This is a genomic window from Mycoplana azooxidifex, assembly GCF_014196765.1.
In the GTDB taxonomy this organism is placed as follows: Bacteria; Pseudomonadota; Alphaproteobacteria; order Rhizobiales; family Rhizobiaceae; genus Mycoplana; species Mycoplana azooxidifex.
The window spans coordinates 56,180-460,640 of sequence record NZ_JACIEE010000007.1 but is presented as its reverse complement, the minus strand read 5'-3'; the positions used below and the strand labels follow the sequence as shown (position 1 = coordinate 460,640).

General features: G+C 64.5%; 361 protein-coding genes, 9 pseudogenes and 1 riboswitch (1 of these 371 only partly in view). Of the genes and pseudogenes, 180 read left to right on the top strand and 190 right to left on the bottom strand.

The features are described from left to right. Positions 1-300 precede the first annotated feature (300 nt). Positions 301-573, bottom strand: a complete 273-nt coding sequence (locus GGQ64_RS18830) for a hypothetical protein (RefSeq protein ID WP_183806834.1) — start codon at positions 571-573, stop codon at positions 301-303. After that, complete coding sequence (locus tag GGQ64_RS18825) at positions 566-994, bottom strand: Zn-ribbon domain-containing OB-fold protein (RefSeq protein ID WP_183806833.1); 429 nt, start codon at positions 992-994, stop codon at positions 566-568. The genes GGQ64_RS18830 and GGQ64_RS18825 overlap by 8 nt, the downstream gene beginning before the upstream one ends. Before the next feature lie 323 nt (positions 995-1,317). On the opposite strand from GGQ64_RS18825, the gene GGQ64_RS18820 reads away from it, so the two are divergent. From GGQ64_RS18820 to GGQ64_RS18805, 4 genes are all read left to right on the top strand, one after another. After that, positions 1,318-1,575, top strand: coding sequence for a type II toxin-antitoxin system VapB family antitoxin (locus tag GGQ64_RS18820; protein ID WP_183806832.1), 258 nt, complete (start codon positions 1,318-1,320; stop codon positions 1,573-1,575). Then, positions 1,572-1,976: a type II toxin-antitoxin system VapC family toxin gene (locus GGQ64_RS18815; protein WP_183806831.1), complete on the top strand. Its 405-nt coding sequence runs from the start codon at positions 1,572-1,574 to the stop codon at positions 1,974-1,976. Before GGQ64_RS18820 ends, GGQ64_RS18815 begins: the two co-directional genes overlap by 4 nt. 42 nt (positions 1,977-2,018) lie before the next feature. Then, positions 2,019-2,258, top strand: a complete 240-nt coding sequence (locus tag GGQ64_RS18810) for a DUF7673 family protein (protein WP_425488523.1) — start codon at positions 2,019-2,021, stop codon at positions 2,256-2,258. An 85-nt stretch (positions 2,259-2,343) separates the two neighbouring features. Next, positions 2,344-3,519 (top strand): site-specific integrase, encoded by a 1,176-nt coding sequence (locus GGQ64_RS18805; RefSeq protein WP_183806829.1) that lies wholly within the window; start codon positions 2,344-2,346, stop codon positions 3,517-3,519. 365 nt (positions 3,520-3,884) lie between these two features. On the opposite strand, the gene GGQ64_RS18800 is transcribed toward GGQ64_RS18805, so the two are convergent. The 4 genes from GGQ64_RS18800 to gdhA form a co-directional block, all read right to left on the bottom strand. After that, positions 3,885-4,409, bottom strand: coding sequence for a transcription elongation factor GreAB (locus GGQ64_RS18800; protein WP_183806828.1), 525 nt, complete (start codon positions 4,407-4,409; stop codon positions 3,885-3,887). Positions 4,410-4,832: 423 nt separating this feature from the next. Then, positions 4,833-5,297, bottom strand: coding sequence for a GreA/GreB family elongation factor (locus GGQ64_RS18795; RefSeq protein WP_183806827.1), 465 nt, complete (start codon positions 5,295-5,297; stop codon positions 4,833-4,835). Between the two features lie 159 nt (positions 5,298-5,456). Then, positions 5,457-5,906: a GreA/GreB family elongation factor gene (locus tag GGQ64_RS18790; protein WP_246422757.1), complete on the bottom strand. Its 450-nt coding sequence runs from the start codon at positions 5,904-5,906 to the stop codon at positions 5,457-5,459. A 286-nt stretch (positions 5,907-6,192) separates the two neighbouring features. Beyond that, positions 6,193-7,539: an NADP-specific glutamate dehydrogenase gene (gene gdhA / locus GGQ64_RS18785; protein ID WP_183806826.1), complete on the bottom strand. Its 1,347-nt coding sequence runs from the start codon at positions 7,537-7,539 to the stop codon at positions 6,193-6,195. 378 nt (positions 7,540-7,917) lie between these two features. On the opposite strand from gdhA, the gene rnk reads away from it, so the two are divergent. Continuing rightward, a complete protein-coding gene (gene rnk / locus GGQ64_RS18780; protein WP_183806825.1) occupies positions 7,918-8,337 on the top strand; it encodes a nucleoside diphosphate kinase regulator in 420 nt (139 codons plus the stop codon). A gap of 269 nt (positions 8,338-8,606) precedes the next feature. Here the strand turns inward: rnk and GGQ64_RS18775 are convergent, their stop codons facing one another. The 5 genes from GGQ64_RS18775 to GGQ64_RS18755 are packed head-to-tail and all read right to left on the bottom strand — an operon-like array spanning position 8,607 to position 12,956. Beyond that, the gene (locus GGQ64_RS18775) at positions 8,607-9,428 is read right to left on the bottom strand and encodes a sulfite exporter TauE/SafE family protein (protein WP_183806824.1); all 822 of its coding nucleotides are present in this window, start codon (positions 9,426-9,428) and stop codon (positions 8,607-8,609) included. A 30-nt stretch (positions 9,429-9,458) separates the two neighbouring features. After that, complete coding sequence (locus tag GGQ64_RS18770) at positions 9,459-10,181, bottom strand: GntR family transcriptional regulator (RefSeq protein ID WP_183806823.1); 723 nt, start codon at positions 10,179-10,181, stop codon at positions 9,459-9,461. Between the two features lie 48 nt (positions 10,182-10,229). Further along, positions 10,230-11,129 carry an ABC transporter permease gene (locus tag GGQ64_RS18765; RefSeq protein ID WP_183806822.1) on the bottom strand — a complete coding sequence of 300 codons (900 nt, stop codon included), beginning with the start codon at positions 11,127-11,129 and terminating at the stop codon, positions 10,230-10,232. After that, complete coding sequence (locus GGQ64_RS18760) at positions 11,126-11,926, bottom strand: ABC transporter ATP-binding protein (protein WP_343059516.1); 801 nt, start codon at positions 11,924-11,926, stop codon at positions 11,126-11,128. The genes GGQ64_RS18765 and GGQ64_RS18760 overlap by 4 nt, the downstream gene beginning before the upstream one ends. 22 nt (positions 11,927-11,948) lie before the next feature. Next, a complete protein-coding gene (locus tag GGQ64_RS18755) occupies positions 11,949-12,956 on the bottom strand; it encodes an ABC transporter substrate-binding protein (protein WP_183806820.1) in 1,008 nt (335 codons plus the stop codon). Positions 12,957-13,227: 271 nt separating this feature from the next. Between GGQ64_RS18755 and GGQ64_RS18750 the strand changes: the two genes are divergently transcribed. From GGQ64_RS18750 to GGQ64_RS27860, 4 genes are all read left to right on the top strand, one after another. Then, positions 13,228-13,914 carry a fumarylacetoacetate hydrolase family protein gene (locus tag GGQ64_RS18750; RefSeq protein WP_183806819.1) on the top strand — a complete coding sequence of 229 codons (687 nt, stop codon included), beginning with the start codon at positions 13,228-13,230 and terminating at the stop codon, positions 13,912-13,914. 4 nt (positions 13,915-13,918) lie between these two features. Next, positions 13,919-14,575, top strand: coding sequence for a 4-carboxy-4-hydroxy-2-oxoadipate aldolase/oxaloacetate decarboxylase (locus tag GGQ64_RS18745; protein ID WP_183806818.1), 657 nt, complete (start codon positions 13,919-13,921; stop codon positions 14,573-14,575). Positions 14,576-15,045: 470 nt separating this feature from the next. Further along, entirely contained in the window at positions 15,046-16,266 is a 1,221-nt protein-coding gene (gene uxuA, locus GGQ64_RS18740) for a mannonate dehydratase (protein ID WP_183806817.1), read from the top strand. Between the two features lie 83 nt (positions 16,267-16,349). Then, the gene (locus GGQ64_RS27860) at positions 16,350-17,726 is read left to right on the top strand and encodes a mannitol dehydrogenase family protein (protein WP_343059515.1); all 1,377 of its coding nucleotides are present in this window, start codon (positions 16,350-16,352) and stop codon (positions 17,724-17,726) included. A 34-nt stretch (positions 17,727-17,760) separates the two neighbouring features. On the opposite strand, the gene GGQ64_RS18730 is transcribed toward GGQ64_RS27860, so the two are convergent. From GGQ64_RS18730 to GGQ64_RS18710, 5 genes are read right to left on the bottom strand one after another with little or no spacing between them, the layout of a single operon-like run. Beyond that, entirely contained in the window at positions 17,761-18,468 is a 708-nt protein-coding gene (locus GGQ64_RS18730) for a GntR family transcriptional regulator (protein WP_183806815.1), read from the bottom strand. After that, a complete protein-coding gene (locus GGQ64_RS18725) occupies positions 18,465-19,247 on the bottom strand; it encodes an amino acid ABC transporter ATP-binding protein (RefSeq protein WP_183806814.1) in 783 nt (260 codons plus the stop codon). Before GGQ64_RS18725 ends, GGQ64_RS18730 begins: the two co-directional genes overlap by 4 nt. Next, the gene (locus GGQ64_RS18720; RefSeq protein ID WP_183806813.1) at positions 19,244-19,903 is read right to left on the bottom strand and encodes an amino acid ABC transporter permease; all 660 of its coding nucleotides are present in this window, start codon (positions 19,901-19,903) and stop codon (positions 19,244-19,246) included. Before GGQ64_RS18720 ends, GGQ64_RS18725 begins: the two co-directional genes overlap by 4 nt. Continuing rightward, on the bottom strand, positions 19,900-20,565 hold the full coding sequence (locus GGQ64_RS18715) for an amino acid ABC transporter permease (protein ID WP_183806812.1): 666 nt from the start codon (positions 20,563-20,565) through the stop codon (positions 19,900-19,902). The genes GGQ64_RS18720 and GGQ64_RS18715 overlap by 4 nt, the downstream gene beginning before the upstream one ends. A gap of 57 nt (positions 20,566-20,622) precedes the next feature. Beyond that, on the bottom strand, positions 20,623-21,459 hold the full coding sequence (locus GGQ64_RS18710; RefSeq protein ID WP_183806811.1) for a substrate-binding periplasmic protein: 837 nt from the start codon (positions 21,457-21,459) through the stop codon (positions 20,623-20,625). Positions 21,460-21,762: 303 nt separating this feature from the next. Here GGQ64_RS18710 and GGQ64_RS18705 point away from each other — a divergent pair, with 303 nt between their 5' ends. After that, the gene (locus tag GGQ64_RS18705) at positions 21,763-22,068 is read left to right on the top strand and encodes a hypothetical protein (RefSeq protein WP_183806810.1); all 306 of its coding nucleotides are present in this window, start codon (positions 21,763-21,765) and stop codon (positions 22,066-22,068) included. Between the two features lie 328 nt (positions 22,069-22,396). Here the strand turns inward: GGQ64_RS18705 and GGQ64_RS18700 are convergent. From GGQ64_RS18700 to GGQ64_RS18655, 10 genes and pseudogenes are all read right to left on the bottom strand, one after another. After that, positions 22,397-22,954 (bottom strand): annotated as a pseudogene (locus GGQ64_RS18700) (PfkB family carbohydrate kinase); the annotation flags it as partial. A gap of 232 nt (positions 22,955-23,186) precedes the next feature. Continuing rightward, on the bottom strand, positions 23,187-24,887 hold the full coding sequence (gene dld, locus GGQ64_RS18695; RefSeq protein WP_183806808.1) for a D-lactate dehydrogenase: 1,701 nt from the start codon (positions 24,885-24,887) through the stop codon (positions 23,187-23,189). A gap of 85 nt (positions 24,888-24,972) precedes the next feature. Further along, the gene (locus GGQ64_RS18690; protein ID WP_210300315.1) at positions 24,973-25,974 is read right to left on the bottom strand and encodes an ABC transporter permease; all 1,002 of its coding nucleotides are present in this window, start codon (positions 25,972-25,974) and stop codon (positions 24,973-24,975) included. 26 nt (positions 25,975-26,000) lie between these two features. Further along, positions 26,001-27,542, bottom strand: coding sequence for a sugar ABC transporter ATP-binding protein (locus GGQ64_RS18685; RefSeq protein WP_183806807.1), 1,542 nt, complete (start codon positions 27,540-27,542; stop codon positions 26,001-26,003). A gap of 93 nt (positions 27,543-27,635) precedes the next feature. Next, the gene (locus GGQ64_RS18680) at positions 27,636-28,700 is read right to left on the bottom strand and encodes a sugar ABC transporter substrate-binding protein (RefSeq protein ID WP_183806806.1); all 1,065 of its coding nucleotides are present in this window, start codon (positions 28,698-28,700) and stop codon (positions 27,636-27,638) included. A gap of 219 nt (positions 28,701-28,919) precedes the next feature. Beyond that, a complete protein-coding gene (rpiA, locus tag GGQ64_RS18675; RefSeq protein WP_183806805.1) occupies positions 28,920-29,624 on the bottom strand; it encodes a ribose 5-phosphate isomerase A in 705 nt (234 codons plus the stop codon). Between the two features lie 63 nt (positions 29,625-29,687). Beyond that, entirely contained in the window at positions 29,688-30,527 is an 840-nt protein-coding gene (locus tag GGQ64_RS18670; protein ID WP_183806804.1) for a MurR/RpiR family transcriptional regulator, read from the bottom strand. Next, the gene (locus tag GGQ64_RS18665; protein ID WP_183806803.1) at positions 30,524-31,219 is read right to left on the bottom strand and encodes an HAD-IA family hydrolase; all 696 of its coding nucleotides are present in this window, start codon (positions 31,217-31,219) and stop codon (positions 30,524-30,526) included. The genes GGQ64_RS18670 and GGQ64_RS18665 overlap by 4 nt, the downstream gene beginning before the upstream one ends. A gap of 38 nt (positions 31,220-31,257) precedes the next feature. Then, positions 31,258-32,778: a xylulokinase gene (xylB, locus tag GGQ64_RS18660; protein ID WP_183806802.1), complete on the bottom strand. Its 1,521-nt coding sequence runs from the start codon at positions 32,776-32,778 to the stop codon at positions 31,258-31,260. A gap of 3 nt (positions 32,779-32,781) precedes the next feature. Beyond that, positions 32,782-34,251, bottom strand: coding sequence for an aldehyde dehydrogenase family protein (locus tag GGQ64_RS18655; protein WP_183806801.1), 1,470 nt, complete (start codon positions 34,249-34,251; stop codon positions 32,782-32,784). A gap of 288 nt (positions 34,252-34,539) precedes the next feature. Here GGQ64_RS18655 and GGQ64_RS18650 point away from each other — a divergent pair, with 288 nt between their 5' ends. The 3 genes from GGQ64_RS18650 (at position 34,540) to GGQ64_RS28115 (ending at position 36,834) form a co-directional block, all read left to right on the top strand. After that, positions 34,540-35,685 carry a fumarylacetoacetate hydrolase family protein gene (locus GGQ64_RS18650; protein WP_183806800.1) on the top strand — a complete coding sequence of 382 codons (1,146 nt, stop codon included), beginning with the start codon at positions 34,540-34,542 and terminating at the stop codon, positions 35,683-35,685. A gap of 118 nt (positions 35,686-35,803) precedes the next feature. Beyond that, the gene (locus GGQ64_RS18645) at positions 35,804-36,556 is read left to right on the top strand and encodes an SDR family NAD(P)-dependent oxidoreductase (RefSeq protein WP_183806799.1); all 753 of its coding nucleotides are present in this window, start codon (positions 35,804-35,806) and stop codon (positions 36,554-36,556) included. Positions 36,557-36,564: 8 nt separating this feature from the next. Further along, positions 36,565-36,834, top strand: coding sequence for a hypothetical protein (locus GGQ64_RS28115; RefSeq protein WP_183806798.1), 270 nt, complete (start codon positions 36,565-36,567; stop codon positions 36,832-36,834). Between the two features lie 375 nt (positions 36,835-37,209). Here GGQ64_RS28115 and GGQ64_RS18635 read toward each other — a convergent pair whose 3' ends face one another. Then, positions 37,210-39,012, bottom strand: a complete 1,803-nt coding sequence (locus tag GGQ64_RS18635) for an NAD(P)/FAD-dependent oxidoreductase (protein ID WP_183806797.1) — start codon at positions 39,010-39,012, stop codon at positions 37,210-37,212. 198 nt (positions 39,013-39,210) lie between these two features. Beyond that, positions 39,211-41,100, bottom strand: a complete 1,890-nt coding sequence (locus GGQ64_RS18630) for a sigma-54-dependent Fis family transcriptional regulator (RefSeq protein WP_183806796.1) — start codon at positions 41,098-41,100, stop codon at positions 39,211-39,213. Between the two features lie 271 nt (positions 41,101-41,371). Here GGQ64_RS18630 and GGQ64_RS18625 point away from each other — a divergent pair. The 3 genes and pseudogenes from GGQ64_RS18625 to GGQ64_RS18615 all read left to right on the top strand — a co-directional run. Beyond that, a pseudogene (locus GGQ64_RS18625) lies at positions 41,372-41,523 on the top strand (IS1595 family transposase); the annotation flags it as partial. 164 nt (positions 41,524-41,687) lie between these two features. After that, the gene (locus GGQ64_RS18620; protein ID WP_246422754.1) at positions 41,688-42,218 is read left to right on the top strand and encodes an RNA polymerase sigma factor; all 531 of its coding nucleotides are present in this window, start codon (positions 41,688-41,690) and stop codon (positions 42,216-42,218) included. Then, complete coding sequence (locus GGQ64_RS18615) at positions 42,215-42,991, top strand: anti-sigma factor family protein (RefSeq protein WP_183806794.1); 777 nt, start codon at positions 42,215-42,217, stop codon at positions 42,989-42,991. The genes GGQ64_RS18620 and GGQ64_RS18615 overlap by 4 nt, the downstream gene beginning before the upstream one ends. A gap of 12 nt (positions 42,992-43,003) precedes the next feature. Here GGQ64_RS18615 and GGQ64_RS18610 read toward each other — a convergent pair. Further along, positions 43,004-43,442: pseudogene (locus tag GGQ64_RS18610) on the bottom strand (transposase); the annotation flags it as partial. Between the two features lie 273 nt (positions 43,443-43,715). On the opposite strand from GGQ64_RS18610, the gene GGQ64_RS18605 reads away from it, so the two are divergent. The 8 genes from GGQ64_RS18605 (at position 43,716) to GGQ64_RS18570 (ending at position 50,642) form a co-directional block, all read left to right on the top strand. Further along, the gene (locus GGQ64_RS18605; RefSeq protein ID WP_183806793.1) at positions 43,716-45,107 is read left to right on the top strand and encodes a YncE family protein; all 1,392 of its coding nucleotides are present in this window, start codon (positions 43,716-43,718) and stop codon (positions 45,105-45,107) included. A gap of 10 nt (positions 45,108-45,117) precedes the next feature. Continuing rightward, positions 45,118-45,642, top strand: a complete 525-nt coding sequence (locus GGQ64_RS27610) for a DUF305 domain-containing protein (protein WP_210300313.1) — start codon at positions 45,118-45,120, stop codon at positions 45,640-45,642. A gap of 103 nt (positions 45,643-45,745) precedes the next feature. After that, entirely contained in the window at positions 45,746-46,435 is a 690-nt protein-coding gene (locus GGQ64_RS18595; protein WP_183806792.1) for an RNA polymerase sigma factor, read from the top strand. Between the two features lie 77 nt (positions 46,436-46,512). After that, on the top strand, positions 46,513-47,034 hold the full coding sequence (locus GGQ64_RS18590) for a DUF4142 domain-containing protein (RefSeq protein ID WP_183806791.1): 522 nt from the start codon (positions 46,513-46,515) through the stop codon (positions 47,032-47,034). Beyond that, positions 47,031-47,363, top strand: a complete 333-nt coding sequence (locus GGQ64_RS18585) for a cupredoxin domain-containing protein (protein ID WP_246422752.1) — start codon at positions 47,031-47,033, stop codon at positions 47,361-47,363. Before GGQ64_RS18590 ends, GGQ64_RS18585 begins: the two co-directional genes overlap by 4 nt. Positions 47,364-47,582: 219 nt before the next feature. Next, positions 47,583-48,254, top strand: a complete 672-nt coding sequence (locus GGQ64_RS18580) for a response regulator transcription factor (RefSeq protein WP_183806790.1) — start codon at positions 47,583-47,585, stop codon at positions 48,252-48,254. After that, positions 48,251-49,591 (top strand): sensor histidine kinase, encoded by a 1,341-nt coding sequence (locus GGQ64_RS18575; RefSeq protein WP_425488522.1) that lies wholly within the window; start codon positions 48,251-48,253, stop codon positions 49,589-49,591. The genes GGQ64_RS18580 and GGQ64_RS18575 overlap by 4 nt, the downstream gene beginning before the upstream one ends. 157 nt (positions 49,592-49,748) lie before the next feature. Next, positions 49,749-50,642, top strand: coding sequence for a DUF3313 domain-containing protein (locus GGQ64_RS18570; RefSeq protein WP_425488521.1), 894 nt, complete (start codon positions 49,749-49,751; stop codon positions 50,640-50,642). Positions 50,643-50,783: 141 nt separating this feature from the next. Here the strand turns inward: GGQ64_RS18570 and GGQ64_RS18565 are convergent, their stop codons facing one another. After that, entirely contained in the window at positions 50,784-51,701 is a 918-nt protein-coding gene (locus tag GGQ64_RS18565; RefSeq protein ID WP_183806788.1) for a hydrogen peroxide-inducible genes activator, read from the bottom strand. A gap of 169 nt (positions 51,702-51,870) precedes the next feature. Between GGQ64_RS18565 and katG the strand changes: the two genes are divergently transcribed. Next, complete coding sequence (gene katG, locus GGQ64_RS18560) at positions 51,871-54,045, top strand: catalase/peroxidase HPI (protein WP_183806787.1); 2,175 nt, start codon at positions 51,871-51,873, stop codon at positions 54,043-54,045. A gap of 481 nt (positions 54,046-54,526) precedes the next feature. Here the strand turns inward: katG and repC (GGQ64_RS27855) are convergent. Continuing rightward, positions 54,527-54,637: pseudogene (repC, locus tag GGQ64_RS27855) on the bottom strand (replication initiation protein RepC); the annotation flags it as partial. A 146-nt stretch (positions 54,638-54,783) separates the two neighbouring features. On the opposite strand from repC (GGQ64_RS27855), the gene GGQ64_RS18550 reads away from it, so the two are divergent. From GGQ64_RS18550 to GGQ64_RS18510, 9 genes are all read left to right on the top strand, one after another. Next, positions 54,784-55,062 carry an acylphosphatase gene (locus GGQ64_RS18550; protein ID WP_183806786.1) on the top strand — a complete coding sequence of 93 codons (279 nt, stop codon included), beginning with the start codon at positions 54,784-54,786 and terminating at the stop codon, positions 55,060-55,062. A 155-nt stretch (positions 55,063-55,217) separates the two neighbouring features. Beyond that, positions 55,218-55,871 (top strand): Rieske (2Fe-2S) protein, encoded by a 654-nt coding sequence (locus GGQ64_RS18545; RefSeq protein ID WP_183806785.1) that lies wholly within the window; start codon positions 55,218-55,220, stop codon positions 55,869-55,871. Next, positions 55,868-56,710, top strand: coding sequence for an aromatic ring-hydroxylating oxygenase subunit alpha (locus tag GGQ64_RS18540; protein ID WP_183806784.1), 843 nt, complete (start codon positions 55,868-55,870; stop codon positions 56,708-56,710). The genes GGQ64_RS18545 and GGQ64_RS18540 overlap by 4 nt, the downstream gene beginning before the upstream one ends. Next, positions 56,707-57,366, top strand: a complete 660-nt coding sequence (locus GGQ64_RS18535; RefSeq protein ID WP_183806783.1) for a glutathione S-transferase family protein — start codon at positions 56,707-56,709, stop codon at positions 57,364-57,366. Before GGQ64_RS18540 ends, GGQ64_RS18535 begins: the two co-directional genes overlap by 4 nt. Next, positions 57,366-58,745 (top strand): amidohydrolase, encoded by a 1,380-nt coding sequence (locus GGQ64_RS18530; RefSeq protein WP_183806782.1) that lies wholly within the window; start codon positions 57,366-57,368, stop codon positions 58,743-58,745. Before GGQ64_RS18535 ends, GGQ64_RS18530 begins: the two co-directional genes overlap by 1 nt. A 24-nt stretch (positions 58,746-58,769) precedes the next feature. Continuing rightward, positions 58,770-59,867: a BMP family ABC transporter substrate-binding protein gene (locus tag GGQ64_RS18525; protein ID WP_183806781.1), complete on the top strand. Its 1,098-nt coding sequence runs from the start codon at positions 58,770-58,772 to the stop codon at positions 59,865-59,867. 3 nt (positions 59,868-59,870) lie between these two features. After that, positions 59,871-61,394: an ABC transporter ATP-binding protein gene (locus tag GGQ64_RS18520; RefSeq protein ID WP_183806780.1), complete on the top strand. Its 1,524-nt coding sequence runs from the start codon at positions 59,871-59,873 to the stop codon at positions 61,392-61,394. Further along, complete coding sequence (locus tag GGQ64_RS18515) at positions 61,391-62,491, top strand: ABC transporter permease (protein ID WP_183806779.1); 1,101 nt, start codon at positions 61,391-61,393, stop codon at positions 62,489-62,491. The genes GGQ64_RS18520 and GGQ64_RS18515 overlap by 4 nt, the downstream gene beginning before the upstream one ends. Further along, a complete protein-coding gene (locus GGQ64_RS18510; RefSeq protein ID WP_183806778.1) occupies positions 62,488-63,399 on the top strand; it encodes an ABC transporter permease in 912 nt (303 codons plus the stop codon). Before GGQ64_RS18515 ends, GGQ64_RS18510 begins: the two co-directional genes overlap by 4 nt. Here the strand turns inward: GGQ64_RS18510 and GGQ64_RS18505 are convergent, their stop codons facing one another. Next, the gene (locus tag GGQ64_RS18505) at positions 63,400-64,302 is read right to left on the bottom strand and encodes a LysR family transcriptional regulator (protein WP_183806777.1); all 903 of its coding nucleotides are present in this window, start codon (positions 64,300-64,302) and stop codon (positions 63,400-63,402) included. Positions 64,303-64,463: 161 nt separating this feature from the next. On the opposite strand from GGQ64_RS18505, the gene GGQ64_RS18500 reads away from it, so the two are divergent. The 4 genes from GGQ64_RS18500 to GGQ64_RS18485 all read left to right on the top strand — a co-directional run bounded on the left by GGQ64_RS18500 (position 64,464) and on the right by GGQ64_RS18485 (position 74,664). Continuing rightward, positions 64,464-65,276: an alpha/beta hydrolase fold domain-containing protein gene (locus GGQ64_RS18500; protein WP_183806776.1), complete on the top strand. Its 813-nt coding sequence runs from the start codon at positions 64,464-64,466 to the stop codon at positions 65,274-65,276. 46 nt (positions 65,277-65,322) lie between these two features. After that, positions 65,323-66,504 carry an efflux RND transporter periplasmic adaptor subunit gene (locus tag GGQ64_RS18495; protein WP_183806775.1) on the top strand — a complete coding sequence of 394 codons (1,182 nt, stop codon included), beginning with the start codon at positions 65,323-65,325 and terminating at the stop codon, positions 66,502-66,504. A 120-nt stretch (positions 66,505-66,624) separates the two neighbouring features. After that, positions 66,625-69,804: an efflux RND transporter permease subunit gene (locus GGQ64_RS18490; protein ID WP_183806774.1), complete on the top strand. Its 3,180-nt coding sequence runs from the start codon at positions 66,625-66,627 to the stop codon at positions 69,802-69,804. A 204-nt stretch (positions 69,805-70,008) separates the two neighbouring features. Further along, positions 70,009-74,664, top strand: coding sequence for a hypothetical protein (locus tag GGQ64_RS18485; RefSeq protein WP_183806773.1), 4,656 nt, complete (start codon positions 70,009-70,011; stop codon positions 74,662-74,664). Between the two features lie 118 nt (positions 74,665-74,782). Here the strand turns inward: GGQ64_RS18485 and GGQ64_RS18480 are convergent, their stop codons facing one another. Both GGQ64_RS18480 and GGQ64_RS18475 read right to left on the bottom strand, forming a co-directional pair. Further along, on the bottom strand, positions 74,783-75,505 hold the full coding sequence (locus tag GGQ64_RS18480; protein ID WP_183806772.1) for a response regulator transcription factor: 723 nt from the start codon (positions 75,503-75,505) through the stop codon (positions 74,783-74,785). After that, positions 75,502-76,755 (bottom strand): GAF domain-containing sensor histidine kinase, encoded by a 1,254-nt coding sequence (locus GGQ64_RS18475; protein WP_183806771.1) that lies wholly within the window; start codon positions 76,753-76,755, stop codon positions 75,502-75,504. Before GGQ64_RS18475 ends, GGQ64_RS18480 begins: the two co-directional genes overlap by 4 nt. Before the next feature lie 305 nt (positions 76,756-77,060). Between GGQ64_RS18475 and GGQ64_RS18470 the strand changes: the two genes are divergently transcribed. The 7 genes from GGQ64_RS18470 (at position 77,061) to GGQ64_RS18440 (ending at position 84,817) form a co-directional block, all read left to right on the top strand. Next, positions 77,061-78,077: an ABC transporter substrate-binding protein gene (locus GGQ64_RS18470; RefSeq protein WP_183806770.1), complete on the top strand. Its 1,017-nt coding sequence runs from the start codon at positions 77,061-77,063 to the stop codon at positions 78,075-78,077. A gap of 72 nt (positions 78,078-78,149) precedes the next feature. Further along, positions 78,150-79,604, top strand: a complete 1,455-nt coding sequence (locus GGQ64_RS18465; protein WP_183806769.1) for a sugar ABC transporter ATP-binding protein — start codon at positions 78,150-78,152, stop codon at positions 79,602-79,604. After that, positions 79,601-80,548 (top strand): ABC transporter permease, encoded by a 948-nt coding sequence (locus GGQ64_RS18460; protein WP_183806768.1) that lies wholly within the window; start codon positions 79,601-79,603, stop codon positions 80,546-80,548. Before GGQ64_RS18465 ends, GGQ64_RS18460 begins: the two co-directional genes overlap by 4 nt. Next, positions 80,545-81,495, top strand: coding sequence for an ABC transporter permease (locus GGQ64_RS18455; protein ID WP_183806767.1), 951 nt, complete (start codon positions 80,545-80,547; stop codon positions 81,493-81,495). The genes GGQ64_RS18460 and GGQ64_RS18455 overlap by 4 nt, the downstream gene beginning before the upstream one ends. 18 nt (positions 81,496-81,513) lie before the next feature. After that, positions 81,514-82,419 (top strand): SMP-30/gluconolactonase/LRE family protein, encoded by a 906-nt coding sequence (locus tag GGQ64_RS18450; RefSeq protein ID WP_183806766.1) that lies wholly within the window; start codon positions 81,514-81,516, stop codon positions 82,417-82,419. A 259-nt stretch (positions 82,420-82,678) separates the two neighbouring features. Beyond that, positions 82,679-83,635 (top strand): phosphate acetyltransferase, encoded by a 957-nt coding sequence (locus GGQ64_RS18445; RefSeq protein ID WP_183806765.1) that lies wholly within the window; start codon positions 82,679-82,681, stop codon positions 83,633-83,635. A 3-nt stretch (positions 83,636-83,638) separates the two neighbouring features. Then, positions 83,639-84,817: an acetate/propionate family kinase gene (locus tag GGQ64_RS18440; RefSeq protein WP_183806764.1), complete on the top strand. Its 1,179-nt coding sequence runs from the start codon at positions 83,639-83,641 to the stop codon at positions 84,815-84,817. 30 nt (positions 84,818-84,847) lie between these two features. Here the strand turns inward: GGQ64_RS18440 and GGQ64_RS18435 are convergent, their stop codons facing one another. From GGQ64_RS18435 to GGQ64_RS18405, 7 genes are read right to left on the bottom strand one after another with little or no spacing between them, the layout of a single operon-like run. Further along, positions 84,848-85,780, bottom strand: coding sequence for a sugar kinase (locus GGQ64_RS18435; RefSeq protein WP_183806763.1), 933 nt, complete (start codon positions 85,778-85,780; stop codon positions 84,848-84,850). A gap of 9 nt (positions 85,781-85,789) precedes the next feature. Further along, the gene (locus tag GGQ64_RS18430; RefSeq protein WP_183806762.1) at positions 85,790-86,440 is read right to left on the bottom strand and encodes an RraA family protein; all 651 of its coding nucleotides are present in this window, start codon (positions 86,438-86,440) and stop codon (positions 85,790-85,792) included. Further along, a complete protein-coding gene (locus tag GGQ64_RS18425; RefSeq protein WP_183806761.1) occupies positions 86,437-87,468 on the bottom strand; it encodes a C-terminal binding protein in 1,032 nt (343 codons plus the stop codon). Before GGQ64_RS18425 ends, GGQ64_RS18430 begins: the two co-directional genes overlap by 4 nt. Before the next feature lie 16 nt (positions 87,469-87,484). Then, entirely contained in the window at positions 87,485-88,498 is a 1,014-nt protein-coding gene (locus tag GGQ64_RS18420; protein ID WP_183806760.1) for a DctP family TRAP transporter solute-binding subunit, read from the bottom strand. Positions 88,499-88,539: 41 nt separating this feature from the next. Next, entirely contained in the window at positions 88,540-89,829 is a 1,290-nt protein-coding gene (locus GGQ64_RS18415; RefSeq protein WP_183806759.1) for a TRAP transporter large permease, read from the bottom strand. Beyond that, entirely contained in the window at positions 89,826-90,338 is a 513-nt protein-coding gene (locus GGQ64_RS18410; RefSeq protein WP_183806758.1) for a TRAP transporter small permease, read from the bottom strand. Before GGQ64_RS18410 ends, GGQ64_RS18415 begins: the two co-directional genes overlap by 4 nt. A gap of 48 nt (positions 90,339-90,386) precedes the next feature. Continuing rightward, the gene (locus GGQ64_RS18405) at positions 90,387-91,586 is read right to left on the bottom strand and encodes an L-dopachrome tautomerase-related protein (protein WP_210300312.1); all 1,200 of its coding nucleotides are present in this window, start codon (positions 91,584-91,586) and stop codon (positions 90,387-90,389) included. A 109-nt stretch (positions 91,587-91,695) separates the two neighbouring features. Between GGQ64_RS18405 and GGQ64_RS18400 the strand changes: the two genes are divergently transcribed. The 3 genes from GGQ64_RS18400 (at position 91,696) to GGQ64_RS18390 (ending at position 93,940) form a co-directional block, all read left to right on the top strand. Then, complete coding sequence (locus GGQ64_RS18400) at positions 91,696-92,451, top strand: GntR family transcriptional regulator (protein WP_183806757.1); 756 nt, start codon at positions 91,696-91,698, stop codon at positions 92,449-92,451. A gap of 137 nt (positions 92,452-92,588) precedes the next feature. Then, positions 92,589-93,071 (top strand): MaoC family dehydratase, encoded by a 483-nt coding sequence (locus GGQ64_RS18395; protein WP_183806756.1) that lies wholly within the window; start codon positions 92,589-92,591, stop codon positions 93,069-93,071. Next, complete coding sequence (locus GGQ64_RS18390) at positions 93,071-93,940, top strand: HpcH/HpaI aldolase/citrate lyase family protein (RefSeq protein WP_183806755.1); 870 nt, start codon at positions 93,071-93,073, stop codon at positions 93,938-93,940. Before GGQ64_RS18395 ends, GGQ64_RS18390 begins: the two co-directional genes overlap by 1 nt. Before the next feature lie 21 nt (positions 93,941-93,961). Here GGQ64_RS18390 and GGQ64_RS18385 read toward each other — a convergent pair whose 3' ends face one another. The 3 genes from GGQ64_RS18385 to pxpB all read right to left on the bottom strand — a co-directional run bounded on the left by GGQ64_RS18385 (position 93,962) and on the right by pxpB (position 96,221). After that, positions 93,962-94,375 (bottom strand): VOC family protein, encoded by a 414-nt coding sequence (locus GGQ64_RS18385; protein ID WP_183806754.1) that lies wholly within the window; start codon positions 94,373-94,375, stop codon positions 93,962-93,964. A gap of 152 nt (positions 94,376-94,527) precedes the next feature. Next, a complete protein-coding gene (locus GGQ64_RS18380; protein ID WP_183806753.1) occupies positions 94,528-95,499 on the bottom strand; it encodes a 5-oxoprolinase subunit C family protein in 972 nt (323 codons plus the stop codon). Then, the gene (pxpB, locus tag GGQ64_RS18375) at positions 95,496-96,221 is read right to left on the bottom strand and encodes a 5-oxoprolinase subunit PxpB (RefSeq protein WP_183806752.1); all 726 of its coding nucleotides are present in this window, start codon (positions 96,219-96,221) and stop codon (positions 95,496-95,498) included. The genes GGQ64_RS18380 and pxpB overlap by 4 nt, the downstream gene beginning before the upstream one ends. Before the next feature lie 261 nt (positions 96,222-96,482). On the opposite strand from pxpB, the gene GGQ64_RS18370 reads away from it, so the two are divergent. The 7 genes from GGQ64_RS18370 to GGQ64_RS18340 all read left to right on the top strand — a co-directional run bounded on the left by GGQ64_RS18370 (position 96,483) and on the right by GGQ64_RS18340 (position 103,797). Beyond that, the gene (locus GGQ64_RS18370) at positions 96,483-97,259 is read left to right on the top strand and encodes a 5-oxoprolinase subunit PxpA (protein WP_183806751.1); all 777 of its coding nucleotides are present in this window, start codon (positions 96,483-96,485) and stop codon (positions 97,257-97,259) included. 193 nt (positions 97,260-97,452) lie between these two features. Continuing rightward, the gene (locus GGQ64_RS18365) at positions 97,453-98,388 is read left to right on the top strand and encodes a DMT family transporter (RefSeq protein ID WP_183806750.1); all 936 of its coding nucleotides are present in this window, start codon (positions 97,453-97,455) and stop codon (positions 98,386-98,388) included. A 144-nt stretch (positions 98,389-98,532) separates the two neighbouring features. Further along, on the top strand, positions 98,533-99,177 hold the full coding sequence (locus tag GGQ64_RS18360) for a DUF47 family protein (RefSeq protein WP_183806749.1): 645 nt from the start codon (positions 98,533-98,535) through the stop codon (positions 99,175-99,177). Beyond that, a complete protein-coding gene (locus GGQ64_RS18355) occupies positions 99,177-100,187 on the top strand; it encodes an inorganic phosphate transporter (protein WP_183806748.1) in 1,011 nt (336 codons plus the stop codon). Before GGQ64_RS18360 ends, GGQ64_RS18355 begins: the two co-directional genes overlap by 1 nt. 114 nt (positions 100,188-100,301) lie before the next feature. Beyond that, a complete protein-coding gene (locus GGQ64_RS18350; protein WP_246422776.1) occupies positions 100,302-101,087 on the top strand; it encodes a transporter in 786 nt (261 codons plus the stop codon). Between the two features lie 236 nt (positions 101,088-101,323). Then, positions 101,324-102,808, top strand: a complete 1,485-nt coding sequence (locus tag GGQ64_RS18345) for a DUF3300 domain-containing protein (protein WP_183806865.1) — start codon at positions 101,324-101,326, stop codon at positions 102,806-102,808. Positions 102,809-102,831: 23 nt separating this feature from the next. Continuing rightward, on the top strand, positions 102,832-103,797 hold the full coding sequence (locus tag GGQ64_RS18340; RefSeq protein WP_183806747.1) for a DUF2950 family protein: 966 nt from the start codon (positions 102,832-102,834) through the stop codon (positions 103,795-103,797). A 33-nt stretch (positions 103,798-103,830) separates the two neighbouring features. Here the strand turns inward: GGQ64_RS18340 and GGQ64_RS18335 are convergent, their stop codons facing one another. The 10 genes from GGQ64_RS18335 to GGQ64_RS18290 form a co-directional block, all read right to left on the bottom strand. After that, positions 103,831-104,610, bottom strand: coding sequence for a carbon-nitrogen hydrolase family protein (locus GGQ64_RS18335; protein ID WP_183806746.1), 780 nt, complete (start codon positions 104,608-104,610; stop codon positions 103,831-103,833). Between the two features lie 98 nt (positions 104,611-104,708). Next, positions 104,709-105,929, bottom strand: a complete 1,221-nt coding sequence (locus tag GGQ64_RS18330; protein WP_183806864.1) for a hypothetical protein — start codon at positions 105,927-105,929, stop codon at positions 104,709-104,711. Between the two features lie 118 nt (positions 105,930-106,047). Further along, positions 106,048-106,779 carry a histidine utilization transcriptional repressor HutC gene (hutC, locus tag GGQ64_RS18325; RefSeq protein WP_183806863.1) on the bottom strand — a complete coding sequence of 244 codons (732 nt, stop codon included), beginning with the start codon at positions 106,777-106,779 and terminating at the stop codon, positions 106,048-106,050. Between the two features lie 57 nt (positions 106,780-106,836). Further along, positions 106,837-107,850 carry a zinc-dependent alcohol dehydrogenase gene (locus GGQ64_RS18320; RefSeq protein ID WP_183806745.1) on the bottom strand — a complete coding sequence of 338 codons (1,014 nt, stop codon included), beginning with the start codon at positions 107,848-107,850 and terminating at the stop codon, positions 106,837-106,839. Positions 107,851-107,853: 3 nt separating this feature from the next. Then, positions 107,854-109,182: a histidinol dehydrogenase gene (hisD, locus tag GGQ64_RS18315; protein ID WP_183806744.1), complete on the bottom strand. Its 1,329-nt coding sequence runs from the start codon at positions 109,180-109,182 to the stop codon at positions 107,854-107,856. Between the two features lie 37 nt (positions 109,183-109,219). Next, positions 109,220-110,020 (bottom strand): ABC transporter permease, encoded by an 801-nt coding sequence (locus GGQ64_RS18310; RefSeq protein ID WP_183806743.1) that lies wholly within the window; start codon positions 110,018-110,020, stop codon positions 109,220-109,222. Beyond that, complete coding sequence (locus tag GGQ64_RS18305) at positions 110,017-110,961, bottom strand: ABC transporter permease (RefSeq protein WP_183806742.1); 945 nt, start codon at positions 110,959-110,961, stop codon at positions 110,017-110,019. Before GGQ64_RS18305 ends, GGQ64_RS18310 begins: the two co-directional genes overlap by 4 nt. 107 nt (positions 110,962-111,068) lie before the next feature. After that, on the bottom strand, positions 111,069-112,175 hold the full coding sequence (locus GGQ64_RS18300) for an ABC transporter substrate-binding protein (RefSeq protein WP_183806741.1): 1,107 nt from the start codon (positions 112,173-112,175) through the stop codon (positions 111,069-111,071). A gap of 34 nt (positions 112,176-112,209) precedes the next feature. Further along, positions 112,210-113,328, bottom strand: coding sequence for an ABC transporter ATP-binding protein (locus tag GGQ64_RS18295; RefSeq protein WP_183806740.1), 1,119 nt, complete (start codon positions 113,326-113,328; stop codon positions 112,210-112,212). 182 nt (positions 113,329-113,510) lie between these two features. Next, a complete protein-coding gene (locus tag GGQ64_RS18290) occupies positions 113,511-114,278 on the bottom strand; it encodes an SDR family NAD(P)-dependent oxidoreductase (protein ID WP_183806739.1) in 768 nt (255 codons plus the stop codon). Between the two features lie 126 nt (positions 114,279-114,404). Between GGQ64_RS18290 and GGQ64_RS18285 the strand changes: the two genes are divergently transcribed. After that, positions 114,405-115,514 (top strand): histidinol-phosphate transaminase, encoded by a 1,110-nt coding sequence (locus tag GGQ64_RS18285; RefSeq protein ID WP_183806738.1) that lies wholly within the window; start codon positions 114,405-114,407, stop codon positions 115,512-115,514. A gap of 29 nt (positions 115,515-115,543) precedes the next feature. On the opposite strand, the gene GGQ64_RS18280 is transcribed toward GGQ64_RS18285, so the two are convergent. From GGQ64_RS18280 to speB, 5 genes are all read right to left on the bottom strand, one after another. Further along, positions 115,544-116,347 (bottom strand): ABC transporter permease, encoded by an 804-nt coding sequence (locus GGQ64_RS18280; RefSeq protein ID WP_183806737.1) that lies wholly within the window; start codon positions 116,345-116,347, stop codon positions 115,544-115,546. Continuing rightward, a complete protein-coding gene (locus tag GGQ64_RS18275; RefSeq protein WP_183806736.1) occupies positions 116,344-117,198 on the bottom strand; it encodes an ABC transporter permease in 855 nt (284 codons plus the stop codon). The genes GGQ64_RS18280 and GGQ64_RS18275 overlap by 4 nt, the downstream gene beginning before the upstream one ends. Then, positions 117,195-118,232: an ABC transporter ATP-binding protein gene (locus GGQ64_RS18270; protein WP_183806735.1), complete on the bottom strand. Its 1,038-nt coding sequence runs from the start codon at positions 118,230-118,232 to the stop codon at positions 117,195-117,197. Before GGQ64_RS18270 ends, GGQ64_RS18275 begins: the two co-directional genes overlap by 4 nt. Positions 118,233-118,373: 141 nt before the next feature. Then, a complete protein-coding gene (locus GGQ64_RS18265) occupies positions 118,374-119,462 on the bottom strand; it encodes an ABC transporter substrate-binding protein (protein WP_210300310.1) in 1,089 nt (362 codons plus the stop codon). 66 nt (positions 119,463-119,528) lie between these two features. Further along, entirely contained in the window at positions 119,529-120,587 is a 1,059-nt protein-coding gene (gene speB, locus GGQ64_RS18260) for an agmatinase (protein ID WP_183806734.1), read from the bottom strand. Positions 120,588-120,772: 185 nt separating this feature from the next. Between speB and gcvA the strand changes: the two genes are divergently transcribed. From gcvA to repC (GGQ64_RS18235), 5 genes are all read left to right on the top strand, one after another. Then, positions 120,773-121,795, top strand: coding sequence for a transcriptional regulator GcvA (gene gcvA, locus GGQ64_RS18255; RefSeq protein ID WP_183806733.1), 1,023 nt, complete (start codon positions 120,773-120,775; stop codon positions 121,793-121,795). 29 nt (positions 121,796-121,824) lie between these two features. Further along, positions 121,825-123,000 (top strand): aminotransferase, encoded by a 1,176-nt coding sequence (locus GGQ64_RS18250; protein ID WP_183806732.1) that lies wholly within the window; start codon positions 121,825-121,827, stop codon positions 122,998-123,000. A 224-nt stretch (positions 123,001-123,224) separates the two neighbouring features. Beyond that, positions 123,225-123,683 (top strand): MarR family winged helix-turn-helix transcriptional regulator, encoded by a 459-nt coding sequence (locus GGQ64_RS18245; protein ID WP_183806731.1) that lies wholly within the window; start codon positions 123,225-123,227, stop codon positions 123,681-123,683. Between the two features lie 302 nt (positions 123,684-123,985). Then, positions 123,986-125,233, top strand: a complete 1,248-nt coding sequence (gene repA / locus GGQ64_RS18240; RefSeq protein WP_183806730.1) for a plasmid partitioning protein RepA — start codon at positions 123,986-123,988, stop codon at positions 125,231-125,233. 338 nt (positions 125,234-125,571) lie between these two features. Further along, positions 125,572-126,771: a plasmid replication protein RepC gene (repC, locus tag GGQ64_RS18235; RefSeq protein WP_246422748.1), complete on the top strand. Its 1,200-nt coding sequence runs from the start codon at positions 125,572-125,574 to the stop codon at positions 126,769-126,771. 68 nt (positions 126,772-126,839) lie between these two features. Here the strand turns inward: repC (GGQ64_RS18235) and GGQ64_RS18230 are convergent, their stop codons facing one another. From GGQ64_RS18230 to GGQ64_RS18220, 3 genes are read right to left on the bottom strand one after another with little or no spacing between them, the layout of a single operon-like run. Further along, positions 126,840-128,009, bottom strand: a complete 1,170-nt coding sequence (locus tag GGQ64_RS18230; protein ID WP_183806728.1) for an alanine racemase — start codon at positions 128,007-128,009, stop codon at positions 126,840-126,842. Beyond that, positions 128,006-129,298 (bottom strand): D-arabinono-1,4-lactone oxidase, encoded by a 1,293-nt coding sequence (locus GGQ64_RS18225; protein WP_183806727.1) that lies wholly within the window; start codon positions 129,296-129,298, stop codon positions 128,006-128,008. Before GGQ64_RS18225 ends, GGQ64_RS18230 begins: the two co-directional genes overlap by 4 nt. Continuing rightward, positions 129,295-130,521, bottom strand: a complete 1,227-nt coding sequence (locus GGQ64_RS18220) for an MFS transporter (RefSeq protein WP_210300309.1) — start codon at positions 130,519-130,521, stop codon at positions 129,295-129,297. The genes GGQ64_RS18225 and GGQ64_RS18220 overlap by 4 nt, the downstream gene beginning before the upstream one ends. Positions 130,522-130,816: 295 nt before the next feature. On the opposite strand from GGQ64_RS18220, the gene GGQ64_RS18215 reads away from it, so the two are divergent. Together GGQ64_RS18215 and GGQ64_RS18210 are read left to right on the top strand one after the other, a co-directional pair. Further along, on the top strand, positions 130,817-131,479 hold the full coding sequence (locus GGQ64_RS18215; protein ID WP_183806726.1) for a TetR/AcrR family transcriptional regulator: 663 nt from the start codon (positions 130,817-130,819) through the stop codon (positions 131,477-131,479). Positions 131,480-131,531: 52 nt separating this feature from the next. After that, complete coding sequence (locus GGQ64_RS18210) at positions 131,532-131,780, top strand: heavy-metal-associated domain-containing protein (RefSeq protein WP_183806725.1); 249 nt, start codon at positions 131,532-131,534, stop codon at positions 131,778-131,780. Positions 131,781-131,932: 152 nt separating this feature from the next. Here GGQ64_RS18210 and adh read toward each other — a convergent pair whose 3' ends face one another. The 4 genes from adh to GGQ64_RS18190 form a co-directional block, all read right to left on the bottom strand. Further along, on the bottom strand, positions 131,933-133,441 hold the full coding sequence (adh, locus tag GGQ64_RS18205) for an aldehyde dehydrogenase (protein WP_183806724.1): 1,509 nt from the start codon (positions 133,439-133,441) through the stop codon (positions 131,933-131,935). A gap of 278 nt (positions 133,442-133,719) precedes the next feature. Then, positions 133,720-134,679: a helix-turn-helix domain-containing protein gene (locus GGQ64_RS18200; RefSeq protein ID WP_183806860.1), complete on the bottom strand. Its 960-nt coding sequence runs from the start codon at positions 134,677-134,679 to the stop codon at positions 133,720-133,722. 199 nt (positions 134,680-134,878) lie between these two features. Next, positions 134,879-135,628 carry a hypothetical protein gene (locus GGQ64_RS18195; RefSeq protein ID WP_183806723.1) on the bottom strand — a complete coding sequence of 250 codons (750 nt, stop codon included), beginning with the start codon at positions 135,626-135,628 and terminating at the stop codon, positions 134,879-134,881. After that, complete coding sequence (locus GGQ64_RS18190) at positions 135,625-136,629, bottom strand: GSCFA domain-containing protein (protein WP_183806722.1); 1,005 nt, start codon at positions 136,627-136,629, stop codon at positions 135,625-135,627. The genes GGQ64_RS18195 and GGQ64_RS18190 overlap by 4 nt, the downstream gene beginning before the upstream one ends. Positions 136,630-136,967: 338 nt before the next feature. Between GGQ64_RS18190 and GGQ64_RS18185 the strand changes: the two genes are divergently transcribed. Further along, complete coding sequence (locus tag GGQ64_RS18185; protein ID WP_183806721.1) at positions 136,968-137,660, top strand: GntR family transcriptional regulator; 693 nt, start codon at positions 136,968-136,970, stop codon at positions 137,658-137,660. 48 nt (positions 137,661-137,708) lie between these two features. Here the strand turns inward: GGQ64_RS18185 and GGQ64_RS18180 are convergent, their stop codons facing one another. Continuing rightward, on the bottom strand, positions 137,709-138,977 hold the full coding sequence (locus tag GGQ64_RS18180) for an alpha/beta fold hydrolase (protein WP_183806859.1): 1,269 nt from the start codon (positions 138,975-138,977) through the stop codon (positions 137,709-137,711). A gap of 296 nt (positions 138,978-139,273) precedes the next feature. On the opposite strand from GGQ64_RS18180, the gene GGQ64_RS18175 reads away from it, so the two are divergent. The 5 genes from GGQ64_RS18175 (at position 139,274) to fba (ending at position 145,378) form a co-directional block, all read left to right on the top strand. Then, positions 139,274-140,404 carry a M24 family metallopeptidase gene (locus tag GGQ64_RS18175; RefSeq protein ID WP_183806720.1) on the top strand — a complete coding sequence of 377 codons (1,131 nt, stop codon included), beginning with the start codon at positions 139,274-139,276 and terminating at the stop codon, positions 140,402-140,404. 89 nt (positions 140,405-140,493) lie between these two features. Then, on the top strand, positions 140,494-141,405 hold the full coding sequence (locus GGQ64_RS18170; protein ID WP_183806719.1) for a dihydrodipicolinate synthase family protein: 912 nt from the start codon (positions 140,494-140,496) through the stop codon (positions 141,403-141,405). Positions 141,406-141,721: 316 nt separating this feature from the next. Beyond that, entirely contained in the window at positions 141,722-142,939 is a 1,218-nt protein-coding gene (gene repA / locus GGQ64_RS18165; RefSeq protein ID WP_183806718.1) for a plasmid partitioning protein RepA, read from the top strand. 26 nt (positions 142,940-142,965) lie between these two features. Next, entirely contained in the window at positions 142,966-143,967 is a 1,002-nt protein-coding gene (gene repB, locus GGQ64_RS18160; RefSeq protein WP_246422747.1) for a plasmid partitioning protein RepB, read from the top strand. Positions 143,968-144,334: 367 nt separating this feature from the next. Continuing rightward, positions 144,335-145,378 carry a class II fructose-bisphosphate aldolase gene (fba, locus tag GGQ64_RS18155; RefSeq protein WP_183806717.1) on the top strand — a complete coding sequence of 348 codons (1,044 nt, stop codon included), beginning with the start codon at positions 144,335-144,337 and terminating at the stop codon, positions 145,376-145,378. 401 nt (positions 145,379-145,779) lie between these two features. Here the strand turns inward: fba and GGQ64_RS18150 are convergent, their stop codons facing one another. From GGQ64_RS18150 to GGQ64_RS18120, 7 genes are all read right to left on the bottom strand, one after another. Next, positions 145,780-146,649 (bottom strand): DMT family transporter, encoded by an 870-nt coding sequence (locus GGQ64_RS18150; protein WP_183806716.1) that lies wholly within the window; start codon positions 146,647-146,649, stop codon positions 145,780-145,782. Beyond that, positions 146,646-148,301 carry an ABC transporter ATP-binding protein gene (locus GGQ64_RS18145; RefSeq protein WP_183806857.1) on the bottom strand — a complete coding sequence of 552 codons (1,656 nt, stop codon included), beginning with the start codon at positions 148,299-148,301 and terminating at the stop codon, positions 146,646-146,648. The genes GGQ64_RS18150 and GGQ64_RS18145 overlap by 4 nt, the downstream gene beginning before the upstream one ends. Before the next feature lie 11 nt (positions 148,302-148,312). After that, positions 148,313-149,245 (bottom strand): ABC transporter permease, encoded by a 933-nt coding sequence (locus GGQ64_RS18140; protein WP_425488520.1) that lies wholly within the window; start codon positions 149,243-149,245, stop codon positions 148,313-148,315. Between the two features lie 11 nt (positions 149,246-149,256). Beyond that, positions 149,257-150,180 (bottom strand): ABC transporter permease subunit, encoded by a 924-nt coding sequence (locus GGQ64_RS18135; RefSeq protein ID WP_183806856.1) that lies wholly within the window; start codon positions 150,178-150,180, stop codon positions 149,257-149,259. A 66-nt stretch (positions 150,181-150,246) separates the two neighbouring features. Further along, on the bottom strand, positions 150,247-151,755 hold the full coding sequence (locus GGQ64_RS18130) for an ABC transporter substrate-binding protein (RefSeq protein WP_183806714.1): 1,509 nt from the start codon (positions 151,753-151,755) through the stop codon (positions 150,247-150,249). 144 nt (positions 151,756-151,899) lie between these two features. Continuing rightward, a complete protein-coding gene (locus GGQ64_RS18125) occupies positions 151,900-152,859 on the bottom strand; it encodes a dihydrodipicolinate synthase family protein (protein WP_183806713.1) in 960 nt (319 codons plus the stop codon). A gap of 74 nt (positions 152,860-152,933) precedes the next feature. Next, a complete protein-coding gene (locus GGQ64_RS18120) occupies positions 152,934-153,665 on the bottom strand; it encodes an FCD domain-containing protein (protein ID WP_183806712.1) in 732 nt (243 codons plus the stop codon). Positions 153,666-153,770: 105 nt separating this feature from the next. Here GGQ64_RS18120 and GGQ64_RS18115 point away from each other — a divergent pair, with 105 nt between their 5' ends. The 5 genes and pseudogenes from GGQ64_RS18115 to GGQ64_RS18095 all read left to right on the top strand — a co-directional run. Then, positions 153,771-154,475, top strand: a complete 705-nt coding sequence (locus tag GGQ64_RS18115; protein WP_183806711.1) for an FCD domain-containing protein — start codon at positions 153,771-153,773, stop codon at positions 154,473-154,475. Positions 154,476-154,602: 127 nt separating this feature from the next. Next, positions 154,603-156,333, top strand: coding sequence for an L-arabinonate dehydratase (gene araD, locus GGQ64_RS18110; protein WP_183806710.1), 1,731 nt, complete (start codon positions 154,603-154,605; stop codon positions 156,331-156,333). Between the two features lie 44 nt (positions 156,334-156,377). After that, positions 156,378-157,103, top strand: coding sequence for a ribonuclease activity regulator RraA (locus GGQ64_RS18105; protein WP_183806709.1), 726 nt, complete (start codon positions 156,378-156,380; stop codon positions 157,101-157,103). A 38-nt stretch (positions 157,104-157,141) separates the two neighbouring features. Next, positions 157,142-158,065, top strand: coding sequence for a 2-hydroxyacid dehydrogenase (locus GGQ64_RS18100; RefSeq protein WP_183806708.1), 924 nt, complete (start codon positions 157,142-157,144; stop codon positions 158,063-158,065). Positions 158,066-158,085: 20 nt separating this feature from the next. Then, positions 158,086-158,317, top strand: a pseudogene (locus GGQ64_RS18095) (aldehyde dehydrogenase family protein); the annotation flags it as partial. Positions 158,318-158,499: 182 nt separating this feature from the next. Here the strand turns inward: GGQ64_RS18095 and GGQ64_RS18090 are convergent. The 8 genes and pseudogenes from GGQ64_RS18090 to hutW form a co-directional block, all read right to left on the bottom strand. Then, on the bottom strand, positions 158,500-159,570 hold the full coding sequence (locus GGQ64_RS18090) for an LLM class flavin-dependent oxidoreductase (protein ID WP_183806707.1): 1,071 nt from the start codon (positions 159,568-159,570) through the stop codon (positions 158,500-158,502). Positions 159,571-159,637: 67 nt separating this feature from the next. Beyond that, the gene (locus GGQ64_RS18085) at positions 159,638-160,642 is read right to left on the bottom strand and encodes a C-terminal binding protein (protein ID WP_183806706.1); all 1,005 of its coding nucleotides are present in this window, start codon (positions 160,640-160,642) and stop codon (positions 159,638-159,640) included. Between the two features lie 123 nt (positions 160,643-160,765). After that, the gene (locus GGQ64_RS18080; RefSeq protein WP_210300304.1) at positions 160,766-161,668 is read right to left on the bottom strand and encodes an ABC transporter permease; all 903 of its coding nucleotides are present in this window, start codon (positions 161,666-161,668) and stop codon (positions 160,766-160,768) included. Beyond that, positions 161,665-162,483 carry an ABC transporter ATP-binding protein gene (locus GGQ64_RS18075; RefSeq protein WP_183806705.1) on the bottom strand — a complete coding sequence of 273 codons (819 nt, stop codon included), beginning with the start codon at positions 162,481-162,483 and terminating at the stop codon, positions 161,665-161,667. The genes GGQ64_RS18080 and GGQ64_RS18075 overlap by 4 nt, the downstream gene beginning before the upstream one ends. Before the next feature lie 92 nt (positions 162,484-162,575). Further along, a complete protein-coding gene (locus GGQ64_RS18070; protein WP_183806704.1) occupies positions 162,576-163,625 on the bottom strand; it encodes an ABC transporter substrate-binding protein in 1,050 nt (349 codons plus the stop codon). Between the two features lie 381 nt (positions 163,626-164,006). Continuing rightward, positions 164,007-164,687 (bottom strand): annotated as a pseudogene (locus GGQ64_RS18065) (NAD(P)H-binding protein). Next, positions 164,680-165,210: a heme utilization cystosolic carrier protein HutX gene (hutX, locus tag GGQ64_RS18060; RefSeq protein WP_183806703.1), complete on the bottom strand. Its 531-nt coding sequence runs from the start codon at positions 165,208-165,210 to the stop codon at positions 164,680-164,682. The pseudogene GGQ64_RS18065 and the gene hutX overlap by 8 nt, the downstream one beginning before the upstream one ends. A 29-nt stretch (positions 165,211-165,239) precedes the next feature. Continuing rightward, positions 165,240-166,592 (bottom strand): heme anaerobic degradation radical SAM methyltransferase ChuW/HutW, encoded by a 1,353-nt coding sequence (gene hutW, locus GGQ64_RS18055; protein ID WP_210300301.1) that lies wholly within the window; start codon positions 166,590-166,592, stop codon positions 165,240-165,242. A 287-nt stretch (positions 166,593-166,879) separates the two neighbouring features. Here hutW and GGQ64_RS18050 point away from each other — a divergent pair, with 287 nt between their 5' ends. From GGQ64_RS18050 to GGQ64_RS18000, 11 genes and pseudogenes are all read left to right on the top strand, one after another. Beyond that, positions 166,880-167,236: a hypothetical protein gene (locus GGQ64_RS18050; RefSeq protein ID WP_210300300.1), complete on the top strand. Its 357-nt coding sequence runs from the start codon at positions 166,880-166,882 to the stop codon at positions 167,234-167,236. Positions 167,237-167,457: 221 nt separating this feature from the next. Continuing rightward, positions 167,458-167,988: a YcnI family copper-binding membrane protein gene (locus GGQ64_RS18045; protein ID WP_183806700.1), complete on the top strand. Its 531-nt coding sequence runs from the start codon at positions 167,458-167,460 to the stop codon at positions 167,986-167,988. Between the two features lie 59 nt (positions 167,989-168,047). Continuing rightward, entirely contained in the window at positions 168,048-169,658 is a 1,611-nt protein-coding gene (locus tag GGQ64_RS18040; protein ID WP_343059512.1) for a copper resistance CopC/CopD family protein, read from the top strand. 478 nt (positions 169,659-170,136) lie between these two features. Beyond that, on the top strand, positions 170,137-172,293 hold the full coding sequence (locus GGQ64_RS18035; protein WP_183806698.1) for a NosR/NirI family protein: 2,157 nt from the start codon (positions 170,137-170,139) through the stop codon (positions 172,291-172,293). A 19-nt stretch (positions 172,294-172,312) separates the two neighbouring features. Beyond that, positions 172,313-174,236: pseudogene (gene nosZ, locus GGQ64_RS18030) on the top strand (TAT-dependent nitrous-oxide reductase). A 3-nt stretch (positions 174,237-174,239) separates the two neighbouring features. Then, on the top strand, positions 174,240-175,568 hold the full coding sequence (locus tag GGQ64_RS18025) for a nitrous oxide reductase family maturation protein NosD (RefSeq protein ID WP_183806697.1): 1,329 nt from the start codon (positions 174,240-174,242) through the stop codon (positions 175,566-175,568). Continuing rightward, a complete protein-coding gene (locus GGQ64_RS18020; protein ID WP_183806696.1) occupies positions 175,534-176,460 on the top strand; it encodes an ABC transporter ATP-binding protein in 927 nt (308 codons plus the stop codon). Before GGQ64_RS18025 ends, GGQ64_RS18020 begins: the two co-directional genes overlap by 35 nt. After that, positions 176,457-177,278 carry an ABC transporter permease gene (locus GGQ64_RS18015; RefSeq protein ID WP_183806695.1) on the top strand — a complete coding sequence of 274 codons (822 nt, stop codon included), beginning with the start codon at positions 176,457-176,459 and terminating at the stop codon, positions 177,276-177,278. Before GGQ64_RS18020 ends, GGQ64_RS18015 begins: the two co-directional genes overlap by 4 nt. After that, complete coding sequence (locus tag GGQ64_RS18010; RefSeq protein ID WP_183806694.1) at positions 177,275-177,856, top strand: nitrous oxide reductase accessory protein NosL; 582 nt, start codon at positions 177,275-177,277, stop codon at positions 177,854-177,856. The genes GGQ64_RS18015 and GGQ64_RS18010 overlap by 4 nt, the downstream gene beginning before the upstream one ends. Before the next feature lie 3 nt (positions 177,857-177,859). Beyond that, positions 177,860-178,786, top strand: coding sequence for an FAD:protein FMN transferase (locus tag GGQ64_RS18005; protein ID WP_183806693.1), 927 nt, complete (start codon positions 177,860-177,862; stop codon positions 178,784-178,786). 92 nt (positions 178,787-178,878) lie between these two features. Further along, positions 178,879-179,790, top strand: a complete 912-nt coding sequence (locus tag GGQ64_RS18000) for an HNH endonuclease (protein ID WP_183806692.1) — start codon at positions 178,879-178,881, stop codon at positions 179,788-179,790. A 76-nt stretch (positions 179,791-179,866) separates the two neighbouring features. Here the strand turns inward: GGQ64_RS18000 and GGQ64_RS17995 are convergent, their stop codons facing one another. Together GGQ64_RS17995 and GGQ64_RS17990 are read right to left on the bottom strand one after the other, a co-directional pair. Further along, a complete protein-coding gene (locus GGQ64_RS17995) occupies positions 179,867-180,625 on the bottom strand; it encodes an alpha/beta hydrolase (protein ID WP_183806691.1) in 759 nt (252 codons plus the stop codon). A 45-nt stretch (positions 180,626-180,670) separates the two neighbouring features. Next, positions 180,671-182,428 (bottom strand): cytochrome c biogenesis protein DipZ, encoded by a 1,758-nt coding sequence (locus GGQ64_RS17990; protein ID WP_183806690.1) that lies wholly within the window; start codon positions 182,426-182,428, stop codon positions 180,671-180,673. Positions 182,429-182,750: 322 nt separating this feature from the next. On the opposite strand from GGQ64_RS17990, the gene GGQ64_RS17985 reads away from it, so the two are divergent. The 5 genes from GGQ64_RS17985 (at position 182,751) to GGQ64_RS28110 (ending at position 186,695) form a co-directional block, all read left to right on the top strand. Beyond that, a complete protein-coding gene (locus tag GGQ64_RS17985; RefSeq protein WP_183806689.1) occupies positions 182,751-183,794 on the top strand; it encodes an alpha/beta fold hydrolase in 1,044 nt (347 codons plus the stop codon). Positions 183,795-183,898: 104 nt separating this feature from the next. After that, positions 183,899-184,639 carry a response regulator gene (locus GGQ64_RS17980; protein ID WP_183806688.1) on the top strand — a complete coding sequence of 247 codons (741 nt, stop codon included), beginning with the start codon at positions 183,899-183,901 and terminating at the stop codon, positions 184,637-184,639. Next, on the top strand, positions 184,636-185,955 hold the full coding sequence (locus GGQ64_RS17975) for an ATP-binding protein (protein ID WP_343059511.1): 1,320 nt from the start codon (positions 184,636-184,638) through the stop codon (positions 185,953-185,955). Before GGQ64_RS17980 ends, GGQ64_RS17975 begins: the two co-directional genes overlap by 4 nt. 167 nt (positions 185,956-186,122) lie before the next feature. Next, positions 186,123-186,539, top strand: a complete 417-nt coding sequence (locus GGQ64_RS17970; protein WP_183806687.1) for an organic hydroperoxide resistance protein — start codon at positions 186,123-186,125, stop codon at positions 186,537-186,539. Between the two features lie 21 nt (positions 186,540-186,560). Next, on the top strand, positions 186,561-186,695 hold the full coding sequence (locus tag GGQ64_RS28110; RefSeq protein WP_281380557.1) for a hypothetical protein: 135 nt from the start codon (positions 186,561-186,563) through the stop codon (positions 186,693-186,695). 75 nt (positions 186,696-186,770) lie between these two features. Here the strand turns inward: GGQ64_RS28110 and GGQ64_RS17965 are convergent, their stop codons facing one another. From GGQ64_RS17965 to GGQ64_RS17950, 4 genes are all read right to left on the bottom strand, one after another. After that, positions 186,771-187,505 (bottom strand): 3-oxoacyl-ACP reductase family protein, encoded by a 735-nt coding sequence (locus GGQ64_RS17965; protein ID WP_183806686.1) that lies wholly within the window; start codon positions 187,503-187,505, stop codon positions 186,771-186,773. An 11-nt stretch (positions 187,506-187,516) separates the two neighbouring features. Further along, a complete protein-coding gene (locus tag GGQ64_RS27850) occupies positions 187,517-187,672 on the bottom strand; it encodes a zinc-binding dehydrogenase (protein ID WP_246422746.1) in 156 nt (51 codons plus the stop codon). Positions 187,673-187,725: 53 nt separating this feature from the next. Further along, positions 187,726-188,292: a TetR/AcrR family transcriptional regulator gene (locus GGQ64_RS17955; RefSeq protein ID WP_183806685.1), complete on the bottom strand. Its 567-nt coding sequence runs from the start codon at positions 188,290-188,292 to the stop codon at positions 187,726-187,728. 176 nt (positions 188,293-188,468) lie between these two features. Continuing rightward, a complete protein-coding gene (locus tag GGQ64_RS17950; RefSeq protein WP_183806684.1) occupies positions 188,469-189,125 on the bottom strand; it encodes a TetR/AcrR family transcriptional regulator in 657 nt (218 codons plus the stop codon). 142 nt (positions 189,126-189,267) lie between these two features. Between GGQ64_RS17950 and GGQ64_RS17945 the strand changes: the two genes are divergently transcribed. The 3 genes from GGQ64_RS17945 to GGQ64_RS17935 all read left to right on the top strand — a co-directional run bounded on the left by GGQ64_RS17945 (position 189,268) and on the right by GGQ64_RS17935 (position 194,798). After that, positions 189,268-190,467: an efflux RND transporter periplasmic adaptor subunit gene (locus GGQ64_RS17945; RefSeq protein ID WP_183806683.1), complete on the top strand. Its 1,200-nt coding sequence runs from the start codon at positions 189,268-189,270 to the stop codon at positions 190,465-190,467. Between the two features lie 23 nt (positions 190,468-190,490). After that, entirely contained in the window at positions 190,491-193,604 is a 3,114-nt protein-coding gene (locus GGQ64_RS17940) for an efflux RND transporter permease subunit (RefSeq protein ID WP_183806853.1), read from the top strand. A 105-nt stretch (positions 193,605-193,709) separates the two neighbouring features. Then, positions 193,710-194,798 (top strand): lactonase family protein, encoded by a 1,089-nt coding sequence (locus GGQ64_RS17935; protein WP_183806682.1) that lies wholly within the window; start codon positions 193,710-193,712, stop codon positions 194,796-194,798. 14 nt (positions 194,799-194,812) lie between these two features. On the opposite strand, the gene GGQ64_RS17930 is transcribed toward GGQ64_RS17935, so the two are convergent. The 4 genes from GGQ64_RS17930 to GGQ64_RS17915 all read right to left on the bottom strand — a co-directional run bounded on the left by GGQ64_RS17930 (position 194,813) and on the right by GGQ64_RS17915 (position 198,427). Beyond that, positions 194,813-195,604: an IclR family transcriptional regulator gene (locus tag GGQ64_RS17930; protein WP_183806681.1), complete on the bottom strand. Its 792-nt coding sequence runs from the start codon at positions 195,602-195,604 to the stop codon at positions 194,813-194,815. A gap of 35 nt (positions 195,605-195,639) precedes the next feature. Further along, the gene (locus GGQ64_RS17925; protein WP_183806680.1) at positions 195,640-196,365 is read right to left on the bottom strand and encodes an SDR family NAD(P)-dependent oxidoreductase; all 726 of its coding nucleotides are present in this window, start codon (positions 196,363-196,365) and stop codon (positions 195,640-195,642) included. Positions 196,366-196,446: 81 nt separating this feature from the next. Continuing rightward, complete coding sequence (locus GGQ64_RS17920; RefSeq protein WP_183806679.1) at positions 196,447-196,989, bottom strand: 2,4'-dihydroxyacetophenone dioxygenase family protein; 543 nt, start codon at positions 196,987-196,989, stop codon at positions 196,447-196,449. Positions 196,990-197,140: 151 nt separating this feature from the next. Continuing rightward, complete coding sequence (locus GGQ64_RS17915) at positions 197,141-198,427, bottom strand: NAD(P)/FAD-dependent oxidoreductase (protein ID WP_183806678.1); 1,287 nt, start codon at positions 198,425-198,427, stop codon at positions 197,141-197,143. A gap of 321 nt (positions 198,428-198,748) precedes the next feature. On the opposite strand from GGQ64_RS17915, the gene ahpC reads away from it, so the two are divergent. The 4 genes from ahpC to GGQ64_RS17895 all read left to right on the top strand — a co-directional run bounded on the left by ahpC (position 198,749) and on the right by GGQ64_RS17895 (position 203,924). Next, positions 198,749-199,312, top strand: coding sequence for an alkyl hydroperoxide reductase subunit C (ahpC, locus tag GGQ64_RS17910; RefSeq protein ID WP_183806677.1), 564 nt, complete (start codon positions 198,749-198,751; stop codon positions 199,310-199,312). A gap of 106 nt (positions 199,313-199,418) precedes the next feature. Further along, positions 199,419-200,999 (top strand): alkyl hydroperoxide reductase subunit F, encoded by a 1,581-nt coding sequence (gene ahpF, locus GGQ64_RS17905; RefSeq protein WP_183806676.1) that lies wholly within the window; start codon positions 199,419-199,421, stop codon positions 200,997-200,999. A 112-nt stretch (positions 201,000-201,111) separates the two neighbouring features. After that, the gene (locus GGQ64_RS17900) at positions 201,112-202,029 is read left to right on the top strand and encodes a LysR substrate-binding domain-containing protein (protein ID WP_183806675.1); all 918 of its coding nucleotides are present in this window, start codon (positions 201,112-201,114) and stop codon (positions 202,027-202,029) included. Between the two features lie 170 nt (positions 202,030-202,199). Then, positions 202,200-203,924, top strand: coding sequence for a chemotaxis protein (locus tag GGQ64_RS17895; RefSeq protein WP_183806674.1), 1,725 nt, complete (start codon positions 202,200-202,202; stop codon positions 203,922-203,924). Between the two features lie 61 nt (positions 203,925-203,985). Here GGQ64_RS17895 and GGQ64_RS17890 read toward each other — a convergent pair whose 3' ends face one another. The 20 genes from GGQ64_RS17890 to oiaX all read right to left on the bottom strand — a co-directional run bounded on the left by GGQ64_RS17890 (position 203,986) and on the right by oiaX (position 225,878). Then, positions 203,986-204,687, bottom strand: a complete 702-nt coding sequence (locus GGQ64_RS17890) for a ParA family protein (RefSeq protein WP_183806673.1) — start codon at positions 204,685-204,687, stop codon at positions 203,986-203,988. A gap of 126 nt (positions 204,688-204,813) precedes the next feature. Further along, positions 204,814-205,908 (bottom strand): protein-glutamate methylesterase/protein-glutamine glutaminase, encoded by a 1,095-nt coding sequence (locus tag GGQ64_RS17885; protein WP_183806672.1) that lies wholly within the window; start codon positions 205,906-205,908, stop codon positions 204,814-204,816. A gap of 4 nt (positions 205,909-205,912) precedes the next feature. Further along, positions 205,913-206,761 carry a CheR family methyltransferase gene (locus GGQ64_RS17880; protein ID WP_343059509.1) on the bottom strand — a complete coding sequence of 283 codons (849 nt, stop codon included), beginning with the start codon at positions 206,759-206,761 and terminating at the stop codon, positions 205,913-205,915. Between the two features lie 13 nt (positions 206,762-206,774). Then, entirely contained in the window at positions 206,775-207,269 is a 495-nt protein-coding gene (locus GGQ64_RS17875; protein WP_425488519.1) for a chemotaxis protein CheW, read from the bottom strand. Continuing rightward, on the bottom strand, positions 207,266-209,092 hold the full coding sequence (locus GGQ64_RS17870; RefSeq protein ID WP_183806670.1) for a methyl-accepting chemotaxis protein: 1,827 nt from the start codon (positions 209,090-209,092) through the stop codon (positions 207,266-207,268). Before GGQ64_RS17870 ends, GGQ64_RS17875 begins: the two co-directional genes overlap by 4 nt. Positions 209,093-209,276: 184 nt before the next feature. Continuing rightward, positions 209,277-210,977, bottom strand: a complete 1,701-nt coding sequence (locus GGQ64_RS17865) for a methyl-accepting chemotaxis protein (RefSeq protein WP_183806669.1) — start codon at positions 210,975-210,977, stop codon at positions 209,277-209,279. Positions 210,978-210,986: 9 nt separating this feature from the next. Beyond that, positions 210,987-211,508, bottom strand: coding sequence for a chemotaxis protein CheW (locus GGQ64_RS17860; RefSeq protein WP_425488518.1), 522 nt, complete (start codon positions 211,506-211,508; stop codon positions 210,987-210,989). 2 nt (positions 211,509-211,510) lie between these two features. Further along, complete coding sequence (locus tag GGQ64_RS17855; protein WP_183806667.1) at positions 211,511-213,526, bottom strand: chemotaxis protein CheA; 2,016 nt, start codon at positions 213,524-213,526, stop codon at positions 211,511-211,513. Beyond that, positions 213,523-213,891 (bottom strand): response regulator, encoded by a 369-nt coding sequence (locus GGQ64_RS17850; protein ID WP_183806666.1) that lies wholly within the window; start codon positions 213,889-213,891, stop codon positions 213,523-213,525. Before GGQ64_RS17850 ends, GGQ64_RS17855 begins: the two co-directional genes overlap by 4 nt. Further along, complete coding sequence (locus GGQ64_RS17845; protein ID WP_183806665.1) at positions 213,888-214,220, bottom strand: STAS domain-containing protein; 333 nt, start codon at positions 214,218-214,220, stop codon at positions 213,888-213,890. Before GGQ64_RS17845 ends, GGQ64_RS17850 begins: the two co-directional genes overlap by 4 nt. Positions 214,221-214,633: 413 nt before the next feature. Beyond that, positions 214,634-216,499 carry a D-apionate lactonase gene (gene apnL / locus GGQ64_RS17840; RefSeq protein ID WP_183806664.1) on the bottom strand — a complete coding sequence of 622 codons (1,866 nt, stop codon included), beginning with the start codon at positions 216,497-216,499 and terminating at the stop codon, positions 214,634-214,636. Then, entirely contained in the window at positions 216,496-217,530 is a 1,035-nt protein-coding gene (locus GGQ64_RS17835) for a Gfo/Idh/MocA family protein (protein WP_183806663.1), read from the bottom strand. Before GGQ64_RS17835 ends, apnL begins: the two co-directional genes overlap by 4 nt. Before the next feature lie 4 nt (positions 217,531-217,534). Further along, a complete protein-coding gene (locus tag GGQ64_RS17830) occupies positions 217,535-218,599 on the bottom strand; it encodes an ABC transporter permease (RefSeq protein WP_183806662.1) in 1,065 nt (354 codons plus the stop codon). Beyond that, the gene (locus GGQ64_RS17825; protein ID WP_183806661.1) at positions 218,599-220,143 is read right to left on the bottom strand and encodes a sugar ABC transporter ATP-binding protein; all 1,545 of its coding nucleotides are present in this window, start codon (positions 220,141-220,143) and stop codon (positions 218,599-218,601) included. The genes GGQ64_RS17830 and GGQ64_RS17825 overlap by 1 nt, the downstream gene beginning before the upstream one ends. 1 nt (position 220,144) lies before the next feature. Continuing rightward, a complete protein-coding gene (locus GGQ64_RS17820) occupies positions 220,145-220,789 on the bottom strand; it encodes a DUF2291 family protein (RefSeq protein ID WP_183806660.1) in 645 nt (214 codons plus the stop codon). 76 nt (positions 220,790-220,865) lie between these two features. Beyond that, the gene (locus GGQ64_RS17815) at positions 220,866-221,807 is read right to left on the bottom strand and encodes a D-ribose ABC transporter substrate-binding protein (protein ID WP_183806659.1); all 942 of its coding nucleotides are present in this window, start codon (positions 221,805-221,807) and stop codon (positions 220,866-220,868) included. 80 nt (positions 221,808-221,887) lie between these two features. Continuing rightward, positions 221,888-222,715 (bottom strand): phosphogluconate dehydrogenase C-terminal domain-containing protein, encoded by an 828-nt coding sequence (locus GGQ64_RS17810; protein WP_183806658.1) that lies wholly within the window; start codon positions 222,713-222,715, stop codon positions 221,888-221,890. Positions 222,716-222,795: 80 nt separating this feature from the next. Next, positions 222,796-223,239, bottom strand: coding sequence for a D-erythrulose-4-phosphate isomerase (gene derI / locus GGQ64_RS17805; RefSeq protein ID WP_183806657.1), 444 nt, complete (start codon positions 223,237-223,239; stop codon positions 222,796-222,798). 48 nt (positions 223,240-223,287) lie between these two features. Further along, the gene (locus GGQ64_RS17800; protein WP_183806656.1) at positions 223,288-224,619 is read right to left on the bottom strand and encodes a four-carbon acid sugar kinase family protein; all 1,332 of its coding nucleotides are present in this window, start codon (positions 224,617-224,619) and stop codon (positions 223,288-223,290) included. Positions 224,620-224,624: 5 nt separating this feature from the next. Beyond that, a complete protein-coding gene (oiaX, locus tag GGQ64_RS17795) occupies positions 224,625-225,878 on the bottom strand; it encodes a 3-oxo-isoapionate-4-phosphate decarboxylase OiaX (RefSeq protein WP_183806655.1) in 1,254 nt (417 codons plus the stop codon). 174 nt (positions 225,879-226,052) lie between these two features. On the opposite strand from oiaX, the gene GGQ64_RS17790 reads away from it, so the two are divergent. Then, the gene (locus tag GGQ64_RS17790; protein WP_183806851.1) at positions 226,053-226,757 is read left to right on the top strand and encodes a transcriptional regulator NanR; all 705 of its coding nucleotides are present in this window, start codon (positions 226,053-226,055) and stop codon (positions 226,755-226,757) included. A gap of 820 nt (positions 226,758-227,577) precedes the next feature. On the opposite strand, the gene GGQ64_RS17785 is transcribed toward GGQ64_RS17790, so the two are convergent. Next, entirely contained in the window at positions 227,578-227,721 is a 144-nt protein-coding gene (locus GGQ64_RS17785) for a hypothetical protein (RefSeq protein ID WP_183806654.1), read from the bottom strand. 132 nt (positions 227,722-227,853) lie between these two features. Here GGQ64_RS17785 and GGQ64_RS27840 point away from each other — a divergent pair. Continuing rightward, a pseudogene (locus GGQ64_RS27840) lies at positions 227,854-227,949 on the top strand (NYN domain-containing protein); the annotation flags it as partial. Between the two features lie 153 nt (positions 227,950-228,102). Here the strand turns inward: GGQ64_RS27840 and GGQ64_RS27835 are convergent. From GGQ64_RS27835 to GGQ64_RS17710, 15 genes and pseudogenes are all read right to left on the bottom strand, one after another. Continuing rightward, positions 228,103-229,446 carry an ATP-binding domain-containing protein gene (locus GGQ64_RS27835; RefSeq protein ID WP_183806653.1) on the bottom strand — a complete coding sequence of 448 codons (1,344 nt, stop codon included), beginning with the start codon at positions 229,444-229,446 and terminating at the stop codon, positions 228,103-228,105. A gap of 34 nt (positions 229,447-229,480) precedes the next feature. Continuing rightward, positions 229,481-230,083 (bottom strand): UvrD-helicase domain-containing protein, encoded by a 603-nt coding sequence (locus GGQ64_RS28450; protein WP_484549459.1) that lies wholly within the window; start codon positions 230,081-230,083, stop codon positions 229,481-229,483. Positions 230,084-230,570: 487 nt separating this feature from the next. Continuing rightward, entirely contained in the window at positions 230,571-231,152 is a 582-nt protein-coding gene (locus GGQ64_RS17770) for a hypothetical protein (RefSeq protein WP_183806651.1), read from the bottom strand. Next, complete coding sequence (locus GGQ64_RS17765; RefSeq protein WP_183806650.1) at positions 231,149-231,928, bottom strand: RNA polymerase sigma factor sigma-70 region 4 domain-containing protein; 780 nt, start codon at positions 231,926-231,928, stop codon at positions 231,149-231,151. The genes GGQ64_RS17770 and GGQ64_RS17765 overlap by 4 nt, the downstream gene beginning before the upstream one ends. A 1,021-nt stretch (positions 231,929-232,949) precedes the next feature. After that, the gene (locus GGQ64_RS17760; RefSeq protein WP_183806649.1) at positions 232,950-233,819 is read right to left on the bottom strand and encodes a D-psicose 3-epimerase; all 870 of its coding nucleotides are present in this window, start codon (positions 233,817-233,819) and stop codon (positions 232,950-232,952) included. Between the two features lie 108 nt (positions 233,820-233,927). After that, entirely contained in the window at positions 233,928-234,575 is a 648-nt protein-coding gene (locus GGQ64_RS17755) for a nucleoside/nucleotide kinase family protein (RefSeq protein ID WP_183806648.1), read from the bottom strand. A 153-nt stretch (positions 234,576-234,728) separates the two neighbouring features. Beyond that, positions 234,729-235,499: an SDR family NAD(P)-dependent oxidoreductase gene (locus GGQ64_RS17750; RefSeq protein WP_183806647.1), complete on the bottom strand. Its 771-nt coding sequence runs from the start codon at positions 235,497-235,499 to the stop codon at positions 234,729-234,731. A gap of 29 nt (positions 235,500-235,528) precedes the next feature. Continuing rightward, a complete protein-coding gene (locus GGQ64_RS17745) occupies positions 235,529-236,644 on the bottom strand; it encodes an ABC transporter ATP-binding protein (RefSeq protein ID WP_183806646.1) in 1,116 nt (371 codons plus the stop codon). Between the two features lie 55 nt (positions 236,645-236,699). Continuing rightward, on the bottom strand, positions 236,700-237,464 hold the full coding sequence (locus tag GGQ64_RS17740; RefSeq protein WP_183806645.1) for an SDR family NAD(P)-dependent oxidoreductase: 765 nt from the start codon (positions 237,462-237,464) through the stop codon (positions 236,700-236,702). A 31-nt stretch (positions 237,465-237,495) separates the two neighbouring features. Beyond that, a complete protein-coding gene (locus tag GGQ64_RS17735) occupies positions 237,496-238,323 on the bottom strand; it encodes a carbohydrate ABC transporter permease (protein WP_183806644.1) in 828 nt (275 codons plus the stop codon). After that, on the bottom strand, positions 238,316-239,248 hold the full coding sequence (locus GGQ64_RS17730) for a carbohydrate ABC transporter permease (protein WP_183806643.1): 933 nt from the start codon (positions 239,246-239,248) through the stop codon (positions 238,316-238,318). The genes GGQ64_RS17735 and GGQ64_RS17730 overlap by 8 nt, the downstream gene beginning before the upstream one ends. Positions 239,249-239,313: 65 nt before the next feature. Further along, entirely contained in the window at positions 239,314-240,648 is a 1,335-nt protein-coding gene (locus GGQ64_RS17725; protein ID WP_183806642.1) for an extracellular solute-binding protein, read from the bottom strand. A 148-nt stretch (positions 240,649-240,796) separates the two neighbouring features. Next, entirely contained in the window at positions 240,797-241,816 is a 1,020-nt protein-coding gene (locus tag GGQ64_RS17720) for a LacI family DNA-binding transcriptional regulator (protein ID WP_183806641.1), read from the bottom strand. A gap of 425 nt (positions 241,817-242,241) precedes the next feature. Beyond that, a complete protein-coding gene (locus GGQ64_RS17715; RefSeq protein WP_183806640.1) occupies positions 242,242-242,823 on the bottom strand; it encodes a transposase in 582 nt (193 codons plus the stop codon). A 53-nt stretch (positions 242,824-242,876) separates the two neighbouring features. Further along, positions 242,877-243,221: pseudogene (locus GGQ64_RS17710) on the bottom strand (IS5 family transposase); the annotation flags it as partial. A 98-nt stretch (positions 243,222-243,319) separates the two neighbouring features. Next, positions 243,320-243,549, top strand: a riboswitch (cobalamin riboswitch). 171 nt (positions 243,550-243,720) lie between these two features. Between GGQ64_RS17710 and GGQ64_RS17705 the strand changes: the two are divergent. The 11 genes from GGQ64_RS17705 (at position 243,721) to ppk2 (ending at position 255,827) form a co-directional block, all read left to right on the top strand. Further along, positions 243,721-244,752: an ABC transporter substrate-binding protein gene (locus GGQ64_RS17705; protein WP_183806639.1), complete on the top strand. Its 1,032-nt coding sequence runs from the start codon at positions 243,721-243,723 to the stop codon at positions 244,750-244,752. After that, complete coding sequence (locus tag GGQ64_RS17700; RefSeq protein ID WP_183806638.1) at positions 244,749-245,777, top strand: iron chelate uptake ABC transporter family permease subunit; 1,029 nt, start codon at positions 244,749-244,751, stop codon at positions 245,775-245,777. Before GGQ64_RS17705 ends, GGQ64_RS17700 begins: the two co-directional genes overlap by 4 nt. After that, complete coding sequence (locus GGQ64_RS17695; RefSeq protein WP_183806637.1) at positions 245,774-246,592, top strand: ABC transporter ATP-binding protein; 819 nt, start codon at positions 245,774-245,776, stop codon at positions 246,590-246,592. The genes GGQ64_RS17700 and GGQ64_RS17695 overlap by 4 nt, the downstream gene beginning before the upstream one ends. 5 nt (positions 246,593-246,597) lie before the next feature. After that, on the top strand, positions 246,598-247,392 hold the full coding sequence (locus tag GGQ64_RS17690) for a class I SAM-dependent methyltransferase (RefSeq protein ID WP_183806850.1): 795 nt from the start codon (positions 246,598-246,600) through the stop codon (positions 247,390-247,392). A gap of 109 nt (positions 247,393-247,501) precedes the next feature. Beyond that, entirely contained in the window at positions 247,502-248,326 is an 825-nt protein-coding gene (locus tag GGQ64_RS17685) for an N-formylglutamate amidohydrolase (RefSeq protein ID WP_183806636.1), read from the top strand. Next, on the top strand, positions 248,323-250,218 hold the full coding sequence (locus GGQ64_RS17680; protein WP_183806635.1) for a flavohemoglobin expression-modulating QEGLA motif protein: 1,896 nt from the start codon (positions 248,323-248,325) through the stop codon (positions 250,216-250,218). The genes GGQ64_RS17685 and GGQ64_RS17680 overlap by 4 nt, the downstream gene beginning before the upstream one ends. Positions 250,219-250,230: 12 nt before the next feature. Then, positions 250,231-251,277 (top strand): glutathione synthase, encoded by a 1,047-nt coding sequence (locus GGQ64_RS17675; RefSeq protein ID WP_183806634.1) that lies wholly within the window; start codon positions 250,231-250,233, stop codon positions 251,275-251,277. 397 nt (positions 251,278-251,674) lie between these two features. Then, positions 251,675-252,016, top strand: coding sequence for a DUF3302 domain-containing protein (locus GGQ64_RS17670; RefSeq protein WP_183806633.1), 342 nt, complete (start codon positions 251,675-251,677; stop codon positions 252,014-252,016). Beyond that, complete coding sequence (locus GGQ64_RS17665; protein WP_183806632.1) at positions 252,016-253,173, top strand: HlyD family secretion protein; 1,158 nt, start codon at positions 252,016-252,018, stop codon at positions 253,171-253,173. Before GGQ64_RS17670 ends, GGQ64_RS17665 begins: the two co-directional genes overlap by 1 nt. Before the next feature lie 88 nt (positions 253,174-253,261). Further along, entirely contained in the window at positions 253,262-254,992 is a 1,731-nt protein-coding gene (locus GGQ64_RS17660; RefSeq protein ID WP_183806631.1) for a SulP family inorganic anion transporter, read from the top strand. A gap of 4 nt (positions 254,993-254,996) precedes the next feature. Continuing rightward, positions 254,997-255,827 carry a polyphosphate kinase 2 gene (gene ppk2 / locus GGQ64_RS17655; protein ID WP_183806630.1) on the top strand — a complete coding sequence of 277 codons (831 nt, stop codon included), beginning with the start codon at positions 254,997-254,999 and terminating at the stop codon, positions 255,825-255,827. Positions 255,828-255,855: 28 nt separating this feature from the next. Here ppk2 and GGQ64_RS17650 read toward each other — a convergent pair whose 3' ends face one another. Continuing rightward, complete coding sequence (locus tag GGQ64_RS17650; RefSeq protein ID WP_183806629.1) at positions 255,856-256,998, bottom strand: AI-2E family transporter; 1,143 nt, start codon at positions 256,996-256,998, stop codon at positions 255,856-255,858. Between the two features lie 94 nt (positions 256,999-257,092). After that, positions 257,093-257,566 carry a hypothetical protein gene (locus tag GGQ64_RS17645; protein ID WP_183806628.1) on the bottom strand — a complete coding sequence of 158 codons (474 nt, stop codon included), beginning with the start codon at positions 257,564-257,566 and terminating at the stop codon, positions 257,093-257,095. A 221-nt stretch (positions 257,567-257,787) separates the two neighbouring features. Between GGQ64_RS17645 and GGQ64_RS17640 the strand changes: the two genes are divergently transcribed. Further along, positions 257,788-258,501, top strand: coding sequence for a 4'-phosphopantetheinyl transferase family protein (locus GGQ64_RS17640; protein WP_210300297.1), 714 nt, complete (start codon positions 257,788-257,790; stop codon positions 258,499-258,501). Between the two features lie 46 nt (positions 258,502-258,547). Here the strand turns inward: GGQ64_RS17640 and GGQ64_RS17635 are convergent, their stop codons facing one another. Next, positions 258,548-258,928 carry a winged helix-turn-helix transcriptional regulator gene (locus GGQ64_RS17635; RefSeq protein ID WP_183806626.1) on the bottom strand — a complete coding sequence of 127 codons (381 nt, stop codon included), beginning with the start codon at positions 258,926-258,928 and terminating at the stop codon, positions 258,548-258,550. Positions 258,929-259,031: 103 nt separating this feature from the next. Between GGQ64_RS17635 and GGQ64_RS17630 the strand changes: the two genes are divergently transcribed. From GGQ64_RS17630 to GGQ64_RS17620, 3 genes are all read left to right on the top strand, one after another. Next, complete coding sequence (locus GGQ64_RS17630; protein WP_183806625.1) at positions 259,032-260,045, top strand: zinc-binding alcohol dehydrogenase family protein; 1,014 nt, start codon at positions 259,032-259,034, stop codon at positions 260,043-260,045. A gap of 370 nt (positions 260,046-260,415) precedes the next feature. After that, the gene (locus GGQ64_RS17625) at positions 260,416-261,858 is read left to right on the top strand and encodes a Na+/H+ antiporter NhaC family protein (RefSeq protein WP_183806624.1); all 1,443 of its coding nucleotides are present in this window, start codon (positions 260,416-260,418) and stop codon (positions 261,856-261,858) included. A 483-nt stretch (positions 261,859-262,341) separates the two neighbouring features. After that, a complete protein-coding gene (locus tag GGQ64_RS17620) occupies positions 262,342-263,523 on the top strand; it encodes an AraC-like ligand-binding domain-containing protein (RefSeq protein WP_183806623.1) in 1,182 nt (393 codons plus the stop codon). 103 nt (positions 263,524-263,626) lie between these two features. Here GGQ64_RS17620 and GGQ64_RS17615 read toward each other — a convergent pair whose 3' ends face one another. The 5 genes from GGQ64_RS17615 to GGQ64_RS17595 form a co-directional block, all read right to left on the bottom strand. Next, positions 263,627-266,716: an efflux RND transporter permease subunit gene (locus GGQ64_RS17615; protein ID WP_183806622.1), complete on the bottom strand. Its 3,090-nt coding sequence runs from the start codon at positions 266,714-266,716 to the stop codon at positions 263,627-263,629. Further along, positions 266,713-267,816 (bottom strand): efflux RND transporter periplasmic adaptor subunit, encoded by a 1,104-nt coding sequence (locus tag GGQ64_RS17610; protein WP_183806621.1) that lies wholly within the window; start codon positions 267,814-267,816, stop codon positions 266,713-266,715. Before GGQ64_RS17610 ends, GGQ64_RS17615 begins: the two co-directional genes overlap by 4 nt. Before the next feature lie 67 nt (positions 267,817-267,883). Next, positions 267,884-269,128, bottom strand: a complete 1,245-nt coding sequence (gene arcA / locus GGQ64_RS17605) for an arginine deiminase (RefSeq protein ID WP_183806620.1) — start codon at positions 269,126-269,128, stop codon at positions 267,884-267,886. 19 nt (positions 269,129-269,147) lie between these two features. Further along, on the bottom strand, positions 269,148-270,581 hold the full coding sequence (locus tag GGQ64_RS17600; protein ID WP_183806619.1) for a basic amino acid/polyamine antiporter: 1,434 nt from the start codon (positions 270,579-270,581) through the stop codon (positions 269,148-269,150). Positions 270,582-270,830: 249 nt separating this feature from the next. Further along, complete coding sequence (locus GGQ64_RS17595; RefSeq protein WP_183806618.1) at positions 270,831-272,261, bottom strand: basic amino acid/polyamine antiporter; 1,431 nt, start codon at positions 272,259-272,261, stop codon at positions 270,831-270,833. A gap of 262 nt (positions 272,262-272,523) precedes the next feature. Here GGQ64_RS17595 and GGQ64_RS17590 point away from each other — a divergent pair, with 262 nt between their 5' ends. From GGQ64_RS17590 to GGQ64_RS17545, 10 genes are all read left to right on the top strand, one after another. After that, a complete protein-coding gene (locus GGQ64_RS17590; protein WP_183806617.1) occupies positions 272,524-273,675 on the top strand; it encodes an alpha/beta hydrolase in 1,152 nt (383 codons plus the stop codon). A gap of 140 nt (positions 273,676-273,815) precedes the next feature. Further along, positions 273,816-274,349: a Na+/H+ antiporter subunit E gene (locus GGQ64_RS17585; RefSeq protein WP_343059505.1), complete on the top strand. Its 534-nt coding sequence runs from the start codon at positions 273,816-273,818 to the stop codon at positions 274,347-274,349. Beyond that, positions 274,342-274,602, top strand: a complete 261-nt coding sequence (locus GGQ64_RS17580) for an MrpF/PhaF family protein (protein WP_183806616.1) — start codon at positions 274,342-274,344, stop codon at positions 274,600-274,602. Before GGQ64_RS17585 ends, GGQ64_RS17580 begins: the two co-directional genes overlap by 8 nt. A 2-nt stretch (positions 274,603-274,604) precedes the next feature. Then, a complete protein-coding gene (locus tag GGQ64_RS17575; RefSeq protein WP_246422744.1) occupies positions 274,605-274,853 on the top strand; it encodes a hydrogenase subunit MbhD domain-containing protein in 249 nt (82 codons plus the stop codon). 3 nt (positions 274,854-274,856) lie between these two features. Continuing rightward, positions 274,857-275,204 (top strand): monovalent cation/H(+) antiporter subunit G, encoded by a 348-nt coding sequence (gene mnhG / locus GGQ64_RS17570; RefSeq protein ID WP_183806615.1) that lies wholly within the window; start codon positions 274,857-274,859, stop codon positions 275,202-275,204. Continuing rightward, positions 275,201-275,899: a hydrogen gas-evolving membrane-bound hydrogenase subunit E gene (gene mbhE, locus GGQ64_RS17565; protein ID WP_183806614.1), complete on the top strand. Its 699-nt coding sequence runs from the start codon at positions 275,201-275,203 to the stop codon at positions 275,897-275,899. Before mnhG ends, mbhE begins: the two co-directional genes overlap by 4 nt. A gap of 29 nt (positions 275,900-275,928) precedes the next feature. Beyond that, positions 275,929-276,297: a sodium:proton antiporter gene (locus GGQ64_RS17560; protein WP_183806613.1), complete on the top strand. Its 369-nt coding sequence runs from the start codon at positions 275,929-275,931 to the stop codon at positions 276,295-276,297. Continuing rightward, positions 276,291-279,392 (top strand): complex I subunit 5 family protein, encoded by a 3,102-nt coding sequence (locus tag GGQ64_RS17555; RefSeq protein ID WP_183806612.1) that lies wholly within the window; start codon positions 276,291-276,293, stop codon positions 279,390-279,392. The genes GGQ64_RS17560 and GGQ64_RS17555 overlap by 7 nt, the downstream gene beginning before the upstream one ends. Positions 279,393-279,499: 107 nt before the next feature. Next, positions 279,500-279,760: a YMGG-like glycine zipper-containing protein gene (locus GGQ64_RS17550; RefSeq protein ID WP_183806847.1), complete on the top strand. Its 261-nt coding sequence runs from the start codon at positions 279,500-279,502 to the stop codon at positions 279,758-279,760. A 191-nt stretch (positions 279,761-279,951) separates the two neighbouring features. Then, complete coding sequence (locus tag GGQ64_RS17545; protein ID WP_183806611.1) at positions 279,952-280,257, top strand: hypothetical protein; 306 nt, start codon at positions 279,952-279,954, stop codon at positions 280,255-280,257. Positions 280,258-280,314: 57 nt separating this feature from the next. Here the strand turns inward: GGQ64_RS17545 and GGQ64_RS17540 are convergent, their stop codons facing one another. From GGQ64_RS17540 to GGQ64_RS17515, 6 genes are all read right to left on the bottom strand, one after another. Next, positions 280,315-281,367 carry an AI-2E family transporter gene (locus GGQ64_RS17540; protein ID WP_183806610.1) on the bottom strand — a complete coding sequence of 351 codons (1,053 nt, stop codon included), beginning with the start codon at positions 281,365-281,367 and terminating at the stop codon, positions 280,315-280,317. A gap of 130 nt (positions 281,368-281,497) precedes the next feature. Continuing rightward, complete coding sequence (locus tag GGQ64_RS17535) at positions 281,498-282,241, bottom strand: MBL fold metallo-hydrolase (protein ID WP_183806609.1); 744 nt, start codon at positions 282,239-282,241, stop codon at positions 281,498-281,500. Between the two features lie 2 nt (positions 282,242-282,243). Next, complete coding sequence (locus GGQ64_RS17530; protein WP_183806608.1) at positions 282,244-283,335, bottom strand: ABC transporter ATP-binding protein; 1,092 nt, start codon at positions 283,333-283,335, stop codon at positions 282,244-282,246. Beyond that, the gene (locus tag GGQ64_RS17525; protein ID WP_183806607.1) at positions 283,332-284,171 is read right to left on the bottom strand and encodes an ABC transporter permease; all 840 of its coding nucleotides are present in this window, start codon (positions 284,169-284,171) and stop codon (positions 283,332-283,334) included. The genes GGQ64_RS17530 and GGQ64_RS17525 overlap by 4 nt, the downstream gene beginning before the upstream one ends. 4 nt (positions 284,172-284,175) lie before the next feature. Then, positions 284,176-285,039, bottom strand: a complete 864-nt coding sequence (locus tag GGQ64_RS17520) for an ABC transporter permease (RefSeq protein WP_183806606.1) — start codon at positions 285,037-285,039, stop codon at positions 284,176-284,178. A gap of 153 nt (positions 285,040-285,192) precedes the next feature. Continuing rightward, positions 285,193-286,275 carry a polyamine ABC transporter substrate-binding protein gene (locus GGQ64_RS17515; protein ID WP_183806605.1) on the bottom strand — a complete coding sequence of 361 codons (1,083 nt, stop codon included), beginning with the start codon at positions 286,273-286,275 and terminating at the stop codon, positions 285,193-285,195. A gap of 102 nt (positions 286,276-286,377) precedes the next feature. Here GGQ64_RS17515 and GGQ64_RS17510 point away from each other — a divergent pair, with 102 nt between their 5' ends. Beyond that, the gene (locus GGQ64_RS17510) at positions 286,378-287,001 is read left to right on the top strand and encodes a TetR/AcrR family transcriptional regulator (RefSeq protein WP_183806604.1); all 624 of its coding nucleotides are present in this window, start codon (positions 286,378-286,380) and stop codon (positions 286,999-287,001) included. A 62-nt stretch (positions 287,002-287,063) separates the two neighbouring features. On the opposite strand, the gene GGQ64_RS17505 is transcribed toward GGQ64_RS17510, so the two are convergent. The 9 genes from GGQ64_RS17505 to GGQ64_RS17465 all read right to left on the bottom strand — a co-directional run bounded on the left by GGQ64_RS17505 (position 287,064) and on the right by GGQ64_RS17465 (position 298,501). Beyond that, the gene (locus GGQ64_RS17505) at positions 287,064-289,397 is read right to left on the bottom strand and encodes a polysaccharide biosynthesis tyrosine autokinase (protein WP_183806603.1); all 2,334 of its coding nucleotides are present in this window, start codon (positions 289,395-289,397) and stop codon (positions 287,064-287,066) included. Positions 289,398-289,491: 94 nt separating this feature from the next. Beyond that, the gene (locus GGQ64_RS17500; RefSeq protein WP_183806602.1) at positions 289,492-290,397 is read right to left on the bottom strand and encodes a UTP--glucose-1-phosphate uridylyltransferase; all 906 of its coding nucleotides are present in this window, start codon (positions 290,395-290,397) and stop codon (positions 289,492-289,494) included. Between the two features lie 4 nt (positions 290,398-290,401). Next, on the bottom strand, positions 290,402-291,403 hold the full coding sequence (locus GGQ64_RS17495; RefSeq protein ID WP_183806601.1) for a glycosyltransferase family 2 protein: 1,002 nt from the start codon (positions 291,401-291,403) through the stop codon (positions 290,402-290,404). Beyond that, positions 291,400-292,350 (bottom strand): glycosyltransferase family 2 protein, encoded by a 951-nt coding sequence (locus tag GGQ64_RS17490; protein WP_183806600.1) that lies wholly within the window; start codon positions 292,348-292,350, stop codon positions 291,400-291,402. Before GGQ64_RS17490 ends, GGQ64_RS17495 begins: the two co-directional genes overlap by 4 nt. Beyond that, complete coding sequence (locus GGQ64_RS17485) at positions 292,347-293,369, bottom strand: glycosyltransferase family 2 protein (RefSeq protein ID WP_183806599.1); 1,023 nt, start codon at positions 293,367-293,369, stop codon at positions 292,347-292,349. The genes GGQ64_RS17490 and GGQ64_RS17485 overlap by 4 nt, the downstream gene beginning before the upstream one ends. A gap of 13 nt (positions 293,370-293,382) precedes the next feature. Further along, positions 293,383-294,582: a glycosyltransferase family protein gene (locus GGQ64_RS17480; RefSeq protein WP_183806598.1), complete on the bottom strand. Its 1,200-nt coding sequence runs from the start codon at positions 294,580-294,582 to the stop codon at positions 293,383-293,385. A gap of 80 nt (positions 294,583-294,662) precedes the next feature. After that, a complete protein-coding gene (gene exoK, locus GGQ64_RS17475) occupies positions 294,663-295,451 on the bottom strand; it encodes an endo-1,3-1,4-beta-glycanase ExoK (protein ID WP_183806597.1) in 789 nt (262 codons plus the stop codon). A gap of 43 nt (positions 295,452-295,494) precedes the next feature. Beyond that, positions 295,495-296,601 carry an acyltransferase family protein gene (locus tag GGQ64_RS17470; protein ID WP_183806846.1) on the bottom strand — a complete coding sequence of 369 codons (1,107 nt, stop codon included), beginning with the start codon at positions 296,599-296,601 and terminating at the stop codon, positions 295,495-295,497. Positions 296,602-297,016: 415 nt separating this feature from the next. Beyond that, on the bottom strand, positions 297,017-298,501 hold the full coding sequence (locus GGQ64_RS17465; RefSeq protein WP_183806596.1) for a lipopolysaccharide biosynthesis protein: 1,485 nt from the start codon (positions 298,499-298,501) through the stop codon (positions 297,017-297,019). A gap of 122 nt (positions 298,502-298,623) precedes the next feature. Between GGQ64_RS17465 and GGQ64_RS17460 the strand changes: the two genes are divergently transcribed. Continuing rightward, entirely contained in the window at positions 298,624-299,583 is a 960-nt protein-coding gene (locus GGQ64_RS17460) for a glycosyltransferase family 2 protein (RefSeq protein WP_183806595.1), read from the top strand. Between the two features lie 50 nt (positions 299,584-299,633). Further along, complete coding sequence (locus tag GGQ64_RS17455) at positions 299,634-300,593, top strand: polysaccharide pyruvyl transferase family protein (RefSeq protein ID WP_183806594.1); 960 nt, start codon at positions 299,634-299,636, stop codon at positions 300,591-300,593. A gap of 100 nt (positions 300,594-300,693) precedes the next feature. On the opposite strand, the gene GGQ64_RS17450 is transcribed toward GGQ64_RS17455, so the two are convergent. Together GGQ64_RS17450 and GGQ64_RS17445 are read right to left on the bottom strand one after the other, a co-directional pair. After that, positions 300,694-301,698, bottom strand: a complete 1,005-nt coding sequence (locus tag GGQ64_RS17450; protein WP_183806593.1) for a glycosyltransferase family 2 protein — start codon at positions 301,696-301,698, stop codon at positions 300,694-300,696. Between the two features lie 229 nt (positions 301,699-301,927). Further along, on the bottom strand, positions 301,928-302,215 hold the full coding sequence (locus GGQ64_RS17445; protein WP_183806592.1) for an exopolysaccharide production repressor protein: 288 nt from the start codon (positions 302,213-302,215) through the stop codon (positions 301,928-301,930). A gap of 736 nt (positions 302,216-302,951) precedes the next feature. On the opposite strand from GGQ64_RS17445, the gene GGQ64_RS17440 reads away from it, so the two are divergent. The 12 genes from GGQ64_RS17440 to GGQ64_RS17385 all read left to right on the top strand — a co-directional run bounded on the left by GGQ64_RS17440 (position 302,952) and on the right by GGQ64_RS17385 (position 315,076). Further along, positions 302,952-303,629 carry a sugar transferase gene (locus GGQ64_RS17440; protein ID WP_183806591.1) on the top strand — a complete coding sequence of 226 codons (678 nt, stop codon included), beginning with the start codon at positions 302,952-302,954 and terminating at the stop codon, positions 303,627-303,629. Positions 303,630-303,696: 67 nt separating this feature from the next. After that, positions 303,697-304,968, top strand: a complete 1,272-nt coding sequence (locus GGQ64_RS17435) for a polysaccharide biosynthesis/export family protein (protein WP_183806590.1) — start codon at positions 303,697-303,699, stop codon at positions 304,966-304,968. A gap of 7 nt (positions 304,969-304,975) precedes the next feature. Further along, on the top strand, positions 304,976-306,265 hold the full coding sequence (locus tag GGQ64_RS17430; protein WP_183806589.1) for an O-antigen ligase family protein: 1,290 nt from the start codon (positions 304,976-304,978) through the stop codon (positions 306,263-306,265). Continuing rightward, the gene (locus GGQ64_RS17425; RefSeq protein WP_183806588.1) at positions 306,262-307,287 is read left to right on the top strand and encodes an acyltransferase family protein; all 1,026 of its coding nucleotides are present in this window, start codon (positions 306,262-306,264) and stop codon (positions 307,285-307,287) included. Before GGQ64_RS17430 ends, GGQ64_RS17425 begins: the two co-directional genes overlap by 4 nt. A 228-nt stretch (positions 307,288-307,515) precedes the next feature. Beyond that, positions 307,516-308,274: a FadR/GntR family transcriptional regulator gene (locus GGQ64_RS17420; RefSeq protein ID WP_183806587.1), complete on the top strand. Its 759-nt coding sequence runs from the start codon at positions 307,516-307,518 to the stop codon at positions 308,272-308,274. Between the two features lie 71 nt (positions 308,275-308,345). Then, entirely contained in the window at positions 308,346-309,251 is a 906-nt protein-coding gene (gene kdgD, locus GGQ64_RS17415; protein ID WP_183806586.1) for a 5-dehydro-4-deoxyglucarate dehydratase, read from the top strand. A 1-nt stretch (position 309,252) separates the two neighbouring features. Then, the gene (locus GGQ64_RS17410) at positions 309,253-310,389 is read left to right on the top strand and encodes a mandelate racemase/muconate lactonizing enzyme family protein (protein ID WP_183806585.1); all 1,137 of its coding nucleotides are present in this window, start codon (positions 309,253-309,255) and stop codon (positions 310,387-310,389) included. A gap of 1 nt (position 310,390) precedes the next feature. Beyond that, complete coding sequence (locus tag GGQ64_RS17405) at positions 310,391-311,272, top strand: amidohydrolase family protein (protein ID WP_183806584.1); 882 nt, start codon at positions 310,391-310,393, stop codon at positions 311,270-311,272. A gap of 61 nt (positions 311,273-311,333) precedes the next feature. Continuing rightward, positions 311,334-312,308, top strand: coding sequence for a TRAP transporter substrate-binding protein (locus GGQ64_RS17400; RefSeq protein ID WP_183806583.1), 975 nt, complete (start codon positions 311,334-311,336; stop codon positions 312,306-312,308). A gap of 93 nt (positions 312,309-312,401) precedes the next feature. Beyond that, positions 312,402-312,923: a TRAP transporter small permease gene (locus GGQ64_RS17395; protein WP_183806582.1), complete on the top strand. Its 522-nt coding sequence runs from the start codon at positions 312,402-312,404 to the stop codon at positions 312,921-312,923. Next, positions 312,923-314,203 carry a TRAP transporter large permease gene (locus GGQ64_RS17390; RefSeq protein WP_183806581.1) on the top strand — a complete coding sequence of 427 codons (1,281 nt, stop codon included), beginning with the start codon at positions 312,923-312,925 and terminating at the stop codon, positions 314,201-314,203. The genes GGQ64_RS17395 and GGQ64_RS17390 overlap by 1 nt, the downstream gene beginning before the upstream one ends. A gap of 72 nt (positions 314,204-314,275) precedes the next feature. Then, positions 314,276-315,076: an NAD-dependent epimerase/dehydratase family protein gene (locus GGQ64_RS17385; protein ID WP_183806580.1), complete on the top strand. Its 801-nt coding sequence runs from the start codon at positions 314,276-314,278 to the stop codon at positions 315,074-315,076. A 745-nt stretch (positions 315,077-315,821) separates the two neighbouring features. On the opposite strand, the gene GGQ64_RS17380 is transcribed toward GGQ64_RS17385, so the two are convergent. The 5 genes from GGQ64_RS17380 to GGQ64_RS17360 form a co-directional block, all read right to left on the bottom strand. After that, complete coding sequence (locus tag GGQ64_RS17380) at positions 315,822-315,959, bottom strand: DUF1127 domain-containing protein (RefSeq protein ID WP_183806579.1); 138 nt, start codon at positions 315,957-315,959, stop codon at positions 315,822-315,824. A 294-nt stretch (positions 315,960-316,253) separates the two neighbouring features. Then, entirely contained in the window at positions 316,254-318,479 is a 2,226-nt protein-coding gene (locus GGQ64_RS17375) for a TonB-dependent siderophore receptor (RefSeq protein ID WP_183806578.1), read from the bottom strand. 178 nt (positions 318,480-318,657) lie between these two features. After that, the gene (locus tag GGQ64_RS17370; protein ID WP_183806577.1) at positions 318,658-319,542 is read right to left on the bottom strand and encodes a helix-turn-helix domain-containing protein; all 885 of its coding nucleotides are present in this window, start codon (positions 319,540-319,542) and stop codon (positions 318,658-318,660) included. 118 nt (positions 319,543-319,660) lie between these two features. After that, positions 319,661-321,370, bottom strand: a complete 1,710-nt coding sequence (locus GGQ64_RS17365) for an ABC transporter ATP-binding protein (RefSeq protein ID WP_183806576.1) — start codon at positions 321,368-321,370, stop codon at positions 319,661-319,663. 95 nt (positions 321,371-321,465) lie between these two features. Continuing rightward, positions 321,466-321,762, bottom strand: a complete 297-nt coding sequence (locus tag GGQ64_RS17360) for a WGR domain-containing protein (protein ID WP_183806575.1) — start codon at positions 321,760-321,762, stop codon at positions 321,466-321,468. Between the two features lie 184 nt (positions 321,763-321,946). Between GGQ64_RS17360 and GGQ64_RS17355 the strand changes: the two genes are divergently transcribed. The 3 genes from GGQ64_RS17355 to hmgA all read left to right on the top strand — a co-directional run bounded on the left by GGQ64_RS17355 (position 321,947) and on the right by hmgA (position 324,350). Then, complete coding sequence (locus tag GGQ64_RS17355; RefSeq protein ID WP_183806574.1) at positions 321,947-322,336, top strand: antitoxin Xre/MbcA/ParS toxin-binding domain-containing protein; 390 nt, start codon at positions 321,947-321,949, stop codon at positions 322,334-322,336. After that, positions 322,333-322,851 (top strand): RES domain-containing protein, encoded by a 519-nt coding sequence (locus GGQ64_RS17350; RefSeq protein ID WP_183806573.1) that lies wholly within the window; start codon positions 322,333-322,335, stop codon positions 322,849-322,851. Before GGQ64_RS17355 ends, GGQ64_RS17350 begins: the two co-directional genes overlap by 4 nt. Before the next feature lie 137 nt (positions 322,852-322,988). Further along, positions 322,989-324,350 carry a homogentisate 1,2-dioxygenase gene (gene hmgA, locus GGQ64_RS17345; RefSeq protein WP_183806572.1) on the top strand — a complete coding sequence of 454 codons (1,362 nt, stop codon included), beginning with the start codon at positions 322,989-322,991 and terminating at the stop codon, positions 324,348-324,350. Positions 324,351-324,436: 86 nt separating this feature from the next. On the opposite strand, the gene GGQ64_RS17340 is transcribed toward hmgA, so the two are convergent. Further along, a complete protein-coding gene (locus GGQ64_RS17340) occupies positions 324,437-324,997 on the bottom strand; it encodes a DUF2585 domain-containing protein (protein WP_246422743.1) in 561 nt (186 codons plus the stop codon). Between the two features lie 106 nt (positions 324,998-325,103). On the opposite strand from GGQ64_RS17340, the gene GGQ64_RS17335 reads away from it, so the two are divergent. The 3 genes from GGQ64_RS17335 (at position 325,104) to hpaR (ending at position 327,747) form a co-directional block, all read left to right on the top strand. Further along, entirely contained in the window at positions 325,104-326,120 is a 1,017-nt protein-coding gene (locus GGQ64_RS17335) for a fumarylacetoacetate hydrolase family protein (protein WP_183806570.1), read from the top strand. A gap of 79 nt (positions 326,121-326,199) precedes the next feature. Then, the gene (gene maiA / locus GGQ64_RS17330) at positions 326,200-326,841 is read left to right on the top strand and encodes a maleylacetoacetate isomerase (RefSeq protein ID WP_183806569.1); all 642 of its coding nucleotides are present in this window, start codon (positions 326,200-326,202) and stop codon (positions 326,839-326,841) included. Positions 326,842-327,246: 405 nt separating this feature from the next. After that, positions 327,247-327,747, top strand: a complete 501-nt coding sequence (hpaR, locus tag GGQ64_RS17325) for a homoprotocatechuate degradation operon regulator HpaR (RefSeq protein WP_183806568.1) — start codon at positions 327,247-327,249, stop codon at positions 327,745-327,747. 105 nt (positions 327,748-327,852) lie between these two features. Here the strand turns inward: hpaR and GGQ64_RS17320 are convergent, their stop codons facing one another. Together GGQ64_RS17320 and GGQ64_RS17315 are read right to left on the bottom strand one after the other, a co-directional pair. Beyond that, positions 327,853-329,334, bottom strand: a complete 1,482-nt coding sequence (locus GGQ64_RS17320; RefSeq protein ID WP_183806567.1) for an NAD-dependent succinate-semialdehyde dehydrogenase — start codon at positions 329,332-329,334, stop codon at positions 327,853-327,855. Positions 329,335-329,440: 106 nt separating this feature from the next. Further along, positions 329,441-330,718, bottom strand: coding sequence for a 4-aminobutyrate--2-oxoglutarate transaminase (locus GGQ64_RS17315; RefSeq protein ID WP_183806566.1), 1,278 nt, complete (start codon positions 330,716-330,718; stop codon positions 329,441-329,443). Between the two features lie 204 nt (positions 330,719-330,922). Between GGQ64_RS17315 and GGQ64_RS17310 the strand changes: the two genes are divergently transcribed. Then, complete coding sequence (locus GGQ64_RS17310; protein WP_183806565.1) at positions 330,923-331,747, top strand: MerR family transcriptional regulator; 825 nt, start codon at positions 330,923-330,925, stop codon at positions 331,745-331,747. A 215-nt stretch (positions 331,748-331,962) separates the two neighbouring features. After that, positions 331,963-332,865 (top strand): DUF1254 domain-containing protein, encoded by a 903-nt coding sequence (locus tag GGQ64_RS17305; RefSeq protein ID WP_343059503.1) that lies wholly within the window; start codon positions 331,963-331,965, stop codon positions 332,863-332,865. A 54-nt stretch (positions 332,866-332,919) separates the two neighbouring features. Here GGQ64_RS17305 and GGQ64_RS17300 read toward each other — a convergent pair whose 3' ends face one another. Then, positions 332,920-334,152: an ABC transporter substrate-binding protein gene (locus GGQ64_RS17300; RefSeq protein WP_246422742.1), complete on the bottom strand. Its 1,233-nt coding sequence runs from the start codon at positions 334,150-334,152 to the stop codon at positions 332,920-332,922. A 95-nt stretch (positions 334,153-334,247) separates the two neighbouring features. Beyond that, positions 334,248-336,536, bottom strand: coding sequence for a heavy metal translocating P-type ATPase (locus GGQ64_RS17295; RefSeq protein ID WP_183806563.1), 2,289 nt, complete (start codon positions 336,534-336,536; stop codon positions 334,248-334,250). A gap of 67 nt (positions 336,537-336,603) precedes the next feature. Between GGQ64_RS17295 and GGQ64_RS17290 the strand changes: the two genes are divergently transcribed. From GGQ64_RS17290 to GGQ64_RS17240, 11 genes are all read left to right on the top strand, one after another. Beyond that, a complete protein-coding gene (locus GGQ64_RS17290) occupies positions 336,604-337,038 on the top strand; it encodes a MerR family transcriptional regulator (protein WP_183806562.1) in 435 nt (144 codons plus the stop codon). A 52-nt stretch (positions 337,039-337,090) separates the two neighbouring features. Continuing rightward, on the top strand, positions 337,091-337,372 hold the full coding sequence (locus tag GGQ64_RS17285) for a hypothetical protein (RefSeq protein ID WP_183806561.1): 282 nt from the start codon (positions 337,091-337,093) through the stop codon (positions 337,370-337,372). Between the two features lie 140 nt (positions 337,373-337,512). After that, complete coding sequence (locus GGQ64_RS17280; RefSeq protein ID WP_183806560.1) at positions 337,513-337,959, top strand: DUF1810 domain-containing protein; 447 nt, start codon at positions 337,513-337,515, stop codon at positions 337,957-337,959. 215 nt (positions 337,960-338,174) lie between these two features. Next, the gene (locus tag GGQ64_RS17275) at positions 338,175-338,948 is read left to right on the top strand and encodes an amino acid ABC transporter substrate-binding protein (protein WP_183806559.1); all 774 of its coding nucleotides are present in this window, start codon (positions 338,175-338,177) and stop codon (positions 338,946-338,948) included. 201 nt (positions 338,949-339,149) lie between these two features. After that, entirely contained in the window at positions 339,150-339,830 is a 681-nt protein-coding gene (locus GGQ64_RS17270; RefSeq protein WP_183806558.1) for an amino acid ABC transporter permease, read from the top strand. After that, positions 339,827-340,588 (top strand): amino acid ABC transporter ATP-binding protein, encoded by a 762-nt coding sequence (locus GGQ64_RS17265; RefSeq protein WP_183806557.1) that lies wholly within the window; start codon positions 339,827-339,829, stop codon positions 340,586-340,588. The genes GGQ64_RS17270 and GGQ64_RS17265 overlap by 4 nt, the downstream gene beginning before the upstream one ends. A gap of 74 nt (positions 340,589-340,662) precedes the next feature. Next, positions 340,663-341,793 (top strand): RHE_PE00001 family protein, encoded by a 1,131-nt coding sequence (locus tag GGQ64_RS17260; protein ID WP_183806556.1) that lies wholly within the window; start codon positions 340,663-340,665, stop codon positions 341,791-341,793. A gap of 136 nt (positions 341,794-341,929) precedes the next feature. Beyond that, on the top strand, positions 341,930-342,634 hold the full coding sequence (locus GGQ64_RS17255) for an SDR family oxidoreductase (RefSeq protein WP_183806555.1): 705 nt from the start codon (positions 341,930-341,932) through the stop codon (positions 342,632-342,634). Positions 342,635-342,647: 13 nt separating this feature from the next. Then, positions 342,648-343,250, top strand: coding sequence for a DUF922 domain-containing Zn-dependent protease (locus GGQ64_RS17250; RefSeq protein ID WP_183806554.1), 603 nt, complete (start codon positions 342,648-342,650; stop codon positions 343,248-343,250). Between the two features lie 119 nt (positions 343,251-343,369). Continuing rightward, positions 343,370-344,560 carry a hypothetical protein gene (locus tag GGQ64_RS17245; RefSeq protein ID WP_183806553.1) on the top strand — a complete coding sequence of 397 codons (1,191 nt, stop codon included), beginning with the start codon at positions 343,370-343,372 and terminating at the stop codon, positions 344,558-344,560. Positions 344,561-344,795: 235 nt separating this feature from the next. Continuing rightward, positions 344,796-347,765 (top strand): DNA translocase FtsK, encoded by a 2,970-nt coding sequence (locus tag GGQ64_RS17240; RefSeq protein WP_183806552.1) that lies wholly within the window; start codon positions 344,796-344,798, stop codon positions 347,763-347,765. An 87-nt stretch (positions 347,766-347,852) separates the two neighbouring features. Here the strand turns inward: GGQ64_RS17240 and GGQ64_RS17235 are convergent, their stop codons facing one another. Beyond that, on the bottom strand, positions 347,853-348,065 hold the full coding sequence (locus GGQ64_RS17235; RefSeq protein WP_183806551.1) for a tautomerase family protein: 213 nt from the start codon (positions 348,063-348,065) through the stop codon (positions 347,853-347,855). Between the two features lie 37 nt (positions 348,066-348,102). Continuing rightward, on the bottom strand, positions 348,103-348,843 hold the full coding sequence (locus tag GGQ64_RS17230; RefSeq protein ID WP_183806550.1) for an SDR family oxidoreductase: 741 nt from the start codon (positions 348,841-348,843) through the stop codon (positions 348,103-348,105). A gap of 101 nt (positions 348,844-348,944) precedes the next feature. On the opposite strand from GGQ64_RS17230, the gene GGQ64_RS17225 reads away from it, so the two are divergent. After that, positions 348,945-349,838 (top strand): LysR family transcriptional regulator, encoded by an 894-nt coding sequence (locus GGQ64_RS17225; protein ID WP_183806549.1) that lies wholly within the window; start codon positions 348,945-348,947, stop codon positions 349,836-349,838. Between the two features lie 75 nt (positions 349,839-349,913). On the opposite strand, the gene GGQ64_RS17220 is transcribed toward GGQ64_RS17225, so the two are convergent. Further along, entirely contained in the window at positions 349,914-351,155 is a 1,242-nt protein-coding gene (locus tag GGQ64_RS17220) for an AGE family epimerase/isomerase (protein WP_183806548.1), read from the bottom strand. A gap of 451 nt (positions 351,156-351,606) precedes the next feature. Between GGQ64_RS17220 and GGQ64_RS17215 the strand changes: the two genes are divergently transcribed. Further along, positions 351,607-352,326: a hypothetical protein gene (locus GGQ64_RS17215; RefSeq protein WP_246422741.1), complete on the top strand. Its 720-nt coding sequence runs from the start codon at positions 351,607-351,609 to the stop codon at positions 352,324-352,326. Here the strand turns inward: GGQ64_RS17215 and GGQ64_RS17210 are convergent. Further along, positions 352,320-353,243, bottom strand: a complete 924-nt coding sequence (locus GGQ64_RS17210; RefSeq protein WP_183806547.1) for a LysR family transcriptional regulator — start codon at positions 353,241-353,243, stop codon at positions 352,320-352,322. The genes GGQ64_RS17215 and GGQ64_RS17210 overlap by 7 nt on opposite strands. A gap of 105 nt (positions 353,244-353,348) precedes the next feature. On the opposite strand from GGQ64_RS17210, the gene blaOXA reads away from it, so the two are divergent. Next, positions 353,349-354,155 carry a class D beta-lactamase gene (gene blaOXA / locus GGQ64_RS17205; protein WP_183806546.1) on the top strand — a complete coding sequence of 269 codons (807 nt, stop codon included), beginning with the start codon at positions 353,349-353,351 and terminating at the stop codon, positions 354,153-354,155. Positions 354,156-354,193: 38 nt separating this feature from the next. Further along, positions 354,194-354,760 carry a dienelactone hydrolase family protein gene (locus GGQ64_RS17200; protein WP_183806545.1) on the top strand — a complete coding sequence of 189 codons (567 nt, stop codon included), beginning with the start codon at positions 354,194-354,196 and terminating at the stop codon, positions 354,758-354,760. Between the two features lie 14 nt (positions 354,761-354,774). On the opposite strand, the gene GGQ64_RS17195 is transcribed toward GGQ64_RS17200, so the two are convergent. After that, a complete protein-coding gene (locus GGQ64_RS17195) occupies positions 354,775-356,397 on the bottom strand; it encodes an ABC-F family ATP-binding cassette domain-containing protein (RefSeq protein ID WP_183806544.1) in 1,623 nt (540 codons plus the stop codon). Between the two features lie 150 nt (positions 356,398-356,547). Then, positions 356,548-356,943, bottom strand: a complete 396-nt coding sequence (locus tag GGQ64_RS17190) for a RidA family protein (RefSeq protein WP_183806543.1) — start codon at positions 356,941-356,943, stop codon at positions 356,548-356,550. Between the two features lie 201 nt (positions 356,944-357,144). Here GGQ64_RS17190 and GGQ64_RS17185 point away from each other — a divergent pair, with 201 nt between their 5' ends. Next, positions 357,145-357,717, top strand: coding sequence for a TetR/AcrR family transcriptional regulator (locus GGQ64_RS17185; protein ID WP_246422740.1), 573 nt, complete (start codon positions 357,145-357,147; stop codon positions 357,715-357,717). Positions 357,718-357,742: 25 nt separating this feature from the next. On the opposite strand, the gene GGQ64_RS17180 is transcribed toward GGQ64_RS17185, so the two are convergent. The 3 genes from GGQ64_RS17180 to GGQ64_RS17170 are packed head-to-tail and all read right to left on the bottom strand — an operon-like array spanning position 357,743 to position 361,512. Next, positions 357,743-359,221, bottom strand: a complete 1,479-nt coding sequence (locus GGQ64_RS17180) for an aldehyde dehydrogenase family protein (protein WP_183806541.1) — start codon at positions 359,219-359,221, stop codon at positions 357,743-357,745. Positions 359,222-359,278: 57 nt separating this feature from the next. Further along, the gene (locus GGQ64_RS17175; RefSeq protein ID WP_183806540.1) at positions 359,279-360,574 is read right to left on the bottom strand and encodes a nucleotide disphospho-sugar-binding domain-containing protein; all 1,296 of its coding nucleotides are present in this window, start codon (positions 360,572-360,574) and stop codon (positions 359,279-359,281) included. Between the two features lie 5 nt (positions 360,575-360,579). Continuing rightward, positions 360,580-361,512 carry a GntR family transcriptional regulator gene (locus tag GGQ64_RS17170; protein ID WP_183806539.1) on the bottom strand — a complete coding sequence of 311 codons (933 nt, stop codon included), beginning with the start codon at positions 361,510-361,512 and terminating at the stop codon, positions 360,580-360,582. Between the two features lie 218 nt (positions 361,513-361,730). Here GGQ64_RS17170 and GGQ64_RS17165 point away from each other — a divergent pair, with 218 nt between their 5' ends. From GGQ64_RS17165 to GGQ64_RS17115, 11 genes are all read left to right on the top strand, one after another. Then, positions 361,731-362,789, top strand: coding sequence for an extracellular solute-binding protein (locus GGQ64_RS17165; RefSeq protein ID WP_183806538.1), 1,059 nt, complete (start codon positions 361,731-361,733; stop codon positions 362,787-362,789). Positions 362,790-362,963: 174 nt separating this feature from the next. Beyond that, on the top strand, positions 362,964-363,770 hold the full coding sequence (locus GGQ64_RS17160; RefSeq protein ID WP_183806843.1) for an ABC transporter permease: 807 nt from the start codon (positions 362,964-362,966) through the stop codon (positions 363,768-363,770). Continuing rightward, a complete protein-coding gene (locus GGQ64_RS17155; protein ID WP_246422739.1) occupies positions 363,767-364,615 on the top strand; it encodes an ABC transporter permease in 849 nt (282 codons plus the stop codon). Before GGQ64_RS17160 ends, GGQ64_RS17155 begins: the two co-directional genes overlap by 4 nt. A gap of 8 nt (positions 364,616-364,623) precedes the next feature. Next, entirely contained in the window at positions 364,624-365,679 is a 1,056-nt protein-coding gene (locus GGQ64_RS17150) for an ABC transporter ATP-binding protein (RefSeq protein ID WP_183806537.1), read from the top strand. Positions 365,680-365,864: 185 nt separating this feature from the next. Continuing rightward, a complete protein-coding gene (locus GGQ64_RS17145; protein WP_183806536.1) occupies positions 365,865-367,157 on the top strand; it encodes a nucleotide disphospho-sugar-binding domain-containing protein in 1,293 nt (430 codons plus the stop codon). 159 nt (positions 367,158-367,316) lie between these two features. Further along, a complete protein-coding gene (locus GGQ64_RS17140) occupies positions 367,317-367,679 on the top strand; it encodes a cupin domain-containing protein (protein ID WP_183806535.1) in 363 nt (120 codons plus the stop codon). A 9-nt stretch (positions 367,680-367,688) separates the two neighbouring features. Further along, the gene (locus tag GGQ64_RS17135) at positions 367,689-368,036 is read left to right on the top strand and encodes a cupin domain-containing protein (protein ID WP_183806534.1); all 348 of its coding nucleotides are present in this window, start codon (positions 367,689-367,691) and stop codon (positions 368,034-368,036) included. 21 nt (positions 368,037-368,057) lie between these two features. After that, the gene (locus tag GGQ64_RS17130; RefSeq protein WP_183806533.1) at positions 368,058-368,405 is read left to right on the top strand and encodes a cupin domain-containing protein; all 348 of its coding nucleotides are present in this window, start codon (positions 368,058-368,060) and stop codon (positions 368,403-368,405) included. A 144-nt stretch (positions 368,406-368,549) separates the two neighbouring features. Then, positions 368,550-370,055 carry an aldehyde dehydrogenase family protein gene (locus tag GGQ64_RS17125; RefSeq protein ID WP_183806532.1) on the top strand — a complete coding sequence of 502 codons (1,506 nt, stop codon included), beginning with the start codon at positions 368,550-368,552 and terminating at the stop codon, positions 370,053-370,055. Positions 370,056-370,302: 247 nt separating this feature from the next. After that, the gene (locus GGQ64_RS17120; RefSeq protein ID WP_183806531.1) at positions 370,303-371,490 is read left to right on the top strand and encodes a saccharopine dehydrogenase family protein; all 1,188 of its coding nucleotides are present in this window, start codon (positions 370,303-370,305) and stop codon (positions 371,488-371,490) included. A 241-nt stretch (positions 371,491-371,731) separates the two neighbouring features. Next, the gene (locus GGQ64_RS17115; protein WP_183806530.1) at positions 371,732-371,905 is read left to right on the top strand and encodes a hypothetical protein; all 174 of its coding nucleotides are present in this window, start codon (positions 371,732-371,734) and stop codon (positions 371,903-371,905) included. A gap of 60 nt (positions 371,906-371,965) precedes the next feature. Here GGQ64_RS17115 and GGQ64_RS17110 read toward each other — a convergent pair whose 3' ends face one another. Next, positions 371,966-372,802 (bottom strand): amidohydrolase family protein, encoded by an 837-nt coding sequence (locus tag GGQ64_RS17110; protein WP_183806529.1) that lies wholly within the window; start codon positions 372,800-372,802, stop codon positions 371,966-371,968. Positions 372,803-373,005: 203 nt separating this feature from the next. Here GGQ64_RS17110 and GGQ64_RS17105 point away from each other — a divergent pair, with 203 nt between their 5' ends. The 3 genes from GGQ64_RS17105 (at position 373,006) to GGQ64_RS17095 (ending at position 376,128) form a co-directional block, all read left to right on the top strand. After that, the gene (locus tag GGQ64_RS17105; protein ID WP_183806528.1) at positions 373,006-374,283 is read left to right on the top strand and encodes an L-fuconate dehydratase; all 1,278 of its coding nucleotides are present in this window, start codon (positions 373,006-373,008) and stop codon (positions 374,281-374,283) included. 66 nt (positions 374,284-374,349) lie between these two features. Beyond that, entirely contained in the window at positions 374,350-375,492 is a 1,143-nt protein-coding gene (locus tag GGQ64_RS17100) for an alpha-hydroxy acid oxidase (RefSeq protein WP_183806527.1), read from the top strand. A gap of 150 nt (positions 375,493-375,642) precedes the next feature. Next, positions 375,643-376,128: a nuclear transport factor 2 family protein gene (locus GGQ64_RS17095; RefSeq protein WP_183806526.1), complete on the top strand. Its 486-nt coding sequence runs from the start codon at positions 375,643-375,645 to the stop codon at positions 376,126-376,128. Between the two features lie 54 nt (positions 376,129-376,182). Here the strand turns inward: GGQ64_RS17095 and GGQ64_RS17090 are convergent, their stop codons facing one another. From GGQ64_RS17090 to GGQ64_RS17080, 3 genes are all read right to left on the bottom strand, one after another. After that, positions 376,183-377,571, bottom strand: coding sequence for a glutamine synthetase family protein (locus GGQ64_RS17090; RefSeq protein ID WP_183806525.1), 1,389 nt, complete (start codon positions 377,569-377,571; stop codon positions 376,183-376,185). Then, positions 377,568-378,959 (bottom strand): aspartate aminotransferase family protein, encoded by a 1,392-nt coding sequence (locus tag GGQ64_RS17085; protein ID WP_183806524.1) that lies wholly within the window; start codon positions 378,957-378,959, stop codon positions 377,568-377,570. The genes GGQ64_RS17090 and GGQ64_RS17085 overlap by 4 nt, the downstream gene beginning before the upstream one ends. Before the next feature lie 156 nt (positions 378,960-379,115). After that, complete coding sequence (locus GGQ64_RS17080) at positions 379,116-380,024, bottom strand: DMT family transporter (RefSeq protein WP_183806523.1); 909 nt, start codon at positions 380,022-380,024, stop codon at positions 379,116-379,118. Between the two features lie 260 nt (positions 380,025-380,284). Between GGQ64_RS17080 and GGQ64_RS17075 the strand changes: the two genes are divergently transcribed. Next, positions 380,285-382,087, top strand: coding sequence for an IlvD/Edd family dehydratase (locus tag GGQ64_RS17075; RefSeq protein WP_183806522.1), 1,803 nt, complete (start codon positions 380,285-380,287; stop codon positions 382,085-382,087). A gap of 35 nt (positions 382,088-382,122) precedes the next feature. Here the strand turns inward: GGQ64_RS17075 and cysG are convergent, their stop codons facing one another. The 14 genes from cysG to GGQ64_RS17005 all read right to left on the bottom strand — a co-directional run bounded on the left by cysG (position 382,123) and on the right by GGQ64_RS17005 (position 402,963). Further along, complete coding sequence (gene cysG, locus GGQ64_RS17070) at positions 382,123-383,622, bottom strand: siroheme synthase CysG (protein WP_183806521.1); 1,500 nt, start codon at positions 383,620-383,622, stop codon at positions 382,123-382,125. Next, complete coding sequence (locus tag GGQ64_RS17065; protein ID WP_183806520.1) at positions 383,594-386,248, bottom strand: nitrate reductase; 2,655 nt, start codon at positions 386,246-386,248, stop codon at positions 383,594-383,596. The genes cysG and GGQ64_RS17065 overlap by 29 nt, the downstream gene beginning before the upstream one ends. A gap of 67 nt (positions 386,249-386,315) precedes the next feature. Next, positions 386,316-386,651, bottom strand: coding sequence for a nitrite reductase small subunit NirD (nirD, locus tag GGQ64_RS17060; protein ID WP_183806519.1), 336 nt, complete (start codon positions 386,649-386,651; stop codon positions 386,316-386,318). 5 nt (positions 386,652-386,656) lie between these two features. Then, positions 386,657-389,107 carry a nitrite reductase large subunit NirB gene (gene nirB, locus GGQ64_RS17055; protein WP_183806518.1) on the bottom strand — a complete coding sequence of 817 codons (2,451 nt, stop codon included), beginning with the start codon at positions 389,105-389,107 and terminating at the stop codon, positions 386,657-386,659. A gap of 4 nt (positions 389,108-389,111) precedes the next feature. Then, on the bottom strand, positions 389,112-389,909 hold the full coding sequence (locus GGQ64_RS17050; protein ID WP_183806517.1) for an ABC transporter ATP-binding protein: 798 nt from the start codon (positions 389,907-389,909) through the stop codon (positions 389,112-389,114). 11 nt (positions 389,910-389,920) lie between these two features. Further along, positions 389,921-390,814, bottom strand: a complete 894-nt coding sequence (gene ntrB, locus GGQ64_RS17045) for a nitrate ABC transporter permease (RefSeq protein ID WP_183806516.1) — start codon at positions 390,812-390,814, stop codon at positions 389,921-389,923. 53 nt (positions 390,815-390,867) lie between these two features. Continuing rightward, positions 390,868-392,166 carry a CmpA/NrtA family ABC transporter substrate-binding protein gene (locus tag GGQ64_RS17040; RefSeq protein WP_183806515.1) on the bottom strand — a complete coding sequence of 433 codons (1,299 nt, stop codon included), beginning with the start codon at positions 392,164-392,166 and terminating at the stop codon, positions 390,868-390,870. Positions 392,167-392,520: 354 nt separating this feature from the next. Next, positions 392,521-393,795 (bottom strand): CmpA/NrtA family ABC transporter substrate-binding protein, encoded by a 1,275-nt coding sequence (locus GGQ64_RS17035; RefSeq protein WP_183806841.1) that lies wholly within the window; start codon positions 393,793-393,795, stop codon positions 392,521-392,523. 58 nt (positions 393,796-393,853) lie between these two features. After that, positions 393,854-394,474: an ANTAR domain-containing response regulator gene (locus GGQ64_RS17030; protein ID WP_183806514.1), complete on the bottom strand. Its 621-nt coding sequence runs from the start codon at positions 394,472-394,474 to the stop codon at positions 393,854-393,856. 288 nt (positions 394,475-394,762) lie between these two features. Continuing rightward, on the bottom strand, positions 394,763-396,196 hold the full coding sequence (locus GGQ64_RS17025) for an aldehyde dehydrogenase family protein (protein WP_183806513.1): 1,434 nt from the start codon (positions 396,194-396,196) through the stop codon (positions 394,763-394,765). 170 nt (positions 396,197-396,366) lie between these two features. Further along, positions 396,367-397,860, bottom strand: a complete 1,494-nt coding sequence (locus tag GGQ64_RS17020) for a S10 family peptidase (protein ID WP_425488517.1) — start codon at positions 397,858-397,860, stop codon at positions 396,367-396,369. Between the two features lie 111 nt (positions 397,861-397,971). Continuing rightward, positions 397,972-398,412 (bottom strand): Cu(I)-responsive transcriptional regulator, encoded by a 441-nt coding sequence (gene cueR, locus GGQ64_RS17015; RefSeq protein ID WP_183806512.1) that lies wholly within the window; start codon positions 398,410-398,412, stop codon positions 397,972-397,974. Further along, entirely contained in the window at positions 398,409-400,928 is a 2,520-nt protein-coding gene (locus GGQ64_RS17010) for a heavy metal translocating P-type ATPase (protein WP_183806511.1), read from the bottom strand. Before GGQ64_RS17010 ends, cueR begins: the two co-directional genes overlap by 4 nt. 100 nt (positions 400,929-401,028) lie before the next feature. Beyond that, positions 401,029-402,963, bottom strand: coding sequence for an AI-2E family transporter (locus GGQ64_RS17005; RefSeq protein ID WP_183806510.1), 1,935 nt, complete (start codon positions 402,961-402,963; stop codon positions 401,029-401,031). Positions 402,964-403,103: 140 nt separating this feature from the next. Here GGQ64_RS17005 and GGQ64_RS17000 point away from each other — a divergent pair, with 140 nt between their 5' ends. Both GGQ64_RS17000 and GGQ64_RS16995 read left to right on the top strand, forming a co-directional pair. Then, positions 403,104-404,324: an FAD-dependent oxidoreductase gene (locus tag GGQ64_RS17000; protein WP_183806509.1), complete on the top strand. Its 1,221-nt coding sequence runs from the start codon at positions 403,104-403,106 to the stop codon at positions 404,322-404,324. A gap of 15 nt (positions 404,325-404,339) precedes the next feature. After that, positions 404,340-404,461: the start of a TIGR02587 family membrane protein gene (locus GGQ64_RS16995; protein WP_183806508.1), read on the top strand. It continues 742 nt past the right edge of the window; only the first 122 of its 864 coding nucleotides appear in the window; it begins with the start codon at positions 404,340-404,342; its stop codon lies beyond the right edge, outside the window.

Sequence of the window (404,461 nt, the reverse complement as noted above, 5' to 3'; positions counted from 1 at the left end):
GGGTCTGTCGTTCTGGCACTATCTGGGTGACCGGCTGGGGATTGGCAGTCCGGAGGTCATACCCCCGCTGGCCACCCTGATCGTGGCACGAGCCTGAGAACTTTCCTCCTTCGCGGACCTGGCAACGTCAACCTGCTTATGACGAGATCAACGAGCTTCTGCTGTACCGGTCGTGCTGCAAAGTCTCCCCTCCCCTGTCGTGCATGACAACGACAGATCGCGCCAAAGAGAGCGCTGCGATACACGTCACATCTGGCAGCATTGCCTCCTGCGTCGGCACTGCCACCGAATCTGCCCCACTTACAGATATTGTGCGTTCACGCTCGGCTCGGAACGAGTGGCGTTCCCAGGAAAGACGGTCACCGTCTTCAGCCCGATGTGGCCGCCTTGCCTCCAGGCCGGCATCAAGAGCAGATTGCCATTCGGCTCGCCCGGAACCGTGATGTCGTAGTGCGGTCTTGGCGGGCTCTCGGCACCCTTCAGGAATGCGACCTTCAGGGCATCGACAAGCGGCCGCCATTCCAACCGCCGGGTCACGTCCGCATCGGTGAAGTTGCGGACGGCCTCACGCATCTTTGGTCTCGGCAAGGCGGAATGTCGGAAGCGGATAGCGCCTCGCGTCCTCCGGTGGCAGCACATCGACCGCGAGACCGCTTGCGACCTTGTCGCTGTCTTCGCAAATGATGCGTCCAAGGAGCACGGCGCCTTCCACGAGCGCAATCTCCGCCAGGATGATCGGCACCTCCTCATTGAAGGCAGGATGGTTCGGGCGATGCACCAAGGCGTAGGAAACAATCCTTCCCCTCCCCGATGCCGGAACTGAAATCAGATCCGCAGAACCAGTGTAGGGGCACATCGGGCGAGGATAGAAATAGGGTCGGCCGCCCACTGCTGCCTGCTGCAGAACGATCCTTCCCTCGTTCCGCCAGGTAGCGACGAATTCTCTGTTGTCTTGGTCCTCGTGCGGAAGCGGATAGTCAAGGCCCTGGTTCATCAGATAGTCTCCAGAATGATGCTGCTTGCGGAAAGACCATGGCCGTAGCCGACCATGCCGTAGCCGGCGACCAGCCCGCGGCGGGCCCTTGGCCATCTGGCGGCCGCCGCCCTCGCCGCGCAATTGGCGCACAGCCTCCGTCCTGGCCTGTAAAGAGGCAGGTGATCGGCATATTTTGAGACCATTACTGCTTGATGCAGATCACTTGCTCCATCATTAACGATACGTATCATGTATCGATAGTTAGCCATCTTAATGAACGTCCTTGCCATCTCCAGCGAAAATCGCTATATTTCAAGCTCGATTTCGAGTGAGGAAGACCGATGTCCGAACCGCAACTCTCCGTGCGCAGCGCCAAGGCCCGTGATCTGGCGCACGCGCTTGCCAAACGCACCGGCCAGCCGATCAACAAGCTGGTTGAGCAGGCGTTGGAGCATTTTGAGCTGGAATTGCGGCAGTCGCCGTCGCGCAAGCCGGAGGATGTGCTTTGGGACCTCATGGCCGAAGGTCGCCGCGCGGTTCCTGCCGGAGCGACATCGGCGCACGACGATTTTTATGACGAGAATGGCTTGCCAGTATGATCGCGCTGGATACCTCGGTCATTCTGGCTATGTCGCTGGCAGAGCCGGAGGCTGAAACATTCAAGTCAATCGTCGCTCGAGAAACGGTCACTATCGGATGGCCGACGCTCCTCGAAGCCCGGATGGTGCTGACAGGTAGAGGATTTCCAAATGCAGCGGCTATCATTGCTCAGCTCGTCGAACTGTCCAATGTGAGCGCAGTCACCTTCGGCGAAAGGCACTATCACGCAGCCGAGCAAGCCTTTGAACGGTTCGGGAAGGGGCGCCATCCGGCGGCATTGAACATGGGCGACTGCTTGTCCTATGCGGTTGCCGCGGTCGCCAGGGCGCCCCTCCTGTTCAAGGGGCATGATTTCGGACAGACCGATGTCAAATGCCATCCCAGTTCGGCAAGCGGATGACTGCAGCATTCTTCGACACGGAACATGGTGATGGAAGACAGGGTGAGATTTGCCCTTGAGAAATTGCTGAACGTCGCCCATGAGGACACCGGCCAGGGACGGCGGGGGGCGAATTTCCTGCTCGCTTGGTGGAACGCCGAAGTGCATGGCGGTTTCGATATCACCGATCTTGCCAATGTCGATCCTCACATTGGGGCCATGGCGACCGTCTACCCCACCGACTATCGCGCGGAAATCGAGAAGATCATCGAGCGCTGGCGTCCGCAGACGGAAAAGGCGTGATGGCAAGCGCGCGTGCAGGCCAACCGTGCGCGGAAATGCCTGAACACGCGGTCTGACGCGCTAAACCACTGGGAGCGCCGCTGAGATGGCTGGATACCCCAAACCACCGAAGTCGCAGACCGACGCGGTTCTCCACCGCTCGGAACAGTTGGACACGCTCGACGCGATGCTGCCGTTCGACCGGCGTGATCAACTCGCTGTCCTCTTGACCGACGACGACGTTGCTACGCTGAAACAGCTGGCCAAGGAAGGAATGGGCGCGAACACGTTGCGCGCACTCGCCTCCGACCTCGCCTATCTCGAGGGCTGGTGTGTGTTGGCCACCGGCGCTCCCCTCCCCTGGCCCGCCCCCGAGGCGCTGCTGCTGAAATTCGTCGCCCACCATCTCTGGGATTCCGGCCGTCGCGAAGACGATCCGGCGCACGGGATGCCGACGGAAGTCGAGATGGGTTTGCGAAGCCAGGGACTGCTGCGCGTCGACGGGCCGCATGCGCCGGCAACGGTGCAGCGGCGACTGACCTCCTGGTCGATCCTGACGCGCTGGCGCGGTCTTGCCGGCGCCTTCTCCGCCCCATCGCTGAAGAGCGCACTGCGGCTGGCCGTCCGCGCCACCGGGCGGCCGCGGCAACGCAAGAGCACGAGCGCGGTCACCGCCGATGTTCTCGCCAAACTACTCTCCACCTGTGCCGGCGACCGGCTGGTCGACATCCGCGACCGCGCCATTTTTCTGACCGCCTTCGCCTCCGGCGGCCGGCGGCGCTCGGAGGTCGCCAACCTGCGCGTCGAAGATCTGATCGAGGAGGAGGCGGTCCGTACGGAGCCAGACGATCCAACTTCCCCTCCCCTGCCCTGCCTGGCGATCCGCCTCGGCCGCACCAAGACGACAGGCCCGGAGGATGACGCCCGGTCGCTGATGATCGGCCAGCCGGTCGACGTGCTGAAACGCTGGCTGCAGGAGGCACGGATCGATGGTGGCCCGGTGTTCCGGCGCATCGACCAGTGGGGCAACGTCGACCGCCGCGCGCTGACGGCGCAATCGATCAACCTGATCCTGAAATCACGCTGCGCCAAAGCGGGGCTTGATCCGCAAAAATTCTCCGCCCACGGCCTGCGCTCCGGCTACCTCACCGAAGCCGCCAATCGCGGCATACCCCGGCCGGAGGCGATGCAGCAATCGCAGCACAAGTCCCTAAGCCAGGCCGCGTCTTACTACAACAATCCCGACCGCAAGCGTGGCAGGGCGGCGCGGTTGGTTGTCTAGTTTCTGGTCTGGCCTCGACAACAGCTTGCGCCATTCCATCGCTGTCAGAAGCGAAATTGCTGCTATCAGATATCAACTGTCTAGGACGTTGAAGCCAAGACCATACCGGGAGGATCTCCGGGGACAATCTGGATACAATGACCACAGGGCAGAGACCTGCAGACGGTAGGGAAAGGGCGGTGCAAAGCTACTTCAAGGCAGGTTTTGCCGAGGCTCTGTCGTCAACGCAGTGTAGCTTGCGGCCGTTCCGCAAAGCATCTATTGGCAATTGCAATTAATGCGCAAAGGAGAAACGAGTTCAGCGGGAGGCCCGAGTTCGTTGTTTGCCGTTGACGGAGTAGTTTAATGCGGAAGAGGGGCGCCGATCATGCAGCACTTGGGCCAGGATCGTCATCGTAGGGAACTCCTGCCTGCTTTGAGCGCGGTCGAAAATTCAAGACCTGAGGAGCATGATCGACCAGCTCTGCTTGGTTGCATTGGCGTTGTTTCGACCGTGCATCCGCCTCCGGCTGAAAGATGATACTTTGGACCGATAGCGTTTCAGGTTCCGCGCCCTCAGCCAAGATCTCGATTGTTTCGCCGACGCCTAATCCAAGTAGCGCCAAGCCACGCATTGTCTGGACCGATATCGCCAAGCTCGGAAGCCCATCCGCGGGGTCGCGAAGAAGAACATGCGGTCCCGCCACGGCTCCGTTGATCGTGTAGAGCACCTGCGTGTCGAGCGTGACGACATCGCCAGGTATGTCTTCTCGGAAGAAGACGTTTGAATGGTTCAGCTTCTCTCTCAGCAGCGTCGAGAAGGCAGACGGCCTTGCGTTAACGCTTTCGAGCAAAGACATCAGCACGTTGGCGTCTCCAGCCGTTAGCTGGCAAAAGGCTTCCCTGGACATTGAGGTCTCCGATAGTTGCACATTGGACCGAGGACTAGCCCCGGATCCGATGACTGGACTGGCCGAGCAAACTCGCGACAAAAGCCAGCTCCAGATGAGGGTCGGCAGCGTTGTACAAAGCGGACGCGAGGTGCGCCCGATGTCTAACGAAACCAGATTCGAATAGATCGGCGCGGACGAACTTGTCCGCCCCGCGCCATGTTGCTCTCTATCATGGCTCGCGCGGCGTCCGCCGCTGCTTCGGGAGTGGGGTAGTGGGATGGAAGAACGCCATCGAATACAGAAGAGCAAATGTGTGCCATCTTGCTTAGGTGATCGTAGTGAAGTTGAACATCGATAGGACTGTCGGAAACGTTTCTCTCGAATGCAGCAAATGTCATAGCTCTGCCTCATCTTGGTATCTGGGATTGTATTTTCGATAGTTCATGAGATCGGAGGGTAAGCTTTGCTGATAGCCCCAGATGCCCTCGAATCCGTCGGTCCGAATATGGCCTGTATTTGACGTTGAGGCTGGTGAAGCACGCGTTTGAGCACAAGGACTGCGGGTACTTTCCGCAGATCTAGGATTGCGCAATTGCCTTCTCGCAAGCCGAGAAGAGACAAGCCTATCTCGCTCCGCAGCGGAATAATTCCCTGAAAGGCTCTCAGTGGATGGACGAGGTCCACGAGGAACGCGGATATCGGAACACCATCGCCCAGCCGAAAAGAAATCCGGCTGTTGATGGTGACGACATCGCCGGGAACCTCTGTGGTTACCGCATGAGCTTCGGTCAGCTTGCGTCGAATTGTTGACCTGATGCGGTGGGACACCAGAGGATCGTCAAGTATCGTGTGAAGGACGCTGGCGTCTTCGGCAGCGAGTATGGCGGGTGGATGGGCAGCAAGCATCGTAGGTCTCCTGTCGGATGTTCGTTTGGCAACAGGAACTCCCTGTGCCGACCACGACGGATGCGGCACAGGGCTACGGGCCTGCGGTGAGGCAACCTCCTCTAGGCTTTTGCTGTCTGCTATTGAGCGAGTGCATTGGGTCCTCGGCTATGACAGGGCTCAGAGTGCTATGCCGGCCATACGATCTTCGGCAACGCGCACTACCGCGAGATCGTTGGTTTGGCCGTTGCGAGAGAACCACTCGCTGCGATGCCCCGGGCGGAGTCCCAGGAGCGCCACTCCGACGGGCGTCAGCACCGAGATCCTTCCCGCATCTGCATCGACCTCATCCGGACAGACAAGCGTGATGGTGCGGCGGAATGCGCCTTCGACATCGAAAGTGACCTTGGATCCTATCTGGACGGTGTCCGGTGACACTTGACCATCCGCCAGGACGCATGCGTGTTCCAACTTTTCGACCAACTCAGCGGCGACGTCGAAGTCCTTCGAAATTGCAGCGCAGGCAAGCTTAATGAGCGTCGAATAATCCGTTGCCCCAATAACAGATAACGGTCGCTTCGAATGGGCAATACTGTTGGGCATCGGTCGCGATACCTCCGGTGCGAGCATGGTATTTCCATGCCTGGTCATTGTTCTGGAAGATTGTCGCACACGTCAGCCAACGTTGCAGGCTGACCGCTTTAGCCCAGGATCCGACGGGCGACAAAGGCCGGACCCGGGTCACTATCCTGCGATAGGGCAGACCCGGAAGGCACCGAACGGATGTATGTCGCGGTTCGTCAACATGACTACAAGATTGCCCGCAGGCACCAGGAAGTCAAGCCATGCGACCTGGTGCCGCAGGCGTGAGCGTACCCGCAGCACCCGTTGACGAAGGCGTCCTGACCGCTTGCAGTCAGATCACGCCGAGTGCATCCATGGCTTCGGCCACCCGCACGAAACCTGCGACATTGGCACCAAGGACGTAGTCCCCTGGCGCCCCATACTCCTCGGCTGTCTCAGCGCAACGATCGTGGATCGCTTCCATGATCGTTGCAAGACGCGCCTCGGTTTGCTCGAAAGTCCAACTGTCACGTGAGGCATTTTGTTGCATCTCCAGGGCCGAAGTCGCGACCCCTCCCGCATTGGCAGCCTTGCCCGGTGCGAAGAGGATGCCAGCGTCCTGAAAGATGCGGACTGCCTCGGGAGTGGACGGCATGTTCGCCCCCTCGCCCACAGCCACGACGCCATTCTTCACCAAGGCACGCGCGTCCTTTCCGGTGAGTTCATTCTGGGTCGCGGACGGCATCGCCACATCGCATGGAACGTCCCAGATGGTACCGCCTTCGACGTAATGGGCTTTCGCGCCCTTGAGCCTCGCGTACTCGCTGATCCGCTCCCTCCGAACTTCCTTGATCTCCTTGACCAGGTGAAGATCGATACCGTCCTCGTCGACCACGTAGCCATTCGAGTCAGAGCAAGCGATGATCCGGCCTCCGAATTCGGATACTTTTTCCATGGTGTAGATCGCAACGTTGCCAGAACCGGAGACGGTTACGCGTTTTCCCTCGAAGTCCAGGCCCTTGGTTCCGAGCATACGCTGAACAAAATAGGTCGCCCCAAAGCCCGTTGCCTCTTTCCGTGCACGCGACCCACCATAGAAAAGGGCCTTCCCCGTGAGGACGCCAGCTTCATAACGATTGGTAAGGCGCTTGTACTGGCCGAACATGTAGCCGATCTCCCGGCCTCCGACCCCGATGTCTCCGGCAGGAACGTCCGTATACTCACCCAGATGCCGATGAAGTTCGGTCATGAAGGACTGGCAGAACCGCATGATCTCGCCGTCCGAGCGCCCCCGCGGATTGAAGTCTGAACCGCCCTTCCCGCCACCGATCGGCATGCCTGTCAACGCGTTCTTGAAGGTCTGCTCGAAACCGAGGAACTTGATGATGCCGACGTTCACCGACGGATGGAACCGGATGCCCCCCTTGTAGGGGCCGAGAGCCGAGTTGAACTGAACCCGGAAACCACGATTGATCTGGACTTGTCCGGCATCGTCAACCCATGGCACTCGAAAGATAATCTGGCGTTCCGGCTCGCAGATCCTCTCTATGAGGGCGTTTTCGGCGTAACGGGGATGCTTGGCTATGACGCGCCCGAGACTTTCAAGCACCTCGCGCACCGCCTGGTGGAACTCGAGTTCACCGCCGTTACGCCTCAAGACTTCCGTTAGGATTGGTTCCAGCTTCTCATCGACATTCACAATGTTTCTCCTACCACCGGGTCGCCTCAACGCGACCGGCGCGGGGGCGCAATAGCCGATGGGATTGAATAAGTGAACAGGGTTTTCCAGCACCGTGACGAAGGATCGCACATCGTTACTTCATGATGCCCCGCTCGAACCTTGACTTCTTTCTTTTGCATGGCATCATCTCCTGCCATGTTGAAGCTCTTGGATTTCCATAGCTGTTTTTTCTGCCGAGAGTGTTCCATCGAAGGACACTAGCCCGGGTCCTTGACTGCTGTCGCGCACCTGAACCCGGGGACTGAACCTTCTTCTCCCGTTCCGCGCGACTACTGCCGACATTTGATCCATCTACTGGTGCGTGGTCCTGAAGGGCTGTGCAGAAGGGCTTGAACTATGGAAACGAGACTCACCAATCAGGATAAACCGCATATCGTGCTTCGCGCGACCGAACATTCGCGCTTGACGTCGCTCGCTCTGGCGGCACCAGGCCGGGACCTTGACGTCGCGGACGACTTGCTGGCCGAGTTGGAGCGGGCTTCGGTCGTGTCGGACGACCAGTTCCCGACCACCGCGGTCGGGATGGGCTCAACGGTCACATACGAGACGGAAAGCGGTCATTGCCGGACTGTCACCCTGTGCTATCCCGGCAAGGCCGACATAGAGCGCTCCATGGTCAGCGTACTAACGCCCATCGGGGTCGCGCTCCTCGGAATGGCGCCGGGCCAAGCTATCAACTGGAATGGACGGGACGGTCAGATGCATCGGCTGACGATCAAGTCGGTAGAAGTCACCGCGACTTCACGCGCAGTCTGAACCGCGTCCGCGTCATGTAATCTCTCTGGTGCAGGAACGTTGGTAGTACTGTTAGCGCGCCGGAAGCGCGGCGGCGCGCTTTGGCCATGCGCCATGCATGGCTAAAGCGTCATCTCTTCGGCACGATCCGGCAACCGCGCGCCTGCGACGTCAGCATGTGCGGCCGCACCGGTGTTTTCGCCAGGGTATCGCGCCACCCGGATACAGACTTGGGACGAATTTGGGGCGCCCGCCGTCTTCATAATCTTGGATGGCGGTCACGGTATTCCTCAAGCCACCATGTCGTAGAGGAAGCGCAGGCAGACGGTCATCAGGAAGAGGCCGAAGAGCAACTCGAGTTGGCGCTTCCCCAGCCCATGTGCCGCCCGAACGCCGAAACGGGTGGTGAGGAATGAAGTCGGCAGCATGAGCAGAAAGCCGAGAAGCGATACATAGCCGAGTGCATCCGGCGGCAACCCCGTCTTGCCCCAGCCGGCGATGACATATCCAATGGCCCCGGGTATCGAAATCAGCACGCCCACACCCGCCGACGTGGCGACCGCGCGATGGATCGGCGTGCCGAAGAGCGACAGGATCAGGTTCGAGATCGCCCCGCCGCCGATACCCATCAGGGAGGAGAGGAAGCCGATCATCACGCCGAAAAGGCGCATCAGGCCTGCTCCCGGCAAGGTGCTTGCAACGTTCCAGCCGGAACCGCGCAACATCCGCACCGAAACCACGCCGGCGACACCGATGAAAACGAGCTTGAACACCCAGGGATCGGAATAGCGCGCGACCACCGAGCCGATGCTCACCCCGAGCAGAATCGGCAGCGCCCATTGCCGGAGCGTCTTCATGTCGATCGCACCGCGCAGGTAATGGCCGCGTGCCGATTGCAGGGACGTCGGCACGATCAGCGCGAGCGAGGTGCCGACCGCAAGCGGTATTCGCACCGCATCATCGACGCCAAGAAGGCCGAAAGCCTCGTAAAGCACCGGAACAGAGACAGCGCCCCCGCCCACCCCGAAAAGGCCGGCCAGGAAGCCGACAGCGGCCCCCGCAACGAGAAGCAGGCCGCCAAGGGCCAGAAGTGTCTCCAGATCGAAAGGCATGGTGATTGGTTCCGGCTTGAAATGGGAGGGTCAGACGCCTGACATCGTCTCTTCGTAAATCTTCAATGTGAGCAGGTACTGCCCTTGAAGGGCGTCTACGGCCCGCGCAATGTCGCCTGCCAGCGCGGCGTCGACGATTTCCTGGTGCTCATTGACGCTGCGTCGACGCGGAAAGCTGTTCGCCATGGAGATGAAGCGGTACCGCTCGCCGAGCAGCATGAGTTCCCCGGCAAAACGCAGGAGATGCTGCGAACCGCAGTTGGCGATCAGCGCTCGATGAAAGATGCGGTGGCGCTCTTCCCACAGGCTGTTGTCCGGCGCAGACATCCCCGGTTCCGTGTGCTCGAAGTAATGGATAGGCGTATTCCGGAGGCGGTGGTTGGCGAGGATCACCCCGTCCTCCCAGGCCTCCGTCCGGTTGCGGATCGATTCCGCCAGGGCCTTGCCCTCGACCCAGCAGCGGGTGTGGACGATATCGCGGAAATCCTCCAGCGAAATCGGCGGCACGAAGAAGCCGCGCAGATCTTCACGATCCACCAGCCGCTCGGAAGAAAGGCGATTGAGCGCTTCACGCACCGGATTGGTGCCCGCCGAATAGCGTTCGGCAATCTGGTCGATCAGGAGCTTGTGGCCAGGTTCGAGCACGCCCCGGACGATGTCTCGCTTCAGGGCGTGATAGACCGTCGTGGCCGCTGTCTCCTTCTCGACCCGCCGCGGCACAACGCGGCGGGGGGCACTCGTGCGGGTCGTCATCGGCTTTGACTTCCTATCCTGTATGCTGCGAAACTTGGCGCCTACGTATCAGCGCCGGTCGTCAATACCCGTGACCGAAGCGCGATGCCAGAAGACAAGCTTGCGCTCGAGGACAACCACTGTCCAGAACACCAGAAAGCCGAGGACGCTGAGATACAGGATCAGTGAGAACACGCGCGGTGTCTGGAGCTGGCTTGCCGCCACGCGGATCAACTCACCAAAGCCCTTGCCGCCGCCGAGGAATTCGGCCGTGATGGCACCTGCCATCACGCCGACCGCACCGATCTTGAGACCGGTGAAAATCTGCGGCAGGCCGGTCGGGATCTTCATGCGAAACAGGGTCTGCCAGCGGCTTGCGCCGAGCGTCCGGAAAAGCATGCGTGCATTCTCGTCGGCGGCGTGCAACCCCGCCGCCGTCCCCACCACGATCGGAAAGGTGGCGATGAAGGCAGCCAGCGCAACCTTCGACGCTATGCCGAACCCGAGCCAGGCCAGAAAGAGCGGCGCGAAAGCGACCTTCGGCATGGTGTCGATGGCGACGAGATAGGGCAGAACGGCACGCTCGCCGAAGGAGGTCTCTCCCACCAGCACACCCAGCGAAAAACCGATGGCGACAGCGAAGAAGAAGCCCCAGAGCACTTCCTTGGTGGTCGTCCACAGTGCCGAGAGCATGTAGCCGCCCGTCAGGATATTCTTGCCGACGAAAACGATGTCACGCCCCACTTCTGCGGGAGACGGCAGGATGATGCGCGAGGCCACCTCGAAATGATGGACCGCCCACCAAACGACAAGGACGGCGAACAGCAGCCCCGCCATGGCGACGACGCGCGGAATTCGATCGATCCAGGCGACCTGCTCGCTCCAGACTGTTTCCGGAAAGGTGCCCGCTTCGACGGTGACGGGGCGGCCGAGGACGCGGGGCGCGGTTTCTGCATCGAAAGATCTCATGCCGTCACGGCCCCTTCATCCAGTCGGCTGCGGATATAGCGCACATATTCGCCGAATTCCGGCGCGGTCATCATTTCAAGCGTCCGCGGCCGCGGTAGGTCGATATGGACCGCTTCGAGGAATTTCCCCGGGCGCGGCGACATGATGTAGACCACGTCGGAAAGCAGCACGGCCTCCGGGATCGAATGGGTGATCAGGAAGGCGGTGGCGTTGCGCGAGAGGCAGATGCGCTGCAGTTCGATGTTCATGAAATCGCGCGCCAGCTCGTCGAGTGCCGAAAAGGGTTCGTCGAGCAACAGGACCTGTGGCTCGGTAATCAGCATCCGGCAGATCGAGGTGCGCTGTGCCATGCCCCCCGAGAGCTGGCGCGGATAGACCTTGTCGAAGCCCTTCAGTCCGACCAGTTCGAGCAGGTCCTGCGCTTCCTTGCGGCGCGCCTCGGCGGCGGCCCTGCCGTCACGGATGCGGATCGGCAGCAGCACGTTGTCCAGGGCAGTCAACCATGGAAACAGCGTTGCCTGCTGGTACATCATCCCGATTTCGCGCCGCGCGCCGAGAACGGGCTTTCCATCGAGGATGACGCTTCCCGTGGAAGGCGGGGTCACTCCGGCCATGATCTTCAGCAACGTGGACTTGCCGCACCCCGACGGTCCGATCACGGACGAAAAAGAACCTTCGCGCAGATCGAGGTCGACGGGGTCGAGAGCGCGGATACGGCCGAATCCGAAGGATTTCGAGACATTGCGGAGCTGATAGACCGGCCGGGCAAGGGATCGCCCGACCGTTTGCTCCGCCACGGGAGTGGCGCTTTGCATCATCTTACTTGGCCGCGTTCCAGGCTTCGACGAACTGGTTGGTATAGGCGGCTTCTAGATTGTCCAGCGGCTTCTCGAGACCGCCACTCGCGACAAGGCTCTCCTGCCACTTCACCCAGGCCCCCGGCGGCATGTAGCCGAACGGATCCTTGGAATCGACCGGCAGGGTTCTGCCCTGGATGGCAGTGAGCAGCGCACCCGCAAAGTCAGGGTCCTCGCTTTCCTGCGGGTTGCCGACGGCAACGTGCTTCAGCGTCGCTTCGCGGTTGGCCGGGTCGAGGCCGAATTTCGTGCCCCTGACCAGGGCGCGGCCGAATCCCTCCACAGTCCCGGGATTGGCGTCGAGAAACGCCCTGGTCACCGCCCAGCCGTTGCCGAAGTAGTCGAGATAGGGTTCGGGCGTGATTTCGCGCAGCGGAATGCCGCGCGACGAGATGATGGCCGCATCCGCCACGGCCGCCGCATAGGCGCCGACTTCCTTGTTGAGGAAGGCCGCGACCGCCGTACCGCCGTCGCCGATAGCAAGAAACTGATAGTCGGCACCGTCCTTCAAGCCCAGATCGTTCATGATGCCGCGGGTAAAGCCCACTTCGGCGCCATCGGCCGTGCCGATGCCGATCGTCGCGCCCTTGAGATCCGCAGGGACCTTGGCGGGCGATTCTTCCGGCACGACGAGGCCGAAGACGGAGCGGCTGAAATGGTTGTAGATGAAGACGACGTCTTCGCCGCGGGCGCGTGCGGCCAGAAGCGGCGCCGGGCCTGGCTGGCCGATATGTCCCTGGCCGGAAGCAAGCAGCTGCAGCACGGACGCGGAGCCGTTCACGGCTTCGACCTTCACGCTCAGGCCTTCCTCCGCAAAATACCCCTCTCCCACGGCGACATGCAGCGGATAGACGTTGATGGCAGAAGGGTTGGGCACCACGATGGTCAATTCCATGACCTCCGCCGATGCGGGCGCCAATGCGCTCATCGCAAGCAGAAGTGCCGCGCCCATGCGCTTTATTCCAATCATATCTTCCTCCCTGAAGGGCTTCACGCCCGTAGCGACCCCCGGACCGATACGGTGATTTGGCCGTCCTGCCCGGCATCAGACCGGCTCCTCTTCCGGCTGATGAGGGAAACTTGAAGCATACCTTATTCGCTGTCAATCATGAAATAATGTATGATTGCTGTTGATTATGAAATCATACATGCTAGCCTCCAATGGCGGCCAAGCCGGCTTCCTGCGTGAGGAGCGCGGTCGGGACCGGTCGCAATATTCACCGAGGAGGAGACCAGACCGCATGAGCAGCCACGTCATCGACGCACCGAAAGCAGCCACGATTCCGGTCGTCGGCAGCGACAAGACATTCCCGGTTCGCCGCATCTACTGCATCGGCCGCAACTATGCCGCCCATGTCGAGGAGATGGGGGGAGACGCCGATCGCGATCCGCCTCTGTTCTTCCAGAAACCGACGGATGCCGTCGTCAATAGCGGTGCGACGATCCCCTACCCCACGAAGACCTCGAACTACCACCACGAGGTTGAACTCGTCCTGGCGATCGGCAAGGGCGGTCGCAGCATTCCCGAAGCCGAAGCTCAATCGCATATATGGGGCTATGCCGTCGGCCTCGACATGACGCGTCGCGACATCCAGGGCGGTGGCCTGCCGTGGGAAATCGCCAAATCTTTCGACCATTCCTTCCCGGTGGGGGCGATTACGCCCGTTTCCGAAACCGGCAGGATCGACAAGGGGCGGATCGAACTCACGGTAAACGGGAAGGTGACGCAGGAGTCCGACATATCGCTGCTCATCTGGCGTATCCCGGAAATCATCTCCCGTCTCTCGGAATTCTTCGAACTCCAGCCGGGCGACATCATCCTGACCGGCACGCCGCACGGTGTGGGACCTGTGGTACAGGGCGACAGGCTGGTCGCGACGTTCGCCGGGCTCGCGCCACTCGAGATCACCATCGGCGCCGCGGCCTGAACCGATGGGCGAGACTACCGATCTCGCCCAGATCCCGCCGGGCCTCCTGGATGAAGTGGCCAGCTTTGGCACTGCCACGCTCCATGAGGCCGCAGGCCGGATCGGCGCCTTGCCGGGCGCCATCGCACCCCTGGATCGTGGAATGAGGCTGCGGGGACGGGCTTTGCCGGTCTTTTCACCGGCCGGCGACAATCTCGCCCTGCATCACGCCATCGCCCTGGCGCAACCAGGCGACATTCTGGTGGTCAGCCACGGGGGCACGCTTTCGCACGGCCCCTTCGGCGACATTCTCGCCCTGGCGGCACAGGCGCGCGGCATTGCGGGCCTCGTCATCGATGGCGCCGTTCGCGACAGCGACAGTCTTATTGCGATGAATTTCCCGGTTTTTGCGCGCGGTTGCTCGATCCAGGGCACGATCAAGCGCGATCCGGGCACGGTCGGCGTGCCCGTGCTGATCGGAACGGTCACCGTTTACCCCGGCGACGTGGTGATCGGCGACGCCGACGGCGTCGTCGTCCTTCCGCCCACGCAACTGGCGGCCATCCACGCCACCGCCCTCGACCGTCTGGCCGCTGAGGCCGACATGCGCGAGCGGATTGTAAAAGGACACCTGACCCTCGACTTGCTGGGATTGCGCGGCCTATTGCCGAAAGACGGTTAGCCAGCGCTTCACAATCGCACTCGCTGGTGCAAAGTGTTGATTTCCGCTAGGAACTGGCCCCAGCGTTTCCACTGAGAATTCTCAATAGAAACATCTGGCTGCGCTGGTCAGTTCCTGGCGGAAATCAACACACTCTGCCTTCGCCGTCCATTTGCATCGCCTTCGGGCGATCGCACGTTGGAAGGCCGTAACCGGAACGACAGCATGATCCGGGCATCCGACCGAAAGTCCCCTTTGCAGACATAACCTTACATCACCGGTGTTGGATCACGCATGTTGCGCCGAACACGGCTGGGTGCTTCCGGCTGCTTTATCGCGCTGGAGGCGGGCGCGTAGTAGGCAATGGCGCGGTTTTCCCCGCGCACGACAAATGTGCGCGATGGGTCGCCTGTCAAAGTGCCGATACTTGCATACTAGTCGACTACATGTTAGCTCTGGCGACACTTCAAACGATACAAAAGGGGGTTGATATGCGTCAGACGTGGCGGTGGTTTGGTCCGAAGGACCTCGTCTCGATCGACGATATGAGGCAGGCGGGCGTCGAGGGCGTCGTCTCCGCGCTCCATCATGTGCCCACCGGTTCCGTCTGGACGCCTGAGGAGATCGCCGAACGCCAGCGCGTCGTCGGATCGATGACGGACGGTGCGCCTTCCGGCCTTGCGTGGGAAGTCGTGGAAAGCCTTCCCGTGTCGGAAGATATCAAAAAGCAGAAGGGGGACTGGAGGGCGCATATCGCCGCCTGGAAGGAAAGCCTGACGAACCTCTCCCGCGCCGGGATCGAGGTTATCTGCTATAATTTCATGCCGGTCCTCGACTGGACGCGGACAGATCTCGCCTATCGCCTGCCTTCGGGCGCCACCTGCATGCGCTTCGACGTAGTCGATTTCGCCGCCTTCGACATCCACATACTGGATCGGCCCGGCGCTGCGGAGAGTTTCCCCGATTTCGTCGTGGAAGAGGCTGCGCGGCGTTTCGCCGAAATGGACGACGACCGTCGTCGCCAGCTTGCCGGCAATATCGTTTTCGGTCTGCCGGGGGCCGCGGAATCCTTCACGCTGGATGACGTGCGGGCTCATCTTGCGGAATTCGACGCCATCAGCGGGGAGAGCCTTCGCACGCATCTGGTCGATTTCCTTTCCGAAGTCGCGCCGCTGGCGCAGGAACTCGGCGTGCGGATCTGCTGCCATCCGGACGATCCGCCGTTCCCCCTCCTGGGCCTGCCCCGCATCATGTCGACTGAGGCGGATTATCGCCGCGTCATGGAGGCGGTCGACCTGCCGGCAAGTGGAATCACGCTTTGCACCGGTTCGCTCGGCGCGCGCCATGACAACGACCTGCCCGGCATGATGAAGCGGCTGGGAAGCCGCGTGCACTTCCTGCACCTTCGCAATGTCCACCTCGAAACCCCGCATTTCGGCGGTTCCTTCTATGAGGCGGGGCATCTGGAAGGCGGTACGGATATGGTGGCGATGATAGACGCGATCCTCGCCGAGGAGCGCGCCCGCAAGGCCGCGGGCCGGGTGGACTGGCAGATCCCGATGCGCCCCGACCACGGACAGGACATCCTGGACGACCTGAAGCGGAAGGCGCAGCCCGGCTACCCGGCCATCGGGCGCCTGAAGGGGTTGGCCGAACTTCGCGGAATCATGACCGCCCTGGACCATCCGGTCGTGCACGGTGCGGGCAAGTGAGGCTCTCGGCGGCGGCGAAGCCCATACCGGAATATCCGGCGCACTGGCCCGGCTATCGGCCCGAAGACGCGGGAACTGGAATCGTGCATCTCGGGTTTGGTGCCTTCGCGCGCGCCCACATCGCCGCCTATACCGACGGTGCGATCGCGGCCGCCGGCGGCGACTGGCGGATCATGGGGGTATCGCTCCGCGGCGAGGACGTGGCGAACGTTCTGAACCCGCAGGACGGCCGCTACACGTTGATCGAACGGGGCGAGAAGCCGGAGGCGCGCGTCATCGCATCGATTGCGGACGTCATCGCCGGCAGTGGCCTGAGCGGCCGGGTGCTCGCGGCAATCTCGGCCCCCGGCTGCCGGATCGTCAGCACCACCGTGACGGAAAAGGGCTACGGCCTCCTGCGTAGCGGTGGATGCGATGTCAGCCATCCGGCCGTTGCCGCCGATTTGCTGAACCCTTCGTCCCCTCGGGGTGTGCTGGGCCTGATTGCACAGGGCCTTGCCCTGCGCTTTACGAATGGCCTTGCGCCGTTCGTCGTACTTTGTTGCGACAATCTGCCGGAGAACGGCCCGCTGCTGAGGGCGGCGGTGGTCGACTTCGTCCGCCGCACACATGGGCCCGCCCTTGCCGACCGGATCGCGGCCGAGGTCTCCTTCCCCGCTACGATGGTCGACCGCATCACCCCGGCGTCGACGGCGCGAACCCTTGCGGATGCCGCCGCGCTGGCCGGCTACGAGGACCGCGCGGCCGTCGAGACGGAACCTTTTAGCCAATGGGTGATCGAGGACAATTTCCCGTCCGGCCGCCCGTCATGGGAAAATGCCGGCGCGCTTTTCGTGCCGGATGTCGCGCCCTATGAGAAGATGAAACTGCGGATGTTGAACGGCAGCCATTCGATGCTGGCCTATGCGGGCTTCCTGAGCGGTAAGACCTATGTTTGCGACGTAATGGCGGATGCCACGCTGAACAGGCTCGTCCGCCGGCATATGACGGCCGCGAGGTCGACATTGCCGACGGTCGCCATGGATCTTGAAGCCTATGCGGCATCGCTTTGCACGCGCTTTTCCAATCCGGCCATCGCCCACGAGACACGGCAGATCGCCATGGACGGCACGCAGAAACTACCGCAGCGTATATTCGCGCCCGCCCTCGAAATGCTCGCGCGTGGCGGTGACCTCGCTCCTTTCGCCTTCGCCACGGCCGGTTGGATGCGCTACGCGCTGGGCCGGGACGACGAGGGGCGCTCCTATCCGCTGAACGATCCGCGCGAGGCAGAGATTCAGGCCGCACTGGCGGGCATCGGGACGGAAAGCCCTGCGGCGGTCTTTTCTACGCTGGCCGCGATACCCGATTTCCTGCCCCAGCCGCTTGCCAAAGGGGAATTCGCGGATGAGACGACCCGGCGGCTGGAACGGATGCTGTCGCTCGGTATGGCGAAGGCGATCGCGGCGGAAGCCGAATGACGTTCCCGCCGTATGCAGGCGGGAAAGACCAGCGTCAAATATCGTTGATGATGAGATCCGGGTAGCGGGCGGAAAGCTGTTCCGTCACCTTCAACACCTCCGAGAGATGGTCGCGGACCGCTTTCTCTGCGGCGTCCGGGTCGCGTGCGCGGACGGTTGCGATCATCTCTTCATGCTGTGCAATCAGGATCGCGACAGGCGTCACGTTCGGAAGGCTGAGGAAGCGCAGCCGGTCGAATTGTGCTTTCTCGCGTTCTAGCACGGTCCAGATATCGCCCACGGCTATTGCGTCGGCGAAGGCCCGGTGGAAGGCGTCGTCGGCATCGGTGAAGCGGATGGAATCTTCGCGGGCCTCATGCTGACGCGTGATGATGGCATCGAGTGTCGCCAGCACCTCGGCAGACAGACCGTCAATCGCGGCCTTGCGGAACACGGCGACCTCGATGGCTTCGCGTACGAAGCGTGCGCGCCGCACGGCGCGCAGTGAGATCGGGGTTATCAGAGTGCCGCGTTGTGGCCAGACCTTGACCAGTCCCTCGTCTACGAGTCGCAGGAGCGCCTCGCGAACCGGCGTGCGGCTCGTATGAAAGCGACGCGCCAGTTCATTCTCGGAAACCTTGACACCGGGCATCAGCCCCAGAGTGATGATCTCGCTACGAATGATGCCGTGAATGTCGTCGACGCTCGCCGGCATTCCGGCGACGCCCCTGCCAAGTCGGCCTTGTGTCGGCATGCCGCTCATCCGTCCCACCCGAGATGGCTGAGGAAGTCGCGGGTGCGGGTCGTCTGCGGCGCGTCGAAAATCTGCTCAGGCCGTCCCTGCTCGACGATCTGCCCGTTCGCGAAGACGACCACGTGGTCGGCGACCCGCCGGGCAAACGTCATTTCGTGCGTCACCACCACCATCGTCATGCCGTCATCCGCCAGCCGCTTCATCACGTTCAGCACCTCGCCGATCGTTTCCGGGTCGAGCGCCGATGTCGGCTCATCAAAGAGCATGACTTCAGGTTCCATGGCAAGGGCACGGGCAATAGCGACGCGCTGCTGCTGGCCGCCCGACAGGTTGGCGGGATAGTTGCTCGCCTTTTCGGAAAGGCCGACCTTGGCGAGCAGGGCTTCGGCCCGCGTCCGCGCTTTTTCTTCGCTGAGGCCGAGAACGGTCATCGGGCCCATCATGATGTTGCCCAGCGCGGTCTTGTGCGGGAACAGTTCGAAGTTCTGAAACACCATGCCCATGCGCTGGCGGATGAGCCGGTTCTTGCGCGGGTCCTTCGAGAGCGGCATGCCGTCGAAATAGACCTCGCCCGAAGACATGGTCTCAAGGCCGTTGGTGCAGCGCAGCAGCGTGGATTTTCCCGAGCCGGACGGGCCGATCAGGCAGACGACCTGCCCGCGGCGCACTTCAAGATTGACCCCGGCGAGCGCGACGAATTCGCCATATTGCTTTCGTACGTCGCGGTATTCGATCACGACGTCGGGAAGCGTGGATCCCTGCGGAAGTTTGGCAAGCGTGTCAGTCATTCGGTGACCCCGTATTTGCGGTGGATCCAATCCACGATCTTGGCCTGCGGATAACCGAGCAGCCAGTAGATGGCAGCCATCGCGGTGAGCATTTCGATGACCCGGAAGGACTGCGAGCGGATCTGCAGCGCAGTATGCGCCAGGTCGCCCACGGCAATCACGGAGACCAGCGAGGTGTCCTTGAAGAGCGTGACCCAGGTGGTCGCCAGGATCGGCAGCACCCGGCGCCAGGCCTGCGGCAGCACGATCTTGCGGAATGCCTCGCCCTCGCTCATGCCTAGCGCCAGCCCCGCTTCCGTCTGGCCCTTGCGGATCGAGCGGATGCCCGAGCGGAACGTTTCCGAATTATAGGCCGTATTGTTGAGGACAAGCGCCACCAGGCCGGTGAGGAAGGGCGAGAAGCCGACGCCGGTGAGGATGGGAAGCACGTAGAAGGCCCAGTAGACGACGAGGATGATGGGAACGTTCCGCATCAGTTCGACATAGGCCGTCGCGAGCGCGGACACCGGCTTCAGCCGGGATTCCCGCAATAGCGCGACGACGATCCCGAGGGGAACGGCGAGCACCATCGTCAGGACGGTCAGGGCGATGGTGACGAGCGCGCCTTGCCAGAGAGCCCCCATGCTTTGCCAGATGATGGACCAATCGAATGTCATGACCGCCCCAGGAAGGAAACGCGGCGATAGATCATGTCAATGCCTCGGGTGAGGGGGAAGATTACAAGGAAATAGAGAATCATCACCGTGGTGAAGACCTCGACCGGCGCATAGGTCTGGCCGGCCACCGCGTCGGCGCGGCGCATGAGTTCCGGCACGGCGATGACGGTCGCGATGGCCGTGTCCTTGACCGCGAGAGACAGCAGCGAACCGAACGCCGGCAGCATTCTGACGACCGCCTGCGGCATGACGATCTTGCGGAGGATCTGCGCGCGGGTCATGCCGAGTGCCATGCCGGCGCGCACCTGGCCGGGGCGGACCGACTGGATGCCGGCCCGCACGACCTCGGCCACATAGGCGGCAAGGTGGGCGGAAAGCGACAGAAGGGCGGACCAGAAGGGCGGAAGGTTGAGGCCCGTTGCGATCGGCAGGGCGAAATAGACCCAGACGAGCACCACGAGGACCGGGATCGCCCGCATCGAGTCGATATAGAAGACGATGATGGCGCTCAGCCAGCGCGGGCCGTAGAGCCGCCCGAGGGTAAGCAGAGTGCCGGCGAGCAGGCTGAGCACGGTCACCCCGGCGGCAAGCAGGAGAGTGACCCCGAGCCCGCTGAGAAGAAAGCGCCAACTGTCCAGTACGGCGGAAAGGTTCAGTTCCATGGTATTTCTCCAAAAGGAGCGCGGCCGGCGCGATCACCGGCCGCAGTCCGTCGTCGCTTACATGTTGGCGACTTCGGCTTCCTCTTGCGCCTGCAGTTCGGGAAGCATTTTTTCGGCGACCGCGCGCAGCCATTCCACATATTCCGGCTGGTTCTTGTCGACGGCGAGACCGATCTCGTTCACCGCCTCGGTGCTGTCCTGGCAACTGTTTTCGCGCGGCAAAGCCTCGAGGCCCTTAACCTTGCGTGCCAGCGCGACATAAGGAATGCGGTTGATCGGCGCGACGTCGGCGCGGCCGGCCATGATCTCTTCCACCGGGGCGGCCGTACCGGCGCTGGTCACGCCGCGCAGGGTAGCCTTCGGGAAGCGCTCCTTCACCCAGTTCTCCTCGCCGCCGCCCGTGAAATAGGCGATGGTGACGTCGGGATTGTCGAAGTCGTCGACCGACTTGGCGTTGGCCACCTTCGGATTGGATGCCTTACCGAAGACGCAGAGCGAGGTGCGTGAATAGGTGATGAAGTCCACGACTTCCATGCGTTTCTTCGTCATCGATAGCGGCGAGATCGTCATGTCGACCTGGTTGGCGGCCAGGACCGGCACCTTGGTTTCGTGGGAGACGGCAACGGGAACAAGCGTCACGCCCAGCTTTTCGGCATAGGCGATCGCAAGGGTCCATGCCGGGCCGCGCCAGGGCTCGCCTGCGCCGGTGGTGTCTTCCACGAGCCAAGGCGGGTTGGCCAGCACGCCTACGCGCAGTTCGCCTGCGGCCTTGATCGCATCGATACGCGCGCTGGCGCCGGCGGCGGGAACTTCCTGCGCAAAGGCAGCGGATGCCATGAGCGCCAGGCCGGCGGCGACACTGGCGACGATGCGAAGCTTGCTGAAATGAATCATATTCCTCTCCCTATAAGGCCTGTCGGGTCCTCCCCAGGCGCTTGATGTTTTCTAGTATACAAGATGGGCTGCAAAGGCAAGTCACAGCGGAAAGATTCTGGCGGTCATGGGTATCTTTGGAACCGCACCGGCCGTACCGGAGGCGGTCGTCAAGATCCAGTCTCGGTGCCTCGCCGCTCGGATTCAGCCGCCTCTCGGCAGTGAGCCAGCCGCTCGAAAGAGGATGGGTTGTGCAAAGTTTGGATTGACCATCTTTCGATGGCAAGGCAACACTTCAGTTCGCGGCGAGGCAGGAGGAACGCGATGAACGAGCCAGATCGGTGGCGCCACATGGCAACCGCGCCGAGAGACGGCAGTCGGATCCTCGTCACGGTCCGCTCGTCCGAACAGGGGCCCGCGGAAGTCGACGTCGCCTACTGGTCGAATGGCGATCGGTTCGGCGCAGAAGGCTGGCGCGCCTCTGATTCCGCCCCCGGCTGCATCGTTGAATATGCAGAACCGGAACTGAAGTGCTGGATGCCGATGCCCTCAGCCAATCTCAACCGCGCTTCCGCGCCCTCCCCTTGGGAAGGCGACGACGACCGTCAGCTTGACGGCTCGGGAATCTAATCTGACGAAGATGGTCAACTGGATCGAACATACCGGGGGAGCGTTCTAGGCGCAGCTCCCCGTTTGCATGCCACCTAAATTGGAGAATGAAGCGATTCCAGTTGGTCCGCGTTGCGTGAATAGACAAGGAATTTGAATAGACGCTGCTGCAGCCGCAAAAGGCATGGTCATTCTTTCAGGCGCGATGTTTCAACAACTCGAGTACAACCCGGAACGCAGCCGAAAGCTGTCAACGGCTTGGACATCAAGTATCTGGCAGAAGGTGGGCACCAATCGCGCAACACGCGCACCAGACTACGCTCCGCCAATGTGACCACCCGATCCTCAATCACGATGCAGATCCCTCCATCCCATCGACTCTGCCAGCCTCGGGAATGGCCGTTTGGGCCCCCTTGGCGAGGCAGGCGAGCGAGCCCGCGACAGCCGCGCGCCGCATCGCCGCCTCGAGGTCGAGGTCCTGTTCGAGGCTGCCTGCGAGATAACCGCAGAACGTGTCTCCGGCGCCGACCGTGTCGACAGGCTCGATCTTGAGGCTTTTCGCCTGAATGATCTCGCCATCGTGGATCGCGATCGCGCCATCGGCCCCCAGCGTCAAAACGAAGGTTTGACCGCGCTCCCGATGCAGGCGCAGCAAAGCATCGCGGCGTTGGCTCGCATCATCGAGCTTTGATCCGACGAGCAACTCGAACTCGGTTTCGTTGCACACCACGATATCGGCCAACGCAGCCAATCGCGGGACGTCCGCCGTGAACGGCGCGGTATTGAAGATCGTCACGACACCTTTTTCGCGCGCGGCTTTCATGGCGTAGCCGACAGTGTCGGCCGGGACCTCCATCTGCAGCATGAGGATGTCGCCCGCCGTCATGGCCGCGATAGCGTCATCAGCCATCTTACGCAAACGACGCGTCAGTCAATGAGGCGTATGGTGCAGCCAAGCGTGACGTTATGCTGGCCGTCGAGCACCGACCCCACAAGCGTCTCAAATTCTCATCTGCCGCTGTGACAGCGAGAGAGGACGTTGCAAGGTTTCCGATCAACAGGAAGTCTGCAGCGCTACATCTCCGGGATGCTCGCCAGACGGCCTCCGGCGCAGGGATGCCCCGATTGCGCAATCTGGATCAACGGAAATAGCCCGCCTCCTTCCAGTCGAGATTGAGTGAAGTCTTGCCGATACCCGGATTGAAGGAATTGGTGGGGTCGAGTTCCCGATAGAAATCCCTTAGGCTGTCTGCCGCCTCGTAGAGATGACCGACATTGTGCTCGGCCGGATACTCGGCTCCGCGCGCCTTCAACAGCGAAAGGATCGCGTCCTTCACCGCCTCGCAATCTTCTCCTTTCTTGACCAGGTATTCCTGGTGCAGGACGTGGCAGAAGAAGTGGCCGCAATACATGGTGAAGTCGATTTTCTCGGTGATTTCCGGCGGCAGCTTCTCGAACCAGTCGAGTGTGCTGCGCGGCAGCGCGATGTCGAGCGCGACGATGTCCTCGACCGTCTTCGGATTGACCGCGCGATAGCGCACGATCGCCCCGCCGACTGCAAACCGGTTGAGAAACGCGGCCTGCCCTTCCTTCTCGGTACATTCGAAATAGCCGCCATGCTGCGACGGAAAGCGGGATTCCAGGTAGGCGCGCGCTTCGTCGATTCCCCCATCGCCCATCTTCAGCAACAAATGGTGCTCGTAGGCGTCGCGAAAGCGGTTCAGGCGTTGCGGAAGATGATTGGGCCAGAGATCCGAGAGGAATTGCAGAATCCGGTCGCTCACAGCCCCCCCCAGGCGCAGCTTCTCGCAGATTCCGTCAAAGCGGCTTTTCAAGGCGAAGGCGAGCGGAACCTTGTCCGTGCCGAAAGCCTGGATGAACAGGAACAGGTCCTTGCCATGGCGCTTGCTTGCATCGAAGGCGGAACGGTGCATGTACTCGCCGGCAATCGGAAGGTTCTCGAAGCTGCCCAGAATGTCGCGCCTGATGGTTTCGAGTTCGGCAGGATCGTTGCTGCCGATGTAGAAGACTTGCGTATTGTCGTCGGCCGCAAAGGTGTCGAGCCTCAAGGCGAAGACCGCGATCTTTCCTGCAGAGCCCGACGCCTCGTAGAGGCGCCGCGGATCGGCGTTGAAGCGCGCAGGCGTGCTTGCCGAAATGTCGCGTACGTGATGGCAGTATTCGTGGTCGGAAGCCTGGAGATGCGGCGATGGAGCGATATCGGAATCGGCAACCCTGCCCTCGTCCAGCCTACCCAGGATTTCCTCGGGCGTGTCGCCCAGGTCAATGCCCAGATTGTTCACGAGCTTGAGTTCGCCGGCCGCATCAATCCTGGCAAACAGGGCGAATTGGGTAAATGCAGGACCGCGCCGGATCAGCGAGCCGCCGGAATTGTTGCAGACGCCGCCGGTCACCGAGGCGCCGATGCAGCTCGACCCGATGACGGAATGGGGCTCGCGTCCGACCGGGCGCAAAGCCTTCTCGAGCTGGTCAAGCGTGACACCCGGCTGCGATACGACTTGCACGCCCCCTTTCAGGAGATCGAGCCGGCGAAGACGCAGGGTATTGATGACGACGACGGGTCGGTCATACCCATCCGCAACCGGCGTCGAGCCGCCGGTCAGGCCCGTATTGGCCGCCTGGAGGATAACGACCGTCCCTGCCCTGTGGCACGCCTGAAGCACGCGCCACATCTCCACGAGCGTGCCCGGCTGGACGACCGCGAGCGCATCCCCGCCTCCGTAGCGGTAGCCCTGGCGGAACCTCCTCGTTTCGGTATCGCCTGTCAAAACATGACGCCGGCCGGCGACGGCGCGGAGCTGATCGAGGAAGTCGTTCATGGATTCCGGTTCTGATTGCGCATCGTGCCGGCCGCGGCCACCCTTTGAAAAGGGACAGGAACGGTCGTCATTGACGACGGAAATGTCAGGCGAAGTAGCGTACACGGATAGCGTCGATCGCCACGGCGATAAAGATCATGAAGCCGCCGATCATGCCGACATAGAACGAAGGCACGTTGGTGATCGCCAGACCGACCTGGATGACCGTCAGCAGGAGCACGCCGCCGAGAATGCCGACGACGTTGCCGCGCCCCCCGAACACGCTCACGCCGCCGATGATCGGTGCCGCGATGGCGTAGAGCAGGTAGCTTGAGCCCTGGTTCGAGGTAATTGCCATCTGCCAGGACGCGAGCAGGAAGCCGGCGACACCTGCCAGGAAGCCGGCGATCGTATAGGTGATGATCTTGACGCGATCGACGCGAATGCCTGCCGAGTTCGACGCGAGCGGATTGCCGCCGACGGCATAGATCGAACGGCCGAGAACGGTCATCTTCAACAAGATGCCGACCAACCCGAGCGCAAGAACCAGGATAAGCGGCATCACGGGCCATCCGTCGATGCTTGCCTGACCGATCCAGACATAGCCGTCCGAGAGGTTGGTCAGCGTCTTGCCCTGCGTCAACGCAAGCAGCGCGCCCTGCAGGATGATCATCATCGACAGGGTCTGGATCAGCGACACCATGCGCAATTTGGTGATGCAAAGGCCGTTGAAGAAGCCGATCAACGTGGCGACGCCGACCCCCACGAGCATGGCCAGGAACCACGGCATGCCCCAGTCCGAATACGCAAGCGCACCGATGGCCGACGAGAAGCCGAGATTTGCAGGGATCGACAGATCGATTTCAGCCACGAGCAAGGGCAATGCGACGGCAAGACCGAGCATGCCCAGAACCGTCGCCTGAACCATGATGTTCTGCATGTTCATGACAGTCAGGAAGAACTCGTTGAACATGCCGAAGCCGAGGATAAGCGCCACAAGCCATATCCAGACCACGTTATGCAAAATCCAGCCGACTACCTTGTGCATCCCCACATTCGTCTGGCCGGTCGTTTCCTTCGGTGCGGTCGTCGTCATCACAGTGCTCATTTTTTCGTTCCTCCACCGATCCTCGATCACGCCTGTGCGAGGCGGCGCAGGTTCTCGGTTGCTATGTCGTCGCCGGTAACGGCCTCATGGATGGCACCGTGCCGGAACACGCAGACGCGGTCCACGGCGCGAACCAGCTCATCAGTATCGGTCGATACGATGATGACGCTGACGCCGGTCTTGCTGAGGCCGTCGATGATGCGCAGCACGTCCTGCTTGACGCCGACGTCGATGCCACGGGTCGGCTCGTCGAGGATCAGCAGCCGCGGCTCCGTGGCAAGGACGCGTCCCAGGCATACTTTCTGCTGATTGCCGCCGCTCAGCGTGTTCACGACGGCTTCGGCGTTTGGCGCCCTTATACCCATGCTTGCGAAGTAGCCATCGCAAAGGCTCGCCTCCTGGCCGCGCTGGACAAAGCCGAATGACGCGCGGCGGCCGAGGGAGGACAACGCGATGTTTTCTGCAATGGAAAGATGGCCCACCACACCGTCCTTGCGCCGGTCGTCCGACAGATAGGCGATCCCCCTGTCGAATGCGGCCTGTGGATGACGGGGCAGGCTTTGCCCCGCGTCGCCGGCAAAGCCGATGGTGCCGGATCTCGCTGCATTCAGCCCGAAAATGGCCCTGGCAAGCTCCTTGGCGCCTGCGCCGGGCAGCCCGGTGAAGCCGACGATCTCACCCCTCCTGATATCGAGTTCGTCCAGGTCGACATGATGCGCAACGACATTGCGCAGGCTGACGGCAACCGGTTCGCTGGCGAAAGTTCGCCGCTCCCGCTGGAACAGGACGAGGCCGCGCCCGAGAACAAGTTCCGAAAGCTGCTCGGAGGTCAGCGACGCGACGTCCTCGCTGCCACCGGCCAGCGAGCCGTCGCGCAAGACCGAGACGGCATCGCAGATTTCGAGGATCTCGTCGTTGTAGTGGGAAATGAAGATGAACGTGACGCCGTCGTTCTTCAGTTGCCGCATAAAATCGAAAAGCTGGCGGCGATCAGGAACCGTCAAGGCCGCGGTCGGTTCGTCCAGGATGATGACCTTGCCGCCGGAGAACATGGCGCGCAGGATGTTCAGCTTGCGGCGCGCGACGGCGTTGAGCCTGCCTGCATTCACATCGGGGTCTATGCCGGACCCCTTGAGCATCCGCGCCGCATCCGCCTTGAGCCTGCCCCAGCGCACGAATCCGCCGCTGGACGGCCAGATGCCGAGCATGAGGTTTTCGGCGGCAGAGATGTGATCGATGATCATCGGCTCCTGCGTCACCAGGAACACGCCTGCCTCCTCCATGGCGCGGACGTCGGCGTTTGCCACTTCCTTGCCGTCCAGGTAGATGGCACCGCTGCTCGGCGTTCTCTGCCCGGATATGATCCCGACCAGGGTGCTTTTGCCGGCTCCGTTCTCGCCAAGCAGACCATGGATGCTGCCACGGCGGATGTTCAGGCTGACGGACCGCAGAGCATAGAAGGCGCCGTAGCTCTTGCTGACGTTCTCGACGCGCAGGGCGAAATCGGTACCGGAGCCTACATCGGTAATTGCGTCTGTCGCTTCATGTTTCATCGTCTGGCCGGTCATTGCGACTGTGCTCCTCCCTTGTCCCGTCGACGGCTGAAAACGCCGTTGCTGCCCGGCCGCCATGTACTGGCGGCCGGGCAGACATCACCTCGGTCAGGTGTAGGGAACGCCCCACTCCTGCTCGGCGACGTAGCCCCAGTGACGCTTGTCGGAAGCGTTGTCGCCGTTGATGATGAAAGGAGGGATGATGAGGGTTGGCCCGGTGGCACCCTCGACGATCTCGCCCTTCTCCCAGAAGTACTTCTTGTTCTCATAGGCGCCGAGCGGCACCGCCTCGCCTTTCATGGAGTGCTTTTCGAGCATCTCGACGGCAATTTCGCCGTAGGCGATCGGATCCTGCGAAACGCAGGCATCCATGTAGCCTTCCTGAAGCAGCTTCACGGCGACCGGTTCGCCGTCGATCGTCACGAAAATCACGTGACCTTCCTCGCCCGCCTTCTTCCAGCGGCCCTTCTGCTGGAGGGCGGTGGCGATGCCGCGCGCCGGCGAGTCGCTGGGGGCATGGACCGCATCCAGGTCCGGGTGCTCCGACAGCGTCGCGAGCGTGACCGAAAGCATCTGGTCGAGCTGACCTTCGGTCGGACGGCTGATATAGGTGATATCCGGGTGCTTGGCGAATTCCTCGTCCATACCTTCCTTGCGCTGCCGCCACGCGACGCTTGCCAGTGCGCCATAGCAATTCAGCACCTTGCCGCGGGGACTGCCGTACTTCTTGGTCAGGCGATCGATGATCTCGCGGGCGGCCATGACGCCGCCAAGATGGTTGTCGAAGCTGACGGTGATGGCGACGTCGCCGCCATCGGCCGGCGTGTCGATGATCGCAACCGGAATTTTCTTCTGGTTGTAGCGGCGGATCGCGCTGACGATCGCCTGGCTGTCGATCGGATCCGCGACCAGCCCCACGGGCTGCGACAGCATTAGGCTCTGCCACTGTTCGAGCTGCTTGGTATTGTCGAAGTTGGCGTTGGTCGACTGGAACGACCATTTGCGGCCCTCGACGGCGCGCTTGACCGCCTCTTCCTCGATGACGAAGAAGTAGTAGTCGAGGCTCTTGTTGCTGAACGGCAGGAACATTCGGTCCTGCGCAAACGCCGCGCGGCCGGTGGCAGCGCTCACTCCCAATGCAAGGCCGCCAGCCAGCACCTGACGCCGGTTCATTCTGAATTCATTACCCATCCTAACCTCCCTAGGTATCGTATATAGTTTCACTACATTTGACGCTCAAATGTCAAGCCACTTCCGCCCGGAAGCCAAAAACTTTGTCGGAAGACATCGCTTCCTGGCTCAAATATGGGTGGAATACCTGCATCAGGGTGCAGAAATGCCGCTGATTCAATCAGCATTCACGCGCCGCGCAGAATTGAAGTTTTACTACATTTATCGCATTTTGACGTAGGAGCTGCCATCGAAGCATCCGACGACCATTCCGGCGGATTCGCGTGTGAAAAGGCCGTTTTCCACCACCCCCGGTATCCGGTTCAGCTCGATCTCAAGCGGCGCCGGCTCGACAATTGCGCTACATTTGCAGTCCAGAATGAAATTGCCGCTGTCGGTCACCACAGGCTGGCCGTCGCGCATGCGGCGATAGATGCTTGCCTCGATACGGTGTTCTTCCAGCACGCGCGCCACCATCCGCTCCGTCTGCTTCCAGGCAAACTGGACGACCTCGACCGGCAGCGGAAATGCGCCGAGCCTGTCGACGATCTTCGTCTCGTCGCAAACCGTGATCATCTGCCTGGACGCGTGCGCGATGATCTTTTCCCACAGCAGGCAGGCACCGCCGCCCTTGATCATGTTGAACTGCCGATCGATCTCGTCCGGACCGTCCACCGTCAAATCCAGTTCGCCGATGTCGTTCGGGTCGGTGATCGCAATCCCGACCTCGCGCGCGACGTCGATCGTCGAACGGGACGTCGTCGTGCATGTCAGCTTCATGCCGTTGGCAACATGCTTGCCGAGCTCGCGGACGAAGAAGTGCGAGGTCGTGCCCGACCCCAGGCCGAGCTTCATGCCGTCACGCACGAACTCCTGGATGACCCTGCGGCCCGCGATTTTCTTGGCTTCATTTTGCTGTTCGGACATTTCTCTTCCTTGGTGATGGCCCGGAGCTGCGAAGAACAGCGCCGCTTGTCTGGTAAGTGGGGGTCAAATCTTGTCCGTCAGCCACGAATCCAGCGCCGGCAGTTGATCGGGGAACTCACTGCCGCTGGAGACGGCAATCGCGGTAACAAGCATGTTGATGACGAGGTGATGGTTCAGGCGGGAGGCGAGCGGCGTCAACAGCTCCGTCTGGTCGTAGGGAAGCACCGCGATCAGCGCGTCCGTCACGCGGGCCAGAGGACTCTCCGCCGCGGTGACCGACACGACACGCGCCCCGCCGGCGCGCGCCGCAATCGCAAGCTCGACCATCTGCTTCGTGTGGCCCGACTGGGAAAAGATCAGGGCAACCTCGCTGGGACGCGCGCTTTCGGCATGCATCCACTGCTTGTTCCTGCCAAGGATCGCAGCGCAGCGCATGTCGAGGCGCTGGAACTTGTGCTCCGCGTCGATGGCAGTCACCTCCGATATGCCGCTCGCGTAGATCCCGGTCCACGTTGCGTCACGCAACAGCAGGGCGGCGCTCTCGATTTGCTGGGGAATGAGGTCTTCCAGGGCCCGCTGGATGGCATTCAGGGAATTGCGGCACGTTTTGCGCACAATGTTGTCGATGCCGTCATTCGGAACGATCTGCTCATAGGCAAAGGGCGCAGAGGGAACCAGGCTCTGGGCGAGCTTCAGCTTGAAATCCTGGTAGCCCTCATAGCCGAACCGGCGGCAGAAACGCATGATCGTCGGATCGCTGACGGAGCATGTTTCGGCAAGCTTCGCCATGCTCATGTGAATGACCTCGCCGGGGGACGCATTCACGAAGGTCGCGATGCGTTGCTCGGCACCGCCCATACTGTCCATTTCCTGGAATATCCGCTGCAGCAGGCTGATGGTCATGCGGTCGCCCCCCTGACGGTCGTACCCTGCTCCGTGGACGGCGGACCGTATGCCATGAGATCGGAGATCCGGGTCAGCCGCTGCTCGGGCCCGACATCGACATCGCCGCCGCCACCCCAAGGCACGACGAAGAAGGTCGCCCTTGTGGCTTCCGCAGTAGCCTTATCGACATTCGTATCGCCGACATAGGCCCAGCTTCCGTCAGCCAGGCCCATTCGGTCGGCAACGGCGAGAAGGTGTCCCGGATCAGGCTTGCACGCGGGAACGGCATCCGCCCCCAGCGCAACCTCGATGATCCCGTCGAGTTCGAGGATCTGGAGGATCTGCTGGGTGAGGGCATGCGGCTTGTTCGTGCAGATGCCAAGTCGAAAACCGGCGTCCCGAAGGCTTTGCAGGTCCTCCCGGACATGGCTGAAGAATCGCGTCCTGCTGGCCGGATCGCGCTGGTAGTTTTCGATGTAGCCCTTGACCGCCGCATCGACGGTCGCGTCATCCGAAGGAAGACCCTGGTCGATCAGGATATCCTGCAGCAGGCGGCGCGGCCCGTTGCCGATGAACGTCTCGACATAGCTCACATCGAGTTCCGGCCAGCCCTGGGATGCCATGTAGACATTGACGGCGGCGGCGATGTCCGGGGCACTGTCGATCAGCGTGCCGTCGAGATCAAAGATCAAAGCCGAATAGTGTTTCATGGGCTGCCCCGTCCTCGGATTGGTCCGGATGTCATTGTTCAGTCGGCGAATGCAGGATCCGCCAACGCGGAGAAGCTGTCGGAAAGCGCGGGGTAGAGGCCGCGGTAGATGTGATGCGCCTTGCGGTAGACATCGCGAACGGAGCCGTCCGCGTGCTGTCGCGTGAGCGCCTTCAACGTACCGGAGGCCGCCGTGGCGTCGGACCAGGCGCCGATGCCAACGCCTGCAACCAGAGCAGCGCCGAACGCCGCCCCTTCGGCGGCACCCTCGGTCGTTACGACATCGCAATCGAACATGTCGGCCTGGATCTGGCGCCACAGGCTGGATTTCGCCCCGCCGCCGGACGCCTTGATCACCCTGCCCTCGATTCCCATCAGCGTCATCAGCGCATGGATGTCATGGAAAGCGTGCACGACACCTTCCATGACGCTTCGCCCCACGTCGCCCAGCGTGTGCCGGGCGGTCAAGCCGACAAAGGCGCCCCGTGCAGTCGGATCGGGGTGCGGGCAACGCTCCCCGTTCAGATAAGGCAGGAAGAGCAGCCCCCGTGCGCCAGCAGGGCTTGAGGCTGCTGCATCGCAGATCGCATCGAATGTAAGCTCCTCGTCGCGACCGGCCCCCGCGAGGACCGAACGGAACCAGCCCATCGCACCGCCGGCGTTCAACGAGACACCCATTGCGTGCCATTTCGAGGGCGAGACGTTGCAGAACATCTGGATGCGCCCATCCGGGCTCGGCGTCGGCGCATCGAGCGCCGCGGCGAGGATGCCTGCGGTTCCGATCGTGGTTTGCAGCTCGCCGGGTGCGATGACGCCGGATCCGATCGTCTGGATGACGCTGTCACCACCGCCGCCGACGACGGGAACACCGGCAGGCAAGCCGAACAGCGAGGCACCCGCGGCACTGACGCGACCGGAAATCTCATGCGATTCATGGCACGCCGGCAGCAGCGACGGATCGATGTCGAGCGTCTCAATCAGTTCGGACGCCCATACGCGGCGCTTGACGTCGAAAAGACCGGTGCCCGATGCATCGGACACCTCCGTCGCCAGTTCTCCGGTGAGTACGAAGCGAAGATAGTCCTTGGGGTTGAGGACGTGCCGCAAGCGTCCGAACAGATCCGTTTCCTGGTTGCGCATCCATGCGATCTTGCCGCCCGTGTAGCCGACGAGCATCCGGTTGCCGGTTCGGCCGATAAGTGCTTCCAGTCCGCCTGCCTTCTCTGTGATCTCCGCAACTTCGGCGGCGTTCCGCTGGTCGTTCCAGAGAATGGCGGGGCGCAGGACATTCTTGTCTTTGTCGAGCGGGGTCAGTCCGTGCATCTGGCCGGACAGTCCGATGCAGACAAGCTCGACGTCACGGCGCTGCGCCATGACCTGGCCGACAGCCTTGCGCGTGCCCTCGATCCAGAGCGCCGGATCCTGCTCCGTCCAGCCGGCATGCGGCTGGGAGAACCCGTAGGTTGCCGTGCTCGTCGCCAGAACGTCGCCGTCCACCGACAGCAGGAGCGCCTTGCAACCCGAGGTACCGATGTCGATGCCCAGAAGAGCGGACGTCATGGCTCAGACCCCGACGCCGTGATAGAGGCGGACATGCTTGAAATTGAAGTATTCAAGCAGGCCCTCGCGGCCATGTTCATAGCCGATACCGCTCTGCTTGCGTCCGCCATAGGGCGCATTCATGATGCCGGCATCGACATTGTTGATCGCGACGTTGCCATAGTCGAGTTCGGCCGAAAGCTGATAGATCTCCTGCAAATCTCGGGCATAGACATAGGACGCAAGGCCGTAAGGCGTGTCGTTTGCAAGCGCTACCGCCTCCTCCAGCGTATCGAAGGGCGCGACGCCGACGAGGGGACCGAAGGTTTCTTCGCCCATGACCTTCATCTCATGCGTGCAGTCGGCAACGATGGTCGGCCTGAAGAAGAAGCCCCTGGCGAATTCCTCGCCTTCCGGCGCCTTGCCGCCGGCAAGAAGACGAGCACCCTTTTCCCGCGCGTCGGCGAGATGTTCGCGCGTTTTCGCCAGCGGATCGGCGGAAGCCATCGATCCGATATCCGCCGCCGGATTCGACAGGCCGTCGCCGATCGTCAAGGCATCGGCGGCCCTTGCAAATTTCTCGATAAATGCCTCGTAAAGCGGGCGCGCCACGTAGATGCGATTGATGGCAATGCAGATCTGCCCCATGTTGCGGAAGGAACGGCGCGTCGCCCCTTTCACCGCCGCGTCGATATCGGCGCTCGCGGTAACCACCAGCGGGCAGTTCCCACCGAGTTCGAGAGACAGGCGCTTGACGCTCGGGCAGGAGCGCTGGATATGCAGGCCAACGGCGCTAGAACCCGTGAACGCGATCTTGTCCACGCCCGGATGCTCGACAAGCGCCTGACCGACGATCGAGCCCTTGCCGGTGAGCACATTGACGACGCCTGCCGGAATGCCGGCCTCTTTCACTTTTTCAGCGATCGCAAGGGCGGTGAAGGGTGTCAGTTCAGCCGGCTTGACGATGATGGTGCAGCCGGCTGCAACGCTGGCGCAAAGCTTCCAGCCGACAAGTTCCGCAGGATAGTTCCAGGGTGTGATCGCTCCGACGACCCCGATCGGCTCGCGAATGACCTGGCTCTGATAGCCGTTCTGGTCGTTCGGCACGATCTCGCCTAGAACACGCACGGCCTCTTCGCCGTAGAAATGGCAGGCTTCCGCAAGCTTGAGGATTTCGCCTTTCGCCTCGTTGAGCGGCTTGCCCTGCTCGCTCGTCATGATATGCGCCATGCGCGCTGCATCGCCGGCGATCAGGTCGCCAAGCCTGTGCAACGCCTGGGCCCGCACTTTCGCCGGCACGCGAGACCATGTCCGGAAAGCCAACCGCGCGCTATCGACGGCTCGCTCGATCTCGTCGGGCGTCGTCGCAGCAATCTGCCCGATGACTTCCCCGCGCGCCGGGTTCACGACATCAATGCGCGCCCCGCGCCCATCGACGAACTCGCCACCAATGAACAACTTGCCACTGATTTGCGACAGCGCAACCTCAGTCATATACCCCTCCGCATGCTTACCGGTAACTGAAATCCATACTCGCGACCGACGAAAATATAGCATAACTACATACGATCAGATTGGCAATTCGCACATTGGCAAAAACTGGAAGATTCCACGGAAATTAAATTTATGTATATAAAGCAATATATTAATTAAAGCGGAGACAACCTAGGCCGCAGAAATGAGGATGCCTCCTGATGCGATTTAAAATGACTCCACCCTTTTGCGCTTGACGAAAAGCCGGTCCATTAAATAGTTTAACTACTTAAGAAGTGGAGGAGACACATGCTTCCTGAACACCATGAAAAAGCACGCCTCGTGGGACGCGTCTGGCGCGCCGACCTCAATGCCCCGTCGGTCGTCATCGTTCGCGGCGGCACCGTTCTGGACGTCACCGAAGCCGTCAAATCCGTAGCAGATTTCCTCGACCACGATCCAGCCGGTCGCTTCGACAGCCTGACGGGTGATACCCTTGGCAAGCCTGAGGACTTCGTCTTGCCGCCAGAGGACACCGGTTATGGGGCCACGCGCCACTGCCTGCTGGCGCCGTGCGACTTCCAGGCGTTGAAGGCCTGCGGCGTGACGTTCGCCAAGAGCATGATCGAGCGCGTCATCGACGAACGCACGCTTGGCGACCCCGTCAAGGCCGATGAAATCCGCAAGCGCATCGGCGATCTGATCGGCGGCAGCCTGTCGAACGTCCGGGCCGGTTCCGCGCAGGCTGCACAGGTCAAGGCCGCGCTGGAAAGAGACGGGCTCTGGTCCCAGTATCTCGAGGTGGGCATCGGACCCGACGCCGAGGTTTTCACTAAGTCGCAGCCCATGTCGTCCGTCGGCCATGGCGCCCAGGTGGGCGTCAACAAGATTTCGAAATGGAACAATCCCGAGCCGGAAGTCGTCCTGGCCGTCGACAGCAGCGGCAACATTCGCGGTGCGAGCCTTGGCAATGACGTCAACCTGCGCGATGTCGAGGGCCGCTCGGCCCTGCTGCTCGGCAAGGCGAAGGACAATAACGCGTCCTGCGCCATCGGCCCGTTCATCCGTCTTTTCGACGACGCCTTCACGCTGGAAGACATTGAAAACGCCGCGCTGACCATGTCCGTCAGAGGCAGGGACGGCTTCGAGATGTCCGGCCGCTCCAACATGGCGGAGATCAGCCGCAAGCCGGCGGAACTCGTGGCGCAGACCATCAACGCAAGCCACCAGTATCCGGACGGCTTCATGCTGTTTCTCGGCACCATGTTCGCTCCCACCCAGGATCGGGCGGAGAAGGGCAGCGGCTTCACGCACAAGGAAGGCGACGTGGTGGAAATCTCCACGCCGCTTCTCGGCACCCTGCGCAATGTCGTGACCACGTCGGACAGGGCGCGGCCATGGACTTATGGCGTCCGTTCGCTGATGCGCGACATGGCACGACGCGGGCTGCTTTGAGCACAAAGCCTCTGGCGCTCGCGACAAGTGGCTTTGCCGGGTACCCGAGGGCACATCCATCAGGTGCCGGCATCCAGCCATTCCCTGAAATCAAGAAAATCGAATCGAGTGAGACAAGATGACCTATCGTTCGAAAATGGACCTGACTGGACGATTGGCCCTGGTGACGGGCGCCGGACAGGGGATCGGGGCGGCCTGCGCCCATGCGCTGGCGGAAACGGGCGCCGAGGTCATCTGCACGGATGTCGACCTCAGCCGCGCCGAAAACACGGCAAAGGCCATCGGCGGCTCGGCCAGGGCGCGACAGCTCGACGTGACGAACAGCAAGCAGCTCAATGCGCTGGCAGGCGAACTGGCTCCGTTGGACATCCTCGTGTGCAATGCCGGCATCGTCAGCAATGTTCCGGCCGAAGACATGACCGACGAGCAGTGGGACCGCGTCATCGAAGTCAACCTCAGCGGCGTCTTCCGGACGTGCCGCGCCTTCGGGCGGCGAATGCTTGAAAACGGCCGGGGCTCGATCATCAACATCGGCTCGATGTCGGCGGATATCGTCAACGTGCCGCAGCCGCAATGCCACTACAACGCCTCGAAAGCGGGCGTTCACCACCTGACGCGGTCGCTTGCTGTCGAATGGGCAAAACGCGGCGTGCGGGTCAACGCCGTCGCGCCCACCTATATCGAGACACCGCTGCTGCATGGCCTGGAAAGCCAGACCGGCCTGGTCGATCGCTGGCTCGACATGACGCCCGCTGGCCGCCTGGGCAAGCCTGACGAGATCGCATCGATCGTCCAGTTCCTCGCCTCGGATGCCTCAAGCCTGATGACGGGCTCGATCGTGAGCGCGGATGCAGGCTATACGAGCATATAGGTGACAGCATGCCCATCGCACTGGTGCTTGAGAAAGAGGGCGAACTCTCGCTGCGCGAGATTGACTTCGATCTGACCGGGCTGCTCGACCATCCGCCGTTCGCGGTCGAGCAGTTCCAGTTCGACGAGCCGGGCATAGGAAGCGAACATGTCGACGCCTTCGGCGGCGCATTGCCGGCGTTTCTTCTGGTCGATCAGCGGCAGGTAATGCAGCGGATCGAAGATCACGTCTTCTTGCTCGTAGCTGCGGGCACCAAATCCAGCAGTTGGCGCAACTAGCCGTGCAGGTCGTCGCCGGATCGATCACAAGCGCTCCTTCCTTCGCGCTCAACACCAGGTCACTGTGCCCGGCTAGGCCGGGACCTGTGGTGTGGTGGTAGAGCCTGCTTTGATCTGCTCCAGCCGCCGGGAAACGGCAGCTGCGAAGCTTCCGTTGAGCCACCGGTCCTATCCCTAACTAATTTCGCCGCATCGGAAATATCAAGTTGATGCCGAGGCGGCTTTTTGCATTCCAGCAGTTAGCTGCCAAGTGACGGATGCGTCGCACCCTACGAGCCATTTCCCAGCCGGCTCGCCGGGAAAAGGTCACCAACGGTGTTGGGTAAGCTCGGCCGCCAGATTGCCCAGTTCTCCGGCGGCCAGGCTCGCAGTGCATCAACCGAGCTGATGCCGTTCCTGCAGGCCGTAGACCGGCGTTGCGATCCCCTCCTTTCGCGCCTTCAGTTGCAGCGCCAGGTATTGCGAGTAGTGTCGCGATTGGTGCAGGTTGCCGCCGTGGAACCACAGCGCCTGCTGCTGTGTCGGCTTCCACATGTTGCGCTGCTCACCTTCCCAGGGCCCGGGATCCTTCGGCGTATTCGAGCCCAGCCCCCAGCATTTGCCCACCTTGTCGGCGACCTCTTTTGAAATCAGGTCGGCGGCCCAGCCATTCATCGAGCCGTAGCCGGTCGCGTAGACGACGAGTTCGGCCGGCAGCGCCGTCCCATCCTTCAGGACCACGGCATCTCCCGTCAGGTGGTCGACGTCGGAGCCGGATTTCAGCTTGATCGAGCCATCGATGATGAGGTCGCAGGCCCCCACGTCGATGTAGTAGCCCGAGCCGCGGCGGAGATACTTCATGAAGAGGCCGGAGCCGTCCGCTCCCCAGTCGAGCATGAAGCCGGCTTTCTCCAGCGCCTCATAGAAGGCGGCATCGCGTTCGCGCATCTTCTCATAGAGCGGAATCTGGAACTCGTGCATGATCTTGTAGGGGAGCGAAGCGAAAATCAGGTCGGCCTTGCGCGTCGTCATGCCTGCCGCCACGGCCCGCTCGGAGTAGAGGTCGCCGAGCCCGATGTCCATCAGCGTGTCGGAGCGGACGATATGCGTCGAGGAGCGTTGGACCATGGTGACGTCGGCCCCGGCCTCCCACAGTGCAGCACAGATGTCGTGTGCCGAATTGTTGGACCCGATGACCACGACCTTCTTGTCCTTATAGGCGTCCGGGCCTGGATGCTGCGACGAATGCTGTTGCTCGCCCTTGAACCGGTCTTGTCCCCGGAACTTCGGAATACTAGCCTTGCCTGACATTCCGGTCGCCAGCACCAGTTGTTTCGGCCGGAGCACCACTTCCTTGCCGTCGCGCTCGACGACGACCGTCCATTCCTCCTTCACCTCGTCGTATGAGGCGGACTTGCAGGCGGTCGAACTCCAGTAGTTGAGCTCCATGACCTTGGTATACATTTCCAGCCAGTCGCCGATCTTGTCCTTCGGCGCAAAGACCGGCCAGTTCTCCGGGAACGGAATGTAGGGGAGATGGTCGTACCAGACGGGGTCGTGCAGGCAGAGCGATTTGTAGCGCTTGCGCCAGCTGTCTCCCGGCCGTTCGTTCTTCTCGATGATGATCGTCGGCACGCCGAGCTGGCGCAGGCGGGCGCCGAGCGCGATGCCGCCCTGCCCGCCGCCGATGACTACCACATAGGGCTGCGTGGCATAACCGAGTTCCGACGTCTCCTGCTCGCGCTTTTCCTTCCAGGTCCTGCGTGCCTTGCCATGCCCATGCTCGGCGCCGGGGAGGCGGCGGTTCCCCTTGGGTTCCTCATGTCCCTTCAGTTCGGTCATGGTAGTGAGAAGCGTCCAGATGAGACCGTTCTTCAAGCGAATATGGCCGTAGCCGCGCCCGACGTCGGTCTCAAACTCGAACCAGCCCTGGGTGACGCCGTCGTCGTCGCTGGCAAGTTCGGTCGTATCCTGATGGAAGTGGCACGGCTTGATGGCGGCCAATTGTCTTGTCAGCATGTCGCGGATCTGGTCCCGGCCCTCCATTGTCTTGAGGTTCCAGGAGAAAGAAACGAGGTCGCGCCAGTAGCAATCCGCCTGGAACAGATTCACCGCGGCGTCTACGTCGCCCGTCTCCAGTGCCTTGCCCAGTTTTGCGAGCACATTGTCAACCTTCGTGCTGAGGCTGTCGTCAAGCATGTGATCTCCTCCATCTTGCTTGCATCGATCGATGGGGCCTGCTGGAACTCCTCCTCCAGCGGTCCGCCAACAACAAACGCAGCAAGCGGCGTGCCACGGCGACAGCGCAGGAAAACGCAGCAATTTCAAAGGAAAAATCAATTTAGGCTGTTGCACGGGCTGGAAAAGTGCCACGCCTGTGGTGCCACAGCCGTGGCATCAGTGCTTGGGCGCAATCCCGAAGCGCCTGATCTGGCGATGCACGGTGGAGCGGTCGACGCCGAGCTGGCGAGCCGCCTCCGAGACGTTCCAGTTGCAGGCGGAAAGCAGCCGCCGCAGTTCGCCGCCGGTGTCGTCGGCCATGTGAGCGCCAGAAGGCGCACCGGGCAGGGTTTCCGGCAGATCGGAGGGCTCAATGACGTCGCCCTCGCTGAGGGCAACCGCGACGGCCAGAACGTTGTCGAGTTCGCGGATGTTACCCGGCCAATCATGGCGTTTGAGCAGGTCGAGCGCAAGCGACGATAGCACCGGCACTTTTCCATCCTTAGCGTGCCGCTCGAGGACGCGGGCGATGATCCATTCGAAATCCGTCCGTTCGCGCAGTGGCGGCAACGCGAGTGTTGCGGCATTGAGCCGATAGAACAGGTCCTGCCGGAACCGTCCCTCCGCGACGAGTTCGTGCAGCGGCCGGTGGGAGGCCGACACGATGCGGATGTTGACGGGGCGCGGCTCATGGCCGCCGATTGGCAGCACTTCCTTCTCGGCGAGAACGCGCAGGAGTCGGCTCTGCAAGGCAAGCGGCATGTCACCGATCTCGTCGAGGAAGAGCGTTCCGCGCTCGGCCTGTTCGACGAGACCTTTGCGCCCCCTCGCCGATGCGCCTGTAAAGGCACCAGGCATGTAACCGAACAACTCGCTTTCTATCAGTTGCTCGGGGATGGCCGCACAGTTGATCGCGACGAAGCCGCCCGTCAGGCCGCTGCCCTCATGGATCGCGCGCGCGAGGTGCTCCTTGCCCGATCCGGTTTCCCCCTGGATCAGCACCGGCAGCGCCGTACGTGCGAGCTTGGCAACTTTCGCCTGCAAGGCGACGATCTCCGGGGTGTCACCGCCGAGCCGACGGATCGCCTGGGGGATCTCGCCGTGCACCCAGGCGGAGGCGCGACGCTGGATCTGCGGTTCGATCGCATGCGCAAACAGCGCGTTGCCGTCTCGGGCGAAGACCAGCCGGTCCTGCGTCGGTCGGCGCCGTGTCAACTCGGACAGGCCATCGACCTCGAGGTTCAGAAACTTCGACACGGGCTGACCGATCAGGCTTGCCGGCGTGCGCCAGTCCGCGCCGCCCGCCCGGGCGAGGATCTGCGCCCCTCCATGCGTCATGCCGATGATGCGGCCGCCGCCATCGATCGAGATCGCCGCCTCGGGATCGACATCCAGGAATTCCGGCGAACGCGAGAAGCGCAAAACCCATTCGTGGCGTGTCTGCGCCATCAGGTTCGCGAGTTCGATCCGCCGTACCGTGGCACCGACGAGATGGCGTGCCAGGCTCTGGCTGGCCTTGAGGATCGGCGAACTCAGCAGGGAGATGTCGAGCACGGCCGCAAGTTCGCCCGTCGTGTCGTAGATCGGAGCGGCCGTACAGGAGAGCGGCGTATGCGTGTTGTCGAAATGATCGGTCTGGTGGATTGTCAACGCCTCGCCGGTTTCGATGCAGGCGCCGACCGCGCAGGTTCCCGCTCGGCTCTCCGACCATTCGGAGCCGAGATAGAGCCCCGCCTTGCGCAGATTGTTGTCGAACAGCGGATCGCCGAGAAACTCTACCGTGACGCCCTTGCGATCGGAGAGAAGCAGAACGTAGTTCTGCCCGGCCACCTGGTGGAACAGATGCTCCAGCCCCGATCGGGCGATCCTTATCAGATCCTCGGATCGTTGCCGGTGCTCCCGCAATCGCGCTTCAGGCAGGATGAAGGCTTCGCAGGCATGGGTGGGATCGAGACGATGCTGGTCGAGACAGCGCAGCCACGATTGCACGACCATGTCGTCGCGGCCGGTGACCAGCCCCCGGCTGACCCGTTCAATCTCACGGATATGCTCCGAATGCGAGAACATGCAGCTTCAAGGCCGCGTTTGGCGCGTCCCCTCCTCCATTCCTCCGCGCGAATAGTTAACTTATCGGGGTTCGATGTAAAGCCGCGGCGTCGCCGCCGGTCGTTCACGCCCGGCCGGAACGGCAAGCGCCGTCGAAGAGGAGCGAGTGAGGAAACGCCACGTCAGCCTGGGAGGATCAGAAGAATCCGAGCGGCGCCCAGCCCAAAACGGTGTCGAAACGTCTCTCATGCTGGCCTCAACGTCCCGTGGCAACCCCTTAGTCGCCGTTCCCGGCAGTCGCCGTGCGCGACCAGGTCCTTACCAATACCCAATCGGTGACTGCCGCTTCCAGTTCACGGTGCCGACACAAACACGCCCCTGCATGCCACCAAGCCTCCGTTGCGCACGTGGCTCAAGTCGATGTCGCTGTTGCTACAGTCGGATATTCCTGCTTGCCTGAAACAACATTACCGGTGATCTGAGGAGGCGGTTCACAAAAATCACCATGCTATGGAATAAATTCAGCCTCGCGGCGTCTGATGTCTCATACACTCAAAGCCGGGCGCGTCCGGGCAGGCGGTAGGAGTTTTCTCCTCCAGGTTTGTGAGATGACACAGGACATGGTGAAGCTGATAGAGCCGATTGTTCCCGCGCTCCGTCGCTATGCACGCGCATTGCTCAAGGATCGGTCCGCCGCCGATGATCTGGTTCAGGATTGTCTCGAGCGAGCAATCGAGCACTGGCACCAACGGCGCAAGGACGGGAATCCGCGAGCCTGGATCTTTGCCATCCTGCATAACCTGGCCATGAGTCGGCTCCGGCGCTCGGGGCGAACCCCTACGCATGTCGCTCTGGACGACGCGCATAACGAAAGCCTCTCGGTCGCGGCGCGCCAGGAGGATCACTTACAATACCGCGACCTTCTCCATGCCATCGATCTCCTGCCGGAGGACCAGCGCACGGTCCTTCTGCTCGTCACGGTCGAGGACCTGTCCTACGCCGATACGGCCCAGGCTCTGAACATTCCGATCGGAACCGTCATGTCCCGCCTGTCACGCGCCCGTGAACGTTTGCTCAAGCTGATGTCCGGGGATGCCCAGCCACAGTCGGACCACCCCCATCTTCGGAGCGTAAAATGAGTACGAGCCCCATAACAGAAGACGATCTCAACGCTTTCGTCGATAATGCCCTCGATCCGACACGCCACGCCGAGGTGATCATCTATCTGGATTCCCATCCGCCAATCGCAAGCAGGGTCGCAGCCTACCGCAAACAGCGCGAACACCTGCGCAACGCACTCGCGCCGATCGCTGAGGAGCCGCTGCCGCCGGAGCTGAATCTGGCGCGTCTCGTTGCAGACCAACATCGGCCGCGCTCGACCCCGAAATGGGCTATGGCTGCAGCGGTGCTTCTTCTATCGGTCGGAGGAATCGTCGGCTGGACGCTGCGCGACATGGACTTGCGTTCGTCCACTGGCCTTGAATTGGTAGCGCAACAGGCGGCCAACAGCTACAGGGCCTATGCCGCTGATGGGTATCGCCCCGTTGAGGTTCGCGCCGAGGACCGCGCTGTGCTTGCGCAATGGACGGCGCGGCAGCTTGGAAGAACGGTTGCGATCCCAGACCTGACGGTTTCAGGCTTCCGCTTCATGGGTGGGCGCGTCGTACCGACCGATCAGGGACCGGCCGCGATGTTCATGTATGACGACGACAAGGGTATACGCCTTGTCATGCTTGCCCGCCCGATGTGGGCAGATAGCGACTTGCCGATGTCTCCGTATTCGAACAGCGAGATAAACGGCTATGCGTGGTTCGACGATGGGCTCGGCTACAGTCTGGTGGGACCGGTCGAGGCCGCAAGACTCCATCCGACTGCCGACGAGGTACGGCGTCAACTGAGAAACAGCGTCTAGAGCGCGTCCTGCTTAATCCGGTTTATATCCAGCAACCTTGCAGTCGTTGGCACATTCGGCTGGCGAGAACTGGTCGAGAACGGTGGCGACGGCGTCCCACAAAGCTGTGGTGGGTGCGCTTGGCCTTGGCACGCAGAAGTGTCTTGAGTTTTGAGAAGGCGTTTTCGATCGGGTTGAAGTCGCGGCTGTAGGGGCGACAGGTAAAGCAGGCGTGCACCGGCGTTCCGATGGCATCACGGGCGCCGGCGATCTTGCGGGCAGGCAAATTGTCCATCACGACGATGTCGCCTGTCGACACGCCGGCCCTGCAGCGCTGACCGCGCGGCGCTCTTTCCAGCAGACGCGCCATCTTGGCCGACAGCCTCGTCTCGTCGATGAAGACGAGGCGCGTCGGATCGAGATCGGGCTGACCGTCGAACCGAGCACGCCGACGTTTTAGGATGTGGGGCCGTCCTGCACCCGCCGATCATCAACCCGAGGAACGCCGCGAGGCCTGTCGGGCGGCGACAGAGTCGACATCCGGGATCAGTGACTCGTAACGACGAGGCGTGACAGAGCCCTCTCCCCGTGAGGAAGCTTTTTCCGCCGACGACAAGCGAAAAACACCAAGCGACTTTCTGAGGTTACGCCCTAAACACACAGCCTCATCACGCCTTCGTGACTACACCGGTCGGAATAATCATGTGCGCGGTTGGTCTTACCGGCGACGAGGAAAGGAACCCAAATGACTACTGACCCGACCAATCATATCACGCGCCGTACCGTCCTTCAGGTTGCCGGCGCCGTCGCCGCTGCAGCCATTGCTCCCACATTCGGCGTCGCCCATGCTGCCTCGACCGCAGGTCCACAGCCAGGCGACCGCGTTTTTCTGACCAATGAGGACTCAAACACACTGACGGCTATTGACCCGGTGCGCGACGAGGTTATCGGCACCGTCAACCTGACCAGCTTTGACGAGGATCCACGCCCTCCCTTCCGCTTCGTGACAGGAGGTGTCACCCCCGCACATGGCGAAATGATACAGAAGCCGTTGTATCACGGTGCGATTTCGATCCACGGATGCGTACCCTCTCCGGACTCCCGGATTTTCGCAACGTGCGGACGCGGTACGAGCAATCTCTATCTCGTCGATACGACGACATTGAAGGTCATCGGCAATCGCGCAAATCCGCAAGCGAGTGACAAGACGAGTCCGGAAATCCTGACTTCTGGCGTGCTGGTGGGCCGCGAGCCGCACGAACCGATCTTCACACGCAATGGCAAGGAGATCTGGGTCGCGGTGCGGGGTGAAGACCGGATAGCAGTCGTCGACGTGGCAAAGGCACGAGCGGAATCGTCGGGAGACCTTCCTCGTGGCTCCTCGGTTCGCGGTTTCATCCCAACCCTGATCGGACCGGCTATGGTATGGTTCTCGGCCAAGGGGGAAACGGCGTTTGTGATCTCGCAAAAACTCCCCTGCATTGAGGTCCTGAGCGTCAGATACGATGCGAACGGGTTCTCTTCCGTCGAACACAAAGCAACAATCGACACTTCGAAGGAAGATAAGTTCGGCTTCGCGCCGTTCGTCAAGCTCGCACCCAACGGCGAAGAATTCTGGATCTCCCAGAAGCTTGCCGATGCCGTATCGGTTTACAGCGCGTCGGAGAACCATGGGCTGCGCGATTATATCAAGCTCGGCGAAAGGGCACGGCCCAATCATGTCGAGTTCGTAAGCAACGAACGCGCCAGCGTGGCCTATGTCACATTTGCTCGCGTCGACGATGACGGTCCGGACGGTGTTGCCTCCAGCCGGATCGCAATTGTCGATCGTTCGGTCAAGCCAGGCAAGCGTCAAGTCGTCGGTGATTTCTTCAGCCATGGACGAGAGGCGCACGGCATCTGGACCGATCCGTCCAACACCAAGCTTTACGTCGCACACGAACTTGATGCGCTCCCTGGCACGCCGAACGCCGGGCAAACGGTTTGCACCGTCTTCGATGTCGCCGACCCGTTCAAACCACGCTTCATTCGCCAGATCCCTCTGGGATCACTGGACCTGCCATCTGGAAAATTGCGCAACAAGAAATCTATCAATCTTGTCTATGTTCGCCCCGGCTCTCCGAGCGAAACTGCTTGAGGAGGGTAACATGCCCCAGGCGCGTCGATCACTTTTTTCGACATTTTCATTTGCTGGCCCTGCGGTGGCGAACCTCGCCGATGCAGGGTCGAAGGCTCCCTTTCTTGATGATATTTGCTCCTCGGATCCCAGCCAGATGGCGTCTCAAGCAGAATCCTCATCAAATGGGGCAGATGGCGAGTATGCAGGGTATAGGGCGGGGGCATCAACGGAGCTAGGTGTCGACCCTAAAGCTTATTCACGGTTCATCGCCGAAATGCACACCGGCATGGACAAGATGAACCGTGATATGCACGCCGATCCACCGTCCGGCGACCCTGACCTCGATTTCCTCGCCATGATGATCCCCCACCATTGGGGCGCCACCGAGATGGCTCGGCTTGTACTTCTTCACGGGCGTGACCCTCTCGTGAGGGAAATCGCCGAGAAGATCCTGGCGACGCAGGTCTCGGAGATTGATGGAATGCGCGGCCGGCTGGCCGAATTGCGAGAGAGCGTGGACAGTTATCCTTCTCTAACCGGGAACCGAGGTTAAGGCAGGATGTCGCTCCAGGAATTGTGTTGCCTCGCAAAAAAACGCTTCCCAGGAACCTTGCAGGACAGCCGGCATCCAATACTGTCCCGAAAGGAGCACGCCGATGCCAGCTTTGCAGAACATTCCCCTTGCCTCCTTCCCAGCGGAGGAAGCCAGCCTGATCCGCAGCGCCGTGGCGGGCGATCCGCAGGCCGCCCGACAGATTATCAAGATCCACAACCAGCGCCTCTACCGGCTCGTCCGGGCCGTGGTCCGCAACAATGCTGATGCGGAGGACGTGTTGCAGGAAGCGTATCTTAAGGCCTTCGCCAGTCTCGAAGGGTTCCAGGGACAGGCGTCGCTGTCGACCTGGCTGTCGCGCATCGCTCTCAACACGGCGCTCATGCGGCTTCGCGGGCAGAAGCGGCTGAAACGCGTCTCCCCCGCGCGTTGCCTGACCGAAGCCGCGGTCATTCCCTTCCCGCTCACCTCCTCCACAGCAGATCCGGAGCGCGTTATGGCGCAGCGACAGCTTCTCCACCTCGTCGAAGAGGCAACCGACGCGCTTCCCGAAGCCTTCCGCCTTGTCTTCGTTGCCCGCGTCATCGAGGGCCTGAGCGTGGAAGAGACCGCGGCGCTGCTCGACCTGCCGGCGGCAACGGTGAAAACACGTCTTCATCGTGCGCGAAAACTGATCCGAAGCCGGCTGGAGGCGCAGATCGGCCCTGTGCTGATGGACGCTTTTCCTTTCGCCGGCGTACGCTGCGACCGACTGACGGAGGCGGTCATCACAAAGCTCGGGCTGGAAAAATAACGGGAACCTCCTCGGCACGCCGGCATCCAATGCAGCGTCGAACGAAACAGGCGCCGACCGGCGCCGAGGAGATCCCGATGAAGACCCACTTTGCCGCACTTGCCGCGACCTGCCTCGCTCTCAGCGCCACCTTTGCGATGGCCGCCGACAAGCCGACCGACCCGCAGATCGCTCATATCGCCTACAGCGCCGGCGTCATCGACGTGGAGGCGGCCGAGCTCGCGCTCTCGAAGACGAAGACCCCCGACGTCGTTGCCTTCGCCCAGTCGATGCAAAAGGACCACGAGGCCGTCAACGATATGGCGCTGGCGCTCGTCAAGAAGCTCAACGTGATACCGGAGGACAACGCCACCAGCCAGGCGCTCGCCAAGGCGGCCGAGGAAAGGCGCACCGAGCTCGGCAAACTCGACGGCGCCGCTTTCGACAAGGCCTATATCGACAACGAGGTGGCTTATCATAGGCAGGTGAATGGTGCGCTCGAAACCCTGCTCATCCCCTCGGCGCAGAATGCGGAGCTGAAGAGCCTGCTGGAAACCGGCCTGAAATTGTTCCAGGGCCACCAGCAGCACGCCGAGCATGTCGCAGCAGGCCTGAAATGACGCCGGACCTTCTCAGCCGGCGGCAGCTTCTTATGACGGGTGCTGCCGTGCTGGCTGGTGGCGCGTCTGCCCGCGCCCATAACGGCAAGGTTCATGTCATGATCGAAAACCTCGGCTTCCAACCTGCCGACATTGACGTAAAGGCGGGCGAGACCATCGAATGGATCAACAGGGATCCCTTCGCCCACACCGCCACCGTCAAGGGCGGGTGGGAAGTCCTCATCCCACCCGGCAAGTCGGCGACCCATGTCGCGACGGCAGACGATACGGTCGGCTACTATTGCCGGTTCCATCCAAACATGACAGGGCGGATCAAAGTGGTTGCCTGACACACATCCGTTGCCGGGCAAATGTGCCCGGCAGCGTCTGTCTTAAGGCGATCGCGCTCTTGAAATTCATGCGCATGGCAACCGAGTGCGCCGGCATTTGCATGACTTTGATTGCCGGGGTTCGACAATTGCAGCAGCATCACCGCACGGCCGTCCTGTTTCCGTAATGCTGCTGCAACCTTCGTGGCGGAGAACGCGGGACGGAAGGGTGACGGAAAGATGAGACTTCTGCTGATAGAGGACGAGAAGGAACTGGCGGCGGCATTGGCAGTTGCCCTCGCCAAGCACGGTATCGTCACCGACCACACAACGCATCTCGCCGACGCGTTCGAATTGACGCTGCAGAACGACTACGATGCCATCCTACTGGACCGACGTCTGCCTGACGGAGAAGGGCTAACGTTCGTTCCAAAGCTGAGACGGTCAGGGCGCGACACCCCAATCATCGTCCTGACGGCACGAAACGAACCGCTGGAGCGTGTCGAGGGGCTGGACATCGGCGCCGATGACTATCTCGGCAAGCCGTTCCTCGTCGAGGAACTCATGGCGCGCGTGCGCGCAGTCCTCCGGCGGCCTACAAACCTTGCAGAGACGGAGATTGTTGCCGGTCGCATGGTGATCAATCCGCTGCATCTGAACGTTGCTATCGACTCGACGCAATTCGATCTTCCCAGGCGCGAACTCCTGGTTCTCATCGCGCTCGCGAAGCGAAAGAACAAGACCGTCCGGCGGTCGACGCTGGAAGAGGCGGTCTATAACTACGAGGAAGAGATCCAGTCCAATGCTCTCGATGCGCACATATCACGACTGCGGAAACGACTGGCGGATGCCGGCTCGGGCGTTGCAATCCACAATATCCGGGGCGTCGGATATCTCCTGAAGGACGAATGATGCGCACGGCAGGCAACTCGAACCCTTCGTTGTGGTGGAGGCTGGGTTGGCAGCTCAGTCTGGTCATCGTTGTCGTTGTCGCCGCGGTAATCCTCGGGCTTTGCGTCTGGGCCGCTACGATCATGTCGCCGAACATTGCCATGGAGGAGACGGTCGGTTCAGCGATAGCCGGGGCAGCGGCACGCGATAGCCAGGGACGTTTGGCGTTACAAGAAACGCCGGAGCTCAGGTCGCTCAAGGAGCGGAACAACTCGCTCTGGTATGTGGTGGCCACGACGGATGGTGTGTCGGTATCTTATGGCACCATCCCCCCGGCCTATGCTGAACTCGCGCATCTGGTTCATCTGTTCGACGACGCAGACCTACGCGGATCCGCTGCGGCAAATGAGATCGCGACAATTGACGATGTCGAAACAGCGATGGGTGAGGTCAGAATTCTGTTTGGTGGCGTGGCAGACAAAGGCTCGCCCGTTTTCGCCCTTTTGGCCCGAGCCTACCCGATCTATGTCTCACTGCTCGCGGTCGCTCTGCCTGCGATTTTTCTTGCCGTTCCACGAAGCGTCGGCCGCGCGCTTGCGCGGGTGAGCGACGTCGCTGAAAGAGCAGCGCAAATCGATCCGCGCCGACGCGGAGCACGCCTTCCCGTGGATGGCATCCCCAATGAAGTCGCTCCTCTGGTTACCGCTTTCAACGGAACGCTCGATCGTCTTGAGGACGAAGCCAGGAAACGCCAGCGCTTCCTGATCGACGCGGCCCATGAGCTCAGAACACCGATCGCGATCATGCAGACACGGATCGACGGAATGCCCGAGGGGCAGGAGCGCAGGCGTCTGTTGGACGATGTTGCGCGTTTGGCCGACACGGCCGAGCAGCTCCTCGACTTCGAGCGCAATGACCAATCGGTGGACCCTGATGGCACGGTGGATCTGGTGGAACTTGCAAAGACGGTCGTGGCAGACATTGCTCCTGTGGCGATCGCTGCGGGCTATCAGATTTCGTTTCACAGCGACGTTGTGAGGCTGGAACGCAACGGTAACACGCCTGCGTTGGCAAGAGCCGTTAGCAATCTGATTAGAAATGCAATCGATCACTGCGAGGGCCAGGGGGAGATTGCCGTTTCGGTTTCGGCAGATGGCGCGGTTGCGGTGGCTGACCAGGGCCCAGGCATACCGGCTGATCATCAGGAACTTGTTTTCGAGCCGTTTTACCGTGTGACGCCGAAAAGCCAAGGCGCCGGGCTGGGACTGAGCCTGGTCAAACAGGTTGTCGCCAATCACGGTGGGCGCGTGTTTATGCAAAGCGATCAACAGGGTACGAAAGTTTCCATTCTCCTTTGATACGGAGACGGGATTGCCGTCCACCTCGACAGTAGCCACTGTTTCATTTGTTTTGATGCTTCCGCGCCAGTTTCTGTCCTGGAAGATTCCCTTGTAATGCTGCGGCAATCCTTCGCGCCGACTGTCCTCCCGAAATCACCATTGGAGGCCAGCGAAAGTGCGCAGCAATCTTCATTTCTTCCGTCGCTTGGCTGACGAACCGCCAAGGCGTTTGCTTCCTGCCCTGGCAATAGGCATGGCCCTCGCCGCCACGGGATGCACCTCGATGCCCATGAAAGAAAGTGGAACACTGACCTCCTACAGCAATCTTGGCCCAGCAAAGGGTAAGCTGGGCAAGAAGCGGCGGCTTTACGTCGATGGCCGGCAACTGGCCCAGGTGAAGACGGTCCGGATTGTCCCGACTAGCTTTACCTTCATCGCTGCATCGAAGATCAAATCGGAGGCTGACCGTTCTCTGGTGTCCAACGTGCTCGACCGGGCCTTATGCATTGCACTCAGCGACAAATATCGAATGGTCCCTTCTGACCAACCGGCGGATTTGACGATCCGGTCCGTCGTCACCGATATAGTGCCGACGAACAAGACTGTGGCGGGCGCTGCGACGGTTGTTAGCGTTGGCGGCGGCTTTGCACTTCCCGACAATGTACCGCTCGTTGGCATACCCCGTATACCGTTCGGTCTCGGTGGTCTCGCCGTTGAGGCGGAAGCCGTCGATAGAGTCAGTACACAGCGCGCGGCGATGATGTGGGGCCGCGGAGCGAACTTCATCCAGGACAAACCCCGGTATTCCGAGGTGGGTGATGCGTATGGCCAAGCGACAAAGTTCGCGAGTGACTTTTCGCGAATGTTGATCACTGGCAAGGAGCCGAAGATGCTCAACATTTCGGTTCCTTCAAGGCAGCGGGTGCAGTCCTGGTTCGGAGGAAAGCCCAAGTACCCCGCGTGTGAAACGTTTGGTCGAGCCCCGGGAGTGCTGGGCGCCGTCGCGGGCAAATACGGTCTTCCGCCACAGTGGACCGACAAGAAACCGAAGCCATACGTAACCCGATGACCTCAGGCACGCGGGCATGGCGTCGTGTCGATGAAGGCCCCCCTATGCGGTCAACAAGAACCGATTCCTCTCCGCGCTCGGCATCCCCTGCCAGGCGCCGCCACTAGCTGCAGTTTCGACGCTTGGCATACCGGTTTCAATTCATCGGATGTTATCCAACTGCTTTTGCATGCTCAGCCCGGTTTCCCGCACGATATTCGCGACCTGGGCGAACTGCGCCGACAGGGGATTGGTCTTGCGCCATACCATCCCGATCGTCCGCGTAGGTCGAGATCCGGCAAGCCGGGACACGCATACAGACGAGGACCGTGTCTCGATATCGATGGCCATCTGCGGAATAAGCGTCACGCCTATGCCCGCACCAACCATCTGAACGAGCGTCGAAAGCGAACTTCCTTCCATCAAGTCCCGGGTCGATGATGCCGTCATATTGCAGACCGAAAGGGCCTGATCACGGAAGCAATGCCCCTCCTCGAGAAGAAGCAAACGCATCTCGTGAAGCCGGTCGGGGGCCGGCACAGGTTTGCCCGCATCCTCCAACGGTCGCACCAGTACAAATTCCTCATCGAAGAGCGGAACCTCCTCCAGCGCGGCCTCTGAGATCGGCAGAGCAACGATCGCAGCGTCGAGCCGCGCCTCCGTCAGGTCTTCAATCAGCCTATGCGTAACTGCCTCTTTCGGTCGCGGATCGAGGCCGGGATATAGCTGTGTGAGCGCCTTTATGATGCCAGGGAGCAAATAAGGCGCTACCGTCGGAATGATGCCGAGACGAATGCGGCCCGCAAGCGGCCCGTGCGCCGCCCGGCCGAGGTCTTCAAGCTCGTCAACAGCACGCAGGATCGCGCGGGTGCGTCCCGCGAACTCTTCGCCGAGTCCCGTGAGCCGGATGCGGCGCCCCCCTCTTTCCACGAGCGGCGCACCAAGTATCACCTCCAGTTCCCGTATCTGAACGGACAGCGCCGGCTGCGAGATGGCGCAGCTCTCCGCGGCACGGCCGAAGTGGCCGATCCGGGCAAGCGCGTCAAAATAACGGAGATGTTTCATCGTGAGGACATTCATAATCTCAGCATATCGTTACCTTTAGATTTTACAATTGGAATTTATGGATTGAGTTTGGTATTCATCCATCACCGGGAGGCGATTCCTGTGATGCCGATCCCCAAGGCTCACCCGTGAAAGCCGTTACCGCTGTCTCCTGTAGCACCAAGAAAATCCGTTGGAGGACCAAATGGATACGAAGACGACCCCCGCCGGCAAGTGTCCGGTCATGCACGGCGGCGCCACCGCCCTCGGCAACTCCGTCATGGAATGGTGGCCCAACGCGTTGAACCTCGACATCCTGCATCAGCACGACACCAAGACCAATCCACTTGGCAATGGCTTCAACTATCGGGAAGAACTGAAGAAACTGGACGTGGAAGCGCTGAAGGCAGACCTGCGCGCGCTCATGACGGACAGCCAGGAGTGGTGGCCGGCGGACTGGGGCAGCTATGTCGGCATGATGGCACGTGTGACCTGGCACGCGGCCGGTTCCTATCGCGCCTCCGACGGCCGCGGCGGCGCCAATACCGGCAACCAGCGCTTCGCGCCGCTCAACTCCTGGCCGGACAACGTCAACACCGACAAGGGCCGCCGCCTGCTCTGGCCGATCAAGAAGAAGTACGGCAATAAGATCTCCTGGGCGGACCTGATCGCGCTCGCCGGCACCATTGCCTATGATGTCGCCGGCCTGAAGACCTTCGGCTTCGCCTTCGGTCGCGAAGACATCTGGCACCCGGAAAAGGACGTCTATTGGGGCGACGAGAAACAGTGGCTCGCGCCGAGTGACGGCCGCTACGGCGACGTTTCCAAGCCCGAGACGCTCGAAAATCCGCTTGCCGCCGTACAGATGGGTCTCATTTACGTCAACCCGGAAGGTGTCAACGGGCGGTCTGATCCAATGGCGACGGCCGCGCAGATTCGCGAGACCTTTGCCCGCATGGGCATGGACGACGAGGAAACTGTTGCCCTCACCGCCGGCGGCCACACCATCGGCAAGTCCCATGGCAACGGCAATCCACTCGACCTCAGCCCCGACCCGGAAGCCGCAGGCCCGGAATTCCAGGGTCTCGGCTGGATGAACACCAAGGGTCGCGGTATCGGCCGCAACACGGTCGTCTCCGGCATCGAGGGTGCCTGGACCGCCGAGCCGACGAAGTGGGACAACGGCTTCTTCGAAATGCTGTTCAAGCATGAGTGGACGTTGACGCACAGCCCGGCAGGCGCGTCGCAATGGGCGCCGATCACCATCGCCGAGGAAGACAAGCCGGTCGACGTCGAGGACCCCTCGATCCGAGTCATGCCGATGATGACGGACGCGGACATGGCGCTGAAGGTCGACCCGATCTACCGCGAGATCTCGCTGCGCTTCATGAACGACTTCGCGGCTTTCTCGGATGCCTTCGCCCGTGCCTGGTTCAAGCTGACGCATCGCGATATGGGGCCGAAGTCCCGTTACGTCGGCCCCGACGTTCCGGCCGAAGACCTCGTCTGGCAGGACCCGATCCCAGCGGGCCGCACGGACTATGACGTCCTGGCGGTCAGGGAGAAGATCGCCGCTTCCGGCCTGTCGGCAGCGGATCTCGTCTCCACGGCATGGGACAGCGCCCGCACCTTCCGGGGTTCGGACTTTCGCGGCGGCGCGAACGGGGCCCGCATCCGCCTCGCCCCGCAGAAGGACTGGGAAGGCAATGAACCGGCGCGTCTGGCCCGTGTTCTCTCCGTGCTGGAGCCGATTGCCTCCGCATCGGGCGCGAGCCTTGCCGACGTGATCGTGCTGGCCGGCAACCACGGCGTCGAGCAGGCGGCGAAGGCCGCAGGCTTCGACATCGAAGTGCCCTTCGCCCCAGGCCGTGGCGATGCCACAGCCGAACAGACCGACGCTGACGGCTTCGCTCCGCTCGAGCCGCTCGCCGACGGCTTCCGCAACTGGCAGAAGCAGGACTACGTAGTGAGTCCTGAAGAGCTATTGCTCGACCGCGCCCAGCTCATGGGCCTGACGGCGCCTGAGATGACGGCGCTCGTCGGCGGCCTTCGCGCCATCGGCACGAACCATGCCGGGACGGCCCATGGCGTCTTCACGACCCGCGTCGGCGCGCTGACGACGGACTTCTTCGTGACGCTGACCGACATGAGCCATTCCTGGATCCCGACCGGCAATAACCTGTATGAAATCCGCGACCGCAAGACCGGCACGGCAAAGTACACGGCGACCCGCGTGGACCTCGTCTTCGGCTCGAACTCGGTCCTTCGCGCCTATGCGGAGGTCTACGCCCAGGACGATAACAATGAGAAGTTCGTGAAGGACTTCGCCGCCGCCTGGACGAAGGTCATGAACGCCGATCGCTTCGATCTTCGCGCATAACTGTTAGGATCTTCGATTGAGGCCTTCCCCCGCTTGCGGGGGAAGGCTAACGGCTCAAGAGCGCGGGAAATCCGCCAATCCACACCGAGGCATCATGGCTAGGAACGGTTTGCCAGCTTCTTCGTAGGGTCGTCTCCGGATTTGGGGCTCCGGCCTGTTGGCATTTTTCCAGCACGCTCCCGCGCATGGGCATCCGGGCCGGCGACAATCGTGCCGGGTTTGGAGCTGTCCCGGCGCTCGTTTTCTCTCGATTTCTGAGCTTCAACCTCTTTTTTCACGGCTGCCGATCCTCCATTGCAAGACGCAACTACAACGACGCTGCGCACTTCTGGTTCCATGCCACTGACGACAGGCATCGATGTCCGCAACATGCCAATCGGGTCTCCGGTAAAGCCGGGACGGTTCAATATAGGTGTCTGGCAGGATCCATTCGTTCCGCTGCGCCATCGACCAGATGATGCAAAATCTTCAGAACGCTCCGGGTCAGATCCCGTAGATAGCCGCCGGCGGAGGTAATGTGCCCTGCCCTCTCCAGCAGGCAGACGATCGCAACCGCCGCATTTTCCGGCCCCATGACTTCGCACGCCTCCTGCCCACAGCACCATTCCCAACGGAAATCCCGTCATCGCCTCCCGTACAGGTTCGCTGAGGGGCACTGTCGGCTCGCCCGAGCTTGCTACGTGGGTCGTCCTTGCGCACAGTGATAGGGCAACATGCCGTGAGCCGTGCGAGACATTCATGACCCGACAGAATCAGGACCACCTCTTCGAGCGGATGACGATTCGTGGCGCGGTTGATTCCGCCTCCTTCGTTCCCTGGATCCGGCGCCATGCCGCCAAGCTCGGGCTCCGCCAGGAGATCCGCCATGCCGATGCCGGCCGGATCGAAGTCGAAGTGGCAGGGCCGGTCGAATTGATCGACATGCTGGAAATGGGATGCTCGCTTGGCCCGATCGACGTCTGGGTCGAGACGATAACCCGCACGCCGGCCGCGGGCGGAACCGGCGGGCAACCCTGAAGCATTTTTTCGGGCGAATTTCTTTCCTGCCTTTTATTTAATCAATATTGCCAATGTCGATTAGTTATGCAAACCTTGTCGAGCCTTGGTAACAGCGCTATCGGCCAGCCTTGTTTCCTGTGGTTACATTTTTGAAATTGTTCAGGAAATCAGTCATGCTGTCCGACCCGACGGGATCGTGGACGCCAGTCGCCCTTTCTGTCGATCTTCCCCCGGGAACCGTGGTGCCGGCGCGGACGCCAGCCGGGCCGATTGCGCTCTGGCGGAGTGCGTCGGGCCGTCCTTCGGCTTCGGCGGACCGCTGTCCGCATCGCGGCATGCGCCTGTCCCATGGCTTCGTGCGCGGCGAGACCCTTTCGTGCATCTATCACGGCTGGAGCTACGGAGCGGCCGGAAACTGTCTGCGCATTCCGGCGCATCCGGGCCTTTCGCCGCCGGAGACGATCCGCGTGGCGACGCATCCGGTGGAAGAGGCGGGCGGTGTCATCTGGGTCGGCGTCGGGGAACCTGCGACGCAGCCCCCGCAGTTGGCCGGGCTCGTTCCCCTGCGTTCGCTGCAGGCCCAGGCAGGCATGGCGGCGCTCGAGGCTGCCGCCGGCGCGAAGGCCGATGAGAACGGCCTGCTGGAAACGACGCAGAATTCACAGGAGATCCGGCTTCTGCTCGCTTTCCAGGAGCGCGACGAGACGCTGATCCATGTTCTCCTGGACGGCGACAGTAGCCTCTTGGAACGCATCGCCGTGTCGCGCGCCGTCGAAGCGCTGCGGCGCAAGGCCGAGGCGATCGAGGCGGAGGGGAGTTCGCGATGACGCAGGATGCGATGATCGACGAATGGTATCCGGTCGGCCTCGTCAGCCAACTCGACAGCTTCGGGCGCAAGACGGCGTTGATGGGAGAGCCGATCGACGTGGCAAGCGATGCGGACGGAAATGCCAGGGTGACGGCGAACGGGCGCACGCTGCCGGTTTGCGTCCGCTACGGCCATGTCTGGTCCTCGCTCGGGCAGCCCCAGAAGGAACTCTTCGCCATTCCCGAGGCAGACCAGCCGGGCCGGCGCTTCGTCGATGTCGGCGTGGTCCGCGTGCGTTGCTCGCCGCTGCGCGCGGTGGAGAATTTCCTGGACATCGCCCACTTTCCCTTCGTGCACACAGACATCCTCGGCTCCGAGCCGCACACGGAGGTGCAGAACTACAAGGTCGAGATCCGCGAGGATGCGGACGAGGTCTGGGCCACGCAGGTGAAATTCTACCAGCCGCAGGCCGCCAGGTCGGCGAGCGGCGGCATCACCACGGAATACATGTACCGGGTGCCGGCCCCGACCTGCTCGGTGCTCTACAAGACCTGCCCGCCCCGGCCCGGCGAATGGGACGTCATCACGCTCTTCGTCCAACCGCTCGCGGAGGATCTTTGCGACGTGTGGCCGTGGATGGCGCTCTTTGACGACGAAAGCTCGATGACCGACCTCATCCATTTCCAGCAGACGATCTTCCTGCAGGACCGGTCGATCCTGGAAAACCAGATCCCGCGACTGCTGCCGCTCGATCCCGGCATGGAAATCCCGACACGGGCAGACCTGACCTCGGTGGCCTACAGGCGGTGGCTGAAGCGCCATGGCTACACCTACGGCGCACAGCTGGTGGCGCAATGAAGCTCTACAACTACATTCTTTCGCCCAGTTGCTACAAGGTGCGCCTGATGGCGGCGCTGATTGGGGTCAGGCTCGAACTCCGGCCGGTGGACTTCCATCCCGGCGGCGAACATCGCGGCCCCGAACTCATGGCCCTCAATCCGGCAGGCTCCATCCCGATCCTGGAGGATGGCGACCTTGTCCTTACCGAATCCTCGGCGATCCTCGTCTATCTCGCCGCCAAGGCTGCACCGGAATGGCTCGGCAGCGGCAAGGCGGAAGAGGCCGCGCGCGTGCAGCAATGGCTGTCGTTCTCCGGCCGCCTGACCGCAAGTCTCGGCGGCGCGCGCCTGCATGAGATGCTGCTGCGCCCCGGCGACATCGGCGCGTTCCAGGCGCAGGGAATCGCCGCCCTTCGCGAGCTGGAAGCGGGCCTTTTCGAGCAGGGCCTGCGCGGCCAGCGCTTCCTCGCGGCCGACCGGCCGACGGTGGCAGACATCGCCTGCTTCCCCTATGTGGCGCTCGCCCCCGACGGCGGCGTCTCGCTCGATCCCTATCCCGCGATCCGCCTCTGGTCGCGCGCCATCCGCGCGCTCGATGGCTTCATCGAGATGCCCGGCATCCATCGGCTGCACGAACTGAAGCCCGAACCGCACATCGAACCGGGCGAGGCATGATGGCCGGCTACCTCCTGAGGAATTGCGCGGCGGTGATCGTCGACGACGGCGCCGGCTCGGCCGTCCATCGCAATGTCGATCTCCTGACGGAGGGTCCCGCAGTCGTGGCGATCGGTGAAGGCCTCGGCCGGGGCGATCTGCCCGCGGGGACGATCGTACAGGATGCCACCGGCTGGTTCGTCTATCCGGGCCTCGTCAACACCCACCATCATTTCTTCCAGTGCTTCGTGCGCAACCGCGCCGATCTCGACTGGACGAAGCTGTCGGTCATCGAATGGCTCGACCGGATCTACCCGGTATTCTCCAGGCTGACAGAGGATTGCTTCTATCATTCCTCGGTCACGGCCATGGCCGAGATGATCAAGCACGGCTGCACCACGGCCTTCGACCACCAGTATAATTTCCCGCGCCATGCCGGCAAACGGCTGGTCGACCGCCAGTTCGAGGCGGCGGAGTTGCTCGGCATGCGCTTTCATGCCGGACGCGGCGGCAATACGCTGCCGAAGTCGGAAGGCTCGACCATTCCGGACGAGATGCTGGAGACGACGGACGAGTTCATCGCCGATTGCGCCCGGCTGATCGACACCTACCACGACACCGGCCGCTTCAGCATGCGCCAGGTCGTGGTCGCGCCCTGCCAGCCGGTCAACTGCTACCGCGAGACCTTCGTCGAATCGGTCGCGCTGGCGCGCGATCGCGGAGTGCAGATGCACACCCATGTCGGCGAGGGCGAAAGCGCCGTGATCGAAAGCCGCCATGGCATGCGCACGGTCGACTATCTCGAAGAGCTCGGCTTTGCCGGGCCCGATGCCTTCTATGCCCATTGCTGGGAACTGACACACGGCGAACTGCGGACGATGGCGGCAAGCGGCACCGGCGTGTCGCATTGCCCGGAACCGGTCTATCTCGTCGGCGCCGAGGTCACCGACATTCCCGCCATGTCGGCCTTCGGCCTGCGGGTCGGCCTCGGCTGCGACGGCGCGGCCTCGAACGACAACTCCAACCTGATGCACTGCATCCGCTCCGCCTACATGCTGCAGTGCTTGGCCGCATCGTCGCGTGTCCATCCCGTCCCCTCGCCTGCCGATTTCCTCGGCTATGCGACGATGGGAGGGGCTGCCCTTCTCGGCCGCCGCGATATCGGCCGGCTGGCGCCGGGCATGGCCGCCGATCTCTTTGCGATCGACACGCGGCGCATGGACTATGTCGGCACGCGGCACGATCCGCTGAGCCTGATTGCCAAGGTGGGGATCGGCATGCCGACCGACATGACCATGATCAACGGCCGCATCGTCTGGCAGAAGGGCGGGTTTGCAGGGCTCGACGAGGCCCAGTTGTTCGCCGAGGCCGAGGCCGCGCTCGCCACCATCGAATTCTAAGAACCAAAAGAGGGAACTGACATGATGAACCACCTGACCCGCAGAACCTTGATGAAGGGCCTTGCCGCGACCGGGCTTGCCGGTACGCTCGGAAGCCGGCTTGCGCTCGCCGCCGACGAGCCGCTCGGCATCACCCTCGTGCTCCCCTCGCCGGTCGGCGACGTCGGCTGGGGACACGCGCTTGCAGCCGGTCTTGAGCCGGTCAAGGCTGCCTACGGGGACAAGGTGAAGGTCACCGTCCTGGAAAACATCCAGGAAGGCCCGGATGCGGACCGGATCATGAACAAGACGGTTGCCGACGGAAACAAGTTCCTGATCGCCGGTTCCTTCGGCTACCAGAACGGCGCGCTGCAGATCGCAAGGCGCGATCCGAGCGTGACCGTGCTGCATGCCTCCGGTTTCCAGGTGGCGCCGAATTTCTCGCCCTTCGCCGCCAAGTATTTCCAAGGGACCTACCTGCTCGGCATGGCCGCGGCGGCGCTCTCCAAGACCGGCAAGCTCGGTTCGGTCTCGGCGTTTGCCATTCCGGAGCTGATCACCTCCGTCAACGCGTTCACGCTCGGCGCCCAAGCGGTCAATCCCGATATCGAGGTCTCGGTCGTCTGGGTGAATTCCTGGTTCGATCCGGCCAAGGAACAGGAAGCGGCCAAGGCGCTGATCGCGCAGAAATGCGACGTGATCTTCTCCAACGCGCAGGACACGCCGTCCGTCATCGCGGCCTGCGAGGAAGCCGGCGTCTACGCCTTCAACCTCAATTCTTCGATGAAGAAATACGCTCCGAAGACCTATCTCGGCTGCGTCGCCACGGACTGGTCGCCCTTCTTCAAGGCCTCGGTCGATGCCCATCTCGCCGGCACCTTCAAGGGCGCCAACACCTTCCTCGGCGTGGCCGACAAGGTGGTCGAGGTGGTGGACTGGAACCCGGACATCCCGGCCGACACGATGACCAAAATCAAGGAGCTGGAGGCGAAGATCGCCGACGGCAGCTTCTCGCCGTTCACCGGGCCGATCGCCAAGGCTGACGGCAGCGAAGGGGTTGCCGGCGGCGCTACCCTCACCGACGCCGAGATCGTCGCGATGGACTGGCACGTCAAGGGTGTCGCCTCTCCCCTGCCGAAGTGATCCATGACCGCTCCGCTTCTGTCGCTGCGCGGCATCTCGAAGAGCTATGGTGAGGTCAGGGCCAACCAGGGCGTCGATCTCGACGTGGCGCCGCGCTCTATCCATGCGATCCTTGGCGAGAACGGGGCGGGCAAGTCGACCCTGATGAAGCTCATCTACGGGGTCGAACAGCCGGACGACGGAACCGTCGCCTGGCAGGGCGAGATCCTCAGCCTCGCCTCCCCCGCGGAGGCGAGGCGCAAGGGGATCGGCATGGTCTTCCAGCATTTCTCGCTGTTCGAGACCCTGACCGTCGTCGAGAACATCCAACTGGTCGTGCAGGGGCGCAAGGCGGACCTCATCGACCGTGTGAAGGCGCTCGGTCGCGACTTCGGCCTCGAGGTCGACCCACTCGCCGACGTGCATGCGCTGTCGGTCGGCGAGCGGCAGCGGGTGGAGATCATCCGCTGCCTGATGACCGATCCGAAGCTCCTGATCCTCGACGAGCCGACATCGGTGCTGCCGCCGCAATCCGTGGGCAAGCTCTTCGAGACCTTGCGCCGCCTGCGCGACGGGGGCGTTTCGATCCTGTTCATTTCTCACAAGCTGGATGAGATCCGGGCGATCTGCGACCGGGCGACCATCCTGCGCGCAGGGCGCGTCACAGGGAACGTCGACCCGCGGGAGCACGACGCCCATGACCTCGCCCGCATGATGATCGGCCGCGACATGCCGGAGCCGATGCCGGCGCTGCCGCGGTCCGGCGGCGAGAAGCAGCTCGAGATCGTCGGGCTGGACTACCGGCCCGACGATCCTTTCGCCGTTCCGCTCTCCAACATCAGCCTCACGGTGCGTGCCGGCGAAATCCTCGGTATCGCCGGGATTTCCGGCAACGGCCAAAGCGAGCTTTCAGCGCTGATTTCGGGCGAGACGCGGCTGCCGCGCGAGGCGACCGACCGCATCTTCATGATGGGACAGGACGTGGGCACGTTCGGTGCCGCCGCCCGCCGCAGGCTCGGATTTGCCTTCGTGCCCGAGGACCGGCTCGGGCGCGGAGCCGTCCCCGAGATGTCGCTGGTGCTCAACAGCCTGCTGACGGCGCATCCGCTCGGCCTCAAGCGCCACGGTCTCGTCGACCGGGCCAAGGCCGCGGCGTTCACGAAGGATTGCATCCGCCAGTACGATGTCCGCACGCCCGGGCCGGAGGCGGAAGCCGGTGCCCTTTCCGGCGGAAACCTGCAGAAATTCATCGTCGGTCGCGAGATCATGCTGGCCCCGCGGCTGCTGTTCGTCGCCCAGCCGACCTGGGGCGTCGACATCGGCGCGGCTTCCGCCATCCGCAGGCGGCTCGTGGCGCTGCGCAACGAGGGAATGGCCATCCTCGTCATTTCCGAGGAACTCGAGGAACTCTTCGAGCTCTGCGATTTCATCCAGGTGCTGTATCACGGCACGCTGAGCGATCCGCTCGTCACGCGCGACACGCGACCCGAGGAGATCGGACGATACATGATCGGGGCGCATTCCGCCGCAGCGAAGGCTCTCGCATGACCGCCCCGACAACGGCCTTCCTCCCCACCCTTGTTCGCCGGGAGCGGGCGTCACTCCTGGCGGCCCTCATTGCGCCGCCGGTCGCCCTGGCCGTGGCCACGGCGCTCAACCTCGCTCTCTACGTGCTGATGGGCCGCGACCCGGTCGCCGTCGTCCATGCGATGCTGCTCGAGCCCTTCCTGTCCTGGGCGTCCTTTTCCGAAGTGCTGCTGAAGGCGGGCCCTCTGCTGCTGATCGCGCAGGGGCTGGCGATCGGTTTTCGCGCGAAGGTCTTCAACATCGGCGCCGAGGGGCAGTTCATCCTCGGCGCGATCTTCGCCTCGTCCATTCCCGTCTGGTTCCCGCAGGCGACGGGCCAGTGGATCTGGCCGCTCATGCTGCTCCTCGGCGCCATCGGCGGGGCGCTGTGGGCATCGATCACCGCCTTCTGGCGGGTCAGGCTCAATGCGAGCGAGATTCTCGTCTCGCTGATGCTGAGCCTCGTCGCCACGCAGTTGCTCAACTACCTGCTGCTTGGACCCTGGAAGGATCCGGCCGGCTTCAACTTTCCCCAGTCGGTGATGTTCCAGTACGACGCGATGGTGCCGATGCTGTTTGCCGGGACCCGGGTCAACGTCTCGCTGATCCTGACGATCGTCCTGTCGCTGGCGGCTTGGGTCTTCATGCAGAAGAGCTTCACCGGCTACAAGCTCCAGGTCGGCGGCCTCGCCCCGCGTGCCGCCGGCTATGCGGGCTTCAGCGAGGGGCGGGCGATCTGGCTGTCGCTCCTGATCGGCGGATTTGCCGCCGGACTGGCCGGGGCCGCCGAGGTCGCCGGTCCGCTCGGCCAGTTGCAGCGCTCGATTTCGACGGGCTACGGCTATGCGGCCATCATCGTGGCCTATCTCGGCGGACTGCATCCGCTCGGCATCATCGCGTCCGCCATGGTGATGGCGGTGCTCTACATCGGCGGCGACAACGCCATGGTGTCGGCCAACCTGCCGATCGCGGCCGTCCGCGTCTTCCAGGGCAGCCTCCTGCTCGCCTACCTCGTCGCCGTCGCCTTCGTCCGATACCGTCTCGAATGGCCCCGTGCCGCCCACCGGAGCCCGTCATGAACGCGATCGAGTTCATTCTTGCCGGCATGCTCGCCGCAGCGACGCCGTTCCTTCTGGCCGCCCTCGGCGAGATGGTGGTCGAGCGCGCGGGCGTCCTCAATCTCGGCGTCGAGGGAATGATGGCGCTCGGCGCGGTCATCGCTTTCATCATCGTCTATCACGGCGGCGGCCATGTCCTCGGCTTCGTCGCCGCCGGCCTTGCAAGCGCGATCCTCTCCCTTCTCTTCGCCGTGATCGCGCTCGGATTCCGGGCAAACCAGGTGGCGACAGGCCTCGCCATCGGCATCCTTGGCCAGGGGCTTTCGGCGCTGTTCGGCAAGACCTATGAAAGCCTCACGGTGACGGGACTGCCGAAGCTCGCCGTTCCGGGGCTTTCGGAAATCCCGGTCATAGGCGGTCTGTTCGTCCAGGATGCCGCCGTGTGGCTCACCCTCGCCGCGACACTGGGCATCTGGGCGGTGTTTGCCTACACCAAGGTCGGCCTCGTCATCCGCGCCATCGGCGAGAACCCGAAGGCCGCCCACGCGATCGGCTACCCGGTCATCGCCATCCGCGTCGCCGCCGTCGCCTTCGGCGGGGCGATGGCGGGTTTTGCGGGCGCTTACGCCTCGGTGGTCTACACGCCGCTCTGGGCCGATGGCATGATCGCAGGCCGCGGCTGGATCGCAATTGCGCTCGTCGTCTTCGGCACCTGGCTGACCGGGCGGATCTTTCTGGGGGCGTGCCTCTTCGGGGCTGTGTCGCTGATGGGGCTTGCGGCCCAGGCCACCGCGCTGGACGTGCCGTCGCAGCTTCTGTCGAGCCTGCCCTATATCGTGACCATCGTCGTGCTCGGCATCATTTCGGCAGACCGGCGGCTCTTGAAGCTGAACGGTGTCGCCTCCCTCGGCGAGCCGTTCGAACGCTAGCTAGTCCAAGGTCCGCACGAGTTTGACGAGCCAGTCGACGAAGACGCGCACCTTGTTGCTCAGATGGCGGGTCTGCGGATAGACGACATAGAGTTGGAGCGGTTCGCAGTTCCAGTCCGTCAGGACCGGCACCAGCCGTCCGTCGGCAAGCGCGTCGCGGGCCATGAAGAGAGGCACCTGCGCCACGCCGAACCCCGACAGGATGGCGGTCATGTAGGTGCGGGCGTCATTGGCGGACACGACATAGCGGGGCACGATCTCCTTTGTCTCGCCGTTCCTCTCGAATCCCATCGGCAGGATCCGTCCGGCCTGGGCCTGGAGGTAGGCGACGGCGAAGTGGTGGTCCCGCGTCAGGTCTTCCGGTTCCGATGGGAGACCGTTCCTTTCGACATAGGCGGGGGACGCGCAGGTGATCATCTGCATCTCCGAGACCTTGCGCGCGATCAGCGACTGGTCGCTGGGTGTTCCGGCGCGCAAGGCGCAATCGACGTTCTCGGCGATGTAGTCCACCAGGCGGTCGCCGACGCCGAGGTCGATTTGGATCTGCGGATAGCGCGTGTGAAAATCGCACAGTGCGGGAACGACCAGGAGGTCGGCAAAGGCGCCGGCCATCTCGACGCGCAGGCGGCCGGACGGTTGGGCCTGCGAATTGGAAAGCGAGCCGTCGAGTTCTTCGATTTCCGACAGGATCTGCGTGGCCCGTTCATAGTAGAGCGCACCGTCGGTGGTCACCATGACCCGCCGCGTGGTACGGTTCAGAAGCGTGGTGCGCAGATGCGCCTCCAGACCCTGGATGAGATTGGTGACGGTGGTCTTGGGCATGTCGAGGGCGGTGGCGGCGCGTGAAAAATTGCCTGTTTCCACCACTCGAACGAATACCCGCATCGCCGAAAGCTGGTCCAATTCCGAAGTCCTTTTCGCTGCAATGCACTATTATTCGAAATATGGAACAGTGATGCCCATATTCCGCCCTTATCCAAGGGGGTCGGAATAATAATATAGGATTTAAGTTGAGCAGGCACCCTTCCCTTCCGGAAGCAGGTTGTATGCGAAAGGCCAGAGCCATGAACAGCGAATGGCGGGACATGGAAGTCGACGGTGCGGCGGACCGCTACATGCCGATCCGCATCTACGACAGCGCCACCCGCGCAAAGGCACCACCGCTCGTCTTGTATTTCAGCGGCGGCGCCTTTCTCGACAGAGATAGGAATGGCGAAAGCCCGATTGCAAGGTCGTTTGCCAATTCCGGTGCGGTCGTCGTCGAGGCGGACTATGCCAAGCCCTCGGAGAACGTCTTTCCGAAGGCGCTCGAGTTCGCCTTTTCCGCGCTGCGTTGCCTGAGCGGCAAGCGCAAGCAGTTCGGCAGCCAGCGTTCGCTGCTGCTCGTCGCCGGCGAAGAGGCCGGCGGCAACCTGGCGGCGGGCGTGGCGCTGAAGGCGCGCGACCAGATGCCGGGCGAGATCGACGGCCAGATTCTGCTGTCGCCGCTGATCGACCCGCTGATGGCCACGGCTTCCTTCCGCGAAGCGGACGGGGCCGGGATGCGGGAGCGGTGGACGGAAGGCTGGAACCACTATCTCGGTTCCGGCGGGGGGTATTGTCACCCCTATGCCGCGCCGGGCCATTGTTCGCGTTTGTCAGGAGTGGCTCCCGCACTGATCCTGACGTCCGCGGACGACCCGTTGCGGGACGAAGCGGCCGATTACGCCGCACGCCTGTCGGCCGCCGGCGTGGCGGTGAAGAGTCGCGTGCTCCCGGCCTGCAGGGGCTGGCCGCAGATATACGGTGCGGACCGGACGGAGGGCTGTGCGCCCCCGGACGAACTGCGCAGGGAATTTGAAGACTTTATCGGGGAACTGCAAAACAGGACCTCCTGATTTGAGACAAGAGATCGGTCCTATCTAGGACTTCAAGGAGATAGCCATGTCGTCGAACAAGAGACGCTGGGCCCTGTGGGGCGCCGGCCTGGGAATTTTTGCGTCCGTTTCCGGCGCAGCCTTGCATTTCGATTTCACCCCGGACGCGCACGCGACGTCCGAAGCTGCCGCCCCGGCTCCGGCCGTGCCGGTCACCGTCGTCGCCGTTCAACCGCGCAGCGTCACTACCTGGCAGGAGTTCTCCGGCAGGCTGGAGGCGGTCGACCGGGTGGAGATCCGCTCCCGCGTCGCCGGTGCGATCCAGTCGGCACATTTCCGGGAAGGCGCGCTCGTCAAGGCCGGCGACCTGCTCGTGAAGATCGATCCGGCGCCCTTCGAGGCGTCGGTCGCCCAGGCCGATGGCCTCCTCGCCTCGGCCCGCGCCAAGCTCGACCTCGCTGATACGGAACTCGAGCGTGGCCGCAGGCTGGTCGCGAAGAATACGATTTCCGACAGCGACTTCGCCCAGCGCCAGAGCCTTCGCAGCGAGGCGCTGGCAAACCTGCAGGCAGCCGAGGCAGCCCTCACCACGGCGCGCCTCGATCTCGGCTACACCGAGATCCGCGCGCCGATTTCAGGGCGTGTCGGCAAGCTGGAGATCACCTCCGGTAATCTCGTCGCCGCAGGGCCGACCTCCCCGGCCCTGACCACGCTGGTCTCCTCCGGCCCCATCTATGCGAGCTTCAACGCCAACGAGGAACTGGTGGCGCGCACGCTCGCCGAGCTTCCCGGAACCGAGAACGGGCTTGCCGCAATCGATCAGATCCCAGTGGAGATCGGCACGCTCGGTGACGAGGGCACGCCGCTCGTCGGCAAGCTCCAGCTCATCGACAATGAGGTGGACGCGCAAAGCGGCACCATCCGCGTCCGCGCCGTCTTCGACAATCCCGGCAACCGTCTCATCCCCGGCCAGTTCGTCCGCATCCGCCTGGGCGAACCGAAGGCGGCGGAACGGCTGATGGTCAGCGAACGTGCCGTCGGCACGGACCAGGACAAGAAGTTCGTCTTCGTCGTCGATAGCGGCAACACCGTCACCTACCGCCAGGTCCAGCTCGGCGCGTCGGTGGAGGGCATGCGCATCGTCGAGAAGGGTCTGTCGGCCGGCGATCGGATCATCGTCAACGGATTGCAGCGCGTGCGCGCCGGCGTCGTCGTCGATCCGCAGACGGAAGTCGCAGCAGCCCAGTAGCATTCAGGACCGGCGGGCCGCCCCCGCCGGCTTTTCCGATCTTTCAACTATGCCTGCGGCCGCTGGCCGCAAGCCGGGGACCTCGTGTCTCTTGTCCAGCCCTTTGGAGAGGGTATCGCCATGAATATTTCACGGTTCTTCGTCGACCGTCCGGTCTTTGCCGGTGTGCTGTCGCTGCTGATCGTCATCGCCGGCCTGATCGGCATGCGATCCCTGCCGATTTCTGAATATCCGGAAGTCGTTCCGCCGTCCGTCGTCGTCAGGGCGACCTATCCCGGCGCCAACCCCAAGGTGATCGCCGAGACCGTGGCGACGCCGCTGGAGGAACAGATCAACGGCGTCGAGGACATGCTCTACATGTCGAGCCAGGCGACCGCCGACGGCGTCATGACGCTGACGGTGACTTTCGCCCTCGGCACCGATCCCGACAAGGCACAGCAACTCGTGCAGAACCGCGTCAGCCAGGCCGAGCCGCGGCTTCCGACCGAGGTGCGCGCGCTGGGCATCACCACCGTGAAGAGTTCGCCGGACCTGATGATGGTGATACATCTCAGCTCGCCCGACAATCGCTACGACATCACCTACCTGCGCAACTACGCCGTGCTCAACGTCAAGGACCGGCTGGCCCGCATCGACGGCGTCGGCCAGGTGCAGATCTTCGGCTCCGGCGACTATTCCATGCGGGTGTGGATCGACCCGCAGAAGGCCGCGGAACGCGGGCTTGCGGCAAGCGACGTCGTGGCGGCCATCCGTCAGCAGAACGTCCAGGCCGCCGCGGGCGTGATCGGCGCCTCACCGAGCGTCGACGGGCTGGACCTCCAGCTCTCCGTCAACGCGCAAGGCCGCCTGCAGTCGCCGGAGGAATTCGGCCGCATCATCGTCAAGAGCGGCGAGAACGGCGCGATCACCCGTCTCCAGGACGTCGCGCGCATCGAACTCGGCGCTGCCGACTACTCGCTGCGTTCGCTGCTCGACAACAAGGCCGCCGTGGCGATCCCCGTGTTCCAGGCGCCGGGCTCGAACGCGATCGAGATCTCCGACCAGGTGACGGCGACGATGAACGAGCTGCAGGTCGCGATGCCCGAGGGCGTGCGCTACGACATCGTCTACGACACCACCCAGTTCGTGCGGGCCTCGATCGAAAAGGTCGTCCATACCCTGCTGGAAGCGATCGCGCTCGTCGTCTTCGTCGTGATCCTGTTCCTGCAGACCTGGCGCGCGTCGATCATTCCGCTGCTCGCCGTGCCCGTCTCGATCATCGGCACCTTCGGCGTGATGTACGTCTTCGGCTTCTCCATCAATGCGCTTAGCCTCTTCGGGCTGGTGCTGGCGATCGGCATCGTCGTCGACGATGCGATCGTGGTCGTGGAAAACGTCGAGCGAAACATCGAAAACGGGCTGTCACCGAGGGAGGCGACCTACCGCGCCATGCGCGAAGTGTCCGGCCCGATCATCGCGATCGCGCTCGTGCTCGTCGCCGTGTTCGTGCCGCTTGCCTTCATCACCGGCCTGACCGGCCAGTTCTATCGCCAGTTCGCGCTGACGATCGCGATCTCGACGGTGATCTCGGCGATCAATTCCCTGACGCTGTCGCCGGCGCTTGCGGCGCTGCTCTTGAAGGACCATCACGCGAAGAAAGACTGGTTCACGCGTCTCATGGATCGCACGCTTGGCTGGTTCTTCCGCGGCTTCAACCGAGCGTTCGGCGCGAGTTCCAACGCCTATGGCCGCGGGGTGGGAGCGATTCTGTCGCGCAAGAGCATCGTCATGGTGATCTACCTGGTGCTTCTCGGCGCGACCTACCAGCTGTTCCAGGCCGTACCCGGCGGCTTCGTGCCGGCGCAGGACAAGCAGTACCTGATCGGTTTCGCGCAGTTGCCCGATGGCGCCACCCTCGACAGGACCGAAGACGTGATCAAGCGGATGAGCGAGATCACCCTCGCCCAGCCGGGCGTCGAACATGCCATCGCGTTTCCGGGCCTCTCGATCAACGGCTTCACAAACGGGTCGAATGCGGGGATCGTCTTCGTCGGCCTCGCGCCGTTCGAGGAGCGCACCACGCCGGATCTCTCCGCGGACGCGATCGCCATGCAGCTGAACCAGAAGTTCGGGGCGATCCAGGACGCCTTCATCGCGATGTTCCCGCCGCCGCCCGTCCAGGGCCTCGGCACGACCGGCGGCTTCAAGCTGCAGATCGAGGATAGGGCCGGGCTCGGCTACCAGACGCTGGATGAGGCGACCAAGGCCTTTCTCGCCAAGGCATACCAGACGCCGGAGCTCGCGGGCCTGTTCTCGAGCTTCCAGATCAACGTGCCCCAGCTCTACGCCGACCTCGACCGCGAGAAGGCCGAGCAACTCGGCGTATCGGTGACCGACGTCTTCGACACGCTGCAGATCTACCTCGGTTCGCTCTACGTCAACGACTTCAATGCCTTCGGCCGCACCTACAGCGTGCGCGTCCAGGCCGATGCGAAGTTCCGCGCCCATGCGGAGGACATCGGGGAGTTGAAGGTCCGCTCCCAGTCCGGCGAGATGATCCCGCTCGCCACGCTTTTGAAGGTCGAGGCGACCACGGGGCCGGAGCGCACCACGCGCTACAACGGCTTCCTCGCCGCCGACATCAACGGCGGGCCGGCGCCGGGCTTCTCCTCCGGCCAGGCGCAGGCGGCGATCGAGCGAATCGCCGACGAGACCCTGCCGCCGGGAATCGGTTTCGAGTGGACGGACCTGACCTATCAGCAGATCCTTGCCGGTAACTCGGGCGTGATCGTCTTCCCGCTGGCGTTGCTGCTCGTCTATCTCGTACTGGCGGCCCAGTATGAAAGCCTCACCCTGCCGCTTGCGATCATCCTGATCGTGCCGATGGGCCTTCTGGCGGCGCTGACCGGCGTCTGGCTCACGGGGGGAGACAACAACATCTTCACCCAGATCGGCCTGATCGTGCTTGTCGGGCTATCGGCGAAGAACGCGATCCTGATCGTCGAATTCGCACGGGAACTCGAATTCGAGGGCCGCTCCCCGGTCAAGGCTGCGATCGAGGCGAGCCGGTTGCGGCTGCGGCCGATCCTGATGACGTCGGCGGCCTTCATCATGGGTGTCGTGCCGCTCGTCGTCTCGACCGGGGCGGGTGCGGAGATGCGCGCCGCCATGGGTGTCGCCGTCTTCTCCGGCATGATCGGCGTCACCTTGTTCGGCATCTTCATGACCCCGGTCTTCTACGTGCTCGTCCGCCGCCTGACCGGTGATCGACCCCTGAAGCAGTCCGGCGAGGCGACCCTTCTGGCCGCGCCGGCGGAGTAGGCTAAAACAACCACTGCGATTGCAAGACCTGCGACCCCCGGGATGCCCTCATCCCGGGGTTTTTCCGTTTCCCCCGGACTTTTCCCGGTCGACGATGCCATTCCCGGAAACCAGCCTCAGGCAAGTCAGCGTCTCTACAGCAGGGCATGGCGGAGTGAACCGCCGGTTGTATTGCGCAATTTTTGATTTGAGGGCTTTGCAATTATGACGTCGATCGTTTCCTCCATGAGCGTCAGCCAGATCCGGTCCCTTCCGGCCTCGACCATTGCGTCCTGGACCGAAGAGGATGCGGCTGCCCTGACCACTGCGCAGGCCGGCGCGCTTTCCTCGTCGCAGGTGGCGGCTCTGTCTGCCAAGGCCGTTGCGAGCCTGAGCGATACACAGATGTCGGCCCTTTCGCCGAAGGCGGTGATCGGATTGAACCTGGATCAGCTGGCGGCGATCTCGACAGACAAGATTGCAAGCCTGACGAACTCGCAGGTGGCGGCGCTCACCACGACGCAGATCGTTGGTCTGTCGACGGCCCAGGCGGACGCCCTGACCTCTTCCCAGGTCGCAAGCCTTAGCGCGGCGCAGATTGCAGCGCTCAGCAAGGAGGATCTTGCGACCTTCTCCGCTGCCGATATCGCCGCCATTACGCCTGCGGCGCTGCGCGGGCTGTCTGCCGATGCGCTGGCATCGCTGACCCCTGAACAGGTGGCTGCGATGACGCCGGCGCAGATCGCCGCCTTGAAGGCCGACCAGATCGCGGCCCTGACTCCAGCCCACATCGGCGTCCTCAGCGCGGCCCAGATCGGCGCGTTCACCGCCACCCAGGTCGCGGCCCTGCCGAGCGACAGCCTGGCGGCGTTCAAGCCTGACCAGATCGCGGCGTTGAGCACGAAGGCGGTCGCCGGGCTCACCGTCGGCCAGGTCGCGGCCCTGAGCCTGGAGCAGACGGAGGCGCTGACGCCGACGCAGATCGTCAGCCTCAGCTCGAAGCAGGTCGGCGCGTTGAGCGCCGAGCAACTGGGGACCTTCTCGGCAGCCGACATCAAGGCGATCAGCACGAAGGCCATCGCCGGCCTGGGCGCTGCGAATATCGCCACCCTGAGCCTGGAACAGGTTGCCGCGCTGGCACCGGGCCAGATCGCGTCCATGAGCGCGGGCCAGATGGCCGCGCTGACGCCCGAACAGGTGGGAGCCTTGTCGACAGGGCAGGTATCCGCCATGACCTCGGCGCAACTCGCTGCCCTGCCGATCGGCAGCATCGCGGCGTTTTCCGCCGGGCAGATCGCAGCCCTCAGCGGCAATGCCATTGCCGGCCTCACCCCGGCGCAGGTCTCGTCCCTGAGCCCCGAGCAGACCGAAGCCCTCACAAAGGCGCAGGTGGCGCGGCTCGGCGCCAAGCAGATCGCGGCCTTGACGCCGGAGCAGCTGGCAGCATTCTCGCCCGAAAAGATCGCGTCGATCACGCCCGTCGCGCTTTCGGGACTGTCTGCCGACAATGTCTCTGCCCTGACCGTGGACCAGGTCTCTGCCCTCACGCCGTCCCAGGTCGCGGCGTTGAAGGTCAGCCAGGTTGCGGCCCTGACCACGACGCAGCTGGAGGCGATGACGACGACGCAGTTCCGCACCCTGAGTGCTGCGCAGGTGGCCGGCCTGCCGGCCGACAGGATCGCCGCCCTTTCCGCAGACCAGTTGGCCGCACTGAGCCCCAAGGCGGTCGCCGGCCTGACGCCGACGCAGATTGCCGCCCTGACGCCTGCGCAGGTGGGATCGCTTTCGACGCAACAGGTGGCCTACCTCAGTTCCAAGCAGATTGCAGCGCTCGTCCCGGAACAGCTCGAAAGCCTGTCGCCCACCCAGATTGCGGCGATCGGTGCCGCCGCATTGTCGGGCCTGGCGCCCGAGGATGTCGCCGCCCTGACCCCGGAACAGGTCTCCGCGCTGACGCCCGGCCAGATCGCGGCCTTGAAGACCAACCAGATCGCCGCGCTGTCTTCGGCACAGGTGGAACGCTTGTCGCCGGCGCAGATCGGCGCGTTGAGCGCGGCTCAGGTCGCGGCCCTGCCTGCCGACAGGGTCGCCGCACTTTCCGAGCAGCAGATTTCGGCGCTCACGACGCGGGCGATCGCCGGCCTGACCGCGGGCCAGGTCGCAGCCCTCTCCCCCAACCAGATCGATGCCTTGTCGACGGCCCAGATCGGCGCGCTCACCTCCACTCAGCTGGCGGCGCTGAGCGCTGAGGCTCTGGCGACCTTCTCGCCCCAGGAAATCGCTGCGATCAGTCCGAAGGCCCTGCCCGGCCTGAGCCCCGCAAACGTCGCCCTGCTGACGGCGGACCAGGTTTCCGCGCTATCGGCGGTCCAGATCGCGTCCTTGAAGCCCACCCAGGTCGCCGCACTTTCGCCGAGCCAGGTGGCGGCCCTGAAGCCCGCCCAGGTCGGTGCCCTGACCGCAGCGCAGGTCGCGGCCCTCGGCATCGAGGATATCCAGGCGCTCTCCCCGGAGCAGATTTCCGCCCTGACCACGAAGGCGATCGCCGGCCTCACCGCCGCCCAGATCGCGGCCCTGTCGCCGGTACAGGCGGAAGCCCTGACCGCCACGCAGGTGGGTGGCCTGAGCGCAGCTCAGGTGGCCGCGCTCGAGGCAGAGGATCTGGCCACGTTCTCGCCGGCGGACATTGCCGCCATCAACGCCAAGGCGATCCCGAGCCTGTCGGCCGCCAACATCGCCCTGCTGAGTGCCGAGCAGGTCGCCGCGCTGACGCCGGCGCAGATCACGGCTTTGAAACCGGCGCAGGTCGCAGCGTTCTCCCCGACGCAGGTCGAGGCGCTCACGGTGGGCCAGGTTCGAGCTCTCAGTGCCACCCAGGTGGCTGCACTGGGCATCGATAGAATCCAGGCGCTTTCCGCCGAGCAGATCGCCGCATTGAACGTCAAGGCGGTCGGCGGCTTCACGGCCGCCCAGATCGCTGCCCTGAGCCCGGCGCAGGCAGAGGCCCTCTCGGCGGCCCAGATCGGCGGGCTCACCGCGGCGCAGGTCGCAGCCCTGGAGGCGGAGGACCTTGCGACCTTCACGCCAGAGGAAATCGCGGCCATACCCGCGAGCGCGATATCCGGCCTGACCGCCGAGAACATCGCGGCACTCAGCCTCGACCAGGTCGCGTCGCTGACCCCGAACCAGATTGCCGCCCTGAAGCCCGCCCAGGTCGGGGCCCTGACCCTGGCGCAGGTGCAGGTGCTGTCGCCGGGACAGGTCGCGGCGCTGAGCGCCACGCAGGTTGCCGCCCTGCCGCCCGAGAACGTCGCGGCCCTTTCCATCGACCAGATCGCCGCCCTGAGCGCCAAGGCGATCCCGGGACTGTCGGCAAGCCAGATCGCAAGCCTGGCCCCCAGCCAGATCGATGCATTCTCGGCCGCGCAGATCGCGGCCCTGACCGCGACCCAGATCGGAGCGCTGACGCCCGAGCAGCTGGCGACGTTCTCGCCCGACGATATCCCGGCGATCGGCACGGGCGCGATCCCGGGGTTGTCGAACGAAAATCTCGCTGGCCTCCCGATCGAGCAGGTGAAGGCGTTGACGGTGGCCCAGATCGCCGCACTCAAGCCGAGCCAGATCGCGTCCCTGACCGCGGCGCAACTGGCTGCCCTTTCCACGGCCCAGATCGGCGCCCTCAGCGCGGCACAGCTTGCCGCACTGTCGCCGGACCGGATTGCCGAGCTCTCCACCGACCAGATCGCCGCCCTGAACCCGAAGGCGGTCGCAGGGCTGACCGCAGAGCAGGTCACCGCGCTGACGCCGACGCAGGTGGATGCGCTGTCGGCCACGCAGATCGCAGCGCTCACGGCCACGCAGATCGCAGCACTCAGCGCCGAGGATCTGGCGACGTTTTCGGCCGCCGACCTGGCGGCCATCAGTCCGGCCGGCATTGCGGGGCTTTCGGCCGGGCAGCTTGGTTCACTGAGTTCCGAACAGATCGCCGGCCTGACGGCTGCCCAGATTGCGGGCCTGAAGCCCGAGCAGATCGCGGCCCTTTCGCCGGAGCAGGTCGGAGCCCTGACGACGACGCAGGTGCGCGCGCTCAGTGCAACGCAGGTCGCGGCCCTGACGAGCGCAGGCATCGCCGCCCTTTCGACCGACCAGATCGCGGCCCTCGATACGAAGGCCATTCCCGGCCTGACCCCGTCGCAGATCGGAACGCTGACCCCGTCGCAGATCGACGCGCTCACCACCAGCCAGATCGGCGCCCTGACCTCGACGCAGGTCGCAGCACTCGGCCCGGATGATCTCGCGACATTCTCCCCGGGCGACATCGCGGCCATCACTGCGGCTGCGATCACGGGGCTGTCGACCGAGAACATCGCGGCCCTTGATCACGAGCAGCTGACGGCCCTGACGCCGGGGCAGATCTCGAACCTGACATACTATCAGCTGAAGGCCTTGAGCGCCGACCAGATCAGCTCGCTGACCCCGGGGCAGATCGGCGCGCTGAACGCCTTGCAGGTGGCAGCGCTCGGGACCGACAAGATCCCCGCGCTCTCCACCGAACAGATCGCCGCCCTGACGCCGAAGGCGGTCGCCGGCCTGACGACGGCGCAGATCGCGGCCCTGAGCACGGCCCAGGCCGAAGCCCTGACGCCCGCCCAGGTCGCTGGCCTCACTGCGGAGCAACTGGCCGCACTCAGCTCCGACAACCTGAGAACGTTCTCGACCGAGGATATCGCATCGATGAGCACGAGCGCGATATCGGGCCTGTCGGTGCTGAACATCAAGAGCCTGAGGCGTGAACAGCTGGAGGCGATCACGACCACGCAGGTCGAAGCGTTGAGCTCGCAGCAGATCGCGGCCATCATCGCGGCCTACGAGGCCTTCTGAGGACCTGCGACCGGCACGCGCATGCGGACGGGTTCGCCAAGACGGCCGCCGGGTTGGATCCCGGCGGGCGTTAGGATCTCTACGGGAGGAACCTCGGGGAGGCTGCCTGGGTCCTGACCTACTGCTCCCTCAGCCAGTCCTGCAGTTCCGCTTCGGCACGCTCGAGCGCGCTGTAGTTCAGCAGCTTCCTCAGGAACGCGACGGTGACGGCGCGCGCCCGCAGGTTGAAACGGCTGTCGTCCGGATCGGCGGCGGTGGTCTGGTAGACCTCCAGCTTGTCGTAGAGATGCTGCAACCGGTTCTGCACGCTGCGCAGCGACAGGTTCCGCCGCCGCGCGATCGCCCGATCGGTCAGGCCCAGCGCGATGTCGACGAGCACCTCGTACTCGGAATCGGTGAAGCTGCGGGCATGGCTGAGGCTTTTCTGCTGAAGACCGCGCACCTCCCGATCGATCACGCACTGGCTTTCGATGAAGATCGAGCGCAGTGCCAGTTTCAGCCGTTCGTCGGATGCCGACTTCAGCACGTATCCGTAGGCCGCGCCGTCCGGGACGATGCGGGAGACGCCGCGCACGTAGGCTTCGTCGGAATAGTTGGACCAGAACAGGATGCGTGTCTCGGGCCGCTCCTTCCAGATGGCGCGGGCGGCCTCGATGCCGTTGCGGCTCGCCATCTGCAGGTCCATGACGATGTGGGCGGAGCGGTGATCGCGGGCGAGCCTCTCGCCGGCGATGCCGTTCTCGGCCTCGATCACCGTGCCGCATTCAGGAAGGGCCGAACTGACCGCCTCGTGCAGATATGAGCGGTGCAGCGGGTCGTCCTCTACGATCAGAACCTTCATTGCGCGTCCTTCATCGATGCTTCGTCGTCCATGCCAGGCCGGCAGAGCGGCAGTTGTACCGCAACCGTCGTGCCGCGATTGCTACGTCCGGGGCCAAGCGCGAACTTCGCCGATATGAGCCGTGCCCGCGTCTTCATGTTGTCGATGCCGCCGCCGATGCGTCCGCGCCTGTCGGCAACGCCGCAGCCGTCGTCCGAGGTCTCGATCTCGACCTGGCCGTTGGCGACCCTGAGCCGCACGGTGATCGACAGCGGCTGGGCGTGGCGAACGGCATTGTTGATTGCCTCCTGGGTGATGCGGAAGAGCGCGACGCTGACCGTGGGCTCCAGGCCGTCGAGCGCGCCTGCGGTGTCGTCGACAAGCGCCCACTCGATCGGCGTGCCGCTGTCGCGGACCGACCGGTCGAGATGGTTCTCCAGCGCCTGGGCGAGGCCGAAGAGCTGCAGGACCGAAGGTTTTGCCTCCTCGATGATCTGCCTCAGGTCCTGCATGCAGTGCTGCAGGCCCCGCGAGACCGGTTCGAGCGCCGCCCCGGTCAGATCGCCCGACTTCGCCAGCCGGTCGATCCGGCGCGACAGCCGGGTGAGGTCGGCCAGCGTCTGGTCGTGGAGGTCCATGCCGATGCGCTGGCGCTCCTGTTCCAGCGCCTCGGTCAGCTTCAGCGCGCCCTGGCGCAGCCCCTCCTCCCGCGCCCGCGACTCGGCCTCGACGATCGCCGACTGCTGCGCCTGCTCGGCCGCGCGCAGGGCGAAGAAATAGGGCGCCAGGAGGTCGGCGATGGTACAGGCCCTGTCGACGTCCTCCATCGTGTAGATGGCCGGCTTCTGCGACGAGCAACTAAGTGCTGCGATGATGGTGCCCTGTACTTTCAGCGGCACGTGCAGCCGGCTGCGCAGGGTCTGATCGACGATCGGCCGCTTGAAGGCGCCCTCGAAATGAAAGCGCGGATCGGCCATGGCATCGTCCGTCAGCATGTAGTCAACCTCGCCCCGTAGCAGCGAACGGATCGGGCTATTGGCGACGGGTGCGGAAGCGACATCGCCCCAGGCGGTGTCCATGCCCGTCTCGTAGGCCGTGTGGTAGTTGCCGTCCACCATCAGCATGCAGACGTCGAGGTGGTCGTGCGGGATGATATGCGCCACTTCGGCGGCAACCGCCCGGATGGCCGAACGGAAATCGAGCTGGCCGGCAAGCAGCCGGGAAATACCGAGATAGTGATCGACCAGTGCGGCCGGCGCCATGTGCAGCATGTCGGCAATTCCTCCCGCCGTCGCCCGGACCCCGAACCAGGTTCTGGACCTTGCGCTCCTCAACGCCGCGACCGCATCCCCAGTAAGCGCCAAAGGGCCGCGCGCGTCCTGCATGAAACCGCAACTTGTCGCGCAATACCCGCAAACAACTTGCCGCATGCCGCCTATACAGATCGCCCGTTCTCCCGCATCCTGCCCATACTGAGAGGAGGAAGCTCAGTGCAAGAACAATTTTCATCGGCTTGCGGATTGGACGCAGGCGATGAAGCGATCCGGTCGAAGGACGGATCCTGAGGGAGGATGACATGACAATTCGCAAGATGCTGCTGGCATCGGTTGCCGTCGCGTGCGCCGCCATGCCCATGACCGCGTTCGCCGACACGTCCGGAAAGAAGATCGCGCTCTCCAACAACTATGCCGGAAACTCCTGGCGCCAGGCCATGCTGACGAGCTGGGACAAGGTGACCGGCGAGGCCGTGAAGACCGGCGTCGTGGCGGCAGCCGATCCATTCACCACCGCCGAGAACCAGGCGACCGAGCAGGCCGCGCAGATCCAGAACATGATCCTGCAGGGCTACGACGCGATCGTGCTCAACGCCGCCTCGCCGACGGCGCTGAATGGCGCCATCAAGGAAGCCTGCGATGCGGGCATCACCGTCGTTTCGTTCGACGGCATCGTGACCGAGCCCTGTGCATGGCGCATCGCCGTCGACTTCAAGGAAATGGGCCGCAGCCAGGTCGAATACCTTTCCAAGAAGGTGCCCGAGGGCGGCAACCTGCTGGAGATCCGCGGTCTTGCCGGCGTCTTCGTCGATGACGAGATCTCCGCGGGCATCCATGAGGGCGTGAAGCAGTTCCCGCAGTTCAAGGTCGCGGGTTCGGTGCATGGCGACTGGGCGCAGGACGTAGCGCAGAAGGCCGTGGCCGGCATCCTGCCGAGCCTGCCGGAGGTCGTCGGCGTGGTCACCCAGGGCGGCGACGGCTACGGCGCGGCACAGGCGATCGCGGCGGCCAAACGGCCGATGCCGGTGATCGTCATGGGCAACCGCGAGGACGAGCTGAAATGGTGGAAGGAACAGAAGGACGCCAACGGCTATGAGACCATGTCGGTCTCGATCGCGCCCGGCGTTTCCACGCTCGCCTTCTGGGTCGCCCAGCAGATCCTCGACGGCAAGGAAGTGAAGAAGGACCTCGTGGTGCCGTTCCTGCGCATCGACCAGGACAACCTCGAGCAGAACCTCGCCAACACCCAGGCCGGCGGCGTCGCGAACGTGGAATACTCGCAGGAAGACGCGCTCAAGGTCATCGAGGCAGCCAAGTAAGGACCTCCCAAGCTGGCCGCGCGGTTCCATCACACCGCGCGGCCGATTTTCCTGCAGCAGAAGACGGCAGCAATGACGGGTGACAGACGCAAGGCGGTGATCGAGGTCGATGGCGCCAAGGTGAGCTTCGGCGCGGTCAAGGCGCTGGACGGCGTGACGCTTTCGATCATGCCCGGCGAATGCGTTGGCCTCGTCGGCCACAATGGTGCGGGTAAATCCACCATCGTCAGCGTCATCAACGGCGGACTGACGCCGCACCAGGGCACTGTCTCCGGCGACGGCGAAGTCGTTGCGAACTACGGCATCAATGCCGCCCGGACACGCGGCGTGCGCTGCGTCTTCCAGGAACTCTCGCTCTGCCCCAATCTCTCGATCATCGAGAACACGCGCATCATGCACCGCACGCTCGGCGGCTTCGGCTGGCGCAAGCGTGCAAGGCAGATCATCGAAAAAAGCCTGGATACGGTCTTTCCGAACCACGGCATCGCCAGCGACAAGACCGTCGGCGACCTGTCAATCGCCGAGCGACAGATGGTGGAGATCGCCATGGCCTTCTCCGACGCCGGCATTGCCCCGAGGCTGGTGATCCTGGACGAACCGACATCCTCGCTCGACGCCAGCCTCGCCGAGCAGATGCTGGACCATGTCCGCCGTTTCGTTGCGGGCGGAGGCGCGGTCGTCTTCATCTCGCATATCCTGCATGAGGTTCTCACGACGGCGAGCCGCATCGTCGTGATGAAGGACGGCCGCATCGTTGCCGAGCGTCCCGCCGCAGCGTTCAGCGAGCACAGCCTCGTCGAGGCCATGGGCAGCGTGGTCAAGGGCGACGCCCATCGCCGCAGGTCCCGTGATCTCGCCGACGCGCCGCTCGCCCTCGAGCAGAGCGGGCGCGGCATGCCCTTCCGGGCGAGCCGTGGGGAGATCGTCGGGCTTGCGGGGCTTGCGGGCCACGGCCAGACGGGAATGCTGATGGCGCTGCATGCGGCCAACAGCGGCGACTGGCTGCCCCGTCGCGATCCGCTGGTGACGTTCGTGGCCGGCGACCGCAGGCTGAACGGCGTGTTCGAACTCTGGAGCATCCTGAAGAACCTGTCGATCGCCTCGCTCGACGGCGTCGCCTCGCGGGGCGTTCTGGACGCAGGCGCTGAAGCCGGGCGCGGGGCGGAATGGAAGCGGCGTATCGAGATCCGGACGCAGGACATGGAAAACCGCATCCTGTCGCTGTCGGGCGGCAACCAGCAGAAGGTGCTGTTCGCCCGGGCGCTTTCGACGCGCGCCCCGGTCGTGCTGATGGACGACCCGATGCGCGGCGTCGACGTCGGCACGAAGCAGGAGGTCTACGAGATCGTGCGACAGGAGGCGGAAGCCGGTCGTACCTTCGTCTGGTATTCGACGGAAATGGAGGAGGTCTGCCTCTGCGACCGCGTCTATGTCTTCCGGGAGGGCGCGGTCGTCGCCGAACTGACGGGCGAGGCCATCACCGAGGGCAACATCCTCGCAGCCTCCTTCGCGGGGACCGCCGCATGAACCGCAGGATATCCGCCGATGCGCTCCGGCTGGCGATCCCGGCCCTGTCACTCACGGTCCTGCTTGCCGCCGTGTTCTGGCTGCAGCCGCGGGCGATGAGCTATGTCGGGCTCAACCTGCTCTTCAACCTTGCCGTCCCGATCGCGCTCGCCACGATCGCGCAGATGCTGATCATGTCGGTCAACGACCTCGACCTGTCGATGGGGACCTTCGTCAGCTTCGTCGCCTGCGTGACCGCGACGTTCCTGCGCGATGCGCCGCTTGTCGGGGTGCTGATCCTGGCCGGCGCGGTGGCGGTGTATTCCGTGCTGGGCGTGGTGATCTACCTGCGCAACCTGCCCTCGATCGTCGTGACGCTCGGCATGAGCTTCGTCTGGGCCGGTCTTGCCGTGCTCCTCCTGCCGTCCCCCGGCGGGCAGGCGCCGGACTGGGCGCGCGCGCTGATGACGGTGAAGCCGCCGCTGGTGCCGATGGCGATCGTCGCGAGCATCGCCATCGCGATCGTCGCCCATCTCGTCGTCATGCGCTCCTCGCTCGGCGTGCTGATCCGCGGCGTCGGCGGCAACCAGCGCTCGGTCGAGCGGGCCGGCTGGTCGGTGGTCGCCACGCGGGCCGCGGCCTACGGCCTGGCAGGCATCTTCGCCGTCCTTGCCGGCATCGCGCTCGTCGGCCTCACCACGTCCGCGGACGCCAATATCGCGCTTCGCTACACGCTGCTTTCAATCGCCGGCGTGATCCTCGGCGGCGGCGAGTTCATCGGCGGCCGGGTGTCCCCGGTCGGCGCGGTGATCGGCGCCCTCACCCTGACGCTGGCCGGTTCGTTCCTGTCGTTCCTGCGGATCTCGCCCGACTGGCAGATCGGCGCGCAGGGCGCGATCCTGATCGTCGTGCTTGCGCTTCGCCTGCTTCTCAGGCGCGTCGAAATCCGGGAGAAAGGGCGATGACAGCAATCGCGCGGCTTTCGCGGAAACCCTGGATCTGGTCGTGGTTCGCGGCCTTCGTCGTCTGGTTCGCGACCATCCTCGTCACGGGTGGCGCGAGCACGTTCGGCCTCTCGCAGGCAGCGCTTACCTTCGCGGCCTTCTCGATCATCGTCGGCATCGGCCAGATGTTCGTCATCACACTCGGCCCCGGCAACATCGACCTCTCCGTCCCCGCCACGATGACGCTGGCCGGCACGGTGGCGCTGAAGCTCATGGACGTCGACAACGCCATGATCGTTCCGGGCCTGCTGGTCGCCGTTGTGATCGGGATCGCAGTCGGGATCGGCAACTACGCCCTCATCAAGGCGCTGCGTATCCCACCGATCATCGCCACGCTGTCGATGAGCTTCATCATCCAGTCGACGGCGATCTGGACCAACCGCGGGCTTCGTATCAAGCCGCCGAGCTTTCTTGCCGACTTCACGACCTCCAGCACGCTCGGCATTCCGAACGTCGCCATCATCGCGCTGGTCATCTCGCTTCTCGCCTGGTTCCTTCTGGAGAAGACGATCTACGGCCGCTGGATCTCGGCGATCGGGCAGAGCATGCCGGCCGCCCGTATGGCCGGGATCCCGGTCGACGGCACCCGCTTTGCGACCTACGTCTTCTGCGCCGTCCTCGCCTCGCTTGCCGGCTACCTGCTCGCCTGCTTCTCCGGCGGAGCGGCGCTGAACATGGGATCGGAATACCTGCTGATGTCGATCGCCGTCGTGGTCATCGGCGGCACCGCGGTCGCAGGCGGCGATTCCAACGTACCGGGCATATGGGGCGCCTCGCTCTTCATGTTCCTGGTCGTGTCCATGCTCAACACCTACGGTCTCGGCGCGGGCATCCGCCTCGTCATGACCGGCCTCATCATCATCAGCGTCATCCTGCTCGCCGGCGGCCGCCAGCCGGGCACGCGCTAGTTCCAGGACGAACCGACCATGGCCCGAGACAGCCTCTACGAAATCCACGATTCGCGCTTCGTCCACCTGATCGTGTCAAGCGCCCGCCTGGAGGAGCTCTATTCCGGCTGCCGCTGGGCGGAAGGGCCCGTCTGGTTCAACGATGCAAACCAGCTCCTCTGGAGCGACATCCCCAACCAGCGCATGCTGCGCTGGACGCCGGAGGGCGGCGTGTCCGTCTTTCGCCAGCCGTCGAATTTCGCCAACGGCCACACGCGCGACCGGCAAGGCCGGCTCGTTTCCTGCGAACACGGAGCGCGCCGGGTGACGCGCACCGAGGTGGACGGTTCGATCACGGTGCTGGCCGACAGCCATCAGGGCAGGAAGCTCAACGCGCCGAACGACGTCGTGGTGCGCTCGGACGGCACCGTCTGGTTCACCGACCCGACCTACGGGATCCTCTCCGACTACGAGGGCTACAAGTCGCAGCCCGAACAGGCGACGCGCAACGTCTACCGACTGGACCCGGCTACCGGCGGGCTCGATGCCGTCGTCACCGACTTCAACCAGCCGAACGGCCTTGCCTTCTCGCCGGACGAGAAAACCCTCTACGTGGCGGACTCCGGCGCAAGCCACGACGACGTCCTTCCGCGCCATATCCGCGCCTTCGATGTCGTCGACGGGCGGCGGCTCGCCAACGGCCGCGTCTTTGCCGTGATCGACAAGGGCATACCGGACGGCATCCGGATCGACACTGCCGGCAATCTCTGGTCCAGCGCGGGCGACGGAGTGCATTGCTTCGCCCCCGACGGAACCCGCCTCGGCAAGATCCTGGTGCCGCAGACCGTGGCAAACCTCACCTTCGGCGGACCGAGGCGGAACCGCCTCTTCATCGCGGCGACCAATTCGCTCTACTCGATCTACGTCACCGCGACCGGGGCCTAGGTGCTGTAAGGCCGCTGCCGTTCACATCGAAAGCCAAGGTCACTTGACCTGAAATGCCCGGATACGGTCTACTGTAGACCGCAGTTGCGGCGTCTCGGCGGGTGCCGGCGGTTTGGCTCGGGGACGCATTGCCGATGCGCCGACAACCACAGCAATTGATCGATGTCACGCCAGCGATACCTCGGAGCGATATGCCACCCGTCTTCGCAGCAGGTGACGGACGCAGCGCATCCCGAGCCACACTTCCGGAGCTTCTCCATTGACCGACACGAACGCGACACGGACCGGACCCTCGAAATACGACCGCCTGATTGCGGCGGCGCAGGAGGCGCCCTCGGCCGTTACCATCGTCGCCCACCCTTGCGACGAGACCTCGCTGCGCGGCGCGCTGGAGGCGGCGGAAATGGGCTTGATCGTTCCGATCCTGGTGGGGCCGGAAGCCAGGATCCGCAAGGTGGCAGCGGAGAACGGTCTCGCGTTGAAGGGGCACGAGATCGTCGACGCCCCGCACAGCCATGCCGCAGCCGCCGAGGCGGTGGCCCTGATCCGCGAGGGCAAGGGCGACTTGCTGATGAAGGGCAGCCTGCACACCGACGAACTGATGCGCGAGGTGACCGCCTCGGCGACGGGCCTGCGCACCGATCGCCGCATCAGCCACGTGTTCGTCATGGACGTACCGGGCTACGCCGAGACGCTCTTCATCACCGATGCGGCGATCAACATCTTTCCCGACCTCGATGCCAAGCGCGACATCGTCCAGAACGCGATTGATCTCTGGGTCACGATCGGCCTTGGCGAACCGCGCGTGGCGATCGTTTCCGCCGTCGAGACGGTGACGACGAAGATACCCTCCACCATCGACGCGGCGGCGCTGTGCAAGATGGCGGAGCGAGGCCAGATCACCGGCGGCGTGCTCGACGGCCCGCTCGCCTTCGACAACGCCATCAGCCCGGAGGCCGCCGAAATCAAGGGGCTGACCTCGCCGGTCGCCGGCCGGGCGCAGATCATCGTGGTGCCGGACCTCGAGGCGGGAAACATGCTGGCCAAGAACCTGACCTTCCTTTCCCATGCCGATGCGGCCGGGATCGTGCTCGGCGCGCGCGTGCCGATCGTTTTGACCTCGCGGGCGGATTCGGTTCGAAGCCGGCTCGCCTCCTGTGCGGTGGCCTCCCTCTATGCGGCTGCACGGCGGCGGCAGACGCAAGTGGTGGCGTGACACATGGATGCTATCCTGGTCATCAATGCCGGCTCGTCGAGCCTCAAGTTCCAGATCTTCGGTATTGCCGACGGCCGGCTGTCGCGAAAGGTGCGTGGCCAGATGGATGGCATCGGGACCCGCCCGCGCCTGTTCGCCAGCACCGCCGAAGCGGAAGTCCTGATCGACCGGTCGTTCGCAGCGGATGCGGTCAAGGACCTGCCGGCCGCTATCGCCGAGACCCGCGCGTGGTTGGAATCGCTCGGCGGGTTCACGTTGCGCGCCATCGGCCACCGCGTCGTCCATGGCGGACCGGACTATGCCAGGCCGATCCTGATCGACCACGAAATCCTGGACACGCTCGCGACCTTCCAGGAACTCGCGCCGCTGCACCAGCCGAACAACCTGGCGCCGATCCGCCTCGCCATGGAGATCGCGCCCGATGTTGCGCAGGTCGCCTGTTTCGACACGGCGTTCCATCGCGGCCATGCCCCGCATACGGATTGCTACGCCCTGCCGTGGGAGTACTACGAGCATGGCGTTCGGCGATATGGCTTCCACGGCCTGTCCTACGAGTACATTGCCGAGCGGCTCACCGAGGTAGCACCCGATGTCGCAGGTGGACGCGTGATCGTTGCCCACCTTGGAAGCGGCGCGTCGATGTGCGCCATTAAAGGTGGGCGCAGCATCGAGACGACCATGGGGTTTACCGCGCTGGACGGTCTGCCGATGGGGACCCGGCCGGGGCAGATGGACCCGGGCGTCGTGCTCTACCTGATCGAGCACAAGGGCATGAGCGTCGCAGCGGTGACGGACCTGCTCTACCGGTCATCCGGGCTGAAGGGGCTGTCGGGTATCTCGGCCGACATGCGCGACCTCCTCGAAAGCGAAGAGCCGCACGCGGCCTTCGCCATCGATCATTTCATCCATCGCTGCGCACTCAGCACCGGCCTGCTCGCCGCAGCCCTCAAAGGCCTGGACGCCTTTGTCTTTACCGCCGGTGTCGGCGAGAATTCGGCGCCGATCCGCGCCCGCATCGCCGAACGCCTCGGCTGGCTCGGTGCCGAGCTCGATCCTGCGGCGAACGAGGCGGGCGCGACGCTCATCTCCACGCCGACAAGCAAGGTGGCGCTCTATGTGCTGCCGACGGACGAGGAACTGATGATCGCCCGCCACACGCTCGCCCTTGTCGCGGTACGCTGAACGCTGAATCATACGGAGGCACAGCCGCCGCTACCGTTTCCCCTGCCCGAGGAAGGCCAGCACCTGATCTCTCGTGGGGATCGGGGCAACGGCGCCATAGCCGCAGGTCGAGAGCGCGGCTGCGGCATTGGCATACAGGGCCGCCTCCAGCGGATCCTCGCCGCGCACGAGCATGGACAGGAACGCGCCATCGAACGTGTCGCCGGCGCCCGTTGCGTCCACGGTGTCCACCTTCAGCCCCGCCACGCGCTGCCGATCGCCCGGGCGGGCGACAAGCGCACCCTGCGCCCCGAGTTTCAACACCACGAGCGGAACGCCGAGCCCGAGATAGAAGTCTGCGATCGCTTCGGGATCTTCCAGTCCGGTCAGCACGGTCGCGTCTTCAAGGCTTGGAAAGATGACGTCGCAGAGCGGAACGGTGGCGTGCGTGATCGCCCGGGCGCGCGGCAGCGGCCAGAGCTTCAGCCGAAGGTTGGTGTCGTAGGACACCTTGACGCCGTTCGCCCGCGCGATCTCGATGGCGGCAAGGACGGTGTCGCAGCAGCTGTCGCTGATGGCCTGGCTGATGCCGGAGACATGCAGGAACCCGGCCCCGGCGATATAGTCCGCAGGCAGGCTTGACGGCTTCAGCCGGCTTGCCGCCGAACCCGCCCGCCGGTAGCTGAACACATGGCCGGAAGGTCCGTGCGTGACGAAGTAAAGTCCGGTCGGAGCGTCGCCGTCGCAGATGACCTCGCTGGTATCCACGCCCTCCCGGCGCCACAGATCAACGAACATGTCGCCGAAGGTGTCGTCGCCAAGCGCGGTCAGGTAGCCGCTACGCGCGCCCTGCCTGGCTGCGGCAACGATGGCGTTCGACGTATCCCCGCCGTGGCCGAGGCGGTAGTTCACCCCCTCGGCCCCGCCCGTCGCCTGGTTGAACTCGACCAGCGGTTCGCCGAGCGCTACGATATCAAGTTGCATGGGCTTCTCTCAGATGCGTCCGTATTTCGCCAGGCCCTCGCGAAGCGAACCCGATTCGATGATCAGGCGGGCCTGCTCGAACTCCCGCTGGTCGATCTCCAGGGCCATCTCCAGCACGGTCTCGGCGTGTTGGCGGGGCACCACGACGACACCGTCGATATCGCCGACGATGATGTCACCGGGATGGACCATGACGCCGCCGACGCGGACGGGTTCGTTGGAGGAATAGGTGCGGTAGCGCCCGAGCGTCGTCCCGGGCGAAGCAGACCGCGCGTAGACGGGGAAGTCGTAGTCGCGGCGGATCTCGACGATGTCCCGCACGCCGCCGTCGAGGATGGCCGCCTCGTGCTTGTTGGCGACGGCGCCTGCCGTCATCAGTCCGCCCCAGACCGCGACGTTCTCATCCTCGATGACCGAGATGCAGATGACGCTGCCGGCGGGGCTTTCGTCGATGATGTCCAGCGCATGCTGCGGCGGCAGGAATTCGTCGGAAGGGCCCTCCAGCACGGTGACCGCCGGCCCGACGATCTTCTTTTCGTTGATGCGCGGCTTGATCGCAGTATCCATGTAGCCGCGCGTGCCGACGATCTTGTCCACCGCATCGGCTGCTGAGGCAGTGGCCACGGTCCTGAAACCGGCAATCAGTTCGTCCAAAGTCATTTCGCATTCTCCTGCTTGTGGTCGTTGGTGTGTTCTCGTTCGGTGGTTTTCTCCCACCGGTTGACCCAGTTGCGCGGCTCCTGGCCGCGAAAGACGCGCTCGATCTCCTCGCTGGCCTTGCGGCGGAGGTCCCGGACCGACTGCTCGGAGTACCAGCCGGTGTGGTCGCTCACGATGACGTTCGGCAGGGAGAAAAGCGGGTTGTCCCGCGCGGGCGGCTCCTCTTCGAAGACATCGAGGCCCGCGCCGAAGATCCGTCCGTCGGACAGCGCCTCGCAGAGCGCCTGCGTATCGACCAGCCCGCCGCGCGAGGTGTTGACCAGGATCGCAGTCGGCTTCATCAGGGCCAGCCGCTCGCGGTCGATGATGTGGCGCGACTGGCTGGTGAGCGGCGCGTGCAGCGAAATGGCGCCCGCCTCGCTGCATATCTGCTCGATGGTGGCAAGCTCGGCACCTTCCGGAGCCGAGGGGAGGAACGGGTCGAACACCAGTGTCCGTTCGTATCCGAGGGCCCGGGCCTTACGATGGAACGCATGGCCGATCCGCCCGTAGCCGACGAGACCGAGCGTGCCCCCGCTGAGGCGGTACATCGGTTCGTTCCGGGCTACGTTCCAGGCGCCTTCGCGGACGGCCCGGTCCCGTGAGACGATCCTCCGGGCGACGGCGAAGAGGAGAGCGAGCGCATGGTCGCTCACTTCCTCCACCCCGTAGTCCGGAACATTCGCGACGAAGATGCCGCGCTCGGCCGCGACGGCGCGATCGATGTTGTCGACGCCGACGCCGTAGCGAACGATCGCCCGGCAGGCGGGCATGGCCGCAATGGCTTCGGCGTCGACGGGGCTTTCGCGGACGAGGATGGCGTCCGCTCCCTCGACGGCGCGCCGCACTTCGTCGGCCCGGCCATGGCACGGCCTTTCGACAACGCGTGCGCCGAAAGACGCAAGCACGCTCTCCTCGATCTCAGTGCCGCCATAGCCCTCGTCGAGAACGACGACGAGGGGGCTTTGCAGGTGCGACGCGATTGTCATTTCCGCCCCTTCGCGCTTACTGGCTGCCGCCGGCCGCTTCGACGGCCTTGACCAGCTTCTCGACCCAATCGGCGCCGACCGCGGCCTCGAGGTGCTTGCGCACCACCGGCTGTGCGAGATCACGGAACGCCGCGATTTCGTCTGCGCTCGGGACGTACACTTCCATTCCGACGTCGGTCAGCGTCTTCTCGGCGGCCAGATCGGTCGCGCGCGTCATGTTGCGATGGATGTCGCGGGCTTCGACGACGCAGGTATCGACCGCCTTCTTCTCGACGTCGGTCAGGCCCTGGTAGAACACGTCGCTGATCAGGTAGGCGTGCAGGCTGTAGACGTGGCCGTCGAGCGTTGCGTATTTCTGGCTCTGGTAGAGGCTGGCCGCCATGATGTTGGTGACGCCGTTTTCCTGGCCGTCGACGGTCCCCTGGGCCAATGCGGCAGGCAGTTCGCCCCAGTCGATCGCCGATGGGCTCGCGCCGAGGCTCTCCACCAGCGAGATGAACACCGGCGCCGGCTGCACGCGTATCTTCAGGCCCTTGAGGTCGTCGGGGGTCTTGATTGGGTGCTTGGAGTTGGTGAAGTGGCGGATACCGTTGTCGGCATAGGCCAGCAGGCGGATGCTGGTTTCCTTCAGCATCGCATCGGCGAACTCCTTGCCGAAATCGCCGTCCAGCACCTTGTAGGCGACCTCATGGTTGGGGAAGATGTAAGGCAGGGCGAACACGTCGAAGGGGCTGTAGACGCTCGAGATGCCGCCGTCGTGAACGACTGCCAGCTCGACCGTGCCGAGGCGAAGGCCCTCCAGCGCCGTCGTCGCGTTGCCGAGCTGGCCCGCCGGGAAGATCTGCACATCGATCGAGCCGCTGGTTGCGCCCTCGACGCATTTCTCGAAGGCAAGCGCTGCCGCATGCTTCGGCTGGTCCTCCCGACCGGGCTGGTAGTGCGTGTATTTCATGACCTTCGGCGCGGCCGCGGCCATCGTGGCGTCCAGGGCCACCAGCGCGGTGGCGAGCAGAGCGATTTTCTTGAGCATTTCAGTTCCTCCCATTTGAACTGTTCAGGTTTGGTTTGGTGTCAGCGGAGATATCCGAAGAGGTTCGGCAGCCAGGTGCTGAAGCCCGGTACGAGCGTCAGCAGGGCCAGGACGACGATCTCGGCGCCGAGAAGCGGCCACAGCTCGCGCACGAGCGCGTTCATCGGCACCTTCGTGACGACGGACGTCACGAAGAGCAGGCCTCCCACCGGCGGGGTGATCATGCCGAGCGTCAGGTTGAGGATGACGATCATGGCGAACTGCAGGGAATCGATGCCGACGGCGTCGGCGACCGGGGCCAGGATCGGCACGAGGATCATCACCCCCGGAAGCGGTTCCATGAAGATGCCGAAGAGCAGCAGGAAGATGTTGACCGCGAGCAGGAAACCGAAGGGGCCGAGGTCCAGCGAGACGATGAACTCCGAAATCGCCTGCGGCACCTGCAGAACCGTGAGCGCCCAGGAGAAGACGTCGGATGTCGAGATCATGAGCATGACGGAAGCCGTCATGATCGCGGTCCGAACCAGAATGCCGGGTATCTTTTCGATGGTCAGCGTCCGGTAGACGAAACGGCCGGCAAACCAGGCGTAGAAGACGGCGACGGCGGATGCCTCCGTGGGGGTGAACGCGCCGGTATGGATCCCGCCGAGGATGATCAGCGGCAGCATCAGGGCGGGAACCGCCCGCCAGGCGATGACGACGAATTCGCGCAGCGTCGGGCGCAGTTCCAGGCTCCGATAGTTGCGACGCACGGAGATCCAATGGTTGGTGAGCAGGAGTGCGCCGGCAATCATCAGGCCGGGCACGATGCCGGCCAGAAACAGGCCCGCGACGCTGACGCTGTTGTCGGTCAGCGCATAGATCACCATGATGATCGAAGGCGGAATGATTGGACCGACGATCGCCGCAGATGCCGTCATCGCGGCCGCATAGCCGGGACTGTAGCCGGTATCCCGCATCATCCTGGTGATGAGCGCGCCCGGTCCCGCGGCGTCGGCAAGAGCGGATCCGCTGATGCCGGAGAAGAACGTCATCGTCAGGATGTTGGCATGGCCGAGGCCGCCCCGGACGTGACCGACGCAAGCCGATGCGAAGCGAAGCAGCACTTCGGTGAGGCGCCCACCGCTCATCATTTCGGCGGCGAGCAGAAAGAACGGGATGGCCAGGAGCGGGAAGCTGTCCAGCCCCGCAAACAGCCGCTGGGGAACGACCATAGCCGGGAAGCGACCGTCGATCAGAACGGCGATCAGCGTGGAGAGGCCAAGCGTGACGGCGACGGGAACGCCGATGACCAAGGTGAAGAGGAAACTGGCGAAGAGAACCGTGCTCATAGGACGCTGAACTCCGCGGCCTGGGCCTGGGCTTCGCCGCTGTTCCTGGTGGCAAGCAGCTTGTGCGCGGTCAGGAAGACGTGGCCCAGCATCAGCAGCGATCCGATGGGAATCGCCATGTAGACCGCCCCGAGCGACAGCCTGAGAACCGCGCTCTGCTGGCGCCATGCGAAACTGGCATATTGCCAGCCGTACCAGGCGACGGCGGCGAAGAAGGCGACGATCGAGGCAAACACGACAAGGCGCAGCAGGCGTGCCCAGACTTCGGGAAGAGCGTCTTGCAGGTTGTCGATGGCAATGTGGGCGCCCTCGCGCATCGCAAGTCCCACCGCCAGCCACGAAACCCAGATCATCATGTAGCGGGTCACTTCCTCCACCCAGGGCAGCGAGATGCCGGCGACATAACGCAAGGCCACATTTGCAAAGACCAGAACGGCCATGATGAGCAGCAGCGCGCCCACCACGAATTGATTCGCCCAGACGAAGGCGCGATCGAACCTAGAAAGCATTGCATTCCTCCAAGGGGATGCCGCCGGGCGGCATCCCCTGCATGCGACTTAGTTGAGATACGGCTGAGCCTTGACCGGCAGGCGCCAGATCGTGAAGTTCGGAACGGACGGGTCCTCGAAGTTCATGTCCTGGTCCACCCAGAGGTGAAGATGGTTGGAGATGGCGTGCAAGGTGCCGTCCGGTGCCCAGGCGAGCGTATCGGGCCAGGACATTTCCGGATGATAGGCGACTTGCGACAGCCGACGCGTGGCCGGATCCCATTTGAGGACGCCGTTCAACTGCAATGCGGTCAGGTAAACGTTGCCGTCCTTGTCCGCCGTCAGGCCGTCGGTGTTCGACGGCAGGACCACCTCCACGCGGATCGCTCCCTGCAGTTCGGCCTCGGACACCTTCGGGTCGCGCAGAAGCGCGGTCGGCAGCGAGTAGAGCGCGTTACCCGTCAGGTTCGTCCAGTAGAGCGTCTGCTTGTCGCCAGAGAGCGCGATCCCGTCGGCGCCCGTACGCATGCGGCCGTTCTTGAGGACCTGGCGACCGTCGATCGCGAAGCTGAAGTTCGGCTCGTCATTGGTGAACCTGGTGGCGTCGAGCACGCGGCGGGCGGTGTTCGTGTTCTTGTCGTAGACGATCAGTCCGCCGCAGAGCGGGTCGCTGAAGATGCCGCTGTCCGTGATGTAGGCGAAGCCCGAACTGTTGTCGACGACGACGTCGTTCAGGAACGAGCAGGTCTTGTTCGACACCTCCGGTCCGAAGGCGAGGCGCTGGATCTCCTTGCCGGCCTTGATGTCCCAGAGAACGAGTTTTTCGTCCTTCTCACCCGAGGGCGCGCCGGCGACGTGACCCTGGTCGAGGATCCACATCACGTCGTTCTCGTCGATCTCGAAGCCGAGAACGGCCTTCAGGCCTTCGGGGTTTTCGACGTCGTTCAAGGCTTCCGATGGAAACGCCTGGAGTTCGAAACCGTCTCCCGCCTTGACGAGCCTGGATACGGTTGCCGGAATGTCGGCGCCGCCCCACCGGGCCGTCGTGACGTACATGTTGCCGGCGGAGTCGAATTTCAGCCCCTGCGCGAGCGCCTTGCCCTTCAGCGGGCTTGCGTCCCAGCGCTTCTGAATGCCGGCGTCGTCGATCTTGTAGGTAAGTGCGTTCAGACGGACGATCGGCTCTGCCGACGTCTCCTGAGCGTGCGCGCTTGCGGCGCCCACCAGCATGCCGAGGACGACGGCTGTCGTCGCCTTAAGAATTGTCATGATAACCTCCCTCCCAGATGGCATCTTCCTCTAGGGATGCCAAACTGCTACCTTAGACAGCAGATGAAACTAAGGTAGCAGTTTCTTCATTGTTGTAAAGAGGTCCTTGATGAAGTCCTTGGCAAAGCCGTCACCCCGCAAGGCAGCCGCGACCGAAAATGCCGAGAAAAGAACGGGTAGGCTCACCCGCCCCGCCCTCCTGGTCGACGAGGTGGTGCGCGCCATCCGCGAGATGATCGTCGAAGGCCGGGTCCTGCCCGGCGAAAGATTGTCGGAAAACGTGCTCGCCGCCGAACTCGGCGTATCGACCACGCCCGTGCGCGAGGCGATCGCCCTGTTGCGCCGGGAAGGACTCGTGACGGTGCAGCCCCAGTCCGGGACCTACGTCTTCGAACTGCAGCCGGGCGAACTCAACCAGCTATGCGAACTGCGGTTCGCGCTCGAACCGGCGGCCGTGCAACTCGCGCTCGACAAGCCCGAATCGAAGCTCGGCGACGAGCTTGCGGCCATTGTCGAGAAGATGGAACGCGCGCAGGCGGAGGGGCGGACAAAGGACTACCTCACCCTCGACACGGCCTTCCACGACGCCATCATCGCGGCGTCCGGAAACCCTTACATTACAAACGCCTATGCGTTGATCGGCGCCAAGATGGCCGCGTTGAGAAATCGCCTGGGCGACGATCCGCACCACATGGAGAAATCGATGCGCGAGCATGTGGAGATCACGAGCGCGATCCGCGAGAAGGACCTTTCGCGCGCGGCCAATATCCTCGTGCGACATATCGCGCGCAAGGAGGGTTCCTACTGGGAGCACCTCGATCCGGACCAAGCCCCGGCGTTCGGCGGGCCGGCTGGCGCGGACTGAATTTTTCCTCAATGCCCGTGCATCGATTTCACTCCGGCGCCCGACGGAGAGGCTGGTACAGGAACGCGATAACGCTCTATCCTCGCGAAATGACGCGGCCGCACCCCGGCCCCGGCCTGAAGACAGAGGAGGAAACGATGCCAGAGGCTTCCCTGCCCCATCCCCGCGGTGGCCTGTACTATGAAGACTTCGTCGTCGGCGCCACGATTGCGCACCGGTTGACGCGCACGGTCACCCAGATGGACAACATGTTGTTTTCCAACATGACGCTCAATCCCCAGCCGCTGCACATCGATGCGCATTTCTGTGCCACGGAGACGGAATGGGGACGGCCGCTCGTCAATTCCCTGTTCACGCTCGGCCTGATGATCGGCATTTCCGTCAACGACACGACAGTCGGCACCACCATCGCCAATCTCGGCATGACGGACGTGAAGTTTCCGGCACCGCTGTTCGAGGGGGACACGGTCAACGCCGCAACCGAAATCGCCGGCAAGCGCGGTTCGAAGTCGCGGCCCGATGCCGGTATCGTCGAGTTCCTGCACCGGGCCTACAAGCAGGACGGCACGCTGGTCTGCGAGTGCCGCCGCCAGGCCTTCATGCTGAAGAGGAGCAGGTGATGCGCTCGCTCCTGTTCGTCCCCGGCGACAGCGTCAGGAAACTGGAGAAGGCGCTCGCCTCGCAAGCCGATGCCCTGCTGATCGACCTGGAGGACTCCGTCGCGCTCGAGGCAAAGGACGAGGCCCGGAGAATCACTGCCCAATTCCTGCAGGAGAATGTCGCAGGCAACCAGAGACCGCGCTTCTATGTGCGCGTCAACGGCCTGTCGACCGGCCTGATCGAAGCGGACCTCGACCGGATCATGCCTGCAGCGCCCGATGGCGTCGTGCTGCCAAAGGCTGTCGGCGGAGCCGACGTTGCTGCCCTCGCGGCCCGCCTCTCGACGCATGAGGCGGGATCCGGGCGGGCAGCGACACGCATCCTCGCAATCGCAACCGAAAACGCCGCGGGCGTCTTTGCTCTTGGAACCTTCGCCGGCAGCAGCGACCGGCTGATGGGCCTTGCCTGGGGCGGAGAGGATCTCTCGGCCGACCTCGGTGCTTCGTCCAACCGCACCGACAGCGGCGCCTACGCCGATCCCTACAGGCTTGCGCGCACGCTGACGCTGCTGGGTGCCGCATCGGCAGGCGTTGCCGCCATCGATGCGGTCTACACGAATTTCCGGGACATGCAGGGACTGGAAGCGGAATGCCGTGAGGCGCGGCGCGACGGCTTCGTCGGCAAGATGGCGATACACCCCGCGCAGGTCGCGATCATAAACGCGGCCTTCGCCCCCACGGCCGACGAGATCGCAAGGGCAAGGGCCGTCGTCGCCGCATTTGCCGGCAACCCGGGCGCGGGCGTGGTCGGCGTCGACGGCGAGATGCTCGACCGCCCGCATCTGTTGCGGGCGGAGCGCCTGCTCGACCGCGCCGGCGGCGCGACTTGAGCGGAGGACCGCCGCCGCTCCTCACTGCGCGAAGACGCTGTCGAAGTCCTTGAATCCCTTGACCTCGATCGGGTTGCCGCTCGGATCGAAGAAGAACATCGTCCGCTGCTCGCCCGGCTCGCCTTCGAACCGCACCATCGGGGGGATGTCGAACGCGATGTCGCCGGCTTCCAGCCGCGAGGCCAGGGCGAACCAATCGTCGAGCGGCAGGACGACGCCGAGATGGGGCATCATCACCATGTGATCGCCGACCTTTCCGGTGCGCGTGACTTCGAAAGGCTTGCCGAGATGCAGCGAGATCTGGTGGCCGAAGAAATCGAAATCGACCCAGGTGTCGGTGGAGCGGCCCTCTGCGCAGCCGAGGACCCCGCCGTAAAAGCGGCGCGCTTCGTCGAGATCGGTGACGTGGTATGCGAGATGGAAGAGTGAGCGCATCGGTTGCTCCTTGATGCCTGTTTATGAGGAAGAGTTCGGGGAATGGTCAGGTTTCGCGCCAGCGCGGAACTCTGCCTCCTGCAGCATATCGCCGGGGATTGGCTCGCCCGCGACAACTATCTTTCCATAGGCCTGTTTGGCCAGCGGCTTGTTCACCGGCGGGCTTCCTTTGAAAGATCTGCGCTTGCCGGTTTCTCCACGATGCCGGCAACGGCCTCGCGCAGTGTGCGCCTTCCGGCGATCAGAAGATCCTCCGCCTCTTCCTGCGAGATGGCGGCAAAGCGGATCGCTCGCCCGCTCGGCGTCTGTGCAAGCCGCGGCAGGTCGACCGAGGCGACCGTGGCGATCTTCGGATAGCCGCCCGTCGACTGGCGCTCGGCCATCAGCACGATCGGCCGGCCGGAGGCAGGCACCTGTATGGAACCTGCCACGGTGCCGTCGGAGACGATGTCGTGGCCGCCCACGGCCGGCAGCCGCGGTCCGTCCAGGATCTGCGCCATCCGGTCGCGACTGGGGGAGACGATGAAGGGCTCGTCGAGAAAGGCGCGCCATGTCGCCTGGTCGAAGTAGTCGTCCTGGGGACCCGGAACGACGCGGATCGGGCCGCGGGCCCGTTGCCAGAACCGGCGAAACGCCAGGAGCGGCCCGGCCGGGGCCTCGCCCAGCAGCAGGCGGTCGTTTGCTCCCAACCGCCGGCCGTCGAGGCCGCCCAAGCCAGAGCGAAGATGGGTCGCCCTCGCCCCCAGCACCGGCGGCGTACCGATGCCGCCCGAGAACGCGAGATAGCCCCACACCGCATCCCGCATCGCGCCGATCGCCAGCCTCTGACCCGGCAGCAGATGGTGGCTCTCCCATGGAAAGGCGGCCGCGCCGTCGATCCGGATATCGACCGCGCCGCCGGTGACCGCGAACCGGACCGGCTCCGTCACCTCGAAGACGCCGCCGGGGCCGGCGAATTCGAGAACGGCATCGTCGGGTCCGTTGCCGACGAGCGCATTGGCAAGATCCATGGACGGCCCATCCATCGGACCCGACCCGGACACGCCGGCGTGCAGCAAACCCTTGCGACCGCGATCCTGCACCGTGACCATCGGGCCGGCCTGGCTGATCAGCAGAATCGTCATACGGGTTCAGGCTCCACAACCGTCTTCCCCGCCACGCTCGCGGCGTCGAGCGCGGCAGCCTCGGCAGGTTCGATCGGTCGGAAGCGCACGTGGTCGCCGGCGCTGAGCAGGAACGGCTCGCTGCGCGACGGATCGAAAAGCCTGAGCGGCGTGCGGCCGATGAAGCGCCAGCCGCTGGGGCCGGAAACGGAATTGATGCTGGCCTGCTTGCCGCCGATACCGATCGCGCCCGCCTCGATCCGCTGGCGCGGCGTGGCAAGCCGCGGCGTATGCAATATCTCCGGCAGCCCGCCGAGATAGGCAAAGCCAGGTGCGAAGCCGATCATGTAGACCCGGTACTCGCCAGCGGCGTGGATCGCCACGAGCTCGTCTGCGCTCAGGCCCTTCATGTCGCCAAGCTCGGCGAGGTCGAGGCCGGCCTCGCCGCCGTAGACGACCGGAACCACGAAGCGCCGGGCGGCCCGACTACCGGGCACAGCTGCCCGCAATCGTGCCTCGAGTTCCAGCCTCAGCGCCTGTGCCCGCCGGAGGGAAGGATCGTAGAGAACCAGCAGCGAGCGGTAAGTCGGCACCGTTTCGACGACGGCATCGATCGGCCGCTCGGCCAAATCCGCGGCCAGGGCGATCACGCGCGCGTTGACGTCCTCGTCGATCTCGTCCGACAGTTCGATCGAAAGGGCGCTGTCACCACAGGCGACGATGCGTGGATACGTCACTGGCATCGCGTCATGCGTCCTTCAGAACATCCTTGCCCCAGGGCACGTTCCACGTCATTGCTTTCCCAAGGCCGGGACCGCTTGTCGGTGATATCGATATGGCCCGCGCTCGTCATCGCCGGCCCCGCGGTGCTTCAAGACGGACTTGGCATTTCAGTACGCCAACTGTATTTCAAGCCTTCGGATCATAAGGGGTGGAGTCTGTTCGATGCAACACGTCACGCGCAGTCGCATGTCGTCCGCCACGAGCAGAGACACTATAAGATCATGACGACCATCGACCTGAACTGCGACATGGGGGAAAGCTTCGGCGCCTACCGGATCGGGGACGATGCGGCCATGATGAACCTCATCACCACCGCCAACATCGCTTGCGGTTTCCATGCCGGCGATCCGGTCGTCATGCGCGATACGATCCTCGCCGCCAAGGCACGCGGCGTGTCGATCGGTGCGCACCCGTCGTTCATGGATCTCTACGGGTTCGGGCGCCGGCGCATCACCGGCGAGCGGCCGGAGGACATCGAGGCGCAGCTCGTCTACCAGATCGCCGCAATCCAGGGCATGGCGGCTGCGGCTGGCTGGCCGATCACCCACGTCAAGACACACGGCGCGCTCGCAAACATGGCCGCCGAAGATGCCGGCCTCGCTGCCGCCTGCGTCAGGGCCATCAAGGCCGTCGATCCCGGGCTGGTGTTCGTCGCGCTTCCCTATTCGCAGGCGATGCGGGCTGCCGAGGCGGCCGGGCTTGCGGTTGCGTGCGAGGTCTATGCGGATCGCCGCTACGACGACAATGGCATGCTGGCTTCCCGACAGATGGAAGGTGCGGTCATTCACGACCTTCGCCAGAGCGTGGACCAGGTGCTGTCCATGGTGCTGGACGGGCGTATCCCGACGATCGGCGGCAAGCAATTGTTGGTGGAGGCTGCGACCGTGTGCATCCATGGCGACACGCCCGGCGCCGTCGGCGTGGCTCGAGCCCTTCGCGAGGCTCTCGCCGCGGCGGGGATCGAATTCGCTCCGTTCAAAAAGCCCAATCTCGCGTAGCTCTCGCACACGATCCTCCACGGCATCACCCGCGCGAGCTCGCTGGAGCTGGCGCGACGGGCCGGCATTCCCATCGACGTGCGCCCGTTCACGTCGAAGGGGGCCGTGAACGCGACGGAGGCTCCTTCTTTGCTGTTGTCGCAGGCGCAATTGTGCGATAGCGGACGGCGACCCTGCCCTTCGTGAATCCGCAATGTTCCTGTCCGAAATCCTGGCCATCTCCGCCGCCGCCTGCATAGCTCTGAGCGGCATGATCATCGGCGAGCTTGCCGGACGGATCCCGCTGCTCGTGCTGACGCGCTGGCAGATGGTCGCAAGTTTCCTGATGACGGGCGCCGCCTCGCTTGCCGTCGGCGGCTGGTTGACGATCTCGCCATGGCAGGTGGGCGCGCTGGCGCTGTCGAGCCTGTTCGGCATCATCATTGCCAGCACCACCTATTTCGCGGCGATTTTTATCGCCGGGCCTCGCCGGACGGCGCTGTTGTTTTCGCTGACCGCGCCGTTCGCCTTGCTGTTCGGCTATCTCTGGCTCGGCGAGACGGTCTCGGCCCAGCAAGGCCTCGGGATCGCGCTCGTCCTTGCAGGCATCCTGCTGGCGATCGGCGCCGGGAAGATGGGCAAGGCAGGCAAAGCTGGAAGGCGTCATGCGAGTGCGGATGCGGCGTCGCCGACCAGTCGGCTTGCAGCCCTCGGGGTCGCGCTCGGCGTGGTCACCGCGCTCGGACAGGCGCTCGGCAGCCTCGCCGCGCGGCCGGCGATGGCAGCCGGCGCCGAGCCGTTCACGGCCATGGCGATTCGCTCCGGGATCGCGGCCGTCTTCTTCATCGCACTCGTGCCGCTCGGCGTGCCCGGTGCGAAGAGCACCGTCGTCCTGCCCATGCGCACCCGCCTGCTTGCGATTGCTTCCGCCTTCTTCGGCACCGGCCTCGGCATGTCGCTCCTCATGGCCGCGCTTGCGCACGGCAATGTCGGCATCGTCTCGACGCTGTCGTCGCTGACGCCGGTTCTGATCCTGCCGATGGTGTGGGCACGGACGGGCCGTGTGCCGTCCGCCTCGGCGTGGGCCGGTGCGCTCCTTGCCGTCGCGGGCACTGGGCTGATCAGCCTGAAAATCGGCCTGGCGCACTGAGATCACCATTGAACTTGCGAGTTCGTGGTGAATTGCGTGGCAATAGCGCAAGCAAGCCGGTGATATCCGGCCTCCCGCATCTTTCCATCGCGGCCGCAACCCGTTATGGGCTGTCACAAAACTGTCATATATGGGAAAACGATCGTGCTGAGTTGGTTTCGCGCCCTGATGCCCCGGGAAGACCGGTTCTTCGACCTCTTCGACGCGCACGCGCTGACGGTGGTCGAGGCGGCGGAAGCGCTTGAGAAGGTCCTGGCGGGTGGCCCGGAGCTGGAGCAGCACTGCAGCCGGATCGTCGAACTGGAAGACAAGGCCGATCGTATCACGGCCGACGTGCTGCTTGCCGTGCGCAAGAGCTTCATCACTCCCTTCGATCGCGGCGACATCAAGGACCTGATCCAGTCGCTCGACGACGCCATCGACATGATGCACAAGGTGGTCAAGACGATCCGGCTGTTCGAGCAGAAGAGCTTCGATCCCGGCATGCAGGAAATGGGCGTGATCGTCGTGAAGGCCGCCCGCCTCGTGGCCGAGGCCGTGCCGCTTCTCCACAAGATCGGCGCCAATGCGACGCGTCTGAACGCGATCGCCGAGGAGGTTATGCGCGTCGAAGGCCGCGCCGACGAATTGCACGAGAAGGGCCTGAAGGACCTGTTCCAGCGCCACGGCGCCTCCAATCCGATGGCCTACATGATCGGCAGCGAGCTCTACGGCGAATTGGAGAAGGTGGTCGACCGCTTCGAGGACGTGGCGAACGAGATCAGCGGCATCGTGATCGAGAACGTCTGATGGACGCGACGCTTGCCCTCCCGCTGCTGGTGGCGCTCATCGGCATCGCGCTCCTGTTCGATTTCCTGAACGGGCTGCACGACGCGGCGAACTCGATCGCCACGATCGTCTCGACACGCGTGCTGCGTCCCCAGTTTGCGGTGATGTGGGCCGCCTTCTTCAATTTCATCGCTTTCCTGTTCTTCGGCCTGCATGTGGCCGAGACGATCGGCAGGGGGATCATCGATCCGGCGATCATTTCGCCCGCGGTGATCTTTGCAGCCCTCATGGGCGCGATCATCTGGAATGTCGTCACATGGCTGTTCGGCATTCCCTCGAGCTCCTCGCATGCGCTGATCGGCGGGCTCGTCGGCGCCGGGCTTGCGCGCAGCGATTTCGATTCGATCGTGCTTTCGGGCGTGCTCAAGACGGTAGGCGCCATCTTCATGTCGCCGGCCATCGGCTTCTTCCTGGCGCTGATGCTGGTGCTGATCGTTTCCTGGATCTGCGTGCGGCAGACGCCCTTTGCCGTCGACAGCGCTTTCCGCGGCCTGCAGTTCATCTCCGCCTCGCTCTATTCGCTCGGGCACGGCGGCAACGATGCGCAGAAGACGATGGGCATCATCGCCGTGCTGCTCTACTCGCAGGGACATCTCGGCTCGGAATTCTACGTCCCCTTCTGGGTCGTCATCACCTGTCAGGCAGCGATCGCGCTCGGCACGCTGTTCGGTGGCTGGCGCATCGTCCATACGATGGGTTCGAAGATCACCCGGCTCAACCCGATGCAGGGCTTTTGCGCGGAGACGGGCGGCGCGATCACGCTGTTCGCAGCCACCTGGCTCGGCATCCCGGTCTCCACGACGCACACCATCACCGGCGCGATCATCGGCGTCGGTGCGGCGCGGCGCGTTTCGGCGGTGCGCTGGGGGCTTGCGGGCAACATCGTGATCGCCTGGTTCGTGACCCTGCCGGCTGCGGCCCTCGTCTCGGCATTGACCTATTGGACCGTCGGCCTCTTCGGAGGTCACTGAAGCGATTTCCGATCAGGCCGCTTGCCAGTTCCTGACGTTACGTGCACCCTTGTTGCGCAAGAGGATTCGCTGCAGCTTTTCGGGGGAACGAGCATGGCAGGCGGAATGATGCGGATGGCCGCCCTTTTGGGTGGATGCTTTACTCTGGCGAACGTTGCGGTTGCACAAGATAGCAGCGCCGACCTGGCAAAGAAGCTTTCCAATCCCGTCGCGTCGATGATCAGCGTGCCGTTCCAGTTCAACTACGACCGTGGCTACGGTCCGGAAGACGGGAACCGCGAGACGCTGAACATTCAGCCTGTCGTCCCCATATCGCTGAACGATGACTGGAACCTCATCTCCCGCACCATCATGCCTGTCATCTGGCAGGATGACATCGCCGGTCCGTCGGGTCAGCAGTTCGGGCTCGGCGACATCACCCAGAGCCTGTTTCTCTCTCCCAGGCATCCCGGACCCGGTGGGCTGATCTGGGGGCTCGGTCCGGTGTTCCTGATCCCGACCGCCACGGACGATCTCACCGGCAGCGGTAAATGGGGCGCCGGTCCGACAGGCGTGGCACTAAAGCAGGAAGGCCCATGGACATATGGCCTGTTGGCCAACCATATCTGGTCCTTTGCCGGCCAGGACGACCGCGCGGACGTCAATTCGACCTTCCTGCAGCCCTTCCTGTCCTATACGACCCACGATGCGTGGACCTTCACGCTCAACACGGAATCCACCTACGACTGGGAGGGCGACCAGTGGTCCGTTCCGGTCAACGTCATGGTTGGAAAGCTGGTGAAGTTCGATCAGCAACCGGTGAGTTTCACGGCCGGCCTGCGCTACTGGGCCGACGCGCCGGAAAATGGTCCGGAAGGCCTCGGCTTCCGCTTTGTGGTGACCTTCCTCTTTCCGCAGTGAGGCTGCCGGCTCGGGTGTGCCGACGCCCGCGGTTACATGGGCTTCCATTGGGAGGTGCCATCTATCTTTATTCCATGGCTTGATGAATAATGAAATGAACGGTCCAGTCATTTCTTCAATAGCGTTGCCGCCCGGGCGGGGCGCGCAGCGAGTGCCTTGTCGATAGGCCTGCAGGCCGGGACATGGCTGTTGGAACGACTGGATTCCCGAGACTGATGCAGGGAGGGCTGAAGGTCATGGGTGGCGACAGGTTTTCATGTCAATTGCGTTCCGGTCTTGCCGTCGCCCTGTTGGCGGCGCTTGCCGTGGGTTTCCAGCCAGCAACCCGGGCGCTGGCGCAGGAACAGGCGGCGGCCGCGTCCGGCGCGACGGGTCAGGCTGGCGATGACCAGCCCGATCTTCTGACCGAGGACGAGCTTGAGGTCCTGGTCGCGCGCATTGCTCTCTATCCGGACGAGCTCGTCGCCCTCGTCAGTTCCGCCTCGCTCTATCCGCTACAGATCATCGAGGCGGAGCGGTTCCTGGAGCAGAAGAAAAAGGACAAGGACCTGCAGCCGAAGGACAGCTGGGACGACAGCGTCATTTCGCTGCTCAACTATCCCGACATCGTCAAGATGATGAGCGATGACCTCGACTGGACCCAGGCGCTCGGCAGTGCATTGGCCTACCAGCAGAAGGATGTGCTCATGGCCATCCAGACGCTGCGCGACAAGGCGGTCGCCGATGGCGTCATCAAGACGGACGACAAGGTGCAGATCGTCAACCAGGGTGACAACGTGGTGATCCAGCCGGCCGACCCGGAGAAGGTGTATGTGCCGAGATACGAGCCGGAAATGCTCTACGAACCCGGCTACGCGCCGGCCCCGGTGACCTACTACGACGATCCCTACCCCAATTACTACTATCCGTCCGCGCCCTATTTTGCCGCCGCCGTCACCGGTGCCGCAATCTGGGCTGCGACGGTCGACTGGGACGACTGGGGTGTGTGGGGCGGCCGCTGGAACGGTGACGTCGACATCGATTGCGACAAGTGCTTCAACGATATCGACATCGATCGCGACAAGTTCAAGATGAACGATGTCGACTGGAAGAACATCGATCGGTCGAAGATCAAGTTCGACAAGAACCAACTGGCCAATGTCGATCGCAACCAGCTCAAGAACGAGTTCAAGGGCAACCGCGACAACAACATTGCGAACCGTGCAAAGGACGTGCGCCGCAACGGCGACGGCCGGGTCGCCAACCGGGGCGGGAAAATCTCGGTCGACGACGTTCGCAAGAGCAAGGTGGATGCCGACCGCGCCCGCCAGCGGGCGGGCAATGCCGACAGGGGCAACATCGACCGGGCCAACATCGACAGAGGCAAGATCGATCGCGGCAGCGCCGGACAGGCGATCGCCGGGCGCAAGGATGGCGGGAGCGTCGCCAATCGCGCGGGCGGCTCCGCTGCTGCCAAGAAGGTTGCGGGCGCCAAGTCGAAGAACATCAACCGAAAGGCAAACAAGCCGCGGCCCGGCGGCCAGGCGCAGAAGCGCTCCGGCGGAAAGCCGTCGGCGCTCGGCAAGGTCGGCAACGGCAAGCAGACGCAGTTCGCGTCGCAGCGCGGGCGGCATTCCATGAGTGGCGGCGGCGGCCACCGCCGGCCGCAGGTCTCGGGCGGTCACCGGGGTGGCGGTCATGGTGCGCGGCCCCGCGGTGGCGGCGGCGGTCGCAGGCGCTGAAAGGAACGGGTCGGGAGGCGAAGATGGGACGAATTGCTTTTGACAGGCTGGCACGCTCGCTCACCGGGGCGATCCTCATCGGTGGCGCAATGCTGCATGCCCCGGCGATGGCTGCGGACGAACCGGACGACACGCCGCTCACGGAATACATGTCGCAGAAGGACCCGCCCGACTTCGAGACGCCGGAAAAGGCAGTCGAGGCCTTCAAGTTTGCCTTGACGGACGGCGGGTTCGACCAACTGGCCGAACTGCTGGGCCTCGATGCTGCCAAGGCCCGGGCGAGCGAGAGCGCGATGGACACGTTTGCCGACATACAGGCGGGTGTGCAGGAGAAGGTCGTCGTCGTCGATCAGGGCGCAGACAAGATCATCGAAGTCGGCAACATCCTCTGGCCCCTTCCCTTCCCGCTCGTCCGTCACGACGACGGCAAGTGGAGCTTCGATACGCTTGCCGGCCTCGACGAGATCGCCGACCGGCATGTGGGCGAGAACGAACTGGAGACGATCGATACGTTGAAGGCCTATGTTGATGCCCAGGAGGACTATGCGTCGCAGGATCGCGACGGTGACGGCGTGCTCGAATACGCCCAGAAGGTGATCAGCAGCGAGGGCACGCATGACGGCCTCTACTGGCCGGCCGAGCAGGGCGATGCCGAACAGAGCCCGGCCGGCCCGGCGCTCGCCGATGGCGATGCGTTCGAGAAGGCAAAGGCCGGCGAAGGCTATCACGGCTACCGCTACCGCATCCTCGGCGGCCAGGGCGACAACATCGCCGGCGGCAAATACGACTATGTCATCAACGGCAACATGATCGCCGGTCACGGCGTGGTGGCCTGGCCGGTCAAGTACGGCATCACCGGCGTGAAGACCTTCCTCGTCAACAAGAACGGAATCATCTACGAGGCGGACCTCGGCGAGAACACGCCGGAGATCGCCTCGAGAATCCGTACCTTCAACCCGAACGACGAGTGGGACATCGTCGCCGAGTGACGGTTAGAACAGCCCTGTTCGAGAGCCGAAAGCTCAGACCTGGCGGGCCAGGTCGGCGAGATAGGTGTTTTCCGAGCGCGAACCCGCATAGGCGGCCGGGTCGATCTCGGCGAAGATCAGTGCCTCCCCTTCTGCCGGCGCCTGTGCCAGCAGGCTGCCGTCCGGGGCCGCGATACGCGACAGGCCGGCATAGCCGAACAGGGCGTCGGTGCCGCAATGATTGACATAGGCGACGAAGACCTGATTTTCGAAGGCGCGCACCTGGATCATCTTTTCGGCGACGAAGGTTCCCGAGGCGCCCTTCGGAAGGGCCGTCGGCACGACGACGAGATCGACGCCGGACAAGGCCAGCCGGCGGACATTTTCCGGGAACTCGACGTCGTAGCAGATCAGCATCCCGAGATTGAGCCCGCAGAGCTTGACCTGGACCGAGGACGGAACGTCGGGACGGAACCACTGCCGCTCGTAGTCGCCGTAGAGATGGGACTTGCGGTAGACGGCGTTGGTCCCGATGCCGTCTGTGAAAAGGGCACTGTTGTAGACGTCGTCGCCATCGCGCTCGGCAAAGCCCGCGATGATCGCAAGGCCGCTTTTTCGGGCGATGGCGGAAAGGCTGTCTGCGACCGCGCCTTCGGCGGGCGAGGCGATCGCGGCAAATGCTGCGCCGGCGCCATACCCCGTCACCGCGAGTTCCGGCGCAATCAGGAGCTTCGCCCCGCCCTGGGCGGCCGCCTTCGCGGCGCTGGCGATTCGCGCGACGTTGGCATCGATGTCGCCGGGAACGGCCTGCATCTGCAGGGCTGCGATCTTCATGCACTATCCTCCCGGTTGCTGGCGCCCTGGAATATGGGGGCTTCCTGCGCATTTGCAAACCTGCCCGGCGCGACACGGTTCGCGCACGCTGCAAGCCTTCATGCCCTGGCGGGATCGATCGTATCGAGAAAGCGCGACACGACGTCGTCTCCTGCGATGGGCTCGCTTCCCGCCATGACGGCGACGGAAAAGCCGATCAGCGAGGAGACCGGATTGTGGGTCGTGGCCCCCGCCCGGAGGTTCATGACCAGCGTGGGGCAGAGGAACAGGCCGAGGCGGATCACCGTGCGCCAGTCGACCGCCAGCATGCCGCGGGCATCGAGCTCGGCGAGTAGCGGCCGCCACAGCCGCTCGGCCTTCACCTGCAGGAGGCCGAGCCGCACGGCACTCGGCGCCCAGTCGGTGGTGACGTCGAGCAAGCCGTCGGTATAGGCGGCCTTCGCCGAGTAGCGCTCCGCCGCCAGCGCGGGATCGTAGAGCCAGAGCGGATGCGCGAGGATGTTGTGGAAGGTCGTCTTGATCTCGGCCAGGAGCGTCGGCACGTGCTCGCCGGCAAAGGCCGGATCGAAGAAGGCGAGCGAGGCCCGACCCTCTTTCTCCTGATACCAGACATTGGCGTTGTGGGCGTCGCCATGGGCGGTGACCCCGCCGGCGTCGGCAAGGTTTTCCGGCTTCAGCCGCTGCACGGCGGCGTCGAAGAGTTCGCCGACCGAGCTTTCGTAGAGCACGCCGTTGACGCGGAACCGTGCCGTCGAGAAAGCCTCCCAGCCGAGGCTTGCGCCTTCGAAGGCGAAGTGCTGGCCGACATAGAAGCCCGCCAGTCTTCCGCCGGGATAGCGGCCTTCCGGGTGGTCCACCAGCCGGTCGTGGAATAGCCGGTGGACGGGCTCTGCGGCAGCCTGCTGCGGCGTCACGGGATGCAGCGTCTTGCGGTAGACGGCGAGGACCGCCTCGGTCAGGCCCGTCTCGGCTGCCACGGCACGGGCGGTCCCGCCGGCATCCGGCTGCAGGTCGAGCGCGCGCAGCACGTCGGAAAAGCGCGGATCGGTGCGGCGGCGGTAGACGAGGATCTGCTCGCCCGGCAGGACGGACATCAGCACCGGCTGGTCGACCGGCAACCCGGCGCGGGCAAGGATGTCGGCGCGGTAATATTCTCCGCTCATCGCTTCCTCACCGTCTTCCTGGTGAAACTTGAAGAAGAAGCTGCCGTCTGCCGATTCGAAGAAGCCGTTCAGCGAATTGAGGCTGTACTGGTCGTGATTGATCGCCAGGCCCGTGGCCTCGATCGAAAAGAGGCTGCGCAGGAGATCGACGAGCATGGCTTCCGCCGCACCGTCGCGAGCGCCGGCGAGCCGGCGGATTTCGGCGGTTCTGCTGGGGACGATGCTCATGGACGAGGGCTCCTGCGGGTTGGCACGGCAAGCATCTTCACCTGCCTCATTTGCTGTTTGGACGATAGCGGCTGCCGAGCGTGTAGCGGCTGCCGACATAGCTGAAGACGTTGACGGTGGCGACGACGGGGCCGCTCCAGGTCTTTCGATCGAGCACCAGGCAGCTGTCGCCCGTCTGGATATGGAGCAGGCGCGCCTCTTCTGCACCCGCGGGCCGCGCGCTGATCAGGTGCTCGACCTCCGTCAGCGGCGTCGCGTTCTGCAGGTAATCATAGGTCGCGGTCGTCGTGAAATCCTGTTCGACATAGCCGGAAACGAGATCGGGGTTGACGTAGCGTTCCTCGAGCTGCACCGGCAGGTCGTTTTCGAAATGAATGATAACGGAGTGGTCCACCGGCCGCGCCGAGGCGAACTCGAAGGCGAGCAGCAAGTGCGGCGTCGGCCGCTCGATGCGTTCCAGCACGACGACCTCGGCGCGATGGCGACTGCCGCGGCCGCGGATCTCGGTGGCGATGTTGCTGATCTCGATCAGCGTCGACTGGGGCTTCGGCGGGGCGACGAAGGTTCCGACGCCCTGGATGCGGCGCAGGTGACCTTCGGACGTCAGCTCCCGCAGGGCACGGTGCACCGTCATGCGGGATACCCCGAGTGCCGAGACGAGTTCGTGTTCCGACGGCAGCCGCGCGTTTCGCGCCCACTTGCCGCTGCCGATGTTGCCGAGGACGAAATCCTTGACCTTCTCGTAGAGAGGAGACGCAGAATCGGAAAGCACGTCCATGGTCACTGTCTCCTGCACGTTTTCGCTCCCGCTCAAGCCAGCGGACGGTGTCGCTTGTCAGTCGGCAATTGCCACGATGGTCTTGAGTGCTGCGGTTTCACCCTTCAGCAGCCTTTCATAGGCATCGGGCACCGCATCGAGCGATGGCAGCACCTCGCTCAGACGAGCCAGCCGATCGGCGAGCCGCGGCAGAAGCGCCACCGCCTCCGGCAGCTCGTCGGCGAAGGCATGGCAGCCGACCAGCGCGATTTCCCGCTCGACCAGGACGTTCGGATCGAAGTCGAGCCGGCCGTGGCTTATGCCGACGAGCGCCAGCGTTCCCCCGCCGTGAAGAAGCTCGAGCGCAGCGGCGATCGCCGCCGTGCTTCCGGTCGCATCGACCGCATGGCGCAGCCGTGCGTCGCCCAGTGCGGTAGCGACGGCCTCGGGATCGAGCGTGACGGTCCGGCCGCCGGTCAACTGCGCGACTGTCTCCGCCCGGGCCGCATTGCGGTCGCAGAGCAGGAGCGGGCCGTCGTGGAGGTCTGAAAGCAGCAGCGCGGTCAGGCCGCCGATGGTGCCGCAGCCGACGACGAGCACCGGCTCGCCGGTGCGTGGGGCAAGGCGGCGCACGGCGTGCAGGGCGACTGCGAGCGGCTCGGCCATCGCCGCGACCCTTGCCGGCAACGATGCCTCGTGACGCACGAGCAGGCGTGCCGGAAGCTGGACGGCTTCGGCAAAGCCGCCGTCGCAGACTTCGCCGACGAAGCCGAGCGCCTCGCAGACGTTGCTGCGGCCGCTCCGGCAGGCGGGGCATTCGCCACACCAGAAGCGCGAATCCGCTACGACGAGGTCACCAGCGGATAGATCGGACACTCCCTCGCCCACCGCGATTACCCTGCCGCAGAATTCGTGGCCGGCGGTGGAGGGGCGGCGGCTGATCCACTGGCCGGTGCGATAGTTGTGCAGGTCCGATCCGCAGATGCCCGCCGCGCGGACGTCGAGATTGACGAAGCCGGCAGGCGGGGTGCCGGGGCGTTCGGCTTTCTCCACCCGCAGGTCCATGGCATCGTACAGCCGGACGGCCTTCATCGCTCAGGCATCCTTCTTCAGATAGGTGTCGCGCAGCGGCGAGACGGCGAGCGCGTGCGAGGAAAATCCTTCGTAGAGCGCCAGGTTGTGTGAATGCCGGGCGAACTCCGGATAGGCGGGCGCGGTGACGTAGCCGATCGAACTGCGCTTGACGAAATCGGTGACCGACAACGGCCCGAAGGTGCGCGCCCAGCGGCTGGTTGGCAGCACGGCGTTCGGCCCCAGCGAGAAGTTGGCGATGCTGACCGGCGTGTGCGTGCCCATCAGGATCTCGGCGGCTTCGGTGATATGGCCGAGATGAATGAAGGGCTCGGTCGAAAGCAGTTCCAGATGCTCGGGCGCATAGGCGTTGGCGAAGGCGTAGCTCTCCTCGATGGAAGACGTCAGCACGATGCCGCCGGTCTTGCCGGTCAGCACGGCCTTGGAGAAGGCGACGCGCTGCTCGGTCATCTTGCCCCAGTGATCGGGGAGCGCTGCCAGCGCCTCTTCGGCGACGCGGCGGCTGTGGGTGACGAGGTAGGCCGACGAATCCGGGCCGTGCTCGGCCTCGATCAGCAGGTCGAGTGCTGCCAGGCCGCCATGGACGGTGTCGTCGGCGAGGATCATGACCTCGGAGGGGCCGGCCGGAAGGCCCGTGTCGATCACGCCGGAAAGCGCGCGTTTGGCGGCGACGACCCAGGGGCTGCCGGGGCCGACGATCTTCAGCGCAGGCCTCACGGTCTCGGTGCCGTAGGCGACGGCGGCGACGGCCTGTGCGCCGCCGACCTTGTAGACCGTCTCGACGCCGGCAAGCCGGGCTGCGACCAGCGTTGCCGCGTCCACCGTGCCGTCCGGCGCCGGCGGGGTGACGATCGCGACCTCCGGCACGCCGGCGACCACCGCCGGCACGGAGGTCATCATCGTGACCGACGGGAATGAGCCCTTGCCGCGGGGAACGTAGAGCGCCACGGACTTGATCGGCGTGAAGCGGTCGCCGGCAAAGGCGCCGGGCCGGATCTCCTTCAGCCACATCGCCTCGGGCTTCTGCTCCTCGTGGAAATGGCGGATGTTTTCGATGCCGAACTTGATTGAGTCGATGACGGTGTCGTCGACGAGCTTGAAGGCAGCATTGAATTCGGCCTCGGTGACCTTGAGGTTCGCCTCGGTGACCGCGGCCTTGTCGAGGTCCCGGCCGAAACGCGCAAGGGCTGCGTCGCCTTCGGTGCGCACGGCTTCGAGGATCGGCGCGACCTTCTCGATGAAGCTGGAAATATCGGTCTCCGAGCGCCGCAGCAGGGCTGCCTTCTCATCGGCGGAGAGCTTCGAGTATTCGTAGAATGACACCTCAGTCATGGTCTTTTCCTTCGTGCCGGCCGCACGGGCCGCGCCGTCATTTCGATTTCAGGAAGATGTCGAGCCCGACCAGCCGGTCGAGCACAGCGATCGCAATCGCGGCACTTGCGATGAAGACCACGGATATGGCGGCGAGGTCCGGCGTGATGATCGAGCGGATGGAATTGTAGATCTGCACCGGCAGGGTGACGCTGCGCGCATCGACCAGCAGCAGGCTGACCAGGAACTCGTTCAGCGCCAGGATGAACATCAGCAGCGAGCCGGTGATGACGCCCGGTAAAACGGCGGGAAGCGTGATGTAGAGGAAGCGTTGCAACGGCGGCGCGCCGCAATTGGCGGCGGCCAGCTCCAGATCGGGGGAGAGGTTGCTGGCGCTCGCCGTCACCGCCCAGATCATGAAGGGAAGATTGATGACGCAGCAGGCGATGCCGACCGGCCAGAGCTTGCCGAGCACGCCCATGTTGCCGAACACCAGCATCATGCCGATGCCCGAGCCGATCAGCGGGATCGTGAACGGCAGGAGCAGGTAGATCTGGATGGAGCGTGCGAAGCGGACCCGGTACTTGGCCAGTGCAATGCCCGCCAGCGTGCCGACGGGGATGGAGACGAGCGTGCAGATGGTGGCGACGATCAGCGAGCGGACGAAGGCCTGCCGCAGGTCGCTCGCCTGCAGGATAGCCCCGTACCACTTGAGAGACAGGCCCTCCGGAGGGAAGGTGATGATGTTGCCGGCGGTGAACGAGGCGCCGAGCACGACGATCGTCGGCGCCGACAGCATGACGAGCGCGGTTGCGACGAAGGCCCAGATGACGGCGGACTTGCTGCGGCTACCGGTCATTTGCGCTCTCCCGTCATGGCGAGTGTACCGGCGCCGAAGAGCATGAAGACGAGGCCGACCAGCAGCGAGCCGACAGCGACCAGCATCAGGGAAAGGGTGGCGCCCATGCCCTGGTCGGAGGTGCGGAAGAACTGGTCGTAGATGGCGTTTGCGATGAAATCCTGCGTGCCGCCGCCGAGGATCGCCGGAATGGCGAAATCGGTGAGCGACAGGGTGACGACGACGAGACCGGCGCCGACGAGGCCAGGGCGGGCGAGCGGCAGGACGACATGGCGGAAGGTGCGCAGCCAGTTGGCCCCGAGCGAGCTTGCTGCTGATTCCAGCTCGGCCGGGATCGCCGTCAGCGCCGGCGCCAGCATCAGGACGGCGAAGGGCAGCATGTACTGGACGAGGCCGAAGAGCACGGCCGGATAGTTGTAGAGGAGCCGCATCGGGGCCACGCCGACGAGCCCGAGCGCCTCGTTGACCATGCCCTGGTTGCCGAGGATGATCAGCCATCCGTAGGCGCGCACCACCTGACCGATGAAGAAGGGCAGAAACAGCGCCACCAGCAGGAGCTTGCGCAGCGCCGAAGACGGCGTTCGCACCATCAGGTAGGCGTAGGGAAAGGCGAAGATCAGGGTAACGATCGTGACGATCACCGAGCCGAGCAGGCTGCGCCCGGCGACGGTGGCAAAAAAGCTCTCCGTCAGCGCCCGATGGTAGTTGGCAAGCGTCAGGTCTTCCGACATCAGGAAGGTTGAGGTGTCGAGAACGCGCAGGCTGGAATCGCCGATCTGGACGAGGCCCAGCACCAGGATGCCGACCAGCAGCACCGCCGGTGCCAGCATGAGATAGGGCAAGCCCTTCTCGAAGCGTGCCGGCCAGAGGCGGGCGGCGAGGCCTTCGAGCCCGTCCATGACGCGCCACGTCAATGGATAGGCGACACGGGATTTGCGCATCGTTTCCGTCCTGCTTCCAACTGCCCTGGAGGCCATGGCCTGATCTGCGGGTGCCTGCCCGCCAGGAGCCCCGCCGCGCACGAAGTCGCGGCGGGAAGTGCCGGCAATCAGCCCTGCATGATTTCCTTGAACTTGCCGAACCACTGGCTCTCGTTTTCGACCTGGGTCTTGGACGAGATGCGGATGAGGTGTTTGAAGTCCTCTTCTGTCGTCGGATAGGACGGGTCGCCGACAAGGTCGGCCGGCGGGGTCAGGCCGGGGACAACGCCCGGAAGGCCGAGACCGTCCAGCCAGACCTGCTGGGCTTCCTTGGTCAGGGCGTGGTTGATGTATTGCTTGGCCCAGTAGAGCTCGTTTTCCGGCAGGCCCTTGGGGATCCACAGGCCGTCGGTATCGAACTTGGCGCCTTCCTCGGGCACGACCCAGGCGAGCTCGATGCCGTTCTTCCTGGCTTCGCGGGCGTTGGTGGAAATCGTGCAGGCGGCGTCGATCTCGCCCTTCTGGAACCAGGTGGTGAAGTCCGGATCTTCACCCAGAAGCGGCTCCTGCGCCTTGATCTGCCTGATGAAGTCCCAGGCGGGCTGCATGTTGCCCGGAATGTCCTCCAGCTTGCCGCCGCCGGCGACCTGGGCGGGGAAGTGGAAGCCGATGCCGTCGTTATAGAGCGCGATGCGGCCCTTCAGCTTCGGGTCGAGCAGGTCCTTCCAGGACTTCGGCGCGCCGTTCGGGAAGGCCGAAGGGCGGTAGGCCAGCACGTAGACATAGCCGTAGGTGTTGACGATCGGATAGCCGTCCAGCCCGACCGGCTTGGCAAGCTCGGTGGTGTTCTTCAGGTTCGGAAGATCGGAAAGGTCTTCCGTGACGCCACGTAGAGCCGACTTGGTGGCATTCGTCGTGGTGTCCCAGTTGATGTGGATCGGCGGCACGCGATTCTGCGCGACCGCGGCCCAGACCTTCGGCTGGATCTCGTTGTCCTCGGTCAGGTCGTGGCGGACGGCGATGCCGGTCGCCTTGGTGAAGCTGTCGGACACGCCAGCCTTCAGGCTGTCGACCCAGCTGCCGCCCCAGGCGCGGACGATGATCTCCGCCGGCTTTTCCGGCTCCTGGGCAAAGGCCTTGCCGGTGCCGAACGTGGCAGATGCGCCAACGGCCGCCATCGAGGCTAGCAGCGTGCGGCGGCGGATTTCAGTGGTCAGGAATTTCTCATGTGACATCGTGCGTTCTCCTCTGGCCGAAACCTTCACTGGTTTACTTCTTGAAGACATGCATGTCCCGCGCATTCCATCCGAGGCAGACGGAATCGCCCGGGCTGAACTGCAGGTGGTTGACGGGATCGTGGTCGAAGACGCGGACGAGCTGGCCGCCAAGGCCCGGCACCCGCACCTCGTAGACGATGCGCTCGCCCTCGAAGATGGCATCGGCAACCGTGCCCTCGACGAGGGTCTCGAGATTGCCGAGTGCTTCTGCGTGCGGGGCGAGGCGGATCTGCTCGGCGCGGACGGCACCCGCGCAGGCGTCGCCGGCGGCCAACGTCTCTTCGACAGCGACGCCGGGAAGCGTGCGCCCATGGGCGCTGACCGATACCGAAGCGCCGTCGCGGGTGGCGACGATGCCCTCGATGAAATTGGTAACGCCGATGAAGTTGGCGACGAAGGCGTTGGCGGGGGCGCGGTAGGCGTGCACCGGCTCTGCCTTCTGCTGTATCAGGCCGCCTTCCATGACGATCACCTCGTCGGAGACGACGAGCGCCTCGCGCTGGTCATGGGTAACGTTGATGGTGGTGACGCCGAGTTCCTTCTGGATGCGGCGGAACTCCAGTTGCATCTCCTCGCGAAGCTTGCGGTCGAGCGCTGCGAGCGGCTCGTCGAGCAGGAGCAGGTCCGGCTCGAACACCAGTGCCCGGGCGATCGCCACGCGCTGCTGCTGGCCGCCGGACAGCTCGTTGATACGCCGGCCGCCGTAGCCGCCGAGGCGCACGAGATGGAGATAACGCTCGACCTTCCCGGGAATGGCGCGGGCATCGTGACGGCGCATCTTCAAGGGAAAGGCGACGTTTTCGGCCGCCGTCATGTGCGGGAACAGCGCCAGCTTCTGGAACACCATGCCGATCGCCCGGCGATGGGGCGGAACGGCGCTGACGGGGCGGTCGTTGATGTATATCTCGCCGCTGGTGGGCGCATCGAAGCCGGCGATCATGCGCAGGAGCGTCGTCTTTCCCGAACCGGAGGGGCCGAGGATGGTGAGGAACTTGCCCTTCGGCAGGTCGAAGGAAGCATTGCGCACGGCATGCACGTCACCGAAGACCATGCCGACGTCCCGGACGGAGACGGCGATGGAATCGCGGGGCTCGGCGGAAGCAACTGCCATCAATGTTTCCCCTGCCCTTACGGGCCTCGTTCGCTGCCGGCGGGCGTAGATAGGCCCATCGCCGATATTGAACTTGTCTATACAAATACGTACAAGCCGCGTCAACCGCATCTGCGCGTAAAATGTGCTTCTTTACGATCTGCCGTAATATTGTGCAGCGCACACGACCGAGCCTCCCGATCTCATATCGAAGCCAGGTAGCCGCCGTCCACCGGAATGCAGTGGCCGGTGATATAGGCTGCGGCATCGCTGCACAGAAAAATGACGACTCCGCCGATATCGCCCTCGCCGCCGAAGCGCCCTTGCGGGATCTTTGCCAGCATGCGCTCCTGCCAGGCCTCGTCCTCATAGAAGACTTCCGTCATGGCGGTGCGGAAATAGCCGGGCGCGATCGCGTTGACGCGAATGCCGTACGCGGCCCATTCCGTCGCCAGCGCACGGGTGATGCCGAGCAGGCCGGTCTTCGAGGCGCCGTAGGGAACGGCCGTCGGAATGCCGACGAAGGAAGTGAGCGAGCAGAGATTGACGATGGCCCCGCCGCCCCGCTCCGCCATGATGCGGCCTGCGGCGCGGGCGCAGAAGAAGGCGCCCTTGAGGTTGGTGTCGACTATGCTGTCCCACAGCGCCTCGTCGATGTCGAGCGAAAGCCGGACGCTCTCGAAGCCGGCATTGTTGATGAGGATGTCGAGTCCGCCGAGCGCCTCTGCCGCCTCCCCTACTGTCGCCATGGATGCGCCGACGTCGCGCACGTCCTGCGCCAGCGCCACGCATTTCGCGCCGGCCTGCTCGACCAGGGCGATCGTCTCGGAAAGTGACTGCAAATTCCGGGCGGTCGCGGCGATATCGGCGCCCGCTCCGGCCAGGGCCACGGCGATCGCCTGGCCGATGCCGCGGCTGGCGCCCGTCACCAGTGCGCGACGACCGGCGAGATCGAACAGGGGGCGGGGCATGGCGGCTCCTTTCATGGCTGGTTGCCGGATCACAGCATTAAACGCTTTACATGTCTATACATATGTACAGACTGGAGATGCCGGCCTATAGGCAGCTTCAAAACGATGCTCATGGAGAATACGCAAATGGCAGATCCTTCAAGCCTCATTCGCGAGGAGGTTCGCACCATTGCCCGCTACAATGCCGGCCTGACCATCGACGAGGTGCGCAGGCGTCATGGTGTCGAAGTGGTGGCCAAGCTCGGCTCGAACGAGAACCCGAACGGTCCCTCGGCAAGCGTCGCATCGGTGCTGTCGGCGTTCCATGAACTGGCGCGGCTCTATCCCGACCCGAGTGGGCGGGCGCTTGCGGCCGAGATCGCCCGCGGGTTCGCCGTGGAGGACGGCCAGGTAATCCTCGGCAACGGTTCGGAGGACCTGATCGCCGTCATCTGCCGTTCGGTGGTGCGCCCGGGCGATACGATCGCAACACTCTATCCGTCGTTCCCGCTGCACGAGGACTACACGGCGCTGATGGGCGGGCGGATCGATCGTGTCGTCGTGAAAGCGGACCTGACGATCGACGTCGACGCACTCGTGGCGGCGGCGCGCCGCAAGCCGCGCATGCTCTTGTTCGCCAATCCGATGAACCCGGTCGGTTCGTGGCTGACACCGGCGGAGCTCGACCGCGTGATCGCGGCAGTCGACCAGGATACGCTTGTCGTCGTCGACGAGGCCTATGCCGAATATGCTGCCGGCGAGGACTATCCCTCGGCGGTCGATTTGCTGCGCGACACGCCGCTGAACTGGGCCGTGCTTCGTACCTTCTCCAAAGCCTACGGGCTGGCTGGCCTTCGCATCGGCTACGGCATTGCGAGCTCGGCCGCACTCTGCAGCTTCTTCGACCGCGCCCGGACGCCGTTCAACACCAACGCCGTCGCCCAGGCGGCGGCACTTGCCGCGCTTGCCGCCCCGGGGCATCTCGGCCTTTCGGTCGCCATGGCGCTGTCCGAGCGGGATCGGATCGGGCAGGCGCTGCTCGACCTCGGCTACCGGGTCGCGCCGTCGAAGTGCAACTTCTTGTTCTTCGACGCCGGCCGGGATGCGACGGTGCTTGCAGAGGCGTTGCTCGCGCGCGGCGTCATCGTCAAGCCGTGGAAGCAACCAGGTTTCGAAACCTTCGTCCGCGTCAGCATCGGCAGCCCGGTCGAGAACGACCACTTCCTCGCAGCGCTCGCAGCGGTGAGCCCTGCATAATCTGCCGCAACAATACTCGCGGTGCGAGTCTATTGCTTGTCCGTATTCGCCATGGCCCCCAACAGCTTCGGCAGGTCGCCGAAGCGGGCGACGAGGCCGAAGATCAGGGCGGCGATCGCCACGAACAGGATCGTCACCGACGCCATGGTCGGCGTGTAGCCGTAGCGCAGCGCGTTGAAGATCTTGATCGGCAGCGTCTCCATGGTGAACCCGACCGTCATGTAGGCGACGATGTATTCGTTCAGCGACAAGACGAAGGCGAAGGCATAGCCCGAGACGAGGTAGGGCAGGATCAGCGGCAGCACGACGGTGCGGAAGATCGTCCGGTCGTCGGCGCCCATGGTCGCGGCCGCCTCGACCAGCGAACGGTCGATCGAGGAGAAGCCGAGCGACAGCGTCACCAAAGGCAGGGTGACGAAGAAGATCGCGTGACTGATCGCCGCCGTCCAGGGCTGGCCGTAGAAGCCGGTCGTGGCCCAGAAGGTGAGCAGGCCGAGCGCGGTAATGACCGGCGGAAGGGTGAAGGGCGCGATGCCGAGAAGCTGGAAGATGTTGGCCCAGGGCGCATGTCGCCGCCAAAGGAACCAGGCGAGCGGCAGCGCGATCGCAAGCGCCAGTGCCGCCGAGACCGCGGCGAGCGTAATCGAGGCGAGAAGTGCGTTGCGCCACTCCGGATTGGCGAAGATCTCGCCATACCAGGAGAGCGAGAAGCCTTGCGGCGGAAAGGCGAGCGTCTGCTTCTCGTTGACCGAGACGCCGGCGACGACGATCAGCGGCAGCGACAGGAACAGTCCGACGAGGCCGAGATAGAGGCGCTGGAGAAACGTGGTCATGCGGCTTCTCCCTTGCGGGTGGCGATGAGCGTCAGCCCGACGAGGCCGAGCGTGACGAGCACGAGGAACACGGCCATGGCGGCGGCAAACGGCATGTTGGACTGATAGATCGCCTGGTCGGTGATCAGGACCGACAAGGTCCAATGCTGCGGTCGGCCGAGGATCTGCGGCAGCAGGTAGGAGCCGAGCGCGAAGATGAATACCATGATCAGTGTCGCGACGATGGTGTTGCGCAGCGCCGGCACGACGACGGTGAAGAACGACTTGACCGGCGACGCGCCGAGCGTGCGCGCGGCCTCCGTCAGCGTCGGGTCGAGCCGGACGAGTGCGGGATAGAGTACCAGCACGGTATAGGGCAGCGCCTGGTAGACCATCGCCGTCAGCACCGCGCCGAAGCTCGGGTTCAGCGCCACCGGTTCGCTCATCAGCCCGATGGCGACGAGAAGGTTGGTGATGCCCGCCGTGCGCGAGAACAGCGTCGACCAGGCGAAGCCGATGATGACCTCGGAAAGCGAAAGCACCGACAGCAGCGCAACGAGCCACAGGACCTGCGTCCTGCGGCGGGCGCGCGACAAGAGGTAGGTGAAGGGAACGGCGATCACGACGCAGCAGATTGCCACTGTCACTGCCAGAAACAGCGAGAAGCCCAGCACCTTGCCGAAGAACAGGCTGAGGAAGCGGGCATAGTTGTCGAACACGAAGGCCGTCGAATAGAAGCCGGCCGGATCGCGCTGGAAGAAGGACACCGCGATCATCGTCGCGAACGGGATGACGAAGAAGACGATCAGCATGCCTGCCGGAAACAGCAGCGGCCCGTAGTCGGCCAGTCTCTGCGGCGCTTCGCGTCTCATGACTTCAGCACCACGCAGGCATCGGACGAGAGCTTGATGCCGACGTCCTGGCCGACGCTCACGTCCGGGCGCGCGTTCGGCATGGAAACGGCGACGATCTGCTTGCCGCCGCCCTCGACGAAGGTCTCGATCGTGCCGCCGAGGTCGCGCACGAAGGTGACCTTCGCGTCAATCGCGCCATGGCCGGGCGCGGTCAGGTGAACGTCCTCGGGGCGCACGGAAAGCACGCCCCTGGAAAGGCCTGCGGGAACGGCGAGGTTCTCCACCACCGTGCCAAGCACCGTGGCGCGGCCGGCGCTGTCTGCGGAGAAGTCGATGAGGTTCGTCATGCCGATGAAGTCGGCGACGAAGGTATCGGCGGGGCGACGGTAGATCTCGACCGGGGCCGCCGCCTGGCGGATCTCGCCGCTGTTCATAACGACGACGGTGTCGGCCATGGTCATGGCTTCCCGCTGGTCGTGGGTAACGACGATCGTGGTGATGCCGAGGCGCTGCTGCAACTGGCGCAATTCCACCTGCATGGCCTCGCGCAGCTTCGCATCGAGCGCGGAAAGCGGCTCGTCCAGCAGGAACAGCTTCGGCGAGATCGCCAGTGCGCGCGCAATGGCGACGCGCTGCCGCTGGCCGCCGGAGAGCTTTGCCACCGGCCGATCTGCATAGCCGGACAGATGGATCATCGACAGAAGCTCGTCGACGCGCTTCTTCTGGTCTTCCTTGCCGACGCCGCGGATGCGTAGCGAATAGGCGATGTTCTCGCCTACCGTCAGATGCGGGAACAGCGCCAGCGACTGGAACACCATGCCGAGGTCACGCTTGTGCGTCGGCACCCGCGTGATGTCGGCGCCGTCCAGCCGGATCGCACCGTCCGTCGGCAGGTCCAGCCCGGCGATCATGCGCATCAGCGTGGTCTTGCCGCAGCCGGACGGACCCAGCAGACAGACGAAGGTGCCGTGCGGAACGGTGAGATCGACATTCTTCACAGCGGTGAAAGTGCCGAATTCCTTGGTGACGTTCTGGAGTGTCAGGCCGGACATGTGGTCTCCGCTCTACAGTTCTGCGAGCCTTCGGGTTTTGGACTGCCCCTCACCCTAACCCATGCGCTGAGGCTGCCGTTTGTTCCTTCTCCCCGTTCACGGGGAGAAGGTGGCCGGCAGGCCGGATGAGGGGCTGCGACCTCAGCCGACGATCAGTTCGGTCCACTTCTGGTTCAGCCAGTCGGACTTCGTCTGGTACATGTCGTAGCGCGGGATGATCGGCTCGATGTCGGAGGAGACGGCGGCGAATTCCGCATCCGTCAGGTCGAGCAGGTCGCGCCTGACCGTCGGCGCCGTGCCGACCTTGCGCGACAGCGTCGCCTGGATCGCCGGCTGGCTCATGTAATCGATGAAGACATGCGCTTCCTCGACCTTCTCCGAAGCGCGCGACAGCGCCCAGCAACCGGAATCCTGGATGCCGCCTTCCTTCGGGAAGGTGGAGCGGACCGGGTGGCCGTCGGCGGCGGCAAGACCCGTGACGTCATGGTAATACTGGCCCATCGGGATCTCACCCGATTTCAGCGCCTGCTCGAACTGGGCTTCGTCGCGATACCAGAGCGCCACGTTCGGCTTGACTTCGGCGAGCTTGTCGAAAGCCTTCAGGATGCCTTCCTCGGTGTCGAGCACATTTGTGCCGCCGAGGAAGGTCTTGGCGGTCACTTCCAGCAGGAACGAATTGGAGACGAGCGCCAGAAGGCCGAGCTTGTCGGCGTTCGCCGGATCCCAGAAGGCCGCCCAGCTCTCCGGCGCTTCCTTGAAGACGGCGGTGTTGGTGACGAGCGTGATGTACCAGGCCACGGCACCGATGCCGGCAACTCGGCCATCCGGATACTTGTTGACGAAGCGCTCGATCAGGTTGGCGCCATTCTTGATCTTGCCCATGTCCAACGGCGCCCAGAGCTCGGTCGCCTGTCCCTTGAGCATGGCGACCTGCGACATCATCGAGACGTCGGCCGGAGCTTGGCCGGCGCGTGCAGCCTGCTCGAGCTGGACCAGCCAGGCTTCGCCCGTCGGTTCCGCGATCGATTCTATGGCGATGCCGGTCGCCTTGGTGAATTCGGGGAAGATGTTCTTGTCGAACGAATCCTTGAAGTATCCGCCGTAGACGCCGACCTTCAGGGACTTTTCCTGCGCGCGCAGGATCGACGGCATCGCCAGAAGCGACGCGCCCGCCATGCCGGCGCCAAGCACGCCGCGGCGGCTCACGGTGGCGTTGAGAATATCACGCATTGTCCTTACTCCATTCTTTGCCAGACGGCTTCCGGCCGCCGGGTTGTTCCCATTTTATATTGCAAGTCAAGCCTTGGCGATGACGGAAGGGCTGAACACCATCAGGCTCAGGATTTCGAACAGCACCTGGGCGCCGGCATGCGCGGTGTTGGTGGTGGCGTCATATTGCGGGGCGACCTCGACGACGTCGCCGCCGACGAGATTGATGCCCTTCAGCCCGCGCACCAGTTCCAGCACTTCGCGGGTGGTCAGGCCGCCGATCTCCGGCGTTCCCGTTCCCGGCGCGAAGCTCGGGTCGAGGCTGTCGATGTCGAAGGAGAGGTAGGTCGGGCCGTCGCCGACGATCGCCTTCGCCTTCTCGATGATCGCGGGGATACCCATGCCGGAGACGTCCTCGGCATGGATGACGGTCATGCCGGATTCATAGGAGAACTCCCAGAGATATTCCGACGACCCGCGGATGCCGATCTGGATCGTGCGCGTCGGGTCGAGGACGCCGTCGAGCACGGCGTTGCGGAACGGGCCGCCGTGATGGAACTTGGTGCCGTCGAAGGAGCCGCTCGTGTCGCAATGAGCGTCGATGTGGATCATCCCGACCGGCCTGTCCTTGCCGACCGCCTTCATGATCGGATGGGTGATCGAATGGTCGCCGCCGACGGCGAGCGGGATCACGCCGGCGTCGACGATCTGGTTGAAGCGCTTCTCGATATCCTCATGGCTCATCTCCAGCCGGTAGCGGCTGCGGAAGGGAACGTCGCCGATGTCGGCCACGCGCAGTTCCTGCACCGGGGCGCAGTCGAGTACATGGTTGTAGGGGCCGATGCGCTCGATCGTGCGCATGGCGCGCGGCCCGAAGCGCGAGCCGGGGCGGTTCGTGACGCCCAGGTCCATCGGAACACCGGTGATCGCCACCTGCAGATTACCGAAGTCCGGGTTCTCGGCGTCAACCGGCATATGCGGTGCGGACAGGAATGTCGGCACGCCGGCAAATGGCGCCAATCGCGTGCCGCTCTTGGAGAAGATCTTGTCGGCGACCTTGCGGAAGGCCGGATCGAAGATGTCGCCGCCGTGTCCGTCGCCGAATTTCTCCCGCAATGCCTGGAGCTTGCTGTCGTCGAATGCCATCGTCCGCCTCGCTTCTGGTCGCAATAGGGCAAGCGGGGGAGCCTGGTCTGGCTGCCGATAGTGTCGTTCCCCCGGGCTTTTGCCCTTGTTGTCATGATTACGTCGCAAAACGGCTAGAAAATCAATTGACAATGTTATAGCTTTTTATGTGAGAAAATTTCACATAAGAATCCGTCCCGATCGCCATGTCGAACCGACTGCCGCCCCTCAATCCGTTGCGCGCCTTCGAGGCGGCGGCCCGGCGTGGTTCGGTCACGGCCGCGGCCCGCGAACTCAACGTGACGCATGGCGCCGTCAGCCACCAGATCCGGGCGCTCGAGGAATCGCTTGGCGCCGTTCTGTTCGAGCGCGGCGGCAAGCGGTTGAAGCTGACGTCGCAGGGCGCGCTGCTTTTGCCGGCGGTGACGGAGGCCTTCGGCGGCATCGCGGCCGCCACGGCCCTGATGAAGCGCCCGGCGACGAGCGGTTCGCTCACGATCACCTGCGTGCCGGCCCTCCTCTCGTTCTGGATCGTCCCGCGCCTCAACCGCTTCACCGAGCAGTATCCCGACGTGAAGCTGAGCCTTGTCGCCGCCAACGAACCGGCGCAGATCTTCTCGCGCGACGTCGACGTGTCGATCCTCTATGGGGACGGCAATTGGCCCGACTGCTGGACCCGTCTCTGGAGCCATCTGCGGCTTTTCCCGATCGCAAGCCCGACCCTGCTCAACAGCAGGCCACTTCGTTCCGTGCGCGATCTCTCCGACCACATGTTGTTGCACGGCGATCGTGACGGGCGGGAGTGGAACACCTGGTTCGCCGCGGCCGATGCGGTCGATCTCGCCAGGGGGCAGCAGCTCTTCACCAGCGACGCGCGTCTTTCCACCGAGGCGGCACTTCACGGGCAAGGAATCGCGCTCGGCGACACGATCACCGCGGCAAGCCTGATCGCGCGCGGCGAACTGGTCGTGCCGTTCGACCTATCGGTTCCCGCAAACGATGCCTTTTATGTCGCCTGCCGACAGGAGGTGCGCGCAGCACCCATCGTCAAGGTCTTCATCGACTGGCTGTTCGCCTCGCTCCAGGAGGATGGCCTGCCCGAGCCGCAGACGTCCGCGCGCATGCTGTTGCGCACGCGCGGCGGCCGCACCGGCGAAGGCTATCAACCGGTTTCCTCGCCGCGTACACGTCCACACGACAACACTCGAAAAAGCAAGACACGCGCCTGAGGCGTCTATCCCTTGCAAGGACCTATCCCATGCCCAGATTCAATCCCCTCGTTGCGAACCTTGCTGCGCCGCCCATCCCCACCGTGTTTGCCTGGGGCAGAAGCTATGACGGCAGCAAGGGGCCGATGATCGACCTGTCGCAGGCGGTGCCCGGCTATCCCGCCCATCCGGAAATGCTGCGCCGGCTCGGAGAATATGCGGCCTCCACCGCCTATACCGGCTACGGCCCGATCGAGGGGGAGGATGCGCTTAGGCAGGCCTATGGCGCCCATGTCGCCTCCGTCTACGGTGCTGCGCTCGGCGCCGAGAACATCCACGTGACGGCCGGCTGCAACCAGGCCTTCATCTGTGCCGCAATGGCGGTCGCAGGCGCCGGCGATACGGTGCTGATGACCGATCCCTACTATTTCAACCAGGAGACCACACTTGCGATGCTGGGCGTGAAGGTGAGGCTGGCACCTTGCGATCCCGACAACGGCTTCCAGCCCGATCTCGCCGCGATCGAGGCGGCGATGACACCGGATGTCCGCGCGCTTGCGCTCGTCTCGCCTAACAATCCGACAGGTGCGGTCTATTCGCCGGAGCTTCTTTCCACCGTGTTCGATCTCTGCCAAGCGCGCGGCGTCTGGCTCATTCTGGACGAAACCTACCGCGACTTCCTGCCCGAGGCCGGCGTTCGCCCGCACGGCTTGTTCGACAAGGCCGGCTGGCAGGACACGCTGATCGGTCTCTACAGCTTCTCTAAGGCGTTCTGCATTCCGGGGCACCGGCTGGGCGCCATCACCGCGAGCCCTTCGGTCGTGGAGCAGGTGGCCAAGGTCATGGACAACGTGCAGATCTGCCCGCCGCGATCACCACAGGCCGCCGTCGCAGAGGCGCTGCCGCTTCTTTCCACATGGCGCGAGGAGAACCGGCTGGAGATCGCCCGTCGCGCAACGGCGCTGAAGGAGACGATGGAGGGGCTGAACGGCTGGTCGATCGGTGCCGTCGGCGCCTATTTCTCCTTCATCCGCCATCCTTTCCCAGAAAGGACGTCGACGGAGGTTGCCGAGAGGCTGGCAAAGGAAGCCGGCATCCTCTGCCTCCCCGGCAGCTATTTCGGCCCGGGGCAGGAACGCTACCTGCGCTTTGCCTTCGCCAACGCAGGCGCGCCGACGATCGGACTCCTGCGACAGCGGCTACAGGAATTCGGCGGTCCGGTGTGAGCCGATCCGCGGCGATCCCCGAAGCGCGGCGCGGTCCTTCGGGTTCGCGCCCCGCACTTCCGGGGTTTGACAAGGCGGAAGACAGGGCGGGCGGTAGGATGGAGGGCATATAAGAGCGACGTCATTTATCCCCAAGCGGGTACCTACTACTCCGACTTTGCATATTGCCAATCGCTTCGATTGAGTGGACCCTCACTTCCGGCACTGGCGTGGGAGGCGCCTTGATGGACACCACGCTGGAAATCATCGGACAGGAGGAACTCGACAACGCCTCGATCGAGCGGAGTGTTCTCTTTCAGATCAAGCGCTCCCAGTCCCTCCTGGCACGTCGCTTCCAGATGCGTTTTGCCCCCTTTGGTGTCACGCCCGGCGAATACGGCGTGTTGTTGTTGGTCGCGACCAACCCGGGCCGCAAGCAGACGGAAATTGCCGATGCGCTCGGCATCCAGCGCGCCAACTTCGTGCCCCTGATCAATGCGCTCGAGCGCAGGCTTCTGACCGAGCGGCGGCCGTCGCCGCAAGACAGGCGCTCCAATGCGTTGTACCTCACCCCCGCAGGCGAGGAATTCGTCGAGCAGATCTGCCAGGCCGAGGCGCGATTCGAGGCGGAATGCACCGCCCGGCTCGGGGGACGCGAAGCGCGGGAAGCCTTAATTCTCTTGCTGTCCCGGCTGGCCATATGATGGCCAATGGCCGCCCGGCTGCCGGTTTTTGGCTTAAGCCGAGGAAATGACTCTGTGTCCCACGGCGCTCCGGCCCAGCCCCGGCCAAATATGCCTTGACGGCAACCGGGAATCGCCGCACCGTCCCTAACGGAAAATGATGTTCAATTCGGTTTTTCCCGTAACCTTGGCATCTGCCTGTTACATCGACCGTACGACGTATGCGCATGGGCGCGAAAGGGCCGGTGCTGACTTCTATCCCTCCGGTCTGCCCGGCAGGGCGGGATACGGACGGGACGCAACCGGATGGGAGAAGGACGCGGATGGCGATGTCGCCGAACATGACGACGGGTGCGGAACCGACCGCCGACGAGGCGATCGCCTCCGACGCGCGCATTCTGTCGGCCCAGCTCAAGTCCATGCGCGAGCGCTTCTTTCCGCCGACCGCACGGAAGGTGTTGCGCAGCTTCACGTCCGGCGAGGCGGCACGGCTGATCGGTGTTTCCGACGGCTATCTTCGCCAACTCTCGCTGGCGGGCGAGGGACCGCAGCCCGACACGGGACCGGGCGGGCGCCGCTTCTATTCCCTGACCGACATCAACGCGCTGCGCGCGCACCTTGCCGACCAGGCCCTTTCCAAGGGCAACCGGGCCAAGGCCCGCGGCTATCGCAAGTGGCGTGACGGCGCCAGCGGCGAACACCTGCAGGTGATTGCGGTGACGAACTTCAAGGGCGGCTCCGGAAAGACGACGTCGGCTGCGCATCTGGCGCAGTATCTCGCCCTTGCGGGCTATCGCGTCCTCGCCGTCGACCTCGATCCGCAAGCCTCCCTGTCGGCCCTGTTCGGCTACCAGCCTGAGATCGACCTGGAGGGCAACGACACGCTCTACGGCGCGATCCGCTATGACGACGAAGCGCGGCCGCTGAAGGATATCATCCGCAAGACCTACTTCGACGGCCTCGATCTCGTTCCGGGAAACCTCGAACTGCAGGAGTTCGAGCATGTGACGCCGCGGGCGCTGGCCAGCCGGCAGACGATGGCGCCGGGGCAGCCGCTGTTCTTTGCGCGGGTGCACGCGGCCCTGCGGACGGTGGAACAGGACTACGACGTCGTCGTGCTCGATTGCCCGCCGCAGCTCGGCTACCTCACTTTGTCCGCCCTGTGCGCATCGACGTCCGTGCTCGTCACCGTGCACCCGCAGATGCTCGATGTCGCCTCGATGAACCAGTTTCTGTTTATGACGTCCGACCTCCTGGGCGTGGTGCGCGAGGCGGGCGGCCGGCTGAACTTCGATTTCCTGCGTTACCTCGTCACCCGCTTCGAGCCCAATGACGGACCGCAGGCGCAGATCGTCGGACTGATGCGCTCGCTGTTTGCGGACCGCGTGCTGACCTCGCCGATGGTGAAGTCGACAGCGGTCTCGGATGCGGGCCTGACCAAGGAGACGCTCTACGAGGTGGGGCGGGAGAATTTCACCCGCGCGACCTACGATCGGGCGATGGAAAGCATGAACGCCGTTAACGCCGAAATCGAAGGGCTGATACTGCGGGCCTGGGGGCGCGGCGCATAGCAATTGCGTCCGGCCGGACACGATGAGCGGCCGGGCATGATGAAGCAGAAACGGGAAAGGATCAGCGCAAGAAAAAAGGCCTCCAAAACGTCGCCATTCCGGAAGCCCTCTTCAATGTAGCAATTCAAGAGAATCACTTCCAACAGCCAAAGTCAAGAGTCCGCGCGGATTTCTCCCGTCGCGGAACCGATATCCTGTTGCCTGCCGACTGAGGCGGATCGACAGGAACGCTCCTTTCCCAAGGGATTGGAGCCTTCGCGCGCGCTCCCTGTGAACGTGCGATCGCTTTGGTGCGGCGTCAGGTCCGGCCTCTTGCCTCCTTGAGAGGGATGACCATGATGGAGAGACTGGCAACGACGCCCTTTGGCGGCGGCAGGATGACTGCGCGCGTGTTTGCAATGCAGAAGCATGTTGCGGATACCCAGGCGCGCCTCGCCGCCGACGGGGGCGGCAACGACAACGGCACCAGCGAGAAGTGGCAGTTGCTGCGCTCCTTGACGGAGGCGCGCGAGCACTATGGCCTGTCGGACCGCACGCTCGCCGTGCTGGAGGCACTCCTGAGCTTCCACCCGGACCGGATCCTCGACGGTCGGACGCCGATCGTGGTCTTTCCCTCGAATGCGGAACTGTCGGTACGCTCGCGGGGGATGGCTCCGGCGACGCTGAGGCGTCACCTGGCGATGCTGCAGCAGGCGGGCATGATCCTTCGTCGCGACAGCCCCAACGGCAAGCGCTACTGCCGGCGCGACGACCGTGGGGTGGTGGAGGACGCCTTCGGCTTCGACATGGCGCCCCTGGCATTGATGGCCTCCGACATTCACGAGCGGGCCGAGCATGCTCGCGCCGAGGCGAGACGTATCCATACGCTGCGCGCCGAGGTGACGCTGCACCTGCGCGACATCGCCAAGATCGTCGAGGCAGCCCTTGCCGAAGGTCGCAAGGGCCCCTGGCTGGAGCACCATCTGGCCCTTGCCGGCCTCTCGGGACGACTGGGCCGCGTGACGCCGGCAGAAACCCTGAACGAACGGAAGACGGCGCTGCTCGCGCTCCGGCGCGGCGTCGAGGACGACTACCTCATTTCACTCACAGACGAAGAAATGAGCGCCAATGACGATCAAACTGAGCGGCATATTCAGAATTCAAATCCAGACCATACACTTGAATTAAAAGGCCATGACATAAACCAAGAGGCGCGGCCGGCGGACAAGACCGAGCCGGAGCGCAGGGGTATTGCTGTCAGCCTGAAGCGCGTCCTGGCTGCGTGCCCCGAAATCGGTTCCTACGCGAAGGAAGGTATTTCTAGCTGGGCGGACCTGATCAAGGTGGCGTCACTCGTCCGATCGATGCTCGGGATTTCGCCGGATGCCTATGAGAAGGCGCGCACTGCCATGGGCGACGGCGCGGCGGCGGTCGTGATCGCCGCCGTGCTCGAACGTTCGGACCAGATCCGTTCTCCGGGCGGATATCTGCGGGAACTGACGCGAAAGGCCGAGACGAAGCAATTCTCGGTCCTGCCGATGATCAAGGCGCTCGAATGAGCGGGGATTCCTTGATGTGGTTGACAATATTCGTCGGAGGCATGCAACAGCGGGGCTGCGGGCCGGCACTATCCCGCTGGCAGGACGGGCCATTCGCTGGTGATCCGCCCGTTTTCCATGATCTGAAGTGGGCCGAATTGCTGCAGGACCGCTTCGGATTGGGTTGGCCGGAAGAAGACGAGGTCGTCGGGCGTGACCGGATAGGCCGCAGAAAACCCCATCAGCTGCTGATTGGAGGAATCGCCCCAAATCCCGTTCCGCTTCAGGCCCGGCGGGTGGACAGGCTGGGCCATGAATTTGCCGCCATAGAGGAAACAGCCGTTGCGCGGGAAGAGGCCGAGCGCCTGGACGAGGGCAGACATCAGGCGTGGGCCCGGCAACCGGGTCTTGAGTACCTTCAGCACCGGCGTTGCGATGAAGATGGCCGGCGCCAGCGCACGCAGTCCTGGTCGGTCGAAATCCATCGGCTTGACGAGCGCGGATCCGATCGAGACCTCGTTGGCGACCCTGTTGCCGGCATGCGAAAAGGCTGTCTGGCTTCCGCCGGTGTTGAGGATTGCCCGTTGCCCGGCGGGAAGGACTGCGACGAAATCGTAGAACCGGGCCTGGGCCCGGCGAAGGGCTGCTTCCGGGCCGCCGAACAGGGAGGGAATGGCGGGGACATGGGCCTCGTATCCCATCAGACCCTCGCAACGCAGGTACGGTTTCCCGGACGCAGCGCTGACGGCCTTGGCCAGGTCGGCGGGCGTGTCGAACCCGCCGCGTTGCATGCCTATATTGATCTCGAAAGCGACGTGCAACGGCTTGCCGAGCGTGCGGGCGAAGGACGCATATTGCGCAAGCCGCGCCTCGGTGTCGATCAGCCACGTGACCCGAGCGGCGAGAGCGCTGGCCTGATCCGGACCGGCATGGGCAAAGGCTTGCGCAACCGCCGCAATCGGCATGGGCTTGCCGAGCAAGGCATGGGCATCGGGAAATTCGCCGAGCACCGCCATCGTCACGGGCAGGTGGAAGGTCATGATCCGTCTTGTTTGCAGGATGCGCATCGCATGCCCGAGAAGGGGGAGCGAGGGAAGAGATTTGTCGACGAGGCGGATCGCAGGCCCGCCGCGCATCGCTTCGCGAACGATGGAGAGGTTTGCGTTCAGACGCTCGAGATCGATGACGAGCGCTGGCCGGTAGATGCCTGCTTCCTCGAGTGCGGCCGACATCATGCCGAAATAGGCGGTTCTCTTCATGCAAAAAGACCGAACAGGCGTGCAAGGTAGGGAGAGACGAAGCGTTGGTCCGGGTCGAATTCTCGGCGAACCTCCATGGCGTCCTTCCATCGGGGATAGAGGGCGGCAAGGTCGGCGGCGGTCAGGTTATGCATCTTTCCCCAGTGCGGACGTCCGCCGTAGCGCCGGAAGATTGTTTCCGCCGCGCTCATGAAGGCCCTGGGATCCTCGGCTGCATCGTGATGGATGGCGATGGAACAGGTCTTGCGCCGATAGAACGGGCTGAGCCAGAAGTCGTCCGCCGCCACCGAGCGCACCTCCATGGGGAAATAGACTTCGGGGAAGCGCTTCTCCGACAGCGCGATGATCTCGGCCAGGGCCTTCGGCCCCTCTTCGAACGGCAGATGATATTCCATCTCGTTGAACTTGCGGCGCCGGTCGCTGGCATAGACGTGGAGCCAATCCTGGACGTAGTCCTCCTCGGGCAAACGCGCCAGCGCCGCACCGATCAATGTACGCCGCAACGGCGGGAACCATCCGAGCCAGGTCCGCAGTCTCTTCAGCGTCGACAGTCCTTCCTCGTCCTGCTCGGACGGGCGCGGCGTGACGTCTGCGGTGGACGGGTGGCTGGTGATCAGCAACGCATGTCCGGAGAAGGGAATGAAGTAGAACTCGGCCGATCTGTGCCCGTTCATGAAGCTCTCGAAGCCGGACAGGATATCGCCGATCGGCACGACCCAGCGGCGCCGGCGCAGCCGGTAGGTCGCCACGTTCTGCAGCGTCACCTCCGTCAGCGCTCCGAAGGCGCCGAGCGTCACGCCGGTGGCCTCAATCGTCTCGCGGTCGGTCTCGACGTCGTAGCGCCGCACCTCGCCGCGGCCGTCCACGATCTCGATCTTGCGAAGCTGGGTGTGATAGGCGCCGAGCGTAGGACCGGAGCCATGTGTCGCCGTGCCGAGCGCGCCGCCGATCGACTGCTTGTCGATGTCGCCCATGTTGGGCAGCCCCTGCCCTATTGCGTGAAGCTGCTTGGTGAGGTCACCGAGACGCGTCGCCGCGCCCACCGTCGCCCGCAGCTCGATCGCGTCGTGGGACACTAGTCCCTGGAACCGGTCGAGGTCGAGAATTGTGCCCTCGGTCTCGACCAGGGGCGTGAAGGAATGACCTGCGCCGGCGATCCGGATCGGACCGGGCGCCGTCTTGATCGTATCGGCAAGCTCGGCAAGCCCGCGCGGTCTTGTGACTTTGGCGTTCCTGGCGATGACGCTGCCAGACCAGTTGCTCCAGGCATTGTTGGCGGTCTGGTTCATGCGCTGTTGCCCTCGTCTTGGCGAATGACGGATGTGCCCGCTGGCCGCCTGCGCGCGTCGAGGAGGCAAAAGGCCAAGAGCAGGACGAGCGATACGAGGAGGCAGCCGATGCCGAAGAGCGGCACGGCACTGACGCCCCGCCCGGACGTCAGGAGCGTTGCCCCGATCGGGCCGATCGCCGCGCCGAGAAGCTGGCCTGCAGGCACAAGCAGTGCGGTGCGCCGGCTGGGATCGGCGACGATCGTCATCCGGATCTGGTAGGGCACGACAAAAAGCCAGACATAGCCGGTGAGAAGGGCTGCGAACCAGAATAGGGCGGCATTCGGGACGGCAGCGAAGAGACAGGCTGCCAGGAGCGCGCCCGCGATCGACAGGGCGACGGCCACCCTGTAGTCCAGCCGCCTCTCTACCAGCGTGGCGGTGAAGGCGCCTGCCACCTGCACCGCCAGTGCCACGGCCGCAATCAGCCCTACTGTCTGCGCCGTGAGCGCCGACGCCTGGCCGAGCGGCTCGAGGAAGGCCCACAGGGCACCGATGAACAGGTAGAACGTGAAGATGACGGCGAGCGACAGCAATGCCATCGGCCCTCCGATCCCGGCATTGGCCTGGAGGCTTTCGGGGATCGCCTCGTAGTGGCCGGGCAGGAAGGGGACGGCAGCGAGCGAGGCGATCGTCAGCAGGGCCAACGCCTCGAAGCCGCCGGCCGAGCCGAATGCGGGGATGACGGCGAGCGCGAGAACCGCGGCCAGCACGCACTGGGCGCCGGTCTGCAGGGTCAGGAAGATGCCGCCGAGACGCTCGGGTCGCGTTGAGCGGGCGATCAGCTCCGTGGCGATCGCCACCAGACCCCCCTCCGCGAGGCCCGCAAGCGTGCGCAGGCCGATGAGCAGTTCCGGGGAGGATGCGGTCGCCGTCAGATGACCGAGCAGCGCGAGTACGAGCAACAGGGTCGTGGCCTTCGGGCGCAGGCGGTCGGGTGCGAGGACCAGCGCCATGACCACCGAACCCGCTGCTATCGCGACCATCTCGAGGGTCGCGGCAAGCGCCAGCTCGTCGAACGTCATGCGCTGGTCGGCAAAGAGTGCACCGAGCAAAATGGGTTGAAGGCCGAGAATGAGCAGGCCGACCGAACCGGTCCAGAGGACTGCAGCGACCTGGCCGGGACGCGGGTGACCGCAGATCCATGCGCTGGCCGGAAGTCCCTCCCCTGCGCTGTCCACCACTCAGACGGCCTCCTGCCCCAATACCGCCAAAATATGATAGAGTATCATATCTCCAAAGCCTGATGGGTCGCCCCTGGCTTGTCAATGACAAATTGCCGTATCGCGCTTTGTCGTCATGGAGGCAGCCAAATCGTTGGTCTATTTTGGGACGCTCCGAATGGCGATGGGAATATTTCCTTAAGTTTGAACTGTTTTAGTGGGGTATCATGATGATGTCTCGCTGCCGCCGCGTCCAGCGCGGCGACGCAATTTCCTCAACGGAAACAGGCGAGAAGAGAGACGAGGGTAGGCAGGTATGACGGCAGACGCCGATGATCTGGCGCAGCGCCTGCGGCGCAAACCGAAGCAGGAACGTAGCCGGGAGCGCGTCGAGGAGATTCTGCGCGTTGCAAAGCAACTGATCGGCGAAAAGGGCATCGACGGAATGACGATGCGCGAGGTGGCGCTTCTGACCGGCGGGCCGATCGCGTCGGTCTACCAGTACTTTCCGAACAAGTCGGCCATCATCGCGATGCTGTACGAACAATACAGTGCTGCGACGCGCGCCGGCATCGGGGCCAGCCTCTCCAAGTTGACGGATATGTCGGACGTCCGCGACGCCGCTGACGGCATTCTCGATAGCTATTATCTCCGGGTGGCCGGCGACCCCGCCATCCAGGATCTGCTCAATGCGATCCAGGCCGACAAGGAACTGCAGAACATGGACATCACCGAGACGCGGCGCCAGGCGGACCTGTTCTGCCAGCTGTCGTCGCATCTGGTGGTCGAGGGCGACCGCGAGCGCTTCGGGCGTCTCGTGTTCCTGCTGTTCCAGTTGGCCGGAAGCATGGTCCGCCTGGCTATCAACTTGCCGGCGGACGAGGCGGAGAACATGCTGGTCGACTTCAAGCACATCATCCATGGCCAGCTTGCGAGCTTCTGTCCCGCCGGCAGCCAGGACGCGCAGGAAAGCGCTTGACCTTCCCACGTGGCATGGCTCCACCTTGAGCCATTCAACAGGGAAAGACGAGATGCCCGAAGAACCGACCCTTGCCCTTGCCGTCGAGGACATGACCTGTGGCCACTGCGCCCGCACCATAACGTCCGCCGTCGAGGCCGCCTTTCCCGATGCGAAGGTCGAAGCCGATATCGCCACCCACCGCGTCACCATCTCCGGCCGCGTCGACGCCCGGGTCGTGGCCGATGTCATCGCCGCCGAAGGCTATACGCCGGTGGTGCTGGAGGCTGCGGACGGAAATGTCGGGTCGAAACCGGCCTGATCTCGACCTTGGCGTCGGCCGTCCTGCGCGGAACCGAGAGGGTGCATCGCCCGGGACCGCGTATTGCTGCAGCATGAAAAACCCCGGAGACCAGGCGAGGTCTCCGGGGAAAGCGACGCGCCGTGCGGACCGGCGCGTCGGTCCGGGGAGGATCAGAAGAAGCCCAGCGCCTTGGGGCTGTAGCTCACCAGCATGTTCTTGGTCTGCTGGTAGTGGTCGAGCATCATCTTGTGCGTCTCGCGGCCGACGCCCGACTGCTTGTAGCCGCCGAAGGCCGCGTGCGCCGGATAGGCATGGTAGCAGTTGGTCCAGACGCGGCCCGCCTGGATCTCGCGGCCGAAGCGGTAGGCGCGGTTGCCGTCACGGGTCCATATGCCGGCGCCCAGGCCATAGAGCGTGTCGTTGGCGATCTCGAGCGCCTCCTTTTCGTCCTTGAAGGTCGTGACCGAGACGACGGGGCCGAAGATCTCCTCCTGGAAGATCCGCATCTTGTTGTGACCCTTGAAGATCGTCGGGCTGACATAGTAACCGCCGGCCAGTTCGCCGCCGAGTTCGTTGCGCGATCCTCCCGCGAGCACCTCGGCGCCTTCCTGCCGGCCGATGTCGAGATAGGCGAGGATCTTTTCGAGCTGTTCGCCCGAGGCCTGGGCGCCGATCATGGTAGAGGGATCGAGTGGGTCGCCCTGCTTGATCGCCTCGACCCGCTTGACCGCCTTTTCCATGAAGCGGTCGAAGATGGATTCCTGGATCAGCGCGCGGCTCGGGCAGGTGCAGACTTCGCCCTGGTTAAGCGCGAACATGGCGAAGCCCTCGAGCGCCTTGTCGAGGAAATCGTCATCCTCGGCCATGACGTCGGAAAAGAAGATGTTCGGCGACTTGCCGCCGAGTTCGAGGGTGACCGGAATGAGATTCTGGCTGGCATATTGCATGATCAGCCGTCCGGTAGAGGTCTCGCCGGTAAACGCGATCTTGGCGATGCGCGGGCTGGTCGCCAGCGGCTTGCCGGCCTCGAGGCCGAATCCGTTCACGATGTTGAGCACGCCCGGAGGAAGCAGGTCGCCCACCAGTTCCGCCCAGACGAGGATCGACGCAGGCGTCTGTTCGGCCGGCTTCAGGATGACGCAGTTTCCGGCCGCAAGCGCCGGAGCCAGCTTCCAGGCGGCCATCAGGATCGGGAAGTTCCAGGGGATGATCTGGCCGACCACGCCGAGCGGTTCATGGAAATGGTAGGCGACGGTGTCCTGGTCGATCTGGCCGATCGAGCCTTCCTGGGCGCGGATGCAGGCCGCGAAGTAGCGGAAGTGATCGATCGCGAGCGGAATGTCGGCCGCGGTGGTCTCGCGGATCGGCTTGCCGTTGTCCAGGGTCTCGGCGCGGGCGAGGAGTTCGAGATTGTCATCCATCCGCTGGGCGATCTTCATCAGGATGTTGGCGCGCTCGGTGGCGGATGCCTGGCCCCACTTGTCCTTGGCCGCATGCGCCGCGTCGAGGGCGGCCTCGATGTCGCGCTCGTCGGAGCGCGCGACCTCGCACAGCTTGCCGCCGGTGACCGGCGTGATGTTGTCGAAGTACCTGCCGCCGATCGGTTCGCGCCATTCGCCCCCGATATAGTTGCCGTAGGTCAGCTTGAACGGCGTCTCGACGATCTTCTGATGCAGCATGTGATCCTCCCTAGATCTGGTTCGCTGGAACCGATAGGCAGGAGTGTGCGTGCGTTTTCTCTTACAGAATAGCGGGGCCGGACGGTTCGGTGACGCACCCTGTAGCAGGATTGAAACAGATGGCGCGGCAAATGGGGGCTGCCAAGTATCGTGGGCGCCGGGGTACTCGACGCGCGTTCGCGTCGCGACCTGCGGGATCACGATGGCGGGCTTAGATGCTGTATCTCAAGAAGGTGTTTCTTCCGAAGACGGTTGACCGCCGGAAGAAGCAACTGCGTTCAATGCAAGTCGAGCTTCTTGATCTTTCGATGCAGGGTGGCGCGGCTCATGCCGAGGGCGGCGGCGGCGCGGGAGATGTTGCCATTGGTGCGCGAGAGCGCGCGGCGAAGGGCTGCGCGTTCCGCCTCCGCCAGTTCCCCGTTGGTCGCGTCGCGGCCTTCCTGGAGCGCGTCTGCGGCGGGCAGTCCGGCGGCGATCCGGCGGTCGTCGAGCTTGAGCGCCAGGCGGGCGGCCCGTGTCGCACCGACCACGAGATCGTCCTTGTCGACGGCCAGAAGCGCGGATGCCGAGTTGGCGCCCGCCGGAAGCATGATGAAGCGGGCGTCGGAGAAGGTGTTGCGGAACAGGTTGATCTCGATGCGCATGGCGGCATCGCGGACCGCCTGCGCAAGGATCGAGAGCGTCATCTCGTCGACGTCGTCGCGGCGGGTGGAGATGTCGAGGGCGGCGGCGAGCTGGCCGCGGTGGTCGCGGATCGGAGCGGTTGTACAGCAGAGGCCGATATTGGAGCTGAGGAAGTGCTGGTCGCGGAAGACGCTCACGCAGCGCTCGTCGACGATCGCCGTACCGATGCCGTTGGTGCCGACGCTCGCCTCCGTCCAGACTGAACCGGTCCAGAGCCCGAGGTCGTGGAAATCCTTGTCGTCGCCACGCGCGCCGCGCCGTTCGAGCGCAACGCCGTGCCTGTCGGTCAGGAGAATGCAGTAACCGGCCCTGCCGAGCATGGCGAACAAACGGTCCAGTTCATCAGTGGCGTTGGCGACGAGCTGGCCGGAGACTTCCTGGGCGAGGTGAAACTCACCATCGGTCAGGCGCCACGGCGGGCGCTGCTCTTCCGGCGCAAGGCGGTACAGGGTCATGCACCGCTGCCACGATGCGACGATCGGCGAACTCGCGGCGGCAGAGCCCCGCAGCGCCGTCGAGTAGACCTGTTCTGCATGTGCAGATTCTGCGGGCACGGATTGTCCCAGCATTGGCTCCTCCCTGAACCGTGGCGGATTGTGGCGTAAGATCCGGTCCGAGGCAACCGCGCCTTCCCGTAGCGCGGCCGAAAGCTGCAGTGGAAGTGTCGCAGCTTTGCGACAGCCCGCAGACGTTCTTTCTTTGAAGCGGTCGAATATGGATTGGTGCAGACTTCGCCCTAGTTGAGAATGGAGCCTATGGCGTCAGACCGCCAATGACCTTGCGAAGTGCGTGAGCCCCAAAGACATCGTTCATATGGGCGTAGTCATTTTCCTCATACATCGCCTTCATGCCGCGCTTGAGCTTCACAGCGTCCCGGGCGAACTCCGGCTGGGTGAAGAAGGGTGACGCGAGCGTATGCTCCGGCTGCTCCACGACAGAGCAGAACGGATCAAGCAGTCTGGCAATCCCGGCGCGGTAGAAGGTCATCATGCGATCCCGCGCGTCTTCCAGACCCCAGAAATCTTCCTTGGTCTGGCACTCGGTCGTCTGGAATGGATTGGGGAAGTAGGTGATGGGGGCATCCGTGATCCGACGGATCTTGTCGATGGTCCGTACCGCGGTGCTGTCCGACAGCGTCTGCTCCATCGCCTCGTCAAGGCAGGCGTCGGAAATCAACGCTTCATCGCCGCCGCGGTAATATTGGACGGGTCGATGGTGCCGAAGAATTGCCATCAGGTGCGGGAAGCTGAAACCCATCCCGACCAACACATAGCGGTCGTAGTCGGGACCGATCGAGTCGAGGCCGCCCGACGTCCAGATGAGCGACTTATTGAGCTTCTGATCGCGGGTTGTCAGCCGATCATCTTCGACTTCAAGGCGATGGAGCGTGTTCGCGGGTGAGCCGAAGAACGTGGCTTCAATCGTCGGATACTCTTCCGAGATCAGTCCCCATCCCAGTTTGAAAGCGGCCAGATGCGAATTTCCGATAACCGCGACCTTCATGCGAATGCCTCGAGCAATGCTTCTTCGCAGACGACGTCTCCGCTTCCGGTCACGACCACTTCCTCTGTCTTCTTATGCTCCTCGAAGAATATCCGCATGGCGTTAGCCACACCGTCCCGCGTCACATCGCGCCGATTGTCGGCGAACATCGATGGCCCAAGGAATGGCGTGCTGAGAATGTCAAAAGAGGGGAAATAGTCGATGTCGTCGTGCTGGCTGTGCAACTGACCAGCCACCGCGCGCAGGATCGCCTTCGAGTGGACTGTTGCCGGGAGGACATGGGCGTCCTCGTAAGTGGCAGCCAAGGGGACGGGGGAAACGGTCACGAGGAACTTCATGCGCGGGTTCAGTTGATGCGCCAGCGCGCGGAAGCCGCTGAAGTCGTCGTAGACCTCCTGGAAGGTGAAGTTCTTGAAGCGATGCTTCGGGTCCGTGTCATCCGGCGCCAGGCCGTAGACGATGCCGGTTTCCTCATGCATCCATGCTTCCGTCAGGCCGAACGTGAAGATGAAGAGGTCTGTTTCTCTGAGCAGGGCCTTGAACCGCCTGACGTGGTCAGCACGGTGCAGCATCACCTCTTCCGGGGAGGTCAGCCCATCGGGCTCGACACTCCGAAGCGCGTCATAAAAGCGACCGCGCTTCTCCCACACAACGGCACGCTCAGGCACTTCGAGCAGCCCAAGAGCTTCCTGCGTGAGTTGGAGCAAACGGCGAGCCGTGTAGATATTGCCATGGCGCGCAGAGTAGAGGTTATACCCGAAGTCTTGCGCACGCTTGCCGTGAAGCCCCCTCGGGCCCGGCTCCTTGTCCAGCACCTCGAAACCGTTCGCACGAAGATTGCGGGCGATATGCTGTGCAAAACAGCTTCCGGCCGTGGCGATCCTCATCCCGTCGATTGGGAACCGCTTTTTATAAATGTGTTCGACCGACTGGATGTCGGTTCCCGCAACTGCTTTTGTCCACCGCTGACGGCCGGCGATGGATGCGTAGGGTGACGCCATTCAAATACCCTCCGTGTATTCGTCACCGATAAACACATTTTCAGCGTGATCGGCAAGACCATCGTGGCGGCCAAAAATGCGGTAAATGGAGATTTTGAGGAACCCCACTCGCGGCTGACTCTGGCGTACTGGCCTGTCCGAGGCAATCGCGGCTTCCCGTGCGGGCCCTCTGCCTGCGTATCGTTCTTCGGGACGCTTGGTGCGCTTGCGGGGGGCGGCCTGAGCTTCTTTCCGCGCGCCGCTGCAGGAAAGCCTTGTTATGTCGACAGTTTGTGTGCAAACAAGAAGGCTGGCAACATGCCTCGCGGGCATCGGGAAGAGGTAGGAGCAAAGGTTCGATGGAGTCAAGCAGGGCACGAGGGTCCGGCACCCAGTCCGTCTACAGGACCATCCGCCAGGAAATCCTGACGATGGCGCTTGAGCCGGGGAGCCCGCTCGACGAGGTGCGCCTTTCCGAGCGCTTCGGAATGTCGCGGACGCCGGTGCGCGAAGCGTTGCTGCGGTTGGCCGCGGACGGCCTGGTGACGACGCTTCCGAACCGCAACACGGTTGTCTCGGAGATCGATTTTGCGACGCTGCCGTCCTATTTCGAAGCGCTGACGCTGATGTACCGCGCCACGACGCGCGCGGCCGCCATGCACAGGGACGCCAAGCTGATGGAGAAGGTGCACGCGCGTCAGCGCGAATTCCGCAAGGCCGTCGAGGACCGGGACGCCTTGGCCATGATCGAGGCGAACCGCGACTTCCACGTGGCGATCGCCGAACTCGGCAGCAACGGCTACTACACGGGCTTCTTCACCCGGCTCCTGGACGAGGGTCGGCGGATCCTGCGCCTCTACTACTCGACCTTCGAGGACCGGCTGCCGCGGCAATATGTCGAGGAGCACGAGGCGATCATCGCCGCGATCGAGGCCGGTGATGTCGACCTCTGCGATTGGCTGGCAACGCAGCATGCCACCCAGATCGTCCGCCAGATCCAGGACTATCTCGCCCGGGGCCTTCGCCAGCCGATGGACCTCTCCGAACGATAGCGCGTGTGGCGGGTCGGGCCGCGGTTGCGGCCCCTGCCCTTGCGGCGGTCAGGCGCGCGGCCCGCCGCGCTCCTTTACCATCTTCACCAGTCGGGCGAAGACCGCGCCGGACTGGCGCACGCCGTCATGCTCGTATTCGTTGGTCACCCAGGTCTTGACGTTGCCGACCTGACGCGCGGTTTCCAGCGACAGCGCCGCGTCCACATACATGTCGTCGAAATAGACGGCGGCTGCGACCGGGACCTGGTTGTCGGCGAGCCTTTGCTGATTGTACAGCCTGCCGTGGCGCGGACGCGCCGCGAGGGCCTCGACGGCGGCCTGGTACGGCCGCAGCGAGCGGATCTCCTCGAACATCCACGGATACATCATCTCGCCTGTCATCTGCAGCGGCCGGTGCGCTTCTGAAAATTCGGGATGCTCTGCGCGGATGCGATCCGCTGCCCAGGCCGTCGCCCCGTCTCCCTGGCCGTAGATGCTCTCCTGCAGCACGGCAAAGAGCGGGTTGGCGTCATAGGAGGTGATATCCATGACCGAGGCGAGGAAGTGGTCGGACAGGCGATCCTCGGCCGATCCGGAGAAGGCCTCGTCCATCAGCCAATGGACGTTCTCGAAGCCCGGCCCCATCCCGAGGTCGATGCCGATCGTCTGCAGCCGGCGAACGGTCAGACGGTCACCGTCCGGCAGGCGCACCTCGTTTGCGGCGATGAGATCGGCGATGCGGCCGATCCGCTCGCGATCATGCGGATAGCGGTTGTAGTAGCGGGCGTTCTTTTCGGCCACGCGCGGATAGGTGTGGCGGTAGACATCGTCGGCGGATGCCTTAAGGCCCGCGAGGCCGCCGGTAACATAGCAGGCCGCGAGCCCTTCGGGTGCCGCCGAGAGATAGGTCAGCGTCAGGAAGCCGCCATAGCGCTGGCCGAGTGTCTCCCACTTCACGCCACCGAACAGCGTCTTTCGCGGGTGCTCGCAATCGGCCACGATGCTGTCGGCGCGGAAATGGCACAGGTAGTCGGCGGCGGCCTCTCCGCTCTCGAAGTCCGCCATCGTCGCGCTTTCGATGCGGGAGCTCCGGCCCGTGCCGCGCTGGTCGACGAGAACGACGCGGTGCGTCTTCAACGCTTCGGCCAGCCAGCTCGGCCCACCGCCGGTCGGCCGCGGGGCCTTTCCGCCCGGGCCGCCCTGCAGGAAGACCAGCAACGGCAGGGTTTCGCGGGAGCGCGCGGCATCGCAGACCTCGCGGGCGAAGAGTTCGATCGTTGCGCCGTCCGGCTTCGACCAATCCAGCGGAACGGAAACGAGGTGGTCGCGGACGAACATTCCGGGGATGGTGTATTCGCGGATCGGCAAGGGTGGCTCCTCGGTTTTGGCATCGCCCGCTGCGGGGGGCTGCGGCGGGATTGCTCCATTCGATGGCAGCACTAGCGCGAAGCGCGCCTCTCTGCACGAGGAAAGCAGTAAGCGGAGCGCGATTTGCGCATGATCCGGTGCGAGAATGGCAACCGGCAGTGCCGGTAAAAATGCTGTCGACAAATTGCCTACAATGTTCCTATGGTGCGCCGCCGGCGGTCCGCATGCTGCGACCGCCTGAACGAAATCCGAAGCCGGAAGATCTCATGACCCCTCCCCCTATCACGGACGTCGAAAGGCAGGCCCGGCTGCAGGCGCTGCGCCGGAACATGGAAGCAGCAGGCCTTGCCGGCGTGCTGCTCGGCTCGACGGAGAGCCTGCGCTATTTCACCGGCCTCGTCTGGCACCAGAGCGAGCGGCTGCTCGGAGCGCTCGTCACGCCGACCGGGCTGACCTATGTCGTCCCGGCCTTCGAACGGAGCCGGGTCGAGACATTGCCCCATCTGGAGGGTGAGATCGCCGTCTGGCAGGAGGAGGAGAGCCCGGCGGCGCTGGTCGCGTCCCTGCTGGGACCGCGGGGTCGGCTGGCGCTGGACGATGCGCTGCCGCTCTTTTCCTATCATGCCCTGGCCGGTGTGCTCGGGCCGGAGCGCCTCGCCGATGGCGGCCGGCTGATCCTCGATCTGCGGCTCACAAAGTCGCCTGCAGAGATCGCGCTGATCGCCTATGCGATGCTCCTGACGCTGGAGGTGCAAAGACGCGCGCACGCGATCATGCGGCCGGGAATCCGGGCCTCGGAGGTGGTGCGCTACATCGACGAGCAACACCGGGAGCTGGGTGCGGCGGGCGGTTCTACGTTCTGCATCGTCTCGTTCGGCGCTGCGACCGCCCTCCCCCACGGCGCCGATGGCGACCAGACGCTTTCCCCGGGCGACGTGATCCTGGTCGATACCGGGACGCGGATCGACGGCTACCATTCCGACCTGACGCGGACCTATGTCCTGGACGAACCGGATGCGGACTTCGCCCGTGCCTGGTCGATCGAGCGCGCGGCGCAGCAGGCGGTGTTCGACGCCGCTCGGCTGGACGCGCCCTGCCACAGCCTCGACGATGCCGCCCGGGCGGTGATCGCCGGACATGGACTTGGGCCGGACTACCGCTTGCCGGGGCTGCCGCATCGTGCAGGCCATGGCCTCGGCCTCGAGATCCATGAAGAACCCTATCTGGTCCGGGGCAATGCGACGAAACTTGCCGTCGGCATGTGCTTTTCGAACGAGCCGATGATCGTCTTTCCGGAGCGTTACGGGATCCGGCTGGAGGACCACATCCACATGACTGCGGGCGGCCCCGCATGGTTCACGACGCCGGCCAAGGGACCGGCGGAGCCGTTCGGCTGAAGCACGGTCGCCGAGCCCGGACTCGAATTGGACTTGCTTTTGTCGACAGTTTGTATACTAATGCTGTCATCAAGAAATGGAGGCTTACCATGACCACCGGCTGGCACGGCGTTTTCCCTGCGGTGACGACGCAGTTCAAACAGGACCTTTCGGTCGACTATGAAGACACGAAGCGCGTGCAGGACGCGCTCGTCACCGACGGCGTCAACGGCCTGATCGTGATGGGCACCTGCGGCGAGAACAATTCGCTGGACCCGGAAGAAAAGCGCCAGATCCTGAAGGGCGCCGTCGAGGTCGTGAACGGCCGCGTCCCTGTGATCACAGGCGTTTCCGAATTCGACACCCGCCGCGCCGTTGCCTATGCGAGGGATGCCGAGAAGCTCGGCGCCGACGGCCTGATGGTGCTGCCGGCGATGGTCTATGTGCCGAAGCCCGATGAGCTCGTCGCCCATTTCAAGGCTATCGCCGAGGCGACCTCGCTGCCGATCATGCTCTACAACAACCCGCCGGCCTATCGCGTCAGCATCGGCGCCGACGTACTGCGCCAGCTCGAAAGCGTGAAGAACATCAAGGCCGTCAAGGAAAGCGCCCCGGATCCGCGCCGCTTCACTGATCTGATCAATGAATTCGGCGACCGCTTCGACATCTTCGCCGGCCTTGACGACGTGGCGCTCGAAGGCCTGTTGCTCGGCGCCAAGGGCTGGATCTCCGGCCTCACCAGCGCCTTCCCGCAGGAATCGGTTCAACTCGTCGCCGCCGCCGATCGCGGTGACTGGGAGGAAGCCCGCCGGATCTATCGCTGGTTCATGCCGCTGCTGCATCTGGATGCCGAGCACGATCTCGTGCAGTCGATCAAGCTTGCCGAGCAGATCATGGGCCGCGGTTCCGAACGCGTGCGCATGCCGCGCCTGCCGCTCTCCGGCGCCCGGCGCGCCGAGGTGACGGCGATGGTCGAGAAGGCTGCGGCAACCCGGCCAACGCTGAAGTCCAAGGCTGCCTGAGGGAGCGTCTCTCCCGACACGTGCATCAAATCTGCGAGGGCGTCCGTCGGAGTGGCGGGCGCCCTTGTTCTTTGCGGAAAGGGCGGGGCGCGGCGCAGACCGCAACGATCCTTCGTTTTGTCAATGCTTGGCTCGCTCGTATCGCCGTCTCCCCTCCCCTCCGCCATCTGGCGCCGGTCTTGCAGCCCTGCCCTCCGTGCAACTGTGTATGTTAACCCGCCGTTAACGATAAACCGTTTGACCGAACGGGCAAATCAGTTGAAAAACGGTCGCGACGGAATTTTTCCGACTTTCCTCAATTAACCGTCGGGGCCTCATGGAAAACGCACTCAGACGACCCCAGGACCTTCTCTCGTCCGCCGACCGGATCATGCGGCATTCGCAGCTGCTGTCGGCGCAACTGCAAAATCTCCGGCAGCAGATGTACCCGCCGGAGGCGATGAAATCGCTTCGCACCTTTTCTTCTAAGGACGCAGCCGTCCTGCTCGGCATCGCCGAATCTACGCTGCGCCAGATGTCGCTGGATGGCGAAGCGGTGATCCCGGACCGGCAGGACAACGGCCGGCGGGTCTACACGCTGCCTCAGGTCAACGAGATTCGCGCCTACCTTGCCAACCGGCGCCCGGCGGAAGCCTTCGACTTCCTTCCGCGCCGGAAGGCTGGCGACAAGCTGCAGGTGCTCGCGATCGCCAACTTCAAGGGCGGCTCTGCGAAGACGACGACGACCTTGCACCTCGCCCACTATCTCGCTCTGCAGGGCCTGCGCGTCCTTGCAATCGATCTCGATCCGCAGGCTTCGCTCTCCACCATGTTCGGCTACCAGCCGGAATTCGACGTGGACGCGAACCAGACGCTCTATGCTGCGATCCGCTATGACGAGAACGAACGCGTTCCCCTCTCGGCGGTCATTCGTCGGTCCTATTTCGACGGCGTCGACATCGTGCCCGGCAATCTGGAGCTGATGGAATACGAGCACGAGACGCCGCAGGCGATCGCCAAGGGCCTGTCGCGTGGCGACGGCATGTTCTTCCGCCGGTTGAAGACCGTGCTCGCAGAGGTCGAGGACCGGTACGACGTGGTGCTGATCGACGCGCCGCCGCAGCTCGGCTACCTCACGCTCGGAGCGCTCTATGCGGCGACGGGGCTGCTGATCACCGTCCATCCGGCCATGCTCGACGTCGCCTCGATGAACCAGTTCCTGGCGATGACGAGTGACCTGCTTGGCGTGATCGAGGATGCCGGGGGCTCGCTGGAGCACGACTTCATCCGCTATGTGCTGACCCGCCACAATCCGCATGACGTGCCGCAGGTAAACGTCGTGGCGCTGCTGCGCTCGCTGTTCGGCGAGGACGTGCTTGCCGCCTCCGTCGTCGATACCACCGCGATCGCCAGCGCCGGCCTGGAGAAGAAGAGCCTCTACGAGATGACGCGAGGCAGCGTCGGCCGTGATACGCTCAACCGTGCGCTCGAATCGGTCGATGCCGTGAACGCCGAGATTTTCCGCCACATCAAGACTGTCTGGGGACGCAAATGAATAGCGCCAGTGATCGATCCAAGAGAATGAAGGCCATGTTCGGCGGCATCAACGCCGACGAGCTTGCCGCCGCGGTCGCCCCCTCGCCGCTGTCCCAGGCCGGTCGGCGGGTGTCCTCCGGCGCCGTTCGGTCGATGCAGGACTCTTTTTCCGCGATCGAGGACGAGAATGCGCGGCTGCGTGAGCAGATCGCAGGTTCGGAGGCGGTCGTGGAACTGGGGCCGGACCAGGTAGTGCCGTCGTTCGTGCGCGACCGCATGGACGGGCAGGTCGATCCGGATCTTGCGGAACTGGTGCGCAGCATCGGCGAGCACGGCCAGCAGGTGCCGATCCTCGTTCGCCCGCATCCCGACGCGAACGGACTTTTCCAGATCGCCTATGGCCATCGCCGGTGGCAGGCGGCGCGCGAGCTGGACCGCCCCGTCAAGGCGATCGTGCGGGAACTGTCCGACGACGCCCTCGTGATCGCACAGGGCAAGGAGAACAGCGAACGGAAGGACCTGTCCTTCATCGAGCAGGCGCTTTTCGCGCAGGAACTCAAGGAACGCGGCTTCGACCGGCAGACCATCGCTGCGGCGCTCGGGCGAAGCGAAGACAAGGGCCTGGCCTACATCTCGATCCTGACCTCGCTCGCCGGCGCGCTCCCGCAGGAGATCGTCCGCAAGATCGGCCCGGCGCCGAAAACGGGCCGCCCGAAATGGGAGAAGCTCGCAGCCCACTTTTCCGACCGCAAGCTGCCGGCGTCGCGGTCTTCGGCGGCGAACGGACTGATTTCGTCCGACAGGTGGGTGAGGACCGACAGCGACGGCCGCTTCGCCCTGTTGCTTTCGCTGCTGGAGGCCAAGGAAAAGCCGGTTCCGGCGCGAAGTGTCATCAAGGGGTCTGCCGGCCAGGACGCGGTCGCGATCGAGCGGGCAGGGACGGTGACGCGCTTTTCCGTCGACGAGCGGCAGGTTCCGGGTCTTGCCGAGTGGCTGGCGCGCGAAATGCCGAACCTGCTGCAACGCTTCGAGCAGGAACGCGGCTGAGGCTTGTCGCGGACGGACCCGTCGGGCCATTGGCGGGTCCTTCTGGAGTGCCGGGCCACGGAAGCGGCGCGGGATAGGGGCTGAGGCTCGTTCGCTCGGCTATTTCACTGAAATCAAAGCAGAAATTTCGAAGGTGTTTCAGCTGTAACGCTCGCGAATCGCCGGACGGATCGGCACCATCTGCCAAATCGGGCCTGAACACTGTCACTTACTCCATCCAAGGCTTTGAAATATCTTACTAATCGATTTGATTTTCTTTCAATCGATTTGGTTTAAGGTTGGCGGTGGTCGGCCTGTTGCAACGCACATTGCTTCTGTGATTAGTGCCAACCACCCAGGAATTTTTGCCAGAATAGGGAGATACGGAATGGCGTTGATTACAATGCGGCAGTTGCTCGATCATGCTGCAGAGAACGACTACGCACTGCCGGCGTTCAACGTGAACAACCTCGAATATATTCAGGCCGTCATGCGCGCCGCCGACGCGACCGACTCTCCGGTGATCCTGCAAGCGAGCCGCGGCGCCAGGGCCTATGCCGGCGACGCCTTCCTGCGTCACCTCATCCTCGGTGCGGCAGAGGAATATCCGCATATCCCGGTCTGCCTCCATCTCGACCACGGCGACCAGCCCTCCACCTGCATCTCCGCGATTACCAATGGCTTTACCTCGGTGATGATGGACGGCTCGCTTTTGGCCGACGGCAAGACGGTCGCGAGCTATGAATACAACGTCGACGTGACGGCGGAGGTGGTGAAGATCGCGCATGCGGCGGGCGTGTCGGTCGAGGGCGAACTCGGCTGTCTCGGCAACCTGGAAACGGGTGCCGGCGACAAGGAGGACGGCCATGGGTTCGAGGGCAAGCTTTCACGCGAGGAGTTGCTGACTGATCCGGAGCAGGCGCTGGATTTCGTCAGCAAGACCGGCGTCGACGCGCTCGCGGTTGCGATCGGCACCAGCCATGGGGCCTACAAGTTCACGCGCGCGCCGGACGGGGAGATCCTGTCGATCGAGACCATCGCCCGGATCAACCGGAAACTGCCGAACACGCATCTCGTCATGCACGGCTCGTCGTCCGTTCCGAAGGACCTGCAGGACCTGTTCAACGCCTATGGCGGCCAGATGAAGCCGACCTGGGGCGTACCGGTATCGGAGATCCAGAAGGCGATCCCGCTCGGCGTTCGCAAGGTCAACATCGACACCGACCTGCGCCTTGCGATGACCGGGACCATCCGCAAGCAGTTCGCCGAGAATCCCGAAAACTTCGATCCGCGCAACTATCTCAAGCCCGCGACGGCGCTAATGGTCGATGTCTGCAAGGAGCGCTTCGTGGCGTTCCGCTCGGCCGGCAAGGCGTCGAAGATCCGGGTCAAGCGGTTGCCGGACATGGCAAAGTCATACGCCTCGGCATAAGCGAAAACGCAGGGGCGGGGAGGCGACTCCTCGTCCCCCGCGGCCGGCTATGGGCGGCCCGCGTTGCAAAGAGATTTCAGGCGCCGGCCCTCAGGCTTTTGGGCAGTCCCGGTCGCGTTGACACGGGCCATCACCTGATCGAGCCGGCATCGGCAAAGTCCAGGGCATTATGGTTAACGACCAGTGGATAAACGTAATCGCTCGTTTGCTTTCATTACGGTCCACCGACGCTGATAAATCAGCCTGTTACACAAACGCTGGAAAGAACAGGAGAACCTGCCTGGCGGGGATACGGTCATGGCCGGTACTCGCAAAGCGGTTGGCGCAACTCGCCTGTCGTTTGCGCACCTCTCGACGGCTGATGGATTGGTCGCGGCCCGTCTGGACTTGAGAGACGGGCTTCAGGTTCGGCGCCCATTTTCCCGATGGAAGAGTATCAGGATGGCGCAGAGGATGATGGTGGCGCCGACGACCACGGCCATTCTGATCGGTTCGCCAAAAAGGACGAGGCCGAAGAACAGGGCGGTCGGCAGTCGGATGAAATCGACGACGACGAGAAGGGATGCGTCTGCCAGCTTCATCGCCCGGGCAAAGGCGAGCTGGGCCATGAGGCCGCCGACGCCTTGCAGCGCCATGAGGCCCAGCGCATAGAGGGAAGGGGTTTGCCAGACCGGGACCGCGATTAGCAGGGCGACCGGGACGGTGATCACGAGATTGAGCCAGGCAATGCGCAGAGGATCCTCGCGGGTGGCCGAGACCTTCATCAGAAGCGCCACGGACGCGAGCCCGATCGCGCCGGCAAGGGCCCAGAGAGCGCCCATGTCGAGCGTACCTGATCCCGGCTGCAGCACGATCAGCACGCCCGCAAAGCCGAGCACCAGGGCTGCGATACGAGCAGCAAAGAACTGTTCTCCGAGAAACAGGACCGAACCGAGCATCACGAAGAGCGGCATGGTGAAGGCGATCGCCGTGGCGGAGGCAAGCGGCATCTGCGTGACGGCCATGAAGCCGGCGAAAAGTGCCAGTAGCTTGATGACCGCGCGGATGGCGTGCACCCAGAACGACATGTTGGAATCGCCGTGCAGCCTGCTGCGGGGAAAGATCGCGTAGAGCGCGACGAGGCTGAACAGATTGCGGAAGAAGACGATCCCGAGCGGGTGGATCTCGCCCGCAATCAGCCGGACGATCACGCCGTCCATGGCCGCGACAAGGGAGTTGCCGGCCATGAACAGCGCGCCCGCGACGATCGCGGGCATCGCATGGGACCTCATGCGGGCAACGACACGGCCGCCGGTGCGGTCTCCCATTTCGGGCGCGGCGTCGCATTCATGAGTTGGCGTGTATAGGCATGCTGCGGATTGCTGAAGATGTCTTCCGTGCGGGCGTGTTCCACGATCGCCCCGCTCTTCATCACGATAATGCGGTCGGCAAAGTGGCGCACGATCGGCAGGTCATGGGTGATGAAGATGTAAGCAAGGCCGAGACGGTCGCGCAGTTGCGCCAGCAGGTCGATGACCTGGACCTGCACGGACACGTCCAGGGCCGAAACCGCCTCGTCGCAGACGATCAGTTCCAGCTCGCAGGCGAGTGCCCGGGCGATGGCGATGCGCTGGCGCTGGCCGCCGGAAAACTGGTGCGGGTAGCGGTCAGCATGCTCCGGCTTCAGCCCCACGAGGCCGAGCAGTTCGATGACGCGGTCGCGCCAGCGTGGCTTGTCGAGGATATCCTTGTGGATGCGCCACGGCTCCGAGACGATGTCGAAAATCGTCATGCGCGGGTTCATCGAACTGTAGGGATCCTGGAAGACCATCTGCACCTTGCGGCGGAACGCCAGCAGTTCCTTCGCATCCATCTGGAAGATGTCGCGGCCATGAAACAGCGCCTCGCCGCTCGATACCTCGTTCAGCCGCAGCAGGACACGCGCCACCGTGGATTTGCCTGAGCCGCTTTCACCGACGATGCCGATCGTCTCGCCTTTGGCAACGGAGAAGCTGAGATCCTTGACGGCGTGCAACTGCGCATTCTTGCCGAAAAATCCGGAAGCGAGGCCGTAGAACTTGTTGAGGTCCTTCACCTCCAGGATCGGCTTGCCGATCTCGGCGGTGGATCGGCGGCCGCCGCCATCTGCCGTGTCGTGCGGAAGGGCGTTGATCAGGGTGCGGGTGTAGCTGTGCTGCGGGTTTTCGAAGACGGCGCGCGCCTCACCTTCCTCGACGATCCGGCCGGAATTCATGACGATGACGCGATCGGCCATGGAGGCTGCGACTTCGAGGTCGTGGGTGATCATGATGATCGCCAGGCCGTCCTCCACCTGCAGCTTCTTCAGGAGATCGAGGATCTGTGCCTGCACGCTGACGTCGAGCGCGGTCGTCGGCTCGTCGGCGATCAGAATCTCCGGACGCAGCGCAATTGCCATGCCGATCATGATGCGCTGGCGCTGGCCGCCGGAAAACTGGTGCGGATACTGGTCGATGCGCTTTTCCGGTTCGGGAATGCCGACGCGGCCGAGAATGTCGATCGCCCTGGTGCGCGCTTCCGCGCCGGTCGCCACGCCATGGGCGGAAAAGACTTCCGCCATCTGCCAGCCGATCGGATAGACGGGATTGAGATGCGAGAGCGGGTCCTGAAAGATCATGGCGATCTTCTTGCCGTTCAGGTCGCGCCGCTCCTCGACGCCGCAGTCGTCGAGGTTCTTGCCGCGATAGGTGATGGTTCCCGAACAGATCTCGCCGGGCGGCGTATCGATCAGGCCCATGATGGCGCTGGCGCTCACCGATTTGCCGGAGCCGGATTCGCCGAGAATCACCAGTGTTTCGCCGGCATCGACATGGAAGCTGACACCATTGGTGGCCCGGAAGGCGCCGCCGAGCGACAGGAAATCGACGGTGAGGTCCTTCACCTCGAGCAGATGCGCAGTGGGCAGGTGGGAGGCGGTCATGTGCGTTTCTCCGGAATTCCCTTTTTCGAGCGGGCAAGCTCGATGCGCCAGCGCTGCTGCGGGTCAGCATAGGTGCGCCACCAGTTGGAGAGAATGTTGAGCGACAGTGTCGTGAGAAGGATGGCAAGGCCGGGCCAGAACGCGATCCACCAGGCATTCGAAAGATAGCCGCGCCCGGTCGCCACCATTGCGCCCCAGGTGAATTCCGGCGCCTGGATGCCGAGGCCAAGGAAGCTCAGCGAGGATTCGGCCAGAACCACGGTCGCAAAATCGATGGCGCCGATCGTGACAAGGGTCGGCAGGACGATCGGGGCGATATGGCGGAAGACGATCCGCATATGCCCGGCCCCCAAGGCCATCGCGGCGCTGACGAACATGCGCTCGCGCACTTCAAGAACCTCGGCCCGTGTCGTGCGCAGATAGATCGGAATGCGGGTCACGGCCAGGACGATGATGAGGTTGGTGACCGACGGACCAAGGCTGAAAAGCACGATCAGGGCCAAGAGCAGCGAGGGGAAGCTCATGACGATATCGGCGACGCGCAGGATGACGCTGCTCAGGAGCCCGCGGGAATAGCCCGCGATCAGGCCGAGGAAGCCGCCGATCACCATCGAGAAGAACACGGCAAAGAGTGCAATTCCGAGTGTGTTCTGCGCGCCGACGATGAGGCGGGCCAAGAGGCTGCGTCCGAGCGTGTCGGCGCCGAGGACGTAGGCCCAGCCCTGCGCCAGGCTGAACGGCGCCATGTTGCGGGCGCGGAAGTTCGGCTTGTCGATCAGGTTGCCCATCAGCCAGGGGCCGAAGATGGCACAGAGGACGACGAGCATCAGGAACATCACGGCGGCCAGCGCCAGCTTGTTGCGGGCAACCAGGCGGAGGACCTGGAACCGCCCGGCCGCCTTTTGTTTGGTGTCTGCGGGGATGGTCATCGCTGGCACACTCATTTCGCTTGAAACCTGATGCGCGGGTCGAGCCTTGCGTAGAGAAGGTCGATCAGAATGTTGAGAACGAAGATCGCAATGGCGGTGATCAGCACCGTTGCCTGGATCAACGCGAAATCACGCCGGATGATCGCGTCGATCATCAGCTTGCCGATGCCTGGCCATCCGAAGATGGATTCGACCACGACGGCGCCGTTGACGAGGCTGGCGGCCAGATCGCCGGCGACGGTGATGACCGGCAGGAGCGAGTTTCGGAGCGCATGACGAAAGATGATCTGCGAACGCTGCACGCCCTTGGCGCGTGCCGTCTTCACGTAAGGCGACGCGAGCGCGCTGATCATCGTGCCGCGCACCACCTGCACCAGCAGTCCGAAGGGGCGCAGCGTCAGGACGAAGATCGGCATGATCCAGTGCAGCGGCGTGCCGGTGCCGGAGGTCGGCAACAGTCCGAGGCCAACGGAGAAGACGAGGATGGCAACGATCGCCACCCAGAAATCCGGTGCGCTGGCGCCGGCAAGCGATGCCGTGCTGGCGATGCGGTCGAACAGGCTGTCGGGCTTTGCGGCCGCCAGCGAACCGACGACGATCGCCAGCGTCAACGCCAGCGACATGGCTATGGCCGCCAGCTTCAGGGTCTGCGGGAAGGCTTCGAGCGCCACTTCCATCGCAGGCCGGTTGCGGCTCAGTGCCGTGCCGAAATCGAGATTGGCGACGCCGAGCAGATAGCGTCCGAACTGGACGTAGAGCGGATCGTTGAAGCCATGGGCCTCCGAGAAAGCCTGCCGCTGCGCCTCGGAGGAATCCAGCGGCAGATAGAGATAGGCCGGATCGCCAGTGAGGCGCGACAAGAAAAAGACGAGCACGAGCAGGCCGATCACCGCGATCAGGCTCTGGGCCGAACGTCTCAGGATAAAGCCAAACACAGCCATTCCCTTCCACAGCGAAAACAAAAAAGGCACGGCGGGACGACCGCCGTGCCTGGGCCAAGGTTAGTCCTTGAGCTTGATCTGAGACAGCGCAATCTCGCTGTTCGTCTTCAGATCCGGCTTCCAGTCGAGGCGGGAGCCGACGCGGACATAGCCGATCATGTGGTACATCGGGACATCGGCGACGATCTCGTCGTGCACCTTCAGGAAGGCTTCCTGGAAGAGCTTTTCACGCTCGGTGCCGGTCGCAGCCATCGCCTTTTTCAGGATGACGTCGAGTTCCGGAACAGCGATCGTCGAATACTGGCCCTCGCTCAGGAACATGACCGGTGCGGTAAAGCCCGCATCGCCGGTGTTGTTGTCATGCTGCTGCTGGAACAGGGTCGGGCCGCGGCCCTGAGGGAAGGGCTTGTCGAGATAACGGACCCAGTCTGCGGCTTCGAGCTGGCGCAGCGAGACGTTGAGACCGATTTCCTGCCACATGGCCATCATCGCTTCCAACGACTCGGCAGAGTTCGGGAAGAAGCCGTTGCGGCCGATGAGGACGATTTCGGTATCGACCGGAACGCCGTCAGCCTTGGCTTCCTCGATCAGCTTCTTGGCCTGGTCGGGATCGTAGGGCCAGGGCTTGATGTCGGGGTTGTGGCCCAGCACGCCCGGAACCACCATCTGCGATGCCCGCAGAACATCCTTGCCGAACAGCGCTTCACCCATGCCGTCCCAGTCGATGGCGAGGTTGAGCGCCTTGCGAACCCGCACGTCGTTGAGCGGCGGAATTTCCGCATCGATGCGCATGCGCGTCGTCTCGGAATTCAGATAGGCGAAGTCGGTGTCGGAGTTGGTGGCGTCCTGCACGGCCAGCGACGGCGTCATGTCGGCCTCGCCGGATTCCACCATGGCGGCCCGGATGGCGGATTCGCCACGCCAGACGTAGGTCGCCTTGGTCACCTCGGGCTTCGCACCCCAGTAGCTGTCGCTACGGGCGAGGACGATCTGTTCGTTGGTGGCGCTTTCCAGCGTGTAGGGACCGGTGCCGACAGGCGCGTTGGTCTCGGCATCGAAGGGCATGTTCGGAGAAACGATCTGAACCGTGCCGAGCAGCGTCGGCATGATCGGGACCGGGCTGTCGGAGGTGATTTCGAGCGTCGTCGCGTCGATGGCCTTCGGCGTCAGCTTGACGTCGCCGAACTTCGAGCGGCTGTCACAGGTGAGCTTGGGGTTCATGAGCCGGTCGATGGACTTGGCAACGGCCTCGGCATTGAACTCCGCGCCGTCCTGGAATTTGACGCCGGATTTCAGATGGATGCGCCAGGTCAGGTCGTCGACCTGCTCCCAGCTTTCGGCGAGCCACGGGGCGACCGTGCCTTTTTCCGGCTCGATATTGGTCAGCGTTTCAGTGATGTTCGAATTGATCACGCGCCCGATGTCGGAGCGGATCGAGCGACAGGGCTCGAGATTGGCCGGCTGTTCGGGCAGCACGATCTTGACTTCCCCTTCGGCCGCATACGCGACACCGGAGAGCAGGATCGATATCAGCGCAGCCGACACACCCTGCGAAAGCTTCATGGTCATTGTCATTTCTCCTCCTCATTAAAGACCGCGACGTTGAATGCCGACCGACCTCGCATCTGATGCGCGAGATCGGTCGCAGCGCCTCCACGCTGCTGAGCCACGCTAGAACACTAATGTATTAGTGTACATATAGATAACTGTCAACTAAGCGCCGGCAGCAGCTTTCCTCGGTGCAGGCGACCGCGAAAGTGCCTGTTTCTCAGCGGCTTTCAGAGCGGCGACCGCGGCTTCGACCGGTGGCAACTTGTCGACTGGAAGGTTCGAGACCATCGGCATCAACGGGCCGGTATCCGCGACTCCCGAAAGGCGAACGCCATCATGGAGAACCTGAAGGCCGCCGAGATCCAGGCGAATCTTTTCGAATTCCAGGAACGGCCTGCTGAGCTCGAATGCTTCCGCCGCACGGCCCGCCTTGTAGAGCGCGAGAAGCTCGGACGCGGCAGTCGGAGCGATGCAGACGGCGCCGGATGTGTATGTGGTCAGCTTGCGTTCGCCAAGGTGGTCGTGGATGGGCGTCTCGCCCATGCCGCTCGCCAGATATTCCGTGCCAATCGCCGAGACGACAGCATCGAGATAGGGATCCTTGGCGGCATCCGGCTTCTCGACGGCATACTTGACGAAGCTTACGGCCTTTTCCGCAATGAGCTTGGCCAGTTCGTCCGGATCGACATAGTTCTCGCGCTTGAGATAGAGGACGAGACCACTTCCAAGGGCAGCGGCAAGCTTGCGCACGCCATTGGCGACGCCTGCCGGATCTGCCGGGAAATTGGTCGGCAGGACCATGACGTTCTTGAGGCCGAGATCACGGACGATCGGCACCTGCGCCATCGCCTTGCCGAAGTCCGGGCCGATCGAGGTGATGAGATGCGTGGTCGGCGCAACCGAAGCCTTGATCGCTTCCATGGCGATCCGGAAATCGTCCAGGCCGAAATGATAGAGATTGGCATTGCCGCCATAGAGCAGGATATCCACCCCGCCGGCTTCGATATGCTTGATGATAGCCTCGTTAGCGCCTGCATTGACCGAATAGTCGGCATTGAGCGCGATGGGAGGCACGGCGACCACGGACGATGCGTAGTCAGCCGGGGCAAGTGCTTGTTGCATAGTTGACCCTCCTGAAGTCAACTATCCTTACTGGACTGGCGAAAAGTTGTAAAGATAAATTACATATTTTGACATCAAGGGTCCAGGGCACCGTTGGTCATGCGCCGGCGTGCCTGAAGAATATGGCTTTCCATTGCGACACGCGCCCAAACGGGATCCTTGTTGCGGATCGCCTCGACGATATCGGCATGCTCGCCGATCACCTTGCGGGCGCGGGCCGGCGATCCCGAGCGTGTGAGCGACAGGGAGACGTTCATGAAGCCGCTGAGCGACACGTCGGGGCCCTCGAGCGCCAGGCTGAAAAACTCGTTGCCCGTGGCATCGGCGATGGAGAGATGAAAGCGCCGATCGCTTTCCGGCAGGAAAAGGCCGCGGGCGACCTGGCTGGAAAACTGTTCGTGCGCTTCGACGATTTCGGCGAGCGCCTTGTCCGTGCGCCGTTCCGCCGCCAGCGCGGCCGCATTGCCTTCGACGCACAGCCGCAGTTCCTGGTAGCGCAGAAAGCGCGAGATATCGGTGAGGTTGGCGAGATCCGGCAGGCTGCGGGAGGGCGTGGTCAGCACATAGGTGCCGCTGCCGCGACGTGCCTCCACAAGGCCGTCCAGGCGCAGGCGCGCCAGAGCGTCCCGGATGACGGGGCGGGAAACACCGAAACGATCGCAAAGTTCGCTTTCGGAAGGCAGCCGGCTGCCCGGCGGGAAGCCGCCCTTCAGAATGTCCTGCAGAACATGGCCATAGACCTGATCGGCATAGCTGGACGGTCTTAGTTCAGGTAGATCTGCAACAGAGTTTGTGCTTTCGGCCACGGAGATAAAACTTTCTACCGGCGGTTTACAAATCAAGCGGACTGCTTCTCACTAAAGCATTAATGCATTAAGACAGTCAAAGACGATTTGAAAAGGAAGACGTCTGTGACTTCGGATCTGCCCTTCGCCAAGCACCGTACCGGCCTGGACCGCACGCGCCAAATCGCTCCTCAGATCGTGGAATATCTCCGCGAAAAAATTCTCGAACTCGAACTCGCACCCGGTACGCCTTTGTCTCGAGTCGAACTGCAAAATCAGTTCGGCCTCAGCCAGACGCCGGTTCGTGACGCTCTGATGCGGCTGGAGGAGGAGGGGCTCGTCACCGTCTACCCACAATACGCCACCCTGGTGTCCAAGATCGATATCAATCTTGCCAGGCAGACGCATTTCATGCGGCGTGCCATCGAGCAGGAGATCGTACATGAACTGGCCACCAAGACGGATCGACGCTTCATCGACCGCCTGGCAGCCGCCAATGCGAAACTGAAGACGCTTGTCTCGTCCGACGAATACGGCGACTTCCTCCGCCAGGATCGGGCCTTCCATCAAATTCTCTACGAGGAGGCGGGCCTGCAGGACATCTGGCCGGTGGTCAGGCGCCACAGCGGCCATATCGACCGGTTGCGCCGGCTCAACCTGCCGAATGTCGGCAAGGCGCGCGTGGTCGACAATCACGACGCCATCATCGAGGGGCTGGCCGCGGGTGATTCCGCCAAGGCCGAAGAGGCGATGAAGATCCATCTGTCGGGCACGCTTTCGATGGTCGCCAGCATCGTCGAGAAATATCCGGATTTCGTCCAGTACGATTAGCCCGGCTACCGCGCCGTTCCTGGCGTCAGAGACAGCCGCATTAATGCTAATGCATTAGTGTATTGCCGTCCTGTTCTGCCTGTGCTACTCCCGGAGCAAGACAAGAAACACCACCCAGGAAACACCAATGTCCAAGACAGTGACTGCGCTGCGCAGCGCCCGATGGTTCGCTCCCGATGATCTGCGGTCTTCAGGCCATCGCTCCCGCCTGATGCAGATGGGGTATGACGAGAAGGACTGGGGCCAGAAGCCCATCATCGCCATCCTCAACACCTGGTCCGATCTCAATCCCTGCCATGCGCATTTCAAGCACCGGGTCGAGGATGTGAAGCGCGGCGTCCTGCAGGCTGGAGGCTTTCCCGTCGAGCTGCCGGTGCAATCGCTGTCGGAGACGTCACTGAAGCCGACGACAATGCTCTACCGCAACTTCCTCGCCATGGAAGCGGAGGAACTGCTGCGGGGGCATCCGGTCGATGGCGTCGTGCTGATGGGCGGCTGCGACAAGACCACGCCGGCGCTCGTCATGGGCGCCATCAGCGCCGGCTTTCCCATGATCTTCCTGCCGGCCGGACCCATGCTGCGCGGCAACTACAAGGGCGAATATCTGGGTTCCGGCTCCGATGCCTGGAAATACTGGGACGAGCGTCGCGCCGGAACGATCACAGACGAGCAATGGACCGGTGTCGAGGAAGGGATTGCCCGCTCCTATGGTCACTGCATGACCTTCGGCACGGCCAGCACGATGACGGCGATTGCCGAATCCATGGGGCTGACGCTGCCGGGCGCAAGCTCCATTCCCGCCGCCGATGCCAACCACATCCGCATGTCCACACGCTGCGGCCGCCGCATCGTCGACATGGTGTTCGAGGATCTGACACCGGACAAGATCATCAACCGGCAGTCCGTCGACAATGCCGTGGCCGTCGCCATGGCCACGGGCTGTTCCACCAATGCCGTCGTGCACCTGATCGCCATGGCGCGGCGCGCCGGCGTGCCGCTGACGCTGGACGAACTCGACGAAGCCGGCCGCAAGACGCCTGTCATCGCCAACATCCGGCCGTCCGGCAAGCAGTACCTGATGGAGGATTTCTACTATGCCGGCGGCCTGCGCGCTTTGATGGCGCAAATGAAGGACAAGCTCGATCTCGACGTCATGACCGTCAGCGGCTTCAAGCTCGGCGAAACGCTGGAGGGCGCCGAAGTCTACAACGACGACGTCATCCGGCCGCTGTCGAACCCGATCTATCACGAGGGGTCGCTTGCGGTCCTGCGCGGCAACCTTGCGCCCGACGGCTGCGTCATCAAGCCGTCGGCCTGCGAGGAACGCTTGCGTGTTCATGAAGGTCCGGCGCTCGTTTTCGACAGCTATCCGGAGATGAAGAAGGCCGTGGAAGACGAAAACCTGGACGTCACTGCAGACCACATCATGGTGCTGCGCAATGCAGGCCCCAAGGGCGGCCCCGGTATGCCGGAATGGGGCATGCTGCCGATCCCGAAGAAGCTGATCAAGCAGGGCATCCGTGACATGCTGCGCATTTCCGATTCGCGCATGAGCGGCACCAGCTACGGCGCCTGCATCCTGCATGTCGCGCCCGAAGCCCATATCGGCGGCCCGCTCGCGCTGGTGCGCACCGGCGACATCATTCGCGTCGACGTGCCGAACCGTTCGATCGACATGCTGGTGGACGAGGAAACGCTGGCACGACGCCGCGCCGAATGGGTAGCGCCCGCCGATAAGTTCGAGCGCGGCTACGGCTGGATGTTCTCCAAACACATCACCCAGGCCGATGAGGGCTGCGACTTCGACTTCCTGAAAACGGAATTCGGCAAGTCTGCCGGCGAGCCCGACATTTTCTGATCGTCGGCGTTCTCGACCGGCTGAAATTTCTGATTGGAGGAACCATGACCGCTTACACCCTTTCCGACGCAACGCGCAAAAAATACGAAGCCGTCAGCACCGCGACGCTGTGCACGGCCCTGTTCAAGCGCGGCCTGCGCAACCAGTTCATCCAGGATGTGCGCCCCGTTGCGCCGAAGGCGAAGAACATGGTCGGCCAGGCCTTCACGCTGCGCTACATTCCGGCCCGCGAGGACCTGAACCAGATCACCGTCTTCCAGAATCCGGAACATCCGCAGCGCGCCGCCGTCGAGCAGTGCCCGCCCGGCTCCGTGCTCGTCATGGATAGCCGCAAGGATGCACGTGCGGCGTCTGCCGGCTCCATCCTCGTCTCGCGGCTGATGGTGCGCGGCGTCGCCGGCGTCGTTACCGATGGCGGCTTTCGCGACAGCCCGGAAATCGGCGAACTCGATATCCCGGCCTATCACAGCCGTCCTTCCGCGCCGACCAACCTGACCCTGCACCAAGCGCTGGACATCAATGCACCGATCGGCTGCGGCGACGTGGCCGTCTGGCCGGGCGACGTTGTCGTGGGCGATCGCGAGGGCGTGATCATCGTGCCGGCCGGCATAGCCGACGAGATTGCCGACGAGGCCGTGGAAATGACCGCGTTCGAGGATTTCGTTACCGAAGAAGTCCTGAAGGGCCGCTCGATCATCGGGCTCTACCCGCCGACTCAAGAACAGACGAAGGTCGATTTCGCCGCATGGCGTCAGGCCAAGGGACGGTAAGTACCGTCCCAAAATCCTTTAAGCCACGGGCGGGCCACATGCACAAAAACATCACCATTCTCCAGGCAGCACACCTTCCGGAAAAGACCGAACGGGAGTTGCAGGAAACGTTCGACATCATCCGCTTGCCGAAGGATCATGACGAGGGCATGCGGATGCTCGCCGAGCTCGGAGCGAAAATCCGCGGCATCGCGGTGCGCCACGCCCATATCGACAAGGCGATGCTCGATACCATGCCGGCGCTGGAGATCATTTCCAGCTACAGCGCCGGCCTGGACGGCATTGACGTGGAGGCGGCGCAGGCACGCGGCATCGCGGTACACAATACCTCGAAGATCCTTGCGGAAGACGTCGCCGATCTCGCCGTCGCGCTGGCGATCTCCGTGACCCGCGGCACGGTTCGCGGCCACGACTTCGTGCGGGACGGAAGCTGGGAGCAGGGCGGTGCATTCCCGCTCGGCCGCTCCCTGCGGTCCCTGAAAACGGGGATCATCGGGCTCGGTCACATCGGCTCCGCCATCACAAGACGCCTGCAGGCCATGGGTGCGACGGTCGCCTATCAGGGACCGCGCAAGAAGCCGGTGGATATCGCCTATTTTGCAACCGCGGTGGAACTTGCCGCCTGGGCGGATCTTCTGATCGTCACCTGCCCGGCCACGCCGGAAACGATCGGTCTCATCGATCAGCACGTGCTCGATGCGCTTGGTCCGGAAGGCTTCCTGGTCAACATTGCCCGCGGCACCATCGTCGACGAGGCGGCGCTCATCGCAACGCTTTCGCGCGGCGGCATTGCCGGCGCCGGTCTCGATGTGTTCGAGAAGGAACCGCATGTGCCGGATGCTCTGAGAAACGATCCCCGCGTCGTGCTTTCACCGCATATGGGAAGCGGCACGCGCGAGACGCGGCAGCAGATGGGCGACCGGATGGTCGAAGCGCTGCTCGAACATTTCGCAAAGCGATAGCCACGGCCCAACGGCCGCGTCGGGACTACGAGGAAGCGCTTTCGGTCGCCGACGACACCCCCCTCGGGCATCGCCACCACCAGCCTGAAGCATGCGACGCACTTCAAGCGCAACGCCGAGGCCGGCATGGTGATGGTCAACCTGCCGACCGCGGGCGTCGACTTCCACGTGCCCTTCGGCGACCGCAAGGGATCCTCCTACGGCCCGCGCGAACAGGGCAAGTACGCCAGCGAGTTCTACACGCTGGCGTAAAGGTCATGACCAGCCGCTTTCGTGTCGTTCAAGGCGTCAGCTCATATCGGGGCTGGGCAATTGGGATCGCAGGCCTGTACCAGATGAAGGATGTTGCTCCTCCGCCGAGACCGGATCGCGTGGCTCCGCCAATGGAGGCCTTCCCGCAAGAGCAGCTCTGATCGCTTTCCCGGTCTGCCCAGTCACGATCGCAGAAGCGGGAGCAACTGGTCGCCCTGCCGCTTGATCTCCGTCATGTAGGGCGTGTCGGACAACACGAAGTGGGTGATGCCGAGCGCCTCGTACTTGCGCAGGGAGCGCGCGACATCCTCAGCCGAGCCGACCAGCCAGGTCGTGCCGGCGCCGCCGCCGCCGAACTTGCCGGGAGCCGCATAGAGATTATCGTCCAGGACGTCGCCGCGGGCGGCAAGGTCGAGGAGGCGTTGCTGCCCCACGGCAACCGCGTGGCCGTGGTCATGCCAGCTTCCCGCCTTGCCGTCGGCCATCCTGGCGACCTTCGCTTCGGCATCCGCCCACGCTTCTTCCGTCGTGTCCCTGACCAGCGTTGTGATCCTGAGGCCGAATTCCAGCGGAGGGAGGTCGCGATCCAGCGCCTTGCCGAGCGCCCTCAACCGCTCGATCCGTTCCCGCACGCCGTCGAGGGGCTCGCCCCAGAAAAGCTGGACGTCGGCCTCGGTGGCGGCCACCCGCTCGGCGGCCTCGGATGCGCCGCCGAAATAAAGCTTCGGATGCAGGCGGTCGCCCCGGGCTTGAAGCCGCGGCTCGACGGTGGAGCCTGTCACCTGAAAATGGTCGCCGGAGAAGGTGACGTCTTCTTCGGTCCAGAGCCTGCGGACCAGCCGCATGAACTCCTTCGTGCGGGCATAGCGCTGCGCTTGGTCGCCCTCGACATCGCCATAGGCGGCAAGGCCATCCAGCCCGGAAACGACGTTGATCCGCACGCGGCCGCCGCTCAACCGGTCCAGCGTTGCGGCAGAGGAGGCGAGATTGGCCGGCTTCCAGTAGCCGGGGCGGATCGCGATCAGGGGCTCGAAGGTGGTCGTCCGGGCCACGAGCGCAGTCGCGACGGTGAAGGTATCAGGACGGCCCCAGCCCGTGCCGATCAGCGCTCCCTTCCAGCCGTGGTCCTCCAGGGCCCGTGCCTGTGCGGTCAGGGCGTCGAGGCTGCCATGGCCTTCCACGGAGGCATCGCCGCGATGGCCGGCCTTCACGTCGTTCGGAATGTACCAGAGATATTCGGAATTGCTGCCCATGGTCTTAAGCTCTGCTTCTCTCGGATGAATGGATGCGTTGCGGCAGCGTTGCTGCCTGGGCGGTCGCTCACGTCGTGACCCGATTTCTAAGTCTTCCCTGATCCAGCAAAATCCTGACGGTTTGCGCTGCGTTGTGACGCATCTCTACTGCGGCATGGTCGGAGTAGAAGGCATTGTGCGGCGTGATCACCAGCCGTCCGGCGAGCCAGTCTTCCCGCTCGCGCCATGCCGTCAGCAGCGGATGGTTGCCGGGTGGTTCCTGCTCCATCGTGTCGATCGCGGCCGCGGCCATGTGGCCGGACCGAAGTGCTGCTTCAAGCGCATTGAGATCGTGGAGCAGTTCTCCGCGCGCGGTGTTGACCAGGATCGCTCCCGGCCTGAGCCGGGCGAGGCCGTCGGCCCCCAGCATGCCTCGTGTCTCCTCATTCGCCGGGCAATGGAGCGTGACGATGTCCGACCGGGTGAAAATGTCGTCCAGACGCTCGGCACGCTCATAGCCTATGGCCTTCTCATGGCCGGGGGGCTGTCCGGGGTCGTAGCCGAGGATGCGGTAGCCGAAGGGTTTCAGCCGGTTGACGACGGCCGTGCCGATCCGGCCGACACCCACGACGCCCACCGTGGTACGGTTTGCCCGGGGAAGCGGCTTGAGGCTGTTGACCTGCCAGCTGGACACATAGCTGCGCGAGTGGGCGTCATGCTCCCAGAGCCGTCGATGCAGGGACAGGATCATCGCCATGGCGTGGTCGGCGACTTCCTCGGTGCCGTAGTCGGGATTGTTGGCGAAGGGAATGCCCGCCCGCTTCAATGCCGAGAGGTCGATCTTCTCGTAGCCGACGCCATAGCGCACGACGCCCTTGCAGCGCGTCAGGTGGGCGATGCTTTTCGGTCCGAGCCGCGCCCCCCAGACCATCAGGGCATCCAGCCTAGCCAGGCGCTCAGCGTCGAAGCGCGTCTCGTCGGTGGAGGCGAAGAAGTCGATCTCGACGTCCTCGCCCAGCACGTCCGCCTCGAGGTCGGGCGTGCCGATCATGTGATCGGTGATGCCGACGACGTATTTCTTCTGCGATACCATTCTCATTCCGCCGACATCGTTGCCCGCACAGAAGCGCGTTGCCTGTCGCCCCCGTGCTTCAGATCTTTGATTTTGCGCATGTCGTCATCGTAAGAACCGCTGCACACTTTTGCGCGACATGTTTCAGCGCGTCATTCCCCATTTGATCACGGTCCACTGCTCGAGCTTGCGGAACAGGACGTTCTCGACCAGGAAACCGAGCATGATCACCACGATGAGGCCGGCGAATACCCTGTCGGTGTAAAGCTCGTTCCGGTTCTGAAATATGTACCAGCCGAGCCCGCCCCGGCCGGACGAGGCGCCGAAGACGAGCTCGGCCGCGATCAGGGTGCGCCAGGCAAACGCCCAGCCGATCCTGAGCCCGGCGATGATGGCCGGCAGGGCTGCCGGCACGAGAATCAGGAGGACGTAGCGCAGGCCCCTGAGACCGTAGTTTCGGCCCGCCATGCGCAGGGTCTCCGGCACGCTGGTAAATCCCGTGTACATGTTTAGCGCCAGCGGCCAGAGCACGGAATGGATCAACACGAAGACGAGGCTTCCCTGTCCCAGTCCGAACCAGAGCAGGGCCAGCGGCAGCAACGCGATCGGCGGCAGGGGGTTCAGCATGGACGTGAGCGTCGATAGCAGATCGCGCCCGATCTGGGTGGAGACGGCGAGCGAGGTGAGCACGAAGGCCAGCACGACGCCTGCGACATAGCCCTTCACCAGGACATCGAGCGAGTTCAGTGCCCGCCCGGGGATGATCCCGTTGGACATGTCCTCGAAGAAGGCGCGCATCGTCGCCGTGAACGACGGCAAGAGCAGATCGTTTGCCTGGAGCGTCGCGACAACTTCCCAAAGCAAGGCGAGTGCTATCAGGATGAGCCCCTTGCGCAGCCATGTCTGCTGCCAGAGGCGCTGGTGCAGCGCTAGGGGCTCTTCGCTCGCAAGTGTTGCGAGCGGTTCGAGCGCACGTTCGTATTCCGGGCGGATCGGCGGCATGGGCCGCGTTGTAGCTGCGGCCACGAACATCGGTGCCTCGCTCATTCCTGCACTCCGTCGCCTGCGCCGGCCTCGTCGAACAGAAGCCTGTGGATGCGGTTTGCCGCCGCCTGGAATTCCGGGCTTCCGCCGCTATGCAGGTCCCACTCGTGGCTGTTGATCTCGGCGCGCATGCGGCCGGGATGCGGCGACAGCAGCGCGATGCGGTTGCCGACGACCAGCGCTTCCTCGATGGAATGGGTGACGAAAAGCAGGGTGAAACGAACGTCCTCCCACAGCGCCAGCAGTTCTTCCTGCATCTTGCGCCGGGTGAGCGCGTCCAGCGCGGCGAAGGGCTCGTCCATCAACAGCACGCGCGGCTCCATCGCCAACGCCCGCGCGATGGCGACCCGTTGCTTCATGCCTCCCGACAGCGTGTTCGGATAGGCATCGGCGAAACGGCTCAGTCCGACTTTTTCCAGGTAGTGGTCGGCGCGCTCGGCTGCTTCCTTGCGGCCCAGACGGCCCGATACCCGCACCGGGAACGCCACGTTTTCGCGCACGGTCTTCCAGGGCGGAAGCTGGTCGAACTCCTGAAAGACCACCACGCGGTCCGGTCCCGGCCCCTGCACCGGCTGCCCGTCCAGCAGGATCCGTCCCTCGCGCGGCGGGATGAAGCCGCCGACGGCCTTCAGAAGCGTCGATTTTCCGCAACCCGAAGCACCGAGCAGGATGAAGCGGTCGGATTCCCAGACGTCGAAGCTGACGTTCTGGGTCGCCCGCACCACCCGCCCCGGCGCACGATATTCCAGCGTCACGCCCTTGACCGACAGAAGGGGGGAGGAGAGGGGCAGGCCCGCCTCCGAAACATATGCATTCATTCCGTCGGTTCTTTCTTCCACCCGGCTCCGTCGCCGCAGTGCAGGTTGAGGCGCCACCCGGGCGCTGTGAGTTTGCTGCGCTGAGGGCCGGCTTAGCTGCCGTTTTCCGCGTGGGCTTCGGGGAAGAAGTAGTCCTTCCAGGAACCGGCTTCATTCTTCAACACGCCAAGTTTGTGAAGCTGCGACGCGTAGACAAAGGTGTTCTGCGGCGTGATCGTGAAGTCGTTCTCCGGATCGTTGATGATCTCGAGGATGAGTTCGGGCGAAAGCTTCGATTTCTGCTGGCGGATGAAAGTCTCGGCCGCCTCCGGCTTGTTGGCGTTGATCCATTCCGCGGCCTCGCGCAAGGCAGAGTAGAAGGCGGCATAGGTCTTCGGATTCTCGTCGTGGAAGGCTGTGGTGGCGTAGAGCACGTTGAACGTCGCCGGTCCGCCCAGGATGTCATAGGAACTGATCACCTTGTGTACTGCGGGATTGGCCTGCAGCGCCTGATAGTAGAAGGGCGCGGAGGAAAAATGCGTATTCACCTCGGTCCCGCCCGAAATCAACGCCGCGGTCGCGTCGGGATGCGGCAGGCTGACGGAAATCTCGTCGAGCTTCTGGAAGTTCTCGGGGCCGAAGAGCTTCGCCGCCTCGATCTGCAGGGTGCGCGATTGGAAACCCACACCGGCGGCGGGCACCGCGATCCGGTCGTTGGCGCCGAAATCCTTGAGCGCTTTGACATCGGGGTTGATCGTCAACAGGTAGTTCGGCAGCGAGCCAAGTGCTGCCACCACCTTGACGCCCTGACGGTCCCTGGTGCGATCCCACATGGTCAGCGCCGGTGGCACGCCGGCGGAGACGATGTCGAGATTGTTGGCCAGGAGCGCTTCATTCATCGCGGTGGCACCGGAGATGCTCGCCCATTCGACCTCGATGTCGAGACCAGCTTCCTTGCCGTATTTCTCGATCAGCTCCTGATCGCGAACGACATCGAGGATCAGGTAGGCAATTCCGAATTGCTGGGCAATGCGGATCTTGCCCTCCGCGGCGGCCTGCCCGGGCATCAGTGCTGCGAACATGCCGAGGGCGGCGCCCATGGCCAGCAAGGCCTTGCGCGGGCCGCGTTCGATCTTCGAAGTCGGAAGACGGTGGGCTGCCATGGATGCTCCTATCTGGCCTGTGTATCTGATGATTGCGGTGGAGCACGGCGCCCGTTCCGCGAAGGGAATTCCGTGAGGCTGCGTCAGCGTCACGGGCCCTAAGGCTAGAGATCACCATAAAATCTATCAACGTTATAGTATTCTGTTTTTCGCCCCATCCAGAGAGCAAAATCGCGCGAGCGTGCCGATTGTTCGAATAATCTTCGCGCAGCGACAGGGGCGGCCGGGACAATCGCTCCGTCCGGGGCGGTCGGAGAGCGGCCGTTGACGGGTCTCCCGGATCTTCGCAAGGTCCGATGCGGGAAATCTCGAGGCGTAGCGGCCGGCCGGGCGCAATATCGGCATCGTCATGACGATGCCGAATTCACGCCCGGAAGATCTTCATGCCAGCGGAAAAGGATGGATGGCATTCACGCTGTTCATCCGCTGTGCGTCCACGGCGGCGAAGGCGTGACCGATGGCGGCGGGATCGCGAAGGGTACGGAACACCAGTTGGGCGACGTCCGCCCTGTGAATGAAGCCGTGGATTTCCGGATCCTGCGAGAGGAGGCCGTGCCCGGTCGCAGGCTCGGAGACGAGGCCGCCGGGACGCAGGATCGTTCAATTGAGGTCGGTTGACTTCAGCCGCTCTTCCGCCCGGGTCTTGGCGTCCACCGCCGCGCCGAAGGCCGCGATCGCGCGTGCCGAGCGGAAGGGCGCCATCTCGCCGCAGCCGATCGATGTGACGAGCAGGAAGCGCCTCACCCTGCCGGTCGCGACGGCCGCGCCGATGACGTTGATGTTGCCCTCGTCATCGGCCAGGCGTCCGTCGCGGGCCTGTCCACCGAGCGTCGATACGATATCGAAGTCGCCGCTGAGCCGGGTCATGACGTTTGTCACGTCGGCCTTGGACAGGGCATCGCAGCGCTGGACGACCGCGCCGGTATCCGCGAGCGCCGTCACGTCCGATTGCCGCCGGACCGGTGCGACGACATGCCTGCCTTGCGCGCATTCCAGCCGCGCCAGTTCCAGTCCGACACCCCGGCTCGCGCCGAAGATCAACAGTGGCCTCGTCTCAGGCATTGCCCACCGTCGCCGAAAACAGCACGGCCAACCGGTCGAAACGTTCGATCTGGTCGGCCTTCAGCTTTTTCTCCATGTCCCGTCCGACATAGATCTTGAAGATCGTCTCGCCGTCGGCGTTGAAGAACTGCACTGACATCGTCTCCATGCCCATGAAGGGGCGGCGGACGAGGTAGATGGATTTGCAGTTTTCCGGACGCAGGTGGCCGGAAAGGCCGGCCCCGCCGTGGAGATTGTACATGCCGTGGCCGATCCTGCCTTGCGGCATCGGCCCGGAGAACTCGACGATCGCGTCCTTGGTGTGGACGATGAAGGTGATGTCCCCCCACCCGGCGATGTCCGTCAGCACGTCGACGAACCGGCTGCCGTCTATGCGGGTCACGCCATCGCCGGGAATGCACTCGACGACGGTCTGGACGGGAACTGCGAACTGCGTGGCAAGGGCTTCGAGAATGCCGTCCGGTTTCTCGGCGATGGCCTGCCGTATCCGTTCCAGTTTTTCCGCGTGGCTCATGTCCTGCATGGGATGGCTCCTTTCAAATGCGATTTCGGTCAGGCGGCGTCGACTGCGGAATGCAGCCTGTGTTCGAGAATGTCGTGGAAGGCGGAGATCAGGTTTGCGTACCAGAAGCGTCCCGCGACGGTGAGTTCGACGATGTCGTCGATGAAGGACAGGAGGCCGGCTCCTTCCCATTGGACCAGAAGAGGCGCGAGGGATGCGGCGGCCTCGTCGCCGGCGAGTTCGCCAAGTGCCGCCATGTCGAGACGACCGACCTCGAAGCTCGCCGTGACGAAGTTGCGCAAGGGCTGCAGGGCGTCGGAGATGGCGAGGATGCCGAGGGGCTTGCGGCCGGCGCGAAGGTCTTCCCGATACTGCGCCAGATCGCCGGTGAGCGCATAGCTGACGTTGCCGATGGAGCCGCCTGCGCCGGAGCCGAAGGCGATGCAATCCGCGCCCTCCTTGATGAGGAGGTTGTAGAGGTTTCTCTCGCGCGTCGTGCGGCCCCAATGGTTGTTGCTGATCTGCCGCCAGTTCCGGCGCCGGAAGAACGCTGCGCCGGCCTCATAGAAGCCGCCGATGTCCGCAAGGCCGGGAGCGGCGGGGAATTTCCCTGCCGCAATGGCTGTCGAAAGCGGGGTGCCGGGAATGAGGTTCAACCCGTAGAGGTCGATGCCGTCCGGGCCGAGTGCTGCGGCGGTGTGCAAATCCTGCTGCCAGACCTCCAGCGTCTGGCCAGGCAAGCCGTAGAGGAGATCGATCACAAGGGCGGCGCGGTCGCGGTCGCGCAGGTCTTCCAGAAAGCCAACGGCCTCCTCGCGGCTGGCGCGACGACCCTGCCTGCGGCGGACGGTCGTATCGAAGCTCTGGACGCCGATCGAAAATCGGTTCGCACCGGCTTCCAGGCACGTATCGATCTTTTCGGAATCGAAGTGGATGATGCGTCCCTCGACGGTGATCTCGCAGTCGGCGGCGAGCGGAAGCTCGGACCTGACCGTGGAAAGGATACGGGAAAGTTCCTTCGCGCTGAGCGCGGTCGGCGTGCCGCCGCCGAGATAGACCGCATGGATGGGACTGTTGCGCAGAGCAGGCGATGACGCCTCGCGCCGGATTTCCTCCACGACAAGGGCGGCATATTCCGCCCCTGCGTCAGGAATATAGGCATTGCGGTAGAAGCCGCAGAAGAGGCAGTGATTGGCGCAGAAGGGAACGTGGATATAGGCCAGCCGCTTTCCCGGAGGGCAGAGGGCCGAGATGATCTGCTGCCAAGTGGACTGGAAGTCGCCCGCGGGGAGACGCTGCCTGCCCCTGAACGGCATCACCGCGCTGCGACGGGAAAACGCATCCCGCAGCGGATTCAAGCCGTTGCCGTTCGCGAAATACCGCGAGAACTCCCCACCCATCATCGATCTGCCGGTCCCGCCCGAATTCCTGACCATTTCGAGGGCGGAACCTATCGGAAGAAAATATGAGAAGTTTGCTCCACATCAAATACCGGATAGAATCCCTCATGTTTATTGCCTGAGTGTGCGCGGCTGTCCGCGCCCGGTCATTCTTTTCGTCTTGTTTGCCGCATCGCAAACACTGCGACAATAAGACGGGGCGGGGAGGCTGGTCATGCCGGGGCTCGCTTGGTAAGCCTCGGCCACGAGAGGGTTCGATGAAGAAACGAATGCAACAGCGCAGGAGCGGAATGGTGGCCTTGGCCGCCGCCGTCCTGTTTTTGTTGCAGGCCCTTCTCGGCACCTTCGCCCTTGCGGCGACCACCGGCCCGTCGATGGTCGATGCGTTCGGCAATCCGCTCTGCATCACCCACATGGAAGAACAGCAGCCGGCGCCCGCGCCCGGCAACGACCGATCGCTTGCGCCGGATTGCTGCACGCTTGCCTGTGGCGTGGCGACAGGTTTCGTTCCGACCGACCGCGCCGTCGCGATCCTGTTCAATCCGCTTGCCCAGCCATCGCAGCGGATGTTCGACGGCATTGCCGAGCCCATCGGGCCGGCATACGACGATCTTCCCGGCCATCCCCGCGGGCCCCCTGCCGCCTGATCGCCGGGCCGGCACTTGATTCGACCGACATGACACGATGGTCCCCCGCACGACTGCGTCTGCAGGCGGGGAAGGCGGCAGCCGCAGGGCTTCCTCCCACCCCGAGCGCCATCTGACCTGTCGCCGACCGCGCCATGCAGCGCCCCGCGATCCCGCAATCACTTTGCTTTTCCCATTCCGAACCTTGCCGGCAGGATGACCGGCTCCATTGGAGACTGACCATGTTTAAGAGAACATTTGCCACCGTTGCCGCCCTCGCGCTCGGCGCGGGAACTGCCTTCGCCCATGTTTCGCTGCAACTGAAGGAAGCGCCGGTCGGTTCGACATACCGGGCGATCTTCCAGGTGCCGCACGGGTGCGAAGGCAAGCCGACGCTCACGGTGCGCGTGCAGATCCCCGAAGGCGTGATCGCGGTCAAGCCGCAGCCGAAGGCTGGCTGGACGCTGGAGAAGGTCAAGGGCGCTTACGCGAATTCCTATGACTACTACGGCACGCCGACCAGCGAAGGGGTGAAGGAGGTCGTCTGGAGTGGCGGCAACCTCGCCGACGACGAATATGACGAGTTCGTGCTTCGGGCCTATCTGACGAAGGATCTGAAGGCGGGCGAAACGCTTCATTTCCCGGTCGTGCAGGAATGCCCGGACGGCATGGCCGAGCGCTGGATCGAGATTCCGGCCGAAGGCCAGTCGGCGGACGATCTCGAGCTTCCCGCACCGGGCGTAAAGCTGATCGAGGCTGTGGCCGGTCACTAACATCCAGTCGGCCGGCGCTATTCTGGGCGCCGGCCATTCCTGTCATTCGGAGATTGTTCGTGCTCGTGCGCAAACGCAGCTTTGGTCGACCCGGCGTCCTGGCATTCCTGGCCGGCATCCTCTGGTGCTGCCTGACCGGGATGGCGATGGCGCATGCGTCGCTGACGGGGGCGGTTCCGCCGGACGGGGCGGTCGTGGGCGCACCGCCGAAAATCCTGTACCTGTCCTTCAGCGAGCCGGTTTCGCCGCTGGTGCTGAAGCTCCTCCTGCCTGACGGGCAGGCGAGGTCGCTCGACGAGTTCGTCCTTCGCGACACCACGCTGGAGATCCCGACGCCCGACGGTCTCGGGCCGGGAACCCATGTGCTGACCTGGCGCGTCGTGTCGGAGGACGGGCATCCTGTCGCGGGGTCGACGATCTTTTCGATCGGCGCGCCAGGCAGCGCGCCGCAGGCGGGAACAGAGGCGATCGATTGGCCGGTGCGCTCCGCGCTGTGGCTTGCCAAGGTCGCGATGTATGTCGGTCTTTTCTTCGGTATCGGCGGCGTCTTCGCCACGCGCTGGCTGATCCCCTGTAAAGGCGGTGGTCCCCGGCTCGTCGGGACGGCAACGTTGCTCGGCCTCGTCGCGACTATCCTTTCCCTCAGCCTGCAGGGCCTCGATGCCCTCGGCGCGCCGCTCGCCGGCCTCTTCGATCCGGCCGTGTGGAAGGCCGGCTTCGCGACAAGCTTCGGCCCGACCGTCGCGGTCCTGTCGGCGGCCTTCTGTCTTGCCGTCGTCGCGGGGCGCTCCGGCTCGGCGGTGCTGAACCGCACAGCATCCCTTGTCGCGCTCGTCGCCGGGAGCGCTGCACTGGCCTTGAGCGGACACGCGAGCGCCGCTGCTCCGCAATGGCTGACGCGACCGGCGGTGTTCGTTCATGCGGTGACGATCGCGATCTGGGTCGGCGCCCTTCTGCCGCTGGCGTCCGCCCTGCGACGCGACGGGGACGCCGGTGGGCACGCGCTCGGCCGCTTTTCCCGGCTGATCCCGCTTTGCGTCGCCCTTCTCGCATTGGCCGGCCTGCTGCTGGCCGCCATCCAGGTTCGCGACCCTGCCGCACTCCTTTCGACCGCCTACGGCAACGTGCTTCTGGCGAAGATCGGATTGCTTGCGGTTCTTTTCGGCCTCGTCGCCGTCAACCGCTGGAAGCTCACCGGGCCGGCTGCGCAGGGAGATCGGAAGGCCGTGCGTCGGCTCTTCCGCGCGATCGTCGTCGAGGCCCTGATCGTCGTTGCGATTTTCGCGGTCGCCTCGGCGTGGCGGTTCACGCCGCCGCCGCGTGCGCTTGTCGTCGCGGCCGCGCAGCCGGCCACGATCCACATCCATTCCGACAAGGCGATGGCGGAGGTCACGGTCGCTCCGGGCCGTGCCGGGCCGGTCGAAATCTCGGCCGTCATCCTTTCCTCCCACTTCAGCCCGCTCGATGCCAAGGAAGTCACGTTCGTCTTGTCGAACGCGCAGGCGGGCGTCGAACCGATGCGCAGGAAAGCCGAATTGCAGACGGACGGAACCTGGCGGGCTTCGGACGTCATCATCCCCCTGGCCGGTCAATGGCAGGTGCGCATCGACGTCCTGATCGGCGACTTTGAACTCCTGCGCCTGCAGGAAGCAATCGAGGTGCGGCCATGATGTGACGGCCAACTTGTTCAGGATCGGCCTTATCGAGGCTACGCTCAGTCCCGCAAGCGCGGCCTGGGCGCAATTGTCGCATGGCGCGCGGTGCGACAATCGAGATCGATAAGAACGCTCAAGGCCCGGCTGATACGAGCACCTTGCGGTCCAGGACAGCTCCGCGGCCGATACCCCGTAGGCAAGACACGCGACGAAACTTTCCCAGTATTTGATCTCGCGCAACCCACCCCGGTTTCGCCTCGGTAGTTTCCGGCCACGAATTGGTCGCGAAATTGGAGAGGGCCGGCGGGGCTATGACGGGTAGGGAATTCTCTCGGTATCTTGGAATCGGCAGTGGCCTGGGCCTGTTGCGCGGTGCTTTTTCCGATCGCAGCGTGGCGGTGCCGTTCAGGATCAGGCAGCCTCTCCTGTCGGCGCCCCGCCCGTCGCGCAGGCGCTCCAATGTTCCGGCGGCGATTTGCGGGAACGTCCTGCAATGAAGCTTGTCCGCCTCTTCCTTCTGCTCTGCGCAAGCCTGTGCTTCACGGCGTCCGCCAGCGCGCGCACCGTGCTGCAGGAGTATCTGCCCACCGTGACCGCCTCGGATATCGTGCCGGGCGCCGAAGGTTTCGGCCCGGTGCGCGACGATCTGGCGGTGGCCCCGGTGCTGAAGGGTGGAAAGACGGCGGCCTGGGTCTTCATGACCTCGGATTTCGTGGGAACGACCGGCTATTCCGGCAAGCCGATCCATACGCTCGTGGCGGTGGATCCGGATGCGAAGATCGTCGGTGTCCGGCTGGTCAAGCACTCCGAGCCCATCGTCCTGATCGGTATTCCGGAGGCAAAGGTCAAGGCGCTGGTCGCCGGCTATGCCGGCCTCGATCTCCTCGCAGAGGCGAAGTCCGGTGGCACAGCGCATGAGGTGGATATCATCTCGGGCGCGACGGTGACGGTGATGGTGATCGACGATTCGATCGTCCGTTCCGGGCTGAAGGTCGCACGAGCGCTCGGTCTTGGCGGACTGGCTCCGGAAACGGACAATGCCGGCCCTCGTTTCGAGGTCAATCCTGCCGCCGCCGCGCCGGCCGACTGGGCCGAGGCGGACGGTGACGGTACGTTGCGCCGGCTGTCGCTCGATGTGGCGCAGGTCAATGCCGCTTTCGCCGACCATCCGGACGAGCGCACCCGCGAGCGCGCCATTGCGGAAGCGCCGCAAACCACCTTCATCGACATGCAGGCGGCGCTGGTCTCGGTGCCCTCCATTGGCGCAGCGGTGCTCGGCAAGGCCGGGGACGCCAACCTGCGCGGTTGGCTGGGTGAGGGCGATAACGCCATCGCCCTGTTTGGACGCGGTCTCTATTCCTTCAAGGGGTCCGGCTATGTGCGCGGCGGCATCTTCGACCGCATCGTGCTGATCCAGGACGATGTTTCCGTGCGCTTCCGCGACCGCGACCATCGCCGCCTCGGGGGCATCGCCCTTGCCGGCGCGCCGGAATTCTCCGAGATGGACCTGTTCCGCATTCCCGCCGGCCTCGGCTTCGATCCGACAAAGCCCTTCCGCATCCAGCTTCTGGCGCATCGCGAGGTCGGGCCGATCGAGAAGGTCTTCCACACATTCGATCTCGCCTACCAGCTGCCGCAGAAATACCTGCGTGCCGTCGCTTCGCCGGCTAAGGAGGTCGCGGCCGTCGCCGAGCGCGACGAAGGGACCGCGCAGACCGACTTGTGGCGGCGCATCTGGCAGGACTCGAAGCTGAAGATCGCGGTTCTGGCGTCCATGCTTGTCGTATTGACGGGGGTATTCTTCTTCCAGAGCTATGCGGTCAGGAGCGCGCGGGGCTTCACTATCTTCCGCATGTCCTTCCTGACGGCGACGCTGGTCTTCCTCGGCTGGTACGCCAATGCGCAGCTCTCCGTCGTCAACCTGATGGCATTGTTCGGCAGCTTCGTGAACGGCTTCAGCTGGCAGGCGTTCCTGCTCGATCCGCTGACCTTCATCCTGTGGTTCGCCGTCGCCGCCGCGCTTCTGTTCTGGGGGCGGGGAGCCTATTGCGGCTGGCTCTGCCCCTTCGGTGCCCTGCAGGAACTGACCAACCAGATCGCGCGCAAGCTGCGCATCCCGCAATGGACGCTGCCCTGGGGCCTGCACGAGCGGCTCTGGCCGATCAAGTACATGATTTTCCTCGGTCTCTTCGGGACCTCCCTGATCAGCGTCGAGCAGGCCGAGCACCTGGCCGAGATCGAGCCGTTCAAGACGGCGATCATCCTGAAGTTCATCCGCGCCTGGCCGTTCGTGGCCTATGCCGTAGCCCTGCTGGTCGCCGGGCTCTTCGTCGAGCGGTTCTATTGCCGCTACCTCTGCCCGCTGGGCGCCGCGCTCGCGATCCCCGCGCGCATCCGCATGTTCGACTGGCTCAAGCGCTACCACGAATGCGGAAACCCCTGCCAGACCTGCTCCAACCAGTGCCCGGTGCAGGCGATCCACCGCACCGGCGAGATCAATCCGAACGAGTGCATCAACTGTCTGCACTGCCAGGTGCTCTACCAGTCCGAAACCGTCTGCCCCGTCGTGATGAAGAAGATGAAATCGCGCGCAAAGCTGGCGGCGAGCCCTGGCGGCGCCCCGATCCACCAACCTGCAGCCAAGGTTTAACAAAGGAAGGAACCCGATCATGGAATCGAAGGACAACAAGGGGCTGAGCCGGCGTGCTCTCTTCAGCGCCACGGCAGGCACTGCCGTTCTGGCCGGCACGATGGGGCCGGCGGCACTCGGCCTCGGCGCTGCGGGCCTGGCCACGCCGGCCCGTGCAGCCGGGGGCGACGGTTCGGTCTCGCCCGGCAAGCTGGACGACTACTACGGCTTCTGGTCCTCGGGCCAGACCGGCGAGATGCGCATCCTCGGCATTCCCTCGATGCGCGAACTAATGCGGGTGCCGGTGTTCAACCGTTGCTCGGCCACCGGCTGGGGGCAGACCAACGAATCGATCCGCATCCACCAGCGGACAATGTCGGAGAAGACGAAGAAGCAGCTTGCCGCCAACGGCAAGAAGATTCACGACAACGGCGACCTGCACCACGTCCACATGTCCTTCACCGAGGGCAAGTACGACGGTCGCTTCCTGTTCATGAACGACAAGGCCAACACTCGCGTGGGGCGCGTGCGTTGCGACGTGATGAAGACCGACGCCATCCTGGAAATTCCCAATGCCAAGGGAATCCACGGCATGCGCCCGCAGAAATGGCCGCGTTCGAACTACGTGTTCTGCAACGGCGAGGACGAGGCGCCGCTCGCCAATGACGGCTCGACCATGAAGGACGTGTCGACCTACGTGAACATCTTCACCGCCGTCGATGCCGATAAGTGGGACGTGGCCTGGCAGGTGAGGGTTTCGGGCAATCTCGACAATTGCGAAGCCGACTACGAGGGCAAGTGGGCGTTTTCGACCAGCTACAACTCCGAAATGGGGATGACGCTGTGAGATGACCAAGTCCGAGATGGACCACGTCGTCGTCTTCAACATCGCCGAGATCGAGAAGGCCATCGCAGCGGGACAGTATGAGGAGATCAACGGCGTCAAGGTGCTGGACGGCCGCAAGGAGGCCAAGTCCCTCTTCACCCGCTACATCCCGATCGCCAACAACCCGCACGGCTGCAACATGGCGCCGGACAAGAAGCACCTGTGCATCGCCGGCAAGCTTTCGCCCACCGTCACCGTGCTGGACGTGACGAAGTTCGACGCCCTGTTCTACGACGATGCCGAACCGCGCAGCGCCGTGGTGGCGGAGCCGGAACTGGGCCTCGGCCCGCTGCACACTGCCTTCGACGGGCGCGGCAACGCCTACACGTCGCTGTTCCTCGACAGCCAGGTGGTGAAGTGGAACATCGACGAGGCCATCCGCGCCTATGCCGGCGAAAAGATCAACCCGATCAAGGACAAGCTGGACGTCCAGTACCAGCCCGGCCACCTGAAGACGGTAATGGGCGAGACGCTGGACGCCTCCAATGACTGGCTGGTGTGCCTGTGCAAGTTCTCCAAGGACCGGTTTCTGAACGTCGGTCCGCTGAAGCCGGAAAACGATCAGCTCATCGACATTTCGGGCGACAAGATGGTGCTGGTGCATGACGGTCCGAATTTCGCCGAGCCGCATGACGCGATCGCCGTCGCCCCCTCGATCCTGCCGAACATCCGCTCGGTTTGGGACCGGAACGATCCGCTCTGGGCCGAAACGCGCAAGCAGGCCGAGGCCGATGGCGTCAATATCGACGAGTGGGCCGATGCCGTGATCCGCGATGGCAACAAGGTGCGGGTCTACATGACCTCGGTCGCGCCGAGCTTCAGCCACGAGAGCTTCACGGTGAAGGAAGGCGACGAGGTCACGGTGATCGTCACCAACCTCGACGAGATCGACGACCTGACGCACGGCTTCACCATGGGCAACCATGGCGTGGCGATGGAGATCGGGCCGCAGCAGACGAGCTCGGTCACCTTCGTCGCGGCCAATCCCGGTGTCTACTGGTACTATTGCCAGTGGTTCTGCCATGCCCTGCACATGGAAATGCGCGGCCGCATGTTCGTGGAACCGAAGGACGCCTGATCCATGCGCCTGCTCGCCCTTTTGATCGGCCTTCTTCTCGCCTCGCCGCTTGCCGCGGCGGAGCGCGAGGTCATGCCGGGAGAGGGCAGCCTCGCGGCTGCCGTCGCCGGGGCTGAACCCGGCGATGTGCTGAAACTGAGTGACGGGGCCTATGCCGGCCCCGTCACCGTCGACCGGCCGCTCGCCATCACCGGCCCGCGCGGGGCAGTGGTGGACGGGCAGGGCCTCGGCAGCGTGGTGACGATTTCCGCACCGGACGTGACCTTGACGGGCTTTACCGTCACCGGGTCGGGCCGCGTGAACCAGGAACTCGACGCAGGCGTGAAAATCCTTCAGGGCGCCGACCGCGCCCGCATCGAGGGGCTGCTCGTCACCGGCAACATGCACGGCATCGACGTGCATGGCGGCCGCGACGCCGCTGTCGTAGCAAACGAGATCGTCGGCACGAACAGCCCGCGCATGAACGAACGCGGCAACGGCATCTATGTCTGGAACAGTCCCGGCACGCTGCTGGAAGGCAATGTCATCCGCTACGGCCGCGACGGTATCTTTTCCAATGCCAGTGCCGACAGCGTCTACCGCGGCAACGTCATGCGCGACCTGCGCTTTGCCGTGCACTTCATGTACACACGCAACACCGAGGTCTCCGGCAATGTCTCGATCGGGAACCATCTTGGCTTCGCCATCATGTTCTCCAACCGGGCGAAGATCCTGAACAATCTCAGCCTCGGCGACCGCGAGCACGGGCTGATGCTGAACTATGCCAACAACGCCGACGTCACCGGCAACCTGGTGCGAGGGGGCACGAAGAAATGCCTCTTCATCTACAATGCCCACAAGAATCTCATCTGGGACAACCGTTTCGAAGGCTGCGGCATCGGCATTCATTTCACCGCCGGCTCGGAGAAGAACGTCTTGACCGGCAATGCCTTCATCGCCAATCGCGAGCAGGTGAGATATGTCGGCACCCGCAACATGGAATGGAGCCATGAGGGCAGGGGTAATTTCTGGTCCGACCACCCGGCCTTCGACCTCAACGGCGACGGCATCGCCGACAGCTTCTACCGCCCCAACGACCTGATGGACCAGATCCTCTGGTCGCAGCCGGCAGCAAGTCTGCTGATCGGCTCGCCCGCCGTGCAACTCGTGCGCTGGAGCCAGCGGGACTTTCCCGCAACGCTGCCCGGAGGCGTGCGCGACAGCGCGCCGCTGATGCGCCCCCTGACGATATCCGTCCCGCCTGAAATCCTCGCCCATGAGGCCGAGGCCGCCGGCCGTTGGACCGAAGGAAACAACGATGACACCGACCCTGACGATCTCGCGGCTCACTAAGGCATTTCCGGGAAGTGCGGGAAGACAGCGCATTCAGGCCGTCGAGGCGCTGAAGCAGGTCTCGTTGACGCTGGAGGCCGGAAAGCGCGCGGCATTGCTGGGCCACAACGGCGCGGGCAAATCGACGATGATGAAGATCGTCCTCGGCCTCATCCCGTTCGACAGCGGCGAGGTTTCGGTCTGCGGCGCGCATCCCGGCTCGCCCGCAGCACGGACGCGCGTTGCCTATCTGCCGGAAAACGTCGCCTTCCATCCGGCGCTCACCGGCGAGGAGCAGCTCCGCCACTATCTTTCGCTGCGGGGCGAAGATCCGCGCCAGGCCATGGAGCTACTGGCGCGCGTGGGCCTGACCCCTGCCGCGCGGCGGCGGATCGGCACCTATTCCAAGGGCATGCGCCAGCGCGTGGGGCTGGCCCAGACGCTGATCGGCCGTCCCCGTCTCCTGGTGCTGGACGAGCCGACGTCCGGCCTCGACCCGGTGTCGCGGCGCGACTTCTACGACCTGCTCGACGGTCTTGCCGCCGAGGGAACCGCAATCCTGCTCTCCTCCCACGTGCTGACCGAGGTGGAGGCCCGCACCGACCGCATCCTCATCCTTTCCGGTGGGGAACTGGTGGCGGAAGGCACGCTCGCGGATCTTCGCGCCCGCGCAGCACTCCCCGTCAGCCTTCTGGTCCGCCCAGCGCCCGGATATGCAGCACGGCTGGCGGCGGCTTTTCCCGAAGGTTCGCAAGACGGAGACGGACTCCTGCGTCTCGCCTGCAGGCAGGCGGAAAAGCTGCCGCTCCTTGCCCGCATCACCATGCTCGGGTCGGCGGTCGCCGACCTCGACGTGATCCCGCCGAGCCTCGAGGACATCTACAGCCATTTCAGTCGGAGGGACGGGCAATGAGCCGCATCCTTGCCACTGCGGTCTGCGAGTTCCGCATCGCGCTCCGCAACCGCTGGGTCTCCATCGCCACCGGCATGATGGTGCTCTTCGCGCTGGTGCTGGCCGCCGCCGGCTCGGCGCCGACCGGTGATGTCGGCGTGGACCGGTTGTCGGTGACGGTCGCCTCGCTTACTTCGCTTGCGGTCTATCTGGTGCCGCTCCTGGCGCTGCTGATGAGCTTCGATGCGGTGGCGGGCGAGGTGGAGCGCGGCACGCTGCCGCTGTTGCTCACCTATCCGGTCTCGCGCCTGCAGATCCTGCTCGGCAAGCTTCTGGCGCATCTCGCCATCCTCGGTCTTGCGGCCGCTCTCGGCTATGGCGCGGCAGCGCTGGTGGCGGTGGGGTCCGATCCCGGCGCGCTCAAAGGCCTGGCGTCGCTTTGGCGCCTGATCTGGTCCTCGGTCCTGCTCGGCGCGACCTTTCTCGGTGCGGGTTATGCGCTCTCCTCGATGGCGAAGCGGCCTTCCGGGGCGGCGGGGCTGGCCATAGCCCTTTGGCTGGTGGCGGTGGTCCTCTACGATCTCGCCTTGCTGGCGCTGATCGTCACCGACGGCGGCGGGGCCTTCACCACGCAGGCGCTGCCGGTGGCCCTGCTCGCCAATCCGGCCGATGCCTTCCGCGTCTTCAATCTCTCGGCGGCCGAGGCAGTCGCGGCCGCCGGCGGCATCGGCGGGGCGGCGGGGGCGATCCCGCTCTGGCAATCGGCCGCCTCGCTCCTCCTCTGGCCGCTCGCCGCCATCGCCCTTGCCGTCGCCGCTTTCCGGAAGGTCACGCCATGAGGAAACGCCTCCGCCACGCTTTGCTCCTTGCCGCGCTCGCGCTCCTTTCCGCCTGCAAGGAAGAGGTGAGCCGCAACATCGCACCGCAGGAGATGACGCCCGACACCCTCGGCCATTACTGCCAGATGAACCTTCTGGAGCATCCCGGTCCCAAGGCCCAGGTCTTTCTGGATGGCTACCCCGCTCCGCTGTTCTTTAGCCAGGTGCGCGACGTCATTGCCTATACCCGCGCACCCGAGCAGGTAGCCCCGATCCTCGCCGTTTATGTCAATGACATGGGTGCTGCGGGGGCGACGTGGGACCAGCCGGGCAAGGGCAACTGGATCGCCGCCGAGGCGGCCTTCTATGTTGTCGGCTCGGCGCGAGAGGGCGGCATGGGAGCGCCGGAAGCCGTGCCGTTTTCCAGCCGGGAGCGGGCCGATGCTTTCGCGCTCGCCGAGGGCGGCCATGTCTTGGCGCTCTCGGATATCGCCGACGACATGGTCCTCGCGCCAGTCGAGACCGGCGAAGGCCGCGAGGCTGACGACGAGGACTTTCGCGACCGCCTGCACACCCTGTCCCATCCAGCCGGAGGCTGAGCCATGACGATCACCCGCCGCCGCCTGATCGCGATTTCCGCGGTTCTGGCCGCACTGCCCGCCGCCGCCCGTGCCGATACTGGAACTGCCCGCCTCTGGACCGGGCAGGCGCTCGGTGCGCGCGCCTCGATCCGCCTCGACCATCCCGATGGCGAGGCCATCGCCGCGCGGGTCATGGCCGAAATCGGCCGGCTGGAGGATATCCTCAGCCTCTACCGCCCGGACAGCGCGCTCTCGCGGCTGAACCGTGATGGGCATCTCACAGCCCCGCCCTTCGAGCTGTTGGAGTGCCTGTCGCTGGCGGGCGCCGTGCATCGGGCTAGCGGCGGACGGTTCGATCCGACCGTGCAGTCGCTCTGGGCGCTCTGGGCGCAATCCGCTGCAAACGGGGGGCGGCCCGATGCGGAGGCGATCGAAGAGGTACGGCGCAGGACCGGCTGGTACAAGGTGGAACTCGATGCCGCGGTGATCGCCCTTCAGCCCGGCATGGCCCTGACGCTGAACGGCATCGGTCAAGGCTATGTCGCCGACCGGGTCGCCACGCTTTTGGAAGCCGAAGGGTTGACCGACATCCTGATCGATACCGGAGAGTTCCGCGCACTCGGCGGCAGACCGGAGGGCGGCGGCATATCCGGAGAGGGGTGGCCAGTACGACTGGAAACGGGCGAACGCCTGGCGCTGCGCCAGCGCGCGCTCGCCACCTCCGCGCCCCTCGGCACGACCTTCGACCAGGCCGGACAAGACGGCCATATTCTCGACCCCGCCACCGGGAGGCCGGGACCCGCTCGCTGGCGCGCAATCTCGGTCTCCGCCCCCACGGCGGCAATAGCCGACGCAGTGGCAACGGCCGCCTGCCTGATGCCCGACGCAGGATCGATCGTCGCCATGATCGAGCGCTTCGAAGGGGCGCGTCTCGAAGCCAGCGTATGATTGAAGCCGCACCGTCCCGGCTGCCCCGTCCCGCTTCGCGTGAGGTGCAGCCATCATATCCGGGACGGTGCTTGCTGTGCTAAGCATCAGGCATGGGATTCGGGGTTTTTATTCATCGGTCAGATTCGATCTACGACGACAGTCCAGCGGAACAGTATCAATTTCCGAGCCAGTATCTCGGCCGTGTGCAAGCCTGTGTCGGAGACTGGATTATTTACTATGAGCCGCGCAAGGTTGCGGCGACACGCGGCTATTTTGCTGTGGCCAAAGTCGATCGGGTTATCCCGGACCCAAAGGCCCCAGGGATGCATCTGGCGCTGATAGATCCAGGCAGCTATCTCGACTTCATCAATCCCGTTCCTTTCACTGGACCAGAGGGGGTCATAGAGCGCGGCGTCTTGAATGATGAGGGGCGGATTTCTGGCAGGGCGCAGGCGGCTGTAAGGCCCATTTCCGTGGCAGATTTCAATCGTATCGTGTCGATTGGCTTGGATGAGGATGAGCCTGAGTTGCCGCGAACGGAAGAGTGGGGAGCTACACTCCCTGCTGCTGGGTTTGAAAATGGAGCTCAGGCGCCGTTCCTATTTGAGCAGGAGCGCGACCGCGTCACACAGCTCTCGTCGCGGATCGTTCGTGACCGGTTGTTTCGACGGCTTGTCTTGCAGGCCTACGACAAGAGGTGTGCGATCACCGGGTTAAAGCTCATAAATGGCGGCGGGCGCGCGGAAGTCGACGCTGCCCATATTCGGCCTGTCGAGGCAAGCGGACCCGATATTCTCACCAATGGCATTGCGCTGTCGGGCACGGCTCACTGGATGTTTGACCGCGGCCTCATCAGCCTTTCGGACGAGCTGAATATCCTGGTCTCACGGCAGGTCAATGACCCGGAGAGCATCTGGGGGTTGATCAACAAGACCGGAATGGCCATCGTCCCATCGCGGCCTTTCGAAAGGCCGCATCCTCATTTTCTCCGCTGGCATCGCGAAAATTGCTTCAAGCATTGATTGTGCGAGAGGCAGAACAGCGCTCGCGGAGCTACCAAGGGCGGCCCCGAGCGCGTCGGAGCCGCCCTGTTCCGCATCACTCCGAAAGCGCGTTCGCGGCCTTTGCGATCACGTCGGCCACCTTTTCCGGTTGCGAGGCGAAGACGGCGTGGCTTGCTTCGATCTCGGTGACGTCGCTGCCGGCGCGGCTGGCCATGGCGCGCTCGAGCTCGGGATTGATCGAGCGATCCGCGGTGGCGACGATCGCCCAGCTCTTCCTGGTCTTCCAGGCCGGATCGCCGACCTTCGCCGCGAAAGCCTCCTTGGCGGCGAACACCTGGGATTTGGCGAGAAATTCCGCTTCATCCTTCGGCAGGTCGGCCCCGAAGTCGTTGGGGAAGGCCGCGGGGTCGATATAGAGGAACTTGCCGTCCTTCGTTTCGCGGATATTCATGCCGCTGGCCGGCTTCGAGCTTGCCAGAGAGAGCAGGCTTTCGCCCTTGTCCGGCTGGAAGGCCGCGACGTAGACGAGACCTGCCACCCTGTCGTCGTTGCCGGCTTCGGTGATGACGATGCCGCCGTAGCTATGGCCGACGAGCAGGACCGGCCCGTCCTGGAGGTCGAGCACCCGCCTGGTTGCCGCGATATCGTCGGTAAGCGAGGTGATCGGCTGCTGGACGATCGTGACGTTGAAGCCGCGATCTTCGAGGATGTCCGTCGCCTTGCGCCAGCCCGAACCATCGGCCAGCGCGCCGTGGACGATAACGATGTTCTTCACCTCGGCCGCATGCGCGGCAACGGCGATGACGCTGGTTGCGAAGGCGAGGGCGAGTGTCGAGAGAGTACGGCGGTTCATGTCTGTCTCCTGTGATTGATGGGGGAAGGAAAAGGGAAGGGCTGTTCAGCCGAAAGTGAAGGCGTAGGCCTCGACGCCGGGATCGAGGAAACGGATTTCGAACGTCCGCTCCTCCACCTCGCCCGCCTGGCGGACGAGCTGGTAGAGCCGGGTCGCGGTCACCGTGCCGTTGCCGGCTTCGTCGATGTCGGCACCGTGATCGGCGCCCGGCGCCTTGCCATCGATCGTGACCTGGAAGCGTGCCGCCTTTCCCGCGGCAGTCGGTCCGAGGACGAGATGCAGGTCGCGGGCGCTGAAACGGTAGGAGATGCCGCCTTGCGGCCGGTCGAGTTTAGCACTTTCCGGGCCGACGGTCCAAGTTCCGGACAGGCCCCATGCGTTGAGGCCCGGCCTTTCGATCGAATAGGCGCGCGGGGCATCGGCAGCGAGGCCTTCGGGGGAAACGAAGTTCGTGGCGCGCTGATAGCCGAGATAGGTTTCGCCGGAGCGAACGTTCTGCAAGTCCGGGCCCGCTTCGGCGCCGCTGGCGTCGGGCGTGACCATAGCGCTTGCCTGCTTGTTGCTGCCGGCCTCGCGCAGCAGGCCCTGGATCGCTTCTTCGGTCCGGGCATAGTTGCCCTCGCCGAAATGGTGATAGCGGATCCGGCCCTGCGCATCGATCAAGTAGTGCGCCGGCCAGTAGCTGTTGTCGAATGCGCGCCAGATGCGGTAGTCGTTGTCGATCGCGACCGGATAGACGATGCCGAAGTCCTCGACCGCCTTTCTGACGTTGTCGATCTTCTTCTCGAAGGCGAATTCCGGCGCATGCACGCCGATGACGACCAGGCCCTGGTCCTTGTACTTCTCCGCCCAGGCGCGGACGTAGGGCACTGTGCGAATGCAGTTGATGCAGGAATAGGTCCAGAAATCGACGAGCACGACCTTGCCGCGGAGCGCCTTGCTGTCGAGCGGCGGCGAATTCAGCCATTCGACGGCGCCGTCGAGCGCGGGGGCTGTGCCTTCGACCGGCAGGTCGCTGCGGAACGGCTGCGTGCTTTCGGCGACGCCGACGATCGCCTCGGTACTCTCATCCCTCGACCTGGGATGAAGGCGGTCGAGCACGGTCTGTTCCAGGGCGGTGGTGCCGGCATAGGAAAGCCGGGCCAGCAGCCCGGTATCGAGGCCGAGTGCGATGGTGGCGACGCCCACCAGAACTGCGACGCCCAAGGCCTGGCGAAGCCTTTCGCTGACGCCGAGCGACCGCTTCATGCCGGCAAAGACCCGGCCACCGACGAAGAGAGCCACGGCAAGCGAGGTCACAGCACCCGCGGCATAGGCGAGCAGCAGGACGGTGGTTTCGAGATTGGCGCCCTGAAGCGCTGCACCCGTCAGCACCAGCCCCAGGATCGGTCCGGCGCAGGGCGCCCAGAGCAGGCCGGTGGCGATGCCGAGCACGAGCGATCCCGCCGCCGTCTGCCCGGCGCCCGAACGATCGGATGCTTTCAACAGCCGGTTGCCGAGATCGACCACCGGCCGGCTGGCGATGCTTGCGATGCGGGGGGAAAGGAGGCTGATGCCGAAGACGGCGAGCAGCGCGATGGCGGCGAGGCGGCCATATTCATTGGCGTGGATCGCCCAGCTGCCGCCGACCGCCGCCAGCGTTGCGACCAGCGTGAACGTCGCCGCCATGCCGATCAGCATGGGCAGCGTGCTGTGCAGGAAAGGCTGGCCGGCACGGGCGAAGACGAAGGGCAGGACGGGGAGGATGCACGGGCTTAGAATGGTCAGCGCGCCTCCGAGATAGGCAATGACAAGAAGCGTCATCATCGTTTCCTTTGAACCGGGGTTACGGCGCTGACCGGCGAGGTGGCGCGGCCAGCAACGGGAGCGATCTGGCCAGCGGCGCGTATCTCGCATGTGTCAGGGACGGGGCGAAATTGTACCGAAGTGTAGGAAGGCCCCGCCTCGCTACACAGCGGGACAATCGCTTCGGCTGATTGCCTGCGTCGGGGCGGGAAATGTATAGGAATGTATCCCGGCGGGCGGATGCTACACCCGCATGCAATAGGGGATCGTCCCGAACACATCGGGGATACATGCAGCAGGCCATATCGGCGTCATGTTCAATCTCACCCGGAGAAAGCCCATGCGAGACATGATCGATCACCAGCGCCGCCGGTTCTTCGGCTTTGCCGCCATGATGGTCGCCGCGGCCGAGTTCGGCGCCGCAACCATCGCCAATGCCCAATCGTCGGCAGCATCACCGTCCATGGCCAAGGCGAAGGGGCATACGTCCTTTGCGACGCTGAAGCAGGTGAAGGCCGGTGTCCTTGATATCGGCTATGCCGAAGCCGGTCCGGCGGACGGACCGGTGGTGCTGCTGGTGCACGGGTGGCCCTACGACATCCACAGTTTCGTCGATGTCGCGCCGATCCTCGCGGCGGCGGGCTATCGGGTGATCGTCCCCTTTCTTCGCGGCTACGGCACCACCCGCTTCCTTTCGGACGAGACGCCGCGCAACGGCCAGCAATCGGCGCTTGCCGTCGACATGATCGCCTTGATGGATGCGCTCGGCATCGAAAAGGCGATCGTCGCCGGCTGCGACTGGGGCGCGCGCACCGTCAACATCATGGCTGCGCTCTGGCCGGAACGCTGCCAGGCTTTGGTTTCGGTCAGCGGCTACCTGATCGGCAGCCAGGCGGCGAACGCCAGGCCGCTGGCGCCGTCAGCAGAGCTCTCCTGGTGGTATCAGTTCTATTTCGCAACGGAGCGGGGTCGCCTCGGCTACGCGGCCAACACGCGCGATTTTGCACGGCTGATCTGGCGCACGGCCTCGCCCACCTGGGACTTCGACGATGAGACCTTCCAGCGCTCGGCTGCGGCCTTCGACAATCCGGACCACGTCGCCGTCACCATCGACAATTATCGCTGGCGCCTTGGGCTTTCGCAGGGAGAGGAGAAATACGACGCCTATGAACGCCGGCTCGCGGAGGCTCCCGCCATCGCCATCCCGACGATCACGCTCGAAGGCGATGCCAACGGCGCGCCGCATCCCGATCCCGCCATCTATGCCAAGAAGTTCACCGGAAAATACGAGCACCGCACCATTTCCGGCGGCATCGGCCACAACCTGCCGCAGGAGGCACCGCAGGCCTTCGCGCAGGCCGTGCTCGACGTCGCCCGCTTGTGAGCGGACTGCTTCATCGCCATTTCTCCCCTTCGCGGGAGCCGGCGCAAGGTCTAGAACGGTGTGGTGGCAGATGGGCCGCCACAGGAGGCTTCGAAAGTCCGTCCATGGAGCATATCGACCATATCCTGATCGTCGATGACGACCGCGAAATCCGCGAACTGCTTTCCTCCTACCTGACGAAAAACGGGCTGCGGGCGAGCATTGCCGCCGATGGCCGGCAAATGCGTGCCTTTCTGGAGGCCAATACAGTCGATCTCATCGTGCTGGACGTGATGATGCCCGGCGATGACGGGCTCGTGCTGTGCCGGGAGCTGCGGGCGGGAAAGCACAAGGCGACGCCGATCCTGATGCTGACGGCGCGCAGCGACGAGATGGACCGCATCATCGGCCTCGAAATGGGGGCGGACGACTATCTGGCCAAGCCCTTTGCTGCGCGCGAGCTGCTCGCCCGCATCAAGGCGGTGCTGAGGCGCACGCGCATGCTGCCGCCCAATCTCCAGATCAGCGAGGCAGGCCAGTTGCTCACCTTCGGCGACTGGCGGCTGGATACCGTCGCCCGGCACCTGCTCGATCGGGAGGGCACGGCGATTGCGCTCAGCGGGGCCGAATACCGCCTGCTGCGCGTCTTCATCGACCATCCGCAACGGGTGCTGAACCGTGACCAGCTCCTGAACCTGACGCAGGGTCGCGATGCGGACCTCTTCGACCGCTCCATCGATCTTCTGGTCAGCCGACTGCGCCAGCGGCTCGGTGACGAGGCGCGCGAGCCCACCTACATCAAGACGGTGCGCAGCGAAGGCTACGTGTTCTCCGTGCCGGTCGAGATCTCGGAGCCGCGGCAGTGACGGTGGAAGGTATCGCCCGTTCGCTGCCCTGGCCGAGCACGTTGCGCGCCCGGATCTTCCTCATTCTCTTCTTCGGCCTCGCCATTGCCTACGGCCTTTCCTTCGCCGTGCTCTCCATGGAGCGCTACATCTCGGCCAAGGCGATGATGCTGGGCACCCTGGAAAACGACGTGGCCACCTCCATCGCCGTTCTCGACCGCCTGCCGGCGGTCGACCGCGCCGGCCTCGTCGATCGTCTCAGCCGAGGCAGCTACCGCTTCGTTCTCGGGGAAGGCCTGCCCGGTGTGCCCGACACGTCGAGCCGCAGCGCCGAGATCGCAGCCCGCATCGAGGAGGCTGTCGGCCACCGCTTTCCGTTGCGCGTCGAGGCCATTCCCGGCGACGTCGCCCGCCTGCAGGCGCATCTGACGCTCAGCGACGGCAGTCCGCTGACGATCGACATCACGCCGCGCGGCGTCATGCCGGTGGCGGACTGGCTGCCCTATGTCTTCGTCGTGCAGATGGTGCTGCTCATGCTCTGTGCATGGTATGCCGTCCGGCAGGCGGTCCGGCCGCTGGAGACCCTGGCCTCGGCCGCCGACGCGCTCGATCCCAACCAGCCGGGACCGCCGCTCGGCGAACAGGGCCCGAGCGAAGTTGCCCATGCGGCAGCCGCCTTCAATGCCATGCGCGAGCGCATCGCTCACTATCTGGAGGAGCGCGTGCAGATCCTTGCCGCGATCTCACACGACCTCCAGACGCCGATCACCCGCATGCGACTGCGCGCGGACATGGCCGACGACACGCCCGAGCGGGAAAAGCTCATGCGCGACCTCGCCGAGATCGAGCGGCTGGTGCAGGACGGCATCGCCTATGCCCGCAGCGCCCACGGCAATGGCGAGAAGCCCTCGCGCATCGATCTTTCCTCCTTCATCGACAGCATCGCCTATGATTACCAGGATACGGGCAAGGCGGTCGCGGTCGTGGGTACGGTCTCCGGCACGGTCGCGACCAAACCCCACGCCCTTCGCCGCGTCCTGACCAATTTCGTCGACAACGCCTTGAAGTTCGCCGGAAGCGCCGAGATCGGCGTCGAGCGAGGTAGAGACGGCGGCACGGTCATCACCGTCTTCGACGACGGGCCGGGCATACCGGAGGAGAGGCTCGAGGCGGCCATGCAGCCGTTTTTCCGTCTTGAGCAATCGCGCAACCGCGAGACGGGCGGGGCAGGCCTCGGCCTTGCCATCGCCCAGCAGCTTGCGGCGTCGCTCGGTGGCACGGTCCGGCTCTACAACCGCCCCGGCGGGGGGCTCGCCGCCGAGGTAGCGCTGCCCTGACCAGCGGCCCGTCCTGCCCGGACATTTGTATGAAACGGTAGCCTGGCGTGCAGCCGCTACGCTCTGGTACACTTCCGTTCCTTTCCGGAAACATGTCGGATACGTCGATCCGTCAGAACACGCCCATCAACAACGCCGCCGCATGCGGCAGAACGAAGGAGTGTCTCATGACGAAGCTCGAAAAAGTCCTCTATACCGCCAAGACCCACACCACCGGCGGGCGCGACGGCGCGGCGCGCAGCGACGATGCGCAGCTCGATATCCGCCTTTCGCCGCCGGGCAGCGGCAAGCCCGGCACCAATCCCGAGCAGCTCTTTGCCGCCGGCTGGTCCGCCTGCTTCATCGGCGCCCTCGGCATTGCGGCGGCCGAGCGCAAGATCCGCCTGCCCGCCGAGACCGCCGTCGATGCGGAAGTGGACCTCGGCAAGACCGGGGACGCCTATGGCCTGCAGGCGCGCCTGAACGTCAGCCTGCCGGGTCTCGACCCGGAAATTGCCCGCGCACTGGTCGATCAGGCCCACCAGACCTGCCCCTATTCGAGGGCCACGCGCGGCAATATCGACGTCGTGCTGACAGTCGTCTGAGTAAATAAGACGGAGGTCTCGATGAAACGCATCCTCGTCTGCTTGCTGGCAGCCGGCGTCTTCGCAGCGCCTTGCGCCTATGACGTCTTCTCGCCGGAACCGTCGCCACTGGCCGGTCTGCTCGCGGCCGCAACCGCGGCTGGACCGCAGGCCTGACAGGCAAAAGGGCGACCGAATGAAGCGGTCGCCCTCTTGCTGGCATTCACGCCTTTCCAGGCAAAGGCAGCCTGTTCAGAGAATATAGCCCCCGTCCATGGTCAGGCTTGCGCCCGTCATGTAGCCTGCCTCCGCGCTTGCAAGGTATGAGGCGAGCGAGGCGATTTCTTTCGGCTGCCCGACCCGCTTCAAGGGGATGACGTCCTTCAGGGCGGTGATCATGTCGGCTGTCATGTCGGTTTCCGTCGGTCCGGGCTGAATGTTGTTGACCGTGATCCGCCGGGGCGCCAGGTCGAGGGCGATGCCCCTGGTCATCGCCGCAACCGCCGCCTTGGTCATGGCATAGACGGTGCCGGCGGGGGATCCGGTCCTTGATGCGGTGTTGCTGCCGATCGTGATGATCCGGCCGCCATCGCGCATCTGTCGGGCGGCCGCCTGGATTGCCAGATAGACGCCGCGCACATTCACGTTGAGCGACAGGTCGAGGTCCTCGATCGTGAAATCGGCGAGCGCCGCCATCTTCAGGACGCCGGCATTAACGACGGCGACGTCCAGGGAACCGAATTCCGCGACCGTACGGTCCACGGCCGCACGGATCTCTTCCGGTTCGGCGCTATCGGCCCTGATCGCCAACGCCCGACCGCCCATGGCCTCGATTGTTGACACCACCTCCGCGGCTCTTTCCGGCCGTGAGACATAGGTCAGCGCCACCTGAAATCCGTCTGCCGCAAGGCGTTGCGCAATCGCACCGCCGATGCCGCGCGAACCACCGAAAACCAGTGCTGTCCGGGATTGATCTCTGTTTTCCATCTTTCTCTCCATCAGAGAATGAGCAGGAGTTTGCCGGTCGTGCGGCAGCTTTCCATGTCGGCATGGGCACTCGCGGCTTCGGCGAGCGGAAAGGTCGCGAAGGTGATCACCCGGTCAGCGCCTTCGACGCCGAGGATCTTCGGGTTCGGCATGTCGACTGCTTTCATGTTTGTTTCCTTTTTGACTGTTCAGTCCAGAAATGGACAAAAAAAATGAACGTTCACGTCATCGCGCGCAGCGTCATCTCGCTGAGCGATTGAAGATGCGCGCGATCGGCGCCGCCGCGGGCAGCAATGCGGATAGCGGCGACGCTCGCGAAGAGAAAGTCCGCCACCGCCACGGCAGACAGGGCCCGGTCGATCTCCCCGACGGCCTGCGCCTCGATGATCCGTTCCGTGGCGGCCCGCTTCAACCGACGGTCGGCGGCTTGGTGCAGCGCCGACAGGTCCGGGCGGCTCTGGCCGAATTCACAGATGGACCCGATGCCGAGGCAGCTCTGCCCCGCAGTCTGGACGACACGTGCCAGCATGGCGCGGATGCCGTCGAGCGCGCTGGCCCCGCTGCGCAGCGCCGCGATATGCGCCTCTGTTTCGCCGGCGGCGTAGCGCTCGACCGCAGCGCGGTAGAGTTGCCACTTGTCCCCGAAGGTATCGTAGAGACTTTGCCGGCCAATCCGCATGGCATCGACAAGCATGCCTGTCGAGGTGCCTTCGAAGCCGTGTTCGCGGAAAGCGCCGATCGCGGCGTCCACGGCTGCTTCCTTGTCGAATTCCTTTGCCCTTGCCATGAGCGTGACATAGGAACTCTGGAACGATCTGTCAAGAAAAAGATGGACCTACAACGGCTGTCCGCCCATGGCGGCCTCGAGCGCGGCGGCGTGGAGGTCAGCGTGGAGGTGGACGGGCCATTGATCGTCGGCGATCAGGACATGATGGGCGACGTCGGCACAGCCGCCGGGATAGATCAGGCCGTGTCGCGCGGCTTCAACCCCTCGGCGATCATGGAAAAACAGTGCCGGAGATAGGCGGGGCGGTCGTCACCGCCCGGCCATTGCGGGGCGTCCGTGGACTTCAGCGACGTGGCGCCGAAAACGACGTCCATTAGCATCCTGGCAGCAGTGCCGGCATCGGGCACGGCGAGGCGGCTCAACCTTTGCTGGTGCTCCAGCCACTCGGCCAGCAGCCTCTGCGCATGCTGGGGGCCCTGTTCGTGAAGCAGCGTCTCCAGTTCCGGAAACTGGCGCGATTCGACCAGAAGCATCGTCATCAATGCCTCGCGCTGCCTTCTGGCCTCGTCATCGAGATCGATCTGGAAGATCCGGCCCAGGGCCACGTCCAGCGGAAGATCGTCATAGGCGCCCGGCAGGGCCAGCATGCTTTGCCGATGAAGGGCAACGACGGCGGAAAAGAGGCCCGTCTTGCTGGGAAAGAACCGGTAGATCGTGCTGAGCGACATGTGGGCGACGGCAGCCACGTCCCCCATCGTCGTCCGGCCGTATCCGCGTTCCAGAAAGCAGGTCCATGCAGCCCTGGTCACGGCCTCCCTGTGGGTGGCGTCCGAGGCGACCTTCGGCCGGCCACGCCGACCGCGTGCGGGTTTCTGTCCCGGCTCTGCGCTCATTCTCACCTTCCGCGAATTGACATCCGATCAGCCTCACAATAATCGTAATCAGCATTACTGTAAACATCGCCGGGCCGACCGTCTGCCATGACCGGGGACGTCGGCGCGAGCGGAACCGATACGAAACGAGGCGATCTGCGGCATGAGACTGGCGACCAAACTGGGCTTTCTTGGCGTATTTTCCTTCCTGGCGGCCTGCAGCCCCCAGGAAGGCCGCGAAGGGCCGCCCCCCACGAAGGCAGAGGTCGGCTTCGTCACGCTGAAGCCGCAATCCGTGCCGCGGACCATCGGTCTGCGCGGGCGTGTCGTGGCTTACGCCACCGCCGAAGTCCGCCCGCAGGTGAACGGCATCATCCGCAAGATCGCCTTTGCCGAGGGCCGCGAGGTCAAGGCGGGCGACGTTCTCTACGAGATCGACGACGCGAAGTTCAAGGCGTCTTTCGAGGCAGCCCAGGCGGTCTTGAAGAAGGCTGAAGCGGTAACGGCGGGGGCGCAGACCACCTACGATCGCAATCGGACCCTGCTTCAGACGCGCGCGGTCAGCACTCAGACGCTCGATGATTCCCAAACCTCCCTGCTGCAGGCCCAGGCGGACCAGGAGGCCGCCAAGGCCGATCTGGAGACCGCACGCATCAATCTGGACTACGCCACGATCCGTGCGCCGATCGGCGGTGTCATCGGCGTCTCCAATGTCAGCGTCGGGGCGCTGGTGACCGAGAACCAGACGGACGCGCTTGCGACCATCCGCCAGGTCGATCCCATCCATGTCGACCTGGTGGATTCCAGCGCCAACTTCCTGCGGATCCGCGAAGAGGTGAGATCGGGGCGGCTGGGCCGGAAGCCGGGGACGCCGATCCCCGTGACGCTGACGCTGGAGAACGGTACGACCTACGATACTCAGGGTGAGATTTCGCTGATCGACATGGTCGTCGGCCAGTCGACCGGTACGTTTACCGTGCGAGCGACGTTCCCCAATGCCGAGCGGATGCTGATACCGGGCATGTTCGTCTCCGCGACCGTCGATCTCGGGACGATGACGAACGCGTTCCTCGTTCCCCAGCGGGCAGTGACGCGCGGCGATGACGGCAAGGCGACCGCATATCTCGTATCGGCGGAAGGGCGTGCGCAGCAGCACGTCATCATCACCAGCGGCACCGTCGGAAACGACTGGGTCGTCACCGACGGCGTGAAGGAGGGCGACAGGCTGATCGTCGACGGCTTCCAGAAGATTTCGGATGGAAGCGAGGTCGAGCCGGTCGAAGCCAGCATCGACGACGACGGCGTGGTCCGCCAGGACCTTGAGCCGAAGGCGGCGGAAGCAGGCAAGGAGACGGCTCAATGAACGTCACTGCGCCGCGCAATGCGATCGCCAGCTTCTTCATCGCCCGTCCGGTCTTCGCCATCGTGCTGGCGATCGCGACGATGCTGGCAGGGGTGATGGGTATCTATTCCCTCTCCATCTCGCAGTATCCGGACATCGCACCGGTCACGGTGCGGGTCAGCGCGACCTATCAGGGCGCGACCGCCGAGGCGGTGGAGAATTCGGTGACGAAGAAGATCGAGAGCGTGATGACGGGACTCGATGGCCTCCTCTACATGGAGTCCACGTCCAGCACCGGCTCAGCGTCGATCTCGCTCACCTTCGCGAACGGCACCGATCCGGAACTCGCGCAGGTGGAGGTGCAGAACAAGCTGTCGCGAGTGGAATCGCAACTGCCTGAATCCGTCCAGGACCAGGGTGTTCGCGTCAGCCGCTCGCCCTCCGGCATCCTGATGATCGGTAACATCATTTCCCGGGACGGCCGCTACACCTCCGACCAGCTGTCCGACATCATGGCCAGCCAGATCGAAGAGCGCATCGAACGGCTGGACGGCGTCGGCTCCGTGCAGTCGTTCGGCTCGGGCTATGCCATGCGCATCTGGCTCGATCCGGCGCTGATGGAGAAGTACCAGATCGTGCCAAGCGACGTCACCGCGGCGATCGGCGCGCAGAACGTCCAGGTCGCCGCCGGTTCGATCGGAGCGACACCGGTCGTCAAGGGACAGCAACTGAAGGCCAGCATCATCGCGCGGACCCAGATGACCTCCGTCGACGAGTTCGAGCGGATCATCCTCAAGACGGCTTCCGACGGCGCGGTCGTGCGGCTCGCCGACGTCGCACGCGTGGAGATCGGGCTCGAGACCTATGGCCAGGGCTCGACCTTCAACGGCATGCCGGCGGCAGGCTTCGGTGTCCAGCTGGCCTCCGGTGCGAACGCCATTTCCACAGCCGACCTCGTCCATGCCGAGCTGGACAGCCTGGCGGGGTCGCTTCCGGAGGGCGTCGAGATCGCCTATTCCTACGAGACCACGCCCTTTGTCGAGCTCTCGATCGAGAAGGTGGTGCACACGCTGATCGAGGCCATCGTGCTCGTCTTCGTGGTGCTCCTGCTGTTCCTGCAGAACCTGCGCGCGACCATCATCCCGATGATCGCCGTTCCGGTCGTGCTGCTGGGGACTTTCGGCGTGCTGGCAGCGCTCGGCTACTCGATCAACATGCTGACGATGTTCGCCATGGTGCTCGCGATCGGCCTTTTGGTCGACGATGCGATCGTCGTAGTGGAGAACGTCGAGCGCATCATGCGCGAGGACAAGGTCTCGGCCCGCGAAGCGACGGAAAGGTCGATGGGCGAGATCACCGGGGCGCTGATCGGCATCGCCCTGGTGCTGACGGCCGTCTTCATCCCCATGGCCTTCTTCTCGGGCTCGGTCGGCGTCATCTACCGACAGTTCTCGGTCACGATCGCCAGCGCCATGCTGCTTTCGGTGCTCGTCGCCATCATCCTGACGCCGGCGCTGTGCGCCATGATCCTGAAGCCCACCCATGGCGGCCCGATCGCCCGCTGGCTCGGCTGGTTCGACAGGGGATTCGACCGTGCCACCAACCGCTATGCGGCGGCGGTCGGCTGGCTGGTCGGGCGTCCGCTGCGCATGTTCGCCGTGTTCGCCGTTCTCCTGGCCGCCGCCTACGGGCTCTATACCAAACTGCCCACCTCGTTTCTGCCGGAGGAGGACCAGGGCGTGCTGATGACGCAGATCACGCTGCCCTCCGGCGCCAACGCAGCCCGCACCCAGGCCGTGATCGACATGGTGCGCGACTATTATCTCAACGAGGAGAAGGATGCCGTTCAGAGCGTCTTCATGACGCTCGGCTTCGGCTTCGGCGCCAGTGGCGAGAATGCGGCGATGGGGTTCGTGCGACTGAAGGATTTCGACCAGCGCAGTGATGCCCGGCTTTCGGCTTCCGCGGTTCAGCAGCGTGCTTCGGCGCATTTCCGGAAGATCCGCGATGCTGAGGTCTTCGTCCTGGCGCCGCCGGCGATCCAGGGCCTCGGCCAGAGCAGCGGCTTCTCAATGTACCTGGAGGACACCGGCAACAAGGGGCGGGACGCGCTGATCGAGGCCAGCAACCGGCTGGCCGACAACGCGCAGTCGAACGCCGTCGTCTCCGACATCCGCGGCAACACCCGAACGCTGGAGGCGCAGCTCAAGATCGACATCGACCAGGAAAAGGCGAGCGCGCTCGGCATCAGCCTCAGCGACCTGAACAGCCTCATCACCACCGCCTTCTCCGGATCCAACGTCAATGACTTCGTCTACAAGGGCGAGATCAAGCCGGTGTATGTGCAGGCGGACGCGCCTTTCCGCATGCAGCCCGACGACATCAACCGATGGTCCGTGCGCAACGGCGACGGCGAGATGGTGCCCTTCACCGCCTTTGCCACGACCGAATGGGTGCAGGGTTCGCCTTCCCTTGCCCGGTTCAACGGCACCGCGGCGATCGCCATGAACGGATCCGCGGCACCGGGCTCGAGCTCCGGCGATGCGATGACGGAGGCCGAGCAACTCGTCGCCGGCCTGGACGGCGGCTATACGTCGTCGTGGTCCGGGTTGTCCTACCAGGAACGGTTGGCGGGCTCGCAGGAGGCACTGCTGTACGCGGTCTCGCTCGTCGTGGTCTTCCTTTGCCTTGCCGCCCTCTACGAGAGCTGGTCCATTCCCTTCTCCGTCATTCTTGCCGTCCCGGTCGGCGTCTTCGGGGCCTTGCTGTTTGCAGCGGCGTTCGACCAGTCGAACGACGTCTACTTCAAGGTGGGATTGCTGACGACCATCGGGCTGACGGCGAAGAACGCCATTCTCATCGTGGAATTCGCGAAAGACCTGATGGAGCGCGGCAAGACCGCGGTCGAGGCGGTGACGGAGGCGGCTCGCCTCCGGCTACGGCCCATCGTCATGACCTCGCTCGCCTTCATTCTCGGCGTGCTGCCGCTGGCGCGCGCCACCGGGGCGGGTTCGGCGGCCCAGAACGCGATCGGCATCGGCGTGATGGGCGGCATGATCTTCGCAACCATCCTCGGCATATTCTTCGTCCCGCTGCTGTTTGTGACCGTGCAACGGCTCACCGGCAAAAGGGCCTCGCGCGCGCTGTTGCCCGGCTGAACGGGTGTCGCAGGGGGAGGCTTCCACCTTCCGGCCGTTCCGGCTACAAGCCGCAGGACGATCGCGGGCGCCCGCGTCGCCCGTTGCGTGGAGGAAGCTTTGACGATGGCAGAACAGACAACCCCGCCCGACGCGTTCACCCTGATTGTCGGCAGCTACACCCACTCCCTGCCGCATGTGGCGGCGCGCGGGCAGGGGATCAGCGTTCTGCGTCTTTCAGCCGATACAGGACGCATCACGCCGGTATCGTGCTTCACGGAACTGCGCAATCCGACCTATCTGGCGCTGGCCGCCGGGCACCGCATGCTCTACGCGGTGGAGGAACTGCTGGAGACGGACGGGGCGTCGGCCGTGGCACTGAGCCTAGACCCGCGCACCGGTGACATGGAGGTTCTTGCCCGCGTGGGCGCTGCAGGCGATTGCCCGTGCCATGTTTCGCTCGATCGGGACGGCCGAAGGATCTTTGTCTCCAACTACGTGAGCGGCAACCTGCTCACCTGCGCGCTCGACGCGGCCGGCGTGCCGACCGGCGTTGCGACGAACCTGCAGCGCCGCGGCACCGGGCCCAACGAAAGCCGGCAGGAGGGGCCGCATGTCCACCAGGCGACGGTCACGCCGGACGGCAGCAAGGTTCTCGTCTGCGACGCGGGAACCGATGAAATCGCCCGGCATGCGATCGGGCGTACGCTGATCGATCCGCTGCCGGACCTCGTGGTGAAGACGAAGGGCAGCCACATGCCGCGGCACCTGGCGTTTTCGATCGATGCGACGAAGGTCTTCGTCGTCCACGAGCTCGGCTGCTCGGTGAGCTGTTATGCCTATTCGGACACGGAAATCCGGCTGCTCGACGAGGCTCCCACCCTGCCGGACGGCTTCGAAGGCCATTCCGCCTGCGCGGCGATCCGCGTCCACCCCGGCGGCCGCTTTGTCTATGCCTCCAACCGGGGTCACGACACAATCGCCGCCTTCGAGGCCGATCCCGTGGAAGGCTCGCTGAAGCGGCTCGGCTGGTACTCTACCCGGGGTGCGGCGCCGCGCGACTTCGCGATCGATCCGAGTGGCCACTATCTGGTCGCGGCCAACCAGGACGGCCATTGCCTGTCGGTGTTCTCGATCGATCAGGACGATGGCGCGCTGACGCCGGTAGGGGAAACGTACGAGACCGGCAGCCCCGTCTGTGTCCTGTTCGCCTGACTGCCCCGACACCGTCAGGCGTCGAACGCGCGGGCGATGTCACGGACGCACTCCGCCATGGCCTGGGTGATCTTCCGGGCCTCCGTCTCCTCGAAACGGTAGCGGGGCATGCTGACGCTGATGCAACCGAGCGGCCGGCCGTCGCGTCCGACGATGGCGCGGCCGTAGCAGCAGATGTCCTCTTCGTTCTCCTGGATATCCAGGGAAAAGCCGCGCTCGCGCGTGGCATCGAGCTGACGTTCCAGCGCCTTGCGGTCCGTCAGCGTGTGGCGGGTGCGGGCAGGAAGCGGCAGCCGGTCGAGAATGCCCCGCAACTCTTCGGGATCCAGCGTCGCGAGCCAGGCCTTGCCGACCGAGCTCGAGTGCAGCGGAACGCGCGTGCCGATGCGCGACATCATGCGCACCGTGCGATTGCTCTCGAGCTTGTCGATATAGACCATCTCGTCGCCGCTCGAGATCGCGAGATGGATGGTCTCGTCGAGCAGATAGCGAAGCCGCGCCAACGGGGCCCGCGCGGCCCTTCGGAAATCGGACCGTTCCCAGCCGCGTGCGGCGAGGCTCAGGAGCCGCGGGCCGGGCAGCAGCGTTCCCGATCCGCTGGATTCCGCCAGCATGCCTTCGGCCTTCAGGGCGGCGACGATCCGGTAGACGGTCGGCCGCGGCAGGTCGACCAGCGTTGCGAGCCTGGCCTTGGTCGGCGGATCGTCGCAGTCGCTGACGGCCTGGAGCACGCGCATGAACCGGGAAAAAGCCGCAGTGCCCGGAACCTCTTCCCGCAGCGGTGGGTCGTGTTGGTCCTTGCTCATCGGCAGTGCCGGTCTCCGTGGCTGGTTTCGTTCGTCTAGGCCACCAGGTAGCCCCCGTCGACCGGCATGACAATGCCGGTGACGAAGGCCGCCGCCGGACTGCACAGGAACGCCACGGCCCCTGCGACATCGTCCGGCGTGCCCCAGCGCTTCAGCGGCGTGCGGTCGAGGATCGGGGCGGCGCGCGCGGGGTCGTCCTGCAGGGCCTGGGTCAGCGGCGTGGCGATCCAGCCGGGGGCGACGGCGTTGACCCTGATGCCGTCGGGGGCATAGGCGATGGCGAGCGATTTCGTCAGCTGCGCCACACCGCCCTTGCTGGCGCTATAGGCGGGCACGAGGCCGCCGCCGAAGAAGGAGAGCATGGAAGCGGTATTGACGATGACACCGCGACTTTCGGCCAGCTTGCCGCGCGCGGCCGCGCAGACCCGCATCGTCCCGGTCAGGTTGACCGCGAGCACGGCCTCGAAGACGTCGAGCTTGTGCTCCTCCTGCCTTCGGATGACGCCGGCGCAATTGACGACGATGTCGAGGCGGGGAAGGCTGTCGACGAGCGCGTGCACGCCGTTCTCGTCGCAGACGTCGAGCTCGCGCATGTCCACCTTTGCGCCGGGTGACGGCCGGGCCTGGTCGGCGCCGAGCCCGGCCGCGACGACATCGGCGCCGAGGTCTGCGAGCGCGGCTGCGACGCCCGCACCGATGCCGGTCGTGGCGCCGGTCACCAGCGCCACCTTTCCGGTGAAGAGATCAGATTGAAATGTCATAGGGCGTGCCTGATGAATTGGGAAGGGGGCGTTGCAGGTTGATTTCGCTAGAATGGGCCGGGTGGTGTCCGGCCTGCCTCGTCAACGGATGAACCGGTCGACATAGTCCGCGCCGAGGCCCACGGCCTCGTAGTGCTTGCGGCACATGTCGATCTTGGTGAACACGTCCTCGTAGCCGCTGTTGTTGCCCCAGGGGTCCACGTAGTACATGCAGCCGTTGACCTGGAAGTAGGTGATCATTTCCTCCACCCCTTCGTCGACGACCAGCGTATGCGTCTCTCCCGGTGGCTCGAAGGCATAGGAGCCTTCTGTGGCGACCCAGTCGTGCTCCAGATAGCGCCAGCTTCCCTTCAGCACGAAGGCGTGCACGGGTCCCGGATGCCGGTGGCGGCTGAGCACGCCCGCGCGGCGAACGCGCAGGAGGTTCATCCAGTAGCCGGCGGAACGGTTGAGGCACAGCGGTCGGAACCAGACCTGATCCGACTGCGGGACCCAGATCCGCTCGTCGTCGGGGATCGCGTTGTTGACAACGAGGTCCGGAAGAATCTCCGCCGGCTGCGGCTTCTGATATGGCATCCGGCGCAGGGTTTCCGGATCGGTCTCGGCGGGGTCGCTGTTCGTCATCGTCTCCTCCAATCGTCCATAATATGGACAAGTGTCCATAAGGTGAACTTAACCATGACGAAACGGGCGTGTCAAATGGCCCGGCCGGCCTGCGGGGAGGGTCGGAGGAAAGACCGCTCCGCCGGTGATCGAACGGTTTCTCGTCATCCTGCTACGGCAGCATGTCCTTCAGCCGCCCGTGCCAGATCGCAACTTTCGCCCCGATCGGCCAGAAGGGGTGAAATGCAAAGGGCCTGATCGGCGTAACCGGGAGCGGACAGGCGTCGACTGGACCGCCGCGCAATACTTGCGCCAGGGCCGGGCCGAGCGACGTGCTCAACGCCACGCCGCGTCCGTTGTATCCGAGGCAGGCGAACAGGCCCTCCTGCGGCTGGTGCAGATGGGGAAGATGATCCTTGGTCATCGCGACCCGGCCGTTCCTGGCATGCGTCCATCGGGTGCCGGCCAACGCCGGCCAGAGCACCTCGGCATAGCGCGTCAGGTTGGGAAGAACGTCGGCCGAGCGGACCGGGCGCATGGGACCGCGTCCGCCGATGAGGAGCCGGTTGTCGGCATCCAGCCTGTAGTAGACGGTGATGTTGCCGGATTCGTAGAGGACCGAGCGGCTGGGCAGCAGGGCGGCCGCGAGCGCATCGGGGAGGGGATCGGTGGCGACGATCGCGCTGAAGACGGGAATGACCGAGCGGCGCAGCTTCGGCACGAGATCGTCCGAATAGCCGTTCGTGGCGATAAGGACGCGGCGTGCCTTGACCGTGCCCCGCGCCGTCTTCAGGACCCAGCCGCCGTTCTGCCTGTGCAGCGACGGGACCTTGCTGTCGCCGAAGATCCGCGCCCCTTTTTCCTGAGCCGCGGCGGCGAGGCCGCGAACGAACTTCAGCGGGTTCAGGTCACCCCCGCCGGGATCGAACATCGCACCCCGGTATCGCCCGGTTCCGGTCGCCGCAGCGATCGCATCGCCATCCATCCATTCGACCGGCATGCCGTATTGCTGCCAGCGCTCCACCGTCTTCTGCAGCGCGTCGGCGGCCTTGCGATGGGGGGCGGCTCTCAGGGTCCCGTTCTGGCGGACGTCGCAATCGATCCCGAGGCGCCGGATCAGTGATCTTGTGAATTCGGGACCGCCCCAGGCGAGGCGGACCAGTTGCCTGCCCCGCTCCGCCCCGAACATGGCTTCGATCGCATCCGGATCGAATTTCAGACCCGGATTGAGTTGCCCGCCATTGCGCCCGGAAGCACCCCAGCCGGGCTGGGCTGCCTCGAGCACAGCGACGCTTCCGCCTGCTTCCGCCACATGCAATGCCGCGGACAGCCCGGTCAGGCCGCCGCCAACGATGGCCGCCTCCACGTCGATGCCGCCATCCAGCGGCGGGTAGGCTGCGGAGGGTCCTGAAGACTGCCAGTACAGGGTGGTCGGGCTTGCGTCTTCGGATCGGTGCATCGTGGAATCAGCCTTGCATCTGCCGGGCGGGTGCGGCTCGCGCGATTGCCGGTGGTTCCCATTCCTATCGTCAAATCGTAGCCCGAGGCAATCGGGCCGCCCGTCGCCAACCGGTCGAAGTTGCATGCACCGGCGCATGTCCCGGACCCTTTCAAAGGACGCATTTCCCATCGTCCTCCGTCCTTTGCTGCGGTGCCGCGACGATAGTTCGCACCTATCGAAAATCGAGGTTTTATCTATTTCATTTATCGAGGCAACCTGTCTATGTTGCGCCGCGAAATTGACCTATCGCGTTGCAGCAATTTTCTGACAGGAGTTCCCATGGCCCTCATCAACACCCCCATCAAGCCGTTCAAGGCACAGGCCTTCAAGCAGGGCAAGTTCATCGAAGTGACCGAAGCCGACGTTCAGGGCAAGTGGGCTGTCTTCTTCTTCTACCCCGCCGATTTCACCTTCGTCTGCCCGACCGAGCTCGGTGACGTCGCCGACCACTACGACGAATTGCAGCGTCTCGGTGTCGAAGTCTTCTCGGTCTCCACCGATACGCACTTCACCCACAAGGCATGGCACGACAGCTCGGAGACCATCGGCAAGATCCAGTATGCGATGATCGGGGATCCGACCGGCACGATCACCCGCAACTTCGACGTCATGCGCGAAGGCGAAGGTCTCGCCGACCGCGGCACCTTCATCGTCGATCCGGACGGCGTGATCCAGGCGATGGAAATCACCGCCGAAGGTATCGGCCGCAATGCCGCCGACCTGCTGCGCAAGATCAAGGCGGCACAGTACGTGCGCGCGCATCCGGGCGAAGTCTGCCCGGCCAAGTGGGAAGAGGGCGAAAAGACGCTCGCTCCGTCGCTGCACCTCGTCGGCAAGATCTGAGACCGAACACGAACCGCCCCTTCGGATTGCTGAGGGGGCGGCATTCGCCCGCCGCGCTTCCTCGGAAGATCGTGGCCGCAGCTTATACATTTTGATGGAGCGCCCGATGCTCGACGACAATCTGAAATCCCAGCTCAAGGCCTATCTCGAAAAGGTCGTTCGCCCGATCGAAATCGTGGCGTCCGTCGATGACGGCGCGAAGTCGGCGGAGATGATGACGTTGCTTGGGGGCCTAGTCGAGCTCTGCGACAAGATCTCGCTCACCGAGCGGCGCGACTACGGCGAGCGGGCTCCGTCCTTTTCCCTCAATAGCCCCGGGCACGACATCCACCTGCGTTTCGCCGGCATCCCGATGGGCCACGAGTTCACCTCGCTTGTGCTGGCGCTGCTGCAGGTCGGCGGCCATCCGCCGCGCACCGAGCAGGCCATCATCGACCAGATCCGCGAGCTCGACGGCGAGCTGACGTTCGAGACCTATTTCTCGCTCTCCTGCCAGAACTGCCCAGACGTGGTGCAGGCGCTGAACCTGATGGCGGTGCTGAACCCGCGCGTCAAACACGTGGCGATCGACGGCGGCGTGTTTCCGTCGGAAGTCGAAAGCCGGCAGGTCATGTCGGTTCCGACCGTCTACCTCAACGGCGAGCTGTTCGGGCGGGGCCGGATGGAGATCGAGGAAATCGTCGCCCGGCTCGACACAAACTCGGCTGCCCGCGCCGCCGAGAAGCTCAACGGTCGTGACGCCTATGAGGTGCTCGTGATCGGCGGCGGACCGGCAGGGGCTGCCGCTGCGATCTATGCGGCGCGCAAGGGCATCCGCACCGGCATCGCTGCCGAGCGCTTCGGCGGCCAGGTGCTCGACACCATGGCGATCGAGAACTTCATCTCTGTCCGCCACACCGAAGGCCCGCAGCTCGCGGCCTCCCTTGAAGAGCATGTCAGGGAATACGACGTCGACATCATGAACCTGCAGCGTGCGGAAAAGCTGGTGCCGGGCAAGGACATGCTCGCCGTCGAGCTTGCCAATGGTGCGACGCTCCGCTCCAGGTCCGTCATCCTCTCCACCGGCGCGCGCTGGCGGCAGATGGGCGTTCCCGGCGAAGATCATTATCGCAACAGGGGTGTCGCCTATTGCCCGCATTGCGACGGCCCGCTGTTCAAGGGCAAGCGCGTGGCGGTCATCGGCGGCGGAAACTCCGGCGTGGAGGCGGCGATCGATCTCGCCAATATCGTCAGCCATGTGACTCTGATCGAGTTCGACAACAAGCTGCGCGCCGACGACGTCCTTCAGCGCAAGCTCCGCAGCCTGCCCAATACCGACGTGCTGCTTTCGGCGAAGACGACCGAGGTTCTGGGTGACGGCCAGAAGGTCACGGGTCTGACTTACGAGAACCGCATCGCTGGCCAGCGCCACACGCTCGCGCTCGACGGCATCTTCGTCCAGATCGGACTGCTGCCGAACACGGAGTGGCTGAAGGGCACGGTGGAGCTTACCCCGCGCGGCGAGATCGTCGTCGATCACCACGGGCAGACCTCCGTCCCCGGCGTATTTGCCGCCGGCGATTGCACCACCGTTCCCTACAAGCAGATCGTTATCGCGGTCGGCGAAGGGGCCAAGGCGTCGCTAGCAGCGTTCGACCATCTGATGCGGACGTCCGCCCCCGAGGCAGATTCCGTCAGGGCTGCCTGATGCCGCTTTCGCGCCGCGTCGGTAAGGCGCGGCGCACCTGCACGATGGATATGAAGCGGCTTCGCGGAGATCGATCGCGAGATCTGCGAGCCGCACACGGATCGAACGCCTCATGACGCTGCGTGAGCTGGAATACCTGATCGCCCTCGCCGACCACCGGCATTTCGGCCGGGCGGCGGAGGCCTGCCATGTCAGCCAGCCGACGCTTTCCATGCAGATCCGCAAGCTCGAGGAAGACCTCGGCGCGCCGCTGGTCGAGCGTTCGCCCAGGGCCGTCATGTTGACGCCGTTCGGCCGCGACGCCGTGGCCCGCGCGCGGCGGATCATGACCGAGGTCGGCGAGATGCGCCGCTCGGCGATGAGCTGCCGCAATCCGGAGACCGGATCGCTGCGGCTCGGCATTTTCCCCACGCTCGGTCCCTATCTCCTCCCGCACGTCGTGCCCCGGATCCGGGCGCGCTATCCGAAGCTGGAACTGCTGCTGGTCGAGGAGAAGAGCGAAAGCCTGATGGTGCGGCTGCGCGAGGGCAAGCTCGACGCCACCCTGCTGGCCCTTCCGGTCGACGATGAGCGGCTACAGACGGAATTCCTGTTCGAGGAACGGTTCCTGCTTGCCGTGCCCGCAACGCACGACCTGGCGAAGCGCCGTTGCCTCGCGCTCGACGAGCTCTCCAGCTACGACCTGATGCTGCTGGAGGAAGGGCATTGCCTCCGTGACCAGGCCCTCGACGTCTGCCGCGCCTCGGGTGCGGCCGAGCGTGGCTCTTTCCGGGCCACGAGCTTGGAGACGCTGCGGCAGATGGTCGGCGCCGATGTCGGTATGACGCTCCTGCCGGAGCTCGCGACGCGGTCCCCGGCCTCGGACCTTATCCGGCTCCTGCGCTTCGAGAATGCGGCTCCGAGCCGCCAGATCGCGCTGTGCTGGCGCAGGAGTTCGGCGATGGGCGACTTCCTGAAGGATCTGGCCTTGTTGTTGCGCGATATCTCGCAGACGCTTCTTGCCGACGAGCCCCTGGACAAGGCGAGCTGAAGGCGGCGGATTCCCGGTCGCGTCAAGGGTTCACCGACTGCATCGGCAGGCCGCAACTGCCTCCCTCCGGCGCGGGCAAAAACAGGGAACAATTAATCCTCCCGCTTTACGGCGCGTTCTCACTTTTCGCCTACAGATATACCCGACAACTTTTTAGGCAGGGCGATATCGTGGCATATGCAATCAAGGCAACCGTGGATGCAGAACCCGATCGCGCCACGCTCTCCGAACGGCTGTCGTTTGCCCATGCCCGGATCGAAACCTCGTTTCTCGAAGGCGGGGCGACACTGGTCTCCGTCATGGAAATGGTCAACGGCCTGATCGAGACGCTGGACCGCTTCACACGCACGCTGGATGGCGAGACGGCGGATGCGACGATCGAGGGGCTTAAGCGCACGATCAGCGACCTTGCGAACCTGCCGGAACTGGCCAGTACCCGCCAGGCGTCGTTCGACAGGATCTCCGATCTGTGCACCACCGCCTTCGGCCATGTCGACGAGATGCGCGAGACCTTTCGCTACCTGAAGGTCTTTGCCACGACGGTGAAGATCACCGGTGCCGGCCTTGCCGAGTTTGCGGAATTCGCGGACGAAATTCGCGAGCGCATCCTCTTCGGCGCCCAGGAGATAGACCGCTTCGCCATCGAGCTGGACCGCATGCGCGGGGAACTGTCGAACGCGCGCCTTCTTTCGGCGGGTATCCTCCGCGATTTCGAGGCGACGATCCCGACCGTGGTCGCCAACCTTGCCGAAAACACGAAGCGGATGAAGGCGCAACACGAGAGCATGGCGAAGCTGGCCGCCGAGGTCCGGACCGTCGCCGGCGCCGTCCAGCGCAAGATTGCCACGGCACTTTCGGCGCTGCAGATCGGCGACATAACGCGCCAGCGCATCGAGCACGTGCAGACGAGCTTCGTCCTGCTCGACGCGTTTCTCGCCTCGGCCGAGGCGGCCGCACTGTCGCCGAAGGAGCATGCGCGCGTGGAGGGAACGATCCTGCGCCTGGCCCATGCGCAGCTCGACGAAACGATGATCGATTTTCGCGAGAAATGCGCCAGCATCTTCTCGACCATCTCTTCCTTCAGTGCCGACGCCTCGCGCATCCTGGCGCTGCGCGATGACTTGGCTCGCCCGCGTAATGGCTCGGACGTGAGCATCCTCACGATCATGGCAGGCGACCTCGGCCAGGCCTGCGCGCTCGTGGCAGGTGTCGAAGGCCGCAGCCAGGATTCGACGGCGCTCGCGGCGTCGGTGACCGAGGCGGTCCATGCCCTGATCGCGATGATTGAAACGATCCGCCTCATCAAGACGGACATCCACCACATGGCCCTCAACTCCAACCTGCGCTGCTCGCGACTGGGTGACGAAGGGCGGTCTGTGAACGTGGTCAGCGGGGAGTTGCGCAATTTCGCCGGCAAGCTGGAAGCACCCGCCGACGCGGTCGTGGAGGAAATGCGCCTCGTCGAGACCGCGGCCGCTGCCCTGAGTGCTGCGCAGGAGGGGGATGTCACCTCCCTCGGTGCCCCCCTCGCCGACGCTCGTCAGGCCATTGCCACCGTTTCTGCCGAGATGGACCAGAGCATTGACGCCCTCGCAGAGGAAGGCAATGCCGTGTTCGGCCGCATAGCATCCGCCGTACAGGCGCTCGACTTCCAGAGCGACCTGGGTGACGTCCTGGAAGGCTGCGTGATGATCGCCGGCGACATGGCGGCCGGTGCCGATGCTTCATCGGCCGGTGCCGAAGAGCTCGGCAGGCGGATCTACGCCATCTACACAATGGCCCAGGAACGAGACATTCACCTGGCCTTCTTCCCTGCAGGTGCTGCGGGCGCACCGCTTCCGCAGCCGGTCGCGGCAAAGACCGACGAGGAACTCTTCGAGGACGCGCTGTTCTAAGGAGTCTTGCGCAGGTTTCAGCCCGCAGGGCGGATATGGAATTTCGCGACGAGCTTCGGGCTCAGGCCGCGGCGGCGACGACGGGGTGCGGGATTGCAAAACGGTTCGCCACCATCGCCTCGACCTCGTCGGCATAGCGCGCCGCATTGAGAATGGCCTTGTCGAGGTTGCTGACCCTGTCGGGCATCAGCCGGTGCAGGAAGGTCTTGTACTCGAACATGTCGCGATAGGCGGATCTCTCGATGATCGGCGTATCGAGCATGCGCACCTGCCGTGCCGCCAGCAGCTGCTTCACGGCCTGCAGGGCGCGGGTGGTCACGAGCGAGTTGACCCGTGACAGCAGGACCGCATGGGGAATGCGGATGCTGGCCTTTTCGTCGAGATATTTCAGGAGTTCCAGTACCTGGGCGCCGCCCTGGGCGTCCATCGTGCTGCCCTGGATCGGAATGACGACGAAATCGGACAGCCCGAGGGCGGTGGCGAGCAACGGCGACTGCGAGCCCGGCAGGTCGACGATCACGTAGTCGCTCTTCGACCGGTATTCGGTGATCGTGCGCGACAGCGAGGCGAGCGAGACGTAGGTGGCGACCGTGAGGTTTGCGACAGGTTCGGCGCCCTCGAACCACCGCGAGATCCACCGCTGCGGGTCCGTGTCGATGATCGATATGCGATGGCCGCGGCGGACGAGCTCGGTGGCAAGTAGAAGGACCGCCGTCGTCTTGCCGGCCCCGCCCTTGGTGTTGGCGAAAGTGATGATGGACATCGCGAACCTCGCATATCGGCAGGCCACCGTATCGGTGCCCGCCGTTCCGCACCGACCCGTGGTGCCCGACCATCTTGTGGAATTATGGTTAACCGCAGGTAAAGCGGACACGCCCGATGCCGGGTGTCACCGCCGGCGGTCCTCGGCGAGGATCTCGCGCGCGATCTGGCCAAGCGGCACGGTGCGGTTCACGCCGCCGCGGGCGATCGCCTCCTTCGGCATGCCGAAGACGATCGAGGTCGCTTCGTCCTGCGCGATCGTGTGGGCTCCGGCCTGATGCATCTCCAGCATGCCGCGCGCGCCGTCGTCGCCCATGCCGGTCATGATGACGCCCATGGCGTTGGAGCCGGCCGCGCGGGCCGCGGAGCGGAAGAGGACGTCGACGGAGGGCCGGTGGCGGGAGACGAGCGGCCCGGTGCGCACCGATATCTGGTAGCGCGCACCCTGCCGCTCCAGCAGCAGGTGGTGGTCGCCGGGGGCGATCAGCACGTGGCCGCGCAGGACCGGATCGCCATCCTCGGCTTCCTTGATCTCGACCTCGCACAGGCTGTTGAGCCTCCTGGCGAAGGCGGCGGTAAATTTCTCCGGCATGTGCTGGACGATGACCATGCCCGGCGCGTTCGCGGGCAGCATTTCGAGCATCTCGCGCAGAGCCTCCGTACCGCCCGTGGATGCGCCGACGCAGACGACCATTTCCGTCGTTCGCGCCATCGGCCTGCCGGACGGTGGCGGCAGGATCACGTCGGCGGTCAGCTTCTGCTGCGGGCCGGATAGGGAGGCCGAACGGGCCGCCGTTGCGGGCCGCTGGCGCAGGCGTGCCTGTGCTGCGCTCTTCACCGCCTCGCAGATGCGGGTCGCCTGCTCGGCCAGATGGTCCGCCGCCCCGATCCGTGGCTTGAGGATCACGTCGACGGCGCCTGCCTCCAGCGCCTGCATCAGCGTCTCGGTCCCTTCTTCCGTGAGCGACGAGCACATCACCACGGGGATGGGGCGCTGCGACATCAGCTTGCGCAGGAAGGTGATGCCGTCCATGCGCGGCATCTCGACATCCAGCGTGATGACGTCAGGGACTTCCTCCTGCATGCGCTTGGCGGCGATGAACGGGTCGGAGGCCGTGCCGATCACCTCGATCTCCGGATCGGACTGCAGCACGGATGCGAGCGTCTGGCGCACGCTGGCGGAGTCGTCGATGATCAGGACGCGAATCTTCCTGGCGGCCAAATGCTCACTCCTTTATGAAGACGGTGTTGGCGAGCTGGCGGACCGGAAGGTTCATTGCGGTGATGGATTCCGAATGCCCGATGAAAAGGTAGCCGCCGGGCTTCAGGCTTTCGCAGAGCCGCGTCAGCACATGCAGCTGCGTCTTCTTGTCGAAATAGATCAGCACGTTTCGGCAGAAGATCATGTGCATCGGTTCACCAACTCCATAGGTCGCGTCCATCAGGTTCAGGCGCATGAAGCCGACCTTGGCGCGCAGTTGCGGGGCAATCCGGACGACGCGGCGGGCGGAATCCCTTGCCTGCATGACGAAGCGGCGCGACATCTCCTTCGGCACGGGATCGATCATCTCGGCCGGAAAGATGCCGCGCCGCGCCTTCTCGAGCACCTCGGTCGAAAGATCGGTTGCAAGGATGGAATAGTCCGGACCACCGGCCTCCTTGCGGAAATCCTCCAGGACCATGGCCATGGTGTAGGGCTCGGCGCCGATGGAGCAGGCCGAACTCCACGTGCGGATGCGGCGCACGCCCCTGTCCTGAAGGGTGGGAAGGGCGACGTCGCGCATGTAGTCGAAATGGTTCGGCTCGCGGAAGAAATCCGTCTTGTTGGTGGTGACCACGTCGATCAGATAGATCGACTCCCGTGCCAGCCCGTCCCGGTCGAACAGATAGTTGCAGTAGTCGTCGAAGGTCGAAAGTCCGGTGGCGCGCAGGCGCCGGCGCAGGCGGCCCTCCAGCATCGTCACCTTGGTCGGAGGCATCTTTATGCCGCTGTAGTCGAAGATGTAGGCGGACAGCCGCTTGAAGTTGCGAGAACTCAGGCTGTCGCTGTGAGAAAAGGACGCAGCGATGGACACAGGAAAGCGCCTCTCAGGCCACTGCCGCGGCTGCGGCGGATGCGATCGCCGCGCCGCCATCGGAGAAGAGCCGGGCGAGATTGATGATGACGACGAAATCACCCTGCCGGCGGACGACGCCCTCGATGTATTCGGAACGCCAGCGCACGCCGATATCCGGGGCATCGTCGATCGCATCCCGGTGGAAGGGCGTCACTTCGAACACCTTGTCCGCCACCATTCCGAGGCTGAGCGTCCGTTCGCCGATCGGAATGTCGAGGACGAGCACGCGCGTGTGCGGCGTCCTGACCGTCGGCGACATTCCGAGTCGGAGCCGCAGATCGATGACGGGGACGCCCTGGCCGCGCACGTCGCGCAGCCCGAGAAGGTAGTCCGGCCCGTGCGGGATCTTGAAGGCCTCCTCGTGGTCCAGGATTTCCCGGACCACGGTGACCGGCACCGCGAAGACCTCGTCTCCGAGCGCGAAAGTAACGAACTGGAAGTTGGCGGCGTTGCTGTTCATGGTCATGCACTCTTCTGGAAATCGGCGTCCTCGTCGTCGGGCCCGCCCATTGACATGTCGAGGGCAAACCCCTTGGCGCGGGCCTGCTGGGCGGCGACCGTGTGTGCGGCGTGCTTGCCTGTCGGTGCAGGTGCTGCCGGCCGGGTCGGGCTTGCTGGCCGGGCGGCCTGCCGTGTCGGGGCGGCCTGTGGGTGTCCCTGGGCCTGGCGGGCATGGGCTGCGGTGTCGATCCGGAAGAAGGCGATCGAGGCCTGCAGTTCCTCGGCCTGCGCGGCGAGTTCCTCGGAGGTTGCCGACATCTCTTCCGAAGCGCCGGCGTTCTGCTGCGTCACCTTGTCGAGCTGCTGGATCGCCTCGTTGATCTGGGATGCGCCGATGTCCTGCTCGCGGCAGGCAGCCGAGATCTCGGCCACCAGCTCCGCCGTCTTGCGGATATCGGGCACCAGCCGGTTCAGCATGTCGCCGGCCTCGGTCGCCACCTGCACGGTCTCGCCGGAAAGCGCGCTGATCTCGGCGGCGGCGGCCTGCGAGCGTTCGGCGAGCTTGCGCACCTCGGAAGCGACGACGGCGAAGCCCTTGCCGTGCTCGCCGGCACGCGCCGCCTCGACGGCTGCGTTGAGCGCCAGAAGGTCGGTCTGGCGGGCGATCTCCTGGACGATCGAGATCTTCTCGGCGATCGTGCGCATGGCGCCGACGGCCCGGCCCACGGCCTCGCCGCTGGTCTCGGCGTCCTTGGCCGACTGGCGGGCGATCTTTTCGGTCTGGGCGGCGTTGTCGGCGTTCTGCTTGATGTTGGAGGCCATCTCCTCCATCGAGGCGGAGGCCTCCTCGGCGGACGAAGCCTGTTCGGTGGCACCCTGGGAGAGCTGCTCGGAGCTCGAAGACAGCTCCTGGCTGCCGGACGAGACGTTGTCGGACGCCGCGAGTGCATCGGCGACCACGCCGCGAAGGCGCTCGACCATGCTCTGCAGGGAGATGCCCAGCGTGTCCTTTTCCGACAGCGGCTTCGGCGTCACGGTCAGGTCGCCGTTGGCGATCTGATCGGCGACGTTCGCCGTGTTGCGCAGGTTGCGGGTCATGATGTTGATGGTGTCGACGACATCCTTGATTTCGTCGTTGGTGCGGATCTCCACAGTCTGGTCGAGGTCGCCGATGGCGACGGCCTCCGCGACCAGCTTGATCTTGTTGAGACCTTTGTTGACGCCGAGGGCAATCCACAGGGCGGCGGCGATGGAAAGCACGAAGGCGATCATGGCGAGCGTGATGAGGGTGTAGAATGCCGTGTCGTAGCGTGCATCGGCAAGCGCATCGGAATCATGGATCGCTGTTTCGGTGAGTGCCGCGAGGCCTTCCGTCAGCGCGTCGAGCTTGCCGGCAGCGATTGCGCCTTCCGACTGGTTCACTTCCATCGCCAGGTCGCGCTGGCCGGAGGCGACGAGGGAGGAAATCCTGTCGTTGATGACGAGGTAGTCGTCCCAGAACGCGCGGATTTCCTGCCATTTCTCCTTGAACGCGCCGGTCGCATGGTTCTGGCCGTCGTTCAGCGCCTTTTCGAATGCCTGCCGCTCTTCGGCGATGGTCGCCTTGGCCTTGCTGCTGCGCTCGAGCGTGGTGGCCATCAGCAGGTCGCCGTCGGCAAGACCGAGCCCGTCGAAAGCGGCAGCGACGTCGTTGGCGTAGTCGTCCTGGTGGATCGGCCCTTCGATGAGCTCGTTGCGCATCGTGTTCATTTCGCCGAGGCTGCGAATGCCGATGCCCGCCGACAGGCAGAGGAGGGTTATGAGGAAGCCGAACGCGAGGGCCAGCTTGAGTTTTATGGTGAGGCGCATTCGGTGCTCCTTGGCAACCTTGTTCAGGAAAGCGCGGCCGGTGGCTGCGCCCGTTATGCGAGAAGACCGATACACTCACTCTTCCGCGGGCCGCGGATGCGGCCCATGGTGCCGACGCTTACACGCGCCGGAGCGATCGGCGGGGCGCTGCATCAGGTGCTGCGCCCCGCTTCCATCGTTCGGACTAGGCGCTCTGCCGGAAATCGGCGTCCTCGTCGTCGGGGCCGCCCATCGACATGTCGAGGGCAAAACCCTTGGCGCGGGCCTGCTGTGCGGCGATCGACTGACCGGCCGGGGTGCGGGCGGGCGCTGCCGGCCGGGCCGGGCTTGCGGGTCGCGGTGCCTGCCGTGCCGGCGCAGGTCGAGCCTGTGCCTTTGCCTGGCGGGCCTGGGCATTGTCGATCCGGAAGAAGGCGATCGACGCCTGCAGTTCCTCGGCCTGCGCGGCGAGCTCCTCGGAGGTCGCCGACATCTCTTCCGAAGCGCCGGCGTTCTGCTGCGTCACCTTGTCGAGCTGCTGGATCGCCTCGTTGATCTGGGATGCGCCGATGTCCTGCTCGCGGCAGGCAGCCGAGATCTCGGCCACCAGCTCCGCCGTCTTGCGGATGTCGGGGACCAGCCGGTTCAGCATGTCGCCGGCCTCGGTCGCCACCTGCACGGTCTCGCCGGAAAGCGCGCTGATCTCGGCGGCGGCGGCCTGCGAGCGTTCGGCGAGCTTGCGCACCTCGGAAGCGACGACGGCGAAGCCCTTGCCGTGCTCGCCGGCGCGCGCCGCCTCGACGGCCGCGTTGAGTGCCAGAAGGTCGGTCTGGCGGGCGATCTCCTGGACGATCGAGATCTTCTCGGCGATCGTGCGCATGGCGCCGACGGCCCGGCCCACGGCCTCGCCGCTGGTCTCGGCGTCCTTGGCCGACTGGCGGGCGATCTTTTCGGTCTGGGCGGCGTTGTCGGCGTTCTGCTTGATGTTGGAGGCCATCTCCTCCATCGAGGCGGAGGCCTCCTCGGCGGACGAAGCCTGTTCGGTGGCGCCCTGGGAGAGCTGCTCGGAACTCGAAGACAGCTCCTGGCTGCCGGACGAGACGTTGTCGGAAGCCGCCAGCGCATCGCCGACCACGCCGCGGAGGCGCTCGACCATCGCGTTGACGTGGCCGAGCAGTTCGCCGATCTCGTCGTTCTGAGTGATCTCGGCGGTGCTGGTCAGGTCGCCCTCGGCAACGGTGCGCACGGCCGTCGTCGCCCGTAGCAGGCCGCGGCTGATCGTCAACGAGATCCAGATGGCCGCGAGAAGCGCGATCACGGCTGCGACGGCGGACACGGTGATCATCACGTTGCGAGTGTTCTCGTAGGATTCCTGTGCGTGGTTGGTCGCGTCGGCCAGCTGCTGCTTGGAAAGCGTGACCAGTTCCTCGACGGCATCGTCGAGCGCGTTTGCAGCTTCGCGACCGTCCGTGACCGACACGCGCTCGGCCTGGTCGGCCGCGCCGCTCTGCATCAGCGCGCGGATCCTGTCGTCGGCGGCATCCGCATCGGCTACGAGTGCCTGGATCTTCAGCCAGCGCGGGCGCCCCTCTTCCGTCGAGATGGCGAGCGCGCCGACGAGCGCCTCCTTCAATTCGGCCCTGGCCTCGTCGCCCTTGGAGCGTGCGGCCTGGATCTCCGCCGGCGTGTCGGCGCCGACCATGTTCTTCTGCTGGCGGATGCTCTGAAGCTGCGCGATGTTGATGTTCTGCACCAGTTCCAGACGCGTCACCGGGCCCTTGGTCATGGCGACGACGGAGTTGTTGAGCTCGGCCAGGCTGACGACCGCGTAGGCTGCCGTGCCCAGGAGAAGAATGATGAGCAGGGCAAAGGCGAGGCCCAGCTTCAGCTTGATCGTGAATTTCATGATAGCCCTCTAAAGTCCCTGATTGTTCCCTGCTGCCGATCCGGACCGTTCGTCTTGGGAAGCGAAGATCGCCCGGAGGTTAGGGAGAATGATGAATTCGCCGCCCCGCTTGACGAGGCAATCGATGTAGTCCGCGCGCCAGCGCATCCCCACGCTGGGAGGCGGCTCGCTTGCAGCCCGTGGCAGCGTCGTCACCTCGTAGACGCGATCCGTGCGGATGCCGACGAGCGTGGGCTCGCCGTCGAGGTCGAGCTCGATGACGACGATGCGGCTGTCGATGGTCGGCTCCGTGGCCTCCATTCCGAAGGCGAGCCTGATGTCCGCGAGCGGAATGACCTTGCCGCGGAAGTTGATGACGCTGCCGACGAACGATTTCGACCCCGGCACCTGCGTTTCCGGCAGGAGGTCGAGGATCTCCTGCACCACCGTCGCCTCGATGGCGAAGGTCTCTCCGTTGAGGTTGAAGGTCAGGACGGAGAGCTCCTCGGCGCCGTTCCACAGTTCGTCGATATCATGCCTTGCCGCCACCATTGTCATCCTGCCGCCCGCAATTGCGCCTCCTGCTGCTGCCCGACGTTGACCAGGTGCGCGACGTCGAGGATGAGTGCCACGCTGCCGTCGCCGAGGATCGTCGCGCCCGAGAAAGTGACGACGTCGTGATGCAGCTTGGACATGGATTTGATGACGGTCTGGTGGTCGCCGATGATCTGGTCGACCACGAGCCCCACTCTTTCGTCGCCGGTCGAGATCACCACGACCTTCTGGTAGGGATCCGGCGGCGTGCCGGTCCGGAACAGGTCGCGCAGCCGCAGGAACGGGACGAGGCTGTCACGAAGCGAGATGAAGCTGCGCCCGCGCGAGCGGAGGTCCTGCTCGAGCGACAGCTCGAGGCACTCCTCCACGGCCGAGAGCGGAATGACGTAGCAGCCCGTTCCGATCCGGACGAGCAGGCCATCGATGATCGCGAGCGTCAGCGGGATGCGGAGCGATATCTCCGAGCCCTTTCCGGGCTCGCTGCGCATGTCGATCACACCGCGCAAGGCTTCCACGGTCTTCTTCACCACATCCATGCCGACCCCGCGGCCGGAGAGGTTGGTGACCTGGGCGGCGGTCGAAAAGCCGGGCTGGAAGATGAGCTGCAACAGCTCCTGGTCCATCAGCTGCTGCCCGGGCTGGATGAGCCCCGATGCCTCCGCCTTCGCCCGGACCCGATCGCGGTCGATCCCCCGCCCGTCATCCTTGATGGTGATGATGACCTCGCCGCCGGACTGGCGCGCGGACAGGAGGACGCGCCCGGACCGGGCCTTGCCCGCGGCGGTCCGCTCATCGGGAAGCTCCAGGCCGTGGTCGACCGAATTACGCACGAGGTGCACCAGCGGGTCCGCCAGCCGCTCGATCACGGTCTTGTCTACCTCCGTGGTCTCTCCCTCGAACTCCAGCTCGATCATCTTCCCGGTTTCGCGCGCAAGGTCGTGAACCAGGCGGCGGAAGCGATTGAAGAGCTGGGTGACCGGCACCATCCGCAGGACCATCATCGTGTCGCGCAGTTCGCCCGAAAGCCGCTCGACATCCTCGGAGACCGAGCGCAGCTGGATATCTGCACTGGAGTTCGCTAGCTGCGAAAGACGGGACTGCGCGATCACGAGTTCGCCCACCCTGTCCATCAGCTCGTCGAGGCGTTCGGCCGGCACGCGCAGGTTTTCCGCCGCCTTGCTGTGCTTGGCGTCGGCGGCCGGCTGTGCCGGGTCGGCGGGATGCAGGGCCGGCACGGGCGCGACCGCAGAGGTCGCCGCGTGTACGGGCGGTGCGGCAGCCGGCTTGGGACCGGACTGCGGGGAGGCAGTGCTTGCGCCTTCCTCGATCTCGAGTTCCATGTCGTCCATGACGAAGATGAAGACGTCCTCGATCGCAGATCGCGGCTGCTCGGTCGTGAGCGTCACGGTCCAGCCGACATGGAGGTCGGAGGGCGCGATTTCGTCGAGGCCCGGGACGGCCGAAAGATCCGCCGTGACGCTGCACTCGCCGAGCTCGCGCAACTCGTCGAGCAGGCCGAGCGGGTTGGTGCCGTTGGCCATCGCATTGGCCGGAAGGCGGAAACGAAGCCTGAAGGTGGTCGCCTTGCTGGCGGCAGCGGCCGGCGCCGGGAGAGGCGGCGCCACGACGGTGCTGCCCGTATGCTCGCCTACGGCCGCCTGCAGTTTGGCCAGAAGCCGGTCGCCCGCCTCCTCGTGCCCGCCGTGCGGCTGGTCGACCAGGACCTTCATATGGTCCTGCGCGCCGAGCACGCATGCCACGAGCTCGGCGGTGGCGGGGACTTCGCCCTTTCGCACGCGGTCGAAGGCGGTTTCGCAATGATGGGTGAAGGCTGCGAGCGCGTCGAAGCCGAACATGGCGCCCGACCCCTTGAGCGTGTGCAGGCCGCGGAAGACGGCGTCGATCTGGTCCTGATTGGAGAGATCGTGCAGGAGATCGAGAAGCCCTGCCTCGATTTGCTCGAAGAGCTCGGCAGCTTCTGTCCTGAAAACCTGGATCGGGTCCAGCGTGGTCATTTTCCGAGAACCTTCCGTGCGATCTTGACGAGTTGCTCCGGATCGAAGGGTTTGGTGATCCAGCCGGTGGCGCCCGCTGCCTTGGCGCGGTTCTTCATGTCGGCATCGGACTCGGTGGTGAGGAAGATGATCGGAATGCCGGTATGGGCCGGTGAGCTGCGCAGCGCCTCGATCATGGAGAGGCCGTTCATGTTCGGCATGTTGAGGTCGGTGACGATCATGTCGAAGCTGCCGGCCTTCGCCTTGTTGAGCCCGTCCAGCCCGTCGACCGCCTCCGTCACCTGGTAGCCGGCGCCGGTCAGAGCGATCTTCGTGGTCAGGCGGATACTCGCCGAGTCGTCGACGGTCAGGATATGCGCGGTCATTGTTGTTCCTTCCGATGAAGCCAAAATTCGCGGTCGCGCGGATCCGCCTCGAAAAGGAATCCTGCGCGCTCGAGAGTGGAGAGAAGATTGCCGCCGGCCGGGCGATCCAGGGCGATCGTTCGCCCTTCGGCCGCCGCATGGAGACGCGCCGCATGGACGAGCTGGAGGAAGCTCAAATCCACTTCGGCGTCCTCGGCTATGCTCAACAGCACGGTTCCTTGCGTGTCGAACGCAGACCGGATCGCGTCGTGCACGGCCGCAACCTGCCGGATCGTCAGCGGTCCCGGTAGATCCACTTTGCCGCTGGATGGAACTGGCGCTGGAGACATCGAGACACCTTTCTTCGGAAGGACATGGTCCGGCGCCGATGCAAATCGCATCCTCGGCCAGGACCATGCCCGGAGCCACTTTCAAGCGGACCAGGATCGCCATGCGCGGGTAAGGCGCGACATGCCCAGGCGCGCGCTTGGAGCGACCAGATTTGATGGGGAATTGCAGGGGGAGCCCGGTGGAATGCTCACATCATGCGGGCGGGCACATTTCCTTCAAGCACGCTTCATGGCGCTTGAACGGTCGAATTAACTTTGCACGTTAACCAGTTAAACTTGTGTTAACCGTGATCGATCCGAGGCGGCAGTTTTCGCCTTCCTGTCGTCTTTTCATACCTGCATGAGAGCGTGCATGCCCGATAAAACCCGGATCGCGCGGGGAAACGTAGAGCAACACGCGCGCGGTGACACCGTCACCGCGCGAGCGCGACGGTTTCGATCGCATAGGGGGAAAGCTCCGCGTCGGTCCTGACCGGACTGCCTGCCGGCTCCAGCCCGCGGAGATCGACCGACTTGACCGTCGGCGTCAGGTTGACGAGATGCAGGGTCGGTCCGTCGGCGGCGTCCGCGATGAAGGCGAGCACTTGCGACGGTGCGGAGGAAACGCACGCCCGCCACGGCGCGCCGGCAAGGCCGGCCAATGTCGCGACTGTCCGTAGCAGCGGCCGCCTTCCGCCTTCCGGGGTCGGTTCGTCGTTGCCGGCGATCAGGCCGAACGGCCCGGTCAGCGCCGACAGCGTCAGGCATTCGAGATCCGCCTCGAGCACCCGGATGGCATAGCCGAGCGCGAACGCTTCGGCGAAGAGGCCGTTGTGCCGTGGATCGCGGTTCGCCATCGGCACGCGGCCGAGGCCGGGATTGTCCATCGTCCGGCTGCCATAGGGGTTTTGGCGCATGGCGATGGTGGACGGGCCGATGCGGTAGGGCATGTCGCCATAGATCGCCCGCACGGAACGGGTGATGAAGGGCAGGGCCTCCAGGGTCTGCATGACGCTGAGGTCGTCGGCTGCATGGACAATCGGGTTCGTGCAATGCGAGATGAGCGAAAGCTGTCCGGGCGGCACACGCTTGCGGTTCAGTTCGGTGAAGTAGCTGAGCATGCCGCCGCCGATCCGGATGTCCGGGAAGGCTGCATGTGCTGCTGCATAGACCTCCTCGAGGGGCGGGCACTCCGGCCATTTGCTGCCGGGCGGCGTCGACTGGCGATCGACGGAGGGGGAGATGACGATTGCATCGGGCGCAAACCCGGCGGAGCGCATCTGCCGGGCGATCTCCAGCGCCTCGTCCGCCGGCGGCTTGCGGCAGGGCAGGGCGATTTCCAGCGTGGTACGGCCGGGATGCAGCGCGGCGAGTTCGGCGAAATCCTTCAGGGCTTCCAGGTCGTGGCCGGCACCCGGGTCGAAATGAAAGAGAAGCTCCTGGGGCCCGATCTCGGCCATAAGCGCGCGGGCTGCGAGCGTCGACTTTGCTTCCTCCGGCGTGACGACGAGGCCTATCGCGGGCATCCGGCCATGGGGCTGTCCCGGGTGAATTGTCACCGCGTCACGGCTGCCGGTTGCCCTGGTGGCCTTGCTTTGGCGATCGTCTCGCATGGAGAGGACGATCTGCTGCCGCACGGGTTCTCCGGTCGGGATCATGTATGGCCAGGGGAGCGCCAGCGGGCGGACATAGGTCTTATAGGAGGCGTCCGACCAGTTGCGCTGGTCCTCCATCTCGAAGGTATCGCCTTCCATCCGGCATTCGGCCGTCACCCCGTCGGTGACGGTGTGGGTGATGGCGCGCATGTCCTTGAACGGCTGCCACGGCTCGATCAGGTCGGGGAACAGGGTCTCGTCGCGTTGGCCGTCCACGTGCTCGACCACGACCGGCTTGCCGGCGACGCCGTCGATCGGATGAAGAATGCAGAAGCCGCAGCGGTTGGTCTCGAAGCCGGTCGCCGACTGTGCCTTCGATTCGAAGGTCAGCCGCCCTTCGGATGCGGCGATGCGCACGTCGATCGAAAGCGAGGTTCCGGCAGGCCCTTCGCAATGCGCGCGATAGGTGACGATAAAGGCCTCGTCGAGCTGCTGTATCTTCAGGTTCTCTATCCTGGGGCTGTAGGTGCCCCAGTCGCGATCGCGAACGAGATAGGAGATGGCGCGAAGGACTTCTGTGCCGTCATAGACGATGGTGCGGAGATTGCCGTCTGCGAGGTCTGCCGAAAGCCGGCCAGCGACCAGTCGGACCGGCGCTTCCGCGGCTTCGTGCGTGCCATAGAGCAGAAACGGCTCGACGCTCATTTCAACAGCGCCCCGATCTCCACCGGGCTGCCGGATGCGGCACTCTCATAGGCCGCCTCGACCAGCGCGAAGGTCTTCAGGTTGTCTGCGCCCGACGTGGAGGTTTCGCCCCCGTCCCTCAGCCGTTCGCTCCAGTGCTGCTGGATGGCGAAGACGCTTTCCTGGATGTTGTGCCAGGGCCGCGATGCCCAGGAGAGGAGCTTCGGCGAAACATCGGTAACGGTGGTGCCGGCCGCGTTGTTGATCTCGAGGCGGTAGCCCTGCGACAGGCGAATCGTGCCTTCGGTGCCGTCGAGTTCGACCAGGGTCTCGGGGAAGGGCTCCGTGCCGAGTTTCGTCGCATAGCTGACGTCGACGATCGAGGTGGCACCGGCCTCGTGGTCGAGCAGGATCGTCGCGACGTCCTCGCCCTTGATCTTCGGGTTGACCCTCAGGGTCCGCGCCGTCAGGCTCTTCACGTCCCCCAGGATGTAGCGCGCGATGTCCAGCGTATGGATGCCGAGATCCTCGATGATGAAGCGCTCGCCCTCGGCCAGGTAGGGCTGGCCGGAGAAGACGTCGAAGCCGGAGCGGAAGGAGAAGCGGCCCCAGAAAGGCTCGCCGATCGCGCCCGCGTCGAGCGCCTTGCGGACCGCCTGGATCGGCGGCTGCCAGCGGAAATTCTCGTGCACCATCAGCGGAATGCTGGCCGTGCGGCAGGCCGCGACCATGGCCTTCGCGTCCGACAGGGTCCTGGCGAACGGTTTCTGGCAGATCGCCGGCACCTTGTGCGCCGCTGCCAGCTCGACGAGCGCGCGGTGACTCTGGACGGTGGTGGCGATGTCGACGAAATCGAAGCCGCCATCGGCAAACATCTGCGCCGCATCGGCATAACGGCGTGCAATGCCGAACTGGTCGCCGACGGCTGCGAGCCGCTCGGGGTCGCGGTCGCAGATGGCGACGATCACAGCACCTTCGACGTCGTTCCAGGCGTGCATCTGGTTCACGGCGAAGAAACCGCAGCCGATCAGGGCGCCACGAAGCTTTTGCATGCCGTCAGTCCTTCTTGGCGAGCTGCATCAGGGCGACCCGCTGCTGCAGGCGCCGCTGTGCCTGGTCCACCACCACTGCCACGATGATCACGATACCCTTGATCACCATCTGCCAGAAGGAGGAAACGCCCATCATGACGAGGCCGTCCGACAGGATGCCGATGACGAAGGCGCCGATGATGGTTCCGCCGATCGTCCCGCGGCCGCCCGACATCGAGGTCCCGCCGAGGACGGCCGCCGCAATGGCGTTGAGCTCGAAGGAGTTGCCCGTCGCCGGATGCGACGCCATCAGTTCCGAGGAGATGACGATGCCGACGATGGCGGCGCAGAAGCCGGAGAACATGTAGACGAACATCTTCACGCGGTCGACCTTGATGCCCGACATGCGGGCGGCGCGCTCGTTGCCGCCGACGGCGAAGATCTGGCGGCCGATCGGCGTGTATTTCGCGATATAGGCCGCCGCAAGCGCCACGATCACCAGGATCCACACCGAGACGGGCAGGCCGAGGATGCGGCCCGAGCCGAGGAAGGCGAAACCCGTCGTGCCGAGATCCGGATTGCCCTGCAGGTTCGGGAAGGTCTGGCCGCCGGAGGACAACAACGCCAGGCCGCGGGCGACATAGAGCGTGCCCAGGGTGGCGATGAAGGGGGCGACGTTGAGCTTGGTGATCAGCAGGCCGTTGACCGCGCCGATGGCGATCCCGACGAGCAGGGTGATGGCGGCGACCTCGAAGATGTTGAAATACATCGTGTAGCCGATCTGCAGGTCGATGCCGTACAGGATCAGCCCGCCGGCGACCATGCCGCAGAGGCCGACGATCGAGCCGACCGAAAGGTCGATGCCGCCGGTGATGATGACGAAGGTCATGCCCATCGCGAGAAACGCGTTGAGTGCCACGTGCTTCGACATCAGGATGAGGTTGGCGGTCGACAGGAAGTTCGGCGCGAAGACCGAAAAGAAGGCGATCACGGCGAAAAGCGCGATGAAGGTGCGAAGCTTCATCAGCGTCAGAAGCAGCGAGCCGCCGTCGCCTGCCCGGGCGTTCTGGGTGGAGGTTACCGTGGTCATCACGCGATTTCCCTTGTCGATTTGTGCCCCTCGGATGCGGCCTGGACGATGAGTTCCTCGGTCGCTTCCGCCCGGTCGAAAATTTTGGTGATCCTGCCGTTGCTCATGACGGCGATCCGGTCGGACAGCGCCATGACCTCTTCGAGGTCGGAGGTCGAAAACAGGATGGCGAGGCCTTCGCCGGCGAGCCGGCGCATGGTGCGGAACACGTCTGCCTTGGCGCCGACATCGATGCCGCGGCTCGGTTCGTCCATCAGAAGCACTTTCGGATTGGTCATTAGAGCCTTACCGATGACCACCTTCTGCTGATTGCCGCCGGACATGGAGGTGACGTCGAAATCGGGGTTCGGCGCCTTGATCGACAGATCCCGGATTGCATCCCGGATCGCGCCCTGCTCGCGGTCGCCGCGGATATGGAAGCCGAAGCGCGTCAGCTTCTCCAGGCTGGCGAGGGTCAGATTGGCGGCGATCGAAAGCACCTGGACAAGGCCCTCGCGCTGCCGATCCTCCGGGATCAGCGCCAGGCCGCGCTTGATGCGCGTGGGCGTGTCGCGCGCGACGATCTCCTTGCCGGCGACGAACACCTTGCCAGTCGAGTGCGGGTGCTGGCCGATGACGCATTCGAAGAACTCGCTGCGCCCGGCGCCCATCAGCCCGTAGATACCGAGCACCTCGCCGGCGCGCACCGAAATCGACAGGTGGTCGACGGCGAGCCCGCCGGTCTTGCGCGGCAGGCTGATCTCCTCGGCGCGGAAGGCCTCGGCGCCCAGCTTGTGGTCGACCGACTTGGCGAAATCCTTGGCGTCGGAGCCGATCATCGAGCGGACGATCCACTTGGTATCGATGTCCTTCACCATGGCCTGCCCGGTGATCTGGCCATCGCGCAGCACGGTGATGTAGTCGCCGATGCGCATCAGCTCTTCCAGGCGATGCGAGATGTAGACGATCGCCACCCCTTGCGCCTTCAGTTCACCAATGACCTTGAACAGGATGTCGACCTCGGCGGCCGAAAGTGCCGACGTCGGCTCGTCGAGGATCAGGATGCGGGTATCGAGCGAGATCGCCTTGGCAATCTCGACCAGCTGTTGCTGGCCGATCGGCAGGTCCTCGACCATGGTCTCGGCACTGATGCCGGCGTCCAGCTTGTCGAGGAAATGGTTGGCCTTCTCGACCTGCGCCTTGTGGTCGATCCCGCGGATGCCGCGGATGATTTCACGGGTGGCGAAGATGTTTTCGGCGACCGAGAGATTGCCGAACAGGTTCAGTTCCTGGAACACCATGCCGATGCCGTGCTTCTGCGCATCGGCCGGCGAGTTGAATTCGACCTCCTTGCCTTCGAGCAGGATGCGACCCAGCGACGGCTTCTCGACGCCGGCGATCATGCGCATGAGCGTCGACTTGCCGGCGCCGTTTTCGCCGACGAGCACGTTCACCGCGCCGCGGCGCAGCGACAGGTTGGCATGCTTCACGGCGACGATGCCCGAATAGACCTTCGTCACGTCGTCCAGCTTGAGGATGATGTCGCCTTCGTCGATCTCGGCCATCTCAGCCACCGATCGCAATCGTTACAGGCGTGAGCAGCGGCAGCTGGCCCTTGGAGGGAAGCGGATAGGCACCGACGGCGTCGACCTTCTTGCCTTCCAGCGCCTCCCGCGGCAACTTTTCCAGCGTCACGGCATTGAGGTGGTTGTTGAAGGCCTTGCCGAACTCGGCCCACTGGATCTGGTTCTTGAACTCGTTGAAATTGACGAAGTCGAGGCTGTCGCGGATCGCCGTGCCCTTGATCACCGGGCCGATCTGGATGCGCACGTCCGCCTTGCCGTCGCCATCGATATCGGTATCGAGATAGGCCGCGCGCGACTTGGTCTCGGCCTTGACGATGGTGCCGGAGACCTTCGCGGCATAGGTCCACGGCGCGCTGCCCTGTTCTTCCTTGTGGCCGTACTTCGCGCCGGCCGCGTTCGGGTCGCTGCCTACAAGCGCTGCAACCTCCTGGATCGGGCCTGCACGCTGGTCGAGGAAGGGAACGACCTTCTCGTCCCAGAGCTGGCCTGCCTGCCGCTCCGGGTTGAAGCCGCCGCTGGCCGCTTCGGCTGCCTCTTCGGCAGTCGGTGTCTTGATGATCTTGCAGCCGGACAAAGCCAGCGCCAGCGCGGCCGCCGTCAGCGTCGCAGTCCGGACAAATGCCATGGAAACGCACTCCGTCATAAAGATATGCGGCTTGCGAGGCGGATCGCTCCGCCTCGCAAGCCTGTCCTGGGAGGTATTAGTCCTTCAGCGCGAAGGTCTCGAGCTGATCAGCATTGTCGGCATTGATCAGCACGCAATCCATCAGCTGCTTTTCTTCGGCCGGGCCCTTGCCGGTCTTGATGTAGACGTCGGCCTGGTCGACGGCCATCTGGGCCTGCGCATAGGCCGGCTGCAGGACGGTCGCCTTGATGCCGCCCGCCTTGATGCTGTCGCGGACGTCGTTGGAGCCGTCGAAGCCGACGACGATGACGTCCTTGCGGCCGGCGGCCTGGAGCGCTGCGATGGCGCCCATCGCCATCGTGTCGTTGCCGGCGATGACGCCCTGGATGTCAGGGTTGGCCTGCAGGATGGTCTCCATCTTGGAGTAGCCTTCCGTCTGGCTCCAATTGGCCGACTGCTGGGCGACCATCTTCAGGTCGGGATACTCGTCGATGATGTCGTGGTAGCCCTTGGAGCGGATGCCGGCGTTCAGGTCGGCTTCGCGGCCGAGCAGTTCGACGTAGTTGCCCTTTTCGCCCATCAGCTTGACGAACTCTTCGGCGCCGAGCTGCGCGCCCTGGTAGTTGTTCGAGACGATCTGGGAGACGGCAACGCCCGTGGCGTTGATCTCGCGGTCGATCAGGAACGAGGGGACGCCCGCGTCCTTGGCCTTCTGGACCGCGGCGATCGAGGCTTCGGAACCTGCGTTGTCGAGGATGATCGCCTTGGCGCCGCGGCCGATCGCGGTGTCGATCAACTGCGACTGCTTGTTGGCGTCGTCATCGTGGACGAGGATCAGCGTCTCGTAGCCCAGTGCCTTCGCACGCGCTTCCGCACCGACGGCTTCGGCCTTGAAGAACGGGTTGTCGTGCGACGGAGTGATGATGGCGATCAGGTCGGCCGCGAAGGCCGGCATTGCGGTGCCGAGTGCGAGTGCGCCGGCGAAGGCCGCAAGCGTAAGTCTACGGGTCAGTTTCATGTTTCTCCTCCCAAAGTGAAACGAAAGGCCCCATCCTCAGCGGGGCGAAAAGGGAGGGGCTTTTGCCCCTCCCGAGGGCATCAGGTGATGCGCCGAATGCTTTCGGCGATCTCCTGAGGTTCGAAAACCTTCTTCCAGTCGTCGCGCATCAGCGCGGGAATGCCGAACTCGATGGCCTTGTTGCAGGCATCGGAAAAGACGCCGGGCGTCTCTTCGAAGATGACCGCGCCCAGCACGTTCATGTGGCCGAGAAGGAAGTCGCGTGCCGCTTCCTTGTCGACGCCGCGGCGGACGCACTCGTCCATCGCCTGGCGCATGACCACCAGCAGCGAGGCGCACAGCGTCTCCGACAGTCCCGGCTCAAGCATCGCCATCTGCTCGACCGTGACGCGGTGCGAGCGCATGACCGGGGCCCAGATGACCTTGGCGATCTCTTCGCCGAGTGCATAAGCCTCTTCCGGACCCTGCATCAGGGCGGAGACGATGTGCTGCTTGGCGGCGATGCCGCCGAAGAAGTCGCGCTTGGCGGCCGGGTCCGTCTCGTCGTTGAAGATCGGCGGATGGCAGGGGTGCGTCACGAAATAGGTGAGGTCGGACCGCTCAGGCAAATGGCCCGCGAAGGGGGCGGCGGCATCGAGCGCCACGACCATCGTGCCCGGCTTGAGCTTGTCGACGATGCCGGCTGCAACCTTGCCGATTGCGGTATCCGGAACGGCCAGAATGACCACCTCGGCGCCGTTCAGCGCCTCGTCTGCGGGAAGGCACGAAAGGCCGAGATCGTCCTTCAGTCGCGCCTTGCCGGTGTCGCTGACTTCGACGTGGCGCACGTCAAAGCGCGAGCCTTTCAGGTTCTTGGCGAGCCGGTATCCCATTTTGCCACCGGCGCCAAAGAGAGCAATTGCTGTCATGTTTCCTCACCTCAGGGTTGGATTGGTATAATAACTGGTATGATGAGTCAATCACAATCCCATCATTATTGTGGCAACGATCAGGCTTTCTTGCCTGCATCGAGCCGGTCGATCGCCTGGACGTTCCCGGCCGACGGACCGTCGGGGTCGAAGCTGGAGGCCAACCACTTGTCCACGATCGCCTTGGCGAGCTCCGGGCCGATGACCCGGGCGCCCATGGTGATGATCTGCGCGTTGTTGGACTTGGCCGCGCGTTCCGCGGAATAGGTGTCGTGCGTCAGCGCCGCACGAATGCCGGGGACCTTGTTGGCGGATATGCAGACGCCGATGCCGGTGCCGCAGACCAGGATGCCGCGTTCGTAGTCGCCGTCGACGATCGACTGGCCGACTTTCTGCGACAGGTCGGCATAGAAGCCGGACTGGCTCAGGTCGTGGACGTCGAGGTCTGCCTTGCCGGCGAGATGGGCGGCGATCACGTCGAGCAGCGGCTTGCCGGCGCTGTCGGCTCCAATGACGATTTTCATGGTTCTTCCTTTCGATCGATCGAATGGCGAATTCCGGTTCCGGCCGCGTCAGGCGCGGCTGCCGTCGCGGATCTGGGCGAAGTAGCCGTCCGTGCCGATCTGTCCGCCCTTCAGTGCGATCTGCAGGCCGTCGGTCGGAGCGTAGCTGCCGTGCGCGGTGCAGAGCGGCGAGCCGGGCGTCTGCGGCAGGGGCAAGAGCGTGGTCAGCGCCTCAACGCGCAATTCCTTCAGGGCGTGGCTGGAGGTGTCGCCGCCGGCGATGACGGCGCGCGACAGGCTCTCGCTTTCGACGAGGCGGCGCAGGATCGTTCCCAGCGCCCGCCCCAGCCGGTGGCGTGCGCTGGGAACGCGGTCGATCTCGCTGCCCCGGTCGGCGGACGGGCCGAGGGCCGTGTGCAGCAGCACGCTTCTGCCGGATTTAAGCGCCGCGATCCCGGAGGCAACGGCGGTCTCGATCGCGCGATCGCCGCTTTCGCCGACGAGCGAGACGGGGTCGAGGTCGATCCCGTCGAAGCCGTCCGCCACGGCCGTGCGGATCTGGCGCTCGGTGGTGGGCGAGACGCTGCCCGAGACGACCGCAAGGCGGTCGACCTTGCCGGGGTCGGCGAATTCGACCTTGCCGCCGATCAGGTTCTGCTGCCGCCAGGCTTCGAGGAGGGCATATTCAACACCGGACGAGCCGGCAACGAAGAAACCGCCCTTGGTCCTGAGGCGCCACAATTGCTGGCCGGCCGCCGCCTGGCTCTCGGCGGAATCGACGTCCATTAGCAGGATGTCGGATGTGCCCGCGAGTGCTGCAAGGCGCGCATCCGCGTCCGGTGCGGTCAGGGTAACGAGGTCCGCAAGCGCCACGGGAAGATCGGTCTGCCGGCCGAGGTGGATGGCGAGATCAGCTTCCGTCATCGGCGTGACGGGGTGGCGGCTCATCACCGGATGGCGATCGATGCGGTAGACCTGCCCCTGATAGGCGGCGAAGAGGTGGCCGAAGGCGGTGTAGCGCTTCAGTTGCGGCGCGCCGACGATCACCGGCACGCTGGCCTGGCCGAACACGTCTCTGCCGATCTCGATCGCCTTGCCGATGTTGCCGACCTGCGGTGCGGAATCGAACGTCGAGCAGACCTTGTAGTGGCAGACCGCGGCACCCAGGCCCTTCAGCCACTGAAATGCGGGGACGAGGTTCTCCTGCATCCATTCCGGCGTTTCGCTACGGCTCGTGCCGGCGATGCCGATGGCGCGGCAATCGGCAAACCGCTGCAGCATTTCGGGCTGCGGGACGCCCAGGAACAGGACGGTCGGGATGCCGCTGGAAGCGAGCGATTCCATCACGTCGGTCGAGCCGGTGAAATCGTCGCCGTAGTAGCTGACGAGCAGGTCGGACATAATGCTTACTCCTTGCCGTCACCGAATTTTGCGAGCGAGGCCGCAAGTTCGGGATGGTCCTTGGCGTAGTCGCCAAGCGGGATGTCGGCGACCGCGGCCTGCCAGGCCTGCTGGACGGCGCGAACGCCGGCGGCAGGGCCGCCCGGATGGCTGACGATGCCGCCGCCGCAGAGATAGAGAAGGTCGGTCGTCCGCCCCGTCCGCCGGTAGGTGTCCGGCGCCTGGCCGCCCCACTGGCCGGAACCCGCAACGGGAAGCGGCCGGTCGGAAGGATCGAACAGCGGCGTGCTGACGGCCTTGAAGGACTGGACGAAGCTCTCGTCCGGCTCCCAGTACTTGATCCGGATGCCGTTGATCTGGAACTGGTCGACGCCGAGAAGGCGCCAGAATTGCTGGTAGACCTTGAAGTCCATGCCGGCGCCCGGATCGCGGGTCAGCACGTCCCAGCCGTTGCGATGCGCATGCAGCACGAGACCCGAGCGCTTGCGCAGGAAGCTCATGCCCCCGAAGCCGATGGAATTGATGTTGACGACCGCACAGTTGCCGCCCGCCGCCAGCACGAGGTCGTGGTTGCGCATCATCTCGTCCGGGTCGGCATGCGAGATGCCGAAGGCGTACATCACCTTCTTGCCGGTCTTCTGCTCGTGGTCGAGGATGCGCGGCATGATCGCGGCGACCCTCTCCTTCAGCGGCGAATAGGCCGGGCTCATCAGCTTCTCGTCGTCCTTGATGAAGTCGACGCCGGATTCGATCAGTTCGCCGACCAGTTCGGCCGTCTCGTGCGGACGTAGGCCTAGCGCCGGCTTGACGATCGTGCCGATGATCGGGCGCCCTTCGACACCGGTCAGCCGGCGGCTGCCGTCGATGCCGAACTGCGGGCCGGGATGGGCGCCCTTGAACGCCTCCGGCAGCTGCATGTCGACGATGCGGATGCCGGTCATGCCCCTGATGGAGAAGACGCCGCCGATCGCGATCGTCATCAGGGCGGAGAGGTCGGTGCCGATGGCATCGAGCGGAAAGGCGATGTCTACGTCGGCCCGGTTGAGCCGCTGGCCCGGTTCGGCCTCCGGCCATGTGGGAGAGAAGGTGTCTTCGAGCGGACGGATGGCGAGCACGCGCGCCGCGACCCGTGACTTCAGCTCCTCCGTCTCGCCCGGCACCGCTACGAAGGTGCCCGTGGACTGGTCGCTGGCGATCTTGCTCGCCATCGCCTCGACGCTGCCGGGCGTCTCGATGCGGTAGGTCAGGGTAATCAGCATGAAAGCCGTTGCTCCTCCTCGCCACGTCACTTTGTCGTGGCGTCAACTCGTAATCTGGTATAATAAGTATTCCAATTTCTGCAATGGAAATTTTCAAAAAATCGATTTCCACTGTCCTGTCTTGCCGCAAAATGCAGAAATGTTAAGGGAGGGAGAATGAGCCAGAGAGACGCCATGCCCCAATCCATTGAGCCGATCGTCAGGCGCAAGCTGTCCGACGAGGTCTTCGACCGGCTGGAACGGATGATCACGTCGGGAGAATTGAAGCCCGGCGACGAGATGCCTTCGGAGCGCGTGCTGATGGAGCGTTTCGGCGTCGGCCGCCCCGCCATCCGCGAGGCGATGCAGTCGCTCGCCAACAAGGGCCTGCTCAACATTTCCCACGGCGAGCGGGCGAAGGTGCTCCAGCTCACCGCGCAGTCGATCTTCCGCCAGGTTGACCTGACGGCGAAGATCATGCTGTCGCAGTCAACGGACTCTCTCGAGCACCTCAAGAGCGCCCGCATATTCTTCGAGCGCGGCATGGCCCGAGAGGCGGCGCAGCGCTCCCGCACCGGCGATATCGACGACCTCGGCGCCATCATCGACCGCCAGCGGCGCTCGCTCGGCGATGCCGAGGCGTTCATTGCCGCCGACATGCAGTTTCACAGCCGCATCGCCCAGATTTCCGGCAACCCGATCTACGTTGCTGTCAGCGAGGCCATGCTGGCCTGGCTGAAGGAATACCACACGGAGATGCTGATCTGGACCGGCAAGGAAAAGCTCACGCTGGTAGAGCACGAGGAAATTCTGGACCGGCTCAGGGACAGGGATGCCGAAGGCGCTGAAGCGGCGATGCTGAAACACCTCGAACGATCGAGAGCGCTCTACAACCGGTAAATCCGGCCATTCGTCCATCGCGCCGATCCGGCGCGTCCATTCCCGATCCATTGCTTCGACTGTCCGGAATGCAGCGTCCGGTCTCCAAGTTTGCTGAGTTCGCCTGAATGTGGCAGGGCTCCACGCGCTCGGCGCGGGCCTGTGGCCGCATTTAGTACGATTTGTAACGTGATAAAGTAACAAATCGTGTGACTCGTGTAATACTATTACGTTATGAGCAACCGGTCAGATCCCGAGGAAAGTTCGATGACCGTGTCACGCCGCGTCAAAACGGCCTTGTTCCGCGTTTGGTGCGCTGTCCGGATACCAATCCGGGTTTGTTGTCGAGAAGTAACTCGCCTCCGAAAAGGTGTCAAACATCTCGTAGGAAATCAAAAACTTACACCAAAAACGTCAAACCCAAATTCCGAGGCCGGTCAAAGCTCTTCTATTGCGGTTCACGAAGCTATTGGGAAGGTTCGGTGCACATACCGCCAAGCGAACGGCAAGTACCTCTCACACGACGGGAGACGCGCATGATCGACCCGCGTCCATTCCGTGAAGTCAAACTTCAAGTTGTCCGGCAAAGGGGTGCAGATATGTCCACCAAACCCAGACAAAGAAAAAACAAATAAACCTAACTCGCGCAAGGGCGCCCCGCCGCGCGTCGAGACGCGGCGAGCCGTCCCGCTTGCGCTGATAACGCTCCAGGGGCGCGCCAAGTGTCGTGGTCTCGAGGATCTTCGTGTCCACAGCTGAACCGAAGCGATCAACCTGGCCTCCAGCTCACGAGCCCACTTCTCGGCGTCTGCTTTGCTGTCGAAACTCTTAGAGCGAGGTTTCATACCTCTTCGCGGGCGACCTTCATCTTGTCCGACAGATCCTGCTCAGGCAGCCTCAAACAAGGGCGCAGCTTAGCGCCGATAATCATTTCAAGCAGTTGCTGGGCCGCGAGAACTACAAGGCTGTGTTTCTCAATTTCCATTACATTTTCGTTCTATCCCGACCAGCTCCAGTGCCGCAGCCTCGCGGTGCGGGAAGCTGCGCGGCTCCAATCTTTCCCGACAACTGAATCTGCTTCCGGTCGTCCAACGACAGCGGCGCGAACAGCACGTCGAAATCGCTCCAGCCGCCGAGCGCCGCTACACCGACCATCAAGCAGGTCATTGGTCAGATGGAAACCGAGGATGGCTGGGTGCCGCTCGGCGCCGTCCGGGATGCCTCTGGTTGACTCAATGCCGCTCACTGACAGGCATGGCGCATTCCGACGCGGCATCACAGCGCCCGACTTCTGATCTTTTCGCTAAGCGGGGTAGTGCTGCTAAATGCCTTTAGCCTGTGCGCATTTTTGAGGGGTCACTGTATCTCACATCCCCAATCCCAGCCCGTTCCTCAGCGACTTCGCCAACTCGTACTGCCGCGACAGTTCGGCCCGCTGCGCACGCTCTGTGATGCGCGCAACCCCCTTGACGCGATCCAGCCTGATCGTGACCTCCGGCCCCAGTCGCAGATCCTCCTGCTTCAAATCGCGTGGATCGCTTCGGCCAAATCTCTGCCTGAGCGCTTTCGCGATCGCCTTCGCTTCATCAAGCGCCTGTTTTCCTTCCGGAGTACCCAATAGCTGCTCGATGAACTGCGGCTTCTCGGCCTGAGACAGATCATCCAGCTGCATTAATATGATCTCACTACGCTTCGTGAGCCCCGGCACTTCGATCACATCACACCGCTCGCGCTTCCATATTTCGTTCTCGCGCTCAGCTTCAAGCCTCCGCTCCCAGGTCTGGCTGGCAGACGCCACATGATGGCCAAGTGCCTTGGCATAGTACCGCGCCACCTTCCTCTCCTTGCTCTCCCCAAGGAATCCAGCCGTGCCCCGCAGACCCCCAAACTGCTCGGGCTGCTCCGCAATCGATTTCGTCAGAGCTGGGGCGCTGATGCCTTTGTCCACGATAGCAACGCTCAGTTTTACCGCGACACCATCAGAATCGACATAGACATTGCGACCAATGGAACGCACCACAGCCATGCCCCGCTCAAAGCCCGGCCTTGCCTTTTCACGGGCGATCTCCTCGACGCTGCGTGAGTAGCTCGTGACCGCAGGAACCAGAGGCTCGACCTTCTCGTCGGCCCGCTCGACACCCTGCCTGCCCCCCTGGGCCTCGACGTGAGCCGAGGGTTGAGGAGAGGCCGGAGAGCGAACGCGCTCATTCATAGCGCCGGAGTGAGTCGGAGGACGGTCTTCAGCCCGCCCGGGCGAGAGGCTGACGGCAATCTCACTGGGAAGGCCGAACCCCTCCGCAAGGCCGCGGCGCTCAGCAAAGGCCCGGGTGTAATCGAGCGTGGTTTCCTTCGCGCCCGATCTGCTCATGCTGGCAGCGAGCGTCTTCATGTCCTTTAGTTCATCGCGGTCGGCATAAAGCTGGACGCTGTCGCGATGGCGCGTCATCGCCACATAGGTCAAATGTCGATCCATCGTGCCGGACGCCATGACGAAGGCGCGATCGACCGTCGCACCTTGCGACTTGTGAATCGTCGTCGCATAGCCGTGATCGAAGGCCCGATAGCCCGTCGGTAGTCGGATTTCCTGGGACCCCAGGCCTCGCTCGGAATGCCCGTCGAGCCGGACCTTGAGGCCGTCCGATGCTACGGCCGACACCGTTCCGAGCATGCCGTTTTTCACGCGAAGGTCGCGATCGTTTTCCAGGAGCACGATCCGGTCGCCCGGCGCAAAGGATCGCTTGCCGTCATTGGTCTGATAGATGACCTCTCGGCCCAGTGCACCTTGCTCTTCCCCGCCGCGCGCGAGCCGGCCGCAATCCTGAAGCGCAGCACGGATATCGGCATTGATCGCCCGAACATCGATGCGGCGATGTGCCAGCGCGATCCGCGACCCAGACCAACGTTCGTCCAGATCGGTGAGATAATCCCGAACCAGATCTGCCCGCGCTCTGTCCCTGTCGTCGGAGAAACTCGGTATTAAAACGTCGAATCAGATCGAGGCCGAACGCGTGGAATGTGCCCATCCACATCGCTGCAGCTCCCTCTGGCCGCTTCAAGGCGATGCGCTCGGACATCTCGCCCGCGGCCTTGTTCGAATAGGTGAGAACGAGGATTCTGCGTGGGTCTATACCTTCGTCGAGCAACTGAACGACGCGCTCCGTAAGCGTTTGCGTCTTGCCCGTTCCTGGACCCGCTTCGAGAAGATAAGCGGCTCCCCGGTGGTTCGCTGCGGTAGCCTGCTCGGTGTTCAAGCTAGCTTCGCGGCGAACACTCTCTTGCGGCTCGATCTCAGGCAAGAGAAGGGCGTCGATAAGCTGCTGCGCGACGACATCGAAGGGAGCCTTCATGCGTTCCGCAATCTGCGATGCGGTCAAGCCGTCTTCGAGGTGCATCCTCCGCATCAGCGGTCGCGGCAGAAGCAGCTCTCTGGCAAACAGATCCATCTGGACCTCGCGCCGCTGTCGGCGACCGTAGTCGACGACACGGTCCATTCCGACCGGAGACGGTTCCGCAGCTCTCGTCTGCTCGACGTCTTTGGCTGTCGCGACCGCGGCGTCGCCGAGCTCCGAATGGCCTATCTCGTGAGCGACCAGGAACGCGCAATCGAATACGGAGCCCTTGTTCTCATGGATGATGAGGTCGTCTTCCGGGATATAGGTGGCACGGCCATTGTTCAGGCTCGCGGACCCGGGAGCTGCCTGTTCCACGGTCAGCCCACGCTCACCAGCCGCTCCCTTCGCGAAAGCGTAGGGATCACTGGGGTCAAAGCCTATCGAGACCGCGAGAGCGTGTAAGTCCGCAGCCGTCCTTCGAGCGATCTCGACCGAGTCCATTTCATCCTCCCTTGGACAGAAGCCTCGATCGATCGGCTTCGGAAACCCCGGCATCTATGAGGACTTGCTCAAAGCTGACCTGTTCTCCGGCTGACGGCTTGCCGTCTGCCTTGAACTGCCTCCCTCCGAAGCCTGCGAGTGGCTGGCTCATTGCTGAGATCACATACGCCATCGGGACCTCGAGCTCGTCTGCAAACAACCGGAGGATGTCATCCGGAACGCTCGTAGCGATCACCTTGTGTTCCCTGAAACAGGTCACGACCTGACGCGGAACGCCTAGAGCATGCGCGACCGACCTTCCTTTTTCTCCGGTGAGCTTTGCGAGTGGATCGGAGGCTGGGGAAATGTCGATCGCCGAGAACGCGATCCAGGCCGCGTCGACCCTCGACTGGTCGATAGCGGATAGTTCCCTCTGGTCATCGCTATCGTCGCTGGCCGCGAGTATGGAGAAGTCGACGAGCTGCGCTGCGAATTGAGGATATTCGCGGACGTATCGTGCGAGCACCTCCGATCCCTGATCGTCTTCCATCATGAATTCATCGAGTACGTCCTGAAGGCCCAGAGGCGGATGGTTGACCGTCATTGATCATCCCCTTGATTGAAGAGAGCCATGAGCGTCTTGAGCGCTCGCTCTTTATAGTTGCGAACAGAGCGATCCGAACAGTTCAATGTCTTTGCGATGGTCATGACGTCGGGATCGCTCGAGTGGGTAAGCCATCCATTGAGAAGCAGGTGCATGGTCCTGCTTTGTTCCGGTGGCAGTTTCCCAATCGCCGCATAAAGCTTCCGGCGGAAAAGCGGATCGGAAGAAATATCCTCCGCTAGCCGGTCGACCACGACAGAGCCGGAGTCGCTTTCCATCGCAGTGTCGGCTTCGTCGAGGTCGACGCTGCGGCTCTCGTCGCGCCAGGCCTGTTCTTGGGCATCCAGACGGAGTCGTTTTATGCCGAGGTCGAACCGCACTTCGTAGAAATCCATACGGTCACTCGGCGAAATGCGGTCTTCGGAGACGAGTTCGATGAAGCGGTCTATCGCCTTCTCACGTATGCGCTCGCGGGTGAGCGACGTCGTGTTTCCGAGTCCGTCCGAACGCGGGATGGCACGCGAAACCCGATCGAGCAGGGTCTTATACAACCGTTCGAACCAAGCCTCAGAGTTGTCGCGTCGAGAGGCGCGCACAAAATGTACGAGACACTCGGAGGGGATATACGAAGGGTTCGAGCGATCGCGTATCAGCGAGCGTCCCACCAACTCGTCCCGCGCGAGTCCTTGCAGTTCCCTTAGCAAATGCTCGATATGTTCAGGACGCTCGTAGAGCGTTCCGTCCTTCTTCTTGCGCTTCGTGAGCGGAGCGATCAATTTGCTCTTCCTTCTCGGCCAACCAGTTTCACGACGCTAATCGGCGAGACTCGCTGCACCCGGAATCAAAAACGACATAGTTGGGAAACGACCTGTATGCCTCGTAGGTCCCCCACGTTCGATGATTCGATACTCGCCCACGCCTTGAATAGCTTGGAATAGCCATGGTTACTATTGCTGGATCTCAGATGGATCGACCATAAGCCGCAGTATCCTTCGCTGATAGAAGCAGATACGTGTCCACGGGCGGCCTAACCTTGCTATTCCACAATCCAGTGTGAGGAGGCCGCGAGAGATGACCGCTTCCAGTGAATAGGTCCGACGGTGCGAATGACCGAAATGCGGGCGCAAAGTCGCCATGTTTCCGAGATGGCATTTACCCCTTCTGGCGCTTCCGCGTCGTGACCCAGGCCGGCCTGAGTGGTAAGGAACGTCGGAAGCAGCTCAATTGAACGCTCGACGGATTTGGGCGCACGGCCGCGAAACCTGTTTCGGTCTTTCAGTTGCCAAAATCCAGGGCGTGGCCGCTTGCCGATCTGCAAACGGCCACCTGAATTTTGCTAAAGCAGGTCGCGATCCTTCGGATTCGCTTTTGGCACTTTAGGTCTTTGTTTTAACGCATGTCTTTATCCCGAAACCGGTTCCCACTTTCGGGAGACATGCTCTAGGCGAGATTCGCCTCGAAGAACGACTGGAGCTTGTCGAAGGGAATGAGCTCCATGTAGTCGTACAAATCGACATGGCCCGCACAGGGCACGCGGAACAGTTCACGCGGTTCCGCGGCACGTTCGTAGGCCTATTCGCCGAAAAACAGCGAGTGAGCATTCTCTCCTACCACCCGAAGAACTGGTCGCGGCGAGATAGCATCCAGATGATCGAAAGGACGGAGTGGTGGGCCGGATCGCTTGAGACGGTGATCGCCGTCGTTGCTCAAGCCCCTGGGAGTTCGCCTGCCGGGACATGATGAATGTCGGCGCGCGCTGCTCCCAAGGACATGTAGATGCGGCAAGTGCCGGCAGGGTCAACTGCCGAGCACAAATCGAGAAAATGCCAGCGCATTTCGAGCATCTTCGTCCATCTTGGCTTCGTCTGCGCCACCGCTGAGATCGCGCCAGACACGGATATCGGAACCAATGGTCCCACCCGTTTTCACAAACGGTTCCATGACGACGGCGCCAGAGTAGTTGATCTCGCGAAGCGCAAGGCCAATCTCGTGCCAGGGAATTCTGCCCTTGCCCGGCACACGGCGATTGCTCTCGCCGGTATGGAAATGGCCGAGCAACGGGCCTGCGGTACGGATGGCATCACCGAAGCTGTCTTCCTCGATGTTCATGTGGAACGTGTCCAGCATCACTTTGACATTCGCCTTTCCGACATCCGTCACGAAGGCCACTCCTTCGGCAGCGGTGTTCAGGACGTGGTTCTCGAAGCGATTGAGCACCTCGATGCAGAGATTGATGCCTAGGTCGCTGGCAAAGCCCGCGATGCCGTAAATACCCTCGACGCCACGCGCCCGATCTCCCTCCTTGTCGACCGGGTTCGAGTAATCCACCGGCCAATAAGAATGGAGTGCCCCGCCGATCGACCTGATGTCGAGCTTGGCGACATTCTTCAGCGTCTGCTGGAAGAAGGCCTTTCCCGCCTCGCGAACGGCCGTGTCAGGCGAAGACAGGTTCTTCGTCTTGGAGGGGCCGATGCCGGCGGTCAGGATGATGTTGTTGTCTTTCGCGCTCTGCTTGATGTCCGCAAGCTCGGCATCGCTGTATTCGTTGATATGATGTGCGGCAACCTCGATGACATCGAAGCCGAGCTTTGCCACCTTCTCTATGTAGGGACCGAACTTGGCGCTCCACTCGTGTTCCCAGTAAGAATAGTAGATTCCGTGTTTCATAAGGGTCTCCTCGATGTTTGGTTGGGCTTTCTGGTGGGCAACTTGCCGGGTGCGGAGTGCGATAGAGCGCCCGTCGCGCGACGGACGCGCCGGTTGCGGTGGTTCATTTTAGGAGTTCGTCAGGCGAAGATCGGGTTCTGCCGAGGCGGACACGATGGCCATGCCGTTCGGCAGGTCATTGTCTTCGACCTTGCGTGTGATCTCCGCTTCGTCCAGTCCGAAACCTCGCCAGCGTTCCCGAAGTCGGTGTCGCAATTCGGCTTCATCGACGTCGACAAAGATGGTGAAATCGAAGATCGGCTTGAGCAGATTCCAAGGCGCACGGTCGGCGAGAAGGTAATTCCCTTCGCAGATGATGATATCGGTGGACTGCGAAATCAGCCGCCCGCCCGCCCGAGCGATCTCGATCGAACGGTCAAAGACGGGGACGGCAATGGCGTCGTCCTCGTTGGCCTTGAGGCGCTGCAACATGTGCCTGAAGCCATGGGCATCGAACGTATCGATCGCCCCCTTGAACGCCAGGCGCCCCATACTTTCCAAAACCACGTCGTCATAGTGATATCCATCCATCGGAAAGAGCGCAGCGCTGGCGTCGCGGCCGTCGTTGACGAGGTCGACGGCCCGCTCGGCCAAGGTTGATTTTCCACAGCCCGGCGCGCCTGCGACCGCGATCAGGACGCGCCGCCTCTTGCCGTCGAAAAATCGCTGCAAGGCAATGTCCGCGATACGGCGGGCATGCATTTCCAAGCTACTCATATTCCCTCCAATGAAGAAACCCTGCAGTCAAGCGCAGGCCATCGGCGTCGACGCGGCGCCGCGCGAAACGTTCGTCGAAATGCTCTTCGCTTCAGATCGCCGACGGCATGTCCGCGGTTGCAGGCGAGTGGACGCGGGTTCCTGGTTTAGCACTCACCAGCAGGTAAACCCTCCGTCGACGGGAACGACCGCACCCGTCATCAGACTGGCGCCATCAGAGACAAGGAAATGCACCACGCTCGCAACTTCATGTGCCTGGCCGAAGCGGCCCATCGGCGTGTCCCGGCGCCACTCGGCGGCAAGTCCGCTGGCTTCGGCGTGGCCGATCAGTGGCGTCTCGATATAGGTGGGAGCGACGGAATTGACGCGCACGCCGCGACCGGCCCATTCGGCTGCCAGCGAATGGGTGAGATGATGAACCGCTGCCTTGGAAGCGTTGTAATGCGACTGTCCCTGCGGACGGTTGACGATCAGGCCGGACATGGATCCGATGTTGACGATCGCGCCCGCCCCTTTGGCCAGCATATGGCGACCGAACGCGCGATCGCACCAGAATACGCCGTTCAGGTTGACGTCGTTGACCGCAAGCCAGTCCGCATCTTCCACGTCTTCCGCCGCAATCGGCGGCCGGCCGATCCCGGCATTGGCAATGAGAATATCCGCCGCGCCGTGCTCGGCTGCGATGATGTCGGCCATGCGTTGGACCGCAGACGAGTCGGTGACGTCCACCACATAGGAAAGAGCGGCATACCCCTTGCCGGCCAGCGCCGCCTTACCCTGCTCGAGCGCCTCCGCGTCGCGATCCAGCAGGATCATCCTGGCACCGGCCTCGGCAAGCGCCTCGGCGATCGCAAGGCCTATACCGCGGCTGCCGCCCGTGACGACGGCCAGCTTCCCGTCCAGTCGGAGCTTTTCCATATACATGAGAATGCCTTTCAGAAAAAATGATGGGCTCAGGCAGAGCCGGCTGCAGACTGTTGTTGTGAATTCGATAGATTGCTTGCTGGCGCAGTCAGCGCGCGGCCATCTTCGGCAAAAAGATGCGAACGCGCCGGATCCGGTGTGAGGAAAATGGTGTCGCCACGGCGATATCCGCGCTCGCCGACCGCACGAACTGTGAGCGTGCCCAAGGCCGTCACATCGACGGTGAAGTAGGCGTCGCTACCAAGCTGTTCCTCGACGAGGATCGTCCCCTTCCACAGGCCGGCCTCGCGATCATAGCCGAGGTGCTCCGGACGGATACCGAAGGTCACTTTTCCTGGCGAAAGAGGCGCCTTCAGATTGGAGATCTCGACGGCGCCCGCCGAAGTCAGGATGCGACGGCCCCGCTCTGCCGTCGCTTCGATGAAGTTCATCTTTGGAGACCCGATGAAGCCTGCGACGAACCGGTTCGCGGGGGCATCGTAGAGCGCGATCGGCGTGTCGAACTGCTCGACCTTGCCGGCATTGAGAACCACGATCCGGTCGGCCATCGTCATCGCCTCCACCTGATCGTGCGTCACATAGATCATCGTGGTCTTCAGTTCGTCGTGGAGCCGGATCAGTTCGAGCCGCATCTGGACGCGCAGCGCCGCATCGAGGTTTGACAACGGCTCGTCGAACAGGAATGCGGTCGGGGCGCGGACGATGGCGCGTCCGATCGCGACGCGCTGGCGCTGCCCACCGGAAAGCTGGCGTGGATAGCGGTCGAGATAGGGGTCCAGGGCCAGGGCGCGCGCGGTTGTGAGCACTTTCTCGCGGATTTCAGCCTTCGGCCTTCCCGATACGCGCAGGCCGAAGCCGATATTATCCGCAACCGTCAAATGCGGGAACAAGGCGTAGGACTGGAACACCATGGCCAGCTGCCGCTCTGAGGGCGCGACATCCGTGACGTCGCGGCCGTCTATCCAGACGCGTCCGCTCGATACATCCTCGAGGCCGGTGATCAGCCTGAGCAGGGACGACTTGCCGCAGCCGGATGGTCCGACGAAGACCACGTACTCGCCCTCGTTGATCGTCAGGCTGACATCACGAATGACATCGAACTCTCCGAAGCTCTTGACGACATTTTCGAGCTTTATCTGGCCCATGTTACTTACTCCTCAAATGCGGCGCCGGGCGCCGACTGTCCTGCGGCCGATCCCTTCAGTGGAAGATGATGCCGCCGTCGACATTCAGTGATTGCCCCGTGATGAAAGAGGCGTCGTCCGAAGCGAAGAACGCAACCGCGCCGACCACGTCCTCCGGATTGCCGACGCGGCCCATCGATGTCTTTTCGAGAACCTTGCGAAGGGTCTCCGGGTCTTCGAGATGGGTGCGCCCCATGTCGGTGGCGATGACGCCGGGGCAGACGGCGTTGACGGTGATGCCGTCCTTGGCGACTTCCCGGGCTAGGCCCTGGGTGAAGTTCACCACGGCCCCCTTCGAGGCGCAGTAATGCGTCTCGGTCGGACCGCCGAGCTTGCCGCCGATCGAGGCGATGTTGATGACCCGGCCGCGGCCGTTCGATCGCAAGTGCGACAGGAAGGCTCTGGTGACGAGGAACGTCCCCTTCGTGTTGACAGCAAACATCCGGTCCCATTCGTCCGGCTGGATATCGTCGGCCAGATGGACGGACCGGACCCCGGCATTGTTGACGAGGACGTCAAGTCGGCCTGCCTTGGCGAGCAGATCCTGCGCCATGGCGTCCACGGAAGCAGCGTCGCTGACATCGCAATAGGTGATCTCGCACCGGCCACTGTTCGACGTGATTGTCGCCACCAGATCGGTGAGCTCGGCCTTGCGGGCCGGCAGGTCATTGGCGAACACGAGGTAACCCTCGGCCGCCAGCCGTTCGGCGATTGCCCGTCCGATACCTCGGGATGCACCGGTGACCAGTGCCGTCTTGTTCGCGCCGCGTTGGGAAATCATTGGAGTGCTCCGTCTTTGACTAGGTTGAGCATCAGTCCTTCACGGCGCCCATGGTGACGCCGGACACGATGTGTTTCTGCATGAAGAAGGTGAAGAGGACCGGCGGCAGGCACTGAATGACGGACGCCGCCGCAATGTATTCCCAGTAGACGCGACCCGTGCCGATGAAGGACGAGATGACGACCGGAAACGTCTTGGCTTCGCGCGTCGTCAGGAACAGCGCGAGCATGAACTCGTTCCACGCGAAGATGAAGACGAAGGTGGCAACCGCCGCAAGACCGCTCTTGCTCAGCGGAAGCACGACGCCCGTGAGCACCTGCCACCATGTGCAGCCTTCGAGGCGAGCGGCCTCGATGAGTTCCTTCGGGACACGCCGGACGAAGGACATGGTCATCCAGACGGCGAAGGGAAGATTGAACCCGGCATAGGCGATGATCAGCCCCGGAAGGGAATCGAGCAGGCCCGCCCCACGAAAGATCACGAAAAGCGGCACGGCCGCGGCGATCGGCGGCATCATGCGTGTCGAAAGAATCCAGTCCGCCAGCGCCTCGCGGCCGCGGAAACGGTGATTGACCAGCGCAAAGGCCGTCGGAACCGCCAGGACGAGCGCCAGGATCGTCGCGCCGACGGTGGCAATCAGAGAATTGACGATGAACGGCCAGAACTGCGTCAGCACGTCCTGGAAATTCTGCAGATAGGTGAAGTCGGGAATCCAGACGGGCGGGATCGCGATGATGTCGGCCGTCGGCTTGAACGCGGCCAGCGCCATCCAGAGCAGGGGGGCGATGGACACGAAAACGAACGCCAGAACCAGGACCATCGGCCCAACGTCGCGCGGCCGGAACTTGGCGCTAGTCATTTTCGATCCTCCTCAGAAGACGCACGGCAAAGGTTGTGATGACCATGGAGATGACCAGGATGATGACTGCCGCAGCCGAGCCGACGCCCGCCTGGAAGAACTGAAAGTTTTGCTGGTAGGCGTAGAGGGTCAGAACCATCGTCGAATCCCCCGGTCCGCCGCGCGTCGTGACATAGACCACGTCGAAGAAGCGCAATGTATCGATGATGCGCAGGATGACGCCGAGCAGGACGATGCCCTTGATCGAGGGTATCTCCAGCAGGGTCAGGACGTGATGCCACTTCGCCCCGTCCACGCGCGCGGCCTCGTAGAGATCGGAGCGGATCGACAGCAGACCGGCCATGATCAGCAGCATCATGAAAGGGGTCCATTGCCAGATATTGATCAAAAGGATCGAGATCATCGCCGCTGTCGTGTCCCCGAACCACGGAACCGGACCGAGACCGACGCCGCCCAGCAGGTAATTTGCAATGCCGAGGACGGGATTGAAGACATAGGAGAAGATCATGCCGACGATCAGCGGCGTGACCATCATCGGCAGCATGAACAATGAGCGCAGGCCATTGAGCCATTTCAGGTGGCTCAGGCTGACGAAGGCTTTCGCAATCACGAAGGCGATCACGATTTCGCACGTGATGGAGGTCACGGCAAGCATACCGGTATTCACCATGGCCCGCAGAAACAGCGGATCGCTGAGCAGGTTGATGTAGTTGTTCGCGCCAACGAAAACCGCGCGCTTCATGGCCGTAAGCTTCACCGCATGCAAGCTGAGATAGACCGAATAGATGAATGGCCAGATGGTCAGCAGGGCCAGGAAGATGCAGGTCGGCGCGATGAACGCGGTCCTCTGGAATCGGTCGCTGTGAATGAAGGCGCGCCGTGGCGCTTCCTGAGGCGCGCCCGCCCGCATTGCAATATTAGCCATCGTGAGATCCTCCGGTAGACATGAAACCGGGGGCGAACGGCGCGCCCGCCCCCGGGGAGTGTTCGCTAAAGCTGGCCGTTGTCCTGGAGAAGCTTCGTCACGTCCGTGTTCGCGGCATCCATGGCGTCCTTGGCGCTCAGCTCGCCGATGATCGCCTTGTTGACGTGGGCTCCGACCGTATCGATCAGCTGGAACGCGATGGAGTGACGCGGGCGGACTTCAGCCCAGGAATCCTTTTGCCCTTCGAGCAGTACCGAGGTCCAAGGGAACTTCGCCTGAATGTCCTTGTCCTCCATTGCAGACAGACGGCTCGGCGGCCCGCCGGCCAGGACGAAATCACGATGAACCGGCTTGCTGGCGAACCACTTCAGGAAGTCCCAGGCGGCGTCCTTCTGCGCGCCGTGCGTATTCACGCAGGCTACCCAGCCACCGACCGGAGTGATCGTCTTGCCGCCATCCTTGTGCGGCATCAGCGCCGCCTTGAACTTGCCGGCGATCTGGCTCTGCTTCGGATCGTTTGCGATCTGGGCGCGCACGGACCAGTCATTGATCATCGCCAGCTTGCCGGCCGCAAACGCGTTGGCGCGTTCGTCCCATGCGAAGGATTCGACGCCTGGAGGACCGTAGGCAACCATGTCGCGGAACAGTTGGACGAGATCGACCGACTCCTGCGAGTTGAACAGTGGCGTCTGGTCCTTGTAGGGCTCGGCGGAGCCGATGTCGTTGGACACCCAGGGCTTGCCGCCGGCGCTGTAGATCCATTCGAACCATTGCTGGCCGGCCGCCGCACCACGCTTGTTGTTCATGGCGTAGCCGTAGACGTCGGGAAAGTCCTTGTTGTTGGTGAAGAATGCTGCCGCGTCCTTCAGCTCTTCGAAGGTTTCAGGCACCTTGCGTCCAGCCTGCTCGAAGAGATCCGTGCGGTAATACATCAGCTCGTAGTAGATGCCGACCGGAAGGCAAACGCGTTGCCCTTCCCAGCTCGCCTGGCCGGCGGCTGCAGGCGTGAAGTCGTCCCAGGCATAGAGATCGGGATTCTCGGCAATCTTTTCTTCCACGGGGTCAAGGCAACCGGCTTCGGCGAACTCGCCGATCCAGATGCCGTCAATCAGCATGACGTCGTAGCTGCCGTCGTTCTGGGAGCACGCCAGCAACTCCTTTTCGTGCAGGGCGTCGTAGCCGTAGCCATCGACCTCGATCTTGGCGCCGGTCACGTCGGTGAAGCCGTCCTTGACCGCCTTGATGGAATCGATGAAGGGGTCCGTGATCGTCATGACGCGCAGGGTCTTGCCCGAATGTTCGCCAAGCTGAGCCTTCCAGTCGATATCCTGTGCCAGGGCAGCAGGCGCACTGAGCATCGCCATGGCGGAAATTGACCCGATCAGTTTTGCATGCAGCATGTGTTACTCCTCCAAGTTGACAGGCGCGTTCTCCTACAGCCTCCGACGGCGCCCGAGCGTCGACAAAGCTCCTCCTGTGCGGCGGGTCGCTCCGCCACATCGGTTCTTCCTTAACGGTGCCTCTTATCTCCGCGTGCGCCTCTGCACGCTAAGCGGAGCTTACTCCAGCAGTCTTGGGTGCTCCGGTGGATGCCCGGACCACCAGCTCGCATAGAAGTCTCTCCCGCGCCGGCGGCTCACCCTCGTCATCGAGGTGTCCGCGCAAGCGGTTCCAAATCGTACGCCCGATCTCCTCCACGGGCTGGCGTATGGCGGTCAGCGGCGGCTTAACCGCATGCATCCAGGAATAGTCGTCGAAGCCCATGACAGAGATGTCGTCAGGAACCGACAAGCCGGTCTTGTGGGCCGAGGCAAGAATTCCCAAGGTCGCGAAATTCGTGAGCGCGATGAAGGCGGTCGCCTGCTGCTCACCCTCCATGAACGTTCCGAGCCGTTCCGAAGCGGTGTCGAAATCGAGCCCCACCTCGATCAAGGTCGGCGAAGGCAGCCCCTGCTTTGCCAGCACCGCTGCTATTCCCTCGCAGCGCTCGCGAATGTTCTGCAGTTTCATGGAAGAAGCTGCGACGACGAACCGGGCGTGACCAAGCGCAACCAGGTGCTCGGCCGCCTGCCGGCCGGCATCGACGTTGTCGACCGTCACGGCATCGCCTTCGAAATACGATGGGACACGGTCGGCGACGACGAACGGAATGCCACTGCCCATAAGCAGTTCGCGGCTTGAGAAATCGTCGTTGCACGGGATGATCACCACACCCGCCGGACGCCAACCAAGCAGCGCAGCCAAACGGCGGGTCTCCTCCTCCGCGTCGCCATGAGAGCTTGCGACGATGATATCGTAGCCTTCGCCGCGGACCCTGGCCTCGATCGAGGCGATCAGGCTGGTGAAGAACGGGTTGTTCAGGTCCGGAACCAGGGCGGCGACAATTCTGGCTTTGCCAGCCCGAAGCTGCGAAGCGGCTCGGTCAGGCTGATACCCCAAATCGGTCGCAGCACGACGCACACGCTCCACGAGGTCGCTCTTCACAGCACGGTTGCCGCTAAAAACATTGGACACGGTTCCTGCGGAAACACCCGCCCGTTTCGCAACGTCTTTGATGGAGATGACCATACTGACCGGCCCCTCCCAAGGCGCATCCAGTTCTGTAAAACGATTTACGAAAAACGTTTTACAGAACTATCAGAATCTTTCAAGTCATTTGTGCGGGTTCGTTCATTCTCAGTGGCACACATGGACAAGGCTGTTTGGACTGTCGTTTATCACCGCAATCAGGTCGGGCTCTAGGAGCTGGTGCTCGCGCGAACCCGCTGGCTGCTGACAGGCCACTTTTCGGATGCCTCAACGAGCACCTCCTCACCAGCTATGCGCACGCCTAGGCCGGATCGACATTCAGCGTAACCAGATCATAGCGGCGGCGATGTGGATGAAGCCTTGGAAGTGAATGGTCCTGCGGTCGGCGGCACTCGCGCTCTATCTCGCGCTTAAGGCAGGGTGGCAGATCTCGCCCGTCGGCTGTGCTCAGCACCTCTAGCTGCTCACGCTCGCCTGGCTGGTTTGAAGTCGCGGATGCCCTGGGTCATCAAGAGGCCTTTGACCCGGCTCGAATGCTGGCCACGTTCATTGACCAGCCGAGCCCGTTCCCGGCTGCGACGGCGGTCGTTCTCCTGCTCGAGGTTCGGCACGCGCACAACCCGGCAGACCCGCGGCTCGCCGCGTTCCAGCACCATCAGCGTGCGCAGCAGCGCCGCCGCATCGAGGCGATCCGTCTTGGCCAGGCGTGACCGGCGGTCGACGAGGATGCTGGCCGCATCGAGAACTTGATTGTCGATGCCGCGGTCGCACAGGAAACGATGCAGCCAGAAACCGTCGTAACCGGCCTCGTAGCACGACATCACCTGGACAGGACGCGCCAAGGCGGCCTGCGCCTGTTCGCGCCGGCGTTCAATGAGAGCCATAAGCCCTTCGGTGTCGCCTCCTTGCAGGCGATGCAGGCTGATCTTGTCGGCCGCCGGCGAATGCAGAGCGACAAGCCAGGCCGACTTGCTCAATTCCAGCGCCACGAAAATTGTGGCAGTCTTCTCGTCGATGGGCGGCAGAGCAACGGATGAGAGATTCATGAGACGTCTCCAAGGTTAGGATGTCGGACCCCGAAACCTTACCTGAGTTCCGCGGCCCGTCGCCTCATGGGATCTTTTCCGGATGCCGCCTGCTGATGGGCACGAACGATCGTACTATCGATCATCAGATACTGGCTATCGCGGTCTGCCGTCAGCGCCGCGAACACCCGTTCCCATATGCCGGCATGGCACCAGCGGCTGAACCGGCGATGCACCGTCTTCCACTTGCCATAGCGCTCCGGTAAATCGCGCCAATGTGCACCCGAACGCAAGACCCAGAGGCAACCATTGATAAACATGCGATTATCCGGGCCGGTCCGGCCGGGATCGCCAGCCTTGCCGGGCAACAACGATGCAATTCTCAACCATTGCCCTTGATTCAATTCATACCGCTTCACACCCACACAAAGTCCTTCGTGGTTCAATCCGGCCGCATCTATTGCGTGCAGAAGGCAAAGTTGCCGATCCGCCTCGCTTGACGGTGCGGCTCGCAAACGGCTATCTGGAAGACGACGGTTCCCCGCCCACGAAGCGGAGGGGAATAATAGGGAACACGGTGCGGAAGACCCAATTAGGGACCAAGACCGTGGCTGCCCCCGCAACTGTAAGCGGATTGCCGTTCATCCTCGTGGCACCTCGGCGCCATGCCACTGCGCGACGCGCGGGAAGGCAGATGAACGGCGCATATCCGTAAGCCAGGAGACCTGCCGTCCAGCATCGATCCAACGTCACGGGCGGGGAAGCCCGGAACAGGAGTTTACCATGACGACTATCGGCGCCTTGCTGTGCGTCTTCACGCTGCCTTTCCCGAGACCTGGCGATCCTTCGAGCGGCCTGACGGCTTTTCCGTTTTCAACGCCGCCCTGCGCGGCCTCCTAGCTATTTCGGGGAAATTCCATGAAAATTCATTTGAAACAACCGCTTCGCGCGGGTTTTGTCGCCCTGTGCCTGGCCGCATCGTCCTTCCATGGCCAGGCGAGTGCCGCGGAGACGAGCTATCCGCTGACGCTGCAGAATTGCGGACGTCCGGTCACCTTCGAGGGCGCACCGTCGCGCACGGTCTCGATCGGCCAGAGCAGCACCGAGATCCTCTATCTGCTGGGGCTTGCCGACAAGGTGGTCGGAACCGCGCTCTGGGTCGGGCCGGTGCTGAAGGGTTATGAAGAGGTCAACGCCCGGATAGACCGGCTTGCGGACAACGATCCGAGCTTCGAGAGCGTGCTGGCCAGGAAGCCGGACATCATCGCCGTGCAGTTCCAGTGGCAGGTCGGGCCGGAGGGCGTGGTCGCCAGGCCGGAGCAGTTCGAGGAACTGGGAATTCCGGTCTACACCTCGCCGTCCGATTGCGTCGGCAAGGAAAACTCCGCCGCCAGCGACGGCGTGCGCCATCAGGTCTTCATCATGGATCTGGTCTATCAGGAGATCCGCGAGCTCGCGCAGATCTACAACGTCCAGGACAAGGGCGAAGAGGTCGTCGCCGACCTGAAGAAGCGCGAGGAGGCTGCGCGCTCCAAGGTCGCGTCCGCCCAAGGCAAGCTGTCGGCCGTCTTCTGGTTTTCCAGCGCTGCCGATGCCGATCCCTATGTCGCCGGCAAGAATGGCGCCCCCGGCTACATCATGTCGGCGCTCGGCATCGAAAACATCATCACGACCGACGACGAGTGGCCGACCGTCGGCTGGGAAACGATTGCCACGGCCGATCCGACCATCGTCGTCGCCGGCTCCATGGAGCGCCGCCGCTATCCGCTGGACAGCCTCGAGGCCAAGCTCGATTTCCTGAAGACCGATCCGGTCGCGAGCCTGATGCCGGCGGTGAAGAACGGCCATGTCTTCGACATGGACGCACAGGCGATGAACCCTACGATCCGGACGATCGAGGGCATTGAGGCCCTGGCAGACGCTGTCGCCAAAGCCGGCCTCGCCAAGTGAACCGGACGCTGACATCGGGCGGACGGACGGGCGCGGCTTTTGCCGCGCTCGTCATCCTGCTGCTGGCACTGTGGATGGGGGCGGCAATCGGCGAGACGGCGATCCCGATGGCCACGGTCGCGCAGACGGTGGCGAACCGGCTGTGGAATGCCGGCTATCCGCTGGAGCCGATCGACGAGGGCATCATCTGGAGCTACCGGCTGAGCCGGGCCGTCGTGGCGGCGTCCTGCGGGGCGGCGCTGGCGCTCTCCGGCGCGGTCCTCCAGTCGCTGCTGCGCAATCCGCTCGCCGATCCCTACATCCTCGGAATTTCCGCGGGCGCCTCGACCGGCGCGGTCGGCGTCGCGATCCTGGGCATCGGTGCGGGCGTGCTGACCCTGCCGCTCGGGGCCTTCGTCGGCGCGATCACAGCCTTCGTGCTGGTCAGCATGCTGGCGGTGAAGGCCGGACGCGGCACGGCGGCGATCATCCTCGCCGGCGTCGCGGGCTCGCAGCTCTTCAACGCGCTCACCTCCTTCATCGTCACCAAGGCGGCGACGGCGGAGCAGGCGCGCGGCATCATGTTCTGGCTGCTCGGAAACCTGTCGGGCGTGCGCTGGGCGGATGCCTGGCTGGCCGTTCCGGCGGCACTCGTCGGCCTCGTCGTCTGCCTCTGGCATGCGCGCCCGCTCGACGCCTTCACCTTCGGCGCGGAATCGGCCGCCTCGCTCGGGATCTCGGTGCGACGCACCTATCTTGCACTCGTCGGCGTGTCGGCGATGATGACTGCGGTGATGGTCTCGATCGTCGGCTCCATCGGCTTCGTCGGCCTCGTCATCCCGCATGCGGCGCGGCTCCTGGTGGGCGTGCGCCATGGCGTGCTGCTGCCGGCCGCGGCCCTGACCGGCGCGGTCTTCATGATCCTCGCAGACATCCTGTCGCGCACCATCATTCCCGGCCAGGTCCTGCCGATCGGCGTGATCACGGCGCTCATCGGGGCGCCGGCCTTCGCCTTGATCCTCGCAAAGGGGAGGGCGCGCGCATGAGGCTGGCGGCCAGTCGCGTTTCATGGTCGGCCGGCGGCGGCGACATTCTCAAGGATGTGTCGCTGTCAGTCGAGGCCGGCGAGTTTCTCGGCATCATCGGACCGAACGGCTCGGGAAAGACGAGCCTGATGTCGCTGCTTTCCGGCATCCGCAAGCCCAGGTCGGGAGAGGTTCTGCTGGACGGCGTGCCGATCGGCGCGCTGGGCCGGCGCACGGTCGCGCAGCGGCTGGCGCTGGTCGAACAACAGGCGGAAACCGGCGAGCGCATCACCGCGCGCCAGGCCGTCGAGCTTGGCCGCACGCCCTATCTCGGCCCGCTGTCGCCCTGGTCGCCCGACGACGACCGGATCGTCGATGCGGCGCTGGACAATGTCGACATGGCCGATCTTGCAGGCAGGATCTGGCATACCCTGTCGGGCGGCGAACGCCAGCGGCTGCACATCGCCCGCGCGCTGGCCCAGCAGCCGCGGATTCTCCTCCTCGACGAGCCGACCAACCACCTCGATATCGGCCACCAGATCGGCCTGCTCGACCTGGTGCGGCGTCAGGACCTGACGGTGGTGGCGGCGTTGCACGACCTCAATCACGCCGCCATGTTCTGCGACCGGATCGCCGTGATGCAGGCCGGCCGGCTCGTCGCTTTGGGGCGGCCGCGGGACGTCCTGACCGTGGAGCGCATCCGCGACGTCTTCGGCGTGGATGTTGCAATCGAGCACGAGCCGGACGGCGGCTGCCACATCCGCTTCCGTCCCGGGAGAACGCCGCCGGAGCGGCGTACCGCTCCCGCCGTTGCCCTTGCGACAACGGGAACCTGATGCCGATGGATGCGCGCAACCACCATCTGAAGGAAGATATCCGCGAATACTGGTCGAAGCGGTCGGAGACGTTCGATCTCGCCTTCGGCCACCGCATTCAGCCGGGGCCGGAGCTCGACGCCTGGACAGCCGCAATCCGCGGCGCACTGGGGGAGGCGCCGCGCAGGGTGCTGGAGCTTGCCTGCGGCACCGGGGAGGTGACCAATGTCCTGCTCTCGCTCGGCCATGACGTGATCGCGCTCGATTTCTCCGAAGCGATGCTGAAGGTCGCGCGGGAGAAGCACGCGGGAAACGAAAGGGTTCGCTTCATCCTTGCCGACGCGGAGCGGACGATGGAGCCGGACGAAAGCTACGATGCCATCGTCTGCCGGCATCTCGTCTGGACCCTGACTGAGCCGGAGCAGGCGCTTGCAGACTGGTTCCGGGTGTTGAGACCGGGCGGCCGGCTGCTCGTATTCGACGGGAACTGGGCAAGGCCGACGCCGATCGGACGCCTGGCCCTGCTTGCGGTCAGTGCCGTCGAGCGCTTCGTCGGCCACGACCCGCACTATGACGGGGCGATGAGCGAGCGCCACCAGGCGATCATGGGGCGCCTGCCGTTCGGGGAAGGGCTGACGGCCGAAAGGCTCGTGCCGCTCGTGGAGGCCGCCGGCTTCGGCGATATCCGGCTGATGTCGCATCGCCCGATCGCCGCTGCCCAGCGCCGGACGGCCGATCTTCGCAACAGGCTGCGAACGCTGCTCTATCGCCGCTTCATCCTTGCAGCCTCGCGGCCGTCAGCAACGGGCGGGCGAGCGTGACGAAGCGCGGCATCTGAGACGCATCGGCCGCGTCCCCTTTCCCACGGCACGGAACGAAAGACGCCCCTGGGCATTTCCTTTGGAGGTTTGCGAGGGAACGACGATCCAGATGCAGGAAGATGCCACGCGCGCTGACAATGTGATCGCGAATCCCAGGTGGACGACGCATCGGGGCGGCACGTCGCCGGTCGTCGGCACCGCCATCCACGACGGTCATGCGGTGCGGCCCGATATCCTGCGGAAGATGCGGATTTCGGAGGACGAGCGGCTGCGCGAGGAGGATCCGTTTACGGGTCTGACGATCGGCGACCTGCGAAACCGCATTGTTTTTCACCAGTCCCGCTTCGAGATCGACCTGAACCGTCCTCGCGACGGCGCCGTCTACCTCCGGCCGGAGCAGGCCTGGGGCATCGATGTCTGGCGCGAGCAGCCCTCGCCGGCCATGGTGGCCGAAAGCCTTGCGATCCACGACGCCTACTATGCCATGCTCGAGGCCTATCTTCGCGACATCGAGGAGCAGCACGGGCGTTTCGTCGTGCTCGACATCCACAGCTACAACCACCGCCGGACCGGTCCTGCCGCAGATCCGACAGACCCGGAGAAGGCGCCCGACATCAACATCGGCACCCACTCGATGGATCGCGAGCGCTGGGCGCCTGTCGTCGATGCTTTCATCGATGTCGCCCGCAGTTTCGATTTTCTCGGCAGGCGGCTGGACGTGCGCGAGAACGTGGCGTTCGAGGGGCGCGGCCAGCAGACGCGCTTCATCCACGAGCGCTTTCCCGAGAACGGCTGCGCGCCGGCGGTGGAGTTCAAGAAGATCTTCATGGACGAGTGGACCGGAATGCCCGACCCGCGCGCCGTCGCAGCCCTTCGGGAACTGGTCAACGCGTCGGTGCCGGCGCTGGAAAGGGCGCTGCGGGAGGTTTCATGAACGCGGCGAAAACGGAAGCCAAGGAACGGCCGGCAAGAGAAGGCTTTGCGCTGGACGAGGCACTCGCGGCACTGGAGGCGGGCAAGTCCGTGCGCCAGGAGTTCGCGGGCGGCCGGCTGCATATCGACCGGCCCTTGCCCTTCCTCTGCCTGCATGTGGGCGCTGCCGACACTCACACGGTCGCCCGCGAGATTGCGGCGGCGCATGCGTCCTATCTGCTTGTCGGCTGCGTCGAGGACGCCGTGAAGATCGTTCCGCCCCTTGCGGATGCCCTGCGGCGGCGCTTCGGCACGTTCGTCCTGCTCGACGTCGACGAACTGGAGCGGGATCGGCTTCTGTCGGAGGACGCGCCCTTCCTGCAACCCTTCGAGGTCAGGTTGTCGGCGACGGCTGGCACCTCGGCCACCGCCGCGATGATGGCCTTTGCCGGGGCGGTGGAGGCCTTCAAGGCCCGCTTCCGCACGCCGCGGGTCGAGTGCCGCAAGGCGGAAGACGACCCGTGCGTCCGCTCGCAACTGCTGGGGCTGCACCTGCCGCTCATGACGCTGCGTTTCGCGCCGATCCATCGTTCTCCGGGTTCGGAGATCGTCTATCCCGAACTGCGCCAGCGCATCGTCGACAACTTTCTCGATGCCGGCCTGCAGGCGTTCACGACGTTTCTGACAGAAGAAGGGCTGCCGAAGCCCGCCACCCATCGGGCGTTCGGGCGCAAGGCCTTCATCGATGCCGTGGAGCGCGCCGACCGCGGCATGGACGAGGTCGCTTCCAGCTTCGACTTCCTGCTCGCCGTCACGCCGATCAATGCGAATGCGGCATGGCAGGAATTCAAGGCCGGTGGCTTCGACCGCCCGCCGCGCTTTCTCTATCGACCCCTGGCCCTTCTGGTCGAGCGCGAGAAACGCCGCCTCTATTCGATCTCGCTCGACCGGCTCGAGGACCCCGTCCTTCATCAGCTTTATCGCGAGAAGCGGCAGGAGCTCGACCTGCAACTGACGCTGATCGGGCATCGCGAGACGGTGCGCTTCGTCGAGTTCGGCCGCGCCCTCTATGGCCTGGTCGAGCCGCCGCTGCTCGAAGGCGCCCTCGACGTGCTCGAGCGCACCCGTGGTGCAAGGCGCATGCCCTCGCTTGCGCAGGGGCACGACGAGGCCGTGGATTGCGGGTTCGTGGAGCGCCGCGCCCGGGCGATGATCTCGGATTATCATCGGCGATACGACGGATTTGACGCCGCGATCGAGGTGCGCGACGACGTGCCGGCCGGTCTGATGGTGTCGGGCAGGCGGCTCCTCATTTCGCGACGAACGCGCATGATGCGTCATCGCGTCGAGGCGCTTCTCAGCCACGAGGTGGGCGTCCACCTGCTTACCTACTTCAACGGATCCGCGCAGGGTCTGCGCGTCTTTCGCACCGGTCTTGCGGGGTACGAGGGTATGCAGGAGGGGCTGGCGGTCTTTGCCGAATATCTCGCGGGCGGGTTCACCTCGGAGCGACTGCGGCTGCTGGCTGCGCGCGTGGTCGGCTGCGACCTGATGCTTTCGGGCGCGTCCTTCGTCGAAGCGTTCCGCGTCATGACGGGGGAGCATGAGCTCGATCCTGAAACGGCGTTTGCGCTTCTGCTTCGCGTCTATCGCGGCGGCGGGCTCGCAAAGGATGCCATCTATCTTCGCGGGCTGCTGACGCTGCTGAGCCACCTGAAGGCCGGCGCGGCACTCGATCCGTTCTGGATGGGCAAGATCTCGGCGGCCCACTTCGGCGTGATGGAGGAGTTGGGCGCACGCGGCCTGCTCAAGGCGCCGATCCTGCGGCCGCTCTGCCTGGAAACCGAACGTGGCCGCGAACGCCTTGCCAGGGCGCGCGTCGGCCTGTCCCCCCTTGCCATGCTCGAACCTTGAGGAGAGCACCACATGCGCATCGCCTTTTTCGTCAATTCGATCGAGGGGGAGACCCCGACCTACACCACGACCGGGCTCGCTCTCGCCGCCCTGAGCCGGGGCCACGACATCTGCTACCTTACGCCCGGCGACTTCGTGCTGCGCGCCGATGACAGCCTGAGCGTGCGCGGCCGCACCCTACCTTCCAAGCGCTACAAGAAGGCCGAGAGCCTCCATGCCGCGCTGCAGGGCGAGGAGGCGGCCATCGAGACGATGGACGTCGGCGATATCGACGTCGTGTTCCTGCGCAACGACCCCTCCCTCGATGCAGACACCCGGCCCTGGGCGGCCCATGTGGGGGCCATGTTCGGCCGCCTGGCCGCCGCCCGCGGCGTCGTCGTCGTCAACGACCCAGACGGCCTGTCGCTCGCGCAGAACAAGCTCTACTTCCAGGAGTTCCCGCCGGCGGTTCGGCCGGAGACGCTGATATCGAAGAGCATCGACGAAATCCGCGGCTTCCTCGAGGCGCATCCCAAGGGCGCGATCATGAAGCCGCTGCAGGGTTCCGGCGGCAAGAACGTGTTCAAGATCGGCTCACCCGACGAGACGAACCTCAACCAGATCTTCGAGGCGGTCAGCGGCGAGGGATACCTGATCGCGCAGAACTATCTGCCTGCAGCAACGGAGGGGGATATCCGCCTGTTCCTGATGAACGGCCGGCCTCTCGAGCGGGACGGCAAGTATGCGGCGATCCGCAGAGTTCCCGCGAAAGGCGAGGTGCGGTCCAACATCCACGCCAGCGGCACGGCCGTGGCGGTCGAGATTACGCCGGAGATCCTCGCCATTGCGGAGACGGTCAGGCCCAAGCTCGTGGAGGACGGCATGTTCCTAGTGGGGCTGGATATCGTCGGCGACAAGATCCTCGAGATCAACGTGTTCACGCCCGGCGGGCTGAACATCATGCATGACCTCTACGAGGTCGACTTTGCCGAAACTGTCATCGAGGCACTGGAAAACAAGGTCGCCCTGCGCGACGCCTATGCGGGGGCGATCGCCAACCGGATGCTCGCCACCCTCTAGGGTAACCGGCAGCCGGTCCTCCGCTTGAAGGCGGCCATCCGCGCGGTTCGCGGACTGCCCGAAAGGGAGAGGAAATGGAGGCGTGCTGAGGCCTCGCTTTCGGGGCAGTCGCCCCGTCTTCTCCTCTGCCGCATCTCCGATGCGATATCATTGGATCACGACGCGCCCTTGACGTAAGATACCTCAAACAAAGGGGTTCACGCCTGTGGCGGCATATGCCTTGGCTTTGGGGAGAGCCGTAGGCCGTGCAGATCACGAGAGACCTTCCGGTCCAACTGGAAGCCCCGCCGACGGATAGCGTAATCAAGCCGGCTGGCCAGGATGCAGGCATGCCAGGCGTACGACGCAAGCCTTGATATCGCTGCGTTCGCGGCGACCTGTGGGGGGAGGATTGGGCGTGTTTCTCGATTATTTTGCGCTCGGCGTGCTGCTGTTTACCGTGCTGACACTGTTCTACGGAATCATCGCCATTCACGATATTCCGCACAGGATCGCCAAGTCGCGCAAGCACCCGCATCAGGACGCCATCCATGTCGCCGGCTGGGTCAGCCTGTTCACGCTGCACGCCATCTGGCCCTTCCTCTTCATCTGGGCGACGGTCTATCGCGAGGATCGCGGATGGGGCATCCGCCGGGACGGAAAGCTGCAATCCGAGATCCAGGCGAATGCCGAGGTCGCCCGGCTGCAGGCCCGCGTTGCCGAGCTGGAAGAAAAGCTCGGGCAGAGGGAGATCGCCTGATGGATCTTCTCCTCATCCTGACCTATGCGGCGATCTGCGTGGCGATCTTCAAGATCTTTCGGGTTCCGGTGAACCAGTGGACCGTTTCCACCGCCGTTCTCGGCGGGATCTTCCTGATATCGGCCCTTCTCCTGGTCATGAGCTACAACCATCCCTATTCCGGGGACGGCCGCATCTACTTCACCTCAGCGCCCGTGATCCCGGCCGTTGGCGGCATCGTGGTCGATGTTCCGGTGAAGACGAACGTGCCGCTGAAAAAGGGGGAGGTGCTCTTTCGCATCGACCCGCGCCCCTACCAGTACACGGTGGACCAGAAGAAGGCATCGCTTGCGGAAGCGGAGCAGTCGGTGCTCCAGATGAAGGCCGTGCTCGACGGCGCGGTCTCGCTCGTTACCGGTACGGAGGCATCGCGCGACAGAGCCCAGCAGAGCTACGAGCGCTATCTGGAGATTTTCGAGAGCTCGAAGTCCCGCACCGGCGAGACGGCAGTCTCGGAGCTCGAAGTCGAAAACCGCCGCGGCGCCTATCTGACGGCGCAGGCGGCCGTCGGCACGGCCCAGGCGCAGGCCATGCAAGCGCGGCTCGCCTATGAATCGCAGATCAACGGCATCAATCCCACGGTGGCCCGCCTGCAGGCGGAATTGCGCAACGCGGAATTCGATCTGGACCAGACGACGGTGCGAGCGCCGAGCGACGGCTCTGTGAGCCAGGTGTTCCTGCGTCCGGGCATGATGGCAAATCCCCTGCCGCTGCGTCCGGTCATGGTCTTTATCAGCAGCGAAGAGCGCATCCTTGCCGCCGCCTTTATCCAGAATTCGCTCCAGCGCGTTCGCGTCGGCGACGAGGCTGAAGTGTCGTTCAAGGCCGTTCCCGGCCGGATCTTCAAGGCCAGGGTCGGCAACATCATCGACGTCATGGCGCAGGGGCAGCTGCAGCCCACAGGCGCGCTGATCGATCCCCAGGCGCCGGAACGGCTCAATCCGGGACAGACGCTCGCCGTGATAGACATTCAGGACGACCTCAGCGCCTACCAGTTGCCGGGCGGTGTCGTCGCGGACGTCGCCGTCTACACCGAGCACTGGCATCATGTGGCGATCCTGCGCAAGGTCTTGCTGCGGATGAGCGCCTGGATGAACTTTGTATTCCTCGAGCACTGAAAACGGCCGCGCCCCGCAACCGGCGGCAACCGCTCGGTCTTGTGTGCGAAGTCGGTGACCCGGTGCTTGGCGAGAACAGGCGGAAACGATGAGCAACAGCTTTGGCCTGCCGATGTTCCGAGGACTGTCCGGCTACAGGGTAGCCTGGCTGCGCGGAGATATCTCGGCGGGACTGTCCATTGCGGCGGTCGGCCTGCCGAGCGCGATCGCCTATCCCGCCATCGCCGGCCTTCCACCGGAAACGGGCATCTACGCGAGCATTGCAGCGCCGCTCGCCTATGCCGTCTTCGGCGATTCCCGACGCCTGATCGTCGGTCCCGATGCGGCCACGATGACCGTCCTTGCAGCTGCGATCACGGCCATTGCCGCGGCAATGCCCGCCTCGGCCGGGGTCGACCGGGTAGGGATCGCGGCTGCCCTGGCGATCGGTGTCGGCGTGCTCTGCCTGGCTGCCAGGGTGATGCGCCTCGGCGTGCTCGCGACCTTTCTCTCCCGCCCCATTCTCGTCGGCTTCTTTGCCGGCATTTCGGTGTCGATCCTGATCGGCCAGATCGGTCGCTTCACCGGTGTTAGGATCGAGGCAGACGGGTTGCTCGCTCCGCTGATCGAACTCGTGCAGAAGCGGGCGCTCATCCATTGGCCGACGGTGGCGCTCGCGCTCGCCATGTTCGCGGTACTGCAGGCGGCCAGGGCGCTGCGGTTTCCGGTGCCCGGCCCGGTGGTTGTCGTCGCAGCCGCCGTCGCGATGTCGGCGCTGTTCGATTTCAAGGGAAGGGGGATCGCTGTCGTCGGCGATATTCCCACCGGCTTTCCCACTCTTTCGCTTCCTCCCCTCGCCAGCCTGCCGATTGACGGCCTCCTCCTCGGAGCGGCCTCGGTGTTCCTCGTCAGCTTCGGATCCGGCATCGTCGCGGCGCGCAGCTTCGGTGCCAGGATCGGTGAGGACGTGGACGCCAATCGGGAGCTCGCGGGCCTCGGCAGCGTCAATATCGCCAGCGGGCTCTTCGGCGCCTTCCCCGTCAGCTTTTCGGATTCCCGGACGGCGATCAATCTTTCCGTCGGCGGCCGGTCGCAGCTCGCGGGCGTGGTCTCGGCGCTGGCGCTGATCGCGACGCTGCTCTTCCTCAACGATGCCCTGCGCATCCTGCCGGTGGCGGCGCTGGCGGCGATCCTGGCAGCGGCCGCCATCAGCCTCATCGATATGGCCGAACTGAAACAGATCTGGCGGATCAATCGCGTGGAGTTCGTCTTCGCGCTGATCACCATGTGGGGTGCCATCAGCATGGGTGTCCTCAACGGCGTCGTCATCGCCATCGCCGCCACCCTCGTCTACCTGTTGCGCAACATGATGTACCCGCGCGACGCCTTCCTGGGGCGCATTCCCGGAAGCGATGGCTTCTACAAGCTGCACCGGCGCGCCGAGGCGCAGGCCGTTCCAGGCCTCGTAGTCTGGATGCTGGAGGGCAGCCTGCTGTTCTTCAACACGGACTACGTTCATGATCGCTTGCGCGCCATCATCCTGGAGCTTCCGCAGGGCACACGCTGGTTTATCCTGGATGCAAGCGCCATCACCCAGATGGACAGCACCGCGACCGCGATGATCGACGAGGTCCGGCAGGAATTGAGGGACCAAGACGTCCAGATCGGCCTCGTCGAGGTTCATGCCGAGGCGCGAATCCTCCTGGAGCGGGCCGGCGTGATCGACCGCATCGGTACCGATCGGGTGTTCGACGACCTCGAAGATGTGTTGCAGGCGTTCCGGGTCCACGAAATCGAAAGCAGGCAGCCGCTGGAAGCTAGCGTCAATCCGAGGAGATGAGGCGATGAGCAAGCACAAGGGCGAACGGGCAGCGTCTTCCGCTCCGGCGGAGGACAAGAAGAGCAGGAAGAAGAGCTACGAGAAGCAGATGGCGCGCCTTCAGGTGGAACTGGCGCACCTGCAGGCATGGGTCAAGAAGTCGGGCGCGCGCATTGCCGTCATCTTCGAGGGCCGGGATGCCGCGGGCAAGGGCGGCGTCATCAAGCGCATCACCGAGCGTGTCAGTCCCCGCGTGTTCCGGGTGGTGGCGCTGCCGGCGCCGACCGATCGGGAAAAGACGCAGATGTACATGCAGCGCTACATCGCCCACCTGCCGGCGGGCGGCGAGATCGTCATCTTCGATCGCAGTTGGTACAACCGGGCCGGCGTCGACCGGGTCATGGGGTTCACCACCGAGAAGAAGGCCCGGCGCTTTCTGGAGCTGGCACCGCGCTTCGAGGCGGCGATCGTCGAAAGCGGAACGATCCTGCTGAAGTATTTCCTCACCGTCAGCGAGGCGGAGCAGGAGCGCCGTTTCCACCAGCGTATCGACGACCCCGTGCGGCAATGGAAGCTCAGCCCGATGGATCTCGAATCCTACCGCAAGTGGTGGGACTATACGCGCGCCTATGACGAGATGATCCGCATGACCGACAGTGCGCACGCGCCCTGGTGGATCGTGCCCTCGGACGACAAGAGGCGCGCACGGATCAACTGCATCTCGCATCTGCTCGATTCGATCCCCTACGAGCGCGTGAAGTTCGATGAGCCCGAGCTTGGCAAGCGTCAAAAGCGCCCCGACGACTATGTCGAGGACAAGGCCCCGCGAAAGGTCGTGCCCGAGATCGAGTGGTGATCCCCTTGAGGCCCGCGGGCCCTTTGCGTCACGGTGCTATGGGCGGGTCCCTGGCGATCGGCGCGGGATTCTCGACCGGGGGCGGCGGGCCGTCCGGATGCCGTACCCAGGCGACGATCAGATCGTAGAACACGCTGAGGACGATCGGCCCGAGGAACAGGCCGATCAGGCCATAGGAGATCGTGCCGCCGATCACACCGGTGAGGATCACCAGCATCGGCGTCGACAGGCCGCGCGAGACGAGGATCGGCTTCATGACGTTGTCGATCACTGCGATCGGCACGAGAAGCAGGGTCAGGGCCAGCGCCATCCCGGTCGACATCGACAGCCAGCCCCAGATGATGACGGGCAGCAGCACCAGGCCCGGACCGAGCTGGATGATGCAGAGAATGAGAATGACGAACGTCAAAATGGCGGTGGCGGGCACGTGGAAGCCATAGAGCACCATCCCGGCCAGAAGCGTCTGGAGCAGGGCGACGCCGATGACGCCGCTCGCCACGTTGCGGATCGTCGAGGTGGCGAGCCGGATGAAGCCTACGCCGCGTTCGCCTGCGATCCGGTGAGCGAAGCGGTTGGTGTTCTCCGCCAGCCGCGGCCCGGGCACGAGCAGAAAGCCCGATACGATCACCGAGGCCATGAAGGCCAGAAGGCCCATGCCGATGCTCGCGACCTTGCCGAGGACGGCGCCGCCGGCCTTGATCAGCGTGGGCTGGAAGCGATCGATGGTCTCTGCCAGGTTGCTGGCTGCAAGGGACCAGGCCCGGTACAGGTCCTCGCCGAAAACCGGCCATTCGCGAAGGCCGGCCGGGGGGCTCGGAAGGTGCAGCGTGCCCTTGTCGAGGTTGCGGGCGAGATGCTCCGTGGCCTCGAGAAAGCCGAGGCTCAGGGCCGTGAGCGGTCCCAGGATGAGAGCGAGGTTGAGCGCAGTCAGCGTGATCGCGGCGAGCCGCTTGCTGCCGCCAAGGGCGACGGTGAGCGCCCGGTATGCCGGGAAAAGGGCCACGGCCAGGATCGCCGCCCAGATGATGATGACCAGGAACGGCGCCACCAGCTTCAGCGACCAGTAAGCGAAAAGCCCGACGATGCCGAGCCTGACGAAGTCGGTGATTCTCGTCTCGATTTCACCCGTGCCCTGTTGCCCGGCGGGATTTGGGGCAATGTTCTTGTCCATGCGCCACCTCCGGACGCTTGCCGCGGTCGAGATGCCATCCGCGCTCGCGCCCCCGAGGCGCGGCGTCATGCTGAAACGGGACGCTTGCGATGTTTCAGGCGACCGGCGGTTCCCAGTTCAGGTAGAAGCCGATATCGCCGGGAACGCCGCCGGGGAAATTGATGACCATGGCCTTCAGGTGGTAGCCCTTCGGCTGGGCGTTGGCCTTGAAGGCATCGAAGAGCTCCTTCGCCTTGCCCTGGAGCGTGCTCGGCCAGTCCGGGTCGGCATTGTTGATCGCCCGGCCGCTGTCGCTGCAGAAGTTCGACGGGAAGCTGTAGACCAGCGCCTCCATCTTGCCTTCCTTGACCGCCCGTATGACGACGTTGCGAATGATCGCCCGTTCCTCTTCGCCGACATGCTTGTGGAAGAAGTCGTCGGCGAACTTCGACAGTTCCTCCTGTTGGCGCTTCCTGATCTGGTCCTCCCGGTCCATCTCCGCCATCTGCTGCGTGAGGATGTTCTTGCGCAGGTCATCGGCGCTGGGGACGGCAGGTCTGCCGGTGTCTGCCTTGTCATTCTGGCTCATGGCGCACCTCCTGGAATGTTGATTGGAAAGATGACGCATCCTGATCGCCGGGCCGCCGCGGTATCGGCCCGATATCGCTGCCGGACGGTGCGAAATGATACCAACAATCCCGGCCTGGAGCGAGTACGTCGAACGAGGTGCTTGCGGCCAACTTCCGACCCCGTATCCTGCTGTTCGGTGCAAAGAGGCGACAGGGAATGCAGGAGCAGGGTGCCGCGGCCATGGGGAACGACAGTAAGGGCGGCGACTGGGTCATCGCCGTGCCGGTCGTGGCTGCACTTGCCCTGCTCGGCGACCGGGACGTGCTCGACCGGGCGGAGCGGCGGCAGGTCGCAGGCTTCGTCCGCGACGAGGACAGGCACCGCTGCAGGGCCGCGCACCTGCTGGCGCGCGCGGCGATCGGGGCATCCACGGTTCGCGACCCCGCAGGCCTCGCGTTCCGGCGGGAGCCGAACGGCAAGCCGGCTCTCGTCGATGTGCCGGGCGTGGACGTCAACCTGTCCCACAGCGGCGACTGGATCGCCGTCGGTATGTCCGGTTCCGGACGGGTCGGCGTCGATGTGGAGGCTGACAGGCCGGAAGCGTTCTGGCGCGAGATCGTCGCGTCTTTCCTGTCCCCGGAGGAGGTTTTGAAAACGACGCCGCCCGGCACGGTCGAGTTCCTGAAACTGTGGACGGCCAAGGAGGCGGCCGTGAAGGCGGAAGGCAGCGGTCTGTCGATCGCGCCCGACCGGATCACCGTGGAGCGCCGGCCGGATGGATTCCGTGTCGGCCTTCCCTCGGGCACATACGATGGATGCTGGCTGCGTCTCGACGACGGCCACATGCTCGCGGTAGCGACGGACGGGGCGCCCTTGTGGCTCATTCGGTGCCGCGATCCGGACGATTTGCGACAGGCCCTGCATGGCCTTGCCGGTCTCGCCACGAATTCATAGTGAAATGCCGGCGTGGTCGCCTGAAAGCTCCGCAGCGAGGGTCCGATCAGGCGGCCTTCACGTCTGCCTGGCGCAGGGCATCAGGCTTGCCGTAGAGCCCGATGTTCGCGTCGCCCCACGTCTTCAAGGCCAGCAGGACAGGCTCCATGCTCCGCCCCAGCGGCGAGAGGCTGTATTCCACCTTCGGCGGAACCTGGGCGTAGACCTTGCGATCGACGAGGCCGTCTTGCTCGAGTTCGCGCAACTGATTGGTCAGCATGCGCTGAGTGACGCCGGGAATTTGCCGGCGGATCTCGTTGAACCGGAGTGTGCCGCCCAGCAGGTGAAACAGGATCACCGACTTCCACTTGCCGTCTATGAGCCCGATCGCCACCTCGACCGAGCAACCCGGACTGCAATCGAAGCGGCTGTGGCGGACCTTGGCCATGACAGTATCCTTTTGTGCACTATAGGCTTTATTTGTGCGTATTGCGTCCAGACGAACATAATCCCATCCTTGTGGCATATCAACTTGTCTCAAGGAGAATGTCATGAAAGCCGTTGCCTACAAGACCGCAGGAGATCTGGACCGGTCGGACGCGCTGGTGGATGTGGAACTGGAACGGCCGGCTGCCGCGGGCAGGGACATCCTGGTCGAGGTCTCCGCCGTTTCCGTCAATCCGGTCGATTACAAGATCAGGAAGGGGGTCTCGGCCGAGCCCGGCCAGTGGAAGGTTCTGGGCTGGGACGCGGTCGGCCGCGTGGTCGAGGTCGGCGAGAACGTCCAGTCGTTCGAGCCGGGCGATCGCGTCTTCTATGCCGGTTCGCTGATCCGCCAGGGCGCGAACAGCCAGTTTCACCTGGTCGACGAGCGGATCGTCGGGCACGCGCCGAAGACGCTTTCCGACGCCGAGGCGGCTGCGTTGCCGCTGACCGCGATCACGGCCTGGGAGATGTTGTTCGATCGGCTCGATATCCGCAGGCCGGTTGCCGGTGCCGCCAGGTCCATTCTCATCGTCGGCGGTGCCGGCGGTGTCGGCTCGATCGCGATCCAGCTGGTGCGGGCTCTAACCCACCTGACCGTGATCACCACGGCGTCGCGGCCGGAGACGCGGGACTGGGTTCTGGAACTCGGCGCCCACCACGTGATCGATCACGGCAAGCCGCTGGCCGACCAGGTGGAGGCGCTCGGCATCGGCGCGCCATCCTACGTGTTCTCCACGACCGAGACGCATCGCCATCTCGCCGAGATCGTCAAGCTGATCGCGCCGCAGGGGCGCTTCGGCCTGATCGACGATCCGCAGAGCCTCGACGTCACCGGCTTCAAGCGGAAGGCGGTTTCCATCCACTGGGAGCTGATGTTCACGCGGTCGATCTTCGAGACCGCCGACATGGACGAGCAGGGCAAGCTGCTCAACGCGGTCGCACGCCTCGTCGATGAAGGACAGGTGAGGACGACAGTGACTGAGGTGCTGAAACCGATCAATGCCGCCAACCTCAAGCAGGCGCATGCCGTTCTGGAAAGCGGCAAGGCCAGGGGCAAGATCGTTCTGGAGGGCTTCTGACCGCACCGGGCAGGGCGAGGCGAGCGTGCGCTCGCCCTGCGGGCCGCATCACACAAGACGGCGTGCTGTGAGGCCGCTGGCGCGCATTGCTGAGGTCTCCGTGATAGCGTAGGCTGTCCCTGTGGAGGCGTCGGTCCTTCACGGGGGCCGGCACGCCGCACGTGTGGGCATGAGGGCATGGGCCGCTGACGCGGCCGCATAGCGTTGCAGATCGTCAAGTGAGACAACACGGGCGGATTACCAGCCATTCGCGCACCTCCGGTGCAGGCGGCATGGCTGTCGGCGATCGGTCGAGCGCCATGTGCGGGCTCTCGCATGCACCGGGAGATTGTCCGCCGCAGGGTCTGGTTGGGAGCAACGGGGGTTGGCCATGACCACGCAACAGAAGCCACCGCTGTCACTTTTCGAGGCCATCGTCCCGATCGCGAGCCTCATCGTCCTCGTGGGGCTGTCCTTCTTTCTCTTCGGCGACGAGGGAGCCTCCGGTCCGAACCAGGTCGCGCTCGTGGTTGCGACCATGATCGCGGTCGCGGTGGCGCGCCGCCGTGGCTATTCGCTCCATGAACTCGGGGAAGCAGCCTCTGCCAGCGTCGCGTCCGGCATCGGCGCGATATTCATCCTCCTCGCCGTCGGTGCCCTCATCGGCACCTGGGCGCTCAGCGGCACGCTGATCGCCATGGTCTACTACGGGCTGCAACTGCTGAACCCGAATTTCTTCTATATGAGCGCGGCCGTCATCTGCGCCGTCATCTCTTTCGGCATCGGCAGTTCCTGGACGGTTGCGGGCACCATCGGCATCGGTCTTGTCGGCATCGCCGTGAACATGGGGCTCGATCCGGCAATCACGGCCGCGGCGATCATCTCGGGCGCCTATTTCGGCGACACCACCTCGCCGCTGTCGGATTCGGCGAACCTGGCCGCGGGGGTGGCGGGGGTCGATCTCTACGACCATGTGCGCGAGACGCTGCTGACCTCGATCCCTGCGCTGTTGATCGCGCTCGCCGTCTTCTGGTTTTTCGGCCGTGCCGGCGAACTTGACGCAAGTGACAAAGTCTCGGCGATCGAAGGCGCTTTCAACGTTTCGCCACTGCTGTTCATCCCCCTGGCGGTGGTCGTGGTGCTGGCGCTGTTCAGGCTGCCGCCGTTCACGACCATCTTCATCGGCGCGCTGGCCGGCGGCGTCCTGGCCGTCGCCATGGCCCCGGACCGCGTGGCAGCCTTTGCCGATCCCGGCCGGTCCGTTCCGTATTGGCTTGCCCAGATCAAGGGCGTGTGGCTGGCGCTGGCCGGCGGATACGTGTCTTCCAGCGGACACCCGGCGCTCGATGTCCTGGCGACACGCGGCGGAATGTCGAGCATGCTCGACACGATCTGGCTCGTGATCACCGCCTTTGCTTTCGGTGGGGTCGTCGAAAAGGCGGGGATGATACAGCGCCTGGTGGAGCCGGTCATCAGCAGGGTGAAATCGGTGGGAGGGCTCGTCTCGGCGCTTGTGGCATCGATCTTCGCCACCAATATCGCGACGGCCGACCAGTACCTGGCGATTGTCCTGCCGGCGCGGATGTTCAAGCGGGCGTTCGAGGCCCGCGGCCTCTCGCCGATCGTGCTGTCGCGTTCCGTAGGCTCCGCGGCGACGCCCACCTCTGCCCTGATCCCCTGGAACAGCTGCGGCGCCTACATGTCGGCGACGCTCGGCGTCTCCACCTTCCATTATTTTCCCTATGCCGTCTTCAGCATCGTCAGCCCGTTGATCGCCGTCGCCGTGGCCTTCGCCGGGATCAGGACCTTTCGAAACATGACCGCTGCCGACTAAGCGCCCGAGATATATGAATAACCTGACCCATCTTATAGTTGAAACGCACCGAATTACCGGCTAGTCTTCAAATCAGGATGGGGAGACAAAGTCGCGGATGTGTTGTCGTCGCGGCTACAGCAAGACTATTTCAGTCGTGTCGATCTCCGTTCAAGGAATGATCGAAAGCAGCAGTGCATAGCATAAGTTCCACCCGAAAGGGCGATTCTTCAACCATGGAGTGTCGATATTGTCTCACGCGAATAGCAGCCTTCCCTTGATGTTTCGGTCCTCAACGCAGGTTTGGGCCAGCGCCCGCTGACGCCGACCTGGCGGCAGAGCCCTGCCGTTCGGACGCTACGCATCAACAATTGTTCTCAACCAGTAAAAGAGGGGAAAGCGCTTTCCGCCTTGATGCCCGGTGTCACTCGCAATGACCGCCGAGTCCTCCGCGCATCTTCACCTCAAGACGAAGTTGGACGTCGTGCGAATGGGAGTTCTGTTATGAGTACAGACAATGGAGTGAGCATTTCGCCAGCCTTCGATCCCGGTTTCAACCCTGGTGTCCTGCATTCACGCCTGCTCCGCGCCGGCATGGTTTCGCCGCCGCCCGTCGGCACTGCAACGCCGCCGTCGGTCGCCACCTATACCTTCTCCACCGATGACCTGCCGGTCGCCGAGCGCTTCGATGCCTGGCGCGGCTCCTTTGCGCCGATGCTCGACGTGACGCAGGATGCGCGGACGGATTTCCAGGGCAGCCAGATCCTCTGGGACCTGGGCGGGCTCGGCTTCTCGCGCATCAAGACGGGGGCGTTGCGCTTTTCCAGCTACCCGGGCCATGTCCGGTGCCATCCGCTCGACCACTGGGTGATGACCTTGCTGCTCAGCGGGCAGTGCACCACGACGACGGAGCGTGCAACCTTCCAGGGGCGGCCCGGCATCGTCCAGATTCACTCGCTCGGGCAGCCGTACCACGGCACGGTGTCCGACAGCGAGATGCTGATGCTCTGGGTGCCCCGCGATTTCTGCCGCGACATGGCACGGATCCTGGACGCGGCGGAGTTCACGACGCTGGACACGGCCATGGGGCGCATGTTCACCAGCTTCATGATCGGTCTCGCCCATCAGCTGACCTGCATGCGGGTCGATGAACTGCCGAGGCTGATGTCGGCCACCCGCGACATGATACTGGCCTGCGTGGCCCCGCCCGGCGACAGCCGGGAGGAGGAAGGCGATGCGATTTCGGGCGGCCTGCAGGAGCGGGCGCGGCAGTTCGTGCAGATAAATCTGTTCAATCCGCGGCTGAGCGCCAAGCTTCTGATGCGCGAACTGGCGGTCTCGCGCACCCGCCTCTATCGCCTGTTCGAACCGGCGGGCGGCGTCAATCGCTACATCCAGCACAGGCGCCTGCTCGACGCCCATTCCGCACTGGCGAACCCGAGCGAGCAGCGCCGCATTCTCGAGATCGCCGAGCAGCGCTGCTTCGACAGCGCCGATTTCAGCCGGGCCTTCAAGCGCGAATTCGGCTACAGCCCCAGCGAGGTTCGCAAGGGCCAGCGGATCGGGTCGCCCAATTATGCCGATGCAAATCTGGCCAGTCTTCCGCCGGAAGAGCGGCTCGGCGCGCTCCTGTGGCGGCTGCAGAACGGGGCGAAATCCGAAACCGCCCCCTGTGCGGTTTCCTGAGGCGGGCGGCATCGCCGCACTCCGGGCGCTTCCGGATTGCGATCCATGCCGGCGAATGGATCGCCGGCACATCCCCGAACTTTCCCACGTTCCGGCATGACACTCATGCGGATGCCGGCGCCGGCTCCCGTTCGTCGGCGGGCACCGGTTCTGCCTTGGCTTCCGGCGGCACGCGGAACCAGACCACATAGAGGGCCGGAAGGAAGATCAGCGTCAGCACCGCCGCCACGATCAGGCCGCCAATCACCGTGAAGGCGAGCGGCTTCCAGAAGGGATCGCGCACGATCGGCAGCATGCCGAGAATGGTCGAGCCGGCGGTCAGGAAGATGGGGCGAACGCGGTTGGCCGTCGCATCGATGACGCTTTGCCAGGTCTTGCCCTTTTCCTCGATCCGCTTGTCGATCTGGTCGATCAGCACGACCGAGTTGCGGATGATCATGCCGATGAGCGCGATCATGCCGAGCACGGCGATGAAGCCGACCGGCGTATTGGTGATCAGCATGATCGCCACCACGCCGATGAGCCCGAGAGGCACGACGCTGAACACCAGGAGCAGGCGATTGACGCTCTGCAGCTGGAACATCAGGATGACGACCATGATGATCGCCATGACCGGGAGCATCTCGGTCACCGAGGCCATGCCGGTCTCGGCACCCTCGACCGCTCCGCCGATCTCGATGCTGAAGCCCGGGTTGTCCCGGCGCAACTGCTCGATCCGGGGCTCGGCTTCCTCGACGGCGGATGCAGCCAGGACGCCCTCGGTCATGTCGGCCTGGACGGTGATGGTGGCGACGCGGTCATGCCGCCATATCAGCGGCTGGGTGGTCCGGTACTCGATCGTGGCGATGCTTGCCAGCGGCACGGTGCGGTTCGGGCCGATCGGGATCTGTAGGGACCGCAGCGTCTCGATGTTGGCGCGCTCCTCCGGCGCCGACCGCGCGACCACGTTGACGAGGTAGATCGCATCCCGAACCTGCGTTATCGGCAGGCCGGACGTGGTGGCGAAGAGCGATTGCGCGATCGCCGACGAGTTCAACCCGACGAGGCGGGCGCGGTCCTGGTCGACCTCGATGACGATCTTGCGGATCGGCTCGTTCCAGTCGAGGTTCGGGTTGATGACGCCGCGGACGTCGCCCAGCACGTCGGCCACCTTCCAGGCCAGGTCGCGCACGCCCGAGACATCGGGGCCGCCGACGCGATACTGGACCGGCCAGCCGACCGGGGGTCCCATCTCGAGCGGCGACAGCCGGGCGACGACGTTGGGGAACTTCTCGTCCAGCTCCGTCTGCAGCCGCGCCTGCAGGGCGTCACGCCCTTCGACGCTGCTGGCGATGATGACCGCCTGCGCACGGAACGGAGCGGGCGGCTGGATGTCCATCGGCAGGTAGAAGCGGATGGCATCGGAGCCGACATAGAAGCTCCAGTCGACCACGTCTTCATCGCCGGCGAGGATCTCCTCGACCTGTCGCGCGGCGGCCTCGGTGGCATGGATGGAGGCGTTCTGCGGCAGCACGAGTTGCAGCATCAGTTCCGGACGGTCGGACGGCGGGAAGAACTCCCTGTTCATCAGCCCCGAAGCCAGCAGCGAGACGACGAACAGCCCGACGGTTGCGGCGATCACGACAAGGCGCATCCGCACGCACGTGTGCAGCAGGCGGCGGAAGGTGCCGATCAGCGCACTCTCCGGCTTTCTGTCGGTCGCCGTTCCCGACTTCAGCACCGCAAGCCCGATGATCGGCATCAGCAGCACCGCGATCAGCCATGAAATGATCAGCGCATAGGCGATGACGAGGAAGAGCGAACGGGCGTATTCGCCGGAAACGCTCTGGGCGAAGCCGACCGGGATGAAGCCCGCGATGGTCACGAGCGTGCCGGCGAGCATCGGGAAGGCGGTGGAGGTGTAGGCGAAGGATGCCGCCTGGACGCGTTCCATCCCTTCCTCGAGCTTGGCCAGCATGATCTCGACGGCGACCATGGCGTCGTCGATCATCAGCGTCAGCGCAATGATGAGGGCGCCGAGAGAGACGCGCTGCAGCGCGATCCCCGTCATCTCCATCATCAGGAAGGTCATCGCCATCACGAGCGGGATGGAGACGGCGACCACGAGACCGGCGCGCAGGCCGAGCGCCACGAGGCTGCAGCCGAGCACGATCAGGATCGCCTGCAAAAGCGAAATGGTGAAGCCGCGGATCGCGTTGCTGACGACGGCCGGCTGGCTTGCGACCTGCACCATTTCGATGCCGATCGGCAGGTCGTTCTGGAAACGCGTCATCACAGTGTCGATGTTGCGGCCGAGCGCCAGGATGTCGCCGCCGCTCGCCATGGATACGGCGATGCCGAGCGCCGGCTTGCCCTTGATGCGGAACATCGGCTGCGGCGGGTCGACCGTGCCGCGCACGACGCTGGCGATGTCGCCCAGCCGAACGAAGCCGGACGAGGTCGGGATGTTCAGGTTGCGGATGTCGTTTTCGTCCTTGAGGTCGCCGGAGACCTCGAGCACGGTGCGGTCGGCGTCGGTCGTCACCGTGCCGGCGGGCAGGACGGCATTCTGCGCCTGGATCGTGCTGATGATGGTCGCGCTGCTGAGCCCGATGCTCGCCAGCCGCTGCGTCGAGAATTCGATGAAGATCGTCTCGTCCTGGGTGCCGAGCATCTCGACCTTGCCGAGGTTCTCGACCTGCAGGAGGCGATTTCGCGCCTCATAGGCCCAGTCGCGTAACTCCCGGTCGCTGAAATCCTCGGAGGTCAATCCGTAGATGATGCCGAAGGTGTCGCCGAATTCATCGTTGAAGAACGGGCCGGCGACGCCGGGTGGCAGCGTGTGGCGGATGTCGCCCACCTTCTTGCGGACTTGGTACCAGACCTCCGCGACCTCGGCCGGCGGCGTCGAGTCCTCCAGCACAACGTAGATGACGGACTGACCCGCTGTCGTCAGGCTGCGCAGCGAATAGAAGAACGGCACCTGCTGGAGCGTGCGTTCCAGGCGATCGGTCACCTGGTCGCTCTGCTGCTCGATCGTCGCGCCGGGCCAGGCCGCGCTGACGAGCATGGTCTTGACCGTGAAATCGGGATCCTCGCTGCGGCCGAGGTTCCAGAAGGACAGGGCGCCCGCAATCGCGCCGAGAAGCATGAGGAAGACGATCAGGCCCTGGCGCTTGATCGCCCATTCGGAGAGATTGAAGCCGCCGCTCATTGAAGGCTTCCTTCGAGCAGGCGGACCGCCATGCCCGGCCGCAATTGCTGTGCGCCGGCGACGATGACGTGGTCGCCGGCGGCGATGCCCTTGGTGACCAGGAAGTCCTGCGTCTCGAACCGAAGGACCGTGACCGGCACGAGCTTGGTCGTGCTGTTGCCGGGATCGACGATCCAGACTGCCGAGCCGCTGCCCTGGTTGAACAGGGCGGTCATCGGCAGGCGGGCGACGGGATCTCCGGCCAGCCGGACGCTGCCGCGTACAGCACTGCCGAAGCGGAAGTCCTCCGGCGGGTTGTCCAGGGCGACGCGGACGGTGAAGTTGCGGGTGATCGGATCGGCCACCGGCGAGATCTCGCGCACGCGGCCGCCCGTCGTGCTCTGTGGATTGCTGAGGAGGCGGACCTCGATGCGCATGTCGCGGCTGGCGGCCTGGATCGCGCTCTCGGGCACCTGGAAGACGGCGTCCTTCTCCTCCATCCGTGCGACCCGGACCACCATCTGGCCGCCGCCGACGATCTGCCCGATCTCGGCGCCGACGGCGGTGACGACGCCGTCCGCATTGGCCATCACCGTGCGGTTGTCGAGATTGTTGTTGGCAACGCGCAGTGCCGCGTCCGCCGCATCCACGCTCGCCTGCGCCGTGGTCGCCTGGGCGATTGCGGCGTCGAGCGCCTGCCGCGTGGCCGTCCGCGGATAGAGGGACTGCAGCCGGTCGCGGTTCTGGGCGGCGTTCTCCAGGTTTGCCCGGGCGGCGAAGGTGTTGGCCTCAGCCTTGCGGACGGCATCCTGCTGGTCTTCGCTGTCGAGCCGGGCGAGCACGTCTCCGGTCTTGACGAGATTGCCGACATCGACCGTGCGTTCGCGCACCTCTCCGCCCTGGCGGAAGCTGAAATTTGTTTCGAACCTGGGTTGGACCTCGCCGACCAGTGAACCGAAGGTGTCGTCCGGGTTGAAGGAAACGGTGACCGTCTTGACCGGCCGCGGCGGCAGTTCCGCCTGCTCGTCCTCGCCCTGGCAGCCGGAAACGAGGAGCAATGCTGCGGCCAGGCTCAGGCCGCGCAGGATGACTTTTCTCGATGCGGAAAGCGTGCGCGTCATGGGAACCTCGTCTGGACGGAAAAGGTGCTGCGCGCGGCCGCCCGCGCGCACGCTCTGGCTGGTGCCGTCAGTAGTCGACCGGGTCGCGGGTGATCGGGCAGGTCATGCAATGCCCGCCGCCGCGCCCGCGGCCGAGCTCGGCCCCGGTGATGGTGATCACCTCGATGCCTTCCTTGCGCAGCAGCGTGTTGGTGTAGGTGTTGCGGTCATAGGCGTAGACGACGCCCGGCGCGGCGCAGACGAGGTTGGCGCCGCTGTCCCATTGGGTGCGCTCGCGCATGTAGTCGTTGCCACCGGTTTCCACCACGCGCATCTTCTTCAGGGCGAGCGAGTCGCGCACCGTCTCGACGAAGGTGCCCTTGTCCTTGTGGAGTTCGACCCCGCCCTTGCCGTCGGGGCGATAGGAGAAGGCCTCGATGCCGTTGACGATATCGGGATAGAGCAGCACGCAGTCCCGGTCAGCGAAGGTGAAAACGGTATCGAGATGCATGGCCGCGCGCAGCTTTGGCATGGCGGCGACGATGACACGCTCGGCGGCGCCCTTCTCGAACAGCGCGGCTGCGACCTGGCTGATCGCCTGGCGCGATGTGCGCTCGCTCATGCCGATCAGGACATTGCCCTTGCCGATCGGCATGACGTCGCCGCCCTCGATCGTTGCAAGGCCCCAGTCCTTGGTCGGGTCGCCCCACCAGATGTTGACCTTGCCGGCGAAGTCGGGGTGGAACTTGTAGATCGAGCTCGTGAGGATGGTCTCCTCGTGCCGGGCCGGCCAGTAGAGCGAGTTCAGCGTCACGCCGCCATAGATCCAGCAGGTGGTGTCACGCGTATAGAGCGTGTTCGGCAGCGGCGGCAGCAGGTATTCGTTGACGCCGGCCGCATCGCGGATCAGCGCCAGTTGCTCGCCGCCGATGGCTTCGGGAAACTCGAAGGTCGACAGCCCGCCGATCAGCGTCTCGGCGAGTTCGCGGTTCGACAGGCCCTCGAGGTAGGAACGAACCTCGTCGATGAGGCCGAGGCCGATCTGGTTCGCAACGATCTGGTTGTCGAGGATCCATTTCTTGGCCTCGGGGATCGCCACCGTCTCCGCGAGAAGGTTGTGCATCTCCACGACCTCGATGCCGCGGTCGCGCATCTTGGTCATGAAATCGAAATGGTCGCGCTTGGCGTTGTCGACCCACAGCACGTCGTCGAAGAGAAGCGCGTCGCAATTGGAAGGCGTGAGGCGCTGGTGCGCGCGGCCGGGGGCACAAACCATGACCTTGCGCAACTGGCCTACTTCGGAATGAACGCCGAACGGGGTATCTGTTGTCATGACGTTTCTGCCTTTCTGTTCAGGGTGTGATGATGCCGGTCAGCAGGCCGTAGGCCCCGATCAGGCCGGCGATCAGCGTGATTGCGAACACGATCAGTTCGGTGGGGGTGAACAGTTGCAAATTCTGTTCGCGCCGCGCCCAGAAGTAGAGAATGGTGCCGGGCACGAACAGCACGGCGACGAGCAGCACGTATTTCAGCCCGGCGGCAGCGAACATGAAGATCGTGTAGACGACCGCGATCCAGGCGAAGACCTGGTCACGGCCGCGCTTCTCGGGCGTGGTCTCGTAGCCCACGCCGCTGCGGGCGAGCAGGACGCCGTAGCCGGCGACCAGCAGGTAGGGCAGCAGCGCGGTGACGCTCGTCATGTCGAGCATGAAATTGAACGCGTCCCGCGACCAGTAGGTGGAGATCACGAACAGCGACACGACGATATTGGTCAGCCACAGGGCATTGGCCGGAACCCGGTTCCCGTTCTGCGCGGCGAAGAGCTTCGGCATGTCCTGGGACTTGGCTGCTGCGAAGAGGACTTCGGCGCAGATCAGCGACCAGGCGAGATAGGCGCCCAATACCGACACCAGGACGCCGATGGAGATGAAGACGGCGCCCCAATGGCCGACGACCGCCTCGAGCACGGTGGCGAGCGAAGGTTGCTGGAGCGCTGCAATCTGCGCCTGCGGCAGCGCCGCATAGGGCAGAAGCGTGACCGCGACCATCAGGCCGGTGACGCCGACGAAGCCCAGAATCGTCGCCTTGCCGACATCCGAGCGCTCCTTGGCAAAGCGCGAATAGACGCTCGCGCCCTCGATTCCGAGGAAGACGAACACGGTGATCAGCATGGTGTCGCGCACCTGTGCGATCAACGATTTCTCTGGCATGCCCGGGCCGCCGAAGAAGTTCTCGGAGAATTGCGCATAGTTGAAGACGAAGACCAGCGCCAGGATGAAGACGATGATCGGAACGATCTTGGCGATCGTGACGATGGTGTTGATGAACGCCGCCTGCTCGACACCGCGAAGGATCATGAAATGGAAAATCCAGATGCCGATCAGCGACACGATGATCGCAATAGTGCTGCTTCCGTCGCCGAAGAGATCGGGAAAGAAGCGCCCGAGCGTCGAGCCGATCAGCACCCAGTAGAAGACGTTGCCGAGGCAACTGCCGAGCCAATATCCGAAGGCCGACAGGAAGCCTACGTAGTTGCCGAAGCCGGCCTTGGCATAGGCGAAAACGCCCGAATCGAGATCTGGACGTTTCTCCGCGAGCGCCTGGAAGACGCGCGCCAGCATGTACATGCCAGTGCCCGCGATCGCCCAGGCGATCATGGCGCCGAACGGGCCGGTGGCGGCGCCGAAGCGGCCGGGCAGGTTGAAAATGCCCGCGCCGACCATGGATCCCACGACCATGGCCGTGAGTGCGAACAGCGAGAGTTTCTGCGTCGATTGCGAAGCCATCGTTTCCCCCGATAAGTGCCTCAATTTTCCCGATGATTCTCGCTCGGGACCGGTGGCACCTGTTGAAATTATTATGCGCAATATCAACCACTGTGATGAGCACAGAATCCCAAAACTATGCTGTGCGTTCAGAATTGCCGGGCCGCACAAAAAGAGCACGGAGAGTATGCGGGCTATGACTATACGCCTGGTACGGCGATTTATTTCGTTTGCTCACGTCCGCGGGATGCAGCCGCGGGCGGTCATGTCTCAGACGGCGATGCCGCCGGTTACGATCGAATAGATCCCGACGCAGGCGCCGAGCGCGGCAAGCACGAACAGGGCCAGTTCGGGGAAGGTGAAGATGCGCTTTCCCTGTTCGCGGCGCGCTATGATGTAGAGGATCGTACCAGGGCCATAGATGACGGTGGTGAGCAGCAAATGCTGGGCGCCGGCCGCGTAGATCAGCCCGGCCGTATAGACCGCGGCAATGGCCGCCTGCGCCAGATCGGTGCGCCGGGCAGCCGGATCCCGGCCGTAGGTCTCGCCGCTGAAGGCGAGCTTTGCGCCATAGGCCGCGACGAGAAAATAGGGGATCAGGATCATCGAGCTCGTCAGCTCGAGCGCCAGGCGAAAGGCGTACTGGGTGAACAGCGTAAGGATCAAGAAGATCTGGACCGCGATGTTCGTCAGCCAGAGCGCGTTCGATGGAACACCCTGGCTGTTCTCGTGGCTGAGGAAGCGCGGCATCGTCTGGTATTTCGAGGCGGAGTAGAGGATTTCGGCGGCGAGCAGAACCCAGGAAAGATAGGCGCCGGCCACCGAGATCAGCAAGCCGACGCTGACGAAGACGGCACCCCATGGCCCCACCACCGCTTGCAGCACGCCCGCCATGGAGGGATTGCGCAAGGCGGCGAGATCCGGCCGCAGCAGCACGCCATAGGACAGGATCGTCACCAGAACCAGCAGGCAGAGTACGCCGAGGAAGCCCAGGACTGTGGCGATGCCGACATCGTTGCGGTTGTTGGCGTAGCGCGAGTAGACGCTGGCGCCTTCGATGCCGACGAACACAAATACCGTCACCAGCATGGTCGCGCGGACCTGGCCCGCGACCGTCGCAAAGCTGACCTCCTCCCCGCCCCAGAAATTGGCCGCGAAGACGTCGGCCTTGAAGCCGAGGCCGACGAAGACGATGAAGAGCAGGATCGGGATGATCTTGGCGAAGGTGACGATGGTGTTCAGCGCTGCCGCCTCGCGGATGCCCCGCAGGATCAGGGTATGCATGAGCCACAGCAGGACCGAGGAGATGGCAATGGCGGGAACCGTGTTTCCATCGCCGAAGACAGGGAAGAACAGCCCGAGCGTCGACTTGATCAGGATGAAGTACGATACGTTGCCGAGCAGGGCAGCCGACCAGTAGCCGAGTGCGGAGAGGAAGCCGGGATAGTCGCCGAAACCGGCCTTGGCGTAGGCATAGATGCCGGCGTCGAGATCGGGCTTGCGCCGCGACAGCGTCTGGAAGACGAAGGCCAGCATCAGCATGCCGACGCCCGCTATCGTCCAGGCGATCAGTGCGCCGAAGGGGCCGGTCGCCCGTCCGAACGCCTGCGGCAACGAGAAGATGCCGGCGCCGACCATCGAGCCGACCACCATCGCCGTCAGTGTCCACAACGAGAATTTCTGCGGCGAACCCGGCGCCATGCAATTCAATCCCTGACTGCAACCAAGTGATTCTGAAACTGTTTTGGCGATCCTGCAACATCGATCACGCGGTGTAATTGGCTGAGGGTCCCGCAGAATTGGCCTGGAGTCTCACATGGCCGATACAGGCGCGACCGTTGTGTCCGCAGGCCGGCCGTTCGACGGCCCTGGAACGGCGGATCCGTCACATCGCGCACCACCCCAGTTGCCGAGCGGCCGGCGGGATGCTCTAAGGTTTTGGTGTGACCAGAAGCCGGGCCCGATGATACCAGCAAACCGCGCGCTTGCATTTCTCCTGATTGTCTCCGCGCTGGCCGGCTGCGGCGGGCCGCGGGCCGTCACCGGCCTGCCGGGCAGCGCAACGGGCGGGGCCTCATCGGCCGTCGTGCCGATCTACCTGGCAACGTCGCGCGAGCGGTCGGATAATCCCGCCTTGCCCTATTCCGCCGGGCGTTCGCAGGAGCTGGCCTTTGCGGAGTTCGACATCGGCATCCCCGCGGGCCACAGGCCGGGCCGTGTCGAGACGAGCGGCCGCGTTCCCGATCCCGCCCGCCACTTCACCGCGCTGGCCTACGCGCCCATCGCCGACCGCCGGGCGTTCATCGATGCGCTGGACGCGGCCCTGGAAAAGCGCAAGCCCGAAAGTCGCGAGATCTTCATCTTCGTCCACGGCTACAACAACAATATCGCCGAGAGCCTGTTCCGCAACGCGCAGCTCACCCACGACTACGAGATGGGGTCTGTTTCCGTGCACTACGCCTGGCCGTCGGGCGCTTCCATTCCGCTCTACGTGTTCGATCGAGACAGCGCCATCGTCGGCCGCGTCGGGCTTGCCGAGACGATCGAGATCGCCGCCCAGACGAAGGCGACCAGGATCGTGCTTCTCGGCCATTCCATGGGCGCCTACGTCGTGATGGAAGCCCTCAGGGACCTCGCGATGAGCGGCAGGGGGCGCACTTTGAAGCGGCTCGGCGGCGTGGTCCTCGCCGCCCCCGACATCGACATCGACGCCTTCCAGAGCCAGGCCGACGACATCGGCACGCTGCCCCAGCCATTCACCATCATCGTATCGCGTCGCGACCGTGCACTCGGGTTTTCCCGCCGGATCGCGGGCGGTCATCCGCGCGTCGGCAGCGGATCCGACATTGCGTTCCTGCAATCGCGCGGCATCACCGTTCTGGACGTCTCCGATATCGATGGCGGCAGCCACGGCGTCTTTGCAAGTTCCGAGACGCTGATGAAACTGATCGACAACAGCCGCCTCATGCGCGCCACGCTGGAAGACGAGCAGACGGCGATGTCGCCCACCGCCCTTGCCGCCAGCGCCGCGGCCGTCGAAGGTGCCACGTCGCTTACGGTTTTCCTGCCGGCGCGGCTGATCGGCAGGCTCGCCGCCGTCCCGCCGGCCCGATAGGCGAGCCACCATTTCCAGGTGTCGTGGCGGGCGTCGAATGGGACGCTATGCCATGTACAACGATGTTGCCGCGTGCATCATGATCGCATCGTCGCAGTGCGTGCGCATGCTTGAAATCGCTTTTGCGGAGTGAATGGCCCGTGTCACCGGTCGAGGAAGAGAGCCAGCGCGCGAATGCCGCTCTGCCGAGGGGATTTGCGGGACTGTGGCTCCTTCTCCTGGCCCTCTGGATCGTTTTCAACGCTTCCGTAGCACCCGCCATCCTTTTCGTCGGGCTGCTGGCTGCGACCGCGATCGCCTGGATCTTCACGACGCGAACCGCGGTCTGGAGTGGTGTGCTTCTGACGCCCGGGACGCTCTTCCATTTCCTCGCCTACACTGGCGTCTTCGTCATCGAACTGGTGAAGGCGAACCTCAACATGCTGCGCTATGTCTACGCGCCGCGCATCGACATCCACCCCGGGATCGTCAAGATCAACCTGCGGCTCCGATCGCCGATCGGCCGCCTGGCGCTGGCCAATTCGATCGCGCTGACGCCCGGTTCGCTGGTGATGGACATCGACGAGGACGCCCTGTTCATCCACTGGCTGGACGTCAGGACGACGGATCCGGAGCAGGCGACCGAGATGATCGCCGGGGCATTCGACAAGCATCTGGGGAAGGTCTTTGGCTGACGCGATCCTCATGCTTGCCGGCGTCCTGATCCTCCTCAGCATCCTGTTTTCCGTGCTGCGGCTGATCCTCGGCCGCACGCTCGTGGACCGCGTGGTCGCGATCGATACACTGACGGTGATCTCGCTGTCGCTGGTGGCGCTCTACGCCCATCTCTCCGGGCGCTTCGTCTACCTCGACGTGGCGCTGGTCTATGGGCTCCTGAGCTTCCTCGCCGTGCTCGCCGTCGCACGCTTCCTGGAAAGGGGGCGGTAGGCATGCTGCAGGAACTGTTCGTCATCCTGATCTGCGCCGGCATCATCGTCAGCGGGCTGCTGGCGGTGACGCTGCGCGGCGTGACGGCGGCGATGGTCAGCTCGGGCCTTGCGAGCCTGTTTGCGGCAGTATCCTACGTGCTGCTCGCGGCCCCCGATGTTGCCATGGCGGAAGCGGCCATCGGTGCGGGGCTATCGACGCTGGTCTTTCTCCATGCGATCCGCAGGACGAGCGCGGGAAGGGAGGACTAGGCGGTGGCGGAGACGATCGGCAGCATCATCATTCTCGCCGGCGCATTCTTCCACTTCTCCGCCGGTGTCGGCCTCTTGCGCATGCCCGACACCTATACGCGCATACAGGCGGGGACCAAGGCGTCCACCCTCGGCAACATCCTGGTCCTGGCGGGGCTCGGCTTCTACCATCCCGACTGGGCATTGAAGCTCCTGGTCGTCGCCTATTTCGTGCTTTTGACGAACCCGCTGTCGTCGCATGCCCTGTCCCGCGCCGCCCATGCCATCCGCATTCCCATGGCCCCGTCGACGGTCGTGGATGCGCTGACTGAGCGCAACGCCGCGCGCGCCGAAAAGAGCGGATCGTCATGACGAGGGTGTGGGCCGCAATCGTCGTCTTCCTCTTCGGCGCAGTCTTTGCCGGGCTCGCCGTCGGCTACAGCGAACGCACCGCGCCGTCGGAGCTTGCCATGCGCTATCTGGAGCAGGTTCCCGCCGACCTCGGTGCCGCCAATGTCGTCACCGGCATCCTCATCACCTATCGCGGGTTTGACACGCTGGGCGAGGTCGCCGTGCTGTTCATGGTCGCTGCCAGCGTCGGCATGCTGCTTTCCGGCGGACGCGGCGGGAGCACCTCCCCGGCGGCCGTCACGGCCCGCCCGGCCCGGCCGCCGAGCGAACTGGTGGTGAACGGTGCGCAGGTCGTCCTTCCGATCGCTTTCCTGTTCGGTGCCTATGTCATCGTCAACGGCCACCTTTCGGCGGGCGGCGGCTTCCAGGGCGGCGCAGTCGTCGCCTCGGGCGTCGTTCTTCTGGTCCTGGGCCGGCCATCGGTCGTGCTGGACCACGGGTTCCTGAGCGTGACGGAGTCGCTCGCCGGCGTCCTCTACGTGACGCTCGGCATTCTCGGCCTGTTTTTCGCCGGCGGCTTCCTCGACAGCCACATTCTGCCGCGCGGCACCTTCGGCGCCTTCGTCAGCGCGGGCGCCATCCCGCTGATCTCCGCACTTCTCGGCATCAAGGTGGCGGCGGAGCTCAGCGTCATCATCGATCGCTTCCGAAACTGAGCGGCGCTGGAGGGGCGATGGAGAGGGCGATGGGGCTTCCGATTTCACATCTGCTTCTGGTGACGGGCCTCGTGCTCGTGCTGATCGGGATGTGGGGCGTGCTGGTACACAGGAACATCCTGCGCATCATCATCGGTTTCTCGCTGTTCGGCACCGGCACGCACATCGTGCTCGTCGCGACAGGCTATGTCACCGGCGGAACGGCGCCGATCATCGACCGGGCCCTTCCGGTCGGTGAGGCCGGCGCACGCGCCGTGGATCCGGTACCGTCTGCCCTGGTGGTGACTGCGATCGTCATCGGCTTCTCGGTGACGGCGATCATGCTTTCCTATGCGATCAGGCTCTATGAAGCCCGCAAGACACTCTCCATCGACGCGTTCACGGAGTCGAAATGGTAGAGGGGTTGCTCCAGCCGCTGAACATCTTCCTGCTCGGGCTGGGTGGCGGCTTCCTGATCCCGCTGCTCTATCGGCTGTCGAAGCGCCTGCCGGCCGTCGCATTCTGGGCAGCACTTGCCGGCATCGCCGTCATTTCCGGCGCCTGCCTGTGGCGCCTGCTCGGCGGCGCGGACGCCTTCGAGATCCAGACCGCCGGAACCGCGCCGCCCTTGGCGATCAGTCTCCGTCTGGGCCTGGCGGAGGGATTTTTCGCCTTCTGCGTCAACCTTGCGGCCCTGCTCGGCGCCTTGCATCTCTGGCGCCGCCTGCGCGACAGCTACACATTCCTGCTGCTCTACCTGATCCTCGTCATGGGCATCAACGGCATGATCATGACGCGGGACCTCTTCAACCTGTTCGTCTTTCTGGAGATCGTGTCGATCGCGACCTATGGCCTGTTCGGCCTCGGCCAGACACGGGCATCCCTGGCCGGCGCCTTCAAATACATCATGGCGACGGTGCTCGCCTCGTCGTTCTTCCTGCTCGGGACGGTCCTGCTCTACCATGTGACGGGAACGCTCAGCATCGACGAGATGTTAGCGCGGCGCGACCTGATCGCCGGTCCGGTCGGCACGACCGCGCTCGTCCTCGTGCTCGCCTGCCTCGTCATCGAACTCAAGCCCTTCCCGGCGAACGGCTGGGGGCTGGACGTCTATGAAACGGCGCCGGCGGGCGTGGCGGCGCTCGTTTCCGTTGGCGTTTCGGCGGGCGTGTTCTTCGCGCTCTTCAAGCTGATGCCGCTCTTTGCGCCGCACCTGACGCTGGTCGCCGTCTCGGCTGCCGTGACCTTCCTGTTTTCCAACCTGATCGGACTGCGGCAGACGAACGTCCAGCGCATGCTCGGCTGCTCCTCGATTGCGCAAATGGCGTTGCTGGTGCTGGCGCTCGCGCTGTTGTTGCGCCACGGCGAGGACGAGGCGCTGCCCCTCATTGTCGGCGGGCTCTTCTTCAACCATCTGTTTGCCAAGGCGGGGCTCTTCTGGCTGGCGGGCGCGGTGCAGCGCCAGAGGATCCGGGACTGGAATGTACTGTCCGCGGGCGCGCCCTTCATTTTGGTCTTTTGCAGCCTGCTGGTCGCGATCGCGGGCCTTCCGCCCTTTCCCGGCTTCTGGGCGAAATGGGAACTGGTGCTGCGGCTTGCCGAACACGGCGGTTATGCGTGGATCGCCGTGGTCCTCTTCGGCTCCCTCCTGGAGGCCGCCTACCTGTTCCAGTGGTTCGGCCGCGCGGCGAAGGCCGGGCGCCGGGAGACGGGGGGCCGGGTGCCACCATGGGACCTGTTTCCTGCCGCAGCTTGCGTCGCGCTGCTGACGATCGGCGGCGTTGTCGCCTCCTGGGTGGCCGGGGCCGCCTCGGCCTGGCTCCATGCGCCGCTTTTCGCCGGAGCCGCCCTTCTCATGGCCGAGGGCCTGCCCGGACGGGCCAAGTGCCTGTCGATGCTGCTCGTCGTTTTCGCAGCCGGTGCCTGGATGGTGCAGGGCATCGGCGGCATCAACGGCCTTTTCGCCGTGCTTCTCCTTTCGGGCGGACTGGTCATCGCCGCAGCCGGCCTCTATCGCAGCGATGCGCGGCTCGGCTACTATCCGTTGATGGCGGTGCTGCTTCTGTCGAACGTGGCACTTCTGCGGGCATCCACCAGCCTGGAATTCTTCTTCGCCTGGGAGATTATAACGCTTGCGTCGACCTTCATGCTGGCGCTCTCCACTGCCGCCCGCGGCGTCATGCTTCAGTTCCTGCTGTTCTCGCTGGCATCCGCCTTCCTGCTCCTGACGGGGCTTGCGATCGCCCGGGCGGTCATCGGCACCACCGATCTTTCCGCGTTTCTCGCCGCCGGCCCGGTCGCTGCGCCGGCGTTCGTGCTGATCGCGCTCGGATGCATGGTCAAGATCGGCGTCATCGGCGTCCATGTCTGGTTGCCTGCCGCCTATGCAAAAGCGGACGACGATTTCTCCGCCATGCTGTCCGCCGTCGTCGGAAAAGTGGCCGTGTTCGGCCTGTTCATGGCGGCCTATCAGGCGGCGCGCTCGGACGCCGGGCTCGAGCTCGCGCGTGCCGTGGGCTGGATCGGCATGCTGACGACCGTCGTCGCAGCCTTTCTCGCACTCCAGCAAGCCGACATGAAACGGATGCTTGCCTATTCGAGCCTCAGCCAGACCGGCTACATCATCACCGCGGTGGCGCTGATGAGCCATCTCGGCTGGGTGACGGCGCTCTATCTCGTCGCCAACCACCTGCTGGTGAAGGGCATCCTGTTCCTGGCGGCGGCGGCGGTCATCGAACGAACGGGCCTCAAGCGGCTGGAGGCGTGCGGCGGGCTGGCGAGGCGGATGCCGCTGACCTTTGCGGTGGCGATCGTTGCCCTCGTCTCCATGTCGGGCCTGCCGCCGCTCGCCGGCTTCGGCGGCAAGTGGCTGCTCCTGAGCGCGATGGTGGACAGGGGTTGGTATGGTCCCCTGGCGCTCGGCGTGCTCGCGACGCTTGTCGGCCTGCTCTACATGGTCCGCTTCGGCCACGCCGTGTTCCTCGGCCCGCTGAAGCCGGAGCACGCAGAGTTGCGCGAGGCGCCGGCAGCGCTTCTCGTGCCGCAGTTCGTGCTGGTGGCGGGCATCCTGCTGCTGTCGTTCTTCCCCAAGCTGCTGATGGATCCCGTCTCGGCTGCGATCGACCCGCAGTTCGCCTCGACCCTCGTCTGGCAGGGCATGTCGCTGGAATTGATCTATGCCTATTGGAACCCGGCGCGGGCGATGGCGGGTGCCGTTGGCCTGGCGCTGCTCGGCGCAGTGCTCCTGTGGATTTTCTACAGGATCAGCCGCCGGCCGTCGCGCTCGGGCAGCCCGACGGGGTTCTTCAGCTACTACCGACCGCTGCTCGCGCCGGTGCTGGCATCCCATGCCGAGCGCTTCTGGGGAGCCGTGTCGGTCGCGGTCGGCGGGGCCGCCGGGACGGCGCGGCGGGTCTATACCGGCAACGGCCAGACCTATGCGCTCCAGGTGCTCGCCTACGTGCTTGTCCTTTACTTTTTCGTCGTGGCAGTTCCGATGTTGGGCGGAGGATAGCGTGTTGCGGCGAAGTCATTGGCGATTTTACACAGGCGCCATTGAGCGTTAACGTTGAGGAGTATGGGCCCATGATGAAGCATTCAATGAGCAGGAAAGGAAGGAAAATGCGTAAGTTTTACCTTTTACTCGTTCTGGCCGGGATCGCTGCCAGTAGCTGTACACCGACCGAAAGAGGTGCCGGAATCGGCGCCGCGACCGGTGCGGTCATCGGCGGAGCGGTCACCGGCGACGTCCGCGGTGCCGCTGTCGGCGCGGCCATCGGCGGGGTCTCTGGTGCGGTCATCGGCAACGTCGCCGGCCGGCCCGGTCAGTGCTACTACCGCGATCGATACGGCCGGCGTTATATCGCCGCCTGCCCGCGCTAACGGCCCACCCAGGGGTTCCCTTCACTCCGGCGGGCGTCGTCATGCGCCCGCCGGAGATGCCATGGGGTTTGTTGAACCGGAACGGCGCGCGCGCCGCGACTGAAAGACGATCCCCACATCTACGTCTCTTATTGTCGAGCCATCCGTAGCAGATCCATCTTTCACTCAGTCTGACCGTCCAGGAGGCCGTATTGAAACGGTTTGTCATCGCTTCCCTCTTCGTCGCCCTTCTCGCCACGCCGCCGGTGTTGACGCCGGCCCCCGCCGAGGCGGTCACGATCAACATCCATGTCGGCAGCAATGTCAGCGGCGGGCGATCCATCAGTTGCCGCGAGGGCCAGAGGCGGCTGCGCAACCGCGGCTTCCGGGACGTGCGGATCATCGACTGCCACGGCCGCTTCTTCATCTATCGGGCCTGGCGCGGCTCGCGGCGCTACGAGGTTGCCGTGAACCGCCACAACGGACGGGTCGTCGACGTGCGTCGCCTCAGGCGGTAACCCGGCACTTTGTCTCGTCCCGTCCCGCCGTCGAGTGCCGGCATGGGCAGCCTTTCGCTACTGGTCGGCTGGCGTCGGAATGTCGGCTTGCGCTTGCTCGCCTGACAGGAGGACGGCGATCCATCGGGTCGTCTCGATCCGCCGGCCGAATTCGACCAGGCAGATGAGGATAGGCACGCCGATGAACGCGCCGGGCAGACCCCACATGAAGGCCCAGAAAAAGACGGCGAAGATCACGGCGAAGGGCGAAATCGCCAGCGAGGCGCCCGTCAGGCGCGGCTCGAAATAGCTGCCGATCACGAACTGGATCACGTTGAGGCCGGCAAATACCACGATGGCCGACTGCCAGGAGTCGAACTGGGCGACGGCGAAAAGCGTCGGGAACACGGTTGCTATGAACGGGCCGAGGAAGGGGATGTAGTTCAGGGCGAAGGCGATCGCGCCCCAGGCGGCGGCCAGTTCCAGTCCGACGAAACTGGCGAAGATCCAGACGACCAGGCCGGTCAAGACGCTGGCGAAGGTGCGGACGGCCATGAAGCGCCGCAGTTTCGCGGCTATCCGCAGGTTGGATTCCAGGATCAGCGCACCGAGCGGCTGGATGCTCGGCAGCATCAGCCGCCGCTTGAAGTCGTCGACTTCGAGGAGCCCCAGGAGAACCGAAATGAAGATGACGATCGTGAAGCCGGCGAAGCTGTTCATCCGCCCCGCGACGCCCTGAAGCATGCCCACCAGCCAGCCGACGTTGAACTGCTCGGCCAGCGGCCCGGCGATGGCGACGCCGTGTTCTTCCAGCCATTGCGTCCAGTCGAGGTAGATGGTCTGGAACCGGCCGGCGTTCACAAACAGCCAGTGCCCCAGCACGCTCAGCCCCCAGGCGATCGACGAGCCGACTGCGACCACGGCGACGATCGTGACCGTGAGCGTGATCAGCAGCGCCAGGAGGCGCGGCATCACACGCTGCAGTGCTACCTGCATCGGCCAGATGAGCGCGATGACCAGGATGGAGAAGGTCAGCGGAACGAAGACCGACTGCGCCACGTAGAGCAGCGCCAGTGTGAGCACGCCAGCCGTCACCAGCGCGGTGATGCGCCCTTCATCCAGTTTGAGCATTCGACGTCCCCTCTTGCGCCGCCGTCATTGGCAACGTCCGTGGCGAGATTACGCAACGTTCGAGGGAAACTGCAATGTGCCCCGCGAAACCTTTTCGCTCCCGTCGCGCGTCCGACCCGGGACGCGCCCCTCAGGCAGAACTGGCGGAAGCGCTCTTGCCGTCCAGCCACGTGCGGATGAGGTGGCGATAGCGCTCGCCGTCGAAGCTCGGGAAGTGGCCGCCATGAACGATGCGGACGGGGTAGTCCAGCAGGCGCTTCATCGAGGCGCGGTAGTCGGCCGCGTCGGAATGATAGGTGTCCTCGATCAATGGGCCGTCGTAGAGGATGTCGCCGGAAAAGAGGATGCCGGTCGCCTTCTCGAACAGCGCGATGCCGCCGGGCGAGTGGCCGGGCGTATGGATCACCTCGAAATGCCGGTCGCCGAGATCGATCACGTCGCCGTCCTCGAGGATACGAGTCGCCGGCGCGGCCTTCACCGCATAGCATTTCGAACAGTAGGGCTCGGGTGGATGCGCTTCGAAGATGTCGTCGGTCACGTAGGGATCGGCCAGCGTGTTGGCACGGGTGGGTTGCGCCAGCAGGTCGGCTTCCGCTGCGTGGACCGCGCGGCATTCGAATTCGTGGTGGCAGCCGATGTGATCAAAATGGGTATGGCTCGCGACGGCCGTGAGCGAGCGTTCGGTGACCAGCGGCACCCATTGGCGCAGCGAGACGACACCCATGCCGCTGTCCACCAGCATGTCGGCATCGCGGCCGCGCACGTGCCAGATGTTGCAGCGGTAGAACTCCTTGATATGCGGCTCGGAGATCTGGGTGACGTCGTCCTGCAGGCGCTGGACCTTGTACCAGTTCTCGGGGGCGATCCGCTCCATCGTCAGGCCTCCCGGACTTCGGGCAGGGCGGTGACGCCCGCCGGGTCGAAAGAAAGCGCGATCCGGTCGCAAGGCGCGACCCTGGCCGACTGCGGCATGTGCGCCACGAGCCTTTTCTCCGGCGAGGCGACCGGTGCGAGATGGCAGCGGTGGTGGGTGCCGAAGAAGGAGACGTCGCTGACGATGGCCTCGCTGAGGCCGGCGACCGAGCGCTGGTCGACAGCGCGGAAATGTTCAGGGCGGATGCAGATCGTGACGCGTTCGCCGGCTTGCGGCCGGGCAATGGTGAAGTTGGCAATCGGCAGCACGATCGGGCCGATCTGCGTCTCGACTTCGGCTGCATCGCACTCCACGCGGCCGACCCTGCCGGAAAGGAAGTTGACCTCGCCCATGAAACCGGCGGCGAAGATCGACTTCGGCCGCATGTAGATGTCCGACGGCGGGCCGAAATCCTCCACCCGGCCGTGGTTCATGACGACGATGCGGTCGGCGATCGCCATCGCCTCTTCCTGGTCGTGGGTGACGTGGACGAAGGTGGTGCCGACGCGCCTCTGCAGCGCCTTCAATTCATCCTGCATCTGCCGGCGGAGCTTGAGGTCGAGCGCGCCGAGCGGCTCGTCGAGCAGGAGCACGTCGGGATCGACGGCCAGTGCCCGGGCGAGCGCCACGCGCTGGCGCTGGCCACCGGATAGCTCGTGCGGCTTCTTCTGCGCGGAAGGTTTCAGGCCGACGAGATCGAGGAAACCGGCCGCCTTCGCGTCCCGGCTCGCCCTGTCCATGCCGCGCATGCGCAGGCCGAAGCCGACATTGTCGATCAGCCGCATGTGCGGAAAGAGGGCGTAGTCCTGGAACATGGTCGTCGTCGACCGCTGTGCCGGCGGGACGCCCGCCATGTCGCGGTCGTTGATCCTGACCGTTCCGCTCGTGGGCGTCAGGAATCCGCCGAGGATGGAAAGCAGGGTTGTCTTGCCGCAGCCGGACGGGCCGAGCAGCACGATGAACTCGCCGGCCGCGATATCGAGCCAGACGTCGTCCAGCGCCTTGAAGGTGGCGAAGGTCCGCGTGAGGTTCCGGATCGAGACGGACGCTGTCATGGCTTGCGGCTCCTGCCGAAGAGGGCGAGTTCGAGGACGACCAGCACGACGACCGAGGCCAGGAACACGAGCGAACCGATGGCATTGGTCTTCGGGTTCAGGCCCGAGCGCAGCATGCTCCATATCTCCACCGGCAGCGTCACGTCGAAACGCGACAGCAGGAAGGCGATGATGAACTCGTCCCAGCTGAAGGTGATGGAGAGGAAGAAGGCGGCCATGATCGAGGGCATCAGCATCGGCGCGGTCACCAGCGCCATGACCTTGACGTCGCTGGCGCCGAGGTCGCGCGCCGCCCGCTCGATGTTGACGTGATGGTCGCCCATCGAGGCATAGATGATGGCAAAGCAGAGCGGCAGGTTGATCACGACATGACCGATGCCGACCGTCCAGAGCGACAGCGGCACCTGCAACGCGTTGAGAACGGCAAGCAGGCCGAGCGCGATGATCAGGTAGCTGACCGTCATCGGCGCGATCAGCAGCCCGCGCTGCAGCACCGAGCCGGGCAGCCGGTAGCGGGCGAGCGCATAGGCTGCAAGGAAGCCCAGCAGGCAGGAGATGACGGAGGAGACGACGGCGACCATCAGCGAGTTGGCCAGCGCTGCCATCAGCCTGCGGTCGGCAAAGACGCTTTCGTACCACTGCAGGGAGAAGCCGTTGAAGGGCGGCACGGGCAGGCGACCGTCCTGGAAGGAGAACAGCACCAGGACCGCGACCGGCAGAAAGATGAAGCCGTATATCGCCACGAGATAGAGCCAGCTGAGCGCGGATGCGAGCAAGCGCCGCGCGCTGCCCGGAAGGACGATATCCGTCGTTTGCGTCTCGCTCGGCTGCGCCATGGTGCTAGGCCCTCTCGATCTTCAGCCAGCGGGCGCAGAGGAGATAGGCCGCCGTCACCGCGAGCATGAGGATGATGGAGAGCGCCGCCGCCATCGGGAAGTCCGCCCGGCGGCCGATCTGCAACATGATGATCTGCGGCAGCACCAGCTCGTTGTTGCCGCCGAGGATCTGTGGCGTGATGTAGTCGCCGATGCAGAGCACGAAGGTGAGGAAGGCGCCGGTCATGATGCCCGGCAGCGTCAGCGGCAGGACCACGTGCCAGAAGGTCTGGAAGCCGTTGGCCCCGAGATCGGCCGCGGCACGGCGATAGTTCGGCGACAGCTGAATCAGGTTGGAGTAGATCGTCAGCGTCAGGAGCATGACGAAGAAATGCACGAAGCCGATGACCGTCGCCGTGCGGTTGCTGGCGATCTCCAGCGGCTCGGAGATCAGTCCGATGCCGAGCAGCGCCTGGTTGATGACGCCGCCCTTCGACAGCACCAGCAGCCAGGAATAGGAGCGCACCACGTAGCTCGTCCAGAATGGCAGGATCGCCAGGATCAGGGCCATGCGCTGCCACCGTTTCGGCACGCGCTCGGCGATGATCCAGGCGAGCGGGTAGGCGAGCAGCACGGAGAGCGCCGTCACCGTCAGCGTGATCTCCAGCGAGTTCGTCAGGCCCTTCAGCAGCGCGCTCTCGGTGAAGAACCTTGCGTAGTTGTCGAGGTTCCAGACCCGGACGATGTCGCGGCCCTGGCGTAACCACAGGCTCATCGCGGCCATGTAGAGGAACGGTACGACGAAGAACGCAAGGGTCCAGAGCAGGGCGGGGGCGACGAAGCCCCATGCCCTGCGGCGTTCCCTGTCTTCAAGCGTGGCGGTGGTCATGGCTGAGGATATCACTGTTCACAAGGCGGTGGCGAAGGGCTTCCTCTGTTCTCAACGGAGAGAGGCCGGGCAGGGCGCGGCGATGAGGGGGTCTGGCACACCCCTCAGCCGGTCCTTCGGCTCTGTCTGCCCTCCGGGGGAGAGCAGCGCACGTCACTGCTGCATCATGTTGGTCCAGGCGTCCTGCATCTTCTGGTCCAGTTCCGCGCTCGGAACCGGATAGAGCTGCGTGTTCTGCAGATAGCCCGGCTGGTCGTCCCATCGCAGCGCCTGCTTCTGCTCGGGCGCCAGGTGCTCGCCGGCCTTCTGGTTCGTCGGCATGCCCCAGTAGCAGGAAGAGGTCGCAAGCCGCGCCTGTCCCTCCGGGCTCAGGATGTACTGGACGAATTTCAGTGCCAGGTCCGGCTTGGTCGAATCCTTCATGACGGCGATCGACTGCGCCCAGCGGACGGCCCCCTGCTTCGGCACGGTCCAGTCGAGGTTGGGCTTATCCTTGGCGAGCGAGGCGGTGATCCACTCGCCACCGCCGACGAGGATGTCGACTTCCCCGGTGGCAAGTGCCGTCTGCGAGGACACGACGTCGGCGACCTGCTTGGAGGCGGCCTTCATCGCCGAGAGCTTCTCCTCGATCGCCGGCATGTCGGCCTCGGAGAGTTCGGCGGTCTTGTTGCCGAGGCCCAGTTGCACCAGCCCGATCATGGGCAGGTAGTAGTCGTAGAGCGCGATTCGGCCTTTGTACTTGTCCGACCAGATGACGGAGAGATCCTCCATGTCCTTCGGGTCGACCTTGGTCTTGTCGTAGGAGATGGTGTTGTAGCCGAACTTTTCGGTCACGGCATAGGTCTTGCCGTCCCTGGTGTTGTTGGCCTCCATCCGCAGCTCGGGGAACAGGTCGGCCGAGGGCAGGGCGTCTGCCGGCATTTCGCCGAGGCGGCCCATGTCGATGACGCGGTGAACGTCGACCGCGTCGATCACCATCACGTCCCAGTCCCCGGGGCGAGACTGCTCGAGGATCGAGATCCCGGCACCGGTCCCCTCATATTCCTTCAGATTGACCTTGACGTCGTTGGCCTTCTCGAAGGGCTCGATCAGGGCCGGATCGGTGTGGTCGCACCAGACGAGTGCGTTGAGTTCCTCGGCAGCCGACACCTGGCCCGCGAGAAAAGCGACGGATGCAAGGGTTGCAGCGGTACTGAAAAGTCGGCGCGCGGAGGCGCCCGCAATGGATCTGGTCATCTTCGTCCCTCTGGTTCCGGCACTCGTTTTGGTGCCTTTACAAAAAGACTGAATGAATTCATTTTTCAAGTCAATCTGAAAACCTTGAAAAGGGCGACGCGCTTGACGGGACTGCGTGCGAGACAGAAGGCGGACAAGAACCGGCGCATCCTGGAGGCTGCCACGGGGCTCTTTCACGAAGTCGGCTACGATGCCGCGCGCATCGAGGATATCGCCGAGCGCGCCGCGGTCTCGGTCGGGACGTTCTACAACTACTACCAGAGCAAGGGCGACATGCTGCTGGCCACCGTCGCCATGGAGGTCGAGGAGGTTCTCGATTCAGGTCGCTCGATCGTCGCCGACCCGCCGCGGGACGTCCTTTCGGCGGTGACCCTTCTCGTCGACCAGTATTACGACCACTCGCTGGTCTATCTCAGCAAGGAGATGTGGCGCACGGCAATGGCGATCTCGATCCAGCAGCCGGAGACGCCGTTTTCCAAGCGCTACACCGATCTGGACAGGACGCTCTGTGCCCAGGTCTCGACGCTGGTGAGCAACCTGCAGCGCAAGGGGGCCGTCCGCGACGAGATCGATGCAGGCGCCGTCGGGGCGATGTTCTTCAACAATCTCAACATGATGTTCACCGAATTCGTCCGGGATGAAACGATGACGCTCGAACGGCTCAAGCTTGAGGTTGCCCGGCAGAACAGGCCGCTGGCGACGCTGGTCAGCGTCGCGGCAACGTAAGGGCCGCCTCCGGACCTTGCAGCGACAGTCATCCCGGCAAGCACGTGCCGCCCGCGCGATTGCTATTCGGTATAATACTTGGCGTAGTGCTTGCGGAATTTCTCCGAGCCGCCGCTATCGCCGTAGGCCGGCAGCTGCTCCATGTCGGTCTTGTTCAGTACTACGCCGAGGATCTTCGCGTTGATGTCGATCTCCGCCTCGAGGAGGTCGCGAACGAGGCGCGCCGGCGTCTTTCCCCATTCCAGTACGAGAATGAAGCCGTCGGCGTGCTGGGCAAAGGCCTTTGCATCGACGACCGGGCCGAGCGGCGCCAGATCGACGATGGTGTAGTCGAAGGTCTTGCGCGCATTCTCCATCAGCGTCCCCATGCCGGGGGATGCGAAAATCTCGTTGGTATAGTGAAACTGCTCCATGCCGCTGTGGGGCACGTTCGGCAGGATGGCGAGCCTGGTCTGCTGGTCGACCTTGATCGCCGAAGCCCACGGAACGTCCCCGAGCACGGCCTCGACGAGGCCCGCCTTCGGTCCGGTCTTCAGCATCCGGCTGAGGCTCGGATTGCGGATATCCGCATCGACCAGCAGCGTGCGCTTGCCTGCAGAGGCGAGCAGAAGGGCGAAGTTCGTGGCAAAGGTCGTCTTTCCCTCACCCGGCACGGCGGAAATGATACCGATGACCTTGTTCGGGCGGCGCTGCAGCAGCATCTCGCACGAGAGCTTGGCATGGCGCAGCGTCTCCGCGAAGGTCGATTTCGGGGCGTCGCGAACGATCCGGGTCATCTGCTCCAGCGGCATCGGGGATACCGTGACGCGCTCTTCTTCCGGGATGTCGGGCGCCTTCTTCAGCCAGCCGAACCGGGAGCGCTTCTTCCGCTTGCCGCCGCCGATGAGGGGGAGGTAGCCGAGCGAGCGCTGGCGCAATTGCGTGCGGACGTCGCTTTCGAGGCGCAGGCCGCGCTCCTGCATTTCCTGCAGGAAGGCGAAGGCGCCGCCGGCCATCAGGCCGAGGACCGCCGAGAGGGCGAGCACCATCGTCTTCTTGGGGCTGGACGGGGACACCGGCACGCCGGCTTCCGAGATCACACGCGCCTTGGCGATCGGGAAAGAGCGCTGCTGCGAGGCCTCCTCGTAGCGGTTGAGGTAGGATTCGTAGACGGCCTTGAGCGCGGTGGCCTTCTGTTCCAGTTCGCGCAGCTTGACCTGCGCCTCGTTGGCGTCGGAATTCCGGCCGGCGACGCGGTCGATGCTGTCGCGGAGCGACTGCTCGCGCGACTGGGCGACCTCGAATTCGTTGCGGTACGTCGCTGTCATCTGCTGCAGTTCGCCGAAGATCTGTTGTGCGAGATCGGTCTTCTCAGTGCGCAGGGCCACCGCCTGGGGATGATCGGCACCGAAATTCTTCGTTATGTCCTGCTCGCGCTTGCTGACTGCAGAGTAGCGCGTCCGCAGTTCCTGGATGACGGAGTTGTCGATCTCCTTCGATGTCACCGCGGAATTCTCGACGGCATTCTCCGGGCCCGTCTGGACGATGGCGGCGAGCTGGTTGTAGCGGGCAGACGCGCTTGCGGCATCGGCCTGGGCGATGATGAGCTGGCTGTTGAGGTCGGCGAGCTGCTGATCCGACATCAATGCGCCGCGGGTGGAAATCAAGTTGTTCTCGCGCTTGTAGGTCTCGACCTCCATGGCCGCCGCCTGGGCGCGCTGGCCGAGATCGCCCAGACGTTCCTGCAGCCATCCGGACGCACGCTCCGAGGCTTCGAAGTTCGCGCTCAGCTGGTCGGACAGGAATGCGTCCGCATAGGTCTTGGCGACGAGGGCGGAAAGCTGCGGGTCAGCGGAGGTGAAGGCGATGGAAACGACGGAGCTGCGCGAGACGCGTTCAACCCGCAGCGACTGCTGCAGCATCGCGGCCGCCTTCTGGCGCCGGGCGTTCGCCGCGGCTTCGTCGGAGACGCGCCCCTGCTTGGCGAACATGCCGCCGAGCGACTTGAACCAGCCCTTGAGCATGGCGGTCGGCGATTGCGGGGGGTCCACCAGGAGCGGATTGGTCGAAAGATCCGCCTGGTCGACGACGCGCAGCGCCAGCTTGCCCGATTTCAGGATCTCGACGGTGCTGGAAATCCTCGTGTCGAGCTGCTGGCTGTTCTGCGCCGCGTTCTGTTCCTCTTCGGCATAGCGCGAAAGGCTGTCGTCGATGAGCACCTGTGTCATCGATGTATAGAGAGGCGTTGCAGTGGCCAGATAGGCGGCGCCGCCGACGACGAAGACGACCGCGCAGACCGCCAGCGTCTTCCAACGGCGCAATGCCGCCGAGACCAGGCGATCGAGATCGATGAAGGCATCGGAACTGTCCGCGGTGTGCGGCAGCGGCCTGTTCAGCGGTAGACTTCTCTGGTTCATGAAAACCTCACAGTTCCCGGACAGGGAAACCTGTCCTGGCTTCTTGCCGGGACAGGCCGAAAATTGGATGCGCCCCGGACGGGCCGGACGCATGCTATGCAGCCTGAATGCGGCTCTCATGGGTCAAGACCATGTGCCTGACCGATTCGAACACCGATCCGCCGATGTCGGGACGCGACAGCGCCAGGGCGACGTTGGCCTCGATGAAGCCCTGCTTGGAGCCGCAATCGAAGGTGCGCCCTTCATAGGGGTGGGCGTGGAAGCGCTGGGAATTCGACAGTTGCAGCATGCTGTCGGTCAGCTGGATCTCGTTGCCGGCGCCGCGTTCCTGCCTGGCGAGGAGACCGAAGATCTCCGGCTGCAGGATATAGCGGCCATTGAGGAAATAGTTCGACGGGGCTTCGCCTGCCTTCGGCTTTTCCACCATCGAGGTGACGGCAAAGCCGTGCGGCACGCTCTCGCCCTTGCCGACGATGCCGTATTTGTAGGCCTCTTCCGGCGGGCACTGCTCGACGCCGACGACGTTGCCGCCGGCGAAATTGTAGAGGTCCATCAGGCCGGCCATGCAACCGCGCTCGCCGTGGCAGATCATGTCGGGCAGGAGCAGCGCGAAGGGCTCGTCGCCGATCAGGTCGCGCGCACACCAGACGGCGTGGCCGAGCCCGAGCGGAGCCTGCTGGCGCGTGAAGCTGACCGTGCCGGCGGCCGGAAGCATCGCCTCGAGCTCGGAAACCTGTGCGCTCTTGCCGGAGCGCGACAGCGAGGAGATCAGTTCGGGCGCATCGTCGAAATGGTCCTGGATCGCCTGCTTGTTGCGACCGGTGACGAAGACGATGTGTTCGATGCCGGCCTCGCGCGCCTCGTCGAGCGCATATTGCACGACGGGACGGTCGACCACCGTCAACATTTCCTTCGGCATGGCCTTGGTGGCGGGCAGGAAGCGGGTTCCGTTGCCGGCGACAGGAATGACTGCCTTGCGTACACGTCTGATGGAGTCCATCGCGCTATCCTTTGCTGGTATGTGGGCCTTGGCCCGGGGATCTCTGACCGGCCGCGGTCGGGCCGGGTCGTCTGTCGTTGCCTGCGAGGCGGCGCAGCCGGGCGGCGATCGGCATGCGAAGATGCCGGACGGCGGCCGGGTCGCCGAAGGCGGTGCGCAGCGCCTGCGCGAACGAGCGGTTCTTCAGATGCTCGACGAGGTCGAGGAAGGAGCGGGCCTCGGTGAGGCTGCGCGTGCGCAGCCGCTGGGCCTTGCTGGCTGCCGGATCGAGCCTGTGCTCGCCAACGAAGCGGTCGTCGGCGATCAGCATCGCCTCCACGTGATGCTTCTTGAGCACACGTGAAATCGACCCTTCCCGGATGTGGTAGATGTAGCCGGCATTCGGCTCGACGACGCAGCGTCCGCCCCTGGCGAGTGCGGAGGCGAGCAGGATGTAGTCCTCGCCGATCCGCAGGCTTTCGTCGAAACGCAGCGCGTTGTCGTCGAGGAACCGGCGCTGGAACACCGGTTTCATGTAGCCGTAGTTGTGGGTGGAGCGGAAGAGCGCATTGGAGGTGATGAAGGCCGGCAGCGTCAATTGGGTCTGCCGCGCCAGTTCGGCCTCCGGGAACATGCGCTCGCGCGAGCCGTCCTGCGAGACGACGTCGAGATTGTCGACGACGATCTGCGCGCTTGCCTTTTCCGCCCGCGTGATCATGCGGGCGAGGCGGTCCGGCTCCACGGCGTCGTCGGAATCGAGGATCGCGATCCAGCGGCCGCGCGCCGCCTCTAGCCCGGCATTGCGCGCGCCGCCGGGACCGCGGTTCTCCTGAAGCGCGATCAGTTGCACGCGCGGATCGGTGATGCGGTCGACGACGTCACGGGTATCGTCTGAGGATGCATCGTCCACGACCAGAACTTCGACCGACACGTCGCGCTGTGCCAGCGCGCTCGCGATCGCCCGCCCGATCGTCTCGGACGTGTTGTAGGCGGCGATGACGAAGGTGACGTCGGGCGCTTGGCTCATGGGGTGCGGGTCTCCGCCAGGCCGTATTGCTGGATCTCGCGAACGCCCGAAAGTCCGCTGACGACGCCGGCATGGAGTACGGCGCGCAGGCCGTAGCCGTAACGGCGGGCAGGGGAGAAGGCGGTGGCGATGCTGGCTGCGGCGCAAACCAGCATCTTCGCGCCGGCAAGACCGGCCTGCGCGAGACGGCGCACGGGGCCGTCGGCCTTCTCCGCCAGGAGGCGACCGTGCGTCTGGCCCATGCGATAGCGGCGCTTGGCCAGCCATCCGAGCGTGGCGCGCCCTTGCGTCACCGGCTCGTGCACCCAGGCTTCGGGCGCAAACTCGATGCGGGCGCCGGCCTGCGTGGCGAGCGTGAAGAATTCGGTGTCCTCGCCGCCGGTCTTGCCCAGCGCCAGGCTGAAGCGGCGGCCGGAGAGGCCCGGCGAGGTGAGGCGCATCAGCACGTTGCAGGTATAGCCGGTGCGGATCTCGCCGCCGACCCAGACGGGGCGGGTCGAATGGAGATCGGCGCGCTGCATCCAGTTCGGCGTCGGCGTACCGTAGATCGCCTTGACCGGGCCGAGCACGACATCGGCGCCGCTCTCGCCCATCGTCGCCACGAGCTTTTCCAGCCAGTCCGGCGTGGCCGTCTCGTCGTCGTCGATGAAGGCCAGGAGCTCGCCGCGGCTATGATCGAGGCAGGCGTTGCGCGCGATCGAGATGTTCGACGCCGGGCAATGGACATAGTCGATCGGGAAAGGGATCTGCGTGCGCAGTCCGTCGACCACGCCGGCGGCGCTCGGCACGGTGTCGTTGTCGGCGACGATGATGCGGACCGCGCTGCCCTCGGGCACCAAAAGTGAGGCAAGGGAGCGCAGGGTGCGTTCCAGTTCCGGGCGCCGGTAGGTGCAGACCGCGATATCGATCAGCGTGAACGGCAACGGCGTGGAGAGAGGAGCGCTCATGGGGTCACCTGTGCCTGCGCGAAGGACGAGGCCGACCGGCGGCGAGGCGACAGCAGTTCGCGCCAGAAGCCTGCGGACCAGGCAAAATGCATGATCATCGCCGAGACGGCGGCAAGTGGCCCGTAGGGGTTGCGCCGGCCGACGGCCATCCAGACACCGTAGCCGAGGCACGCAGCCGCCCAGAAGCCGAACGGCAGGACCGCCGCCCAGTTGACGACGGCGAGCAGTGCGCCGGCCGCCACCGGGGCCACGCTCAGCGGGATCATCTGGCGCAGGCTCGGCATCGCGCGATGCTTCAGGAGGTTGCGGGCCCGCCCGCGGCCATAGGCGAAGTACTGGCGGAACAGCGGTCCGGCGCTAGAGCGCGGATAGTAGATCATGTTCGTCCGGTCGGTCATCCAGATGCGATAGCCGGCCTTGTTCAGGCGGAAGTCCAGTTCGGCATCCTCGTTGTGGCTGAATTCCTCGTCATAGCCGCCGACGGCGCGGAAGGCGGCGATGCGCATCAGCGCGTGGTGGCCGTGATCGGCCCAGTGGCTCTTGGCGCCGACGCGGTGGCGGGCGCCACCGTTGCCGAGCTTGGAGTTCTGTGCATAGGCCGTCGCCTTCTGGAAGGCGCCGATGCCGACTGTCTCCATGGCGACGACGACCGAGTCCGCACCCGTCGCCGTGGCCTCGTCGACCAGAATCTGGCAATAGTCTTCAGGATAGTCGCCATGGGCGTCGATGCGGATCAGGTAGTCGTACTGATCGCCGAAGGTGGCGACCGCAAGGTTCACCGCCGCACTCTGGATGCGCCTCGGATTGTCCAAAAGCGCGATGTCGTCGCGCAGGGCGGCGATGTCGCGCACGATCTCGCGCGTGCTGTCGGTGCTGCCGCCGTCGGCCACCACCAGCATCGCGTCGAGTTCCTCGAGCGCGCCGGCGAGCCGCTGGACGAGTGGGCCGATATGCCGAGCCTCGTTGAGGCAGGGGATGACGATCAGGCAGCGAACGGATTTGAGCGGTTCACCGGTCATTTGGCTCGATCTCCTAAATGGCAGCCGACCCTTGCGGGCGGGTCCGTGCGTGGCTGCGAAAAGCGGTTTCCTCTGAATTTGCGATTGCCGAGAGGCGCTGGACGAGGTCCAGGCAGTCATCCCGGCGGAAGGTCCACTGGCGGGCGCCCTGCTCGACGATGCGGCTGGCCGCATCCGTGTAGCTCTGGCGGTCGATCCGCGAGAAAAGCTCGACCAGCCCCTCCACCGAGGCGTCCTCGAGCACGAAGCCGATATCGCGCCGGGCGATGAAGCGGGCGGTTTCCGTGCCCTTGATCGCGATCGGCACGGTGCCGTAGCGGCAACCCTCGTAGATGCGGTTCGGCAGCAGCCAGGCGGAGTTCTGCCCTTCCTCGAAGAAGTCGATCGCCCAGGCGAACTGGACCTCGCCGTAGATCTCCGACAGATCCTCCGGATTGCGATAGGCGCCGCGGAAGCTCATGAACGGCTCGCCGCGCATGAAGCTGTCGAAATCCTTCAGTTCGGCATAGGACGGGCGACCGCGCACGATAATCTCGACCTTGCCTTCCATCGCCCGCGAGAACCGCGAAAGCAGATCCAGCGACTTGCGGCAGCGGAGCGCTCCGAACCAGCCGATCTTCCACGGTTCGTCGTCGGCCGGTGGCCGAGGACCGGGGACGAGCGGGATGTCGTCGTCCAGGTCCAGCACCTTGTTTTCGAGCAGCATGACCGGCGCGTCTATGCCCGAAAGCGGGTCGAAATAGTTGTCGACATAGGCCGGCGAGCTCGTCACCAGCAGGCTGATGCCGCGTCCGAGCCGCGCCTCTGCCGCGCGCAGCATCCGTCCGCCGAAGTCCTGGCGCAGCAGCAGGCGGTGGATGTCCAGGCATTCGTAGACGACCGGGATGTCGCCGCCGAACAGCGAGACCGCCCGGCGCGCGAGCGCCAGCATTTCCAGGTTGCGTGCAATCACGATGTCGGGCTTTGCGACGCCGCGCAGCGACGCGCCGAGATTGAGGCAGGCTTTTGCCACGGCGCCTGCCCGCTGGACGAAGCGCGCATCCTCCGTGGTGCCGAGCTCGATCGTCGACAGGCTGCCGATCGCAGCCCCGGCGTTTTCGCCCCTGCGGAAGCCCGCCAGCGTCACCTCGGCATTTCCGGTCTGGAGCGCAAGGACCCTGCGACGGATCGCAGGGTCTGAGAGGTCGTGCGCCAGATAGAGGATATGCAGCATGGGATGATCCCGTTTTCCTACCCGGCATCATTCCGGGTCTTGACGATTGTGGCAGTCTCGGGCGGGGCTTTCGCCCCGCCTCAGTTCAGGACGCAGGCGACGGATTCGGCGAACTGGCAGTCGTCGCCCGGCGCCGTATAGACGATGCGGTCGATCTGCATGGACGTCGGAGCCGTGTAGTTGAAGGCGCCCATCCAGCCGCTCAGGGTGTCGGTTCCCCAGAGGCTGACGAAGATCTTCTGCGCGTTCGTCGGAAGCTTCGCCGGGTCCGTCACCTCGTGCACCATCTGGCCGTTGACGTAGTAGCGCAGCCGGGATTGTTCCCAGACGAAGGCATAGTCGTTGAAGCCCTTGTTGGCGCCGCCCGGCACGTCGACCAGTTCCTCGTTGCCGCCCTTGGCGGCGATGTACTGGTTGAGCTGCACCTTGGCCGGATTCTTGCCGAGCACCTCGAAATCGATCTCGTCGTGCGGCTTCTTGTCGGCCGGGCCGATAAAGGTGAAGAACGCGGAGTTCAGCCCCGAGCCATCGGCCGTCTTCATCCGCGCTTCATAGGTACCGTAGCCGAAGCGCTTGCGGGTCTGGACCTCGCCGCAGGCAAACTCCCGCTCGCCGAGCTTGCGCTGCTCGAACGTGAGATTGAGCGCGCCTTCGACGATCTTCACCTGGTCCTTCGACCATGTGCAGTTCTGGTGCTTGCCATTGTTCCAGCCGTCGGAGACGTACCAGGTCTTGCGGTCCAGCGTGTCGAAGTTCTCGACGAAGGACGTGCCGGTCGCACCTTCCTGCGCGACTGCCGGGGCGGAGGAGGCTGCGCAGACGAGCGCGGTCAGCGCTGCAAGGCAGGTTCGGGTGGTGGGTCGTGTCATGGGTCTTGTCTCGGATCGTGTCGTCATGGGCGATCGCATCCTTTCACCGTTGCGGGGTCGAGTAGCGGACATCATGGGCGGTATTGGAAATCGGCTTGCGCGCACCGGAGCGGCTGCCGGTCAAAAGGGCGTGCAGGCCCGGCAGGCTTCTCTGGACGATGGCGTGGGTGATGACGAGGATCGTGATCGTCAGCAGCGGCGCGGCGAAATAGAAGGCGACATAGTGGTCGATCCCGACGCGGTTCCACACCATCCACAGTCCGACGAGCAGGGGGTAGTGGGCGCAGAAGATCCAGAAGCTCAGGCCGCCGCCCTTCGACAGCCGCGTCCCGAGCCGCGTGCGCAGCAGGAGGTCGGACAGCGCCCAGGCGCCGACGATGCCGGACAGCGCAGTCATCGCACGCAATATCTCCAGCCAGACCGGGAAGTCGGGTCCGACCAGGAAGAGCGCCACGGACAACAACAGCGCTGCGGCGACGACGGCCGCCGAGATCTGGCTGGCGTAACGGTCGACGGCGCCGACGTCGACGCGATGCAGTGCGATCGCGATGCCTGAGCTGAAGCCGAACAGGATCGATTTTTTCAGGAAGATTCCGTTCGGCACCGGCAGCACCGCATAGGCGAAGAACACCAGCAGCGTCGCACGCGGATAGCGCAGGACCAGAAACGCCAGGATCGGCGACAGGACGAGGCACAAGAGCAGGTCGCGAAGGAAATAGAGCGGCAGGTTGATCGGCCAGCCTTCCAGCGCAAACGCGAGCGTCGCTATTTCGCGTGGGGTGGCATTGGCGACATCCGGAAGATAGCCGAAACCGATGCCGACCTTCTGCGCCAGGAAGACGAAGGCGAGGAAAGCGAGGTTCCAGAGCAGGAAGGGCACCAGCACCGTGGTCGCCTTGGTGCGCAGCGTCTTTCCGTAGCTGAAGCCTTCGAAGCCGCGACGGAACAGAAGGTAGCCGGAGATCGCGCTGAGGCACGGGACACCGATCCGGAACAGGCTGTCGCCCAGGAACACGCGCAACCAGTCGATCAGGCCGTTGAGCCCCAGGAACGGGCTGTTGGACGGATCATAGGGAACATGCACGAATACGATGCCCGAGATGAGCACGATGCGCATCAGATTGATCCGCGAAGAAACGCCCGCGTTCATATCCACGATATCAGCTACTCCTAATGGGCCCCGTTTCCGGCCGCCGTTTCGGACAGAGCAGACTTGTGCCCGCGTTGAAAATGGTAGGGCGGTTAGAGCGGAAAAATATGGCAGTGCAACAAAAATCTCTGCGGAGTTTGGTTGCGCTGCACAATAAGGGAAACGCCGACGGTCACCAAAATGTGTCCGGGGGGCTGCCGCAACCGGCGAAAAGGCACGCTAGCACCGTAAATTGCAGAAATTGCTAATAGACTCAGATACATGCACGTCTTGGCTGTATTCCTGCCGAGGAATTTTCGCTTTTTTTGCGTTTTGCCACCGTTTCAGGTTCCGAACCTGGTGCCGGGGATGGTCGATTGTGGCGGAAAGGCGGCAAAACGATTCAAGTCTCAGTTATGGGAGGCTTCCGGCCGGCTTATTCGGCCGGGCTGGGTGAGGCGGCGGGCAAACGCTTCTTCCGGGCGAGATCGACAAGCTTCCGCAGGAGCGGGCGCTCGGTGAGGAGGACGAGTGCGGCATAGATCGCGCCGCCGATGACACCGCCGACTACGACCTGCAGCGCCGCGTTCGGTACGAGATGGCCGAAGTAGCTCAGGAGCAGCCGGACCGCGATCGCCATCAAGGCGGCCGTGAACATCGGGCGGCAGCAGGTCAGGAAGCCGCGGAAAAAGGGCGTTCCGTCCGCCCGGAACACCACCAGCGAATAGCCGACGAGCACGAAGGCATTGACGGCGCAGAGCCAGATCATCGCGCCCACGAGCGTGCCGTTATAGGCGCCGAAGGCGACGGCCGCCGTCGTGATCACCGCGCGCAGGATCGCCCACCAGAACAGCGTGCCGCCGTGCCCGACGCCCTTCAGGTAGGGAATGAACGTGCTGCAGGGGGTCAGGATCCCCTTCGACAGCGCAAGCAGTCCCAGCACCGGCCAGGCATAGGCCCACTGATGGCCGAACAGCGTGAGCATGGCGGGCTCCGCAAGCGCCCAGAGGCCGAACATCATCGGCGCCAGCAGCACGGTCGTGACCTGGGTGCTGAGCATCAGCGCGTTCGAGCGGCGGGCGCTGTCCTGCATCATGCTGCTGAAGGCGGGGAAGAGGACGCCCATGACGGCGGACAGCACGACCTGGTTGGGAATGCTGGAGAAACGGTTCGCCGCCGAATAGGCGCCGGCATCGGCGAGCCCCAGGAACCGCGAGATGACCACCATCGGCGACTGGAAGCTGACGAAGTTGGCGATCTCGGACCCCATCATGCTCAGGCTGAAGCGGGCCAGGCCGACGACGCGGCCGATCGACATCTGCAACGCCGGAACGTAGCGCGAGACGGCGAAGAGGCCCACCAACCGAATCGCCGCGGACAGGAAGAGCTGCGCGATCAGGGCCCAGACGCCGAAGCCTGCGAGCGCCAGGACCACGGCGGCGATAGCGCCGGCGGATTCCGACACCATGCTCCAGAAGGCATCCTTGCCGAACTGCATGCGCCGTGCCAGCAGCGCGTAGGCCACGTCGCCGGCCAGTTGCAGCGGAATCAGCAGGGCCATCAGCCGCACGAGATAGGCTGCCTCGGTGGCGCCGAGCAGTCCGGCGACCGGCTCGGCCCAGACGTAGAGACCGACGGCCATGAGGCAGGCGATCGCCAGATTGGCCCAGAAAACCGAGTGAATCGTCTTCATATCCTCGTCACGCTGTAGGATTAGGGCGGACGCCAGACCGGCGCCGCCGATCATCGCCAGGAACTGCACGACGGTGAGCGCGACGGCCACCGCGCCGAACTCTTCGGGGGTGAGGATTCTTGCTAAAATCGGGACCGTGACAAATTTCAGCCCGAATGTGCTTGTCTTGGATAAGATGCTCCAGCCGACGTTTCGCGTGACCGATTTCGCGTTGATGGCAGTGGGCATGGCCGCGTCCCGAATGCTGGAGGAGAGGGAAGTCGCTTAATTATCAAGACTTTAGTGCATGCCTAGATCTTTGGGAGGAAGCCGGGCACATCTCTTTGTAGGAAAACCGAAAAGGCGAAAAGATGGCGAAGCTGACTGTCGCGATCCCTTACTACCAGAAGGAACCAGGCATCCTGAGGCGTGCCCTCGCCTCCGTTTTCGAGCAGACTTACACGGATTTCCACATCATTGTCGTGGATGACCAGTCGCCGTTCTCCATCGACGAAGAACTGGCGCCCCTGAGCGAGAACCGGCGCGAACGGATCACCGTGATCCGCCAGCCGAACGCCGGGCCGGGCGGCGCCCGCAACACGGCGCTGGACAACGTCCCGGCCGACAGCGAATTCGTCGCCTTCCTCGATTCCGACGACATCTGGACCCCCGACCACCTGAAGAACGCCTATGAAGCGATGACGCGGTTCGGCGCCGACTGCTACTGGGCGTCGATTACGGGCGGAGATGCGTTCTACTATCACTTCGGGGTTGCGGACCTCGAGAAGACCGAGACTGTGAACCGGCTGCAGGAGAAACCGCTTCTCATTGAAATTCCGGAGCTTTCCAGCGTCATGCTGAAGAATTGGAGCTTCCTCCATCTCTCCTGCATGGTGATCGGCCGCAAGCTGTTTGAGACCGTCCGCTTCGATGCCAGGCTGCGACTGGCGGCAGAAGACGTGCTGTTCTTCTGCGACTGCGTCCAGGCCTCCAAGCGCGTCGTGCTGTGCGACGCCGCGGGCGCGGTACGCGGCGAGGGGATCAACATCTTCCACGGCATCGACAACGATTCGCCCCAGTTCCTGAAGCAGCAGTTCAACACCTGGGTGGCGCTCGACCTTCTGGAAGGGCGTTTTGCCCAGCGCTCGAGCGAGGCCGATTCGATCCGTTCCTACAAGAGCACCGCCCGGCGGCAGGCGTTGTGGAGCCAGGCCCGGCGCGTTCGCCGCCGCAAGCTGCCGCAGTTCGACCTTCTGGCGAAATGGGTCATGCGGGACCCGAGCCTTCTGCGCAGCGTATTCGAACTCGCGGCCGGCAAGATCGCCCGCTAGGGCTTAAGACAACCGGCATTCGCCTCCATCCCCCGTCTCAGGAGACGTACATGAAGCCCTACTACTGGGAATCCGACCACGGCAATTTCGGCGACGACCTCAATCTCTGGCTTTGGGACTTCCTGCTGCCGGGTTTTCGCGACGTCCATTCCGACGTGCTGCTTGTCGGCGTCGGAACCGTTCTGAACAAGGAACTGCTGCCCGATAGCGGTCGCAAGCTGGTTCTGGGCAGCGGCTTCGGATACGGCACGCTGCCCGACATGAGCAACCTGGAGGTGTGGGACATTCGCTCCGTGCGCGGCCCGCTGACGGCGCAGAAGGTCGGTGTCGACGAGAGCCTCGGCATCATCGACCCCGCGGTAATGGTGGCCGAGATGCCGGAGTTCCAGCACCTGTCGAAAATCCACAAGAAGAGCTACGTGCCCCATTGGGAATCGGCGATTGCCGGGGTCTGGTCGGAGGTTTGCGCCACCGTCGGCATCAACTACATCGACCCGCGCGGGGAGGCCAAGGAGGTGATCTCCGCGATCGCCCGCTCGGAACTCATCATCGCCGAATCCATGCACGGGGCCATCCTCGCCGACGCCTTCCGCGTGCCGTGGGTCGCAGTCTCGACTTCGCGGAACATCAACAGCTTCAAGTGGAACGACTGGGCCGGAACGCTGGGGGTCACCTACAAGCCGCGCCATGTCCCCGTTTCGAGCCGGGCCGAGGCGATCATGAAGGGCAGCCGCTTCTGGGGCGTCGAGTTCGAAGCGCCGCAAGCAGCCGTCGTCGAGCCGGCCGCAGGCCCGCAGACGTCCGATGGCGAGGTGCTGGTGCGGCAAGCGGACACCACCCGCAAGAGCGGGCTGCGCCTGGCGGCAAAGCAGGTTCTTGCCGTCCGGTCTGCACTCGCGCTGTGGCAGGCGAGTCGCGCTGAACCGCAACTCAGCACGGACCGGGCTCTTTCCGAACGGAAGGAACGGTTCCTGTCTGTCCTCGACGGCGTCCGGCGCGACTATTTCTGAGGACATTCATGCAGTGCCGGATCCCGAGAAGGGTCCGGTCCCGCATGAGCTTGCACGGCACCCATGCCGTGATGCCCCCACGCTCGTGATCACCGGTTGCCTACCGCGGCGAGCCGGCCGGTGAGGCGAGGAGATAGCGGACCGCACCGGTGCCGCCAAGCGCTGCCGGCGCCGCCGCCTTGCGGCGGAAGCGGTCCGTCTTGTCGAGCAGGATGCCGCCGGCGATGGCAGGCAGGGCGGCCGGATGCGTGGCCGCATAGGCAAGGGCGCGCCCTTTGCCGTGCTGGTTCTTCAGGTCGAGGAAGTGGCGCAGTTCGTAGCGCGCGCGAATGTGGCGCTCGTGCCTTTCGATCAATGCGCGCTCCTCCCGCGAAAGCCCGGGCAGGGCCAGGATCGCCCGGTCGGCCTCGTAGAGGCGTCGCAGATCCTCGGTGCGGTGGCTGCTGCTCAGCGAGTTGCCGTGCACGACCGCGCCATAGCCGCAGCTATGGATGATCTTGTAGCGCGCACCGTGGGCGAGGGCTCTTGCGTAGAGATCGTAGTCTTCCCCGAGACGCAGCTGTTCGTGATAGCGCAGTTCGTTGCGGTCGAGAAATTCACGCCGGATCAAGGGCTTGAGGAAGCCGACCTCGCCGCGCTGGACGCCGCGTTTGGAGATGTTGCCCTCGATGAAGCCTTTCAGGTCGAGCAGCCGGGGCTGCGGCGCGATGTCGGCGATCTCCAGTTGCTGCGCGGCCCGCGCCTCGTCGACGAAGACGATGTTGTCGGCGATGAAGTCCCAGTCGTTCTCGCCGAGCATTCGCTCGAAGCGGCCGGGCAGCAGGAAGTCGTCGGCATCGAGCACGCCCAGGATCGGTGAGTTCGAGGCGCGAATGGCCCCGTTGCGGGCCGCCGCCGGGCCGCGATTTTCGTCGAACCGCAGGATCTTCAGACGGCCGCTGTCATCGGCGGCGGCGCGCGCAGCACCGGCCGTATCGTCCGACGAGCCGTCGTCGACGACGATGACCTCGTTCGTCTGAGGTTGCTGCAGCGCCGAGGAAACGGCGCGCCCGATGGTCTGGGCGGCATTCTTGGCAGCGATGATGACGCACACTTCCCTGCTCATCGTCCGATCGGCCTCCATCTTGAGATTGCGTTCGACACGCGGATCGTTGGCACACGTCGCGGCACCGGGTCATGGTGCGGCGCAGCATAGGGGCAACATGGAAGACGATCTTGTCCCAATCGGGGCATCGCGAAACTTCTGCGCGGACAAGCCGGTCCGGCGGCGCACCGTGGAGGGCGCTCGTGTTCGCGGGGGATCGACGAGAAGCAAAGTTCCGGTGGCTGGGTGCTCAGTAGTTGGAGTGACCCGGCTTGTTCAGGGAGGTGACCCGCAGGCCTGCCGCCGCGTTCTCCGAGAGCGAGGCTGCGCGGATCGCTTCCTCCGTCTCGCGCCTTCGCTCGCGGGCCTCCTTCCACACCAGGAAGAGCACGCCGACGAAATAGCCGACCTGGAGAAGGACTGCACAGATCAGCGTCTGGATCAGCGTATCGGATAGCGATCCCGTCAGGCTGTAGGTTGCGAGACCGAAAACCAGCAAGGCACCGATCATGCTTATGAAGACGCGTGGACCGTACATCGGGCTAGCCCGGATTCATGTGAAGGTTAAACGACATGGGCGGATTCCTCCCGAGTGCCCGGCTTTTCGGCGCTTGACGATTATATGCGGGTGATGCCGCAGGTTCAATCGCCCGGCGCGACGCCTCTTACAGATAGGGTTAAGCGCCCGGCAACTCAATTGGTTGTGATCGGTCATGCTGCAACGTGGCGTGGGCGAATCTCGATTCGACGTAGCCATTTTTGTGCCGCAATCCGGTCACGATGCAGCGCAAACGGGAACATGAAACTCTCTGACGCAGCTTGAGGTAAGCTACCCGATCTCCCAGCGATCAACTTTTGTTACACGGCATTGGCTTTTATCACGCGTTTTCGTGTGCAGTGCAACAGCATGTTGCGGTGCAGAATTTCATATTGGGACAAATCATCGTCGCTGATTCCTATGGGTTTTGGGGGGGGCGGCGTCAATTTCAAATCTATCCAGAGTATATAATTGGGACTTTGAACTTATAAATTTGGAAATTATTGCGATTTCGGAGCAATATGGGAGGAAATAACAAAAAAGATACTATTATATACATTGTCTCATCACGAGGGATTATCTATTTCATATATTATAAGATCCTTAAATAGCCCTCTGATCGATCCGTGAAAAAAGATTCTGCTTCCAAGATCAAAATCTGACCATACCCTGCGTCTTGGATATTCCACGTCCAAACGGATGAGACCTATCGCCAAACCGGAACGGAGCCCACTCTATGAAGTCCGCGACACGATCGGCCAGTTCGACGTTCTTGAGCGCCGCCGCCACAGGCGCGCCCCCTCTCGGAGGAATCACCAAGCGCGGCTTCGACATTGCCGCCACATCGCTTGCCCTGTTGTTCCTGAGCCCGATCTTCCTGCTCATCGCCGCGCTCGTGAAAGCCTCGGACGGCGGCAACGTCTTCTACGGCCACCGCCGCGTCGGCCACAACGGCCGCAGCTTCCATTGCCTGAAGTTCCGTACGATGCGGACGGACGGCGATCGCGTGCTGCAGGCCTACCTGAAGGCCAATCCCGACGCCTACGAGGAATGGCGCACGACCCGCAAGCTGAAGCATGACCCGCGCGTCACCACCGTCGGCGCGGTACTGCGCAAGCTGAGCCTCGACGAACTGCCGCAGCTGATGAACATCCTGCGCGGTGAAATGAGCATCGTCGGCCCTCGGCCGGTGGTCGAAGACGAGCTCGAGCTCTACGAGAGCGCCGCCAGCTACTACCTGCAGACCCGTCCCGGCCTCACCGGCCTGTGGCAGGTCAGCGGGCGCAACGATGTCTCCTATTCCGCTCGCGTCGCCTTCGATACCGAGTATGTCCGCACCTGGTCGCTGATCAAGGACATGCTCATCGTGGCCAAGACGATCCCCGCCGTCTGCGCTTCGCGCGGCAGCTATTGAGACCTGTCGGCCGGCTCGCCCCCTTATTGGCGCTATGGCGGGCCGCGACGGAGAAACGGATATATCCATGAAAACAGTGATCACGGCCTCAGGGCCGCGACGTCTCCACGTCCGAAACCTCTGCAAGGGCCTGGCACTCTCTGCCGGGCTGCTGCTGGCGCAGGGCGCATTCGCTTTTGCCGACGACTACCGGCTCGACGTTCTCGACAAGCTTCGCATCCGCGTGGTCGAATGGCAGACGGCTGAGGGTTCGGTGCGCGACTGGTCGGCGATCAGTGGCGATTACGCGGTTGGTGCTGCCGGGCAGATCTCGCTGCCGCTGGTCGGCGAGCTTCCGGTCTCCGGCAAGACCACGGCGGAGGTCGCCCAGGAAATCGGTCTGCGGATGCAGAAGCTCTTCGCCCTGCGCGACCTGCCTACGGCTTCCGTGGAACTCGCGCAGTACCGGCCGATCTTCGTCGCCGGCGAGGTGCAGACGCCGGGGGAATATCCCTTCGCGCCTAACATGACGGTGCTGAAGGCGATCAGCCTCGGCGGCGGTCTTCGCCGCGACGATACCGGCCAGCGCTTCGCCCGCGACTTCATTCGCGCGGACGGCGACGCTTCGGTGCTGGTCGCCGAGCGGAACCGTCTTCTGGCACGGCGCGCGCGCCTGCAGGCGGAAATCGCCGAGCAGGACAGCATTGCCATGCCGAAGGAGCTCGACCAGGCGCCGGAAGCGGCGATCCTGCTGGAAAGCGAAACGGAACTGATGAAGTCGCGTGACCGGCGGCAGACGGTGCAGCTCAAGGCGTTGGCGGACCTCAAGACGCTGCTGCAGACCGAAATCGCCTCGCTCGACAAGAAGTCGGAGACGCAGACCCGCCAACTCAGCCTGGTAGCGGACGACCTCAAGAAGGTCGACAGCCTCGCCGAGCGCGGCTTGACGATCAGTTCGCGCAAGCTGACGCTGGAGCAGCGCACCGCCGATCTGCAGGCCGCCCTGCTCGATATCGACACCGCCACCCTCAAGGCGAAGCAGGATGCCACCAAGGCAGCCCAGGACGAGACCAACCTGATCAACGACTGGGACGCGACGCTGGCGCAGGAAATGCAGAACACCGAGAGCGAACTGGAAGCCGTCACGCTGAAGCTCGAGACGAGCCGGAAGCTGATGTCGGAGGCGCTTCTGCAGTCGGCCGATGCCGGGGCGATGAAGCGCGACGCCTCCGGGGCAGACGTCACCTACGTGATCCTGCGTGAGAAAGACGGCCGCCCCACCGAGATCCCGGCGACAGAAACGACGCAGATCCTGCCCGGAGACGTGATCAAGGTCGGCTACAACGTCGCCATGCGGTGACCGGCCGATGCGGATCGCCAAGGCCAGCCTGGTGACACCCGGTGACAACCAGCTCTACGGCATGGCTGCCGTGGCGCTGTCGCTGTTCGTGTTCGCCTACTCCTCCCGCTTCGGGCAGGTGTCCATCCTGGCTTATTACGGCCTGTGGCTGCCGCTCGTGCTGGTGGACTACCGCACCGTCCTGGGCAACTACACGCGCTATCTGTGGATCTTCGGCTTCGCCATCTTCGCCTGCCTGACGATGTTCTGGTCGGCGGCGCCGGCGCAATCGGCGCGAACCGGAATCCAGTATTTCACCCATGTCGTCTGCGCGCTGATCGCCATGCGGGTGGTGGACATCCGCACGCTCTCGCGCGGTGCGATGCTGGGGGTCGGGCTGGTGCTCGCCTATTCCTTCGCCTTCGGGGTCTATCATGCCGACCCGCTCGACGGCACCGTCAGCTTCGTTGGGGCCTTCGCGTCGAAGAACCAGCTCGGCTTCTATGCCTCCCTCGGCGTCTATTTCGCCGTCACCGCGATCGTCGTGCTGCGCGAGCGCGGTCTGTCGTTTGCGATCGCCGGCGGTGTCTTCCTGCTCTCGGCCTATGCGCTTGTCGCCTCGCAGTCCGCAACCTCCGTCCTGACCACGGCCGCTGCCGTGGCCTGCTGCCTGGGCCTGCGCCTGCTTTTGTGGCTGTCGCCGAAGAACCGCCGGACGCTGTTCATCGCCGGCCTCATCCTTCTCGTCATCGGCGGCGCCGGGTTCATTTCGGCCGGGGGCTACGAGATGGTGCTCGGTGCCTTCGGCAAGGACACCACGCTCACGGGGCGGACCTATCTCTGGCAGCAGGGGATCGAGGCGGCGGCAGCCAACCCCTGGATCGGCCTCGGCTACCAGGCCTATTGGGTGCAGGGCTTCTCCGAAGCCGAGAGGCTGTGGGAGGAATTCTTCATCGGCAGCCGCGCCGGCTTCCATTTCCACAACACGCCGATCGAAGCGATGGTGGAGACCGGCCTCATCGGCCTTGTGCTGCTGTTCGGCGTGCTGATCGCCGCGCTGGTCGGCCACCTGCGCCGCTTCCTCGCCGGCGAGGGCAGCGAGGAAGCAGCGCTGCTGCTCGGCATATGCGTGCTTCTCGCGATGCGCGCCTTCTTCGAGATCGATATCATGAACCCCTACCACGTGGGCTCCTTCCTGCTCTATTTTGCGGCCGGCAAGCTGACCATGCGCGTGCCGCGACGCCATGCGGCGCCGGTGCAGGGGAGGGTGATGCGCCGGTTACCGGTCATGTCGCTTGCGCGGGCGGGCGGCCGATGAAGACGCTCTACGGGATCCAGTATCTCCGGGCGGCGGCGGCGATCGCGGTCGTGCTGTTCCATGCCGCCGAGAAGACGGGCGGGCATTTCGCCATCGGGGCTGCCGGCGTCGATGTCTTCTTCGTCATCAGCGGCTTCATCATGTGGGTGATCACGGCGCGCCGTCCGGGCGCTCCGCTGAAGTTCCTCTCCGACCGGATCGTGCGGATCGTGCCTATCTATTGGCTCGCCACCATGGTCATGGTCGCCGGCGCGCTTGTCGGGCTGTTTCCCAATCTGGAGCTGACGGCCGCGCATGTCGCGGGATCCCTCCTGTTCATTCCGATGCGATCGCCGAGCAGCGGCGAGATCTGGCCGGTGCTGGTGCAGGGATGGACACTCAATTTCGAGATGTTCTTCTATCTCGTCTTCGCGCTGGCGCTGCTCCTTCCCCGCGCGCGGCAACTGGCGGCCGTTGGGCTCGTGCTGGCTGGGCTGACGATTACCGGCGCTTTCCTTTCGACCGACAATGCGCTGCTACTGACCTACACCCGGCCGCTCATCCTCGAATTTGCGGTCGGCATGGCGTTGGGCCAGCTGTGGCTCACCGGGCGCGTGCCCGGCGCAGCCGTGGGCGTGGGACTGGTGCTGGCTGCGCTCGGAGGCTTCGCTGCGATCGGCATCTTCCGCCTGCCCTTCGACGAATGGACCTGCGGGCCGCTGGCGGCAGCGCTGGTGCTCGGCGTACTGGCGCTCGAAGCCCGGGGGCTGATCCGGCCGTTCGCGCTGCCGACGCTGCTCGGCAATGCCTCCTATTCCATCTATCTCTGGCACACCTTCGCCATTTCCGTCGTGGTCAAGGTGGGCGAGCGCCTGCATGTCGCACCGGGGCTGACTTTGTTTCTGGCCGCCATCTGCGGCACGGCCGGCGGGCTGGTGGCCTATCGGCTGATCGAACGGCCCCTGCTTTCGGCCCGACGCGGCGGGGCGCGCCAGCCGGTTGCCGCCGGCAATGCCGTGCCCGAGGCGGGCGGCAGCACCTGAGGGTCGCGCAGGCCTGAACCATATTCGCATGCTGCTCCGACTGTTTCCGGATCGCGATGCCGTCGGTCCGGCTGCGGCCTTGAAGGCCCGCAGGATGCGCAGGTTATCATATGAGTTGATGACGTCGGGCGAAAATTTGTTATAAGATCATCGTAGAGACCTAACTTGTCGGATGAGTTGGTGCGCCGTCGGGTGGCCGACGATACGGGTGCTAAGCGGGAGATGAGCATGAGTTTCCAGGCCAGGACGGGAGCGAAGATCGGGATCGCCGGAGCGTCCGGGACACTGACAACGCGCCTTGCCGAGGAACTCAGGAAGGCGATCGCGGGCGGGCAGTTTCCCCCCGGAAGCAGGCTGCCGAGCGAAGCCCAGTTGACCGAGGCGCACGGCGTCAGCCGTACGGTGGTGCGCGAGGCGATCGCGGCGCTGCGGGCGGATCGGCTGGTGGAGGCCCGGCAGGGCGCCGGCGTGTTCGTGCTCGAGGTGGAGGTGCCGGGGCCGACGCCCTTGTTCCTGCAGAACATCGACCATGATCGCGTCTCCTCGATGATCGAGCTTCTGGAACTGCGCACGGCCGTGGAGGTCGAGGCTGCCGGGCTTGCGGCGTTGCGGCGTTCGCCGGCGCAGGAGGAGGTGATCTTCGAGCGCCACTTTGCCGTGCGCGCCTGTCTCGAGGCCTCGGTGCCGACGAGCGAGGCGGACTTCGCGCTGCATCTCGCCATTGCCGAGGCCACCAACAATCCGCGCTTTCGCGAATTCCTCGCCCTGATCGGCAAGAACGTGATTCCGCGCGCAGCCCTTCGCAACGACGATCCGGAGACGGACCAGGCCGCTTATATCCAGTTGATCCTCCAGGAGCACCAGGACATCGTCACCGCGATTTCCAACGGCGACGAGGAGGGCGCGCGGGCGGCGATGCGCCGCCATCTGCGCGGCAGCCAGGGCCGCTATCGCGCACTGCTGCGCGAACAGCGCCAACCTGTATGATGACTTATTGACAGAAGTTCGCGATATACGTATTACAAGTCTGCCGGAGGAGGCAGACAGAGGAACTTCACATGACGCCGCAAGAGATCAAGGCAGCGCTGGGCGCTGGCCTGCTTTCGTTTCCCGTGACGCATTTTGACCGCGAGGGTCAATTCCAGCCCGAGAGCTATCGCAGGCATATCGACTGGCTCGCCGGTTTCGAGGCGCCGGTCCTGTTTGCGGCCGGCGGCACCGGGGAGTTCTTCTCGCTTTCCCCTACGGAGATTCCCGGCATCGTGCGCGCCGCCAAGGAGGCGGCCGGCAGGACGTCGATCGTTTCGGGTTGCGGCTTCGGCAGCCACGTCGGGGTCGAACTGGCGCGCGAGGTCGAGAAGGCCGGCGCGGACGGCATCCTGCTCTTGCCGCACTATATGATCGACGCGCCGCAGGAGGGTCTCTACCAGCACGTCAAGCGCATCTGCCAGTCGGTCGGCATCGGCGTCATGGTCTACAACCGCGACAACTCGGTGCTGGCCGTCGATACGCTGAAGCGGCTTTGCGACGAGTGCCCGAATCTCATCGGTTTCAAGGACGGCACGGGCGACATCGGCCTGGTGCGCCAGGTGACGGCGACCATGGGCGACCGGCTGACCTATCTCGGCGGCATGCCGACGGCGGAACTTTTCGCCGAGGCCTATCTCGGCGCCGGCTTCACCACTTATTCCTCGGCGGTCTTCAACTTCGTGCCCCAGCTCGCAGTCGAGTTCTACAAGGCGCTGCGCGGCGGCGACCGGGCGCGGTGCGAGACGATCCTGAAGGAGTTCTTCTACCCGTTCATGGCGATCCGCAACCGGCGCAAGGGCTATGCGGTGGCCGCCGTCAAGGCGGGCGTGCGGCTGCAGGGCTTCCAGGCCGGCAAGGTCCGCCCGCCGCTGGATGACCTGACGGCCGAGGAAGAGGGCATGCTCGAAGCCCTGATCGCGCCCTGGAAACGCTGAGATGAAGATCGCCGCCGTCCGCACCCATCTGCTCGAGCACCGGCTCGCCGTGCCGTTCGAGAGCGCGTCGATGCGCTTCGACCGGCGCGCGCATGTGCTGGTGGAAATCGAATGCGACAACGGCCTTATCGGCTGGGGCGAATGCCTGGGTCCGGCGCGGGCGAATGCGGCGGTCGTCGCGGCCTACCGGCCGTGGCTCATCGGCGCGGACCCCCTGGAGACGGAGAAGATCTGGGCGCGGCTCTACAATGCGTTGCGCGACCAGGGACAGCGTGGCCTGTCGATCACAGCGCTGTCCGGCATCGACATCGCGCTCTGGGACATCAAGGGAAAGCATTTCGAGGTTCCGGTCTCGACCCTGCTCGGCGGACGGTTCCGCGAAGAAGTCCGCGCTTATGCGACCGGCAGCTTCAAGCGCGAGGGCGTCGACAGGGTGGCGGACAATGCGCAGGAAGCGGCGCGCTATCGCGAGCAGGGCTTCCACGCCACCAAGATCAAGATCGGCTTCGGCGTCGAGCAGGATCTCGCCGTCATCCGCGCCGTGCGGGAGGCCATCGGCACCGACATGCGGCTGATGGTGGACGCCAACCACGGCTACGACGTGCTGGAGGCGGTCGAGCTCGGCCGTCGCGCGGCCGAATACGGCATAGACTGGTTCGAGGAGCCGGTGGTGCCAGAACAGCTCGACGCCTATCGCGCGGTCCGTGCCGGTCAGCCGATCCCGGTTGCCGGTGGCGAGACGTGGCACACGCGCTGGGGCATGCGCGAGCCGGTCGAGACCCGCGCCGTCGACATCGTCCAGCCCGACCTCTGCGGCGTCGGCGGCTTCACCGAGGCCCGCCGGGTCGCCGACCTCGCAGCCCTCCATGGCGTGCGGGTCGTGCCGCATGTCTGGGGCACCGCCGTCCACATTGCCGCCGCCCTGCAGTTCATGGCGGCGATGATCCCCAATCCGGTTCGCGTGAACCCGATCGAGCCGATCCTGGAATTCGACCGCACCGAGAACCCGTTCCGGCAGGCCGTCGTCAGGACGCCGATCGAGCATGTGCGCGGGGTGGTCAAAATCCCGGATGGTCCCGGGCTCGGCATCGATATCGATCGCGATGCCCTGGCCGAGTTCCGGATGGGGGACGACTGAGATGATCGAGAGACCGCTTTCCGGAAGAGTGCCGTTGATACGGCTCCCGAAGGGGGCGGTGGATACGCAGATGCACATGTATCTGCCGGGATTTGCGGCCCAGGCGGGCGGTCCGCCGCTGCCGGGCGGCGCGCTGCCGGATGCCGGGCAGTATCGCAGGCTCATGTCCTGGCTCGGGATCGACCGGGTCATCATCACCCAGGGCAATGCGCATCAGCGCGACAATTCCAATCTCGTTGCCTGCCTTGCGGAAATGGGGCCGATCGCCCGCGGTGTCGCGGCGATCGCGGGGGAGGAGCCGGACAGCGCGCTCGATGCGCTGGCGGAGGCCGGTGTCGTCGGCGCCCGCATCATGGACCTGCCGGGCGGGGCTGTCGGCCTCGAGGCACTGGAGGCGGTGGATGCCCGCGCCTCGACGCGGGGATGGATGGTGGCCGTCCAGTTCGACGGCGGCAACATCCTCGAGCACGAGGCTCGCCTGAAGAAACTGAAATCACGCTGGGTGCTCGATCACCACGGCAAGTTCTTCGCCGGCATCACGCCGGATAGCCCAGAGGTCGCGGCGGTCAGGCGCCTGATCGACGGCGGCAATTGCTGGTTCAAGTTCGCCGGCGTCTATGAATCATCCAGGAGCGGCGGACCCGACTACGCGGACGTCGCAGCGGTCGCCCGCGCGATCGCCGCCCATGCGCCCGAGCGGGTCGTGTGGGGAACCAACTGGCCGCACAACCTGGCCAAGACCACCGAGGACTATCCCGACGATGCCGCGCTGACCGACACGGTGCTCGGATGGCTGCCGGACGACGGGGGCCGTCGACTGGCCCTGGTGGACAATCCCGAACGGCTGTTTGGCTTGCAGCCGTTTGCAACGGGGAGCGACTGAAGCCCGCAATCGCGGAACTGGGAGGTTCCGGGAACGCATTCGTTTAAAAGAGGAGGAAAACATGAACATTGCAAAATCGCTTTGCCTGGCGCTGGGGCTCGCCCTTGCCGCAGGAACCGTGCATGCCCAGGAAATCACCCTGCGGTCGGCCGATATCCATCCGGACGGCTATCCGACCGTTGATGCGGTGAAATACATGGGGCAGCTGCTGTCCGAGCGCACCAACGGCCGCATCAAGATCGACGTGACCAACAACGCAGCGCTCGGATCGGAAAAGGACACGATCGAACAGACCCGCTTCGGCGTGATCGACATGAACCGCGTCAACGCCGCGCCGTTCAACAATCTCGTGCCGCAGACCGTCGTGCTCGGCCTTCCGTTCCTGTTCCGCTCCACCGAGCACATGCACAAGACCGTCGATGGCCCGATCGGCGACGAGATCCTCGCCGCCTTCGAGCCGCATGGCCTGGTCGGCCTTGCCTTCTATGATTCCGGCGCCCGCTCGTTCTATACGACGAAGAAGCCGATCGAGAAGCTGGCGGACCTGCAAGGCATGAAGATCCGCGTCCAGCAGTCCGATCTCTGGATCGCGATGATGGAAGCCTTCGGCGCCAACGCCACCCCGATGCCGTTCGGCGAGGTCTACTCGTCGCTCGAGACCGGCGTGGTGGACGGGGCGGAGAACAACTGGCCTTCCTACGAATCCTCGCGGCATTTCGAAGTCTCCAAGAACTACACGCTTACCGAGCATTCGCTGAACCCGGAAATCCTCGTGATCTCGAAAGTCTCCTGGGACAAGCTTTCCCCTGATGACCAGAAGCTCGTCCGCGCTGCGGCGAAGGACTCCGTGGGCAAGATGCGCGAACTCTGGCAGGCGCGCGAGAAGGACTCCGAGGAAAAGGTCCGTGCGGCCGGCGTCAACGTGATCACGGTCGACAAGGCCGAGTTCGCCGATGCCATGAAGCCGGTCTACGACAAGTTCGTCACCGACCCGCAGATGAAGGATCTGCTCGAGCGGATCCGCGCGATCAACTGATGAATGAAGGGCCGCGCCGTCGCATACGGCGCGGCCCGCTGCTTTCGGCCGCGCCCCTGCGCGCGCCGGCCGGTGCCTTTGGAGGAAAAGGTCATGTCGCGTTTCTTGCAGGCCAGCCGGCCTGTGCTTGGCTGGATCAGCCGGGTTTCACTCTATCTTTCCGGCATCGGACTGGTCGCCATGACGGCGATCGTCGGCTGGCAGGTCTTCGCACGGTATGTGCTGAACGATACGCCGAGCTGGTCCGAGCCGCTTTCGCTGCACCTGATGTCCTGGTTCATCATGCTGGGCGCTGCCGTGGGCGTGCGCGAGAGCGTGCATCTTGGCCTCGATTTCGTCCGGCACGGTGCCTCGCCCGCAGCAAAGCGGACGATGGACCTGGTCAGCCTCGGGCTGATGGTCTTCTTCGGCCTCGCCATGACCTGGTACTCGGTTCTTCTTGCCGCCGGCACCTGGGCGGCCAGCATACCCGTGCTCGGCTGGCCGGGCGGGGTGGATTTCTTCCCGATGATCGCCGGCGGGGTGCTCATCGCGATCTTCTCCGCCGAGCGCTTCGTCGACGTTGCAGCCGGCGAACATACCGCAGCCGACATCATCGCACAGGAGGTGGTGTAATGGCCTATTCCGTACTCTTCGGCGTTTTCACCGTGCTGATGATGATCGGCATGCCGATCGCCTTCTGCCTCGGCATCGCGTCGCTTGCGACCGTGCTCTATATCGGCCTGCCGCCGATCGTGGTCTTCCAGCAATTGAATTCCGGAATGAACGTGTTTGCCATGATGGCCATCCCGTTCTTCATCTTTGCAGGCGACCTGATGGTGCGCGGCGGCATCGCCGACCGGCTGATCCGGTTCGCAGCCGGCATCGTCGGTCACCTCCGCGGCGGGCTCGGACAGGTCAACATCGTTGCCTCCACCCTGTTCGGCGGCATCTCCGGCTCGGCGGTGGCCGACGCCTCTGCCGTCGGCGGCCTGATGATCCCGCAGATGGCGGCGCGCGGCTATGACCGGAGTTACGCGGTCAACGTCACCGTCAACGCGGCGATCATCGCGCTGATGATCCCGCCGTCGCACAACATGATCCTCTATTCGATCGCAGCCGGCGGCAACGTCTCGGTCGCCGACCTCTTCACCGCCGGGATCATTCCGGGACTGCTCCTGGCAGGCGCGCTCATGATCACGGCCTATATCGTCGCGCGCCGTCGCGGCTATCCCTCCGAGCCGTTCCCGGGCTTTCGCAAGCTCGCCTATTATCTGCTGGCCTCCGTGCCCGGGCTGCTGCTGATCGGCATCATCTTCGGCGGCGTGCGCTCCGGCATCTTCACGGCGACGGAGAGTTCCTGCATCGCGGTGTTCTACGCGCTGCTGGTGGCGCTGCTGGTCTATCGCGAGCTCGACTGGTCGGGATTCGTCGAGGCCGTGCTGCAGGCGGTTCGCACGACGGCGATGGTGCTGCTGGTGATCGGCACGGCCGCGTCCTTCAGTTGGCTGATGTCCTTCCTCCAGGTCCAGCAGTTACTGGTGGCGGCGATGAGCGCGATCTCTGACAATCCGATCATCGTGCTCCTGATGATCAACGTCATCCTGCTTGTGCTCGGCACCTTCATGGATATGGCGCCGATGGTCATCATCAGCACGCCGATCCTCCTTCCGGTCGTCAAGGCATTCGGAATCGATCCCGTGCATTTCGGCGTCGTGATGATCCTGAACGCCGGCATCGGGCTCAATACGCCGCCGGTCGGCACGGTGCTCTTCGTCGGCTGCGCGGTCGGCAAGATCACGATCCGCGAGGCGATGCGCACGATCTGGCCGTTCTTCGGCGCCAGTATCGCGGTGCTGCTGCTGGTCACCTACGTTCCGGCCCTGTCGCTATGGCTTCCGAGCCTGTTCCGGTAGAAATTGGTGCCTGATGACCGGAAATTCGAAAGGTCCGCATGTGTCGGACAGGATGGCATTCGTGGAGGCCCGATGCTGAAAACGCTCTTGATGACAGGTGCCGCGGGTGGCGTCGGAACAGCGCTACGCCCCCTGCTGCAGGAACTGGCGGAGACGGTGGTCCTCTCCGACCTGTCCGATATCGGCGACCTGCAGGCCCACGAGCGCTTCAGCTGCTGCGACTTGGCGGACGCAGCGGCCGTCGACGCGCTCATGAAAGGCGTCGACGGCGTCATCCATCTCGGCGGCGTGTCGGTCGAGAAGCCGTTCGACCTCGTCCTGCAGGGCAATATCGTCGGCCTCTACAATCTCTACGAGGCCGCCCGTCGCAACGGCCGGCCGCGGATCGTCTTCGCCAGCTCTAATCATGTGGTCGGCTACTATCGCCGCGACCAGCGCATCGACAATACCGTCGTGCCGCGGCCCGATTCGCTCTACGGGGTCTCCAAGGTGTTCGGCGAGGCGATGGCAAGCCTCTACTACGACAAGTTCGGCATCGAGACACTGTCGGTGCGCATCGGATCTTGCTTCGAACAGCCGAAGAACCCGCGGATGCTGGCGAGCTGGCTCAGCAAGCGCGACCTGCTGTCGCTCTGCCAGCGCGCTTTCGCCGCGCCGCAGATCGGCCATACCGTGGTCTACGGCGCTTCCGACAACGACGAGCAGTGGTGGGACAACGGTAAGGTCGCCTTCCTCGGCTGGCGGCCGAAGGATAATGCGGAGAAGTGGCGGGCCGAGGTTATGGCGCAGACCGGTCCCGAGGATCCGGCAAATCCCGCCACGCTCTATCAGGGAGGCGTCTTCGTCACGGCCGGGCACCCGGCCGACGACTGAGCGTTGCAAACCCGAATCGTTGGTCTTTGCCGGGACATTGCAGTGCACCCCGGGGCCGACCGTGTTTCGCGATCGAGCTATTCGATTTACGCATATCTGGCTTGTGAAATCCTGCCTATGAATTAGGCGAGAGTCGCGTATAGTCAACTTCATCGAAGCAATGCACCTCCTCCCGCAGAGCTTCGAGGTCGCGAAGACCCCACTCCTCCTCCCAGGGGTTTTTGCGAAGAACAACAGCACTCCTCCTCCCAGCTGTTGTTCGGTTCTTTTGGAAAGCCTGCCGCACCTCCTCCCGCGGCAGGCTTTTCGTTTTTTGGGGGTGTCTCATTGCATATTTAGCCGCATCGAAGGCGCGGGCCGTTGTTCGCCGGGGCTGGATGGACTCGCTCCATCCGATGCGCGCGTCTCATCGCTGTATGGATTGCCGCATCCTTTCGCGCCTCGTCGGGCCGGGAGAGGCCAGCGCATGGGCGTCGAGGCGAGCCGCCGTCCGATGTCGCGCCGACTATGGTCCGGCCGACGCTGTCGACCCTCACGCGGAAATGCAGAAAGCGGATGGCGACCGAAGGTCACGACCCGCCGAACTGACGATTGCTGCATGCTGGGGAGTTGGGCTTCGTGGCCGGTTGCCGCGCCCTGCTGCCGAGGCCCGAACTGCGGGCCTGATCGGCGTCGCCCGGATGGTGACCCGGGCACGATCGGCGGACCGGCGTGGCCGATCGCCGATGGACAGCGTCAATGACGCTTAGCGGCCGACAACCGCGGAGCGGATCTGCGAACGCGAGATACCGATATCGGCCAGGGTATGGTCGTCGAGCATGTGCAGTTCACGGATAGCCTTGCGGCGGGCGGCAAAGTCCTTGATCTTCTGACGAATGTTCATCTTTTTTCTCCATTCTTTCGATGCCACTCATATGGGCAATTCCGCGCACACTAAGAAGGCATAAGCCTGCAGGATAGGCATGCAAATTTGCCTACCCTCGCACAGGGCGACGGCAGTTGGGGTGCGATGCACAATTTTGTTGCAGTGCGAATGGAAAATAAGCGCAACGGAGCGACGATCCGGCGCCGCAGATCGCCACGCGGCTCCGTGGGGCAATCCGGACAAAAAAGGGGAGAAGCCGCAGCTTCTCCCCGTTCGTGCGATCGTCGTTGGCTGGCGGAGGGCTCCGCCGGCTCACCACGTCTTGCTGAGCTTGAAGGTGATCGTGCGGGCGTCGCCGTAGCCGCAGACGAGGATGCCGCCGCAGCCGCTGACATATTCCTTGTCGAACACGTTGGAGACGTTGAGGGCCGCGCCCCAGTCGTTTTTCTCGTAGCGGATGCCGGCGTCGAAGACAGTGGCTGCGGCCACCTTCGCCGTGTTCTCGTTGTCGGCCCAGCTCTCGCCGCGATAGCGCATGCCGGCGCCGAGGCTGACGCCTTCGAACGCCCCGTCCTGGACGGTATAGTCCAGCCAGAGCGTGGCCTGCTTGTCCGGGATGAGGTAGGGCGTGTTGCCGATCAGCGCGGTGTTTGCGTCTTCGGTGATCTCGAGGTCGATGAATTCGAGCCCGGCAATCAGCTTCCAGCTTTCGCTGAGGTTGAACTTGCCTTCCAGCTCGATCCCGCGCGAACGCACTTCGCCCATCTGGCTGGAGAGCATGGTCAGCGGGTCGGTCACGACGACATTCTGCTTGGTGAGTTGGTAGACCGATGCGGTCAGAACCCCGTCGAGGAAGGTCGGCTCGTACTTGACGCCCGCCTCGAACTGGTCGCCTTCCTCGGGCTTGGTGTTGCCCGTCAGGGTTACCGCGACGATCGGGTTGAAGAAGGTCGAGGCGCTCACATAGGGTGTCACGCCGTTGGCAAACTCATAGGCGAGCCCGGCGCGGCCGCTGAGCGCGCTCTCGTTGTAGTCGAACGTCGAGTTTTGGGCCGGATCCCAGAAGGTGGGCCCGTTCTCCGTCTTGGTGTCGACGTAGTCGTAGCGGCCGTTCAGGGTGACGATCCAGCCATCGCCGAAGCGGATCTGGTCCTGGGCGTAGACGCCAAGCTGCTGCTGCGTGGTCACCTGGTTGATGTAGACCGCATTCGGCGGCTGCGGCACGCCGTAGATCGGGTCAGTGGCGCTGATCGGCGTGGCCGCCGAGGAGGCCTGCTCCTGGTCGAGCCTGTAGTACTTGTAGTCGAGCCCGATGAGCATCGTGTGATTGAGCGCGCCAGTGTCGAACTCGCCCTCGACGCGGTTGTCGACCGCGAAGGTGTCGACCTTGGAGGTGTGCTCGAAGCCGAGGCGATAGAGCAGGTTGTCCGGCGTGACCGGGGCGTTCACGTAGGACGGGTCGGGGAAGACCGCGTCGGGATCGTAGTAGCCATAGGTGTAGGGCCCGTCCTCGTGCTTGTAGAGGTGGCCGTAGCGCAGGTTCTGGCTGAACGTCCAGCCGTTGTCGAACTCGTGCTTGAACTCGTAGCCGAGCATCTGCTGGACGTAGGTACCGGTGTCGATGTCGGGCTCGCCGAAGAAGGCCTTGCGGTCGATCTTGCCGAAGGAAGCGGGCTCGACCGTGCCGATATAGGGCAGGAAGCTGCCGCCGGTGTGCCGCTGGTCCAGGCCTTGCAGCAGGCCGTAGACCGTCAGGCTCGTCGCATCGTCCCGCTCGATGGTGACCTGCGGCATGATGAAGCCGCGCAGGTCGTTGGAGAAGTCCGTGTAGTTCTCCCCGCCGGACACCTTGCCGGTGATGCGGTAGTTGACGCCCTCGTTGAGGATGCCGTTGACGTCGAAGCCTGCAAAGCCGTTGGCATTGCTGTTGATCCCGGTCTCGACGTAGGCCGAGGTTTCGCCCGTCGGGCGCTTGCTGACCATGTTGACGATGCCGCCCGGGCTCGAGCCGCCGTAGAGCACCGACGCGGGGCCCTTCAGCACCTCGACGCGCTCGAGCATGAAGGGATCGATCTGGAAACCGCCGAAGCCGTAGCTGAACAGGTTCAGTCCGTCGAGGAAGACGCCGGTCTGGGTCGCATCGAAGCCGCGGATGTAGAACCAGTCGGTATCGGCATCGACGCCGAAGGGCTGGGTGGTGACGCCCGGCGTGTAGCGCAGGATCTCGTCGACCTTGTTGATGGCGCCTCGATCATCGATCTCCTCGCGCCCGATCACGGAGACCGACTGGGGGATCTGCGAAAGGGGTGTGTCGGTCTTGGAACCGGTGGTCGTTTCCTTGGCGACGTAGCCGTCGACCGGGCCGGTCGCCGCACTGGTCGCCCCGCCGGCGCCCTCGACGATGACGGGCGCAAGGCGCGTCGCATCCTGTTCCTGCGCCCATGTGGCGCCGGCCGCCAGGACGGTCGCCAATGCGACGCTGCCGCTCAAAATCCTCTTGAGACGGATTCCCGCCGAATAGACGCCTTGGTTCGCCATAGTCCGTTTGTCCCCACTGCCTGAAAACGGCCGCCGATGTGCGCGGCTGTTAACATGAGCAGTTATATCAACTTAATCCGGGGTGCTTGTTCCCATCGGTGAAAATTGAACGTTCTTGGCACTTTTTCGCGGTGCACACAGCTTTGCCGCAATTGTGCGGTTGCGGAGCGGGCTACGCTCAGCCGAGCTTCATTTTTCGCCAGCGCGCCGGCGTGATCCCGACCGCCTTGCGGAACACGCGCGTGAAATGGGCCTGATCGGCAAAGCCGGTTTCGGCGGCGATCGTGGTCAGCGTCGCCTGCGGCTTGAGCAACAACTCCTTGGCCCGCTCGAGCCTCGCCTTCATCTGCCATTGATGCGGGGCGATCCCGGTGGAGGCCTTGAAGGCATGGCTGAAATGGGACTGCGACAGGCCGGTGAGGGAGGCGAGTTCCTCGAGCCGGATGCTGCGCAGGCAATTCTCCTCGACATAGTCGACCGCACGGCGCAGTTGCCAGTTGGCGAGCTGGCTGCGCTTGCGCGGCTCGGCCCGATTGACCTTCATCAGGTCGATGATGAGACCCAGCGACAGCCCGTCCCCGTAGAGGTCGTGCAGGGGCTGGGGATTGGCGCATTCGGCCGCGATCAACTGCGCCAGCGCCATGATCCGCGGATCTTCGAACATCAGCCGCGGCGTTTCGATCGGCCGGGCGTCGAAATCCTCCATCAGCCGACGCTGGAGCACCTCGATGTCGAAATGCAGGTCGAGGTGGCGGACGAAACTGAGGTCGATCACTTCGGCCCACAATTCCATTCCGGCCGGCACGTAGGAAATGGCCTGGCTGTGGTAGTTCTGGACGACGCCTCTTTCCTGCGGCGATACTTTGAGGTTGCAATTGCCGCCGCCGCGGGCCTCGAGCATGATGAAGACGCGGGGATCCTCGCCGACATAGAAGCCGCCCGCATCCGGGGCGCACTCCACCTCCCAGAGGTCCGCGACGATGCCGTTCCATTGGCGCCTCTGCAGGCCGCCGACGACATTGAACCCGCTGATCTTGTTGTGCATGCGCGGCTGAAAGGTCATGGCCCCGTCCGATCGATCAGGCATGCCTCCCCGGATGCCTTGCTGTAAAACTTGTCTACTTTAGTCATGTTTTGATAGCGCAGCGCACCGGACATTGCAACCGGTTGCCACCGCCCGGCTAGGACTGCGCGCGCAGCAGGCGCGAGTAGATGCCGCCGCTGCTTTGCAGTTCCTGGGGGCCGCCCTGCTCGACGATGCCGCCTTCGTCGATGACGACGATGCGGTCGGCGTTGCGGATGGTCGCAAGGCGATGGGCGATGATGAGCGTCGTGCGCCCCTTCGACAGTTCCGCCAGCGACCGCTGGATCGCCTGTTCCGTCACCGTGTCGAGAGCAGACGTGGCCTCGTCGAGGATCAGGATCGGCGGGTTCTTGAGGAAGATCCGGGCGATCGCGAGCCGCTGCTTCTGCCCGCCGGAAAGCTTCACGCCGCGCTCGCCGACCACCGTGTCGAGGCCCTCCGGAAGCGTGGCGACCAAGTCTTCGAGCCTTGCCCGCCGCACCGCGTCCATGATCTCTTCATCGGACGCATCGAGCCTGCCGTATGAGATGTTGTCGCGGATCGAGCCGCCGAAGAGGAAGACGTCCTGCTGGACGATGCCGATCTGTGCGCGCAGCGACGTCTGCGTCATCTTGCGGATGTCGATGCCGCCGATGGTGATGCTGCCGTCCTCGACCTCGTAGAAGCGTGGCAGCAGCGAGCAGATGGTGGTCTTGCCCGCGCCCGATGCGCCGACGAAGGCGACCGATTCGCCCTGCCGGATCGTCAGGTCCAGGCGATCGAGCACGCGCCGGCCGTCACGGTAGCCGAAGCTGACGTTGCGGTAGACGATATCGCCGGAAAGGCTTTCGACGGCAATCGCGTCGGGGCTGTCGGCAATGTCGGGTGCGGTGTCGATCAGGCTGGTGAAGCGGCGAAAGCCGGCTATGCCCTTCGGATAGCTCTCCAGCACGGAGGTGATCTTGTCGATCGGGCGGAAGAAGACGTCGATCAGCAGAATGAAGCTGACGAGGCCGCCATAGCTGAGGCTCCCCTGCATGACGTACCAGGTTCCCGCCACCATGACGACCAGTTGCACGAGACGCGTGCCGAGATAGCTCATCGCGATGCTGGCGGTCATGTAGGCATAGGCGTTGAGCTTGGTCCTGCGGTAGTTCTCGTTGTTCTTCGAGAACAGCATGCGCTCGTGGTCTTCGTTGGCGAAGGCCTTGACCACCCGGATGCCGCCGACGCTCTCGGCGACGCGCGTGTTGAAATCGCCGATCTGGCCGAACAGGCGCTGCCAGTTGCGCGTCATGCGTGCGCCGTAGCGGCTGACGAGCCAGGCCATAAAGGGAACGATCACGAGGGTCATCAGCGCCAGCGGCGGATGCACCATGAACATCAGCGCAAACGCGCCGATGAAGGTCATGATGGCGATGAACAGGTCCTCCGGCCCGTGGTGGGCGACCTCGCCGACCTCCTCCAGGTCCTTGGTGACATGGGTGATGATGTGCCCGGTCTGGTGCTCGTCGTAATAGGAGAAGGACAGTTTCTGCAGGTGGTCGAAGGCACTGCGGCGCATGTCGGTCTCGATGCTGATGCCGAGCGCATGGCCCCAGTAGGTGACGATCGCCATCAGGCCCGCATTGGTGACGTAGATCCCGAGCAGGATCGCCGCGCAGCCGAGGATCAGCCCCCAGTTCTGGCCGGGCAGCAGGTCGTCGATGAAGAACTTGATCGCCAGCGGAAAGCCGAGTTCAAGCAGTCCGGCCAGGACCGCGCAGCCGAAATCCAGCACGAACAGCTTCTTGTAGGGAGCATAATAGGAAAAGAAGCGTGCGAGCATGAGGGCGTCGGTCCTGACGAAAAAATCGGAGTTTCGCCGTCAACTATAGGCTGACGCCGCCTTTTGGAAGCCCGTTATGCGATGCCGATGTCACACTACGGTGAAAGCGGTTCCGGCAGGTAGGGAAAGGATGAGAGGTCAGCCGTCCCGTATCCGCGGCGTCTCTTCCTCTCGGCCTGGCGGCGAAGTGCCGTGCGGGCGGCCTCCATCGGCCCGAGAAAGCAGGACTTGCTGCGACCGCGGGTCCCGATCCGCCCCCAGTGGCGCATGACGGCGACCTCCCCGAACAATGTGGGCTCGAGCGTGAGTGCATAGTAGCGTGCCATGTTTCGGGCCGGGTCGATGCGGCGCAGGACGATGGTGTCGTTCGGGGGCGTGGTCGTTTCGTTCATGCGAGGAGTCTCGCGGACGGCGAATCGATCGTCCAATGAAAGGTTTGAATCGGTTGGTGCCGACCGATTCATCCTTGTGATGATTGCGGGTGTCATGCTGAGGGCGCCCCCCGCCCTTGTGGATCGGGCCATCATGCCATATATTCCGCATTGAAAAGATGGCAATTGATATGGCGGTGGTGGCATGGTTCAGGCAGTGAAGATCCGGCAGGACAACGCGCCGCTGGTGCTCTCCTATATGGGGCCTGGCGGAAAGATCGCAGCCGACGAGGTCGCGGACGGTTTTGGCATGTCGAAGAGCCAGCTGGCGGAGACGGCGGGCCTTGCCCGCGAGACGCTCTACCGCGCCGAGCGCAGCCGCGGTGCCAAGACGCAAGGGCGGCTGCGCGAGATGCTGGAGATCATCAGCCGGGTCAGCGAGTGGGCGGGCGGCAAGGAACAGGCCATGGCCTGGTACCGCGCACAGCCGATCGCTGCCTTCGGCGGGCGGACCGCCGAGGCACTGGTGAAGGACGGCAAGGCCGCAGCCGTGCGCGACTATCTCGACCATGTCGCGCTCGGTGGATTTGCGTGAGGTTTGTCGGTACGGCCTATCGGGCGCATGACCCACGCTGGTCGTTCAAGCCGATATCGGGGGAGGGTGCGGCGATCCGGGGCGCCCGGTTCAATCCGCGCGGGGTGCCGGCGCTCTACCTCGGTCTCAGTGTCATGACGGCGATAAAGGAAGCCAACCAGGGCTTTGCCCATCGCATCGACCCGTGCGTCCTCTGCTCCTACGACATCGATTGCGAGGACATTGCCGACCTCTCCACGCCTGAGGGCCGTCTGTCGGCCGGTGTCGCCTTGGACGAGATCGCCTGCGCCTGGGCCATGGCGCTCGCCGAGGGCAGGAGGCCGGCGTCCTGGGCCGTCCATGACCGTCTCGCGGCGCGCAACGTCGCCGGCATCGTCGTGCCGAGCTTTGCGCCCGGCGCCGACGAAAGCGACCGCAACCTCGTCCTCTGGAACTGGGGACCGGACCTGCCGCACCGCGTTGCGGTCTTCGATCCCAGCGGGCGCCTGCCGAAGGACCAGCTTTCCTGGAAGTAACGCAAGGCAGGCCTGCAGATCGCAGGTTTCCCGCATGGCCGCCGGACCTGCGCGCGCACGTTGCTTGATAGTTACATAATCGACAGTTACGTCTGTAACCAATGCTGGATTGGCCGTTTGCGGAGGAGGTGGACGCCATGCTGGACAAGGCCCATGAGGCGGTCGCCGAAGGCGCGACGACGTCGAATACACCGAGATACATGCCCGGCTTCGGCAACGACTTCGAGACGGAGTCGCTTCCCGGCGCTCTGCCGCAGGGGCAGAACAGCCCCCAGCGCTGCAACTACGGCCTCTATGCCGAGCAGCTTTCCGGCTCGCCGTTCACCGCCCCGCGCGGTACGAACGAGCGGTCCTGGCTTTACCGCATCCGCCCCTCCGTCCGCCACACGCGCCGTTTCTCCAATGCGAGCTATCCGTTCTGGAAGACGGCGCCTTGCCTGGACGATCATTCGCTGCCGCTCGGCCAGTTGCGCTGGGACCCGTTGCCCGCGCCGGCGGAGACGCTGAATTTCATCGAGGGCATCCGCACGATGACCTCGGCCGGCGACGCGCTGACCCAGACGGGCATGGCCGCGCACGCCTATGTCTTCAACGCCGACATGGTCGACGACTATTTCTTCGACGCCGACGGCGAACTGCTCGTCGTGCCGCAACTGGGCGCCGTCCGGGTGTTCACGGAGATGGGCATCATCGACGTCGAGCCACTGGAGATCTGCCTGATCCCGCGCGGGATGATGTTCAAGGTCGCCCGCATCGGTGAGGGCGACAGTTGGCGCGGCTATGTCTGCGAGAACTACGGCGCGAAATTCATGCTTCCCGACCGCGGGCCGATCGGCGCGAATTGCCTGGCCAACCCGCGCGACTTCAAGACCCCGGTCGCCGCCTTCGAGGACAAGGAGACGCCGTGCAAGGTGCACGTGAAATGGTGCGGCAGGTTCTACGTCACCGAGATCGGCCACTCGCCGCTCGATGTCGTCGCCTGGCACGGCAACTACGCGCCGTTCAAATACGATCTGAGGACCTACTCGCCGGTGGGCGCCATTCTCTTCGATCATCCCGACCCGTCGATCTTCACGGTGCTGACGGCGCCATCGGGCGAGGAGGGAACGGCGAACATCGACTTCGTCATCTTCCCGCCGCGCTGGCTGGTTGCCGAGCACACCTTCCGTCCGCCCTGGTACCACCGCAACATCATGAGCGAGTTCATGGGACTGATCCACGGGCAGTACGACGCCAAGGAGCAGGGCTTCGTTCCCGGCGGCATGAGCCTGCACAACATGATGCTGCCGCACGGCCCGGACGCCACCGGCTTCGACAAGGCATCGAGCGTCGAACTGAAGCCGGTCAAGCTGGACCACACCATGGCCTTCATGTTCGAGACCCGCTTCCCGCAGCAACTGACCAAATTCGCAGCAGAACTGGAGACGCTGCAGGACAGCTACATCGAATGCTGGGACGGTCTCGAGCGCCGTTTCAACGGCACGCCCGGCGTCAAGTAGTGGCAGGCGGTTCGCCCAAAGCTCTTATGTCGGGCCTCGTCGAGGGAGGGGAGCGATCCAAGGGAGGGGAGCGATCCAAGAGGGCTTTAGCCGCCCTGCCATGCCTTGACCGCCTCGAGCGGCCAGACCAGCATCAGGATGTTCAGGGCGAGCCCGTCACGGATGAGATAGGTCGTCAGTGCCTCGAAGAAGACGATGATGGCGATGCTGGCCCAGACCGGCAGGCGGGCTGCAAGGAAGAAGCCGATCACCATGGCCGCGATGTCGGCCGCCGAATTGATGATGCTGTCGCCGAAATAGTCGAGCGAGATCGTCGCTTCCCGGTAGCGATTGATGATGAAGCTGGTGTTCTCGAAGATTTCCCAGGCGCATTCAACGACAAGCGCGAAGGTCAGGCGCGTGGCGATGCTCGCCCGCGGCATCAGCCAGGTGAACAGCGCATAGAACAGGATGCCGTGGATGATGTGGCTCGGCGTGTACCAGTCCGAAAGGTGCTGCGAATTCTCGGAGGAAACGACGACGCCGTGCCAGAGCTTTACATAGCCGCATTTACAGATCCAGATTCGTCCCATCAAATGCAGGACCACGGCCGTAGCTGCGATGGCCGCCGCGGCGACGGCGACCGGTTTGGGGAGGGTCCGGTTCAAGCGAGTGGCTTTCCTGGCTGGCTCGGAGTGCGGTGAAGGATACAGAATCGTATCGGCGCGACGATGCCACGACGGCGCCGGCAAAGACAAGATCAAGGGAGGAAGCATGAAACTCGCGACATTGAAGGACAGTACGCGCGACGGCAGGCTGGTTGTCGTCTCCAGGGACCTGACGCGCTGCTCGGAGGTGGGCCACATCGCCCGCACGCTGCAATCGGCGTTGGACGACTGGGCCCATGCCGGCCCCCGGCTTGCCCTCGTGGCCGAGGGGATCGAGACCGGATCGCAGCCCACCATGCGTTTCCATGAGCACGAGGCGGCCTCGCCGCTGCCGCGGGCCTATCAGTGGGCTGACGGCTCGGCCTACGTCAACCACGTCGAACTGGTGCGCAAGGCGCGCAACGCGGAGATGCCGGAAAGCTTCTGGACCGATCCGCTGATGTACCAGGGCGGTTCGGACAGCTTCCTCGGCCCTCGCGATCCCATCGTGATGGCCGACGAGGCCTACGGCATCGACATGGAAGGCGAGGTTGCCGTCATCGTCGACGACGTGGCCATGGGCGCCGGCGTCGAGGAGGCTCGCGCGGCAATCCGGCTCGTCATGCTGGTCAACGACGTCTCGCTGCGCGGCCTCATCCCAGGCGAACTCGCCAAGGGTTTCGGCTTCTTTCAGTCAAAACCGTCTTCCGCCTTTTCGCCGGTGGCCGTGACGCCCGACGAGCTGGGCGAAGCCTGGGATGGTGGCAAGGTGCATCTGCCGCTGCTGGTGTCGCTTAACGGCAAGCCGTTCGGCCGCGTTGACGCCGGCGTCGACATGACCTTCGACTTCGGCCAGCTCGTGGCGCATGCGGCACGGACGCGTCCGCTGGCTGCCGGCTCCGTCATCGGTTCGGGAACCGTCTCCAACAAGCTGGACGGCGGACCCGGCAAGCCTGTCTGGGACGGGGGCCAGGGATATTCCTGCATCGCCGAGCTGCGCACGATCGAGACGATCGAAACCGGAGCGCCCAAGACCCCGTTCATGAAGTTCGGCGACACGGTCCGGATCGAGATGAGGGACAAGGCCGGACATTCGGTCTTCGGTGCCATCGAGCAGACGGTGAAGCGCCCCGAACCGGCATGACGGCACGCCGGGGGACCGCTTCGGGCGCGGCAGGCGCGGGGCGGAGCGGTCCACGGCGGCAATTTTCGGAAAGACGCAGATGGATGAGATCGTTCTCTACGACTACTGGCGATCGTCGGCGAGCTATCGCGTCCGCATCGCCCTGAACAGCCTTGACCTCGGATACCGCACTGTCCCCGTCAATCTGCTGACGGGCGCGCACAAGGCGCCCGGGCACCTGGGCCGCAATCCGCAGGGTCTCGTACCAGTGCTCGAGATCGACGGGCTGATGCTGACCCAGTCGCTTTCGATCATCGAATATCTTGCCGAGACCCGTGGTGCTGGCGGCTTCCTGCCGGCCGATCCGCCCGGCCGCCAGCGGACAAGAGCGCTCGCCTATGCGATCGCCATGGACATCCACCCGGTCTGCAATCTCGGCGTGGTCGGCCACGTCATGGAGCTGACGGGGCGAGGGGAGGCCGCGCGCACGGACTGGATGGGGAAGTTCATCGGCGAGGGCCTGTCGGCGGTCGAGCGCATGCTGGACGATCCGCGCACCGGGACGTTCTGCCATGGCGACACGCCGTCCATGGCGGATTTCTGCCTCGTTCCGCAGGTCTATAATGCCGAGCGCTGGGGCGTGGACCTCTCCAGATTCTCCCACATTCGCCGCATCGCCGCGGCCTGCAACGCGCTGCCGGCGTTCCAGGCGGCCCACCCCGACAGCGTGAAGCCGCAATAGCGCGTGGAAGGATTGTTGCCGGCAGCTCGAACATGCGGAAAACCGGCCGCCTGCGTGGTCCTTCGGCGGCGCGCTGCGGTCAGAAGTGAATATGTTCACAAAAGTGTCAACCGGCGCGAATAGAGCCGCAGTGAGGCCCGTCTTCCTTATGTTGGGGCAGAGCGCGTGATTTCCGCGCAATCATACAAATTTCGCGGACAGTGCGGACGTCGATTTCGGCGTCGTTTTTCCCCCACGTGTACTCGACATCTGTCGTTGCTCGTCTTGCGAAGCGACTTCCAGTCGGGGAGCGTGACGCGACCCTGGTGGCCCGATCGACAACGCGCCGGACGCTATGGCGCGCCGTTTGTCGCGCCTTGAGGCGAAGAGATTGCCCTTTGGCGCAAAATCCTGGATAGACGACCTATGAGCGAAACGAACCAGGCCTACCAATATCCCGTTGCAGACGACCATCTGTTGCCGCGCAACACTCGTCGTTCGCTGCCGATCGCGCTCCTGAGGGCGCGCGAGGCGGTGATGAGCCATTTCAGGCCGATGCTGGTAAAGTACGACGTGACCGAGCAGCAGTGGCGCGTGATCCGTGTCCTTGCCGAAGCCGATGTGCTCGACGCATCGGAAGTGGCGGAAAAGACGTTCATCCTGGCTCCCAGCCTGACGCGGATGATCAAGTCGCTGGAGGAGCGTGGCTTCATCACCCGCCACAAGGACCAGGACGACGGCCGCCGGGTGCTCCTGAAGATCGCGCCGGCCGGGCTGGAGATCATCAACACCGTGACCCCCGACAGCTGCGCGATCTACGATCACATCGAGGCGCGCTACGGCAAGGAGCGCGTCGAGCACCTGATCGACCTGCTGAACGACATGGCCCTCCTGAAGAGCGACGAGCCGTTCATCGCCGAGGAATAGCCTCCGCCTGCGCGGCATTCTCCGGCTGCCGATCGAAAAGGGCGGATGCGAAGGCGCCCGGATCCAGGGACCCGGGCGTCGGAGGTCGCAAGCCTTGTGCCCGCGTCAGGCGAGGTTGCCCATGCAGAGATACTTCATCTCCAGATAGTCGTCGGCGCCGTGGTGTGAGCCTTCGCGCCCCAGCCCTGATTGCTTGATGCCGCCGAAGGGGGCGGCCTCCGAGGAAATCAGGCCGGTGTTGATGCCGACCATGCCGTATTCCAGCGCCTCCGCTACCTTCCAGACCTTCTTCAGGTCTTCAGCAAAGAAGTATGCCGCGAGCCCGAACTCGGTGTCGTTGGCCTGCGCGATCACGTCGTCGACGGTGCCGAAGCGGAACAGCGGCGCGACCGGCCCGAAGGTCTCCTCGCGCGCCACCTTCATGGTGCGGTCGACGCCGGTCAGGATCGTCGGCTGGAAGAAGGTCCCTTCCCCGGCAAAGCGCTTGCCGCCGGATAGGATCTTGGCACCCCTGGAGACGGCGTCGGCGATGTGCGCCTCGACCTTCTCGATCGCTGCTTCCTCGATCAGCGGACCGATCGAGACGCCCTTGTCGAAGCCGCTGCCGACCGAAAGCTGCTTCACTTTGGCTGCGAGCTTTTCGGCGAAGGCGTCATAGACGTTCGATTGGACATAGATCCGGTTGGCGCAGACGCAGGTCTGGCCGGCATTGCGATACTTCGAAGTGAGCGCGCCGTCGACGGCGGCGTCGATATCGGCATCGTCGAAGACGATGAAAGGCGCGTTGCCGCCGAGCTCGAGACTGACCTTCTTGATCTGGTCGGCGCACTGGCGCATCAGGATACGGCCGACTTCGGTGGAGCCGGTGAACGAGATCTTGCGGACCTTCGGGTTGAAGCAGAGCTCCTTGCCGATCGCCGGTCCGTCGGTGCCGAGGACGACGTTGAAGACGCCGGCGGGAACGCCTGCCTTCTCCGCCAGGACCGCCAGCGCGATCGCCGAAAGCGGCGTCTGCTCGGCCGGCTTGGAGACCACCGTGCAGCCGACGGCGAGGGCCGGCGCCACCTTCCGCGCGATCATGGCTGCGGGGAAATTCCACGGCGTGATCGTGCCGACGACCCCGACCGGCTGCCTGATGACGAGCATGCGCTTGTCTGCGGAAGGGGCTGGGATCGTCTCGCCGTTGATGCGCTTGGCCTCTTCCGCGTACCACTCGACATAGGACGCGGCATAGAGGATCTCGCCCTTCGCATCCGCCAGCGGCTTGCCCATCTCCGCCGTCAGGATCGCCGCGAGTTCGTCGGCATTGGTAACCATCAGGTCATGCCATCTGCGCAGGATGGCACTCCGCTCCTTGGCGGGGCGCGCGGCCCATGCCGGCTGCGCCTTGTGGGCGGCGTCGATGGCAGCAGAGGTCTCGGTCGCGCCCATCTCCGGCAGCGTCGCCAGTTTTTCGCCGGTGGCCGGGTTGAGGACGTCAAAGGTGGCCGTGCCGTTGCCGCCAGTCCAGTTCCCGTCGACATAGCCGCGGTCGCGCAGGAGCTCGGTCGAGGTCAGATGCTTGGTGAGGGCGTCGTGGAAGGCCATTTCACTTTTCCTTCGGGTAAAGCGCAGGCTGCGCCCGGACGCATACGCCCGGGCGTCGCCACCTGCCGTGTTGCCAGCGATGATTTGAACGGATGCTCGCGTCGCCTCAGGCGGCGCGGGCCTCCAGCAGCGAGGCCTCGATGATATCGAGCGCCTCGGCGAAGACCTCGTCCTGGACCGTCAGTGGTGCGAGGAAGCGGATGACGTTGCCGTGCACGCCGCAGGTCAGCAGGATCAGGCCCTTCTCCAGCGCTTTCAGCCGGACCTTGTTGGCGAAGTCCGCGCTCGGCAGCTTGGTCTTGGCGTCGTTGAACTCGACGGCGTTCATGAAACCGGGGCCGCGGATGTCGATGATTTCCGGAACCTTCTCGCGCAGCGATTCGAGGCGCTGCTTGAGGCGGTTGCCGAGGCTAGTCGCGCGGTTGCAGAGGTCCTCGTCCTTGATGACGTCGAGAACGGCGTGGGCAGCTGCGACACCCAGCGGATTGCCGGCATAGGTGCCGCCGAGGCCGCCGGGGCCCGGCGCGTCCATGATCTCGGCGCGGCCGGTGACGGCCGCGATGGGGAAGCCGCCGCCAAGTCCCTTCGCCATCGTCGTCAGGTCGGCCACGACGCCGTGGTGCTCCATGGCGAACAGCTTGCCGGTGCGGGCAAAGCCGGTCTGGACCTCGTCGGCGATCAGGAGGATGCCGTGCTGGTCGCAGATCTCGCGGATCTGCTTCAGGAAGGCGGTCTGGGCTGGGTAGAAACCGCCTTCGCCCTGTACCGGCTCGATGATGATCGCGGCGACACGGTTCGGATCGACATCGGCGGCAAACAGCTTCTTCAGGGCTGCGATCGACTGATCGGCCGTGGTGCCCTGCAGTTCGACGGGGAAGGGCACGTGGAAGACGTCGGCCGGCATCGCGCCGAAGCCGACCTTGTAGGGGACGACCTTGCCGGTCAGCGCCATGCCCATGAAGGTACGGCCATGGAAAGCGCCGCCGAAGGCGACGACCGCCTGTCGGCCCGTGGCGGCGCGGGCGATCTTGACGGCGTTCTCCACGGCTTCGGCGCCGGTGGTGACGAAGATCGTCTTCTTGGCGAAGTTGCCGGGGACGAGCTGGTTCAGCCGCTCGGCGAGCTCGACGTAGTTCTCGTAGGGGACGACCTGGTGGCAGGTGTGGGTGAAGCGGTCGAGCTGCGCCTTGACGGCCTCGATGACGCGCGGATGCCGGTGGCCGGTGTTGACAACGGCGATGCCGGCGGCGAAGTCGATGTAGCGATTGCCTTCCTTGTCCCAGATCTCCGCGTTTTCTGCGCGATCGGCGTAGATCTGCGTGGTCATGCCAACGCCGCGGGAGATGGCTGCATTCTTGCGGTCGGTGAGGGATGTCGCGGTCATCTTGCGGAGTCCTGACGCTGGAGGGCTTTATATCTTGCATTTTTTCTGCAAGAACATATGCAATACCTACATTTTTTCTGTAGGATTGCAACGGGAATTTTCGGGCGGGCGAGGGTCTGCGTCCTGATGGAACAGGCATGGCGCGCCGGAGGCCCGCAAGCTGCTATAACGGCGAGAATAACACAAGAATCAGGGTTCATTGGCATGAGCGATCCGGAAACGGTTCACTACAAGGTGGCGGAAGCCGCGCGGCTTGCCGGCGTTTCCGCTTCGACGTTGCGGCTTTGGGAAAGCCAGGGTCTGGTGGTGCCGGGACGGTCGGAGACCGGCCATCGACAATACAGCGCCGACGACGTGGCGCGGCTGAAGAAGATCTCCTGGTATCGTGCCGCGCGCGGGCTCAATCCGGCCGCGATCCGCGAGGCACTGGAGGCGGAGGATGCGGCATCGGACGCCGTTTCCACACCCTCTGTCGAGGGCGACGCGGCGCAAGGGGTCGGGCGCAAGTTCAGGGCATTGCGGCACGCCGCCGGCAAGACGCTGGAGCAGGTCGCAGGCGACATCGGCATTGCCACCTCGGTCCTGTCCACCTTCGAGCGCACCTCGCAAGGGGTGACGTTTCGCGTGATGCACGACCTTGCCGAGTACTACGGCACGACCGTCTCGAAGCTCTCCGGCGAGGATGACGTGGAGCAGCGCAGCGTCGTGCGTGCCGGCGAGTGGAATTTCTGGCCGGAGACGTCGCCGGGCGTCGTCGTGCAGGTGCTGGCCGACGGCCGCAACATGATGGACTGCCACCGCTTCCTTCTGTCTCCGGGAGCCTCCAGCGACGGCGCCTATCGCCATGAAGGCGAGGAATTCATCCACGTGCTTTCCGGCCGGTTCGAGATGGTGCTCGACGGCGACGAGTTCCATGATCTGGGGCCTGGCGATTCCATCTACTTCGACAGCCGCCGCCACCATTCCTGGCGCAACCGCCACGATGGCGAGACGGTGCTGATCTGGATCAACACGCCGCCGACGTTCTGATCGCGGCCTACTCGAAATCATGGCAGCGAGTCCTAGTTTACACGCCAGATTTGCCGAATTCCACAGAGCGATCGTCGAGGGGGCTCGTAATGACGCACAGGTTGCCAGCATTCGCACTGTCCATGGCGTTCGCCTTCGGATGTCTTCCAAGCGCGGGGCGGGCTGCCGAAGCCGTCCCGGTGACGCCCGACAACTTCACGCGGGCGGAGTCGGACATGTATTTCGCCGTTGAGGCCGCCGGCGGCGCGTTCGGCAAGCTGCAGCACCGCCGCGAGATGATGCCGATCGACCGGCAGACCGTGATCCGCAGCAATCGCGATACGCTGTACTCGTCCGGCGTCTTCGATCTCGACGCCGGCCCCGTGACCGTCTCGATGCCGGATGCCGGGACGCGCTTCATGTCGCTGATGGTCATCGACGAGGACCACTACGTACCCTTCATCGCCCACGGCAAGGGCAGCCATACCTTCACCAGGGAGCAGATCGGCACGCGCTACATGCTGGTGGCCGTGCGCACGCTCGTGGATCCGCAGCAGCCTGCCGACCTGAGGGCCGCCCATGCGCTGCAGGATGCCATTGCGGTGGAACAGGCGGAACCCGGGCACTTCGAGATTCCGGATTGGGACAAGGTGAGCCAGAAGAAGATCCGCGACGCCCTGCTGGTGCTGAACACGACCCTGCCCGACCTGCGCCACGCTTTCGGCAGCAGAAGCGAGGTCGATCCGATCCGGCACCTGATCGGGACGGCGGCCGGGTGGGGCGGCAATCCGGACAAGGAGGCCATCTACCTGAACGTCACGCCGCGGCATAATGACGGCCGCACCGTCTATCGGCTGAGCGTGAGGGACGTGCCGGTCGACGGCTTCTGGTCCATCAGCGTCTACAACGCCCAGGGCTTCTTCGTGCCGAACGCGCTCAATGCCTATTCCCTCAACAACCTGACGGCCGCCAAGGAGGGAGACGGGACCGTCAAGGTCCAGTTCGGCGGCTGCGACACCCAGAGCGTAAATTGCCTGCCGACTCCCGAAGGCTGGAACTACCTGGTCCGCCTCTACCAGCCGCAGGCGGCGATCCTGGACGGAAGCTGGCAGTTCCCCGAGGCGCAACAGGTCCGCTGAGGGCGGGAAGCCGTCGGTTGCAGCCCCCGTCCGAACCGGCAGCAACGAACGGTTCTATTGGACCGATGGCCCGCCGGGGCACTGCAACGGGCGTGCAGCCAGTTGCGTGCCCGTCCCCTGCTGCGAAATCGGGCCGGGGTCGGGCTCTTCGGCCGGCTGGCATTCGATCGTGACGCCGACGATGCCCTCCCACCCCTTCATGATGATGTCTCTTGCCCGTTCCAGTTCCTCGATCGTCGGGAATAACGGCTCGCTCCGACCTCCGCCCTGCTCGTCGTTGAGTGTCGGCAGGTCCCGCTGCAGGCTCGCGGGCACCTTCCCCTCGTGCATCAGGGCGCTGAGGCGGATCGGCTGACATCCGCCCCCGAGCATGAAGAGTTGCGCCTCGTCCGAGTAGAGATGCTCCATCCAGAGCCGCGCGGCGGAGGGATGCCTTGCGAAGGCGCTGATGGCCTGGGCGTAGATTCCGGCGAGACGGCCCGTGCGCGGCCTGACCACCTCGATGCGGGCCTTGTCCCTCAAGGCATCGCGGTCGCCGAGAGCGAGATAATCCCAGCGGATGAGGATGGGTGTGCGTCCGTCGGCAAGGCTTGCGGCGTTTCCGATGATGGGCACGAAGTTGCCGATCCTGTGCAATTCGGCAAAAAACGCCAGTCCCCGTTGCGCTGCCTCGTCCATCCGCCCGTTCGTTGCCGACAGGCCCGCGGCCAGCACGGTCTGGATCGTCTGGTTCGAGCCGATGTCGCCGGCGATGCCGACTGAACCCCTGAATTCGGCCGAGGCGAGATCGGCCCAGTCTGTCGGCAGCCGCGGAACGCGGTCGGTATTGACGGCGAACGCGAGCACGCCGTAGTAGCCGCCATACCAGTATCCGTCGGCGTCCCTGGCGTCGCCCGGAACCGAACCCCAGGTGGATATCCTGTAGGGCTGCAGGAGGCCCTCCTTCTTCGCCGCCACTGCGAAGGACAGGCCGACGTCGATGACATCCGGTGCACTTGCGTCGTCCTCGTCGCGGCCAGCGCGGATCGCGTCGAGGACCTGCTCCGACGATGCCTCCGGAGCGCGTTCGTCGACCACCAGGCCGTACTTCTGCTCGAAGCCGTCGATGATGCGGCCGTAGTCGCACCAGTCGCGGGGCAAGGCGACGACGATGAGCCGGCCCTCCCTGCGCGCCGCCGCCACGATTTCGGACGGTGGTGATGCCGCAGCCACGGCAAGGGATGCGAGGAGAACCATCGTCGACAACGCGAGCAGCTTCGGCGCCCGCATGCCCGGCATTCGCTTCATTGTCGCCCCTCCATTTCGCAATGGATCTGCGGGGCGAATTCTATCACCCGGGCGGCCTATCGACCATCACTGAAACGCGGTCTGCGGCCCGCCTCTCACGTCGAAGCACCCCGCCCGGAGGCCGCGCCTGCCGGCGGCAGGAGCAGCCGCATGGCGTTCAGCGTCACCAGCACCGTGGCCCCGGTATCGGCGAAGACGGCGATCCAGAGGCCCGTGATGCCGAGAATGGTGGTCACCAGGAAAACGGCCTTCAGCCCGAGCGCAATGGCGACGTTCTGGCGGATGTTGGCCATCGTCGCCCGTCCGAGCGCGATCGCGCGGGCGACATCGGCCAGGCGGTTGCCCATCAACGCGACGCCCGCCGTCTCCCGGGCAAGGCCGGTGCCCGATCCCATCGCCATGCCCACGCTCGCCGCCGCGAGCGCCGCCGCGTCGTTGATGCCGTCGCCGACCATCACCGTGCCGCGCTCTTTGGACAGCTTGCGGATCGCATCGACCTTGTCGGCCGGCAGCAGGCCACCGCGGGCGTCGTCGATCGACAGAGAGCGGCCGATGGCGGCGGCGGTCGCGGGATTGTCGCCGGAGAGCATCAGTGTGCGGACCCCGAGCGCCTTCAGCGCGGCGATGCCCGCGCGCGCATCGTCGCGCGGTTCGTCGCGCAGCGCGATCGCGCCGACGCCGACCTTGTCGGCGACGACCACGGCGATGGTGTTGCCGGCCTGCTCGAAGGCTGCGATCTTCTCAGTGAGTGCTGTGCCGATCGTGCCTTCCTCGGCGGCAAAGCGCGGTGCGCCGATGAAGATCGTCCGTCCGGCGACCGATCCGCTGACGCCGCGTCCTGCGAGCGCCCTGATCTCCGATGCCGGAGCCGGCGTGAGCTTGCGGGTCTGCGCCTCGGCGACGATGGCCTCCGCCAGGGGATGGCTCGAGCCGGCCTCGATCGCCGCCGCCAGCGCCAGCAGGTCTTCCACCGTGCCATCCGTGGCATGTACGTCGGTCACCGCCGGCCGGCCGCGGGTCAGCGTGCCGGTCTTGTCGAAAGCGACGACTTCCGCCTTCGCCAGCGTTTCCAGGATGACGCCGCCCTTGGCAAGGATGCCGGCGCGTGCTGCCGTCGCCAGCGCGGAGGCGACGGCGGCGGGGACGGATATGACGAGCGCACAGGGGCAGCCGATCAGCAGCAGCGCCAGCCCGCGATAGATCCAGGTGTGCCATTCGCCGCCGAGAAAGAGGGGCGGGACGATAGCGACCAGCAGCCCGAGGGCTGCGATCAGCGGGGTGTAGATCCGCGAGAAACTGTCGATGAAGCGCTGTGCGGGGGCCTTTGCATCCTGCGCCTCCTCGACCAATGCGACCATGCGGGCGATGGTGTTGTCGGCCGCCGACTTCTCCGCGCGGATCTTCAGGGCCGCATCGATCGCGACCGAGCCGGCGAAGACCTTCTCGCCGGGCCCGCGCGATACCGGGATGCTTTCGCCGGTGATCGCCGCCTCGTCCAGATGCGCGCGGCCTTCGATGACCGTGCCGTCCGCCGCCACATGGTCGCCCGGCCGGGCCAGCACGACGTGGCCGGGTCGGATGCTTGCAGCGGCAACCTCGCGCACGACGCCGTCCTCCTCGATGAAGGCCCGGTCGGGCACGAGCGACGCCAAAGCCTCGATCCCGGCGCGGGCGCGGCTGGCGGCGTAGCCTTCGAGTACCTCGCCGGTCGCAAACAGGAAGACGACCACCGTCGCCTCGGCCGGCTCGCCGATGATGACCGCACCGATGACGGCAACCGTCATCAGCATCTCGATGGTGAAGGGCGCGCCTGCAAGCGCTGCGGCTACGGCGCGGCGCGCGATGGGCAGCGCCAGGAGAACGGCCGCGGCGATGAACAGGTAATGCCCGGCGACAGGCCAGATATGATTGATGACGAAGGCGGCTGCGGTCGCGATCCCGCCGACGATGGCATGCAGGCCCTTGGGCGTCCGCCACCAGGCGACGGCTACCGGCCGCGGGGCCGGGGCGTCCGCGGCCAGGAGCTCGGCGCCATAGCCGAGGCTTTTGACCCGCTCGCCCACCCGGTCGAGTGGCGTCCTGGCCTCGTCGATCGCGATGAACATCATCTCCCGCGGAACGGAAACGCGGACGTCCCTGACGCCGGGCATGCCGCCGACGGCGGTGCTGATGGTGTTGGCGCAGCTTGCGCAGTCCATGCCCGAAATGCGGAAGCGCCGGTAGCCGTCGCCGACCTCGGCCTCGTCCGTCGCAACTGGTCCGGCTTCGTCGGCCGCGCAGCAGCCGCCTGCGTGCTGATGGCCGTCGCCGTGTGCATGGGCGTGACCGTGCTTATGCTCCTGTCCGGCGGTGCTGTCGGTCTCGGGCTGAAGGCGCTTGTCCATTGCAAATCTCCCTGATCTGCACCACCTATAATTCCTGTAGTCACTATAGGTTCAAGCGGAAATATCCATGGAACGCGTCTTTTCGATCGGCAAGCTCGCCGAAGCCAGCGGTTCGAAGGTCGAGACCATCCGCTATTACGAATCGATCGGGCTGCTGCCGGAGCCGGAACGCAATGCCGGCAACCAGCGTCGCTATACCCCGCGCCACTATGACAGGCTCGCCTTCATCCTGCACGCGCGCGATCTCGGCCTTTCCACCGAGGCCGTCCGGCAACTGATCGATCTGTCGCTGCATCCCGACATGCCGTGCCGGGACGCCGACGAGATTGCGCGGCGCCAGCTGGAGGACGTGCGCCAGAGGATTGCCCGGCTGAAGCTGCTGGAGGCCGAACTGGAGCGAACGCTTTCGAGCTGCACCCACGGGACGATCGCCGAATGCAAGGTGATCGAGGCGCTGGCGCAATGCGGCGCCTGCGAGCGCCACCACCGGCCGCCCCGCTGAGCGCGGCGATGCCCGCCTTGGTGATGCCGTGGATGGGGGCTATGCACGCAGAATGACAAAGCGATCCGGAACCCTGTCGATGCGGCTGGCACTTGCGGGTGCGATTGCGGGCTGCGCAACCCCGCCGGTTATGGCCCAGTCGGACACGTCGGACGAGAGCGGGCCGTTCGCGGCCGCTCCCGCGCGCGATCCCGACATCGCCGTGCAGGAGGAGTTCGACGCCGCCCGCCGGGCCGACACGGTGAAGGCCTGGGAACTCTTCATCGCCCGCCACCCGGATCATCGGCTGGCTAAAGAGGCGCAGCAGGAGCTGCGCCGCCTGACCGGGCAATAGCAAGCGGGGCACCGCGCCTTCGGAATGACGGTTTGCGAAGTGGCGGGACCGCCGGTTCTTTTTTCCAGGCGCCGGGCGGTGCTTGCTTGACGTCCGCCGTGCTTGATCGGATCGCGGTTGTCCGGAGAGGAGCGACGACAATGGAACCCATCGCGGAACCCACTGCAAGCCACGACCTTTCCCGTTTCCACGCGGCGCAGGAGGCGATCTATCCGCAGGCGCTGGCAGAACTGAAAGGGGGACGGAAGGAGACCCACTGGATGTGGTTCGTCTTTCCGCAGGTCGAGGGGCTCGGCATGTCTCCCATGACGCAGCGCTATGCGATCCGCTCTGCCGGCGAGGCGCGCGCCTATCTTGAAGATCCGGTGCTCGGGCCGCGGCTGAGGGCGTGCGTGGAGGCGCTGCTTTCGGTCCCGGACCGCTCGGCGCGCCAGATCATGGGAACGCCGGACGACATGAAGCTGCGTTCGTCTCTGACGCTGTTTGCCGCCGTTGCCGACGACCCCGCGCTGTTCCAGAAGGCGCTCGCGCATTTTTATGGCGGGCAGGAGGATAGCCGCACGCTGGAGCAGCTTGCGAAGTGGTGACAGCGCTGCCCCCGCTCGATGCCGGTACCCGGTCCTGATTTTCGGTCCCACCGCCCTATCTCTCACCGGGACCGGCAGACAAGTGCGCAAATTTTGACCAGAACGGAAAAATTTTTTGCAATTGCTGCCTGCGGCCACCGTTTTCTGCGCTCCGCGGAGCGTCGAATTCTGCGATTTAGTTCCCATCACTTTCATGACCAGATACGGAGACCGACATGTCCTGGTTCAAGACCATCGCCACCGCCACCCTCGTGCAGGCAGCATTCCTGCTTCCGGCCACGGCCGGGGAGAACCTCGCCGCCGTCCAGTCCGCGGGCGTCCTCAAGATCGGCACCGAGGGCACCTATGCGCCCTTCACCTATCACGACACGAGCGGCAAGCTCGTCGGGTTCGACGTCGAGATCGGAGAGGCGGTCGCAGCCAAGCTCGGCGTGAAGGCGGAGTTCCTGGAAGGCAAGTGGGACGGCCTGATCGCGGGCCTCGACGCCAACCGCTATGATGCGGTGATCAACCAGGTTGGCATCACCGATGCCCGCAAGCAGAAATACGACTTCTCCGAACCCTACATCGCCTCCAAGGCCGTGCTGATCGTGCGCGCCGATGACGACAGCATCGCCGGCTTCGAGGGCTTGAAGGGCAAGAAGGCGGCGCAGTCGCTGACCTCCAACTTCGGCAAGCTGGCCGAGGCGAACGGCGCCGAACTCGTCGGCACCGACGGCTTCGACCAGTCGATCCAGTTGGTTCTGACCGGCCGCGCCGACGCCACGATCAACGACAGCCTGTCCTTCCTCGACTTCAAGAAGCAGAAGCCCGACGCGAACGTGAAGATCGCAGCCGAGCAGGCCAATGCCGAATACTCCGGCATCATCGTGCGCAAGGGCGAGCCGGAACTGGTCGAGGCGCTGAACAAGGCGCTGGCGGACATCAAGGCCGACGGCACCTACCAGAAGATCGCCGACAAGTATTTCGGCCAGGACGTATCGAAGTAAGTTCCTCCCAGACCCCCTCCCCGCAAGGGGAGGGGCACCCGATGCCGAAATCGAATTGCATCCCCTGACAAGAACCGCAGGCAGCACTCCCCGATATGATATCGGGAAGGATGACGCACATCGGTTCCCCTCTTGTGGGAAGGGGGCAGGGAGCGGTATTCCAGGAGGCATCCGGCTACATCGCGAAGAGTAGGAACGCCCTTGCCGCACTGGCTCCAACTGATGCTCGATTCGCTCGGTCCGCTGCTCTGGGCCGGGCTGAAGTTCACCATTCCGCTGACGCTGCTGTCCTTCGCCTTCGGGCTGGCGCTGGGGCTCCTGGTGGCGATCACCCGGCTATTCGCGCCGGGGCCGCTGGTGGCCGTCGCCCGTTTCTATGTCTGGATCTTCCGCGGCACGCCGCTGCTCGTCCAGCTGTTCGTCATCTTCTACGGCCTGCCGAGCATGGGCATCCTGCTCGATGCCTTTCCGGCGGCGCTGATCGGCTTCACGCTCAACATCGGCGCCTATTCGTCCGAGATCATCCGCGCGGTGATCGCATCGGTTCCGCGCGGACAATGGGAGGCGTCCTATTCGATCGGCATGAGCTGGGGGCAGGCGATGCGGCGCACGATCCTGCCCCAGGCCGGGCGCACCGCGGTCCCGCCGCTTTCCAACACCTTCATCTCGCTCGTCAAGGACACCTCGCTCGCAGCCGCGATCACCGTGCCCGAGCTGTTCCAGACCGCGCAGCGGATCGTCGCCACGACCTACGAGCCGCTGATCCTCTATATCCTCGCCGCCCTGATATACCTTGCCATGAGCTCGGTGCTCTCCGCCCTGCAGGTGCGGCTGGAGAAGCGCTTTGCCCGCTATGGCGGCTTCCTGGAGGCGCGCGCATGATCGAGCTCAGCCACATAGAGAAGCGCTTCGGCGACAACGTCGTCCTGAAGGATGTCAGCGTCGATATGGCGGAAGGCTCGGTCACGGCCCTCGTCGGCCCGTCGGGCGGTGGCAAGAGCACGCTGCTTCGCTGCGTCAACCTGCTCGAGATCCCGACGAACGGCTCGGTGCGCATCGGCGAGGAGGCGCTGTCCTTTTCGCCGGGTGGCAGGGTCGGCTGGTCGGATATCCAGCGGTTGCGGCGACAGACGGGCATGGTGTTCCAGAACTTCCAGCTCTTTCCCCACCGCACCGCGATCGAAAACGTCATGGAAGGGCTGGTGACGGTGCTGAAGTGGCCGGCGGCCCGTGCCCGTGCCCGCGCGCTCGAGCTTCTGGAAAAGGTTGGCATGGCGCACAAGGCAGACGCCTGGCCGGCGACGCTTTCGGGTGGCCAGCAGCAGCGCGTCGCCATCGCCCGCGCGCTCGCGCCGTCGCCGCGTGTGCTCCTCTGCGACGAGCCGACGTCTGCGCTCGACCCGGAACTCGCCGAGGAGGTGGTGGACGTGCTCGGCCGGCTTGCCCGCGAGGGCACGACGATGATGATGGCGACGCACGACCTGCGGCTCGCCTCCCGCGTCGCCGACAAGGTGGTCTTCCTCGACGGCGGCGTCATCGTGGAGAGCGGACCTCCTGCGAAGATCTTCTCCCGTCCGGAACGCGATCGCACCAAGCGCTTCATCGCCTCGCTGAACGTGGCTGTCGACTACGAAATCTGAACCGGCGGGACTGGCACGGAGCGAAAGCGAAAAGCAGGTTTGCTTTCGCTGATCGAGTCGGACATCGTTCCGCCATGCGCTATGAAACCGGCAAGCTCGATCTTTCGGCACTGCTCCTTCCCTGCTGCCGGGCGGGGGAGGCCCTGGCGCGACTGGACGAACGCGTATTGCGCTCGACGATCCGCGGCGGCTTCCTGGAGCGCCAGGATTTTCACGACGCGGCCGCTTCCCTCTGGGTCGACGGAGAGCTGGTCCATGTCGAGGATCTCGTCCTGCACGATGCGCGCATGGACGTGCGCACGCCGACCCACGAACTGACCATCGCCCATTCCGTCCTGCGCGCGCGGCGGCAGATCTTCGACCAGCCGCCGCTGTGGGCGCTCAGTGCGCCCGGGCTTGCACGGCTTCGCGGACGCGGGCAGGAGCCGGCATCCGCGCACATGCCGGACGCCGGCGGGCCAGTTCCGTCCGGGCCTGCCGCGCCCGTCGATGCCGCAAGCGAGCAGCCGGACGAAGTGGCCGAGGCCGGCTCGGGGATGGATTTCGCCGAGATCGATGCCCTGATCGCCCGCAGCAGCGCGATCCTCGACGGCGTCGCCTCGCCGCCCGCCCGAAAAGCCGCCTCCGAGCGCGATCCGCTCGTCTACGATGCCGACTGGGACGAGGAGGATCGGCTTTCGGAGTGGCGTCTCGTCGTGCAGGACACGGCGGGCCTGCCTCCGGTCCTGCGGGCGGCTCTGCTGCTCGACGCCTGGAACACGCTCCAGGTGCTTCAGCACATCCCCTGGCTCGGCCGCCAGCTCGTCGCAGCGTTCCTTCGGCAGGAGGGGCCGGCGGTGTCCCATCTCGCGGCCGTCAATGCCGGTCTCCGGTCGGTCCCGCGGGAGCGACGACATGCGCGCGACCGGCTCTCACGGCTCACAGCCATTCTCGAGGCGTTCGAGCTCGGTGCGGCGCAGGGGCTGAAGACGCACGACCGCCTGGTGCTCGCCAGACTGCAGCTCGAGCGTCGGCTGGTGAAGAAGCGTGCCCATTCGCGGCTTCCCCAACTCGTGGACCTGGTCATCGCCCGGCCTGTCGTCTCCGCGGGCATCATCGCCCGGGAACTGGGTGTCACGATCCAGGGCGCGCTCGGCCTCGCCTCCGAGTTGCAACTGCGGGAGATCACAGGGCGCGAGCGGTTCAGGGCCTGGAGCATTCTTTAGGCCTGATGTCGGGGCGCCGTCACCTTGCGATTTCCACATCGCGCAAGCCCGCCGGGCTCGACCTGCCGCCAAGGGCCGCTTAGGATCGCGCCGACACGAAAACGCCACACGGCACATCGCAGGGAAGGACGAACCCATGGCAACGCAAAAGGTGGCTCTCATCACGGCTGGCGGCAGCGGCATGGGGGCAGCGGCTGCAAGGCGGCTGGCATCGGACGGCTATCGCGTCGCGATCCTTTCGTCCTCGGGCAAGGGCGAGGCGTTGGCCAAGGAACTGGGCGGCGTCGGCGTGACCGGTTCCAACCAGTCCAACGACGACCTCAAGCGGCTCGTCGAGGTCGCCATGCAGAACTGGGGCCGTATCGACGCGCTGGTCAATAGCGCCGGCCACGGACCGCGGGCGCCGATCCTCGATATCACCGACGAGGACTGGCACAAGGGACTGGACGTCTACCTGATGAACGTGATCCGCTCCGTCCGCCTCGTCGCCCCGATCATGCAGGCGCAGAAGTCCGGCGCCATCGTCAACATCTCCACCGCCTGGACCTTCGAGCCGGCGTCGATGTTTCCCACCTCCGCCGTGTTCCGGGCCGGCCTCGCCTCCTATACCAAGATCTTCGCCGACACCTATGCGGCCGACAACATCCGCATGAACAACGTGCTGCCCGGCTGGATCGACAGCCTTCCCGGCACCGCGGAACGGCGCGCCAGCGTGCCGATGCAGCGCTACGGCAGCAGCGACGAGATCGCCGCGACGATCGCCTTCCTGGTGTCGGAGGGTGCGGGCTACATCACCGGGCAGAACATCCGCGTCGACGGCGGCCTGACGCGGGCGGTGTGATTTGCGGGGCTCGATGGGAACCTTGCTGAAAGCGCTGATCGGCCCTCTCCTGGCGATGCCGCTGTCGGGAACGGCGGCGGCAGAGACGGCGTGGCAACCGGTGGAGCAGGTCAAGACCTATGCGGTCAGCGGCTCGACCGGCATCGAGCTCTACCGCTCGATCGGAGAGCACGGTCCGAAGGTCGGCGTCGGGCGGGCGATCGCCTTCACCGATTTCAAGCTGACCTGGACCCGCCGCTACGAGCCGCGCGACGGCGGCTGCGTCATCACCACCAACCGGCCGAAGCTTATCATCACCACCATGCTGCCCAAGCCCTCCGGCAAGCTGCCGGCGGCGCTCGGCGCGCGCTGGGAAACCTTCATCGCCGGCGTGCGCACCCACGAGCGGGTGCATGGCGAGTTCATCGTCGATCTTGTGCGGCAGATCGAGGACTATTCGATCGGCCTGACTGTCGCCGACGATCCGGATTGCCAGAAGATCCGCAAGGTGCTGACCCGGCGGCTCGGCGAGTTGTCGCAGGAGCAGCGCGGGCGCAGTCGCGATTTTGACCGCACGGAGCTCAGCGAGGGCGGCAACGTGCATCAGCTGATCCTGGACTTCGTCGGCGGCGGCTGACGAGCACGCCCCCTGGTCGCCCGCAAGAATTTCTTCCGCAAAATCCGAGAGATGCGCTAGCATCATGCCTGCCGCGGGTGCACGCCCCCGGCGGAACGCGTGCCGGGGGGAGCCGTGCGATGGCCGGGGAGCAAGCGCAGATCGTCGAGATCGCCGACTACCTGGCCTATCGGGGCGGGCCGTTCTTCGAGTTGCAGAAGCGGCTGGGGCTCCTGCGCCGCGACGCCCTGAACGCTCGGCGACGCGCACTCATCTATGTCGCCATCGCCTGGCTCGTTCCACTCGTGCTCGCACTGCCGGACAGCCTCCGGCTGCGGCCGTTCGGTATGACCTACGTCACGGATGTCGGCTTGTGGGGGCGTTTCGTGTTGGCGATCGGCGCCGTCGTCCTCGCCGAGGAGCAGGTGGAGGAGCGGCTGCGGGTGAAGCTGCGGCACTTTGCGGCGGCGCCCCTGATCACATCGGAATCGATGCCCTTGGCTGCCCGCGCGGTGAACCGGGCACTGCGCCTGCGGAACTCGCGTATCGCCGAGGCCGTCTGCCTCCTGATCGCCTACGCCCTTTCCGTCTGGGCGCTTCGATACGAGCTGAAAGGCGACAGCTACTTCTGGGCGGCCTCCAGCAGCGAGGCGGGCCGGCACATCACGCTTGCCGGGTGGTGGGCGCTGTTGGTGAGCCTTCCGCTGTTCTGGTTCCTGGTCCTGCGCGGCTTCTGGCGGCACTTCGTCTGGGCGCAATTGCTGCGCGCCATCGCCAGGCTGGAGCTCAGGCTGGTGGCAAGCCACCCGGACGGCAAGGGCGGCCTTGCCTTCCTGGCCGACTATCCGAACGCCTACATGACCTTCATGTTCGGCCTGAGCTGCGCGCTTGCGGCAAGCTTCGGCCAGCACATCAGCGCTGAGACCTTGTCGGTCAAGATGCTGACGACCGTCATGGGGGTCTGGCTCGTCGTCGTGCTCGGTTTCTTCGCCTATCCGCTCTCGGCTTTCGCCCGGCCGCTGCGGCGGCTCAGGGAAGACACGATGCTGGCGGCGGCAGCACTTGCGACGCAGCGCCAGCGACAGGACGAGCGCAAGATCCTGTCGCGCAACATAGTCGCCGACGGCACGGCCGAGCCGCCTGCCGACGCGGACATACCCGATCCGGCAAAGCTCTTCGAGGCGGCGAGGAAGCTGAAGGGCGGGCTCCTTTCGCGCAGCGCCGTGCTTCCGCTCTCGGCGATGGCGCTCTTGCCGTTTGCCATAGTCGGGCTCACCCAGATCTCGTTCGAGGACGTCCTGTCCCTCGTCAAGAAGCTGCTTCTTCTGTGATCCCGCAGCACAAGGCCGGTCGCCTGCCGCAAGTTCCGTAGCTCGTGACGCAAACATAAATTCCCGGTTCGATTATCAATTTGAAAATATTGCCTTTTACTGGCTGAAATCGACCTTTTTCCGCTTCCGGGGCTTCTCGGCAGGGGGCGGCCGGAAAGGGGCTGTTAACCTTTATTTTCTATTCCCGACGCAGGGGTTTTCACAGCTTCCGCCAGTTCCAGCGTTGCAGGTTTCCATGCGTCTTTCCCGAACGATCTCGTCGAATGTCAACGATCAGTCCGCAAGCGGCGAGGAGGGCGGCGATGGACTGCGGCCGACGCCGCATGTGACGCTGCCCGGCATGACGGTGACGGGTGAAGTCAAGGCGGATACCGACCTGCCCGCCTGGCAGAGCGCCTTTATCCTCGGCCCCAATGTCCGCTTCACCCGGACGCCGGAAAGCGCCTATGCGCGCAAGCACGCCGAAGCTCCGGAAGAGAAGCAGGAAGCGGTCGCCGCTGCCGGGATGGAGCAACAGCAACCCACGACCGTCGAAGCCGAAAAAGCTGCGGCACCCGCGGACGATCCGTCGCGCGCCGATATCGACGGTGCCGCCATGCGCAAGATCGAGGGCGCCGGGCGGGTTCAGCCGGCCGCACCCGCCGAAGCTGGCAAGCCTGTGCTGCCGTCCGCAAGTGTCGCCGGCGTGGTGGACAATCACGGCGCGCTCGCGCTCTATCTGCGGCTGAAGCGGGAAATGGCTGAGGCGAGCCGCCAGCCGGAACAGGGACGGTCGACCGCAACGATGGCGGCCGCGATTTTTCCTGCCGCTGCAAATCCGAAAGCGGCCGCAAGCGTCATAACCGTCAGCCCCGGGCCATCCGCTCCGACGCAGCAAGGCGCCTTCGGCCTCCATATCTCCGACCATGCCCTGTTCGACACGATGTGCCTCGATGTCGATCTCGCAGGCTTCGCCCCCGCACCCCGCCTCGCAGTCCCGACCTTCCATATCGGTCCGGAGACGGCGGCCTCCCTCTATCGCGAGGTGAGCATCCGCGGCCGGCACGTTGCATCGACCACGGCAGCCACGCCCGCGCGCGCCATGTCAGCCTCCCGTCCGGCCGCGCCTGCAGGCCGAACCATGCCGGAACGAAATGCGCTTCCCGCCGCCCCGAGGCCGTTCGTTGCCGTTCGCAAAACGGACACATCGCGGGCGCCGCAACTGGCATCACCAGTCCCGAGCAAGGCCGTGGTGGATAAGCCTGCTGCGAATACGCAGGGTGTGCCCAGGGCAACAGGGACCGCAGTTGCACCCGTCCCGAACCCGGCGACGCACACAGCAGTTCCGCTGGTAAAGGATGCCGCCGCGCCCGGCTACATGCCGCTTTCGGCCCTGCCGTCGCTCGCCGCCTTCCAGCTCGGCCCAGTATGGGCTGCGTCCTCGACCACGACGATTTCGCTCGGTCCGTTGTCCCCGGCTTCCACCGGCGAGGCAGCCGATGCTCAGCAAAGCGTCGAGCCGAACCTGGTCGCCGCCGACTCGGCGGAGGCGGATCGCCGCGCCACGGCCATGGTGCCGGCCGCGCCGGTGCCTGCCGCCGCCCGCGCTCCGGTCGCCTCGCGCTCGCTTCCCCGCTCCGGCCTCTTTGCCGCGGCGGACGTCAATCCGGACTACGAATTCCCTCCGGTCGATCTGTTGCAGCAGCCCGCCGACGAGCAGGCGCACACGATGACGCAGGAGGCGCTGGAACAGAGTGCGGGCCTGCTCGAGAGCATCCTCGAGGACTTCGGCGTCAAGGGCGAGATCATCGACGTGCGCCCGGGCCCGGTCGTCACCCTCTATGAGTTTGAGCCGGCGCCGGGGGTCAAGTCCTCCCGCGTGATCGGCCTCGCAGACGACATCGCCCGCTCCATGTCGGCACTGTCGGCGCGTGTCGCCGTCGTCCCCGGCCGCAACGTCATCGGCATCGAGCTGCCGAATGCCGTGCGCGAGACGGTCTATTTCCGCGAACTGATCGAGTGCGAGAGCTACTGGGAGACGAAGTTCAAGCTGGCGCTTTGCCTCGGCAAGACGATCGGCGGCGAGCCTGTCGTGGCCGAGTTGGCAAAGATGCCGCACCTGCTCGTCGCCGGCACCACCGGCTCGGGCAAGTCGGTCGCGATCAACACAATGATCCTGTCGCTGCTCTACCGGCTGAAGCCGGAGGAATGCCGCCTGATCATGGTCGACCCGAAGATGCTGGAGCTGTCGGTCTATGACGGCATCCCGCACCTTCTGACCCCCGTCGTCACCGATCCGAAGAAGGCGGTGATGGCGTTGAAGTGGGCGGTGCGCGAGATGGAGGATCGCTATCGCAAGATGTCGCGGCTCGGCGTGCGCAACATCGACGGCTTCAACGCCCGCGCCGCCGCCGCCCGCGCCAATGGCGAGACGGTGATGTGCGACGTGCCGAAGGGCTTCGACCGTTCCACCGGCGAGCCGACCTACGAGCAGGAGGAGATGGACCTCACGCCGATGCCCTACATCGTCGTCATCGTCGACGAGATGGCCGACCTGATGATGGTCGCAGGCAAGGAGATCGAAGGGGCGATCCAGCGGCTGGCGCAGATGGCGCGCGCGGCCGGCATCCACCTGATCATGGCCACCCAGCGCCCGTCGGTCGACGTCATCACCGGTACGATCAAGGCCAACTTCCCGACCCGCATCTCCTTCCAGGTCACCTCCAAGATCGACAGCCGCACGATCCTCGGCGAACAGGGGGCCGAACACCTGCTGGGGCAGGGCGACATGCTGCACATGGTCGGCGGCGGCCGCATCGCCCGCGTCCATGGGCCATTCGTCTCGGATGCCGAGGTCGAGCAGGTCGTCGCCCACCTGAAGGCGCAGGGGCGCCCGGAATATCTCGGCACCGTCACCGAGGATGCCGACGAGGAGGAGCCGGACGAGCCGGAAGACACCGCCGTCTTCGACAAGTCGGCGATGGGCGAGGAGGACGGTAACGACCTCTACGAGAAGGCGATCAAGGTGGTCATGCGCGACCGCAAGTGCTCGACCTCCTACATCCAGCGCCGCCTGTCGATCGGCTACAACCGCGCCGCGTCGCTGGTCGAGCGGATGGAGCGCGACGGTCTCGTCGGCCCGGCCAACCATGTCGGCAAGCGCGAGATCCTGAACGGAAACCGCGAGAGCGCGGTCCCCGTCGAGACGGTCGACGACGAGGATTGATCGCGCTTCCGCCGACGCCGTCCGACGTCCGAGAACCCCGGCCCGATCTTGCCCACCGTGCGGTGGGGACGGGATCGGGCGAACGGTTCAGTCCCGGGCGCGATAGGCGTCGGGGATCACGAAGACCTCGTCGGCGCGGGCGTAGCCGCCGTCCTTCACCTCCTCGATGAGGACCATCGTGTGCGGGCGTGCAGCCTCGGAAAAGTACTCGACGAGCATCTCCGTCGCGCGGTGAACGATCTCGGCCTTCTGCGCGCGGGTGAGTGCGGCTTCCGGCACCTTGATGTTGACGAAGGGCATGGAAACGTCCTTTCTCGGATCGGGTTGCGGGAGGGCGTCAGACGACGCCGCCATTGGCGCGGATCGTCTGGCCGTTGACCCAGCCGCCGGCCGGGCTCGCCAGAAAGGCGACGACAGAGGCGATGTCGTCCGGCTGGCCGAGACGGCCCATCGGGTTCATCTTCGTGATCGCCTGCACCTGGGCCTCGTTCTTGCCGGTCATGAAGAGATCGGTCTGCACCGGCCCCGGGGCTACGGCATTGACGGTGATGCCGCGCGGGCCGAGTTCCTTGGCGACGATATGGGTCATCGCCTCGACCGCCGCCTTGGTCGCCGCATAGACGCCATAGGTCGGCTGGTACAGGCCGACGACGCTGGACGAGAAGCTGATGATGCGCCCGCCGTCGCGCAGGCGCTTGCCGGCCTCCCGCATGCCGCGGAACACGCCGCCGAGATTGGTCTGGACCTGCTGCTCGAAGCTGTCGTCGTCCACATCGGAAAGCGGCGAAAGCGTCATCATCCCGGCATTGTTCACCAGGATATCGACCGCGCCGAAGGTGCTCTCGGCAATATCGAACAGGTCTGCGATCCCGGTGCGGCTGCCGATGTCGGCCTTTGCCGCGACCGCGCGTCCGTTCGCAGCCTCGATGCTGCTCACCACCGCGTCGGCCGCATGGCTGTTCGTGGCATAGTTGACGACGACGGCGATGCCGTCTTCCGCCAGCCGGCAGGCGATGGCCGCGCCGATGCCCTTCGAGGCGCCCGTGACGATGGCGGTTCGTTGCTGACTGTTTGTCATGGCTTTCTCCTTCTTCGATGCAGACGAAGTAGGGCAGTTGCCGCCAGCGAACAATTTCCTATTATTTGACATCACAATTCGCGAATGCCGAACAATTTGCCATGGACCGCCTGGACCGCATGCAACTCTTCGCCCGCATCGTCGAACGCCGCAGCTTTACGGCGGCGGCGGCGGACTTCAATCTCGCCCGATCGACGGTGACCGAGGCCGTCAAGCTTCTGGAACGAAGCCTCGGCGTCCGGCTGCTCGAGCGCACCACGCGACATGTCGGCCCGACGCTGGACGGCCAGGCGTTCTACGAACGTTGCGTGGCGATCCTGTCGGAGGTGGAGGAGGCCGAGAGCCTGTTTCACGAGGCAGAACCCCGCGGGCTCCTGCGGATCGACGCCCACCCGCTGCTGACGCAGACCTTCCTCCTGCCGCACCTGAACGCTTTTCTGGACCGCTATCCCCTGCTCGACCTGCAACTTGGCCAGGGCGACCGGCTGGTCGACCTCGTCCGCGAAGGCGTGGATTGCGTCATTCGCGCCGGCGAGCTCGGCGACAGCAACATGATCGCCAGACGCCTCGGAACGATCACGGAAATCACCTGCGCGAGCCCGGACTACCTGGAGCGGCACGGGATGCCGCGAGCGCCGGCCGATCTCGACGGCCACCTCGCCATCGGCTTCGTTTCTTCCCGCACGGGGCAGGTCATGCCGCTGGAATTTCAGGAGGGCGGCGAAATCAGCCATGTCCGGCTGCCGTCGCGCATCACGGTCAACAATTCCGACACAATGGCCGACTTGGCGCGTCTCGGCTACGGGCTCATCCAGGCGCCGCTCTACCGGCTGAAGCAAGACCTCGAGCGGGGCAGCCTCGTCGAAGTCCTGCCGGGCCATCGGCCTTCGCCGACGCCGTTGTCGGCGCTCTATCCGCAGAACCGTCACGCGGCCCCGCGACTGCGCGTGTTTCTCGATTGGGCGATCGAGCTTTTTCGCAAGGTGGATCTATAAGGGAGCCCCCGCAACGCGGCTAAGTCACCCCCGAAACAAGGGAAAACCGTACCGCGATGCAGGGGGGAAGGGCGGCTACTTGCCGCCCGCCTCGGCGATGGCCTTCGTCAGGCTGCCGGTTGCCGGGTAGAGCGGGATCAGGCAGGCCTGCAGGGCATGGTAGATGTCGCCCTTGCCGGCGAAGAGCGTGTAGCTCGGGGCGAGGTCTTCGTTCAGTTCCTCGTGCCAGCCGCCGCGATCCTGGTCGATGAAGTGGCGGGAAATGCCGTCCCAGATGCGGCGGTACCAGGTCTCGTGGAATTCGCTCGGCAGATGGTCGCAGAGGAAGGCGGCAGCACCGGCGCCCTCTGCCATCGGCCACCAGAGCTTTTCACGCCTGGCGGGCTGGTCGTTCCAGTCGAGCGTATAGAAGAAGCCGCCCTTGTCCTTGTCCCAGCCGAGTTCGACCGACTGCGAGAACAGCGCCCTGGCCGCTTCGGGCATCCAGTCGTGCTTCCTGCCGCCCAGCGCCCAGAGCTGCAGGACCAGCCGCGCCCATTCCAGCCAGTGGCCGGGCGTCGTGCCCGACGGGCGGAACATCTCGTTGCCGGTATAGCCCTTGTCCACCGCCCAGTTCTCGTCGAAATGCTCCGGGACCCGGAAGCCGTTTTCTCCTGCCTTGCGGCGGATGACCAGGTCGGCGATGCTCTCGGCTTTCTTCAGGTAGGCGTTGTCGCCGGTCGCCTCGAAGGCGGCCATCAGGGCTTCCGTCAGGTGCATGTTGGAGTTCTGGCCGCGATAGCCGGGCACGGCCGACCAGTCGTCCGCAAACTCCTCGGCGATCGCGCCATGCTTCTCTTCCCAGAAGCGGTCGTTGAGCACGCCCGTGACGTCGGCGATCAACCGGTCGGCGTCCGGGTGCCCCGCCACCTTCGCGCTCGAGGCGGCGAGCAGGACGAAGGCATGGCCGTAGCCCTGCTTGGTGGCGTCGAGCAGGCCGGAATTGTCGAGCGACCAGTGATAGCCGCCGCGCTCGGCGTCGCGATGCTTTTCCCAGAGATACTTCATGCCGTGGTCGACGATGTCGTCGGAGCCCGGGCGGCCGAGCAGGCTGCCGATGGCGAAGCAATGAACCATGCGCGCCGTGGAATGGATGCCGCGGATGGGATTGCCGGCATTGAGCGGCCGGCCCTCGACGTCGAGTTCGTAAAAGCCGCCGTTCGGATTGAACGTGCGGTTCTGGAAGAAATCGAAGAGGCGGTTCGCCTGGTTCCACAGCCACTCGCGGTGATAGGCGCGGTTGCGCCAGGCGAGATCGAGCTGTCCGTTCGTACCCATATTCGTACTCCTCGTGCTTTCTTCGGCCGCCGACGACAGACGTGCTGCCGGCTGCCAGAGCAGTCCTTCGCCACCGCGGCGTGAGCGTCGCGCGCACGGTTCTCGGTTGGCGAAAGGTTCCGGCTGGCCTCGACAGAATGGGGGGCGAGTTATGGCCCAGAACGGATGGGAGGGCAAGTTTGGAGAGGCTACATCACTGACCCAATATATTATTTACAGCTCATATACGTTCGCGTAGAGTTCGCCGATACTTGGGCCGCCAATTGGGACGATGGCCCGGGCATCCCGAATACTGCAGCGAAAATCTTCATTTACAAGTTCGGTCACGCCTCACGTGACCGGGTGCGTACGAATTCGCTTTCGACGCATCATGTCCATGAAATCCGCCCGGCGCGAAGTCGAACGGCATAGCCTGAGATGCGTAGCCGGGCGAGCAGGGGAGCTTTCGGCGATGAAATACAGCACGCGCATTCTTTCTCTCACGATCCTGTTCGGCGCCGCCGGCGCCGCCGTCGCCGCCGTCGCCGCCGGTTCCGCGGCCGCCCAGGACGCGATCTCCGCGCCGGCGCAGAAGACGGTCGGCGCCCATTCGCAGCAGATGGTGCCATCGCTGGCGGTCATCAACTCCGGAGGAGCGAGCCTTGCCGACGGAAAGCTGACGATGACGAACTTCGGCCCGAGCACTATCGTCTTTGCCGATCGGCCCGTCCGCGCGGCGGGTCATGTTCCGACGGCCCAGTTCATCGGTCAGTGGGACGAGGGCAAGGACAGCTTCGCCAAGGATCCGCCCAATGCGACCATCTCGGTCTTCGGCCGCGACGGACAGTCGGTCCAGGATGCTGTCGTCGTGCTGAAGGCGCCGAAGCTCGAAGGCAATGTCCTGACCTTCGACGTTTCGGTGCTGGAGGGAGAGATTGCCGGCGCTGACGGGCCTGCATCGCTGTTCATCGACTGGTTCGCGGCCCGTGGCCCCCATGGCGGCGCCGTCGTCGCCGGCGGCGGATGGCGGCATGCGCCGGTCTGGCATGGCGGATGGTATGCGCATCCCGCCTACTACGGTGCGGGGGTGGCGGCGGGCGCGGCGATCGGGGCTGCGGCCGTGGCGGCCCGGCCGTACTACTACGCGCCGCCACCGCCATGTGGCTACTACCCCTATCCGCCGTGCTATTGAGGGGGCGGTCCCGCGCTGAGGTCCGATTCCCGGCCGGATCCAGCTGTCTCCGATTCCGCGACAAGCCAGTTGCGGAAAGCCGCCATCGCCGGCGTCATCGTCCGGGACTGCAGCCGGGTCAGCCAGTAGCTGCCGACCGGCACGCTGATGTCGAACGGCTGCACGATCGCCCCTGACGTCAACTGACGTTCGAACATCGACGGCGGCGCCAGGCCCACGCCGGCGCCCTGCAGGATGGCCTCCATCATGGCAAGCGAGGTGTCGAAGACAATGCTGCTGTGACGTTGGACGGCGCGCGGCAGTTTCGCCGCCTCGAACCAGCGGATCCACTCGTCGGGGCGGTAGGAGCGCAGCAGCGTGCGGCCGAAAAGGTCGGACGGCTGGCGCAGCTCGCGCGCGATATGCGGGACGCATAGTGCCGACAGCGGGGCTGCGAACAGCCCTGCCGCCTCCGTCCCGTGCCAGGCCCCGTCGCCGAAGCGGATCGCGAAATCCAGCCCCTCCGCTGCCAGATCCACGCGGTTGTTGTTGGTCGACAGCCGAAGGTCGATGAAGGGATGGCGCTCGGCGAAGCCTGCAAGCCGGGGCAACAGCCAGCCGACGGCGAAGGTTCCGACCGCACCGACCGTCAGGATCTCGCGGATCTTTTCGCCGCGAAGGCGCTCGACCGCCGCGGCCATGCGATCGAAGCTGTCGCGCAGGACCGGGAGCAGGCTCTCGCCCTCCGGCGTGATCATCAGCCCGCGCGGCAGGCGCTTGAACAGCACCATGCCGAGTTGGTCCTCCAGCCCCTTGACCTGGTGGCTCACGGCCGCCTGCGTCACGTTCAGCTCGATGGCCGCCCTGGTGAAGCTCAGGTGCCGGGCGGAGGCCTCGAAGGCGCGAAAGGCGTTCAGCGGCAGATGTGGCCGTACCATGGCTTCCCCCAGTTTTTCTAATGCCAGATCCCAGTATTCCTCCTTTGCCCAACCGTCAAACCGCTGGTAGCACTCTGTCGAAACATTGCGAACGGAGGAAATTCGATGAAAATCTATTTTGCCTATCTCGGCGTTCTCGCAGCCGTCGGCCTGGCTATGCCGGCGCAAGCCAAGACAATTTGTACGGTCGTGGCTGACGCCGCCACCGGCACGGCGCTGGTCGAGCAGGGAAATTGCGCCGAGCGCTACACGCCGGCCTCGACGTTTAAGGTGGCGCTCAGCCTGATGGGCTACGATTCCGGCTTCCTGGCGGACGCTCATGCGCCGAAGCTCCCCTTCCGCGAGGGTTATGCGGACTGGGGCGGCGAGAACTGGACGCAGGCGACCGATCCGACGCGGTGGATGAAATATTCCGTCGTCTGGTTCTCGCAGGTGATGGCGCAATCGCTGGGGGAACAGAACCTTCACCACTACGCGGTGAAGTTCGGCTACGGCAATGCCGACTTTGGTGGCGATCCCGACAAGAACAACGGGCTGGAGCGTGCCTGGATCTCCTCTTCCCTGAAGATCTCGCCGCTCGAGCAGGTTGCCTTTCTCCGCAAGCTGGTGAACCGTGAACTGCCGGTCTCGTCCCGCGCGACGGACATGACGATGAAGATCATGGAGACGACGGAACTGCCGGACGGCTGGACCGCAAAGGGCAAGACCGGCATGGCCTATCCGCGCAAGCAGGACGGCGCATTCGACTATGACCACCCGTGGGGCTGGTATGTCGGCTGGGCAACGCGGGGCGAACGGACACTGGTGTTCGCACGGCTGGTGCAGGAAGAGAAAAGGCAGAAGGGTTCGGCGGGCGCCCGCGTCCGCGATGGGCTGTTCAAGGAGTTTCCGTCGCTGGTGCCGACGGAGTAGACGTCGTTGCCAGACGACATTCGGCAAGGGAGATCGTCATGGCCACCGTGGCACTGTTTCATTCCGTCTATGGCCTTCGCCCGCTGGAACGGGAGGCAGCTCGGCGTCTTCGCGCCGGCGGGCATCAGGTGGTGACGCCCGATCTCTATGCGGGCCGGGTGGCCGCAACGGTGGAAGAGGGGTTCGCCATCAAGGACGAGATCGGCTGGGGGATCTTGTGCGAGCGGGCGGCCAGCGCCATTGCCGACCTGCCGGCGGATGCCGTTCTCGGTGGTTTCTCCATGGGTGCCGGCATTGCCGCAAGCCTCTGGCCCGACAGGCCGCAAGCAGCCGGCGTCCTCCTGCTGCACAGCATTACCGAAGTGCCGGCAAATGCCTGGCCGGGCACTCCGGTCCAGGTCCACCTCGCCGATCCGGACCCTTACGAGCCGTCCGACGAGGTCGCGGCCTGGCGCGCCGCAGTTGCCGGATCGCCCATCCGGCTGGAGGTGTTCACCTATCCGGGTGCGGGGCACCTCTTCGCCGATGTGACCCTGGCCGACCATGACGCCGGTGCCGCCGCCCTGATGTGGGAACGCGTCGACCGGCTGCTCGCCCCGCTCTGAAGGCGGCCTGGTAATCAACTGCGCAGGCCCGGCGCCTCCTGGCCCGTGCGCGCCACATATTCCGTATAGCCGCCGCCATACTGGTGGATGCCGTCGGGTGTCAGTTCCAACACCCGGTTCGACAAGGCGGCGAGGAAATGACGGTCGTGCGAGACGAACAGCATCGTGCCTTCGTATTGCGAAAGCGCCTTGATCAGCATTTCCTTGGTGTCGAGGTCGAGGTGGTTGGTCGGCTCGTCGAGCACGAGCAGGTTCGGCGGATCGAACAGCATCCGCGCCATCACCAGCCGCGCCTTCTCGCCACCGGAAAGGACCCGGCACTTCTTCTCCACGTCGTCGCCGGAAAAGCCGAAGCAGCCTGAAAGCGCACGCAGCGGCGCTTGGCCCGCCTTCGGGAAGGCCTCCTCGAGCCATTGGAGGATGGTGCTGTCGCCGTCGAGCAGGTCCATGGCGTGCTGGGCGAAATAGCCGAGCTTGACGCCGGCGCCGATTGTGATGCGGCCCTTGTCCGGCTCGGCCGAGCCCGCCACCAGTTTCAGCAGCGTCGATTTGCCGGCGCCGTTTATCCCCATGATGCACCAGCGCTCGCGCCGGCGGACCATGAAGTCCAGGTCTTCGTAGATGGTCCGGCTGCCGTATGTCTTGTGAACGCCCTTGATGTTGATCACGTCCTCGCCCGAGCGCGGTGCCGGCAGGAAGTCGAAGGCGACGGTGTGGCGGCGGCGCGGAGGCTCGACTCGATCGATCTTGTCGAGCTTCTTCACCCGGCTCTGCACCTGGGCCGCATGCGACGCGCGCGCCTTGAAGCGCTCGATGAACTTGATCTCCTTGGCCAGCATCGCCTGCTGGCGTTCGAATTGGGCCTGCTGCTGCTTCTCGTTCTGCGCCCGTTGCTGTTCGTAGAAGGCGTAGTCGCCGGAATAGGTGGTGAGCGATCCGCCGTCGATCTCGATGATCTTGCCGACGATCCGGTTCATGAATTCGCGGTCGTGCGAGGTCATCAGCAGGGCGCCGTCATAGGTCTTGAGGAACTCTTCGAGCCAGATCAGGCTTTCGAGGTCCAGGTGGTTGCTTGGCTCGTCGAGCAACATCGCGTCCGGCCGCATCAGAAGGATACGCGCCAGCGCCACGCGCATCTTCCAGCCGCCGGAGAGCTTGCCGACGTCGCCGTCCATCATCTCCTGGCTGAAGCTCAGGCCCGCCAGGACCTCGCGTGCCCGGCCCTCCAGCGCATAGCCGTCCAGTTCCTCGTAGCGCGCCTGCACCTCGCCGTAGCGCTCGATGATCCGGTCCATCTCGTCGAGCTTGTCGGGATCGACCATCTCGGCTTCCAGCGCGCGCAATTCGGCTGCGACCTCGCTGACCGGTCCCGCACCGTTCATGACCTCGGCAACGGCGCTGTGTCCGCCCATCTCGCCCACGTCCTGGTCGAAATAACCGACGGTGACGCCCTTCTCGGTGGAGACCTGCCCCTCGTCGGGGATCTCCTGCTGGGTGATCATCCGGAACAGCGTGGTCTTGCCGGCGCCGTTCGGGCCGACAAGTCCGATCTTCTCGCCCTTGTTGAGGGCGGCCGATGCCTCGATGAAGAGAAGGCGGTGGCTGTTCTGCTTGCTGACGTTCTCGATACGTATCATCTGGCGGCGCGTTCCGTCTGTTGCGGCGCCGTCATGTCATGGATCGCGAAACCGGTCGCGATCCATCAAAGCACCATTGGAAGGCTGCCAGATACATCAGCAGATCGCGCAGCACCAGCCCCGGCGGGGCGGATGGCATGGCGCCCGGTGCTAGCTCTTTTCGGGAATGCGGGCGATCGCCTTGATCTCGAAGTCGAAGCCCGACAGCCAGTTGACGCCGATCGCGGTCCAGTTCGGATAGGGTGGGCCGCCAAGCACGCCCTCGCGAACCTTCATGATGGTGTCTAACTGGTTGGCCGGGTCGGTGTGGAACGTCGTGACATCCACCACGTCGTCGAGCGTGCAGCCGGCGGCGGCGAGGACGGCGCTCAGGCTGTCATAGGCGAGCTGTACCTGGCGTTCGAAGTCGGGTTCCGGTGTGCCGTCCTGGCGGCTGCCGACCTGGCCGGAGACGAACAGCAGGTCGCCGGAGCGGATGGCCGCCGAATAGCGGTGTTTTTCATAGAGGCTATGACGATTTTCCGGAAAGATCAGTTCGCGCTGCATTGGTTCTCTTCCTTCAGTTGTCGGTCATTGTTTCGGGTGCGCATCGTCTGCTTGGATCCCCGCGTGGGGCTTCCCATGAACGAAGCATATTGATATACGTCGCGTATGTAGAGATATTGGCATACGTTGCGTATGTCAATCCATATACGTAATGTATCTGAATAAATGGAGTCCGAGTTGGTAGCGAACCGGCGTTTGGAAATGATGGAGGAGACTCGCGCCAAGTTGATCCAGGCAGCGCGCAAGGCGTTCGCCGAGAAGGGCTACGCGAACGCCTCGATGGACGATCTGACCGCCGCTGCGGGGCTGACGCGCGGTGCCTTGTACCATAATTTCGGCGACAAGCGCGGGCTGCTCCAGGCCGTGGTGGATCGCATCGACGGCGAGATGGCGGCGCGCGCGAAGGCGATCGGGGACGCAGCCGGAGATGACTGGCAGGGTCTTCTGGAAGAAGGAAGGGCCTATATCGAGATGGCCTTGGAGCCGGAGGTGCAGCGTATCGTGCTGCTCGACGGACCGGCGTTTCTAGGCGATCCGTCGCAGTGGCCGAGCCAGAACAACTGCCTGCAGGCGACGCTCGCCAAGGTCCAGGGCCTGGTTGCGGAGGGCCGCCTAAAGCCGGTCGATCCCGAGGCGGCCGCGCGGCTTCTGAACGGCGCCGCCTTGAACGCCGCGCTCTGGATCGCGGCCAGCACCGAGCCTCAGGACGTCCTGGCGAAGGCACTCGAAGCATTCCGTTGCCTGGCGTCCGGCCTTCTTGCGAAAGCCGATTGAGCGAGGGCGGAGACGCGGCCGCGCATCAGTTCTTGATGTACCAGCCCCAGGGCTCGTCGCTCTCAAACGCGGTGATCTGCTTCGTCTCCAGATAGTTCGCGAGACCCCAGCGGCCGAGCTCGCGGCCGATGCCGGACTGCTTGTAGCCGCCCCACGGGGCCTCGGTGAAGGTCGGCTGCGAGCAGTTGATCCAGACGATCCCGGCGCGGAAGGCCCGGGCGACGCGCTCGCATCTGACACGGTCCTTCGACATGACCGCAGCCGCAAGCCCGAAGCGGCTGTTGTTGGCCATGCGGATCGCGTCTTCCTCGTCGCGGAACGGCTTCACGCAGACGACGGGGCCGAAGATCTCTTCCTTCCAGACGAAGCTGTCCTCGGCCATGTCGGTCAGGATCGTCGGCTCGAGGAAATAGCCGGTGTTCAGCCCGGCCGGACGCTTGCCGCCGCCGGCAATGGTCGCGCCCTCCTGCCTGCCGCGCTCGATCGCTGCCAGCACCTTGTCATATTGTCCCTTCGATACCAGCGGCCCGAGCAACGTACCGTCAGCAAGCCCGTTGCCGATCCTGATTCTTGCCGCTTCTTCGACGAGCCGCTCGAGCAGCGCCGGATAGAGGCTCTCCTCGACCAGCACGCGCGAGGTCGCCGAGCAGACCTGGCCCTGGTTCCAGAAGATGCCGAACATGATCCATTCGACGGCCTTGTCGATATCGCTGTCGGCGAAGACGACGAAGGGCGACTTGCCGCCGAGCTCCAGGCTGATGTTCTTGATGTCGCGCGCCGCCGCCGCCATGATCTTCGCGCCCGTCGGCACGGAGCCGGTGAAGGCGAGCTTGTCGACGCCGGAATGCTCGGAGAGCGGCTGGCCGGCATCGGCGCCGAGGCCGGTGACGATGTTGAGCACGCCTGCCGGCAGGCCGGCCTCTTCGACGATCGCGCCCAGCTCCAGCGCGGTCAGCGGCGTCAGTTCCGAGGGCTTGAGCACCATGGTGCAGCCTGCGGCGAGCGCTGGCGCCACCTTCCACGACGCCATCAGCAGGGGATAGTTCCACGGAATGATGGCGCCGGCGACGCCGACCGGCTCCCGCACCACCTTCGACGAGAAGCGCGGTTCGGTGAGCACGATCGTCTCTTCGGGATGCTCGTCCATCTCCTCGGCCAGTCCCGCATAGAAATTGAAGCAGCCGGCGGTGTCCTCCATGTCCCAGATCGCCTCCGGCAGCGGCTTGCCGTTGTCGCGCACTTCCAGACGGGCGAGCTCTTCCTTGCGGGCCAGGATGATGTCGGCGATGCGGCGCAGGCAGCCGGCGCGCTCCTTGCCGGAGAGCCTCGGCCAGGGGCCGTGATCAAAGGCGTGGCGGGCGGCTCGGACCGCGTGGTCTATGTCCCGGGCTGTGCCGGCCGGCGCCTGGAAGATCGTCTCTTCCGTTGCCGGGTCGATGACCGGGAAGGTCCCGCCCTCGGCAGGGGCAGCCCATTGTCCGTCGATGAAAAGCTTGTCGCGCATGCTCGTTCCCACCTGCGTTTGTTCCGTCTTGCGCCGGTGCCGGCGCCACCTTCCCGGTCAGGATGCCCGCGCCCCGATGGACGGGGCCCCCGCCACCTTCAGGATCTCCTCTGCGGCCCGGGTCGCACCGGCCGCCGCCTGCATCGTCTTAGCATTGGCCTTCAATCGTCCCGCCATCGCCTTGTCGGCGACGAGATCGGTGATGGCGGCGGCGAGCCCGCCGTCGCTCCAGCCGTAGCGATCGAGTTTCCGGCCGACGCCGGCCTCAGTCGCGCGGGTGGCGTTGTCGTGCCCGTCCCAGCAGTAGGGCATGACGAGCGAGGGCACGCCGAAATAGAGGGCCTCGCAAAAGGAGTTGTTGCCGCCGTGATGGATGAACAGGCTCGCCTGCGCGACGACCGAGGGCTGGGGAAACCAGCTGTCGATGAAGACGTTGTCCGGCACCTCGCGGTACGCGTCGCGCCAGTGGCCGGCATTGACGAGGAAGCGGCAGGGCAGGGTGGAAAACACCTCGATCATTCGCGTCATCATCACTACGTCCATTGCCCCGAGCGAGCCGAAGCTCGTCAGCACCAGTGGCGCGTCGTTGTGGCTGGCAAACCGCGGCGGCTCATAGGGCGCCTCGTGGCGCACGCATCCGTCGAGAAAGACGAACGTCTGCGGGTCGAGCGGGGCCTGCCGCCGGTGGCGAATGATCTCCGGCGCCAGCAGCAGGTTCAGCCACGGCGAGGCGGAGAGAAAATTCGAGGTCTCCGGCGGTTTCAACCCGCACTCGGCGAGGAAGGCGGAAAAGCGCCGATAGGCCGGCCCCGTAACCCGCTCGTAGGCTCTCTCGAATTTCTGCCAGCCGGGGCCCGGCGACCCGCCGCAGCCGGAGAGATAGGGCGGCACGTTTTCGTCCGGCACTTCCGTCTCCGCGCAGGAAACGACGCGGATCCACGGCACGCCGGCATTGGCGATCGCCGGGAACATGACGACGTTGTCGAGCACGATCGCATCCGGCTTCAGCCGCGAAAGCAACTGGCGTAACGGCTCCTCGACACGGATCGCCGTGTCCACGATCGCGTCCCAAGTCGGGCCGACATAGCTTTCCAGCTGTTCGAACGGGGACTGCCGGAAAGCGTCCTGGTGGCGCTCGATGAAATCGTTCCAGTCGGTCGGCGGCCCGGAGGCGTCGTCGGCGAGCTGGTATTCGGGAAAGCCGCACTCGGAAAAAACGCCGGAGAAACCCGGATGACAGATAAACACCGGTCGCGCGCCGAGCCGCCGCAGTTCCTGGGCGATGCCCACGCAATTCAGCGCCGCGCCGAAACTCGCTTCGGGAAAGAGGGCTATCGTGCTCGGCGCTGCCATGGGGTTCAACGCGACACGAGTTTGAAGGCGGGCGGCACGCCGCGGCCGGCGAGCCGGGGCCGCTGCTGGCGGGAAAGCTGCAGGTGGACCCGCATGAGATCGGCCGCAAGCTCCATCTGCCCGCGCTCGATCTGCTCGACGATCTGCAGGTGCTCCAGATTGGACTGCATCAGACGGAACACCGCGACATGGCCCGCAGGCGGGATCGCGCGGCGACGGCGATGATGGTTCACCAGGGCCTCGGCCATGAACGGGTTGCTGCAGCCCTTCGCGATCAGCGTATGGAAGTCGAAATCGGTGCGCTCGAACAGCTTGCGATCGAAGGTCGCCTCGCTCATGCCCTTCAGGATCAGCATCGACTGGCGCAGTGCGACCAGCGCCGGCAGGTCGCGGCGGAAGTCGGGAAGGGTGAGCGCGAGCGGTTCGGTCGCAAGGCGGAATTCGTAGCTGCGCGCGACCGCATCGCCGCTGACGGCAAACTGCTTCAGCAGCCACTGCTGCCCCGCGCCGCGTTCGGCGACGTTCTCTTCCGCCAGTTTCATCAGCGCATTTTGTACCGTCTGCCGCGAGACCTGGTATCGGCGCTGGAGCGAGGCGACCGTCTGCGTCTCGGCAATGCGGCCAGCGGCGAGGTCGCGCAGGATCGCCGCATGGATCTCGCTTTCGCCATCGCCGTCCGAGGTATCGTCGAGCCTTGCTGTTGCTGCGGGGTCGACGGCGAGCAGATAGCCGCCTTCGGCCTCGGTCGTGACCAGGCCGCGCTCGGCAAGCACTTGAAGCGCCTTGCGGATTGGGGTTCTGGAGACGTTGCAGAGAGACGCCAGCGCCTGTTCGGCCAGCCGGTCGCCCGGCGAAATTCCGCGTTCGCCGGCGATATCCAGTATTTTTTGCGCCAGTTCGACATGGCGATAGCTGGGGCGCTTCGGTTCCGGAATCATGCGCTCAAACGGGCCTCCATTGCCGCGCATGCTGCCCGTTGCGCCGCCGTTTCGCAAGCCTCGCAACGACGAATTTCTGCACGCGGCGATTTCAGCCGAATCCCTATTGACGTATTTATTTTATAATTAATACTGCCAAGAGACGCGGCAAAGAGTTCGGATCAACCGGCGGGCTGCATCACAGAGGCCAGGAACAAATCAAACAAGGGAGTTTTTTCGTGAAAGCGAGAAACGGAACGGGCGCATTGCGCGCGGCCGCGGCTGTCATTGCCGCAAGCCTGACCGCGGGGACGGCATCGGCCGCGGACCTCGTCATCTCCAACTGGGACGGCTACATGGCGAAGGACATCGCCGAGAGCTTCAAGGCGGCGACCGGCCTGGAGATCGAGGTGGTCAACCACGCGACCAACGAAGAGATCATGGGCAAGCTCATGGCGAGCGGTGGCAAGGGCTACGACATCGTCTTCGTCTCCTCGCCGTTTGCAGAAGTCCTGAACGCGCAGGGCCTGGTCGAACCGCTGGACAAGGCCGCGATTCCCAACCTCGCCAATCTTTATCCGGAAGCCGCAGCGCTCGCCTACGATCCGGGCAATGCGTACTCGGTCCCCTACACCTGGGGCACGACCGGCCTTTGCTACCGCTCGGACAAGGTCAGCGGCACGCCCGACAGCTGGATGAGCCTGCTTCAGCCCGCCGACGACATCAAGGGCAAGACGACCATGCTGGCGACCGACCGCTGGCTGATGGCCGCAGGCCTTCTCGCCAAGGGATCTTCCGTCAACGAGGCCGATCCGGCCAAGATCAACGAGGCCCGAGACCTGCTGATCGAGGCGAAGAAGACGCTGCTCGCCTATGACGACACGACCTTCTATGCCAAGCTCGTCTCCGGCGAGGCGTCGCTGGTGCATGCCTGGGACGGCTGGTGCAACTACGGCATCGCCGAGAACAAGGACATCAAGTTCGTCGTGCCGAAGGAAGGTTCCGACCTCTGGGTCGACACGATGGTCGTCCTGAAGGGTTCGGAGAACAAGGCGAACGCGATGAAGTTCATCGACTTCATCCTGGATGCGAAGAACCACGCCTGGGCAGCGGAGAACATTCTCTACAAGGTGCCAAACAAGGCCGCCATGGAAAGCCTGCCGGCCGCGCTCGGCGAGCAGTACCCGAACATGAAGATGCCGCCGGCCGAACTTGCCAAATACGAGCTTCTGCGCGACCTCGGCCCGGCGCAGAAGGACTATTCGCGTGCCGTCAGCGAGATCAAGGCCGCGAACTAGCCGTCTTCGCCCCTCTCCCTGCAAGCGGGGAGAGGGGCCGCCGCCGGCAGCCTCCGTCGACCGAGCCGGCGCGGCAGCGTCGCCTTCTCTCCAGACAGCAGCAAGGCCGAATTAGACGTGTCCTTCAATGCCACCAGACCGAACCTGCTCGCCGCCCCCGGCGTCGCCTGGCTCATGGCCTTCATGGTCGTGCCGTGCCTGCTGGTGCTTTCGTATGCCTTCTTCCAGCGCGGCACGTGGGGCGGGATCGACTATACGTTCACGCTGGAGAACTTCGCCCGCGTTGCCGATCCGCTCTATGCGAGGATCTTCCTGAATTCCGCCCGGATCGCGTTGACGACAACGCTGATTGCGATCCTGATCGCCTATCCGGCCGCCTATGCGATCGCGCGGGCGCCGCGCATGCGCCAGCCGATCCTCCTGTTCTTCGCCGTGCTGCCGTTCTGGAGCAACTACCTGATCCGGACCTATGCCTGGATCGTGCTCCTGAACCGGGAGGGCCTGATCAACAACCTGCTGCGGGCCATGGGCTACACCGGCGAGCCCCTGTCGCTGCTCTATACGGAGAGCGCCGTCATCATCGGCCTGGTCTACAACTATCTGCCCTTCGTGATCCTGGCGATCTATTCGACGCTGTCGCGGTTGAACCCGGAACTGATGGAGGCCTCGCGCGATCTTGGCGCCGGTCCGATCCGCACCTTCTTCCGCGTGACGCTGCCCCTGACCCTGCCGGGGGTTGCCGCCGGCGGCGTGTTCGTCTTCGTGCTGTCGATCGGCAACTTCGTCACGCCGGCGTTGCTCGGCGGCGGCCGCTTCCAGATGGTCGGCAACCTTGTCTATGACCAGTTCCTCACCGCCAACGACTGGCCGTTCGGCGCAGCGCTGGGCATGGCGCTGATCGCCACGATGATCGTGCTTCTCCTCGTCCAGGCGCGCGCCACCTCGCATGCCAGCGGCGAGCGCAGGGGAGAGGCGGCATGAGCGGACAGGCGACAATCGACGCGATGACGGCCGCGCCACCGGCGGTCGGCGCTGCGGTGCCGGGCGCGTTCCGCCGCAAGCTCCCGGGTCGGATCGTGCTGCTTGTCGTCTTCGGCTTCCTCTATCTGCCGATCGCCGTCCTCGTGCTTCTGTCCTTCAACGACAGCGGCCTGCCGACCTCGTGGTCGGGCTTTTCCACCCGCTGGTATGTCGCGCTGGCCGGCAACGGCGATATCCTGCGCGCGGCCTGGAACACGCTGGTCGTCGCCGTCTTCGCCACGCTGATCTCCACCGTGCTCGGCACGCTTCTGGCGCTTGGCATGGAGACACGGCGGCGCAAGAGCAACGGTCTGGAGGCGTTGGCCTTCGCGCCGATGGTGATTCCCGACATCGTGCTTGCCGTGGCGCTGCTGTCGCTGTTCTCGCGGCTGAACCTGACGATGGGGCTGCACACGATCGTCGTCAGCCACGTGGTCTTCGACCTCGCCTTCGTCTGCTCGGTGGTGCGGGCAAGGCTGAAGAATTTCGACTATTCGATCGTGGAAGCCTCGCGCGATCTCGGCGCGTCCGGCTGGACGACCTTCTGGCGCATCACCTTCCCGGTGCTGCTACCGGCGATCGTCGCTGGCGCGCTGCTCGCCTTCACGCTGTCGGTGGACGAATTCATCATCGCCTTCTTCACCGCAGGCGCCGGCCGCTCGTCGATCACCCTGCCGATGCAGATCTATTCGATGATCCGCTTCGGCATCACGCCCGAGGTCAATGCGCTCGCCACCATCGTCATGGGTGTGAGCGCCACCGCCCTGATGATCTCGCAATGGCTCAACAAAGAACAGGTCCGATGAACGCCCCGATGGACGCAGAGACTCCCCCCATCCTTCGGATCGAGAGCGTTGCCAAGAGCTTTGGCCCGGTGGTCGCCGTCGATGGCATCTCGATCGACGTGCGCGAGAACGAGTTCTTCGCGCTGCTCGGCCCCTCGGGCTGCGGCAAGACCACGCTGCTGCGGATGCTGGCGGGCTTCGAGACGCCGAGCGCCGGCCGGATCCTGCTGGACGGCAAGGACATCTCGCCGCTGCCGCCGGAGAAGCGGCCGCTCAACCTGATGTTCCAATCCTACGCGCTCTTTCCGCACATGTCGGTTCGCCAGAACCTGTCCTACGGGCTGGAGATGGAGCGGCTGGCAAAAACCGAAGTTCGCCGACGGGTCGACGAGACGCTGGCAATGACCGATCTCACCGCCTTTGCCGACCGCAAGCCCGACCAGCTCTCCGGCGGACAGAAGCAGCGCGTGGCGCTCGCGCGTGCGCTGGTCAAGCGGCCGAAGGTGCTGTTGCTGGACGAACCGCTCGGCGCGCTCGACAAGAAGCTGCGCGAGAAGATGCAGCTCGAATTGAAGCGCATGCAACACGAGGCGGGCATCACCTTCATCATCGTCACGCACGACCAGGAGGAAGCCCTGGTCATGGCCGACCGCATGGCGATCCTGAAGGATGGCAGGCTGCTCCAGTGCGGCTCGCCCGAGGACATCTACGAGGCGCCCGCCGACCGCTTCGTTGCCAATTTCATCGGCGTGATGAACTTCATCGACGGCACGGTGTCGGACGGCGTCTTCGAGGCGGAGGGCCTGAGGCTGGCGCTGGTCGATGCGAAGCCGGGGCCGGCGACGCTTGCGGTGCGGCCGGAAAATGTCGCCATCGGCCCGCCCGGCGAGCGGCTTTCCGGAACGGTCGCCGACATCGCCTATCACGGCCTCGACCGGGTGCTTCATGTGCAGACCGCCGCTTCGCATGCGCCCCTGCAGGTGCGCGTGCCGGCCAGCGGCGAGACCGCCTATCGGACCGGTGAAGCGCTCAGCCTCAAGATCGACCCGGCCCGTTGCCGACTGTTTGCGAGAGGTGCGGCGTGAACGGTTTGCGCGTCTCGTTTCAGCGATTGCCCCTCACCCTAACCCTCTCCCCGCAGGCGGGGAGAGGGAACAGAAACGGTGCGGCAAGTCCCTTCTCCCCGCTCGCGGGGAGAAGGTGGCGGCAGCCGGATGAGGGGCAGCGGCCTATGCGCCACACCATGAAGACCAGATAACAGGGGAACAGCATGTCCAAGACCATCGCATTCTTTCCGGAAGCAGCCTTCGGGCCGGCGCTGAACTCGGTCGGCATCGCCCAGGCCGTCGAGGCGCTCGGCCACAAGGCCGTGTTCCTCTCTGATCCGGGCTTTGTCTCGGTCTACGAGGGCTATGGCTTCGAGGCGCATCCGGTGAACCTCTCCGAACCGATGCCGGCCGAGCAGATGGCGAAGTTCTGGGAAGATTTCATCAACGGCCATATTCCGAACTTCCGCAAATCCCCGATCGACCAGGTCGACAACTACGTCAAGGATTGCTGGACGGCGATCGTCGATAGCGCCAAGTGGGCGCAGAAGGACCTGCCCGGCGTGCTGGCCAGGATCAAGCCGGACCTGATCTGCGTCGACAACGTCATCCTGTTCCCCGCGATCAAGCAGTTCGGCACGCCCTGGGTGCGGATCATCTCGTGCTCGGAAAACGAGATCGAGGACCCGAAGATCCCGCCGCATCTTTCCGGCTGCGGCGAGAAGGACTATGCGGGCCACCAGGCTTACCGCGATCGGTTCAACGCGGTGATCAAGCCGATCCATGACGATTTCAACGGGTTCCTGTCTGAGAACGGCGAAGAGGTCTATCCGATCGGCCAGTTCTTCGAGGCCTCGCCGTTCATGAACCTGCTGCTCTATCCGGAGCCGGTGAAGTTCGAGCGCGAGCACCCGCTGGCGCCGGCGCAGTTCCAATATCTCGAAGGCTGCGTGCGCAAGGAGAAGCCCTACGAGGTGCCCGCCTTTGCGACCAACAACGACAAGCCGCTGCTCTACGTCTCCTTCGGCTCGCTGGGCGCAGGGGACACGGACCTTCTGAAGCGGCTGATCGAGACGATCGGCAAGCTGCCCTATCGGGCGCTCGTCAATGTCGGCGACTACAAGGACCAGTACGAGAACCTGCCGGGCAACGTCATCGTCGACAGCTGGTTCCCGCAGCCCTCTGTCATCCCGCAGGTGGACGCCGTCATCCATCACGGCGGCAATAACTCGTTCACCGAGTGCCTCTATTTCGGCAAGCCGGCGATCATCATGCCCTATGTCTGGGACGGCCACGACAACGCCACCCGCGTCGACGAGACCGGCCACGGCTTCAAGATGCCGCGCTACGACTGGACCGATGCCGACCTCGCAGCCAAGCTCGAAGCCTGTGTCAACAATCCGACCATGAAGACGAAACTCGCCGCTACCAGCGCCCACATGCAGGCGCGCAACGGCCCGAAGAAGGCGGCAGGCATCCTGGACGAACTGGTGAGGACGGGGGCGTTCAATGGTTGAGAAAACCCCCTCACCCCGCCTCCGCTTTGCTCGGCGGACCTCTCCCCGCTGGGGAGAGGAGGCCGGAAACATCGCGGGCATCTCCCTCTTCTCCCCAGCTGGGAGAAGGTGGCCCGAAGGGCCGGATGAGGGGGCGTCCCGGGCAGGAGGATCGAAATTATGACCGACACCACCAATTCCTCCGCCCCCCACATCCACGGCGCGACCACGTTTGCCGACCTCGTCGACTGGGGCAGCCAGCCCGACAGCGTCGAGGGCCAGTCCCATTCCTCGGGCCGGCTTGTGTTCAAGGGGCCGGGCAACCAGCCGGAAAGCGGCATCTGGGTCTGCACGCCCGGCCGTTGGCGGCTGTCGATCCCGCGCGACGAATTCTGTCATTTCGTTGCGGGAAGGGCGGTCTACCGCTCCGACGACGGCGAGGTGATCGAGGTCGAGGCGGGCACCGTCGTGATGTTCCCGGGCGGCTGGAGCGGCGAATGCACCGTCATCGAGACGATGCGCAACATCTACATGCTGGTTTGAGGTGAGACGATGACCACACCCTATTGGGCGGATGCCGCGGCCGTTGCGCTGGAGGACTGGGGCCCGAGTGCGACGGCCACGCAAGGCAGCCCGCACATGAGCGGCAAGGTGCTTTCCGTCAACGCGGACGGCACGAGCGAATGCGGCATCTGGTCGTGCACGCCGGGCACGCGCAAGATCACGATCGCCAGCGACGAGTTCTGCTATTTTCTCGGCGGCAAGGGCGCCTATGTCCACGAGAGCGGTGAGGAGATCCCGGTCTTTGCCGGCGCCGTCGTCTTCTTTCCCGCCGGCTGGACCGGCAGGTCGATCATCACGGAAACACTGACCAAGGCCTTCATGAGCCGCGGCGACTGACAGTCAAAAGGAAGCACCATCATGCCGATCACTCCGTTTCTTAAGAAGCCGCTGGAACAGACGGACCTCGTCGACTGGGGCGTCATCCCGACGATGATCGAGGGCGAGAGCCATGTTTCCGGCAAGCTGATCCACAAGGGACCGGACGGACAGTCGGAGTGCGGCTTGTGGGTCTGCACCCCGGGCAAATGGTTCTGCCACGTCACCCGCGACGAGTTCTGTCATTTCCTGGAAGGCCGCAGCACCTACGTGCACGAGAGCGGCGAGGTGATCGAGATCACCCCCGACACGGCCGCCTTCTTCCCCAAGGACTGGAAGGGCGAATGCACCGTCCATGAGACCATCAAGAAGGTTTACATGATCCGGTGAGGGGCGGGGCGCCGTCGGGCGGTGCGGGTATCGCCCCCTCATCGCCTCGCTGCGCTCCGGCCCTCCTCTCCCCACCGGGGAGAGGGCAGGGTGAGGGGGCGCCGCCACACTCCGTCTACTGCTGCATATTGAAGGACAACAGCCATGTTCAACCCCGCCGAACCCGTCTACTACCGGCATCCGGACTATGTGCCGGCGCGTGGTGCGCATCATCCGGTGATCGATCCGGCGCGGCTGATCGAGGTCGGCCGGTTCGCGAACACCACGCTCGACGAGATGGACGCGGTGCTCGATGCGGCGACCATTGCCCAGCGCGGCTGGAAGCGGCTCGACGCCAAGTCACGGGCGACGATGCTGCACCGGATCGCCAACCGGATCGAGGCGACCGACATGCGCCGCTGTGCGGAGCTGATGTCGCGGGAGATGGGAAAGCCCTATCCGGAGGCGATCGGCGAGGTAGCCAACTGCGCCGGGGCGTTCCGTTACTTTGCCGAGATGGCGCGCGACGAGGCGGGCAAGGTTGCCGGCACGACGCAGGCAGGCTCCTTCCAACATGCGCGCTACGAACCGCTGGGCCTGAGCGTCCACATCATGCCGTTCAACTTTCCGATTCTCTTGATGTGCTGGACGGTCGCCGCGTCGCTTGCCTCCGGCAACGGCTGCATCATCAAGCCAGCGCCGGCGACCACGCTCTCTACGCTCGAATTCATGGCCGTGCTCGAGGCGCTGCCGGCCGGTCTCGTCGCCTGCCTGCCGGGCGGGGTCGAGCTCGGAGAGGCGCTGGTCGCCTCGCCGAAGACGCATGCCGTGGCCTTCACCGGCTCGGTCGCGGCCGGCAGGGCGGTGGCGATGGCCGCGGCCGGCCAGATGAAGCCGGCGGTGATCGAGGCGGGCGGATCGGACCCGATGATCGTCACCGCCAACGCACCGCTCGACGTGGCCGCCGCCGGTGCGGTGACGGCCGCGTTCCACATGTCGGGCCAGGTCTGCACCTCGGCCGAGCGCTTTTTCGTCGCCGAGGACGTGCACGACGCCTTCGTGGAACGGTTCGTCGCACAGACGAGGCGGCTGCGGATCGGCAACGGCCTGTCGAAGGCGGAGATCGGCCCGCTCGTGTCGGAGGCCGCGCGCGCCAAGGTCATACGGCTCGTGGACGATGCGAAGGCCAAGGGGGCAACGGTTGTGATCGGCGGCCGGATCCCCGAGAACGAGCCGGTCGGCTGGTTCTACGAGCCGACGATCCTGACCGGCTGCACGCCCGACATGGCGGTCATGCGGGAGGAATGCTTCGGCCCCGTCGCCGCCATCATGAAAGTGAAGGATTTCGACGAGGCGATCGAACGGGCCAACGACAGCGAGTTCGGCCTCGGTGCCTCCGTGTTCACCACCTCGCTGGAAGAGGCGATGGAGGCTGCCGACCGGCTGGAGGCGGGCATGGTCTGGGTCAACAACCCGCTGATCGACAACGACGCGCTCCCCTTCGGCGGCTGGAAGAAATCCGGCCTCGGCCGCGAGCTCTCCCGGCTCGGCCTGGACGCATTCCGCCGTTCCAAGATGGTCATCATCGACCACAAGCCGGCCATCCAGGACTGGTGGTATCCCTATCCGGACGCGTGGTTCTACGAGGCGGAGGGACGCAAGCATGTGTGAAATGGTGTCCCTTCTCCCCACCGGGGAGAAGGTGGCCCGAAGGGCCGGATGAGGGGGGCGAAGCGCAAAGGGCGTGCCCAAGCCGCCCCCTCATCGCCTCGCTTCGCTCCGGCACTTCTCCCCGGCGGGGAGAAGAGACCTGCGGCACCGCCTTGCCCCACTCGGCGTCGAGAAATGGGGCATCCCGCAGGTCGCGGCCGCCCGTCGCGATGAAATGATTGAACAAACTGACATAGGAACACGCACCATGATCATCACCATCCTCGGCGGCGCCGGCTACATGGGCGCGGGCATTGTCCGCGACCTGCTTTCCGACCGCGCCATCATCGACATCGCGAAGATCCGTCTGTGCGACGCGTCGCGGGAAAAGATGGAGGCGTTGGCGACCGAGCTCGGCGATGCTCGCATCGAGCTCGTCGACCTGAACGTCACCGATGCGGCAGCGCTTTCGCAAGCCATTTCCGGCGCCGACATCTGCATCAACTGCGTGCCGACGCTGCTGGGCTTCCAGATGACGATCTTCGAGGCGGCGCTGGCTGCAAGGGTTGCCTACATGGATCTCGGCGGGCTCGGCACCTACACGGTCAAGCAGATCGCCGAGCACGAGCGCTTCAAGGCGGCCGGCGTCACCGCCGTCCTCGGCGCCGGTTCGGATCCCGGCATGTCGAACGTGATCTGCAGGGCAGTTGCCGACGAACTGGACGAGATCGACAGGATCAATCTCTACTGGGCGGCCGAGCTTGCGGGCGAGGAGAACCCGGTGCTGGTTCCGCCCTACTCCGTTTCGACGGTGCTGGCGGAATACGCTCATCCGAGCACGCAGTTCTATGGCGGCAGGCATGTCGAATGCCCACCGATGAGCGGGCGCGAGTTCCTGGAGCTGCCGGAGCCGTGGGGCCGTTGCGAGTTCATGCATTCGCCCCATTCCGAGCAACTGACGGTTCCGCTTGCCGACGGTATCCGGGATAAGGGGATCAAGGAATTCTCTTGGAAGCTGCACCTGCCGCACCGCGAGCACGAGGCCTGGGTCGGCCTGGTGAAGGCAGGGTTTGGCGATTTTGACGCGCCGATCGAGATCGGCGGCGTCAGCGTCAAGCCGCTCGACGTGCTCAACAAGGTCATCGAACGCAATATCAGGAAGAACGCCGACAGCATCCCGGCACAGGAGAGCCACGAGATCCATTTTGCCATCGGGCAGGGCCGCAAGGACGGCAAGCCCTGCACGGTGCGCGTGGAGGTCGTCGTCTCGCCCGATCCGATGTATGCGCCCTATGTCGACGCCTGCACGTCGATGAACGCCTCGATCGCTGCGCAACTGATCCTCAAGGAAGCGAAGAGGCCGGGGGTCTATGCGCCGGAGAGCTATTTCGACGCTTCGACCTACTTCCCCGAGCTCGAGAAGAGGAAGTTCAGGATATCGAAGACGGTTTCCTGAGGCGGGCAGGGAGCAGGAGTATCGAGGGCGATCTGCGGATCGCCCTGATGCGACAAGCCTTTTTCGCAATCGTCGAAGCACTGAAAACGCCCGTTCATGATTGTGGCGGAAAAGAGAAAAATAAACCCTATCATTCTTATAGACATTCTCTATAATCGTCTTCCACGGGCATCGACTGCCCGGCTCGATGGCTGGTTTGCGCCGATGGCGCAGCCGGACGTCCAGAGGAAGGATGACGACGATGAGCAACGTGGATGCTTTCGGCAAGGCGGACTTCGGCCACAAGCGCGAACCGCGTGCCCCACGTGCAGCGCCCGTCCGGCGCTGGGCCCTCGACGGCATTGTCTGCAATGTGGTCGCGGGCGCGGCCTTCCTCTTCGTCGTCGCACTGGTCCTCGGACTGATCGGCCACTGATCGTCTTCGACGCGCTCCCATTTTTCTCACCCGCCCGTAAGGGATGATAGAGGCTTGGCCTCAGAGGTTCCAGGTTCTCCTGGCGTTGGCGCGGTAGAGTTTTTCCCGTTCGTCCTGCGAGCACGGGCCGAAAATGGCTTGGGTCGCCGCCACCCAGGTGGAAAGACCACCGCCCTTCGTGCAGACCGGCCAGTCGCTCCCCCAGACCACGCGATCCCAGCCGAAGCTCGAGACGATATGCTCGACATAGGGGCGGATGGTTTCGACCGTCCAGCTCTGCGGGTCCGCATAGGCGACGACGCCGGAGACCTTGGCAATGACGTTCGGCCGTCGCGCGATCTCGACGATCCCGCGCTTCCAAGTGTCGAGTGCGCCGGAGACGATATCGGGCACACCGCAATGGTCGAGGACGAAACGGACGCCCGGAGCGCTGTCGATCAGCGCCAGCGCAAGCGGCTGCTGGCGGGCCAGCATGCAGATGTCGAAGGTCAGCCGGCTCCCGGCCATCCGCTTGAGATTGTCGCGAAACAGCGCCTGTTCGGAAATGTCGTCGGGGACCACGTGGAGAACGCGCCGGAAGCCCTTCACGAAAGGATCGGCCTCGCACTTTTCCAGATAGGCCGCAAAGCCGATTTCCTCCGGCCGGCAGGCGGCGATGACGCCGGCGATCAGGTCCCCCTGCGTGGCGGCGAGGCTGCGGACCATCTCCGTCTCGACCTCGATGTCCGAAGTGGCCACGTCCACCTCCATGTGCAGTGCCGCCTCGATGCCGAGGCGCTTCGCCTCCTGGGCATATTCGGGATAGGTGAAATCGCGGTTCAGGTCGCCGGCGCCTGAAAGCCAGGGATAGGCCAGGCGCGACTGGTCGATCAGGTGCAGGTGGGTGTCGATGAACATGGCGTCCTCCCTCGAATTGCCGCGCTCGGCCGGCATGCTGTCACACGGCGCCGATACCGGGCAAGGCCGCCGTCCGACCCTCCGTATCGTTTGTTGACAGCGGCGAAATGTGTCCTTTATGTATAAAGTACAATTTGAAGAATTCAAGCGTTGCCGCGACAAACAAGCCTGGTGTCGCGGCCGCCGCGTCATGGGAGGAAATGATGACCCGCATCACCGGCATGCGCGTGTTCGACCTGCGGTTTCCCACGTCCAAGAGCCTGGACGGCTCGGATGCGATGAACCCGGATCCGGACTATTCGGCGGCCTATGTCATCCTCGATACCGACGAGCCAGGCGTCAGCGGCCATGGCCTGACCTTCACCATCGGCCGCGGCAACGACATCTGCTGCATGGCGATCAGGGCGATGGAGCATCTCGTCGTCGGCACGGATCTGGACGAGGTCCGCAAGGCGCCGGGCAAGTACTGGCGCCATCTGACCGGTGACAGCCAGTTGCGCTGGATCGGTCCCGACAAGGGCGCGATGCATCTGGCGACCGGCGCCGTCGTCAACGCCGTCTGGGATCTGCTGGCCCGGCAGGCGAACAAGCCGGTCTGGCAGCTCGTCAGCGAGCTTTCTGCGGAAGAGATCGCCGATATCGTCGACTTCCGCTACCTGACGGACGTCCTGACCAGGGACGAGGCGATCACCATCCTGAAGAAGGCAGAGGCGGGCAAGACGGAACGGATCGAAACCCTGAAACGCGAGGGCTATGCCTGCTACACGACGTCGGCCGGCTGGCTCGGCTATCCGGAGGAGAAGCTGCGGCGGCTCTGCCAGGAAGCGGTCGAAGCGGGGTTCGACCATGTCAAGATGAAGGTCGGCCGCGACCTCGACGACGATATCCGCCGGCTGACGATCGCGCGCGAGGTCATCGGTCCGGATCGTTACCTGATGATCGACGCCAACCAGGTCTGGGAAGTCGACCAGGCGATCGACTGGGTCAACAAGCTCGCCTTCGCCAATCCCTACTTCATCGAGGAGCCGACCAGCCCGGACGATATCGCCGGCCACCGCAAGATCCGCCAGGCGATCGAGCCGGTGAAGGTCGCGACCGGCGAGATGTGCCAGAACCGCATCATGTTCAAGCAGTTCATCGCGGAAGGCGCGATCGACATCGTCCAGATCGACAGCTGCCGCATGGGCGGGCTGAACGAGGTGCTGTCGGTGCTGCTGGTCGCGGCGAAATACGGTCTGCCGGTCTGGCCGCATGCCGGTGGCGTAGGGCTTTGCGAATACGTCCAGCATCTGTCGATGATCGACTATGTCGCCGTGTCCGGTACGAAGGAGGGCAGGGTGATCGAGTATGTCGATCATCTGCACGAGCATTTCGTCGATCCCTGCGTCATTGTCGACGCCGCCTACATGCCGCCGTCGCGCGCCGGCTTCTCGATCGAAATGAAGCCGGAATCGATTGCCGAATTCACGTTCCGACCCTAAAAGGTGATCGTCGCATTCGGGGCGGCACCGACAGGTGTGCCGCCCTTCCGCATGTAGGGGGAAGAGTTGAGCCAGATCCTGACGATTGACGACCTCAAGGCGCGCGCGAAGCGGCGCGTGCCGAAGATGTTCTTCGACTATGCCGATTCAGGCGCCTACACCGAGGGCACCTACCAGGCGAACGAAGAGGACTTCCGCAAGATCAAGCTGCGCCAGCGCGTGCTCGTCGACATGACGAACCGTTCGCTGGAAACCACGATGATCGGCGAGAAGGTGTCGATGCCGGTGGCGCTGGCTCCCACCGGGCTGACCGGAATGCAGCACGCAAACGGCGAGATGCTGGCGGCTCAGGCGGCCGAGGAATTCGGGATCCCGTTCACGCTTTCCACGATGAGCATCTGCTCGATCGAGGATGTCGCCTCGGTCACGACCAAGCCGTTCTGGTTCCAGCTCTACGTGATGCAGGACCGCGACTTCGTGCTGAACCTGATCGACCGCGCCAAGGCGGCGAAATGCTCCGCGCTCGTGCTGACGCTCGATCTGCAGATTCTGGGCCAGCGCCACAAGGACATCCGCAACGGCCTGTCGGCACCGCCGAAATTCACGCCCAAGCATGTCTGGCAGATGGCCACGCGGCCGATGTGGTGCATGCGGATGCTGGGCACGAAGCGGCGCACGTTCGGCAACATCGTCGGCCACTCCAAGAGCGTCACCGACCTGTCCTCGCTGTCGGTCTGGACGTCCGAGCAGTTCGACCCGCAGCTCTCCTGGGCCGACGTCGCCTGGATCAAGGAACGTTGGGGCGGAAAGCTGATCCTGAAGGGCATCCTCGACGAGGAGGATGCGCGCATGGCGGTCTCGACGGGAGCGGATGCGATCATCGTCTCCAACCATGGCGGCCGGCAACTCGACGGCGCTCCGTCCTCGATCAGCATGCTGCCGCGCATCGTCGACGCCGTCGGCGGCCATGTCGAAGTTCATCTCGACGGCGGCATCCGTTCGGGACAGGACGTGCTGAAGGCGCTGTGCTACGGCGCCAAGGGCACCTATATCGGCCGGCCGTTCCTCTACGGGCTCGGCGCCGGCGGCAAGTCCGGGGTGACGCGGGCGCTGGATATCATCCGCAAGGAGCTCGACATCACCATGGCGCTTTGCGGCGAGCGGGATGTGCGCAACCTGTCGCGCCGCAACCTGCATCAGGGAAGTTGATTGGCCTTGGTGCGGACATTAGGCCGTCCGTCCGGAATCGCTCCATCGATTAATATTAGGTTAAGCTAATACTTTTGGATGGGGCATTCCGAATTGCCCGGGCGGCCAAAGCGGCGCAAACTCCCTGCGTTCTAACGGAGGGAAGCATCCATGACGGATCGCAGAGAACTCGAAAGGACTGTCCGCGCGTTCTACAGGGCGCGCAACGACAACGACATCGACGCGATCATGAATTGTGTCGATCCAAGAGCCAGCTTTCGGATCACCGGCAGCTACAGGCTCGGCCCCCTGACCCATATGGTGGAAGGCGAAACGGAGATCCGGGCCCGGTTCGGCGATCTGATGGCGGCCTGGGACCTGTCGGACATGGAGGTCGAGAGCGTCCATGTGGACGGGGACACGGTACTGGTTCACCGCAGCGGGCCGATCCGCTTCATCCCGAAGGATGTCTTCATCGATACCGAAATGCTGGACAAGCTGACCTTCGAGGACGGCCGCATCATCGAGTACACGGAATTCGTGGATACGCTGATGGCGGCTGAAATGGTCGGCTTCGTCAAGCCGTCCGGCATCTGGACCGGCGTCTCGGCCATGCCGGTCGATCCGCTTGCGGAGGAGCGGCCGGCCGCTCCGTGATCGGCGAGCGGCGGCCTGCGGCTGCAAGATCTTCCCCGCGCCGAAGACAGCGCCTCAGACGACTTCGCCGTAGATCGCACGCTCCAGGGCGGTGATCTCGGTCGCGAAGCGGCGGTATTCGGCGCGTTTCAGCGCAAGGAGAACGAAATGCATGCGTTCTCCGAGTGCCTCCTTGAGGAAGGCGGACGCCGCCGCCGTCTGGATAGCGCTGCGCCAGTCGGGTTGAAGCTGGTCGTCCCGGCCTTCGGCATAGGCGGTCGTTTGCGGGCCGGGGTCGACCTTTGCAGCGATTCCCCGTTGCATGGCCGCAAGCACGGTGGCGCCGACGAGATAGGGATTGGCGTCGATGCCGGCGGCGCGTTGCTCCAGATGGCGGCCGGCACCGGATCCAGCCGGAATTCGCACGGCGACCGAACGGTTGTTGGTGCCCCAGGTCGGGGTCGTCGGCGCATAGCTCTGCGCCGAGAACCGGCGCCAGGAGTTGAGGTGGGGCGCAAAGACGAGCATGGATTCCTCCATCGTCTCGAGCAGCCCGGCCACCGCCTGCGTAAGCAACGGCGAAAGCTCGCCGCCGCGATCGGCAAAAAGGTTCTCGCCGGCCTCGTCTGTGAGGCTCGCATGAACATGCATGCCCGAGCCGGCGCGGCCGGCGAAGGGCTTGGCCATGAAGCAGGCCAACATGCCGTGGCGGACCGCGATGGCGCGCAGCAGGCGCTTGAGCATGACGAGGTCGTCCGCCGCGCGCAGAGCCTTGCCGTGGTGCAGCGTCAGCTCGAACTGCCCCTGCGCATATTCCGAAATCATCGTCTCGACGGGCAGTCCCTGGGCCTCGGCGGCGCTGTAGACGGCGTCGATGAACGGCTCCAGGCGATCGAGTTCGCTGACACCGTAGACCTGGATGCCCTCCGGTCGTTCGCCAGTCAGCGGCAGCCGCAGCGGCTGGAAGTTGCCGGCCGCATCCCGTTCCCGGTCGAGCAGGTAGAACTCGAGCTCGTATGCGAGCACCGGATGGAAGCCCTCGGCCTTCAGCATGGCGTCGCGCCGGGCCAGCGCATGCCTCGGATCTGCGGCCATCGGCGTTCCGTCGAGCTCATAGAGCGCGAGCCGGACCTCGCCGCGCGGCGGATCCGTCCAGGGCAGGGGCACCAGCGAGTCGGACACGGGCCAGGCACGGCGATCGGCATCGCCGTCGGACCAGACGAGGCCCGTCTCCTCCACGTCCTCGCCGCAGACGTCCAGGCCGAGGATCGATCCCGGCAGATGGCGGCCGGAGCGGAAGATCGGCAGGAGTTCGTGGCGGCGGATGATCTTGCCCCGGGCAATGCCGTTGATGTCGATCAGGACCAGATCGAAGGCGCCGATCTCCGGGTGGGCTGCCAGGAACGCCTCGGCCTCCGCGATGTCGGCCACGCCTTGCGGACGGGCGGCAGTATCCCTCGTCATGCGTGTTCCTTCCCGGTCAGCCTTGCAAGCACGTTGGCAAATGCCGCGACCAGCCCGTCGGCTTGATCGGTCGAAAGCGCCGGGCTGACGAGGACCATATTGTGGAACGGGGTCAGGAGATAGCCGAGATTGAGCATGGAAAGATGCAGCGCCTGCTCGACCGTGTCGGACGCTGCTTCGCGGGCCTCCTGTGCATTGCGCACGGGTCGCGGCGAGAACACGATCTCGAGCCGCGCCCCGACGCGCGACACCGTCCAGTCCAGGTCGTTCTCGACGATCGCCGCCTCGAACCCGGCCTCGATCCGGTCGGCCCGGGCGTTCATGAGGCGATAGGCCTCGTCGGTCATCACCTCCTCGAGGCAGGCGCGCAGGCAGGCGAGCTGGATGGCGCTGCCCGAAAGCGTCGTGCCGATGCCGGAGTGCCCGTGGCCGCTCTGCCGGCTGCGGACGGCGCGCAGGCGATCGGAAATCGCCTCCGTCATGCCCCAGACGCTGACGGGGATTCCGCCTCCGATCGGCTTGCCCATCACCATCAGGTCCGGCTCCAGTCCGTGCAGGCGCGTGTAGCCGCCGGGACCGCTGGAGATCGTGTGCGTCTCGTCGATCAGGAGCAACGTGCCGGCCGCGCGCGTCAGCCGCCGCAGCGTCGCATGGAAGCCCGGGTCGGGCAGGATCATGCCGCAATTGGTCATCACCGGCTCAGCGAGAACGCAGGCGATGTCGCCTCCCGCGAGTGCCACTGCAAGGGCGTCCTCGTCGTTGAAGGGAACGGAGACGGTCAGATCGCCGGGATCGCGCACCTGGCCCAGCAGGTTGCGGCGCGCCACCGTTCGTCCGTCCACCAGATCGACAAGCGTGTCGTCGACCGCGCCGTGGTAGCAGCCGTCGAAGACCAGCAGCTGGGCCCGGCCAGTCACGGCGCGGGCGATGCGGATGGCGAAGCGGTTGGCGTCGCTCGCCGTCGCAGCCAGCTGCCAGCGCGGCAGGCCGAAGCGTTCGGCGAGCAGGCGGCCCACGGCCTGCGCATCCGAAGAGGGGAGCATCGTGGTCAGCCCGCGCGTGCCGGCATTGGCGAGCGCGCGCAGGACGGGCTCCGGCCCGTGCCCGAACATCGCCCCGGTATCGCCGAGGCAGAGATCGGTGACGCGGTTGCCGTCGATATCGGTCAGCGTGACGCCGGTGGCGGTCTCGATGATGGGCGGAAAGGGCGAGGGCCAGTCGAGCATCCAGTGCTGCGGCACGCCGTCGAAGAAGCCGGGGCCCGCCGCGGCATGGACGGCTGCAGCCAGCGGCCGCCGGCGTTCGAAAACGGTGCGTTCCGTCTCCAGCAATGCCGCTGCGCGGGCCTCGAGCCCCGCCGTCCCTATTTCCGAACCCTTGGTCAACATGATGCACACCCCGCCAAGTCCATCCCCCGAGCCGGTTGCGCATCCCTGCGGTCCAGCCACGCCAATGTGATCACTTATATTGAGTTGTGATCTCACCGGTCAATGAGCCAGACTCGCGAAGCTGCAGCGGATCATTGCGGAGGGCGGCGCCGGTTTTCAGCGCCTGGCGGCGCGGGCGAGCTTCTGTTCGCGGAAGAAGATGAACAGGCCGGAGGCGACGATGCAGCCGGCGCCCACCATCATCGCCGGGCGCGGCACGTCGCCGAAGAACATCCATCCGAAAAGCACCGCCCATATCAGCAGCGTATATTGCAGCGGCACCACCGTCGCTGCGTCGGCGAGCTTCAGCGACCGGTTCACCAGCATGTGCGCGCTCATCGCGACGACGCCAAGCAGGCCGAGCAGGCCCAGGTCGAGCGGCGGCACCGGCGTCCAGTTCTCCGGATGGACAGCGATGCCGATGAGCGAGACGATCACGGCGGCCGCCATCTGCCAGAAGACCAGCGTCGTGTCCGGCGTCGCCCGCAGCGAGCGGCTGAAGATGATGGCGAAGGAATAGGCGACGCTGCCGCCGAGCGCGATCAGGGCAGGCAGGGCGAAGCTCGCGGCCGATGGTTCCAGCGCTATGACCACGCCGGCAAAGCCGATCAGGATCGCCGTCCAGCGCCGCCAGCCGACATGCTCGCCGAGCATCATAGGCGAAAGTGCTGCGATATAGATCGGCGCGGCCAGCCAGTAGGTCATGGTATCGGCGAGCGGCATGTAGGCGACGGCAAAGTAGAAGGCGGTCGCCTCCACAGCGGCAAGCAGGGCGCGCAGCACCTGCAGGCGCGGCCGCTCTACCCGGATGATCCGCTGCCAGCCATGGCGCCAGAAGAAGGGCAGCAGCACGAGAAGGGCCGCAAGGCTGCGGATCAGCATGACCTGCTGGGCCGAATAGGTCGCGACGAGCCATTTGCCGAGCACGTCGTTCAGGGTGAACATCACCATGCCGAGCAGCATCAGCGCGACGCCAAGGCGTGTTCCGCCAGCGAGAGACGGGGAGGGGGCTGTGATGTCCGTCATGGTCGAGGTCCGGCAGGTTTGGCGCCACGCCGGCATGGACCTGCCCGCAGCGAGAATGGGATTATCGCCTGTCCCACATTTCGGCGCGGCAATCCAGTCAGCATATCTGATGACTCCATCAGGGCGGCGCATGAAGCATGGCCGCCGCCGATGTTGAAAAGAGTGGCGTGCGCCGTTGATCCGGTCGTAAAGCAATGAAATGTTCGGTTTCGAGGACGAGGCGCGAACCGCATCGCGCGCCGGATGACAGGGAAGAGACAATGACAGGAAACAACGGGGCGACAGGAAACAACGGGGCCGGTCGCCGGCTGCGCTCGCAGGATTGGTTCGACAATCCCGACCATATCGACATGACGGCGCTCTATCTCGAGCGCTTCATGAACCAGGGCATCACGCCGGAGGAGCTCCGCTCCGGCAAGCCGGTCATCGGCATCGCCCAGAGCGGTAGCGATCTCACGCCGTGCAACCGCCACCATGTCGACCTGGCCAAGCGCGTGCGCGACGGCATCCGCGACGCCGGCGGGATTCCGATCGAGTTTCCCACCCATCCAATCTTCGAAAACTGCAAGCGACCGACGGCCGCGCTCGACCGCAACCTCGCCTATCTCGGCCTCGTAGAGATCCTGTATGGCTACCCGCTCGACGGCGTCGTGCTGACGACGGGCTGCGACAAGACCACGCCGTCGGCGATCATGGCAGCCTCCACGGTCGACATCCCGGCGATCGTGCTGTCCGGCGGGCCGATGCTCGACGGCTGGCATGAGGGCGACCTCGTCGGTTCGGGCACCGTGCTGTGGCGTTCGCGCCGGAAATATGCGGCAGGCGAGATCGACGCCGTGGAATTCGTCGATGCAGTGATGGATTCGGCGCCGTCGATCGGCCACTGCAATACCATGGGTACGGCGTCGACGATGAACGCGCTCGCCGAGGCGCTCGGATTGTCGCTGACGGGCTGTGCCGCCATTCCCGCGGCCTATCGCGAGCGCGGCCAGATGGCCTATCGCACCGGCCGGCGTGCCGTCGAGCTGGTGCTCGAGGACATCCGCCCCTCCGATATCCTGACCCGCGAGGCTTTCCTGAATGCCGTCCGCGTCAATTCCGCCATCGGCGGCTCTACCAACGCGCAGCCGCATCTGGCGGCCATGGCGAAGCATGCCGGCGTCGAGCTTTTCCCCGAGGACTGGCAGGAGCACGGCTACGACATTCCGCTGCTGGCTGATGTGCAGCCGGCCGGCCGCTTCCTGGGCGAACGCTTCCACCGCGCCGGCGGCGTGCCGGCGATCATGCGCGAGTTGCTCGACGCCGGCAAGCTCGACGGCAGCTGTCGCACCGTCACCGGCAGCAGCATCGGCCAGAACCTCGAAGGCCGGCATGCGACCGACCGCGAGGTGATCCGGCCCTTCGACCGCCCGCTGAAGGAGCGAGCGGGGTTCCTGGTGCTGAAGGGCAACCTGTTCGACTTCGCCATCATGAAGACCAGCGTGATCTCGGATGAATTCCGGCAGCGCTACCTGAGCGAGCCGGGCCGGGAAGGCGTGTTCGAGGGCCGGGCGATCGTGTTCGACGGCTCCGAGGACTATCACCGGCGCATCAACGATCCTGCGCTCGACATCGACGAACGCTGCATTCTCGTCATCCGCGGCGCCGGCCCGCTCGGCTGGCCGGGCTCGGCGGAGGTGGTCAACATGCAGCCGCCGGATCATCTGCTGAAGCGCGGCATCACCAGCCTACCGACGATCGGCGATGGCCGGCAGTCGGGGACGGCCGACAGCCCCTCCATCCTCAATGCCTCGCCGGAAAGTGCGGCCGGCGGCGGGCTGGCATGGCTGCGGACCGGCGACACGATCCGCATCGACCTGACGAAGGGCCGCTGCGACATGCTGGTGGAAGAGGCGGAGATCGACCGGCGCCGCAGCGACGGCATTCCGCCCGTCCCGGCCGACGCGACGCCCTGGCAGCGGCTCTACCGGAAGACGGTTACCCAGCTTTCCGACGGCGCCGTGATCGAAGGGGCGGCCGATTTCCGGAAGATCGCCGTGACGCCCCCGCGGCATAATCACTGAGGCAGAGCCGGAAAGCGTTTCCTCGCGGGCAGCCGTCAGCCGGTGGCCCTGGCCTGCGCCGGCGGCTCGACCTGGCCATCGCCGGCGATCGTGCGGGCGGCCAGCGCGCTGCCGACGGCAATGAGGACCGGGTTGTCGTAGCCGATCTCGGCGATGCCGTCCGACAGGCTTGCGAGCGTGCCGCTCCATTTGCGCTCGCAGGGCCGGCTGACGTCGCTGATGACGATCGCGGCCGTCACAGGCGGCAGGCCCTCGGCGATCAGCCGGTCGGCGATCAAGGCCGCGGTGCGGCCGCCCATGTAGAACACCGTCGTCGTGCGCGGATCGGCGACGGAGCGCCAGTCCACATCCGTCGGCAGCCCACCGTGACGCGAGTGACCGGTGATGAAGCGGACCGACTGGGCATGGTCGCGATGCGTCAGCGAGATGCCGAGGCGCGAGGCCATGGCGCTTGCCGCCGTGATGCCCGGGATGACGTCGACGGCGATATTCTCGCGGTCGAGATGGGCGATCTCCTCGCCGGCGCGGCCAAAGATCATGGGATCGCCGGATTTCAGCCGCACCACCCGCTTGCCGGCCTTGGCGAGCTTGACCATCGTCGCGTTGATGTCCTCCTGCCGGCAGCTTTCGCGGCCGCCGCGCTTGCCCACCAGCATGCGCCTGGCTTCGCGGCGGGCGAGTTCGAGCACGTCGTCGGAGACCAGATCATCGAAGAGGATGACGTCGGCTGCCTGCAGGGCGCGAACGGCCTTGAGCGTCAGGAGTTCCGCATCGCCGGGCCCCGCGCCGACAAGCGTCACGCGACCTGTGGCGGGGGCTTCCGCGAGCCTTTCGGCATCCGCGAGAAGCGCCCCGCCTGCGCCCTCCTCCGGCGTAGCGATGGTGGCGAAGGCCCGGTCGACGAAGCCCTCCCAGAAGGCGCGACGCCGGGGGCCTGGGAGCAATTTTTCGTTGACGCGCTCCCGCAACGACTGGGCGAGCTCGGCCCAGGACTTCAGGCTTCGCGGCAGGAGCGTCTCGATCCTGCGGCGGATCGCCTGCGCCAGGATGGGTGCTGCGCCGTCGGTGGAAATGGCGACGACGACGGGCGAGCGGTTGACGATCGATCCGAACTGGAACTGGCAATAGGCCGGCTTGTCGATGACGTTGACGGGGACGCCGGCCCCCCGTGCTGCGTTGAAGAAGTCCCGGGCTGCGCCGTCGTCCTCGCAGTTGGCGATCGCCAGCGCGGCATCGGTGAAGACGGCGGCGTGCCAGGTGTGCGGATGATGGACGTAGCGGCCGGGGCAAACTTCGTTGCCGCCGTCCGTCGGCGCGCTCGCTGCAATCAACGCCGCGAAGCCCTCGGCGAGGTCTTCGGCATAGACATGCACCTCGGCGCCGCAGGCGGCCAGAAGCTCCGCCTTCCACGCCGCAGCGTCGGAGCCGCCGGCAATGACGACCCGCTTGCCCTGAAGCGACCAGAAGACCGGCAGCTTGGCAAGCGGCTCCATGCGGGCAGGGCTGTCATTCCGCGGCGGCTGCACGACATCCATCGATGATCCCCCTGATCTCGGCGCGGCACGAGCCGCAATTGGTTCCGGCATTGAGCTCCTTGCCGACAGCTTCGACGGTGTGGTAGCCGTCGCGAACGGCAGCGACGATCTGGTTGACGCCGACGGAGAAGCAGGAGCAGACGGTTGCGCCCGGGTCGGGCCGGTCGGCGCCGGGGCGCCCGGCGACGAGGGTGAAGCGCTTGCGCAGGTCGCCATGCTCCGCGGTCAACTGCGACACTGCCCAGGTGCGGGCCACGGCCACCGGCTCCAGCGCCAGGAAAAGGGCGGCGAGCAGCCGGTCGCCATCGAAGAAGGCCAGCCGGAGGTCCCCGGTCCGGCGGTCGGCATAGCCGAGCGGCTCGATGTCGTCCGGAATGGCGAAGGTGGCGCGGCACCATTCCGTCCAGTCCTTAGCCGGCGTTGTAAAGGCAAGTTCGATCCGCCACCCGCCATCGGCCTTGGCGATGGCCCAGTAGTCCGCCTCGGGTGCTGCGGGCCGGGTGACGGCGACGGCGAAGCCGTAGGTCGAGGCCGGGAAGGGGCGCACGGCGACGGCGACGTTCTTCGAGGCCGGCTGGCCGGAAACCTTGTCGGTCAGCGGCGGCACGAGCGCGTCGATACGGGCCTTCGCGGCGAACTGGTCGTTCCAGTGCATCGGCACGAAGACGTTGCCGCGCGCCTGGCGCTCGGTGACGAGGGCACGGACGATCGCCTTGCCCCGCGGGCTTTCGATCTCGACGAGACCGGCATTGCCGATGCCGGTTTCCAGGGCGTCGCGCGGGTGGATCTCGGCGAAGGGCTCGGCGATATGGGCGGAGAGGCGGGCGCTCTTTCCCGTCCGCGTCATCGTGTGCCATTGGTCGCGGATGCGGCCGGTGTTGAGCGTGAACGGGTAGGCGGCGCTGGTGCGGTCCGTCTCGGCGGGCACGACGGCAACGAACCGCGCCCTGCCGTCCGGATGGTAGAACCCGCCCTTGGCGAAGAAGCGGGTTGTCGCTTTCGTGTGGCCAGCCGGCTGCGGCCACTGGAAGGGCTCCATGGCCTCATAGCCCGCCGGCGCGATCCCGGCATGGGCACCGATGTCGAAATCGCGGCTGCCGTCGTTCTCGAAGGCCGACAGTCTCGCGTGCTCGTCGAAGATGTCGGCCGGCGAGGCGTAGTCGAAGCCGGCAAAGCCCATGCGGCGGGCCACCTGCGAAAGCTGCCACCAGTCGGCACGGGCCTCGCCGGCGGCGTCGAGGAAGGTGCGCTGGCGGGAAATGCGGCGCTCGGAATTGGTGACGGTGCCGTCCTTCTCGCCCCAACCGGCGGCGGGCAGGAGAACATGTGCGTGGCGGGCAGTGTCGGTCGTCTTCAACACATCCGACACGACGACGAAGGGGCAGGCCTTGATGGCGGCCTCGACCCTGTCCGCATCCGGCATGGAGACGACCGGGTTGGTCGCCATGATCCACAGCGCCTTGATGCGGCCGTCGGCCACGGCCTCGAACATGTCCACGGCCTTCAGCCCGGGCCGGGTGGCGATCGCAGGCGAGCCCCAGAAACGCTGCACCCGGTCACGATCAGCGGCGCTTTCGATCGTCATGTGGGCGGCGAGCATGTTGGCGAGCCCGCCGACCTCACGGCCGCCCATGGCGTTGGGTTGGCCGGTCAGCGAGAACGGCCCCATGCCGGGACGGCCGATGCGGCCGGTGGCCAGGTGGCAGTTGATGATGGCGTTGACCTTGTCGCTGCCGGAGGAGGACTGGTTGACGCCCTGGCTGTAGCAGGTGACGACCTTCTCGGTCCGCTCGAACAGGCCGAAGAACTGGCGAAGCTCGCTGGCGCCAAGCCCGGTCCTTTCCACTAGCGCGGGAAAGGTCATGGCGCTTGCGGCAGCAAAGGCATCGGCAAAACCCGACGTGTGGGCCGCGACACAGTTCTCGTCGACCGCCGTGCCCTTCGCCAGATGCGCCAAAAGGCCGTTGAACAATGCCACGTCGCCATCGGGGCGGATGGCAAGGTGCAGGTCGGCGATGTCGCTCGTCATCGTTCGCCTCGGGTCGATGACGACCACCTTCATGCCCGGACGTGCCGCCTTGGCTGCGGCCAGCCGCTGGTAGATCACAGGGTGGCACCAGGCGAGGTTGGAGCCGGTCAGGATGACGAGATCGGCAAGCTCGATGTCCTCATAGGTCCCCGGCACGGTGTCGGCACCGAAGGCACGACGATGGCCGGCGACCGAGGACGACATGCAGAGCCTGGAATTGGTGTCGATATTAGCCGAGCCGATGAAGCCCTTCATCAGCTTGTTGGCGACGTAGTAGTCCTCGGTCAGCAACTGGCCGGAGACGTAGAAGGCGACCGATTCCGGGCCGTGGGCGGCGATCGCGTCCGCAAAACGCCCGGCCACGAGATCGAGCGCCTCGTTCCAGCCGGCCTTCTGGCCCCCGATCTCGGGATGGAGCAGGCGCCCGTCGAGGTCGAGCGTTTCGGCCAGCGCCGAGCCCTTGGAACACAGGCGCCCGAGGTTCGCCGGATGGTCGGGATCGCCCTTGACGGAGACGGTGCCGTCGTCGTCGACGCGGGCGATCACGCCGCAGCCGACGCCGCAATAGGGGCAGGTGGTTTTCGTTTCAACGGGCATTCGTCCCTCCCTTGAGGGGGAGATGTCCGGCAGGACAGAGGGGGGGGATATTGCCGGCATCAGACCATCACTCCGCCGCGATCATCAGGCTTTCGAGCGCGATGAAGAGCTTACCGTCCTCGTTTTTCAGCGGGATGGTCCGCACCTCGCCCTCGTCTGCGCCGAGCGCCTTGCCGGTCTCCAGCGAAATCACCCAGTTGTGCAGCGGGCAGGTCACCGACTTGCCGTGCACGATGCCCTGGCTAAGCGGTCCACCCTTGTGCGGGCAGTGATCCTCGATGGCGAAGACCTCGTTTTCGGCCGTGCGGAACACGCCGATCTTGCCTTGCGGCGTCTTCACGCAGCGCGCGCCGCGCAGGGGGATGTCGGAGATGTCGCCGATTGGGTGCCAGTTCATATTCATTTCCCTCACTCTGCGGCCTCGTTGAACCCGACCGACGCCATTGGCCGGAACTCGTGCTTGTCCTTGCCGGAGACGCGCTCCGACCAGGGATCGACTTGGGCGAACTTCTGCGAGAAGACGAAGCGCTCGTAGTAAGCCTTGCGCTTTTCGGCATCGCCCATGATCTGGCGGCGGATCTCGTCGAGGCCTATGCGCTTGGCCCACTTGTAGATGCGCTCCAGATAGCGGGCCTGCTCGCGGTACATCTGCGTCAGGGCCACGATGTGCTCCAGCGCATCGTCCTCGGTTTTGACGAGGCCGAGCACCTCCGTGCCCTTGATGTCGAGGCCGGCGGCGCCAGCGAAATGGATCTCGAAGCCGCTGTCCACGCAGATGACGCCGATGTCCTTACAGGTCGCCTCGGCGCAGTTTCTCGGACATCCGGAGACGGCCATCTTCAGCTTGGCCGGCGTCCAGGAGCCCCACATGAACTTCTCGATGCGGATGCCGAGGCCTGTGGAATCCTGCGTGCCGAAGCGGCACCAGTCGGAGCCGACGCAGGTCTTCACGGTTCGAAGTCCCTTGGCATAGGCCTGGCCGGAGACGAAGCCGGCCTTGCCGAGGTCGGCCCAGACGGCCGGCAGGTCTTCCTTTTCGATGCCGAGCAGGTCGATGCGCTGGCCGCCGGTGACCTTGACCAGCGGCACGTCGTACTTGTCGACCACGTCGGCGATGGCGCGCAGTTCCTTCGCATTCGTCACGCCGCCCCACATGCGCGGAACGACCGAATAGGTGCCGTCCTTCTGGATGTTGGCGTGGACGCGCTCGTTGATGTAGCGCGACTGGTAGTCGTCGGCATATTCGTCCGGCCAGTCGCAGACGAGGTAGTAGTTCAGCGCCGGACGGCACTTGGCGCAGCCGCAGGACGTCTTCCACTCCAGTTCCTGCATGACGGCCGGAATGCTCTTGAGGCCCTTCGCCTTGATCAGACGGCGGACGTCGTCATGGCCGAGTTCGGTGCAGGTGCACATCGGCTGGACGGCGGCGGGGTTGTAGCTGTCGCCGAGCGTCAGCGCCATCAGTTGCTCGACGAGGCCGGTGCAGGAGCCGCAGGAAGCGGACGCCTTGGTGTGGGCACGCACGTCGTCCAGCGACGTCAGGCCCCTGGCGGTGATCGTCGAGACGATCTTTCCCTTGCAGACGCCGTTGCAGCCACAGATCTCCGCGTCATCCGGCAAGGCTGCAACGGCCGCCATAGGGTCCAGCGGCGACCCTCCCTGGTAGGCCTGTCCGAAGATCAGCGTCTCGCGCATCTGCGAGATGTCGGTCTGCTTCTTCTTCAGGTCGTTGAACCAGGCGCCATCCGCGGTCTCGCCGTAGAGAACCGTGCCGATGATCCGGTTGTCCTTCAACACCAGGCGCTTGTAGACGCCGGCCGTGGCGTCGCGCAGCACGATCTCCTCGCGATCGTCGCCATCGGCGAAGTCGCCGAGCGAATAGAGCTCTATGCCGGTGACCTTCAGCTTCGTCGGCGTGTCGGAGTGGACGAAGGCGGCGGACGTGTCGCCCGAAAGATGCGAGGCGGCGACGCGGGCCATTTCGTAGAGCGGGGCGACGAGGCCATAGACCATGCCGCCAACCTCGGCGCATTCGCCGACTGAAAGGATGCTGCCGTCCGACGTCTGCATGCCGTCGTCGACGACGATGCCGCGGTTGACGGCGAGGCCGGCGTCCTTGGCAAGCCCGACATTCGGGCGGATGCCGACGGCCATGACCACCAGCGTTGCCGGGATGATGCGGCCATCGTCGAGCTCGATGCCCTCGACCTTGCCGTTGCCGACGATCTGCTTGGTATTGGCCTTGCAGATCACCTCGATGCCGCGCTCCTCCACCGCCTTCTGCAGCAGGTAGCCGGCGGCCGGGTCGAGCTGGCGCTCCATCAGCGTCGGCATCACGTGCAGCACGGTTACGTCCATTCCGCGGTTTGCAAGACCGGCGGCGGCCTCGAGGCCGAGCAGGCCCCCGCCGATGACGACCGCCTTCTCGCGCGACTGCGCGGCCAGCAGCATGGCCTCGACGTCGTCGAGGTCGCGGTAGGTGATGACGCCCCGCAGGTCCTTGCCGGGAACAGGGATGATGAAGGGGACGGAGCCCGTGGCGATGACGAGCTTGTCGTAGCTTTCCGTCACGCCGTGGTCGGAGGTCACCGTCTTGGCGATCCGATCGATCGCGACGATCCTGTGGCCCTTGTAGAGGGTGATGCCATGCTCGATGTACCAGCCGTCGCCGTGAATGACGATCTGCTCGTAGGTCTTCTCGCCGGAGAGCACCGGCGAGAGCAGGATGCGGTCGTAGTTGACCCGCGGCTCGGCGTTGAAGATCGTAACCTGATACTGGCCGGGCGCCTTTTCGAAAAGGTGCTCCAGCATGCGTCCGGGCGCCATGCCGTTGCCGATGATGACGAGTTTTTCAGCCATTGTCTTACTCCGCGGCTTCGACAAAGCGGTGACGTTCGTAGAGGAACTTCAGCACGGCCTCGCGGCACCTGAGGTAGGTGCGGTCGGAGGCCAGCTCGATGCGGTTGCGCGGCCGGGCGATCGGCACGTCGAGCACCTCGCCGATCCTGGCCGCAGGGCCGTTGGTCATCATCACGATCCGGTCGGAGAGCAGCACGGCCTCGTCGACGTCGTGGGTGATCATCACCATCGTGTTGCCGAGGCGGGCGTGGATCTCCATGACGGCATCCTGCAGATGGGCGCGGGTCAGCGCGTCGAGCGCGCCGAAAGGCTCGTCGAGCAGCAGGATCTTGGGCTCCATGGAGAGCGCGCGGGCGATGCCGACGCGCTGCTTCATGCCGCCCGAGATCTCCGAAGGCCGCTTGTCCTTCGCATGCGCCATCTGCACGAGATCGAGGTTCTGCATGACCCAGTCATGGCGCTCGGCCTTGCTCTTCGTGTTGCCGAAGACCTTGGACACGGCGAGATTGACGTTCTCGTAGACCGAAAGCCAGGGCAGCAGGCTGTGGTTCTGGAACACGACGGCGCGTTCCGGGCCGGGCTCGTTGACCTCGCGGTTTTCCAGGAGCACGGCGCCGACTGAGACCGGCGTCAGGCCGGCAATGAGGTTGAGCAGCGTGGACTTGCCGCAGCCGGAGTGGCCGATGATCGAGACGAACTCTCCCTTGGAGATCGAGAGATTGATGCCCTTCAGCACCTCGGCTCGAACGCCGCCGCGGTCGAAATGCTTGTCGATGTGGTCGAGCTTGAGATAGGCGGTCATGATCGATCCTCTCAATTGGCCGAAGCGCCGCGGGTGATGAGGCGGCCGGTGGCGGCCACGAGCTTGTCGAGGGCGAAGCCGACGACGCCGATGTAGGCCAGGGCGACGATGATGTCGGGCAGGCGCGAGGAGTTCCACGCGTCCCAGATGAAGAAGCCGATGCCGACGCCGCCGGTCAGCATCTCGGCTGCGACGATCGCGAGCCACGACAGGCCGACGCCGATGCGAAGGCCGGTGAAGATGTAGGGGGCTGCCGACGGCAGCATGATCTTCCAGAAGAATTCCAGCTGGTTCAGGCGCAGCACCTGGGCGACGTTGCGATAGTCCTGCGGAATGTTGCGCACGCCGACGGCCGTGTTGATGATCACCGGCCAGATCGAGGTGATGAAGATCACGAAGATCGCCGACGGATTTGAGTCCTGGAAGGCTGCGAGCGACAGCGGCAGCCAGGCGAGCGGCGGCACGGTGCGCAGCACCTGGAAGATCGGGTCGAGGCCGCGCATGGCCCAGGCCGATTGCCCGATGATGGCGCCGATGACGACGCCCGCGATTGCGGCAAGGCCGAAGCCATAGGCGACGCGCTGCAGCGAGACGATCACGCGCCAGCCGAGGCCGATGTCCTGAGAACCGTAGTTGAAGAAGGGATAGGCGATCAGGTCGTAGCTTTCTTGCCAGACCTGGAGCGGCGAGGGCAGCGAGGCGGTTGGCGACGAACAGAGCACCTGCCAGATGGCGAGCAGGATGGCGAGAACCACCAGCGGCGGGACGACGTTGCGCGAAACCGACGCGGCGATCTTGCCGAGGTCGTATCGTGCGGGGGGGCGGACCTGCAGGGCGACGACATGGCCGTTCGACGGACTGGCTGGCGCCGTTGCGATGGTTTGCTTGCGGGCTGTTGCGGGCATGGGTCAGTCCTTCAAAGTAAGGAAATGGTGGCGGGAGCACCCAGGTTGGCGCATCACGACGCCGCCTTGATCGCGAGGCTGTCGAGATAGGCGGAGGGGTTCTCCGGATCGAAGACCTTGCCGTCGAAGAAGGTTTCCTTGCCGCGCGAGCTCGTGGCCGGTATGTCGGCCGCAGCCACGCCGAGGTCCTTTGCGGCCTCGCGCCAGATCTCCTCGCGGTTGACCTGGTCGACCAGGGTCTTGATGTCCGTGTCTGGCGCGAGCTTGCCCCAGCGGATGTTTTCGGCGAGGAACCAGCTGTCGTGGCTCCTGAAGGGATAGGAGGCGTGGCCTTCCCAGAATTTCATGTAGAGGTCGGTGCCTTCGGCGACGCGGCCGTTTCCGTAGTTGATGTCGCCCTTCAGCCGCCCGAGAATGTCCTTCGGCGGAACGTTGAACCACTGGCGCTTGCCGACGATGGTCGCCATCTCCTCCTTGTTTTCCATCTTGTCGCACCACGCTTGCGCTTCCATGACGGCCATGAGGATCGCCTTGGCGGCATTGGGGTTCTTCTCGACCCACTCGGTGCGCATGGAGAACGCCTTCTCGGGATGGCCCTTCCAGATCTCGCCGGTCGAACAGGCGGTGAAGCCGACGCCCTGGTTGACGAGTTGTTCGTTCCACGGTTCGCCCACACAGAAGGCGTCCATGTTGCCGACCTTCATGTTGGCGACCATCTGCGGCGGCGGTACCACGATGACGGAGACATCCTTGTCGGGGTCGATGCCGCCGGCTGCCAGCCAGTAGCGCATCCACAGGTCATGCGTGCCGCCGGGGAAGGTGACGGCGACCTTGACATCGCCGCCCGCCGCCTTCTTGGCGGCGAAGGCTTCCCTGAGCCTGGAGGCATCGAGGCCGGCGCCCGTCTCTGTGTATTCCTTGCTGACCGAGATGGCCTGGCTGTCGAGATTGAGGCGGGCGAGGATCGACATCGGCACCGGCTGGTTGTTCTGGGTCACCTTGCCGGCCTGCATGAGGTAGGGCATCGGCGTCAGGATATGGGCGCCGTCGATGCCGTTGGCCGCGCCGCCGAGCACGAGATTGTCACGGGTGGCACCCCAGGAGGCCTGCTTCAGCACCTCCACGTCCGGCATGCCGTGCTTCTCGAACAGGCCCTTTTCCTTGGCGACGATCAGCGGGGCCGAGTCGGTCAGCGCTATGTAGCCAAGCTTGGCGCCGGTGACTTCCGGGGTGGCGGCGGCCGCGAAGGCGCCGGACGGGAAGGCGGTGCGGACGGCGGTGATCAGTGCTGCGGTCGCCGTCGTCTTCAGGATGCCGCGACGGGTGATGCCGGTCGTGAAAGTCTTCTGCATACCGAGTTCCCTCTGCTTGTGCCGGATTTTGGGAATAAAAAAACGCCGCTCGGCAGATGCGTCGTCGGGAGGGAGGATCCCGGACTGCAAAAACCTTGCGACGTCGATGTCTTTTGTGAACGCCTATCGCGCGTTCATCCTGCTCCGATCGCCGTTGACCGGTGCGAAATACGCTTTGCAAACGGTGTGCCAGTTTCCTAGGCGCTTTCTAACGCACTGAAACAAAGGAAGAATCTATCGCGTCTGCGGGAATGCCTGTTTCCGATGCGTTTGCGCTTTATGCCGATGTTTTGTGCGAATGCTGCGGGGTTGCCCTTCGCAGGTGCAAGCAATTTGTGCATTGCAGTGAAGACGTCAGGCGTCTTCCGTCCCTGGGGTAGCCGGCCTGATGCTCCGCACGGCAAAGCCGGAAACGTAGTCGGCGAGGTGCGCCGGATCGAAGACGTGGCCGTCCATGAAGCGATCGCCGTCCTTGTCGCCCTCGATGCGGATATCGGCGTCCGGCGGTCCGCTCGCGCCCCCGAGTGCCGTGCGATAGAGGTCCGGGCGATAGGCCGATGCGGCGGCGCGCGCGTTGGCGGGGCTCATTTCGGCCTGCCCCCAGCGAACCATCTGGCTGTAGATCCAGAGGGCCTGGCTGGGGCGCGGATAGTTGGCGAAGCCGCCATGGAAGCGGAAGTAGTCGTCGATGACGCGCCGGTTCCCCTTGGCGTCGAGATTGAATTCTCCGGCAAGGACATGGCGGATGATCTGGACGGGAGCGGCGATGTAGCGCGGGTCGGCGAGGGCTGCGGCAAGCGCGTCGTGGTTTTCGACCCGATCGCACCAGCGCGCGGCCGCATCGAGCGCCACGACCAGCCGGGAGACCGTTTCCGTGTGGCTTTCGGTCCAGTCCGGCCGCATGCCCAGCACCTTCTCCGGGGCGGAGGGCCATATGTCCTGCTTGGCGGCGACGATGCGGCCGACGCCGCGCTCGGAGGCGACCATGTTCCAGGGCGCGCCGACGCAGAAGCCGTCGATCGCCCCGGCTGCAAGGGCGTCCGAGGTCAGCGGCGGTGGCACGACCACAAGCTTGACGTCGCATTCCGGATCGATGCCACCGGCCGCCAGCCAGTAGCGGAATTCGTAGTTGTGCGACGAAAACGGATAGGTCATCGCGAGCGTCGGCACCGTTTCCCCGCGTGCCTTCATGTCCTTGATAACCATCGCCAGCGCACGCGCGTTCTCGAGCGCCCCAGCCGTTTCCGACAGGCCGGCGGTGGCCGTCATCCGTTCGAACAGCCGCGTCGAGAGCGTGATCGCATTGCCGCCGCGCCCGAGCGAAAAGGGCGTTATCGTCGGCGAGGGATTGGATCCGAGGCCGAGCATGGAGGCCACGGGCATCGGCGAGAGCATGTGGGCGACGTCGAACTGGCCGAAGGCCAGGCGGTCGCGCACGTTCGCCCAGGAGACATCCTTGACGAGGTCGAGCTTGATGCCCTCCCGTTCGGCAAAGCCGAATTCCGCCGTGGCGATCAGGACCGAGGCGTCGACGAGCGGAATGAACCCTGCCCGCACGACCCTGGATCCCTCGTCCGCTGTGCGGGGCGGAGCGGCCAGATCGCTCGTGTTGCTGTCGTTCATCGTCATCACCATTCCGGTTTCCTCCGCCCAAGGCGCCCGATGCCGGTCGGCACGCCGTCCGTCGTCACATCAGCAGTCCCGCTGCCGTCACCACGCTTTGGGCAATCTCGGCGATTTTCTTCTTCTCGTTCATCGCGGTCTGGCGCAGGAGGGCAAAGGCCTCTTCCTCCGAAAGGCCGCGCATCTTCATCAGGATTCCCTTGGCGCGATCGATGATCTTGCGCTCCTCCAGGGCAGACCTGGCTTCGGCAAGTTCGCGCTGCAGGCGGCTGAAGGCGTTGAAGCGGCTGACCGCCATCTCGAGGATGGGCTTCACGCGCTCCTTCTTCAAACCGTCGACGACATAGGCCGAGACCCCCGCATCGACGGCGGCCACGATCGAATCCTCGTCCGACTTGTCGACGAACATCGCGATCGGGCGCTTCACCGCCCGAGATATCTGGAAGATGCTTTCCAGCATGTCGCGGTTCGGGTTCTCGATATCGATCACGATGACGTCCGGATTGATTTCCGTGATCCGGCGCGCAAGTCCGTTCATGTCGTCGATGATGGTGACGTTGTCGTAGCCCGCCTCGCGCAGGCCCACCTCGATAATCGAGGCGCGGATGCTGTTCTCATCGATGACGAGGACGCTGAGGCTCGCGGGCTTCGGGGTTCGACTGGTCACGGATCTACTGCCGGTCATTCGTGTCGAGGGCGTCGAACCATGCTCGCACCACAGGGGGGATTTGGAAAGGTGACATGCCCGCCGTGTCGTCCTGTTACCCGCCGGGCGCAATCCGCTCCAGAGCCATCGCCATTGAATGCGCGATGAAAGCCTTAAAATCAAGCATTATTTAGAATGCCTAATCTTTAGGCGATCGGGCGGGTTTTTCATCGTGCGGGGTTAGGTAGGCAGCGTCTCTACGTACATTCGGGCGCATCTTGCGATGCGCCCGAAATCTTCACGTCATACAGGCGGAACGATATCGTCTCAGGCGGCGTCGGGGCGGTGGACCGTCTTGACCTCGAGGAAGTCCTCCAGGCCGAAGATGCCACCTTCGCGGCCGTTGCCGGACTGCTTGAAGCCGCCGAAGGGGCTGCCGTACCGGTGCGGGCCGCCGTTGATGTGCACCATGCCGGCCCGGAGCCTGGCGGCGACGCGCTCGGCGCGATCGGCATTGCCGGTCTGGAGATAGGCGGCAAGGCCGTAGTTCGTGTCGTTGGCGAGGGCGATCGCTTCTTCCTCGGTGTCGAACGGAATGATCGCGAGCACGGGCCCGAACACCTCCTCGCGGGCGATGCGCATGTCGTTGCCGACGTCGGCAAAGATCGTCGGCTTGACGAAATAGCCCTGCTCGAAGCCTTGCGGCTTGCCGGGGCCGCCGACCAGGACCCGCGCGCCTTCGGCGACGCCCGCCTCGATCAGCGCCTGGACGCGACCGAACTGGATATGGGAGACGAGTGGACCGATATGGCCGCCTTCCTCTTCCGGATTGCCGACCTGGGCCTGTTCGCCGGCCTTGCGGGCGATCTCGACGACCTTGTCGTAGACCGAGCGCTGCACCAGCATGCGGGTGGGCGCATCGCAGGACTGGCCGGAATTGTTGAAGCACTCGGCAACGCTGTCGGCGACGCGGTCTTCGAGGTCGGCGTCCTCGAAGACGATGTTCGGCGACTTGCCGCCGAGTTCGAGCGTGACGCGCTTGACCGTGTCGGCCGCATCCTTGCTGACGGCGATGCCGGCACGGGTCGAGCCGGTAAACGACATCATGTCGATGTCCTTGTGCTTCGACAGCGCCGCGCCGCATTCGATGCCGTCGCCGTTGACGAGGTTGAACGTGCCGGCGGGGAAGCCTGCCTCGTCGACCATCTCGGCATAGAGGAGCGCGTTGAGCGGGGTGAACTCGGACGGCTTCAGCACGCAGGTGCAGCCCGTCGCGAGCGCCGGAACGACCTTCAGCGCGATCTGGTTGATCGGCCAGTTCCACGGGGTGATCAGGCCGCAGACGCCGATGGCCTCGCGGCGGACGACGTCGCCGTTCGGCAGCACTTCGCGGCTCTTCAGGCGCTTCAGCGCATCGATGAAGCCCTGCAGGTGGCCGACGCCGACATCGGCCTGCTGCTCGGTGCTCATGGTGATAGGAGCGCCGAGTTCGAGCGTGATCGTGCGGGCCATTTCGTCATAGCGGCGCTTGTAGATCGACAGCAGCTTTTCCAGGAGCGCTATGCGCTCGTCGACGCTGGTCTGGCTGTAGGTGGAGAACGCCTTCTTCGCCGCGGCGACCGCGCGGTCGATGTCGGCGGCGGTTCCCATGGAGATCCAGGCGATCGGCTTCTCGGTGGCCGGATTGATGACCTCGAGGTCGTTCGGCTTGACCGGATCGATCCACTTGCCGTCGATGTAGAATTTGCGCTTGTCGAGCATGCTATTCTCCCTGGCATGTATGCTTTTCGTTGCGTTCCCGGCGGGTGCTCCTGAGAGCCCGGGCGGAGGATGATCCGCCTTTTTCGAAAGCGCAATAGCTTCGCACTTTCAGGGGCGGCATTCTTTGCCGTTCCTGAAGGTGCGCGTTCCCCGTCCCGGCGCGCGGCGTCTCAATCCTTCGCGTCACCCGTGTAGAAGGCGCGGACGTCGGCGGTGAACCGCTGCCGCTCTTCGGCGTCGGTATAGAACATGTGGCCGCCCCGATAGACCTTCAGGTCCGCGCGGCCATCGACGAGGGACGGTGGCATGTGCTCGATGATGTAGCGGCTGACGCCATAGGGGGTGAGCGCATCGCTGTAGCCGTGGGCGACGAGGAGGCGGAAGGAGGGGACCACCGAGAGGAGTGTGCGCAGCTCGTCCGTGGCGCCGGTGGTGGATCGCGATCCGTCCCAGTCCCACTGGCGGTTCACGTCCGTGTCGAGCAGGCGATAGGTCATCTCGGTGACGTAGCCCAGCTTGTCGCGCGCATAGGCGGCGAAGGCTGCGCCGTAGGCCCGTGTAAATCCGTCGAGGATGGCATCGTCGCCGCGGCCGGCACGCGTTTCGGGGTAGGGGTCGTCCGACAGGAACGCCGCGTCATAGGGGCTGGCGACCTTGCCGGCCGCGCCGCCGGGGTTCTTCCGGTAGAGGTCGCCGACGAAGCCGCGGGCGCGGGCGACGTCCTCCCTGGCAATGCCGGTCATCTCGGCAATGCGTCCGTAGAGCCGTTCGGCCTCCTCGCCGGTGGGTGCGGGGCCGGCCTGCGAAACCAGGTAGTCGCGCATGGCCCATCGCTCGACTGATGCCACCTGTTCCTCGGTGAAGCTGCCCTTGCGCTCCAGTTCGGCTGCCGCGAGCGACGGTAGCTGGAGGGCTGCTCCGAGCGGATCGTCGCTGGAGCGAAAGACGAAGCTGCCCTCGATCAGGGGCGATACCATCACGATCCCCGAGACGAGGATGCCCTGGCTGTCCTTCAGCGCGCTTGCGACCTTGGCGGCGCGCAAGCCCCCGTAACTCTCGCCCAGCAGATACTTCGGCGAGGCGACGCGTCCGTTCTTCTGGGCATAGAGGGTGATGAACTTTGCGATGCTCTCCGCATCGCTTCGCACGCCGTAGAACGCGGACTCCGACCCCTTGTCGGCCACCCGGCTCCAGCCGGTCCCCGGCGGATCGATCAGGACGAGGTCGGTGAAGTCGAGCCAGCTGTGCGGATTGTCGGAAAGGGCCGGCCGCGTTCCATCCCTGTTGGCGCCCTGAAATTCGAGGATCCGCGGACCGACGAGCCCGAGATGCAGGTAGGCGGAGGCCGCACCCGGTCCGCCGTTGAAGGCAAAGGTGACGGGCCGGTCGGGACCGCGGTCATCGGCGACGTAGGCGGTGTAGAACAGCCTCGCGTTGATCTTTCCGTCCTGCCCGCGCAGATCGATCGTCCCGGCCGTCGCAGTGTAGGGGAGATCGCCGGCGGGACGCTTGAGGACATGCCGGGTGACGGCATCCGCCGGCAGGAGATCCAGCAGTCCCGAGGCCCGGCTCTCTGCCGCCGGCGGTGTCGCTTGCGCGCGCAATTGCACCGGCATGGCCGCGAAGGCGGCAACAAGGACGACTAAAAGCAGGTGTAGACGCAACGTGTTCCTCCCGTGCCAAAACCCGGCCTGCACTCTACGGGCAGGCGGGAGCGGCAGGAACTCAACAGAATTTGATCGCGACCGATCGCGGCAGCCGGACGCGGTGGTGCACTACGACCGGCCTTTCATCGCGGCAGCGGGCTCGCAGCAATCCTCGTCGCCCACCCCCGTCGCCAGCCGCTCGAGGATGGGGCAGTCCGGCCGGTCGTCGCCGTGGCAGTGGGACGAGAGATGCTGCAGGGTCATTACCATTTCCTGCAACTGCTGCATCTTTGCCGTCAGTTCCTCGATGTGCCCGCCGGCGATGCGCTTGACGTCTGCGGAGGCGCGGCTGCGGTCCTGCCAGAGCGCGAGGAGATCGCGGATCTGGGCGATGGAAAAGCCGAGATCGCGCGAGCGGCGGATGAAGGAGAGGGTGGCCAGATCCTTCGGCCCGTAGGTACGATAGCCGGCCCCGGTGCGGCCGGCCTCCTGGATCAGGCCGATCGATTCGTAGTGGCGGATCATTTTTGCGGTGACGCCGCTGGCCGCCGCCGCCTCGCCGATGTTCATGTCCTGTCCTCCTTGCTTCCATGGCCCGCGCCGGCGGGCCGGAACCGCTTCAGCCTGAGGGCGTTGCTGACGACGAAGACGCTGGAAAGCGCCATCGCGCCCGCCGCGATCGCCGGCGACAGCAGCAGGCCGAAGGCCGGGTAGAGCGCGCCTGCGGCAACCGGGATCAGCGCCACATTGTAGCCGAAGGCCCAGAACAGGTTCTGGCGGATGTTGCGCATGGTCGCCCGGGAGAGCGCAATCCCGGTCGCGACGCCGCGCAGGTCTCCGGCCATCAGCACGATATCGGCGCTCTCGATGGCGACATCGGTCCCCGTGCCGATCGCAATGCCGGTGTCTGCGGCGGCAAGGGCAGGGGCGTCGTTGATGCCGTCGCCGACGAAGGCCACCTTCCTGCTGCCCTCTTGCGACAGCGCCTTCACGGCGGCGACCTTGCCGTCCGGCAGGACCTCGGCCATCACTTGGTCGATGCCGAGGTCCGCCGCCACGGCGTTCGCGGTGCCCCGGTTGTCGCCGGTGATCATGGCGACCCCGATGCCGAGCGCCTTCAACTGCGCGATCGCTTCCCTGGTGGTGGGCTTCACCGGATCAGTCACCGCGAAGAGGGCGGCGAGCCGGCCGTCGATTGCGGCATAGAGGGGCGAGGCGCCCTGGCCTGACAGCCGTTGCGCAACCTCGGCAAACGGTGTGGTATCGAGGCCGAGCGCGCTCATGTGGCCGATCGAGCCGATCTCGACCCGGCGCCCGGCGACTGTCGCCGAAATACCGCGGCCGGATGTCGCCTCGAAGGCGTCGGCGAGCGGAAGTTCCAGTCCTTCCGCCTTTGCCGCCTCGTGGATGGCGAGGGCGATCGGATGCTCCGAGCGCACCTCGGCCGCAGCCACCAGCGCCAGAACCTCCTGCCGTTCGAAACCTTCGGCCGGGACGATCTCCGTCAGCGTCGGCCGACCGAGCGTCAGCGTGCCGGTCTTGTCGACGGCGACGATGTCGGTCGTCTCGAGCGTCTGCAGCGCGGTGCCCTGCCTGAACAGCACGCCGAGCTCCGCCGCCCGCCCGGTGCCGGTGATGATCGAGGTGGGCGTGGCAAGGCCCATGGCGCAGGGGCAGGCGATGATGAGGACGGCGACGGCCGCCACCAGCGCATGCGCCAGCGCCGGTTCGGGGCCGAGTACGTACCAGAGGCCAAAGGTGACAAGCGCTGTGGCGATGATCGCCGGCACGAACCACTGGGTCACGCGGTCGACCAGCGCCTGGATCGGCAGTTTGGCGGACTGCGCATCCACGACCATGCGGATGATCTGCGACAGCACCGTATCTGCGCCGACGCGGGTGGCGCGGAAGGAAAACGAGCCGGTCGTGTTCAGCGTGCCACCGGTGACGGGATCGCCGGTCTTGCGCTCGACCGGCATCGGCTCGCCGGTGATCATGGATTCGTCGACGAAGGAACGCCCCTCGGTGACGTCGCCGTCCACCGGGATCTTCTCGCCGGGCCGCACAAGCACGATGTTGCCCGGCATGACCGCCTCGAGCGCGACATCGACCGGCTGGCCGTCCTTCAGGACGCGAGCCGACGTTGCCCGCAATCCGGCCAGGTGCCGGATCGCTTCGCCGGTGCGACCCTTGGCGCGGGCTTCGAGAAAGCGGCCGGCGAGGATCAGCGTGACGATGACGGCGGCGGCCTCGAAGTAGACGTTGGCTGTGCCGCCCGGAAGCAGTCCCGGCGCGAAGGTCGCGACGGTGGAGAAGCCCCAGGCGGCGGCCGTGCCGATCACGACCAGCGCGTTCATGTCCGGCGCCCCGCGCAGCAGGCTCGGGACGCCCTTGCGGAAGAAGCGCGCGCCGGGTCCGGCAAGCACGATCGTCGCCAGCACGAACTGGATGACACGGCTCGCCTGCATGCCGATGGTCTCGTGAATGTAGTGCCCGAACGCCGGCACGGCATGCGAACCCATCTCCATGACGAAGAGGGGGGCAGTCAGCAAGGCTGCGAGGATGAGCGAACGGCGGAGACCTGCGACCTCGGCTGCGCGCCTGTCCTCGTCCGACGGCGCATCGACAGTGGATGCGCGCAGGGCATGATAGCCGGTCCTTTCGACGGCGGCGGCAAGATCGTCGAAATCGACGGTGCCGCGCAGGAAGCGGACGCGGGCGTGTTCATTGGCGAGATTGGCGGTGGCGTCCAGGACGCCGGGCACTGCCTTCAGGGCCTTTTCGACCCGCGCGATGCAGGAAGCGCAGGTCATGCCCTCGACAGGGAATTCGAGCGTCTCCTCGTCGACGCCATAGCCGGCTGCCCGGACCGCCTGCGCGACGCCGGCGATATCGACCTTGCCGTCAAAGCTGATGTCCGCCCGCGCGGTGGCGAGATTGACCCGGGCGCTTGCGACACCCGGAACGGCAGAGATCGCCTTCTCCACACGGCGCACGCAGGAGGCGCAGGTCATGTCCTCGATGGCGAGCTTGACCGTCTGCGCGGGCAGGGGATCTGCGGGCAGGGGTTCCTTGACTGTAAGCATGATGCAGGTTCCTTTATTCTGGAAGCATCATGCACCTTCCCATCATGTCAAGGTCAAGGCGTTGTTTTGCCATGGCCCGCGCGGCGCGTTCCGGCCGCCGTCAGCGCAGGTTGACGACCTTTGGCCGGTCGGGGACGAGACGGCGCCTGGCCCGAACCTTGCCCGGCACGGCGAGCGGCACCACCGGCGCCGTCGTCAGCGTCGCGATGGCGGCGGTGGTCATGTCGGTGCACAGGAAGTCGGCGTTCAGTGCCGCGCCGGCTTCGACCGCGGCCTTGAGATCGGGCTCCTCTTCTTCCTCACCCGGCTTCCACAGCGCCACGCCCACCCGCAGCGCCGCGTTGATCCGCTTCAGCCGCCGGACGGCGAAGCGCGCGTGCTTGAGCGAATCCTGGTTGAGATAGCAGATGACGATCGTATCGAAGTCGCCTACCGGGATCTGGCGGATGCGGGCCGGTTCCATCAGGCGGTGGTTCTCTGCGGTCGCATGCGCGCCCTCTACGCGAAGAACCTGCGCCAGCATCGCCGCAGTCACATCGTCCAGCTCGCCGCGACCGCCGAGACAGAGGATGCGCTGGCCTTCGCCGGTCTCCGTCACGGCCTCCTTCGTCACGTCCGGCTCGACCAGCGCGTCTTCGCCGTCATCTTCCTGCGCCTCTTCGAGGGCGATGTCGTCCATGTTGGCGACCAGCGTCATGCCGCTTTCGGCCACCCTCAGCCGCTGCGTCTCACTCATCACCCCGCGGGCGCGATCGTGTTCGGCCAAGGCCAGCGCCGGGATCGCCACGGTCGCGTAGTAGTCGACCAGATAGTCCTCCTCCAGCCGCTCCTCGGCCTGGTCCGTGGCCTCGTCCGGGTCGCCGGCCAGGAGGCGCTGGTAGAGCCTGGCATGCGGCGCCAGCACGGGATCGCTGCCGAAGAGGACCTGGAGGAAGCCGAACTGCGGGACATGCTTGCCCAGCACCACCAGACACACCGTCAGCGGCGTCGACAGGACCAGCCCCACCGGCCCCCAGATCCAGGCCCAGAAGATCGCCGATACGATGATCGCAAGCGGCGACAGACCGGTCTTGGAGCCATAGAGCGTCGGTTCCACCACGTTGTTGATCACGAGCTCCATGACGATGAAGAGCGTCGCCGTCCAGATCAGCATCGTCCATCCGGGTGCGACGGCCACGGCCAGGAACAACGGCAGGATCATCGCGATGATCGGGCCGATATAGGGCACGAAGCGGAAGACGATCGCGAGCAGCCCCCACAGGATCGCGTTGGGGATCCCGATCAGCCACAACCCGGCGGCAACCGGCAGGCCGTAGAGAATGTTCACCACGAGCTGCATCAGGAGGTAGTGCCCGACGCGGGTTCCGGCGTCCTCCAGCGCCTCGGTGGTGCGATGCAGGTCGCCGTATCCGACGAGCCTGATGAAGCGGTCGCGCAGGTCCTCCCGCTCCAGCAGCATGAAGATGACGACGACGATCACGAGGCCCGCCATCGCCACCGGCGCCAGCAGCGGCACGATCAGGTTGGTCAGCACCTGGATCGGATGATCCGGCGCATAGATCTCGACCAGGACGGGCTTGGCGGGGGCGGCTTCCTCGTTCGATGTCTCGCTGATCTCCCGGCTGATGCGCTCAAACACGGAGGAGATCTGGCTGAAAATGCCGGTTCCGGAGCCGGCCTCGCGCATGGCCTCGATCTTGCTGACGACGTTTGCCTGGTAGGTCGGGATGCTGCGGGCCAGGTTTGTCACCTGCAGCGCGATGACGAGGCTGACGACGGCGATCAGGGAAAAGGCGAACAAGGCCGTCGAGATGACGGCCAGTATCCGCGAGAAGCCGACCCTGCGCAGCATGGTCACGACCGGCGCGAGCGCGAAGGTGAGGAGAAGCGCGATCGCGATCGGCAGGAAGACGTCCCGCGCCAGATAGAGCATCGCGACCGCGCCGACGAAGGTCAGCAGGGTGGGCATGTTGGGCCGGGCGCCCTGGAGCGACGGCACATCAAGGTCTTGGAACTCATCGCTTCGCTTGGCCATTATGTCCTCCCGTCCGCAAGCAGATAGTCCGCGAAGCGGGGCCGGCAAGTTGAGTACGCTGCGATTTCCGCGCATGGTGACGTTCGCGGGGGAGTTCCGGGAAAATCCGGCGGCAGGAAGCCTTGAAGGGGAGGTATCGAGTGCAGGCCATCACCCGCAAGAGGAAGCTTCGGTCCTCCGATCCGCTGTGGTCTCACACGCGCGGCATCGGGGTGGCGACGGAAGGCGCCCTGTCCGACCGGGACGTGGACGTCCTGATCGTCGGGGCCGGTATCGGCGGCGCGCTGATGGCGACCGCGCTGCTTGACCGCGGGCTGGACATCGTCCTCGTCGACCGTCGCAAGCCCGTCCATGGCAGCAGCATGGCCAGTACCGCCATGATCCAGCATGAGATCGACGTGCCCCTGCACCGTCTGGCGGCGCAGCGCGGCGTGGCCGAGGCCAGGCGCATCTGGCAACGTTCGGCGCGCGCGGTCGAGAGCCTGACGACGCTTGTCGGATCGCTCGGGATAGATTGCCAGATGCAGCGGCGGAAGACCCTCTATCTCGCCGGCGACGCCTACGGCGCGCGGGCCATCCGAAGCGAGGCGGAGGCGCGGGCCAAGGCCGGGCTGTCTGCCGATCTGAAGAGCGGCGCGGCCCTCAGGCAGGAGTTCGGCATCGACCGCACGGCGGCAATCGTATCCGATGTCTCCGCATCGGCAAACCCGGCGCAGCTGACGGCAGGACTGCTGCGCATGGCCCGCTCGAAGGGCGTCTCCATCGTCGAGGGCGTCGAGATAACCGACATCCGCTCCCTGGGCGAGGGTTGCGTCGTCGCGACCTCGCGGGGCGAACTCGTCCAGGCGCGGCACGTGGTCTTCTGCACCGGCTACGAGTTCCTCGAGGCCGTCGCCCACAAGAGCCACGCGATCGTCTCGACCTGGGCACTCGCCACCCGCCCGCATCATCCCCGGCCGGGATGGTTGAAGGATTATCTCGTCTGGGAGGGTGCGGACCCCTATCTCTATTTCCGTTCCACGCCGGACGGCCGCATCATCGTCGGCGGCGAGGACGAGGCCAGCGACACCGCGTTCCGCGACGAGGCCAAGCGTTCGGCGAAGTCCGAACGGTTGCGAAAGAAACTGAAGGCGCTGATCGGCTTCGAGATCGAGGAGCCGGACTACCTCTGGTCGGCCGCCTTCGGCGTGACGTCGGACGGACTGCCGATGATCGGCCGCGTTCCCGGGTTCCGCAACGTCCATGCGGCCATGGGCTACGGGGGCAACGGCATCACCTTCAGCCAGATCGCGGCGGAGATCCTCTCGGCCGGCATCCTCGGCCATGACGACCCCGACGCAACCCTGTTTTCGTTTCGCTAGCGGGAGGGGGCAGCCATGGAAGCCTCGATCAAAGACGGCTTCGACCACCGCCGTTTCCTCACCGGTCTGGCGCGGGGGCTCGCCGGCGCCCTGCTGTTCGCCTTGCCGATGTTCCTCACCATGGAGATGTGGGATCT

Coding starts and splice junctions, on each gene's coding strand:
- GGQ64_RS18830 (WP_183806834.1), bottom strand. CDS start 573: ATGCGTGAGGCCGTCCGCAACTTCACCGATGCGGACGTGACCCGGCGG.
- GGQ64_RS18825 (WP_183806833.1), bottom strand. CDS start 994: ATGAACCAGGGCCTTGACTATCCGCTTCCGCACGAGGACCAAGACAAC.
- GGQ64_RS18820 (WP_183806832.1), top strand. CDS start 1,318: ATGTCCGAACCGCAACTCTCCGTGCGCAGCGCCAAGGCCCGTGATCTG.
- GGQ64_RS18815 (WP_183806831.1), top strand. CDS start 1,572: ATGATCGCGCTGGATACCTCGGTCATTCTGGCTATGTCGCTGGCAGAG.
- GGQ64_RS18805 (WP_183806829.1), top strand. CDS start 2,344: ATGGCTGGATACCCCAAACCACCGAAGTCGCAGACCGACGCGGTTCTC.
- GGQ64_RS18800 (WP_183806828.1), bottom strand. CDS start 4,409: ATGTCCAGGGAAGCCTTTTGCCAGCTAACGGCTGGAGACGCCAACGTG.
- GGQ64_RS18795 (WP_183806827.1), bottom strand. CDS start 5,297: ATGCTTGCTGCCCATCCACCCGCCATACTCGCTGCCGAAGACGCCAGC.
- GGQ64_RS18790 (WP_246422757.1), bottom strand. CDS start 5,906: ATGCTCGCACCGGAGGTATCGCGACCGATGCCCAACAGTATTGCCCAT.
- rnk (WP_183806825.1), top strand. CDS start 7,918: ATGGAAACGAGACTCACCAATCAGGATAAACCGCATATCGTGCTTCGC.
- GGQ64_RS18775 (WP_183806824.1), bottom strand. CDS start 9,428: ATGCCTTTCGATCTGGAGACACTTCTGGCCCTTGGCGGCCTGCTTCTC.
- GGQ64_RS18770 (WP_183806823.1), bottom strand. CDS start 10,181: ATGACGACCCGCACGAGTGCCCCCCGCCGCGTTGTGCCGCGGCGGGTC.
- GGQ64_RS18765 (WP_183806822.1), bottom strand. CDS start 11,129: ATGAGATCTTTCGATGCAGAAACCGCGCCCCGCGTCCTCGGCCGCCCC.
- GGQ64_RS18755 (WP_183806820.1), bottom strand. CDS start 12,956: ATGATTGGAATAAAGCGCATGGGCGCGGCACTTCTGCTTGCGATGAGC.
- GGQ64_RS18750 (WP_183806819.1), top strand. CDS start 13,228: ATGAGCAGCCACGTCATCGACGCACCGAAAGCAGCCACGATTCCGGTC.
- GGQ64_RS18745 (WP_183806818.1), top strand. CDS start 13,919: ATGGGCGAGACTACCGATCTCGCCCAGATCCCGCCGGGCCTCCTGGAT.
- uxuA (WP_183806817.1), top strand. CDS start 15,046: ATGCGTCAGACGTGGCGGTGGTTTGGTCCGAAGGACCTCGTCTCGATC.
- GGQ64_RS18730 (WP_183806815.1), bottom strand. CDS start 18,468: ATGAGCGGCATGCCGACACAAGGCCGACTTGGCAGGGGCGTCGCCGGA.
- GGQ64_RS18725 (WP_183806814.1), bottom strand. CDS start 19,247: ATGACTGACACGCTTGCCAAACTTCCGCAGGGATCCACGCTTCCCGAC.
- GGQ64_RS18720 (WP_183806813.1), bottom strand. CDS start 19,903: ATGACATTCGATTGGTCCATCATCTGGCAAAGCATGGGGGCTCTCTGG.
- GGQ64_RS18715 (WP_183806812.1), bottom strand. CDS start 20,565: ATGGAACTGAACCTTTCCGCCGTACTGGACAGTTGGCGCTTTCTTCTC.
- GGQ64_RS18710 (WP_183806811.1), bottom strand. CDS start 21,459: ATGATTCATTTCAGCAAGCTTCGCATCGTCGCCAGTGTCGCCGCCGGC.
- GGQ64_RS18705 (WP_183806810.1), top strand. CDS start 21,763: ATGAACGAGCCAGATCGGTGGCGCCACATGGCAACCGCGCCGAGAGAC.
- dld (WP_183806808.1), bottom strand. CDS start 24,887: ATGAACGACTTCCTCGATCAGCTCCGCGCCGTCGCCGGCCGGCGTCAT.
- GGQ64_RS18690 (WP_210300315.1), bottom strand. CDS start 25,974: ATGAGCACTGTGATGACGACGACCGCACCGAAGGAAACGACCGGCCAG.
- GGQ64_RS18685 (WP_183806807.1), bottom strand. CDS start 27,542: ATGACCGGCCAGACGATGAAACATGAAGCGACAGACGCAATTACCGAT.
- GGQ64_RS18680 (WP_183806806.1), bottom strand. CDS start 28,700: ATGAACCGGCGTCAGGTGCTGGCTGGCGGCCTTGCATTGGGAGTGAGC.
- rpiA (WP_183806805.1), bottom strand. CDS start 29,624: ATGTCCGAACAGCAAAATGAAGCCAAGAAAATCGCGGGCCGCAGGGTC.
- GGQ64_RS18670 (WP_183806804.1), bottom strand. CDS start 30,527: ATGACCATCAGCCTGCTGCAGCGGATATTCCAGGAAATGGACAGTATG.
- GGQ64_RS18665 (WP_183806803.1), bottom strand. CDS start 31,219: ATGAAACACTATTCGGCTTTGATCTTTGATCTCGACGGCACGCTGATC.
- xylB (WP_183806802.1), bottom strand. CDS start 32,778: ATGACGTCCGCTCTTCTGGGCATCGACATCGGTACCTCGGGTTGCAAG.
- GGQ64_RS18655 (WP_183806801.1), bottom strand. CDS start 34,251: ATGACTGAGGTTGCGCTGTCGCAAATCAGTGGCAAGTTGTTCATTGGT.
- GGQ64_RS18650 (WP_183806800.1), top strand. CDS start 34,540: ATGCTTCCTGAACACCATGAAAAAGCACGCCTCGTGGGACGCGTCTGG.
- GGQ64_RS18645 (WP_183806799.1), top strand. CDS start 35,804: ATGACCTATCGTTCGAAAATGGACCTGACTGGACGATTGGCCCTGGTG.
- GGQ64_RS28115 (WP_183806798.1), top strand. CDS start 36,565: ATGCCCATCGCACTGGTGCTTGAGAAAGAGGGCGAACTCTCGCTGCGC.
- GGQ64_RS18635 (WP_183806797.1), bottom strand. CDS start 39,012: ATGCTTGACGACAGCCTCAGCACGAAGGTTGACAATGTGCTCGCAAAA.
- GGQ64_RS18630 (WP_183806796.1), bottom strand. CDS start 41,100: ATGTTCTCGCATTCGGAGCATATCCGTGAGATTGAACGGGTCAGCCGG.
- GGQ64_RS18620 (WP_246422754.1), top strand. CDS start 41,688: ATGACACAGGACATGGTGAAGCTGATAGAGCCGATTGTTCCCGCGCTC.
- GGQ64_RS18615 (WP_183806794.1), top strand. CDS start 42,215: ATGAGTACGAGCCCCATAACAGAAGACGATCTCAACGCTTTCGTCGAT.
- GGQ64_RS18605 (WP_183806793.1), top strand. CDS start 43,716: ATGACTACTGACCCGACCAATCATATCACGCGCCGTACCGTCCTTCAG.
- GGQ64_RS27610 (WP_210300313.1), top strand. CDS start 45,118: ATGCCCCAGGCGCGTCGATCACTTTTTTCGACATTTTCATTTGCTGGC.
- GGQ64_RS18595 (WP_183806792.1), top strand. CDS start 45,746: ATGCCAGCTTTGCAGAACATTCCCCTTGCCTCCTTCCCAGCGGAGGAA.
- GGQ64_RS18590 (WP_183806791.1), top strand. CDS start 46,513: ATGAAGACCCACTTTGCCGCACTTGCCGCGACCTGCCTCGCTCTCAGC.
- GGQ64_RS18585 (WP_246422752.1), top strand. CDS start 47,031: ATGACGCCGGACCTTCTCAGCCGGCGGCAGCTTCTTATGACGGGTGCT.
- GGQ64_RS18580 (WP_183806790.1), top strand. CDS start 47,583: ATGAGACTTCTGCTGATAGAGGACGAGAAGGAACTGGCGGCGGCATTG.
- GGQ64_RS18575 (WP_425488522.1), top strand. CDS start 48,251: ATGATGCGCACGGCAGGCAACTCGAACCCTTCGTTGTGGTGGAGGCTG.
- GGQ64_RS18565 (WP_183806788.1), bottom strand. CDS start 51,701: ATGAATGTCCTCACGATGAAACATCTCCGTTATTTTGACGCGCTTGCC.
- katG (WP_183806787.1), top strand. CDS start 51,871: ATGGATACGAAGACGACCCCCGCCGGCAAGTGTCCGGTCATGCACGGC.
- GGQ64_RS18550 (WP_183806786.1), top strand. CDS start 54,784: ATGACCCGACAGAATCAGGACCACCTCTTCGAGCGGATGACGATTCGT.
- GGQ64_RS18545 (WP_183806785.1), top strand. CDS start 55,218: ATGCTGTCCGACCCGACGGGATCGTGGACGCCAGTCGCCCTTTCTGTC.
- GGQ64_RS18540 (WP_183806784.1), top strand. CDS start 55,868: ATGACGCAGGATGCGATGATCGACGAATGGTATCCGGTCGGCCTCGTC.
- GGQ64_RS18535 (WP_183806783.1), top strand. CDS start 56,707: ATGAAGCTCTACAACTACATTCTTTCGCCCAGTTGCTACAAGGTGCGC.
- GGQ64_RS18530 (WP_183806782.1), top strand. CDS start 57,366: ATGGCCGGCTACCTCCTGAGGAATTGCGCGGCGGTGATCGTCGACGAC.
- GGQ64_RS18525 (WP_183806781.1), top strand. CDS start 58,770: ATGAACCACCTGACCCGCAGAACCTTGATGAAGGGCCTTGCCGCGACC.
- GGQ64_RS18520 (WP_183806780.1), top strand. CDS start 59,871: ATGACCGCTCCGCTTCTGTCGCTGCGCGGCATCTCGAAGAGCTATGGT.
- GGQ64_RS18515 (WP_183806779.1), top strand. CDS start 61,391: ATGACCGCCCCGACAACGGCCTTCCTCCCCACCCTTGTTCGCCGGGAG.
- GGQ64_RS18510 (WP_183806778.1), top strand. CDS start 62,488: ATGAACGCGATCGAGTTCATTCTTGCCGGCATGCTCGCCGCAGCGACG.
- GGQ64_RS18500 (WP_183806776.1), top strand. CDS start 64,464: ATGAACAGCGAATGGCGGGACATGGAAGTCGACGGTGCGGCGGACCGC.
- GGQ64_RS18495 (WP_183806775.1), top strand. CDS start 65,323: ATGTCGTCGAACAAGAGACGCTGGGCCCTGTGGGGCGCCGGCCTGGGA.
- GGQ64_RS18490 (WP_183806774.1), top strand. CDS start 66,625: ATGAATATTTCACGGTTCTTCGTCGACCGTCCGGTCTTTGCCGGTGTG.
- GGQ64_RS18485 (WP_183806773.1), top strand. CDS start 70,009: ATGACGTCGATCGTTTCCTCCATGAGCGTCAGCCAGATCCGGTCCCTT.
- GGQ64_RS18480 (WP_183806772.1), bottom strand. CDS start 75,505: ATGAAGGTTCTGATCGTAGAGGACGACCCGCTGCACCGCTCATATCTG.
- GGQ64_RS18475 (WP_183806771.1), bottom strand. CDS start 76,755: ATGCTGCACATGGCGCCGGCCGCACTGGTCGATCACTATCTCGGTATT.
- GGQ64_RS18470 (WP_183806770.1), top strand. CDS start 77,061: ATGACAATTCGCAAGATGCTGCTGGCATCGGTTGCCGTCGCGTGCGCC.
- GGQ64_RS18465 (WP_183806769.1), top strand. CDS start 78,150: ATGACGGGTGACAGACGCAAGGCGGTGATCGAGGTCGATGGCGCCAAG.
- GGQ64_RS18460 (WP_183806768.1), top strand. CDS start 79,601: ATGAACCGCAGGATATCCGCCGATGCGCTCCGGCTGGCGATCCCGGCC.
- GGQ64_RS18455 (WP_183806767.1), top strand. CDS start 80,545: ATGACAGCAATCGCGCGGCTTTCGCGGAAACCCTGGATCTGGTCGTGG.
- GGQ64_RS18450 (WP_183806766.1), top strand. CDS start 81,514: ATGGCCCGAGACAGCCTCTACGAAATCCACGATTCGCGCTTCGTCCAC.
- GGQ64_RS18440 (WP_183806764.1), top strand. CDS start 83,639: ATGGATGCTATCCTGGTCATCAATGCCGGCTCGTCGAGCCTCAAGTTC.
- GGQ64_RS18435 (WP_183806763.1), bottom strand. CDS start 85,780: ATGCAACTTGATATCGTAGCGCTCGGCGAACCGCTGGTCGAGTTCAAC.
- GGQ64_RS18430 (WP_183806762.1), bottom strand. CDS start 86,440: ATGACTTTGGACGAACTGATTGCCGGTTTCAGGACCGTGGCCACTGCC.
- GGQ64_RS18425 (WP_183806761.1), bottom strand. CDS start 87,468: ATGACAATCGCGTCGCACCTGCAAAGCCCCCTCGTCGTCGTTCTCGAC.
- GGQ64_RS18420 (WP_183806760.1), bottom strand. CDS start 88,498: ATGCTCAAGAAAATCGCTCTGCTCGCCACCGCGCTGGTGGCCCTGGAC.
- GGQ64_RS18415 (WP_183806759.1), bottom strand. CDS start 89,829: ATGAGCACGGTTCTCTTCGCCAGTTTCCTCTTCACCTTGGTCATCGGC.
- GGQ64_RS18410 (WP_183806758.1), bottom strand. CDS start 90,338: ATGCTTTCTAGGTTCGATCGCGCCTTCGTCTGGGCGAATCAATTCGTG.
- GGQ64_RS18405 (WP_210300312.1), bottom strand. CDS start 91,586: ATGACAATTCTTAAGGCGACGACAGCCGTCGTCCTCGGCATGCTGGTG.
- GGQ64_RS18400 (WP_183806757.1), top strand. CDS start 91,696: ATGAAGTCCTTGGCAAAGCCGTCACCCCGCAAGGCAGCCGCGACCGAA.
- GGQ64_RS18395 (WP_183806756.1), top strand. CDS start 92,589: ATGCCAGAGGCTTCCCTGCCCCATCCCCGCGGTGGCCTGTACTATGAA.
- GGQ64_RS18390 (WP_183806755.1), top strand. CDS start 93,071: ATGCGCTCGCTCCTGTTCGTCCCCGGCGACAGCGTCAGGAAACTGGAG.
- GGQ64_RS18385 (WP_183806754.1), bottom strand. CDS start 94,375: ATGCGCTCACTCTTCCATCTCGCATACCACGTCACCGATCTCGACGAA.
- GGQ64_RS18380 (WP_183806753.1), bottom strand. CDS start 95,499: ATGACGATTCTGCTGATCAGCCAGGCCGGCCCGATGGTCACGGTGCAG.
- pxpB (WP_183806752.1), bottom strand. CDS start 96,221: ATGCCAGTGACGTATCCACGCATCGTCGCCTGTGGTGACAGCGCCCTT.
- GGQ64_RS18370 (WP_183806751.1), top strand. CDS start 96,483: ATGACGACCATCGACCTGAACTGCGACATGGGGGAAAGCTTCGGCGCC.
- GGQ64_RS18365 (WP_183806750.1), top strand. CDS start 97,453: ATGTTCCTGTCCGAAATCCTGGCCATCTCCGCCGCCGCCTGCATAGCT.
- GGQ64_RS18355 (WP_183806748.1), top strand. CDS start 99,177: ATGGACGCGACGCTTGCCCTCCCGCTGCTGGTGGCGCTCATCGGCATC.
- GGQ64_RS18350 (WP_246422776.1), top strand. CDS start 100,302: ATGGCCGCCCTTTTGGGTGGATGCTTTACTCTGGCGAACGTTGCGGTT.
- GGQ64_RS18345 (WP_183806865.1), top strand. CDS start 101,324: ATGGGTGGCGACAGGTTTTCATGTCAATTGCGTTCCGGTCTTGCCGTC.
- GGQ64_RS18340 (WP_183806747.1), top strand. CDS start 102,832: ATGGGACGAATTGCTTTTGACAGGCTGGCACGCTCGCTCACCGGGGCG.
- GGQ64_RS18335 (WP_183806746.1), bottom strand. CDS start 104,610: ATGAAGATCGCAGCCCTGCAGATGCAGGCCGTTCCCGGCGACATCGAT.
- GGQ64_RS18330 (WP_183806864.1), bottom strand. CDS start 105,929: ATGCTCGTCGATCTCCTGCGCAGCCTCTTTTCGATCGAGGCCACGGGC.
- hutC (WP_183806863.1), bottom strand. CDS start 106,779: ATGGACGTGCTTTCCGATTCTGCGTCTCCTCTCTACGAGAAGGTCAAG.
- GGQ64_RS18320 (WP_183806745.1), bottom strand. CDS start 107,850: ATGAAGGCCGTCCGGCTGTACGATGCCATGGACCTGCGGGTGGAGAAA.
- hisD (WP_183806744.1), bottom strand. CDS start 109,182: ATGACTGAGGTGTCATTCTACGAATACTCGAAGCTCTCCGCCGATGAG.
- GGQ64_RS18310 (WP_183806743.1), bottom strand. CDS start 110,020: ATGACCGGTAGCCGCAGCAAGTCCGCCGTCATCTGGGCCTTCGTCGCA.
- GGQ64_RS18305 (WP_183806742.1), bottom strand. CDS start 110,961: ATGCGCAAATCCCGTGTCGCCTATCCATTGACGTGGCGCGTCATGGAC.
- GGQ64_RS18300 (WP_183806741.1), bottom strand. CDS start 112,175: ATGTCACATGAGAAATTCCTGACCACTGAAATCCGCCGCCGCACGCTG.
- GGQ64_RS18295 (WP_183806740.1), bottom strand. CDS start 113,328: ATGGCAGTTGCTTCCGCCGAGCCCCGCGATTCCATCGCCGTCTCCGTC.
- GGQ64_RS18290 (WP_183806739.1), bottom strand. CDS start 114,278: ATGCCCCGCCCCCTGTTCGATCTCGCCGGTCGTCGCGCACTGGTGACG.
- GGQ64_RS18285 (WP_183806738.1), top strand. CDS start 114,405: ATGGCAGATCCTTCAAGCCTCATTCGCGAGGAGGTTCGCACCATTGCC.
- GGQ64_RS18280 (WP_183806737.1), bottom strand. CDS start 116,347: ATGACCACGTTTCTCCAGCGCCTCTATCTCGGCCTCGTCGGACTGTTC.
- GGQ64_RS18275 (WP_183806736.1), bottom strand. CDS start 117,198: ATGAGACGCGAAGCGCCGCAGAGACTGGCCGACTACGGGCCGCTGCTG.
- GGQ64_RS18270 (WP_183806735.1), bottom strand. CDS start 118,232: ATGTCCGGCCTGACACTCCAGAACGTCACCAAGGAATTCGGCACTTTC.
- GGQ64_RS18265 (WP_210300310.1), bottom strand. CDS start 119,462: ATGCGTGATATTCTCAACGCCACCGTGAGCCGCCGCGGCGTGCTTGGC.
- speB (WP_183806734.1), bottom strand. CDS start 120,587: ATGGCATTCGACGACAGCAAGCTCCAGGCATTGCGGGAGAAATTCGGC.
- gcvA (WP_183806733.1), top strand. CDS start 120,773: ATGTCGAACCGACTGCCGCCCCTCAATCCGTTGCGCGCCTTCGAGGCG.
- GGQ64_RS18250 (WP_183806732.1), top strand. CDS start 121,825: ATGCCCAGATTCAATCCCCTCGTTGCGAACCTTGCTGCGCCGCCCATC.
- GGQ64_RS18245 (WP_183806731.1), top strand. CDS start 123,225: ATGGACACCACGCTGGAAATCATCGGACAGGAGGAACTCGACAACGCC.
- repA (WP_183806730.1), top strand. CDS start 123,986: ATGGCGATGTCGCCGAACATGACGACGGGTGCGGAACCGACCGCCGAC.
- repC (WP_246422748.1), top strand. CDS start 125,572: ATGGAGAGACTGGCAACGACGCCCTTTGGCGGCGGCAGGATGACTGCG.
- GGQ64_RS18230 (WP_183806728.1), bottom strand. CDS start 128,009: ATGAAGAGAACCGCCTATTTCGGCATGATGTCGGCCGCACTCGAGGAA.
- GGQ64_RS18225 (WP_183806727.1), bottom strand. CDS start 129,298: ATGAACCAGACCGCCAACAATGCCTGGAGCAACTGGTCTGGCAGCGTC.
- GGQ64_RS18215 (WP_183806726.1), top strand. CDS start 130,817: ATGACGGCAGACGCCGATGATCTGGCGCAGCGCCTGCGGCGCAAACCG.
- GGQ64_RS18210 (WP_183806725.1), top strand. CDS start 131,532: ATGCCCGAAGAACCGACCCTTGCCCTTGCCGTCGAGGACATGACCTGT.
- adh (WP_183806724.1), bottom strand. CDS start 133,441: ATGCTGCATCAGAAGATCGTCGAGACGCCGTTCAAGCTGACCTACGGC.
- GGQ64_RS18195 (WP_183806723.1), bottom strand. CDS start 135,628: ATGAAGGTCGCGGTTATCGGAAATTCGCATCTGGCCGCTTTCAAACTG.
- GGQ64_RS18190 (WP_183806722.1), bottom strand. CDS start 136,629: ATGGCGTCACCCTACGCATCCATCGCCGGCCGTCAGCGGTGGACAAAA.
- GGQ64_RS18185 (WP_183806721.1), top strand. CDS start 136,968: ATGGAGTCAAGCAGGGCACGAGGGTCCGGCACCCAGTCCGTCTACAGG.
- GGQ64_RS18180 (WP_183806859.1), bottom strand. CDS start 138,977: ATGTTCGTCCGCGACCACCTCGTTTCCGTTCCGCTGGATTGGTCGAAG.
- GGQ64_RS18175 (WP_183806720.1), top strand. CDS start 139,274: ATGACCCCTCCCCCTATCACGGACGTCGAAAGGCAGGCCCGGCTGCAG.
- GGQ64_RS18170 (WP_183806719.1), top strand. CDS start 140,494: ATGACCACCGGCTGGCACGGCGTTTTCCCTGCGGTGACGACGCAGTTC.
- repA (WP_183806718.1), top strand. CDS start 141,722: ATGGAAAACGCACTCAGACGACCCCAGGACCTTCTCTCGTCCGCCGAC.
- repB (WP_246422747.1), top strand. CDS start 142,966: ATGAAGGCCATGTTCGGCGGCATCAACGCCGACGAGCTTGCCGCCGCG.
- fba (WP_183806717.1), top strand. CDS start 144,335: ATGGCGTTGATTACAATGCGGCAGTTGCTCGATCATGCTGCAGAGAAC.
- GGQ64_RS18150 (WP_183806716.1), bottom strand. CDS start 146,649: ATGAGGTCCCATGCGATGCCCGCGATCGTCGCGGGCGCGCTGTTCATG.
- GGQ64_RS18140 (WP_425488520.1), bottom strand. CDS start 149,245: ATGACCATCCCCGCAGACACCAAACAAAAGGCGGCCGGGCGGTTCCAG.
- GGQ64_RS18130 (WP_183806714.1), bottom strand. CDS start 151,755: ATGACCATGAAGCTTTCGCAGGGTGTGTCGGCTGCGCTGATATCGATC.
- GGQ64_RS18125 (WP_183806713.1), bottom strand. CDS start 152,859: ATGCAACAAGCACTTGCCCCGGCTGACTACGCATCGTCCGTGGTCGCC.
- araD (WP_183806710.1), top strand. CDS start 154,603: ATGTCCAAGACAGTGACTGCGCTGCGCAGCGCCCGATGGTTCGCTCCC.
- GGQ64_RS18105 (WP_183806709.1), top strand. CDS start 156,378: ATGACCGCTTACACCCTTTCCGACGCAACGCGCAAAAAATACGAAGCC.
- GGQ64_RS18100 (WP_183806708.1), top strand. CDS start 157,142: ATGCACAAAAACATCACCATTCTCCAGGCAGCACACCTTCCGGAAAAG.
- GGQ64_RS18090 (WP_183806707.1), bottom strand. CDS start 159,570: ATGGGCAGCAATTCCGAATATCTCTGGTACATTCCGAACGACGTGAAG.
- GGQ64_RS18085 (WP_183806706.1), bottom strand. CDS start 160,642: ATGGTATCGCAGAAGAAATACGTCGTCGGCATCACCGATCACATGATC.
- GGQ64_RS18080 (WP_210300304.1), bottom strand. CDS start 161,668: ATGAGCGAGGCACCGATGTTCGTGGCCGCAGCTACAACGCGGCCCATG.
- GGQ64_RS18075 (WP_183806705.1), bottom strand. CDS start 162,483: ATGAATGCATATGTTTCGGAGGCGGGCCTGCCCCTCTCCTCCCCCCTT.
- GGQ64_RS18070 (WP_183806704.1), bottom strand. CDS start 163,625: ATGGCAGCCCACCGTCTTCCGACTTCGAAGATCGAACGCGGCCCGCGC.
- hutX (WP_183806703.1), bottom strand. CDS start 165,210: ATGCAGGACATGAGCCACGCGGAAAAACTGGAACGGATACGGCAGGCC.
- hutW (WP_210300301.1), bottom strand. CDS start 166,592: ATGATGGGTGGGGAGTTCTCGCGGTATTTCGCGAACGGCAACGGCTTG.
- GGQ64_RS18050 (WP_210300300.1), top strand. CDS start 166,880: ATGGTGGCCTTGGCCGCCGCCGTCCTGTTTTTGTTGCAGGCCCTTCTC.
- GGQ64_RS18045 (WP_183806700.1), top strand. CDS start 167,458: ATGTTTAAGAGAACATTTGCCACCGTTGCCGCCCTCGCGCTCGGCGCG.
- GGQ64_RS18035 (WP_183806698.1), top strand. CDS start 170,137: ATGAAGCTTGTCCGCCTCTTCCTTCTGCTCTGCGCAAGCCTGTGCTTC.
- GGQ64_RS18025 (WP_183806697.1), top strand. CDS start 174,240: ATGCGCCTGCTCGCCCTTTTGATCGGCCTTCTTCTCGCCTCGCCGCTT.
- GGQ64_RS18020 (WP_183806696.1), top strand. CDS start 175,534: ATGACACCGACCCTGACGATCTCGCGGCTCACTAAGGCATTTCCGGGA.
- GGQ64_RS18015 (WP_183806695.1), top strand. CDS start 176,457: ATGAGCCGCATCCTTGCCACTGCGGTCTGCGAGTTCCGCATCGCGCTC.
- GGQ64_RS18010 (WP_183806694.1), top strand. CDS start 177,275: ATGAGGAAACGCCTCCGCCACGCTTTGCTCCTTGCCGCGCTCGCGCTC.
- GGQ64_RS18005 (WP_183806693.1), top strand. CDS start 177,860: ATGACGATCACCCGCCGCCGCCTGATCGCGATTTCCGCGGTTCTGGCC.
- GGQ64_RS18000 (WP_183806692.1), top strand. CDS start 178,879: ATGGGATTCGGGGTTTTTATTCATCGGTCAGATTCGATCTACGACGAC.
- GGQ64_RS17995 (WP_183806691.1), bottom strand. CDS start 180,625: ATGAACCGCCGTACTCTCTCGACACTCGCCCTCGCCTTCGCAACCAGC.
- GGQ64_RS17990 (WP_183806690.1), bottom strand. CDS start 182,428: ATGACGCTTCTTGTCATTGCCTATCTCGGAGGCGCGCTGACCATTCTA.
- GGQ64_RS17985 (WP_183806689.1), top strand. CDS start 182,751: ATGCGAGACATGATCGATCACCAGCGCCGCCGGTTCTTCGGCTTTGCC.
- GGQ64_RS17980 (WP_183806688.1), top strand. CDS start 183,899: ATGGAGCATATCGACCATATCCTGATCGTCGATGACGACCGCGAAATC.
- GGQ64_RS17970 (WP_183806687.1), top strand. CDS start 186,123: ATGACGAAGCTCGAAAAAGTCCTCTATACCGCCAAGACCCACACCACC.
- GGQ64_RS28110 (WP_281380557.1), top strand. CDS start 186,561: ATGAAACGCATCCTCGTCTGCTTGCTGGCAGCCGGCGTCTTCGCAGCG.
- GGQ64_RS17965 (WP_183806686.1), bottom strand. CDS start 187,505: ATGGAAAACAGAGATCAATCCCGGACAGCACTGGTTTTCGGTGGTTCG.
- GGQ64_RS27850 (WP_246422746.1), bottom strand. CDS start 187,672: ATGAAAGCAGTCGACATGCCGAACCCGAAGATCCTCGGCGTCGAAGGC.
- GGQ64_RS17955 (WP_183806685.1), bottom strand. CDS start 188,292: ATGGCAAGGGCAAAGGAATTCGACAAGGAAGCAGCCGTGGACGCCGCG.
- GGQ64_RS17950 (WP_183806684.1), bottom strand. CDS start 189,125: ATGAGCGCAGAGCCGGGACAGAAACCCGCACGCGGTCGGCGTGGCCGG.
- GGQ64_RS17945 (WP_183806683.1), top strand. CDS start 189,268: ATGAGACTGGCGACCAAACTGGGCTTTCTTGGCGTATTTTCCTTCCTG.
- GGQ64_RS17935 (WP_183806682.1), top strand. CDS start 193,710: ATGGCAGAACAGACAACCCCGCCCGACGCGTTCACCCTGATTGTCGGC.
- GGQ64_RS17930 (WP_183806681.1), bottom strand. CDS start 195,604: ATGAGCAAGGACCAACACGACCCACCGCTGCGGGAAGAGGTTCCGGGC.
- GGQ64_RS17925 (WP_183806680.1), bottom strand. CDS start 196,365: ATGACATTTCAATCTGATCTCTTCACCGGAAAGGTGGCGCTGGTGACC.
- GGQ64_RS17920 (WP_183806679.1), bottom strand. CDS start 196,989: ATGACGAACAGCGACCCCGCCGAGACCGATCCGGAAACCCTGCGCCGG.
- GGQ64_RS17915 (WP_183806678.1), bottom strand. CDS start 198,427: ATGCACCGATCCGAAGACGCAAGCCCGACCACCCTGTACTGGCAGTCT.
- ahpC (WP_183806677.1), top strand. CDS start 198,749: ATGGCCCTCATCAACACCCCCATCAAGCCGTTCAAGGCACAGGCCTTC.
- ahpF (WP_183806676.1), top strand. CDS start 199,419: ATGCTCGACGACAATCTGAAATCCCAGCTCAAGGCCTATCTCGAAAAG.
- GGQ64_RS17900 (WP_183806675.1), top strand. CDS start 201,112: ATGACGCTGCGTGAGCTGGAATACCTGATCGCCCTCGCCGACCACCGG.
- GGQ64_RS17890 (WP_183806673.1), bottom strand. CDS start 204,687: ATGTCCATCATCACTTTCGCCAACACCAAGGGCGGGGCCGGCAAGACG.
- GGQ64_RS17875 (WP_425488519.1), bottom strand. CDS start 207,269: ATGACCATGAACAGCAACGCCGCCAACTTCCAGTTCGTTACTTTCGCG.
- GGQ64_RS17870 (WP_183806670.1), bottom strand. CDS start 209,092: ATGCGCCTCACCATAAAACTCAAGCTGGCCCTCGCGTTCGGCTTCCTC.
- GGQ64_RS17865 (WP_183806669.1), bottom strand. CDS start 210,977: ATGAAATTCACGATCAAGCTGAAGCTGGGCCTCGCCTTTGCCCTGCTC.
- GGQ64_RS17860 (WP_425488518.1), bottom strand. CDS start 211,508: ATGGTGGCGGCAAGGCATGATATCGACGAACTGTGGAACGGCGCCGAG.
- GGQ64_RS17855 (WP_183806667.1), bottom strand. CDS start 213,526: ATGACCACGCTGGACCCGATCCAGGTTTTCAGGACAGAAGCTGCCGAG.
- GGQ64_RS17850 (WP_183806666.1), bottom strand. CDS start 213,891: ATGACCGCGCATATCCTGACCGTCGACGACTCGGCGAGTATCCGCCTG.
- GGQ64_RS17845 (WP_183806665.1), bottom strand. CDS start 214,220: ATGTCTCCAGCGCCAGTTCCATCCAGCGGCAAAGTGGATCTACCGGGA.
- apnL (WP_183806664.1), bottom strand. CDS start 216,499: ATGAGCGTCGAGCCGTTTCTGCTCTATGGCACGCACGAAGCCGCGGAA.
- GGQ64_RS17835 (WP_183806663.1), bottom strand. CDS start 217,530: ATGCAAAAGCTTCGTGGCGCCCTGATCGGCTGCGGTTTCTTCGCCGTG.
- GGQ64_RS17830 (WP_183806662.1), bottom strand. CDS start 218,599: ATGACCACGGTAACCTCCACCCAGAACGCCCGGGCAGGCGACGGCGGC.
- GGQ64_RS17825 (WP_183806661.1), bottom strand. CDS start 220,143: ATGGCCGAGATCGACGAAGGCGACATCATCCTCAAGCTGGACGACGTG.
- GGQ64_RS17820 (WP_183806660.1), bottom strand. CDS start 220,789: ATGGCATTTGTCCGGACTGCGACGCTGACGGCGGCCGCGCTGGCGCTG.
- GGQ64_RS17815 (WP_183806659.1), bottom strand. CDS start 221,807: ATGAAACTGACCCGTAGACTTACGCTTGCGGCCTTCGCCGGCGCACTC.
- GGQ64_RS17810 (WP_183806658.1), bottom strand. CDS start 222,715: ATGACAGCAATTGCTCTCTTTGGCGCCGGTGGCAAAATGGGATACCGG.
- derI (WP_183806657.1), bottom strand. CDS start 223,239: ATGAAAATCGTCATTGGAGCCGACAGCGCCGGCAAGCCGCTGCTCGAC.
- GGQ64_RS17800 (WP_183806656.1), bottom strand. CDS start 224,619: ATGTCCGACCTGCTCGTCAGCTACTACGGCGACGATTTCACCGGCTCG.
- oiaX (WP_183806655.1), bottom strand. CDS start 225,878: ATGCTGATTACCCTGACCTACCGCATCGAGACGCCCGGCAGCGTCGAG.
- GGQ64_RS17790 (WP_183806851.1), top strand. CDS start 226,053: ATGCCCCAATCCATTGAGCCGATCGTCAGGCGCAAGCTGTCCGACGAG.
- GGQ64_RS17785 (WP_183806654.1), bottom strand. CDS start 227,721: ATGGAAATTGAGAAACACAGCCTTGTAGTTCTCGCGGCCCAGCAACTG.
- GGQ64_RS28450 (WP_484549459.1), bottom strand. CDS start 230,083: ATGAAGGCTCCCTTCGATGTCGTCGCGCAGCAGCTTATCGACGCCCTT.
- GGQ64_RS17770 (WP_183806651.1), bottom strand. CDS start 231,152: ATGACGGTCAACCATCCGCCTCTGGGCCTTCAGGACGTACTCGATGAA.
- GGQ64_RS17760 (WP_183806649.1), bottom strand. CDS start 233,819: ATGAAACACGGAATCTACTATTCTTACTGGGAACACGAGTGGAGCGCC.
- GGQ64_RS17755 (WP_183806648.1), bottom strand. CDS start 234,575: ATGAGTAGCTTGGAAATGCATGCCCGCCGTATCGCGGACATTGCCTTG.
- GGQ64_RS17750 (WP_183806647.1), bottom strand. CDS start 235,499: ATGTATATGGAAAAGCTCCGACTGGACGGGAAGCTGGCCGTCGTCACG.
- GGQ64_RS17745 (WP_183806646.1), bottom strand. CDS start 236,644: ATGGGCCAGATAAAGCTCGAAAATGTCGTCAAGAGCTTCGGAGAGTTC.
- GGQ64_RS17740 (WP_183806645.1), bottom strand. CDS start 237,464: ATGATTTCCCAACGCGGCGCGAACAAGACGGCACTGGTCACCGGTGCA.
- GGQ64_RS17735 (WP_183806644.1), bottom strand. CDS start 238,323: ATGACTAGCGCCAAGTTCCGGCCGCGCGACGTTGGGCCGATGGTCCTG.
- GGQ64_RS17730 (WP_183806643.1), bottom strand. CDS start 239,248: ATGGCTAATATTGCAATGCGGGCGGGCGCGCCTCAGGAAGCGCCACGG.
- GGQ64_RS17725 (WP_183806642.1), bottom strand. CDS start 240,648: ATGCTGCATGCAAAACTGATCGGGTCAATTTCCGCCATGGCGATGCTC.
- GGQ64_RS17720 (WP_183806641.1), bottom strand. CDS start 241,816: ATGGTCATCTCCATCAAAGACGTTGCGAAACGGGCGGGTGTTTCCGCA.
- GGQ64_RS17715 (WP_183806640.1), bottom strand. CDS start 242,823: ATGAATCTCTCATCCGTTGCTCTGCCGCCCATCGACGAGAAGACTGCC.
- GGQ64_RS17705 (WP_183806639.1), top strand. CDS start 243,721: ATGAAAATTCATTTGAAACAACCGCTTCGCGCGGGTTTTGTCGCCCTG.
- GGQ64_RS17695 (WP_183806637.1), top strand. CDS start 245,774: ATGAGGCTGGCGGCCAGTCGCGTTTCATGGTCGGCCGGCGGCGGCGAC.
- GGQ64_RS17690 (WP_183806850.1), top strand. CDS start 246,598: ATGGATGCGCGCAACCACCATCTGAAGGAAGATATCCGCGAATACTGG.
- GGQ64_RS17685 (WP_183806636.1), top strand. CDS start 247,502: ATGCAGGAAGATGCCACGCGCGCTGACAATGTGATCGCGAATCCCAGG.
- GGQ64_RS17680 (WP_183806635.1), top strand. CDS start 248,323: ATGAACGCGGCGAAAACGGAAGCCAAGGAACGGCCGGCAAGAGAAGGC.
- GGQ64_RS17675 (WP_183806634.1), top strand. CDS start 250,231: ATGCGCATCGCCTTTTTCGTCAATTCGATCGAGGGGGAGACCCCGACC.
- GGQ64_RS17665 (WP_183806632.1), top strand. CDS start 252,016: ATGGATCTTCTCCTCATCCTGACCTATGCGGCGATCTGCGTGGCGATC.
- GGQ64_RS17660 (WP_183806631.1), top strand. CDS start 253,262: ATGAGCAACAGCTTTGGCCTGCCGATGTTCCGAGGACTGTCCGGCTAC.
- ppk2 (WP_183806630.1), top strand. CDS start 254,997: ATGAGCAAGCACAAGGGCGAACGGGCAGCGTCTTCCGCTCCGGCGGAG.
- GGQ64_RS17650 (WP_183806629.1), bottom strand. CDS start 256,998: ATGGACAAGAACATTGCCCCAAATCCCGCCGGGCAACAGGGCACGGGT.
- GGQ64_RS17645 (WP_183806628.1), bottom strand. CDS start 257,566: ATGAGCCAGAATGACAAGGCAGACACCGGCAGACCTGCCGTCCCCAGC.
- GGQ64_RS17640 (WP_210300297.1), top strand. CDS start 257,788: ATGGGGAACGACAGTAAGGGCGGCGACTGGGTCATCGCCGTGCCGGTC.
- GGQ64_RS17635 (WP_183806626.1), bottom strand. CDS start 258,928: ATGGCCAAGGTCCGCCACAGCCGCTTCGATTGCAGTCCGGGTTGCTCG.
- GGQ64_RS17630 (WP_183806625.1), top strand. CDS start 259,032: ATGAAAGCCGTTGCCTACAAGACCGCAGGAGATCTGGACCGGTCGGAC.
- GGQ64_RS17625 (WP_183806624.1), top strand. CDS start 260,416: ATGACCACGCAACAGAAGCCACCGCTGTCACTTTTCGAGGCCATCGTC.
- GGQ64_RS17620 (WP_183806623.1), top strand. CDS start 262,342: ATGAGTACAGACAATGGAGTGAGCATTTCGCCAGCCTTCGATCCCGGT.
- GGQ64_RS17615 (WP_183806622.1), bottom strand. CDS start 266,716: ATGAGCGGCGGCTTCAATCTCTCCGAATGGGCGATCAAGCGCCAGGGC.
- GGQ64_RS17610 (WP_183806621.1), bottom strand. CDS start 267,816: ATGACGCGCACGCTTTCCGCATCGAGAAAAGTCATCCTGCGCGGCCTG.
- arcA (WP_183806620.1), bottom strand. CDS start 269,128: ATGACAACAGATACCCCGTTCGGCGTTCATTCCGAAGTAGGCCAGTTG.
- GGQ64_RS17600 (WP_183806619.1), bottom strand. CDS start 270,581: ATGGCTTCGCAATCGACGCAGAAACTCTCGCTGTTCGCACTCACGGCC.
- GGQ64_RS17595 (WP_183806618.1), bottom strand. CDS start 272,261: ATGGCGCCGGGTTCGCCGCAGAAATTCTCGTTGTGGACACTGACGGCG.
- GGQ64_RS17590 (WP_183806617.1), top strand. CDS start 272,524: ATGATACCAGCAAACCGCGCGCTTGCATTTCTCCTGATTGTCTCCGCG.
- GGQ64_RS17575 (WP_246422744.1), top strand. CDS start 274,605: ATGCTGCAGGAACTGTTCGTCATCCTGATCTGCGCCGGCATCATCGTC.
- mbhE (WP_183806614.1), top strand. CDS start 275,201: ATGACGAGGGTGTGGGCCGCAATCGTCGTCTTCCTCTTCGGCGCAGTC.
- GGQ64_RS17560 (WP_183806613.1), top strand. CDS start 275,929: ATGGGGCTTCCGATTTCACATCTGCTTCTGGTGACGGGCCTCGTGCTC.
- GGQ64_RS17555 (WP_183806612.1), top strand. CDS start 276,291: ATGGTAGAGGGGTTGCTCCAGCCGCTGAACATCTTCCTGCTCGGGCTG.
- GGQ64_RS17550 (WP_183806847.1), top strand. CDS start 279,500: ATGCGTAAGTTTTACCTTTTACTCGTTCTGGCCGGGATCGCTGCCAGT.
- GGQ64_RS17540 (WP_183806610.1), bottom strand. CDS start 281,367: ATGCTCAAACTGGATGAAGGGCGCATCACCGCGCTGGTGACGGCTGGC.
- GGQ64_RS17535 (WP_183806609.1), bottom strand. CDS start 282,241: ATGGAGCGGATCGCCCCCGAGAACTGGTACAAGGTCCAGCGCCTGCAG.
- GGQ64_RS17530 (WP_183806608.1), bottom strand. CDS start 283,335: ATGACAGCGTCCGTCTCGATCCGGAACCTCACGCGGACCTTCGCCACC.
- GGQ64_RS17525 (WP_183806607.1), bottom strand. CDS start 284,171: ATGGCGCAGCCGAGCGAGACGCAAACGACGGATATCGTCCTTCCGGGC.
- GGQ64_RS17520 (WP_183806606.1), bottom strand. CDS start 285,039: ATGACCACCGCCACGCTTGAAGACAGGGAACGCCGCAGGGCATGGGGC.
- GGQ64_RS17515 (WP_183806605.1), bottom strand. CDS start 286,275: ATGACCAGATCCATTGCGGGCGCCTCCGCGCGCCGACTTTTCAGTACC.
- GGQ64_RS17505 (WP_183806603.1), bottom strand. CDS start 289,397: ATGAACCAGAGAAGTCTACCGCTGAACAGGCCGCTGCCGCACACCGCG.
- GGQ64_RS17500 (WP_183806602.1), bottom strand. CDS start 290,397: ATGGACTCCATCAGACGTGTACGCAAGGCAGTCATTCCTGTCGCCGGC.
- GGQ64_RS17495 (WP_183806601.1), bottom strand. CDS start 291,403: ATGAGCCAAGCGCCCGACGTCACCTTCGTCATCGCCGCCTACAACACG.
- GGQ64_RS17490 (WP_183806600.1), bottom strand. CDS start 292,350: ATGAGCGCTCCTCTCTCCACGCCGTTGCCGTTCACGCTGATCGATATC.
- GGQ64_RS17485 (WP_183806599.1), bottom strand. CDS start 293,369: ATGACCGGTGAACCGCTCAAATCCGTTCGCTGCCTGATCGTCATCCCC.
- GGQ64_RS17480 (WP_183806598.1), bottom strand. CDS start 294,582: ATGCTGCATATCCTCTATCTGGCGCACGACCTCTCAGACCCTGCGATC.
- exoK (WP_183806597.1), bottom strand. CDS start 295,451: ATGACACGACCCACCACCCGAACCTGCCTTGCAGCGCTGACCGCGCTC.
- GGQ64_RS17470 (WP_183806846.1), bottom strand. CDS start 296,601: ATGAACGCGGGCGTTTCTTCGCGGATCAATCTGATGCGCATCGTGCTC.
- GGQ64_RS17465 (WP_183806596.1), bottom strand. CDS start 298,501: ATGCCCACTGCCATCAACGCGAAATCGGTCACGCGAAACGTCGGCTGG.
- GGQ64_RS17460 (WP_183806595.1), top strand. CDS start 298,624: ATGGCGAAGCTGACTGTCGCGATCCCTTACTACCAGAAGGAACCAGGC.
- GGQ64_RS17455 (WP_183806594.1), top strand. CDS start 299,634: ATGAAGCCCTACTACTGGGAATCCGACCACGGCAATTTCGGCGACGAC.
- GGQ64_RS17450 (WP_183806593.1), bottom strand. CDS start 301,698: ATGAGCAGGGAAGTGTGCGTCATCATCGCTGCCAAGAATGCCGCCCAG.
- GGQ64_RS17445 (WP_183806592.1), bottom strand. CDS start 302,215: ATGTACGGTCCACGCGTCTTCATAAGCATGATCGGTGCCTTGCTGGTT.
- GGQ64_RS17440 (WP_183806591.1), top strand. CDS start 302,952: ATGAAGTCCGCGACACGATCGGCCAGTTCGACGTTCTTGAGCGCCGCC.
- GGQ64_RS17435 (WP_183806590.1), top strand. CDS start 303,697: ATGAAAACAGTGATCACGGCCTCAGGGCCGCGACGTCTCCACGTCCGA.
- GGQ64_RS17430 (WP_183806589.1), top strand. CDS start 304,976: ATGCGGATCGCCAAGGCCAGCCTGGTGACACCCGGTGACAACCAGCTC.
- GGQ64_RS17425 (WP_183806588.1), top strand. CDS start 306,262: ATGAAGACGCTCTACGGGATCCAGTATCTCCGGGCGGCGGCGGCGATC.
- GGQ64_RS17420 (WP_183806587.1), top strand. CDS start 307,516: ATGAGTTTCCAGGCCAGGACGGGAGCGAAGATCGGGATCGCCGGAGCG.
- kdgD (WP_183806586.1), top strand. CDS start 308,346: ATGACGCCGCAAGAGATCAAGGCAGCGCTGGGCGCTGGCCTGCTTTCG.
- GGQ64_RS17410 (WP_183806585.1), top strand. CDS start 309,253: ATGAAGATCGCCGCCGTCCGCACCCATCTGCTCGAGCACCGGCTCGCC.
- GGQ64_RS17405 (WP_183806584.1), top strand. CDS start 310,391: ATGATCGAGAGACCGCTTTCCGGAAGAGTGCCGTTGATACGGCTCCCG.
- GGQ64_RS17400 (WP_183806583.1), top strand. CDS start 311,334: ATGAACATTGCAAAATCGCTTTGCCTGGCGCTGGGGCTCGCCCTTGCC.
- GGQ64_RS17395 (WP_183806582.1), top strand. CDS start 312,402: ATGTCGCGTTTCTTGCAGGCCAGCCGGCCTGTGCTTGGCTGGATCAGC.
- GGQ64_RS17390 (WP_183806581.1), top strand. CDS start 312,923: ATGGCCTATTCCGTACTCTTCGGCGTTTTCACCGTGCTGATGATGATC.
- GGQ64_RS17385 (WP_183806580.1), top strand. CDS start 314,276: ATGCTGAAAACGCTCTTGATGACAGGTGCCGCGGGTGGCGTCGGAACA.
- GGQ64_RS17380 (WP_183806579.1), bottom strand. CDS start 315,959: ATGAACATTCGTCAGAAGATCAAGGACTTTGCCGCCCGCCGCAAGGCT.
- GGQ64_RS17375 (WP_183806578.1), bottom strand. CDS start 318,479: ATGGCGAACCAAGGCGTCTATTCGGCGGGAATCCGTCTCAAGAGGATT.
- GGQ64_RS17370 (WP_183806577.1), bottom strand. CDS start 319,542: ATGACCTTTCAGCCGCGCATGCACAACAAGATCAGCGGGTTCAATGTC.
- GGQ64_RS17365 (WP_183806576.1), bottom strand. CDS start 321,370: ATGCTCGCACGCTTCTTTTCCTATTATGCTCCCTACAAGAAGCTGTTC.
- GGQ64_RS17360 (WP_183806575.1), bottom strand. CDS start 321,762: ATGAACGAAACGACCACGCCCCCGAACGACACCATCGTCCTGCGCCGC.
- GGQ64_RS17355 (WP_183806574.1), top strand. CDS start 321,947: ATGGTTCAGGCAGTGAAGATCCGGCAGGACAACGCGCCGCTGGTGCTC.
- hmgA (WP_183806572.1), top strand. CDS start 322,989: ATGCTGGACAAGGCCCATGAGGCGGTCGCCGAAGGCGCGACGACGTCG.
- GGQ64_RS17335 (WP_183806570.1), top strand. CDS start 325,104: ATGAAACTCGCGACATTGAAGGACAGTACGCGCGACGGCAGGCTGGTT.
- maiA (WP_183806569.1), top strand. CDS start 326,200: ATGGATGAGATCGTTCTCTACGACTACTGGCGATCGTCGGCGAGCTAT.
- hpaR (WP_183806568.1), top strand. CDS start 327,247: ATGAGCGAAACGAACCAGGCCTACCAATATCCCGTTGCAGACGACCAT.
- GGQ64_RS17320 (WP_183806567.1), bottom strand. CDS start 329,334: ATGGCCTTCCACGACGCCCTCACCAAGCATCTGACCTCGACCGAGCTC.
- GGQ64_RS17315 (WP_183806566.1), bottom strand. CDS start 330,718: ATGACCGCGACATCCCTCACCGACCGCAAGAATGCAGCCATCTCCCGC.
- GGQ64_RS17310 (WP_183806565.1), top strand. CDS start 330,923: ATGAGCGATCCGGAAACGGTTCACTACAAGGTGGCGGAAGCCGCGCGG.
- GGQ64_RS17305 (WP_343059503.1), top strand. CDS start 331,963: ATGTATTTCGCCGTTGAGGCCGCCGGCGGCGCGTTCGGCAAGCTGCAG.
- GGQ64_RS17300 (WP_246422742.1), bottom strand. CDS start 334,152: ATGAAGCGAATGCCGGGCATGCGGGCGCCGAAGCTGCTCGCGTTGTCG.
- GGQ64_RS17295 (WP_183806563.1), bottom strand. CDS start 336,536: ATGGACAAGCGCCTTCAGCCCGAGACCGACAGCACCGCCGGACAGGAG.
- GGQ64_RS17290 (WP_183806562.1), top strand. CDS start 336,604: ATGGAACGCGTCTTTTCGATCGGCAAGCTCGCCGAAGCCAGCGGTTCG.
- GGQ64_RS17285 (WP_183806561.1), top strand. CDS start 337,091: ATGACAAAGCGATCCGGAACCCTGTCGATGCGGCTGGCACTTGCGGGT.
- GGQ64_RS17280 (WP_183806560.1), top strand. CDS start 337,513: ATGGAACCCATCGCGGAACCCACTGCAAGCCACGACCTTTCCCGTTTC.
- GGQ64_RS17275 (WP_183806559.1), top strand. CDS start 338,175: ATGTCCTGGTTCAAGACCATCGCCACCGCCACCCTCGTGCAGGCAGCA.
- GGQ64_RS17265 (WP_183806557.1), top strand. CDS start 339,827: ATGATCGAGCTCAGCCACATAGAGAAGCGCTTCGGCGACAACGTCGTC.
- GGQ64_RS17260 (WP_183806556.1), top strand. CDS start 340,663: ATGCGCTATGAAACCGGCAAGCTCGATCTTTCGGCACTGCTCCTTCCC.
- GGQ64_RS17255 (WP_183806555.1), top strand. CDS start 341,930: ATGGCAACGCAAAAGGTGGCTCTCATCACGGCTGGCGGCAGCGGCATG.
- GGQ64_RS17250 (WP_183806554.1), top strand. CDS start 342,648: ATGGGAACCTTGCTGAAAGCGCTGATCGGCCCTCTCCTGGCGATGCCG.
- GGQ64_RS17245 (WP_183806553.1), top strand. CDS start 343,370: ATGGCCGGGGAGCAAGCGCAGATCGTCGAGATCGCCGACTACCTGGCC.
- GGQ64_RS17240 (WP_183806552.1), top strand. CDS start 344,796: ATGCGTCTTTCCCGAACGATCTCGTCGAATGTCAACGATCAGTCCGCA.
- GGQ64_RS17235 (WP_183806551.1), bottom strand. CDS start 348,065: ATGCCCTTCGTCAACATCAAGGTGCCGGAAGCCGCACTCACCCGCGCG.
- GGQ64_RS17230 (WP_183806550.1), bottom strand. CDS start 348,843: ATGACAAACAGTCAGCAACGAACCGCCATCGTCACGGGCGCCTCGAAG.
- GGQ64_RS17225 (WP_183806549.1), top strand. CDS start 348,945: ATGGACCGCCTGGACCGCATGCAACTCTTCGCCCGCATCGTCGAACGC.
- GGQ64_RS17220 (WP_183806548.1), bottom strand. CDS start 351,155: ATGGGTACGAACGGACAGCTCGATCTCGCCTGGCGCAACCGCGCCTAT.
- GGQ64_RS17215 (WP_246422741.1), top strand. CDS start 351,607: ATGAAATACAGCACGCGCATTCTTTCTCTCACGATCCTGTTCGGCGCC.
- GGQ64_RS17210 (WP_183806547.1), bottom strand. CDS start 353,243: ATGGTACGGCCACATCTGCCGCTGAACGCCTTTCGCGCCTTCGAGGCC.
- blaOXA (WP_183806546.1), top strand. CDS start 353,349: ATGAAAATCTATTTTGCCTATCTCGGCGTTCTCGCAGCCGTCGGCCTG.
- GGQ64_RS17200 (WP_183806545.1), top strand. CDS start 354,194: ATGGCCACCGTGGCACTGTTTCATTCCGTCTATGGCCTTCGCCCGCTG.
- GGQ64_RS17195 (WP_183806544.1), bottom strand. CDS start 356,397: ATGATACGTATCGAGAACGTCAGCAAGCAGAACAGCCACCGCCTTCTC.
- GGQ64_RS17190 (WP_183806543.1), bottom strand. CDS start 356,943: ATGCAGCGCGAACTGATCTTTCCGGAAAATCGTCATAGCCTCTATGAA.
- GGQ64_RS17185 (WP_246422740.1), top strand. CDS start 357,145: ATGATGGAGGAGACTCGCGCCAAGTTGATCCAGGCAGCGCGCAAGGCG.
- GGQ64_RS17180 (WP_183806541.1), bottom strand. CDS start 359,221: ATGCGCGACAAGCTTTTCATCGACGGACAATGGGCTGCCCCTGCCGAG.
- GGQ64_RS17175 (WP_183806540.1), bottom strand. CDS start 360,574: ATGGCAGCGCCGAGCACGATAGCCCTCTTTCCCGAAGCGAGTTTCGGC.
- GGQ64_RS17170 (WP_183806539.1), bottom strand. CDS start 361,512: ATGATTCCGGAACCGAAGCGCCCCAGCTATCGCCATGTCGAACTGGCG.
- GGQ64_RS17160 (WP_183806843.1), top strand. CDS start 362,964: ATGGCCTTCATGGTCGTGCCGTGCCTGCTGGTGCTTTCGTATGCCTTC.
- GGQ64_RS17155 (WP_246422739.1), top strand. CDS start 363,767: ATGAGCGGACAGGCGACAATCGACGCGATGACGGCCGCGCCACCGGCG.
- GGQ64_RS17150 (WP_183806537.1), top strand. CDS start 364,624: ATGGACGCAGAGACTCCCCCCATCCTTCGGATCGAGAGCGTTGCCAAG.
- GGQ64_RS17145 (WP_183806536.1), top strand. CDS start 365,865: ATGTCCAAGACCATCGCATTCTTTCCGGAAGCAGCCTTCGGGCCGGCG.
- GGQ64_RS17140 (WP_183806535.1), top strand. CDS start 367,317: ATGACCGACACCACCAATTCCTCCGCCCCCCACATCCACGGCGCGACC.
- GGQ64_RS17135 (WP_183806534.1), top strand. CDS start 367,689: ATGACCACACCCTATTGGGCGGATGCCGCGGCCGTTGCGCTGGAGGAC.
- GGQ64_RS17130 (WP_183806533.1), top strand. CDS start 368,058: ATGCCGATCACTCCGTTTCTTAAGAAGCCGCTGGAACAGACGGACCTC.
- GGQ64_RS17125 (WP_183806532.1), top strand. CDS start 368,550: ATGTTCAACCCCGCCGAACCCGTCTACTACCGGCATCCGGACTATGTG.
- GGQ64_RS17120 (WP_183806531.1), top strand. CDS start 370,303: ATGATCATCACCATCCTCGGCGGCGCCGGCTACATGGGCGCGGGCATT.
- GGQ64_RS17115 (WP_183806530.1), top strand. CDS start 371,732: ATGAGCAACGTGGATGCTTTCGGCAAGGCGGACTTCGGCCACAAGCGC.
- GGQ64_RS17110 (WP_183806529.1), bottom strand. CDS start 372,802: ATGTTCATCGACACCCACCTGCACCTGATCGACCAGTCGCGCCTGGCC.
- GGQ64_RS17105 (WP_183806528.1), top strand. CDS start 373,006: ATGACCCGCATCACCGGCATGCGCGTGTTCGACCTGCGGTTTCCCACG.
- GGQ64_RS17095 (WP_183806526.1), top strand. CDS start 375,643: ATGACGGATCGCAGAGAACTCGAAAGGACTGTCCGCGCGTTCTACAGG.
- GGQ64_RS17090 (WP_183806525.1), bottom strand. CDS start 377,571: ATGACGAGGGATACTGCCGCCCGTCCGCAAGGCGTGGCCGACATCGCG.
- GGQ64_RS17085 (WP_183806524.1), bottom strand. CDS start 378,959: ATGTTGACCAAGGGTTCGGAAATAGGGACGGCGGGGCTCGAGGCCCGC.
- GGQ64_RS17080 (WP_183806523.1), bottom strand. CDS start 380,024: ATGACGGACATCACAGCCCCCTCCCCGTCTCTCGCTGGCGGAACACGC.
- GGQ64_RS17075 (WP_183806522.1), top strand. CDS start 380,285: ATGACAGGAAACAACGGGGCGACAGGAAACAACGGGGCCGGTCGCCGG.
- cysG (WP_183806521.1), bottom strand. CDS start 383,622: ATGGATGTCGTGCAGCCGCCGCGGAATGACAGCCCTGCCCGCATGGAG.
- GGQ64_RS17065 (WP_183806520.1), bottom strand. CDS start 386,248: ATGCCCGTTGAAACGAAAACCACCTGCCCCTATTGCGGCGTCGGCTGC.
- nirD (WP_183806519.1), bottom strand. CDS start 386,651: ATGAATATGAACTGGCACCCAATCGGCGACATCTCCGACATCCCCCTG.
- nirB (WP_183806518.1), bottom strand. CDS start 389,107: ATGGCTGAAAAACTCGTCATCATCGGCAACGGCATGGCGCCCGGACGC.
- GGQ64_RS17050 (WP_183806517.1), bottom strand. CDS start 389,909: ATGACCGCCTATCTCAAGCTCGACCACATCGACAAGCATTTCGACCGC.
- ntrB (WP_183806516.1), bottom strand. CDS start 390,814: ATGCCCGCAACAGCCCGCAAGCAAACCATCGCAACGGCGCCAGCCAGT.
- GGQ64_RS17040 (WP_183806515.1), bottom strand. CDS start 392,166: ATGCAGAAGACTTTCACGACCGGCATCACCCGTCGCGGCATCCTGAAG.
- GGQ64_RS17035 (WP_183806841.1), bottom strand. CDS start 393,795: ATGACGATGAACGACAGCAACACGAGCGATCTGGCCGCTCCGCCCCGC.
- GGQ64_RS17030 (WP_183806514.1), bottom strand. CDS start 394,474: ATGACCGGCAGTAGATCCGTGACCAGTCGAACCCCGAAGCCCGCGAGC.
- GGQ64_RS17025 (WP_183806513.1), bottom strand. CDS start 396,196: ATGCTCGACAAGCGCAAATTCTACATCGACGGCAAGTGGATCGATCCG.
- cueR (WP_183806512.1), bottom strand. CDS start 398,412: ATGAACATCGGCGAGGCGGCGGCGGCCAGCGGCGTCACCGCAAAAATG.
- GGQ64_RS17010 (WP_183806511.1), bottom strand. CDS start 400,928: ATGCTTACAGTCAAGGAACCCCTGCCCGCAGATCCCCTGCCCGCGCAG.
- GGQ64_RS17005 (WP_183806510.1), bottom strand. CDS start 402,963: ATGGCCAAGCGAAGCGATGAGTTCCAAGACCTTGATGTGCCGTCGCTC.